This window comes from Massilia sp. CF038 (assembly GCF_900129765.1).
Lineage (GTDB): Bacteria > Pseudomonadota > Gammaproteobacteria > Burkholderiales > Burkholderiaceae_D > Telluria_A.
Window position 1 is genome coordinate 340,765 of the sequence record NZ_FQWU01000002.1, and the last position, 461,373, is coordinate 802,137.

Annotated in this window: 405 protein-coding genes, 6 tRNA genes and 1 pseudogene (2 of these 412 cut by a window edge); 189 read left to right on the forward strand and 223 right to left on the reverse strand. The window is 61.4% G+C overall.

What is annotated here, in order from left to right; translation table 11 throughout:
* A protein-coding gene (gene hemN / locus BUC24_RS11635) for an oxygen-independent coproporphyrinogen III oxidase (protein ID WP_073215948.1) crosses the window boundary here: on the reverse strand, window positions 1-632 show its 5' end (the start). The gene continues 799 nt to the left of window position 1, outside the view; the window shows 632 of its 1,431 coding nt (coding positions 1-632); its start codon is at window positions 630-632; its stop codon lies off the left edge, out of view.
* 89 nt (window positions 633-721) lie between these two features.
* Window positions 722-3,403 (reverse strand): bifunctional acetate--CoA ligase family protein/GNAT family N-acetyltransferase, encoded by a 2,682-nt coding sequence (locus tag BUC24_RS11640; protein ID WP_073215952.1) that lies wholly within the window; start codon window positions 3,401-3,403, stop codon window positions 722-724.
* Window positions 3,404-3,579: 176 nt separating this feature from the next.
* Here BUC24_RS11640 and BUC24_RS11645 point away from each other — a divergent pair, with 176 nt between their 5' ends.
* The 6 genes from BUC24_RS11645 to BUC24_RS11670 all read left to right on the forward strand — a co-directional run bounded on the left by BUC24_RS11645 (window position 3,580) and on the right by BUC24_RS11670 (window position 9,002).
* Window positions 3,580-4,410 (forward strand): universal stress protein, encoded by an 831-nt coding sequence (locus BUC24_RS11645; protein WP_073215956.1) that lies wholly within the window; start codon window positions 3,580-3,582, stop codon window positions 4,408-4,410.
* Between the two features lie 94 nt (window positions 4,411-4,504).
* Complete coding sequence (locus BUC24_RS11650) at window positions 4,505-5,395, forward strand: alpha/beta hydrolase (RefSeq protein ID WP_073215959.1); 891 nt, start codon at window positions 4,505-4,507, stop codon at window positions 5,393-5,395.
* A 73-nt stretch (window positions 5,396-5,468) separates the two neighbouring features.
* On the forward strand, window positions 5,469-5,897 hold the full coding sequence (locus BUC24_RS11655; protein WP_143167494.1) for a hypothetical protein: 429 nt from the start codon (window positions 5,469-5,471) through the stop codon (window positions 5,895-5,897).
* Between the two features lie 123 nt (window positions 5,898-6,020).
* Window positions 6,021-6,428, forward strand: a complete 408-nt coding sequence (locus BUC24_RS11660) for a hypothetical protein (RefSeq protein WP_073215965.1) — start codon at window positions 6,021-6,023, stop codon at window positions 6,426-6,428.
* Window positions 6,429-6,506: 78 nt separating this feature from the next.
* Window positions 6,507-7,685 (forward strand): DUF5009 domain-containing protein, encoded by a 1,179-nt coding sequence (locus BUC24_RS11665; protein WP_073215968.1) that lies wholly within the window; start codon window positions 6,507-6,509, stop codon window positions 7,683-7,685.
* 9 nt (window positions 7,686-7,694) lie between these two features.
* A complete protein-coding gene (locus BUC24_RS11670; protein ID WP_073215971.1) occupies window positions 7,695-9,002 on the forward strand; it encodes a glycoside hydrolase family 18 protein in 1,308 nt (435 codons plus the stop codon).
* Window positions 9,003-9,044: 42 nt separating this feature from the next.
* Here the strand turns inward: BUC24_RS11670 and BUC24_RS11675 are convergent, their stop codons facing one another.
* The 8 genes and pseudogenes from BUC24_RS11675 to BUC24_RS11710 all read right to left on the reverse strand — a co-directional run bounded on the left by BUC24_RS11675 (window position 9,045) and on the right by BUC24_RS11710 (window position 19,592).
* On the reverse strand, window positions 9,045-13,418 hold the full coding sequence (locus tag BUC24_RS11675; RefSeq protein WP_073215975.1) for a CHASE domain-containing protein: 4,374 nt from the start codon (window positions 13,416-13,418) through the stop codon (window positions 9,045-9,047).
* Window positions 13,415-13,804 carry a response regulator transcription factor gene (locus BUC24_RS11680; protein WP_229448176.1) on the reverse strand — a complete coding sequence of 130 codons (390 nt, stop codon included), beginning with the start codon at window positions 13,802-13,804 and terminating at the stop codon, window positions 13,415-13,417. The genes BUC24_RS11675 and BUC24_RS11680 overlap by 4 nt, the downstream gene beginning before the upstream one ends.
* A gap of 362 nt (window positions 13,805-14,166) precedes the next feature.
* Window positions 14,167-14,667, reverse strand: coding sequence for a hypothetical protein (locus BUC24_RS11685; protein ID WP_073215977.1), 501 nt, complete (start codon window positions 14,665-14,667; stop codon window positions 14,167-14,169).
* A 27-nt stretch (window positions 14,668-14,694) separates the two neighbouring features.
* Entirely contained in the window at window positions 14,695-15,237 is a 543-nt protein-coding gene (locus tag BUC24_RS11690) for a hypothetical protein (RefSeq protein WP_073215980.1), read from the reverse strand.
* Window positions 15,237-16,808: a hypothetical protein gene (locus BUC24_RS11695; protein WP_143167495.1), complete on the reverse strand. Its 1,572-nt coding sequence runs from the start codon at window positions 16,806-16,808 to the stop codon at window positions 15,237-15,239. Before BUC24_RS11695 ends, BUC24_RS11690 begins: the two co-directional genes overlap by 1 nt.
* 137 nt (window positions 16,809-16,945) lie before the next feature.
* On the reverse strand, window positions 16,946-17,824 hold the full coding sequence (locus BUC24_RS11700; protein WP_178372529.1) for an AraC family transcriptional regulator: 879 nt from the start codon (window positions 17,822-17,824) through the stop codon (window positions 16,946-16,948).
* Between the two features lie 66 nt (window positions 17,825-17,890).
* The gene (locus BUC24_RS11705; RefSeq protein ID WP_073215989.1) at window positions 17,891-18,382 is read right to left on the reverse strand and encodes a NuoB/complex I 20 kDa subunit family protein; all 492 of its coding nucleotides are present in this window, start codon (window positions 18,380-18,382) and stop codon (window positions 17,891-17,893) included.
* Window positions 18,383-18,657: 275 nt separating this feature from the next.
* A pseudogene (locus BUC24_RS11710) lies at window positions 18,658-19,592 on the reverse strand (LysR family transcriptional regulator).
* 129 nt (window positions 19,593-19,721) lie between these two features.
* Between BUC24_RS11710 and BUC24_RS11715 the strand changes: the two are divergent.
* Entirely contained in the window at window positions 19,722-20,123 is a 402-nt protein-coding gene (locus BUC24_RS11715; protein ID WP_073215992.1) for a RidA family protein, read from the forward strand.
* A gap of 31 nt (window positions 20,124-20,154) precedes the next feature.
* On the opposite strand, the gene BUC24_RS11720 is transcribed toward BUC24_RS11715, so the two are convergent.
* The 7 genes from BUC24_RS11720 to cysS all read right to left on the reverse strand — a co-directional run bounded on the left by BUC24_RS11720 (window position 20,155) and on the right by cysS (window position 27,098).
* On the reverse strand, window positions 20,155-20,619 hold the full coding sequence (locus tag BUC24_RS11720) for a hypothetical protein (protein ID WP_073215995.1): 465 nt from the start codon (window positions 20,617-20,619) through the stop codon (window positions 20,155-20,157).
* A gap of 337 nt (window positions 20,620-20,956) precedes the next feature.
* Window positions 20,957-21,049: transfer RNA gene (locus BUC24_RS11725), tRNA-Ser, on the reverse strand.
* A gap of 98 nt (window positions 21,050-21,147) precedes the next feature.
* Window positions 21,148-22,395, reverse strand: coding sequence for an aspartate kinase (locus BUC24_RS11730; protein ID WP_073215998.1), 1,248 nt, complete (start codon window positions 22,393-22,395; stop codon window positions 21,148-21,150).
* A gap of 133 nt (window positions 22,396-22,528) precedes the next feature.
* The gene (gene tilS, locus BUC24_RS11735) at window positions 22,529-23,935 is read right to left on the reverse strand and encodes a tRNA lysidine(34) synthetase TilS (RefSeq protein ID WP_073216001.1); all 1,407 of its coding nucleotides are present in this window, start codon (window positions 23,933-23,935) and stop codon (window positions 22,529-22,531) included.
* The gene (locus BUC24_RS11740) at window positions 23,932-24,909 is read right to left on the reverse strand and encodes an acetyl-CoA carboxylase carboxyltransferase subunit alpha (protein ID WP_073216004.1); all 978 of its coding nucleotides are present in this window, start codon (window positions 24,907-24,909) and stop codon (window positions 23,932-23,934) included. Before BUC24_RS11740 ends, tilS begins: the two co-directional genes overlap by 4 nt.
* A 114-nt stretch (window positions 24,910-25,023) precedes the next feature.
* Complete coding sequence (locus tag BUC24_RS11745; RefSeq protein ID WP_073219981.1) at window positions 25,024-25,683, reverse strand: DNA-3-methyladenine glycosylase family protein; 660 nt, start codon at window positions 25,681-25,683, stop codon at window positions 25,024-25,026.
* Window positions 25,683-27,098 carry a cysteine--tRNA ligase gene (cysS, locus tag BUC24_RS11750; protein WP_073216008.1) on the reverse strand — a complete coding sequence of 472 codons (1,416 nt, stop codon included), beginning with the start codon at window positions 27,096-27,098 and terminating at the stop codon, window positions 25,683-25,685. The genes BUC24_RS11745 and cysS overlap by 1 nt, the downstream gene beginning before the upstream one ends.
* A gap of 274 nt (window positions 27,099-27,372) precedes the next feature.
* Between cysS and BUC24_RS11755 the strand changes: the two genes are divergently transcribed.
* From BUC24_RS11755 to BUC24_RS11785, 7 genes are all read left to right on the forward strand, one after another.
* A complete protein-coding gene (locus tag BUC24_RS11755) occupies window positions 27,373-27,972 on the forward strand; it encodes a peptidylprolyl isomerase (protein ID WP_073216011.1) in 600 nt (199 codons plus the stop codon).
* 51 nt (window positions 27,973-28,023) lie between these two features.
* Complete coding sequence (locus BUC24_RS11760) at window positions 28,024-28,512, forward strand: peptidylprolyl isomerase (RefSeq protein WP_026172290.1); 489 nt, start codon at window positions 28,024-28,026, stop codon at window positions 28,510-28,512.
* 34 nt (window positions 28,513-28,546) lie between these two features.
* Entirely contained in the window at window positions 28,547-29,308 is a 762-nt protein-coding gene (locus tag BUC24_RS11765) for a UDP-2,3-diacylglucosamine diphosphatase (RefSeq protein ID WP_073216015.1), read from the forward strand.
* 170 nt (window positions 29,309-29,478) lie between these two features.
* Window positions 29,479-29,847, forward strand: a complete 369-nt coding sequence (locus tag BUC24_RS11770) for a GntR family transcriptional regulator (RefSeq protein ID WP_073216019.1) — start codon at window positions 29,479-29,481, stop codon at window positions 29,845-29,847.
* The gene (locus tag BUC24_RS11775; protein ID WP_073216022.1) at window positions 29,844-30,701 is read left to right on the forward strand and encodes an ABC transporter ATP-binding protein; all 858 of its coding nucleotides are present in this window, start codon (window positions 29,844-29,846) and stop codon (window positions 30,699-30,701) included. The genes BUC24_RS11770 and BUC24_RS11775 overlap by 4 nt, the downstream gene beginning before the upstream one ends.
* Window positions 30,698-31,675 (forward strand): hypothetical protein, encoded by a 978-nt coding sequence (locus tag BUC24_RS11780; RefSeq protein WP_073216026.1) that lies wholly within the window; start codon window positions 30,698-30,700, stop codon window positions 31,673-31,675. The genes BUC24_RS11775 and BUC24_RS11780 overlap by 4 nt, the downstream gene beginning before the upstream one ends.
* A complete protein-coding gene (locus BUC24_RS11785) occupies window positions 31,672-32,433 on the forward strand; it encodes a hypothetical protein (protein WP_073216029.1) in 762 nt (253 codons plus the stop codon). The genes BUC24_RS11780 and BUC24_RS11785 overlap by 4 nt, the downstream gene beginning before the upstream one ends.
* Window positions 32,434-32,436: 3 nt before the next feature.
* On the opposite strand, the gene BUC24_RS11790 is transcribed toward BUC24_RS11785, so the two are convergent.
* The 5 genes from BUC24_RS11790 to rnr form a co-directional block, all read right to left on the reverse strand.
* Window positions 32,437-32,907, reverse strand: a complete 471-nt coding sequence (locus BUC24_RS11790; protein WP_073216033.1) for a hypothetical protein — start codon at window positions 32,905-32,907, stop codon at window positions 32,437-32,439.
* A complete protein-coding gene (locus BUC24_RS11795; protein WP_073216036.1) occupies window positions 32,908-33,579 on the reverse strand; it encodes a YceH family protein in 672 nt (223 codons plus the stop codon).
* A gap of 11 nt (window positions 33,580-33,590) precedes the next feature.
* Complete coding sequence (gene cysE, locus BUC24_RS11800) at window positions 33,591-34,328, reverse strand: serine O-acetyltransferase (RefSeq protein ID WP_073216040.1); 738 nt, start codon at window positions 34,326-34,328, stop codon at window positions 33,591-33,593.
* A gap of 282 nt (window positions 34,329-34,610) precedes the next feature.
* Window positions 34,611-35,354, reverse strand: a complete 744-nt coding sequence (gene rlmB, locus BUC24_RS11805) for a 23S rRNA (guanosine(2251)-2'-O)-methyltransferase RlmB (protein ID WP_073216043.1) — start codon at window positions 35,352-35,354, stop codon at window positions 34,611-34,613.
* Between the two features lie 6 nt (window positions 35,355-35,360).
* The gene (rnr, locus tag BUC24_RS11810; protein ID WP_073216045.1) at window positions 35,361-37,826 is read right to left on the reverse strand and encodes a ribonuclease R; all 2,466 of its coding nucleotides are present in this window, start codon (window positions 37,824-37,826) and stop codon (window positions 35,361-35,363) included.
* Between the two features lie 331 nt (window positions 37,827-38,157).
* Here rnr and BUC24_RS11815 point away from each other — a divergent pair.
* The 5 genes from BUC24_RS11815 to phaP all read left to right on the forward strand — a co-directional run bounded on the left by BUC24_RS11815 (window position 38,158) and on the right by phaP (window position 41,193).
* Window positions 38,158-38,242 (forward strand) — tRNA-Leu (locus BUC24_RS11815).
* Between the two features lie 104 nt (window positions 38,243-38,346).
* Window positions 38,347-38,431: transfer RNA gene (locus BUC24_RS11820), tRNA-Leu, on the forward strand.
* Window positions 38,432-38,577: 146 nt separating this feature from the next.
* Window positions 38,578-40,335: an ATP-binding protein gene (locus BUC24_RS11825; RefSeq protein WP_229448178.1), complete on the forward strand. Its 1,758-nt coding sequence runs from the start codon at window positions 38,578-38,580 to the stop codon at window positions 40,333-40,335.
* A gap of 49 nt (window positions 40,336-40,384) precedes the next feature.
* Window positions 40,385-40,594 (forward strand): hypothetical protein, encoded by a 210-nt coding sequence (locus BUC24_RS11830; protein WP_073219987.1) that lies wholly within the window; start codon window positions 40,385-40,387, stop codon window positions 40,592-40,594.
* Between the two features lie 53 nt (window positions 40,595-40,647).
* A complete protein-coding gene (gene phaP / locus BUC24_RS11835) occupies window positions 40,648-41,193 on the forward strand; it encodes a TIGR01841 family phasin (RefSeq protein WP_073216048.1) in 546 nt (181 codons plus the stop codon).
* Between the two features lie 138 nt (window positions 41,194-41,331).
* Here phaP and BUC24_RS11840 read toward each other — a convergent pair whose 3' ends face one another.
* Window positions 41,332-41,832 (reverse strand): tetratricopeptide repeat protein, encoded by a 501-nt coding sequence (locus tag BUC24_RS11840; protein WP_073216051.1) that lies wholly within the window; start codon window positions 41,830-41,832, stop codon window positions 41,332-41,334.
* Window positions 41,833-41,990: 158 nt separating this feature from the next.
* Here BUC24_RS11840 and BUC24_RS11845 point away from each other — a divergent pair, with 158 nt between their 5' ends.
* From BUC24_RS11845 to BUC24_RS11855, 3 genes are all read left to right on the forward strand, one after another.
* Window positions 41,991-42,596, forward strand: a complete 606-nt coding sequence (locus BUC24_RS11845) for a hypothetical protein (RefSeq protein WP_073216055.1) — start codon at window positions 41,991-41,993, stop codon at window positions 42,594-42,596.
* Window positions 42,597-42,689: 93 nt separating this feature from the next.
* Entirely contained in the window at window positions 42,690-44,339 is a 1,650-nt protein-coding gene (locus BUC24_RS11850) for a VRR-NUC domain-containing protein (RefSeq protein ID WP_073216059.1), read from the forward strand.
* On the forward strand, window positions 44,318-46,618 hold the full coding sequence (locus tag BUC24_RS11855; RefSeq protein ID WP_073216062.1) for an ATP-dependent DNA helicase: 2,301 nt from the start codon (window positions 44,318-44,320) through the stop codon (window positions 46,616-46,618). The genes BUC24_RS11850 and BUC24_RS11855 overlap by 22 nt, the downstream gene beginning before the upstream one ends.
* Here the strand turns inward: BUC24_RS11855 and BUC24_RS11860 are convergent.
* The 6 genes from BUC24_RS11860 to BUC24_RS26930 form a co-directional block, all read right to left on the reverse strand.
* Window positions 46,607-47,332: a LytR/AlgR family response regulator transcription factor gene (locus BUC24_RS11860; protein WP_073216066.1), complete on the reverse strand. Its 726-nt coding sequence runs from the start codon at window positions 47,330-47,332 to the stop codon at window positions 46,607-46,609. The two genes, BUC24_RS11855 and BUC24_RS11860, sit on opposite strands and share 12 nt — an antisense overlap.
* A 4-nt stretch (window positions 47,333-47,336) precedes the next feature.
* The gene (locus tag BUC24_RS11865; protein WP_073216069.1) at window positions 47,337-48,386 is read right to left on the reverse strand and encodes a sensor histidine kinase; all 1,050 of its coding nucleotides are present in this window, start codon (window positions 48,384-48,386) and stop codon (window positions 47,337-47,339) included.
* The gene (locus BUC24_RS11870; RefSeq protein WP_073216073.1) at window positions 48,386-49,087 is read right to left on the reverse strand and encodes a LiaI-LiaF-like domain-containing protein; all 702 of its coding nucleotides are present in this window, start codon (window positions 49,085-49,087) and stop codon (window positions 48,386-48,388) included. Before BUC24_RS11870 ends, BUC24_RS11865 begins: the two co-directional genes overlap by 1 nt.
* A complete protein-coding gene (locus BUC24_RS11875; RefSeq protein WP_073216077.1) occupies window positions 49,077-49,451 on the reverse strand; it encodes a LiaF transmembrane domain-containing protein in 375 nt (124 codons plus the stop codon). Before BUC24_RS11875 ends, BUC24_RS11870 begins: the two co-directional genes overlap by 11 nt.
* 170 nt (window positions 49,452-49,621) lie before the next feature.
* Window positions 49,622-49,798: a hypothetical protein gene (locus tag BUC24_RS26925; RefSeq protein ID WP_178372530.1), complete on the reverse strand. Its 177-nt coding sequence runs from the start codon at window positions 49,796-49,798 to the stop codon at window positions 49,622-49,624.
* Window positions 49,799-49,834: 36 nt separating this feature from the next.
* The gene (locus BUC24_RS26930; protein WP_178372531.1) at window positions 49,835-49,993 is read right to left on the reverse strand and encodes a hypothetical protein; all 159 of its coding nucleotides are present in this window, start codon (window positions 49,991-49,993) and stop codon (window positions 49,835-49,837) included.
* Between the two features lie 342 nt (window positions 49,994-50,335).
* Here BUC24_RS26930 and BUC24_RS11880 point away from each other — a divergent pair, with 342 nt between their 5' ends.
* Window positions 50,336-51,694, forward strand: coding sequence for a hypothetical protein (locus BUC24_RS11880; RefSeq protein ID WP_073216081.1), 1,359 nt, complete (start codon window positions 50,336-50,338; stop codon window positions 51,692-51,694).
* A 40-nt stretch (window positions 51,695-51,734) separates the two neighbouring features.
* The gene (locus tag BUC24_RS11885) at window positions 51,735-52,622 is read left to right on the forward strand and encodes an N-acetylmuramoyl-L-alanine amidase-like domain-containing protein (protein WP_073216085.1); all 888 of its coding nucleotides are present in this window, start codon (window positions 51,735-51,737) and stop codon (window positions 52,620-52,622) included.
* Here BUC24_RS11885 and BUC24_RS11890 read toward each other — a convergent pair.
* A complete protein-coding gene (locus tag BUC24_RS11890) occupies window positions 52,612-53,277 on the reverse strand; it encodes a glycoside hydrolase family 19 protein (protein WP_083598887.1) in 666 nt (221 codons plus the stop codon). The two genes, BUC24_RS11885 and BUC24_RS11890, sit on opposite strands and share 11 nt — an antisense overlap.
* A gap of 255 nt (window positions 53,278-53,532) precedes the next feature.
* Between BUC24_RS11890 and BUC24_RS11895 the strand changes: the two genes are divergently transcribed.
* From BUC24_RS11895 to BUC24_RS11965, 15 genes are all read left to right on the forward strand, one after another.
* On the forward strand, window positions 53,533-55,437 hold the full coding sequence (locus tag BUC24_RS11895) for a polysaccharide biosynthesis protein (protein WP_229448181.1): 1,905 nt from the start codon (window positions 53,533-53,535) through the stop codon (window positions 55,435-55,437).
* Window positions 55,438-55,464: 27 nt separating this feature from the next.
* Window positions 55,465-56,793, forward strand: coding sequence for a nucleotide sugar dehydrogenase (locus tag BUC24_RS11900; protein ID WP_073216091.1), 1,329 nt, complete (start codon window positions 55,465-55,467; stop codon window positions 56,791-56,793).
* Window positions 56,794-56,809: 16 nt separating this feature from the next.
* Window positions 56,810-57,871 (forward strand): Gfo/Idh/MocA family protein, encoded by a 1,062-nt coding sequence (locus BUC24_RS11905; protein ID WP_073216094.1) that lies wholly within the window; start codon window positions 56,810-56,812, stop codon window positions 57,869-57,871.
* 1 nt (window position 57,872) lies between these two features.
* Window positions 57,873-58,469: an acyltransferase gene (locus BUC24_RS11910; RefSeq protein WP_073216097.1), complete on the forward strand. Its 597-nt coding sequence runs from the start codon at window positions 57,873-57,875 to the stop codon at window positions 58,467-58,469.
* Window positions 58,470-58,488: 19 nt separating this feature from the next.
* Complete coding sequence (locus tag BUC24_RS11915; protein ID WP_073216100.1) at window positions 58,489-59,619, forward strand: DegT/DnrJ/EryC1/StrS family aminotransferase; 1,131 nt, start codon at window positions 58,489-58,491, stop codon at window positions 59,617-59,619.
* Between the two features lie 16 nt (window positions 59,620-59,635).
* The gene (locus BUC24_RS11920) at window positions 59,636-60,886 is read left to right on the forward strand and encodes a lipopolysaccharide biosynthesis protein (protein ID WP_073216104.1); all 1,251 of its coding nucleotides are present in this window, start codon (window positions 59,636-59,638) and stop codon (window positions 60,884-60,886) included.
* Entirely contained in the window at window positions 60,883-62,151 is a 1,269-nt protein-coding gene (locus BUC24_RS11925; RefSeq protein ID WP_229448184.1) for a hypothetical protein, read from the forward strand. Before BUC24_RS11920 ends, BUC24_RS11925 begins: the two co-directional genes overlap by 4 nt.
* Entirely contained in the window at window positions 62,057-63,175 is a 1,119-nt protein-coding gene (locus BUC24_RS11930; protein ID WP_073219993.1) for a glycosyltransferase family 4 protein, read from the forward strand. Before BUC24_RS11925 ends, BUC24_RS11930 begins: the two co-directional genes overlap by 95 nt.
* A 128-nt stretch (window positions 63,176-63,303) precedes the next feature.
* Window positions 63,304-63,996, forward strand: coding sequence for a hypothetical protein (locus BUC24_RS11935; protein ID WP_073216107.1), 693 nt, complete (start codon window positions 63,304-63,306; stop codon window positions 63,994-63,996).
* Entirely contained in the window at window positions 63,993-64,766 is a 774-nt protein-coding gene (locus BUC24_RS11940; protein WP_073216110.1) for a polysaccharide deacetylase family protein, read from the forward strand. The genes BUC24_RS11935 and BUC24_RS11940 overlap by 4 nt, the downstream gene beginning before the upstream one ends.
* A 24-nt stretch (window positions 64,767-64,790) precedes the next feature.
* Window positions 64,791-66,020, forward strand: a complete 1,230-nt coding sequence (locus BUC24_RS11945) for a glycosyltransferase family 4 protein (RefSeq protein WP_073216115.1) — start codon at window positions 64,791-64,793, stop codon at window positions 66,018-66,020.
* A 25-nt stretch (window positions 66,021-66,045) separates the two neighbouring features.
* Window positions 66,046-67,227 carry a DegT/DnrJ/EryC1/StrS family aminotransferase gene (locus BUC24_RS11950; protein ID WP_073219998.1) on the forward strand — a complete coding sequence of 394 codons (1,182 nt, stop codon included), beginning with the start codon at window positions 66,046-66,048 and terminating at the stop codon, window positions 67,225-67,227.
* A complete protein-coding gene (locus BUC24_RS11955) occupies window positions 67,224-67,811 on the forward strand; it encodes a sugar transferase (protein ID WP_073216119.1) in 588 nt (195 codons plus the stop codon). The genes BUC24_RS11950 and BUC24_RS11955 overlap by 4 nt, the downstream gene beginning before the upstream one ends.
* 2 nt (window positions 67,812-67,813) lie before the next feature.
* Entirely contained in the window at window positions 67,814-68,416 is a 603-nt protein-coding gene (locus BUC24_RS11960) for a hypothetical protein (protein ID WP_143167497.1), read from the forward strand.
* Window positions 68,417-68,432: 16 nt separating this feature from the next.
* Window positions 68,433-69,599 (forward strand): acyltransferase family protein, encoded by a 1,167-nt coding sequence (locus BUC24_RS11965; protein WP_073216126.1) that lies wholly within the window; start codon window positions 68,433-68,435, stop codon window positions 69,597-69,599.
* On the opposite strand, the gene BUC24_RS11970 is transcribed toward BUC24_RS11965, so the two are convergent.
* The 5 genes from BUC24_RS11970 to BUC24_RS11990 all read right to left on the reverse strand — a co-directional run bounded on the left by BUC24_RS11970 (window position 69,575) and on the right by BUC24_RS11990 (window position 76,950).
* Entirely contained in the window at window positions 69,575-70,291 is a 717-nt protein-coding gene (locus BUC24_RS11970) for a class I SAM-dependent methyltransferase (protein ID WP_073216129.1), read from the reverse strand. The two genes, BUC24_RS11965 and BUC24_RS11970, sit on opposite strands and share 25 nt — an antisense overlap.
* Window positions 70,292-70,341: 50 nt before the next feature.
* Window positions 70,342-71,430: a DUF1565 domain-containing protein gene (locus tag BUC24_RS11975; protein WP_083598888.1), complete on the reverse strand. Its 1,089-nt coding sequence runs from the start codon at window positions 71,428-71,430 to the stop codon at window positions 70,342-70,344.
* A 15-nt stretch (window positions 71,431-71,445) separates the two neighbouring features.
* On the reverse strand, window positions 71,446-73,731 hold the full coding sequence (locus BUC24_RS11980) for a polysaccharide biosynthesis tyrosine autokinase (RefSeq protein WP_073216132.1): 2,286 nt from the start codon (window positions 73,729-73,731) through the stop codon (window positions 71,446-71,448).
* A gap of 21 nt (window positions 73,732-73,752) precedes the next feature.
* The gene (locus BUC24_RS11985; RefSeq protein ID WP_073216135.1) at window positions 73,753-74,856 is read right to left on the reverse strand and encodes a polysaccharide biosynthesis/export family protein; all 1,104 of its coding nucleotides are present in this window, start codon (window positions 74,854-74,856) and stop codon (window positions 73,753-73,755) included.
* A 180-nt stretch (window positions 74,857-75,036) separates the two neighbouring features.
* Window positions 75,037-76,950 (reverse strand): TonB family protein, encoded by a 1,914-nt coding sequence (locus tag BUC24_RS11990; protein WP_073216138.1) that lies wholly within the window; start codon window positions 76,948-76,950, stop codon window positions 75,037-75,039.
* A 46-nt stretch (window positions 76,951-76,996) separates the two neighbouring features.
* On the opposite strand from BUC24_RS11990, the gene BUC24_RS11995 reads away from it, so the two are divergent.
* The 3 genes from BUC24_RS11995 to BUC24_RS12005 all read left to right on the forward strand — a co-directional run bounded on the left by BUC24_RS11995 (window position 76,997) and on the right by BUC24_RS12005 (window position 79,996).
* Window positions 76,997-77,800: a substrate-binding periplasmic protein gene (locus BUC24_RS11995; RefSeq protein WP_229448187.1), complete on the forward strand. Its 804-nt coding sequence runs from the start codon at window positions 76,997-76,999 to the stop codon at window positions 77,798-77,800.
* 103 nt (window positions 77,801-77,903) lie between these two features.
* Complete coding sequence (locus BUC24_RS12000; protein WP_073216145.1) at window positions 77,904-79,277, forward strand: MBL fold metallo-hydrolase; 1,374 nt, start codon at window positions 77,904-77,906, stop codon at window positions 79,275-79,277.
* Window positions 79,278-79,309: 32 nt separating this feature from the next.
* A complete protein-coding gene (locus BUC24_RS12005; protein WP_178372532.1) occupies window positions 79,310-79,996 on the forward strand; it encodes an SOS response-associated peptidase in 687 nt (228 codons plus the stop codon).
* 340 nt (window positions 79,997-80,336) lie between these two features.
* Here the strand turns inward: BUC24_RS12005 and BUC24_RS12010 are convergent, their stop codons facing one another.
* Both BUC24_RS12010 and BUC24_RS26305 read right to left on the reverse strand, forming a co-directional pair.
* Window positions 80,337-81,116 (reverse strand): DUF4386 domain-containing protein, encoded by a 780-nt coding sequence (locus BUC24_RS12010; protein WP_073216152.1) that lies wholly within the window; start codon window positions 81,114-81,116, stop codon window positions 80,337-80,339.
* Between the two features lie 159 nt (window positions 81,117-81,275).
* On the reverse strand, window positions 81,276-82,904 hold the full coding sequence (locus BUC24_RS26305) for a chitinase (RefSeq protein WP_178372533.1): 1,629 nt from the start codon (window positions 82,902-82,904) through the stop codon (window positions 81,276-81,278).
* A 367-nt stretch (window positions 82,905-83,271) separates the two neighbouring features.
* Between BUC24_RS26305 and BUC24_RS26935 the strand changes: the two genes are divergently transcribed.
* Window positions 83,272-83,448 carry a hypothetical protein gene (locus BUC24_RS26935; RefSeq protein ID WP_178372534.1) on the forward strand — a complete coding sequence of 59 codons (177 nt, stop codon included), beginning with the start codon at window positions 83,272-83,274 and terminating at the stop codon, window positions 83,446-83,448.
* A gap of 70 nt (window positions 83,449-83,518) precedes the next feature.
* Window positions 83,519-84,538 carry a rhomboid family intramembrane serine protease gene (locus BUC24_RS26310; protein ID WP_083598890.1) on the forward strand — a complete coding sequence of 340 codons (1,020 nt, stop codon included), beginning with the start codon at window positions 83,519-83,521 and terminating at the stop codon, window positions 84,536-84,538.
* A gap of 8 nt (window positions 84,539-84,546) precedes the next feature.
* Here the strand turns inward: BUC24_RS26310 and BUC24_RS12030 are convergent, their stop codons facing one another.
* The 8 genes from BUC24_RS12030 to BUC24_RS12065 form a co-directional block, all read right to left on the reverse strand.
* A complete protein-coding gene (locus BUC24_RS12030; protein WP_307188462.1) occupies window positions 84,547-85,689 on the reverse strand; it encodes an acyltransferase family protein in 1,143 nt (380 codons plus the stop codon).
* A gap of 361 nt (window positions 85,690-86,050) precedes the next feature.
* The gene (gene bluB, locus BUC24_RS12035; RefSeq protein WP_073216161.1) at window positions 86,051-86,707 is read right to left on the reverse strand and encodes a 5,6-dimethylbenzimidazole synthase; all 657 of its coding nucleotides are present in this window, start codon (window positions 86,705-86,707) and stop codon (window positions 86,051-86,053) included.
* A 123-nt stretch (window positions 86,708-86,830) separates the two neighbouring features.
* Window positions 86,831-86,907: transfer RNA gene (locus BUC24_RS12040), tRNA-Arg, on the reverse strand.
* A gap of 72 nt (window positions 86,908-86,979) precedes the next feature.
* Window positions 86,980-87,056, reverse strand: a tRNA-Pro gene (locus BUC24_RS12045).
* A gap of 81 nt (window positions 87,057-87,137) precedes the next feature.
* Window positions 87,138-88,478, reverse strand: a complete 1,341-nt coding sequence (gene glmM, locus BUC24_RS12050) for a phosphoglucosamine mutase (RefSeq protein ID WP_073216165.1) — start codon at window positions 88,476-88,478, stop codon at window positions 87,138-87,140.
* Window positions 88,479-88,496: 18 nt separating this feature from the next.
* Entirely contained in the window at window positions 88,497-89,333 is an 837-nt protein-coding gene (gene folP / locus BUC24_RS12055) for a dihydropteroate synthase (protein WP_073216168.1), read from the reverse strand.
* Window positions 89,334-89,433: 100 nt separating this feature from the next.
* Window positions 89,434-91,320, reverse strand: a complete 1,887-nt coding sequence (gene ftsH / locus BUC24_RS12060; protein ID WP_073216171.1) for an ATP-dependent zinc metalloprotease FtsH — start codon at window positions 91,318-91,320, stop codon at window positions 89,434-89,436.
* A 182-nt stretch (window positions 91,321-91,502) separates the two neighbouring features.
* Window positions 91,503-92,189, reverse strand: a complete 687-nt coding sequence (locus BUC24_RS12065; RefSeq protein ID WP_073216174.1) for an RlmE family RNA methyltransferase — start codon at window positions 92,187-92,189, stop codon at window positions 91,503-91,505.
* A 40-nt stretch (window positions 92,190-92,229) separates the two neighbouring features.
* Between BUC24_RS12065 and yhbY the strand changes: the two genes are divergently transcribed.
* Window positions 92,230-92,697, forward strand: coding sequence for a ribosome assembly RNA-binding protein YhbY (gene yhbY, locus BUC24_RS12070; protein ID WP_073216177.1), 468 nt, complete (start codon window positions 92,230-92,232; stop codon window positions 92,695-92,697).
* A 121-nt stretch (window positions 92,698-92,818) separates the two neighbouring features.
* Here yhbY and BUC24_RS12075 read toward each other — a convergent pair whose 3' ends face one another.
* The 4 genes from BUC24_RS12075 to carA form a co-directional block, all read right to left on the reverse strand.
* Window positions 92,819-93,238: a DUF4149 domain-containing protein gene (locus BUC24_RS12075; RefSeq protein WP_073216181.1), complete on the reverse strand. Its 420-nt coding sequence runs from the start codon at window positions 93,236-93,238 to the stop codon at window positions 92,819-92,821.
* Entirely contained in the window at window positions 93,238-93,717 is a 480-nt protein-coding gene (gene greA, locus BUC24_RS12080) for a transcription elongation factor GreA (protein WP_073216184.1), read from the reverse strand. The genes BUC24_RS12075 and greA overlap by 1 nt, the downstream gene beginning before the upstream one ends.
* A 90-nt stretch (window positions 93,718-93,807) precedes the next feature.
* Window positions 93,808-97,038 (reverse strand): carbamoyl-phosphate synthase large subunit, encoded by a 3,231-nt coding sequence (gene carB / locus BUC24_RS12085; protein WP_073216187.1) that lies wholly within the window; start codon window positions 97,036-97,038, stop codon window positions 93,808-93,810.
* Entirely contained in the window at window positions 97,039-98,202 is a 1,164-nt protein-coding gene (gene carA, locus BUC24_RS12090) for a glutamine-hydrolyzing carbamoyl-phosphate synthase small subunit (protein ID WP_073216190.1), read from the reverse strand.
* Window positions 98,203-98,447: 245 nt separating this feature from the next.
* On the opposite strand from carA, the gene BUC24_RS12095 reads away from it, so the two are divergent.
* Window positions 98,448-98,861 (forward strand): hypothetical protein, encoded by a 414-nt coding sequence (locus tag BUC24_RS12095; RefSeq protein ID WP_073216193.1) that lies wholly within the window; start codon window positions 98,448-98,450, stop codon window positions 98,859-98,861.
* 89 nt (window positions 98,862-98,950) lie between these two features.
* Here BUC24_RS12095 and BUC24_RS12100 read toward each other — a convergent pair whose 3' ends face one another.
* The 10 genes from BUC24_RS12100 to pstS all read right to left on the reverse strand — a co-directional run bounded on the left by BUC24_RS12100 (window position 98,951) and on the right by pstS (window position 108,599).
* On the reverse strand, window positions 98,951-100,003 hold the full coding sequence (locus BUC24_RS12100; protein ID WP_073216196.1) for a pectate lyase family protein: 1,053 nt from the start codon (window positions 100,001-100,003) through the stop codon (window positions 98,951-98,953).
* A gap of 400 nt (window positions 100,004-100,403) precedes the next feature.
* Window positions 100,404-100,808, reverse strand: coding sequence for a GlcG/HbpS family heme-binding protein (locus BUC24_RS12105; RefSeq protein WP_073216199.1), 405 nt, complete (start codon window positions 100,806-100,808; stop codon window positions 100,404-100,406).
* A 79-nt stretch (window positions 100,809-100,887) separates the two neighbouring features.
* Window positions 100,888-101,817: a patatin-like phospholipase family protein gene (locus BUC24_RS12110; RefSeq protein ID WP_073216201.1), complete on the reverse strand. Its 930-nt coding sequence runs from the start codon at window positions 101,815-101,817 to the stop codon at window positions 100,888-100,890.
* An 85-nt stretch (window positions 101,818-101,902) separates the two neighbouring features.
* Window positions 101,903-103,195 (reverse strand): phosphate regulon sensor histidine kinase PhoR, encoded by a 1,293-nt coding sequence (gene phoR, locus BUC24_RS12115; protein ID WP_073220005.1) that lies wholly within the window; start codon window positions 103,193-103,195, stop codon window positions 101,903-101,905.
* Window positions 103,196-103,339: 144 nt separating this feature from the next.
* The gene (locus BUC24_RS12120; RefSeq protein ID WP_073216204.1) at window positions 103,340-104,029 is read right to left on the reverse strand and encodes a response regulator; all 690 of its coding nucleotides are present in this window, start codon (window positions 104,027-104,029) and stop codon (window positions 103,340-103,342) included.
* A gap of 5 nt (window positions 104,030-104,034) precedes the next feature.
* A complete protein-coding gene (phoU, locus tag BUC24_RS12125) occupies window positions 104,035-104,742 on the reverse strand; it encodes a phosphate signaling complex protein PhoU (RefSeq protein WP_073216207.1) in 708 nt (235 codons plus the stop codon).
* A gap of 28 nt (window positions 104,743-104,770) precedes the next feature.
* The gene (gene pstB / locus BUC24_RS12130) at window positions 104,771-105,565 is read right to left on the reverse strand and encodes a phosphate ABC transporter ATP-binding protein PstB (protein ID WP_073216209.1); all 795 of its coding nucleotides are present in this window, start codon (window positions 105,563-105,565) and stop codon (window positions 104,771-104,773) included.
* A gap of 19 nt (window positions 105,566-105,584) precedes the next feature.
* Window positions 105,585-106,445, reverse strand: coding sequence for a phosphate ABC transporter permease PstA (pstA, locus tag BUC24_RS12135; RefSeq protein WP_073216212.1), 861 nt, complete (start codon window positions 106,443-106,445; stop codon window positions 105,585-105,587).
* A complete protein-coding gene (pstC, locus tag BUC24_RS12140; RefSeq protein WP_229448188.1) occupies window positions 106,442-107,434 on the reverse strand; it encodes a phosphate ABC transporter permease subunit PstC in 993 nt (330 codons plus the stop codon). The genes pstA and pstC overlap by 4 nt, the downstream gene beginning before the upstream one ends.
* A gap of 121 nt (window positions 107,435-107,555) precedes the next feature.
* Window positions 107,556-108,599, reverse strand: coding sequence for a phosphate ABC transporter substrate-binding protein PstS (gene pstS / locus BUC24_RS12145; protein WP_073216218.1), 1,044 nt, complete (start codon window positions 108,597-108,599; stop codon window positions 107,556-107,558).
* Window positions 108,600-108,842: 243 nt separating this feature from the next.
* On the opposite strand from pstS, the gene ppk1 reads away from it, so the two are divergent.
* Together ppk1 and sixA are read left to right on the forward strand one after the other, a co-directional pair.
* Entirely contained in the window at window positions 108,843-110,912 is a 2,070-nt protein-coding gene (gene ppk1 / locus BUC24_RS12150; protein WP_073216221.1) for a polyphosphate kinase 1, read from the forward strand.
* Between the two features lie 20 nt (window positions 110,913-110,932).
* Window positions 110,933-111,403, forward strand: a complete 471-nt coding sequence (sixA, locus tag BUC24_RS12155; RefSeq protein WP_073216224.1) for a phosphohistidine phosphatase SixA — start codon at window positions 110,933-110,935, stop codon at window positions 111,401-111,403.
* Window positions 111,404-111,769: 366 nt separating this feature from the next.
* On the opposite strand, the gene BUC24_RS12160 is transcribed toward sixA, so the two are convergent.
* The 4 genes from BUC24_RS12160 to alr all read right to left on the reverse strand — a co-directional run bounded on the left by BUC24_RS12160 (window position 111,770) and on the right by alr (window position 116,043).
* Complete coding sequence (locus BUC24_RS12160) at window positions 111,770-113,140, reverse strand: glutamine synthetase family protein (RefSeq protein WP_073216227.1); 1,371 nt, start codon at window positions 113,138-113,140, stop codon at window positions 111,770-111,772.
* Between the two features lie 79 nt (window positions 113,141-113,219).
* The gene (locus BUC24_RS12165; protein ID WP_073216230.1) at window positions 113,220-113,540 is read right to left on the reverse strand and encodes a PilZ domain-containing protein; all 321 of its coding nucleotides are present in this window, start codon (window positions 113,538-113,540) and stop codon (window positions 113,220-113,222) included.
* Window positions 113,541-113,567: 27 nt separating this feature from the next.
* On the reverse strand, window positions 113,568-114,944 hold the full coding sequence (radA, locus tag BUC24_RS12170; RefSeq protein WP_073216233.1) for a DNA repair protein RadA: 1,377 nt from the start codon (window positions 114,942-114,944) through the stop codon (window positions 113,568-113,570).
* Window positions 114,937-116,043 carry an alanine racemase gene (alr, locus tag BUC24_RS12175; protein WP_073216236.1) on the reverse strand — a complete coding sequence of 369 codons (1,107 nt, stop codon included), beginning with the start codon at window positions 116,041-116,043 and terminating at the stop codon, window positions 114,937-114,939. The genes radA and alr overlap by 8 nt, the downstream gene beginning before the upstream one ends.
* Before the next feature lie 128 nt (window positions 116,044-116,171).
* Here alr and lplT point away from each other — a divergent pair, with 128 nt between their 5' ends.
* Window positions 116,172-117,434: a lysophospholipid transporter LplT gene (gene lplT / locus BUC24_RS12180; protein WP_073216238.1), complete on the forward strand. Its 1,263-nt coding sequence runs from the start codon at window positions 116,172-116,174 to the stop codon at window positions 117,432-117,434.
* Window positions 117,435-117,627: 193 nt separating this feature from the next.
* Here the strand turns inward: lplT and BUC24_RS12185 are convergent, their stop codons facing one another.
* From BUC24_RS12185 to tsaB, 4 genes are read right to left on the reverse strand one after another with little or no spacing between them, the layout of a single operon-like run.
* Window positions 117,628-118,584, reverse strand: a complete 957-nt coding sequence (locus BUC24_RS12185) for a DUF1853 family protein (RefSeq protein ID WP_073216240.1) — start codon at window positions 118,582-118,584, stop codon at window positions 117,628-117,630.
* A complete protein-coding gene (locus BUC24_RS12190; protein WP_073216241.1) occupies window positions 118,568-119,470 on the reverse strand; it encodes a uracil-DNA glycosylase in 903 nt (300 codons plus the stop codon). The genes BUC24_RS12185 and BUC24_RS12190 overlap by 17 nt, the downstream gene beginning before the upstream one ends.
* A complete protein-coding gene (gene rimI / locus BUC24_RS12195; protein ID WP_073216243.1) occupies window positions 119,467-119,937 on the reverse strand; it encodes a ribosomal protein S18-alanine N-acetyltransferase in 471 nt (156 codons plus the stop codon). Before rimI ends, BUC24_RS12190 begins: the two co-directional genes overlap by 4 nt.
* Window positions 119,934-120,635, reverse strand: a complete 702-nt coding sequence (tsaB, locus tag BUC24_RS12200; protein WP_073216245.1) for a tRNA (adenosine(37)-N6)-threonylcarbamoyltransferase complex dimerization subunit type 1 TsaB — start codon at window positions 120,633-120,635, stop codon at window positions 119,934-119,936. The genes rimI and tsaB overlap by 4 nt, the downstream gene beginning before the upstream one ends.
* A 36-nt stretch (window positions 120,636-120,671) precedes the next feature.
* On the opposite strand from tsaB, the gene BUC24_RS12205 reads away from it, so the two are divergent.
* A complete protein-coding gene (locus BUC24_RS12205) occupies window positions 120,672-121,100 on the forward strand; it encodes a thioredoxin family protein (RefSeq protein ID WP_073216247.1) in 429 nt (142 codons plus the stop codon).
* A 321-nt stretch (window positions 121,101-121,421) separates the two neighbouring features.
* On the opposite strand, the gene BUC24_RS12210 is transcribed toward BUC24_RS12205, so the two are convergent.
* Window positions 121,422-124,541 (reverse strand): bifunctional diguanylate cyclase/phosphodiesterase, encoded by a 3,120-nt coding sequence (locus BUC24_RS12210; protein ID WP_073216248.1) that lies wholly within the window; start codon window positions 124,539-124,541, stop codon window positions 121,422-121,424.
* A gap of 155 nt (window positions 124,542-124,696) precedes the next feature.
* Here BUC24_RS12210 and BUC24_RS12215 point away from each other — a divergent pair, with 155 nt between their 5' ends.
* Window positions 124,697-125,203: a DUF1993 domain-containing protein gene (locus tag BUC24_RS12215; protein WP_073216250.1), complete on the forward strand. Its 507-nt coding sequence runs from the start codon at window positions 124,697-124,699 to the stop codon at window positions 125,201-125,203.
* Between the two features lie 106 nt (window positions 125,204-125,309).
* On the opposite strand, the gene BUC24_RS12220 is transcribed toward BUC24_RS12215, so the two are convergent.
* Together BUC24_RS12220 and BUC24_RS12225 are read right to left on the reverse strand one after the other, a co-directional pair.
* Window positions 125,310-125,522: a DUF1289 domain-containing protein gene (locus BUC24_RS12220; RefSeq protein WP_073216252.1), complete on the reverse strand. Its 213-nt coding sequence runs from the start codon at window positions 125,520-125,522 to the stop codon at window positions 125,310-125,312.
* The gene (locus tag BUC24_RS12225; protein WP_073220008.1) at window positions 125,503-126,072 is read right to left on the reverse strand and encodes a DUF1415 domain-containing protein; all 570 of its coding nucleotides are present in this window, start codon (window positions 126,070-126,072) and stop codon (window positions 125,503-125,505) included. The genes BUC24_RS12220 and BUC24_RS12225 overlap by 20 nt, the downstream gene beginning before the upstream one ends.
* Before the next feature lie 321 nt (window positions 126,073-126,393).
* On the opposite strand from BUC24_RS12225, the gene BUC24_RS12230 reads away from it, so the two are divergent.
* Together BUC24_RS12230 and BUC24_RS12235 are read left to right on the forward strand one after the other, a co-directional pair.
* Entirely contained in the window at window positions 126,394-127,707 is a 1,314-nt protein-coding gene (locus tag BUC24_RS12230; RefSeq protein ID WP_073216254.1) for a transglycosylase SLT domain-containing protein, read from the forward strand.
* 383 nt (window positions 127,708-128,090) lie between these two features.
* The gene (locus tag BUC24_RS12235; protein ID WP_073216256.1) at window positions 128,091-129,494 is read left to right on the forward strand and encodes a DEAD/DEAH box helicase; all 1,404 of its coding nucleotides are present in this window, start codon (window positions 128,091-128,093) and stop codon (window positions 129,492-129,494) included.
* Between the two features lie 222 nt (window positions 129,495-129,716).
* Here BUC24_RS12235 and BUC24_RS26630 read toward each other — a convergent pair whose 3' ends face one another.
* The gene (locus BUC24_RS26630; RefSeq protein WP_143167498.1) at window positions 129,717-129,935 is read right to left on the reverse strand and encodes a hypothetical protein; all 219 of its coding nucleotides are present in this window, start codon (window positions 129,933-129,935) and stop codon (window positions 129,717-129,719) included.
* 213 nt (window positions 129,936-130,148) lie between these two features.
* Here BUC24_RS26630 and BUC24_RS12240 point away from each other — a divergent pair, with 213 nt between their 5' ends.
* Window positions 130,149-130,481, forward strand: coding sequence for a hypothetical protein (locus BUC24_RS12240; RefSeq protein ID WP_073216258.1), 333 nt, complete (start codon window positions 130,149-130,151; stop codon window positions 130,479-130,481).
* Between the two features lie 433 nt (window positions 130,482-130,914).
* Here BUC24_RS12240 and BUC24_RS12245 read toward each other — a convergent pair whose 3' ends face one another.
* Window positions 130,915-132,219 carry an SUMF1/EgtB/PvdO family nonheme iron enzyme gene (locus tag BUC24_RS12245; protein ID WP_073216262.1) on the reverse strand — a complete coding sequence of 435 codons (1,305 nt, stop codon included), beginning with the start codon at window positions 132,217-132,219 and terminating at the stop codon, window positions 130,915-130,917.
* 34 nt (window positions 132,220-132,253) lie between these two features.
* Here BUC24_RS12245 and senB point away from each other — a divergent pair, with 34 nt between their 5' ends.
* The 4 genes from senB (at window position 132,254) to leuA (ending at window position 136,828) form a co-directional block, all read left to right on the forward strand.
* Entirely contained in the window at window positions 132,254-133,330 is a 1,077-nt protein-coding gene (gene senB, locus BUC24_RS12250; RefSeq protein WP_229448190.1) for a selenoneine biosynthesis selenosugar synthase SenB, read from the forward strand.
* 52 nt (window positions 133,331-133,382) lie between these two features.
* Window positions 133,383-134,432, forward strand: coding sequence for a selenide, water dikinase SelD (gene selD, locus BUC24_RS12255; protein WP_073216264.1), 1,050 nt, complete (start codon window positions 133,383-133,385; stop codon window positions 134,430-134,432).
* 65 nt (window positions 134,433-134,497) lie between these two features.
* The gene (locus BUC24_RS12260; RefSeq protein ID WP_073216267.1) at window positions 134,498-134,857 is read left to right on the forward strand and encodes a DUF1428 domain-containing protein; all 360 of its coding nucleotides are present in this window, start codon (window positions 134,498-134,500) and stop codon (window positions 134,855-134,857) included.
* A gap of 321 nt (window positions 134,858-135,178) precedes the next feature.
* Complete coding sequence (leuA, locus tag BUC24_RS12265) at window positions 135,179-136,828, forward strand: 2-isopropylmalate synthase (RefSeq protein ID WP_073216270.1); 1,650 nt, start codon at window positions 135,179-135,181, stop codon at window positions 136,826-136,828.
* Here the strand turns inward: leuA and BUC24_RS12270 are convergent, their stop codons facing one another.
* From BUC24_RS12270 to egtD, 4 genes are all read right to left on the reverse strand, one after another.
* Window positions 136,829-137,299, reverse strand: coding sequence for a hypothetical protein (locus tag BUC24_RS12270; protein WP_073220014.1), 471 nt, complete (start codon window positions 137,297-137,299; stop codon window positions 136,829-136,831).
* 506 nt (window positions 137,300-137,805) lie between these two features.
* Window positions 137,806-138,738 (reverse strand): YihY/virulence factor BrkB family protein, encoded by a 933-nt coding sequence (locus BUC24_RS12275; protein ID WP_073216272.1) that lies wholly within the window; start codon window positions 138,736-138,738, stop codon window positions 137,806-137,808.
* A complete protein-coding gene (gene egtB, locus BUC24_RS12280; RefSeq protein WP_073216274.1) occupies window positions 138,735-139,943 on the reverse strand; it encodes an ergothioneine biosynthesis protein EgtB in 1,209 nt (402 codons plus the stop codon). Before egtB ends, BUC24_RS12275 begins: the two co-directional genes overlap by 4 nt.
* Entirely contained in the window at window positions 139,921-140,886 is a 966-nt protein-coding gene (gene egtD, locus BUC24_RS12285; RefSeq protein ID WP_073220018.1) for an L-histidine N(alpha)-methyltransferase, read from the reverse strand. The genes egtB and egtD overlap by 23 nt, the downstream gene beginning before the upstream one ends.
* A gap of 124 nt (window positions 140,887-141,010) precedes the next feature.
* On the opposite strand from egtD, the gene BUC24_RS12290 reads away from it, so the two are divergent.
* The 6 genes from BUC24_RS12290 (at window position 141,011) to BUC24_RS12315 (ending at window position 145,450) form a co-directional block, all read left to right on the forward strand.
* Complete coding sequence (locus BUC24_RS12290; protein WP_073216276.1) at window positions 141,011-141,889, forward strand: putative selenate ABC transporter substrate-binding protein; 879 nt, start codon at window positions 141,011-141,013, stop codon at window positions 141,887-141,889.
* Between the two features lie 4 nt (window positions 141,890-141,893).
* Window positions 141,894-142,709, forward strand: a complete 816-nt coding sequence (locus BUC24_RS12295; RefSeq protein WP_073216285.1) for a phosphonate ABC transporter ATP-binding protein — start codon at window positions 141,894-141,896, stop codon at window positions 142,707-142,709.
* 2 nt (window positions 142,710-142,711) lie between these two features.
* The gene (locus BUC24_RS12300) at window positions 142,712-143,533 is read left to right on the forward strand and encodes a PhnE/PtxC family ABC transporter permease (RefSeq protein ID WP_073216288.1); all 822 of its coding nucleotides are present in this window, start codon (window positions 142,712-142,714) and stop codon (window positions 143,531-143,533) included.
* Window positions 143,530-144,321: a phosphonate ABC transporter, permease protein PhnE gene (gene phnE / locus BUC24_RS12305; protein ID WP_073216292.1), complete on the forward strand. Its 792-nt coding sequence runs from the start codon at window positions 143,530-143,532 to the stop codon at window positions 144,319-144,321. Before BUC24_RS12300 ends, phnE begins: the two co-directional genes overlap by 4 nt.
* Window positions 144,322-144,330: 9 nt before the next feature.
* Window positions 144,331-144,987 (forward strand): ABC transporter ATP-binding protein, encoded by a 657-nt coding sequence (locus tag BUC24_RS12310; protein ID WP_073216295.1) that lies wholly within the window; start codon window positions 144,331-144,333, stop codon window positions 144,985-144,987.
* A gap of 175 nt (window positions 144,988-145,162) precedes the next feature.
* Window positions 145,163-145,450, forward strand: coding sequence for a hypothetical protein (locus tag BUC24_RS12315; RefSeq protein WP_073216298.1), 288 nt, complete (start codon window positions 145,163-145,165; stop codon window positions 145,448-145,450).
* A gap of 126 nt (window positions 145,451-145,576) precedes the next feature.
* On the opposite strand, the gene BUC24_RS12320 is transcribed toward BUC24_RS12315, so the two are convergent.
* From BUC24_RS12320 to BUC24_RS12340, 5 genes are all read right to left on the reverse strand, one after another.
* Window positions 145,577-146,161, reverse strand: coding sequence for a hypothetical protein (locus tag BUC24_RS12320; RefSeq protein WP_178372536.1), 585 nt, complete (start codon window positions 146,159-146,161; stop codon window positions 145,577-145,579).
* Window positions 146,162-146,227: 66 nt separating this feature from the next.
* Window positions 146,228-151,351: an AAA family ATPase gene (locus BUC24_RS12325; RefSeq protein ID WP_073216306.1), complete on the reverse strand. Its 5,124-nt coding sequence runs from the start codon at window positions 151,349-151,351 to the stop codon at window positions 146,228-146,230.
* A gap of 129 nt (window positions 151,352-151,480) precedes the next feature.
* Window positions 151,481-152,938, reverse strand: coding sequence for a Ppx/GppA phosphatase family protein (locus BUC24_RS12330; protein WP_073220024.1), 1,458 nt, complete (start codon window positions 152,936-152,938; stop codon window positions 151,481-151,483).
* Window positions 152,939-153,025: 87 nt separating this feature from the next.
* Window positions 153,026-154,192, reverse strand: coding sequence for a sensor domain-containing diguanylate cyclase (locus BUC24_RS12335; RefSeq protein WP_073216307.1), 1,167 nt, complete (start codon window positions 154,190-154,192; stop codon window positions 153,026-153,028).
* Between the two features lie 12 nt (window positions 154,193-154,204).
* Window positions 154,205-154,483 (reverse strand): hypothetical protein, encoded by a 279-nt coding sequence (locus BUC24_RS12340; RefSeq protein ID WP_073216310.1) that lies wholly within the window; start codon window positions 154,481-154,483, stop codon window positions 154,205-154,207.
* Window positions 154,484-154,579: 96 nt separating this feature from the next.
* On the opposite strand from BUC24_RS12340, the gene BUC24_RS12345 reads away from it, so the two are divergent.
* The 3 genes from BUC24_RS12345 (at window position 154,580) to BUC24_RS12355 (ending at window position 158,640) form a co-directional block, all read left to right on the forward strand.
* Complete coding sequence (locus BUC24_RS12345) at window positions 154,580-155,335, forward strand: spermine/spermidine synthase domain-containing protein (protein ID WP_073216313.1); 756 nt, start codon at window positions 154,580-154,582, stop codon at window positions 155,333-155,335.
* Between the two features lie 140 nt (window positions 155,336-155,475).
* Window positions 155,476-158,361 (forward strand): bifunctional diguanylate cyclase/phosphodiesterase, encoded by a 2,886-nt coding sequence (locus tag BUC24_RS12350; RefSeq protein WP_073216316.1) that lies wholly within the window; start codon window positions 155,476-155,478, stop codon window positions 158,359-158,361.
* 93 nt (window positions 158,362-158,454) lie between these two features.
* A complete protein-coding gene (locus BUC24_RS12355; protein ID WP_073216320.1) occupies window positions 158,455-158,640 on the forward strand; it encodes a hypothetical protein in 186 nt (61 codons plus the stop codon).
* Window positions 158,641-158,729: 89 nt separating this feature from the next.
* Here the strand turns inward: BUC24_RS12355 and BUC24_RS12360 are convergent, their stop codons facing one another.
* Window positions 158,730-159,101 (reverse strand): helix-turn-helix domain-containing protein, encoded by a 372-nt coding sequence (locus tag BUC24_RS12360; RefSeq protein WP_073216323.1) that lies wholly within the window; start codon window positions 159,099-159,101, stop codon window positions 158,730-158,732.
* 86 nt (window positions 159,102-159,187) lie between these two features.
* The gene (locus tag BUC24_RS26940; protein WP_178372537.1) at window positions 159,188-159,325 is read right to left on the reverse strand and encodes a hypothetical protein; all 138 of its coding nucleotides are present in this window, start codon (window positions 159,323-159,325) and stop codon (window positions 159,188-159,190) included.
* 199 nt (window positions 159,326-159,524) lie between these two features.
* On the opposite strand from BUC24_RS26940, the gene BUC24_RS12365 reads away from it, so the two are divergent.
* Window positions 159,525-159,755: a hypothetical protein gene (locus tag BUC24_RS12365; protein WP_073220029.1), complete on the forward strand. Its 231-nt coding sequence runs from the start codon at window positions 159,525-159,527 to the stop codon at window positions 159,753-159,755.
* 54 nt (window positions 159,756-159,809) lie between these two features.
* Here the strand turns inward: BUC24_RS12365 and BUC24_RS26945 are convergent, their stop codons facing one another.
* From BUC24_RS26945 to BUC24_RS12375, 3 genes are read right to left on the reverse strand one after another with little or no spacing between them, the layout of a single operon-like run.
* Window positions 159,810-159,968: a hypothetical protein gene (locus BUC24_RS26945; RefSeq protein ID WP_178372523.1), complete on the reverse strand. Its 159-nt coding sequence runs from the start codon at window positions 159,966-159,968 to the stop codon at window positions 159,810-159,812.
* Window positions 159,969-159,978: 10 nt separating this feature from the next.
* Complete coding sequence (locus BUC24_RS12370) at window positions 159,979-160,161, reverse strand: hypothetical protein (RefSeq protein ID WP_073216326.1); 183 nt, start codon at window positions 160,159-160,161, stop codon at window positions 159,979-159,981.
* The gene (locus tag BUC24_RS12375; RefSeq protein WP_073216329.1) at window positions 160,158-160,448 is read right to left on the reverse strand and encodes a hypothetical protein; all 291 of its coding nucleotides are present in this window, start codon (window positions 160,446-160,448) and stop codon (window positions 160,158-160,160) included. The genes BUC24_RS12370 and BUC24_RS12375 overlap by 4 nt, the downstream gene beginning before the upstream one ends.
* A 156-nt stretch (window positions 160,449-160,604) precedes the next feature.
* Between BUC24_RS12375 and BUC24_RS12380 the strand changes: the two genes are divergently transcribed.
* From BUC24_RS12380 to BUC24_RS27520, 3 genes are all read left to right on the forward strand, one after another.
* Complete coding sequence (locus BUC24_RS12380; RefSeq protein ID WP_073216332.1) at window positions 160,605-161,513, forward strand: alpha/beta hydrolase family protein; 909 nt, start codon at window positions 160,605-160,607, stop codon at window positions 161,511-161,513.
* Window positions 161,514-161,758: 245 nt separating this feature from the next.
* Window positions 161,759-163,468, forward strand: coding sequence for a methyl-accepting chemotaxis protein (locus BUC24_RS27515; protein WP_073216334.1), 1,710 nt, complete (start codon window positions 161,759-161,761; stop codon window positions 163,466-163,468).
* 280 nt (window positions 163,469-163,748) lie between these two features.
* Entirely contained in the window at window positions 163,749-165,452 is a 1,704-nt protein-coding gene (locus BUC24_RS27520) for a methyl-accepting chemotaxis protein (protein WP_073216337.1), read from the forward strand.
* Here the strand turns inward: BUC24_RS27520 and BUC24_RS12395 are convergent.
* A complete protein-coding gene (locus BUC24_RS12395) occupies window positions 165,449-165,739 on the reverse strand; it encodes a 2Fe-2S iron-sulfur cluster-binding protein (protein WP_073216340.1) in 291 nt (96 codons plus the stop codon). The genes BUC24_RS27520 and BUC24_RS12395 overlap by 4 nt on opposite strands.
* 93 nt (window positions 165,740-165,832) lie before the next feature.
* Here BUC24_RS12395 and BUC24_RS12400 point away from each other — a divergent pair, with 93 nt between their 5' ends.
* Genes BUC24_RS12400 through BUC24_RS12410 form a run of 3 tightly spaced genes read left to right on the forward strand, consistent with a single transcriptional unit; the run spans window position 165,833 to window position 167,846 of the window.
* Window positions 165,833-166,819, forward strand: coding sequence for a L,D-transpeptidase family protein (locus tag BUC24_RS12400; protein ID WP_073216343.1), 987 nt, complete (start codon window positions 165,833-165,835; stop codon window positions 166,817-166,819).
* A 43-nt stretch (window positions 166,820-166,862) separates the two neighbouring features.
* The gene (locus tag BUC24_RS12405; protein ID WP_073216346.1) at window positions 166,863-167,582 is read left to right on the forward strand and encodes a M23 family metallopeptidase; all 720 of its coding nucleotides are present in this window, start codon (window positions 166,863-166,865) and stop codon (window positions 167,580-167,582) included.
* Window positions 167,583-167,624: 42 nt separating this feature from the next.
* A complete protein-coding gene (locus BUC24_RS12410; RefSeq protein WP_073216348.1) occupies window positions 167,625-167,846 on the forward strand; it encodes a hypothetical protein in 222 nt (73 codons plus the stop codon).
* A gap of 6 nt (window positions 167,847-167,852) precedes the next feature.
* Here BUC24_RS12410 and BUC24_RS12415 read toward each other — a convergent pair whose 3' ends face one another.
* Window positions 167,853-169,604 carry a M4 family metallopeptidase gene (locus tag BUC24_RS12415; protein WP_083598893.1) on the reverse strand — a complete coding sequence of 584 codons (1,752 nt, stop codon included), beginning with the start codon at window positions 169,602-169,604 and terminating at the stop codon, window positions 167,853-167,855.
* 102 nt (window positions 169,605-169,706) lie between these two features.
* Complete coding sequence (locus BUC24_RS12420) at window positions 169,707-170,657, reverse strand: LysR family transcriptional regulator (RefSeq protein ID WP_073216350.1); 951 nt, start codon at window positions 170,655-170,657, stop codon at window positions 169,707-169,709.
* An 86-nt stretch (window positions 170,658-170,743) separates the two neighbouring features.
* On the opposite strand from BUC24_RS12420, the gene BUC24_RS12425 reads away from it, so the two are divergent.
* Window positions 170,744-172,045 (forward strand): NAD(P)/FAD-dependent oxidoreductase, encoded by a 1,302-nt coding sequence (locus tag BUC24_RS12425; protein ID WP_143167500.1) that lies wholly within the window; start codon window positions 170,744-170,746, stop codon window positions 172,043-172,045.
* A 121-nt stretch (window positions 172,046-172,166) separates the two neighbouring features.
* Here the strand turns inward: BUC24_RS12425 and BUC24_RS12430 are convergent, their stop codons facing one another.
* Together BUC24_RS12430 and BUC24_RS12435 are read right to left on the reverse strand one after the other, a co-directional pair.
* Entirely contained in the window at window positions 172,167-172,526 is a 360-nt protein-coding gene (locus BUC24_RS12430) for a hypothetical protein (RefSeq protein ID WP_083598894.1), read from the reverse strand.
* A complete protein-coding gene (locus tag BUC24_RS12435) occupies window positions 172,523-173,830 on the reverse strand; it encodes a Xaa-Pro dipeptidase (RefSeq protein WP_073216356.1) in 1,308 nt (435 codons plus the stop codon). Before BUC24_RS12435 ends, BUC24_RS12430 begins: the two co-directional genes overlap by 4 nt.
* 149 nt (window positions 173,831-173,979) lie before the next feature.
* Between BUC24_RS12435 and BUC24_RS12440 the strand changes: the two genes are divergently transcribed.
* The 8 genes from BUC24_RS12440 to BUC24_RS12475 all read left to right on the forward strand — a co-directional run bounded on the left by BUC24_RS12440 (window position 173,980) and on the right by BUC24_RS12475 (window position 182,386).
* A complete protein-coding gene (locus tag BUC24_RS12440; protein WP_073216359.1) occupies window positions 173,980-174,165 on the forward strand; it encodes a hypothetical protein in 186 nt (61 codons plus the stop codon).
* Between the two features lie 213 nt (window positions 174,166-174,378).
* Window positions 174,379-175,185 (forward strand): Crp/Fnr family transcriptional regulator, encoded by an 807-nt coding sequence (locus tag BUC24_RS12445; protein WP_073216362.1) that lies wholly within the window; start codon window positions 174,379-174,381, stop codon window positions 175,183-175,185.
* A 208-nt stretch (window positions 175,186-175,393) separates the two neighbouring features.
* The gene (locus tag BUC24_RS12450; protein ID WP_073216364.1) at window positions 175,394-176,065 is read left to right on the forward strand and encodes an RDD family protein; all 672 of its coding nucleotides are present in this window, start codon (window positions 175,394-175,396) and stop codon (window positions 176,063-176,065) included.
* Complete coding sequence (locus BUC24_RS12455; protein ID WP_073216367.1) at window positions 176,062-177,006, forward strand: stage II sporulation protein M; 945 nt, start codon at window positions 176,062-176,064, stop codon at window positions 177,004-177,006. Before BUC24_RS12450 ends, BUC24_RS12455 begins: the two co-directional genes overlap by 4 nt.
* Window positions 177,007-177,015: 9 nt before the next feature.
* Window positions 177,016-178,617, forward strand: coding sequence for a hypothetical protein (locus BUC24_RS12460; RefSeq protein WP_073216370.1), 1,602 nt, complete (start codon window positions 177,016-177,018; stop codon window positions 178,615-178,617).
* On the forward strand, window positions 178,614-180,083 hold the full coding sequence (locus BUC24_RS12465; protein ID WP_073216372.1) for a DUF4350 domain-containing protein: 1,470 nt from the start codon (window positions 178,614-178,616) through the stop codon (window positions 180,081-180,083). The genes BUC24_RS12460 and BUC24_RS12465 overlap by 4 nt, the downstream gene beginning before the upstream one ends.
* Window positions 180,073-181,077, forward strand: coding sequence for an AAA family ATPase (locus tag BUC24_RS12470; RefSeq protein ID WP_073216375.1), 1,005 nt, complete (start codon window positions 180,073-180,075; stop codon window positions 181,075-181,077). Before BUC24_RS12465 ends, BUC24_RS12470 begins: the two co-directional genes overlap by 11 nt.
* Window positions 181,070-182,386 (forward strand): DUF58 domain-containing protein, encoded by a 1,317-nt coding sequence (locus BUC24_RS12475; RefSeq protein ID WP_083598895.1) that lies wholly within the window; start codon window positions 181,070-181,072, stop codon window positions 182,384-182,386. The genes BUC24_RS12470 and BUC24_RS12475 overlap by 8 nt, the downstream gene beginning before the upstream one ends.
* Window positions 182,387-182,408: 22 nt before the next feature.
* Here BUC24_RS12475 and BUC24_RS12480 read toward each other — a convergent pair whose 3' ends face one another.
* The 4 genes from BUC24_RS12480 to BUC24_RS12495 form a co-directional block, all read right to left on the reverse strand.
* A complete protein-coding gene (locus BUC24_RS12480; protein WP_143167501.1) occupies window positions 182,409-182,876 on the reverse strand; it encodes a DUF805 domain-containing protein in 468 nt (155 codons plus the stop codon).
* 9 nt (window positions 182,877-182,885) lie between these two features.
* Window positions 182,886-183,476, reverse strand: coding sequence for a DUF805 domain-containing protein (locus BUC24_RS12485; protein ID WP_073216379.1), 591 nt, complete (start codon window positions 183,474-183,476; stop codon window positions 182,886-182,888).
* A 76-nt stretch (window positions 183,477-183,552) separates the two neighbouring features.
* Window positions 183,553-184,128: a DUF805 domain-containing protein gene (locus tag BUC24_RS12490; protein ID WP_178372538.1), complete on the reverse strand. Its 576-nt coding sequence runs from the start codon at window positions 184,126-184,128 to the stop codon at window positions 183,553-183,555.
* A 220-nt stretch (window positions 184,129-184,348) separates the two neighbouring features.
* Complete coding sequence (locus BUC24_RS12495) at window positions 184,349-186,199, reverse strand: glycoside hydrolase family 16 protein (protein WP_229448193.1); 1,851 nt, start codon at window positions 186,197-186,199, stop codon at window positions 184,349-184,351.
* Window positions 186,200-186,474: 275 nt separating this feature from the next.
* Between BUC24_RS12495 and BUC24_RS12500 the strand changes: the two genes are divergently transcribed.
* Window positions 186,475-186,987, forward strand: a complete 513-nt coding sequence (locus BUC24_RS12500) for a hypothetical protein (protein ID WP_073216382.1) — start codon at window positions 186,475-186,477, stop codon at window positions 186,985-186,987.
* Window positions 186,988-187,001: 14 nt separating this feature from the next.
* On the opposite strand, the gene BUC24_RS12505 is transcribed toward BUC24_RS12500, so the two are convergent.
* Entirely contained in the window at window positions 187,002-187,655 is a 654-nt protein-coding gene (locus tag BUC24_RS12505) for a hydrolase (protein ID WP_073216385.1), read from the reverse strand.
* 556 nt (window positions 187,656-188,211) lie between these two features.
* On the opposite strand from BUC24_RS12505, the gene BUC24_RS12510 reads away from it, so the two are divergent.
* The 3 genes from BUC24_RS12510 (at window position 188,212) to BUC24_RS12520 (ending at window position 191,342) form a co-directional block, all read left to right on the forward strand.
* Window positions 188,212-189,285, forward strand: a complete 1,074-nt coding sequence (locus tag BUC24_RS12510) for a HAMP domain-containing protein (protein ID WP_178372539.1) — start codon at window positions 188,212-188,214, stop codon at window positions 189,283-189,285.
* Window positions 189,286-189,297: 12 nt separating this feature from the next.
* Entirely contained in the window at window positions 189,298-189,906 is a 609-nt protein-coding gene (locus tag BUC24_RS12515; RefSeq protein ID WP_073216390.1) for a DUF8082 domain-containing protein, read from the forward strand.
* A gap of 107 nt (window positions 189,907-190,013) precedes the next feature.
* Window positions 190,014-191,342 carry a M24 family metallopeptidase gene (locus tag BUC24_RS12520; protein ID WP_073216393.1) on the forward strand — a complete coding sequence of 443 codons (1,329 nt, stop codon included), beginning with the start codon at window positions 190,014-190,016 and terminating at the stop codon, window positions 191,340-191,342.
* 264 nt (window positions 191,343-191,606) lie between these two features.
* Here the strand turns inward: BUC24_RS12520 and BUC24_RS12525 are convergent, their stop codons facing one another.
* From BUC24_RS12525 to BUC24_RS12540, 4 genes are all read right to left on the reverse strand, one after another.
* Window positions 191,607-191,882, reverse strand: a complete 276-nt coding sequence (locus tag BUC24_RS12525) for a hypothetical protein (RefSeq protein ID WP_073216396.1) — start codon at window positions 191,880-191,882, stop codon at window positions 191,607-191,609.
* 136 nt (window positions 191,883-192,018) lie between these two features.
* Window positions 192,019-193,239, reverse strand: a complete 1,221-nt coding sequence (locus BUC24_RS12530; RefSeq protein WP_073216399.1) for a DUF2325 domain-containing protein — start codon at window positions 193,237-193,239, stop codon at window positions 192,019-192,021.
* A gap of 9 nt (window positions 193,240-193,248) precedes the next feature.
* A complete protein-coding gene (locus BUC24_RS12535; protein WP_073216403.1) occupies window positions 193,249-193,524 on the reverse strand; it encodes a hypothetical protein in 276 nt (91 codons plus the stop codon).
* Window positions 193,525-193,640: 116 nt separating this feature from the next.
* The gene (locus tag BUC24_RS12540) at window positions 193,641-195,929 is read right to left on the reverse strand and encodes a TonB-dependent receptor domain-containing protein (RefSeq protein ID WP_073216406.1); all 2,289 of its coding nucleotides are present in this window, start codon (window positions 195,927-195,929) and stop codon (window positions 193,641-193,643) included.
* A 270-nt stretch (window positions 195,930-196,199) separates the two neighbouring features.
* Here BUC24_RS12540 and BUC24_RS12545 point away from each other — a divergent pair, with 270 nt between their 5' ends.
* Both BUC24_RS12545 and BUC24_RS12550 read left to right on the forward strand, forming a co-directional pair.
* Window positions 196,200-197,282, forward strand: coding sequence for a HAMP domain-containing protein (locus BUC24_RS12545; RefSeq protein ID WP_178372540.1), 1,083 nt, complete (start codon window positions 196,200-196,202; stop codon window positions 197,280-197,282).
* Between the two features lie 17 nt (window positions 197,283-197,299).
* Complete coding sequence (locus tag BUC24_RS12550; RefSeq protein ID WP_073216413.1) at window positions 197,300-197,860, forward strand: DUF8082 domain-containing protein; 561 nt, start codon at window positions 197,300-197,302, stop codon at window positions 197,858-197,860.
* An 11-nt stretch (window positions 197,861-197,871) separates the two neighbouring features.
* Here BUC24_RS12550 and BUC24_RS12555 read toward each other — a convergent pair whose 3' ends face one another.
* The 16 genes from BUC24_RS12555 to BUC24_RS12640 all read right to left on the reverse strand — a co-directional run bounded on the left by BUC24_RS12555 (window position 197,872) and on the right by BUC24_RS12640 (window position 215,425).
* Complete coding sequence (locus BUC24_RS12555; RefSeq protein WP_073216417.1) at window positions 197,872-198,027, reverse strand: DUF2256 domain-containing protein; 156 nt, start codon at window positions 198,025-198,027, stop codon at window positions 197,872-197,874.
* A gap of 62 nt (window positions 198,028-198,089) precedes the next feature.
* On the reverse strand, window positions 198,090-199,883 hold the full coding sequence (locus BUC24_RS12560; RefSeq protein ID WP_083598898.1) for a carbohydrate-binding protein: 1,794 nt from the start codon (window positions 199,881-199,883) through the stop codon (window positions 198,090-198,092).
* A gap of 269 nt (window positions 199,884-200,152) precedes the next feature.
* Complete coding sequence (locus tag BUC24_RS12565) at window positions 200,153-201,625, reverse strand: CsgG/HfaB family protein (protein ID WP_073216424.1); 1,473 nt, start codon at window positions 201,623-201,625, stop codon at window positions 200,153-200,155.
* Between the two features lie 55 nt (window positions 201,626-201,680).
* Window positions 201,681-202,301 carry a hypothetical protein gene (locus BUC24_RS12570; protein ID WP_073216427.1) on the reverse strand — a complete coding sequence of 207 codons (621 nt, stop codon included), beginning with the start codon at window positions 202,299-202,301 and terminating at the stop codon, window positions 201,681-201,683.
* Between the two features lie 82 nt (window positions 202,302-202,383).
* Window positions 202,384-203,499 carry a hypothetical protein gene (locus BUC24_RS12575; RefSeq protein WP_073216430.1) on the reverse strand — a complete coding sequence of 372 codons (1,116 nt, stop codon included), beginning with the start codon at window positions 203,497-203,499 and terminating at the stop codon, window positions 202,384-202,386.
* Window positions 203,499-204,710: a hypothetical protein gene (locus tag BUC24_RS12580; RefSeq protein ID WP_083598899.1), complete on the reverse strand. Its 1,212-nt coding sequence runs from the start codon at window positions 204,708-204,710 to the stop codon at window positions 203,499-203,501. The genes BUC24_RS12575 and BUC24_RS12580 overlap by 1 nt, the downstream gene beginning before the upstream one ends.
* Before the next feature lie 165 nt (window positions 204,711-204,875).
* Window positions 204,876-205,517: a uridine kinase gene (gene udk / locus BUC24_RS12585; RefSeq protein WP_073216433.1), complete on the reverse strand. Its 642-nt coding sequence runs from the start codon at window positions 205,515-205,517 to the stop codon at window positions 204,876-204,878.
* Between the two features lie 250 nt (window positions 205,518-205,767).
* The gene (locus BUC24_RS26635; protein WP_143167502.1) at window positions 205,768-206,160 is read right to left on the reverse strand and encodes a hypothetical protein; all 393 of its coding nucleotides are present in this window, start codon (window positions 206,158-206,160) and stop codon (window positions 205,768-205,770) included.
* Window positions 206,161-206,806: 646 nt separating this feature from the next.
* Entirely contained in the window at window positions 206,807-207,295 is a 489-nt protein-coding gene (locus BUC24_RS26640) for a hypothetical protein (protein WP_143167503.1), read from the reverse strand.
* 933 nt (window positions 207,296-208,228) lie between these two features.
* Window positions 208,229-208,319: transfer RNA gene (locus BUC24_RS12610), tRNA-Ser, on the reverse strand.
* Between the two features lie 151 nt (window positions 208,320-208,470).
* Window positions 208,471-209,766, reverse strand: coding sequence for a serine--tRNA ligase (serS, locus tag BUC24_RS12615; protein ID WP_073216448.1), 1,296 nt, complete (start codon window positions 209,764-209,766; stop codon window positions 208,471-208,473).
* Between the two features lie 185 nt (window positions 209,767-209,951).
* Complete coding sequence (locus BUC24_RS12620) at window positions 209,952-210,149, reverse strand: hypothetical protein (RefSeq protein WP_073216452.1); 198 nt, start codon at window positions 210,147-210,149, stop codon at window positions 209,952-209,954.
* Window positions 210,150-210,287: 138 nt separating this feature from the next.
* Complete coding sequence (locus tag BUC24_RS12625; protein ID WP_073216455.1) at window positions 210,288-211,592, reverse strand: replication-associated recombination protein A; 1,305 nt, start codon at window positions 211,590-211,592, stop codon at window positions 210,288-210,290.
* Between the two features lie 77 nt (window positions 211,593-211,669).
* Entirely contained in the window at window positions 211,670-212,338 is a 669-nt protein-coding gene (locus BUC24_RS12630) for an energy transducer TonB (protein WP_073216458.1), read from the reverse strand.
* 15 nt (window positions 212,339-212,353) lie between these two features.
* A complete protein-coding gene (lolA, locus tag BUC24_RS12635) occupies window positions 212,354-212,986 on the reverse strand; it encodes an outer membrane lipoprotein chaperone LolA (protein ID WP_073216462.1) in 633 nt (210 codons plus the stop codon).
* Window positions 212,987-213,070: 84 nt separating this feature from the next.
* Window positions 213,071-215,425, reverse strand: coding sequence for a DNA translocase FtsK (locus BUC24_RS12640; RefSeq protein WP_073216470.1), 2,355 nt, complete (start codon window positions 215,423-215,425; stop codon window positions 213,071-213,073).
* A gap of 263 nt (window positions 215,426-215,688) precedes the next feature.
* On the opposite strand from BUC24_RS12640, the gene trxB reads away from it, so the two are divergent.
* The 4 genes from trxB (at window position 215,689) to BUC24_RS12660 (ending at window position 218,635) form a co-directional block, all read left to right on the forward strand.
* Window positions 215,689-216,645 (forward strand): thioredoxin-disulfide reductase, encoded by a 957-nt coding sequence (gene trxB, locus BUC24_RS12645; protein WP_073216473.1) that lies wholly within the window; start codon window positions 215,689-215,691, stop codon window positions 216,643-216,645.
* A gap of 7 nt (window positions 216,646-216,652) precedes the next feature.
* Entirely contained in the window at window positions 216,653-217,327 is a 675-nt protein-coding gene (locus BUC24_RS12650) for a Smr/MutS family protein (RefSeq protein ID WP_073216477.1), read from the forward strand.
* A gap of 65 nt (window positions 217,328-217,392) precedes the next feature.
* Entirely contained in the window at window positions 217,393-217,998 is a 606-nt protein-coding gene (locus BUC24_RS12655; RefSeq protein ID WP_073216482.1) for a trimeric intracellular cation channel family protein, read from the forward strand.
* A 133-nt stretch (window positions 217,999-218,131) separates the two neighbouring features.
* Window positions 218,132-218,635, forward strand: a complete 504-nt coding sequence (locus BUC24_RS12660; protein WP_073216485.1) for a hypothetical protein — start codon at window positions 218,132-218,134, stop codon at window positions 218,633-218,635.
* Window positions 218,636-218,776: 141 nt separating this feature from the next.
* Here BUC24_RS12660 and BUC24_RS12665 read toward each other — a convergent pair whose 3' ends face one another.
* The 5 genes from BUC24_RS12665 to BUC24_RS12685 all read right to left on the reverse strand — a co-directional run bounded on the left by BUC24_RS12665 (window position 218,777) and on the right by BUC24_RS12685 (window position 225,460).
* On the reverse strand, window positions 218,777-219,115 hold the full coding sequence (locus tag BUC24_RS12665) for a P-II family nitrogen regulator (protein WP_073216488.1): 339 nt from the start codon (window positions 219,113-219,115) through the stop codon (window positions 218,777-218,779).
* A 48-nt stretch (window positions 219,116-219,163) separates the two neighbouring features.
* Window positions 219,164-220,408 (reverse strand): MgtC/SapB family protein, encoded by a 1,245-nt coding sequence (locus tag BUC24_RS12670; RefSeq protein ID WP_073216491.1) that lies wholly within the window; start codon window positions 220,406-220,408, stop codon window positions 219,164-219,166.
* 90 nt (window positions 220,409-220,498) lie between these two features.
* Window positions 220,499-222,001, reverse strand: coding sequence for a thymidine phosphorylase family protein (locus BUC24_RS12675; RefSeq protein ID WP_073216494.1), 1,503 nt, complete (start codon window positions 221,999-222,001; stop codon window positions 220,499-220,501).
* Complete coding sequence (locus BUC24_RS12680; protein ID WP_073216498.1) at window positions 221,998-223,359, reverse strand: MBL fold metallo-hydrolase RNA specificity domain-containing protein; 1,362 nt, start codon at window positions 223,357-223,359, stop codon at window positions 221,998-222,000. The genes BUC24_RS12675 and BUC24_RS12680 overlap by 4 nt, the downstream gene beginning before the upstream one ends.
* An 85-nt stretch (window positions 223,360-223,444) precedes the next feature.
* Complete coding sequence (locus BUC24_RS12685; protein WP_073216502.1) at window positions 223,445-225,460, reverse strand: NAD(+) synthase; 2,016 nt, start codon at window positions 225,458-225,460, stop codon at window positions 223,445-223,447.
* A 76-nt stretch (window positions 225,461-225,536) separates the two neighbouring features.
* Here BUC24_RS12685 and BUC24_RS12690 point away from each other — a divergent pair, with 76 nt between their 5' ends.
* Window positions 225,537-226,676, forward strand: coding sequence for a GNAT family N-acetyltransferase (locus BUC24_RS12690; RefSeq protein WP_073216505.1), 1,140 nt, complete (start codon window positions 225,537-225,539; stop codon window positions 226,674-226,676).
* Entirely contained in the window at window positions 226,673-227,065 is a 393-nt protein-coding gene (locus BUC24_RS12695) for a VOC family protein (RefSeq protein ID WP_073216508.1), read from the forward strand. The genes BUC24_RS12690 and BUC24_RS12695 overlap by 4 nt, the downstream gene beginning before the upstream one ends.
* A 3-nt stretch (window positions 227,066-227,068) precedes the next feature.
* Here the strand turns inward: BUC24_RS12695 and BUC24_RS12700 are convergent, their stop codons facing one another.
* Window positions 227,069-228,001, reverse strand: a complete 933-nt coding sequence (locus BUC24_RS12700) for a LysR family transcriptional regulator (protein WP_073216511.1) — start codon at window positions 227,999-228,001, stop codon at window positions 227,069-227,071.
* Window positions 228,002-228,272: 271 nt separating this feature from the next.
* Between BUC24_RS12700 and BUC24_RS12705 the strand changes: the two genes are divergently transcribed.
* From BUC24_RS12705 to BUC24_RS12735, 7 genes are all read left to right on the forward strand, one after another.
* Window positions 228,273-230,588, forward strand: a complete 2,316-nt coding sequence (locus tag BUC24_RS12705; protein ID WP_073216514.1) for a TonB-dependent receptor — start codon at window positions 228,273-228,275, stop codon at window positions 230,586-230,588.
* Between the two features lie 98 nt (window positions 230,589-230,686).
* Complete coding sequence (locus tag BUC24_RS12710) at window positions 230,687-231,559, forward strand: alpha/beta fold hydrolase (protein WP_083598900.1); 873 nt, start codon at window positions 230,687-230,689, stop codon at window positions 231,557-231,559.
* Between the two features lie 22 nt (window positions 231,560-231,581).
* Window positions 231,582-232,775 (forward strand): substrate-binding domain-containing protein, encoded by a 1,194-nt coding sequence (locus BUC24_RS12715; protein ID WP_073216521.1) that lies wholly within the window; start codon window positions 231,582-231,584, stop codon window positions 232,773-232,775.
* Window positions 232,772-233,533 carry an ABC transporter ATP-binding protein gene (locus BUC24_RS12720; protein ID WP_073216524.1) on the forward strand — a complete coding sequence of 254 codons (762 nt, stop codon included), beginning with the start codon at window positions 232,772-232,774 and terminating at the stop codon, window positions 233,531-233,533. The genes BUC24_RS12715 and BUC24_RS12720 overlap by 4 nt, the downstream gene beginning before the upstream one ends.
* Window positions 233,526-234,251 carry an ABC transporter ATP-binding protein gene (locus BUC24_RS12725; protein WP_073216528.1) on the forward strand — a complete coding sequence of 242 codons (726 nt, stop codon included), beginning with the start codon at window positions 233,526-233,528 and terminating at the stop codon, window positions 234,249-234,251. The genes BUC24_RS12720 and BUC24_RS12725 overlap by 8 nt, the downstream gene beginning before the upstream one ends.
* Window positions 234,252-234,261: 10 nt before the next feature.
* Window positions 234,262-235,299, forward strand: coding sequence for a branched-chain amino acid ABC transporter permease (locus BUC24_RS12730; RefSeq protein WP_073216532.1), 1,038 nt, complete (start codon window positions 234,262-234,264; stop codon window positions 235,297-235,299).
* A gap of 10 nt (window positions 235,300-235,309) precedes the next feature.
* Complete coding sequence (locus tag BUC24_RS12735; protein ID WP_083598901.1) at window positions 235,310-236,377, forward strand: branched-chain amino acid ABC transporter permease; 1,068 nt, start codon at window positions 235,310-235,312, stop codon at window positions 236,375-236,377.
* 159 nt (window positions 236,378-236,536) lie between these two features.
* On the opposite strand, the gene ppa is transcribed toward BUC24_RS12735, so the two are convergent.
* The 5 genes from ppa to hemC form a co-directional block, all read right to left on the reverse strand.
* Window positions 236,537-237,076, reverse strand: a complete 540-nt coding sequence (gene ppa, locus BUC24_RS12740; protein ID WP_073216537.1) for an inorganic diphosphatase — start codon at window positions 237,074-237,076, stop codon at window positions 236,537-236,539.
* 90 nt (window positions 237,077-237,166) lie between these two features.
* Window positions 237,167-238,363 (reverse strand): heme biosynthesis protein HemY, encoded by a 1,197-nt coding sequence (locus BUC24_RS12745; RefSeq protein WP_073216540.1) that lies wholly within the window; start codon window positions 238,361-238,363, stop codon window positions 237,167-237,169.
* Between the two features lie 3 nt (window positions 238,364-238,366).
* Window positions 238,367-239,548, reverse strand: coding sequence for a uroporphyrinogen-III C-methyltransferase (locus tag BUC24_RS12750; protein WP_073216544.1), 1,182 nt, complete (start codon window positions 239,546-239,548; stop codon window positions 238,367-238,369).
* Window positions 239,545-240,315 carry a uroporphyrinogen-III synthase gene (locus BUC24_RS12755; protein ID WP_073216548.1) on the reverse strand — a complete coding sequence of 257 codons (771 nt, stop codon included), beginning with the start codon at window positions 240,313-240,315 and terminating at the stop codon, window positions 239,545-239,547. Before BUC24_RS12755 ends, BUC24_RS12750 begins: the two co-directional genes overlap by 4 nt.
* Window positions 240,308-241,285 carry a hydroxymethylbilane synthase gene (gene hemC / locus BUC24_RS12760; protein ID WP_073216551.1) on the reverse strand — a complete coding sequence of 326 codons (978 nt, stop codon included), beginning with the start codon at window positions 241,283-241,285 and terminating at the stop codon, window positions 240,308-240,310. Before hemC ends, BUC24_RS12755 begins: the two co-directional genes overlap by 8 nt.
* 142 nt (window positions 241,286-241,427) lie before the next feature.
* On the opposite strand from hemC, the gene ppc reads away from it, so the two are divergent.
* Window positions 241,428-244,238 carry a phosphoenolpyruvate carboxylase gene (gene ppc / locus BUC24_RS12765; RefSeq protein ID WP_073216554.1) on the forward strand — a complete coding sequence of 937 codons (2,811 nt, stop codon included), beginning with the start codon at window positions 241,428-241,430 and terminating at the stop codon, window positions 244,236-244,238.
* A 493-nt stretch (window positions 244,239-244,731) separates the two neighbouring features.
* Window positions 244,732-246,732 carry a tetratricopeptide repeat-containing diguanylate cyclase gene (locus BUC24_RS12770; RefSeq protein ID WP_073216557.1) on the forward strand — a complete coding sequence of 667 codons (2,001 nt, stop codon included), beginning with the start codon at window positions 244,732-244,734 and terminating at the stop codon, window positions 246,730-246,732.
* Between the two features lie 8 nt (window positions 246,733-246,740).
* Here BUC24_RS12770 and BUC24_RS12775 read toward each other — a convergent pair whose 3' ends face one another.
* From BUC24_RS12775 to BUC24_RS12790, 4 genes are all read right to left on the reverse strand, one after another.
* Window positions 246,741-246,980, reverse strand: coding sequence for a hypothetical protein (locus BUC24_RS12775; protein ID WP_073216560.1), 240 nt, complete (start codon window positions 246,978-246,980; stop codon window positions 246,741-246,743).
* An 88-nt stretch (window positions 246,981-247,068) separates the two neighbouring features.
* Window positions 247,069-247,548: a hypothetical protein gene (locus tag BUC24_RS12780; protein ID WP_143167505.1), complete on the reverse strand. Its 480-nt coding sequence runs from the start codon at window positions 247,546-247,548 to the stop codon at window positions 247,069-247,071.
* 2 nt (window positions 247,549-247,550) lie between these two features.
* Window positions 247,551-248,090, reverse strand: a complete 540-nt coding sequence (locus tag BUC24_RS12785) for an RNA 2'-phosphotransferase (RefSeq protein WP_073216568.1) — start codon at window positions 248,088-248,090, stop codon at window positions 247,551-247,553.
* Window positions 248,087-248,569, reverse strand: a complete 483-nt coding sequence (locus BUC24_RS12790; RefSeq protein WP_073216571.1) for a hypothetical protein — start codon at window positions 248,567-248,569, stop codon at window positions 248,087-248,089. The genes BUC24_RS12785 and BUC24_RS12790 overlap by 4 nt, the downstream gene beginning before the upstream one ends.
* Window positions 248,570-249,665: 1,096 nt before the next feature.
* On the opposite strand from BUC24_RS12790, the gene BUC24_RS12795 reads away from it, so the two are divergent.
* Both BUC24_RS12795 and BUC24_RS12800 read left to right on the forward strand, forming a co-directional pair.
* Window positions 249,666-250,481, forward strand: coding sequence for a hypothetical protein (locus BUC24_RS12795; RefSeq protein ID WP_073216574.1), 816 nt, complete (start codon window positions 249,666-249,668; stop codon window positions 250,479-250,481).
* Between the two features lie 681 nt (window positions 250,482-251,162).
* Window positions 251,163-255,611: a PIN domain-containing protein gene (locus BUC24_RS12800; RefSeq protein WP_143167506.1), complete on the forward strand. Its 4,449-nt coding sequence runs from the start codon at window positions 251,163-251,165 to the stop codon at window positions 255,609-255,611.
* A gap of 124 nt (window positions 255,612-255,735) precedes the next feature.
* On the opposite strand, the gene BUC24_RS12805 is transcribed toward BUC24_RS12800, so the two are convergent.
* The 5 genes from BUC24_RS12805 to rpoD all read right to left on the reverse strand — a co-directional run bounded on the left by BUC24_RS12805 (window position 255,736) and on the right by rpoD (window position 264,184).
* Window positions 255,736-256,968 (reverse strand): hypothetical protein, encoded by a 1,233-nt coding sequence (locus tag BUC24_RS12805; protein WP_073216581.1) that lies wholly within the window; start codon window positions 256,966-256,968, stop codon window positions 255,736-255,738.
* A 420-nt stretch (window positions 256,969-257,388) separates the two neighbouring features.
* Window positions 257,389-259,446: a PQQ-dependent sugar dehydrogenase gene (locus BUC24_RS12810; protein ID WP_218606506.1), complete on the reverse strand. Its 2,058-nt coding sequence runs from the start codon at window positions 259,444-259,446 to the stop codon at window positions 257,389-257,391.
* A 280-nt stretch (window positions 259,447-259,726) separates the two neighbouring features.
* Window positions 259,727-260,740, reverse strand: a complete 1,014-nt coding sequence (locus BUC24_RS12815) for a MerR family transcriptional regulator (protein ID WP_073216588.1) — start codon at window positions 260,738-260,740, stop codon at window positions 259,727-259,729.
* A gap of 150 nt (window positions 260,741-260,890) precedes the next feature.
* Window positions 260,891-261,484 (reverse strand): BLUF domain-containing protein, encoded by a 594-nt coding sequence (locus tag BUC24_RS12820; protein WP_073216591.1) that lies wholly within the window; start codon window positions 261,482-261,484, stop codon window positions 260,891-260,893.
* A gap of 234 nt (window positions 261,485-261,718) precedes the next feature.
* On the reverse strand, window positions 261,719-264,184 hold the full coding sequence (gene rpoD, locus BUC24_RS12825) for an RNA polymerase sigma factor RpoD (protein WP_073216594.1): 2,466 nt from the start codon (window positions 264,182-264,184) through the stop codon (window positions 261,719-261,721).
* Window positions 264,185-264,615: 431 nt separating this feature from the next.
* On the opposite strand from rpoD, the gene BUC24_RS12835 reads away from it, so the two are divergent.
* The 5 genes from BUC24_RS12835 to BUC24_RS12855 are packed head-to-tail and all read left to right on the forward strand — an operon-like array spanning window position 264,616 to window position 268,734.
* Complete coding sequence (locus BUC24_RS12835; protein WP_073216600.1) at window positions 264,616-265,092, forward strand: ProQ/FINO family protein; 477 nt, start codon at window positions 264,616-264,618, stop codon at window positions 265,090-265,092.
* Window positions 265,093-265,101: 9 nt separating this feature from the next.
* Window positions 265,102-265,692 (forward strand): 3'-5' exonuclease, encoded by a 591-nt coding sequence (locus BUC24_RS12840; RefSeq protein ID WP_073216603.1) that lies wholly within the window; start codon window positions 265,102-265,104, stop codon window positions 265,690-265,692.
* Window positions 265,689-266,711: a hypothetical protein gene (locus tag BUC24_RS12845; RefSeq protein WP_073216606.1), complete on the forward strand. Its 1,023-nt coding sequence runs from the start codon at window positions 265,689-265,691 to the stop codon at window positions 266,709-266,711. The genes BUC24_RS12840 and BUC24_RS12845 overlap by 4 nt, the downstream gene beginning before the upstream one ends.
* 29 nt (window positions 266,712-266,740) lie before the next feature.
* Window positions 266,741-267,463: a c-type cytochrome gene (locus BUC24_RS12850; protein ID WP_373887973.1), complete on the forward strand. Its 723-nt coding sequence runs from the start codon at window positions 266,741-266,743 to the stop codon at window positions 267,461-267,463.
* Window positions 267,460-268,734 carry a c-type cytochrome gene (locus tag BUC24_RS12855; protein ID WP_073216609.1) on the forward strand — a complete coding sequence of 425 codons (1,275 nt, stop codon included), beginning with the start codon at window positions 267,460-267,462 and terminating at the stop codon, window positions 268,732-268,734. The genes BUC24_RS12850 and BUC24_RS12855 overlap by 4 nt, the downstream gene beginning before the upstream one ends.
* Window positions 268,735-268,922: 188 nt before the next feature.
* Here the strand turns inward: BUC24_RS12855 and BUC24_RS12860 are convergent, their stop codons facing one another.
* Together BUC24_RS12860 and BUC24_RS12865 are read right to left on the reverse strand one after the other, a co-directional pair.
* On the reverse strand, window positions 268,923-270,077 hold the full coding sequence (locus BUC24_RS12860; protein ID WP_073216612.1) for a type IV pilus twitching motility protein PilT: 1,155 nt from the start codon (window positions 270,075-270,077) through the stop codon (window positions 268,923-268,925).
* Between the two features lie 137 nt (window positions 270,078-270,214).
* On the reverse strand, window positions 270,215-270,856 hold the full coding sequence (locus BUC24_RS12865) for a class I SAM-dependent rRNA methyltransferase (RefSeq protein WP_073216615.1): 642 nt from the start codon (window positions 270,854-270,856) through the stop codon (window positions 270,215-270,217).
* Between the two features lie 123 nt (window positions 270,857-270,979).
* Between BUC24_RS12865 and BUC24_RS12870 the strand changes: the two genes are divergently transcribed.
* From BUC24_RS12870 to BUC24_RS12880, 3 genes are all read left to right on the forward strand, one after another.
* Window positions 270,980-271,567: a TetR/AcrR family transcriptional regulator gene (locus BUC24_RS12870; protein ID WP_073216618.1), complete on the forward strand. Its 588-nt coding sequence runs from the start codon at window positions 270,980-270,982 to the stop codon at window positions 271,565-271,567.
* Entirely contained in the window at window positions 271,564-272,448 is an 885-nt protein-coding gene (locus tag BUC24_RS12875) for an alpha/beta hydrolase family protein (protein WP_073216621.1), read from the forward strand. Before BUC24_RS12870 ends, BUC24_RS12875 begins: the two co-directional genes overlap by 4 nt.
* A 103-nt stretch (window positions 272,449-272,551) precedes the next feature.
* Window positions 272,552-273,337, forward strand: a complete 786-nt coding sequence (locus BUC24_RS12880; RefSeq protein ID WP_073216625.1) for a head GIN domain-containing protein — start codon at window positions 272,552-272,554, stop codon at window positions 273,335-273,337.
* A 7-nt stretch (window positions 273,338-273,344) separates the two neighbouring features.
* On the opposite strand, the gene BUC24_RS12885 is transcribed toward BUC24_RS12880, so the two are convergent.
* The 5 genes from BUC24_RS12885 to purU all read right to left on the reverse strand — a co-directional run bounded on the left by BUC24_RS12885 (window position 273,345) and on the right by purU (window position 277,987).
* Complete coding sequence (locus BUC24_RS12885) at window positions 273,345-275,594, reverse strand: TonB-dependent receptor (RefSeq protein ID WP_073216628.1); 2,250 nt, start codon at window positions 275,592-275,594, stop codon at window positions 273,345-273,347.
* Window positions 275,595-275,690: 96 nt separating this feature from the next.
* On the reverse strand, window positions 275,691-276,080 hold the full coding sequence (locus tag BUC24_RS12890; RefSeq protein WP_307188463.1) for a DUF2946 domain-containing protein: 390 nt from the start codon (window positions 276,078-276,080) through the stop codon (window positions 275,691-275,693).
* Window positions 276,077-276,541, reverse strand: coding sequence for a copper chaperone PCu(A)C (locus tag BUC24_RS12895; protein WP_073216634.1), 465 nt, complete (start codon window positions 276,539-276,541; stop codon window positions 276,077-276,079). The genes BUC24_RS12890 and BUC24_RS12895 overlap by 4 nt, the downstream gene beginning before the upstream one ends.
* Before the next feature lie 15 nt (window positions 276,542-276,556).
* Entirely contained in the window at window positions 276,557-277,099 is a 543-nt protein-coding gene (locus tag BUC24_RS12900) for a YaeQ family protein (protein ID WP_073216637.1), read from the reverse strand.
* Window positions 277,100-277,117: 18 nt separating this feature from the next.
* Window positions 277,118-277,987: a formyltetrahydrofolate deformylase gene (gene purU / locus BUC24_RS12905; protein ID WP_073216640.1), complete on the reverse strand. Its 870-nt coding sequence runs from the start codon at window positions 277,985-277,987 to the stop codon at window positions 277,118-277,120.
* Window positions 277,988-278,127: 140 nt separating this feature from the next.
* Between purU and BUC24_RS12910 the strand changes: the two genes are divergently transcribed.
* From BUC24_RS12910 to BUC24_RS12935, 6 genes are all read left to right on the forward strand, one after another.
* Window positions 278,128-279,165, forward strand: coding sequence for an NADP-dependent oxidoreductase (locus BUC24_RS12910; protein ID WP_073216642.1), 1,038 nt, complete (start codon window positions 278,128-278,130; stop codon window positions 279,163-279,165).
* Window positions 279,166-279,368: 203 nt separating this feature from the next.
* Window positions 279,369-279,773 carry a phasin family protein gene (locus tag BUC24_RS12915; protein ID WP_073216645.1) on the forward strand — a complete coding sequence of 135 codons (405 nt, stop codon included), beginning with the start codon at window positions 279,369-279,371 and terminating at the stop codon, window positions 279,771-279,773.
* 12 nt (window positions 279,774-279,785) lie between these two features.
* Window positions 279,786-280,340: a hemerythrin domain-containing protein gene (locus BUC24_RS12920; RefSeq protein ID WP_073216648.1), complete on the forward strand. Its 555-nt coding sequence runs from the start codon at window positions 279,786-279,788 to the stop codon at window positions 280,338-280,340.
* A gap of 84 nt (window positions 280,341-280,424) precedes the next feature.
* Window positions 280,425-280,772, forward strand: coding sequence for a KGG domain-containing protein (locus BUC24_RS12925; protein WP_073216651.1), 348 nt, complete (start codon window positions 280,425-280,427; stop codon window positions 280,770-280,772).
* Window positions 280,773-281,022: 250 nt separating this feature from the next.
* Window positions 281,023-282,111: a suppressor of fused domain protein gene (locus tag BUC24_RS12930; RefSeq protein WP_073216654.1), complete on the forward strand. Its 1,089-nt coding sequence runs from the start codon at window positions 281,023-281,025 to the stop codon at window positions 282,109-282,111.
* Window positions 282,112-282,127: 16 nt separating this feature from the next.
* The gene (locus BUC24_RS12935) at window positions 282,128-282,796 is read left to right on the forward strand and encodes an ion channel (RefSeq protein WP_073216656.1); all 669 of its coding nucleotides are present in this window, start codon (window positions 282,128-282,130) and stop codon (window positions 282,794-282,796) included.
* A gap of 13 nt (window positions 282,797-282,809) precedes the next feature.
* Here BUC24_RS12935 and BUC24_RS12940 read toward each other — a convergent pair whose 3' ends face one another.
* On the reverse strand, window positions 282,810-283,940 hold the full coding sequence (locus tag BUC24_RS12940) for a hypothetical protein (RefSeq protein WP_073216659.1): 1,131 nt from the start codon (window positions 283,938-283,940) through the stop codon (window positions 282,810-282,812).
* A gap of 330 nt (window positions 283,941-284,270) precedes the next feature.
* Entirely contained in the window at window positions 284,271-285,011 is a 741-nt protein-coding gene (locus BUC24_RS12945; protein WP_073216662.1) for a helix-turn-helix transcriptional regulator, read from the reverse strand.
* A gap of 63 nt (window positions 285,012-285,074) precedes the next feature.
* On the opposite strand from BUC24_RS12945, the gene BUC24_RS12950 reads away from it, so the two are divergent.
* Complete coding sequence (locus BUC24_RS12950) at window positions 285,075-285,581, forward strand: YgjP-like metallopeptidase domain-containing protein (RefSeq protein ID WP_073216665.1); 507 nt, start codon at window positions 285,075-285,077, stop codon at window positions 285,579-285,581.
* 3 nt (window positions 285,582-285,584) lie between these two features.
* On the opposite strand, the gene BUC24_RS12955 is transcribed toward BUC24_RS12950, so the two are convergent.
* Window positions 285,585-286,952 carry a family 43 glycosylhydrolase gene (locus tag BUC24_RS12955; RefSeq protein WP_073216669.1) on the reverse strand — a complete coding sequence of 456 codons (1,368 nt, stop codon included), beginning with the start codon at window positions 286,950-286,952 and terminating at the stop codon, window positions 285,585-285,587.
* Between the two features lie 286 nt (window positions 286,953-287,238).
* Here BUC24_RS12955 and BUC24_RS12960 point away from each other — a divergent pair, with 286 nt between their 5' ends.
* The 7 genes from BUC24_RS12960 (at window position 287,239) to BUC24_RS26645 (ending at window position 319,326) form a co-directional block, all read left to right on the forward strand.
* Window positions 287,239-288,504: a porin gene (locus BUC24_RS12960; protein WP_073216672.1), complete on the forward strand. Its 1,266-nt coding sequence runs from the start codon at window positions 287,239-287,241 to the stop codon at window positions 288,502-288,504.
* A 34-nt stretch (window positions 288,505-288,538) separates the two neighbouring features.
* Entirely contained in the window at window positions 288,539-288,949 is a 411-nt protein-coding gene (locus tag BUC24_RS12965; protein ID WP_229448195.1) for a type 2 periplasmic-binding domain-containing protein, read from the forward strand.
* Window positions 288,950-289,020: 71 nt separating this feature from the next.
* On the forward strand, window positions 289,021-291,681 hold the full coding sequence (locus BUC24_RS12970; protein ID WP_229448198.1) for a bifunctional diguanylate cyclase/phosphodiesterase: 2,661 nt from the start codon (window positions 289,021-289,023) through the stop codon (window positions 291,679-291,681).
* 418 nt (window positions 291,682-292,099) lie between these two features.
* Window positions 292,100-294,319: a type I secretion system permease/ATPase gene (locus BUC24_RS12975; protein ID WP_073216681.1), complete on the forward strand. Its 2,220-nt coding sequence runs from the start codon at window positions 292,100-292,102 to the stop codon at window positions 294,317-294,319.
* On the forward strand, window positions 294,319-295,731 hold the full coding sequence (locus tag BUC24_RS12980; protein WP_073216684.1) for an HlyD family type I secretion periplasmic adaptor subunit: 1,413 nt from the start codon (window positions 294,319-294,321) through the stop codon (window positions 295,729-295,731). The genes BUC24_RS12975 and BUC24_RS12980 overlap by 1 nt, the downstream gene beginning before the upstream one ends.
* Before the next feature lie 10 nt (window positions 295,732-295,741).
* Window positions 295,742-296,380, forward strand: a complete 639-nt coding sequence (locus tag BUC24_RS12985; protein WP_073216687.1) for a response regulator transcription factor — start codon at window positions 295,742-295,744, stop codon at window positions 296,378-296,380.
* A gap of 95 nt (window positions 296,381-296,475) precedes the next feature.
* Window positions 296,476-319,326: a VCBS domain-containing protein gene (locus tag BUC24_RS26645; RefSeq protein ID WP_143167507.1), complete on the forward strand. Its 22,851-nt coding sequence runs from the start codon at window positions 296,476-296,478 to the stop codon at window positions 319,324-319,326.
* An 87-nt stretch (window positions 319,327-319,413) separates the two neighbouring features.
* Here the strand turns inward: BUC24_RS26645 and BUC24_RS13350 are convergent, their stop codons facing one another.
* Together BUC24_RS13350 and BUC24_RS13355 are read right to left on the reverse strand one after the other, a co-directional pair.
* Window positions 319,414-321,342, reverse strand: coding sequence for a bifunctional diguanylate cyclase/phosphodiesterase (locus BUC24_RS13350; RefSeq protein WP_073216691.1), 1,929 nt, complete (start codon window positions 321,340-321,342; stop codon window positions 319,414-319,416).
* Window positions 321,343-321,374: 32 nt separating this feature from the next.
* Complete coding sequence (locus tag BUC24_RS13355; protein WP_229448201.1) at window positions 321,375-322,016, reverse strand: transglutaminase-like cysteine peptidase; 642 nt, start codon at window positions 322,014-322,016, stop codon at window positions 321,375-321,377.
* Window positions 322,017-322,367: 351 nt separating this feature from the next.
* On the opposite strand from BUC24_RS13355, the gene BUC24_RS13360 reads away from it, so the two are divergent.
* On the forward strand, window positions 322,368-323,861 hold the full coding sequence (locus BUC24_RS13360) for a TolC family outer membrane protein (RefSeq protein WP_073216694.1): 1,494 nt from the start codon (window positions 322,368-322,370) through the stop codon (window positions 323,859-323,861).
* Between the two features lie 37 nt (window positions 323,862-323,898).
* Here the strand turns inward: BUC24_RS13360 and BUC24_RS13365 are convergent, their stop codons facing one another.
* The 6 genes from BUC24_RS13365 to BUC24_RS13390 form a co-directional block, all read right to left on the reverse strand.
* Window positions 323,899-324,351 (reverse strand): GNAT family N-acetyltransferase, encoded by a 453-nt coding sequence (locus tag BUC24_RS13365; RefSeq protein WP_073216698.1) that lies wholly within the window; start codon window positions 324,349-324,351, stop codon window positions 323,899-323,901.
* A gap of 113 nt (window positions 324,352-324,464) precedes the next feature.
* Window positions 324,465-324,998, reverse strand: a complete 534-nt coding sequence (locus tag BUC24_RS13370) for an LOG family protein (RefSeq protein WP_073216701.1) — start codon at window positions 324,996-324,998, stop codon at window positions 324,465-324,467.
* Window positions 324,995-325,771, reverse strand: a complete 777-nt coding sequence (locus BUC24_RS13375; RefSeq protein WP_073216704.1) for a tetratricopeptide repeat protein — start codon at window positions 325,769-325,771, stop codon at window positions 324,995-324,997. The genes BUC24_RS13370 and BUC24_RS13375 overlap by 4 nt, the downstream gene beginning before the upstream one ends.
* 11 nt (window positions 325,772-325,782) lie before the next feature.
* Window positions 325,783-326,448: a TetR/AcrR family transcriptional regulator gene (locus BUC24_RS13380; RefSeq protein WP_073216707.1), complete on the reverse strand. Its 666-nt coding sequence runs from the start codon at window positions 326,446-326,448 to the stop codon at window positions 325,783-325,785.
* A gap of 61 nt (window positions 326,449-326,509) precedes the next feature.
* Window positions 326,510-327,703 (reverse strand): patatin-like phospholipase family protein, encoded by a 1,194-nt coding sequence (locus BUC24_RS13385; protein ID WP_073216711.1) that lies wholly within the window; start codon window positions 327,701-327,703, stop codon window positions 326,510-326,512.
* A gap of 172 nt (window positions 327,704-327,875) precedes the next feature.
* Window positions 327,876-328,484, reverse strand: coding sequence for a phasin family protein (locus BUC24_RS13390; RefSeq protein ID WP_073216714.1), 609 nt, complete (start codon window positions 328,482-328,484; stop codon window positions 327,876-327,878).
* Window positions 328,485-328,704: 220 nt separating this feature from the next.
* On the opposite strand from BUC24_RS13390, the gene BUC24_RS13395 reads away from it, so the two are divergent.
* The gene (locus BUC24_RS13395; RefSeq protein ID WP_073216717.1) at window positions 328,705-330,690 is read left to right on the forward strand and encodes an SDR family oxidoreductase; all 1,986 of its coding nucleotides are present in this window, start codon (window positions 328,705-328,707) and stop codon (window positions 330,688-330,690) included.
* Window positions 330,691-330,747: 57 nt separating this feature from the next.
* On the opposite strand, the gene BUC24_RS13400 is transcribed toward BUC24_RS13395, so the two are convergent.
* From BUC24_RS13400 to BUC24_RS13430, 7 genes are all read right to left on the reverse strand, one after another.
* A complete protein-coding gene (locus BUC24_RS13400; RefSeq protein WP_073216720.1) occupies window positions 330,748-331,914 on the reverse strand; it encodes an ankyrin repeat domain-containing protein in 1,167 nt (388 codons plus the stop codon).
* A 68-nt stretch (window positions 331,915-331,982) separates the two neighbouring features.
* Window positions 331,983-332,630 (reverse strand): hypothetical protein, encoded by a 648-nt coding sequence (locus BUC24_RS13405; RefSeq protein WP_143167508.1) that lies wholly within the window; start codon window positions 332,628-332,630, stop codon window positions 331,983-331,985.
* A 41-nt stretch (window positions 332,631-332,671) separates the two neighbouring features.
* Window positions 332,672-333,064 carry a VOC family protein gene (locus BUC24_RS13410; protein ID WP_073216726.1) on the reverse strand — a complete coding sequence of 131 codons (393 nt, stop codon included), beginning with the start codon at window positions 333,062-333,064 and terminating at the stop codon, window positions 332,672-332,674.
* A 161-nt stretch (window positions 333,065-333,225) separates the two neighbouring features.
* The gene (locus BUC24_RS13415; RefSeq protein ID WP_229448203.1) at window positions 333,226-336,930 is read right to left on the reverse strand and encodes an EAL domain-containing protein; all 3,705 of its coding nucleotides are present in this window, start codon (window positions 336,928-336,930) and stop codon (window positions 333,226-333,228) included.
* 118 nt (window positions 336,931-337,048) lie between these two features.
* Window positions 337,049-337,972: an esterase/lipase family protein gene (locus BUC24_RS13420; RefSeq protein ID WP_073216732.1), complete on the reverse strand. Its 924-nt coding sequence runs from the start codon at window positions 337,970-337,972 to the stop codon at window positions 337,049-337,051.
* On the reverse strand, window positions 337,972-339,600 hold the full coding sequence (locus tag BUC24_RS13425) for a GMC family oxidoreductase (RefSeq protein WP_073216734.1): 1,629 nt from the start codon (window positions 339,598-339,600) through the stop codon (window positions 337,972-337,974). Before BUC24_RS13425 ends, BUC24_RS13420 begins: the two co-directional genes overlap by 1 nt.
* The gene (locus BUC24_RS13430; RefSeq protein ID WP_073216738.1) at window positions 339,597-340,121 is read right to left on the reverse strand and encodes a twin-arginine translocation signal domain-containing protein; all 525 of its coding nucleotides are present in this window, start codon (window positions 340,119-340,121) and stop codon (window positions 339,597-339,599) included. The genes BUC24_RS13425 and BUC24_RS13430 overlap by 4 nt, the downstream gene beginning before the upstream one ends.
* A 105-nt stretch (window positions 340,122-340,226) precedes the next feature.
* Here BUC24_RS13430 and BUC24_RS13435 point away from each other — a divergent pair, with 105 nt between their 5' ends.
* Window positions 340,227-340,925, forward strand: coding sequence for a DUF8198 family protein (locus tag BUC24_RS13435; protein ID WP_073216740.1), 699 nt, complete (start codon window positions 340,227-340,229; stop codon window positions 340,923-340,925).
* 145 nt (window positions 340,926-341,070) lie between these two features.
* On the opposite strand, the gene BUC24_RS13440 is transcribed toward BUC24_RS13435, so the two are convergent.
* On the reverse strand, window positions 341,071-341,838 hold the full coding sequence (locus tag BUC24_RS13440) for an RNA methyltransferase (RefSeq protein ID WP_073216743.1): 768 nt from the start codon (window positions 341,836-341,838) through the stop codon (window positions 341,071-341,073).
* A gap of 154 nt (window positions 341,839-341,992) precedes the next feature.
* On the opposite strand from BUC24_RS13440, the gene BUC24_RS13445 reads away from it, so the two are divergent.
* Together BUC24_RS13445 and BUC24_RS13450 are read left to right on the forward strand one after the other, a co-directional pair.
* Window positions 341,993-342,772 carry an inositol monophosphatase family protein gene (locus BUC24_RS13445; RefSeq protein ID WP_073216746.1) on the forward strand — a complete coding sequence of 260 codons (780 nt, stop codon included), beginning with the start codon at window positions 341,993-341,995 and terminating at the stop codon, window positions 342,770-342,772.
* Between the two features lie 218 nt (window positions 342,773-342,990).
* Window positions 342,991-344,376: a DEAD/DEAH box helicase gene (locus BUC24_RS13450; RefSeq protein WP_073216749.1), complete on the forward strand. Its 1,386-nt coding sequence runs from the start codon at window positions 342,991-342,993 to the stop codon at window positions 344,374-344,376.
* A 63-nt stretch (window positions 344,377-344,439) separates the two neighbouring features.
* On the opposite strand, the gene BUC24_RS13455 is transcribed toward BUC24_RS13450, so the two are convergent.
* Window positions 344,440-344,808 (reverse strand): LexA family protein, encoded by a 369-nt coding sequence (locus BUC24_RS13455; RefSeq protein ID WP_073216753.1) that lies wholly within the window; start codon window positions 344,806-344,808, stop codon window positions 344,440-344,442.
* A gap of 287 nt (window positions 344,809-345,095) precedes the next feature.
* Between BUC24_RS13455 and BUC24_RS13460 the strand changes: the two genes are divergently transcribed.
* From BUC24_RS13460 to BUC24_RS13490, 7 genes are all read left to right on the forward strand, one after another.
* Window positions 345,096-346,043, forward strand: a complete 948-nt coding sequence (locus tag BUC24_RS13460; protein ID WP_073216756.1) for a PEP-CTERM sorting domain-containing protein — start codon at window positions 345,096-345,098, stop codon at window positions 346,041-346,043.
* A 117-nt stretch (window positions 346,044-346,160) separates the two neighbouring features.
* The gene (locus tag BUC24_RS13465; protein WP_073216759.1) at window positions 346,161-346,610 is read left to right on the forward strand and encodes a MarR family winged helix-turn-helix transcriptional regulator; all 450 of its coding nucleotides are present in this window, start codon (window positions 346,161-346,163) and stop codon (window positions 346,608-346,610) included.
* 7 nt (window positions 346,611-346,617) lie between these two features.
* Window positions 346,618-347,898, forward strand: a complete 1,281-nt coding sequence (locus BUC24_RS13470) for an MFS transporter (RefSeq protein WP_073216762.1) — start codon at window positions 346,618-346,620, stop codon at window positions 347,896-347,898.
* An 8-nt stretch (window positions 347,899-347,906) separates the two neighbouring features.
* Window positions 347,907-348,686 carry a hydroxypyruvate isomerase gene (gene hyi / locus BUC24_RS13475; protein ID WP_073216764.1) on the forward strand — a complete coding sequence of 260 codons (780 nt, stop codon included), beginning with the start codon at window positions 347,907-347,909 and terminating at the stop codon, window positions 348,684-348,686.
* An 82-nt stretch (window positions 348,687-348,768) separates the two neighbouring features.
* Complete coding sequence (locus BUC24_RS13480; protein WP_073216767.1) at window positions 348,769-349,620, forward strand: hypothetical protein; 852 nt, start codon at window positions 348,769-348,771, stop codon at window positions 349,618-349,620.
* A gap of 22 nt (window positions 349,621-349,642) precedes the next feature.
* Window positions 349,643-350,089 (forward strand): hypothetical protein, encoded by a 447-nt coding sequence (locus BUC24_RS13485; RefSeq protein WP_073216770.1) that lies wholly within the window; start codon window positions 349,643-349,645, stop codon window positions 350,087-350,089.
* Window positions 350,090-350,219: 130 nt separating this feature from the next.
* Entirely contained in the window at window positions 350,220-350,570 is a 351-nt protein-coding gene (locus BUC24_RS13490) for a TraR/DksA family transcriptional regulator (protein ID WP_073220057.1), read from the forward strand.
* Here BUC24_RS13490 and phbB read toward each other — a convergent pair.
* Window positions 350,567-351,313 carry an acetoacetyl-CoA reductase gene (gene phbB / locus BUC24_RS13495; RefSeq protein WP_073216773.1) on the reverse strand — a complete coding sequence of 249 codons (747 nt, stop codon included), beginning with the start codon at window positions 351,311-351,313 and terminating at the stop codon, window positions 350,567-350,569. The two genes, BUC24_RS13490 and phbB, sit on opposite strands and share 4 nt — an antisense overlap.
* A 136-nt stretch (window positions 351,314-351,449) precedes the next feature.
* Between phbB and BUC24_RS13500 the strand changes: the two genes are divergently transcribed.
* Entirely contained in the window at window positions 351,450-352,298 is an 849-nt protein-coding gene (locus tag BUC24_RS13500) for a universal stress protein (RefSeq protein WP_073216776.1), read from the forward strand.
* Between the two features lie 48 nt (window positions 352,299-352,346).
* Here BUC24_RS13500 and BUC24_RS13505 read toward each other — a convergent pair whose 3' ends face one another.
* The 6 genes from BUC24_RS13505 to BUC24_RS13530 all read right to left on the reverse strand — a co-directional run bounded on the left by BUC24_RS13505 (window position 352,347) and on the right by BUC24_RS13530 (window position 356,916).
* Window positions 352,347-352,694 carry a hypothetical protein gene (locus BUC24_RS13505; protein WP_073216779.1) on the reverse strand — a complete coding sequence of 116 codons (348 nt, stop codon included), beginning with the start codon at window positions 352,692-352,694 and terminating at the stop codon, window positions 352,347-352,349.
* 99 nt (window positions 352,695-352,793) lie between these two features.
* Entirely contained in the window at window positions 352,794-353,354 is a 561-nt protein-coding gene (locus BUC24_RS13510; protein ID WP_073216781.1) for a hypothetical protein, read from the reverse strand.
* Between the two features lie 85 nt (window positions 353,355-353,439).
* Window positions 353,440-354,303, reverse strand: a complete 864-nt coding sequence (locus BUC24_RS13515) for a M90 family metallopeptidase (RefSeq protein WP_073216783.1) — start codon at window positions 354,301-354,303, stop codon at window positions 353,440-353,442.
* Window positions 354,303-355,316, reverse strand: coding sequence for an LLM class flavin-dependent oxidoreductase (locus tag BUC24_RS13520; protein WP_073220060.1), 1,014 nt, complete (start codon window positions 355,314-355,316; stop codon window positions 354,303-354,305). Before BUC24_RS13520 ends, BUC24_RS13515 begins: the two co-directional genes overlap by 1 nt.
* A 12-nt stretch (window positions 355,317-355,328) precedes the next feature.
* Window positions 355,329-356,084, reverse strand: a complete 756-nt coding sequence (locus BUC24_RS13525; protein WP_073216785.1) for a glutathione peroxidase — start codon at window positions 356,082-356,084, stop codon at window positions 355,329-355,331.
* A gap of 217 nt (window positions 356,085-356,301) precedes the next feature.
* A complete protein-coding gene (locus BUC24_RS13530; protein WP_073216788.1) occupies window positions 356,302-356,916 on the reverse strand; it encodes a winged helix-turn-helix domain-containing protein in 615 nt (204 codons plus the stop codon).
* 327 nt (window positions 356,917-357,243) lie between these two features.
* Between BUC24_RS13530 and BUC24_RS13535 the strand changes: the two genes are divergently transcribed.
* The 3 genes from BUC24_RS13535 to BUC24_RS13545 all read left to right on the forward strand — a co-directional run bounded on the left by BUC24_RS13535 (window position 357,244) and on the right by BUC24_RS13545 (window position 359,719).
* On the forward strand, window positions 357,244-357,510 hold the full coding sequence (locus BUC24_RS13535) for a hypothetical protein (RefSeq protein ID WP_073216790.1): 267 nt from the start codon (window positions 357,244-357,246) through the stop codon (window positions 357,508-357,510).
* Window positions 357,511-357,700: 190 nt separating this feature from the next.
* Window positions 357,701-358,732, forward strand: a complete 1,032-nt coding sequence (locus BUC24_RS13540; protein WP_073216792.1) for an OmpA family protein — start codon at window positions 357,701-357,703, stop codon at window positions 358,730-358,732.
* 72 nt (window positions 358,733-358,804) lie between these two features.
* Entirely contained in the window at window positions 358,805-359,719 is a 915-nt protein-coding gene (locus BUC24_RS13545) for a YihY/virulence factor BrkB family protein (protein ID WP_073220063.1), read from the forward strand.
* 20 nt (window positions 359,720-359,739) lie between these two features.
* Here the strand turns inward: BUC24_RS13545 and BUC24_RS13550 are convergent, their stop codons facing one another.
* The 3 genes from BUC24_RS13550 to BUC24_RS13560 form a co-directional block, all read right to left on the reverse strand.
* The gene (locus tag BUC24_RS13550) at window positions 359,740-360,975 is read right to left on the reverse strand and encodes an AI-2E family transporter (protein WP_083598909.1); all 1,236 of its coding nucleotides are present in this window, start codon (window positions 360,973-360,975) and stop codon (window positions 359,740-359,742) included.
* Between the two features lie 84 nt (window positions 360,976-361,059).
* Window positions 361,060-361,371, reverse strand: coding sequence for a BON domain-containing protein (locus BUC24_RS13555; protein ID WP_073216794.1), 312 nt, complete (start codon window positions 361,369-361,371; stop codon window positions 361,060-361,062).
* Window positions 361,372-361,416: 45 nt separating this feature from the next.
* Window positions 361,417-361,965 carry a hypothetical protein gene (locus tag BUC24_RS13560; protein ID WP_073216797.1) on the reverse strand — a complete coding sequence of 183 codons (549 nt, stop codon included), beginning with the start codon at window positions 361,963-361,965 and terminating at the stop codon, window positions 361,417-361,419.
* Between the two features lie 189 nt (window positions 361,966-362,154).
* Between BUC24_RS13560 and BUC24_RS13565 the strand changes: the two genes are divergently transcribed.
* From BUC24_RS13565 to BUC24_RS13575, 3 genes are all read left to right on the forward strand, one after another.
* Complete coding sequence (locus BUC24_RS13565) at window positions 362,155-362,622, forward strand: outer membrane lipoprotein (protein WP_073216800.1); 468 nt, start codon at window positions 362,155-362,157, stop codon at window positions 362,620-362,622.
* Window positions 362,623-362,690: 68 nt separating this feature from the next.
* The gene (locus BUC24_RS13570) at window positions 362,691-362,843 is read left to right on the forward strand and encodes a DUF3309 family protein (protein WP_073216803.1); all 153 of its coding nucleotides are present in this window, start codon (window positions 362,691-362,693) and stop codon (window positions 362,841-362,843) included.
* 77 nt (window positions 362,844-362,920) lie between these two features.
* Window positions 362,921-363,283 (forward strand): hypothetical protein, encoded by a 363-nt coding sequence (locus tag BUC24_RS13575; protein ID WP_229448208.1) that lies wholly within the window; start codon window positions 362,921-362,923, stop codon window positions 363,281-363,283.
* A gap of 108 nt (window positions 363,284-363,391) precedes the next feature.
* Here BUC24_RS13575 and BUC24_RS13580 read toward each other — a convergent pair whose 3' ends face one another.
* The 7 genes from BUC24_RS13580 to BUC24_RS13610 all read right to left on the reverse strand — a co-directional run bounded on the left by BUC24_RS13580 (window position 363,392) and on the right by BUC24_RS13610 (window position 367,733).
* Window positions 363,392-364,546: a patatin-like phospholipase family protein gene (locus tag BUC24_RS13580; RefSeq protein ID WP_073216809.1), complete on the reverse strand. Its 1,155-nt coding sequence runs from the start codon at window positions 364,544-364,546 to the stop codon at window positions 363,392-363,394.
* 124 nt (window positions 364,547-364,670) lie between these two features.
* Window positions 364,671-365,060 (reverse strand): hypothetical protein, encoded by a 390-nt coding sequence (locus tag BUC24_RS13585; RefSeq protein ID WP_073216812.1) that lies wholly within the window; start codon window positions 365,058-365,060, stop codon window positions 364,671-364,673.
* Between the two features lie 17 nt (window positions 365,061-365,077).
* Complete coding sequence (locus BUC24_RS13590) at window positions 365,078-365,464, reverse strand: phage holin family protein (RefSeq protein WP_073216815.1); 387 nt, start codon at window positions 365,462-365,464, stop codon at window positions 365,078-365,080.
* An 18-nt stretch (window positions 365,465-365,482) separates the two neighbouring features.
* Entirely contained in the window at window positions 365,483-365,824 is a 342-nt protein-coding gene (locus tag BUC24_RS13595; RefSeq protein WP_073216818.1) for an ElaB/YgaM/YqjD family protein, read from the reverse strand.
* 33 nt (window positions 365,825-365,857) lie between these two features.
* Complete coding sequence (locus BUC24_RS13600; RefSeq protein WP_073216821.1) at window positions 365,858-366,397, reverse strand: ferritin-like domain-containing protein; 540 nt, start codon at window positions 366,395-366,397, stop codon at window positions 365,858-365,860.
* 23 nt (window positions 366,398-366,420) lie between these two features.
* Window positions 366,421-367,311 (reverse strand): OmpA family protein, encoded by an 891-nt coding sequence (locus BUC24_RS13605; RefSeq protein ID WP_073216824.1) that lies wholly within the window; start codon window positions 367,309-367,311, stop codon window positions 366,421-366,423.
* Between the two features lie 41 nt (window positions 367,312-367,352).
* Window positions 367,353-367,733 carry a DUF4398 domain-containing protein gene (locus BUC24_RS13610; RefSeq protein ID WP_073216827.1) on the reverse strand — a complete coding sequence of 127 codons (381 nt, stop codon included), beginning with the start codon at window positions 367,731-367,733 and terminating at the stop codon, window positions 367,353-367,355.
* A 185-nt stretch (window positions 367,734-367,918) separates the two neighbouring features.
* Here BUC24_RS13610 and BUC24_RS13615 point away from each other — a divergent pair, with 185 nt between their 5' ends.
* The 3 genes from BUC24_RS13615 to BUC24_RS13625 all read left to right on the forward strand — a co-directional run bounded on the left by BUC24_RS13615 (window position 367,919) and on the right by BUC24_RS13625 (window position 370,661).
* Window positions 367,919-369,973, forward strand: coding sequence for an AsmA family protein (locus tag BUC24_RS13615; protein ID WP_073216831.1), 2,055 nt, complete (start codon window positions 367,919-367,921; stop codon window positions 369,971-369,973).
* A gap of 128 nt (window positions 369,974-370,101) precedes the next feature.
* Window positions 370,102-370,413, forward strand: coding sequence for a BON domain-containing protein (locus BUC24_RS13620; RefSeq protein ID WP_073216835.1), 312 nt, complete (start codon window positions 370,102-370,104; stop codon window positions 370,411-370,413).
* Window positions 370,414-370,439: 26 nt separating this feature from the next.
* Complete coding sequence (locus tag BUC24_RS13625) at window positions 370,440-370,661, forward strand: glycine zipper 2TM domain-containing protein (RefSeq protein WP_073216838.1); 222 nt, start codon at window positions 370,440-370,442, stop codon at window positions 370,659-370,661.
* A 101-nt stretch (window positions 370,662-370,762) separates the two neighbouring features.
* Here BUC24_RS13625 and BUC24_RS13630 read toward each other — a convergent pair whose 3' ends face one another.
* Complete coding sequence (locus BUC24_RS13630; protein WP_073216840.1) at window positions 370,763-371,500, reverse strand: Crp/Fnr family transcriptional regulator; 738 nt, start codon at window positions 371,498-371,500, stop codon at window positions 370,763-370,765.
* 244 nt (window positions 371,501-371,744) lie between these two features.
* On the opposite strand from BUC24_RS13630, the gene BUC24_RS13635 reads away from it, so the two are divergent.
* The 3 genes from BUC24_RS13635 (at window position 371,745) to BUC24_RS13640 (ending at window position 373,500) form a co-directional block, all read left to right on the forward strand.
* Window positions 371,745-372,443 carry a glycine zipper 2TM domain-containing protein gene (locus BUC24_RS13635; RefSeq protein WP_073216843.1) on the forward strand — a complete coding sequence of 233 codons (699 nt, stop codon included), beginning with the start codon at window positions 371,745-371,747 and terminating at the stop codon, window positions 372,441-372,443.
* Between the two features lie 137 nt (window positions 372,444-372,580).
* The gene (locus tag BUC24_RS26650) at window positions 372,581-372,727 is read left to right on the forward strand and encodes a lmo0937 family membrane protein (RefSeq protein ID WP_018059223.1); all 147 of its coding nucleotides are present in this window, start codon (window positions 372,581-372,583) and stop codon (window positions 372,725-372,727) included.
* Window positions 372,728-372,834: 107 nt separating this feature from the next.
* Entirely contained in the window at window positions 372,835-373,500 is a 666-nt protein-coding gene (locus tag BUC24_RS13640; RefSeq protein WP_073216846.1) for a YiaD family glycine zipper/OmpA-like lipoprotein, read from the forward strand.
* A 74-nt stretch (window positions 373,501-373,574) separates the two neighbouring features.
* On the opposite strand, the gene BUC24_RS13645 is transcribed toward BUC24_RS13640, so the two are convergent.
* Window positions 373,575-376,385, reverse strand: coding sequence for a M16 family metallopeptidase (locus BUC24_RS13645; RefSeq protein ID WP_073216849.1), 2,811 nt, complete (start codon window positions 376,383-376,385; stop codon window positions 373,575-373,577).
* 184 nt (window positions 376,386-376,569) lie between these two features.
* Here BUC24_RS13645 and BUC24_RS13650 point away from each other — a divergent pair, with 184 nt between their 5' ends.
* Window positions 376,570-377,067 (forward strand): DUF3617 domain-containing protein, encoded by a 498-nt coding sequence (locus BUC24_RS13650; RefSeq protein ID WP_229448212.1) that lies wholly within the window; start codon window positions 376,570-376,572, stop codon window positions 377,065-377,067.
* An 87-nt stretch (window positions 377,068-377,154) separates the two neighbouring features.
* On the forward strand, window positions 377,155-378,090 hold the full coding sequence (locus BUC24_RS13655) for a cation diffusion facilitator family transporter (protein ID WP_073216855.1): 936 nt from the start codon (window positions 377,155-377,157) through the stop codon (window positions 378,088-378,090).
* Here BUC24_RS13655 and BUC24_RS13660 read toward each other — a convergent pair.
* A complete protein-coding gene (locus BUC24_RS13660; protein ID WP_073216858.1) occupies window positions 378,072-378,908 on the reverse strand; it encodes a branched-chain amino acid aminotransferase in 837 nt (278 codons plus the stop codon). The two genes, BUC24_RS13655 and BUC24_RS13660, sit on opposite strands and share 19 nt — an antisense overlap.
* Before the next feature lie 161 nt (window positions 378,909-379,069).
* Here BUC24_RS13660 and BUC24_RS13665 point away from each other — a divergent pair, with 161 nt between their 5' ends.
* On the forward strand, window positions 379,070-381,163 hold the full coding sequence (locus BUC24_RS13665; RefSeq protein WP_073216861.1) for a site-specific recombinase: 2,094 nt from the start codon (window positions 379,070-379,072) through the stop codon (window positions 381,161-381,163).
* Window positions 381,160-382,548: a cardiolipin synthase gene (cls, locus tag BUC24_RS13670; RefSeq protein ID WP_073216864.1), complete on the forward strand. Its 1,389-nt coding sequence runs from the start codon at window positions 381,160-381,162 to the stop codon at window positions 382,546-382,548. Before BUC24_RS13665 ends, cls begins: the two co-directional genes overlap by 4 nt.
* Before the next feature lie 12 nt (window positions 382,549-382,560).
* Here cls and BUC24_RS13675 read toward each other — a convergent pair whose 3' ends face one another.
* The 5 genes from BUC24_RS13675 to BUC24_RS13695 all read right to left on the reverse strand — a co-directional run bounded on the left by BUC24_RS13675 (window position 382,561) and on the right by BUC24_RS13695 (window position 385,797).
* On the reverse strand, window positions 382,561-383,397 hold the full coding sequence (locus tag BUC24_RS13675; RefSeq protein ID WP_073216868.1) for a metallophosphoesterase family protein: 837 nt from the start codon (window positions 383,395-383,397) through the stop codon (window positions 382,561-382,563).
* A gap of 9 nt (window positions 383,398-383,406) precedes the next feature.
* Window positions 383,407-384,231: a diacylglycerol/lipid kinase family protein gene (locus tag BUC24_RS13680; protein WP_307188464.1), complete on the reverse strand. Its 825-nt coding sequence runs from the start codon at window positions 384,229-384,231 to the stop codon at window positions 383,407-383,409.
* Window positions 384,232-384,312: 81 nt separating this feature from the next.
* On the reverse strand, window positions 384,313-385,026 hold the full coding sequence (locus BUC24_RS13685; protein WP_073216874.1) for a phosphatase PAP2 family protein: 714 nt from the start codon (window positions 385,024-385,026) through the stop codon (window positions 384,313-384,315).
* 69 nt (window positions 385,027-385,095) lie between these two features.
* Window positions 385,096-385,461 carry a response regulator gene (locus BUC24_RS13690; RefSeq protein ID WP_073216878.1) on the reverse strand — a complete coding sequence of 122 codons (366 nt, stop codon included), beginning with the start codon at window positions 385,459-385,461 and terminating at the stop codon, window positions 385,096-385,098.
* 9 nt (window positions 385,462-385,470) lie between these two features.
* Entirely contained in the window at window positions 385,471-385,797 is a 327-nt protein-coding gene (locus tag BUC24_RS13695) for a hypothetical protein (protein WP_073216882.1), read from the reverse strand.
* Between the two features lie 172 nt (window positions 385,798-385,969).
* Here BUC24_RS13695 and BUC24_RS13700 point away from each other — a divergent pair, with 172 nt between their 5' ends.
* Window positions 385,970-386,182 (forward strand): hypothetical protein, encoded by a 213-nt coding sequence (locus tag BUC24_RS13700; RefSeq protein WP_073216885.1) that lies wholly within the window; start codon window positions 385,970-385,972, stop codon window positions 386,180-386,182.
* A gap of 94 nt (window positions 386,183-386,276) precedes the next feature.
* A complete protein-coding gene (locus BUC24_RS13705) occupies window positions 386,277-387,284 on the forward strand; it encodes a sulfate ABC transporter substrate-binding protein (protein ID WP_073216890.1) in 1,008 nt (335 codons plus the stop codon).
* Window positions 387,285-387,337: 53 nt separating this feature from the next.
* Here BUC24_RS13705 and BUC24_RS13710 read toward each other — a convergent pair whose 3' ends face one another.
* Window positions 387,338-387,712, reverse strand: a complete 375-nt coding sequence (locus tag BUC24_RS13710) for a hypothetical protein (protein WP_073216893.1) — start codon at window positions 387,710-387,712, stop codon at window positions 387,338-387,340.
* 94 nt (window positions 387,713-387,806) lie between these two features.
* Here BUC24_RS13710 and BUC24_RS13715 point away from each other — a divergent pair, with 94 nt between their 5' ends.
* On the forward strand, window positions 387,807-388,403 hold the full coding sequence (locus tag BUC24_RS13715; RefSeq protein ID WP_073216897.1) for a cytochrome c: 597 nt from the start codon (window positions 387,807-387,809) through the stop codon (window positions 388,401-388,403).
* Window positions 388,404-388,415: 12 nt separating this feature from the next.
* On the opposite strand, the gene BUC24_RS13720 is transcribed toward BUC24_RS13715, so the two are convergent.
* The 3 genes from BUC24_RS13720 to BUC24_RS13730 are packed head-to-tail and all read right to left on the reverse strand — an operon-like array spanning window position 388,416 to window position 390,605.
* Window positions 388,416-389,366, reverse strand: coding sequence for a hypothetical protein (locus BUC24_RS13720; RefSeq protein WP_073216901.1), 951 nt, complete (start codon window positions 389,364-389,366; stop codon window positions 388,416-388,418).
* A 7-nt stretch (window positions 389,367-389,373) separates the two neighbouring features.
* Complete coding sequence (locus tag BUC24_RS13725) at window positions 389,374-390,168, reverse strand: hypothetical protein (protein WP_229448214.1); 795 nt, start codon at window positions 390,166-390,168, stop codon at window positions 389,374-389,376.
* A 2-nt stretch (window positions 390,169-390,170) separates the two neighbouring features.
* Window positions 390,171-390,605: a DUF6152 family protein gene (locus tag BUC24_RS13730; protein WP_073216905.1), complete on the reverse strand. Its 435-nt coding sequence runs from the start codon at window positions 390,603-390,605 to the stop codon at window positions 390,171-390,173.
* A gap of 321 nt (window positions 390,606-390,926) precedes the next feature.
* On the opposite strand from BUC24_RS13730, the gene BUC24_RS13735 reads away from it, so the two are divergent.
* The 8 genes from BUC24_RS13735 to BUC24_RS13770 all read left to right on the forward strand — a co-directional run bounded on the left by BUC24_RS13735 (window position 390,927) and on the right by BUC24_RS13770 (window position 399,711).
* Window positions 390,927-391,388: a sulfurtransferase gene (locus BUC24_RS13735; protein WP_073216909.1), complete on the forward strand. Its 462-nt coding sequence runs from the start codon at window positions 390,927-390,929 to the stop codon at window positions 391,386-391,388.
* Between the two features lie 9 nt (window positions 391,389-391,397).
* On the forward strand, window positions 391,398-391,889 hold the full coding sequence (locus BUC24_RS13740; RefSeq protein ID WP_073216913.1) for a DUF6644 family protein: 492 nt from the start codon (window positions 391,398-391,400) through the stop codon (window positions 391,887-391,889).
* Between the two features lie 7 nt (window positions 391,890-391,896).
* Complete coding sequence (locus BUC24_RS13745; protein ID WP_073216916.1) at window positions 391,897-392,370, forward strand: DUF6644 family protein; 474 nt, start codon at window positions 391,897-391,899, stop codon at window positions 392,368-392,370.
* Window positions 392,371-392,396: 26 nt separating this feature from the next.
* Window positions 392,397-392,900 (forward strand): GlcG/HbpS family heme-binding protein, encoded by a 504-nt coding sequence (locus BUC24_RS13750; RefSeq protein ID WP_073216919.1) that lies wholly within the window; start codon window positions 392,397-392,399, stop codon window positions 392,898-392,900.
* Between the two features lie 20 nt (window positions 392,901-392,920).
* Window positions 392,921-394,993 (forward strand): TonB-dependent receptor, encoded by a 2,073-nt coding sequence (locus BUC24_RS13755; RefSeq protein WP_073216921.1) that lies wholly within the window; start codon window positions 392,921-392,923, stop codon window positions 394,991-394,993.
* Window positions 394,994-395,027: 34 nt separating this feature from the next.
* On the forward strand, window positions 395,028-397,532 hold the full coding sequence (locus BUC24_RS13760; protein ID WP_073216924.1) for a TonB-dependent receptor: 2,505 nt from the start codon (window positions 395,028-395,030) through the stop codon (window positions 397,530-397,532).
* A 148-nt stretch (window positions 397,533-397,680) separates the two neighbouring features.
* Complete coding sequence (locus BUC24_RS13765) at window positions 397,681-398,565, forward strand: dienelactone hydrolase family protein (RefSeq protein ID WP_073220071.1); 885 nt, start codon at window positions 397,681-397,683, stop codon at window positions 398,563-398,565.
* A gap of 84 nt (window positions 398,566-398,649) precedes the next feature.
* Window positions 398,650-399,711 (forward strand): sigma-54 interaction domain-containing protein, encoded by a 1,062-nt coding sequence (locus BUC24_RS13770; protein WP_073216927.1) that lies wholly within the window; start codon window positions 398,650-398,652, stop codon window positions 399,709-399,711.
* 18 nt (window positions 399,712-399,729) lie between these two features.
* Here BUC24_RS13770 and BUC24_RS13775 read toward each other — a convergent pair whose 3' ends face one another.
* The 3 genes from BUC24_RS13775 to BUC24_RS27285 are packed head-to-tail and all read right to left on the reverse strand — an operon-like array spanning window position 399,730 to window position 401,618.
* Complete coding sequence (locus tag BUC24_RS13775; protein ID WP_073216930.1) at window positions 399,730-400,140, reverse strand: ExbD/TolR family protein; 411 nt, start codon at window positions 400,138-400,140, stop codon at window positions 399,730-399,732.
* Window positions 400,140-400,841 (reverse strand): MotA/TolQ/ExbB proton channel family protein, encoded by a 702-nt coding sequence (locus BUC24_RS13780; RefSeq protein WP_073216933.1) that lies wholly within the window; start codon window positions 400,839-400,841, stop codon window positions 400,140-400,142. Before BUC24_RS13780 ends, BUC24_RS13775 begins: the two co-directional genes overlap by 1 nt.
* Window positions 400,842-400,856: 15 nt before the next feature.
* Window positions 400,857-401,618: an energy transducer TonB gene (locus tag BUC24_RS27285; protein ID WP_178372541.1), complete on the reverse strand. Its 762-nt coding sequence runs from the start codon at window positions 401,616-401,618 to the stop codon at window positions 400,857-400,859.
* Window positions 401,619-401,829: 211 nt separating this feature from the next.
* Between BUC24_RS27285 and BUC24_RS13790 the strand changes: the two genes are divergently transcribed.
* The gene (locus BUC24_RS13790) at window positions 401,830-402,861 is read left to right on the forward strand and encodes an SDR family oxidoreductase (RefSeq protein WP_073216936.1); all 1,032 of its coding nucleotides are present in this window, start codon (window positions 401,830-401,832) and stop codon (window positions 402,859-402,861) included.
* Here the strand turns inward: BUC24_RS13790 and BUC24_RS13795 are convergent.
* From BUC24_RS13795 to BUC24_RS13825, 7 genes are all read right to left on the reverse strand, one after another.
* The gene (locus tag BUC24_RS13795; protein ID WP_073217044.1) at window positions 402,841-403,290 is read right to left on the reverse strand and encodes a hypothetical protein; all 450 of its coding nucleotides are present in this window, start codon (window positions 403,288-403,290) and stop codon (window positions 402,841-402,843) included. The two genes, BUC24_RS13790 and BUC24_RS13795, sit on opposite strands and share 21 nt — an antisense overlap.
* A gap of 214 nt (window positions 403,291-403,504) precedes the next feature.
* Entirely contained in the window at window positions 403,505-404,314 is an 810-nt protein-coding gene (locus BUC24_RS13800; RefSeq protein ID WP_073217047.1) for a response regulator, read from the reverse strand.
* 19 nt (window positions 404,315-404,333) lie between these two features.
* Window positions 404,334-406,037: a PAS domain-containing hybrid sensor histidine kinase/response regulator gene (locus BUC24_RS13805; RefSeq protein ID WP_073220088.1), complete on the reverse strand. Its 1,704-nt coding sequence runs from the start codon at window positions 406,035-406,037 to the stop codon at window positions 404,334-404,336.
* 197 nt (window positions 406,038-406,234) lie between these two features.
* Window positions 406,235-406,978, reverse strand: a complete 744-nt coding sequence (locus tag BUC24_RS13810) for a Crp/Fnr family transcriptional regulator (protein ID WP_073217050.1) — start codon at window positions 406,976-406,978, stop codon at window positions 406,235-406,237.
* 124 nt (window positions 406,979-407,102) lie between these two features.
* Window positions 407,103-407,867 carry a porin gene (locus BUC24_RS13815; protein ID WP_073217052.1) on the reverse strand — a complete coding sequence of 255 codons (765 nt, stop codon included), beginning with the start codon at window positions 407,865-407,867 and terminating at the stop codon, window positions 407,103-407,105.
* Between the two features lie 137 nt (window positions 407,868-408,004).
* Window positions 408,005-409,015, reverse strand: a complete 1,011-nt coding sequence (locus BUC24_RS13820) for an alpha/beta fold hydrolase (RefSeq protein ID WP_178372542.1) — start codon at window positions 409,013-409,015, stop codon at window positions 408,005-408,007.
* Between the two features lie 66 nt (window positions 409,016-409,081).
* Entirely contained in the window at window positions 409,082-410,893 is a 1,812-nt protein-coding gene (locus BUC24_RS13825; RefSeq protein ID WP_073217058.1) for a M2 family metallopeptidase, read from the reverse strand.
* Between the two features lie 206 nt (window positions 410,894-411,099).
* On the opposite strand from BUC24_RS13825, the gene BUC24_RS13830 reads away from it, so the two are divergent.
* On the forward strand, window positions 411,100-412,749 hold the full coding sequence (locus BUC24_RS13830; RefSeq protein ID WP_073217061.1) for a DUF4394 domain-containing protein: 1,650 nt from the start codon (window positions 411,100-411,102) through the stop codon (window positions 412,747-412,749).
* A gap of 10 nt (window positions 412,750-412,759) precedes the next feature.
* Here BUC24_RS13830 and BUC24_RS13835 read toward each other — a convergent pair whose 3' ends face one another.
* Window positions 412,760-413,452 carry a hypothetical protein gene (locus BUC24_RS13835; protein WP_073217064.1) on the reverse strand — a complete coding sequence of 231 codons (693 nt, stop codon included), beginning with the start codon at window positions 413,450-413,452 and terminating at the stop codon, window positions 412,760-412,762.
* A 5-nt stretch (window positions 413,453-413,457) separates the two neighbouring features.
* Window positions 413,458-414,264 carry an alpha/beta fold hydrolase gene (locus tag BUC24_RS13840; RefSeq protein WP_073217068.1) on the reverse strand — a complete coding sequence of 269 codons (807 nt, stop codon included), beginning with the start codon at window positions 414,262-414,264 and terminating at the stop codon, window positions 413,458-413,460.
* A 254-nt stretch (window positions 414,265-414,518) separates the two neighbouring features.
* On the opposite strand from BUC24_RS13840, the gene BUC24_RS13845 reads away from it, so the two are divergent.
* The 6 genes from BUC24_RS13845 to BUC24_RS13870 all read left to right on the forward strand — a co-directional run bounded on the left by BUC24_RS13845 (window position 414,519) and on the right by BUC24_RS13870 (window position 420,561).
* Window positions 414,519-415,190 (forward strand): PEP-CTERM sorting domain-containing protein, encoded by a 672-nt coding sequence (locus BUC24_RS13845; protein WP_178372543.1) that lies wholly within the window; start codon window positions 414,519-414,521, stop codon window positions 415,188-415,190.
* A 192-nt stretch (window positions 415,191-415,382) separates the two neighbouring features.
* The gene (locus tag BUC24_RS13850; protein ID WP_073217074.1) at window positions 415,383-416,156 is read left to right on the forward strand and encodes a hypothetical protein; all 774 of its coding nucleotides are present in this window, start codon (window positions 415,383-415,385) and stop codon (window positions 416,154-416,156) included.
* 23 nt (window positions 416,157-416,179) lie between these two features.
* Window positions 416,180-418,399 carry a hypothetical protein gene (locus BUC24_RS13855; protein ID WP_143167511.1) on the forward strand — a complete coding sequence of 740 codons (2,220 nt, stop codon included), beginning with the start codon at window positions 416,180-416,182 and terminating at the stop codon, window positions 418,397-418,399.
* Between the two features lie 130 nt (window positions 418,400-418,529).
* Window positions 418,530-418,823, forward strand: a complete 294-nt coding sequence (locus BUC24_RS13860; RefSeq protein ID WP_073217080.1) for a hypothetical protein — start codon at window positions 418,530-418,532, stop codon at window positions 418,821-418,823.
* 53 nt (window positions 418,824-418,876) lie between these two features.
* Window positions 418,877-419,158 (forward strand): hypothetical protein, encoded by a 282-nt coding sequence (locus BUC24_RS13865; protein ID WP_073217084.1) that lies wholly within the window; start codon window positions 418,877-418,879, stop codon window positions 419,156-419,158.
* A gap of 134 nt (window positions 419,159-419,292) precedes the next feature.
* Window positions 419,293-420,561 carry a hypothetical protein gene (locus BUC24_RS13870; RefSeq protein WP_143167512.1) on the forward strand — a complete coding sequence of 423 codons (1,269 nt, stop codon included), beginning with the start codon at window positions 419,293-419,295 and terminating at the stop codon, window positions 420,559-420,561.
* Window positions 420,562-420,570: 9 nt separating this feature from the next.
* On the opposite strand, the gene BUC24_RS13875 is transcribed toward BUC24_RS13870, so the two are convergent.
* Window positions 420,571-423,753 carry an AfsR/SARP family transcriptional regulator gene (locus BUC24_RS13875; protein WP_083598915.1) on the reverse strand — a complete coding sequence of 1,061 codons (3,183 nt, stop codon included), beginning with the start codon at window positions 423,751-423,753 and terminating at the stop codon, window positions 420,571-420,573.
* A gap of 102 nt (window positions 423,754-423,855) precedes the next feature.
* Here BUC24_RS13875 and BUC24_RS26950 point away from each other — a divergent pair, with 102 nt between their 5' ends.
* A complete protein-coding gene (locus BUC24_RS26950) occupies window positions 423,856-424,455 on the forward strand; it encodes a response regulator (RefSeq protein WP_073217094.1) in 600 nt (199 codons plus the stop codon).
* A gap of 126 nt (window positions 424,456-424,581) precedes the next feature.
* Here BUC24_RS26950 and BUC24_RS13885 read toward each other — a convergent pair whose 3' ends face one another.
* Window positions 424,582-426,024 (reverse strand): ATP-binding protein, encoded by a 1,443-nt coding sequence (locus tag BUC24_RS13885; RefSeq protein ID WP_073217097.1) that lies wholly within the window; start codon window positions 426,022-426,024, stop codon window positions 424,582-424,584.
* 467 nt (window positions 426,025-426,491) lie between these two features.
* On the opposite strand from BUC24_RS13885, the gene fusA reads away from it, so the two are divergent.
* The 4 genes from fusA to BUC24_RS13905 all read left to right on the forward strand — a co-directional run bounded on the left by fusA (window position 426,492) and on the right by BUC24_RS13905 (window position 432,414).
* Window positions 426,492-428,516: an elongation factor G gene (gene fusA, locus BUC24_RS13890; protein ID WP_073217100.1), complete on the forward strand. Its 2,025-nt coding sequence runs from the start codon at window positions 426,492-426,494 to the stop codon at window positions 428,514-428,516.
* A gap of 177 nt (window positions 428,517-428,693) precedes the next feature.
* Window positions 428,694-429,704 (forward strand): DUF4349 domain-containing protein, encoded by a 1,011-nt coding sequence (locus BUC24_RS13895; RefSeq protein WP_073217103.1) that lies wholly within the window; start codon window positions 428,694-428,696, stop codon window positions 429,702-429,704.
* A 55-nt stretch (window positions 429,705-429,759) separates the two neighbouring features.
* Entirely contained in the window at window positions 429,760-431,283 is a 1,524-nt protein-coding gene (locus BUC24_RS13900; RefSeq protein WP_073217107.1) for a DUF1800 domain-containing protein, read from the forward strand.
* A 12-nt stretch (window positions 431,284-431,295) separates the two neighbouring features.
* The gene (locus BUC24_RS13905; protein ID WP_073217110.1) at window positions 431,296-432,414 is read left to right on the forward strand and encodes a DUF1501 domain-containing protein; all 1,119 of its coding nucleotides are present in this window, start codon (window positions 431,296-431,298) and stop codon (window positions 432,412-432,414) included.
* A 7-nt stretch (window positions 432,415-432,421) separates the two neighbouring features.
* Here the strand turns inward: BUC24_RS13905 and BUC24_RS13910 are convergent, their stop codons facing one another.
* The 5 genes from BUC24_RS13910 to BUC24_RS13930 form a co-directional block, all read right to left on the reverse strand.
* Window positions 432,422-432,979, reverse strand: a complete 558-nt coding sequence (locus BUC24_RS13910; protein ID WP_073217114.1) for a hypothetical protein — start codon at window positions 432,977-432,979, stop codon at window positions 432,422-432,424.
* Window positions 432,980-433,184: 205 nt separating this feature from the next.
* The gene (locus BUC24_RS13915; protein WP_178372544.1) at window positions 433,185-433,565 is read right to left on the reverse strand and encodes a DUF2628 domain-containing protein; all 381 of its coding nucleotides are present in this window, start codon (window positions 433,563-433,565) and stop codon (window positions 433,185-433,187) included.
* A gap of 80 nt (window positions 433,566-433,645) precedes the next feature.
* A complete protein-coding gene (locus tag BUC24_RS13920; protein WP_073217120.1) occupies window positions 433,646-434,857 on the reverse strand; it encodes a hypothetical protein in 1,212 nt (403 codons plus the stop codon).
* Between the two features lie 142 nt (window positions 434,858-434,999).
* Window positions 435,000-436,004 (reverse strand): M23 family metallopeptidase, encoded by a 1,005-nt coding sequence (locus tag BUC24_RS13925; RefSeq protein ID WP_073217122.1) that lies wholly within the window; start codon window positions 436,002-436,004, stop codon window positions 435,000-435,002.
* A gap of 686 nt (window positions 436,005-436,690) precedes the next feature.
* Entirely contained in the window at window positions 436,691-438,565 is a 1,875-nt protein-coding gene (locus tag BUC24_RS13930) for a PKD domain-containing protein (protein WP_083598918.1), read from the reverse strand.
* Between the two features lie 298 nt (window positions 438,566-438,863).
* On the opposite strand from BUC24_RS13930, the gene BUC24_RS13935 reads away from it, so the two are divergent.
* The 3 genes from BUC24_RS13935 to BUC24_RS13945 all read left to right on the forward strand — a co-directional run bounded on the left by BUC24_RS13935 (window position 438,864) and on the right by BUC24_RS13945 (window position 444,129).
* The gene (locus BUC24_RS13935) at window positions 438,864-442,094 is read left to right on the forward strand and encodes a di-heme oxidoredictase family protein (protein WP_083599014.1); all 3,231 of its coding nucleotides are present in this window, start codon (window positions 438,864-438,866) and stop codon (window positions 442,092-442,094) included.
* Window positions 442,095-442,208: 114 nt separating this feature from the next.
* Window positions 442,209-443,546 carry a DUF4019 domain-containing protein gene (locus BUC24_RS13940; protein WP_073217128.1) on the forward strand — a complete coding sequence of 446 codons (1,338 nt, stop codon included), beginning with the start codon at window positions 442,209-442,211 and terminating at the stop codon, window positions 443,544-443,546.
* A gap of 22 nt (window positions 443,547-443,568) precedes the next feature.
* Window positions 443,569-444,129, forward strand: coding sequence for a hypothetical protein (locus tag BUC24_RS13945; protein ID WP_073217131.1), 561 nt, complete (start codon window positions 443,569-443,571; stop codon window positions 444,127-444,129).
* Window positions 444,130-444,131: 2 nt separating this feature from the next.
* Here the strand turns inward: BUC24_RS13945 and BUC24_RS13950 are convergent, their stop codons facing one another.
* Window positions 444,132-444,662 (reverse strand): DUF6622 family protein, encoded by a 531-nt coding sequence (locus tag BUC24_RS13950; protein ID WP_083598919.1) that lies wholly within the window; start codon window positions 444,660-444,662, stop codon window positions 444,132-444,134.
* Between the two features lie 172 nt (window positions 444,663-444,834).
* Here BUC24_RS13950 and BUC24_RS13955 point away from each other — a divergent pair, with 172 nt between their 5' ends.
* Entirely contained in the window at window positions 444,835-445,611 is a 777-nt protein-coding gene (locus BUC24_RS13955; RefSeq protein WP_073217137.1) for a M48 family metalloprotease, read from the forward strand.
* Here BUC24_RS13955 and BUC24_RS13960 read toward each other — a convergent pair.
* Together BUC24_RS13960 and BUC24_RS13965 are read right to left on the reverse strand one after the other, a co-directional pair.
* On the reverse strand, window positions 445,577-447,436 hold the full coding sequence (locus tag BUC24_RS13960; protein WP_143167513.1) for a hypothetical protein: 1,860 nt from the start codon (window positions 447,434-447,436) through the stop codon (window positions 445,577-445,579). The two genes, BUC24_RS13955 and BUC24_RS13960, sit on opposite strands and share 35 nt — an antisense overlap.
* Before the next feature lie 169 nt (window positions 447,437-447,605).
* Window positions 447,606-448,097, reverse strand: coding sequence for an acyl-CoA thioesterase (locus BUC24_RS13965; RefSeq protein ID WP_073217143.1), 492 nt, complete (start codon window positions 448,095-448,097; stop codon window positions 447,606-447,608).
* Between the two features lie 113 nt (window positions 448,098-448,210).
* Between BUC24_RS13965 and BUC24_RS13970 the strand changes: the two genes are divergently transcribed.
* Both BUC24_RS13970 and map read left to right on the forward strand, forming a co-directional pair.
* A complete protein-coding gene (locus BUC24_RS13970) occupies window positions 448,211-448,819 on the forward strand; it encodes a TetR/AcrR family transcriptional regulator (RefSeq protein ID WP_073217146.1) in 609 nt (202 codons plus the stop codon).
* Between the two features lie 11 nt (window positions 448,820-448,830).
* Window positions 448,831-449,640 (forward strand): type I methionyl aminopeptidase, encoded by an 810-nt coding sequence (gene map / locus BUC24_RS13975; RefSeq protein ID WP_073217149.1) that lies wholly within the window; start codon window positions 448,831-448,833, stop codon window positions 449,638-449,640.
* 18 nt (window positions 449,641-449,658) lie between these two features.
* Here map and BUC24_RS13980 read toward each other — a convergent pair whose 3' ends face one another.
* The 7 genes from BUC24_RS13980 to BUC24_RS14010 all read right to left on the reverse strand — a co-directional run bounded on the left by BUC24_RS13980 (window position 449,659) and on the right by BUC24_RS14010 (window position 456,819).
* The gene (locus BUC24_RS13980) at window positions 449,659-450,141 is read right to left on the reverse strand and encodes a VOC family protein (RefSeq protein WP_073217151.1); all 483 of its coding nucleotides are present in this window, start codon (window positions 450,139-450,141) and stop codon (window positions 449,659-449,661) included.
* A 78-nt stretch (window positions 450,142-450,219) separates the two neighbouring features.
* Window positions 450,220-451,992, reverse strand: coding sequence for an eCIS core domain-containing protein (locus BUC24_RS13985; RefSeq protein ID WP_073217154.1), 1,773 nt, complete (start codon window positions 451,990-451,992; stop codon window positions 450,220-450,222).
* A gap of 133 nt (window positions 451,993-452,125) precedes the next feature.
* Window positions 452,126-452,392 (reverse strand): DUF2164 domain-containing protein, encoded by a 267-nt coding sequence (locus BUC24_RS13990; RefSeq protein ID WP_073217157.1) that lies wholly within the window; start codon window positions 452,390-452,392, stop codon window positions 452,126-452,128.
* Between the two features lie 140 nt (window positions 452,393-452,532).
* Window positions 452,533-453,705 (reverse strand): glycosyl hydrolase family 18 protein, encoded by a 1,173-nt coding sequence (locus BUC24_RS13995; protein WP_229448215.1) that lies wholly within the window; start codon window positions 453,703-453,705, stop codon window positions 452,533-452,535.
* 371 nt (window positions 453,706-454,076) lie between these two features.
* Window positions 454,077-454,550, reverse strand: coding sequence for a cupin domain-containing protein (locus BUC24_RS14000; protein WP_073217161.1), 474 nt, complete (start codon window positions 454,548-454,550; stop codon window positions 454,077-454,079).
* Window positions 454,551-454,556: 6 nt separating this feature from the next.
* A complete protein-coding gene (locus BUC24_RS14005; protein ID WP_073217163.1) occupies window positions 454,557-455,426 on the reverse strand; it encodes an NAD(P)-dependent oxidoreductase in 870 nt (289 codons plus the stop codon).
* 175 nt (window positions 455,427-455,601) lie between these two features.
* A complete protein-coding gene (locus BUC24_RS14010) occupies window positions 455,602-456,819 on the reverse strand; it encodes a S8 family peptidase (protein WP_083598921.1) in 1,218 nt (405 codons plus the stop codon).
* A 512-nt stretch (window positions 456,820-457,331) separates the two neighbouring features.
* On the opposite strand from BUC24_RS14010, the gene BUC24_RS14015 reads away from it, so the two are divergent.
* Window positions 457,332-458,909 carry an FAD-dependent monooxygenase gene (locus BUC24_RS14015; RefSeq protein WP_073217166.1) on the forward strand — a complete coding sequence of 526 codons (1,578 nt, stop codon included), beginning with the start codon at window positions 457,332-457,334 and terminating at the stop codon, window positions 458,907-458,909.
* Between the two features lie 31 nt (window positions 458,910-458,940).
* On the opposite strand, the gene BUC24_RS14020 is transcribed toward BUC24_RS14015, so the two are convergent.
* Together BUC24_RS14020 and BUC24_RS27525 are read right to left on the reverse strand one after the other, a co-directional pair.
* Window positions 458,941-459,507 (reverse strand): GNAT family N-acetyltransferase, encoded by a 567-nt coding sequence (locus BUC24_RS14020; protein WP_073217169.1) that lies wholly within the window; start codon window positions 459,505-459,507, stop codon window positions 458,941-458,943.
* On the reverse strand, window positions 459,508-460,884 hold the full coding sequence (locus BUC24_RS27525; protein ID WP_073217172.1) for an HD domain-containing protein: 1,377 nt from the start codon (window positions 460,882-460,884) through the stop codon (window positions 459,508-459,510). It abuts the gene before it with no gap.
* Window positions 460,885-461,054: 170 nt separating this feature from the next.
* Here BUC24_RS27525 and BUC24_RS14030 point away from each other — a divergent pair, with 170 nt between their 5' ends.
* A protein-coding gene (locus tag BUC24_RS14030; RefSeq protein WP_073217175.1) for an AraC family transcriptional regulator crosses the window boundary here: on the forward strand, window positions 461,055-461,373 show its 5' end (the start). 683 nt of this gene lie beyond the right edge of the window; the window shows 319 of its 1,002 coding nt (coding positions 1-319); it begins with the start codon at window positions 461,055-461,057; its stop codon lies beyond the right edge, outside the window.

Consider the following 461,373-nt stretch of genomic DNA (forward strand, 5'->3'; position numbering starts at 1 on the left):
TGGGTTTCGTGCTCTGGCTGCACCCGGTTGACGGCCTTCTGCACTTCAAGGTCGTAATCCTGCACGCCCAGGCTGATGCGGTTGAAGCCTTGCTGGCGCAGGCTGTGCACGCGCTCGCGCGACACCGTGCGCGGGTCGACCTCAATCGAGTACTCACCCACCTGGTCAGGCGCAAACTGGAACCAGCGGCGCAGATGCGCCATCAATTCGCCCATCTGCTCGTCCGACAGGTAGGTCGGCGTACCACCACCAAAATGCAGCTGTTCGATCTGGTTCATGCCGGCGAACAGGCGGCCCTGCATTTCGATCTCGCGTTTCAGGTAGCTCAGATAGACGCTGGCTTTGTCACGGTTCTTGGTCACGATCTTGTTACAGGCGCAGTAGTAACACACGGTGTCGCAAAATGGAATGTGTACGTACAGCGACATCGGCTTGGCGCTGCCCTTGGTGCGCAGGCCGGCCACCGCCTTCAAGTAATCGCGGTAGCCAAACTCGGATGAGAAGCGGTCGGCTGTCGGATAGGAGGTATAGCGCGGACCGGACTTGGTCAGCTTGCGGATCAGCGCCGAATCGAACTGCAGATTCTGCACTGGGATGAACTGGCGTGTAACGGGCTGGGATGTTGCAAGCATGCTAAGAGACTCCTGATCTGACATGGTGCGAGTCTATTGATCAGGGTCGCCAAAATCCTTGAGGTGCATCAAAAACGGCCAAACGGGCGCTATTCCAGGGGCAGGCGCAGGTGCATCGTGTCGTCAGCCGGATTGGGCGTGACGTCGAAACCCAGTTTGCGCACCAGTTTGATGAGGCGCGCATTTTGCGGCATGGCCTCGCCCACGATGGCGCGCGTGCCCCGCCGGCGGCAGTAGGCAATCAGCTTTTCCATCAAAATCGGACCCAGGCCATGCCCTTTCAGGTCGGAGCGCACCGTGACGGCAAATTCGGCCTCGATGTTATCAGGGTCGGCCACCACCCGCCCCACGCCCAGCGTCTCGGCCAGGCCGTCGGGCCCAGGCCGGGTGGCAATAAATGCCATTTCGCGGTCGTAGTCAATCTGCGTGAAGCGTGCCAGCTGCGAAGGTTGCAGTTCGCGCACCCGCACAAACATGCGGTAGCGGACGTCGTCGGCCGTCAGCGCATTGAAGAAGGCCTGGTGGGCGACGCCATCTTCGGGCCGGATCGGGCGCAGCAACAGCGGCCTGCCTTCCCATTCGATCTGCTGCTCCAGCTCGCGCGGGTAGGGCCGGATGGCCAGGCGGTCGAGCGTGCTGGCCGATTTGTCGGCCAGCGCCACCCGCATGCGCGCGTCGAGCACGATGGCGCCGGCACTGTCGGCCAGCAGCGGGTTGATATCGAGTTCCACCAGCTCGGGCAGGTCGGCCACCATTTGCGAGATTTGCATCAGGATCCAGACAATGGCGTCCAGGTCGGCCGGCTTGCGGTTGCGGTAACCGGCCAGCAGGCGCGCCACCCGGGTGCGGCTGATCATGTCGCGCGCCAGCACCACGTTCAGCGGCGGCAGTGCCACCGCATGGTCGGCCGTAACCTCGACTGCCACCCCGCCCTGGCCAAACAGGATCACCGGCCCGAAAGTAGGGTCGGTGGCCACACCGATGATCAGTTCATGCGCATCGGGCCGGCGCGCCATCTGCTGGACCGAAAAGCCCTCAAGGTGGGCCGTCGGCGCCAGTTCAAGCAGGCGTTTCTGCATGCGCAGTGCGGCCGCGCGCACGGCCGCCGCGCTGTCCAGATCGAGGGCCACGCCACCCACATCGCTTTTGTGGGTAATGTCGGGCGAGAGCACCTTGATGGCAACCGGATAGCCGATGGTATCGGCGGCCGCCACCGCTTCGTCAATGCTCGCGACACTGCGCGTGGCCACCACCGCGATGCCATAGGCAGCCAGCACTTCCTTGGACTCCGGTTCGCTCAGCAAGGCGCGGCCCGCGTTAATAGCGCCGCGCACAATGCCGGCCGCCTTGTCGACATCGGCCACAAAGCCGGTACCGGCCGACGGGGGGACCTGCATCAGCAGGTTCTGGTTACGGCGGAACTGCACAATCTGCAGATAGGCGTTGACCGCTTCTTCGGGCGTACCGAAAGTGGGAACGCCGGCGTCGGCGCATATGCGGCGCGCCTCGGCCACGGCATCGCCGCCCAGCCAGCACGCGAGGATGTTGCGCGACGAGCCCTGTGCCAAGGGGGCGATGGCGCGTGCGATGTCGGCGCTGGGCACAATGGCGGTGGGCGCATGAATGAACAGGATGGCATCGGTCTGCGGGTCGTCGAGCAGAATTTGCAGCGCGCGCACATAGCGCTCAGCCGGCGCGTCGCCAATGATGTCAACTGGATTGGCGCGCGACCAGGTCGCTGGCAGCACGGCGTCAAGCTTGGTCAGTGTGTCCTGGCTCAGCTGCGCCATGACGCCTTTGCCGCACACCAGCGCGTCGGTGGCCATGACGCCCGGCCCGCCCCCATTGGTCAGAATGACCACACGCTCGCCAAACAGGGGCCGCGCGCGCGACAGCGTTTCCACTGCCGCAAACAGGTCTTCGGTGGCGAGCACGCGCAGCATGCCGGCGCGCCGGAAGGCGGCGTCGTACACATCGTCCGATCCGGCCAGTGCACCCGTGTGCGAAGCGGCGGCGCGCGCGCCTTCGGCCATGCGCCCGGCTTTGAGTATCAGGGTGGGCTTGCTGCGCGCGGCAGCGCGCGCCGCCGACATGAACTTGCGCGCGTGCCGCACGTCTTCCATGTAAAGCAGGATGGCGCTGGTGGCAGGGTCGCTGGCCAGGTAGTCCAGCAGATCGCCAAAGTCGACGTCGGCGCTGTCGCCCAGCGATATGAATTTGGAAAAACCAATGCCGCGTGAATTGGCCCAGTCCAGCACGCCCGTGACCAGCGCGCCCGATTGCGACACGAAGGCCAGCTTGCCGGGCAAGGCGTTGGTGTGGGCAAAACTGGCATTGAGGCCGATTCCCGGCACCAGCATGCCCACGCAGTTGGGCCCCAGCAGACGCAGTACATAAGGGCGGGCTGCGTCCAGCGCGGCCTGGCGCAGGGTTCTGCCCTGGGCGTCGACCATGCTGCCCAGCCCCGCCGTCAGAATAATAGCCGCGCGGGTGCCCCGTTCGCCCAGCTGGCGCACGATGGCCGGCACCGTCGCCGGCGGCGTGCAGATGATGGCCAGTGCTGGTGCTTCCGGCAGGGAACGCACGTCGGGATACGCCAGCAGGCCGCCCAGCGTATCGTACTTGGGGTTGACGGGGTAAATATGCCCCTTGAAGCCGCCACCGACAACGTTGCGCAAAACGGTCGCGCCCACGCTGGCGGCACGCTCGGAAGCGCCGATAATGGCCACGGAGGCGGGGGCAAACAGGTGCTGCAGATTCCTGACACTCATGTGGGCAGTATGCTTTCTCTATTAAGGCAAATGCAGAGTAGACGGCAGGACATGGCTTTCAGTTGATGTGCATCAAATTCGCCGCAAGATTCCTTTGCTTGAAACAATTGTGGCTGGACGCTCCTCATGCTAGCGCATACGCTGGCGAAGTCCAATCAACTTGTGGAGTCAGTCGCATGTCCTACAAAACCATCCTGGTGCACGTGGATGCATCGCCCCATTGCGCGTCTCGCGTTCAAGTTGCCGCCACGCTCGCGCGCGCACACGGCGCCCACCTGATCGGCGCTGCCATGACCGGCATTTCGCATTATGTCTATGCGAACGACAATGTCGATTTCAGCCAGATGGTGGTGGCCATGCACGTGGAAGCGATGCAGGCCAAAAATCGCGCCGCGCTGGCGCAGTTTGACGCCGTTGCGCGCGCTGTCGGGGTCGACTCGTTCGAGTCGCGCCTGTTGAACGACGACCCCGAAAGCGCGCTGGTGCTGCAGGCGCGCTATGCCGACCTGGTGGTCGTGAGCCAGACCGACGTCAAGGACGCCAGCGCGCGCGTCACGCCGGGCCTGCCAGCCTATACGATGCTGGCCAGCGGGCGACCGGTATTGGTGGTGCCGTACGCCGGCACGTTTGCGCAGGTGGGCAGCAAGGTACTACTGGCATGGGACGGCGGCATGGAAGCCACCCGCGCCCTCACTGCCGCCCTGCCCTTGCTGGTGCGCGCTGCCGAGGTCTGCGTGGCGGTGTTCAATGCCGACGAAACGCACGGCGCCCAGCCCGGCGCCGACATCGCCCTGTATCTGGCGCGCCATGGCATCACTGTGACGGTCACTGCGCAGCGCACCGGTATTGACGTGGGCGAGGCCTTGCTGTCGCTCGCGGCCGACCAGCAGTCCGATCTGATCGTCATGGGCGGCTATGGCCACACCCGCCTGCGCGAACTGCTGCTCGGCGGGGTGACCGAAACCGTGCTCGGCGCGATGACGGCCCCCGTCCTGATGGCGCACTGAACCGACGTTGTATCAGGGCCACGGCACCGCTGAGTTAGCGCAAAGGTGAAGCAACGCATATAGGACGGCGCCAGACTAGGTTAAACTTGCCTGTATGAATAATTCCCGAAAAGTGGCAAGTATTGCCGGCGCGCTCAGCGTATTGTGGGTCGGTGTGACGGCGGCAGTTGCTGCAAGCCAACGCCGGCTGGTGTTCAACCCGACCAACAAGCGCGAAGTCGACAAGCCGCGCTCAAGCGGCCACCGCACCCGTCCGATTGTGCTGCGCGCCACCGACGGCACCAAGCTGTCGGGCTGGCTGATGACGCCGCAAGTGCCGGGTCCGCATCCCGCCGTGATTTACTTTGGCGGCCGTTCCGAAGAAGTGTCGTGGGTGGTGCGCGATGCCGGCAAGCTGTTCCCCGGCATGGCGGTGCTGGCCGTGAATTACCGCGGTTACGGCGCCTCGCAGGGCGATCCGGCCGAGCAGCACATGGTCGAAGATGGACGCCTGTTGTTCGACTGGCTGTCCGAGCGCCACCATGTCGATCCGAAACGGGTGGCCGTCGTTGGTCGCAGCCTCGGTTCCGGCGTGGCTGTGCAAGTGTCCATGGAGCGCCCCGTACATTCGGTGGTGCTGATTACCCCTTACGATTCGATCCTGGCCATCGCCAAGCGCCGCTTCCGGGCGGTACCGGTGGAATATGTGCTGCGGCACCGCTTTGAATCGGTCAAGTATGCGCCGGCCCTGACGGCACCCACCTATGTGTTGCGCGCCGCGTTTGACGACATCGTGCCCCACTCGCATACCGATTTGCTGGTGGCCAAACTGGGCAAGTTGCATCTGGACGAAACCGTGCCGGAATCGGACCACCTGAACATCCCCTATCTGGAGGCGACCCAGACCCGGATTGCCACTTTCCTCACTGAACAGTTCAGCCGCCCGCATCCTCTCACTGAGCCAGCAGCCGTGCTGGCCACGGCCGAAGTTTTGCCAATCAATTAATTTCCGTTAAGGAGTATGATGGAACATCGCCGAGACCGTTTCGGCACCTCCAGATCGGAGCAACGCCTTGATCATGCAACAACGACTGGCGCAATTTGCCCGCTTGCAGCAGGCCGCGCCTGCGCTCTACACCGCTTTTAACGGACTCACCCGAGCGCACGGCTACTTTCAGGGCGCGGCGGGACTGCGCTCCATTTCCGTGTCCGACATCCTGAGCAACGGCAGCATCGAAGCCACGTTTCAGGGTGTGCGCATCAAGTTCGAGGCCTTGCTCATCCAGGGAACCGACCGCAGCCCGCGCATGCGCGTGATTTGCATGCAGTGCCACTGCACCTACGGCAAACCGGTACAGGAAATGCTGGGTTCGTTTTCCTACGGCGAGGATGGCGTGACCGACCTCGATCCGGACCGCGACGGCATGTCACCCCGCATTGACAGCGAAGCGCCGGACATTTTGCTGCACTTTCTGGACGCAGCCATCCAGGCAAATAAATCCATTTAGGAAATAAAGCCACACGCGCGTGGCATGGGCGATTGAGGCATATCAAAGTCCAGATAATTTCCGTTTGGCAACCACGTGCTTGCCGTACCTTCTGATAAAAACTCGTCAGAAAGGCGGCAACCCATGCAAACCTCCCTTCTCCGCTTTGCCTTTGCCGCTGCACTGCCCGCTTGCGTGCAGGCCCAGCACGTCGATCAACAACGCGCCTGGTGGTCCATCGCCGCAACCGCCCGTCCTTTGGGCAGCATCCTTGCAACAGACCAGATGACCGAACCGGCGCAGCTGCGCCAGCGTATCCAGCCCGAGGTGTCCAGCGTGGCCCTGCTTTCCTTTCACTATGCGTCCCGGCCGCAAGGGTCCCTGTGGCGCCCGGCCATGCGGGCGCCGGCCTTACTGCCGCCTGCCCATCATCTGTCGATCGCGGTCGCCTGGCCCCTGTCCAGCCGGCCCGAACCGCCTACCCTTGGCACCCTGCCACAGCACCCCGCCCTCTTGCCCAGCTTGCGCATCACCTTCAATACCACTTACTGAAGGGTTCGAATTGTCCTTGGCATTGCATGGCGCAAATGCTAACGTGGGCGCGTTTTGACACAAAAGGGAAACGCTTCCATGCAGGCACCGATCAACCGCCTTCCGTCGGGACGCGTCGTTTCGCTTGATGTATTTCGCGGCCTGACCTTTGTCCTGATGTTGTTCGTCAATTTCCTGGCGGGCGCCAGCGGCATTCCTGCCGGGATCCATCATGTGACGGCTGAAGTCGATGGCATGGGACTGGCCGACGTGGTGTTTCCTGCCTTCCTGTTCGCCGTCGGCATGTCGATTCCCTTCGCCTTGAACGGGCGCATTGGCAAAGGTGACACGCCGGCCCAATTGCAGCGCCATGTGGGCTGGCGCGCTGCCAGCCTGATCATGATGGGCCTGTTCATGGTCAATATGGAGTCGGGCTATAACGAACAGGCGATGGGCATGCCAATTGCGTTGTGGGCGCTTGCTTTCTATGCGGCCGTGGCCCTGGTGTGGGGCGCGTATCGCTGCCGCAGCGCAGTCGCCGAGCGGCTCTGGCGCGCCGTCGGCTTGTTCGCCCTGCTTGCACTGGCTGCGCTTTACCGCGGCGGCGATGACGGCAGCGGCTGGATGACCACCCAATGGTGGGGCATCCTCGGCTGCATCGGCTGGGCCTATCTGGCGGGCAGTCTGATCTATCAGCTGGCACGCGGGCGGGCGCTGCTACTCGCGTTTGCCATCGGCCTGTGCGTGGCCTTGTTTGCGGTCAGTTCCACCTTCAATATCCTGCACGTCAGCGCCATGCATGGCACCCATACGTCCATCGTACTGGCCGGGCTGCTGTGCGCACTGCTGTTCTTCGACCTGCACCAGGATGCCAGCGCAGGCACGCGCTTGCGGCGCGCCCTGGTGCTGGCGGTGTCATTGGCTAGCGTGGGCTACCTGCTGCACCTGGTCTATCCCGTTTCCAAGATCGGCGGTACCCCGCCCTGGGCCCTGTATTGCGCCGCCCTGTGCTGCGGCGCCTTCGCCCTGCTCTACTGGCTGACGGAGATGCGCCAGCTGCGGGGCTGGACCGCCCTGGTCGAGCCGGCCGCGAGCAGTCCGCTCGTCACCTACCTGATTCCCTTCGTGCTGGGCTCGCTGATGGCGCTGTTCGACCTGTCCTGGCCGGCACCGCTGGTACGCGGCACGGGGGCGCTGCTGTTTGCCCTGGTCTTTTCGGCCGCCGTTGTGGCCCTGGTCGGACAACTGAACACCATTAACTGCAAACTCAAACTGTAAAGGATCACCATGAAGCGTCGCCTGCTGCCCGTCCTGCCCCTCCTGCTGGCTCTGCATGCCGCGCTGGCGGGCGCCACCGAAGTGGGCTCCTACTACACGGCCTGGAGCGCCGAGGATGGCTTTCGCCTGAAACAATTTGACCAGTCAGGTGCGGCAGCACGCTTTACCTATCTCAACTATTCCTTTGGCAATGTCTACAAGATGGACGACGGCAGCTTCCGCTGCGACAGCGGGCGCGACGTCAAGGAAGCGGGTGACGGCACCGGCATGCGCTCCACGCTCGACTATGCCAGGCGGCACAGTTCAGCCGAGTCAGTCGATGGCAGCGCCGACGCCGCCGGCCAGCCGCTGGCGGGCAACTTCAACCAGCTGCGCCAGCTCAAGCAAAAGCACCCCAAATTGAAGGTCATGATTGCGCTCGGCGGCTATCAGTGGTCGCGCTACTTCTCGGATGCGTCGGCGACGGCGGCGCGCCGGCAGACCCTGGTCGCGTCCTGCATCGACACTTATATCCTCGGTAACCTGACCCCGCTGGATGGCCACGGCGGCAAAGGCGCCGCTGCCGGCATGTTCGATGGGATCGACATTGATTGGGAATATCCGGGCGTGCCCCTGATGGCGTACAACAGCGTCAGCCCCAAGGACAAACGCAATTTCACCTTGCTGCTGGCGGAGTTTCGCAAGCAGCTCGACGCGCTGGGCAAGCGCCAAAACAAGCGCTACTACCTGACGGCTGCTCTCAACAGCGGGCAGCAAACCACCGACGCGACCGAGCCAGAGCGCTACGCGCGTTCGCTGGACTGGGTCAACCTGATGACCTACGATTTCCACGGCGCCTGGAACAAGCAAGGGCCGGCGGATTTCCATTCGAACCTGTTTTCCGATCCTGCCAGCCCCGACCCGACGCACCCCAGCGTTGACCGTGGCGTGACCCGCATGATCAAGGCCGGTATTCCCGCGCACAAAATCGTGATCGGCGTGCCGTTTTACGCGCGTGGCTGGTCGGGTGTGGGCGCTGCCAACAACGGCCTGTACCAAAGCGCCACCGGCCCGGCCACCGGTTTCGAAGAAGGCGCCGAACGCTACAGCGCCATCGTCAAGAGCGCGGCCCCGGTGTTCCGTCATCCGGTCACCCGGCAATTGTGGACGTACCAGGACAACACGTTCTGGAGCTATGACGATCCGGCTGCAATCGCCGAAAAGGTGGCCTATCTGCGCCAGCGGGGGCTGGGCGGCATCATGTCCTGGTCGCTCGATCAGGACGATGCAGCGTTTTCGCTGTCAAAAGCGATGAGTGCCGTTCCTGGGGCAAAATAGCAACACAAATTACTACTGTATAACAGGCCCAGCAAACTAGCGCTACACCACCGTGGCATGGCCAATGCTGGCCAGCCACGCCTCGGCGGTGGCAACGGTTTCCGCCAGCTCGCGATCGAGCTGTTCGAACAAGGGCACGATCGCCGCCCCGCCAGCATCTTCGCGCAGCAATTCCTCCAGCTGCAAGCTGACCCGAATGAAGCGGCGCGCACCGACGATGCCGACCGTGCCGCGCAAGCTGTGCAGTTCCTTGCCCGCCTCAACATGGGAATCGGCCGCATACGCCGCGCGCGCCGCGGCCAGTTGCGGCCCGGCCTTGGCCAGCACCCGGCCGATCAGTCCGACCAGTTCCTGGCGCCGCTCGGGATGCTTTTCGTTCAGTTTCATCAGCGCTTGCACGTCAAACACTTCGGACACCATGCCATTGACAGCCGGCGCATGCCGTTTCAGCGCCGCAAACAGCGACGCGGCATCAATCGGCTTGGCCACAAAATCGTTCATGCCCGCCTCCAGACATTGCTGGCGTTCCGATGACAGCACACCGGCGCTCATGGCGATGATGGGCATGCCGAGCTTGAGCGAATGGCGGATCTGGCGCGTGGCAGCCAGGCCATCGAGCACCGGCATTTGCACATCCATCAAAATCAGGTCGAAACGGGCATCGAGCGCCAGCAGATCGATCGCTTCCTGGCCGTTGCCAGCGACGCGCACGGTCATGCCTTCCGCTTCCAGCATACCGCGCGCGACGATCTGATTGAGTTCATTGTCTTCCACCAGCAGCAGGCGCAAATTGCCCAGCTGGGCTCGGGCAGGTTCGGCCCGGCCATGGTCTGCCTTGCTTGGCGCGGCGGGCAGCGACAGGACACTGGCGATGGCTTCCGTCAGGCCATCGCGGGTAACCGGCTTGAACAGGAATGTGCCGCGTCCGTCCACGCCCTGCATCTCGCCCGACTGCTGGCGTCGCCCTGCGCTGGCCAGCAAGACAAACGGCAAGCCTTGCACGCCACCCAGCGCATGGCAGGCTCGAATCGCCTCCAGGCCACTCATATCAGGCAGACTGGCGTCGACCACGATCACATCGTACGGGCAGGTGATGCCGCCATACGCTTTCAGCTCAGCCAGCGCGTCGGCGCCGCAGGCCGCCACATTGCTGTGCCAACCAAGCGCCTGTGCGGATTCCGTCAGCGCGCGCTGGCTGATGGGACTGGCCTCGATGAACAGCAAGCGCACGTCGCGCAAATTGTCCGGCAGGTCCGGCATGGCGCTGCTGTCGCCAACGATGGCGAACGGCAGCGTGACCGTGAACTCGCTGCCCTGGCCTGGCGTGCTGCACATGGCCAGTGTGCCGCCCATCAGTTCCACCATGCTCTTGGAAATGGTCAGGCCCAGGCCGGTGCCGCCAAAGCGCCGCGTCATGGAGGCGTCGGCCTGCGTAAACGGCGAGAACAGGCGCGCCTGCTGCGCAGCATCGATGCCGATACCGGTGTCGCGCACCACAAAGCGGATCTGCACGGTGCTGCCATCGCGCCCTGCTTCTTCGGCAAACAGGGCGACGGCGCCGGCGTCGGTAAATTTGATGGCGTTCGAGGTGAGGTTGGTCAGCACTTGCTGCAGGCGCAGCGCATCGCCGAACAGGCGTGGCGGCAGCTGCGGCTGGGCCGACACCACCAGCTCGAGCGTCTTGCTACCGGCGTTGACTGCCATCATCGAGGCGCACATGTTCAGCACGCTGTTCAATTCGAAGGTTTCGGGCGCCAGCTCCATGCGCCCCGCTTCCACTTTCGAAAAATCAAGCACGTCGTTGATGATGCCCAGCAGCGACTGGCCGGAATTGCGAATCATGTCCAGGTATTTGCGCTGTTCGGGCGCCAGCGCCGTCTTGCCCAGCAAGTGGGTAATGCCCAGTACCGCATTCATCGGGGTGCGGATCTCGTGGCTCATATTGGCCACGAACTCGCTCTTGGCGCGGCTGGCCGCCTCGGCCAGTTCCTTGGCGCTGACCAGTGAGGCCTGCAGGTGCTGCTGCTGCTCAATATTGTGGGCAATGCCCAGGTAACCGGTAATTTCACCACTGGGGTCGCAAATGGCCGTCACCACCAGGCTGACAGGCACGTGCGTGCCATCGCGCCGCACATAGGTCCATTCGCGCTGCTGTCCCTGGCCGGGGCGCACGGTGGCGACCATCAGAGAGAAACCGCTGCCCTCGATCCCATGTGTGCGCCTGACCTCGGCATCGTGGGCTTCAATTTCCTCCGGCAAGTGCAGCAGCGCCGGCGTGTGCTTGCCGATTACTTCGTCCGCCGCATAGCCGAGCATGCGCTCGGCACCGATGCTGAACACCCGGATCACGCCGTCAAGGTCGGTGGCAATGATGGAAAACTCCAGCGCCGAATCGACCAGGGATTCGAACTTGTGTTCGGACGCCACCAGCGCCGACTGCATCTGCACGGCGCGCGCGGCAGCGTATTCCTCGCGCGCGGCCAGTGCCCGCACCACGCCAAAGAACAGCAGGCTGATCAGGGTACCGGCCACCAGCACGATTTGTGCCTTCTGCCGGTCGACCGCACTTTCAAAGCCCGACAGCGAGGTCACGCGGATGGTCCAGTCGTGCTGCTGCAAATGCAGCGGCACCACGGTGGTAAACGGATTTGGATAGTCGCGCTGCTCCTGCGCCGAACGTACCGTGCTCACGTACATGGGCGAAGCGGGACCGATCCTGTCGCCGTCGAAAATTTCAAGCGCCACGTCATTGACGGCCGCATGCAGCACGCCCTCCATCAGATCGTTCATGCGAAACGGGCTGTACACCACGCCTTTGAGCGCTGCGCGCCGCTGTTCGGCCGTGGCGAGGGGGTAGCCCGTCTGGTACACCGGCACGAACATCAGAAAGCCAGCCTGCTCGGCCACGCCGCTCTCCTGCACCAGCCGGGTGCGGCCTGAAATGGCCGCTTCGCCTGACGCCTCGGCTTGCAGCAGTCCGCGCGCACGCACCGGTTCGGATAGCAGGTCGAAGCCAAAGGCACGCTGATTTTGGGGCGTGAACGGTTCCAGGTAAACAATGACCAGGGCGCGCTCGCCGTCGCGTTTGGGCCAGATGGCAAACTGCGGGTAGCCTTCGGCGCGCACGTCGCGCTCGACAAACGCACGCTGGCTCGGCTGCACCACGCGGGCATAGCCAAACCCCTGCACGCCCGGGAAATTTTTCGAAATGGCCATGCTGTCGACAAACAACTGCCACTCCTTGCGCTCGACCGAATCGGAAGCGCTGAACAGCGCCTTGGCGCTGCGCAAGCCTTGCTCGTAAGTACGCATGCGCTCGGCAATGCGCTGCTGCAGGCTGGCCACGCGCGCATTGAACTGGTCGCGCGCCCGATGCTCGGTGGCGGCCGACACCATCTGCCACACCAGTACGGTCATGCCGACGCACACAAACAGAATCAGCCAGTGCGCCGCCAGCCGGTGCCGCAGCGGCACTTCAGCCTTGCGTTCGCGCGTTTCATACAGGTCGGCGCACAGCACCATCCCCACCAGGCAGCACAGGGCGACGAAGGTCTGGATGCCGAACAAGGCATCGTTGAGCGTGCCGGTGGCAAACGGACCCAGACCCTGGGTGGTTCCGGCCACCGCGCCGCTGGCAATCACCAGGCAAGCGAACGTGGTGCCGCGCCGGCCATGGCGAAACGCGGCCCAGCCCAGGGCCGGCACCAGAATGTAGGCCACCCAGCGGCCGGCCGCGTCGGGTTGCACCTTGTGCCCAAAGATGGCAACCAGCACCAGGCACAGACCAGCCAGGGACAGCAGCGCTTCTGCCCGCAGCAAGGCGCGCAGGCTGCCACCGCCGGCCTGGCGCCACGCAATCACCAGCGGCGCCAGCACCAGCACGCCCACCACATCGCCCAGCCACCAGGTACCGAGCACGGTCCAGATCAGGCCCACCGGGACGATATTGCCAAACAACAGTGCCGAGCTGCCCACCAGCGCACTGACCGCGCAGGCACAAGCGCCAATAATGGCGAATTTATAGACTTGCTGGAGCTGGGTCAGCGGCGTCGTGTCGCCTGCCGTGCGGCGCAGCAGCCAGGCGCCCAGGACCGCCTCGCCAGTGTTACCGGCGGCAATGGCAGCCGAGATCAGGAGGGCATGCGCGCCCTGCGCGACGCCGTTCGCGTAGAACACAACCATATTAGCAACCACCGCGCCAATGAATACGCCGGGCCACAAGCGCAGGCCACCAATGAGCAGGGCGCCGAAGGCCAGGCCCGACGGGGGCCACACGGGGCTGGCGTTGCTGCCCGCGAAAGCGAGCATCAAACCCAGGCGTGCGGCGCCGTAATAGACGACCGCAAGCACGATGATGGGGAGCAAGCGGCTCATGGTCTGGCGCAGTCCGCCCAGCTCAGCCGCCCTGGTGGTCATGTTCGGTTGTCCCGTTCGGCGCGCTTGCGCTGCAGGTTGGCGATGGATTTTTTGACCGCGTCTTCGACGGTGCCGGCCCGGAAGGGCTTGATGATGAAGCCGGAAGCGCCGCTGGTGACCGCGCGCTCGATCGAGTTGCGGTCGTTGTTGGCCGTGACCATCAGTACTTCCGTCATGGGCAGCGCGTCCTTGATGGCGGGCAGCACGTCAAGTCCGTCCATGCCTGGCATGACAATGTCGAGAAAAACGATATCGGGCTTTTCCCGCAGGCACAGCTCCAGGCCGGTGCGGCCGCTGCTGGCCTCGGCAACGACTTCGGTCAACTCCGGCGGCAAGGCCAGGCGCAGCGCGGACCGGGTCAAATCGTTGTCGTCAATTAATGCCACGCGAATTCGACCAGATGCTTGCACGTATGCCTCGATTCAAACGGTAGGGAAAACGGTTTCTCCCCTGTCTGGTACATGCTATCAACAGCGCAAAATCCTGGCAATCGTTTCCGCTATGTGAGTATTGCGACAATGTAATAAATAGGCCATCAACAAAGATCACGGTACTTTCCACGCCGCATAATGTGAAAGCGAAGAATTTTGCTTGGCGAATGGGCTTTTGTTTGATTTTAGAAACAAATCTCTAGATGCCGCTGTTTACATATTTGCGGCTATGCAGCATGATTACTCCGTCTCCTCCAATTTCTCACAAGATTTTGGAATTTGCCCACCCTCGCGGTGGGCTTTTTTTTGCCTGCAGCTCAGGAATCGGCGGTGTCCTTGCTCAGCCGATTCAGCCAGGCCATAGTCGAGATGCGTTTTTTCTTGCGCCCTGCCACTGCAACCTGCGGCTGGGCAGCCGGGGCGGTTTTTTTCAGAGCCTCGCCGCCACTCTTTGCCAGGCTCGGATCACTCAGCGCCACCCAGGCGTTTGCCGTCGCCGTCACAGCCTGCAAAATCGCCACCGCAGTCAGATTTTTCGCGATGTTGTCGGCCAGGGCTGCGGCAAGGTCGATGGCGCGCGCCACCACTTCTTCCGGCGGGCCTTTGATGCCGCTGAACTTGGCCATGAAGGTCTCGTGCGCAATTTCGAGCAACGCAATTTCGCGTTCGATATCGTAGCCCGCTACGCGCGCCAGCAATTGCTCGCGCTCTGGCAGGCTGGTATCTTCCGCCTGCCGGTCAGCCTCGTCCAGCCCTGCCCGCGCAGCGTCCAGCGCGAGGAAGTAATTCAGGATGTATGTTTCACCGGCGCTTGCCATGATGTCCTCCAGGATGGGTTTTCTGCATTATTTGTTGTCGGCTTCGGCGATCTTCTTCTTGTTGGCCTCGACCGCGGCTTTGACTTCTTCATAGAACTGCCGGCTCTCGGCCAGGCGGGTTTTGTGCGACAGTTCGGTCCCCATTGCCGCCATCGGCAGCTGTACTGCTGCAATGCCCTGTGCGCTTTGCGGCAGAGGCTGCATCAGCTTGGCCAGGCGGGCATCGATCTCGGCGCTTTGCAGCTGTGCGCTGGCGCGGTCCCGCGCCAGCGCATCGGCGGAGTCGCGCACCGTTTCAAACAAGGCGGGTCCCACCGGATCGCGCGCAATGCGATGCAGGCGCAGGCGCGAAGCGGTATCAATCGCACCGTTTGCCGTGCGCACCTCAATTTTGCGCAGCGACGCCAACGACTGATCGGTAATCCGCTCCTGCACCTGGCGGAACTGGTTCAGTTCATTGTCCAGCTGCGACAGCAGGCCAACCGTGTTGTTGGCCTGGTCCATGGCCACTTTCGGGGTGCTGCAAGCGCTGAGCACGAGTGCGCACCCGATCCCAAACAAGGCTTTCATCAATTGACTCCCGCAGCAATGATCAGCAAGGCGACGCTATTGAGTGCGCCGATGACATGCTCGCTCTTGACGCCGGTGGCGCCAAATTGCGCCATCTGGTCGACCGAGGAACCGATCAGCGACTGCCATTGCCGCACATTGACCTCCGCCAGGCTGAGCTGCTCCTCCTGATCGGCCGCCATGATCTTGTAATCCGCCTTGCGCCATTCCGCGTCAAGCCGGCCCTTGGCATCAAAATAAATGCCCAGCGCTTCATGGATGCGGCGCCGGTCTTCCAGCTGCGGCAAGGCATCAACTTTGCGGGTCTGGGCCTGCAGTGCTGCCGGCGTCAGGCGCGACAGCGAGCCGCGCGCCTTCAGATACGCCTTTGCCTGGGCCAGTTGCGCATCGAACTTGGCCTGACCGAGTGCCAGCCGGGTTTGTTTTGCCGCGATGCGGCGGTTGGCTGCTTCCAGGTTGAGCTGTTCGAAATTACGCCGCATCACTGCCGGGACCAGCAGCGGTTTTTTGGCGTCGGCAAACCAGGACCGCGTATGGTCAGCCAGATCGGGCAACAGAATCAGGGCCATGGCAGCGCGGCCCGTGTCTGCCGGCGGCTGCGCGCCAGCCTTGGTGTCGGCAACGGCACCAAGGAAGGCGCCCACCGCGTCGCGCTTTTCCTTGGCCACGAATTGGGCGCTGAAGACGTCATCAAGTTTAAGTATGACGTCGAACCTGGCCCGCACCGTCTCGGCCAGTTGTTTGACTTTGGCGCGCGCGTCCGGGCTGGGGTTGGTGCCCAGCTGGGCTGCCAGATCGGCGTAGTCGGCGGCCGCAATACGGTAAGCGTTCCGCGCATTAAGCGAGGCTGCGCGCAATTGTTCCATGGCGGCGGCATCGGCTGCGATCATGGCGCGGGTGATGCCGAGCCGGCTGGCCGCCGCGAACGGTGTTTTCTTGCGGTCGAACTCGGCGACGCGTGCCGTTTCAGCCTGGCAGCGCTGCCCTGCCGTATCGAGCGCATGCTTGATGACAGCGCCGTCCATGCCAGGACGGGCAGCGATCCACGGGGCGAAGGCGGCACTCGCCTCGCCCGACACCAGGTCGGCGCAGGACGGCATTTCAAAACCGAAGCGGCGCAGTTCCTTTTCGCGATCGGCCATCGCGGCCTTGAATTTGGCAAGTTCGGCCTGGTTGTCGCGCCAGTCGGTCAGCGCGGCCTCGCTGCCGGCGGCAGTGATCACGTCTTCGCCGATGGATGTATTCAATGCGGCCACGGTGCACGCGGCGCAGGCCTGGGCGGGATCGGCGCTGCCCGCGTCGTTATCGCCAAACACCAGGGCCAGAATCTGGGCGTCGCGGCTGGCAAGCGCAATACGGTCTTCGGCAGCGAGCTGCTCGGCCAGCAGACGGACATTATTTTCGCGTTGGACCGCGATCACTTTGTCCACCTCAGCTTCAGCCCAGGCCTTTTTGACCGCTTGCCCCTGCTGGTCCCGCGTTTCGCTGTAAAGCCGCAAGGGCTGGTTGGCACAGGCGTTGAGCAGCAACAGTACGCCAACCAGCGGCGCGCAAGTTTTGAATCTAAGCATGTTCGCTCCGAGGCGGCCGAGCACGGCCAGCGCGTCGACAAGCCTGATGTGTTTGATGGTGATCAATGCAGGAAATATTATGAACATTACACTCTTGCGCCGCTGAGTCAATGTTTTATTGCCGTCTGTTCTTCTTTTTACGTCAACATATCGGCCGGGGCGGCAACCAGCGACGTCTCGCCGGCGTCGTAACGCAGCAAGCGCAGCACATCCACTTCCCCGCTGCCGGTGTCACTCAGCAGCGCGCCGGGGGCAATGCCGAGGATCTGGCGGAAGTCGTGAATCATATGGGCCTGGTCGTGGTAGCCGGCCAGATTGGCCACGCCGGTGAGGATGCCGCGCTGGCCAGGCTGGCGAATCAGCATGCCGAGCGCGGTGACGTAACGCGCCATGCGGCGGTTTTCGCCCAGGGTCAGGCCGTACGCAGTGCGGTGCTTGCGTTCGAGCTGGCGCACGCTCAAACCAACCTGGCGGGCAATCTCGCTGGCCGGCGCGAACAGCATCGCTCCGGGCAGCGCAAAGCCGCCCAGCAGCCGCATTTCGCGCTGGCGCGCCAGGTTCAGCAGCCATCCTTCCATGCAAGCGACGGCGGCACGCGGCGAGACTGCACCGTGCAGCATGTGGGCCAGAGTGGCGCTATGGAGATGCGGGGCCACCATGTCGATCGGTACTGAGCGGTCGCGCAGCTCCGCCAGGTCGACCCCGAACAAGGTGCCAAAACTGGCCGGCGCGCAGATCGCCGAAACAAAGCGGGTGCCGGGCAGCCAGTGCGCTGCAATGGCAGTCGACTGGGGGCCGGACAGCAAGGGCCCGGTGTAGAGTGTGGTGACGGCGCCAGGGCCGTGCACCACCGAGCCGCCTGACAGCATGAAGGTCAGCATGGGGTACGGCGACGCAGGAATCATCACCTGGCCAGGGGTACCCGATTCGACGTGGTAATAGCGTACCAGCGCGCGCAGCGATGGCGCGGGCGCGCACAACATGCGCCATCTGTCCTGGATTGCCTGTTCCATCATGCTGGTCCGCCCCGCCATCGCTTGCGCGCGAACGGCCATCTTATCACTGGCCAACGGTCAGCCTTGTCAGCGTGCCAGTTCGTTGGGCGCCCTGCCGCTGCGCGGGCCCTGGATCTTGCGCTGCAGCTGGATCAGGCCATACAGCAGCGCTTCCGCCGTGGGCGGGCAGCCAGGCACGTACACATCGACCGGTACGATCCGGTCGCAGCCGCGCACCACAGAGTAGCTGTAGTGATAGTAGCCGCCGCCGTTGGCGCACGAGCCCATGGAAATGACGTAGCGCGGCTCAGGCATCTGGTCGTACACGCGGCGCATGGCAGTGGCCATTTTGTTGGTCAGGGTACCGGCGACAATCATCAGGTCGGAATGGCGTGGCGAGGGGCGCGGCATCATGCCCAGGCGGTCCATGTCGTAGCGCGAGGATGCCGCGTGCATCATTTCAATGGCGCAGCAAGCCAGGCCAAAACTCATGTACCACAGGCTGCCCGTGCGGGCCGACTGCAGCAGCGAATCCACCGAAGTGACGATGAAGCCATCGTGTTCCAATGTCGTATCCATTGCTTTCCTTTTCGTTTGCGGCAACGATAGCGCAAACGCGGCGGGGAAAATTGTATGAATGCGACATGATGCCGCCTGAGAGCTGACTTCTACATCGTCCTCGCGAAGGCGGCGGTCCGACGACTCGGGACGCATTCCATGTTACCGAAGTTGTTCGAGGTGCTATAGGTCCCCGCCTGCGCGAGGACGATGTAAATTAACTTTGCCTTTACCGTTTCGTGCCTTCGATGCTCACTTCGACGCGCCGGTTCGGCTGCAGGCAGAGATCCGGCGGATCAGGACCTTCGCATTCGCTCAACGTGCGCACTGACAGGTGCATGTTGCGCCATCAGTTCGGTCACCCAATCGATGAAGACACGCAGTTTTTTGCTCAGATGCCGGTTTGCCGGATAGGCGATATACAAGGGCATGGGCTCCAGCGACCAGTCTGGGAACAAGCGTACCAGAGCGCCCGACGCCACCTGGGCCAGCGCCATGTAATCGGGAAGCCACAGGACGCCCATGCCGGCAACGCCGGCAGCCAGGTAAGCGTTGCCGTCGTCGGTGGCGACCACATGGTGGCCTTGAATCGTGATGCGCTCTTGCTCCCGCCGCATTGCAATAGGAAAGTAGCCGCGACTGCTCCACCGGTAGCGCACGATCCGATGCTCTGGTCTTGCAGTTCTTCAGGATGCGCAGGGATGCCGTGGCGCTCCAGGTATGCCGGTGCCGCGTACACCCCCGGCGCCAATTGGCCAATCTGGCGCACGGCCAGGGCCTGGTCAGTCATCTCGCCGCCGCGCACGACGCAATCGACCCGGTCTTCGATCAGGTCGACCTTGCGATCACTGGCCCCCAGTTCCAGTTGAATGTCGGGATATTTGGCGTGGAACTGCGGCAAAGCCGGCATGAGGATCAAGGTCGCCAGCGGACTTGGCACATCCACCCGCAACTGGCCCTGGGGTCTTGCCGACGCGCCAGGCAAGCCGCTTTCCACATCGTCAATCTGGTCCAGCAGCTGGACCAGGCGCTCGTAATACAGGGCGCCATCTTCGGTCACGTTCACTTTGCGCGTGGTGCGATGAAGCAGCTTCAGCTGCAGACGTGCTTCCAGTTGCTGCACCAGTTGGGTCACGGTAGTACGGCTCATGTGGAGGGTGGCAGCGGCTTTGGTAAAGCTGCCCGCTTCAACCACCCGCACAAATGCCCGCATTGTGTCGAACCTGTCCATCGTTTCTCCTTCGCGATTGTTTGGATTATACAAACAGTTCTTATCGCAACCGCGTGTTTATCTGGACAAAGGCAGGCCGTAGAGTGTGGTCAGCGCCGCCATTTGTGCGGCATAACCAAGGAAAAAATCATGACTGCACGCGATGTTGTATTCCCACCGGGTCGGCAGGCCCTGTATGAAAAGAACCGCTATTCCCCGGCGGTGCGCGCCAACGGGCTGTTGTTTGTGTCGGGCCAGGTCGGCAGCCGCGAGGACGGGTCGCCCGAGCCCGATTTACAGGCGCAGGTCCGGCTCGCGATGCAAAATCTGCTGGCGGTGCTGGGAGCGGCCAACTGCACTTTCGATGATGTGCTTGACGTCACGGTGTTCATGACCGATCCGCAGGCGCAATTTGAACAAATCTGGCCTGTGGTGCAGGAGTTCTGGGGACAAGCACCGCATCCAACCGTTACCGCGGTTGGTGTCACGTGGTTGTATGGGTTTAATTTCGAGATCAAGGTGATTGCGAAGGTGCCGGAACAAACGACGTAGCGCCCCTGACGACCTGACCGCGCCACACCGCCTATTCGCCGGGTGCTGACGCATTCGATTTGCGCCTGCAACCGGGCGGATTCGGTGTCATGCCCATTTTTTCTAAAGCGACACTGGCGGTAGCTGCAGCACTTATTCCGGTCATGTTACATGCTTCACTGGAAACGATGTGCTGCAACCTGGGGGCATGGATTGCCGCGCGAAGTCCGAAGTTTCCCAGGGCGGCGGCAGTCCATAAGCGCACCGCCCCACTGGGGGAATCCAACAGGGCCGCCAGTGCGGCTAATTGGGTGTCGCCGATCTGCGCGGCCGCGCTTCCATGGGTGATATTGGCGAGCTTCTCCGCTGCCGAGTGATCGCCTGAGCCGGCTTTCTTAATCAGTGATGCCACTGTCTTCGTCAGCGGTCGGTCTATTTCCGAAGCTAAACTTGTGCTTTGGAGTGACAGCACTGCTGCAATGAAAATGGCGGTGAATAATGGGATGGGGATGTTCATTTGCAGCTTGTTTTTGCAGTTGGTGCAGTCGATGTGGCGTTCTGGGTTGCATCGTGTTTCTTGCTGAGCTTTTTTGTCAGCATACGTTAATTGCGGGGTGATGTTGGAGGGAAATTTCTGCGCAGCAGAAATTTTTCGGCGCCTGCGGCGCGCTGCCGCACAGCGGCAGCAAAGTGGGTCCCTGGCGGAGGGCGCCTCAGGCGCCCCGCCGCGAAGCGGCGGAAGATGGGCGATTCGGAGAGCCCCGCCCCGGTAGGGGCGGGTCTTCGAATCCCACCGGCTCCGTCCGAACAAAAAAAAATGGCCTCCCGCAGGGGAGGCCATTTTCTTTTCGTTCTGGCGGAGACGGTGGGATTCGAACCCACGATAGAGGTATAAGCCCTATGCATCCTTAGCAGGGATGTGCCTTCGGCCACTCGGCCACGTCTCCTTTCTTATCCGGAAAACTTCACCAGATCAGAAGACCGCAATGGTACCGGCTGGGAGCGTGTTTGGTCAATGGAACACGCCCACTTTTTTCGAAAAAAGTTATGCTTTTTCCAAATCAAAGGCCTTGTGCAGGGCCCGAACCGCCAGTTCCATGTATTTTTCATCAATCAGCACCGAAATCTTGATCTCGGAGGTGGAAATCATCAGGATGTTGATGCCCTCTTCCGACAAGGTACGGAACATCTGCGATGCCACGCCCACGTGCGAACGCATGCCCACGCCCACCACCGACACTTTCGATACCTTGGCGTCGCCCACCAGCGTGATGGCGCTGACTTCTTCTTTCACCGCTTCCAGCACGCCCATGGCCTTGACGTATTCGCCGCGGCTGACAGTGAAGGTGAAGTCGGTCTTGCCTTCCACCGACTGGTTCTGGATGATCATGTCGACTTCGATGTTGGCATCGGCAATCGGTCCCAGGATGTGGTACGCCACGCCCGGCTTGTCCGGCACGCCCAGGACGGTGATTTTTGCCTCATCGCGGTTGAACGCGATACCAGAAATGACGGCTTGTTCCATGTGTGTATCTTCCTCAAACGAAATCAGGGTACCCGAGTTGGCTTCTTCTTCCAGCGGCATCAGGGGATCGGTCAGCGACGACAAAACGCGGGTCGGTACGCGATAGTTGCCCGCGAATTCCACCGAACGGCTCTGCAGCACTTTGGAACCGAGCGAGGCCAGTTCCAGCATTTCTTCAAACGTAATCGTCTTCAGACGGCGCGCTTCGGAAACCACGCGCGGGTCGGTGGTGTAGACGCCGTCGACGTCGGTATAGATCAGGCACTCTTCAGCTTTCATCGCGGCGGCGATCGCCACGGCCGACGTGTCCGAACCACCACGGCCCAGCGTGGTCAGATTACCGTCGGCATCAATGCCCTGGAAGCCGGTAATGATCACGATCTTGCCTTCGGCCAGGTCAGCCTTGACGCGCTGGTCGTCGATCGATTCAATACGCGCCTTGGTGTAGGCCGAATCGGTCTTGATCGGCACTTGCCAGCCCGCGTAGGACACGGCTTTTTTGCCAATGGCCAGCAAGGCCATCGACAGCAGCCCGACGGAAACCTGTTCTCCGGTGGAGGCAATCATGTCCAGTTCGCGCGGATCAGGCTGTTCCATGATTTGCTTGGCCAGACCAATCAGGCGATTGGTTTCGCCCGACATGGCCGATGGCACAACAATGATCTGGTGCCCCGCGTCGTGCCACTTGGCAACGCGTGTCGCGACATTCTTGATGCGGTCCGTCGAGCCCATCGACGTACCGCCGTATTTGTGGACGATTAAAGCCATAAGAGTGAAGTTTCCGCTCAAGAAGAAAAAAGGAGGAGCTTTACTCTACATGCTGCGATGCAAAAAAACAATACGCCCAGCAGGGTAATTCTATACGGTTTGGGTATAAGGTAATTACTACATCGCGTAGTCGTCAGGCTAAACTTGATTCCCAACGGAAAGAAACGAAGGGCCCGGAACCGGTCCCGAAGTGGTGGCAATCCATGCCGATGCCGGCGGCAAACAGCAAATCCTTGCCGCTGCTGACGATCGGCAAACGGGCCCGCTCCCATGCCGGCACGTCGCAGGCCTGGTAGTGGTATTTCAGCGCGCGGGTCGGACGGTTGGCTGCCGGCTTGAGGCGCTCGCCGCCCTGGCGGAAGTCGATCTGCAATGGCTGGGCGCGCAGCCAGGCGGAATCGAACCCCTGCTCCGCCGTTTCGATATGCAACACGCCGCCGTAAGCCGGGAACGCCAGGCTGGCCTCGCCGTTCCAGCGGAAGCGCGCGCCCTCCTTGACCAGGATGCCTTCGTCGTCCGGGTCGCGCTGCCCGGCCAGGTCGGCCAGTTTGGGCGTGATGAACAAGCGGTCGCGGTGGCGCCGGATGTGGCAGTCGGGGTGGGTCACCAGCAATTGCGCGTCGACCCGAGCCTCGACCAGCTGGGCCACCATTTCGGTCAGCCAGGCAGTTGAAGGCATGCGCAAGCCGCGCAAGGCAAACCAGTGGCGCAGCATGTTGTAGGCGCGGTCCAGGCTCATCGCGCGCAATTTGGCCACGTCGATATAGTCGTCGACCAGGCTGGCAGCGAGGTCTTGCTCGGCCAGTTCGGTCAGCAGCCGCTGGGCCGACTGGGCGTGCGCGGCGCTGCGGGCAAAGCGCTCCTGGTAGCCGGGAAACGCTTGCGCCAGGGCCGGCATGACCTGGTGGCGCAAGGCATTGCGCGCGTAACGGGGATGGGTATTCGATTCGTCTTCCACGAACGCAATCGCATGCGCGCTGACGTAGGCCTCGAGCTCGCCGCGCGACACCGGCAGCAAGGGACGCGCCATCACCAGGTCTGGATTGTCCAGCAATTCCGGGGCCGCGTTGGCCGCATCCATGCCGGACAATCCTGCCGTGCCTGAACCTCGCAGCAATTGCAGCAGCACGGTTTCGGCCTGGTCGTCGAGATGGTGCGCGGTCAGCATCAGGCGCACGCCGTGCGCGCGGCACATGGCACCCAGCGCCGCATAACGCAATTTGCGCGCCGCCGCTTCGACACCGGATTTGGTTTTTTCCAGCACCACGCGCGCTGCTTCAAACTCGATGCCAAGTGCGGCGCTGGTGCTGCCGCAATGGGCGAGCCAGGCATCGGCATTCGGGCTGATGCCGTGGTGGACGTGGAATGCGAACACGGCAATGCCGCGCGCCTGCGCGTAGGCATGCGCCAGGTGCAGCAAGGCGGAGGAATCGAGGCCGCCGCTGTAGGCAACGGCGATGGGGTCGGCGGAAACGCCGCGCAGGGCGTCGAGCGCCCGCGCGAACTGCACCGGGATGGTCCCGGCTTGCTGCTGGCTCACTCTTCGGCCGGCGTCGTTTCTTTGAACTTACCGTAGCTCATCAGTTTCTGATGACGCGCTTCCAGCAAGTCCTTGGTCTTCATGCCCTGGAACTGGCGCAGCGAATCGGCCAGTGCGCGCTTGAGCATGACACCCATCTGCTTCGGATCGCGATGGGCGCCGCCCAGCGGTTCGTTGATGATCTTGTCGATCAGGCCCATGGCCTTCAGACGGTGCGCGGTCAGGCCCAGTGCATCGGCAGCGTCAGAGGCGCGCTCCGAGGTCTTCCACAGAATCGAGGCGCAGCCTTCCGGCGAAATCACGGAATACGTGGCGTATTGCAGCATCAGCACGGCATCGCCCACGGCAATGGCCAGCGCGCCGCCGGAGCCGCCTTCGCCAATGATGGTGGCAATCAGCGGCACTTTCAGTTCGGCCATCACGTACAGATTGTGACCAATGGCTTCGGACTGGCCGCGCTCTTCGGCGTCAATGCCGGGGAAGGCGCCAGGGGTGTCAACAAAGGTAAAGATGGGCAGGCCAAATTTTTCCGCCAGCTTCATCAGACGCATGGCTTTGCGGTAGCCTTCCGGCTTGGGCATGCCAAAGTTGCGCATGGCGCGCTCTTTGGTGTCGCGCCCTTTCTGGTGGCCGATCACCATGCAGGCTTGGCCATTGAAGCGGGCCAGGCCGCCCACGATGGACAGGTCGTCCGCATACGAGCGGTCGCCGTGCAGTTCGTGGAAGTCGGTGAAAATTTCGTTCACATAGTCCATGGTGTACGGACGCTGCGGGTGGCGCGCGATCTGCGACACTTGCCATGGGGTGAGCTTGGCGTAGATATCTTTGGTCAGCTGCTGGCTTTTTTTGGCCAGGCGGTCGATTTCTTCGGAAATGTCGACGGCCGAATCGTCTTGCACGAAACGCAGCTCTTCAATCTTGGAGTCGAGTTCCGCAATCGGCTGCTCGAAATTGAGGAAAGTCGTTTTAATCATTCTACCTCCGGGTATTATTTTAGCCGCAACAAATCTTGCCGTACGGCTGATACAGGCGCTATTCTACCGGAATCGTGCCGAAAACAGGGAATTGGCGCGGCCTTGACCGCTGCATTAATCTTGTGACACCGGATCCAGACTACGCCACAAATACCAGGTGGCGACCGTGCGATACGGCTCCCAGTTGGCCGACACTTCGCGCGCATCGCTGCGCGAGACCGGCTCGCCCGAGAAGTAATTCTGGCTGATCCCCTGGATCAGACCGGGGTCGTCGAGCGGCAGGACATTCGGCCGGAGCAGATTAAATATCAGAAACATCTCCGCTGTCCAGCGTCCGATGCCGCGAATCTGCACCAGTTCGGCAATGACGGCTTCGTCGTCCATTTCGGCCCACTGGTTCGCATGCACGCGTTTGGCCTTGAAGTGGTCGGCCAGATCGAGAATGTATTCGGTCTTGCGCTTGGAAAGGCCGCAGGCGCCCAATTGCTCGGCACCTGCCTTGATCACTTGCGCCGGCGTGATTTTGGGACAGACCGTCAGCAATTTATTCCAGGCCACGTCGGCGGCCTTGGTGGTTACTTGCTGGCCTACCACCGAACGGGCCAGCGTGGTGAAGGGATCGCCGTGGCCAACCAGGTGCAGGTCGCCAAATTGCGGGATCAGCTTTTTCATGATGCGGTCACGCTTCATGAGTTCGGCCTTGGCTTCTTCCCAGTAGGCAGGTACTTCCAGCACCAGGGAGGTTGCCCCCACGTTATCCTTGAGTAGTGCCATCATGCGCGGCGCCAGTTGGTCGTACCGTCCGGCTTGTCTTCCAGGACGATGCCGGCAGCGAGCAGATCGGCGCGAATTTTGTCGGACTCGGCAAAGTTGCGCGCCTTTTTGGCGGCACTGCGGGCTGCAATTTGCGCTTCAATCGCGTCTGGCGACAGCGCGCCCTCGCCCGTGCCACCTTGCAGGAATTGCTGTGGCGTGCGCTCAAGCAGGCCAATCACGGCGGCCAGCGCTTTGAATTGACGTGCATGTTCGACCGAGCGGCTCTTGTTCAGTTCCGTGGCAAGGTCAAACAGGGCCGCCAGTGCCAGCGGCGTGTTGAAATCGTCGTCCATGGCGTCGCCGAAGCGCACGGCATGGGCTTCGTTCCAGTCCACGACCGCCGTTCCGCTGCCAAGGTCGATGTCGGCCAGCGCGGTGTACAGGCGGGTCAGCGCAACCTTCGCGTCTTCCAGATGCACGTCGGAATAATTGAGCGGACTACGGTAGTGCGCGCGCAAGATGAAGAAGCGCACCACTTCCGGATCGAAGACCTTGAGCACATCGCGGATGGTAAAGAAGTTCCCCAACGACTTGGACATCTTCTCGCCGTCGACGCGCACGAAGCCGTTATGCACCCAGAAATTGGTCATGGGATGGCCAAACGCGCCTTCCGACTGGGCGATCTCGTTTTCGTGGTGCGGGAATTGCAAATCGGCGCCGCCGCCGTGAATGTCGAATTGTTCGCCCAAGGTCGCGCACGACATGGCCGAGCACTCGATATGCCAGCCCGGCCGGCCACTGCCCCATTTGGATTCCCATTTGACTTCGGCTGGTTCCGATTCTTTGGACGACTTCCAGAGCACGAAGTCGAGCGGATCGCGCTTGTCTTGATCCGGCTTGTCCGTATTGACGACATCGCGCGCGCCGGCGCCGGCAACCAGGTCGTCAATCGATTTGCCCGACAGCTTGCCGTAACCGGGAAATTTGCGCACCGCGAAATTGACGTCGCCATCGTCGGACTGGTACGCCAGCCCTTTTTGTTCGAGCATCTCGATAATGCCCAGCATCTGCGGCACATATTGCGTGGCACGCGGCACCACGGTCGGCGGCAAAATGCCCAGCGCGGCCGTGTCTTCATCCATGTACTGGGTAAAGCGCGAGGTCAGTGAATAAATCGATTCGCCATTTTCCACGGCGCGCTTGATGATTTTGTCTTCGATGTCGGTGATATTGCGCACGTACGTCACCTGGTAACCCGATACCGTGAGCCAGCGGTACATGACATCGAACGCCATCATCATGCGGGCATGACCGATATGGCAGTAATCGTAAATGGTCATGCCGCACACGTACATGCCCACCTTGCCGGCTTCGATTGGGACGAATAACTGCTTATCACGGGCAAGCGTGTTGTAAATCTTAAGTTGGCTCATCAGATTTCTACTGTTTACAGCGTGCGCCGGATCCGGGCAATACGACAACCTGACGCAGTCGCCTTATGGGCGCGCACCGGGGAAATCGGGGATTGCAGCGAGATCGTCAGCGCCCTCTGTCTTGTTCTTCTTTGATAGAATGGGGCGTTCTTCGCAAAGTATAGCATTGATAAAATCCCGACTGTCCGCATATGGATCAGGTTTATTTTTGCGTTACGGGCTTGACAGCCAGTTCGCCACTTTACCTCAAACAGTTACCGCCAAGGAAGCCATAATGCAAGAATCACTGATGTTCCGCATCCCCCTGCTCGCCCGTTTCCTGACCGTTTTCTGCGGCCTGACGCTGAGCCACGCCGTCATGGCCGGCGACGCGCCACAGGTCACACTCAAAACCAGCATGGGCGAAATCGTGCTCGAACTGGACCAGGAAAAGGCGCCCAAAACAGTGGCCAACTTCCTCTCGTACGTGAAAAACGGCCACTATAAAGGTACGGTGTTCCACCGGGTGATTGACGGCTTCATGATTCAGGGCGGCGGCATGGATGAAAAGCTGGTGACCAAACCGACCGGCAAACCCGTCAAGAACGAAGCCAAGAATGGCTTGAAGAACGTGCCCTACTCGGTTGCCATGGCGCGCACCGCCAATCCCGATTCGGCCACCTCGCAGTTTTTCATTAATGTGGCCAACAATGAAGGCCTCGATTATCCGGGCCAGGATGGCTTCGGCTATACCGTGTTTGGCAAGGTCATTGCCGGCCAGGATGTGGTCGACAAGATCAAAGGCGTGGTCGTGGACGATGTGCGCGGCCAGCAGAACGTGCCGGTGGTCCCCATCTTTATTAAAAACGCGAGTGTCGTCAAGCCTGTAAAATAACGGGGCTTGAACTTCGCACACGAACAATAACTCTTTGAATTGGACATCATCATGACCGTACTGATCACTACCAACATGGGCACCATGACTGTCGAACTGGACGCTGAAAAAGCGCCAAAGACGGTTGCCAACTTCCTCGACTATGTCGCCAAGGGCCACTACACCAACACGATTTTCCACCGCGTGATTGCCGACTTCATGATCCAGGGCGGCGGTTTCGAGCCAGGCATGAAGCAAAAGCCGGCTGACCAGACCGTCGAAAACGAAGGCAAGAACGGCCTCAAGAACGATACCTACACCCTGGCCATGGCCCGCACCTCGGACCCGCACTCGGCGTCGGCCCAGTTCTTCATCAACGTCAAGAACAACAGCTTCCTCGACTACCCAGGCCAGGATGGCTATGGCTACGCCGTGTTTGGCAAAGTCGTTGATGGCACCGACACCGTCGACAAGATTCGCAAGGTAAAAACTGGCCGCAGCGGCATGTTCGCCGACGTGCCAGCGGAACCAGTCATCATCGAAAAGATCGAAGTACTGTAATGCTGAACGGGCATCGGCGCTGGGTCACACTGCCATGACGATGCCCGCGCGCACGCTTGCGCTATTTGTTTCAGACCTGCATCTGCAGCCATCGCTGCCGCACACAGCGGCGGCCTTCTTCTACTTCCTTGAAGAACGCGCGATGGCTGCGCAGTCGCTCTACCTGCTCGGCGATGTGTTCGAGTACTGGGCCGGCGACGACGACCTTCCCGACCCCTTCCATCAGCAAGTCGTGCGCGCCCTGCGCCAGGTTGCCGATGCGGGCGTCAACATCTTCTGGATCGCGGGCAACCGCGACTTCCTCGTGTCCCAGGCGTTTGCCGATGCAGCGGGCCTGACCCTGCTGTCCGAACCGCATGTGATCGAGCTGGCAGGACAGCGCGTGACGCTGGTGCATGGCGATGCCGAGTGCACGGGCGACACCAATTACATGGCCTTCCGCGCCCAGGTGCGCAACCCGGCCTGGCAGGCGCAATTTTTGGCCATGCCGCTGGAACAGCGCAAGGGCATCATTGCCGGCATGCGCGAAGGCAGCCGCCAGGCCCATGCCACCAAGTCCATGGAGATCATGGACCTGGCGCCGCAGGCCATCGAAGCGCTGTTCGCACGCACCAGCAGCCAAATCATCATCCACGGCCACACCCACCGCCCAGCCCTGCACGAAGCAGACGGCAAGCGGCGTTACGTGCTGCCCGACTGGGAACCGGATGCCGAACCGCCACGCGGTGGCTGGATCGCCATCACCGCTGACGGCGCCATCACACGGTACGACCTCGACGGCAAAACGGCGGCCTGAGCCCCAGCGTCCTCGCGCCCGAGCTGGCGCATGCGCCATCCCCATGCATATCAAAAACCTGTTGACTTCGTTTTTTGTAGTGTTATAGTTCACTACAACACCACTTCGATACCTCACCAACAGGGAGGCTGTATGCAGCAAGCAGTAGCACACCAGCAGGGGGGCAGAACATGACTGCCGGCTGGAACGACAACACACCTATTTACCGCCAGCTCAAGGACCGGGTCATCGGCATGATGCTCGATGGCGCGCTCAAGGCAGGCGACGCCCTGCCCTCCGTGCGCCAGGTGGCGGCGGAATACCAACTCAATCCGATTACTGTCTCGCGCGCTTACCAGGAACTGGTCGACGAGAACCTCGTAGAAAAAAGAAGGGGAATTGGCATGTATGTGACTGAAGGCGCGAGTGAAAAATTACTGGCCAGCGAGCGCGAGCGCTTTGTGCGCGAAGAATGGCCGGCCATGATGGAACGGATCCGCCGCCTGGGCCTGAGCCTCGAGCAGCTTCTGCAAGCCAGCGCGCCGGGAGCCCCAGCATGAGCGCCGTCATTTCCGCCAAGGGCTTGAGCAAAAGCTACGGCAAGCATCTCGCCGTCGACAACATCAGCTTCGACATTCCGGCCGGCAGGATCATTGGCTTGATCGGCCCCAACGGCTCGGGCAAGACCACCACCCTGAAAGCGGCCCTGGGCCTGATTCCTTTCGATGGCCAGTTGACCGTGCTGGGTATGGATCCCCGCACCGACCGCGACGCCTTGATGCAGGACGTCTGCTTTATTGCGGACGTGGCAATTTTGCCGCGCTGGCTGCGCGTGGGTGATGCGATAGATTTTGTCGAAGGCGTGCATCCGCGTTTCAATCGCAAAAAAGCCGAACATTACCTGGCCAACACCAAGCTCAAGCCATCGATGAAGGTCAAGGAAATGTCCAAGGGCATGGTGGCGCAGCTGCACCTGGCGCTGGTGATGGCCATTGACGCCAAGCTGCTGGTGCTCGATGAGCCCACGCTGGGGTTGGACATCATGTACCGCAAGCAGTTCTACCAGAATCTGCTGGAAGACTATTTTGACGAGAATAAGACAATTGTCATCACCACCCACCAGGTCGAGGAAGTCGAACATATCCTGACTGACTTGATGTTCATCCGCGAAGGCAAGATTGTGCTCTCGGCCAGCATGGATGAAGTGGGCGAACGCTACACCGAAGTCATGGTCGCAGGCGACAAGCTCAACGCTGCCAACGCCTTGCAGCCCATTGACCAGCGCACGGTGTTCGGCAAGTCGGTGATGCTCTTCGATGGCGTGTCGCGCGCGCAACTGGCCGCGCTCGGTGAAACCCGCAATATCAGCGTGGCCGATCTGTTCGTCGCCACCATGAAAGGAACGTACGCATGAAAACGATGAAATGGCTGCTCCGGCGTGAATTCTGGGAGCACAAAGGGTCGATGGCCTGGGCCCCCTTGATTGTCAGTGCCGTCATGGTCCTGCTGGTTGGCAGCATGGTCGCCTTTGGCGCAAGCCAGGGCAAGCTGACTGGCAACACCACCATCGTTCGTGATGACAATGGCGTTACCACCACGTCATTCCAGAGCATTCCGCCGGAAAAGCTGCAAGAAGTGGCCGATGCCGTGGCCAATATGTATCTGGGTGGCGCCCTTCCCCTGTTCATCATGATGGGCTTTATCGGCTTCTTCTACTGTTTGTCCGCGCTGCATGACGAGCGGCGCGACCGCAGCATTTTGTTCTGGAAGTCCTTGCCGGTGTCGGACACGCAGACCGTGGCCGCCAAGGTGCTCACTGCGGCCGTGGTCATTCCCTTGATCACCGCAGCGATCGGCATCCTGGTGTCGCTGATCCTCTTGATCCTGGTCGGAATCGTGTTTGCCGTCAATGGGATCAATATGTTTGGCCTGGTGCTCGGCAACCGCGACTTCTACTTTGCACCGTTGCGCCTGCTCGGATTGTTACCCGTGTACCTGATCTGGGCGCTGCCAACCATCGGCTGGTTGATGATGGTGTCGGCGTGGGCGCGCTCCAAAGTCTTTTTGTGGGCGGTGGGCACACCTGTGATCCTGGTGGTGATCGTCAAGTGGGCGGAATATATTCTTAAGACCGGTGTCAATATCGACTGGTTGGTGGAAAACGTGATTGCCCGCGGTCTGGTTGGCCTGTTCCCGGGCAACTGGTTCCCATTGACCGATGCCAGCCCCGAACAGATGGTGAACGAGCACAGCCTGACTGTTGCCGGCGACATGTTCAGCCAGTCCTGGATGACGCTTGCCACCCCGCACGCCTGGTTCGGTGCTGCCATTGGTGCCGCCATGATCTACGCTGCGATCCGTCTGCGCCGCTGGAAAGACGAAGGATGAGCCTGCGCTTGATGCAAGGCGCCGCTCTGGTCCTGGTCTGCGGCAGCTTGTTCAGTGCCGCAGCCCTGGCCCAGGAACCACCGAAGGCGGTCGAGATCAAAGGCATGAAGGACCCGGAGTTGCGCTTGTTCCGCAGTGTCACTACCGGGCTCGACACGTTTGACGAATACCGCGAGCTGGCGCCTGCGGTCGGCACACTGCGCTTTCGTCTGAAGGCGCGCGAAAGCACGCTGGATAAGTCAACCGACACGATTACGCTCAAAATTGTTGGAGACAGTCCGGCGATCCCGGTGGCAATCGAAGCAGACGGTGGCTTTACGATAGCGCGCAACCAGAGCGCTTACGACGAGAACGCCGAACTGGTGTTCAATCGCAAGCGCCGCCAGTTCATGTCAATTGCCGACATCCGCACGCCTGGCGTGCCCGCCAACGCACGCCGGCTGGGCGACTTGCGGCTCGAGTGCCTGGTTAACATTGCCATCATCAAGACCGAAATCCCGTTCCTGGTCCGGGCCACCATCAACACCTTTTTGCTGACAACAGACTGGTGCAGGAAGCTCCCGATCTATATGTCGCTGCCGCCCACCCAGCACATCAGCAAAGCAACGCTGATTTATGGCGAGCGACGGCGGGAATTGACGCACGATGAGTTCAGCAACGGCTTCGAATCGCCATTGCTGGACCCGGCATGGCCGGACGATACGCTACTGGAAATGCAATTGGCGCCCGAAATGCCGGCGCCTGTCGCGGCAAGCTAGGGTTCAGGCAGACAGCGCAGGCGGCATGGGAATCCGCCTGCGCAATTCGATGAGCTGCGCGATACTGACCATGATCAGGACCAGCCAGGCTGCAATAGCAAGCCCGCCGCCGATCATCACGTGGTTCGGAATTGCGATCACCCAATAAAACAGGAAGTAGCCGGCAAAGCCCGATGCAGCCAGCAACAGCAAGGGTTCCCAGAAACGCCTGGCAGCCAGCGTCGCGACTGGCGCCAGAAAAACCGTGAGCACAATCAGAAAAAAACCAAGGTCGCGGGTGCTACCTGTTGCCAGATCTTCGACCGAAGATTGGATCAATTCGCTGCCGTAAAAAACCTTGTCCGGGTCTTGCTTGCCTGTTGCCAGATTTGTTTCGCCATCGCACTTGGAGAGCGGCAAAAATATGCAAACCAGCAGAAGCAGCGAAGCAATCCGTTTGATCGCGCCGAGATGCTTGAAGAAGAGCCCGACCATTCAGTCGAACTGCTTCTTGAATTCGTCAAACTGCGCCTTGAGCGATGCAACCTCGCTGCGCAAGGCCGCCACTTCCTGCTCCAGCTGCCCTACCCGGCTGCCTTGCGCCGATGGCGAGGCGCTACCGAAGGAGGATTCCTGCTGCGCCAGTGCCGCATCGCCGCCGAGTAATTGCCCGTAACGGGGTTCCTTGGTGCCAGGTGCCAGTGCCAGACGCGCCACGATGGGCGGATATTTGTCGATCAAAAACTGCAGGCAGGCTTCCACATCGGCCACGGATTTGAATTCGTGCAGGCGACCGCTGCGGGTGCGAATCTCGCCGGCAGTTTGCAAGCCGCGCAGCATCAGAATGGTCAGCACGGCCAGCTTGTCTTGCTCGAGCGACCATTTGACGCGCATGCGATGCTCGTATTTGGTCACGCGCGCGCCCGCCTGGGTGATGCCGTTCACATATTTGCGTTGCATCAGGCTTTGCAGCACTTCCTGCACGGTCTCGTCCGACAGCTGCATCACCGGGTCGCGGCTGGACAGTTGATTGCAGCCATTGGTGATGGCGTTCAGGGACATCGGATAGTTGTCCGGCGTGAGCGCTTCTTTTTCGGCCAGTACGGCCAGTACGCGAATCTCGAACGGATCCAGTACGGCAGCGCCGTCCGTTGTTTCTTGGGTCATGCGCAGGTTCCTTACTCGACGAGTTTGTTCAGCTCTACCGAGTTCAATTTATCACATTCAGGCATGCTCGAGCAGGCGATGCCGGAGGACTTCATCAGTGCGGTCAGGCGTTCGATTTGTTCATCCTGGCGGGCGGCGTGGTTGATCAGGCCATGCAGTGCTTTCGACAGCGGATCGTCGCCGTTGGGTGTGACGCCGTAGGCCGAAAACAGGTTGGCGCTACGTGCGTCAACGTCTTTTTGAACGATATGCGCCGGATTGCCGACCGCGGTGGCGCCGGCAGGCACGGGCTTGATGACGACGGCGTTCGAGCCGACCTTGGCATATTCGCCCACCGTGAACGAACCCAGCACCTTGGCGCCGGCGCCAATGATGACGCCGCGTTCGAGCGTGGGATGACGCTTGGTGCCGCTGTTGAGCGAGGTGCCGCCCAGGGTCACGCCCTGGTAGATGGTGCAGTCGTCACCCACGTTGGCGGTTTCGCCAATGACCACGCCGAAGCCATGGTCAATGAAGACGCGCCGGCCGATGGTGGCGCCAGGGTGGATTTCTATGCCGGTAATGATGCGGGCAAGATAGGAGATGAAGCGGCCGATCCATTTCAGACCTGAAACCCAGCAAGCGTGCGCCCAGCGATGCATCATGATCGCTTGAAAGCCTGGATAACAAGTGAAAACTTCCCATCCGTTACGGGCCGCAGGGTCGCGTTCAATGATGCTCTTGATATCTTCGCGCAGGTTGGAGAACATAGGATGGAAGGTAAAAGCTGTTGCAATACGAACATGGTAGCGCATTCGCACCAGGCTTGCTTGGCTGGTCGCAAGGGGCTACTTCGGGGTACGGGAACTCACCACGCAGCGACACAAACCACGACATCGCACAGGGGAAGCATGCGTTCCAATACATCGCCCTCGCGAAGGCGGGGGCCTATCCCACGTTACCGAATTCGGCAGCGTGCTATGGGCCCCCGCCTTCGCGAGGGCGATGTAGTGGTGAGCCTGCTCCAGGTGCTACGTAGTAGTGGCGGTCGATCAGCCTTCTTTGGCCAAGCGCTGACGGCGTGCTTCGTACAGGCACACACCCGACGCCACCGAAACGTTCAGACTTTCAACAGATCCGAACATCGGAATACCAACCAGCAAATCGCACGTTTCGCGCGTGAGGCGGCGCATGCCCTCGCCTTCCGAGCCCATCACCAGCGCGGTCGGGCCGGTGAAATCGGCTTCGTACAAGCCTTTATCAGCATCGTCACTGGTGCCGATCAGCCAGATACCGCGATCCTTCAAGTCGCGCATGGTGCGCGCCAGATTGGTCACGGTGATATATGGAACAGTTTCCGCAGCACCGCTGGCCACTTTGGCCGCAGTAGCGTTCAAGCCCACTGCACGGTCCTTCGGCACGATCACCGCATGCGCACCGACACCATCTGCTACGCGCAGGCAGGCACCCAGATTGTGCGGATCGGTGATGCCGTCAAGGATCAACAGCATCGGCGGGCCTTCAATTGCATCGAGCAATTCATCCAGGTTGCGTGCCAGCGACAACTGGCTGGCAAACGCGATCACGCCCTGGTGACGGCGGGTGCCGACGATCTTGTCCAAGCGGGCCGATTCCACCGGCATCACGCGCACACCGGCAGCCTTGGCGCCGGCGATCAGGTCGCTCATGCGGCGGTCATTGCGCGTGGCATCGACAAAGATCTCTTCCACCGAAGCGGCCTCATGACGCAAACGCGAGGTCACTGCGTGGAACCCGAAAATCATTTTATTCTTCATTACTTCTTATCGCTTATTCTTGTTGGACTTACTCGTTTTTGCCGCCGTTTTGGATGTGCGCGATACCGGCTTTTTGGCCGCGCCGCCAGTGGCCTTGCTGCGCCGCGGCTTGGTCTCGGCTTCGCCCGTGTCCAAGTCGTAGCGCCCTGCCGTGTTGACTTTCGGCTCGCGCGACTTGCCCGGCTTGGCGTCCAGCGCCTTGTGGGCGGCGCTTTTCGGCTTGCCCGCACCGGTGTCGGCTGCAACGCTGCTGCCCGCGAGCACCAAGTCGATCTTGCGTGCTTCCAGATCCACCTTGGCCACCTGCACCGTGACGCGGTCGGTGAGCTGGTAGCGTTTGCCGGTGCGCTCGCCGCGCAGTTCGTGGCGCGCATCGTCGTACTGGAAGAAGTCGGTACCCAATTCGGTGATGTGCACCAAGCCTTCCACATACAGCGCATCGAGCTGCACGAAGATGCCGAAGGTGGTCACACCCGACACCACACCGGTAAATTCTTCACCAAGTTTGTCTTTGATGAAGTAGCACTTGAGCCAGGCTTCGACATCGCGCGAGGCTTCGTCGGCACGGCGTTCGTTGGCCGAACAGTGCACACCCAGGGCATCCCAGATGGTCAGGTCTTTTTCGTTTTTCTGCTTGCCTTCGGCCTTGTCCTTGGCCTGCTGCTTGCGCGTGGCGTTGGAGACGGTCGTGTTCAGGCCGGACAGTTCGATGCCTTTCGGCTCGTACTTTTTACCCAGCAAGATGGCCTTGATGGCGCGGTGGGTCAGCAAGTCGGGATAGCGGCGAATCGGGCTGGTGAAGTGGGCATACGCCTCGTACGCCAGACCGAAGTGGCCGATATTGTCCGGGCTGTAGACTGCCTGCTGCATGGAGCGCAGCAGCATGGTCTGCAGCAAGGACGCGTCGGGACGCTCCTTGATCTGCTTCATCAGTTCGGCGTAATCGCCCGCGGTCGGCTTGTCGCCGCCATTCAGGTTCAGACCCACCTGCTTCAGGAAAGTGCGCACCTGGGTGAGCTTTTCCTTGGTTGGCGAAGCGTGAATGCGATAGGTACCAGGATGCTTGTTGCGAATCAGCAGGTCAGCTGCGCAGACGTTGGCGGCCAGCATGCATTCCTCGATCACCTTGTGCGCATCGTTGCGGGTGCGCGGGATGATCTTTTCGATCTTGCCCAGGGCATTGCAGACGATGTAGGTTTCGGTGGTTTCGAAGTCGATCGCACCACGTTCCAGACGCGCTTTTTGCAGCGCGTGATACACGTCGTACAGATTGAGCAGATGCGGCACGATGGCTGGACGGCGCTGCGCTTCAGGACCGGCGGTGTTGCCCAGGATCTCGGCTACTTCGTTGTAGGTCAGGCGCGCGGCAGAATGGATGACGGCCGGATAGAACTGGTAGGCCTTGATCTCGCCCTTGTCGGAAATGACGGCGTCGCACACGAGCGTCAGACGGTCGACCGCGGGGTTCAGCGAGCACAAGCCGTTCGACAATTTTTCCGGCAGCATGGGAATCACGCGGCGCGGGAAGTAGACCGAGGTGCTGCGCTCGAGCGCATCGACATCAAGCGCGTCGTTCGGTTTGACGTAATGGCTGACGTCGGCAATGGCCACGATCAGACGGAAGCAGTTGGCGCGGCCGATCTTGACCGGTTCGCAGTAGACGGCATCGTCAAAGTCGCGCGCGTCTTCACCGTCGATGGTGACCAGCGGCACGTCGCGCAAATCGACCCGGTCGGCCAGGTCCGACTCGCGCACTTCGGCGGGCAGCTTGGCGGCGGACTTGAGGGCGGCGGCCGAGAAGATGTGCGGCACGCCAAACTTGCGTACGGCAATTTCGATTTCCATGCCAGGGTCGTCCAGGTCGCCCAGGACTTCGACCACAGTGCCGGCCGGCTGCTTGAAGCGCGAGGGCTGCTCGATCAGCTCGACGCTGACGATCTGCCCTGCCTTGGCTTTGCCGGGCGAGCCGGAGACCAGGATGTCCTGGCCGATGCGCTTGTCTTCCGGCGCCACGATCCAGACGCCGTTTTCGTTCAGCAAGCGGCCGATCACATGGGTATTTGCGCGAGAGACGACTTCGACAATGGTGCCTTCCTGACGTCCACGGCGGTCAGTGCCGGTGACTTTGGCCAGCACGCGGTCGCCATGCAGCACTTTCTGCATTTCTTTGTCGTTCAGGAACAGGTCTTCGCCCGGCTCATCCGGGATCACGAAGCCGAAGCCGTCGCGGTGGGCGCTGACTTTACCGGCAATGAAGCCGGAATGGTCGGCCAGCGCGTAGTGACCGGTGGAATCAGCGCGGATCTGGCCGTCGCGTTCCATCGCATTCAAACGCCGCGTGAGGACTTCGATCGCTGCTGGCTTGACCTTGAGCGTACGCGCTAGTGCGTGCACGTCGAGCGGTGCAGCGGCGGTACGGAAGATGCCGAGAATGTCCTCGCGGCTGGGAATGGTGTGAGTAATTTGGTTCAATGGTTCTCTATATTTGTTTTTGTTGGTGACGGTGGATTGCCACTGTCGCGACTAAGATTGACACCGCGATACGCGTAGTGTAACGGAGGTACATGCAAATCGCCTAACGCAGCGTGGCGTGAAGTTTCTGTTGACGGGGCTTTGACATTTCAAAATGTTCCGCTATAATTTTGGTCTTTCGCGAAGACCTCAAGTCAAAGCGGAAGAAAATGCAGCAGATTAGTCGGAGAAATGGCAGCGCGGGTAACGAAAGTTAGTCTGGCGCAAAACTTCAAAGGCTAGTATGATAGCAGAAGTCAGCGGCAACGCTGGCGCAGCAAGCAGCAACAGTGCCCACGTGGCGGAATTGGTAGACGCGCATGGTTCAGGTCCATGTGCCGCAAGGTGTGGGGGTTCGAGTCCCTCCGTGGGCACCACTCTACCGGATTGTTTTCCGCGAAAGCAGTACCGTAACGATGCGCCGTAATCGTTCATGATTGCGGCGTTTTAGTTTGAAGCAGTAGCGTTTTGTTGTATCAGTGCCCACGTGGCGGAATTGGTAGACGCGCATGGTTCAGGTCCATGTGCCGCAAGGTGTGGGGGTTCGAGTCCCTCCGTGGGCACCATCTACCGGGTTAGTCCATTCCCGCAGAATTCGTTGAACGCCGCAGTCCTTGCAAAAGGCTGCGGCGTTTTGCGTTGGGCGACACAATTTGCCCCGATGATGTTAAATGGTCTACACTGAAACTCTTCGCTTTTGCCGGGGATGTGCGTGCCAGACAGCCAAGCACTGACGGTGGACTACCGGGTCATGATGGAATCGTCGCCCGATGCCGTCATCCTGCTCGATCTCGATGCCGGGCAGCTTGCCCACGCCAACGGCAAGGCCGCCGCCCTGTTCGGCATGCCGGTCGAAGCGCTCCTGGGCGGTTCCCTGAGCGATCTGTCTCCACCTCAACAGCCCGACGGCACTTGCTCGCACACCCTGTTTGCGCACCAGATTGGGCGCGTGCTTGCCGGCGCCATTGTCGGCTTTGATGCCACCTTGCGGCATGCCAGCGCCCGCCCCATCGCCTGCGAAGTGCGCATGATCCGGCTGGCCATGGCCACGCGGCGCCTGGTGCATATCCGCTTTGTCGATATCACCGAGCGCAATCGCGCCGATCAGTTGCGTGTCGGCCAGGGGCGGATGCTGGAAATGGTCGCCCGCGGCGCGCCACTGGGCGACACGCTCGACCAGCTGATGCGCCTGATCGAAAGCCAGTCCGATGGCGTGCTGTGTTCCGTTCTGCTGCTGGCCGACGACGGCGTCACCATGCGTTCCGCTTCCGCCCCAAGCCTGCCTGCAGCCTATATGGCTGCTCTGGATGGCGTGGCCATCGGTCCCGGCGTGGGCTCTTGTGGCACTGCCATGTTCCGCAAGCAAACCGTCATCGTGGCCGATATTGCCAGCGACCCGCTGTGGGCACCGTACAAAGATCTGGTGGCGCCCTACGGCTTGCGCGCCTGCTGGTCCACGCCCATCTACCTGGACCGCGACCAGGTGCTTGGCACGTTTGCCATGTATTACCGCGAAGTGCGCAGTCCCACCGACGATGACATGCGTTTGATCGCTGTTGCCACCCACCTGGCCGGGATCGCCATTGAACGCACGCGGCGCGAACGGGAACTAACTTTGCACCGCGCCCACCTGGAAGATCTGGTGGCCGTGCGCACAGCCGAGTTGACGGCCGCGCTTGATACCTTGTCGCTGACGCAGGAGGAACTGGTGCGGCGCGACAAGCTGGCGGCGCTCGGCACCCTGGTCGCGGGCGTTGCGCACGAGCTCAACACGCCCCTGGGCAATAGCTTGATGGTGGCAAGCACCATGGCCGAACATGCCCAGGCGCTGGCTGACGACATGGCGCAAGGATTGCGGCGCTCCGGGCTCCAGCGTTATCTGGACCAGGCCGATGAGGCAAACACGATTTTGATGCGTAATCTGCAGCGCGCCGCGGCCCTGGTGGCCAGCTTCAAACAGCTGGCGGTCGATCACAGTCTGTCGCAGCGGCGGTCGTTTTCCTTGAGCGCGCTGATGGACGACCTGGCGACGCAACTGCGCATCAATATCGGCACCCGTCCGCTTACGCTGGAGATCGCCATCGAACGTGCGCTGGTGATGGACAGCTATCCTGGCGCGCTGGCGCAGGCCTGCAATCATCTTTTTGATAACTGCCTTATCCATGCGTTCGCCCCTGATGCCAGCGGCACGATTGCACTGACCGTGCGTGCCGGCGCGCGCGACTTGCTCGCCATCGCCGTTGGCGATACTGGCAGCGGCATGGCGCCGGAGCTTGCAGCGCGGGTGTACGATCCTTTCTTCACCACGCGGCTTGGCTCCGGCGGCTCCGGCCTGGGTCTGCACGTGACCCACAATATCGTGACCGGTATTCTGGGCGGGCGCATCGAACTGCATACCGAAACGGGCCATGGTTCCGTGTTTACCCTGCTGTTGCCGGCGGTGGCGCCGGGCTTCACCCTGCCCGCTTAAGTGTATCGGGCTTGACATGGCCCGTTAACCGGCTATGCTCGGCAATAAGATGAAAAAGATTCCAGCAATTGCACTCATCACCCTCGTGGCATGCACCTGCGCAGCTGCTGTGGCTGGCCCTGCGCCCTGGTTCAAATGGCGCAGCAAGCTCAATGGCAAGCAAGTCTGCTCGCAAACCCCGCTCGGCCCCGGCTGGGAAAAAGCCAGCGACGCCTTCAAAGATCCGCATTGCAGCAAACCTGCCCCCTCACCCCGTTAAAGGAGATTGTTTCAGTCGCTCGCAGCACCCATTCCAATACTCAGGAGACGCCCATGTTTACAAATCCCGAACAATTTGCATCCGCCACCAAGACACTTTTTGAACTTCAAATGATGACCTTCAGCGCGTTGACCAGCAAAGCGGTTGATGGCGTAGAGCAAGTGGTCGCGTTGAATATGGCGACGGCAAAAAATTCGGTCGAAGGATCGATGGCGGCCGGTAAGGAAATCAGCAAGGCGAAAGATCCCAAAGCCGCCATGGCGATTGCCGCGGCGCAGGCGCAACCGGGCATGGCAGCGACCGTGGAATACGGCGAGCAGCTCAAGGTCATCATCGACGACATCCACACCGAATTTACCAACGCGGCAGATGCGCACATCGCCGAAGCCAAAAGTACCTTGTCGGCGCTGATCTACGACGTGACCAAAAACGTCAAGCCGGGTTCGGAAAACGCGGTGGAAATTATTAAGACAGCGATCGACAATGCCTTCCAGGGCTACGAACAAGTCACGCAGGCCACGCGCCAGGCGGTGCAAGTTGTGGAGGCCCAGATCGCCAAGGCAACCGAGCAGGTGGTCGCCAGCAAAAAAGCGCGGTAAGACACGGGTTCAGGCCAGCGCAACGCCGCTGGCCAGCGCGCCCGCACAAATCACGGCCAGCAACATCAGGGCCGTTATCCGCTTGCGCGCATGCAAGCCGGCTACGAAACATTGTTTCGGTACGTTCATGTGATTCTCCTATTTCATGGCTTCGATGGTGGCCGGCTTTGCCTTGGGCGCCGGCAGGATGATGTCGCCGCCAATGCTGGCGCGCAGCAGCTTGGCCAAGTCCTGGGCTTCGGCACGCACGCTGCCGGTGAGATGGTTCTTGATGGTCAGATCGGACAGGGCCTTGCTTGACACCCGCAAGCCGCTCACGGCAACCAGGCTGTGCGCCAGCATGTCATCTGGATCGCGCTCCAGAACTTGCTGGGCGCTGGCGATGGTCTCGCCGTAGTTGTGGCATTCAAACTGGATTTGCGCGATGCGCATGAAGGCGGCTTTGTTGCGCGGATAAGCAAGGCTGGCGCCGTGAAAAATGGCAAGTGCCTGCTGCTGGTGCCCGTTCTTGAGCGCGGCTTCCGCGTCTTGCAGCAGGGCGCCCAGAGTCGGTGGCGCTTTGGCTGGCTCGGGCGCCGTGGCGCAGCCGGCAAGCAGAATCAAGGTAGCCAGACAGCACAGCAAACGGGTGGGGTTCATGGCGGGCCTTTGAAAGAAATTCCAAAAACCCATTATTGAGAGTGGGGAGGCTTCGCTAGTTGTGACGAATCAATGAATTGCTCTAGCGCGACTTAGATCAGTACGGCCTGGCGCGAAATGTTTCAACTTAGGAACAGTTTCCCGAACAGGAGCATGCCGTGTCCCCCACCGACGACCATACGCTCACCGCCCCCAGCAAAAAGCCGGCGCGACGCAGCATCAGCGCCAGTGATTTCAGCCTGCCTAAACCCTACCGCCGGAAAATTAAAAGCGACCAGCCGCGCACCAGCGCGCGCTTTCGCATCTCCTTGCTGGTCTTGAGCATCGTACCCATTGCCGCCCTGCTGGCCGCGCTGGCGCTGATCGTGCACGAGAACGTGACCACCCCGCGTCCCTTGCCGGTCGCAGCAGTCAGCCGCGAAGAACCGCCTGCGGTGCCGCCTAAAAAGAGCAGAATGGCAACCCGTCCGGGGGCCAAACCGGCGGCCAGCGCTGTGCTTGCTGCTGTCTCCGATGCGCCGCCTACGCCCAAAGCGTCGGGGACGCCGGGCAAGCTCAGGGATCCCCTTGGCATGCCCATTCCTTTTCAAGCCGCTGCGCGACACGCCGATGCCATGCCGGACGGCGCCCATCTGCCCGCCCCGGACCCGGATGTGGACCTGATTGCGTCCATCTTGCTGCTGACACCGGCGCGCCAGTTGGCCGCACCCTGCTCGGCGCTGGTTGACGAGGCATGCCGCGAACTGCCGCAGCTGGAACCCTGAAAAACCACGGCACGGGGAATTTTCTGGGCATCGCCGGGGTCAGACGCTATACTGTACATAATCACAGTTAGTCGAGAAGTCCGGCAGTACACGATGCGCAAGGTACTTGAGAACGAATTCTATTACCTGGACAATTTCCACCGGGTATTGGAATGGATCAGCGAGCGCTACGGCGATCTGCTATCCCCGCAGGAGCATGCCTTTATTGGCACCTTCTGCGCTTTGCCGCGCCCGTCCCGCGCCCTGTTCGTGCGCATGGTCATGCGCAAGGGCACACACTTCCGCGCCAGCAAACTCAATTACGCCGAGATTGGCTGTCCGGTCGAAGCGGCGCGGCATCTCTTGCCCACCGGCTGGCTGGCGCAGGACCCTGTCATCACGCTCGACGAACTGTTCGACTTGCTGCTCAAACCCGAAATTGGCAGCATTTTTCGCCTTTCCCTGCACGAAAAAGGCGCGCGCAAGGGGGAGCAACTGGCCGCGCTGCGCGCCGACTTTGGCGACCCACGGCCGTTTTCCAACTGGTACCGCGATTCGGGCGATGCGGTCTACAGCATCCTGGTCAAGCCGCTGTGCGAGCGCCTGCGCCTGATTTTCTTTGGCAATCTGCGCCAGGACTGGACCGAATTCGTCCTGTCCGATCTGGGCGTTTTCAAATACGAGCAGGTCGAATTTTCCAGCGCGGCGCGCGGCTTTCGCGACCGCCAGGACGTGGACGACTATCTCGCACTGCACGCGTGCAAGCAGCGCTTCGAAGCTGGCGAGGACTTGTCCAGCGTGCTGGAGGCATTGCCGCGCGACGTGTTTGACAATGACTGGATCAACAGCCGGCGCGAGCGCTTGCTGTTCCAGATCGCCCAGCACGTTGAAAAATGCAAGGACTGGGACAATGCCTACGCCCTGTACGCGCGCTGCCGCTTCCCTGGCGCCCGTGGTCGGGCCATCCGGGTGCTCGAAAAAGACGGCCAGTACCAGCAAGCGCACGCGCTGCTCAAGCAGGCGGCCCAGGCGCCCGAGAGCGATGCCGAGCGGCAGCAGATTGCCCGCATCGGGCCGCGACTGGCGCGCAAGCTGGGGCTGGAGAACAGCCGCTCGCGCCGCCCGCGTCCACCGCAGCGGCTCGACCTGAGTTTGCCCATGCCGCAGCAGGACTGGTGGGTCGAAGGCGTGGTACGCGACCATCTGATGCGCGCCGAAGCGCCCGTGTTCTACGTCGAGAACGCGCTGATCAACGCGCTGTTTGGTTTGCTGTGCTGGCGTGCGATCTTCAGCGCCATTCCGGGTGCGTTTTTCCATCCCTTCCACCGCGCCCCGGCCGACCTGCACAGCGCCGACTTTGCCGCCCGCCGCGACGCGGCCTTCCGCGCCTGCTTCGCCGAGCTGGACACCGATGCCTACCGCGCCACCATCCTGCGCACGTATGCAGAAAAGGCAGGCATTCAGTCACCCTTCCTGATCTGGGAAGCGCTCAGCGAGGAGCTGATTGTTCTGGCGCTCGACTGCATTCCCGCGGCCCACCTTAAAAAATGGTTCGAGCGGATTCTGCTCGATGTCAAAAACAACCGCAGCGGTTTTCCTGACCTGATTCAGTTCTGGCCGGCCGAGCGGCGTTACAACATGATTGAAGTGAAGGGACCGGGCGACCGACTGCAGGACAACCAGCTGCGCTGGATCGACTACTGCGCCGCCCATGACATGCCGGTTTCGGTCTGCTATCTGCAATGGTCGGAGACGCGCGCTTGAGTTACGTTGTCGCGGTTCGCGCGCTATGCGATTTCACCGCCAGGCAGGGCGATCTCGACCTGCGCTTCACGCCCTCGCCTACTGCCCAGGAAGGCATCGCAGGCCACACCGAAGTGACCAGCCGGCGCGGCCCCGGCTACCAGACCGAGCTCAGTCTGAGTGGCAGCCATGGACCGCTGCTGGTGCGCGGCCGCGCCGATGGCTACGACCCCGAGCAGCAACTGCTCGAAGAAATCAAGACCTTCCGCGGCGACCTTGACCGCATGCCGGCCAACCATCGCCATTTGCACTGGGCGCAGCTGCGCGTGTACGGCCATTTACTGTGCCAGACCCTGGGTCTGGCGCAGGTTAACCTGGCGCTGGTCTACTTTGATATTGGCCGGCAGACGGAAACCGTGCTGCGCGAGGTGCAAAGCGCAACCGACCTTGCGGCCATGTTTGCCGACCAGTGCCAGCGCTTCGTGGCCTGGGCCGAGCAAGAGCTGGCGCACCGCGCCGCGCGCGATGCGGCGCTGGCCGCACTGCGCTTCCCGCACGCCGATTTCCGCCCTGGCCAGCGCGATCTGGCCGAGACCATATTCAAGGCCAGCAGCAGCGCGCGCTGCGTGATGGCGCAGGCGCCGACCGGCATTGGCAAAACCATCGGCACACTGTTCCCGGTCCTGAAAGCGGCGCCGCAGCACCAGCTCGACAAGGTTTTTTTTCTGGCCGCAAAAACGCCCGGCCGGCGCCTGGCACTCGATGCTGCCGGTGCCATCACCCGCAGCGCGCCCGACTTGCGCCTGCGCGTGCTGGAGCTGGTGGCGCGCGACAAGGCATGCGAGCATCCGGACAAGGCCTGCAATGGCGACTCCTGCCCGCTTGCCAAAGGCTTTTACGACCGCCTGCCGGCCGCGCGTGCGTCAGCGGCCAGCAGCGGCGTGCTCGATCGTGCAGGTTTGCGCCAGGTGGCACTGGCGCACGACATCTGCCCCTATTACCTGGGCAGCGAAATGGCAAAATGGTCGGACCTGATTGTCGGCGACTACAACTACTACTTCGACCTGGGCGCGATGCTGTATGGCCTGACCTTGTCCAACCAGTGGAAGGTCAGCGTGCTGGTGGACGAGGCCCACAACATGGTGCAGCGCGCGCGCCAGATGTATTCCGCCGAACTGGAACGGGGCGCCCTGCGCGCCGCGCGTGCCGCGGCGCCAGCGTATCTGCGGCCGGTACTCGACAAGATCAGCCGCAGCTGGCCCGCGCCGGGGGTGTCGCCGTACGAGGTGGCTGACGCGCCGTCCGACAAGCTGCTTGAGGCCTTGCGCGGGGCCGCTGCCTCGATCACCGACTACCTGGCCGAACATCCTGCCCCCATCGATCCGGCATTGCAGCGCTTTTATTTTGACGCCCTGCATTTTGCGCGCATGGCCGAACTGTTTGGCGAGCATTCGCTATATGACATCACGCGCAGTGGCGCCAAGGACTCGACGCTGTGCCTGCGCAATATCGTCCCTGCGCCATTTTTGCGGCCACGTTTTGCGATGAGCCACTCCACCGCGCTGTTCTCGGCCACGCTCAGTCCCTGGAATTATTATGCTGACCTGCTCGGACTGCCCGACAACACGCCCTGGGTGGACATTGCCTCCCCTTTCGTGGCCGAGCAGTTGACAGTGCATGTGGCAGCCGGCATTTCAACCCGCTTTCAGCACCGCGCCGCGTCCGCGGTCCCGATTGCGACCCTGATCGCGCGCCAGTTCCAGGAAACGCCGGGCAATTACCTGGCCTTTTTCAGCAGCTTCGATTATCTCGACCAGGTGGCCGATCTGTTCGAGCAGCTCTACCCCGAAGTCACGGTATGGCGCCAGCCGCGCCGCATGGCCGAAGCCGAACGCGAGCAGTTTCTTGATCGATTCACGCTCGATAGCAGTGGCATCGGCTTTGCCGTTCTGGGTGGCTCGTTCGGGGAAGGCATCGACCTGCCGGGCGCGCGTTTGATCGGCGCCTTCATCGCCACACTGGGCCTGCCGCAAATGAACCCGGTCAATGAAGAAATCCGCAAGCGCATGCAGGTCCTGTTTGGCGCGGGCTACGATTACACCTATCTGTATCCTGGCATGCAAAAGGTGGTGCAAGCGGCGGGCCGCGTGATTCGCACCGAGAGCGACCAGGGCGTGGTGTACCTGATTGACGACCGCTTCGGGCAGCAGCAAGTGCGCGAGCTGTTGCCGCGCTGGTGGCATGTGGACCAGCTGGGCCCACCTCAGCGCACGTCTGCAGGCGACGGCTCAGCCGACTAGATTCTTCACCTTCTGATAGCCGCTGCGGCTGATCGGCACGCGGGCACCGTCATGCAAAATGGCCGTGTGCGTGTCCTTGCCCTGCTCGATCCGGCTCACACTGCCAATATTGACAATGTAGGAGCGGTGCACGCGCACGAATACATCCGGGTCAAGTTGGCTTTCGAGGTCGGCCAGGCGCTGGTTCTTCAAGTACCCCTTGCCTTCGGAATTGATCTGCACGTAGTCGTCCTGCGCCTCGATGAAGTCGATCTTGTCGACACCAATCACGTGCACGCGGGCGCCGTCGCGAATCAGAATGCGGCCCAGCGGCTTGTTGCGCAATGCTGCATCCGCCACCACCGCATCGACGCCCTGGCCTGCCCGCAGACTGGCCCGGGCGTGCGCCAGGGCTTCGTCGAAACGCTGCTGGCTGTAGGGCTTGAGCAGATAGTCGACCGCATGCACCTCGAAAGCCTTGAGTGCGTACTGGTCGTAGGCAGTCACAAAGATATAGTGCGTTTTGCGTCCTGCCAGCTCGACCACCTCGAAGCCATCGAGCTTGGGCATTTGGATATCCAGGAACACCAGGTCGGGCACCAGCTCGGTAATTGCCTTGACGGCATCGAACCCATTGGCGCATTCAGCCACGATGTCAATGTCGGCATGAGCAGCCAAAAACTCGCGTACCAGGCCACGGGCCAGGTCTTCGTCGTCCACGATAATCACACGCATATTGCTACTCCGTTGTCTCTGCGGGCAGCGCCACGGCCACCCGGAATGTATGTTGTTCGCGCGTCCAGTTCACACTGGCCTGGTGGCCGTACAGGGTGGCGAGACGCTGGCGCACATTGGCCAGGCCGATACCGCGGCCCGGTCGCTGATCCAGGTCGGTATCGACATCGTTTTCGACCACAACATGCAGGATCGAGCCGGCCCGTTGCGCCGTGATGCGGATCGTGCCGCCCTGCGCCAGATTGCCAATGCCGTGCTTGACGGCGTTTTCCACCAGTGGCTGCAGAAGCATCGGCGGCAGCAGACAGTCCCTGGCATCGTCAGCCACCATCTGCTGCACCTGCAAACGGGCGCCGAAGCGCACGGTTTCGATGGCCAGAAAATGCGTCACCAGGCGAATCTCCGCTTCCAGCGGCACCTTGCGGTGCGCCTCCAAGCCCAGCGTGTGGCGAAAAAATTCGGCCAGCTGCAGCGTCATTTCACGTGCGCCTTTCGGGTTTTGCGAAGTCAGCGCACTGATCGAATTGAGGCTGTTGAACAAAAAATGCGGGTCGATCTGGGTACGCAGCATGCGCAGTTCGGCTTCTTGTGCCATCAGCTTCGATTCCAGTTCGCGCCGCTCGGCGTTGCGCGCACGCTGGAATTCGATGGTTAGATAGTGCGCGATGGCCGACAGGCCGTACAGCACCACGCCCAGTCCGAACACGGTTGCTTTCAATGCCGCGCTGAGGGGCACGCCCAGTTCCAGCCACAGGCTGTTCCACAAGATGCAGAAGCCAGTCCACAACAGGGCTGAAATCATGGCGCTGAAACCAAACACCACCAGGATGGCGCCGATCCGCTTATCGTCCAGCGGATAGGCACGGCACAGGTAGTATGAGGAAAAGCCCGCAGCGCAGCCGTACACCAGCGTGACCGGCAATGCAAACAGCAGCCCGTTGAGCCAGCCCGCCCCGGTTGCGCTGATCAGCGATCCGGCAAACACCAGACCGAGCAGCAGCCATACCATCAGATACAGGGCTGCGCCGCGGCGACTGGAAAACAAGCCTTGCATCAGTTGCGCACTTCCACGCCGCCCATGATGGCGTACCCTTTGATGATCAGGCGTTTCAGATTGTGCGGCGGCGTGATCGTTTTCTCGTCAAAGCCCCCCATGATGGGCGTACCGTGCAAGATCACCGTCCAGTCGGGCGGCACCTTGAGCGTGATGCCGCCCATCGCCACAAAGACGTTGACCACCGCTTCGCCTTCGATCGACGAGTTGCGCAGATCGAGTTCACAGCCGCCCATGATCGCGGTGACCTCGCCGCCACGGAAACTCTGGCTGGTGACGCGCCGCTCAAAGCCACCAAGTACCGCCGTCACTTCCACCACTGAATCGCTGCCCTCGTCCACTTTCATGGCCGATTCAATGGTACGGCGCCCGGTCAGGGAGCGAAACACCATCACGGCGCCGGCGCCAATGGCCAGCAAGGGCATGATCATGCGCCAGTCAAAATTGATGTAGCCCAGCCGATTGAGCGTCAAGCCGATGCCAAGCGCCGTAAATACGCAGCCGAGCAACACACCATTCGGCGAGCGCGTATCGAGCAGTTTGACGACGCCAATCAGAATGAACACGGCGGGCCAGAACGAGACGGCGCGGTGGAAGTCGAAGATGTTCAGGTTATCGAGCAAGAACAGAATGCCGATGCCGATGATGAACACCCCCAGGATTACCTGGCCAGGTACGCTTTTGCGGAGTTCATTTTTCATTGCGGACCTCTTCGTTTGGTGCAAAACGCTTGCGTATCAATGGTTCCAGGACCATGGTGATGCCGCACACGATAATTGGGAACGGCCAGCTGTTGCGGAACGTCAGGCCAAACTCGTTTTCAAATACCGCAAACAACCACAAACCGATCAGCATGGTCCACAAGCCATCCGTGAAATGCTTGGCGGTCGGGTAACCGATCATTTTGTTGATACCGAGGATGACCATGAGCAGCGGCCAATAGTGCCACAGTTGTTGCACCTCGATGATCTCCATCTGGTCCAGCAAAAAAGTGACGCCCACAGCGATCAGGACCAGACCCCACAAGAGCTGTTTGCGCCATTCGTAGGAATTGTCAGTGTTCACATTGCCCTCCGTTGAAAGAATAGGGTGACAATACATGGACACAAACGCAAGGAAAACCGGATTTCGGTGAATGGCGTGCCGCTATCGGTGAACGACGGTGTTTTCTGCCAATAACGCAAAAAAGCCCGCATCGGGCGTCCGATACGGGCTTTATTTGGAAAACTGTGGCGTCAGGCGGGTGGCAATGCGCCAGCGACGGCAGGTTGATTGCGAACCTGGTTGCGGTATTTGGCCTTGGCCAATGCCTTTTTAATGGCTTCGCGTGCGATGTTGGTGCGCTTGATGTCCTTTTTTTCTGCCTTGCCGCGCAGCTGTGCTTCGTCTTTGTTGCCGATTCGCTTAGTCATGGTGCTCTCCTGTTGTCGAACTTTTTTACAAGGAAATCAGGAACGGTTGTCGGCCAGCTTCATCCCAGCGCCTGCCATGCCCCAGCCCAGCTGACGCCGGATTTCTTCTGGCGTTGGTGGCGGTTTCGGATCGCGTGAACGGCGTTCCAGATAAGCGCGCACCACATGTTTGGGCGGGTGGGTAAAGGTAGCCATGACAACCTCCGTTTTTCCAGTTACTGCCACGGTGGCGTGATTACCACCGCGGCGAAAATTGGTGCCGATCCTTGAGGCGACCGGCTAACCTGTTGAGGAGCGGCACCGCGGTATTGTTGATTCTTTTCCGCCGGTCCCTCACTCACACAGCTTCATCATAAGGGCCGCGCTCCCGCTCAACCGTTCGTTGCCGCACACTGCGCTTCGCCCTCTTGGCACTGTCGGAATTTTTTACAATTTCGCATACGCCCTGCAACGACGGGCGCGCTTTTATTTATTCACACTCTGAAAACAGGCTCGGCACGCTTCATGCGTCGTAGTCCTACAAGGAGGTGAGAATTTATGGAAGCAATTTTTGGCGGGATTTTGTCACTTGCTCTGGCCCAGGCATTACAGCCGTTCACCGCCCTGCCACCCGCGCAAGACGGGCAACATATTCCATCGCTCGATATCGACAACAAGAACGTGACATTCGAAGCGCAGCGCGGCGGCCATGTCAGCGGCGCCGCCGGTCGCATCCAGTATGTTCAGGTGGCGCAGGGAGCACTGGCCATTTACGACAAGCGCAGCGGCGCGCTGCTGCGCCCACCGCTGGCCCTATCCACACTGTTTTACGCCGCTGCGCCATCCCGCGCGCTGCAAACCTGCGCGCACTTGCATCAAGGTCCCGTCTCGATGTTGTACGACCATCTGGCAGAGCGATGGATGTTCGCCTACCACGCCAGCCAGGCGCCCTATCTTTGCTTGCTTGTTTCAGCGGGGGCGAATGCAGCCGGCCGCTATCACGCGCACGCGATCGCACTGCACGGTGCCGATGGTGATCCCGCACTGGCCATGTGGCGCGACGCAATCCTGCTCACGTTTTCCATTCGCACCGGTGGCACGCGGATTTGCAGCATGAACGCCAGCGCGATGGCGGGGGCGCAGCCGAAGCTGCGCTGCAGTGAGCTGGCCGCCAGCGGCGTGACGGCTGCCGCGATGGCGCCGAACGCAGCAATCAAGACCGGCACACCCGCCCTTCTGCTCGCGCTGGACTTTGCCGCAGCCGGCCGCGGTAGTGCGCTCTCGCTATGGCGCTACGATCATGCGAACAATCGCATCGCCGGTCTGGTGAAGATTCCGGTCGCGCCTTTTATCGCCGCTTGCACGGACATCGACGCAGGCATCTGCATGCCACAGCCGCACGCCGGCGCCCTGCTGCCCGCGCACGCCAACCGGCTGGCGCCGCGCATCATTTACGACGGCCGCTCGCTGCTGCTCAATCATTCTGTACTGCTGGCGCACGGCCAGATCGGCCTGCGCTGGTACGAGATCAGGGATGCGCTGGGAGCACCGCAGGTCTATCAGCAAGGCACGCAGGGCACCGATGGCGACAATCGCTGGATGGGCAGCATCGGCATCGACAAGATGGGCAATATCGCACTTGGCTATGCAGTCGCCTCGGCCGCGACGGCAGCCACGATTCGTTACACTGGCCGGTTGCACAGCGATCCGCCAGGCCGCATGCAGGGCGAACAAACCGTCGTCAATGGCAGCGGCGTGCAGTCGACCCGCGTGGGATTGTCGCAACCAGCGGGAATGCTCGCTCTCGATCCCACGGACGGCTGCACTTTCTGGTACACCCAGCAATATATACAAAGTAGTAGCGCCTCCGCCTGGCAAAGCCGGGTAGTGTCGTTTAAATTCAGACAGTGCGAGTGAGCTTGGTTGTGCGCGCCGCCACGAAAAGCTACCATGCTGCATGCGCATCCTACCTGTCCTCGCTTTGTCCGCTCTGTTGTGCGGTTTTGCCAACCCGGCGTCCAAGCCAATTTACCGCATGTCGCCGCCAGAAGCGGGCAACTACATCGCTGCCATGCAGCAGGCGCAGCCCGACTTGCGCAAGCGGATTGCAGCCATCGGCCGCCAGAACATCGGCCAGCCTTATGCGCTCAATCTGCTGGGCGAGTTCCCCTATGAACTGCACGACGCGCTGCCCCTGTACAGCCTTGAAAAAAGCGATTGCGTGGTGTTCGCCGAGCACACCTATGCAATGGCGCTGAGCCAGTCGTGGGAAGCGTTTTTCTGGACGCTGCAGCGCATCCGCTACAAGGATGGCGTCATCGGCGTGGCAAGCCGCAATCACTACACGGAAGTCGACTGGAACGTGAACAACCGCTGGCTGCTGACCGAGATCACAGCCGAACTGGCGGGCAAGGATGGCCCCAGTTACGCGATGACGGTGGACCGCGCAGCGTTCCTGAAAACCCGTCATCAGACCCTGAGCGCCATTCCCGTGCAAACCACCCGCGAACCGTATCTGCCAAAGGACAAGCTGAAAGCCGTGCTGCCCAAGCTGCAGGAAGGCGACATGGTCAATGTGGTATCCATCATGGACGGGAACTATCTGGTGACGCACGTGGGTCTGATTGTATTGGGTCCGGATGGCGAAAGGCGCTTCCTCAATTCTGCCGAACCGGCGGTGCGTGAAGAAAGCTTCGACGCCTTCTTTGCGCGCACGGCCGAGCGTGAAGCCCGCAACGGCAAACGTGGCCGCAAGCTGGCCGGCTTCAAGCTGCTGCGCCTGAATGACAACATTATCATCCCCCCTGCCGCGCCGCAGCCGCGCCCAGGCCCGGTCAAGGGCTGAATCCGGGCTCCAGCGCGGGCCAGACCAGGCGCGTTTTGCCGGTCCAGGCGATCCGCTCGGCCAGCCCGATGCTGCCACCATTGATTAACCGGGTCACCAGCGCCACGTCGTCCAGATCAGCGGCCTCGTTGCAGCCGCGCGCCTGCCATTCGGCTGCCGCCACCTGAAGACACCACGCGGCCGATACCACGGCATCGGGCTCGCGCGTCAGGTCCGGTGCCGCGCGCGAGGCCTGGCGTAAGAGTGTGGTCGCATGCGCATAGCCGTCCTTTCCAGTCAGCTGCAGCAATCCGCGACCACGGAAAACATAACCATCATTCGGACCCACATTGCCCAGGCGCCCACCGTAGACCGCATTGGCCAGCTTTTGTGGCCGATAGGCGTAGCGCGCCGCGTTGAGCGGACCGCGCGGGCGAAAGCGCGCGGGCCAGATCTCGCGCAGACGGCGCGCGCTGTAATTGAGGTTTTCAAACTGCAGCGTCAAGGCGCCCGTTTCGTGCAGAATCTGGGCAAAAAAATGCGCCACCCGCAAGGGCGACTGGGCAATTGCATACTGCGCCAGCACTGGCTGCCCGATCGCGAACGCAGCGCGGTAGGCAGCGCCGCAGTCGGGCGCGAGCCGGTTTATCTGTTCGAGCGAAACGATCACAGCCATCTTCAATTCCTTCGGGACGCAACTCCATCGTAGTAATTCCTGCCCGCACGACCTTTACCGACATCAAATAAGGTCAGGTCAATTCGCCATTTCCGCGCCAAGGCTGCGGTTGATGATTGTCAAATCAACCATTCTGACCGACGTTGATAATCAACTTACAAAACGCCAAGTCATCCACGTCTACCGAGCAGTTCATCCGCCATGCCGACGCCCTCCCTTCCCTCGCTTGCCACTTGCTGCACTCGTATGGTGTCGATGAACCGCACCGCCAAGATCCTGCTGATGGTTGGTGTCGATGTGCTGGCACTGCCGCTGTGTTTTCTGGTTGCCATGACGCTGCGTCTGGGCGATACCGGTTCCGCCACCCGCTTCGGGATGGCGGCCTACCTGGAAGTCACCCTGGTCACGGTGGCCGCGTTTTCCGTGTCCGATGTGTACCGCGCCGTGATTCGCTTTATCGACCAGCGCCTGCTCACCGCAACTGGCCTGGCGCTTGGGGGCGCTGTGCTGTGCGTGTATTTTGGCCTGCTCCTGACCAAAGACGAACAGCTGCCGCGCGGCGCGCTGGCCATTTACTGGTTCATCGCTTTCTCGTACGTGGTGACCTCGCGCATTTCGGTCAGAAATTTCTTACGCAACCATATCAGCGCCCGCCCTGCCAACGAGCACACGGTGGCCATTTACGGTGCGGGCGAAGCCGGGGCCCAGCTGGCATTGGCCATGCGCAGCAGCAATGAATACCGCCCCGTGTGCTTCTTCGACGAAAAGCATGTGCTCAATGAGCGCACCATCGACGGCCTGCGGGTATTCCATACCGACCGCCTGAGCGAGATGGTCAGCTCCTTGTGCATCCGCTCGATCATCATCGCCATTCCTTCCGTGTCGCCCGAGCGCCTGCGCGACATCATGCAGCGGCTTGCCGCGGCCGGCGTGACCACCAAGATTCTCAGCCGCCTGCTCGACCTGGCCGATGAACGCGCCCCGATTGAATCGATTCGCGAACTCAAGTTCGAGGATCTATTGGGGCGTGCGCCCGTGCCGCCCCGGATCGACCTGTTTGCCCGCTGCGTCCACCAAAAGACCGTGCTGGTCACCGGCGCCGGGGGCTCCATCGGCAGCGAACTGTGTCGCCAGATCGTCACGCTTGCGCCGGCCCAGCTGCATTTGCTGGATCACTCCGAGTTTGCGCTGTATACCATCCGCCAGGAATTGCAGACCCGCTTTCCCGATCTGCCCATCATTGCCCACCTGGGCTCCGTGTGCAGCAGCGCCCTGGTGGAACGCATCCTGCAAGACGAGCAGGTCGACACGATCTATCACGCGGCTGCATACAAGCATGTGCCGCTGGTTGAAACCAATATCGTCGAAGGCTTGCGCAACAACGTCCTGGGCTCGCAAGTCATCGCCGCCGCTGCCGGCAAATTCAAGGTCGAGACCTGCGTACTCATTTCCAGCGACAAGGCGGTGCGTCCCTCGAACATCATGGGCGCCAGCAAGCGCATTGCCGAGCTGATTTTCCAGGCCGCCGCGTCGCGCTATTCGGCCGACACCACCTTCTGCATGGTCCGCTTTGGCAATGTGCTTGGATCGTCCGGATCGGTCATTCCCCTGTTCCAGCGCCAGATCGCACATGGCGGACCGCTGACCATTACCCACCCGGACGTGGCGCGCTACTTCATGCTCATCTCCGAAGCGGCGCAACTGGTGATTCAGGCAGGCGCCATGGCCAAGGGTGGCGATGTGTTCGTGCTCGACATGGGCGCGCCGATCAAGATCGTCGATCTGGCACGCAGCATGATTGTGCTGTCCGGGCTGACCGAACGCTCGCCACTGAACCCCGGCGGCGACATCGACATCAAGTTCGTGGGCCTGTTCCCCGGTGAAAAGCTCAACGAAGAGCTGCTCACCGAGGGCCTGGTCTATCCAAGCGAGCATCCGCGCATCATGCGCATGAAGGAAAGCGCGCTGCATTCAGGCGTGCTGGAAACGTACATCACCTTCCTGATGATGGCATGCGACACCAACGACCGCGGCATGATCGATTCGATGGTCAAGGCCATCGTGGCCGAGTACACGCCGCAAACGCACATGGCGTCGGCGCCGAGCGTCCTGGCTGGTGGCAAACAGACACTCACCAAAATCATCCCGTTTCGGATCTAGATTCACATTGACCTAGTGGAGAGAGCAATGCGCGACCACCATGCAAGCAGCTATTTGGCCCGACTGATCGACAAGTTCGAGACCCGCAGCGCCCTGATCGGGATCATCGGCCTCGGCTATGTGGGATTGCCACTGAGTTTGCGGTATGCGCAGGCAGGCTTTCGGGTACTCGGGATCGATATCGATGCATTCAAGGTCAATCGGCTCAATCAGGGCAGAAGCTATATCGAACACATTGCCGAAGCTGACATTGGCAGTGCCGTCGCCGCAGGCTTCGAGGCCAGCACCGACTTTGCCAGGGCGCGCGAAGCCGACGCGCTGATCATCTGCGTGCCCACGCCGCTCAACGACTACCGCGAGCCGGACCTGAGCTTTGTGCTGGCCACGGCCGATGCCTTGCTTCCCCATCTGCGTGCCGGCCAGGTCATTTCCCTGGAAAGCACCACCTACCCCGGCACCACCGATGAAGAGCTGCGCCCGCGCCTGGAATCGAAAGGCTTCACGCTGGGCGAAGACATGTTCCTGGTGTTTTCACCGGAACGCGAAGACCCGGGCAACCGCGATTTTGCCACCCGCACCATTCCCAAGGTGTGTGGCGGCGATACCGAAGCCTGCCTGCAGGCCGGCCTGGCATTGTATGGCGGCGCGATCGACCAGGTGGTGCCGGTCAGTTCCACACGCGCGGCCGAACTGACCAAACTGCTGGAGAACATCCACCGCGCCGTCAATATTGGCCTGGTCAACGAGATGAAGATCATTGCCGACAAAATGGATATCAATATCCATGAGGTGATTCGGGCCGCCGCCACCAAGCCGTTCGGGTTTACCGCCTACTACCCCGGCCCGGGCCTGGGCGGGCATTGCATCCCGATCGATCCATTCTATCTGACCTGGAAGGCCCGCCAGTACGGGCTGCATACACGCTTTATCGAACTGGCCGGCGAAATCAACAGCGACATGCCGCACTGGGTGATCGGCAAGCTGGCCGATGCCCTCAATGAGCGCGGCCGCTCGGTCAAGGGCGCCAACATACTCGTGCTGGGGATCGCCTACAAGAAGGATATCGAGGACATGCGCGAGTCGCCGTCGGTGGAACTGATGGAGATCCTGCGTGACAAGGGCGCGCTGGTCTCGTATTCAGACCCGCATGTGCCCTCCTTCCCCACCATGCGAGCGCACAACTTCGAGCTCGACAGCGTGGCATTGACGCCAGCCTCGATCAGCGCGGCCGATGTGGTGCTGATCGCTACCAGCCACAGTGCCTTTGACTACGCGCTGATCCAGGCGTACGCGCAACTGATCGTCGATACCCGTGGCGTGTACCTGGATGCGCCTTCCAATGTCGTCAAGGCCTGAGGCCGAGGAATCGATCATGCGCTACTTCTCACCTGCCGTCGTGGACCGCAAAATCCGCTTTGCCCTGGTCGGCTGCGGCCGTATCGCCGCCAATCACTTCAACGCGATCGCGCAGCATGCCGACCGCTGCGAACTGGTGGCCGTGTGCGACATTGACCCCACGTGCCTGAGCGCCGCGGCCAAATCGACCGGTGCGCGCCCCTATCGCAGCCTGAGCGACCTGCTGGCGCGGTCGGACGCCGATGCCGTCATCATCGCCACGCCGTCCGGCCTGCACCCGGAACAGGCGATCCAGATTGCCGCGGCCGGGCGCCACGTCATCACCGAAAAGCCGATGGCAACGCGCTGGGAAGACGGCAAGCGCATGGTGGGCGCCTGCGACGCCGCTGGCGTGCGCATGTTCGTGGTCAAGCAGAACCGCCGCAACGCGACGCTGCAACTGCTCAAGCGCGCGGTCGACCAGAAGCGCTTCGGCCGCATTTACATGGTCAACCTGAACGTGTTCTGGACCCGGCCGGCCGATTACTACAACAGCGCCAAATGGCGCGGCACCTGGGAATACGATGGCGGCGCCTTCATGAACCAGGCCAGCCACTATGTTGACCTGATTGACTGGATCATCGGCCCGGTCGAAAGCCTGCAAGCGTACACCGCCACCCTGGCGCGCGACATTGAGGTGGAAGACACGGGTGTGATCAGCCTGCGCTGGCGCAACGGCGCGCTCGGCTCCATGAACGTCACCATGCTGACCTACCCGCGCAACCTGGAGGGGTCGATCACCATCCTCGGTGAAACCGGCACCGTGCGCATTGGCGGGGTGGCCGTCAACGAAGTGCAGCAATGGGAATTTGCCGCACCCCACGAAGACGACATGCTGGTGCGCGACGCCAGCTACCAGACCACGTCGGTGTATGGCTATGGCCACCCGCTCTACTACGACAACGTGATCAAGGTGCTGCGCGGCGAAGCCGAACCCGAAACCGATGGCCGCGAAGGCCTCAAGTCGCTCGAGGTACTGGTGGCTGCCTATAAATCCGCACGCGACGGCAAGCGCGTTGCCCTGCCTTTGGAGTATTGAGATGAGTGACCAGCCAATTCACGCCAGTGCCATCGTTGACGCCGGCGCCACGCTCGGGGACGGCACCCGGGTCTGGCATTTTTCGCACGTGTGCGGCGGCGCGCGCATCGGCGCCGGCTGTTCGCTGGGACAGAATGTCTTTATCGGAAACGACGTGCTGGTCGGCGACCGCGTCAAAATCCAGAACAACGTCTCCGTGTACGACGCTGTCACGATCGAAGATGACGTCTTTTGCGGCCCCAGCATGGTGTTTACCAACGTCTGGAATCCGCGCGCCGCCGTGGTACGCAAGGACCAGTACCGGCGCACCCTGATCCAGCGCGGCGCCACCATTGGCGCCAACGCCACCATCGTATGCGGCGTCACGGTCGGCCGCTACGCCTTCATTGCAGCCGGTGCGGTGGTCACGCGCGATGTACCGGCCTTTGCCCTGATGGCAGGCGTGCCGGCGCGCCAGACCGGCTGGATGAGCCGCCATGGCGAGCGCCTGGCACTGGGCGTGGGCTCGACCGGCAAGGCCGCCTGTCCCCATACCGGCGACATCTACACCGTGCGTGACGGCAGCTGCACGCTTGACAACGGCCCCGCCCACACCTGACCTGACAAGGAGACAGCTCATGGATTTTGTCGACCTCAAATCGCAGTATCAAGCCTTGCGCACGCATATCGACAGCCGCATTCAGGCCGTTCTCGATCACGGCCAGTACATCATGGGCCCGGAAGTGGGGCAGCTCGAGCAGCGCCTGGCCGCCTACACTGGCGCGCGTCATTGCATCACCGTGTCGTCCGGTACCGAGGCGCTCCTGATTTCACTGATGGCGCTGGGGATCGGCCGCGGCGACGAAGTCATCACAACGCCGTTTTCGTTCATTGCCACGGCCGAAGCCATCGTGCTGCTGGGCGCCACGCCAGTCTTTGCCGATATCGACCGAGCCACCTGCAATCTCGATCCGGCCCTGGTCGAGGAGCGGATCACGTCGCGTACGCGGGCCATCATGCCGGTGTCGCTATACGGTCAGCCGGCCGACATGGACGCCATCAATGCCATCGCGTTCCGGCACGGCCTGCATGTCATCGAAGACGCCGCGCAGAGCTTTGGCGCCACTTACCAGGGTAAGCACAGCTGCAACCTGTCGCACATCGGCTGCACCAGCTTTTTCCCCAGCAAACCGCTGGGTTGCTACGGCGACGGCGGCGCCATTTTCACCAGCGACGACGCACTGGCCACGGCCATGCGCGAAATCCGCGTGCACGGCCAGTCGCGCCGCTACGTGCACACCCGGGTCGGTGTGGGCGGGCGCATGGACACGCTGCAGTGTGCAATCGTGCTCGCAAAAATGGAGTGCTTCGACTGGGAGCTGGCCCGGCGCGCACACATCGCCGCCACCTACGACGCCCTGTTCTCCGGCAAAATCGGCCTGGTCACGCGCATGCGCGAACGCACCAGCGCGCTGGCCCAGTACACGGTCGTGCTGGAAGAGCGCGACCGCATCCAGGCTGTCCTGCACGCGGCCGGCATTCCCACCGCCGTGCACTATCCAGTGCCCATGCATATGCAGCCTGCCTACGCCCACTTGTGTCAGCCGGACGACGCGCCCGTGGCCATGGCCATGGCCGGCAAGGTGTTAAGCCTGCCGCTGGGCCCCTATATGGATCCCGGTTCGGTCCAGGAAGTGGGCGAAACGCTGCTGCGCGCCGTTGGCGAAAGCGTGCCCGGGTCCGACGAACAGATCATGGCACTGCTGTAGTCCACACGGGCGCGTCATGAGTCTGCATGTGCCGACCTACTGGAAGCACGTCATCACGGTGCTGGGCGGCGCGCTGGGCGCGCAGGCGCTGCCTTTGCTGGCGGCGCCCCTGATCACCCGCCTTTGCTCGCCAGCCGAGATGGGCGCCTTCATGGTCTGGTTCGGGATCGTCGCCGTTGCCGCCATTGGCGCGACGCTGCGCCTGGAGGCCGCCATGATTCTGGACCATGGCAGCGAACATCAGGCCACCTGCTTCAATGTCGTGGCCTGGTCAGCCACTGTCACCGCCGTGCTGGTGACGCTGGGCGTGATGGTGGCGCGCGCGTTGGGCTGGCGCATGGTTGCCAGCCTGTCGTGGGGCGCCTTGCTGACACTGGGCCTGGGCACCTGGCTGACTGCCTACATGCAGACCACACTGGCCTACGCCACGTCGCGCAACGCCTTTGGCACGGCAGCGCGGGCCAAAATTCTGGGCGCGGGCAGCATCGCCCTGTCCCAGGTGGCATTGCTATGGGCCGGTGCAGGAAGCAACGCGCTGCTGGGCGGGCATCTGGCCGGCCTGACGGTGGGACTGGCTGCAGCGACCGTGCTGCTGCAACCGCCGCGGCCGCGCCTGTCCCTGCGCCCCACTGCCGCCATGCGCCAGTATTTGCACCGGCACCGCGCCTTCTGGCGCTTCTCGCTGCCCTCCAACCTGCTCAATGTGGTGGTCGGCCAGCTGCCGCTGCTGATGATTGGCGCGCGCTACGGTGCGCTGGCCGCTGGCCTGTTCGCACTGACCCAGCGGGTGCTGTCGGCACCGGTGGCGCTGCTGGCGTCGTCGGTGCTGGAAGTGTTCAAGCGCCAGTCGGTGCACGACTTCCAGACCCACGGCAACTGCCGCGAAGCTTACCGCTACACCTTCAAGGCGCTGGCCCTGCTTGGCATCGGCCCCTCGCTGGTCCTGCTGCTGTTCTCACCGCAGCTGTTTGGCTGGGTGTTCGGTGCCAACTGGCGCGCTGCGGGCGAGATGGCGCAGATCCTGGCGCCGCTGTACTTCCTGAACTTCATTGCCAGTCCCCTCAGCTATGTCTTCTTCGTGGCGGGCAAGCAGAAAATGGATCTGATCTGGCAGATCGCGCTGTGCAGCATGACGCTGGGCGTCTTTCTGGCGCCCGGCACCTTGCAGCAAAGCCTGGCCCGCTATGCCATCGGCTACTCGTTGCTGTACCTGGTGTACCTGCACATGTCCTGGCAGTGTTCCCAGAACCGGACGGCGGCGGCATGAAACGCTGGCTGCGCAGCTTTACCTGGTCCGGCCACTCGGTCGGCATGCTGGCGTTTCTTGCCTTGTTCCCGGGCTTCTTCTTCTATCACACCCTGCTCGGGCTTGGACTGATGAGCGCGGTGCTGGGCGGCTACTTCGCCCCGGCTTCATTGCTGTTTGCGCCACCGCTGCTGTTCTTCTACGCCTACACGATACGGCGCCGCGCGGGCCAGCTGGGACGGCCGGACGTGCTGTTCCTGCTTTACATTGCCTACTTTTCCATCGTGATCGGCATTCACGCCGCAGTTGGCGCCAATCCCGTCATTATTGGCAACCATCTGCTGGGCATCCTGTTTACCGTCAATCTGTTCCTGATGTTCCGGCTGACGGACTTCGGCAGTGCGGCTTTCCGGGTGATCTGTCTGGCCACCATTGCCGCCATGTCGGCCATCGTGTTTGCGTATTCGGTCGATGGCTCGTTTTATCTCGCGCCGCTGGGTACGGCCAAAAATCCCGAGAGCCTGGCGACGTACCAGGGCTTCTCGCGCTCTTACCTGCTCACGTTTATCGTCGCTGTCTGCTTCAGCCGCGCCTTGGCCCTGCGCGTTCTGCTGTATTGCGTGGCCGCGCCAACCTTGTTCGTCAATACCGCGCGCAGCGAGTTTGTTGCCATGCTGTTCGTGGTGCCGATCATCGAACTGTATTACTCCCAACGCAAAGTGCTGATGGCCAGCGTGATCGGCGTGCTGTGCTTGCTCGTGTATATCAACCTTGACCAGATTCTGGCACTGCTGCCAAGCAACCGGATCCTGGAGCTGCTTGACTTGTCACAATCGACGTCGGCCAACAAGCGCCATCATCTGACGATGTACGCAATGAACACCATCGCGCAGTTTCCGGTATTCGGGGATTACGCCAGCTACAACCCGGGGTTCTATTCGCACAATGTGCTGTCGGCGTGGGTGGATACGGGCTTGTTCGGCTTTCTGTTCGTGCTGGCCATCCTGGTGCTGCCGATTCTGCAGATGCTCTTGCGCGGCTACTTTCTGCCGTCGCACAGCAGCAGCTTCATCTTGCCGTTCGTGCTTGCATGCAGCACCTTGCTGCTGTTGGCTACCTCCCACTATTTCACCGACATGGTGATAGGCGCGGCGCTTGGATCGTATTCACGCTACCGGTATGGAAGAAAACATGCGACGCATCGCTCATCTGACGTCAGCCCACCCGCGCTACGACACGCGCATTTTCATCAAGCAGTGCCAGACGCTCGCGCAGCAGGACTATGACGTCACGCTGGTGGTGGCCGACGGACTGGGCGATGCGCACGAAGCGGGCGTGCGCATCGTCGACGCCGGAAAGCTGGCAGGCCGCGTGCAGCGCATGGTGCGCAGCACGCGGCGCGTGCTGGCCCAGGCCTGCCAGATTGATGCCAGCATTTACCACCTGCACGACCCGGAGTTGATTCCGGCCGGCCTGCAGCTCAAGCGCATGGGAAAAACCGTCATTTTCGACGCGCACGAGGACGTGCCGATGCAACTGCTGTCCAAGCCCTATCTGAACCGTCCGCTGCGCCACCTCGCGTCGCGCGCCTTTACTACCTACGAGGCGTACGCCTGCCGTCAGTTCGACGGCATTATTGCGGCCACGCCTTTCATTGCCGAGAAATTCAGGCAGATCAACCCGCGCACCGTTGCCGTCAATAATTTTCCGCTGCTCGCTGAATTTGACGCGGCAGCCCCATGGGAAGGCAAGCAGCGCCGTGCCTGCTACGTTGGCAGCATTGCGGCCGTGCGCGGCATCCGCGAACTGGTGCGTGCATTTGCCTTGCTGCGCTGTGGCGCGCGCCTGGCGCTGGCGGGCCAGTTTTCCGAGCCCGCGCTGGAAGCGGAGGTGCGCAACTACCATGGCTGGAACAAGGTGGACAGCCTGGGACAGCAGAACCGCGCCGGGGTGCGGGCCGTCATGGCGGGCGCAATGGCGGGCCTGGTCACGCTGCATCCGGAGCGCAATTATCTCGATGCACTGCCCGTCAAAATGTTCGAATACATGGCCGCCGGCATCCCCGTGATTGCGTCCGATTTTCCTTTATGGCGCGCCATTGTCGATCGCAGTGGCTGCGGCCTGTGCGTCGACCCGCTCGATCCGGTGGCCATTGCCGGCGCGCTCGATCAATTGATCACCCAACCTGAACTGGCGCGCGCAATGGGACAGAACGGACGGCGCGCCATTCTCGACACCTATAACTGGGCGACGGAATCGGTCAAGTTGCTCGCGTTCTATGCCCAACTGCGCGCGCAGGCGCCTGGCTGATCAAGAACAAGACAAGGCCAATCGCCGGGATCGATTTAAGCAAATTCAATAGCGCCGCAAGCCACGCCGCTACAGTCAACAGAACCACCCGCGCAAAGCAAGTCCACATTACCGTGATGCCCCACACCATGAACCCATTGCTGCAGCATGTGACAACCCTCAGAACGCTGCTGCGGATGCCAGCCGCATTCTTGCGTTTCAATGCCGCGATCGAGCCTGTGAATGTCGCCTCCACCTACCGCTACTACACCAAGCCCCATCCGAAATACAAGCTCATCCAGCACAAAAGCTGGGGCGCAGCACTGATCGATGTGCGCCAGTACTGCTCGCGCGATGGCTATCTCGATTGCATCAAAGGAAAAAACTGCGGCGCCTACCATGCGCGGCGCGCCCGCAACCGGGGCTATGTCACGGCCCTTATCGACCGCAATGCGCATGTGGACGCCATCCATGCCATCAATACCTCGGTGGGGCAGCGACAGGGCCGGCCGATGGACCGCAGCTACCAGGAAAAGCAGACGCGCTTTGACGTGCTGAGGAACTTCCATTACTACGGCGTGCTTGATCCGGACGGCAAACTGGTGGCCTACGCCAACATCGGCCGTTACGGCAACTTCAGTGCATTCTCGCATCTGATTGGCTATCGCAACAACGACGGCATCATGCACTTGATGGTGTGCGACATCGTCAGCCGCCTGATCGACGAGGGCGAGGTCGACTACGTGATGTACGACACCTTTTTCGGCGCCCTGCCCGGCATGCGGCAATTCAAAACCATCCTCGGCTTTCAGCCGTATCGCGCGCGTTACAGCATCCAATGAAAAAACTGATCAACCGCATGTACAGCGACTACCTCATGCCGTCCCGGCTCGGTTACTACGACACGCTGGTGCGCACGGCCAAAGAGCGCGGCTACGACCAGCTGTCGCTGCGCGAATTCCTGTGCCCGCCGCCAGCGGAAGGACGTGGCCTGAGCCTGGTTCACCGGCACGATATCGACAGCGATGTGCGCACGGCCGCCAAGATGTTTGCCATCGAAGTCAGACACGGCATTACAGCCAGCTACTACTTCCGGCTGTCGACCCTCGATTTCGGCTTGATGCGCGAGATCGACGCCTACGGCAGCGAAGCGAGCTACCACTTTGAAGAAGTCGCCGATTTTGCCAAGCGCCACCATATTCACGACCCGGATGTCTTGCGCAGCCGCTTTCCGGCCATCCGGGTGCAGTTCCGGCAGAACTTGCAGCGCATCGAGCGCACCCTCAAGCGCAAGCTGGTCACTGTGGCCAGCCATGGCGATTTTGCCAACCGGCGCCTGGCGGTGATCAACAACGAGATCTTGCTTGACCCCGAATTTCGCGCGCGTTGCGGCATTGCCTGCGAGGCCTACGACGACGACTTGCTGCGCCAGTTCGATGTGTCCATCAGCGACCGCCCTCACCCGGTCTATTTCCACCCGCTCGACCCGCTGGCGGCACTGGGCCGCTACCGCAGCATCTGCCTGCTGACCCACCCGGTGCAATGGGAAACCAACTGGCGCGAAAGTACCCGTTGCAATGTCAGGCGTCTGGTTGAAGGTCTGGCCTGGTAGCGGCGCGCCCAACAAGGAGCCATTGTGAACATCCTGCTGATCAACCACTACGCCGGGTCCCTGCGCCATGGCATGGAATACCGGCCCTTCTATCTGGCCAGGGAATGGGTCAGGCTGGGGCACCGGGTCCGCATCATTGCCTCTGCCCAGTCGCACATCCGTGCCCAGGCGCCGCACCTGCACGGCAAGGCGCAGCTCGATGAAGTGATCGACGGTGTGGAGTACCAATGGATCGCCACGCCGGCTTATCGCGGCAACGGTGCTGCGCGCGTGATCAACATGCTGGCGTTTGTGACCCAGTTGTACCGTCAGGCCGGCCAGCTGGCGCAGCAGCTTGGTGCCGATGTGGTGATTGCCTCAAGTACCTACCCGCTCGACATCTGGCCGGCGCACCGGATCGCGCGCATGAGCGGCGCGCGCCTGCTGTTCGAGCTGCACGACCTGTGGCCCTTGTCCCCCATGGAACTGGGCGGCTATTCGCGCTGGCATCCGTTCATCATGTTGCTGCAGGCTGCGGAAAATTTTGCTTGCCGCCACGCGGACGCGATTGTGTCGATCTTGCCCAAAGTGCGCGACCACCTGGAGGCGCACGGCATGGCGCCGCATAAATTGCATATTGTGCCCAACGGCGCCGACCCGGCCGAATGGCTGGCCGACGATGGCCCGTTGCCGGGCCTGGCTGGCGCGCGGCTGGACGCCCTGCGGCGCCAGGGCAAGTTTATTGTTGGCTATGCGGGCACCCATGGCATTGCCAATGCGCTGGACACCCTGCTGGGGGCGGCCAGCCTGGTGGGTGATGAGCGGCTGGCCTTTGTGCTGGTGGGCGGCGGCCCCGTGAAAACCGCCTTGCAGCAAATGGCGCGCCATATGCGCCTGACCAACGTCCACTTCTTTGACCCGGTGCCAAAGCAGCAGGTTCCCGCCCTGCTGCGCAGCTTTGACGTGGCCTACATCGGCTGGCAGCGGCAGCGCCTGTACCGCTTTGGCATTGCGCCCAACAAACTGATTGATTACATGATGGCGGGCTGCGCCATCCTTCATTCGGTCGATGCCGGCAACGATCCAGTGGCCGAGGCCGGCTGCGGCCTGACCGTCGCCCCCCAGGATCCCGCCGCCGTGGCGCGCGGTCTGCTGGCCCTGTTCATGTTGTCGCCGCCCGAGCGCGCCGCACTCGGTGAACGGGGGCGCAACTACGCCATGACCCATCTGACCTATCCCGTGCTTGGCCGGCGCTTTTTGCAAGCCTGTGCCTGAAGACGCGACCACCCAAGGAGCGATCATGCCCGAAGACAGTACCAAATTGAACGAGGCCGTGCCCTTCCTGCCCTTTGCCTTGCCTGATATTGGCGAGGAAGAAATTGCCGCCGTCGTCGAGTGCCTGCGCTCGGGCTGGGTCACCACCGGGCCCAAGACGCGCCAGTTCGAGCAGGAATTTGGCGCCTACCTCGGTGCTGGCGTGGAAGCCATTGCGGTCAACTCCGCCACGGCCGGCCTGCATCTGGCGCTGGAAGCGCTGGGGATCGGGCCGGGCGATGAAGTGATCGTGCCGACGCTGACCTTCACCGCCACGGCCGAGGTGGTGCGGTATCTGGGCGCGCAACCGGTGTTTGTCGATACCGACGCGGCCACCCTCAATCTCGATCTGGCGGCAGTGGAAGCGGCAATCGGCCCGCGCACGCGTGCCATCATGCCCGTTCACTATGCCGGGCTGGCCTGCGAAATGGATGGCATCCTTGAACTGGCCAAAATTTACGGCTTGAAGGTCATCGAAGATGCGGCCCATGCCTTTCCGACCCGCTACAAGGGCAAGCTGGTCGGCACGCTCGACAGTGACGTGACGGTGTTCAGCTTTTACGCGAACAAGACCATGACCACCGGCGAAGGCGGCATGATCGTCACGCGCAACGCTGCGGTCGCCAGGCGCGTGCGCCTGATGCGCATCCACGGCATCAGCCAGGATGCCTTTCAGCGCTACACGGCACGCACGCCAGCCTGGTTCTACGAAGTGGTGGCAGCCGGCTTCAAATACAACCTGACCGACCTGGCCGCCGCTATGGGCATTGCTCAGCTATCGAAAATGGCGCGTTTCCTCACGCGCCGCCAATGCCTGGCGGCCGAGTACAACACCGCCCTGCGCGATCTGCCCCTGCGCTTGCCGGCCCTGCCCGTGGGCGACAGCACGCACGCCTGGCATTTGTACGTGGTGCGCCTGCGCGATGACGCCCCGATCGAGCGCGACGCGCTGATCGCCAGGCTGTCCGAGCGCGGCATCGGCACCAGCGTGCACTTCATTCCCCTGCACCGCCAACCCATCTGGCGCGACAGTTGCCAGCTGCGCCCGGAACAATTTCCAGCTGCCGAGGCGGCCTATCAGACCATGCTTTCCTTGCCGCTGTACACGAAGATGAGCGATGCGGACCAGCAGCGCACCATTGCCAACCTGAGGGAGTTACTGTTATGAACAAGCGCATTTTCGATTTCATTGCCTCCCTGCTTGGGGTCGTCCTGCTCTGCCCGCTGTTTCTGGCAGTGGCGCTGTGGATCAAACTCGATTCGCCGGGCCCGGTCTTTTTCCGGCAACAACGCGTGGGCAGAGATGGCACGCTCTTTAACATCATCAAGTTTCGCACCATGCAGGACGATGCGCACGAGACCCTGCTCACTGTCGGCCACGACCGCCGCATCACGCGCGCCGGGCGCTTTCTGCGGCGCCACAAGCTCGATGAGTTTCCGCAACTGTTCAATGTGATTGCCGGCAGCATGAGCCTGGTAGGGCCGCGCCCGGAAGTGCCGCGCTATGTTGACTGCTATCCAGCCGAGGTGCGCTCGGTCGTGTTGTCGGTGTCGCCGGGCATTACCGACTGGGCATCCATCTACTATAAAGAAGAAAATTCCTTGCTCGGCCGCGCCGCGGATCCAGAGCAGGCCTACCTCGACACGATTCTCCCTGCCAAGCTCAAGTACAACCTGCGCTATGTGCACGAGCGCAGTTTCTGGAACGACGTGCGCATCATCTTCACCACCCTCGCCACGCTGGTGCGCTAGCGATGCTCCCCTGTCGACGCTTGATCGAACTGGGCGACCTGAGCCTGACCCTGCCCACCGCCGCTGCCTTGCTGGCCGCCTTGCTGGCATCGCGATCCTGGCGCATGGCGTTTTGCTGGAGCGTGCTGTTTGCCAGCTGCGTGCTGCTGGTGGGCGCCAGCAAAATCGCGTTCATGGGCTGGGGCGCAGGCTGGCCCGCCGCCTGCTTCAAGGCGCTCAGCGGGCATGCTGCCGGTGTCACGGCCGTATTTCCCATGCTGTTTTTCCTGTTGCTGCATCACCAGGGAAGGCGTGCGGGCTGGTTTGGCCTGGCCCTGGGCCTGGTTCTGGGCGCGGTGGTGGCATGGTGGCTGGTGCAATTGCATGAGCACAGCGCGATGGAGGCAGTGGCTGGCTGGCTGGCGGGCGCACTGGTCAACCTGGGCGCCCTGCGCCTGGCCGGCGTGCCGCCGCCCCTGCAGCCGCTGCCGAGTGCGGCTGCCTTTCTGGCGGTCTTTCTGACCGGATCATGGCTGATGCAATGGGCACCAGTGGGTTACTGGATGATCCTGGCCGCCCGCTTCCTGTCCGGGAACCGGCATTTATTCTCGCTCGGCTATTTATAACGACAAGGAGATCGTGATGGCGTTGCAAGTCCCGCGGCTGCGTGTGATGCCGCATAGCCAATTGAGCGAAGATTCCTACCACTCGCTTCTGATCAGTCTGCTGCGCGGGATGGCCGCGCTGCAAGTGGCCGCTGCCCACCTGCGCGCGGAATTCATGCCCGGCCTGCGCGGCATGGAGCAGCCCGCCTTGTGGTATCAAGCGCTGGCCTTCGCCACCGGGTTTGCGCACCAGGCCGTGCTGGTCTTCTTTCTCATAAGCGGCTGGCTGGTGGGCGGCAGTCTGCTCAACAAGCGGGCTCAGGCAGATGCGGTCAAGCTGTACGCGATTGATCGCCTGACCCGGCTCTGGACGGTCTTGCTACCCACTTTCTTGCTGATCCTTGCATTCGGCATCCTGACCGGCAAGATCGACCCGCGCCAGGTCGACTTCGCACGCGAGAATGCCTACTCGGTGACCGCCCTCGCCGGCAATCTGCTGGCGCTGCAAACCATCAGCGTGCCCCAGTTTGGCGGCAACTATCCGCTCTGGAGCCTGGCCAACGAAGCCTGGTATTACCTGCTGTTTCCCTTGCTGCTGGCCTGCGCGGGCGGCAAGTACCGCGGCTGGGCCGCGCTGGCTCTGGCGCTGGCTGCCGTCTTGCTGCCGCTGCAGATCAGCTTGTACTTTTCGATCTGGTTGCTGGGCGCCGCCTGTTCGCGCCTGCGTCTGGTGTGCGGCGCGGGCACCCGCCTGGTCCTGCTGCTGCTGACCCTCGTTCTATCCGTGCATTTCCGGCTGACGGGTCGCAACGATGGGCTCGAACTCGACTCGTTTGTCCAGGACCTGACCCTGAGCGTGCCATTCATGCTGTTACTGTGCAGTACAGTGGTCAAGCCCAGTGGGGCCGTGCGCCTGGCGCCCGCGCGCCGTGTTGCCGATTTCTTTTCCAATTTTTCATTCACCCTGTATGTGGTGCACATACCCGTGCTGGGCCTGCTGGCCTGGCTGGGTGACACCTTGATCGGCCGCAGCCGGATGGACGCCAGCCATCCTGTCCAGCTGCTGGTATTTGCTGCCCTGCTCGCTGTGGTCGTGCTGTTTTCGTATGGCTTTTACTGCCTGTTCGAAGCGCGCACCCATCAGGTCAGGCGCTGGCTCAAACAGGCGCTGCTGGCGCCTCAGCCGGGCTTGCGTGCCATGTAAATAAAATGCGAACGCAGCACTGGGGCAAAGGTGACCAGAACCTCGCTCAGCAAGCGCGGCGCCCCAGCCAGGCGGCGCGCAATGGGCGGTGCCAGCAGCAGCGTCTGGTGGCGGCTGATTCGGCTGGGCCAGAACGATTGCAGCTGGCGCCAGTCCAGGCGCTGCACGTGTGGATTGCGGGGGTTGTTATAGCGGAAATCGAAGACCATGCACCAGCCACCGGGCATGACGGCACGCCACATTTCCGCCGCCAGGCGCGCGCGCTGCGCCGGCTCAAGAATGGACGAGAACACCGTGTTCGCCACGGCCAGCTCAAAACTATTGTCGGGGGCAAAATCAAGGTCGCCCAGGTGCCAGTGGACACCAGGCGCCGTGCGCAAACGCGCCTGGCTCAAGCGCTCCGGCTGGTATTCGGTCCCGGCCAGGCGATGCGGATCGGCACCCCAGTCGATGAGCTGGCGCAGAAAGCCGCCCGAGCCGCAACCCACATCGACGATCCGTGTTTGACTCAAATCGGGACCGAGGGTGTCGGCCAGCATGGCACCGGCCACCCGGTGCCGTGTATTGTCCTGTTCCATGATATCGGGACGGTGCCAAGCATAGGCGGCAATGCGCTCCTGTGCCAGCCAGTTGCGGTAGACGGCGCGGATGCGCTCCTGTTCCGAGGATGATGGGTCGGGCTGCGGGTCCATGCATCCATGGTAAAAGCGGCGCGCGCGCGTGCTTTGACTGAGCGCATCGCTTAGTGTTGGAATGCGCCAATATCCTTTGCTGCGGCGGCACGGCGCCCTTGACCGGCAAAATCGAGCGCTGGCGCATGCATGGGCGCTGCCTTGCCAATGGCGGGCGAGCCGGCCCGCAGGCGCAAATCCGGGCTGCCGGTCCTGCTGTAGCGAACGAAGCCGGGGTCCGCGCTGACCGAGCCAGTGGGCAGCAGGCCATTCTGCAAGCGGTAGTCGTCCAGCTCGTTACGGTAGACCAGATTGTTGATGTAACGATTTTCCTTGCCGGTGTCACCCAGTTCTGCAATGCCGGTCTGGTTGTCGAACACAATATTGTTGGCAACGACGGTGTGGTCGTTGGGTCCGGAGCGGAAGTAGTAATTGCCAGCACCGACGATGATGCCGGTGTGCGAGCCAGTGACGGTATTGTTGTTGATCGTGACCCGGGTGGCATCGTGCCAGAGATGGATACCCGCAGCGGCCACGCGATACACAATATTGTTGGTCACCGTGCCTGAAGTGCTCACATAGATGCCTTGCACGTAGGGACAGCCAGCAGGACCAATGTCGTGCACCAGATTGGCCACCACCTTGGCGTCGACGCCACGGTAGTAACTGTCGACCCCGATGGCCGAGCCGCCGGCACTGGTACATGGGACGTCGGTTGCAAGATGATGCACCCAATTATGTTGAATCAGGCCGTACGAGCCACCGTTATAGATGCCATGGGTCCATTTGACGCCGTTCTGTGGCAGGCGTCCGTCGATCTGAAAGCCGATAATATCGACATGGCTGCCACGGTTGTCCCATGCCGTGTCAGTGCGCGAAACCGGCGGCGGGACGATCTGGGCACCCCATTGCACGGTCGAGACAAAGGCAATGCGCGCCCCGGGCGCACCGCTCTGACTGGTACGAAATCCGCCAGCATAGCGGCCCGGCGCCACATGGATCGTGCTGCCCGGTCGGGCCAGGCCCCCCGCCCTGGCAATGGACTTGAATGGCGCCTGGCGCGTGCCGGCGTTGTTGTCGTTGCCTTCGGGGGCAACGTACAGCTGCGCCGGTGCCAGGTTCAGGGCGGCTGCGGCCAGGGCGAATAACAGGGTGGCCATGATGCTGGCACCACCCTACTCGCGGCTTTCCAGCTGCGGGACATGCCCGTATGAAAATTGATAGGCATAGCCGCCTATGCGCAGGGGCATGTCGTTGAACACCACCCCTTGCGGGGCGATGCCGGCGTGATTGAGGCGCTTGACGGACTCGGTGATCTCGCCTTCGGTGGTAATGCCGGCGCGCGCCAGGATGAACACCGCCCCCACGTGGGCACCGATGATCAGCACATCGGACACCGCCAGAATCGGCGGTGGGTCGATCACCACCATGTCATAGTCCGCGCTGACCGTGTCAAGCAAGTTCGAGAAGTTGAGATGCTGTAAAAACTCGGCCCGGTTGGGCGGCAAGGCACCGGTGGGAATGAAGTCCAGGTTTTCCAGCACCCGGTGGTGAATGATGTGTTCCAGCGGCATGGCGCCGGCAATGGCCTTGGTCAGGCCCTGCTCCCGGCTGACCCCGAAATAGCGGTGCAAATGGCCGTTGCGCAAGTCAGCGTCGATCAGCAGCACGCGTTTGCCGCTGGCGGCAAGCACGGCCGCGAAATTGGCGGCCACGAACGACTTGCCCAGGCCGCGCCCCGGTCCGGCAAACATAATGATGTTGTTTTTCATGTGCGGCATGGAAAAGAGCAAGGCGGCGCGAAAGCTGCGCAAGCTTTCGATGGCAATGTCTTCGGGGTAGGCTTGCGCCAGCAGGGGCAGATAGCCGGGAATATGGCGCGCCTTGCGCGCCAGCTTGTCCTGATTACTGCTGTGGGGAATGCTGGCATACACCACGCGCGCGCCCAGCAAGCGTTCGATCTTGTGCGGGTCGTCGATGCCGCCGGACATGGCCTTGCGTGCAAAGGCAATCAGGGTGCCCATAAACATGCCCGTGACAACTGCCAGGATGACGATCAGGGGCCGGTTCGGCTTGAGTGCTCGCTCCGGCGCCATGGGCGCGTCGATCAGGCGTACATTGCTGACCCGGCCCACCGAGATCAGGCGCAGTTGCTGCGCCGTATTCGACAGCGCCGTGTACAGGTCGGTGTTGACCTTGATTTCACGCACCAGGCGGGCCTCGTCCTGCTCCAGAGCCGGCAATGCGCGAATCTTGCTGGCCACACTGGCGATCTCGTCTTCCACTTCCTTGCGCTGCCGGTTCAGTCCGATGAGGATGGGGTGGTCCTCGGTGAAGCGGGTCAGCAGTTCGGTGCGTTTCTGGTCCAGATCGATGCGCCGAATTTGCGCCGAGGCCGCCTGTTGCAGGCTCATGCGCGCCTCTTCGCCCATGTCGATGGTGCCGTGACTGTTGCGGAAATTATTGTATTTTTCTTCGGACTGTTCGAGTTGGCGCTTCAGAGCCGGCAACTGCTCGTTCAGGAAGGCCAGCGATTTCTCTGCTTCCTCGGTCTTGCGCGCCAGGTTCTGGCGCATGTATTCGCGGCCGATTTCGGCCAGCATGCTGTTGATGCGCTGCGGATCGTCGCCCTGCAGCCTGACTTCAATGATGCCGGACTGCTTGCCTTGCTCGGAGATGACCATGGCCGTCTGGATGCGTTCGATTGCCGACAGGCGCGAAGAGCGGCGCAGCTTGAACTGGGCACCGTCGCGGCCATCGAGACGGTCGACACGCAGTTCGATGTTGCCGCTTTTGGTTACTGCCTTGAGCGTGTTGCCGACCCTGCCCTCATAGATGGCTGGCAGGCCGGCGCCACTGAGGTGGTAGCGCCCGCCACCGCGCGCGGTGATGGTGAAATCGCGGTTATACCAGCCTTCCGGCACGTCAAACACCGACACATCGGCGCGTTCCGGCCCCCACACATAGCCACCGTAGCCAAACACGCCCGGCTCGGACAATTCGGCTGCCTGGCGGTCGGCAAACCAGAAACCGACCACGGGGAAATATTTCGGGCGCACGTCGATATACAGTTGCAGGTTGTCGACCGCATGCGAGACGACCATGCGTGAACGCAGCAGCTCCATCTCCGCGATTGCCGCTTTTTTGGTTTCGAACAGGGACGACACTTCGCTCAAGATATTTTTGGAGGCGTTCGGGCTCTCTTCCTCGACGTGAATCATGAGGTTGGCCTCGTACACCGGGCTGGCAATGAGCGCGTACACGATGGCCATGACGGTGACCAGCGCCGTGATGGCGCCAATCAGCCAGCGGCTGTCGTACAGGATATTGAAATAGCCCTTCAGATCGATGTCATGCGCATCGCGCTCGTATTCCGGCGCACGCGACGGCAGCGGCATGCTCAGAATCGGCACATTGTGCGTGACATTCTGCAGCGGGTGCGGCTCAGCTGGATGGTTCATCATCTTTCCTTCGCTGCAAAATCAAGGCCTGCTTGCGCTGACGGCCTGGGTGAGCGCCCCGGGGAAAATCATGCTGAGATTACGGTGCCAGTTGGCCAGCGACGAGGCCGCTACATACACCAGATCCTTGGGATGGAGCTCGAACGATTCAGCCATCGCCAGGGCGCCCGCCTGACGCGCATCGAGCTGAAACACGCGCGTGCCTTCGCTGCTTTTACGCACCACATAAATTTGCCTGGCGTCACCCGTGAGCGGGCTGATGCCGCCCGATTCGCCCAGCGCCTCATTGAGCGTCAGGCGCCCGTCGTGCATGGTCAGCGCCTTGGGCGCCACCACTTCCCCTGAGACAAAGACCTTGCTCTCGTCGCGCGAATGAACGCGCACCAGGTCGCCATGCGCGAGCATCACATTGCCCGGATTGATGCCGCTTGCAACCAGCGCGCGCAAGTCGATCAGGTAGCGCGTGCCGCCACGCTCGAGCGCGATGCGGCTCTGGTCGGCGGTGGGCAGCACGCCGCCAGCGCGGTTGAGCGCTTCGGTCAGGGTCATGGGAATGTCGTTAATGGCCTGCAAGCCAGGCTGCCTGACTTCGCCATCGATATACACGCGCTTGCTGCGGTAGGCCTGCACCCGCAAGGTGACATTGGGCGAAGCAATGTAACGTGCCAGGCGCCGCGTCAGCAGCATGCGCGCCTGCTCTTCGGTCAGGCCGGCCACGGTCAGCTCGCCTGCAAACGGAAACTGTACCCGCCCTTCGTGATCGACCACGAAGCCGGCCGGCGCCGGTGCCGGGCTCTCCATCGGGTTGCTTGCAGCGGCAATCCCCTGCCCCGCCAGTTCAGGATGATCCCAGACCACGATGGACAGGAGATCGCCGCTGCCGATCGTATATGGTGGCGGCGTCGGCACGACCAGGTGCGCGATGTCCTTGTTGATGTGCAGTTCGCGCTGGCGGCGCTCGGCTTCGATCAACTGCTCGGTGATGAGCTGGGTTGCCGGTCCGCCCGGCTCGGCCGGCAGGCCGGACTGGCGGCTCATGGGCCGGCTGGCACACGCCGTCAGGCAGCACGCCAGGAGGATGAGGGACAGACCGCGCAGGGCGTGCTCCCGCAATGGAATTTTCATGATGGTTGCCAAATTAAACACTGTCTGATCCAGAGTAAGGGAGCAGGCATGGCTCGACTTTGGCGTGGATCAAACGCTTGGCGCGGCGAACTCGAGTGTGAAATGGTCTGATGTGCGCGATGCAAGATGCCGGGTCAGGCTGGCGACCCGGGACCTTCCGCGGGGAATCGAGCGCTGACGCTAGCGCAATTCTTCCAGCAGTTTGAGCTTGTCATCGAAGCGCCAGACACGGCGGATCTCGATCACGTCGTAGCGCTGCGCAATTTGCGACGGGAACGGGGAATAGCGGGCGTTGACCCGCACGATGCGGCGAACCGCCTCGTCCATGTCGGCGCGGCCGCTGGAGATGATGATGGTGACATCTTCCACGGTGCCATCGCTGCGCACGGCAACACTGACCAGCGGATCGGTCTTGTCTTCATCGGCCCAGGCGCGCGGATAGTTGATGCCACCGTTGCGTTCGATTTTCTGGCGCCAGCTTTCCACATACATGCGCAACGGCAGATCGCGTTCGTTGGCACCAACGGCGACGCGGCGCCCCTCGCGCAGTGGCGGCGGCGTGCGCGGCGGATCCCCGCGCAACACGTCGAGTCCTTTGACCAGGTCGCGCGCGCGGTTGGCCGCATCGCTGCCGAGCATATTGCGTGGAATTTGCGGCCCGCCAGTGCCGCCGGCACCGGGGCCTTTGCCTTCGGTGCCGCTACCGCTGGACGGGGTGCCCGCAGGTGCGGTGCCGCGTGGCTGTCCTGCCTGCTGGGCCGCCTGCTGAGCGGCCTTTTGTGCAGCCTGGTCAGCGCGCTGCTGGTCCGCTTTCTGCTGATCGGCACGCTGCTGCGCGGCCCTTTCCTGGGCGGCCCTTTCCTGAGCAGCCTTTTCCTGGGCGGCCCTTTCCTGGGCGGCCCTTTCCTGCTCGATCTTCTGTTGCTCGGCTTTCTGTTGCTCGGCTTTCTGCTGCTCGGCTTTCTGCTGCTCGATCCGCTGCTGCTCGAGTTTTTGTTGCTCCAGCTTTTGCTGATCGAGTTTTTGCTGATCGAGTTTTTGCTGATCGAGCTTCTGGCGCTCCAGTTTTTGCTGTTCGAGCTTCTGCTGTTCCAGTTTCTGCTGTTCTTGTTTCTGCTGCTCGAGCTTCTGTTGCTGCAACTTCTGCTGCTCAAGTTGTTGCAGCTCGACTTTCTGTTGCTCTATCCTTTTTTCGTCGGCCTTTTGCTGATCTGCCTTCGTCTGTTGGAGTCGCTGCTGTTCAAGCTGTTGCTGTGCCAACTTTTCCTGGTCCAGGCGCTGCTGCGCAAGACGCGCCTGTTCCAGTTTCTGCTGCTCGGCCTTTGCCTGCGCGATCTGTTGTGCAGCGACCAGGTCGGACTGCTTGCGCTCGTCGTCCAATTTGGCTTGTTCGGCCAGCGCCAGCTGTTTTTGCAACCTCTCCTGCTCGGCCGCTTTGCGCGCTGCCTCCTGCTCCGCCAGCTTGGCCTCCTCAGCCAGTTTGCGCGCTTCCGCCTCCTCGGCGGCCTTGATCAAGCCTGCCTTGGCAGCAGCCGCTTCGGCGGCAGCGCTGGTCTCGGCATCGCCGTCGTCTTCGCCATGACGTGATTTCGCCAGATCAAGCGTCTTTTCTTCGGCCTCTTCCGGCCGTTCCAGCGGCACAGTAAAGTCGTTGCGCACATTGTCCTGGGTAATGACGCGCGCAGGTTCGACCACGGTATCGCGTGCAGGCACCGGCGGGCTGATGCGGCGGGCACGGCGCGGTTTGTCTTTCCTGACGGCTGGGCGGGCTTTGGGCGGCGGCGCAGGGGCAGGCGCCGCTTCCACCACGGGATTGACCAGGCGCATGCCAGTCGTTGCCAATGGCTTCGATGGCAATGGTGCTGGCGTATCGGGCACAGCGGCGGGAACGGGCTCCGGCACCGGGGCCGCAGGCGGCGCGGGTGCGATGCGCACGGTCAGCGGCGGCGCGGCGCCCTGCAAGCCCAGATTCGTGACCCCGAACTGCAACAGCAACAGCAAAGCGTGCAGCAGCAGCGACACCAGCAAGCCCCAGGCGAGGCGCCGGTCGGCCTGACTGGCGGATGACGCGCGCTGAACTGCTGGTGATGCCATAAAACCTTCTATTGGGGAGATCGCCCCCGAATTCTAAGCGAAAAGATTGCGCACGGTTGAATTTATAGGAGGAAAACTGAGTGCGCCAAGCAATACATGCCCGCGCTATGATGCTGCAATGAAGACTGGCTTCCTGTTATTTTCACTTTTGGGCATGTCGGGCCCGGTCTGGGCCGACACGCTGACCTTTGCCGTTTCGACTGGCAGCGCCATGCCAATGACGCAATTTCACGGTGAAATGCTGAGCTCGGGATTGCTGAAGGATTTTGGCGATGCTCTGGCGCTGGAGCTAAAGCTTGAGCCACGTTACCTGAATTTGCCGCGTAAACGGGTCGAGGCCGCATTGCTTGATGGACAAGCGGACTTATTATGCGATTTACGGCCTGAATGGCTGGACCGCAAGGGCTGGCTGTGGACCGGTACGGTTTTCTCGAACAATATGATCGTTGTCAGCCGTATCGATACCGCGACCTTGCCCGCGCTGTCCGGCCTGAGCGGGCAACGGGTCGGCACCCTGCTCGGCTACCGTTATCCCGAGATGGAGCAAGCGCTGGGACGCAGTTTTGCGCGCGACGATGCCGCCAGCGACGATCTGAATACCAGCAAGCTGCTCGGGAAACGCTTCAATTACATGGTGTCGAACTCGCTTTATTTCGACTATCAACGCATGGTCCATCCCCAGAGCGCCCAGCTCAACCCAGCCGTGCTGACAGTGCGTTCGTTCGACACCTTCTGTGCGCTGCCGCCCCGCGGCAAGCTGCAGTTGGACCGGGTCAACCGCGCCATTATTGCGCTTCGTCAGCGCGGTACCATGCGTGCCATTTACGAGCGCTACCGGCCCTCACGCTAGTGCCCCGGCTTGTCGGGCATCAAGGTCACTCCCAGGTCCCCAATTAGTATGGATTGATGCTTCGTCAGGCGCCGGGCGTGGGCATTCGGCACGGCCACCTGAAATGCCACCGGACATCGCCGCCATGACCAATCAGCTCAAGTTCGTCAACCATGCCAGTTTTTATATTGCCAACGGCGAAAGCTTGCTGCTGGTCGATCCCTGGGTGGAAGGGACCGTGTTTAACAACGGTTGGCGCCTGCTGGACAGCACAACGTCCAACGCGGGCCTGATTGGCGAGCTGGCAGCGCGCAAATGCAATACCTTCATCTGGTTTTCACACGAACATCCCGATCACTTTTCCATCACCTTCATCCAGAAACTCAAGCAAGCGTTTCCAGGCAAAGTAACCATGCTGTACCAGCAAACCAGGGACCGCCGGGTACTCGCCTTCCTCAAGAAAAATGGCTTCGACGTCATTGAATGCGCCCCCGGCATTACCATCACGCTTGACCGCAAGCTGTCCATTACCGTGTATCCCTTTGCCGAAGGCGATTCGTATTGCCTGATCCAATCGGGCAAACGGTTCATCCTCAATTTGAATGACTGCCCGGTATCGACCCAGGCCTTGTGCCGGAAGGTGCGCACAAGCATCGCGCCCGTCACCGACAAGATTGATATTCTCTTCACGCAGTTCGGCTATGCCAACTGGGTCGGCAACCCTTTCGAGCCAGGCTTGCGCAGGCGCGCCGCAGCCGAAAAGCGTGAGCGCATCAGTTTGCAAATGCGCACCCTGGCGCCGGGCCTGACGATTCCGTTTGCCTCGTTCGTGGCATTTTGCAGCATCGAAAACAGCTACCTGAACGACTATCAAAACTCGGCTTACACCATTCGGCAGTGGTCCAGTCTGTCGCAAGACACCGAGAACCTGCGGTTCATGAAGCCGGGCGACAGTGTCGATCTGGATCACGCCACAGCCGGCAATACAGTCCGCATGAGCCAGGCGGCGGTGGCGCATTGGGAGCAGTTAGGATGCATGACACGCCCTTTGTTGCCGCCTGAACCGAGCGCCAGTCTGGCCGACCTGAAAGCGGCATTTACCCGTTACCGCAAAGTCATCGCCGCCCACCTCCCGCTGCTGCCGCATGCGTTGGAGCGTCTCGGCCTGATCAAGCCGCTCCGGATTCACTTTCCGGATTTGCGTTTGAGCGTCAGGTTTTCTTACGTGTCGGGCTATATCGCTTTACCGCCAGGTAGCGCATTTGATATCTCGATGAGTTCAAGCAGCGCCGTGTTCATGTTTACGAACGAATATGGGTTTAACACCACGCACGTCAACGGGCGCTTTCGTACCGCCAACAACACGGCGCTGTTGCGCTTCTTTCGGTTTTTTATGCCGCAAAATATGGTTCGTCAGGGCTATGGCATCCGCCATCCGCTTGCCACCGCCACCCGCCTTGCCGGCAACGTGCTGGGACGCCTGCGCGCCGGGGCCTGACGCGCACAAAAAAACGCGGTACGATGACGCACATGTGCGCCAATTACACTCCCAGCAAACGCGAAGCCTTCAGTCACCATTACGGCCTGGAACGTGCGGCATTCGACTTCCCGCCTGAATCGTTCCCTGGTTACGTCGCGCCCGTGTTGCGCGAATCGCGCGAGGTGGCGGGCGAGATGGAATGCATACCCGCCGTGTTTGGCATGGTACCGCATTGGGCCGACATGAAGCTGGCCCGCCAAACCTATAACGCGCGTACCGAAACGGTCGCCACCAAGCCGTCGTTTCGCAATGCATGGAAACGCAATCAGTTCTGCATTGTCCCCGCGGAGAATTTTTATGAGCCGAACTATGCCAGCGGCAAGGCCGTGCGCTGGCGCATCGAACATGCCGATGCGCAGCCCTTGAGCATTGCGGGGATCTGGGAATGGAAGGCTGAAGGTCCGGACGGCTTACCCGTACTGTCATTTTCGATGCTGACGATCAATGCAGACAGCCACCCGCTGATGATGCAATTTCACAAGCCTGGTGACGAAAAGCGCATGCTGGTTCTGCTGGAACCGGACCAGTATCAAGGGTGGCTTGAGGGCGCGCTTGTCAACGATGATGCGGTCTATCAGCCCTACCCTGCCGAACGACTGGTCGCCTGCGCCGACCCGTTGCCACCGCGCAGCAAGAGCAAAGATCCACAGGGTTCGCTGGAACTAAAAGCTGCCTGAACAAAGGGCCTGTCCTACACGGGAACAAGGTGTGTGCTGACGGTGCCCACCTGGGTTTGGCGCGACCATGACGCTTGCTTTTACACTGGAGCGAGATCATGCATGGCGCACACGATACAGGACACGAACAATCGATTGGCAGCGATAGTCCGCAGGCGGTCGACGGTATTGCTGGTACCCATGCGGGAACGCAGGAACCTGCTGGGGCGCACGTGGATGCGGGTACGCCTTCGCCAGGCAAGCCGCCAGAAGATCAGGCAGATTCAGCCGAGCCAGGCAAGGCGCGCGCTATTCGAAATACGACCGCTGCCGCAACCGGGTCGATGACGGCGTTCCCCCATCAACGTGGCTTTAACGGTTCCGTCATTCGAGGCGGAAAGGCAGTGAGCGTATTCACGGGCTGCGGCTCGATCGGGCGGCGCTGACTCTGGCGCTGGGCCCCCATGATGAGCAGCCACAAGCCGATGGCGATCTCGCCCACGGCTGCCGGCATGCTTGCATAGTTGCCCATAAAGCTGTGCTTGTAATTCGCGACAAGCACGACGCCGCCCAGATCCACCAGATAAGCGACACAGCCAAACATCAGCAAGATACCTAAAAACTTCGGCAATACCCCCGATTTGAAGACCAGATAGCCGAACGGTGCCAGCCACAATCCCCAGAATAACTTGCTCACTAACAAACCGCTGGCATACTGGTCCAGCGCGAGCACAATCTTGGCGCTGAGCTGTCGCGGTGAATAGATGTGCAAGAGATTCGCATCATTTAATAACGACAGCACTTCAAACTGATGGCGCAGATTGCTAAGTGCAATCGGAACACTGAGCAAAGCAAACGTCACCATCAGCGCGCCAGCATAGCGTCCGTAGCCGGACAATAAACGGTACAGCACGAGTGGCAGGAGGAAAAAAGCCGTGTAGCACAGGACGGACGCCATCATGCCCAGGCGGTACAGGGTTTCGTCCTCGTGCAAACTGCGCACGATCTGCAGAGCGTTGCCGCGCAGGCCAAGGCCGGCCGGCACATATACCAGGCTGAACAAGCTAGTGATCACCACAATCAGATAAAGCAAACCGGCAAGTCTTGCAGTCTTGTTATTCGGCTGATCAGTGTTTAGCATGGCAATGTAGCTGGCACAAACGATAAGATATGTGGTTGAGGTAGCAAGATAAGCCCCCCACTATAGCCGATCTTGGGCAACATCGCTAAAAAAATAACAAAGGCCGGAGCCTGCAAGAAACAGACTCCGGCCTTCCGGCACGGCAAGGTACGCTTTTGCTTACGGCAAGGTCTTCAGGGTCGCCTTGACGGGAGCCGAGAAGTTGTAGCCGTCATGCTTGTCCCAGTTGATCGACCAGGTCATTACGCCGCGGAACTCCGGATAGGCTTTCACCGGTTTGATCGTGCCGCAATTGAGCAATTGTGTCAGACACTTGAGCGCATTATTCACGTTTGTCGTGGTGGTGAAGCCTGAGCCAGCCGAGCTTGGGCCAGACGGCACACCAAAGCCGACCTGATCCGGACGCAAACCTGCAAAGTTGTTGCCGCCGTAGGTAAAGCCCTCGATCAGCATCTTGGCCGTGGCCACCAGCTGATCGGTCGAACCAGCGGTGAGCGCACCGCTCGAGTACGGCGTGTAGATATTGCCGTTGTTGTAGTACTGCGGGTGCAAGATCGTCAGCTCGTTACGCAAGGCATTGATGATCGGAATGTACGCGCCCCAGATCGAGCCATAACTGGTGAACCCGCCTTCCACGTAGACCCATTCTGGCGCCATGGACAGATAGAAGCTGGCGCCAACCTTGGCTTTCAAATTCTTGACTGCAATCGGCAAGTAGGTCTGGATCGCCGCGCCCTGCGAGACGCCGTTTTCGAGATCGAGGTCGATCCCGTCAAAGCCGTACTTGGTGATGATCGCGTACAAGGAATTGGTGAAATTGGTCGCCTCGGCAGTCGACCCGACAGAGACCGAGCCATTCTGCCCGCCCAGCGAGAGAATCACCTTCTTGCCGGCCGCTTTCTTGGCCTTGATATCGGCAATGAACTGGGCTTCACTGCCCGCGTTCGGATCAAGTGTAAAGCTGACGTTACCGTTGCCCGCATTGTCGGCAAACGACACGACGATGACGTCCCAGTCATTGCTGACCTGTCCAATCGGGTAAGTATTACCAGCCGGATTGGTGAAGTTATGCCAGTAGCCAACCAGCGCGTGCTTGGCCAGACCTGGGGTTGGCGTTGGGGTTGGGGTTGGCGTCGGCGTCGGGGTCGGCGTTGGGGTCGGGGTCGGCGTTGGCGTTGGCGTTGGCGTTGGCGTTGGTGTAGGCGTCGTGCAATTGCCGCCGGCACCCCACAAGGTTGGCGAGTCCTTCGGATTCCAATTCGTGCCCACGTACGCGGTATGGGTAACAAGGGCCGTGTACGACACGCCCAGATAGCTGACAACTTTGCCAGCCGTGTAGGTAACGCCTTCCGCCCACACGGCGCAGGATGGCGTTGGTGTTGGTGTTGGCGTTGGTGTTGGTGTTGGCGTCGGTGTTGGTGTTGGTGTTGGTGTTGGTGTCGGGGTCGGCGTTGGCGTTGGCGTTGGCGTCGGGGTTGGGGTCGGTGTTGGCGTCGGGGTCGCGCCGCACGAGGTGCCTACAGTCCAAGGCTTCCCACTACCTGCTGCGCCGCTATTGGTCGCAGGATTGTCGCCCTGGGTCCAGTAGGCGGCAGTGTAGTTCACGCCATTGTAGCTAACGGTATTGCCGCCAGTGTAGACGGCGCTGCTGCTCCACGCGGCATAGCATACCGTTGTCTCGGCAAGCAATTTAGTTTGTTGATTCGATTGCGACGATTCGCCGCCGCAAGCCGCCAGTGTCCCGCCCACCAGGCCACAGATGAGGCTATTGATGATAGTCCTGTTCAATTTTGACTCCATTTTTTAAATGTTATATGACCGCCAGCAGCGGATGGTTCTACGACCGGTTTACGCGCGAAGCACGATGCAATGTTTCATAGAAAATAAGGTCGCAATACCAATATAACACCAATATGCATACATCGCATACCAAATTAGATCAGAGCAATACCAAAATTGCGGACAACAGCCGTTTGAAGAATCGCGCTTGGGCTGCGTCACTCTTGATATGCGGAAGTCCGGGCGAAACGTTCTCGAAAAAAATTGTGCCGACGCATAAGGCTCTTGATGGCCAGCGCTATTGTTACCTCACCTCTCCGAGAAGAGAGGAAATTCGCGGGAGGACGATTTTCTCCCACTCATCAAGGAGGATTGTATGCAAGAGCTAAATTTAGATGAGATTGATCAGGTCAGCGGCGCCCGGCGCGGTGCAGGATCGGCTGTCGCTGCAACACTAGGGTTGATGGCGTTTGCTGCAGCAAGTCCGGTCGTGATCGGGGTCGGATGTGCGGCAATTGTCGGACATTTTGTACTGGAATATTTGAATCAATAACGACGATTGAAGACATTCTCTGGCCCGGCCGGTAGTAATACACCGGGCCCCCTTTCACAAGGAGGCCAAAATGAATTGGCGATCGACATGCCGCTTCCCAATAACCAAGGTCGGCGAATGGCAAGTCAGCAAAACGGGCGCTGCCCAGCCTTCAGCATTGGGTCTTGCGGCAGTCCAAGAAGCAATCGCCAAGTGGCACCCTCTCTCATCGGTGTTAATTTCATCGCCCCACTCCACTCAACTGCTTCCCCCACTTTGCGTCGAAGAAATCAGCGCACAAGCCCACACGAAATTTTTATTCCGCAGTCGACTGAGCATTCAGTTTCTTTTACTCTGCGCATCGATATGTGCTCTGGCAGGGCAAGCGAATGATGCATCAGATGGATGGCAATTCGCGGCCTTACTGATCGGACTGTCCGCATTTTTGATGTCCGACTACGCCACAGTTTTACGCAAGATCGATGCAACGAAAGAGCGAGCACTATTCGCCAATTGGGTAAGAACAACATCCCGACCCGATCTTATATTTTGGGGATGCACCATGCTGGGAGCCGGCGCCACTCAGTTTGGGTGTGAATCGTGGCTCGGCGGCGCAGCACCCTACCTGCATCAATTTGGAACCACGTTCCGGGGTTTGGAACAAGGCGAATATTGGCGCCTGTTGACCGGCCCATTTATTCATCATGACCTTGTTCACTGGGCCAGCAATAGCTGTCTCACCGTCCTCGTCGGAATCATTTCGGCGAAGATTTCGCGTCCCGTTTCCGCCCTCACTTTCCTCACTGGATCAGCCGCAGGCGCCATCACAACCTGGCTAGTTGGAGATCCACTATTCACAAGTTACGTGGGCGTATCAGCCGGCACACTGGCAATGCTCGGTTTCTGCGCCGGCACCGCATGGCGCCATCCCGAGCTGTTTCCCAAAAGTTTTGCTTTCACACTTGTCTCATTTGGCGTCATGAACGTATTCGTCTCGTGGATTTATAGTCAGGACGCTGCAAACGAAGCACATGTAATAGGCATCGTCATTGGCCTACTTGCCGGATACCTCACCAGACCAAACAGAAAATTTTCAATCGAACAGCAATAGTTCACAGACTACATTTGCGTCGGCAAGGCCGCGAAATTGCGATAGCGCTGCGGCTGGCGCACGGCAGGCTGCCAGAGACGGCCCAGCGGGGCTTCAACAAGGTGGAAAAACAATGCTCCAGCGCCCAGACTGGCACCCCAGGCTACGAGCACGCCTGCGCCTTGCCAGTACGGATCGGTGGGAAAAAAACGCACGAAGGCTGCATTTACGACCAGACACACCGGGAAGTGCACCAGGAATATCGAATACGAGATCCGGCCAAGCCCATTGATGGATTTGAACACCCGGCTCGATTGCAGTGGTAAGCGGGCACGACCAAACAAATACAGCACCACCGCGACCGCTACCGCCAGGGCAATTCGTTCACGGAATTCAATCACCAAGGCAAGCAAGGTCGGCAGCAAGATCATGGCCAGCAACAGCAGCACATTGTGCGTCGGACGCGTGCGCTCGCTGGCCCACCATGCCACGATGCCCAGTCCGTAACTGCCAAAGAAGTAAGGCGCCCATACGTCCCAGTCGCCATCGAGGTTGAAGTACAACACGGACGCACTGGCACACAGCGCAATGGCAACCGGCATCAGCCATGGCCGTGTCTCACTGCCGGCAAGCCGTCCCAACAGCCAGAGCATTGCTGCAAACATGGCGTACAACTGGAAATCGATGGCAACATACCAGGCGCCGGCAGAGAGGGATTCATAGCCGAGTACGCCGTGCAGAAGAAATGCGTGGGCAAGCATCTGGTCCAGGCTGGCGGGTGGCGAAATCGAGTCGTGATTCATCCAGGTGCGCGCCAGGGCTGACGCTGCCACGGCCAGCATCATGGCCACCAGAAACGGCGGCACCAGCTTTGCGTAACGCTTCCAAATCGTCTGCAAGGGAGTGGACAAGCCTGCGAAGCCTTTCGGCGACAATGATTTGGCAGCGAGAAAGCCACCCATCACAAGGAACACCTGCACCGCCAGACGTCCCCAATCCTCCAGCCAGTCCAGCAGGGCCGGCATGATCGGGCGAGCGTAGTCCGACATGGGACCGTACAAGGCCAGGTGATGCAGAACAATCAATTGAGCCGCAGCTGCTTTCAACAAATTGATCAAGCCAAATTGCGGTCTGGCGTCTTTCACACCCACCGTCATCGGGAAAAATTCCAAAGGTACTGCCGCGACATCATCGCCATCTTCATCTTCCTTCTTGAAGGCACACGCGGGTATAGCCGCGTCCAGTGCCGAAATAGGTAGTGCAGCAAAAGCTGCAGCAAGGTCTGGACCGCGCGCGAGAACTTCAGGCGCAGCGGTGCGAATTTTTACAGATATGCAACTTGGATAGCAACACCGTTGACGCGTGCAATCGCACCGCACGTGTGCTTGGGGCAGCCACAAGGGCTGTTATCATAATGCCCACAGCGAAAAGACGCCAGTCTGCCAGAGTTCGGCTGCTCCGCCCTCTGCTTTCGCATTTGGTAACAATTTGTTGCAATAGTCTTTTAAGATAAGCAACTTTTGATCGAACACTTCAAACCGCCCCACCCCATTGATCGGTGTAGACCAGATCGACCAGCGTACGCCGCTGCGCCCAGGCTTCCATCTCCAGCATTGGCTTGGGATAAAATTTTTCAACGTGGCCCAGGCAGATGATTGCCACCGGCGTCGCGCCGGGCGGAATGGCCAGCAATTGGGCCAGCGCTTGCGGTTCAAATAAAGACACCCAGCCCATGCCCAGCCCTTCCGCACGCGATGCCAGCCACATGTTTTGAATGGCGCACGCGACTGAGGCAAGGTCCATTTCGGGCATGGTGCGGCGCCCGAAAATGTGGGCTTCACGCTGCCCCATGAGCGCTACAACGATGACTTCGCCGCACTCGCGCAAGCCCTCGACCTTCAAGCGCAGAAACGCGTCAGCGCGCTCGCCCAGGGCGCTGGCGGTACAGTCGCGCTCGGCTTCAACAAGTTGCACCATCTGTGCGCGCAGCGCAGCATCCTGAATCCGGATGAAGCGCCAGGGCTGCATCAGGCCGACACTGGGTGCCAGATGCGCCGCGCCAAGAATACGGGTCAGCACCGTCGGGTCAACGGCATCCGGGACGAAATGGCGCACGTCGCGCCGCTGAGCCATGACACGATAGATCGCATCGATTTCCTGTTGGGTAAAGTCTGGAATAGCTGTTTTCATATGCATTCTTTGCCAGGCCGATCGCGTGAGCGTGGGGCGCGCTGCCGGAAGGCAACCACTTCGAGCCAGCGAGGGCCCGTATTCTACCTAGGAAACACCAGCAGATGAGAGCAAATGAGGTTTTGGCCTGCCCAACAGGAATCGAACCTGTGACCCTCAGCTTAGAAGGCTGATGCTCTATCCAACTGAGCTATGGGCAGTCTTTGCCACGCAGAAAAGCGTAGCTGAAATGAAAACGGGCTGTCAATGAATGACAGCCCGTCCTTAATACTTGGTCGGAGTACAAGGATTCGAACCTTGGACCCCCTGGTCCCAAACCAGGTGCGCTACCGGACTGCGCCACACTCCGAAGGCTGTATTATACGTCGCCGCCGCAAACGCGTCAACTTCGCGAGGTGACGTATGTGCTAACGGCTATTGCGGACCGGAATCAGGCTGCGACTTTGTCCGCAATGCGGCGTGCCGATGATTCGGCCAATGCGGCCGACTTGGCTTCCACCATCACCCGGATCAGGGGTTCGGTGCCGGAAGCACGGATCAGCACGCGGCCAGCGTCGCCAAGTTCTTTCTCGGCAGCTTCTTTTTCAGCGACCATGGCAGGATTCTTGGTCCAGTCGAAGCCGGCTGGCACTTTCACATTGATCAGGGTCTGCGGGTACAAGGTCAGCTCGCTGCAGCATTCATCCAGGCCCTTGCCACTGCGCTTTAGCGCCGACAGCACTTGCAGTGCCGAAACGATACCATCGCCGGTGGTGTGCTTGTCCAATGCCAGCAAGTGGCCCGAGCCTTCCCCGCCAAACAGCCAGCCCTTCTCTTGCATGACTTCCAGCACGTAACGGTCGCCCACCTTGGCGCGGGCAAAGCCGATGCCCAGTTCCTTGAAGGCCACTTCGAGCGCCATATTGGTCATCAGGGTGCCCACGGCGCCGGCGACCGGGCCGGTTGACATGCGGTCGCGGACCATGATGTAGAGCAGCTCGTCGCCGTTGTAGACACGGCCCTTGCTGTCGCACATGACCAGGCGGTCGGCGTCGCCGTCCAGCGCGATGCCCAGGTCGGCGCGGTGCTCGAGCACGGCGTCGGACATGGCTTTTGGTGCGGTAGCGCCAAAGCCGGCGTTGATGTTAAAGCCGTCCGGCTTGGCGCCGATGGCGATGACTTCGGCGCCCAGTTCGTGGAACACGTGCGGGGCGATATCGTAGGCCGCGCCATGGGCGCAGTCGACCACGATGCGCAGACCGCGCAAGTCCAGCTCGTTCGGGAAGGTGCTCTTGCAAAATTCGATGTAGCGGCCCTGCGAGTGTTGCAGGCGCTTGGCGCGGCCCATTTTTTCGGGCGACACGCACTCCATCGGGACATCAATCATTTCTTCGATTTCCAGCTCGACCGCGTCAGCCAGCTTGGTGCCGTGTTCGGAGAAGAACTTGATGCCGTTGTCCTGGTAGGGATTGTGTGAAGCGGAAATGACGACGCCGGCCGACAGACGCAAGGCCCGTGTCAGGTAGGCAACGGCCGGCGTGGGCGTCGGCCCTGCCAGCAGCACATCGACCCCGGCAGCATTGAAGCCGGCTTCCAGGGCCGATTCCAGCATGTAGCCGGAAATACGGGTGTCTTTGCCAATCAGCACAGTCGGACGGCCAGTGGCGGAGCTGCTGGACTTGGCCAGGACCTTGCCGGCCGCGTGGCCGAGACGCATCACAAAATCAGGGGTGATTGGCGCCACGCCGACCAGACCGCGGACACCATCTGTACCAAAATATTTACGTGCCATATGTGCTCTTCTCAAAAATTAATTTTCGGTGGCAAGGTGCCACACGTTCAAGGCATCCACCGTTTCGACTACATCATGCACGCGCACGATGCGGGCGCCGTGCGCTACCGCAGCGAGCGCGCCCGCCAGATTGCCTGCCAGACGCCGCTCAACCGGCTTGCCGGTGGCCGCGCCAATCATCGACTTGCGCGACAAACCAGCCAGCACCGGCAGGCCCAGTTCGCGCTGGATCGTGCCAATGTTGCGCAGCAAGGCAAAATTATGCTCCACCGTTTTGCCGAACCCAAATCCCGGATCCACGCAGATGCGTTCGCGTTCGATGCCAGCGCCGACCATCGCTTCCACGCGTTCCTTCAGGAAACCGATTACTTCATTCACCACGTCTACATAATGCGGGTCGCGCTGCATGTCGTGCGGCTGGCCCTGCATATGCATCACGCATAGGCCACAATCGCTCTCGGCCACCGCCGCCAGCGCACCAGGTGCACGGAAGGCGTTGACGTCGTTGATCATGTCGGCCCCGGCCAAAATGGCTTCACGCATCACTTCCGGCTTGTACGTATCGACCGAGAGTGGCTTGCCCATCTCGCGCAAGGCGTACAGCACGGGCATGATGCGTTCCAGTTCCTGCGCCAGCGGCACACTGGGCGCCCCTGGCCGGGTGGATTCGCCGCCGATGTCGATCATGTCGACGCCTTCGGCAATCATTTCCTCGGCGCGGGACACGGCAAATTCAAGCGACTGGAACTTGCCCCCATCGGAGAACGAATCCGGCGTCACGTTCAAAATCCCCATGACCAATGCCTTGCGCCCCAGGGAAAAGCCAAAACGGCCACATTGCAGATAATGTCGCATTCAGTTTCTTGATTGGATTGTATTGCAAATCATGAAATAAAAATGCCGCTCTGTTGTTGCCAGAGCGGCATTATATACTGCAATTCAGATATGAAACGAATCAGGCGGGCGCGGTCGCGTTTGGCGAGACGCCGTCCGAACCATTGTCACCCGAAGGTGGACGTTTGGTCAGGATGCCCGACTTGGGCGCACGTGGCTCGTTGCCTGCCATGATGTCGTTGATCTGGTCAGCGTCGATGGTTTCCCAGTCGAGCAGTGCACGGGTCATTTTTTCGACTTTGTCGCGGTTTTCTTCAAGCAAGCGGCGCGCCAGGGCGTACTGCTTGTCGAGAATGGCACGAATTTCAGCGTCGACCTTTTGCTGGGTCGCTTCAGAAATGGTCTTCGTGGCACCACCGAAGAAACCTTCGTTCTCGCTGTCTTCGTAGACCATGACGCCCATACTGTCGCTCATGCCGAAACGGGTCACCATCGAGCGCGCCAGTTTGGTGGCACGCGAGAAGTCGTTGGAGGCACCGGTCGACATCTGGCCGACGAAGATTTCTTCGGCAATACGGCCACCGAACAGGATCGAGATCTCTTCCAGCATCTTGTCCTTGTAACCGGACAGCGCATCGTGCTCTGGCAACTGCCAGGTCAGGCCCAGTGCATAGCCACGCGGCATGATCGTGACCTTGTGGACAGGATCGGCCTTGGGCAGCAGCTTGGCGATCACGGCGTGGCCAGACTCGTGGTAAGCAGTGTTGCGGCGCTCTTCTTCGCGCATGACCATCGACTTACGCTCAGGACCCATGTAGATCTTGTCTTTCGCGTCTTCGAAATCGGTCATTTCCACCAGGCGCTTGCTGCGGCGGGCCGCAAACAGCGCTGCTTCGTTAACCAGATTGGCCAGGTCGGCGCCCGAGAAACCAGGCGTGCCACGGGCCAGAATGTCGGCCTTGACGTCGGTTGCGATAGGTACCTTGCGCATATGCACGTTCAGGATCTGTTCACGGCCGCGGATGTCGGGCAAGCCAACCATGACCTGGCGGTCGAAACGGCCTGGACGCAGCAGTGCCTTGTCCAGCACGTCGGCACGGTTGGTGGCCGCGACGACGATCACGCCAGAGCTTGCTTCGAAGCCGTCCATCTCAACCAGCAACTGGTTCAGGGTCTGTTCACGTTCGTCATTGCCGCCGCCCATGCCGGCACCACGATGGCGGCCAACAGCATCAATCTCGTCAATAAAGATGATGCAAGGCGAATGCTTTTTGGCATTCTCGAACATGTCGCGCACGCGGCTGGCGCCCACGCCGACAAACATTTCAACAAAGTCGGAACCGGAAATCGAGAAGAACGGCACCTTGGCTTCACCGGCAATGGCGCGCGCCAGCAGAGTCTTACCCGTGCCCGGTGGGCCCACCATCAGTACACCGCGGGGAATACGGCCGCCCAGCTTCTGGAACTTGGTTGGGTCTTTCAGGAAATCGACGATTTCGTTGACTTCTTCTTTCGCTTCGTCGCAACCGGCGACGTCGGCGAAGGTGACGGTATTGTTGGTTTCATCCATCATGCGCGCTTTGGACTTGCCGAAGGAGAAAGCACCGCCCTTGCCGCCGCCCTGCATCTGGCGCATGAAGAAGATCCATACGCCAATCAACAGCAGCATGGGGAACCACGAAATCAAGATGGTCGACAGGAAGCCTTGCTCTTCAGGCGGCTTGGTGTCGAAATGGACGTTGTTATTGACCAGGTCACCGATCAGACCACGGTCGAGCTGGGTGGTGGTGGTGGTGACCTTGGAATCATCAGTACGGGTCGCGGTGATCTGGTTGCCCTGAATCAGGACATCCTTGATGCGGTTCGCTTTGATTTCCCCGAGCAGTTCCGAGTAAGCAATGGTTTTGCTGTTGCCGCTCGTGCCTGCCCCCTCGAAATTGCGGAACAGCATGAATAACAGCAGGGCTACGACTACCCAGATGGCCGACTTGGAAAACATATTATTCACGAAAACTCCTTCGATGCAGGCGCATCTTCTACCGATTTCAGAACGCCGATTTTACTCGTAATAAGCAGCCGGTGCCACGCGCGCCCCGCTGCGGGGTCGAAAAAACTGGCGAAAACCCGCGATTCTTACTCAATTCGCATGCTTTTCGCACTGTTTTCCCGTCTGATGTGCGGCCCAAGTCGTCAAATATCAAGGGCTGAATCGTCTTCCAGTGCGGTGTTGGTGGCAGATGGATTCTTTAATCCTTTGCCAACAAGGAAAATCTCGGAGGATTTGTCCCGGCTCGCCTTCGGTTTGATCTGTTTCACGACCTTGAATTCAGCACGGAACTTTTCAACGATCTGGCTAAAACCCATGTCTTTAAAACACTTTACCACCAGCGCGCCCGACGGCTTCATGTGAAACTGCGAAAACTCGATTGCCAGGTCGATCAAATGCTCCATGCGCGCGGCATCGGCGGTGGGAATACCCGACAAGTTAGGCGCCATGTCCGACAGCACCAGATCGCATTTGCGGCCAGCCAGAATGGTATCAAGCTGACGCAGGATGCGCGCCTCGCGGAAGTCGCCCAGAATAAAGTGCATATCGGCGATGGGCTCCATCGGCAGCATGTCGAGCCCGATAATGGTGCCATTGATGCCCCCGCCGTCTTTACCGGCCAGCTTGCGGCGCGTGTACTGGCCCCAGCTGCCCGGCGTGCAGCCAAGGTCGACGATGACCTGGCCGGGTTTGATCAGCTTTTCACTCTCGTCAATTTCCTTGAGCTTGTAGGCGGCGCGTGCACGGTAACCCTCTTTCTGCGCCAACTTGACGTAGGGGTCGTTGATATGGTCGTGCAACCAGTTTTTGTTTAATTTGTTCTTGGCCATTCGCGTAGAATACTGCTTTTAAAGGATTATCTAAAATATTATGCAAAAACTTACACCCGTCGAGCGCAGCGCCCTGCGCGCTGAAGCCCACGGCCTGAAGCCGGTCGTGATCATTGGCGAAGCGGGCTTGACGCCCTCCGTCATGAAAGAAATCTCGGCCAGCCTCGATTCGCACGGCCTGATCAAGGTCCGCGTGTTCGGCGACGACCGCGAGATGCGCACGGAAATTTACGAAAACATCTGCACCGAACTGCAAGCCCATCCGGTTCAGCACATCGGCAAGCTGCTGGTGATCTACCGCCCGAAAAAGGAAGTGGTCAAAGAGCGCAGCACCAAGTCCGGCAAGGGCATGCGCGAAGTGACCATCGTCAAGGCCAGTGCCAGCGGCACCAAGCGTCCAAGCGTGACCAAGGTCATGATCAAGGGAAATGAGCGCGTGACAGAAGGTGGTTCAATCAAGCGCGCGAAACCGCGTCAGAAGAGCACCAAGAAGAGCGTGCTGGCTTAAGGTCAGTCACCACATCGCCCTCGCGGAGGCGGGGGCCTATAGCATGCTGAACAACTTCGGTAATGTGGCATAGGTCCCCGCCTTCGCGAGGACGATGTTGTAGCTAATCTTAATGGGGTGGCTACGGGTTCTTGACTACCAGTATTACCGCCAGCACCGCCTGCACCAGGTACAGCACCATCGAGACCCCGTGCAGCATGCCGAAGCTGGCTCTGTCCCCTGCTTCGCGCATCGATGCCATCACCGGCTGCAGGCCGAAGTGGCTAACCAGAGTGCATACCAACATCCCCACCACGATCAGCACCAGCGTCTTGCGTCGCTGAACCGTCACGTCCTTTGCGGCGTACAGCAAGCCGATCACGGCGGCCCCACACACCAGCGACAACCACGCCTCCACCCGAAACATGCTGCCAGCAATCGTGCCGGCCAGCGCGCGGTCTGCCAGCGTGCCGAACAGCGTCGGCGCGACCAGATAGCCGACCGTCCACAGGCTACCCGCCCACAGCGTGATCAGCAGCAGCCGCGCCTTGGCGAGAAGCATCAGATGTATTTGACTTCGAGGATTTCGTATTCGCGTGGGCCGGACGGCGCCTGCACTTCCACCACGTCGCCGGCGTACTTGCCGATCAGCGCGCGCGAAATTGGCGAGGTCACGGAAATCTTGTTCAGCTTGAGATCCGCTTCGTCAAGGCCGACGATCTGGTAGGTCACTTTCTGGCCGTTTTCCAGGTCTTCCAGGTCGACCGTCGAGGCAAACACCACGCGCCCCTCGGCGTCCAGGGTGGCCGGGTCGATGATCTGGGCGGAACCAAGCTTGCCTTCGAGTTCGGCGATACGGCCTTCAACGAAGGCCTGGCGCTCCTTGGCAGCGTCGTATTCCGCGTTTTCGGACAGGTCGCCATGCGAGCGCGCTTCTGCGATCGCGTCGATCACGATGCGGCGTTCCTTGGTCTTGAGCTGGTGCAGCTCTTCCTTGAGCAGTTCGGCGCCGTATTTGGTAAGTGGAACAGTAGTGTTCATATCGTATTAACGTTTCTACGCAAAAGTGAAAACCACAGAGGCGCGCAGCAATACTGCGCGAGCTCTGTGGTTAAGGGTACTGCCAACGGCTTAGTTTAAGGTTTTATGCAGACCTTGTAAATCATACACGCGCAACTCGTCGAGATGACGCATGCCTTCGACCGCAGCCTCGGCACCCGCTATTGTAGTGTAAGTCGTCACGCGCGACGCCAAAGCCGAAATCCGGATGGCGCGCGAGTCGACGATCGCACTGCGTTTCTCTTCCACGGTGTTGATCACCAGGGCGATCTCGTGGTTCTTGATCATGTCGACCACGTGCGGACGGCCTTCGATCACCTTGTTAACTGCCTGGCAAGGAATGCCGGCGGCGTTGATGACGGCGGCGGTGCCCTTGGTGGCGGCAACCTGGAAGCCCATCTCGTGCAGGTCACGTGCCACCTTGATGGCGCGCGGCTTGTCCGAGCCTTTCACCGACAGGAACACCTTGCCAGTTTCCGGCAGCTTGACGCCGGCGCCCATCTGCGACTTGACGAAGGCTTCACCGAAGGTCATGCCAACGCCCATGACTTCACCGGTCGACTTCATCTCTGGTCCGAGAATGGTGTCGACGCCCGGGAATTTCACGAACGGGAACACGGCTTCTTTCACGCTGTAGAACGGCGGGATCACTTCCTTGGTGATGCCCTGCGCCGCCAGGCTCTGGCCGACCATGCAGCGCGCGGCGATTTTCGCCAGCTGCAGACCGGTGGCCTTGGACACGAATGGCACCGTGCGCGATGCACGCGGGTTCACTTCCAGCACATACACGGTGTCGCGCATTTCGCCATCGCGTTCCTGCTTCTGGATCGCGAACTGCACGTTCATCAGGCCAACCACGTTCAGGCCCTTGGCCATCAGCGAGGTCTGGCGCTTGAGTTCTTCAATCGTCTCGGGCGTAAGCGAATACGGTGGCAGCGAGCAGGCCGAATCGCCCGAGTGCACGCCAGCCTGTTCGATGTGCTCCATCACGCCGCCAATGAAGGTGGTGTGACCGTCGGAGATACAGTCCACGTCCACTTCAATCGCGTCGTTCAGGAAGCGGTCCAGCAGCACGGGCGAATCGTGCGATACCTTGACCGCTTCACGCATGTAGCGCTCCAGGTCGCGCTGCTCGTGTACCACTTCCATCGCGCGGCCACCCAGCACGTAGGAAGGACGCACCACCAGCGGGTAGCCGATTTCCTGGGCCAGTTCGATGGCTTCGGGTTCGGTGCGCGCAGTGCGGTTCGGCGGCTGGCGCAGGCCCAGCGTCTGCAGCATCTGCTGGAAGCGCTCGCGGTCTTCGGCAGCGTCGATCATGTCCGGCGACGTACCGACGATCGGCACGCCGTTCGCTTCCAGATCCAGTGCCAGTTTCAATGGGGTCTGGCCGCCGTACTGGACGATCACGCCCACCGGTTTTTCAAGGGCGACGATTTCCAGCACGTCTTCCAGGGTCAGCGATTCGAAGTACAGACGGTCGGAAGTATCGTAGTCGGTCGACACGGTCTCCGGGTTGCAGTTGACCATGATGGTCTCGTAGCCGTCTTCACGCATGGCCAGCGCGGCGTGCACGCAGCAGTAATCGAATTCGATACCCTGGCCGATACGGTTCGGGCCACCGCCCAGCACCATGATTTTTTTCTTGTCGCTAGGGTTGGACTCGCACTCTTCATCGTAAGTGGAGTACATGTAAGCGGTGTCAGTCGAGAATTCGGCCGCGCAGGTGTCCACCCGCTTGTACACCGGACGAATGCCCATCGCGTGGCGCGCTTCGCGCACCGCCTTGTCGGTGGTATGCAGCAGGAAGGCCAGGCGGCGGTCCGAGAAGCCTTTTTGCTTGAGCTTGTACAGCAGCGGCTTGTCGAGCGCGCCCAGCGACTGGGTGTCAAGCCACAGTTCGATGTCGACGATTTCCTTGATCTGGATAAGGAACCATGGATCGATGTGGGTCAGCTGGTGCACTTCTTCCAGCGTGAAGCCTTGAGCAAAGGCGTCGCCCACGTACCAGATGCGGTCCGGGCCAGGTTCGCCCAGTTCTTCTTCGATCTTTTCGCGGTCCTTGGTCTTTTCGTTCAGGCCGTCCACGCCCACTTCCAGGCCGCGCAGCGCTTTCTGGAACGATTCCTGGAAGGTGCGGCCAATGGCCATCACTTCACCCACGGACTTCATTTGCGTGGTCAGGTGCTGGTCGGCAGCGGGGAATTTTTCGAACGTGAAGCGCGGGATCTTGGTGACGACGTAATCGATCGATGGCTCGAACGAGGCCGGGGTGGCGCCGCCGGTGATCTCGTTGCGCAGTTCGTCGAGCGTGAAGCCGACCGCCAGCTTGGCCGCCACTTTGGCGATCGGGAAGCCGGTGGCTTTGGATGCCAGCGCCGACGAACGCGACACGCGCGGATTCATTTCAATGACGATCATGCGGCCATCGTCCGGGTTGATCGCAAACTGCACGTTCGAGCCGCCGGTGTCCACGCCGATTTCGCGCAGCACTGCCAGCGAGGCGTTGCGCATGATCTGGTATTCCTTGTCCGTCAGCGTTTGCGCCGGCGCGACCGTGATCGAGTCGCCCGTGTGCACGCCCATTGGATCCAGGTTTTCGATCGAGCAGATGATGATGCAGTTGTCCGCCTTGTCGCGCACCACTTCCATCTCGTACTCTTTCCAGCCGATGAGGGACTCTTCAATCAGCAGTTCCTTGGTCGGCGAGGCTTCCAGGCCGCGCTTGCAGATGGTTTCGAATTCTTCTTCGTTGTAGGCGATGCCGCCGCCCGTGCCACCCATGGTGAACGATGGACGGATGATGGTCGGGAAGCCCAGCTCGCGCTGCACTGCCCACGATTCTTCCATCGAGTGGGCCACGCCCGAGCGCGCTGAACCGAGACCGATCTTGGTCATCGCTTCCTTGAACTTGGAACGGTCTTCGGCCTTGTCGATCGCTTCCGGCGAGGCGCCGATCAGCTCCACGTTGTACTGTTTCAGTACGCCGTTGTTGTGCAGGTCGAGCGCGCAGTTCAGCGCCGTCTGGCCGCCCATGGTCGGCAGGATCGCGTCTGGACGCTCCTTGGCGATGATGCGCTCGACCACCTTCCAGGTGATCGGCTCAATGTACGTCACATCGGCCATTTCGGGGTCGGTCATGATGGTCGCCGGATTGCTGTTGACCAGGATGACTTTGTAACCCTCTTCGCGCAGAGCCTTGCAGGCCTGGGCGCCGGAATAGTCGAACTCGCAAGCCTGACCGATGATGATCGGGCCCGCGCCAATAATCAGAATACTTTTAATATCACTACGCTTTGGCATTTAATTTTTCTCCGCGGCTTGCATCAGGCTGATGAAGCGGTCAAACAGGTAACTGACGTCGTTTGGTCCTGGCGACGCTTCCGGGTGACCCTGGAAGCAGAACGCAGGCTTGTCGGTGCGGGCAAAGCCCTGCAGCGAACCGTCGAACAAGGACACATGGGTCACGCGGCAATTGGCCGGCAGGGTTTGCGCGTCGACCGCGAAACCGTGATTCTGCGAGGTGATCATCACCTTTTTGGAATCGAGATCCTGCACCGGGTGGTTGGCGCCGTGGTGGCCGAATTTCATTTTCAGGGTCTTGGCACCGGAGGCCAGCGCCATGATCTGGTGGCCCAGACAAATGCCGAAGGTCGGAATGCCGCGCTCGATCAGTTCTTTGCTGGCCGCAATGGCGTAGTCGCACGGCTCCGGGTCGCCCGGGCCGTTGGCCAGGAAGATACCGTCCGGGTTCAGCGCCAGTGCGTCGGCCGCGGTGGCTTGCGCCGGCAGGACCGTCACTTTGCAGCCGCGCTCGGTCAGCATGCGCAGGATGTTGCGCTTGACGCCGTAGTCGAAGGCCACCACGTGGTACTTGGCATCCTTCAATTTGCCGTAGCCCTCGCCCAGCGTCCATTCGGTTTCGGTGAACTCGTAGGCAGTGGTGGTCGAAACCACCTTGGCCAGGTCCATGCCCGTCAGGCCGGGGAAGGAACGGGCCAGGTCCAGCGCTTGCGCTGGCGATGGCTCGTTGCCCTGAGTTCCCGTCAGGATGGCGCCGCTCTGCGCACCTTTTTCGCGCAGCAGGCGCGTCAGCTTGCGGGTATCGATGCCGGCGATGGCGACGATGCCTTCAGCTTTCAGGTAATCAGAGAGGGATTGGGTGGAACGGAAATTCGATGCCATGAGAGGCAGGTCACGGATAATCAGGCCGGCGGCGCTGACTTTACCACTTTCGACGTCTTCGGGATTGACGCCGGTATTACCAATATGGGGGTAAGTCAGTGTGACGATCTGACGCGTGTAACTGGGGTCGGTCAGGATTTCCTGGTAACCGGTCATGGAAGTATTGAAAACCACTTCCCCGGTTGTATGGCCGGCGGCGCCAATGGAAATACCTTTAAATATCGTTCCGTCTGCAAGCGCTAGAATGGCTGGAACGGCTGGGCCAGAAAAAAATGGCGGCAAGGGCAACTCCTGATAAAGTTACCGTAGCTGCGCCACGTCAGTTCCGACTGCCATGCGTCCCGAGCAGCTTCACTCAAGGGGGATGGCGTCATGTTGAATGAGTGTTGAGTGGGTAGTCGCTACGGTATGTGGTGAATGGCTAAACCTCCGAATTATAGCGCAAAGCCGCCCTCTCGGCAATCACCGGCGAAGGCATTGCAGCACATTTTTGATTTGATACGGAAATCGCAATCTGGAGAGTGAACATGAGCTTGTTTGGTCTCGAAACCCCGATGGAACGGCCCAGTCCGGGCAAACGCGCTGCTGTCTTTGTGCCCAAGTCCGGGGGCGATCAGGCCGGGGGCGGCTTGTTTCAAAATGGCTCAGGCATGGTCGGCTACCGCAATCCGGATGGCACGATGACGATCTACTTCGAGAATAATCGCTTCAACGATTCTGCCTTGCATAGCTGGCAGAACAAGGTCTTCAAGGCGTACGACAGGCTGGTGAATGGCTCACCGACTGTTAACAAGACCAGCTGCGATGCCACGTCCGTGGTGCAGATCGGCTTTGTACAGGGGCCGGAGATTCTGGTGATCGAGATGCCGCAACTGACGGACTGGCTCACGCGCAGCAATGCGCTTGATTCCGCGCCCGAAGGGCCCAACATTCACGCCTAACCCACATCGTCCTCGCGAAGGCGGGGACCTATAGCAAATGTGAAGTGCCATGGGTCCCCGCCTCCGCGAGGACGATGTGGGGTAAAGGTTTATTCAGCCAGGTTGGTCCGCGCACCGGCCGTGGCGAATGCCTTGGCTTTCACATTCGATGCCACTGCCGGCGTGTAGCTGTAACCAACCGAACCATACGCCTTGGTCGTCGCCCAATTGGTCGCGTTCACATAAGGATCATCCGCGGTGGTCCAGGTGATGCCGTTACCAACATAGTTGTTGTGCAGTTCCCAGTAGCCAATGCTGTCGCTGTCACGCGAGGTGACCGGGTTCTTCACATTCTCAAAATAATTCGACTCGATCAAGGCCATCGCACCCATCCGGATATTGATGCCCGAGGTTTCCACATTGCCGAAGTAGTTATTGAAGATGTGCGCTTTGCCCCGGCGCAGCAGCGGCAGGCGCGACTTGACGTTTTCGAACCGGTTGTTATGGTAGGTGGTGAGCGAACCGGCATTGAGGGTATCGCTGTCGCTGTAGCCATTCAAAGCGACCTTCTGATAGTTGTACACGTGGTTGTACGAAATCGTGATGTGGTTTGCGCCCTTCTTCATATCAATGCCGCCATCAAACGAGGCATCGCCCGCACCGGAGCACGACGTCAGCGATGCGAAGATGGTGTTGTGGTCGATCCAGACGCGGCTAGGCTTGCCGGTCGAGTTGCCTTCGATGGAAATGGAGTCCGCCGCTTCGCCACCCTGCAGCAAGCCGATCATCATGTTTTGCACGATCACGTTATTGGCATTGCCGACGATGTGAATCCCGAAGTTGGCACTTGAATCGGGCGCGCCCTTGATCGTGATGTCGCTCTTGTTCTTGATTTCCAGCGTTTGCGCAGGCTTTTTCCATTGTGCGCACACGTCGGTGATAGTCGCGAAATTGAATTTGCCCGTGTAGTACAGCACCAGGCCGCCGCTGCCAGAGTAGGCGTTGATCTTGGCCTGCATGTCGGCCAGGGTGGCCACCGAGACCGGGGTTTTGCTGCCGCCGCCCGTGGTGGCCGCGCCGTAGCCGACAGGACCTGCCACGGCTTGGCCCGCTGCCACAACCCCAACCGCCATCATTGCCAACTTCAAAGAAGTGAATTTCATTGCTGTCTCCGTTAATGTTTTTGTTCCGCCAGAGTTGGCGGTGGTTGACCGGACATCCGCTGATCTGAAATTAAACTGACAACGTTGCAGGTCTGAAGTGAGAATGCGTGCTAATTGAAGTTTGCGTCAACGGAGACTTCGCGGCCCAAGCGCTTCAAAAACGTTCAAATATGAACATTTCGAAGCAAGTTCGCCCTTCAGGCGGGCTATGACGCGCATTGAGGAGGAACAGTCAGTGAAAATTTGGACCGACCAATTTGAGAAAAAATTTACATATAGCTCATAAAAACAACATTTGGTCTGACCACATTCGAATTTTGGTAAGACCGTAAACAACAACGTCACCCTGGCGCCCATGTCGCGAGGGTGACGTTGGATGGAAGCCGGCGTACCGGCTGAATCAGACGAGGGCGGCGATCCCTGCCTTGGCAATCTGGGCATCCTGGTCCGACTTGACGCCGGAGACACCGACCGCGCCAATCACCTGACCATCCACAATGATGGGCACGCCGCCCTCCAGCATGCCGTCCAGGAACGGCGCACTGAGGAAGGAAGTACGGCCGTTATTGATGATGTCTTCGTAGATCTTGCTCTCGCGGCGACCCAAGGCCGCCGTCTTGGCCTTGGCAGGCGCAATATGGGAGGAAATTGGTGCCACGCCGTCCAGACGCTGCAACCACAGCAGATGACCGCCATCGTCAACGATGGCAATGGCCACCGCCCAGTTATTGGCCAGCGCTTCGGCTTCAGCGGCCGCGGCGATTTTCTTTACATCAGCCAGTTGCAGTACAGATTTGGTCAGCATGGTGTTTCCTTGTCTTTATCAATTGCTCGGCATTGTAGAGCAGCCAATTGCGACGCCGATATGGCGCGCCGTATAAGCACTATTGCTGTTGCGCAGCCTTGAGCTTGGCTTTGATCTGCGGCATTACCGCTGCCGCCGCTTGCTCGCCAGCCAGAATCGCCAAATTGCGTGCTGCAAAGTCGTTGCCAGCCATTTTGCCGAGGGCCGGCTGGATGACGATGTCCGCATCCTTGAGCTCGTAGACGTTCAGACGCTGCCCCATGATGGCAAAGGTTTGCAACAGCACTTCGACCGAGCTGACCGCCGCCTGCGCATCGGCCTGCGTCGAAATATTGACCGCGATGATGAAGTCGGCGCCCATTTCGCGTGCGAAGCGCACTGGCACCGGGGCCACCAGGCCGCCGTCGACATAGGAATGTTTGCCGATTTTTACAGGCTGGAACACACTGGGCACGGAGGACGAGGCGCGCACGGCCTGACCGGTATTACCGCGCTGGAACAGGATCGGCTTGCCGCTATTCAGGTCCGTCGCAACGGCGCCGAATTTGCGCTTGAGTTTTTCCATTGGCGCATTGCGCACCGCCTTGTTGACGTAGTCTTCCAGCGCCTCGCCCTTCAGCACGCCCGACGACTTGCTAAACAGCAGTGGCAAAGCCCAATCGGAAATGCTGGCTTCATCCATCTCCATGGCCGAACGCTGCAGCGCAAAACCGTCGTTGCCGGCTGCGTACAGGGCGCCGACCACACTGCCGGCGCTGGTGCCGACCACGATTTCCGGGTAGATGCCCTGCGCTTCCAAGGCCTTGATCACACCAATGTGGGCAAAGCCGCGCGCGGCGCCACCGCCCAGTGCCAGGCCAATGCGTACTTTTTTGGGCGCCACGGGCGCCACCACCACCGGCGCGACCACGGCAGGCTCGACTGGCGCCACAGGTGCCGGCGGCGGCGTGGTACCGCAGGCAGTCAGGAAAGAAAGCAGGGAAATCAGGGCAAAACGTTTCAAATACATATAATCAGTACCGGTAGCTGGGGGAAGGCAAGCGAACGCGATTGTACCTGCATTCATGCAGAGCGCCTACCGCGCCCCTCCCCGCTCAGGCCGCAATCAGGGCGGGCGGCAGGGTCACGATGAAGTTGCTGCCTTTGCCTGCTTCGGACTTGATGCACAGGTTGCCGCCGTGGCGCAGCAGCACGTGCTTGACGATGGCCAGGCCCAGCCCCGTGCCCTGGGTTTCGCGCGAACGGCTCTTGTCAACCCGGTAAAAGCGCTCGGTCAGACGCGCTATGTGGATCTGGTCGATTCCAATGCCGGTGTCGGATGCGACAAACTGCGGGCCTTCGGGCGTGTTTTGCCAGATCAGATGGATGGTGCCGCCAGACGGCGTGTAACGCACGGCATTCGAGGCAAGATTGCCAAAGGCGCTGCGCAGTTCTTCCGCGCTGCCCGTTACATCCGGGCCTTCGACGGTGGTGGTCACCAGATGCTGGCCGTTGGACAGCGCCCTCGCCTCCTGGGCAATGTCTTCCACCATGGTCTTGATGTCGACCCGCTCAGGCCGTAGCGGGTAATCAACCGATTCCAGGCGTGACAGGGTCAGCATGTCCTCGATCAGCACCTGCATGCGCCTGCCCTGCTCCGTCATCAGCTTTAAATGGGAAGCGCGGGTGCCGGCGTCCAGATCGGGCTCGCTGGAAGCAATTTCGAGGAAGCCGACAATGACCGTGAGTGGCGTACGCAGTTCGTGGGAAGCGTTGGCGATGAAGTCGCGCCGCATTTCCTCGATCCGCTGGGTTTCGGTCGCATCGTGCGTGACCAGGATCTGGCGCCGGTTTTCGAACGGGATGATCTGGCAGATCAGCTTGCGGTCGCGCAGCGACAGCGTCAGCGGCTGCTCGTAGCGGCCCAGGATGATGTAATCGATAAAGTCGGGGTGGCGGATCAGGTTGGTCACCCGCATGCCCTTGTCCTTTTCCAGCGTCAGGCCCAGGTGGCGCTCGGCAGCCGGGTTGCACCATTCCAGGAACAGGACGTCGTCCATGATCGCCACGCCATCGGGCAGCAGGTGCATGGCCTGACGGAAGCGGGCCAGCCATTCGGTCAGCTCGGACTGGTTGCGTTCATCGTCGCGGCGCAGGCGGTACAGGCGCGAGAAGATGTTGGTCCAGGAGCCCCAGCCGTCTGGCAAACGGGTGCTTTGCGGGTCGTCCAGCCAGCTGCCCAGCTTGTGCAGGTAGTCGAGCTGGACGATCAGCAGCGACAGCACCGCCAGCAAGGCCACGCCCAGACCATAGACCGGGCCGAACAGCCAGCCGACCACGGCGCTGCCCAGCAGAATGAAAAAGACGCGCAACAGCGCGGGGATCCAGAACAGCAGTTTGGGGTTCATCGGTTGATCATTGAGGCAGCTGACTGCATTGTTAACCTTCATACATCGCCCTCGCGAAGGCGGGGGGCCATTCCACGCATCCGAATGCGGCGCTGTGGTATGGGTCCCCGCCTTCGCGAGGACGATGTTGTAGTGGTGGCGGTGTTACTTCACCGACAGCATATACCCAACGCTGCGTACCGTGCGGATCAATCCTTCGGCTTCTTTCAGCGCCTTACGGAGACGCAGCACGTGCACGTCCACCGTGCGTTCCTCGATCACGGCATGGTCGCCCCACACCTTGTCGAGCAGCTGGCTGCGCGAAAACACGCGTTCCGGGTGGGCGAGGAAGAACTTCAGCAGCTTGAACTCGGCATGGCCAATCTCGATCTTGCTACCGCTGAGCGACACGGTGCAGCTGACCGGGTCAAGCGTGACCTCGCCTGCGCTCATCGCGGTTTCGGCATGCTCGGGGCTCTTGCGGCGCAGCAGAGCGCGGCTGCGCGCCAGCAATTCCCGGGGCGAGAACGGCTTGGTCACATAATCGTCAGCACCAGTGTTCAGCCCCGCAATCTTGTCTTCTTCCATGCTCTTGGCCGTCAACATGATGACGGGAATATCCTGGAAATTACGGTCGGCACGAATCCGCGACAGCAGACGCAGACCAGTCTGATCAGGCAGCATCCAGTCCAGCAAGATCAAATGCGGACTGCGCTGCAAAATGAAGTCCCAGGCATCGGCCACATTTTGCACCGACTTCACATTCCAGCCCGTTTCCCGCAGCGAGAACGTGACCAGCTCAATGATGGCTGGCTCATCTTCCACAATCAGGACGGTGGTTTTATCGACTGCCATCCTGCTTACGCTCCCGGCAAGGTCACCGCCGGCAATGCAGGCTTGGTGTGACGGATGTCCTTGCCTTCGACCACGTAGATCACGTATTCGGCGATGTTTTTCGCATGGTCGCCAATGCGCTCGATGGCCTTGGCCACCCACAGCGTGTCCAGCGCGGAAGAAATGGTACGCGGGTCTTCCATCATGAAGGTGATCAGGTTGCGCATGATGGACTTGAATTCGTGGTCGACCACGGCATCCTGGGCAATCAGTTGCAAGGCTTGCTTGCCGTCCAGACGGGCAAACGCGTCCAGCGCATCGTGCAGCATGTCCGAGGTGGAAGTGGCAATGGTGCGCACCATTTCATAGTGGTTCAAGCCAGGCACGCCGCGGCTGTGCAGGCTTTTGGACGTGCGGGCGATCTTGCTGGCCTCGTCGCCAATGCGTTCCAGGTCGGTAATGACCTTGATGGTGGCCATGACCGTGCGCAAATCGTTGGCGGTGGGCTGGCGGCGCACGATCAGGTGGCTGCAGGCGTCGTCGAGCGCCACTTCCAGCTGGTTGACTTCGTCGTCCTCGGCAATCACGCGGTCGGCGCGTTCCGGGTTACCGATGCGGAAGCAAGTCATCGCGTCAAGGAACTGGGTTTCGACCAGGCCACCCATCAGCAATACCTTGGAGCGGATGGTTTCAAGTTCGTGGTCGTACTGCTTGGATGAGTGTTCACCTATCATTACTGCTCTCCGTATCTAATTTTTCTGATCAGCCGAAACGGCCGGTGATGTAGTCTTGCGTTTCCTTGCGGGCTGGATTCATGAAGATTTGGTCAGTTTCGCCAAATTCCACCAATTCGCCGAGGTACATGTACGCAGTGTAATCCGAGCAGCGCGCGGCCTGTTGCATATTGTGGGTCACGATGGTGATCGTGTAATCCTGCTTGAGTTCGCTAATCAGCTCTTCCACCTTGGCGGTCGAGATCGGATCCAGTGCCGAGGTTGGTTCGTCCAGCAGCAGCACGTCCGGTTTGACGGCAACGCCACGCGCGATGCACAGGCGCTGTTGCTGGCCGCCGGACAGCGACAGGCCGCTCTTGGTCAGTTTGTCCTTCACTTCGCCCCACAAGGCCGCCTTTTTCAGGGCCCATTCCACGCGCTCGTCCATTTCACCCTTGGACAAGTCTTCGTACAGGCGCACGCCAAAGGCGATGTTGTCGTAGACCGACATCGGGAACGGGGTCGGCTTCTGGAACACCATGCCCACCTTGGCGCGCAGCATGTTCACGTCCTGGCCAGGTTCGAGGATATTGCGGCCGCGGTACATGATCGAACCTTCAGCGCGCTGGCCAGGGTACAGATCGTACATGCGGTTGAGGGTGCGCAGCAGCGTCGACTTACCGCAGCCCGACGGGCCGATAAAGGCCGTTACCTGCTTTTCGTGGATGTCGAGGCTGACGTTCTTCAGGCTTTGCGTTTTACCGTAAAAGAAATCCAGGTTCGAAATCTCGATCGTCTTGTTCTTCGGCGTCACAACTTGGTTTGGTGCAGGCAATGGGCTCATGGCGATTTCTTCAAATGATTTATTTTGGTGTTTTCTGGGTGAACACGGTACGGGACAGCAGGTTGAGCAGCAGCACACTGAAGGTAACCAGCAGTGCAGCGCCCCAAGCCAGGGATTTCCATTCGTCGCTCGGGTTCATCGCCATCGAGTTGATCATCACCGGCAGATTGGCCATGGCGCCATTCATGTCGAGGCTGAAGAACTGGTTGTTGAAAGCGGTGTACAGCAGCGGCGCGGTTTCGCCAGCAATACGGGCCACAGCCAGCAGCACGCCGGTGACCACACCGGCCTTTACCGCACGCAGGCGCACCATGGTGGCCACCTTCCAGCGTGGCGCGCCCAGCGCGAAAGCCGCTTCCAGCAAACTGCTTGGGACCAGGCGCAGCATGTTGTCGGTGGTGCGTACCACCACTGGAATGGCGATCAGCGACAAGGCCACCGCACCAGCGTAGCCAGAGAAATGCTTGCTCACATTTACATACATCGACCACACGAACATGCCCAGCACGATGGACGGCGCCGACAGCATGATGTCCGTGACGAAACGGGTGACCTGGGCGAACTTATTTTCTTCGCCGTATTCAGCCAGATAGATACCGGCCAGCACGCCGATCGGGGTGCTAATGAAGGTGGCCAGGCCGACGATCATCAGACTGCCAATAATGCCGTTGCGCACGCCGCCGTTGGGGGAGCCAGGCGCCGGCATGTCGTTGACGAAGAAGTCCAGCGAAATGCCGCCCAGGCCCTTGAGCACCAGGGTGGCCAGGATCCAGAACAGGAAAATCAGACCTAGGGCCATGGCCAGTACCGACAGCGAAATGCCGATACGGTGGGCGAACAGACGTTTGCGGTAGACGGGATTGACGACACTGGTACTCATTTGACGCCTTCCTTGCGGGACATGCCAGCCAACATCAGTTTGGCGGCCGAGAGAACGATAAAGGTGATGATGAACAGAATCAGCGCCAACGTGAACAAGGAGGACACGTGCAGCGGCGACTGGGCCTCGGCAAATTCATTGGCCAGGGTGGACGAGATACTGCTGCCGGCCGAAAACAGTGACCAGGACAGCTTGTTGGCGTTACCAATCACGAAGGTCACGGCCATGGTTTCGCCCAGGGCGCGGCCCAGGCCCAACATGACGCCGCCGACCACGCCAATCTTGGTGTAAGGCAGTACGACCTTGCGCACCACTTCCCAACGCGTGCAGCCCAGACCGTAGGCCGACTCTTTCAAGACGGCCGGCACGGTTTCAAACACGTCGCGCATGACCGAGGCAATAAAGGGGATGATCATCACGGCCAGGATCAGGCCGGCGGTCAGCACGCCGATCCCCATCATCGGACCCTTGAACAGTTGCCCGATGACGGGCAACTGGCCCAGGGTGCTCTTCAGGAAAGGCTGGGCATATTCCGCAAACAAGGGCGCAAACACAAACATGCCCCACATACCGTAAATGATCGACGGGATGCCGGCCAGCAGCTCAACTGCGGTGCCCATCGGCCGACGCAGCCATACTGGGCAAATTTCGGTCAGGAACAAGGCGATACCAAAGCTGATGGGAAACGCGATCAGCAAGGCAATGAAGGACGTGACCAGGGTGCCGACAATGGCGATCGCGGCGCCAAATTCATCGTTGGCGGGGTCCCACTCGACCCGCCAGATGTAGGACACGCCGAATTGCTTGAAGGTCGGCACGGACTCGATCGCCAGCATCACGATAATGCCCAGCAGAACCAGCAGCACTGACCCCGCAAACATCATCGTCAGCTTGTGAAAAATAAAATCCTGAATACGCTGTTTGCGCATCGTTGAATGCATCGCAGCCAGCTCGGCTTGACGCTCGGCTGGCTTGGGAAGATCCAACATTACAGTGGGGTTTGCACTCATATTGTTCGGGTAGTCAGGGTGGAAAAGCGGAGCGCCCACCAGCTAGGCCGGCGCTTTGCTTTTCCACCCTGCGCCGCGGGGCGCAGGGTGGAAGCAGGTATTACCAGACAGCCTTGCCGGCTGCGTCTTTCAGGTTTGCTTTCCAGGCATCGGCCACCAGCTTGGTGACGGTGTCAGGCAAAGGAACGTAGTCCAGTTCGACAGCGGCTGCGTCACCGTTCTTGAACGAGTAGTCGAAGAACTTGAGTACTTCCTTGGCCTTGGCAGCGTCTGCCTGCGACTTGTGCATCAGGATGTACGACACGCCGGTGATTGGCCAGCTGGCTTTGCCTGGCTGGTCGGTCAGCACGATGCCGAAACCTGGGGTCTTGGCCCAGTCAGCCGATGCTGCAGCTGCCTTGAACGCGTCGTCGTCCGGCTGCAGGAACACGCCTTCCTTGTTCTTGAGCTGGGTGTGCGCGATCTTGTTCTTCTTGGCAAACGCCCATTCAACGTAGCCGATCGAACCCTTGATCCGCTGAACGTTGGCAGCAACGCCTTCGTTGCCCTTGCCGCCCACGCCCACAGCCCATTTCACGGCTGCGTCAGCGCCGACCTTGGTCTTGAATTCCGGGCTGGTTTTCGACAGGTAGTCGGTGAACAGGAAGGTGGTGCCCGAGCCGTCAGCGCGGTGCACAACGGTGATTTCGTCGGCTGGCAGCTTCATGCCTGGGTTCAGCGCAGCGATTGCTGGTGCGTTCCACTGGGTGATCTTGCCCATGTAGATATCGGCGATGACCGGACCGGTCAGCTTCATGGCGCCTGGGGCGATGCCATCCAGGTTGATGACGGTAACCACGCCGCCCATGATGGCCGGGAATTGCATCAGACCGGCTTCGTCCAGTTCTTCCACTTTCAGTGGCTTGTCGGACGCGCCGAAGTCGACCGTCTTGGCCTTGATCTGCTTGATGCCGGCGCCGGAGCCGACCGATTGATAGTTCAGACCGTTGCCGGTTGCTTTCTTGTAGTTCTCGGCCCATTTCGCGTAGATTGGGTACGGGAACGTTGCGCCCGCGCCGGTCATGTCGGCGGCGATTGCGGTGGACATGGCGCCAAAGACCGATGCACCAACGACGAGGGAAGCTAACAGCTGTTTCATTCGCATATCAAATCCTAAGTTGGGTTAATGAAAGAAGCGTGTACTTCAGTCAATGCTGCGCAGTCTAGCGGCGCAATATGACACGTTTATGACATGAACGAAATTTGATGAAATATGCAGTTTCCCGAGGCATGATACCCTTGAAAAGATGCTCGACACGCTAGTTTCCTTAGCGCACTGTCACTAACTTGTCATATTTCCAAACTACACTAAAGGTCATTTATTACACGCCCTTCAAGACGGAAACCGATGAAAACTGGCACTGCTGCAACCTTGTCCAACGTCTTCCTCGACCGCGAACTGTCCCAGCTGACCTTTAACCGGCGCGTTCTGGCGCAGGCGGAAGACAGCGCCCTGCCCCTGCTCGAACGCTTGCGTTATTTATGCATTGTGAGTAACAACCTCGATGAATTTTTCGAGGTGCGCGTGGCCAGTCTGCTGGCACAAGGCAATCTGGCAGAAGATCCTGGCCTGGCCGCTTCCCTGGCCCGCATCAGCGCTGAATGCCACAACCTGGTCAAGCGCCAGTACGAGATCCTCAACACCGAAGTCTTGCCGCAGCTTCAAAAAGCCGGCGTGCATTTGGTGCGCCATTCAGACCGCAACGAAGCGCAGCGGGCCTGGGTGAAGGAATATTTTGAACGCGAAGTGCGGCCCCTGCTCACTCCCATCGGGCTGGACCCGGCCCACCCGTTTCCGCAAGTGGTTAACAAGTCGCTCAACTTTATTATTTCGCTGTCGGGCAAGGATGCATTCGGCCGCGGGACTGCCATTGCCATCGTCAAGGCGCCACGGGTACTGCCGCGCGTGATCCGCCTGCCGGACAATCTGTCCAAGAACGGGCCCTCGTTCTGCCTGCTGTCATCCATTATTCACTCACATATCGAAGACTTGTTTACCGGGCGCGATGTGCTGGCCTATTCCCAGTTCCGGGTCACGCGCGACAGCGACCTGTGGGTGGACGAGGAAGAAGTCAAAAACCTGCGCCAGGCCCTCAAGGGCGAATTGCAAGGCCGCCAGTTCGGCACCTCGGTGCGGCTGGAAGTGGCAAAAAATTGCCCACCAGAACTTTCGGAGTTTTTGCTGGACCAGTTCAGCCTTGATCCAAGCCGCCTGTACGCAGTGGACGGCCCGGTCAACCTGGTGCGCCTGACCGAGCTGATTGATCTGGCCAAGCAGCCCGCCCTGCGCTTCCCACCGTTTGTGCCGGGCTTGCCGCCAAAAACGGCCAATACCGGTATTTTTGAGCAGCTGCAAAAACACGATCTGCTCTTGCACCACCCTTTCCAGTCCTTCCAGACCGTGGTGGACTTTGTCACCGTGGCCGCGCAAGACCCGCAAGTGGTGGCCATCAAGCAAACCATCTACCGCACCGGCATGCACTCGGAGTTGATGGAAGCGCTGATGAATGCGGCCCGCGCAGGCAAGGAAGTGACGGTGATTCTGGAACTGATGGCGCGCTTTGACGAAGAAGCCAACATCAACTGGGCCGACAAGCTGGAACAAGCCGGCGCGCAGGTGGTCTATGGTGTGGTGGGCTTGAAGACCCATGCCAAAGTGGCTCTGGTGATCCGGCGCGAGGAAACCGGCTTGCAGTTCTACGCCCACCTGGGTACCGGCAATTACCACCTGACCACCACGCGCCTGTACACCGATTTTGGCCTGCTGACGGCCAATCAGGACATGGGACACGACGTGAATGAAGTCTTCATTCATCTGACCAGCCTGACCAAGCCCAACAAGCTGCACCACCTTTGGCTGGCGCCCTTTGCCCTCCACAACGAAATTCTCAAGGCTGTGCGCAACGAAGCGAAGATTGCGAAGTCCGGGCGGCCGGGGCGTATTATCGTCAAGGTCAATGCCCTGGTCGATGAAACCCTGATCCGCGCGCTGTACGCGGCCTCGCACGACGGCGTGAAGATCGATCTGATCGTGCGCGGCGCCTGCACCCTGAAACCGGGTGTGCCGGGACTGTCTGAAAACATCAAGGTGCGTTCGATCATCGGGCGCTTCCTGGAACACAGCCGCATCTATTACTTCCGCAACGACTTGCAGCACGATGTGTATCTCGCCAGCGCCGACTGGATGAGCCGCAATTTGTACCGGCGCATTGAAGTCGCCTTCCCCGTGCTGGACAAGAACTTGAAGAAGCGCGTGATTGCCGAGGGACTGAACCCCTACCTGAAAGATAACTCGAACGCGTGGGAACTGGACGCGGACGGCCACTACCACCGGCGCAAAGCGCGCGGCAAACAGGCCAGGTTCTCGGCCCAGCAGTATCTGATGACGCTGCTCGGCTCCCCGTCCACCGACACCTGAAGCTGAACTGAGGAGGAAGCATGGATCTGATCTTATGGCGGCATGCAGAAGCCTTCGATGCCGAAGCCGGCGAAAGCGACATGGAACGCGCCCTCACTCCCAAGGGCCAAAAGCAGGCCAGACGCATGGCCGAGTGGCTGACCGCGCAATTGCCGGAAGGCTGCAAGGTGCTGGTCAGCCCGGCCAAGCGCGCGCTGCAGACGGTCGAACCGTTGAAGCGCAAGTTTAAAATTGTGGCGGCATTGGAGCCGGGCGCCGACGCCGAAGATGTGCTGCAGGCAGCGAACTGGCCAAACGCGAAGGAACCCGTGCTGGTGGTCGGGCACCAGCCTACATTGGGCCAGGTAGCGGCCCTGCTCATGTCAGGGGAGCCACAGGATTGGGAGATCAAAAAGGGCAATGCCTGGTGGCTGGTGCAGCGCGATCCGCTTGACCCGTACAGTCTGTATCTGAAAGCGGTGATGGCGCCGGATCTGGTGGTCAAGGCCTGAGGCTGGGGCCTGTGCAGCTCAGTAAGCCGCCATATCGACCACCACATCGCACTCGCGGAGGCGGGTGCCTATGCCACCGCACCGAATTCGGTAGCACGGTATAGGCCCCCGCCTACGCGAGGGCGATGTGCTGGTAGACATCGTGCGGGTCGCCACCACATCGCACTCGCGGAGGCGGGTGCCCATGCCATCTTACCGAATTCGTTAGCACGGCATGGGCCCCCGCCTACGCGAGGGCGATGTGGTGGTAGTCACACTTTTGTTCCACGAATATCCAGCGATGTGGTGGTAAGTCGCACTTTTGTTCTACGAATATCCAGCGATGTGGTGGTAAGCCAGGCTGTCACTACCCGTGGAGTGGCCCCGCTACACGTGCAGCAGCAAATGCTCACGCTCCCACGGACTGATGACCGTCATGAATTCAAGATGCTCCAGATCCTTGATGGCGGCGTACACGTCAACAAAGCGCTCACCCAGCACCGCACGCAGCGGATCGGCTGCCCGCAGCAGCTTGAGCGCTTCGGGCAAGCCTTGCGGCAGTTCGAAATCGAGCGCCTGGGCGCTGCCGGTCATGGGCGGCGCCGGTTCGCGCTGTTCGGTCATGCCCAGGTAGCCGCAGGCCAGCGTCAGCGCAAACGCCAGGTAAGGATTGGCGTCAGCACCAATCACCCGGTTTTCAACGTGGCGCTCCTGTGGCGTTGCTTCCGGCACCCGGAAGCCCGTGGTGCGGTTGTCCCAGCCCCACTGCACGTTGATGGGCGCGGTGGCATTGCGCACAATGCGGCGGTAGGAATTGACGTAAGGCGCAGCCAGCGCCATGGCCGAGGGCATGTAATGCTGCAAGCCACCAATGAAGTGGTAGAAGGCGCGCGAGGGCGACCCGTCGGGATTGCTGAACAGATTGGCGCCGCTGTCGGCGTCCAGCACGCTTTGATGCAGGTGCATGGCCGAACCCGGCTCGTGCGCGAGCGGCTTGGCCATGAAGGTGGCGTACATATCGTGCTTGAGCGCCGCTTCACGCAGCATGCGCTTGAAATAGAACAGGTGGTCAGCCATGGCCAGCGGCGTGCCGGTAAGAAAATCCATGCCGATCTGGCCAGCGCCAATTTCGTGAATCAGGGTATCGACGTCAAGCGCCATCAGCTCGCAATAATCGTAGATGTCTTCGAACAGGGGATCGAATTCGTTGACGGCGTCGATGCTGTAGACCTGGCGGCTGGTTTCCGCGCGGCCGCTGCGCCCCACTGGCGAGCGCAAGGGCAAGTCGGGGTCGGTATTGCGGGCGGTGAGGTAAAACTCCACTTCGGGCCGGATGGTGGGCGCCCAGCCCCGCTCCGCGTACAGGCGCAGCACGCGCCGCAGCACGCTGCGCGGGGCAAAATCAACCAGGGTGCCATCGGCAAAGTAGCAGTCGTGCACCACCTGGGCAGTCGGGTCCAGCGCCCAGGGCACCATGGTGATGGTAGCCGGGTCGGCCTTGAGGATCATGTCGCGGTCAGTGGCGGCAATGGCGCGCAGATAAGCGGCGTCGTCCTGCGGGTAGTTGCCGGTGACGGTCATGCCGAGCACGGCTTCGGGAATGCGCATGCCCCGCTCTTCGGCAAACTTGGCACGCGGCAGAATTTTGCCGCGTGCCACGCCGGTCAGGTCAGGCACCAGACATTCGATTTCGGTGACACGGCGCTCGTCGAGCCAGCGCTCCATGTCGGTATAACTGAAATTGAGGCGATTCGCCATCGGCAGCTCCTGCCTATGCACACGTCTTTACGTTAGCAGATTTTGCGTCCGGCCGTGGTTCGCGACGTTCAAAGCGGCGTCAGTGCAAGAGCTTGGACAGGACTGCCATGGCCGACAAGTCCAGGTTGACGAACTGGAAGCCGACCTTGAAGCCTTCATTGCTCAAGATGCAGTACTGCACCTTGGAGCGTGCCGTGATCGGCTGCAATTTGCCATCGTGAAAAACTTCAAAGTGCACGGTTGCGAGCGCGCCCGGCTTGAGCGGATTGTCCGTCACCAAGCACACGCCATCGCTGCCCACGTCGAGCGTGCGCGCCTTTTGCGTTTCCAGTCCCTCCACGTTGAGCAGTGCTTTTACCTTCAATATCTTACGGCTTGCATTTCTTTGATCGCTACGCACTCGTTCATCCAAAAAAGTTAGTTGTTATTAGTCCAGCTCGCGCAACTTGTTGAAGGCTTCGTCGATCCGTTCCACGGCAACGATGGTCATGCCTTCGATTTTTTGCTTCGGCACATTCGATTTCGGAATCAAGGCAATCGAAAAGCCCAGCTTGGCCGCTTCGCGCAGCCGTTCCTGACCGCGTGGCGCCGGGCGAATTTCACCGGCCAGGCCCACTTCGCCAAACACCACCAGGCCGCGTGGCAAGGGTTTGTTGCGCATTGACGAATTGATCGCCAGCAGCACCGCCAAGTCCGCGGCTGGCTCGGTAATCTTGACCCCGCCAACAGCATTGATAAACACATCTTGATCGAAAGCCGCAATGCCGGCGTGACGGTGCAGCACCGCCAGCAGCATGGCCAGGCGGTTCTGCTCCAGGCCCACCGACAGGCGGCGCGCATTGGGCAGGTGGCTGGTGTCGACCAGGGCCTGGATTTCCACCAGCAGCGGGCGGGTGCCTTCCTGGGTCACCATCACGCACGAGCCGGGCACCTGGTTGTCGTGCTGGGACAGGAACAGGGCCGAGGGATTGGACACGCCCTTCAAGCCTTTTTCGGTCATGGCAAACACGCCCAGCTCGTTGACGGCGCCAAAGCGGTTTTTAATGGCGCGCACCAGGCGGAAGCTGCTCTGGGTATCGCCTTCGAAATACAGCACGGTATCGACAATGTGTTCCAGCACGCGGGGACCAGCCAGCGCGCCTTCCTTGGTCACATGGCCCACCAGAATGATGGTGATGCCAGTCTGCTTGGCCACGCGGGTGAGCTGCGCGGCGCATTCGCGCACCTGGGCCACGGAACCGGGCGCGGACGTGAGCGCGTCCGAATACACGGTCTGGATCGAATCGATGACTGCCACTTCCGGCTGCAGATCGGCCAGGGTGGCAAGAATTTTTTCCAGCTGGATTTCAGCCTGCAACTTGAGTTCGCGCGCATCCACGGCCAGGCGTTTGGCCCGCAGGGCGATCTGGGCGCCGGATTCCTCGCCGCTGACATACAGGGTCTTTTTCAAATGCGAAATGTTGGCCAGCGCCTGCAGCAGCAGGGTCGACTTGCCGATGCCCGGGTCGCCGCCAATGAGCACTACCCCGCCTGGCACCAGGCCGCCACCCAGCACGCGGTCGAATTCTTCGATGCCAGTGCCGAAACGGGGAATGTCGATCGCTTCAATGTCGGCCAGCGACAGCACTGGCGCCGTTTGCGCCAGGCTTTTATGCTGCGGCTGGGACAAGCGGTTCACGCCAGGCGCCTCGATCACGGTTTCGACCAGGGTGTTCCAGGCGCGGCAGGACGGGCACTGGCCCGTCCATTTACTGCTGATGCCGCCGCAATCGCTGCAGACGTAACTGGTTTTTGGCTTAGCCATGATGCTCCAATGGACCTTCGAGCACGCGCACGCGGGGCGCGAGCGCGCACATTAATTCGTAACCGATGGTGCCGGCGGCGCTGGCCACTTCATCGATTGGCAAGCCGGCGCCCCACAATACTACAGGGGTCCCGACGCACGCGTCGGGGATGGCCGACAGGTCAACGGTGAGCATGTCCATCGAGACGCGCCCGACCAGCGTGCTGCGCTGGCCCGCCACCAGGACCGGCGTGTCGGGGCCGGCGTGGCGCGGATAACCGTCGGCGTAACCGCAGGCAACGATGCCGATGCGCATGGCACGATCAGCCACAAAGCGGCTGCCGTAACCGACACTGTCGCCCGCTTCAATCTGCTGGATGCCAATGATTTCGCTGGCCAGCGTCATGGTCGGCAATAAACCGAACTCGGCCGCCGTCTTGCCGCCCGGGGTACCGCCGTACAGCATGATGCCTGGGCGAATCCAATCGGTCGTCAGACGGCCAGCCAGCGCATCGTGGTGCAGCACACCGCCCGAATTGGACAGGCTGCGCAGGCCGGCAAGGCCCGCCGCGCCGCTGGCAAAGCGCGCCAGTTGCTCGCCGATGGTCAGGCGCGGGTGCTCAAGCTCGTCCGCATTGGCGAAGTGGGTCATCAGGGTAATATCGCGCACGGCGGCAATGGCGCGCAGGCGCGCGTAGGCGGTGGCAAAGGCTTCAGGCGTAAAACCAAGCCGGTTCATGCCGGTGTTCATTTTCAAATGGATATCGATCGGGCCCGCCAGGGCTGCCTGCTCCAGCAGCACAATTTGCTCCATTGTATGGACAGTGCTGTCAATCCGGTGCGCTGCCAGCATGGCCGCATCGGCCGCGTCGAACAAGCCTTCCAGCAGCAAAATGGGCTTGGTCCAACCCAGCTCGCGCAGGCGCAATGCATTGTCGGGCTCGATCAGGGCCAGGCCGTCGGCATCGGCAAAGGCGCGCATGCCCCGTTCCAGGCCATGGCCATAGGCATTGGCCTTGACCACAGCCCAAGCGCGCGCACCGGGCACGCAGGCACGGGCCCGCGCCAGGTTGTGCGCCATCGAATCGAGATGAATGGTTGCGGTCAGCGGCCTTGGCATAGAGAAATTGTCAGCAAATCAAAGAGGCGTATTTTACCGGACCGCGCCCGTTTCGCAGAGTGCATTTCTTGGGGTTCAAGGCCATTCATGGTATAAAGCAACCCACACCAGCTTTTAGAACGTTACGAATGAATCGTGGTTTTTACACCATTATGGCGGCGCAGTTTTTATCGTCGCTGGCGGATAACGCCCTGCTCTTTGTCGCGATTGACCTGCTGATCACGATGAAGGCACCTCAGGAACTGACGCCGCTGCTCAAGCTCTCTTTCGTTCTGTTCTACGTGCTGCTGGCCGCTTTTGTCGGCGCCTTCGCTGATGCGCTGCCCAAGGGGCGCGTGATGTTCATTGCCAACCTGATCAAAATCTGCGGTTGCGCCCTGCTGTTCTTCCAGATCCATCCGCTGCTGGCCTACGCCGTGGTCGGCTTTGGCGCGGCCGTGTATTCGCCGGCCAAATACGGGATCCTGACCGAGCTGCTGCCGCCTGAAAAACTGGTGGAAGCGAATGGCTGGATCGAAGGCTTGACCGTCATGTCCATCATTTTGGGGACGGTCTTGGGCGGCGCCCTGGTCAGCGCGGCCGGCTCCACGCTGCTGCTGGGCTTTGACGTGCCTTTCATCGATACCCCGATCAACAGCACCACGGAAGCGGCGCTGACGGTGGTGATCGGCATGTACATACTGGCGGCCATCTTCAACCGCTACATTCCCGACACTGGCGCCAAATATGCGCATCAGGAACGCAATCCGATCAAGCTGATTGCCGATTTTGCCAATTGTTCGGCCACGCTGTGGAAAGACAAACTGGGCCAGATTTCGCTGGCCGTGACCACCTTGTTCTGGGGTGCGGGCGCGACCTTGCAATTCATCGTGCTGAAGTGGGCTGAAAAATCGCTGCACATGACGCTGGACAAGGCGACGGGCCTGATTGGCGTGGTGGCGCTGGGTGTGGCCGTGGGCGCGGCGGCGTCGGCCAAGATCATTCCCTTGAAAAAATCGCTGACCGTGATTCCACTCGGGATTGCCATGGGCCTGGTTGTGATGATCATGACTATGGTGCATTCGGTGGTGCTGGCTTATCCGCTCTTGATCCTGATTGGGATGCTGTCGGGCTTCTTTGTGGTGCCGATGAATGCGCTGCTGCAGCACCGTGGCCACGTCCTGATGAGCGCGGGGCACTCGATCGCGGTGCAGAATTTTAATGAAAATCTGTCGATTCTGACCATGCTGGCGCTGTACGCGATCATGATCCGCATGAATCTGGATTTGAACGTGATTATCATTTTGTTTGGCGGGTCGGTGGCCGGCATTATGTACATGATCATGCGCAAGCACGCGGCGAATCAGAAAGAACACGATTCGCTGGCTTTGATTGGCGAGCACAAGCACTGATTTATTTGCTTGCTAAGTGCTGCTGATCTTCATACACAAGCCTGAGTTACCCCCACATCGCCCTCGCGAAGGCGGGGGCCTATACCACGCTACCGAATTCGGCGACGTGGTATAGGCCCCCGCCTTCGCGAGGGCGATGTGGCTATAACTCTTTGCGATGCACTCACTGCTCTAGGCGATGCGCTGGCTGCTCTTACGGTGCCGCCACCATGCGCTGGCGGAACGCGGCGCGGGCGCGCCAGTCGTCGGGGACGATGAAGCCACGGGCCGTTTCCACCAGCATCTCCCCTTCCCGCTTGACCGCCGCCACCAGCACTGGCATGGGCAGCGTGACGAACTGCTGCGCCAGCTGCGCTTGCAACTCGGCCGCGTCGACGCTGGCACCGTGCCCCACGTAAGGCGCCAGCCATTGCAAGCGTGGCAACACGACAAATTGCCCGCCCTGGAAGACTGGCTCGCCCAGCTCGGCCAGGGCGCACCAGAAGCCGCGGCAATGGCTGGCTGAAATGGCGCCCGACGCTGCGCCGGCACCCGCCGGATAAAACAACCAGCCTTTCACCAGCGCGCGCGCCCGCACCACAGGGCGCGGCAGCACGGCGGCGGCAGCCGGATGCTGGCCCAGGGCCAGCTGGCGCTCGAAGATCTTGCGCATCTTGGCGCCCAGGCTGTCCGCCAGGTTGGGGCCAACAAAGCCGTCCAGGCGTTCGCCAGCGGCCCCTTCCAGCAGATAAAACTTGGTGGCAAATTCGATGTGTTCGACACCATCCTGGCCGGCGTCGAGCAGGAAGTCGAATTCACCCACGGTATCGTTGCGCGCAGCGCGCACCTGCAAGCCGTGGGCCACCAGCATGCCGTGCTGGCGGTAGTAAAAGGCCATCAGTTTTTCGGCGTACAGGCCAAGACGGGTGTAGACGCGCGTGCCCAGTTCGGCCTCCAGCGGGGCCGGATCGGCGTCAAGCGCGCGCAGCCAGGCGATGGTGGCTGCGGGCAGTGGACCGAGGCTGGCAATGCGGCCCTGCCAGTGCGGGTCGGCCGGATCGAGCAGATCGGGGGCGTCCAGCAGCCAGGCCAGCGCGCGCACGTGCGGCTGGCGCAGGTGGCCGAAGCGCTGCTCGAAACCAGCTTGAAAGGTGTCAGCCAGGACGGCCATCGTGGGCTCGCGCCAGGCACAGGTCGGCCCAGGCGAGCGCCTTGTCGGCGCCGCGCCGCAGCAGTTCGCCCGGGTGCAACGTGGCCACCAGCGGCACGCCGTTGAAGGCATGTACGCTGCCGCGGGCGCCCGCGAGTGGCTCCTGCAAGGGCTTGTCCTGCAACGCGTTGGCGGCAATCTGGCCCAGGGTCAGGACCATGCCGGCGCCGCTGAGCGCCAGTTCGCGCGCCAGGAAAGGGCGGCATGCCATGGCTTCATCCATCGTGGGGGCACGGTCGCCGCCCGTGGCGGTCGAGGGCCTGCACTTGATCAGATTGGTGACGTAGACATTCTCGCTGCGGGTTAGCTCGACCGCGGCCAGCATGTTATCGAGCAGTTTGCCGGCGTCGCTGGTCAGCGGGCGGCGCTCTTTTTCGTCGGCGGCCGTGCTGGCGCCAGCGGCCACCAGCCACAGGGCTTGCTGGGCACCGCTGCCCTGCACTGCCTTTTTGCCGCTCTTGCACAGGTCGCAGCGGGTGCAGTTGCTGATGGCAGTTTTCAGCTCGGCCCAATCCATGCGCGCGATGTCTTCGTCAGTGACAGGCGGCGCTGGCGGAATGTCGCCCCAGGCCGATTCCGCCGCTTCGCGGGGGCCGAACTGGGATGAAACCGGCGGCGTTTCCAGCGCGCGGCGGCGGGCCAGCGTGGTTTCGTCGGGCTCGGCGGCGGCGCGCGGAATGACAGGTTCAGCGCGCGCAAGGGGCGCCGGTTCAATTTGCGCGACGGCTTCCGCTACAGCTTGGTCCAACGCGGGCGGCGCCTCGGCGACAGCGCCACGCACACGCCACAGCGGCGTGATGCCCATTTCTTGCAGGAAGGCGGCGCTGCGCGGGTCGATGGCGCTCATAGGGGCAGTCTCATGACGATGGCGTCTTCACGCTGGCCGTTGTGGGCCGGATAATAGGCTTTGCGGCGGCCGATTTCCTGGTAGCCGTAGCGCGCGTACACCTTCAGGGCGCGCAAGTTGGAGGGCCGCACTTCGAGCAAAATCGAGTCAAGCGCGAAGCCGCGCGCGCACTCGCTTACCTTGTCCAGCAGGTAGTGGCCCACGCCCTGCCGCTGGTAATCGGCAGCGACGGCGACGTTGAGCAAATGGCCTTCGTCGACCACTTTCATGAGCAAAAAATACCCGGCCAGGGCGCCGTCGGGCGCACGCAGCACCCAGCCGCTGTAGCCGCTGGCAAGCGAATCGACGAAATTGCCGCGGGTCCAGGGATGGGGATAGACCGCCGTTTCAAGCGCGAACACGGCGTCGATATCGTCCGTGACCATGGGCGCATAGCTGAACTGGTCAACATCCTGAGCCAGCATCATGCGGCAGCCTTGGCAGCGTTGATGACCTGGCGCTCGGCGCTGGTGTAGGCAATCTTGTTGCGCAAGTACAGGGGCTGGGCAGCCGCGGGTGCCACCGCAGCGCCGGCAGCCAGAGCGGCGACGGCCAGCTGCGCGATCTGGGCTGCGTGCGGCATGATCTCGGTCAGCGCGCCGGCGCGCCAGGCACGATCGGCAAAGGCCTCTGGGTAGGCGGACAAGCCGTTGCCGCAGGCCGTCAAGGGGCCGTCCGTTGGCAGCGCAGCCAGGTCGGCCGGGGCGCACAGGGCCGGGCCAGCGGTCAGCACGCCGTCGTGGTATTGGGCCCAGTAGACTTCGCCCATGCGCGCGTCCAGCACGGCCAGGATGTCGCGCGCACCGCTTTGTTCGCGGCATGCGAGGGCCATGGCGTCAAGCGTCATGAGCGGCAGCACCGGCAAGCCGGCGCCGTAGGCCAGACCCTGGGCGATGCCGCAGGCAGTGCGCACGCCGGTGAAGGAACCGGGGCCGGCGCCAAAGGCGATCGCGTCGCAGTCTGCCAGGGTGATGCCTGCTTCGGCCAGCAATTCCTGCACCAGTGGCAAAATGGCCTGGGAATGGGTGCGCACGCCGGACGAGGCGCGCGCGAACAGTGTGTCTTCCTTGAGCAAGGCGCAGGAGGCCAGTTCGGACGAGGTTTCAAGGGCAAGAATGATGGGCATGTGCGTATTTTAACCCGAGCAAGGTAAAATGCGGCCATGCATAGCCATACTCTTGACCTTGACAACCGCGGCTCGCTGGCGCAAACCCTGGCCGGCGACGACTGGATCGTGGCCTGCCTGTGTGCGGCCTGGTGCGGTACGTGCGCCGGTTACCGCGCTGCTTTCGAGACCATGGCGGCGCGCCATCCGGATATGCATTTTGTGTGGATTGATATTGAGGATCAGGCCGAGGTGGTGGGCGAGCTGGATGTGGATAATTTTCCCACCCTGTTGATTCAGCGGCGCGATGTGGTGGCGTTTTTCGGGACCATGCTGCCGGATCCGGCGCTGGCCGAGCGGCTGATTGCGGCGCAGGTGGCCACGGACGAGGCGGAGCTGGTCCGGCTGGCTGGCAGCAGCGCGGAACGGCGGCAGTGGCAGGTGGAGTGTAATTTGCGTACGCTGCTGGCGAACGCGCAACGCTGACGTCGTCCTCGCGAAGGCGGGGACCCATATCACGCTGAACAGCTTCGGTAACGTGGTATGGGCCCCCGCCTTCGCGAGGGCGATGTGGGGTGTCACGGGCTGAACAGCTTCGGTAACGTGGTATGGGCCCCGAGTCGTCGGACCGCCGCCTTCGCGAGGGCGATGTGGGGTGTCACGGGCTGAACTACTTCGGGGCCGTGCTATGGGCCCCCGCCTACGCGAGGGCGATGTGGGGTGTCACGGGCTGAACTACTTCGGGGCCGTGCTATGGGCCCCGAGTCGTCGGACCGCCGCCTTCGCGAGGGCGATGTGGGGGTTTGCTTAGTTTTTGGGCCAGTTGTCTTGCACGGCCTGGGCGGAGACGGGGCGGCTGTACAGGTAACCCTGGGCGTGGTTGCAGCCGTGGCGCAGCAGGAAGGCGGCCTGGTCTTGCGTCTCCACCCCTTCGGCAATCACCGACAAATTCAAACTTTTCCCCAGCTGGATGATCGCAATGGCGATCGCTTCGTCGTTGACGTCAGTCGAGATGTCCTTGATGAAGCTGCGGTCAATCTTCAGCGTTTGCACCGGCAGCTGCTTCAAATAGGCCAGCGAGGAATAACCGGTGCCGAAATCGTCAATCGCCAGCCCGACCCCGATGGCGTGCAGGTCGTTGATGAAGCCAAGCGCGTCGTCCGTGTTCATGATGACCGATTCGGTCACTTCCAGCTGCAGCCGGGCTGGCGCCAGCCCGGTTTCATGCAGCACGTCGGCCACCATGCCAGCAATGCTGCCGCGCTCGAACTGCTTGAGCGAGAGGTTGACCGCCATTTTTGGCACCCGCAGGCCGGCCTGTTCCCAGCGCACCATCTGGCGGCATGCTTCGTACAGCACCCATTTGCCCAGCTGGTGGATAAAGCCGGAGTCTTCGGCCAGGGGAATGAAGCGCACCGGCGGCACCAGGCCCAGTTCCGGATTGTCCCAGCGCACCAGGGCCTCGACCCCGGTCAGACGGCCTGAATCGATTTCCACCTGCGGCTGGTAGTTGAGGAAGATTTCGTTTTTTTCGATCGAGCGGCGCAGCATCGCTTCCAGGCGCAGGCGCTCGACGCCCTCCCCCGTCATCGATGGCGCGTACAGCTGGTAGCCGTTGCGCCCACGCGCCTTGGCCTGGTACATGGCGACGTCGGCGTTGCGGATCAGCATATTCAGGTCGCTGGCGTCGTCCGGGTACAGGCTGATGCCCACGCTGCCGGTGACGAACAGCTCGTAGTCGGCCACCAGGAACGGTTGCTCGAACATGGACACCAGTTTTTCGGCCACGTGGGCCGCGCCTGATTCGCCGTCGACATCTTCCAGCAGGACGATGAATTCGTCGCCGCCCAGGCGGGCCAGGGTATCGCCGTCGCGCAGCTTGGCGGCCAGGGCGCCGGCCACCTGCTTGAGCAATTCGTCGCCGATGTGGTGGCCCAGGGTGTCGTTGACGTTCTTGAAGCGGTCCAGGTCAATGAACAGCACGGCCAGCTTCTGGTGCTCGCGCGCGGCGCGCTGCAAGGCGTGGTGCAGGCGGTCGTGGAACAGCAGGCGGTTGGGCAGCGCCGTGAGCGGGTCGTGGTGGGCCATGTGGTCGAGCTGGGCTTGCGATTCACGCGCCTTGGTGATGTCGCTGAACACGCCCACATAATGGGTAGTGGCGCCCTGGTCGTCGCGTACGGCCGAGACAGTGAGCCACTCCAGATACAGCTCGCCATTTTTGCGCCGGTTCCAGATTTCGCCGCGCCAGAAGCCGCTCTCGGCCAGGGTATGCCACAGGGCCGCATCAAACGCGCTGTCAGGACGGGCCGCGCGCGCCAGGGTGGCGTCCTGGCCCAGGGCGTCAGCTTCAGTGAAGCCGGTGATCTGGGTGAAGGCCGGGTTGATGGCGACGATCTGGCGCGCCGGGCCAATCACCATCACGCCATCGGCGATGTGTTCAAGCACGGTGGCCGACAGGCGCAGGGTTTCTTCGGCGCGGCGCCGTTCGGTGACGTCGGCGTAGACCCAGATGCTGCCCTGGTTCGGGTGCAAGGGGTCGAGCGCGCGCCCGCTCACCAGGCACCAGAACAGGCTGCCGTCGGCGCGCTGGTACTGGCGCTCTTCGCTGAAATCCTTGTCCAGGGCCAGGGCCGGGTACTGGATCTGGCCGGCCGCTTCGAACTCGGCCTGGCTGGGAAACAGCACGGCCGTGGATGCGCCAGCCAGGCCGCCCGCGGGATAGCCAAACAATTCTTCGCAGCGGCGGTTGACCGAGACCACACGCCGGGCACGCACAAACATGACGCCAAACATGACGTTGTCAAGAATGGCGCTTTGCTCGGCCAGCAAGCCCTGGATCCGCATTTCATTGTGTTTGCGCTCGCTGATGTCGGAAATGATGCCGTCGATCCAGGCGGCGCCCGTGGCTTCGTCGCGCTGGGGCTGGCCGTTTTCGGCCACCCAGCGTTCGGTGCCGAGGGCGTCGATGATGCGGTATTCAATGTCGTAGGGTTTGCCGCCCTGCATCGCCGCCTGGACGGTGCGCGCCTGCATGCGCCGGTCCTGCGGGTAGATGATGTCGGACCAGCGCGCCGCCGGGCTGCCCGTGAGCAGCGCGGCCGGGTAGCCGGAAATGTCTTCGATGGCGTCGCTGACAAAGTCAATCGGGCCGTTGGGGCGGACCCGGAACACGGCGCCCGGGACCTGGGTGACGATGGTGCGAAAACGCTCTTCGCGCCGGCCTATGTCTTCAAACAAGTGTTTGATGGCCACGCGCATCTGTTCCATCTGGCTGGCCAGACGGCCCAGCTCGTCGTTGCCGGCCAGATCGAGCCGGGTTTCGAAGTCGCCGCGCGAGAGGCGGTCGGAAAACTTCATCAGCTTGCGCAGGGGCACCAGCAGGCGGCGATTCAGGAACAGCACGATCAGCAAGAGCGAGACCGTGAGCTGGAAGGCCAGCACGAAAGCATAGTTCGATTGCTTGTTGCGCAATTCGGCCTGGCTGCGGGCATCGTCCATTTCCACCAGGATGCGGCCAATGCGCTCGCCGCGCACCAGAATGTCGCGCTCGGCCCGGTAGACATTGCCAATCGGGCGGTTGGGCGAATGCACGTTCATGAACTGGGTGTCGGCCTGGCCGATCACCTGAATTTGCAGCACCGAGGGGTCACGCATGACCGATTCGACCAGCGAGTGGGCTGATTCGGCGTTCATGTTCCAGAGGGATTCCTGCATGCCCAGGGCCAGGATGTCGGCGTTGCGCTGCAGGGACTCGTGCAGGGCGCTGCGGGCGGCGCCCTGTTCCTGCACCCCGATCAGGACGTAGCCGCCAATCAGGGCCGGGATTAACAGACCGCCCACCACCACGGCCAGCAGGGCGCCATAGATCGACACGCCATACAGCGAGGCGAGCCAGGCGCGGCAGCGTTGGTAGGCGGTGTTAAGCATGCAGCAAGATGGGCATGGGGGCGCGCGTGAGCGTGGTTAGCCGTTACTGAGTGGAATTATGCACGGAAAGCCGGGCCGAGGCCACGCGCCGATGCGCGCCCTGCACAAAGCGCAGCAACTTGTTATCATCGCTGCACTTTTACAAGGGGAATTTCATGACGTTTTCGATGTATGCGGCCTCGGTGCCGGTGTTCAAGCAGATTCTGACCAGCCTGTCGGCCATTCTGGACAAGGCCGAGGCGCACGCGCTGGAGAAGAAGATCGAGCCGGCGGCCTTGCTGCAGGCGCGTTTGTATCCGGACATGTTCCCCTTGCTGCGCCAGGTGCAGGTGGCGTGTGATTTTGCCAAGGGGGCGTCGGCCCGGTTGGCAGGGGCGGAGGTGCCGCGCTATGAGGATACCGAGCAGAGCTTTGCGGAACTCAAGCAGCGCATTGCCACCACGCTGGCTTTCATTGACAGCTTGCCGCAGGATGGGATTGAGGCGTCGGCCGGGCGCGATATCAGCACCAGCAGCGGCGCCAATGCCAAGCAGTTCAAGGGCCAGGTGTATCTGGTGCATTATGCGCTGCCGCATTTTTACTTCCATGCCACGACCGCGTATGCGATTTTGCGGCATAACGGGGTGGAAGTGGGCAAGAAGGATTTTATTGGCAGTTTTTGAGGTAAGTGAATGAACCTACATCGCCCTCGCGCAGGCGGGGGCCTATTCCACTCCACCGAATTCGGTAGCGTGGAATAGGCCCCCGCCTTCGCGAGGGCGATGTTGTTCAGGTGTTGCGGCGGGGGTAGCCTTGGGCCAGGATGCGCTGCCAGACCAGTTCTTTGGCTTCAGCGCTCATCGAGACCCAGTGCGCCACTTCCACCACGGTGCGCCCGCAGCCGCGGCAGACGTCGTCAAAGGTGGTCGAACACACGGCCACGCAGGGCGTGTCGGGTCGGATCGGCAAGCTCACGGCTGCCTCATTGGGCGGGGCCGACATCGAGTTTGTCCCAGCCTTCGTGGCCCAGTTGTTCCATGGTCGCGATATTCTTGTCGAAAATCTCGGCCGCTTCCGGGAAGGCCGCCACGGCCCGTTCAATGCTGTCTTCGCGCAGCAGGTGCAAAATCGGGTACGGGGCGCGGTTGGTGTAGTTGCTGATGTCGTTCTGGTCGGTCTCGGCAAACTGGTAATCAGGATGGAAACTGGCCACTTGCAACTCGCCATCCAATTGCATGTCTTCCACGGCGGCGTCCGCCACATCCAGGAATTCGTTGTAATCCAAGAAATCATTGAGCACAAAGGGGTGGATCAGGAGCGTGGTGTCGATCGCTTCCGGATCGCTGTCGGAGAGCAATTGCAGCTCGTCCATCAAGGTTTCCAGTAATTGTTCCGGGCTGGTGGCGGGCGAGACCACGTAACGTATTTGCTTTTTGACATGGACCGCCTTGGCAAAGGGGCACAGGTTCAGGCCGATGACGGCGCGTTCGAGCCAGCGTTCGGTGGCGGCGATGATCTGGTCATCATCGGCGTTCAGATTGGGGGTGGACATTGCAGCTTTCAGAAAGTCGGTCTTCGAATTGTACGCATTCTTTGCCACAGCTCATAGTTTGACGCGCGCCCGGGTGCTAGCTTGGCGGGACAGGTTGGTGTGCGATTGGTATTGCCGGCGAGCATTGCCAGAGCCACCACAGGCTGGGGCGGGCGCCGCATGTTGCGCGCTTTGTCGGCAAATTGGTCTGCATTTGGCTGCCAATCTTGTCTAAAAGAGTTGCCAAACAATTTCCCGCACACGGCTCGCAATTGCTTGACGCGAGCGTAAAAGGCTACGTACACTCCGCTCTACTGTCTCGCGACACACTATGGAAACGCCATGACCGAACCGACCCGCACCAAGGTAGCCCTCGCCGCATTCGCCCTGTTTCTTGCCCCGGCCCTGTGCCTGGCAGAGGCTGGCAGTGCCGATGCTGCCCCGGCCCAGATCGCCAAGCCAGCCGCGCCCCTGATGGCCGAGAGCAAAGTTATTGAAACAAAGGCATTTGAATACAAGGAAACCGATGTCTGGGGCCGCATCCGCACTGGCTACGCCATTCCCGACATCAACAATGCCCTGGTGGCCAAGCACGTCACCTGGTACAGCAGCCGTCCCGATTACATTGCGCGCGTGGCGACCCGGGCCAACCGCTATATGTTCCACGTCGTCACGGAACTGGAAAAGCGCGGCATGCCGACCGAACTGGCCTTGCTGCCCGTGATCGAGTCCGCCTTCAATCCGCAAGCCTATTCCAGCGCCAACGCGTCCGGCATGTGGCAATTCGTGCCAGGCACGGGGCGCGACTACAACCTGAAACAGAATATGTTCAAGGATGAGCGGCGCGGCGTGCTGGCCTCGACTGACGCCGCCCTCAGCTACCTGCAGCGCCTGTACACCATGTTTGGCGACTGGCCGCTGGCCCTGGCTGCCTACAACTGGGGTGAAGGCAATGTGCAAAAAGCCATCAAGAAGAACCAGGCTCTGGGTCTGCCGACCGACTATGAAAGCCTGGCTGACCTGATGCCGGCCGAAACGCGCAATTACGTGCCCAAGCTGCAGGCCGTGAAGAACATCATTGCCAATCCGGCCCAGTACAACGTGGCCCTGCCCGTGATCGACAATACCCCCTACTTCACGGCCGTGGACAAGACCAGCGATATCGACCTGGTGATTGCCGCCCAGCTGGCCGAACTGTCGGTGGAAGAATTCAAGGCGCTCAATCCGCAGTTCAACCGCCCCGTCATCACGGGTGGCGAGCAGACCAAGATCTTGCTGCCGTCGGAAAACGCGGAAAAATTCCATTTGAATCTGGCGCAATGGGGCCGTGCCCTGTCGACCTGGACCACGCACAAGATCACCGGCGCGCGCGAAAGCATTGCTTCGCTGGCGTCGCGCTTCGGGACCACGCCGGAAGTGATTCGCCAGGCCAACAATATTCCCGTCAAGACCCGCTTGAAGGCTGGCTCCACCATTCTGGTGCCAAAAACCTCCGCGTCGGTGCATAGCGACATTGCCGAGCAAGTGGTCGACAATGCGGTGATGGCCTTTGAAGCCGAACGCAGCGGGCGCAAGCCGGCGCGCAAGCAGAAGGCGACGAATGCCGAGCGTATCAAGGCCAAAGTGGCTGGCATCAAGGCGCGCGTGGCACGCTGAGAACGCCTGAGCGCGGGGTCGGGACCGGCGCAGGCCGGGGTCTGACCCCGGTTTCTCTACGGATTTATCTATACAAGCACAGTGAAACTACTGTATAGTACTGTTTGTGCGCTGCAATACGTTTCTCGCAATTAGACTGTGCGATGGCTGTTGCCTGTACCTGAAGTAAAACTAGCAGCTTCGCAAGCCTGGGCGACTTCCCTGAGAAGTCCCCTCAATAAAGCCCTCCCGCCTTGTGTGTCGCACCTGACACCGTCCCGGCGCAAAGCTTTTGTGCCGAAATTTCTTTCTACCTGAGTCATTTCGTTGTGTTGGTTGGCGTTGCTATTTTGCGCTCGGAGCATGTGCCCGAGTGCTGATCTATACCGAAAGAAAAGAACATAATGAGTTTTGAAGCATTAGGCCTCCACGCGTCTATCGTAAAAGCTGTGACCGATGCCGGTTACACCAAGCCGACCCCAGTGCAGGAGCAAGCTGTTCCTGCTGCGATCGAAGGACGCGATTTGCTCGTCTCGTCGCAAACCGGTTCCGGCAAAACAGCGGCATTCATGCTGCCTGCCCTGCACAAATTCGCTGTCGCTGAACAATCGCCTGCCGCCAAGACCGCGGCCCAGGAAGCGCAATCGGCGCGTGCGCGCGGCGAGCGTCCCCGTTTCAAGCCTGCCCAGCCAAAAATGCTGGTGTTGACCCCGACCCGCGAACTGGCCCTGCAAGTGACCAGCGCGACCGAAAAATACGGCACCCAGATTCGCCGCATCAAGGCGGTGTCGATTTTGGGCGGCATGCCGTATCCAAAACAGATGCAACTGCTGTCGCGCAATCCGGAAATTCTGGTGGCCACGCCTGGCCGTCTGATTGACCACATGGAATCGGGCAAGATCGATTTCTCGCAGCTGGAAATGCTGGTGCTGGACGAAGCGGACCGCATGCTGGACATGGGCTTCATTGACGACATCGAGAAAATCATTGCAGCGACCCCGGCCAACCGCCAGACGATGCTGTTCTCGGCCACGCTGGACGGCATGGTCGGCAACATGGCGCGCCGCATCACGACCAACCCGATGACCATTCAGATCACCGGTTCGGCCAGCAAGCACGAAAACATTTCGCAGCGCGTGCACTTTGTCGACGATCTGTCGCACAAGAATCGCCTGCTGGACCATCTGCTGCGCGATGAGACGCTCGATCAGGCCGTGGTGTTTACCGCCACCAAGCGCGATGCCGATACCATTGCCGACCGTTTGAACATTGCTGGTTTCTCGGCTGCGGCACTGCATGGCGACATGCATCAAGGTGCGCGTAACCGTACTCTGGACGGCTTGCGCCGCGGCCAGGTCAAGGTTCTGGTGGCGACTGATGTGGCTGCGCGCGGGATCGATGTGCCGAACATTACCCACGTGTTCAACTACGATCTGCCGAAGTTCCCGGAAGACTATGTGCACCGTATCGGCCGTACCGGCCGTGCTGGCCGCAATGGTCTGGCGATTTCGCTGGTCAATCACGCCGAAGGCATGAACGTCAAGCGCATCGAGCGTTTCACCAAGCAGCTGATTCCGGTCAATGTCATTGAGGGCTTTGAGCCGAAGAAGACGGCGTCGGCACCACGTTCGGCCGCCCGTCCAGGCAGCTGGAAGCCGGGTGACAACCGTTCGGCTGCCAAGCCGGGCCAGCGTACTTTCAGCAAGCCAGGTGCGCCGCGCAAAGATGGCGCCGGTGCTGGTGGCGGCTACAAGGGTTCGAACCCGCGTCCGGCCGATGGTGCACGTCGCTCGTATGGCGATCGCTGATCTGGGTTGATCATTGCGGTGGGGGCTTTCGGGTTTCTTCCGTGATGGGGATGGTTTGAGAAACGGCTACTTCGGTGGCCGTTTTTTTTTTGCGCTGTGCGGGTGCGGACGCGGGGACGATTTCGTTTTGCTGCGGAGGTGTGCGGATGGCGCGGCTCTGGCGGCGTGGGATGGGCCCCCGCCTTCGCGAGGGCGATGTGGGGTGCTGGTGAGGGCGCGTCGTTAGTCGTAGCTGCAGGTGTCTGCAAGGTCGTCGGAACGGCGACCTTGCCCTTCCCTGCGTCGGTCGGGGTCGTGCGGACCAGGCACGTACTGCGGCGCCGGGCCGTCGTCGTGGGCGAGACGCGCCAGTGCTTGGGCAAGCTGGTGCGCCACTGTGGGCTGGCGGAGCGCGGCTGGTGGCACGGTTGGTGGCACGGTCTGGTGCGCAGTTGGGTGCACAGTTGGGTGCACAGTTGGGGGCGCGGTTGGGGGCGCGGCTGCAGGCAATGCTGAACGCCATTGTGAATGCATTGGTGGATGCGCGGGTCCTGTTGCTTGCGATGGTGGCATGCAAGGCGATACTGGTGGCGGCGGGTAGCAAGCGGGAGGTGCCGGGTACGGTACCGCGGGACGTGGTCCGGCAGAGCGGACAGGCGCGACTAGGCCCAACGCTTGCAGCTTCTTGTAGCCACGCTGGTGCGGGAAGAATCGCGGTCGGCCATTGGCTTCTTCGCAGGCGATGTCGATACGCGCGCAGCTGGCCCGTTTCCAGTGCCGGGCGCCTGGGAAAAGGATGACGAGGTCGCGCCAGGCATTGCGCCCGTTGCCCGTCACCGCCAAAGTCATGCCGCGCGGCGAAACACGTTTGTTCTGGTAGCGGATTTCGTGTCCGATGACCTGGGCAGTGTGGGTGTGGCCGCCGTGTTCCATGCGCAGCTGGGTGCCATGGGGCAGAAAAACCGTTTTCCAAAGATAGCCGGGCGTGGTTTCGAGCGCGGCAGGTAAATCTGCAAGGCGTGCTGTGACAGGATGTTTTAGCGCGCCCCACGCGGCAGCGGCGCGATCGGTAGCGGCGCGATCGGTAGCGGCGCAATCGGTGGCGGCGCGGTCAGCTGCAGCTCTGTCAGCGGCAATCCACGCCCGTACGGCCAGCGCAGCAGCTTGTGGCATCGACAATGGGCTGCCGGACGCACGCAGATAGTCTGCAAGTTCCGCCCGCAGTGAGGTGGTGCCTTCCATTGTTCTCAGTGGGGCATCGTGTCTCATTTTGTCTCCTTTTGTCGATTCCTGTCTGGTTTTGACTCGTCTGGACCCTCAACGTTCAAAAATAGGCAGAACAAAGCAAAACGAGACAAAATAAGACAGAAAGAGACCCGATACCCCACTGGAGCGGCGGGACATCCCGACCCTCCCCCTCTCGCCGCAACCTGCGCTACAGCTACAACGCGCAGGTCCGGAAACCGACGAACATATCGTCGCGTTCGGGGCGATAGAAGTTGCGGTAGCGTGCCGAACCAAAACGCGCTGGGGTCGCAAAGGAAGCGCCGCGCAGGACCTGATGGGTCATGAACCAGGGTTCCGAATACTCCCGGTAGCGGTCAGGCGCAAAACCCGGATAAGGCTCGAACGGGCTGGCAGTCCACTCCCACAGCTGGCCCCATGCAAAGCCGGCTTGCCCAGAAAGTGCAGCAAACTCCCACTCGGCCTCGGTCGGCAAGCGCCGTCCCAGCCAGGCGCAATACGCTTGCGCCTCGTACAGGCAGATATGCCGCACCGGTTCCGCCGGCGCCAGCGTCATCAATCGCCCAAACCGCGTCGTGATCCATTGCCTGTCACCCTGCCTGTCGCCCTGCCCGGCGCCCTGCCTGCCGCCTTCCCTGTCACTCTGCCCACCGCCTTGCCCGCCTTGCTGCGCCCCGCCCAACGCGCCCGCCTCACGCTGCCAATACCTTGGCGACGAGCGCTCCTGCTGCATCAGCCAGGCACTGCCTGCCACGCTCCAGAACTGCCGGTTCTGATAGCCGCCATCGGCCATGAACTCGGCAAACTGCGCATTGGTGACCAGCCCCGCATCAATGTCGAACGGCGCCACATAACACTGGTGCGCCTGCTTCTCATTGTCAAACACGAAACCGCCCTCCTGCGCGCCAAGCGCAATCGTCCCGCCCGGATACGCAATCCTGGCCGAGGGCGAGCGCACCGGCTCATCGCGCGACAGCGACGGCGGCACTGGCACACCCAGCGTCTGCAGCGTGTACAACAAGGCCTCGCCATGCATGTCTTCATGCGCCAGCGCCAGGCGGTACGGATACAAGGCTTCATCCGTGCCGGGTTCGCGCGACAGCTTGTCCAGGGTCCGGTCCAGCACTTCATGACAGTAAGTCTTGAGCGCGCCAGCCGACGGCAAATCCAACGTCCAGCGGCTGCGGTGCGGCACCGTGTTGGAATCGAACCAGTCGTCGCCGCGCGTCAGCAGCGACGCGCGCTGCGCATCGGCCGGATGGCTCGACAGGGCTTCACGCAACACAAACCACTCGGTGAACCAGGCCAGATGCCCCAGCTCCCACAAGGGCGGATTAATGGTCGGCAAATGGGGCACGCGCGTGAGCACGTCATAGCCCATGCCAGCAAAGCAGTCGAACAGGCTGAGCGTATAATTTCTGGCGCTCTGCATGGCGTCGGCAAGCTGTTGCGGACGGGCGTGGCGAAACGATGATGCAAGCGACGATGTGGTGGAATTCATGGTGCAGATTGTAGCGAATTTTCAAGGGGACACCGTGCAAGAGAAGCAAGAAGAGAAGCAAGTACTGATCGCCAGCCCCGCTGGCGCGAAGGAAAACAACGGCAACTGGCAAACTGCCAGCCGCTGGGCATCCTTTTTGCGCGAACGCTACCAAGTCAGCATCGTTGCCAGCGCCGACTACGGTGCGGGCACGCTCCATGGCGCCGCGGCCGACGCCGATTTGTTCATTGCCCTGCATGCGCGCCGTTCCGCCGCCGCGCTGGCCGCCTTTGCTCAGACCTGGCCTGCCCGCCCACGCGTCCTGGTTCTGACCGGCACCGATCTGTACCGCGACATCCATCACGATCCGACTGCGCGCGCCGCACTGGAACACGCCACCGACCTGGTGTTGCTGCAAAGCGCCGGCGTGGCCGTGCTGCCTGCCGGGCTGCGCGCGCGCCTCCACGTCATCCACCAGTCGGCGCCCTGCACCCAGGCCGGACCCGCCCTCACGGGCGTCGATGCCGGTGCCGGTGCCGGTGCCGGTGAAGGCCCGCAAGACAAGGCATTTTCCATTTGCATGGTCGGCCACCTGCGCCCCGAGAAGGATCCCCTTACCTTCATGCGCGCCAGTACGCTGGTGCATGACAGCAGGATTCATCTGCAGCACATCGGGCGCGCCCTGGACCCGGACCTGGGTGCAGCCGCCGCCGCTGCCAGCGCCAGCCACGCGCGCTATGAATGGCTGGGCGATCAGCCGCACGCCACCACCCGCGCCCTGCTCGCGCGCAGTCACGCCATGGTTCTCTGCTCCCTGATGGAAGGCGGTGCCAATGTGATCATCGAAGCGCTCACCTCCGACGTGCCCGTGCTCGCCAGCGACATCAATGGCAACCGCGGCATGCTGGGTGAGGACTACGCCGGTTATTTCCCCCCAGGCGATGTCCAGGCGCTGGCCGCGCTGATCGAACGCAGCGTGGCCGACCCGGCCTTCCACGCCCAGCTGCTGCACCAGTGCCGCGCGCGTGCCCCGCTGTTTGCCCCGGCTGCCGAGCGGGCCGCCGTGCTAAGCCTGGCTGAACGCCTGCTCGCCGCCCCGCCTGCCGCCGCGCATGCCCCGCCCGAGCCCTGAGCGGCAACTTGGCGCATAATCCTGCCTGAGCCCACTTCACCACGGAACCACCATGTCCACTTCCCCCATCAAACTGACTTCCTTTTCCCACGGCGGCGGCTGCGGCTGCAAAATCGCCCCTGGCGTGTTGTCGGAAATTCTGAAAAATTCCAGCGGCTTCCCCGTGCCCAAGGAATTGATGGTGGGCATAGAAACGGCCGACGATGCGGCCGTCTACAAGCTCAACGACGAGCAAGCCCTGATCGCCACCACCGATTTCTTCATGCCCATCGTCGACGATCCCTTCGATTTCGGCCGCATTGCCGCCACCAACGCCATCTCCGACGTCTACGCCATGGGCGGCACGCCCATCATGGCCCTGGCCCTGGTTGGCATGCCAATCAACAAGCTGCCGCTGGAAACCATCGGCCAGATCATCCGCGGCGGCGAATCCATCTGCGCCGAAGCTGGCATCCCGATTGCCGGCGGCCACACCATCGATTCGGTCGAACCCATTTACGGCCTGGTGGTCCTGGGCCTGGTCCACCCTTCACGCGTGAAACGCAATGCCGACGCCAGGGCAGGCGACGTCCTGATTCTGGGCAAACCGCTGGGCGTGGGTGTGCTGTCTGCCGCTCTGAAGAAAGAGCAGCTCGACGCCGCCGGTTATGCCGCCATGATTGCCAACACCACCAAATTGAACAAGCCAGGCAAGGCCTTGTCCGAGATGGCAGGCGTGCATGCACTCACCGACGTCACCGGCTTTGGCCTGCTGGGCCACCTGCTGGAACTGGCGCGCGGCGCCCAGCTGCAGGCAACGCTGAAGATGGCCAGCATTCCGCTGCTTCCTGGCGTGGAACAACTGGCTGCCGACGGCTTCTTCACGGGCGCCTCGGGCCGCAACTGGGATGCCTATGGCAAGGACGTGCAGCTCGACCCGGCCATCAGCGCCGCCCAGCACGCCTTGCTGACCGATCCGCAAACCTCGGGCGGCCTGCTGGTCTCGTGCGCGCCCGACAGCGCAGCGGCCGTGCTGGCCCTGTTTGCGGCCGAGGGCTTTGGCCACGCCGCGGTGATTGGCCAGATGCAGGCCGGCCCCGCCACGGTCCAGGTTTTGCCCTGAGGAAGCGCGCGCCAGCGGGCGCGGCGCCGGCGTAGGATGCCTGTTCACCAACTCAGGAGAACGCCATGCCCTACGTCGACGGCTTCATCATCCCCCTGCCCAAGGACAAGATCGAGCATTACCGCAGCATTGCCACCCGCTGCGGTGAACTGTGGCGCGAACATGGCGCCCTGGAATTTCGCGAGTGCGTGGCCGACGATGTCCAAATGGGCGAGCTGACTTCTTTCCCGCGCGCCATCCAGCAGCAAGACCACGAAACCGTGATCTTTTCCTGGATCGTGTACGCCTCGCGCGAAGCACGCGATGAAATCAATGCCAAGGTCATGGAGGACCCGCGCATGAAAGCCATGATGAACCCGGAAAACATGCCGTTTGACGGCAAGCGCATGATTTTTGGTGGTTTCAACGTGCTGGTCGACATGTAAAGCGGCGCGCTTGACAAGCCAGGCGGACCTGCTTTACAGTAGGTCCATGTTCACCTCCCTGCCCCTGCCAACTTTCCTATCGCTAGCGCTACGTTAATCGTCGCGCAGTTTCTTTCGTGCCGCTTGCCGGCTTCGTAAAGTCCCAGGAAAGTTCCAGATGCATCGCACCAGCACCACCAGCACCACCACCCTGTTTCTACTGCTAAAGCTACCGATCGGTTGCCTGGCCTAGCGTTCCGTGGCCGCCATGCAGCCTGTCGCCACCGCCCCGGCCCGATGCCATCCCCGGCAAAGCCCCCCCAGCAGACAACAGGAGTTCCCATGCAGCCCAGCCACCCCAAATACCGCCCTTTTCCTGCCATTGACTTGCCCCAGCGCAGCTGGCCCACGCGCACCATTGACGCTGCTCCCATCTGGATGAGCACGGACCTGCGCGACGGCAACCAGGCCTTGATTGAGCCCATGAGCCCGGAAAAGAAATTGCGCTTCTTCGAGCAGCTGGTGCAAATTGGCTTCAAGGAAATCGAGGTGGGCTTTCCATCGGCCTCGCAGACCGACATTGATTTTGTGCGCCAGCTGATCGAGCAAGACCGCATCCCCGCCGACGTCACCATCATCGTCCTCACCCAGGCCAGGGAAGAATTGATCCGGCGCACCGTAGAAGCGGCCGCCGGCGCCAAAAACGCCATCATCCACCTGTACAACTCGGTGGCCCCCGTGTTCCGCCGCGTCGTGTTCAACATGGATGAAGCCCAGATCATTGACATTGCCGTCACTGGCACGCGCCTGGTCAAGCACCTGGTGGCCGACCACCCGCAGACCAATTGGGGCTTTGAATACAGCCCGGAATCGTTTTCCACCACCGAGCTGCCGTTCGCCCTGGCCATTTCGGACGCCGTCAGCGCCGCCTGGGGCCCCACCCCGGCGCGCAAGATGATCCTCAATTTGCCCTCGACGGTCGAATCAAGCACGCCCAATGTCTACGCCGACCAGATCGAGTGGATGAGCCGCCATCTGGCCCGGCGCGACGCCATCGTGCTCTCGGTCCATCCGCACAATGACCGTGGCTGCGCCGTGGCCGCCGCCGAACTGGCGGTGCTGGCTGGCGCCGAGCGGATTGAAGGCTGCCTGTTCGGCAATGGCGAGCGCACCGGCAATGTCGACCTGGTCACCCTGGCCCTGAATCTGTACACCCAGGGCATCGATCCGCAGCTCGATTTTTCCGACATCGATGCCGTGCGCCAGCTGGCCGAAGAATGCAATCAGTTGCCGGTGCATCCGCGCCACCCGTATGCGGGCGACCTGGTATTCACCGCCTTCTCCGGCTCGCACCAGGACGCCATCAAAAAAGGCTTTGCCAAACAGCAGCCTGGCGCGCTGTGGGAAGTGCCCTACCTGCCCATTGACCCGGCCGACCTGGGCCGCAGCTACGATGCCGTCATCCGCGTCAACAGCCAGTCCGGCAAGGGCGGCATGGCCTATCTGCTGGAACAGGAATATGGCCTGGCCTTGCCGCGCCGCCTGCAAATCGAATTTGCCCGCGCGGTGCAGGCCGAAACCGATGCCAGCGGGCGCGAAATCGACGCTGCCGGCATCTATGCCATCTTCGCCCGCACTTATCTGGAGCGTACGACGCCCTGGGCTTACATCAGTCACCAGCTGAGCGAAGACAGCAGCCGCGCCGTGCCAGTCCAGATCAGCGTCTCGCTCGACCAGCACGGCGCTGCCCAGCAACGTACCGGCAGCGGCAATGGTCCGATTGACGCCTTCGTGGACGCCCTCGGCCTGGAGATCAAATTAATGGATTACCACGAACACGCGATCGGTGCGGGCGCCGATGCGCGCGCTGCCTGCTATGTGGAAGTGCGGGTGGCGGGCGGGCCCACCGTGTTTGGCTGCGGCATCGACCCGAACATCGTGACCGCCTCGTTCAAGGCCGTGCTGTCGGCCCTGAACCGCGCGCTGGGGTGATCAGTGCAGGCCCGGCCGCGCCGGGCCCTGCATGGCTTGCTCCACGTCGTTCACCAGATCGGCCAAATTGCGCGGACAAGGCAAGTCGACATACGCCGAGGCCAGCTCCAGCGGATCAATCATGTTGGCACCATGCAGGCGGAACTTGCCCACCACGCAGCGCCCGAACAGCGCCGAACCGGGCGTCTCATTGACAAACCAGTGGCCGCTGTAGCGCTGGGCAAAATACTCGCCGATAAAATACATCATGCGCGCCAGCAACCAGCTGCGGTCCTCGGCATCGGCAATGGCCATATCGCGCAAGGCCCGCTCGACGTAAGGCAGATATTGCACGGCCTGGGTCAGCACCTCGCGCGGCGGCTCGATCCCCAGCACATCAATGAAGTCGACCAGCACCGGGGCCAGTTCGGCATGGAACAGATCGAAGCGGGTCTGACGTTCGACCGGAGTCGCGGCTTGCTGAAGTGGCATGATGGGAACGGGATCGAAAAAGAGCTGAGCCAAGCTTAACTGAAGCGGCCGCGCAGAGCGATCTTTCTCGCGCCCGGTGACGCTAACACCCAACACAGAAGCCAAAACGACAACGGCGCAGACGAAAAAAAAGCTCGCCTAGGCGAGCTCTATTCCAATGTAAAACCAATGCTTTAATCGCTGCCAGGACCCATGCTATCTGCGTGGTATCCGGCGTCTCAGGCGCCCATGCTATCTGCGTGGTGCCCTGACGTGTAACTCGACCAACGTATCCGGAAAAACAAACCCCGTTCGTCTGCGTCATCTGCAACAACAACCTTACACGGGTTGCCGCGCGGCGCAGCGGGCGGGATGTGGCGTTCACCACAAGACGAACTATACCACGAATTTTGTGCGACGCAACAATTATTTACATCGTCCTCGCGAAGGCGGGGACCCATAGCGCGTTACCGAAGTCGTTCAGCATGCTATAGGTCCCCGCCTTCGCGAGGACGAGGTTGCTTTACTCAAGGTTTCGCTGGCATCGTCCTCAACCCCTGCGCCCCACCCTGTTCCCGCCGCCCCACCCGCTCATACTCCGCAATCACCTGCGCCCCAAACAGCAGCAAAATCGCCCCAATCTCCAGGCTGAACATCACCACAATGGCCGTGGTCATCGAGCCATACACCACATTCACCTGCGACAGCGTAGAAAAATACCAGACCAGCACATGACGCGCCACCTCCCACAGCAGCGCCGCCGTCACCCCGCCAATCAAGGCATGCGAGAACGACAAGCGCCCCACCGGCATCACCAGATAAATCGAGCTGAGCACCAGAATTTCCCCGGTCAGCCCCAGCAGGTACAGCAACACCCCCGACACCCCGCCCAGCGACCACTCATAGCCAAGAAACAGCACACTCTCCTCGCCCATCACCTGCAGCGTGCCGGCCACCAGCGTCACAATCAAAATCCCCAGCCCCAGCCCCACGATATAACAGTAAGGCAGAATGGCCGAAATAAAGAACTTGCGCCGCCGAATCGCCACCCGGTGATAAAAAATCACCGACATCGCATTTTCCAGCGCCGTGAAGGCCAGCGAACTAAAAAACAGCATCACCACAAACAGCACCCAGGTCACCAGGCTGCGGTCATTGAGAAAATGCGCCAGCTCGGCCACCACCGCGCGCGACTGCGACGGCACCAGCCACTCCAGATAGCGCGCCAGCGTGGCCAGCAGCACGGCCTGGTCAATGAAATGCGACAGCGCCACCACCACCAGCATCAGGAAGGGCACGATCGACAGCAGCGCGTAATACGCCACCGCGCCGGCCAGCAGCAAACCCTGGTTGGCGCGAAAGCCCTTGAGCGTCTGCCACACAAAGCCCAGCGGATTATGCAGAATGTGGGCATTGGCGCGCCGGTTCAGAATGCGCACCCGTCCCAGGCGAAAGCTCATCGGGCCAGCCTCAGTCCCGTGAACTGCCAGCGCGCGCCGGCCGGGAAGAAATTACGGTAACTGGCGCGCGCGTGGCCAGGCGGCGTCACGCATGACGCGCCGCGCAGCACATATTGGTTGAGCATGAATTTTCCATTGTATTCACCGAGCGCACCGGGTGCGCTGGCATAACCCGGATACGGGCTGTAACTGCTGCTGGTCCACTGCCAGCAAGCGCCAAACAATTGATCGAGCCCGGGCCCGGCCACCGCGGGATGCAGCGCCCCGTGCGCGATCGACGCACCCTGCGCCGCCAGTTCCCACTCCGCTTCGGTGGGCAGGCGCGCGCCCATCCAGTGCGCGCAGGCGGCCGCTTCGTACAGCGACAAGTGGGTGACCGGCCGCGCCAGATCGAGCTGCTGCTCGCCGTGCAGTGTGAATTCGTACCACTGTCCATCGGCGTCGCGCCGCCAGTACAGGGGATGGGCCAGGCGCTGCGTGCCCACCACATCCCAGCCTTCGGCCAGCCACAAGGCCGGGTCGCGGTAGCCGCCTGCCTCGATGAAGGCCAGGTATTCGCCATTGGTGACCAGGCGCGCGGCCAGTTCGAACGGCGCCACATACACCGGGTGACGGGGCAGTTCATTGTCGAAGCAAAAACCGTCGCCCGCGTGACCCATCTGGCGCAAGCCGCCGTCAAAGGCGTGCCAGGTGAGCGCTGGCGCGGCGCTGGCCGGCGCCAAGGGCGTAGGCCAGTAGGCGGGCAGCAGCGCGCTTTGCGCCAGCAGATGCTTGACGTCGGTGAGCAGCAATTCCTGGTGCTGCTGCTCGTGCTGCAAACCCAGGCCAATCAGCGCGTCCAGATCGCCCCGCACTTCCAGCAGGCGCAGCACGCGCGTGTCGACATTGGCGCGGTACGCACGCACCTCGGCCATGCTGGGGCGCGTGAGCAAGCCGCGCTGGGCGCGCGGATGGCGCTCCCCAATACCGTTGTAATACGAATTGAACAGCACCCGAAAGGCCGGATTGAACGGGGCGAAATCCGCTTCGTGCGGCTCGAGCACAAAGGTTTCGAAGAACCAGGTGGTGTGCGCCAGATGCCATTTCACGGGACTGGCGTCCGGCATCGACTGGGCCCCGCAATCTTCGTCCGACAGCGGCTCGGCCAGCTGCAGGGAGCGGCGCCGCACGGCGCCGTACTGCTCAGCGAGCGAGGGGGCGCGCATAAATCAGGGCAAACCATTGATCGGGATCGGTCCAGGCGTGCACCGTGCCAAAGCCCGCCTGCTCGAGCAGACCCAGTGCCTGCGGCAGCCGGTACTTGTAGCTGTTTTCGGTGTGGATCGCTTCGCGCTTGGCAAACTGGCGCGCGCCACCGGGCCAGCGCACGGTCAGCGCTTCGCGCGCTTCCAGGTGCATTTCCACGCGCTGCTCCTGCGCATTGTAGTAACCCAGATGGCGCCACTGGGGCACGGCAAAGTCGCTGCCCAGCAGGCGGTTCACATGGCGCAGCAAATTCAGGTTGAAGGCGGCGGTCACGCCCAGCGCGTCATCGTAGGCCGCGTCCAGCAAGGCAGTGTCCTTGACCAGGTCAATCCCGATCAGCAGCCCGCCTGCCTCGTCGCTGGCGGCGCGCACGCGCTGCAGGAAGGCCAGCGCTTCGTCCGGCGTGAAGTTGCCGATCGACGAACCGGGATAAAAGAACACGCGCCGCTCGGGCCGCACCACAGCGGGCAGCACCAGCTGCTGCGAAAAATCCAGACCCAGGCCGGTCATTTCAATGTGTGGAAAGCGCTGCTGCAGGCGCCCTATTGCTTCATGCAAAAAGTCGTACGAAATGTCCACCGCCACGTACTGGGCCGGATGCAGCAGCGGGAACAGGGCCGCCGCCTTGGCGCAGTTGCCCGCGCCCAGATCAATCAGGGTCGCGCCCGGGCCAATGGCGCGCGCTATCTCGGCCCCGTAGCGCGCCACGATGGCCGCTTCGGTGCGGGTCGGATAGTACTCGGGCAGCTCGCAAATGGCTTCAAACAGCTTCGAGCCGAGCGCGTCATACAGGAACTTGGGCGATACATGGGCGTGGGTGGCCAGCAAACCTTGCTGGAGTTCGGCGCCAACGGCAGGCGAAGCGAGGGGATGGGGCACATCGGCAGGGCGCGTGATCGGCATGGTCTCGTATAGAATCTCGGCAAGGCGCTTCAAAGGTTTTTGTTATCATAGCTGATTCTGTTTTTTTCAACGGGCACGCTTGCAATGTCGTGCCCGCCCCTCCGCCACTTTCACAAGGGATTCCATGAAATCTTTCTCCATCGCGCGCACCGTGCAATCGCTCCTGCTGGCAGCTGGCCTGGTGGCCGCCTCCGGCGCCGCCCTGGCCCAGGCTGTGCCTGGCGTGCTGCGCGTCTCGGCCATCCCGGACGAAAACCCGACCGAACTGCAGCGCAAATTCAAGCCGCTCGGTGAATACCTGGCCAAGGCCACCGGCCTGAAAGTCGAATTCACGCCCGTCACCGATTACGCCGCCTCGGTCGAAGGCCTGGTCACCAACAAGCTTGACATGGTCTGGTTCGGCGGCTTCACCTTCGTGCAAGCGAACGCCCGCAGCAAAGGCCAGGTCGTGCCGCTGGTGCAGCGCGACATCGATGAAAAATTCCGCTCCGTGTTCATCACCACCGACAAGGGCATCAACAAGCTCGAAGACCTCAAGGGCAAAACCCTGTCCTTCGGTTCCGAGTCGTCCACCTCGGGCCACCTGATGCCGCGCTCCTACCTGCTCGCTGCCAAGATCAATCCGGACACCGACCTCAAACGCATTGCCTTCTCGGGCGCGCATGACGCCACGGTCGCTGCGGTTGCAGGCGGCAAGGTCGACGCCGGCGCCCTCAATATCTCGGTGTGGGAAAAACTGGTGGACGCCAAGAAGGTCGATCCAGCCGTCGTGCGCGTCTTCTACACCACGCCTGGCTACTACGATTACAACTGGACCGTGCGCAGCGACATGGCGCCGGCCCTGAAAAAGAAAATCACCGACGCCTTCCTCGCGCTTGACGCCAGCAACCCCGAGCACAAGGAGATCCTGGCCCTGCAAAAGGCCGGCAAATTCCTGCCGACCAAGCCAGAGAACTACAAGTCGATTGAAGCGGCCGCGCACAACGCCGGTCTGCTCAAGTAAGACCATGGCCGCCTTGCAGCTCGAGCAGCTCAGCGTGCGCCACCTGGCCGGCAGCCGCGCCGAGGCCCTGCACGCGCTCGATCTGCAAGTGCAGGCTGGCGAACAGCTGGCCATCATTGGTCCTTCCGGGGCCGGCAAGACCACCTTGCTCAATACCCTCGCTTGCGCCCACCAGCCTGCCGGCGGACGTTACACCGTGCTCGGTCAGGACCCCTGGGCCTTGCCCGAAGCGGCGCGCCACCGCCTGCGTGCGCGCCTGTTCCTGGCGCCGCAAACGCCGCCGCTGCCACCGCGCCAGCGCGTGGTCAATGCGGTGCTGGCAGCGCGCCTGCCCCACTGGAGCTTGTGGCAGGCCCTGCGCTCGCTCGTCACCCCGCTCGACCCGGCGGCCGCCCACGCGGCGCTGACCCGCGTTGGCCTGGGCGACAAACTGTATGCCCGTGTCGACCGTCTGTCCGGCGGCGAACGCCAGCGCTGCGCCCTGGCCCGTCTGCTGCTGTCCTCGGCTGAACTGATTCTGGTGGACGAGCCGCTCTCCGCACTCGACCCGGCCCTGGCCCATGTCACCCTCACCACCTTGCAGCAGGAAGCAGCCGCGCGCGGCGCCACCCTGGTGTGCAGCTTGCACCAGGTCGACATGGCGCGCGCCCACTTTGCCCGCATTGTCGGCCTGCGCGACGGGCGCGTGGTGTTTGACGCGCCGCGCGAACAGGTCACCGACGCCATGATCGCCGCCCTGTACGAGAACGAAGCGTTCGACGCGCCGCCCGCCATGCCGCACGAAACGCCCGAACGCCTGGCCGTGGGCGCCTGTTTCTGAGCATGGCAAAGGCTTACCCGGATCCCGCCTGGCGCACCCGTGTCGGCAGCGCCGCGCTGCTGCTGGCCCTGCTTTGGCCAGCCATGGTGTTTTCCGAATTCAAACCCTGGCTGCTGCTGGACGCGCAAAGCTTGCGCGCCGCCGGCGCCTTCCTGGCCGGCTTTTTGCAGCCCGCCCACGATGCCGACTTTCTCGCCATGGTGCTGCGCGAAAGCTGGCAGACCGTGGCCATTGCCACCGCCGGCCTGACGCTGGCCCTGGTGGGCGCCATTCCCGCCACCCTGCTCATCACCGAAGGCTTGTCGATCTCGCGCCTGGGCACCGGCCGCATGCGCCTGCCGGCCGCGCTGCTGCGCCAGCTGGTGCGCTGGGTGCTGGTCCTGCTGCGCAGCGTGCCCGAACTGGTGTGGGCCCTGCTGCTGGTGCGCGTGGTGGGTCTGGGACCGACCGCCGGCGTGCTGGCCATTGCCCTCACCTATGCGGGCATGCTGGGCAAGGTGTATGCCGAAATCCTCGAGTCGTCCGAAGCCCATGCCACCGACGCGCTGCTGGCCAATGGCGCGGCGCGCTTGCCCGCTTTTTTGTATGGCGCCCTGCCCGCGTCCGCATCGGAACTGGTGTCCTACACCGTGTACCGCTGGGAATGCGCGATCCGCGGCTCGGCCGTGATGGGCTTTGTCGGCGCTGGCGGCCTCGGTCAGCGCATGGATGAATCGATGCGCATGATGGAAGGCGGCCAGGTCTCGACCATGCTGCTGGTGTTCGTGCTGCTGGTGGCGCTGGCCGACCTGGTCTCGCGCCTGTTACGGCGCCGCCTGGGATGAATAACCCGCTGCCACAGGCGCCCCGGCGCGCCCTCTCCACCTGGCTGCTCATCGCCGCCCTGCTGGCCCTCGTGGTGGCCAGCTTCGCCTCGCTGCCGCTCAAATGGGCCGCGTTTTTCACCAGCGAAGCGGCCAGCACCACGGCAGAATTTTTGTCCGGGTTCGCCCCGCCCGAGACCAGCAGCGGCTTTCTGCGCAAGACCGCGCTGGCCACGCTCGAAACCTTGTCCATGTCGGCCCTGGGCACCTTGCTGGCTGTCGTTGGCGGCATGCTGCTGGCACTGCCCGCAGCGGGCCGCTTTGGCGCTGCCGTGCGCGCGGCCAGCCGCGCCTTGCTCAACGTGCTGCGTTCGGTGCCGGAACTGGTGTGGGCTTCGATCCTGCTGGTTGCCGCCGGCCTCGGTCCCTTTGCCGGCACCCTGGCCCTGGCCGCGCACACCAGCGGCGTATTGGGCCGCCTGTTTGCCGACGCCCTGGAAAACGCCGACCCCTCGCAGGCGGCAGCGCTGCGCGTGAATGGCGCCTCCGCCTTGCAGGCGTTTTTGTACGCCACGCTGCCGCAAACGCTGCCGCAGATGCTGTCCTACACCCTGTACCGCTGGGAGAACAATATCCGCGCCGCGGCCGTGCTGGGCGTGGTTGGCGCCGGTGGTCTGGGCCAGATGCTCAAGTATCACCTGTCACTGTTCCAGATGCCCAGCGCCGCCACCGTGGTGCTGGCCATGCTGCTGCTGGTTGCCCTGGTTGATGCTGTCAGTTTCGCGCTGCGGCGCGCCCTCACCCGTTAGAAAGTCGGCATGCTCGAGTTACGCGATTTAAAAAAAACCTATGGCGGCCGCGCGGTGCTGCACGGCTTGTCACACCAGTTCCTGCCGGGCGAGTTTGTCGCCATCATGGGCGAGTCGGGCGTGGGCAAATCCACCCTGCTCAACCTGATTGCCGGTCTGGATGCGCCTGACAGCGGCGCCATCATCGTCGATGGCCAGCCCATGGGCGCACTCGACGACGATGCCGCCACGCTGCTGCGCCGCACTCGCATGGGCTTCATCTTTCAAGCCTTCCACGTGTTGCCGCATCTGACCCTGGTGCAGAACGTGGCACTGCCGCTGCTGCTCAATGGCCAGCCGCAGGCGCGCGCCTCGGCCATGCTGGCCGCCGTGGGTCTGGCCGGGCGCGATGGCGACTTCCCGCGCCAGTTGTCGGGCGGTGAAATGCAGCGCGTGGCCATTGCCCGCGCCCTGGTGCACCAGCCGGCCCTGGTGCTGGCCGATGAACCAACTGGCAACCTCGATCCCGAGACCGCCGACAGCGTGCTGGACCTGCTGCGGGCGGAGGTAAAGGCCAGTGGCGCCAGCGCAATCATGGTCACGCACTCGCACGCGGCAGCCGCGCGGGCCGACAAAACCCTGGTTTTAACCCGTTCCGGACTGGAATTAGTATCTTTCCCGCACTAATCAATTATTTTTGTTCAATTTTTCGTCAACTTTGCTGCGAATATATTCTTATCGTAGTATCATCAATCCAACCCGGGTGGCATAAAATTATCTCCAAATGTCACTAATGGGCCGAGAGTTGACCATAAGTCGATCAGTCCCCCCACTATGAAAGCAACCTTTGGAGGAGAGTACGATGAACGTACGACAGAAAAAATTGGAAATGATCGAAGCGATGAACCGTGCCCGTGCACTGGAACCATCGAGTTTCGTTCCGAACAAGCTGCTCGACACCTTGATCGAAAAAATGAATCTGAAAAACGACGCTGAACTGTGCCGCGTGCTGGAAGTGCAGCCGCCAATCATCAGCAAGATTCGCCACCGCAAGCTGGCTGTCGGCGCAACGATTTTGCTGCGCATGCATGAAAAATCGGACATGAGCATTCGTGATCTGAAGGAACTGTCCAACTCGTCGATGCACTGACGAGACGCAATGCTGCCCGGCGCCGGCAGCCGATCATGTGGTCCAGATCGGCGGCGCCCCGTTCCTTTCATGCAGCATGCCACGAAGCGGCGCACCCAGAACCCGTGCCACCGCCTCCCTCTTCCCTTACTCGTTCTTTGGTCGACCGGTCTTGAGCTGCGGCAAGCTCGCCAGGATCTGTTGTAGCGTCGCCATGTCCAGCTGACTGATCAAGGCCACGCCAATGCGCAGCAATTCGCTCTTGCGAATTTCAAAGCCTGCCTTCAGGCATGCCTTCTTTACCTGACCCAGCACCGCATATTCCTGTTCCGGCATGGTGAAACTGTCGCGTACCAGTTTCGGCTTGCGCACCTTTTCGCGCACGGCTTCCGGCGCTGCGCTCTCGGCCACGGGCGCGGCTGGCGCCGCCACCACTGGCTCGGCCTTGGGGCTGGCCTTGCTTGCTGGCTTGACTGCCGGCTTGACCGCGGGTTTGACCGCTGGCTTGGCCGCTGCTTTGACCGCTGGCTTGAGCACGGGCTTGGCTGCCGGCTTGGCTGCCGGGGCGGCTGCCGCCTTGCTTGCCGTTTTCACCGCAGGCTTGGCGGCAACTTTGCGCGCTGGCGCTGCGGCCTTTTTTGCCGCTGGCTTGGACGCGGCCGGTTTGCTGGCGGCTGTTTTCAGTGCAGGCACTTTGTGGCCATTGGTTTTAGCCGTCGGATTTTTTGCCATGTCGAACTCCGGAATAAATGAAGAAAACAATATATATCATTTATCCCGTATAGGAAAGTTCTCCCGTCAGGGGGCATTCACGGTCCCATGGGAAATATGACGCGCGGACGCCGGATCCGCCACGCAAGCCAGCGCCAGGGTGAACTGCAAGGCATTGGCCTGCACCGTAATGTGCCCGCCCATGCCCTTGACCAGCGCTTGCGCGATGGCCAGACCCAGGCCGCTGCCGCCCTGTGCCCGCGCCTGTGCTTGCGCGGCCTGGCTGTACGGCGCAAACAGGGCTTCGGTATGGGCGGCCGAGAAGGGGCCGCTGCTCACGCAAAAGCGCAGCCGTGCCACGCCGCCTTCCTGGGCCTCCATGGCCAGCGCCAGTCCCACATGGCCGGTGCCGGTCTGCAGCAGCGCATTGTCGAGCAAATTGAACCACACCTGGCCAATGCGCAGCGGGTCGCCCGTCACGCTGCGCGGCAGGGCCGGATCGAGCTCGAGCCGGCACTGCAGCTGGTGGCCAGCCGCCCTGGCCGCAGCCGCCGCATGCACCTGGGCCGCCAGCTCGGCCGGCGAAAACACCAGCGACTCGAACTGCAGCGTGCCGGCCTCGATCTGGCTGTGATCCAGCACATCGTTCATCATCTGCAGCAGCGACTGCGCGCCCTGGCCGATCTTGGCCAGCGCGTCATGCTGGTCCTGCCCGCTGCGCTCGGCCAGGGCTGCCAGGGCGGCAATGGCGCCGACCGGGGTGCGCATGTCTTCGTTCATGGCGCACAGATACGCGGCCTTGCGCGCGCTGGCCGCCTCCATTGCCCGGTAGGTAGCGTTTTCGCGCCCCAGCAGTTCCAGTACATTGGCATTACCCAGCGAGATGGCGCCTTGCGCCGCCAACAGTTCAAGCATCAGCACCCGCGCCGCGGTAAAGACCCCTGGGGCCAGATTATTATCCAGGTACAGCGCGCCAACCAGCACCCCGCGCCGCAGCAGTGGCACGCACAGCACCGAGCGCAGACGCGCGGCGCGAATCATCGGATCGTCACGAAACTGCGCGCTCTCCTGGGCATCGTCGACCAGCACCGTCTCACGCGTGCGCAGCACAAAATGCAGCAGCTGCAGGGGCAAGGGCGCCGCTTCCAGGCTTAGCTGGGCCGCCGCCACCCGCACCGTGCCTGCTTCCAGCTCGGCCTGGGCCACGCAGCCATAGCCGTCCGCGCGCGGCAAAATCAGGAGCGCGCGCGCGGCCCCGGTCAGCTCGATCGCACTGCGCAGCAGCTGCGCGCCCAGCGCCCCGCTTTCCAGGGTGCCTGACAGGGCTTGCGAGGCACGCAGCGCGGCCATCAGATCGAGCACGGGCCCGCCCGCCACCGCCTGCGCGCCCGGCGACGGCACCCGCACCAGGCCCGGATACTGGCCTTCCAGCTCGCGCATCTTGGCGTAGGCACCCCAGCGCCCGTACGCGGTCAGTGCATCGCGCGCGTACGTGACGGCGATCTTGTCGAAGCCGCGCTGGCGATAGAAGGCGGCGGCCAGTTCCGCTGCCAGTGCCTCGTGCTGGACAAAGCCGCTGGCGCGCGCCGACGCCAGCGCGCCGTCGTAGGCCCGCATCGCTTCCATGTCGCGCCCCTGGATGCGCGCCATTTCGGCGGCCACCAGCAAGTAGCGGTTATCGAAATTGGCCGGACAGTGGGCTGCCCATGCGCGCAGCCGGTCCTGTTTGTCCTGCAGCGCCGCCATGAAGCGCACCTGGCGCTCGCGCGGCGCATCCGGATACAGCGCCGCCATGGTCAGCGCATGATAAAAATGGTGGGTTGCTTCATTCACCGAGGCGAGGAAGAAGTACTGGTCTGCGCTGGCCGCGTCGGCCGCCTGCAAGGCTTCGTCAAAGCGCCCGAAGGTAAACGCGGCAATCTGGCGCATCAGGTGAAAGCGCGGGCGCGCCGCGCCGTAGTTGGCACGGTCCATCAGCGCCAGCGCCTCGGCGGCGCAAAAGTGCTCGTCGTCGAATTCGCCCGGCACCCCGGTCGCGCCCTGCAGGCACAAGGTCAGCTGCTCGTAGCAGCGCAGCAGCTGCATCAGTACTTCATTGTTTTGCTGGCGTGCGAAATCCTGGTACTTGCGCGCGCGCTGCTGCACTTCGCCCAGGGCGGCGCCAGCTTCAAAGCTGTTCCACACTGCCACGTGGGCGGCGTAGCCAGCATGCGGCAAGTCACCCGCCTCCTGGCAGCTGATGTGGGCTTGTTCAAGCAGCGCCACGGTCGCTTCGATCGGCTGGCGCCAGCAATGCACGTAGGCCGCGTGCACGAAAGCGAGCCGCCCGCGCCGGCGTGCCCCGGCGCCATCGCGCTCGGCCAGGCGCAGCGCCAGTTCGGAAAACGCAAACGCATCGGGAATGGCACCAAGCGACACCAGCAGGATCGCATAGCGCGAATACGTCATGCAGCTGGTGGCGGTACTGCCAAAGCGCAGTGTGAAGTTCAGCGCCTTGACCGCCAGCAGCGAGTACAGCTCGGGTCTGGCCGAAAACACCGACGAGCCCATGTCCGACAGCAGTTCGCTGACAATCGCTAGTTCCGGATCGGCGCTTGGCGCCTCGTGCTCCAGGTCGGCGATGGCGCGTCCCGCCATGTGCTTTTGGACGGCGCTTTGCTCGGCCGCCAGTGACTCGGCAATGGCGCTGCTGCCGTCCGGGAAATGGATGCCAAACAGCGCCAGCGCTTCGACTGCCACGGCCGCGGCCAGGTCAAACCGGCCCCACACCTGGTACAGGGCCACGCGCATCAAGGCCACCCGCGCCAGGGCCAGGCGCGAACTGGCATGCACGCTCAATTCGCCAAACAGCCGATCAGCGCGCTCCAGGTTGCCGCACAAGTATTCGCATTCGGCCAGTTCGCTGAACAAGGCGAAGGTGGCGGCGCCATCGTCCTGCCAGCTTGTGGCCGGCGTCAGGTTCACTGCCTGCTCGTAGTAATGGCGCGCCGCGTCAAAGGCAATCGCGCGCCGCGAACGGGCGCCGGCCAGGGCATTGAGCGCCACCAGCCGTGCCAGTTCGGCGCCGTCGGTAATGACCTCGCGCGCGCGGTTCAAGTGGCCCACCACGGCATACACGTCTTCGCCCAGATCGGCGCTGTCGCGCGTGCCCAGCAACAGACGCCCGATGTGCAGATGGCGCTCTGGCAGGCTGGCGCGCGCCATCAGCGAATACGCCGCCTCCTGTACCCGGTCGTGCACAAAGCAGTAGGCACCGGCGCCACGCGCCACCAGGCCCAGACGCGCGGCTGGCCACAAGCCTTCATCGGTCTCGAGCGCCGTCATGCCGGCAGCCTGGGCGATCATCTCGAGCGGCGCATCCTGGCCCAGGCAAGCCAGCAGCTTGACCAGCTCCAGCGTCCCGTAAGGCAGCTGCTGCAGGCGCGCGATCATCAGGTCGACCACGTTGTCGGAAAACTCGCGCGCGCGAATGGCCTGCGCATCCCACTCCCACTGGCCGCTGGCATGCTCGAAATGCAGCAAGCCGCTTTCCACCAGGCGCGCCAGAAATTGCAGCGTGAAGAAGGGATTGCCGCCTGTTTTGGCAAACACCAGCGAGGCCAGCGGCGTGCAATCACTGCCAAGGGCCGCAGCCACCAGTTCGCCGGAATCGGTCTTGGACAGCGGCGGCAGCTCGATCCGGCGCACGCTCGCGCCCTGGCGCCGCAGGCGCTCGTGCAGCAGCGCCAGCGGATGGGCGGCGCCCACATCGCTTTCACGGAAGGCGCCCACCACCAGCATGTGGCGCACATCCGGATGGCTCACCAGATGGGTCAGCAGCTTCAGGCTGGCCGGGTCGATCCATTGCAAGTCGTCCAGGCACAGCAGCAGCATCGAATCGGCACCGGTAAACGCGCCCAGAAACTGGCGGAACACCGCCTGCAGGCGCCCTTCCGCTTCCACCGCGGCCACCGGCGGGGGCGCCGGCTGCGGCCCCAGCACGAATTTGAGTTCCGGGATCATTTCCAGCATCAGGCCGGCATTGCCGCCCAGCGCCTGCTGCAGCACACGGCGCCAGTTCACCAGCGCCGCTTCGCTCTGCCCCAGCAGCTGGCGCACCAGCTTCTGGAACGCCTGCGCCAGCGTGGCGTACGGCACCCCGCGCTGGTGCTGCTCGAAGCGGGCCGCCACCACGATCGCGCCGGCGACTGCTTCGCTTTGCTGCAAAGCGGCCAGCAAGGCCGATTTGCCAGTGCCGGCGTTGCCCGACACCATGACCAGTTCCGGCGTGCCACCGGCGCCCACGTGCAGCGCCGCCTCTTCCAGCACGCCCAGCTGGGCTGCGCGCCCGATCAGGCGCGCCGGTGTTTGCAAGCGCGCCGCGCCATCGTTGCAGCCCAGCGGGAAGGCATCGGCGCGCCCGTGGGCCTGGACCATGTCGGCGCAATGGAGCAGGTCGGCGTGCAGGCCCAGCGCGCTTTGATAGCGCTCGCTCGGACACTTGGCCAGCAGCTTCTGTACGATCGCGGCGCAGGCCGGATCGACCCCGGGCAGCACTTGGTCGGGCGGCGTGGGCAGACGCGCCACATGGCAGGCCAGACTGTGGCCCGGCCCCGCTTCAAAGGGCAGCACGCCACACAGCAAGCGATACAAAATCACCCCCAGCGCATACAGGTCGCTGCGGTAATCGACCGGCCGGTCCATGCGGCCGCCCTGCTCGGGCGACATGTAATCGGGATGGGGCGCGGCCAGCGCCGCCAGGGCCGCCGCTGGCATGGCCAGCGGCCCGGCCAGGCCAAAGCCGCACAGGCGCACGCTGCCAGCCGCGTCAATCAGCACATGCTCGGGCCGCAAGTCGTGGTGCACCAGCTGGCGCCGGTGCATCTGGACCAGCGCTGCGGCCATTGCGCTGGCCAGCCGCACAAACGGCGCCGTGGGCAGCGCCTGCGCCGGCAGCGGGGTCAGCGGCGTGACGCCATCGTCGGCCAGCACCAGCGCCAGCGTGGCGCTCGAGCGCACCAGCTCCAGGGGCAAGGCCGCCCAGGCGGCATCGAGCTCGCCACGCAGGGCATATTCATTTTCGATGCGCAGGCAGGCTTCGGCGCTACCGTCGCGCGCGACCAGCACCAGCACAGGGGCGCCGTCGGCGTCGCGCAGCGCGCGCAGCAGAACGAATTGTGGGTCGTCGCGCAATAGCTGCGCGACCGTGTAACCGGGCAGGGCCTGAATCAAGGTCTCCCCTTGTGATTTTTTGAACGCGATGCACTGGTATCAGGCATCTCAAGTATGCCACTGGCAACCGCGCGAGTGTGAAAATCAGGCCTGCAAATTGGTAACTAGTTGTTAGCGGAAATATTACCCTTAGGCAAAAGTGCGCACGCTGAAATCGACGTCGACCTCATCCCAGCACTCCTGCTCTTTCTCGAGCCAGAACGCCAGCGTGGGATGCACGGCCAGCGTTTCACGCCGGATTTCGAGCTCGATCCGGTTCTTCATGCGCAGCTTCAGTTCGCCAGGCACCGCTTGCATGCGCGCATGCATCAGCAGCACCGCCATGCGCAGCGCCAGCACCGCCTTGCCAAAATCGGCGTCCGGCAAGGCCTCGGCCACTTTGCGCAAATTGCCTTTCTGGGCCAGCAGCAGGCGCGCCATCAGCTTTTGCTCGCGCGCCGTGAAGCCTGGCAGGTCGGCATGTTCGACCATGTAAGCAGCATGCTTGTGGTAACCCGTCTGCGACACCACCATGCCGATTTCGTGCAGTTGCGCGCACCATGGCAACAAACGGGTGAAGGTGTCGCCAGCTGGCTTGAGCTGCACGTACAGCGCGGCCGCCTGCTGCGCCACCGCGGCCGCGCGCGCGCCATCGACATGGAATTTGCGCGCCATCTCGGCCACCGCCAGTTCGCGCCGGTCGCGCTGCATCGAGCGCAGGTACAGGTCCCACATCACGCCCATGCGCAAACCTGCTTCGACCGCGACAATATGCTCGATGCCCAGTTCGCGCACCAGCGCAATCAGGATCGCCAGGCCGCCAATGATGGTGCCGGCCCGGTCCGGCCGCAAACCGGGCATGTCGATCTTGCTGACCTGGCCGAAAGCAATGAACCGCTGGCGCAGCGCGTCGAGCCCGGCACCGCTCAGGCGCCCGTCCCCCAGGCCATTTTTGGCAATGATTTCGCCAATCGCCCTGACCGTGCCCGACGAGCCATAGGCCACGCTCCAGTTACCGGCCTGGTAAGGCGGCGCCGCATCCTCGAAATGGCTGCGCGCCGACAGAATGGCTGCCTCGTACGAGGCGGCATCAATGCGCCCGCCAATAAAGAAGGACAGGCTTTGCTTGACGGTGCCGATGGAAAACGATTCCACCCGCTCGATATCGGGCCCGCGTCCCAGAATCAGCTCGGTCGAGCCGCCGCCAATGTCGATCACCAGGCGCCGCTCCAGCGGCGCTGCCAGGCCATTCGACACACCCATGTAGATCAAGCGCCCTTCTTCTTCGCCTGAAATAATTTCGATCGGGTAGCCGATGGCCGCTTCCGCCGCCGGCAGGAAAGCGGCGCTATTGCCCGCCACGCGCAGGGTCGAGGTGGCCACTACCCGCGCCGCATCGAGCTTGTAGCCGCGCAGCACCTGGGCAAAGCGGGCCAGGCAAGCCAGTGCCCCGGCCATGGCGGCCTCGGTCAGATTGCCTTGCGCATCAAGGCCGGCTGCAAGCCGGATCGGCTCGCGCATACTTTTGAGCACGCGGATGGTATCGCCGTCGTGCTTGCCTACATGCAGGCGAAAACTGTTGGAACCCAGGTCAACTGCGGCAAACATCGAAGCCTCTTTGGTTGGCGTGTGCATCAAAACGGCTCCCTGGCAGTGAAAAAAATTCTGCCAGAATAACTGCGCCAGATGACACTGTCATGACAGGGGCACCGCGGCCGCGCTGGCCTGCACCACCTGGTTGCGTCCGCCCTGCTTGGCCGCCTGCAAGGCGGCGTCGGCGCGCTGGAACAGGCTGACCGAACTGTCTTCGGCGCGAATCGTCGTGACCCCGAAACTGGCAGTCAGGCTGACCATGGCGCGCTCGGTCTTGATGGCGGCAGCGGCAATGGCGGCGCGCATGCGCTCGGCCACCAGCATGGCCTCGGCCTCGCCCGTGCGTGGCAACAGCAGGGCGAACTCCACCCCCACCATGCGCCCCAGCTGGTCCGAGTCGCGCAACTGCTTCTGGCACACCTCAACCACCTGGCGCAGCACGGCGTCGCCGGCCGGATGGCCATAACTGTCGTTGACGCGCTTGAACTGATCGAGGTCGATCAGGACCAGCGCGGTGGGCTGGCCGGGCCGGCGCGCCAGCGCCAGCCAGGGTGCCAGCTTGTCGAAAAAACCGCGCCGGTTGGGCACGTCGGTCAGGGGATCGACCAGGGCCAGGCGCGCCAGTTCCGCCTGCACCTGCTCGCGTGAGAGCAGCAAATAGCCAAAGCCGCCCAGCAGCATCAACAAGTAGAATGCGCCCGACGAGAACGCCTGCAGCATGCCGTTCGAGAGCCAGCCCCACCCTTCCGGCATGAGCAGCACCAGCGCGCCGCGTGCCGCCACCAGCAGCGCCAGCAAAGCGCTGGCCAGCACCAGGAAGCGGCGCAGCATGCTGCCGCCGCGCCAGCCGGTGGCCAGCGCCGCCGTGCAGGCCAGGTAGCAGGCGCCCAGGATCAAGGCCCCGGCCACCACCCGCAAGCCCATTTCATCAATTGCATAGCAAGCCAGATAGGTGCCGATGGCCAGTGTCAGCAGCGCGTACGTGGGACGGCGCCAGCGTACATAGCCGGCCGCTTCCCACAAGGCGCCCGCTTCCAGCGCCACCCCGGCAAACAAGGCTGCGTAGCCAGCCGGAATCGACACCGGGTCCGGCAGCACGCCATTGCCGCGAAAATACAGCAGCAGCCAGCCGGCTGCCTGGCACTGGCGCGCAATGGTAAAGGTCGACAGCGCAGCTGACTTGCGCTGCTCGTAGTCAAAAAAGAACAGGGCTGCGCACAGGGCCAGATTGCCCAGCGCCAGGGCCAGCACCATGGTGGTGATATCCATGCGCGCGCCGGATCAGATTTCGTGTTCGACGTTGGCGCTGCCGTCGCCGACCTTGCTGGCCCAGGCCTGGCGGAAGAAGTCGCGCTCGACATCATTGGGCGCGTCGTTCCAGAATACGATCAGGGTGCCCTTGTGGTCGTGCAACTGGGTGAATTTTTCGATGAAGCCCGTTCCCATGCCAGCCGCATCGGCCAGCGCAACCACATAACCATACACGCGCGTGAGCCGCTCAATGCGGTCCGGTTCGGTCAGGCTGTTGGTGGCAGTAAGGGTGGGGTGATCTAGAAACATGGCTCCTCCGTGGCGGTCGGGATCAGCTTATCAGAAACGGTCGCTCTGCAACAAGCGCATGCGGACAGGCATGCTGCCGGTTTATACTGGGCACCGATGACCGCGCCATCCCTTCCGCCCCCGCCACCGCCGCTGGTGACCACCCGCGGCCAGCTGCGCACGCTCGAATTCATCGCTGGCGACGTGCAAAGCGCGATGCTGCTGTCCGCCCCCACCCGCCTGGTGCTGGCCTATTGCCGCGCCATCATGTGCTTTGCCCTGTTCGTGCCGCATCCGCGCCACATCATCATGGTCGGCCTGGGCGGCGGCTCGCTGCTCAAATTCTGCTACCGCCATTTTCCGGCCACCCGCATCACGGTGCTCGAATCGCGCGCCGACGTGATTGCCCTGCGCAGCCAGTTCGCCATTCCGCCCGACGACGCGCGCCTGCAGATCGTGCATGCCGACGCCGCTGTCTGGCTGGCCGGCCAGCACGCCGTGGCCGACGTGCTGATGGTCGACGGCTTCGACCGCAGCGGCTTGCCGCCCACCCTGGGTAGCGCCCGCTTCTACGGCCATTGCCGGCGCGCCCTGTGCGATGGCGGCGTGCTGGTGGCCAATATCTTCAGCTACGATCCGGCCTATCCGCGCATGCTGGCCCGCCTCGATCTGATGTTTGACCGGCACTTGTGCTGGTTCGACGGGGTGGCCGGCAACAACCGCATTCTGTTCGCCCTCAAGGCCGGTCCCCGGGCCGCCCCGTCACGCGCACTGCGCCTGCAACAGCGGCTGGCCAAACGGCAGGGCCTGGGCAGCAAATGGCTCAATCGTCTGTTCGTGCGCAGCCTGATTATCTGGCTGTCAACAAAGTGAAATCGTTCCGAAAGACAACACAAAAGCACAGAATAATGTTGCTTGTTCGCAATGTATTTGCTGATTCGCTTGGAACTATGACACACTGACGACGCCCCCAATGATGGCGCCCAGCGCCCGCCCCATCTCAGGAATTTGCCATGCCCGCTCGTCCCTTGCCGCTGCCCTTGACCATCGCGGCGGGCCTCACCCTCGCGGGCGGGCTAGCCATCTCGCTCTTGTTGTTCGTGGCGGTGAGCCGGCTTGAGATTGCTAATCTGACACTCGCTTTCCAGCAGCGCGCCAGTCTGCGCGCCACGGCCATCGGCCACGGCCTCGATGACGCGGTCGAAGTGCTGGCGGTGACCAATCAACTGTTTGCCACGGTGCAGCCAGTCACGCGTCAGCAGTTCCATGACTTTACCGCCCCGCTGCTGGCGCGCCATCGTTTCATCCAGGCCTTCAATTACCACCGTATTTTGGGCGCCGATGAACGCGCCGCCGCCGAAGCCGAACTGTCCCGCGTGGTGCCGGGCACCAGAATCACCGAAATGGCACCTGGCGGACGGCGCGTGGCGCCGCCACGCGAGCGCTACAGCATCGTTGACTATCTGGAACCCATGCAGGGCAACGCCGCCGCCTTCGGCTTGAATGTGGGCGGCAACCAGACCATCTCGCAGGCCATTGATCGGGCCGTGCAAAGCGGCCAGCCCGCCTCCACCGGCCTGCTGACCCTGGCCCAGGACCCCAAGCACAACGGCGGCTTCGAACTGATCATGCCGGTGTACCGCTTTGGCGCCCCGCTGGGCAGCGCCAGCGAACGCGCCAGCGCGCTGGTGGGCGACACTGCCACCATCATGCGCGCCGGGGTACTGGTCGAGCAGATACTTCAGAACGGCAATCTGAAAAACGATCACGTGGTGCGCCTGTGGGTATTCGAAGGCGCCCAGGCCGAGCCGTCCAAGCTGGTCTATTCCAGCGCCAACGCCGACCCGGGCGCCGCCCTGACCGACGACAGTACGGGCGTCGAGCGCTGGCTGGGCCCGGCCGGTGGCGAACGCTACGCCGCCACGCTGGACGTGGCTGGCCGGCCCTGGCTGGTGGTGGCGCGCGCAGCGCCCCAGCCTTTCCTGCCCGCCCACCTCAGCTCCCTGTCGGCGCTGCTGGGCGGCATCTTGTTTACCGTCCTGATCACCGCCTTTGTACAAACCCTGGTGCAGCGCTCGCGGCGCGTGCAAAAACTGGTCAACGAGCGCACGGCCGACCTCAAGCTGTCCAATGAAATGCTGCAGGAAGACGTGCTGGCGCGCCGGCGCACCGAACGCGCCCTGCAGGAAAGCGAACAGCGCTTCCGCCAGCTGGTGTCGATGTCGTCCGACTGGTACTGGGAGCAGGATGCCGATCTGCGCTTTGTCAACATCACCGGCGGCATTGCCGAAAAAGGCGGCATTGCATCGGAGCGCCTGATCGGGCGCACGCGCTGGGAAACCGTGGAAGGCATGGCCGACAGCGACTGGGGCCAGGCCCACATGGCCGTGCTGCAGGCACGCGAACCGTTTGCCAACTTTGAATACGCCACCCGCGTGGAAAACGGCGAAATGCGCTGGTTCTGCATCAATGGCGAACCGCTGTTCGACCAGGACGGCGTGTTCTGCGGCTACCGCGGCACCGGCACCGACATTACCTCGCGCAAGGTCACCGAGCAGCGCATCCATCACATTGCCCAGCACGATGTGCTGACCGGCCTGCCCAACCGCAGCCTGCTGCAGGACCGCCTGGGCCAGGCCGTGGCCTATGCCGCGCGCAGTGGCCATTCCGTGTGGGTCATGCTGCTCGACCTGGACCGCTTTAAATACGTCAATGACAGCATGGGCCACAAAGCAGGCGACGTGCTGCTCATGACCATTGCTGCGCGTCTGCGCGCCAGCCTGCGCGATACCGACACCGTGGCCCGCCTGTCGGGCGACGAATTCGTGATCCTGCTCACCGAGCACGACGACGAACAACTCTCACCCGAGATCGTGCAGCGCCTGATGGGCGCCGTGGCCCGCCCCGTCATGCTGGGCACCAAGGAATTCTTCGTCACCTGCAGCATTGGCGTGGCAGTCTGCCCGACCGACGGCGCGGTGGCCGATGGCTTGATCGAGCATGCCGACATTGCCATGTACCGGGCCAAGAAACTGGGCCGCAACAACTTCCAGTTCTACACCCCGGCCATGAACGAGGAAGCGCTCGAGCGCGTGCGCATCGAAACGGCCCTGCGCAGCGCGCTGGAACGCAATGAATTCGTGCTCCACTATCAGCCCCAGGTCGACCTGGCCACCGGCCTGGTGGTGGGCATGGAAGCGCTGCTGCGCTGGCAGCACCCGGAACTGGGCATGGTCCCGCCCGACCGCTTTGTCTCGGTGGCCGAGGAAACCGGCTTGATCGTGGCCATTGGCGCCTGGGTCATGCGCACGGCCTGCGCCGACAACAAGCGCTGGCAAGACCTTGGCCTGGGCATGCTGCGGGTGGCAGTCAACTTGTCTGCGCGCCAGTTTGCCTCGCCCAATCTGGCGGCCGACATCGGTGCCGTGCTCGACGCGACCGGCCTGGCCGCCGACTATCTGGAAATCGAACTGACCGAAAGCCTGTTCATGAGCGACGTGACCGAATCGGTGGAAACGCTGCATGGCATGAAGGCGCTGGGCGTGAGCTTGTCGATTGACGACTTCGGTACCGGCTACTCCAGCCTGTCCTACCTGTCGCGCTTCCCGATCGATGTGCTCAAGATCGACCGCTCCTTTGTATCAGGCATCAACGAGGCTGACGGCCAGGCCCCGATCGTCGCCTCCATCATCGCGCTGGCGCATAACCTGCAACTGACCGTGATTGCCGAAGGCGTGGAAACGCTGGACCAGATTGCCTACCTGCGCCGCCACGGCTGCGACCAGATGCAGGGCTATTATTTCAGCCGTCCGCTGGCAGCCGATGCCTTTGAACAGCTGCTGCGCCAAAAAAGAACCCTGGCCTTGAGCCAGAACGCGAACGAAACCGTGTCCGTCTGAAAATATTTCAATTTTTTCGTGGCTTTTTGATCATCTTTGTCGGGAAATGGTCTATCATTTGCCCAGACACACGGTCCCACGAAGGAACTTATTATGATTCAGAGCAACCATCGCGCTCCGCGCACCGATTTCCGCACCCGCGACGTGGTGAATCAGGCGATTGCCGCGATTCCCCAGCTCGGCCTGCAGCAAGTGGCCGAATACCTGAACGCCATGAACGTGCCGCCAGAAATCGCGATCCGCACCCTCGTGTATCCTGAGCGCCGCCGCAACTACTGATTCGGCTTGCCCAAAGCAAAACCGGGGTCAGACCACTTTTTCCAGTTCGAAAAAGTGGTCTGACCCCGGTTTTGCTTTGGGGCACAGATTTATTTTTGCGCGGCCTGGGCTTCGATGTCGGCCAGCGATTCGCGGCCCTTGTCGGTGAGGGCGTGGCCGCCGCCTTCCAACGCGATCACGTGATTCTTTTTGCCGAGGAAGGCGGCCAGATCGGCATCCAGCGGCGCCTGAGGATCGGCCAGCAGGGCACGCATGGCAATGATGCAGCGACGCAGGAACAGCACCTGGCGCCCTTTTTCCGTCAGCGCCACCTTGCCGTCGCGCGAATACTCAATCATTTTCAGGCCGGACAGGCGCTTGGCGTTGCGCCCGACGCAGGCATTGACCCGGTCATGCTTGGCGCCGCGCTCGATGTGGCCAAGCGCGTCGTATTCGTCTGTCGTCAGGGTTTCATTCTTCATTGGGCTTTCCATGTGCGGCCAAAAATCGGCCCCCATGGTAACCGCCCGCGTCGCTGCGGGCAACCGGCAATCGGGCCGGACGCGCCTTACAGCCAGAGTTGCAGTGCCATCCACACCAGTCCGATGCTCACTGCGGCTGCTGCCAGCAGCGCCGCCTGCAAGGGCCGCGAATCACGCACCGCATGGCGGCCCAGCGGGATTTTGTTGTGCAAGGAATTGCCCATGTCGTTCTCCTGAGGGACAAAAAAACCGTGATGAATGATTATAGGAACGAACGGGCAGCGCCGCGCACCATGCATACCAACTTTATTTTTCTTGTGGCCATAAAGCAACGATCGTTGTCATAAATGCCCATTGGTAATGAACGACATTGCCACGGCAGCCTTGCTAGCATTTGCCCTTCTTGCAACCAAGGAGCGTACGATGTCCCCTACCCCACACACGCATGACCCCGCTGCCACCAGTCCGCCGTTGAGCGACGAAGCCGATATCGGCAGCGGCGAAAAAACGCCGGCCCAGATCGAGACCGAAAAAATGATTCGCGACATCCCGCCGCTATCGCCTGCGGGCAATCGGCAGCAGCAGACGCCAGCGCAGTCTGACTCTGGCCAGGCGCCGCAAAACCGCCAGGGTCAGGACGACGACGCCGCCTGAACCCAGGCGCGCACCCGAAGCCGCCTTCCTGAGCCGCCTTCTTAAGCCGCCTTCTTAAGCCGCCTTGATGGGTGGCTCGGGAAAGCGCGGTTCTTCGATCGGCGCGTTCACGGGCGCCGGTACGTCGTCCGGCACCGGTGTCGGCGTGGTCGGCGCTTCGTCCGGGTCAGGTGTCGAGTGCGCACGCATCGGCAGAACGCCGCCATCAGTCATGGTGGCCATCCTAGCGATGATTCTGCTTTTGCTTGGCACCGCCACCGGCGCCTTCATCCTTGCCCGCCTTGATGCGCGACTTGGCGTCGCCGCTGCTCTTGTCGGTCTTGCCAGCGCGCTTTTGTGCGGCGTCCGCTTCCGACTCGTTGCTCGACTGCTTGTTCTGGGTACCGCTTGATTTCGATTGGGTCATGCTGTTCTCCCTGCGTTGGTGGATGAAGCTGGCTTGGCAGAACGTGCCATGGCCAGAATGTTGTCAACCTCAATGCGCGCCACTTCCATGCCCGCCGTGGCGGCCGCACGTTCGGTGCTGTGCCCGCCAGCGCTTTGGGCGCGCGTAATCGCCGCTGCAGGGTCGCCGTCCTGGCCGCCCTGCCCGGTCTTGGTAATGCGGTAGCTAAAGTCCCACAAATCGCCGTTGTCGCGCACTGGTGTCACGACGATGGTGAAGCCTTTGTATTCTTCGCTAAAAGTTTCCATACGTTTCCCTCATGGTTTTTGGCAGACTAGCATCGGTGCGCGCCGCCTTCTGTACGCTGTCTCACGCCTGAGGCGAAAGCGCGCCAGGCTGCAGCTTCCAGCCCTGGTCCAAACTCGGTATAGTTCGCCTACTCTCACTCTCGGAACGACGCCACGATGCCTACCCGCCTGCGCACCCTGTTTTCCGCTCTCTTCCTGTCCGGCGCCGTCCCGCTTGCCACTGCCGCGCCCATGGTGCTGGCCGACTATCTGGCCCTGAGCGGCCCGGCCCCCAGCGGCACCTTCGCCTACGGCAGCGCGCCCTCGCAGTTCGCGGAACTGTTCCGCCCGGCCGGACCGGGCCCCTTCCCGGTCGTGGTACTGATCCATGGCGGTTGCTGGACGGTGGAATTTGGCGGCATCAAGCAGATGCACAATGTGGCCGGCGCGCTGGCAGCGCGCGGCATCGCGGTGTGGAACGTGGAATACCGCCGCGTGGATGAAGAAGGCGGTGGTTATCCAGGCACCTACCAGGACATCAATGCAGCCCTCGACAAGCTGGCTGCCGAAGCGCCGCGCCAGCAACTCGACACGGCCCGTATTGTGGCTGTGGGCCACTCCGCTGGCGGCCAGCTGGCACAGTGGATTGTCGGGCGCAGCCGCATTCCGGCGACCAGCCCTCTCTTCCAGGCCCAGCCGTTGCCGATTCGCCAGGTCATCAGTCTGGGCGGGTTGGCCGACCTGCGCAACGAAAAGGAATTAATTAAGACCAGCTGCGGCCGCGAAATGGTGCAACTGGCCGGAACCGCCAGCGCCATCCGGCCTGACATTTACGCCGACACCAATGCCGCCGAGCTGGTGCCGAACGGCAGCACGACGGTGCTCATCACGGGCGAACATGACACAATTTCACCACCCCGTGCAGCCCACGATTTTGCCCGCCGCGCACGCGCTGCCGGTGACCGCGCGGAGGTGGTGATTTTGCCGGGTGCGAGCCATTATGATGAGATCGCGGCCAGCTCGCCGGCATGGAAATTGATCCTGCCAGAAATTGAACGGGCCCTAGGCATTGTTAGCTTGCCATGAACAAAAGCGGCGTTCGTTGTAGTGGTGCAACGAGCGCTGCGGTTTTCGCTCAGGACTTAACGTTTCAATCGAAAACCGATTAACAATCACAATTTCTTCCAGTACCTTGTCCATAGCCACCCCATTCCCCGCTGGCGTTAAACACCAATACGAAGCCCCATTCGCTTCTAGTAAATTTAACGATTGTCAACACAGTGCGACGACGCGCGCGCTGTTGTTAAACCAAGCATTAACGGGAGAAATACATGTTCAAGAACAGCACGGTACGCACACGCTTGCTCGCCGGTTTCCTGATTGTTGCCATCCTGGGCGCCATTGTCGCGGCGGTCGGGGTGATCAACATGAGCAAGATGAACGCGCAGGCCGAACGCGCGTACGCAAGTGACCTGCTGGGGCTATCCGCATCCAAGGAAGCCAATATCAACCTGATTTACATCGGCCGCGCCATGCGCAATGTTCTGCTTTCGACAACGCCAGCCGAACGGAGCAAATTTCAGGGCGTGGCTGAGTCTGCCCGCAAGACCATGGCACAGCAACTGGACATTGCACGCCCGCTGTTTTATACCGACACCGGCAAACGCCTGTTCGCCGAAATTGACAAGGGCCTGACCGAGTACGACACCTCTCGGGCCGAATTAACCCGCCTGGTGGGCGATACCAGTCCTGAGGGCCACACTGCCGCCGTTGAATATGCGTTTGGCCCCCTGGCCGTGAAAGCGAACTACGTCGACGATAAATTGACCGAACTGGGCAATGCGAAGCAGAAGACCGCAGCTGCTGCCGCAACGGAAGCGTCCGAGCTGTACCACGGCAGTCGCACCCTGATGATCGTGCTTGTCCTGTGCAGCCTTGGCGCCGGTATTGGCCTGGGCCTGTGGATCACCCACAGCCTGACCAGCCAGCTGGGCGGCGAACCTTCTTATGCAGCGGAAATGGCGGATGCCATCGCCAAGGGCGAACTGTCGACCGTGATCCAGACCCGTTCCAACGACAAATCCAGCCTGCTGTTTGCCATGGAAACCATGCGCACTTCCCTGGTGAAGATTGTAGGCAACGTGCGCATGGGCACGGATACGATTGCCACCGCCTCCAACCAGATCGCCGTGGGTAATCTGGACCTGTCCTCGCGCACGGAGGAACAAGCCAGCTCGCTGGAGGAAACCGCTTCCTCCATGGAAGAATTGACCAGCACCGTCAAGCAGAATGCCGACAATGCGCGTCAGGCCAACGGTCTGGCCAAGTCGGCCTCGGAAGTGGCGATACGGGGTGGCTCGGTGGTGTCCGAAGTGGTTGACACCATGGCCGCCATCAATGAATCGTCGCGCAAGATTGTCGACATCATTGGCGTGATCGACGGCATCGCGTTCCAGACCAATATTCTGGCCTTGAACGCCGCCGTAGAAGCGGCCCGCGCCGGCGAACAGGGCCGCGGCTTTGCCGTGGTCGCATCCGAAGTGCGCAACCTGGCGCAGCGCTCGGCTGCCGCAGCCAAAGAGATCAAAACCCTGATCAACGACTCGGTGGAAAAAGTCGATGCTGGCGGCAAGCTGGTCGACCAGGCCGGCGTGACGATGGAAGAGATTGTCCAGTCGATTACGCGCGTGACCGACATCATGACCGAAATTGCCGCCGCCAGCGCCGAGCAGACCATGGGCATTGAGCAGATCAACACGGCCATCACGCAAATGGATGAAGTGACGCAGCAGAATGCCGCCCTGGTGGAAGAAGCTGCCGCCGCAGCGGGCTCGATGCAGGAACAGGCGGCCACCCTGGCCGAAGTGGTCAGCATCTTCAAGCTGGGCAATGAAAGTGCCATCGCACGCCCCGCCGCGCCCCTGAAGCGGCCCGCGCCGCGCGCTGCGGCACGCCCGGTGCCGCGTCTGGCCGCTAACGCATCATCCAGCAATGTCAAACGCACGGCCAACGGCGCCGACGAAGACTGGGAACAGTTCTGACAAACTCGACGCCCGTTGCTACGCGGCAACGGACGTCGTTAAACTTGCACAAAGTTCTACTATAGCTTCAATAGTTGTTCCAAATCTGCGCCACCCGGCGTATCTTTAGTAGCACCAGCCCAATCCCCTGCTGGTGTTGCTGTCCTCGGTGTCCACACCGACCGTCATGCCCCAAAACGCATACTCCACGTCGTCCGCTCCTATGGCGGTGTTGTGGCCGGACCATGCAGCGCGCTACCGATCACCGTCAATCACATGTACGCATCGAGGGAGCACATCCATGTTTCAACACACCACAGTCCGGACCCGTTTGCTCACAGGCTTTCTGATCGTTGCCCTGCTGGGCGCGCTGGTCGCCGCCATCGGCATTTACAACATGAGCAAGATGAACGAACAGGCCGAGCGCGCTTACGCGAGCGACCTGATTGGCATCTCTGCCGTCAAAGAAGCCAACATCAATCTGATTTACATCGGCCGCGCCAGCCGCAACGTCATGCTGGCCCCGACCCCGGAACAGAAGGCCAAGTTCAAGGATGTTTCCGCCACCGCCTACAAGGATTTGACGGGCCACCTGGCGCGCGCGCGCCCACTGTTTCGCACCGAGGCCGCAGCGCGCCTGTTTGCCGAAGTCGACAAAGGCCTGGCCGACTACGAAGCCGGCCGTGCCGAATTGATGCGCCTGACCGACGACAGCACGCCTGAAGGCCAAAGCGCCGCTGTGGCATATCTGTTCGGCCCGCTTGCCGCAAAGGCCACCTTCATTGACGAAAAGCTGGACCAGCTTGGCACGAATAAAGAAAAGGCCGCCGCTGCTGCTGCGGCCGATGCGGCGGCCCTGTACCGCGACACCCGCCTCCTGATGATCGTATTGGTGGTGTGCAGCCTGGGCGCTGGCGTGGCCATCGGCCTGTGGATCACCCATGCCCTGACCCGTCAACTGGGCGGCGAGCCGGCGTATGCGGCCGATGTGGCCGGTGCGATTGCCAAAGGCGAACTGTCGACCGTGATCCAGACCCGCGCAGGCGACAAGCAAAGCCTGCTGTTTGCAATGGAAAGCATGCGCCTGGCCCTGGTGCGCATTGTGGGCGAAGTACGCAGCGGCACCGATACCATCGCCACCGCCTCGGGCCAGATCGCCGCTGGCAATCTGGACCTGTCCTCGCGTACCGAGCAGCAAGCCAGCTCGCTTGAAGAAACCGCGTCCTCCATGGAAGAATTGACCAGCACGGTCAAGCAGAATGCCGACAATGCGCGCCAGGCCAATGGCCTGGCCAAGTCCGCCTCCGAAGTGGCGGTGCGTGGTGGCGCCGTGGTGGCCGAGGTGGTCGACACCATGGCAGCCATCAATGAATCGTCGCGCAAAATTGTGGACATCATCGGCGTCATTGATGGCATCGCCTTCCAGACCAATATTCTGGCCTTGAACGCCGCCGTGGAAGCGGCCCGCGCTGGCGAGCAGGGCCGCGGCTTCGCCGTCGTCGCCGCCGAAGTGCGCAACCTTGCCCAGCGCTCGGCCGGTGCCGCCAAGGAAATCAAATCCCTGATCAACGATTCGGTGGAAAAAGTCGATGCGGGCGGGCGCCTGGTCGATCAGGCCGGCAGCACGATGGAAGAAATCGTGCAGTCGATCACGCGCGTGACCGACATCATGTCCGAAATCGCCGCCGCCAGCGCCGAGCAAACAATGGGTATCGAGCAAATCAATTCGGCCGTGTCGCAAATGGATGAAGTGACCCAGCAGAATGCGGCCCTGGTCGAGGAAGCCGCGGCCGCAGCCGGTTCGATGCAGGAGCAGGCCGCCACACTGGCCGAAGTCGTCAGTATCTTCAAACTGGGCAACGAGCGCACTGCCGCCACCACGGCCCCCAGCGCCCGGGCAAAAGTCACGCCCATGCGCCGCCCTGCGCCGCCAGCGCCACGCCTGGCCAATCAAGGCGCGCCCAAACGCGCCAACGGTGCCGAAGAAGAATGGGAAGCGTTCTAGTCTGAGCGCGATGGCCGCCGTGCCGCCGGCACCTGCAATTGCAGGTCGCCAAGTGGCACGGCCACGCAAGGCAGAATCCAGCCCGCGGCCTTTTCGTCGGCTGACACCCCGGGCCATTCAACCAGATAGCGCACCGCCCCCGCTGTCATCTGACAAATGCAAGTGCGGCACGTGCCATTGCGGCACGAGCTGGGCAGCGTGATGCCGGCCGCTTCCGCAGCGGCCAATACGCTCAGGCCGTCGGCATTGTCCACCACCCATCCCATCGGTTGCAGCTGCACTTGCATGGCGGTACGCTCTCTTGCGTCTTAGTACGCTGCCGCACAGACGCTTATATCCTCTAGGAATTAATCTGGCCCCATCATATCCAAGGGGCTCCAATGAAACACACCGCATTTTGCATCATCGCCGCCACTGTCGCCAGCGCGGCCCTGTCGTCCCAGCCAGCCATGGCCGCCACGCCCACCGCGGCCTTGACAGCCGACGCCGTCAACAATGCCGCCAAGGGCGACAGCGCCATTACCGGCCCGGCCGCCGTGCTGCGCGCCCAGATTCTGCTGGACCGCGCCCGCTTTTCGCCCGGTGAGATTGATGGCGCCAGCGGCTCCAATCTGCGCCGCGCCCTGGCCGGCTTCCAGCGCCAGAAAGGCATTCCCGACAGCGGCGTGCTGGACGCGGCTACCTGGGCCGCCCTGAATGCCGATGCGGCACCGGCGCTGGCCACCTACACCCTGGCCGAGGCCGATGTGGCGGGCCCGTTCCAGGCGATTCCAGAAAAAATGGCCGACAAGTCCAAACTGACCGCGCTTGGCTACGCCAATGCGCTGGAAGGTCTGGGCGAGAAATTCCATGTCAGCCCTGCCCTGCTGCAGCGCCTCAATCCGGGCCAGGACCTGAGCCGCGCCGGCACCCAGATTGTGGTGCCGAACGTGCTTGACACCGAACCCTTGCCCAAGGCCGGCAAAATTCTGGTCGACAAAACCGACCGCACCCTGACCCTGTTCGATACGGCTGGCAAAGCGATTGCCCAATACCCAGCCTCGTCCGGCACCGACAAGGATCCACTGCCCATCGGTACCTGGAAAGTGAACGGTGTGTCCAAGAACCCGGTCTTCCACTACAACCCCAAGCTGTTCTGGGATGCCAGCCCGGGCGAACAGAAGGCCACCATTCCGGCTGGCCCGAATAATCCGGTCGGCGTGGCCTGGGTGGACCTGTCCAAGCCGCACTACGGCATCCACGGCACACCGGTACCGGCATCGATCGGCAAGACCCAGTCGCACGGCTGCATTCGCCTGACCAACTGGGATGTGATGGCCCTGACCGATGCCGTGGGCCCGGGTACCGAAGTGGTGATGCAGGAATAAAACCCAGTACTTCAAGCAAGCAAACAATAACAAGGAGAACAGCATGAAATTCGTACTCACCTTTTTGGCAGGCACCCTGTTTGGCGCCCTGGCCCTCTTCATCGGCTTGCGCCAGATGGGCCAGGATCCATCGCAGCCGGCCGTGATGGTGGCCGCGCCTGCCCCAGCCGCCCCGGCCGCCGCACCCGTCACGGCGGGCGCCGCGCTGGCGTCCACGCCCATCATCACCACCGACCTGAGCGAGGCCGATCTGCCGCTGCGCCCGGTGCCAAGCGCCGTGAGCGCCGTGGCCGAAGTGCCCAATGTCGCCCAGCCCACAGCGGGCGACAGCAGCACCGCCAAACTGCTGGTGCCGGTCGAAGGCATCAAGGCCGCCCAGCTGAGCGACAATTTCGACCAGCCGCGCGGCAGCGAACGCCACCATGAAGCGCTCGACATCATGGCGCCCAAGGGAACCAAGGTGCTCGCCGTGGCAGATGGCAAGGTGGTCAAGCTGTTCACCAGCAAACCGGGCGGCCTGACGGTCTACCAGTTCGACCCGACCGAAAAGTATGCGTATTATTACGCCCACCTGGACCGTTACGCCGACACCCTCAAGGAAGGCGCGCCCATCAAGCGCGGCGACTTGATTGGCTATGTGGGCGCAACCGGCAACGCCAATCCGGCCGCGCCCCACCTGCACTTTGCCGTGGTTGAACTGACCCCGGAAAAGCAGTGGTGGAAAGGCACGCCCGTCAATCCCTTCCCATTGATGGGCGACTGAACAATCACAACACACAAATAACAACGACAAAAAGGTCTCACCATGAATCCAGCAAAAATCATTGGCATCGTACTCATCGCCGGCGGCGTTCTCGGCCTGGCCATAGGCGGCTTCAGCTACACCAAGGAAACCCACAAGGCCAGCCTGGGCCCGATTGCCTTCTCGGTCCAGGAAAAGGAAACCGTCAACATTCCACTATGGGCCAGCATCGCGGCCGTGGTGGCCGGCGCTGGCGTGCTGGTGCTTGGCGGACGCAAGGCTTGATTCCTGTCACGGCTCATCAACGTCGGCCCCGACGTTGATGGCCGCGTAGGCACGCTGCACCGCCACCGCCTCGCGGCTGTCCGCGCCATAGAGTTCCTGGGCTGCCGCAATCGTCTTGGCGCGCGCATCCTTGTAATTGCTGATGGCGTTGAACTTGGTCGTGGCGGCCTTGAACCAGATCCGGTAGGCCTTGTCCAGTCCGATGCCTGTCATGGCGGCTGGCTTGCGTACCAGGTACTTGCTGTAAAAGTCGCTATCCTTGTCCGCCTTGGACCCCTGCGCCAGGAAGTAGAACATGCGGTTGTTGGGGCCACTGCTGTAGTGCACATCGAGCCGCTTGAGCGAACTTGACCACGCATCCGGGCTGCTGCCATCCTTGCTTGGCTTGTACATGTAGCGCAGCGGCGTGCCGTTCTTGCTGATCTCCTTGCCCAGCACCCAGTCATTGCCCTCGGCCGGCACCTTGTCACCCGTACCACCCGCACGTGCGTACGCCTCCACCACTTCGCCGGCAATGTCCGAACTCGATTCATTCAAGCCGCCCGACTCGCCAAAGTACAGCAGGTTCGAGGTTGACGAGGTGATCCCGTGCCCCATCTCGTGGCCCACCACATCGATCGCGCCCAGGCTGTTGAAGGAAGACCCGTCGCCAATGAACATGCACTTGCAGGTGTCGCTGTAGTAGGCATTGTCGTAATTGGTGTTCACATGCGCGGCGATGTAGGTGGCGGTATTCTGGCCATCGAGTGCCTGCCAGCCCAGGACATTTTTGTGCATGTCATAGGTATTACTCAGTCCCCACATGGCATTCACCGCCGCAGTCTGGCCGTTGGCGTCGGTGGTACTGCCGCCGCTCTTGTACTGCAAACCGTCGCCCCACTCGTTGGCATTGTGAGAGTACACCTCGCCTGCCTCGCTGCCATGGTCGGCGTTGGTGATCGCCATGCCGCCATACTTGCCGCCGCTGCCGCGCAGCGGGTCGACCATGCGAAAACGGTCGCCGTCGGCGCTGGTGCTGAGCGGGACCACCCCGTTGTACTGGCTCTTGCCGCTGCCCGCCACCGTCTGCAATGCATTCCACTGGTCGATGATATGACCGTCGCTGGCGCTGACCACCGTGTCGTGAAACACCGGCTGCTGGCCGACCACCATGCGCGTGCGCACAAGGTATGCCAGCTCGTACGAGTCCACCACCTCGTTCACGTCCAGCGCGTTTAACTCCTCTTCGCTTTTATTGACGGCAGCCGGTACCCGCTCGGTGCGCATGATGGGATACACCAGCAATTCGGCCCGGGGCGGCGCCAGCGGCACGCCGGCCGGGGCCACCGACTTGACGGCGATGGCAATCGCCTCTTTGGCCGTGAGCGAGGGCTTGACGTTGAACTGCGACTGCGCCGGTTCTGCCACGCCCTGACGCGCTGCGCCCAGCTTGCTGCGACGGTCCGCCACCGACTCGGACAGAATCTGGCCCGCTGTGCTGCTGACGACGACGGTCTCGGAACCGAACACGCGAATGCCCTTGTAGGTATGGTCGGCGCGCACCACCTGGGTCCCGGCCACACCTGGATGCTGGCTGGCGATGGCAAAGCCGTGATCGCCATCGAAGCCGGTGAGCGCGCGCCGCGCCGCCAGTTCGCCCAGCAGCGACGTCAGCGCGGGTGCGCTCTGCAGCGAAGGACCGTTCATCAGGGGAGCGCCCGCAGCGAGCATGGGCAAGCCGGCCACCAGCAGCGCGACAGACGTTGTGCGGATCTTCATCTTGTTCTCCAATAAGAAACGTCGCCCCCGGAACGAGGACGCAGCCGTATCGATCATGGCGAACTTTTGCCCGCAGGATATTGCCGCAGCGCAAATGCAGACTCAGGGCTTGCGCAGGCGCCGCAACGGCCGGTAAAACGCTTCCAGCTCGCGCTGCACCAGGGTCTGACCCTGGTCGATCACAAAGTCCTGGAACGCGGCGGCCACCTTGGCGATTGGATGGTCGGTCAGGTGCATGATGTGCCAGTCCGCTTCCAGCGGGTTGCCCTGCATCGGCAGCAGTTTGATCAGGCCCGCCTCAAATTCCAGCGCGCAGGCGTGCACCGACAAAAATCCCAGCCCCAGGCCGGCCGACACCATGCGCTTGATGGCCTCGTTGGACGACACTTCGGACCCGAAGTTGAGCGGGTAACCGCCATCCTTGCACAGCTTTTCCACCGCTGTGCGGGTACCCGAACCGCGTTCGCGCACCAGCAGATTGGCCTGCAGCACGTCGCCCAGCGTGACCTTGCGCTTTTTCATGAGCGGATGATCGGGACTGGCGACAAAGCCCATTGGATGGCGCGCAAAGCGGGCGGCATTGGTGCGCATCTCGCGTGGCGGCGTGCCCATGATGGCCAGGTCGATTTCCTGGCGCGCCAGCATGCCCAGAATTTCGACCCGGTTCCCCACCTGCAGCTTCAGGCGCACATCGGGCCGCTCCATCGTGAACGGCACCAGCAGTGGCGGCAGCAAGTGTTCGGCCGTGGTCACCGCGCCAATCCGCAAGGTACCGCTGGTCACCCCGCCCAGCGCTGCCAGCTCGTCGCCGGCCTGCTCCCACAAATGCAAAATACGTTCGGAAAACTGCAGCATCACTTCGCCGGCGGCAGTCAGCTGGATCGAACGCCCCACCTTGCGCGTGAGCGGCGTGCCGGTGATTTCTTCCAGCGTGCGCAATTGCAGCGACACCGCCGGTTGCGTCACATGCAGCGCTTCCGCCGCGCGCGACACGCTTTCGTGACGGGCCACCAGAACAAGCGACTGAAGCTGACGGAAGCTGGCGTGATACATAAGGTTTTCCTTATCGATTATTGAAAAAGTCTGATTTTTCTTTTACTTCGTGCCCACGTATATTACCAGTCATGGGAGGGACAATCATGCAAACAATCGTCATCGTTGGCGGCGGCGCCGGTGGACTGGAACTGGCCACACGGCTGGGAGACAGCGCCGGCAAGGCCGGACGCGCACGCGTGCTGCTGGTCGATCGCTGGCCGGCGCACTTCTGGAAGCCGCTCCTGCACACCGTCGCCTCGGGCAAGCGCGACCCGCACGTCACCCAGGTCGACTATGCAGCCCAGGCATGTGAACACGGCTTTGAATTTGTACGGGGCGAGGTCACTGGCGTGGACCGCAGCGCGCGCTGCATCACACTGGCCCCGCTGCTGGCCGACGATGGCGCCGAACTGGTACCGGCCCGCTCGCTGGCCTACGACAAGCTGGTGCTGGCACTGGGCTCGGTCACCAATTTTTTTGGCGTGCCCGGCGCCAGCGAACACGTACTCACGCTCGACGACGTACCCCAGGCCGAAGCCTTCCGCCAGCGCTTCATGGATGGCTGCCTGCAGGCCAGCAGCCGCAACGCCGCCAGTGGTGGCGCCGAGCAGACAGTCGACATCGTGATTGTGGGCGGTGGCGCCACCGGCGTGGAACTGGCGGCCGAACTCAGTCACAGCGCGCGCACCCTGGCGCGCTACAAGGTGCATGCCCTTGACCCGCAGCGCGACGTGCGCATCCGCATTCTGGAACGGGGTTCCCTGCTGCTGCCGCATTTGCATCCGCGTTTGTCCAAGCGCGCGGCGCGCCATTTGCGCTCACTGGGCATCAAGGTGTTTACTGATACCGCCGTGGCCAGCGTCAGCGCGCACGAGGTGCGCGACACCGAGGGTAGCTGCTACCCATCGACCATTACCCTGTGGGCGGCAGGCGTGGAAGCGCCCGCCATCTGCGCCAGCTTCGGCCTGCAAGTGAACCGCCTGCGTCAGATCGTGGTGGAACCCAGCCTCAAGGCGCTGGGCGACGCGCACATTTATGCCATCGGCGACTGCGCCAGCTTTGTCTGTCCGATCCGCGGCACGGTGCCGCCACGGGCCCAGGCGGCGCACCAGCAAGCCATGTTTTTAGCCGAGGTGCTGGCCTGCGACGGCCAGACCAAGGCCCCCGTGTTTGCCTACCGTGATTATGGTTCGCTGGTCTCGCTAGGCCCCCTGGCTGCGGTGGGCATGCTGCGCGGGGCCGTGGGCGAGCGCAAGATGCAGGTGGGCGGTGCGCTGGCGCGCGTGCTGTACGCGCTCATGTACCGCAAGCACCTGATGGCGCTGCACGGTTTTGTGCGGATGGCCGCGCAGACGGTGGTGGACTGGATTCAGGACAAGCTGTCGCCCTCGGTCAAGCTGCACTGACCAGGAATTCCACCAACATCGCCCTCGCGAAGGCGGGGGCCCATACCACGTCCCAGAATCCGGAGACGTGGAATAGCCCCCCGCCTTCGCGAGGGCGATGTTGCGTCATTCGTTGTGCCGCCTACCGCCGCCGTGCGCGCGCCATGCGAGCAGCGCGCACGCCATCGAGCCAGTCAGCGCCCTGACCTGCCAGCGCCGCATCAATCACCTCCCGCGGCAAACAGTACACCGAAGCCCAGGCCGCACGCCCGTCGGCAGTATTAGTGGGGAAATCACGCCGTTCAATCGGCCATTCATACTTGCGCACCAGCGCCCGCACCACCGTGTGCAGGCTCACCTTGCGGTGCTCGAAAATGCTGTCCACGCCGGTCATGTCGTCGGGCGCCAGCATCACGGCCAGTACTTGCGCACGCAAACTGGCCGCGCCCACCGGGTAGGTGCCCGGCGCGGCCTTGCTGCGTTTGGCGGAAGCTGCGCTCAAGGCTTGGCCGCCGCCGGCGCCACCTTGTTCAGCACCACATCGCCATTCTTGATCACCACCGCCACGTTCTCGAGCAGCGTCACATCACGCGTGGGGTCGCCCGCCACCGCCACCATGTCGCCAAAGCGGCCCACCTCAATCACGCCCACATCCTTGCTGGCCAGCGCTTCGGACGCGTTCAGGGTTGCGGCCTGAATGGCCTGCAAAGGCGTCATGCCATACTTGACCATCCAGGCGAACTGGCGCGCATTGTCGCCGTGCGGGTAGACGCCGGCATCGGTCCCGTACACCATCTTCACGCCGGCCGCATGGGCGCGGCGGAAGCCTTCACGCTGTGCATCGGCCACTTCGCGGTCCTTGCGCAGATTGTCTTCCAGGGTGCCGTTCTTCTTGCCTTCGGCCTGGGTGTACTCGGTGTTATAGATATCCATCGACAGCCAGGCGCCATACTTCTTGGCCAGGGCAATGCCTTCATCGTCAATCAGACTGGCATGCTCGATCGTGTTCACGCCGGCGCGGATCGCATCCTTGATGCCCGAAGCGCCATGCGCGTGCGCGGCCACCTGCAAGCCCCACTGGTGCGCTTCTTCGGCAATTGCCTTCATTTCGGCCAGGCTCAGTTGCTGCTGGCCCGGCTCGGTATTGCGCGAAAATACGCCGCCGGTGGCGCAGATCTTGATGACCTGGGCCCCGTATTTGCGCAGCTCGCGCACCATCTTGCGCCCTTGTTCGGGACTGTCGGCGTTGTAAGGGCTGCTCTGCTTCATCGATGGTGGGAAGAAGGTCGAATCGCAATGCCCGCCAGTGGCGCCAAACGCATAACTGGCCGTCACCACGCGCGGACCGCGCACCTTGCCTTCGCTGATGGCCTGGCGCAGGCCCACATCATTCCAGGCGTCCGCGCCCACATTGCGCACGGTGGTAAATCCGGCGTCCAGGGTTTTGCCGGCATGCGGCACCGTCAGCACCGACCAGAAGCGGTCGCCATATTCCAGGCCGGTGTAGCCGCCGTAACTGGGGTCGCTGTCGAGGTGGACGTGCATGTCGATCAGCCCTGGCAGCAAGGTCAGTCCTGGCAAGTCCACGCGCGTGGTCGACGGACCGGGCGTGAAGGCAGCGGCACCCTGGCCGATGGCGACAATGCGCCCGTCGCGTATCAGCACTTGCGGATCGTTGATCATTTTGCCGCTGCGTACATCGAGCAGTTTGGCGGCGGAAACCAGCACTTCGCCGGCCAGCGCCGGCGCACACACGGCAGTGGCGACCAGCGCCGCGAACAAGGTAGAACGGTAGGTGTATTTCAAGGAGAACTCCAGAGCGATGGCCGCCTGCACACCAGGCCCGCAATCTTACACCGGGATAGTACGACTCAGAAATATTTACAGGCAACTGCGCCAAGCTTTGTATCGTGCAGCCATGGCATGCGTGCTATATTTTTCCAAAGGAGGCACCCATGCACGACGACCATTATCTTCCCCGGCCCGACATTCGCACCGCCAAGCAGGTCGAACAGGCAATCGAAGTCCAGCAAGTGCTCGATACCCATGCAGCAGCCCTCTACCTGCACAAGCGCGGGGTCGATTTCGCCGTGGCACTGCGCGTACTCACCCACCCCGAGCGGCGCCGCCGCAGCCACTGAGCCGAGCCCCCGCCCCTGCCACGTAGGACTTAGACGACAGCCAACTATTCTTGTTGCTTACACAAGCGCGTCGATTGCCCTTACATCCCGGCGTCTGTTGCTCCGATGACAGGGCCAGCTCGGCTGTATAAAGTATCACTAACGAAGCGTCACGCAGAAAGCGGACGCGACAGACGAGCAATCACCAAGAACATATTGAACAAGAGGCCTGCCATGTACGCGCAAACCCAACGCTCCACCCCATCCTCGTCCGCAGCAATCCGTGAAATCGTGCTGGGCGACGCCACTGCCCCGGCCCCTGTATCCGCCTCCCCTATCAGCCTGACCGGCGCCCAGCAGAACGAACTGCTGCGCGCGCTGGGCCGCGCCGATCTTGAACACCTGTTCCCTTACCTGGAACTGGTGCCGCTGAAAAAAGGCGACTACCTGTACGACTTTGGCAGCAAATTCGAATACGCCTACTTCCCTACCAACGCCATCGTCTCGCTGCACTATGTGATGGAAGACGGCGCCACCACCGAGATCGCTGTGGTCGGCCGTGAAGGCGTGGTCGGTGTTGCCATGTACGCCAACGAGCGCGCCACCTGCTCGGCCGTGGTGCAAGTGGCCGGCTACGGCTATCGCCTGCGCACCGACGCTCTGCGCGAATTGTTTGCCCAGGGCGGCGCCTTTGCCCAGCTGTTGATGCGCTACACCTTCGCCATGTTCGGCCAGCTGGCCCAGAATGTGGTCGGTGGCCGCCACTGCACGCTGGAGCAAAAACTGAGCCGCTGGCTGCTCGAGCGTCTGGACCGTTCCCTGTCGAGCGAACTGAAAGTCACGCAAGAGACCATGGCCACCATGCTGGGTGTGCGCCGCGAAAGCATCACCCTCACCGCCGGCAAGCTGCAGGCGGAAGGCTTCATCCAGTACCGCCGCGGCACCATCGTGGTGCTGGACCGCGCTGGCCTGGAACTGTGTGCCGGCGCCTGCTACAAGGCAGGCCGGGTTGGCTTTGACCAGCTGCGCCAGCACCAGTAATAGCATCCCACTGCGCATTGCAAGAGGCCCGTTCGCGGGCCTTTTGCATGTCAACTGGATCAAAATGCAACATTTTTGCCCTGATCCCTATTTATTTGCTATCAGCACATGCTTTCTTCGCTACAATATTCCTACTTAGCGAATATCAGGTGAATTGAATGGCGGTTAGCATCAAGGGCAAGCGCAGCATGGCAGTACGGAGCACCCTTTGCTAGACGGCCGCCTTTCCCTGACCACGCCCGAGGGCGTCCGCCTGTTGCTCACGCCAGCCGGCCCCTTCCTGCGCGCCACCGCGATGTTGATCGATTACCTGATCTACGTGATGGTGTATTCCGCCCTTGTTACCATGGTTCCTGCCGGCAAGATGACGCAGGGTATTTTGCTGGTGGTGCTGTTTGTCATGTACTGGGGTTACCCCATCCTGTGCGAGGTGTACTGGGGCGGACGGACCCTGGGCAAGCGCGCCACCGGGCTGCAAGTGGTGCGCGCCAACGGCCTGCCCGTGGGCTGGCGTGAATCAACGTTACGCAATTTGCTGCTGTTCGCCGATCTGCTGCCGATGTGCTATCTCACGGGGCTGATCTCGATGATGTTCGACAGCCGCTTTCGCCGCATTGGCGACATCGTCGCCGGCACCCTGGTGATCCATGTCGAAAAGCCTGCCACCCGGCCGCTGCCGCAAGCAGCTGCCCCGCTACCCCTGCCTTTCCCTCTCAATGCTGACCAGCAACGCACACTGACTGACCTGTTCGAGCGCGAAGCGCGCTTGCCGGCTGAACGCATGCACGAGCTGGGCACCATCGCCGAACCGCTGACAGGCACCACCGGCGAGGCGTCAGTCGAACGCATGCGCGGCTACGTGGCAGGATTTACCCAATGAAGCAGCAACAATTTGTAGCCCAGAACGAGGCCCTGTGGGCATCCATTGCTACCGTCCTCCAAGACAAGCAGGCCGACCGGCGCGACTTGCCGGCCATGTATCGGCGCCTGTGCCAGTGCCTGGCGCTGGCGCGTCAGCGCGGATACTCCCCTGCCATCGCCGCCTATTTACAGGACATGGTGAGTCAATGCCACCGTCAGCTGTACGGCGCTGGCGTGGCCCGTCCCACCACGTTGCTGCGCTGGATGCTGGTCGATTTCCCGTCCACCGTGCGGGCCGAGTGGCGCCTGCTGCTGCTTGCATGCCTGGCGTTTTACGGCGTGGCCCTGGTGGTCGGCTTGCTGATCTGGTTCGAACCCCACTGGGCTTACAGTTTCAGCAGCCCGGAACAGCTTGAAAGCTATCGCAAGATGTACCAGCCCGGCCAGCTCAAAACGGGGCGTGGGGGCGAAGGCGACGTCATGATGTTCGGGTTCTACATCTGGAACAATGTGTCGATTGATTTCCGCACCTTTGCTGGCGGCATCCTGGGCGGGGTTCCGGCGCTGATCAGCACCGCGTTCAACGGCATGCATATGGGCGTGATTGGGGCCTGGCTGAGCAAGGACCCGACCACCCGCCATACCTTCTGGTCGTTCGTTATCACCCATTCCAGTCTGGAGATCCCCGGCCTGCTGTTTTCGGCCATGGCCGGCATGCGCCTGGGTCTGACCCTGATCCATCCGGGCCGGCGTACCCGCGGTCACGCACTGCAGGTAGCGAGCCGCGCGATTTTCCCAGTCATGGTGGGCGGCGCGGTCATGACCTTCGGCGCGGCGTTTATCGAAGCGTTCTGGTCGGCCGCGCCATCCATCCCCACCAGCGTCAAGTATGGTGTGGGCGCCCTGTGCTGGGCCCTCGTGATTGCCTTTTTCGTGTTTGCAGGCCGGCGCCAGCAATAAGAACCGACCATGCAAATAGACCATTTACAGATCGAACTGCGTCCGCGCACCAATTCACAAGCGCTCGACCTGGGCTTCGCCCTGCTGCGTTCCCATGCGGGCGCCGCCTACAAGGCTTACCTGGCGCTGTGGCTGCCCCTGGTCGCTGGCGCCGCTGTCCTGACCTGGGGCTTCCCGCACCTGGCCTGGTGCTGGGCTCTGCTCATCTGGTGGTGCAAGCCCTTGCTGGAACGCGCGCCCTTGTACGTCTTGTCGCGCCAGGTGTTCGGCACCACCGTCACCTGGCAGGAAGCGGTGCGCGCCTGGCCACGCCAGCTTGGCGGTGGCTGGTTCCGTCTGCTCACCTGGGGCCGCCCCTTCGCCCATGCACGCAGCCTGGCCCAGCCCGTCTGGCAGCTGGAAAACGCGCGCGGCGCGGTGGCCAGCGCACGCCGCCGCGTGCTGGGCCGCCAGGGCACCTTGATGACCGCCTTCTTTTTCGGCTTCATCTGTTTCGTGATCGAGCTGATGCTGGTCGTTGGGATCATCAGCTTCATCGGCCTGTTTGTCAGCGACAGTGACGGTATCAATCCCTTTGTCCTGCTGGTCAATCTGTTCAGCGGCGACGGCGACAAATTCTGGCTCAAGTTGCTCATGCTGGCCGTGTATGCAACTGCCACCGCCATCATGGCGCCCATTTACACCGCCTGCGGCTTCACGCTCTACCTGAACCGCCGCGCCAGTCTTGAAGCGTGGGACCTGGAACTGCAGCTGCGCCAGATTGCGCCACCGGCAGCAACGCGCGCACACACGCGCGGCGCGGCCGCCATGCTGCTAGCCTGCCTGATGGTCGCCATGCTCGGTTCACCACCGCCAGCCAATGCCGCCGACGCGGCCCTGCCTGCCGCCACGGGTCGCGGCGCCGACAGCTGCCGCATTCCCGCCCCGGCCGACCCCTTGACGCGTACTGCCGCCAGCAACGAGCAGCAGGCACGCGCGCGGCGCGAGGTCGACGCCCTGTACGCAACGCGCGAAGTGCACGGCTGGATTTGCACGCAAAGCTGGACTCTGAAGGAATTCAATCTCGACAAAAAGAAAACCAAGACACCCGAGATCACGCCGCCGCTCAAGTTCGACACGCTGGCATCGATCCTGAAAGTGACCTTCATTGCCGCCGCCATTGGCCTGGTCGCATGGCTCATGTATCGCTACCGCGACAAGTTCGGTGGCTGGCGCCCGCGTTCCACCCTGGCCCGCGCGACTGAGGTTGGCGGCCTCGACATACGTGCCGAATCCCTGCCGGACGACATCACCGCCACCGTGCGTGCGCTGTGGGCCCAGGGCCAGCGCCGTGGCGCCCTGGCCTTGCTGTACCGTGCCACCCTGTCGCGCCTGGTCTCCGATGATGGCTTGCTGCTCACCCAGGGCAATACCGAAGGCGATTGCCTGCGTCTGGCCCATCGCGCCGCCCAGGAAGCCCGGCTTGGCGCCGGCCGCCTGCAGGTGGCCACCGCCACCACGGCCATGTGGCTCGACGCCGCCTATGCCGGCCGCTGGCTCGACAGCGCATTGCTGGAACAGCGCTGCACCGAATGGGATGCGCAGTTTGGTCCCGCCAGGAGCGCCGCATGAAGTTCTGGCAGAAAGCGCTGGCGGCGCTGCTCGGGCTTGGCGCCATCGCGGCCCTGTGTATCTGGGCCTGGTCCAACTGGATGGAATTGCGCTGGGGGCCAGTCAACAAACCGTCCGAAGCAATGCAAAAAAACCGCATGCACGTGGCGACCCTGCTGCTGAAACAGCGCGGACATCCGGTCAAGGTGGTCGGCACGCTGGGCGAGGCGCCGATCAGTACCCTGCCGGCCGGTACGCTGATCATGGCCGGCGGGTTTGGCAATCTGGCGCCGGATCAGGCCAGGCAATTGCTGGCCTGGGTCGGACGAGGCAATACCTTGATCTCGCAACCGCGCTGGATCAGCCCAGCCGAAGCGGACACCATCAACGCGGTCAACGCCGACAGCGAAGACGAGGACGAGCACGAGCACGAGCACGAGCACGAACACGCCCCCGAAGCAGCCGACGAACAGCAGGCCGAGAGCCCGGCGTCCGCCTCGGCCAGCGCCAGCGCCGCCAGTGATGACGAGGCCGACGAGGCAGAAGAAGAGGAAGAGGAAGAGGACGACGATGACAGCGCTACCCGTGTGCGCGGTCACAGCGGTCCGCTCGCAGCATTGGTGGAATCGGACCCGATCGCAGTCCAGTTTGGCGTGCGGATGAGCACCCTGCCTGTCTCGCGTGCCTGCCTGGCCAAGCAGCGCATTCGCAACGCGCGCAACAAGGGCAAACCCGCCACCAGCTGCCCGGCCCCGATTCCGGAATGCCAAGCCGACGACATGCGTTACCTGATCGTGCCGGGTACACAGCACACGCTGGAACTGGAAACCGGGCGCATGGCCCTGACCAGCATGCCCCAGGCGCGTCCGCCCCTGTGGAGCGACAACACAAAAAACGCCGTGCATGTGTACGGCCACGGCAGAGGCAAAGTGGTGATGGTGGCCACCAATTACTTCTATAACGGCCGCCTGCAGGACAAGGACCATGCTGAATTGCTGCTGGCGCTCGGTGCGCTGGCGGGCGAGACCAGCCAGGTCACCATTGTCCAGTTCTTCGACGTGCTGCCCTGGTATCAGCTGCTGTGGGCGCGTTTCCACATGCTCATGCTCGCTGCCGCCGTCCTGCTGGCGCTGGCCATGTGGGCCGCGCTGCGCCGGTTTGGCCCGCTGCTGCCGGACCCGGCACTGGAACGGCGCTCGCTGATGGAGCATATCGATGCCAGCGGGGCCTGGCTATGGAAGGCGCCGGGCGGCGCCGAGCTGCTGCTGCAAGCGGCGCGCGACGATACCCTGACCCTGCTGCGGCGCCGTGTTCCCGGCCTGATGCGCTTGCCCGAAAACGACCTGGCGGCTGCCCTCGCTGCAGCCTGCCAGCTGTCGCAGCAGCATGTCCAGGAAGCGCTGTTCCATGCGCCCGCAGTGCAGCCCTTGCTTTTCGCACGACAGATACGAACCCTTCAAACCCTGAGAACCCATCATGAACGATAGCATCGACAGCAACGCCGCTCCGGCCATCCCAGCTGACCGCCTGGCGCAGGCCATCGGCATCATTGCGCGCATGCGCGACGAGATCCGCAGCGCCGTGGTGGGCCAGCATACCGTGGTCGACCAGGTACTGGCCTGCTGCCTGGCCGGCGGCCATGTGCTGCTCGAGGGCGTGCCTGGCCTGGGCAAGACGCTGCTGGTCAAGGCCCTGGCCAAGACCTTCGCCGGCGACTTTTCGCGCATCCAGTTCACGCCCGACCTGATGCCGGCCGACGTCATGGGCCACGCCATGTTCGACATCAAGAGCCAGTCCTTCAGTGTGCGCAAGGGCCCCGTGTTCGCGCACCTGCTGCTGGCCGATGAAATCAACCGTGCGCCCGCCAAGACCCAGTCATCGCTGCTGGAAGTGATGCAGGAACGCCAGGTCACCATCGAGGGCCAGTCGTATCAGCTGGCACCGCCGTTCATGGTGCTGGCCACGCAGAACCCGCTTGAGAACGAGGGCACCTATCCCCTGCCTGAAGCCCAGCTCGACCGCTTCCTGATCAAGGTGCGCATCGAATACCCGAGCCAGGCCGAAGAAGAAACCATGCTGCAGATGGTCACGCGCGACCGCGTCGGCGACGCCCTCGAAGTGAGCCATGTGAATACCCTGATCAAGCCGGAAACCATCGTCGCCCTGCAGCAGCTGGTGGCCAAGATCCGGGTCGACGACGCCGTCGCCGCCTACGCCGTGCGCCTGGTGCGCGCCACCCGCGACTGGCCAGGCATTGGCATTGGCGCCGGCCCGCGCGGCAGTATCGCCCTGGTGCGCATGGCGCGTGCCATGGCCCTGACGGCCGGGCGCGATTACGTCACGCCCGACGACATCAAGCAAGCCAGCCTGCCGGTCCTGCGTCACCGCATTGCCATTTCGCCGGAAAGCGAACTCGATGGCCTGTCCAGCGACGATCTGCTGCACGGTCTGATCGAAGAAGTGGCCGCGCCGCGTGGCTGACGCACTGACGCCAACGCGCACGCTGCTGGTCGCCGCCGGGGCCTGGACTGCGCTCGGCCTGGCGGCCAGTTTCGTCGCGCCACTCGCACTCGTTTGGCAAGGTGCCGGACTGGCTCTGGCGGTGGCGGGCGCGCTCGACGCCTGGCTCTCGCGCAAGGCGCCAGCGCTGCGGATCGAACGCGAACTGGCCCACGTGTGGTCGGTCGGCACCTGGAACAAGGTCACGCTCAAGGTCCACAACGACAGCGGGCGCACCTTGCCGCTGGACCTGTTCGATGACTACCCGGGCGAATGGGAAATGGAAGGCCTGGGCCACACCAGCAGCATCGACAGCGGCGCCTGGATCGCTGTCAGCTACCGCCTGCGTCCCGACAAGCGTGGCAAGGCACGCTTTGGCGCGCCCCATCTGCGCGTGGTCTCGCCGCTGCGCCTGTGGAGCCGCATCCATCGCATCGGGCCCGAAACGAGCATCAAGATCTTCCCCGATTTTTCTCAGCTGCTGGGGCACACCCTGTCGGCCACCGACCGCCGCGCCCCTACCGCCGGTGCGGTGCGCAAGCGCCGCCGCGGCGAAGGCACCGACTTCCGCCAGCTGCGCGAATACCGCCAGGGCGACGCCATGCGTTCGATCGACTGGAAGGCCACGGCCCGCACGGGCAAACCGATCACCCGCGAATATCAGGAAGAACGCGACCAGCAAGTGGTGTTTTTGCTCGATACCGGGCGCCGCATGCAGGCGCGCGACGATCTGACCACCCATTTCGACCACGCGCTCAATGCCGTACTGACACTGGGCTTTCTGGCGCAGAAACAGGGCGACGCGGTGGGCTTGATGTCCTTTGGCGGCGACACCCGCTGGCTGGCGCCGGCCAAAGGCCGCAATGGCCTGGACCGGCTGCTGGCCGGCGTGTATGACTTGCACCCGACCGAAATGGCGCCCGACTACACCCAGGCTGCCAGCGATCTACTCAACCGCCTGTCCAAGCGGGCCTTCGTGGTCATCATCACCAATTTGCGCGACGAAGACGACACCGCCCTGCGCTCGGCCTGTGAACTGATCTCGACCAAGCACCTGGTCATGTGTGCCAGCCTGCGTGAAAAAGTCATGGACCGGGCGCGCGACACGCAAGTGGACAGTCTGGCCGATGCACTGCGCTACAGCGCCACCGTGCATTATCTGCAGCAGCGCAAGGAAGCGATCCGGCGCCTGGGCATTCGGGCTGACCGCCTGATCGACATCACCCCGGAACGATTGAGCATGACGCTGGTGAACCGCTACCTCGACATCAAGGAAAGCGGCCAGTTGTAGGCCAGCGTTGCGCGCTGTTTTACTACGCGCGAACCAGGTACACGAACAGTACGATCATCAGCCCCAGGAACATGCTGTAGCCGATCAGCCAGGAGCCGCCTTCGGGCGGCGCCGGGCCAAAATCATTGCTGTCGCTCTCAGCTTCCGCAATGACCAGTACCACAAGCGCCAGCAGACCTGCAGCCGGCACCAACAGCAGCGCGCTCCACCACCCTGAGCGGCCCAGATCGTTCCAGCGCCGGCGGCACAAGTAAAGCAGGCAGATCAGCATGGCAAGCACCGTCAGAATAATGACGATGACGGCGGCCTTATCGATCCATGACCGCTTGAAGATGATCGCAACCTGGGCGGCGATCAACACAAGCGCAATGGCGCCTGCCATGCAAGACAAGGAAAACGCCACAAAGCGCAGCCTGCCAATGCGGGCGTGCCGCGCTGGCGCGCGCGCGTACCCGGTCGACACAGCCGGTGGTGCATACGGATCATGCACGGCGCGCAATCAGTGGGGCAGCCAGTAGGGCCAGGTGCGCCACGATATTGGCCAGGGCGTCGGCGGCAAATTCAACTGCCGTTCCATGGCACTTTGCGTTGTGAGCCGAACATAGAAAAATGCCCCTGTCTGGAGCAGCGAGGTGGCAAGCAGAAGCGCAGCCACGCTGGCAGTGGCAATGGCAAGACGGGCGTTTGCAGCCGGCGCGGGGCCGAAGCGATTCGGCGTGCGCACGCCAGGTGCGGCAAGCAGCCATAGAACGAAGGGGATGCCCAACACGGGAATAAACTGGATCGGCGCCCACCAGCCCGAGAAACCAAGGTCGTGCAGGCGGCGGCGCGCAAGCACCGTCCCTGCAAACAGCAGAAATAGGGCCTGGACCACGCTCGGCGCCATGTACAGGTTCGGGCCAACGTCGATGGGGACAGCAGCCATCGCATACCAGAGCACCATTGCGGCGAACACGGCGCCGAGGCCATACGCCAGATAGCGCACGCGGCCAATACGGCCTTCGATGGCGAACAGGGATGGTGCGTAAGAGGCGTCACCGTGGCGCAGCGCGGACAGGTCAGCTGCGGGTGCGTGATAAGGATTGCTCAAGATGGACTCCGGCGTCAGCACGCCGGCCAGCGCATCAAGGGACCGCCGCCCGGGCGGGCGTGCGGTCGGTCAAAAATTACTCTTGCGAGCCTGGCAGAGCCGATGCGGGTTCCTGCGATTGCATCTGCGCAGCGCGCGCGCGCATGGTGTAGTCCTGGTAAGCCGGCATGGCGATGGCAGCAAGAATACCGATCAGCACACCGAACACCGGGATGGACAGCGCGCCAATGACCACACCCGTCGAGTTTTTGCACGGCGGCAGACCGAAGTCGTTTTCGCCCTGGTCGCCTGGACCAAACAGCAGCCACAGGGAGACGAAGAAGTTGACGAACGGAATGATCAACAGCAGCGAGAACCAGCCGGAGCGGTCCATGTCATTGAAGCGGCGGCGGGCAAGAATGAAAGTGACGGCGAACACCGGAATGTACAGCACGCCAACCACGCCAAGCATGAGCTTGGGGCTGATCGCCATCGTGACTGCGGCAATGATACCGAGCGCGAACATGGCCAGGATACCGAAGACGAAGGAATACGCCAGATAGCGCAGGCGGCCAATACGGCCATTGAGTGCGAGGATTTTTGGTTCGTAGGTAGTGACACCTTCCGAACCATGCGACATGTCCGCTGCAGGCGCGTTGTAAGGATTGCTCAAGTTCGACTCCGGTTCAGGATTATTATGGGATTGCAACGTAAAGATGATACAAGCAATGTTAAATTTTGTGCAGGAAAAAGCACTCGGAAGTTGCTTGTAGACCACACGTAATGCGAATTTCATAAAGGTGGTCGGGGCCGCGCACTTAACGGATTGTCAAGGCGAAAAAAAACGGCCGCGAGCGATGCCGCGGCCGTTCCCCTCAATAACCGCGAGGCGGTTACTTCATGGTGTAGCTCTGCTGCGCGGTATCAATCGCGTAGTTCTTCGCCACATCCCAATACGTGAAGTTGTAGCGGACCACATCGCCCACTTTCAGACCAGTTGTCGTGAAGGTGTTCACGCCACCATCCTGGCGCATGCGGAAGTTCTGCTGCCCGGCCCCGTTGACGGTGTAATGGACGTCTGCCCAGCTGGTCGTGTTGACGCGGAACTGCAGCGCCGTGGCACTGGTTTGCGCGGTGCTGTAGATCGGCGTCGGCGTTGGCGTTGGCGTTGGCGTCGGCGTTGGCGTTGGCGTCGGCGTTGGCGTCGGCGTCGGCGTCGGCGTTGGCGTTGGCGTTGGCGTTGGCGTCGGCGTTGGCGTTGGCGTTGGCGTTGGCACGACCGTCCCGCTGTCCCACACAATATCGTCGATCGCAAACTGGAAAGGTGCCGTCGGCAGGCGATTGGCGTCGCTGGAAATCTGGAACAGGTCCAGCATCGACTGCAAGGCGACCTTGGTGCCGGCCAGAGCCGAGACCGGAATTGTCGCGGTGCCCCACTCACCATTACGCACCAGGCCGTAAGCGGTCGTGTTGGCCGGGAAGTTCACCGCGTTCTGGTTGGTGTAGGTATCCTGCACGCCGATGTTGAACGCGACATTGGCTGGAATCTTTATCTTCAGCTTGACGTTACCGTTGCGGAAGTTGCTCATGTCATGGATCTGACGCGACTGGATGCTGCCGCCGAACCATTGGTTGCTCGAATTGTAGTTCCAGGCGATGACGTTGCTGCCTTCGGCGGGTGCGGTATTACCCGCGCCCACCGTGGCCTGATTCCAGACAAAGATGTCGCTGCTCACGCCCGCGCTTTGCTTGTTGTTGACTGCCGTCAGGTCGGTGAACACGCCAAACTTGCCCACTTCGGGCTTGGTCTGGTTGCCGATGGTGACACTGCCTTTGCCGTCCAGCTCATACACACGAACATAGTCGACGTACATGGTGCCTGGCAACGGCGCCGTCACTTGCCCCGGGCTGGCTGCGTCCGTGAAGTTGCCACCCACGGCAAGGTTCAGCAGCAGATAGAAGGGTTCCTGCAAACTGGTCGAGTTGACGGGCAGGACATTGTCATAGAGATTGTGCTCAACGCCATTATCAACGGCAGTGAAACGCATCTGCGATTCGGTCCAATACAAGCGATAGGTAATGAAGCGGTTCGCCATCGAGGTGGGCGCCACGTAATAGCTCTTGGTATTCCAGGCGGTCGAGCCGGCGCAGCTTTCATTGCCTGGCACGCAAGCAGCCTGCTGGTAGGTGATGACGTTGGCGCCAACAAAATTATTGATCCCTGCCCCACCACGGCCGGCGGCGCGATGCCCCATTTCCATGATGTCGATCTCGCCGTTGCGCGGCCAGCTTTGCGGGCTCACGCCCAGCATCCACGCGGCCGGCCACAGACCAGTATCAAGCGATGGCGTGGCCAGGCGTACTTCCACCATGCCGTATTTCACTGCCACCTTGCCTGCGCTGGAGATTTTGCCCGACGTGAAGGAATTGCTGCCCACGGTTTCACGCCGCGCCTGAATGGCCAGTGCCCGTGTGGCCGATTCAAACGGCACATTCACCACCGACAGGTTATTCGGGCTGTAGTACTCCAGTTCCTGATTGCCATAGCCGCACAGATTGATCTGGCAGCCATTGCCGTCGTAGGCACTCCAGCGGCTGGTATCCAGACTGCTGCCATTGAATTCCTCCGACCACAGCAATTTCCCGATCACCGGGCTGGTGACACTGGCCGACGCGCCGCCGTAGGCCATCAGCATGGCACTGGCGATGGCCGACAACACGAATTTTTTATTGTTTTGTTTCACTATGACTCCTCCTGACTCACTTCGAAATTGGACCTGCCCCCCGGCGCCATGAAAGCGCTTTCAAACCGGAGCGGGACCGCTGCACGCCAACACGGAGATTGGCCTGTTCGCTATTGCGCGCAGCCGCGTTGTGAAAGGAAGTGCGGTGCGAGCGTATCTTGCAATTGGAAGCGATTCCAATTAATGAAAAGAATATATTCCGATTAATATTGTGTGTCAATCAAAACGACGGACGCGCGTAGCCATCGCGCGACTTCCGGCGTAAGATCGAGCGTATGCAAACGTTCTCCCACAAGCCTCTCGCCCTGCTGCTCGCCGCTGTCCTGTTACAAGGTTGCGCGGCCAGCGCAGACCGCTTTTATCGCGACTCTGCCTCTATCAGCAATGCCCAGCTGTGCCGTACCCTGCGCACTGCCGGGGAAGGCAGCGACCCTGTTTTCGCCAGCGATGTGCGGCGCGCGGCCGAAGCGCGCGGCTTGAACGACGCGGCCTGCCAGTCCCTGGTCAGCCGGCAGAATTCCACCATCGCCGCCGCGGGCGTGATCGGTGTGGCGCTGGTGGGTCTGGCGTCGCGCAGCAACAATGTGGGGGTTGGAGTGGGTGTGGGCGTCGGTCTCGGCGGCGGCGGCGAATACCGCGTGGCCGACAGCGATTGGGACTGGGACGAATTTTCTACCCCCACACACGAACGCATGTGGGGTTGCCGCGGCATCCAGAGCGGCCAGCTGGTCGATCCCGCACAATGCGCGGGCAAGGTGCAAACCGACTGGCGCTGGCCGCAAAAGTAAGTCAGAACAACAACTCAGTGCCCTTCGCTGGCGCCGAACATGGTCTTCGCGTAAATCAGACCCAGACCATAGCCGCCGCCATGGGCAATTGCCGTGGCCACAGTGTCGTTGTAGGTCTCGCCGCGGGCCCAGTCGCGCTGTAATTCCAGCAGATACTGGAGCGCCGTCATCGGCCGCGCGCCCGCCTGAATCATGCGTTCCATGGCGCGCTGGTGCGCTTCGTCCGAAATGTCGCCCGATGCGTCGGCAATCACGTACACCTCAAAACCCTGATCCAGCGCAGACAAGGCAGGACCGACGATGCACACGGAGGTCCACAGCCCGGCCAGAACAATTTTCTGCTTGCCGGTTGCGTTGACCCGTTCGGCAATGCGTGCGTCCTCCCAGGTATTCATGGTGGTGCGGTCAATCACTGCTTCGTTTGGAAAGACCGATTTGATTTCGTCGAACATGGGGCCGGAGAACGATTTTTCAGCAACCGTGGTGAGGATGGTGGGGACCTTGAATTCTTTGGCAGCCTTGGCAACCAGCGCGACATTGTTGCGGAGCAGCACAGGATCGATGGATTTGGTGGCAAACGCCATTTGCGATTGATGATCGATCATGATCAGGGTGTGGTTACTGCCGTCGAGCAGGTTTTTTCCTGGTTTTGCGCTTGCAATTGCCATGTTGTTTCTCCTTATTGCCGAAGTGGGCTGAGTGATTCAAAATCGATAATCATCAAAATCATCGAATGGCTGTTCTGGGATCAATTCGGCCTTTGCTAGCTCCGATGAAGACAGTCTATGTCACCAAGCGCATAAGTTAAAACGGAAAGAATCGCGGCTTATGATCGATTTTTTCGAACATACTTGATCATTGTCTTTTTGCGACAGCGCAGCATTTTGCTTTGTGAAATGCGCTACCCGCCTGATGAAATGTGGCACATGCGCAGGAGTTTCCAATAATTAATGATTTTGAGCGGCAGCTCTACTTCATTTAACATGCCCACGAGTAATTTTTGTATAATGGCGTCCTTACACCTTTGCAGTACCGGCGGCTGGCGCGACAGGCATTTTGACTCTCGCGCCGATGTCATGTGTTTTCCCAACGTAGCGTTCCAGACGCTACCCACGACGCCTGGGGCAAGCCGCTGCGCTTTGGCCCAATTCCTGAAAGTGCGTGCCGAACCATACCGCAGCAATCGCGGTGGCCATGCCAAACGACTATTACACTGATCGCAAAATGAAACTGAAACTGAATATCTTCCACAAAGTCCTGATCACCCTGTTACTGGTGACCCTCATTCCCCTGTGCGCCCTCTGGTACCTGGGCAATGCGGCGGCCGAGAAGGAACTGACCTCGAACATTTCCGACAATCTGGTGTCGACCATGAACACGGTTGCCACCGGCATCAACGCCTGGGACGAAACCAATCTGCGCGCATTGCGCCAGGTTGCCCGTACCGACGACATGGTTTCCATGGACGGCGCGCGCCAGACCCCGCTGCTGAGCGCAGTCGGCACCACTTACGAGTGGTCCTACCTGGTCTTCACCACCGCACCGGACGGCCGCAATATCGCCCGTAACGACGGCGGCGCCCTGACCAACTACGGCGACCGCGCCTACTTCAAGGCCGTCATGGGCGGCGCCGACGTTGCCCGCCAGGTTGCATTGGGCAAGTCGACCGGCAAGCCTTCGCTGATGGTCGCTGCACCAATTCGCAATGAATCGCGCGCCGTTGTCGGTGTTCTGGCCATGGCCATGAACCTGGGCGACATTTCGCGTACCGTCACCGACATCAAGATCGGCACCACCGGCCACGCCATCCTGCTCGACGCCGAAAACAAGGTCATCGCGCACGGTGATGCCTCGAAAGTGCGCACCGCGCTGCAGGACTTCAGCACCTACCCTGCGCTGAAAGTAGCCGGCATCACCGAACAGCCAACCGTGTACATGGTTGACGACGTCAAAATGATCGGTTTCAAGCGCGTGCTGCCACAAGGCTGGTCGGTACTGGTTGAACAGGAATACAGCGAAGCCTTTGCAACCCTGTCGAAGATGCAGCACGAAGCGCGCATCCTGATCGGCGTGGCCATCGCTCTGGTGCTGCTGGTCGCTTACCTGCTCGGCAAACAGCTGACCCGCCCGATCAATGAACTGACCGCGATTGCTGAAAAGCTGAGCAAGGGCCAGCTCAACGTCGACATTCCACAAACGAACCGCGGCGACGAAATTGGTTCGCTGGCACGCGCCATCGAACGCCTGGGCATCAGCATCGGCATGGCAATGGACCGCCTGCGCAAGAAGTCCACGTAAAAGGGCGACGACATGGCACAGCCAGAATTCACCCCATTCGTTGAACTGCTGGACCGCATTGCCGGCTTTTGCGCCCAAGGGCACACTGCCACCGTGATGCTGGTCAGCGATGACAATCGCATGGCCCAGATCCACCTGCTGGGCGGACGCATCATCTTCATCCTGTGCCGCGGCCGGCGCGGCAAGGATGGCCTGAGCATCATGCGCACCATGCAGCGTGCGCGCATGACGCTGGACCGCCCCAGCGTGGCCAGCAATGAGCCGCTGGAATGGTCGACCGAGGTCATTCTCGACTACCTGTACGGCAGCATCAACGATCTGCCCGAAGGCGGCGCCGCCTCCACCATGCTGCCCGGGATCGCCCGCCGTGCAGCGCCAGCAGCATCGGCATCGGTCCGCGAAAGCATGCCGGGCGTGTCGGCCGATCAGCGCGCCGTGTTCGAAGCCACCCTGGCCAAGTACATCGGTCCAATGGCGGAAATCGTCTGCGCCGACTACTTCGACAATGCCAGCGACCTGCGCGCGCTGGCCCTGAACCTGGCAGGTGAAATTCCAGGCGCCGACCAGGCGGCCAAGTTCAAGGCCGAAATCGGCAGCGCCCTGTCCATCAGCGGCCTGTAAGCACCCCGCCTCCCCCGCAGGCTTGTTCAAGCCACTGCGGGGGAGCAAACCGGGCCCTCCACCCGGCGCAATGCTAGACTTGCCGTCATCGACATGACGGGACTCCCATGAATAAAATCTTGATCGCGCTGCTGCTGATGGCCGCTGGCGCCGCCCCTGCGCAGGTTCTGACAGTGCGCGAGCAAGCGCGTATGGTCGACACCATTCTGGCTGAGCGGCTTGACGCGCTATTGCCGTCGCTGATGCAGGAAAGCGGCATCGATATGTGGGTGCTGATCTCGCGCGAATACAACGAAGATCCGGTGTTGAAAACCATGCTGCCGGCCGAATGGCTCAATGCACGCCGCCGCACCATGCTGGTATTCCACCGCGACCCGCGTACGGGCAGCGTGGAAAAGCTGGCCATTGCCCGCTATGACGTGGGTCAGGCCATCAAGGGGGCGTGGGATACCAAACGCTTTCCCGAACAATGGGACGCGCTGGCTGATTTGATCAGGACGCGCAAGCCGGCCCGCATCGGCATCAACACCTCGGCCGACTTTGCCCATGCGGACGGCCTCGATCACACCGACTATCTGGCATTCATGCAGCATCTGCCGGCCGGCTTCAAAAACAGGGTGGTGTCGGCGCAGAAGCTGGCCGTAAGGTGGCTGGAAACACGCACGGAGCGCGAAATGGCCTTGTATCCGCAGCTGGTGGAAGCGACCCACAAGATCATTGCCCAAGGCTTTTCGCCACTGGCCGTGGTGCCGGGGCAGACCACGACCGAAGATCTGGAATGGTGGTTCCGCCAGAAGATCCGCGACAGCGGTTACGATACCTGGTTTCACCCATCGGTATCGATTCAGCGCATGGACGCGGCGGGCGCCGGCCGCTCAAATGATTTTTCGACGCGCGAATCGGCCAACGTGATCTTGGCGGGCGACCTGCTGCATGTGGACATTGGCATCAGCTATCTGCGTCTGAATACCGACATTCAGCAGCACGCATATGTGCTGCGCCCTGGCGAAACAGAAGCGCCCGCAGCGTTGAAGGTGGCGTTCGAGAAAGGCAACCGGCTGCAGGATATCCTGACCGGGCAATTCAAGCAGGGCCGCAGCGGTAACCAGATACTGGCGGCGGCGCTGGCCCAGGCCAAAGCCGAAGGTATCGCGCCCACCATTTATACCCATCCACTGGGCTACCACGGTCATGCGGCCGGGCCGACCATTGGCATGTGGGACATGCAAGAGGGCGTACCGGGCAGCGGCGACTATCCGCTCCATTACCGCACCGCGTATTCGATCGAACTCAATGCCCAGTCCATGCTGCCGGAATGGGGCAAGAACGTGCGCATCATGCTTGAAGAAGACGGCTACTTCGACCAGGCTGGCTTTCGCTATCTGAGCGGACGGCAAACCGATATGCACCTGATCCCGGGCGTGCCGCGTCAATAACAAGTATCAACCACATCGCCCTCGGGGTTCGAATACCCACCACATCGCACGCGGCGTTCGAATACCCACCACATCGCACGCGGCGTTCGAATACCCACCACATCGCACGCGGCGTTCGAATACCCACCACATCGCCCTCGCGAAGGCGGGGGCCTATCCCACCTGTCCAACTTCGGACCAGGGTTATGGGCCCCCGCCTGCGCGAGGGCGATGTGCTTGTATCAGCGCGGCGAACTGTTTCGCCGCTTGTATCGCGAACAGTGCTTACTTGAGCAGATCGTACTGGCTGGCGAAGGTCGCACGCGCATGCTTGACCGCTTCAACGGCTTCAGCGTGCACCTGCGCGCGGCTTGGACCATTCGAGGTCGACAGCAGCACCGGCACGTTCAGATTGCGCACTGCGTAGCTCGACTGGGCCGCGGAGACCACCACAACCGACGCGGCCGTGGCCGACACGTTGGCGCCGGCCACATCGGCGGCAAAAGCGGAACCTGCAACAGCGAAGGCGGCAACAGCGGCAAACAGTTTCGATGCATTCATGATTTTCTCCAGTGAACTTGCGGTGACAAGCACGTTTGCCTGTCCATGAAAGACAGTCTATACCTGCTAACCACGGCAATAAAGGCGAAAAAATGCAATGTACTATTGCTTAATCCGGGACAATTATCAGTCTCCCTTAATTCAGGACGGCAATCTGACGCAAACCGCGCGAATAACTGGTGCTGCTCGGATTTTCCACAAACACGCAACGTTTGCCTGTCCGTTTGCAATGCTCCTTCACGCGCCAATAGGCGCCATGGCTGATGCAGCCGGTCTGGCAAATCACCAGGTCGGCCGCCGCCAGGTTCGCGTCCAGCGATTCGCTGCCCTGCTCCTGGCCGCCATCGTGGTGCGCAAAGCGGGCACCGGCTTCTTCGGTCATGCCGCGATAGCTGGGCACACTGGCGCTGCGGCCGCCGACGCAGAGGATGACTTTATCGGCAAGCACGACTGGATCGACCGCATCGGCCGCAGCATCGTCGGCAAGGGCAGCTTGGGACTCCGCACGTTCGTCCTGCGCCGCGGCCAATTGGCGCGTGGCAGCGGCCAGCTGCTGGCGCAGCTGGGCGATCTGCTCATCGCGTTGGACCAGCCTCGCGCTGGACTGGTTCAGTTTTTCGCGCAGGCGCGCCCGGCTTTCCAGGTCTGGCACGCTGTCGTTTAATGCGTCCAGGCGCAACTGCATGACAGCCAACTGCTGATCGCGGCTGGCCAGATCAGCCCGCGCAGCCAGCCATTGGCCCTGCATCTGGGCCATTTCGCCCGCTTTTTCGGCCAGGGCGCGGGCGTGACGCTGCTGGTGCTGCGCCAGCTCCGCTGACAGCGCCGCGTGTTCTTCGTGCATCAATTGATAGCGCGCCAGGTCGATGCGGGTGACGGCACCGGCCTGATGCTGAATCATGTGCATCTCGCGCAGCACCGTATCCTGCACCCGGAAGTCGCTGCGCGGATGGGTGAGCGCGGCCCAAAAGGCGCCCGCGACATCGCCCTGCGCCGTGGCCTCGCGCCACAGCGCCATCACGGCGTCATCGCTGGCGGCCCGTCGGAAGCGGTGCAGTACTTGGGCGAAGCGCACGTCGAGTGCTTCCTGCAGCAAGTTCGACAAGCGATTGCGGCTGGCACACTCGGCCACCGCACCCACGTGAATTTCGTAATCGTCGGCCAGGGTTTCGCCGCGCACGCCCTTGTTGACCAGTTTGCGCAGCAGCCCCAGGGGCAGACACACGCCAATCACGGGGCAATGCGTATTCGCGGGCAACTCCCACAAACGATAGCGGCGCGAGCCGGTCTTGGCCGGTGCCAGGCCGGTCTGCGCGAAAAACTGCGCCAGCGGCTGTTTACTGTCGTTGTCGCACATGGCGCGCCCTTAGTGCAGCTTGGGACCCTGGCGGGCCGTGTCGATGGCCAGCGCTGCCGCTGCCGCCGCGCTCGTTTGCGCCACGTGATCCAGACGCGACTGCGCGGCGGTCACAATGTCAGCCAGGGAACGGAACGCGTCGGGCGTAAAACGCAGCGATACATGGCTGAGCGCCAGGTGCAGCACGCTGCATTCGGGACAAATACTCACCTGGCCAATGTTGCTGTCGGCGATGGTCAGTTGCTGGCAAGAGGCTTCAGGCGGTTCGGTATGTTTGCGCGACACAATGCGTCCTTGTAACAGGTGGGCATCGGCTGGCGGCGGCGGGCTATGCAGGAGTGAATGAATTCAGTATAAACGAGAATCATTCGCATTTGCAAGTGCCACCTGATCGCTTGCGCTTAACCTTCTTGCGGGCCCTCGCCACCAGGGCTAGTACCTGGACCGCCACTGCGCGGGCCGCCCTGCCCTGGCTCACGGCGTCCGCCTTCGCGGCGGTTGCCGCCATTGTTGTTAATGCCGCCAAAGCGGTACGACAAGCCGATATACACAATGCGGCCATCGTAACGGCGCTCGCTTTGCTCATTGAGGTAGCTGGTATTGATGCGCGTGGCCATCTTGTTCGAGTCGAACAGGTCGGTCACATTCATCACCATGCTCAACTGCGGCGTCAAATTGTGCCGGTAGCTCATGTTGGCCGTGGTCTGCGGCTCGCGGTAACCCTGCGCGGTCAGCGTCTTGCCCTGCGTGTTCACGCTCAGCTGCATCGTATCCTTGGGGCTGAGGGTCAGGCTCACCCGGCCGCGCAAGGTCAAGGCGGTCGCGTTGCGCACGGTAAGCAGGCCGGCACTGTCCACGCCGCGCTGTTCGCTCTGCGCCAGGTTGCCGCTGGTATTAAAGTTGAGCCAGGGCGTGAGCTTGCCGCTGAGCGAGAATTCGAGTCCGCCAGAGCGGCTGCTGCCCGCGTTTTCACGCGTGGTCAGCAACACCGTATCGCTGATGAAATAGCTGCGCTCGGAGATCAGATCCTTGTCCTTGCGGAAGTAGGCGCGCAAGTTCGTGTCGACCACACCGAACTTTGTCTCGTAACCCAGTTCAAACGAATCAGTCTCGGAAGGCCGCAGCTGCGGGTTGCCCGCCGAAACATTGAATTCATCGCGGTACACAATGAAAGGGTTCAAATCATTGCCATTCGGGCGGCGGATGCGGTGCGCGTAGCTAAAGCGCAGGTTGGCATTATCCGACGCTTTGTAGCTGACGAACATGCTGGGAATGTAGTTGATATAGCTGTTGCTCGCCGTGGTCCCATCGGTGATCTGCATCACATCGAGGTCAGTGTGCTCGACCCGCATGCCGCCCAGAATCCCCCAGCGTTCGTTCAGCCGATGCTGGTAGGAGCCGTACACGGCAAGGTTGCGTTCGTCGACTTCAAAGCGGTTGGTGCGGCCAGGGTTCACAACGCCGGCGCCGCTCAAGGGATCGATATCAAGATAACTGGTGTCAAAGCCGTTTTCGGTATCGGCAATCTTGAAGCCCGCTTTGACCAGGCCGCTCGCTGTGGGCCGTTCGTAGTCGCCGGTAAAGTCCGTGATGGCATTGCGCGCGTCATTGTGCTGGCGGCTGCGTCGGTCCGGCAAGGCGGCACTGCTGCCGCTGTTGCCGTACACATTGTTGTAAGCGCTGTCGCTGACGTTGTCCTGAGAGGAAACGCGCAGGTCCAGTTTCAGGGTTTCGCCAGGCAGACTGCCTTTGCGATCCATGCGCAAACCCCAGCTGCGGTTGCTGCTCGCGCCGCTGCGTTCGCTGGTGCGCACATAATCGCGCAAGGCCGGATTGCCCTGATCGTCATACTGGTACAAGTCAGTGCCGTGCTGGTCGTTACCGCGCCGCATATAGCTCAGCTGCGCGCCAAACGCCGTCTTGTCATCGTAGTTGTACGTCACGCCGCCATTCAAACCGTGCGAATCGTTCAGGCCAGTCGATTGCGATTCCTGGCGGCTTGCACTGACGGCGCCAGTGGCAGGGTCGATGCGCTCGCGCTCGGTCAGCCCCACCGAATTGCGGCCATCGCGGCGGAAATTGATCCCGCCCTGGTAGCCCCATTTGCCTTCATGGTAGCTGCCCGACAGCGAGCCATTGCCGCGCCCGTTCGGCCCCGCATTCAAGTTGGCCACACCGGTGCCGCCAGGTGTGCGGTTGCGCCGCATCACCAGATTGAGAATCGGCCCGCCCCCACCTTCATTGCCAAACTGGGCACCGGGGTTGTTGATCACTTCAATCGATTCGATGTCCTGTGCCGGCATGGCATTGAGCGCGGCGCCACGGCCATCGCCCTGCAGCATGGCCGAAGGCTTGCCATCCACCAGAATCTGCACATTGGTGCTGCCGCGCAGACTGACCGTGCCGTCCGGGTCCACCGTGACTGAGGGCACGTTGTTGAGCGCGTCCGCAGCCGAATTGTTGGTCGCGCCCACTTCGGCCTTCTGGTCATAGACCTGGCGGTCAATCCGGTTGGTGGGCCGCTCGGCCGTGACCGTGACCACGCCACTGACGGCGGGGGCCGCCTCAACGGGCTTGGCACCGGGTTCGGCCTGCGTTGGAGATTGGGCGGCGGCCACGCCGCTCCATGCCAGACAAGCGCCTGCGACAGCGCAGGCAAGGACGTTCTGACAGCTGGGGAAATTGATCATGGGACAGAATGAAGGCACTAAAGCCTGAAACGAGAATCATTCTTATTATCCCATGGTTGCCGCCAGAAAATAACTGCACCGCGGCGTTTGCACCCGACTTTACAAAACTTTACCTCCCTCCCCCGCATTGCCCATCGGCGATGAGGAGATCGGCCGGAAGTGTTGCCATTACATCGGGCGCGTCCGCGACCTTGTTCTAGATCAGCAGTTAACCCTAAGGAATATGTTCTCCTGAAAATAGTTTCCCGACTTCTCCAAAGGATGAACATCATGGCCAAGCCCAAGTTACGGTTCAATATTTTCCACAAGCTCTTGCTCACTTTGCTTGCCGTGTCGCTCATCCCGCTGCTGGCGTTCTGGCTGGTTGGCAGCATGCAAGTGCGCAAGGACATCAGCGCCAACATCGCGCACAACCTGGTCGCCACTGTGTCCGGCATTGCCGCCGGCATCAATAACTGGGACGACGCCAACGTGCGGGTCCTGCGCTCGGCCAGCAAGATTGACGACATCACCAGCATGGAACGGGCACGCCAGACGCCGGTGCTGCGCGCCTTTGGCGATACTTACGAATGGGCCTTCGTGGTCTACACCATGGACCACAATGGCGACAATATTGCCCGCAGCGACGACAAGCCGCTCATTAACTTTGCTGACCGCAGCTACTTCAAAGGGGCCATGAAAGGCGAGCCGATCAGCCGCCAGGTTTTAATCAGCAAATCCACCGGCAAACCCGCGCTGACCGTCGCCGTACCGATTCGCAATGCCCTGGGCCAGCCAGCTGGCGTCATTGCCATGGCCATGAAACTGGATGACATTTCCAAGGTCATCAAGGACACCAAGATTGGCGACACCGGTTACGTACTGTTGATTGATGCCGACAACAAGGTCATTGCCACCGGGATGAAAGGCCAGCCCAGCGATGCCGTGCAGGACATGGGTAGCCATCCCGCCTTCAAGGTCGAAGGCATTAGCGATGCGCCCGCCATCTACCGCAAGGACGACGGCAAACGCGTGATCGCCTACGTGCATAAACTCCCGCAGGGCTGGACCCTGATCGTGGAACAGGACTATGCTGAGGCCTATGCACCGCTGGAACGGCTGGAACTCGGTGCCCGCGTGCTGATCCTGGTAACCGGCGCGCTGGTGCTGATGATTGCCTCGCTGCTGGGCAAAGCGCTGACGCGCCCGATCAATCAGCTCATCAATGTGGCAGAGCAATTGAGCAAGGGACAGTTCCAGGATTCGATTCCCGAAACCGGCCGCGGCGATGAAATCGGCGCCCTGGCGCGCGCGATTGACCGCCTTGGCGTCAGTATCCGCATGGCGATGGAACGTCTGCGCAAAAAAGCCTGACCTGAAGGAGATATCTCATGGCACAGCAAGACTTGATTCCGTTTCGGCGCATTGTGGAGATGGTGCGCGACTTTTGCAGCCAGCGCCGCAGCGGTACCGTCTTCATTGTCAGCGAAGATAACCGGATGGCGCAGGTTCATCTGGACGGTGGCAACATTGTTGCCCTGCTGTGCCGCGGGCGGCACGGTCAGGAAGCCGTGGCCGGCATGCGCACCATGCAGGCCGCACGCTTGCGCTTCGACGAAAGTGTCCGCGCGGTCAGTCACCCCGAGCCGGTCAACACGAATGAGGTGCTCGCTTCGCTGTGGGCCGGGGCAGCGGCACCGGCCGCCCCTGCCCTGGTCCCGGCGCCTGCCCAGCCGGCCAGTTCAGCCACCGTGACGGCGGTGCAAGCGGCCACACTGGAAAAGATTTTGATTCAGTACATCGGCCCGATGGGCGAAATTGTGTGCGCCGATCATCTGGCGCAGGCCGGCAATTTGAAAGCCTTGATCGCGGTGCTAGCTGACGAAGTGCCGGACAAGGCGCAAGCTGCGCTGTTCACGCGCGAGGCGAACCGGATGCTGGGGGTGGATTAGGAGGCGGCGTCTCACGCGCCGGGCGCTGCCGGCCCGGCGCGCCGGCAACGGTCGGAGCAAAACTTCACGTTTTCCCAGTCGCGCTCCCACTTCTTGCGCCACGCGAATGGCAAGCCGCAGTGCGCGCAGATCTTGCTGGGTAAATCGGATTTTTTGCGCATTTTCATTGGCAACTTCCAAGGGGCGGATTCAGGCTTGAATGCCGCTCCGCCCCCCCACTACCAACAGATCAATTGGCCGGACTGATGCGGAACCAGTTCAAGTTCCAGCCGCCATTATTGACCTTGATGCCGAACTTGTGGGCGCCTGCCGTCAGTCGGACCGTGTGCCGGGCCGTGGCCCAGGTTTGCCAGCCGCCCGTTGCAGGGATGTTGATGGCACCGTAAGACGGCGTTCCACCCGCTTCCTCGAAGCTCAGATTGCCGCCGCCGTTCAGGCTGGCATAACGGTATTCCACAACGTAATCGCCAGTGGCGGCAATGTTCACGCTGGGATAGGACATCCAGTCGCCGGCGTCGAGATAGCCGACATTCTGGCCGCCGCCTGCATCCGTGGTCGCTTCCAGCTGCACGCCGTTCATCACCAGAAAATCTTCTGCTTGCATGGTGATGGCATTACCCGGCGGCGTGACGCCATTCGCTTCAATTTTGAACCAGTTCAGGTTGAAGCCGCCCACCTTGGCGCGAATCGCGATGTTCTGCTTGCCTGCGGCCAGCGTCACAACGTGGCTGACATTGGTCCAGGTTTGCCAGCCGCCGGTATTGGCCACATTCACGCTGCCAAACACGGGCGCGCCGCCACCCTGCTCAAGCTGGATCACTCCGGTACCCACTGTGCTGGCGACGCGGTACGTGACCTTGTAGCTGCCGGCCGTTGGCACGTTGACGCTGTACGTCATCCAGTCGCCGGTGTCGACGTAGCCCACGTTCTGCCCACCGCCGCTGTCGGTGGTCGTTTCAAGCTGCACGCCGGACATGGCGCAGAAGGCTTCGGCCTGCACCGTGCCTGGGACGCTGGCGGTGTTGCAGCCAGGCGGCGGGGTCACGCCCGGCCAGTGCGAAATGATGTCTTTGGCTAAAGCGCCGGATGCCGTTAATTGGTTTGCCGCCCAGCCACCCGTGGCGCTGGCGCCCGGCACCAATGCCGATGCGCCCTCGGCCTTGTCGTTCAAGGCCCAGTTGGCGTTGCTGATATTGTTCTTCTTCATGAAGTCGACCCAGGCAGCGGTCTCGCCTGCGTTCACGGCGCCGTCGCCTGAGGCATCGACCGATCCCCATTCGGTCACGAACAAGGCGATGCCGTTCTGCATTGCCGTGTTGGCCCAGTCGCGCAGGTATTGCCCGTGCGACCCTGCGTAAAAGTGCAAGGTGTAGGCGATGTTCTTGTAACCGGTGATCGGATCGCGCGAGGCTTCATCCACTTTTTGCGACCACTGTGGCGTGCCAACAATGATCAGATTGTCCGGGTCGATCGCGCGGATGGCCCCGATCACCGCATTGGCGTAGGGCTTGATGGTACCGCTCCACGAGATCTGCAATGGCTCGTTGTAGATCTCGTAAATCACGTGCGGATTGTTGCCGTACGTGCGGGCCATTTCCTGGAAGAAGGCGACGGCCTGCCCCTGATATTGCTCGGCATGGTGGGTATGCCAGTCGATGATCACGTACATGTCGTTGGCAATGGCCGCATCCACCACGGCTTTGACCTTGGCCTTGTTACCGGCCGGGTCTTGCAGGTAACCACCGCTTTCTTCCACACCCATGGCGGCTCTCACGATGCCCGACTTCCAGTCTTTCTTGAGCCAGGCGACGGTGCCCGCGTTGTAATACTTTTCCCCACCCCAGCCGTTGTTACCCCAGAACAGGCTATTGCCTGCGAAGCTGGCTTGCTGGCCGCCCGCGAGCACTTTGTTGCCGCTGACCGACAGGGGTTGCACGGCGCTGGCAGTGTGCAGCGAAGCGAGCACGGCGAAACCGACGAACGCGGCGGCTTGCCGCAATGAATGCGTTGAAATAATTTTCATGTCTCGACCTTTCTAAGAATTGGAATACGACAGAGAGTGCGCATCGACGGCGCTTATCCCTCATGATTACGTTGATGTTGATATGAAAACGATTTCAGATATTACACGTATTTATGCTCGCCAAAAGCATTTTTTGTAACATTGTTTTTTTATTAGACATGCATTCCAGACAATGGAATGAGATCGATGCGCATGGCCTGACCATGGCGAGGGGGCGATGTACAGGCAGCGCGCGAGAATGCGCGCCGCCTTCAATTCAACAACTTTGCTTACCAGTCCTTGTCATCGGCCCCTGCTTTGGCCTCAGCTTTCTTGCTCGTTTTGGCTTGCGCCTTCGGCTCTGCCGGTCCATTCGGCTTTTTGGCCGACGAAGGCGCTGCGGCTTGTGCTGCGGCAGCGGACTGTTCCGAACGCGGCGGCAGCATTTCGCGCACTTGCAAAGCGCCAGGTGCCACGCCGTCGAGCTTGGCGGTCACATTTTCGAGTACGCCATACGACATCTTGGGCGCCACGCGCGTGATGACCACGTCGCAGCAATCCGTTTCGGTATTGCCCAGCGATTGCCCGGTCTGCGGATCGCGCAGTTCTTTACCTTGCAGATAGAGGCGATAGCGCGCGCCCTGCACGACGGACGCGCCACCCTGGCTGAGGATCACCTCCATGCCATTGCGTTCCACCACACTGATGGGGAAGGTTTGCAGCAAGATTGCTTCGGCACTACGCTTGGCAATGATCTGACGCATGTCTTGCAGAACCGCGTCGGCATTGATGCCGCTGCCCAGGGTAGTTGGTGCCATCGACGGCGCGCGGCCCTCGATGGTCCCGCTTTGCAGAATCTGGCGGGTGGCCAGGTTGATCATCCGGTGCGAGATCGACCAGCCGCCGCTGAAACTCACCAGTTCGCGGTCCGAGGTCTGCAACTGGCGCGCGTGGCGCGTGTAGTTAAGCTCATTGACCACGCCGACCCAGACCAGATCGGCCGTGAGCGCCTGTCCCAGCTTGGCAAAATCCTGATTGACTGCCTTGCCGCTGGTGATCAGATCGAGTTCGCCTTCCAGCTCGCTTTCAAACTGGCGGTCCAGCACGGTGAAACGGCCAGACTGGGTCAGCGCATCGATCATTTGCTGGCGCAATTGTCCCAGCACCACGTCGGCCGGCACAGCGCGGCCGCCGATATCAAAACTGGCGCGGTCCGAGCGCAACGGCGCGACCACGATCTTGATCTTGCCGCTGTCTGCCGGCGCCTTGAATTTGGCGATGGTGGCGCTGATGTCGGCGGTAAACATGCCACCCTTTTCGGCCGGTGGCGTCATCTTGACGACCTGGAAAGTGGTCACCACGCCCTGCGATTGGGCGACGATCATTTCAGCAAAATGGCTGCTCTGCACGGTCGCGCTGGCCTTGATGCTGTCGCTGCCGCCCGACGTTTCCACGTCGAGCTGGCCGGTAATTTGGGAAAACGTATTCAGGGTTGCCGTGGTCGCTTCGATCTTGGTGCCATTCACTTGCATGATGGCAGTCTTGAGCGCCTGATTCACGGCGGCGCCAGGCGTGGTCGCGCTGCCGCTGGCAGTCACGGGAACCTGTTCGATCTTGCCCACATCGGGCTGCGCAGTCAGGTTAGGGCCGGTCGCGGCCGGCTTGGCAGCAGGTGCCACAGCAGGGCTGGCAGGTTCAGTGGTCTTGTTGCATCCAGCCAGCAGCGCGCACAGCAGCGCCAGCGACAGCAGTTTTGTCTTCATGAGAGAGTCCGAGGTGGAAGAAGGCGCGGCCGAGCGGCCGCGCCGAGATGCATGATTAAATCAGCGAGGTCGCGTCGGTGGCCGACTTGTCCACGGCGATATTATTGGCCTTGCAGTATTCGATGGCCATTTTCAGGGTGTGGGCCAGCGTCTTGGTCGACTCAGGCAGCGATTTGGCCACGTACACGGCCGAAGTGGTCGAGCCGCCCAGCGAGCTGATGCCTGGTTTGAAGCCCGAAGCGTCCTTGCCCAGCGTAACGTACGACACCACGCCCTTGGCCAGTTCGGTCACGCCTGCCGAAAATTTCTTCTTGCCGGCCGCGTCGAGCTTGAGGCTCGAATCGGCCAGCTTCGCTTCCAGCGCTTTGCTGTTGGCGGTTTGCACTTTGACGGATTCTTCCAGCGCATCCTTGGTTGCGCCTTCGGTCAGGTTGGCGGCCTGTGCGGCACTCGCGCTTGCTTCATCTTTCAAGCCGACCGCTTCCAGCATCGACGTGTTGGCGTTCACGACATTCTTGGCACCGCCGACATAGCGTTTGACGATTTGATCGGAGGTGATGCTGCCGCCTTTGGCGCTGTCGCCGCCCTTGAGCAGGCCACCCAGCTGGGCCGAAGCACCGGTGGAAGCGGTTGCCAGAGTGGCGCCAAGTACGACGGTCATGAATGCAAGTTTCATTGGATATTCCTTGTGGTTGTGGTTAATGCTGTCAGAAAAAACGTGCTGGCAACCCCGGGCCGCCAGCATTGAAATCAATGGTTTAACGCACGCCGCCGGCGTTGAGTCGGCTGACGATTTCGCGCGAAGCGGCAATCGAGGCGTCTTTCATGGCCTTGGTGCTGGCCACGGTGCTGTCTGGGGCGACTGCAACATATTGCACGGCTGGGACAGAGGCTACTTCACGCGGACGCGGACCTTGTACATCGAGTACGCGGGCCGTCACGGTCACGGTTACACGGCGCAGGCCGGTCGCAGGGTCGTCGCTCGGCACGCCAGCATCAAACGTGGCCAGCACCACCAGTGGGATACTTTCCTTGCGCAGGGACGCAACGATGCCACGCACGGTGGCCGGGGTCAGGTCGTCGCCCTTGGCATAGTCGGCGTTGACCGATTTCATGTCCGCGTCGGACAGGACGAAATCAGGATCCGATACCTTGAAGCCCGCTTGCGAAAACACCGAGGTGACGGAGGTGCGGTAGTTAGCCATCGACATGACGCGATAGGTCGACTCGTCGGTCTTCTGGGTGGAACTGCCGCCCGTGGTTACGGTCACACTGGTGCTGCCATCGACTTTAACGGCGCGGTTGCGCGAGGCATTGGTCGATACGCTGCTGTTGCCGATCGACTCGCCTTCGCGGCCCTTGTCGCTGACGGACGAGGTGACCTGGCCCTTGGCTTCCACGTCGCGGCGCTGCACGACCTTGGCGTCAAAGCTCTTGACCGAGGCCGCTTCGCGCGCCACGAACACGTACACCATTTCCGAGTTGGAGGCAGGCGCAGCCTTGCCCGCTTCGCTGTTGGCGCGCAAGGTGGTGCGCAGCTTGGCCAAGTTAATTTCGGTGCGAACCGCGATCGAGTACTTGGACAAGGTGGGCTGATCCTGCTCGGTCAGCACGGTCGTGCTCATGACAAATTTGTCGAGGTTGGCTTCGACCTTTGGCTTGATTGCGTCGAAGTTTTCCGCTTCGGCTTCACCGTTCTCGGCAAAGTAGCGCTCGATGGCGGCGACCTGGGCGGCTACGTACGCCGCTTCTTTTTGCTGTGGGGTGATCTTTTTGGTGTAGCTGACCGTCGCCACGCCCTTGGCGTTGACCACTTGGGCCATGCTGGACGCGCTCGCCAGGAGGCACAACAGGGTGAGCAGAATTTTTTTCATTATTTACTTGCCTTTAAGATGTCGCGGGTGGAATCGATCTGTTTCAGAACATTTTTGTCGGCGGCTGCCGTGGTAATCCATTTGGTATCGGCCTGCGGCTGCAAGGCAGCGGCAAATTTCAGATACAAGCCGCGCAGCGCTGCCTCGTAGGCGGCGGCATCGTCGACGCTCACCTGCCCTGCCGGTACCAGCTTGACTTCGCCGTTTTTGATGTCGCTGCGGAAATAATCGGTATTGGTCAGCGGTTCGTAAAAGCGCACATTGCCGTACACCCCGTATGCAAACGAGGTGCCTGCACCGCTCTCGCCTGCTTTGACCTTGACGAATTTGTTCACGCCCACGTCGAACAGGTAGTCGCCCTCGCCTACCTTGAAATCGTAGGCGTCGCCGTTGTCGAGCCGGAAACTCATCGCGCCCATGGCGCCGCCCATGCCGGTTGGCAGCAGCGAAACGCCCAGCTTGGCCGACAACACGGCGCCAAACGCTTCCGACAGCACCTGGCTGGCCAGCGCTGGCGAATCGCGCAAGGCCGCCGGCAGCAGCGCCAGTGCTTCCGGCGTCACCGTGGCTGGCTTGATTTGCATGGTGCGGGTGGCGGGACGCGGCAGCGTTGCCGCAGTGATCCGCTTGACGTACTGGGTCATCAGGCCGCCGCTGTCGGCGCGCACCAGCAGGTCGCGTACCAGTGCTTCCAGTTCAGCAGGCGTGGGCTGGCGGGTGCCGGCATCAAACAGAATCACGCTGATCGGATAATTACGAACGATCGTCTTGGTCTTGAAGTCAAAGATCACAGCATCGCCGCGCAGGTTGACGAAGGTTTTGACGTAGGAGCCGAACTGCTCGGTCGATACTGTTTCGCCGGTGAACAGCAGTACGGACAGCAAGGTCTGGTCGCTCCCTTTCAGACTGGCCAGCTTGTCCAAGGCTGCGCGTTTGAGCTGCGCGTCCGGCTCGGCGTACACGCGCTCAATCACCTGGCGCGTCAGCGGAGTGCCGGCGGCCTTGAGCGATTGGTCAACTTTGTAGGCGTAGGGGAAGCGTTGTGCAGCCTGGGCGTGGTCGCCCGCAAAGGCAAAGCCAGCAAAGCTGACTTCCTGGGCGCGGGCGCCAGCGGCGAGGATCAGCCCGCAGAGGGCGACGATGAAAATACGTGGAATTGCTGGGTGGGAGGGATAGAATTGCTTGTTAAACCAACTTTTTATAATTGCCATTGATGTTTCCTGTTGCCATGTTTAGCAGCATATTAACAGGAAGAAATTGACAAAAGCTCACGAAATGTCACACTGGCAAAACTATTGTGATATTTACAGCAAAAACGGGACATGAAACCGGGCATTGATGCCGCAATGCCGGGTTCAGATAGAGGTGGGACGGACTCAGGAGCGCTTCAACTGACCCAGGACGCTCGCCACCTTGGTAGTGATGACGTCCACGGCCGGACCATTCGCGCCGTGCGGCAAAATGACGTCGGCGTAACGTTTGGTCGGCTCGATGAATTGCTTGTGCATGGGGCGCACGGTCTCGAGGTATTGCGCAGTCACGCTTTCCACGGAGCGGCCGCGCTCGGTGATATCCCTTTGCATGCGGCGGATGAAACGCACGTCGGGAGCAGTGTCGACGAAAATTTTCAGCGACATCATTTTGCGCAGGTCCGCATCGTACAAGGCAAACAGACCTTCAATCACGATCACCGGCGCCGGCTTGACGGGAATCGTCTTGTCCGAGCGATTGTCGATCGTAAAGTCGTATTCGGGCATTTCGATGGCTTCGCCGTTGCGCAGCGCTTGCACATGCTGCACCAGCAGCGGCCAGTCGAAAGCCTGTGGGTGGTCGTAGTTCTGCTTGCGCCGTACTTCGGGGGTCAGGTCGGACTGGTCGCAGTAGTAGTCGTCTTGCATTACGACTGAAACCATGTCGGCGCCGAATGAAGCCAGCACTTGTTGCGTGACTGTCGATTTGCCACTGCCGCTTCCGCCAGCGACACCAATGACAAATGGAGGGGGAGGAATCTTGTTCATGCCAGCATGATACCGGAGCGGAGCTGGATCGGACAGGGCGGCGCCGGGTTTTAGAGGGACTTGCTTAGTGTTGGGCTGCCCATGAGGTCCAAAGGGCGGGCAGACAAATCCGCCCGTAAACAGACTTTCGAGACTTTGTAAAAGAGTTCACAGAAATCCCAAGTCCAGACTTGCACCTAAGCGAGCAAGTTCTTGCAGTGAGAATCTCCTTCGATACCCTTATTGCGCCTACGAGAATCCGCTTTAGACGTTAGTCGCCGAGCAGTACTCCCGATGGCACACCTTTTGTAAAAGGGACCGTAATCATGGCATCGGGCCATTCTGTCAATGAAAACTCAACTGCAAACTGGCCAGACTTATATACCGTAAAGCCGTCGCAAACCAGATCACCGTAGCCTGCAATGAACTCCATCGCCAGTTCGTTTTTGCGCACGAACGCTTTCGCCGAAACGATCCAATCATCAGGCTGGTTCATTAAGCCACGGGCGGTATCAAGCGCGGCTGGCGCAGGACAGTCCTCGTCACCTTCAATCGCGACCCCAATATCCTCCACTTTTCCTGCTGGATACCACATTGTTTGCACACAATTAAAGCGACCAAGCTGCGGATCTTCGAAACTACGTTTGCTCCAAAATTTGAACATGGAAAAACCCTAACATGATAGCGGAATACAGAGTGGCCGATAACTGGCGGTTGTTCGCGACGGTCGCGTGCGTCAGCTGTTTTCGCGCTGACTCGGAATGACAGGCGAGATCGACATACATCACGGTAAATCCGTTGGGGGCATGTCGATTGTACTCTGCCGTTCTGCTGTCGCTCCCAATGCCGGTAGCTGCCGGCCTTTTGCCTCCCGATAGTTAAATGGGGCGCGGCGCTTATTCAGCCATCGCATGCTGCAACCAGTTTCTTACTGCGCCGTTGTCGTGCACATCTAGTTGCTGGCGATAGGATCTCAGCTCTTGGCTGCACTCATTAGCGCGCCCAAGATGTGTGATCGGCTTTAAAGACCACCATCGATCGAAAAGGGATTCGGAAATCGCCGCCTGACCAAAAATCCGAACACGCTTGTCTTTCTCCTGAAAGATGTCAAGGGTTTGTACAAGGTAGGCCAGCTTTACGATCAAAATTACGTCGGTTTCTGTGCAAGCCGCCTTATCCCCAACCTGGTGACTGATTGACTTTCGTTGAGCGGTTCGATTAGGAAGAATCTGTCGTGTAGCGTTTACTCTCACAAGCTCGTTTCAAGACATCCCCAACGGCCGCTTGTGGCCGTTGCCAGACAGATTGGGTTAGAAGTCAAAGCCTTTGCAGCCGTCGCGCACAGCACGTTCTTTGTCCGGCGGTACTTCGCGCTCAACAGGCTCCTCAACACCAAGAAACACCGCGCTTCGGCGACGCCATTGCTTCCCTTTTTCGACAACGACACGCCCACCCTCGGCGCATTTGGCCACTAGAACTTTTTCGTTGTCGGCAATCACCGTAAAGTCCCCCGTGCGCTCGCCTTGCAGTTGGGTGACTGTTGCTATGCTGGGTGCGGCGGAACATAAACGTTCATGGTCCCCGCGGCGAACGTAACAATAGTAATGTGAGCCACGCGAGGTCCGCTCACGTGACACTTTATCGACTAACACGGGGACTTCAATGCCCGAACTAATGCATTCTCCCGACACGAAGGCAGCACCGACAGCTCTTTTCAACGACTCGTCACTATCTGCATCCGCGATTTTTTCTACAGACTCTTGATTTTTTGCAGGACAATAGATCCCCTGCGATTTCACGACATACTGTTCGGGCGCCCCGTACGCAGGAAACGTGGGCAGAAGAAGAAAACCAACTATAAGGTTTCGCATTTCTCTTAATTTTTGTCGATCGCAATTTTCGGAAAAATTTTAATTCGATTTGACACTTTCAAATTAAACCAATCACTTACTTTCGCCTCATGCAAACCCTGGATGACGAAGTACAAGTCGACTCCGCTAATTTCGACCGGCAGGAAGATGGGCGATTCGGAGAGCCGTCCCCCAGCAGGGGACCTCTTTGAATCCCTGCACAGGGCACCTGCCGCTCCGTCGGACGCAAAAAAATAGCCCACGTAAATCAGTGGGCTTTCTTTTGGCGTGCTCCTTCAAACCGACGTGCCATGGGCTACCGAGAGTTAGCTTTTGCGTTGGCTTTGCCTCTAGCGGCCCTAAAGAATAGCCAACCCGAGCCAGCGCCGGCTAATGCACCGAGTAATGCTCCTCTAGCGAAAGGTTCACCCATTAGATACGCGATCAGCGCCCCGCAAAGTACGCCGACTACCACGAACGCCGCACTAACCTGCTTTTGCTTTTGCAGATGCACCACGGCCAATCGCTGACGTTGTGCCTCAGCCCGCCGGTCGACACCGGGCTGCAGCAGTTCATCCGCGGCAGTTTCAATCTGTTTCTTTTCCATATTTTAACTTTCAAAGCATCCACAACGTTTTCGCCAGTATGACTGTCCCTCCATCGAGGGTCAATCGTCACACGTCCAAGGCGCACTGGACAGTTCAGAACCAACCTGAACAACATTTTGGCGAAGAGCGGCGCCTCAGGCGCCCCGCCGCGCAGCGGCGGAAGATGGGCGATTCGGAGAGCCGCCCCCCTGCAGGGGGACGTCTTCGAATCCCACCCGCTCCGTCCGAAGCAAAAAAAATGGCCACCCGCAGGGGTGGCCATTTTTCTTGCTTCTGGCGGAGAGGGTGGGATTCGAACCCACGGTAGGGGGAAACCCTACGCCTGATTTCGAGTCAGGTACATTCGACCACTCTGCCACCTCTCCGGTGTTTCATTTGAACTCTTGGCCAGTTGAGTAGCACAAGGGTGGTCTTCAAATTCTTTTCGCTAACTGCTGCGAGGACAAGATTATAGCAAAGCCTCAGAAAAACGGAAGAGGCAAATCGCAAATAATTTCAAACCCCTCCCCGCCCCTCTCAAACAGCCGGGCTCAAGCGCTCCAACCCGCCCATGTAAGGGCGCAATACTTCGGGAATCACCACGCTGCCGTCCGCCTGCTGATAATTCTCCAGCACCGCCACCAGCGTACGCCCAACGGCCAGCCCCGAACCGTTCAAAGTATGCAGCAGCTCCGGCTTGCCCTGGGCATTGCGGAAGCGTGCCTGCATGCGGCGCGCCTGGAAACCTTCACAATTCGACAAGGACGAAATCTCGCGGTAGGTGTTCTGCGCCGGCAGCCAAACTTCCAGGTCATACGTCTTGGTCGCGCCAAAACCCATGTCGCCCGTGCACAGCGCCATCACGCGGTACGGCAGGCCCAGGCCTTTCAAAATCGCCTCGGCATGCCCCACCATCTCTTCCAGCACCTCGTACGAGGTATCCGGATGCACCACTTGCACCAACTCCACCTTGTCGAACTGGTGCTGACGAATCATGCCGCGCGTGTCGCGGCCATAGCTGCCCGCTTCCGAACGGAAGCACGGCGTATGCGCCGTCATTTTCACAGGCAATTGATCGGCGGTCAGAATCTCGTCACGCACGATATTCGTCAACGACACTTCCGACGTCGGAATCAGGTAGAAGGTCTCGCCCTCGCCTTCCGCGCCGCCCTTTTTCACCGAGAACAGATCAGCTTCAAACTTGGGCAACTGACCGGTACCGCGCAGGGAATCGGCATTGACCATATAGGGGGTGTAGCACTCGGTATAGCCATGCTCGCCGGTATGGGTGTTCAGCATGTACTGGGCCAGCGCGCGGTGCAGACGTGCAATGCCGCCCTTCATGACCGAGAAACGCGAACCCGTCAGTTTGGTGGCAACGTCAAAGTCCAGTCCCAGCGCAGCGCCGACGTCCACATGGTCTTTGACTTCAAAGGCGAAACTTGGCGGCGTGCCGACCTTGCGCACTTCCACATTGCCAGCCTCGTCGGTGCCGACCGGGACCGATGCGTGCGGCACATTCGGGATCGACTCCATGAACGCGGCCAGCTTGGCCTGCACCACGGTCAGCGCGGTTTCGTTGGCCTTGAGCTCGTCGCCCAGACCGGCAGCTTCCGCCATCACGGCCGAGGTATCTTCGCCCTTCCCCTTGAGCATGCCGATCTGCTTGGCCAGCGAATTGCGCTTGCTTTGCAGTTCTTCGGTGCGGGTCTGGATGGCTTTGCGCTCCGCTTCCAGGGCATTGAACCCTGCTACGTCGAGCTGGAACTTGCGCGTCGCCAGGCGGGCCGCGACGTTGTCGATTTCTTTGCGGAGAAGTTGGATGTCTATCATTGTCGAATTGCCGGTATGTCGAAACCGCAATTGTACCAAGACGACAGGGCTTTCCAGCGATTTGCGTCAGTCGCAAATGCCGCGAGGTTCATACCAGCGTATGAACCTGGAAATGGTGCTCGCTAAACTTGTTCGAGCGTACTGCAAATGCGGCAGTGGTCAATCATCTACACAACAACAGCAAATCAGATGGCGGCAGCCTTTTGTGCAGCAGTCAGACGCTTGCCTTTAACGACCACAACGCTCATCTTGCCATCGGCAACTGCAGCCGGGCTTGCTTGTGCGATCTGGACGTTGGGCACCTTGGCGGTCGCGTAAGCGGCAAACGAGGTGACAACAACGGCGGCGATGAAGACGGCTTCGAATTCTTTACGGATGTTCATGATGCGCTCCTGTGGGTGGTGAAGTGGTTTGGTATGGTTGTACTTTACCCACCCACCGCCCGCGCCGCCATGCACTTGCGATGAAATGTTGAAATCGCGGGACAGGATGCTTGTTTTGGCGAACGAAGCGCGCTGCGCCTAGTCCGTGCCGGCGCTGTCATCCAGACTACGCAGCCAGGCCAGCTTTTCGGCAATCTTGGCCTCGATCCCGCGCGGCACCGGCTCGTACCAGCGCGGCTCGGCCATACCTTCGGGCAGGTATGTCTCGCCTGCCGCATAGGCATTCGGCTCGTCATGCGCATAGCGGTACTCGTGACCGTAACCAAGTTCTTTCATGAGCTTGGTTGGGGCGTTGCGCAGGTGCACCGGCACTTCGCGCGACTTGTCCTTTTTAACGAAGGCCACGGCCCGGTTGTAGGCGTTGTAGCCGGCATTGCTCTTGGCGGCGATGGCCAGGTAGATCACGGCCTGCCCAAGCGCCAGTTCGCCTTCTGGCGAGCCCAGGCGTTCATAGGTGGCGGCCGCGTCGTTGGCGATCTGGATGGCGCGCGGATCGGCAATGCCGATGTCTTCCCATGCCATGCGCACAATGCGTCGCAGCAGGTATTGGGGATCGGCACCGCCGTCGAGCATGCGGCACAGCCAGTACAGGGCGGCATCGGGATGCGAGCCGCGCACCGATTTGTGCAAGGCCGAAATTTGGTCGTAGAAGTTGTCGCCGCCCTTGTCAAAACGGCGCGAATTGAGCGTCAGCGCGTTGTCGACAAATTCGCCGCTGATGCGGGTAATGCCCGAGGTTTCTGCGGAAGTCTTGGTTTGCTCCAGCAGGTTAAGAAAACGCCGCGCATCGCCGTCTGCATAGCCAATCAAGGTGGCCACGGCAACTTCGTCAAAGCTCAGGTGGCCAAGTGCACGCTCCTGTGCCCGCGTGAGCAATTGCAGCATCTCGGCGTCCGTCAGCGCCTTGAGCACGTATACCTGGGCCCGCGACAGCAGCGCGGAATTGACTTCAAACGAAGGGTTTTCGGTCGTGGCACCAATCAAGGTCACCAGGCCCGACTCCACGAACGGCAATAAGGCATCTTGCTGCGACTTGTTGAAACGGTGGATCTCGTCGATGAACAGAATGGTGTGCTTGCCGGTGGCCAGATGGTGCTCGGCCTGTTCAATGGCGGCGCGAATATCTTTGACGCCAGACAGCACTGCCGACAGGGCAATGAATTCGCAGCCAAAGGCGTTGGCCGTCAGGCGCGCCAGCGTGGTCTTGCCAACGCCGGGCGGGCCCCACAAAATCATGGAATGCGGCTTGCCGGACTTGAACACAAGGCGCAGCGGCTTGCCTTCGCCCAGCAAATGGCTCTGGCCGATCACGTCCTCGATGGTTGCCGGCCGCAATGCTTCCGCCAGGGGCGGTGCGGGTTCGGTCTTGAATAAGTCGTCCATGCAGGCTATTTCAACAATGATGAGCGCGTAGTCTAGCGCATGGCGGGCGCGCCTGCGCGGCAGTTTCGCAAGGTGCGCTAGGGGCGTTTGCGCAATACCCGGCCGAAGGCGGTATCGGTCTTTTCGCCAGGCACGGTGGGGTCGGTTGCAAATGTGCAGCTGGCAATGTAATCGGCAGCCGCGCTTGCCAAAACATCGTCCACACCTTCGGCCTTGACGCCCGTGGCGGTGCCGTCGGCGGTCACCAGAAAGCGCACCAGCACGCCATCCTTGCTGCTCGGAGTGCGGTTGAATTCTTCAAAGCCGGAAAACCGCGGCGACGCTGCGCAACTGTCAGGCACCAGGCGCGGCCGGTTGCTGGGCGGACCGGCCAGGGTCCAGACAAACTGGATCGGGAAGGTGGCATCGCGCTCGGTCTCGTCCAGATTGGCCTTGAACTTGCATTTGATCAGGGAGGCCAGCGCGGCGTCGTCAAGCAGTTTCCAGCTGCTGCTGGCGGCCACGCGCGCATCTTCAATCGCGCCGTCGGCATTGATGTGGAAGTGAAGCAAGGTGATGCCTTCGACCTCGTAGCGCCGCGCTTCCTTGGGCCACTCCGGCGTGGTGCACGACGACGGCGCCGCCAGCAGCTTGGCCGGAAAGGCGTTGGCCAGCACGCGGTTGGTCCGCGGCGCCTTGCTCGGCGCGATCGTCCACAGGACGAGCCCGGCAAGCGCGGTCGCGACGGCGATCTTCTTCTTGTTCATGCCGGCAATGACGGCTTAGTTCTTGAAGACGTCTGCGCCCTTGGGGACTTCAAACTTGAACTGGGTCGGGCCTAGCGAAGGGTTTTTCTCGAACTTGGGGAAGGCAAGCTGCGAAGTCTGGCCAAACGAATCCTTCAGCTCCATGGCTGCCGGGGTGCCATTTTTCAGGCCAATGCTGATCTGCTGGAACTGGCTATCCTTGGCCTTGGGCGTGGCATTCAGCCATTCCATGCCGTCGCGGCTGCCTGCTTCGGCCAGGGTAAAGTTCTTTTCCAGGTCGTTGCTGCCGAACAGAATGGCCGCTGGCGAGGAACCCAGAGCGTCGCCCAGCTTGCGCACCGTGACCTGGTTCAGGTCTTTGTCGTAGATGAACAGTTGCTCGCCATCGGCTTGCAGCAGCTGGTCGTAGGGTTTGGTATAGGTCCAGATGAATTTGCCAGGGCGGGCAAACACGAAGGTGCCGCTGGAGGTATCGCCCGGCTTGGTCGCGCCGGTTTTTTTGACTTGGCGCTGGGTAAATTCACCACGGGCGGACTGGGTACTGCTGACGAAACTCTTGAATTGCTCCAGCGCGCTGGCCTGGGCACTGCCGATGAACGCCAGGCTCGCGGCCAGGGCTGCGGCGCTTGATTTGAAAATGGTCTGCATTGTTGCCTTTCTTATTGTGCTGCACGGGCACGTTCGCCTTCCCCGGTTAACGGCCAGGGCGGCGATGCGTGCACAAGCAGGTGATTATTCTGCGCTGGCGGCGGGCACCAGGATGTCGCGGTTGCCATTCGATTGCATGGCAGAAACTACCCCGCTATTCTCCATCTGTTCCAGCAGACGGGCCGCGCGATTGTAACCAATGCGCAGATGGCGTTGCACCAAGGAAATTGAAGCGCGGCGGTTCTTGAGCACAACCTGCACCGCCTGGTCATACATGGGATCCGCCTCGCCGCCGCCTTCGCCTGCCGGCGCACCGTCAGCCCCGCCCTCGCCTTCGAGGGTGCCGCCTTCGAGGATGCCTTCGATATAGTTCGGCTCGCCAGTCGACTTCAAGTGCTTGACGACACGGTGCACCTCATCGTCGGACACAAACGCGCCGTGCACGCGGATCGGCAGGCCGGTACCCGGCGGCATGTACAGCATGTCACCCATACCCAGCAGCGCCTCCGCACCCATCTGGTCCAGAATCGTGCGCGAGTCGATTTTTGAAGATACCTGGAACGCAATACGGGTCGGAATGTTCGCCTTGATCAGGCCGGTAATCACGTCCACCGAAGGCCGCTGCGTGGCGAGAATCAGGTGCAGGCCGGCCGCACGGGCTTTCTGGGCAATACGGGCGATCAATTCTTCCACCTTCTTGCCGACCACCATCATCAGGTCGGCCAGCTCGTCGATGATGATGACGATGGTGGGCAGCTTTTCCAGCGGTTCTGGCGAGTCCGGCGTCAGGCTGAACGGATTCGGAATATGTTCTTCGCGCTTGGCCGCTTCCATGATCTTGGCGTTGTAGCCCGCCAGGTTACGCACGCCCAGCTTGCTCATCAGCTTGTAGCGCCGTTCCATTTCGTTCACGGCCCAGTTCAGCGCGTGCCCTGCCTGGCGCATATCGGTGACCACCGGCGCCAGCAAATGCGGAATACCTTCGTAGACCGACATTTCCAGCATTTTCGGGTCAATCAGGATCATCCGCACATCGGCCGGATCCGACTTGTACAACAGCGACAGGATGGTGGCGTTAATCCCCACCGATTTACCCGAACCGGTGGTACCGGCCACCAGCAAGTGCGGCATCTTGGCCAGGTCGGCGATGACGGCTTTGCCGGCAATATCCTTGCCCAGGGCCACGGTCAGCTGGGACGCGCTGTCGTTGTACACCTTGGAGCCGACAATTTCCGTCAGGCGCACGATCTGGCGCTTGGGGTTCGGCAGCTCGAGCGCCATGTAGTTTTTGCCGGGAATAGTTTCCACCACGCGGATCGAGGTCAGCGACAGCGAACGGGCCAGGTCGCGCGCCAGGCCCACGATCTGGCTGCCCTTGACGCCCGTTGCCGGTTCGATTTCGTAGCGCGTGACCACCGGTCCCGGATAGGCAGCGACCACCTTGGCTTCCACGCCAAAGTCGGACAATTTCTTTTCAATCAGGCGACTAGTGAATTCCAGCGTCTCGACGGACACGGTTTCCTGCACTGCCGGCGGTTCATCGAGCAAAGACAGCGGTGGCAAACTGGAGTCGCCCGGCAAGTCCTGGAACAGGGCAGCCTGCTTTTCCTTCTGCACTCGTTCCGATTTGACAACTTCCACAACCTGCGGCTCGATCTTCACGGGCGGCGCGGCAACGTGTTTCTCCACGTGCTTGGCCCGCTCGATGACGACCACTTCGTCACGTTTCACGGCAGCCACTTCGCCCTGCTTGCGGTCTTCCCGATCCTGGTAGCGCAGGCGGAACCATTCCACGCCCGATTCGATGGTGGCGCCAATGCGCTCGGCCACCGACATCCACGACACATGGAAGAACAGGCTGAAACCAAGGCCAAACAGCAACAGCAGCAGCAAGGTGGCGCCCGTAAAACCAAACGCATTGTTGGAGGCATTGCCAATGATTTTGCCCAGCACGCCCCCTGGCGCGCGCGGCAATTGCACGTGGAGCGACCACATGCGCAGGTATTCCAGACCGACGCTGCCGATGAACATCAGCGTGAAGCCGACCCAGCGAATGGTTGCCTCGTGCTGGTGTTCAGGGTCGTTTTCCTTTTCCATCACGTACTTGTTGGTCAGGGTGCGATAGCCCTTCCACACCAGCCGCAGGAAGCAGAAACACCACCACCAGGCCGAGAAGCCGAAAATAAACAGCATTAAATCAGCAAGATAGGCGCCAGCACGGCCACCCAGATTGTGCACGGTCGTGACTTCCACCTCGTGCGACCAGCCCGGATCGCCCTTGTTGTAGCTGAGCAATATCATCACAAAGTAGACGAAGATGGCTGCCAGCGCGATCCAGCGCGCTTCGGACAGCAGGCGCACCAGACGGTTCGGCAATGGTTGCCGGACAGTATCTTTGCGGGTGTAAGTCGAGGCTTGGGGTTGGCTATTCTTTGGCATTCTTGCTGCTGATGAAACTGCGATCCGCCCATTCTAAGCCATATATTGGCCGACAGCCCCATGATTCATGCTCACACGCATCATGGAATATAATGTGAGCATAATTCGCTGGCCCTGAAACATCGTCCTCGCGAAGGCGGGGACCCATAGCACGCTGAACAACTTCGGCGCCGTGGCATGGGTCCCCGCCTGCGCGAGGACGACGGGCTTGAATCCAGCCCGAGCGCCCCCAGTTTCTTTCCATACACACCTGAGCAGACCCCATGACCTCTACCAAACACGCCAAAGTCCTGATTCTCGGTTCCGGCCCAGCAGGCTACAGCGCCGCCGTCTACGCCGCGCGCGCCAATTTGAACCCGATGCTGGTCACCGGTGTCGAACAAGGTGGCCAGTTGATGACCACGACCGACGTCGAAAACTGGCCTGGCGACCCCATGGGTGTGCAGGGGCCGGAACTCATGCAGCGCATGCTCCAGCACGCCGAGCGTTTCAAGACCGATATCGTGTTTGACCATATTCACACCGCCAAGCTGAACGAGCGCCCTTTCCGCCTCATCGGCGACAGCCAGGAATTCACCTGCGACGCCCTGATCATTTCTACCGGCGCCTCGGCCCAATACCTGGGTTTGCCTTCGGAACAGGCGTTCATGGGCAAGGGCGTGTCCGCCTGCGCCACCTGCGACGGGTTCTTCTACCGTAACCAGGAAGTCGCTGTCGTTGGCGGCGGTAACACCGCCGTGGAAGAAGCACTGTACCTGTCCAACATTGCCACCAAGGTCACCATCATCCACCGCCGCGACAAGTTCCGCGCCGAAGCCATCCTGATCGACCGCCTCAACGCCAAGGCAGCCGAAGGCAAAATCGTCATCAAGTACAACCACACGCTGGAAGAAGTCACCGGCGACGACAGTGGCGTTACCGGCATCAACATCAAGTCGACAGTCGATGGCGCGATCACCCCGCTGAAGGTCCATGGCCTGTTCGTTGCCATCGGCCACAAGCCGAATACCAGCATTTTCGAAGGCCAGCTGGAAATGAAAAACGGTTATATCGTGACCAAAACCGGTCTCGAAGGCATGGCCACCGCCACCAGCATTGCCGGTGTCTTTGCAGCGGGCGACGTGCAGGACCACATTTACCGCCAGGCCATCACCAGCGCAGGCACCGGTTGCATGGCGGCCCTGGACGCACAGCGTTACCTGGAAGCCCTGGAAGACTGAGGAAGCAATGCCGTCGATGAAGGATTTTGCCGATCTTAAAGCCTTGAAAGAAGCACTCAAGGACCAGGAACAGGCGCGCGCCATCGAAAAAGCCGAGCGTGAAAAGCGTGAACAAGTGGCCCGGCAAGAAGCCGGCCTGTTCCGCACCGCGCTGGGCGGCGTGAAAAAGCTGCCTGAATCGAACCGGTATGTGCCCAACGCCCCGCCCGGCATCAACGTCACCATCAAGCCGGCGCGTCCGCGCACCCAGGCCGAAGACGATGCGGCCGTGCTGCGCGAGTCCCTTTCCGACGCCTTCGAGGTTGACCACCTGCTCGACGACGACCCCAGCCTCAGCTTTACCCGCGCCGGCGTCGGTTCCGACGTCGTGCGTAAATTGCGCAAGGGCCACTGGCCCGTGCAAGATGAGCTCGACCTGCACGGCATGCGCCGCGATACCGCGCGCGATGCCTTGGGCGACTTTCTGGCACGCGCAGCCAGGCGCAAGCTGCGCTGTGTCTGCGTGATTCACGGCAAAGGCCTGGGTTCGGCCGGCGGCGAGCCCGTCTTGCGCTCCATGGTGCACAGCTGGCTCGAACAAAAAGACGACGTCATCGCCTTTTGCGCTGCCAATGTCGACGGCCGCAGCCATGGCGCCCTGATCGTGCTGCTGCGCGCTGCCCTCACTGCCAAGATCGGCTAAGCGCCCTACCAAGTATCTGTATGGCATGTTAGGCTAGCGGCGTCGCCACTGCCCATCCATACTGCATGACCCTCATAAAGTTTATTGAAATCCTGGCGATTCTGGTTGGCGCGTTCTCCGGTTTTATCGAAGCGCGCCGCAAGCGCATGGATTTGGTGGGCGTATTTACCGTCGCTTTCATCACCGCGTTTGGCGGCGGCACCCTGCGCGACATTCTGCTCGACCGCCGTCCCCTGTTCTGGGTCACGCACCAGGAATACGCAATTCTCATCTTCATTCTGGCTTTGATCGCCGCCCCCGCCATTCGTACATTGCGGCAGGTGGTCTCCGAACGCATGATCGTCATTGCCGATGCAATTGGCCTTGGCTTGTTTTCGATTGCTGGCGTGGCGTCTGCGCTGGAAGCGAACATGCCGATCTTTATCGCCTCGATGATGGGGGTGATCACCGGGATTTTCGGCGGCGTACTGCGCGACATTGTCTGTAACGAAGTGCCGATGGTATTCCGCGACGGGAAACCATATGCCATCTGCGCTTTTATCGGCAGCTGGATGTATTTGATTATGAAAAAATTCGGCGCAGAGCCGGATTTGGCGCTGTGGTCCAGCGCCACCGTGATTACCGGCTTGCGGCTGATTACCTGGAAATTCGATATGCGCATGGGTCGCTGAATCCAGTGAAAGCGCGCGCCCCATTTCGCCAATTTTTTCCATTTAGCCTGATCGCTTTCTTCGCCACGCACAGCACCGCTGCATACATGCGCTGCATACATGCGCTGCAACTTTAAGCGAGAAAAGGAACAAAATGAATTACACCAAGGCTGTATCGCTGTTGATTCTGTCGCTTGCCTGCATGGGCGTGGCCGGCGCCGCACCAGCCGGCAAGAAAAAAACAACGCCACCGAAAACCGCAACGAAAATAAACGCGTGCAAGCCGGACGAGGTGCGGCGCATTGCCACGGAAGTGGCTACGCTTGCCGGCGCCAATGCCCCAACTGGTGCCACCCGCCTTGCTTACGAAGTGCTGTGCGGCTCTGGCCCCCAGTCGGAGGCCGCAATTCAGGCCGGTGTGACGCCCACCATCGCGCACTATGATATCTATGGTTCGGAAGACAAAATGGTGACCACGGAATTACCCGGTAGCTCGGTCCATCCGCAAGATATGCAAGCCTGGAACGTCATCGTGGATATGCAGGACGACATCATCTACGTCAGGTACAACGGTGGCGCTGCCAACGATTACGACTTCACTCTGGTCTTCATTGAGGATGTATGGCGGATCATGACAACGTCCACCTTCCGACCATAGAAAAGGAACACTGTGCTCAAGCTTTATCGAAACATGAAAGAACCCGCCAGGTAGCGCACCTTACACCTCAAAGACGACGCTACCACGCACGCTGCCCACGCCCGGCCGGTCGTATCGGTCGAGCCTTGGACAGTCGCAAATTTAAACCGCCTCCGGTCCCGTTTCGCCAGTCCGGATACGAATGACCTGCTCCACATCCTGCACAAAGATCTTGCCGTCGCCGATCTTGCCGGTGCGCGCAGCCTTGATGATGGCATCGACCACTTGCTCGGACATGCTGTCGTCCACCACCACCTCGATCTTCACTTTCGGCAGGAAGTCGACCACATATTCGGCACCGCGATACAGCTCGGTATGGCCCTTCTGACGGCCGAATCCCTTCACCTCGGTCACGGTCAGGCCGGTCACGTTGACTTCGGCCAGCGCTTCACGCACTTCATCGAGTTTGAATGGCTTGATCACGCAGGTAATCTGTTTCATCGTTATTCTCCAAATTAAAAGTCGAACCTTCCCCCTATTCTAAACGTTTCAGTGGCCCACACCCAGCAATAGCGGCAGCCATGCGGCCAGCAGGATCGCCAGCAATCCCAGCCCGGTCCTGATGCCATAGGCAAAACTACCGGCGGCAAACGCGGCGACCAGCTTGCTCAGCGTGTTGGCCGACAATGCCAGGAGCAGCGCCAGTTCGGCATCGCGTGCGCCAACAGTACCGGCGGCGGCCAGTGACAATACCGATGCCGCCGCCGCGTGAAAATCGAGTAGTCCGGCCAGCACGGCGCCAGCCCACGCGGCTTGGGAACCAAGCCAGGCGTTGGCGTAGGCCATGCCCACACTGGCTGCACTTAAAATCACGGCAAAGCCACACGCCTGGCGCAGACTGAACGCATGTCCGCTGGCGTCAACGCTGCTGCCAGCCTTGCCCTGCAGCGTCATGCTGATTGCTGCGACCAGCATGGTGCCCACGCCGCCCGCGCCGATCAGCGGCGCCAGCACGCCGATTTGTCCCGGCGCCACCGTCAACGTGACGAGCAGTAGCAAAAAGAAGGTCGCGACGTTCGACATCAGCGCCCCGCTGACGCATGCCCCAAACAGGCGCGGGTCACCCTTGGCCCTGGCGCCCATGGCAGCCGTGGTCGCCACGCTGGACACAACGCCTGATGCCAGCCCCGATAAAGCCATGCCGAGCCTGGCACCGGCAATGCGCAGCGCCACATGCGCCGCCGCCTGGATCGTCATGATCAGAATTGCCAGCCCCAGCAAACGGTGAGGGTTAATTCCCAGAAGCCAGGCAGTGCGTCCGTCTGGCAGCAAAGGCAACAGCACCAGGGCCGCTGCGCCCAGCACCAATCCGTCACGCAATTCATGGTCCTTGAGGCAATCACGTACAAAATGGTGCATGTGGCTGCGCAGATGCAGCATCGCTGCCACAACGACGGCGCTCCCCGCCGCAACCTCTGGATGGCTTACCGCTGTTACGCCAAGCAGGTAAGTCACGAACAGCGCCAGTTCGGTGGTGATGCCGGGATCATCGGAACGGTCGCGCCAGCAGGCAACGACGCTCAGCGCCACGACCAGCAAGGCGCCAGCTGCCACCAGCGCGCCTGCGCTCAACTGCGCTAGAGCGCCACCAAGCGCGGTAAGAGCAAAGCTGCGCAGACCGGCGTAGCCTCGGCCGGGACCAGTGCCCTTGCGGCGCTCGCGATCGATCCCAATCAGCAGTCCGCAACCAAGTGCGACTGCGAGCGCACGTGTGCTTTCCAATTCAAATGCCATTGTTCGTTCTTCCGTCTTTTGAAGTGGTGGGGGAGATCGTTCTTGTGCCGGCTAAACGCGCGTGACACGGTTCGCTGGCACGGCCCACCGTCAGGACTGAATCGTGACAAGATGTTCCTGGCGTTCGGCAAACGCGCGCGCATAAGCGAGCGCACCAGGCGATTCCGCATGCAGCGTCAGCAGGGGCTGGCCCACTTCCAGCGTTGTTCCCAGCGGCGCATGAAACACAAGCCCGGCGGCCTTCGCCGTTGGCGCGCCGGCCAGCTTGGCCACCTGCGCGAGCAACCGGTTGTCAATTGCTACCACCTGCCCGCGATGCTGCGCTTCCAATACGTGGGTATGGGCGCTGCGCGGCGGTGACCGCATGCCGCCCTGAGCCTCGCAGATGGACTGGAACTTGCGCCAGGCCAGGCCGGACGCCAGCGTTTCCCGCGCCAGCGCCATACCCTGGCCCGGCCCGGCTCTGCCCCCCATTTCCAGGACCGAGGCGGCCAGCAACAATGCGCGCTGGCGCAAGTCGTCGGGCGCATCGGCCTGGTTTTGCAGCACCGCCAGCACGTCAAAGGCCTCAAGGGCAGGACCAATACCGCGCCCGACCGGCTGGGTGCCATCGCTGGCTACCACTTGCACCGTGATGCCGAGCGCCGCGCCAACCTGGATCAGGCGTTCCCCCAGCGCCCGCGCGCTGTCGGCCGAACGGACCTTGACGGTGCGCCCGACGGGAATATCGATGACCACATGGGTCGAACCGGCCGCGATTTTCTTCGACAGGACTGACGCCACCAGCATGCCATCGCTGTCCAGTCCAAGGGGGCGCTCAACCCGGATCAACAAGTCGTCGGCGGGGCTGAGCGCCACCGCGCCGCCCCAGACGATGCAGCCGCCTTCCTGCTCCACGACCCGGCGCATGTCCGGCAACCCGAGTGCGACCGGAGCCAGCGTTTCCATCGCGTCTGCCGTCCCTGCGGGCGACGTAATGGCACGCGATGAGGTTTTCGGCATGATCAAGCCGCACGCAGCCACAATTGGCACCACCAGCAAGGTCGTGCGGTTGCCGGGCAAACCGCCCACACAGTGCTTGTCGACCACGATATCGCTATCCCAGTGCAGGCGCTGGCCGGCGCCTGCCATGGCACGCGTGAGCGCAATGGTCTCGGCCGTATCCAGCCGGCCGCCCGAGCATGCCGTGATGAAGGCAGCCAGTTCGATGTCCGAATAGCGTCCGGCACTGACATCGCTGATAATGGCGCCGGCCGCGTCGCCAGTGAGCGGACGGCCGTAAATCTTCGCGCGCACCGAGGAAAACGACAGCAGCGGCGCCGGGTGGTTCACCAGCACCGCGTCGCCGTCATCGCCGCCCAGCGCGCGCCAGGCAGCTTCAGACAGACCAATCTCGTCCCCGGCGAGCAAATCAAAATGCACCACGTTCAAGGTCGCCACCACGCACGTGCCGGCACGCCACAACTCGATGCGCGAGCGCGCTTCGAACCCTTCCGACTTGCACACATTGCAGTCGCTGCGCATATACGCCACCGGTTCCTGATAAGTATCGATACCCAGGCGCCGCATGCGCAGGCTGGCGCCCCCGCTCATGTCAAATCCACTTCATCGAGGTAGCCGGGAACCTCGCAAGGCCAGCGCAGTTCGTTCTGCATGCGCAGGCGCAGCGCGTCGGCAGCGGCCGGCTCGCCGTGGGTGATGAAGGTGCGCTGCGGCCGCGTTTTAAACTGGCCCAGCCAGCCCAGGATTTCGTCCGCATCCGCATGGGCCGATAAATTGGTGATCTGCTTGACCTGGGCCCGCACCGGCACATATTCGCCGTGGATCTTGATGGCCGGGACGCCTTCGAGCATGGCTGCGCCGCGCGTGCCACCGGCCTGAAAGCCGGCAAACAGAATCGTGTTGCGCGGGTCTGAAGCAAACGCTTTCAGGTGGTGCAGCACGCGCCCGCCCGTGGCCATGCCGCTGGCTGCCACAATCACCATCGGCACGGTGCGTTCATTGAGCGCGATTGATTCTTCCACGCTGTTGACGATGGTGGCTGCGTGACGCATGGCATTGCACTGCTCATGGCTGAGCCGATGCTGGTGCAAATGCTTCTGGTACAGCGCCGTGGCGTCAGCCGCCATCGGGCTGTTCAAGTAAATCGGCAAATAGGCGGCAATCTCGCCGCGCTCCTTGAGCCGGAACATATCGTACAGCAGCGACTGCGCCCGTCCTACGGCGAACGACGGAATGATCGTCACACCGCCGCGCGCAGCCGTCTCGCGAATGGTCTGGCCCAGCAGGATCAGCGGGTCGGCCGGATCGTGGCGTTTGTCGCCGTAGGTCGACTCGACCACCAGATAGTCTGCGTTGGCAATCGGGGTCGGCGCCACCATCACCGGATCGTTCTGGCGCCCCAGGTCGCCGGAGAACACCACGGTCTTGCCCTCGCAGTACAAGGTGACGATAGCAGCCCCCAGAATGTGCCCGCCGAGCGATAGTTCCGCCTCGATGCCCTCGCTGACAGAAAAACGGGTCCCGAATTCGACCGGCGCAAAGAACTTGAGTGCGCGAACGGCGTCCGCCTCGGAATACAGCGGCAACGCGGGACTGTGCTTTGCATAGCCGTGCCGGTTGGCGAAATTGGCTTCCTCTTCCTGCAGGTGGCCGCTATCAGGCAGTAAAATTTTGCACAGGTCAAAGGTGGCAGCGCTGCAGTAGATCTTGCCCCGGAAGCCATCCTTGATCAGCAGCGGCAGATAGCCGCTGTGATCAAGGTGCGCATGCGTCAGTACCACCGCGCTGATCTCCGAAGGCGGCACTGGAAAGATGCTGCGGTTGCGCAGCCGCAGTTGCTTGTAGCCCTGGAACAAGCCGCAATCGACGAGGACTTGCTTGCTGCCGCTCGTGACCAGATATTTAGACCCGGTCACGGTCCCTGTTGCACCGAGGAATTTGAGTTTCATCGCAACACCTTTCCGTTGTTGATAACGGAATATCGTGTATATGATCAACAAAAACCTTGCGGTGGATCAAATTGGAGACATATGGCTATGGCAGCTCGTCGGGGATGGTTTTCAGATTCGCGAGCCAGACTGCGGCTTCGGCGTCGCTAGGCGCACGCCAGTCGCCGCGCGGCGACAGCGAGCCCCCATTGCCGACCTTGGGCCCGTTCGGCACGCAGGAGCGCTTGAACTGGCTGGTCTGGAAGAAGCGCCACACAAACGTGCGCAAGTGCTTTTTAATCGCCGATAGCTGGTACTTTTCCTGCCAGGCGCAGTAAGACAGGAAGGCCACCTTCGATGGTGCAAACCCGTAGCGCAGAATGTAGTACAGGTTGAAGTCCTGCAGCTCGTACGGTCCGATCGTGTTTTCGGTGCTTTGCGCGGGCTTGTCTTCGCCTGCCTTGCCGGGCACCAGCTCGGGACTGATCTCGGTATCGAGTACTGCCAGCAGCGTGCCCGAGCCTTCGGTCCCAATCTGCCCCGTTTCGGCCACCCAGCGCACCAGGTGGCTGATCAAGGTCTTGGGCACGCTGGCGTTCACGTTGTAGTGCGACATATGGTCGCCCACGCCGTAGGTGCACCAGCCCAGCGCCAGCTCGGACAAGTCGCCCGTTCCCACCACAATGGCCTGATTGAAGTTCGCCAGCCGGAACAGATGGCTGGTACGCTCGCCCGCCTGCACGTTCTCGAACGTGATGTCGTAGTCCTCGGTGCCCTCGGCGTAAGGATGGCCCAGGTCCTTGAGCATCTGGATACAGCTTGGACGAATGTCGATTTCGTGGGCCGTGGTGCCGACCGCCTCCATCAGCTCGCGCGCCTGACGCAGCGTGCGCTCGCTGGTCGCAAAGCCAGGCATGGTGTACGCGAGAATGTTCGAGCGTGGCAGCGACAGCCGGTCCATCGCCTTGGCGCACACCAGCAGCGCATGGGTCGAATCGAGCCCGCCCGAAATGCCGATCACCACCTTCTTCATGCCGCTTTGCGACAGCCGCTGCACCAGCGCCTGCACCTGGATGTTATAGACCTCGGTGCAGCGCTCGTCGCGCAGCGCCGGATCGGCAGGCACGTAAGGGAAGCGCGCCACGGTGCGCGCCAGCGGCAGCGCCTTGTCACGCGCGATCGCGAGATCCACGCTGACGACGCGGAACGCCGCCACCTCGTGCGCATGGCGCCGTACCGAATGCGCGAACGTGGTCGTGTGCATGCGCTCGCGCGACAGGCGCTCCAGGTCCACGTCGCCAAACACGATGTGCGAATCGTCCTGGAAGCGGACCGCTTCGGCCAGCAGTTCGCCTTTTTCGTAAATCAGGTTCTGGCCATCCCAGGCCATGTCGGTCGACGATTCACCTAGACCGGCCGAGGTGTACAAATACGCGGCCAGGCAACGCGCCGACTGCTGCGCCACCAGCTGATGCCGATAGCCGCTCTTGCCCGCCAAAACATTGGAAGCAGACAGGTTGACCAGCACTGTGGCCCCGGCCAGCGCCGCAAACGACGACGGCGGAATCGGCACCCACACGTCTTCGCAAATCTCGATATGGAAGCGCATATTGGGCACATTCGCCACGTCGAACAGCAGATTCGCCCCAAACGGCACGTCCTGCCCCAGCAGTGTAATCTGGCTCGAGACAGCGCTGTCGGCGGCGCTGAACTGGCGCGCTTCGTAAAATTCGCCGTAGTTCGGCAGGTAGCATTTGGGAACCACGCCCAAAATCGCGCCATTGGCCACAACTGCCGCGCAATTGAACAGCTGGTGATCGACCCGCAGCGGCAGGCCGACAATCATGGCCAGGTTCAGTCCGGCCGATGCTTTAACCACTTCGCCCAGCGCCGCTTCGCAGGCGTCGAGCAGCGCTGCCTGGTGAAACAGATCGTCGCAGGTGTAGGCCGACAGGCCCAGCTCAGGGAATGCAACCAGCAGCGCACCCTGCTCGCGCGCCTGCAGGGCCAGCGCGATGGTCTGGGCCGCGTTGAAGGCCGGGTCGGCGATCCGGCAGCGCGGGGTGGCCACCGCTACCCGCGCAAAGCCGTGCGAGTAGAGGTTCAAGAATTCGTTTGTCATCCGGTCAATCCTGTAAATGGCAGAGCGGCGCCGCGCACGGAAAAACGGCGCGCGCCTTTTTGCGTAGAATGGGCCTATGAATTATCGCACGCATATTGCCTCTTCCCTGTCCGAGATCGGCCAGGCCGACTGGGACGCATTGGTCAACGCCCAGGCCGACGCCAATCCCTTCCTGTCCTACGCTTTCCTGCACGCGCTGCACGAATCGGGCAGTGCATGTGCGGAAACTGGCTGGCAGCCGCAATTCCTCACCCTGCACGACGGCGCGGAGCTGGTCGCCGCCCTGCCCCTGTACGTCAAAATGCACAGCTACGGCGAGTACGTATTCGACTGGGCATGGGCCGACGCCTACCAGCGCAACGGGGTCGATTATTACCCCAAACTGCTGTCGGCCATTCCATTCACGCCTGTCACAGGCGCGCGCCTGATGGCACGCGACGAGAATGCCCGGGCTGCCCTGCTGCAGGTGCTGCGCGCCACACAACAGGCGTCCGAAGTGTCGTCCACCCACATCCTGTATCCACCCGAAGCACAGGCGAAGCAGTTGGAAGACGCGGGCTTCATGCTGCGCAGCGGCGTGCAGTTCCACTGGCTAAACGCTGGGTACCGCGACTTCGACCAATTTCTGGACACGCTGGAAAAGAAAAAGCGCAAGAACATCCGCGCCGAGCGGCGCAAGGTCATGGACGCGGGCGTCACGCTGCGCCGTGTGCGTGGCGCCGACACCACCGAGGATGACTGGGTCTTTTTCAACCGCTGCTACCAGCGTACATACAAGGCACACCATTCCTCGCCCTACTTGAACATCGACTTTTTCCTGCGCATCTGGCAGACCATGCCGGAGAACGTTTTGCTCGTGATCGCAGAGCGCAATGGCAAACGGATCGCCGCCTCGCTGGTCATCCACAATGCGGATACGCTGTATGGCCGTTACTGGGGCGAGCTCGAACACGTCCCTTGCCTGCACTTCGAAGCGGCCTACTACCAGCCGCTGGAGTTCTGCATTGAACAGAAGATCGCCGTCTTCGAAGGCGGTGCGCAGGGCGAACACAAAATGGCACGGGGCTTTCTGCCCACCCGCACCTGGTCCGCGCACTGGCTGGCGCACCCTGCCTTCTCCGATGCGATCGAACGCTTCCTGGAGCGCGAAAAAGGCGGTATCGACGATTACATCGACGAACTGAACGACCGCAATCCCTTCAAGGAACCGTCTTGATCTCGCACGTCTTCATCGGCATCACCGACTATGAGCGCGCGTTGGCGTTATATGGCGCCGTGATGGATGCGCTGGGCATGCAAGCCAAGTTCGCCGACGCCCAGAAGCCGTGGGCCGGCTGGACGGCGCCTGGTCAGCCGCAACCCCTGTTTGTGATTGCACGTCCGTTCGACCAGCAAGCGCAGGCCAGCGGCAATGGCCAGATGGTCGCGTTGCTGGCCCCATCGCGCGCGGCCGTCGACACAGCCTACGCAGCCGCGCTTGTACACGGTGCAGTTAGCGAAGGCGCGCCGGGTCTGCGCCCGCACTACCACGCCAACTATTACGGCGCCTACTTCCGCGACCTTGATGGCAACAAGCTCTGTGTCTGCTGCCACGATCCTCTGTAGGATCTAAGCGCGCCGCCGTGCGCGCCCGGGTTCGTCGCGGTCGTGCACAAATAGCGACGGCTGGCTGTCGGCAAAATCGCGCAGCATGTTCCACACGGCGCGCACCCGCTGCAGACGATATAGATCGGTCGGCGCGGCCAGCCAGAACGATCGCTCCGCAAAAAACTGGTCCAGCACGCGCACCAGACGGCCATCATTGGGCACCGCATACGGTGGCGCCATGATCAGTCCCATGCCCAGCGACGCCGCCTCGATCTGGGCCGGCATGCCGGTGCAGCACAAGCGCCGGCGCGGCGTGAATCCTAATTCGTCGAGATAAGTCAGCTCGCGGCTGGCCAGTCGGTCCTGCACGTAATCGACAAAGTCGTGCTGGGCCAGATCCGCATGTTCGCGTATCGGCTTGTGGCGCGCCAGGTAATCGGGCGAGGCATACACGTACAGCCGGAAGGTGGCCAGTTTGGTGATCATGTAGCGCCCTGTGGTGGGCGGATCTAGCATCACGCCCAAGTCGGCCTCGCGGTTGGCCAGGTTGGCAAAGCGCGGCAGCACCAGCAAGTCCACATTCAATTCCGGGTTGGCCTGCAACAGATTCACCAGCAGCGGCGGCACCACGCGCACCGCAAACAGCTCCGGCACGCCCAGTCGCACAACGCCATGTACTGCCACTTCGGCCCCGCTCAACTGCTCGGTGGCCGCCAGGGCTGCGCTCTCCATCGCTTCGGCGTGCGGCAGCAGCGCCTGACCCATGTCGGTCAGCTCGTAACCTTCGCGGCTGCGGTCGAACAAGGTGGTGCCAAGCTGCGCTTCCAGACGGTCGATGCGGCGCGCCACCGTGGTGTGTTCGACCTCAAGACGGCGCGAGGCGCCGGACAAGGTACCGGCACGTGCCAGTTCAAGAAAGAACCGCAGATCGGTCCATTCGGGCAGGGTATGCATGTTGTCTCTCGTTATTTTGTATTTGTGCGACATATTGTGCACTAGTGCACAAGTGAACACCAAACCACGGAAACAACACGTTGCGGCGCATCAAAAGTGTGGGGGAAATTGTACGTACGCCCAATAATGCCAGTACCTTAGCTCGCATTGTGCATTTTTGCACAATGCTTGGGCGTGTCATTATCTTTCGGACAAAATCGAATGAGGGCACACTGCAGGCCATGCGATCACGACCGCATATCACAAATAAAAAAACTAGGAGACTTGCCTCATGGATCATACCAACACCAAGCTGAAGTTACTGACCCGCTCCGTGGCCGCCGCCATCGCCCTGATGGGCACTTCGGTTGGCGCCGCACACGCACAAACGGCCGGTGGCGCAGCACCCGCGTCGGCCACCGCCGCCGATAGCAACCCGGCCGTGGTCGTGGTCACCGCCCGCCGCCGCGAAGAAACGCTGCAGGACGTGCCGGTCTCGGTTACCGCATTCAACGCCGACCAGATTTCCAAGCAGGGCATCCCGGACATCACCGCCCTCACCCTGTCGCTGCCAAACACCACCCTCAAGGCTTCGCGCGCCACCAACTCCACCCTGACCGCCTTCATCCGCGGCGTGGGCCAGCAGGATCCCCTGGCTGGCTTTGAAGCGGGCGTCGGCATCTATCTCGACGATGTGTACCTGGCCCGCCCGCAAGGCGCCGTGGCCGACATCTACGACGTCGAGCGCATCGAAGTTCTGCGCGGCCCGCAAGGCACGCTTTATGGCCGCAACACCATTGGCGGCGCCGTCAAATACGTGACCCGCAAACTGGCGCCCAAGACCGACATCCGCGTGCGCGGCACACTCGGCAACTACGGCCAGAAAGAAGCCCTCATCACTGCCAGCACGCCAGTTACCGACACGCTGCGCATTGGCGGCTCGATCGGCACCTTCCAGCGCAACGGCTTTGGTAAAAACCTCACGACCGGCCAGGACAATTACGACAAAGACGTCACCGCCGGCCGCATTTCGGCAGAATTTACGCCCACCTCGGACTGGTTCATCCGCATCGCCGCTGACGCCACCCAGGACGACTCCAATCCACGCAACGGCCACCGCCTGATCCCTGGCCGCACCAGCGGCGCACCGATACTGGGCAATGTGTACGACACCACCGCCAACCTGACCACAGCGCTGGGCAAGGAGCAGGAAATCACCGCTCATGGCGTGGCCGCCACCATTGAGTACCGCGTCAGCGACACGCTGCTGCTCAAATCGATCACCGCATCCCGCCGCGACAAATCGTACGCGCCGATCGACTTCGATTCGATGCAGCTGACCGACTTCCACGTACCCGCGCTGTACAAGAACAAGCAGTTCAGCCAGGAGCTGCAAGCCACATACACCGGCGAAAAAGTACAGGGCATCGCAGGCGTCTATTACATCGACGCCAACGCCTTCAATATCTTCGACACCGTGTTGAACGGCGCGTTCCCAAGCTCCACCTACACCCGTGGCGACATCGACACCAAGGCCTGGGCGATTTTTGCCGACGGCAGCTACAACTTCAGCGATGCGCTCAGCGTCACGCTGGGTGGACGCTACACGGTCGACAAGCGCGATGCGAGCATCCTGCGTCAGATCTACCTGGGCCTTGCCGGCACGCCCGATCTGGGCAACCCTGCCGCTGTCTTGTTCCGCACCGATACCGACTTCACCCACGGCGAACTGCACCGCGAAGACAAGAAGTTCACCCCGAAAGTCAGCCTGGCCTACAAATACTCGCCAGAACAGAACATCTACGGTTCGTGGGCACGCGGCTTTAAAGGCGGCGGCTTCGATCCGCGCATGAATGTGGTGGGCACCAAGATCAGCCAGGCCACTGCCCGTGCTGGCTACAAGCCAGAAATCATCGACACGCTGGAGCTGGGCCTCAAGTCGGCCTACAACAATAACCGCATCCTGACCAACATCGCCATCTTCGACAGCAAGTACAAAGATGTGCAGATTCCTGGTTCCGTGGCGGTGGACACCAACAACGACGGCGTGGACGACAGCTTTGCTGGCGTCACCACCAACGCCGGCAAGGCCAAGATCAAAGGTCTGGAAATCGAAGCCACTGCGCGCCTGACCGACCAGTTCAGCATGTCGGCCATGTACAGCCGCCTGGATGCCAAGTACACCCAGTTCCTGACCTCGCAGATCGTGGGCGGCGTGCCGACCATCGTCAACGTGGCTGGCCAGCGCTTCTTCCAGAACACGCCGAAGAATTCGGCCAACCTGCGCCTGAACTACGACATTCCACTGCCAATGATGGGCACGGCTGGCACCCTGACCCTGACCGGCGCAGCATCGTACCGCGACGACACCTACCAGTTCGAGTACGCCTCCGCCCTGGACCAGGAAGCCTACACGCTGTATGACGCCAGCGTCATCTGGACCAGCGCCGACAGCAAGATCCGCGCTGGCCTGCATGGCAAAAACCTGGGCAACGAGCATTACAAGACCGGCGGCTATGTGTTCCCGACGCTGGGCTTCGAAGGTACGCTCACCGCCTTCTACGGCAATCCACGCACCGTGTCGGCCACCCTGGAATACCGCTTCTAAGAAGCTCCCGGCTGTACCGACTGTACTGCGCCTCGCGGCAGGCCCCACGGCCTGCCGCCGGGTCGCTGCGTTCCAAAATCCACAGGATGAAACCTGCCGTGTCCACATACGCCGACCTCAGTTTTACCAGCACCGATGGCCTGGCGCTGTACGCACGCGATTACCCGGCCAGCAGCGGGCCCGCACGCCTGCCGGTCATCTGCCTGCACGGCCTGACCCGCAATTCGGCCGACTTTGACGAGCTGGCGCCCTGGATTGCGGCCCAGGGCCGGCGCGTGATCGCGCTGGATGTGCGCGGGCGCGGCCGATCTGCCCACGACCCATCGCCCGCCAACTACAACCCCATGATCTACGCCGGCGACGTCATCAAGCTGGCCCACGATCTGGGCATCGAGCGCGCCGTATTTGTCGGCACCTCGATGGGCGGCATCATCACCATGACACTGGCGCTGCGCAAACTGAAGTTGATTGCCGCCGCCGTATTGAATGACGTTGGGCCAATCATGTCCACCAAGGGCCTGAGCCGCATTGCCGGATACGCGGGTAAAGGCTGCGCGCTCGACTCGTGGGACGACGCTGCCAACTACCTGCGCGACATAAACCTGTCCGCCTTCCCCGCCAACGACAGCGCCGAGTGGCGCAAGTGGGCCGAGCGCGCGTTTGCGCAAAATGAGCAGGGCCAGCTAGTACTGAGGTACGATCCCAACATCGCTTTGCCGATCCAGACCGGGCGCCTGAAGCCCACCTCCTGGATGGGCCGTGTGGCGTTCCGGCGCCTGGGCCGCAAACGCCCGTTGCTGCTGGTGCGCGGCGCGCTGTCCGACCTGGTCGAAGAAGAACAGGCCAGCTACATGCGGCGCGCGGCACCAGCCATGCACTACGCCGAAGTGCCCGGCGTGGGCCACGCGCCCATGTTGTCCGAGCCGCCGGCGCGCGAAGCGATACAACGGTTTCTGTCGCAAGTCGATTGAACGCATGATTTTAGGAGACAGCATGAACAAAAAAACAAGCATCGCACTGGCACTTGCAGCCATTGTTGGCGGCAGCGCAGCCCACCCTGCCCTGGCCGCGGACGACCTCAAGGTCGCCCTCATCGCCGGCAAAACCGGCGTACTCGAAGCCTATGCCAAGGAAACCGAAACCGGATTCATGATGGGCCTGGAGTACCTCACTGGCGGCAAAATGACCATCAATGGCCGCAAGCTCAAGGTCATCGTCAAGGACGACCAGAGCAAGCCCGATCTGGGCCGGACCCTGCTGGCCGAAGCGTATGGTGACGACAAGGTCGACATCGCGGTCGGCACCAGTTCGTCCGGCTCGGCCATTGCCATGCTGCCGGTCGCTAAGGAATACAAAAAAGTGCTGATCGTCGAGCCGGCCGTGGCCGACGCCATTACCGGCGACAAATGGAACCGCTACATCTTCCGCACTGCCCGCAATTCGATGCAGGACGGCCTGGCCGCCGCATCAACGCTCAAGACCGGCAGCGTCGCCTTTTTGGCGCAGGACTACGCCTTCGGTAAAGACGCTGTCAAGGCCGGCAAGGAAGCCCTGGCCGCCACCGGCAGCAAAGCCACGGTGGTGCACGAAGAGTACGCACCGCAAAACGCCAGCGACTTCACCGCCTCGGCCCAGCGCATCTTCGACGCGCTGAAAGACAAGCCGCAACCGCGCGTGCTTGGCATCGTCTGGGCTGGCCCCAACCCGATGAACAAGCTGGCCGACATGAAGCCCGAGCGTTACGGCATTGCCCTGGCCCCCGGCGGGAACATTCTGCCCGTGATGAAAACCTGGAAGAACTACGCCGGTACCGAAGGCACCATCTATTACTACTACGCCTTCCCGAAAAACAAAATGAACGACTGGCTGGTGGCCGAGCACACCAAGCGCTTCAAATCCCCACCCGATATGTTTACCGCCGGCGGCTTTGCTGCCGCCAGCGCCGTCGTCACCGCGCTGACCAAGTCGCCATCGACCGACAGCGAAAAACTGATCGCCACCATGGAAGGCATGGAGTTCGACACCCCCAAAGGCAAAATGAGCTTCCGCAAGGAAGACCACCAGGCCTTGCAGGCGATGTACCACTTCCGCATCAAGAAGCAGCAGAAGGACGAGTGGGACCTGCTGGAACTAGTGCGCGAGATCCCGGCCTCGGAGCTGCCGGTACCGGTCAAGAACAAGCGATGAGCAAGCCGTCCCTGTCGACCCGTGACCTGACGATCCGCTTTGGCGGTCACGTTGCGGTCAACCAGGTCACGGCCGATTTTTATCCGGGCACGCTGACCGTGATCGTCGGCCCCAACGGGGCCGGCAAGACCACCTACTTCAACCTGATGTCGGGTCAGTTGCCCGCCACCTCGGGCCAGGTGTTCCTGGACGGCGCCGACATCACGCGATTTGGCGCCGCGCGCCGTACCCGGCTTGGCATCGGCCGCGCTTTCCAGCTGACCAATCTGTTCCCGCACCTGACGGTCATCGAAAACGTGCGTCTGGCGGTGCAGAGCGTGGCCGGCATCGGCTTGAACATCTTTTCAATCTGGTCCAGTCACAAGCTGCTGATTGAACGCGCCCTGCACTACCTGGAGCGAGTGGCCCTGGCCGAACGGCGCGATTCCTACGTGGCCGCGCTCTCGCATGGCGACAAACGCAAGCTCGAAGTGGCCATTCTGCTGGCCCTGGAACCGGCGGTCATGATGTTCGACGAGCCCACCGCCGGCATGAGCGTGGACGAAGTGCCGGTCGTGCTGGACCTGATCCACCAGGTCAAGGCCGAAAGCAAAAAGACCATTCTGCTGGTCGAGCACAAAATGGATGTGGTGCGTTCGCTGGCCGACCGCATCATCGTCCTGCACAACGGCACCCTGGTCGCCGATGGCAATCCGGCCGAAGTCATGGCCTCGGCCATCGTCCAGGAAGCCTACCTTGGAACACCTGCCCATGTCTGAACCGATTCTTCAACTGTCCGGCGTGCACACGCACATCGGCGAATACCATATTTTGCAAGGCGTGGACCTGACCGTGCCGCGCGGCGGCCTGTCGGTACTGTTGGGCCGCAACGGCGCCGGTAAAACCACCACCCTGCGCACCATTATGGGCCTGTGGAAGGCCAGCGCAGGCAGCATCAAATTCGACGGGCGCGAGATCGCCGCCATGGCCACGCCCGCCATCGCCCAGGCTGGCATTGCCTACGTGCCCGAATCAATGGCCGTATTTTCCGACCTGACCGTGCGCGAAAACCTGTACCTGGCCGCGCGCAGCGGCGCGCTGGACGAAGCCCGGGTCGAATGGATATTCGGCTTTTTCCCTGCCCTCAAAAAATTCTGGCACTACCCGGCTGGCAATCTCTCGGGCGGACAAAAGCAGATGGTTGCCATTGCCCGCGCCATTGTGGAGCCGCGCAAACTGATCTTGATCGACGAGCCGACCAAAGGCCTGGCGCCCGCCATCATCCAAAGCCTGATTGCCGCCCTGCGCGAACTGAAGGCAAGCGACACCACCATCCTGCTGGTGGAGCAGAACTTCAGCGTGGTCAAAACACTGGGCGACACCGTTTCGGTCATGGATGACGGCCGCGTCGTGCACGCTGGCGCCATGCGCGCACTGGCTGACGACCAGGAACTGCAACAGCGGCTGCTCGGGCTTGCGCTCGACTCGCACCAATAGAAAGGCCGACATGGACCTTCAAATCCCTCCCACGGTACTGCCTGCGGCGCCGGTCGATACCGCCCTGCCCGCCGCCAAACGCGACATCGCACCGCTGCTGCTGGTGCCGGCCCTGATGCTGGCCATGCTGCCCCTGGTGGGCAGCGTGCCAACCTGGCTCACGCTCACCGTTGCCGGGCTGGCGATGGGCATGATGATCTTCATCATGGCCAGCGGACTGACGCTCGTCTTCGGCCTGATGGACGTGCTTAATTTCGGCCATGGCGCTTTTGTTTCGGTCGGCGCCTACGCTGCCACGCTGGTGCTCATTCCCATGCGCGGCTGGCTGGAAGTCGACTCCGTGATCATGAACCTGTCCGTGCTGGCCCTGGCCATCACGGTGGCAATGGTGGCCACCGCGCTGCTGGGCTGGGCGTTTGAACGCATCATCATCGCGCCCGTGTATGGCCAGCACCTCAAGCAGATCCTCATCACCATGGGCGGCATGATCGTCGCCGAACAGCTGATCAACGTGATCTGGGGTGCCGAGCAGATCGCCCTGCCCCTGCCAACCAGCTTGCGCGGCGCAATCGTGCTGGGCGACGCGGCGATTGAAAAATACCGGCTGGTTGCGGTGGTGATCGGGCTGGTGGTATTTGCCACCATGTTCCTGGTTCTGAACCGCACCAAAATCGGTTTGCTGATCCGCGCTGGCGTGGAAAACCGCGAAATGGTTGAAGCCATGGGCTACCGCATCCGGCGTCTTTTCGTGGCCGTGTTTGCGGCCGGCTCCGCGCTGGCTGGCCTGGGTGGCGTGATGTGGGGCCTGTACAAAGAAACCCTGACGGCGGCAATGGGCAGCGAAATCATGGTCATGGTCTTCATCGTGATCATCATCGGTGGCCTGGGTTCGGTGGGCGGCTGCTTCATCGGCGCCCTGCTGATGGCACTGGTGGCCAACTACGCCGGCTTCCTGACGCCCAAATTCGCGCTGATATCGAACATTGTGCTGATGATCGTGATTTTGCTTTGGCGCCCAGCCGGCATGTATTCGAACCTGCGTCGCTGAAAGGACATCCATGCTGACCCAACTTCTTTCCGGCGATTTGCCGCGCAGCCGCGCCCTGTCGGTGGCTCTGCTGATGATCTTCCTGGGGCTGGCGCTTGCGCCTTTCGTCACCAGCGGTGCGCGCCCTCTCAACACCGCGGCCACCATCTGCGTCTACATCGTGCTGGTGGCCTCCTACGACCTGCTGCTTGGTTACACCGGCATCGTCTCGTTCGCGCACACCATGTTCTTCGGGATTGGCGCCTACGGGGTCGGCCTGGGTCTGGCCAGCGTGGACGAGCCAACTTGGACCGCTGCGTTCACAGGTCTGCTGATTTCGCTGGCAGTGGCGCTAGTACTGGCGCTGATCGTGGGACTGTTCGCCCTGCGCGTGCGGGCGATCTTCTACGCCATGATCACGCTGGCGGTGGCATCGTCGTTTGCGGTGCTGGCGTCGCAGCTGTCGGACTGTACGGGCGGCGAAGATGGCAAGACCTTCAGCGTGCCAGAACTGCTCTCGCCTGGCTTCAAGCTGCTGGAGAATGACTTGTTTGGCCGTACGGTGGACGGCAAGATCATTACCTACTACATCGTGTTCATTGGCTGCCTGCTGCTGTTTTTGTTCCTTCTTCGGCTGGTCAATTCGCCGTTCGGACGGGTATTGCAGGCCATTCGCGAGAACGAATTCCGTGCCGAGGCGCTGGGCTATCGCACTGTTTTGTACCGCATCTGGGCGAATTGTCTGGCTGCGCTGGTGGCGGCGCTGGCGGGTGCGCTGATGGCGCTGTGGCTGCGTTACGTGGGGCCCAAGACCATGCTGGGGTTTGAGGTCATGACGGATATTTTGCTGATCGTTGTTATTGGCGGGATGGGGACGATGTACGGGTCAGTCGTGGGAGCAACGCTGTTTATCATCGCGCAGAACTATCTGAAATCGCTGATGGCGCAGGGATCGAGCGCGCTGGAAGGTGTGCCGATGCTGGCGCACTCGCTGCATCCGGATCGATGGATGCTTTGGTTGGGGGTGCTGTTTGTGCTGTCGATCTACTTCTTCCCTGCCGGTATAGTCGGCAAGCTGCGCATGCGCAAAATTAAGTAACGCCCCAACACATCGTCCTCGCGAAGGCGGGGACCCATAGCACGCATGCGTGAAGGCGGATCAAACGTGGAATGGGTCCCCGCCTTCGCGAGGACGATGTAGGTAAAAAAAAGGCTGGTCGCGTGAGCGGCCAGCCTTTTTTACTTCGTCCGAAAATACTTACGCTTTTTCGAGCTTGTTGAATGCAGCAACGCCATTCAGAATTTCTTGTTTCGCGTCTTCTGGACCGAACCAGCCTTCAATCTTCACCCACTTGCCTGGCTCCAGATCTTTGTAGTGCTCGAAGAAGTGCTGAATCTGCTGCAGGCGCAGCTCATTCATGTCTTCCGGCTTTTGCCAGTGCTTGTAGATCGGCAGGATCTTGTCGACAGGGACCGCCAGAATCTTGGCATCGCCGCCCGCTTCATCCGTCATCTTCAGCACGCCGATAGCGCGGCAGCGAACCACAACGCCAGGAATCAGCGGGAACGGGGTGATGACCAGCACGTCGCACGGGTCACCGTCGTCGGAGATGGTGTTCGGCACGTAGCCGTAGTTGCACGGGTAGTGCATTGCGGTGCCCATGAAGCGGTCGACGAAAATCGCGCCGGACTCTTTGTCCACTTCGTACTTGATCGGATCGGCGTTCATCGGAATTTCGATGATGACGTTGAAATCGTTCGGCACGTCGCGGCCGGAAGAGACTTTATTCAAACTCATGGGGAATCCTTCAATGCGGGGTGTAGTGATGGCGTGATTATAACGAAAAATCGGGGACAATTGGTGCGCCGCAGCAACGGCGCCCCAATTTTAGAGGATGCTCGCCAGTGCGCACTGGCGGAAATGGGCGTTCGCTTCTTCGTGCTGGCCCAGCGCTTCGTGCATCTGCGCCAGCTTCAAATGGGCTTCGCGCACCATGCGCGGCTCGCTCGCGTCGGAAAGGGCCTGCTCCAGATAGCGCTGGGCTTTGCCCCACAACTTCTGCTTCAGGCACAGCGATCCAAGCGTGAGCGCCAGTTCGGCGTCGGTTGGGCGCTGCTTGATCCAGGCTTCGCAATGCTCGATCTGTGCCAGCAGCGATGGCGACCCGGCGCCGCCGGCAGCGTCGCGGTAGGCGCGCACCACGCGGTCGTCCCATTCCACGCGCAGCGCTTCTTCTGCCGTGGCGCGGGCTTCGTCGTGCAGGCCGCGCGCATTCAGCGCAGTTGCGGCGCGCGCAGCGATGTAAGGTTTAACGCGATCAGCCGTTGGCACGGTCGACCACACCCGCATGATCGACTCGGCATCGTGCGAGCTGTCCGACAGCAGCGCTTCGTAGGCCAGTTCGCGCAAGCGCGACGACAGCGCCGGATGCAGTGCCTTGTGCTTGTCCAGCGAACGGACCAGGCGCAACACCTCGGGCCAGTTCTTGGCCTGCTGGTGCGCTTTCATGGACCATTGCAGCGCGTGGATATGGCGCTGGCCGCTAGCGTTAAGTTCAGCCACCGCATCCAGAGCTGCTTCCGGCTGATGGTCGTCGACCAGCAGCTCAGTCATGGTCATCAAACGTGCGGTCTTGAGGCTGTTGTCGTTGACGACGCCGGCCAGCCAGTTGTCACGCCGGCTGGACTGACGCATGCGGTGCGCGGCGCGCGCGCCGATCAGCGCGGCCAGGCCTGCGTTTTCTGGCAGTTCGGCAGCGCGCATGGCAGCTTTTTCGGCATGGCCGAAACGGCCTTCGAACAGGGCCTTGAGCGCGTCGCGCAAGCCCTTGTTGCCATCGCGTTCACGCTTGCGCTGACGATAAGCGGCCACCTTGGCCGGCATGGCCACGGTTGCGCGCAAGGCGCGCAGCATGCCGTACATGATGATGAACAGCGCCGCCGTCAGCACCACGAACAAGTTGAGCGACATGTCGATCCGGTGCGGCGGATAAAAGAACACGACATTGCCGGGATTGAAGCGGGCCGTTACGGCGACACCGATCGCAGCGGCCATCAGGGCGACTAACCAGAGAAGTAATCGCATGGCTTAAGGCTTCGACTTGTAGTTGCGCACAGCATTCAGGCTGTCCGACAGCGACGGCATTTCAATCGCCACGTTATGAGCTTGCACCTGACGCAGCAGATTCTGCGCGCTCTGGGTGCTGGCAGCACGGTTGTCGAAGTGCTTGGCCAACGCATCCTGCACGGCCAGCAGGTCGGTGCGGAAGGCGGTTTCGTTACGCGACATCAGCGCCAGGCGCGCATTGAGCAGGCGCAGCTTGAGGTTTTCGCGCATGAAGTAAGCCTGCTCGGGCGACAGCATCAGTGCATCGGGCGAATCAACCGTGCGCACGCGAATCAGCTGGCGAATATCGGTCCACATTTCGTCCGACCATGCGCGCCAGGTGGCTTGCGCGCGGCTGGCGTAGGTGTCCGGTTCGGGTGCCACGACAGGAGCAGGCGCCGTCTTCACACCCGCTTTGGGCTTCACATCCATCTTGCGCGGGCGGACCACGGGAGCCGGCAGGGCCGGCTTTTCGTCGGCCAGCATTGGCAGCGCGTCAATCAGGGCGATGGCGTTATCGATCCGCAGGGCTACGCCCACGGTGTCGATCGATGGCAGCGCCTTGAGCTTGTCGATATCCTTGGCAATGGCGCGGCGGATGGTGATGAATTGCGGTTTGTCCGAGCGTGACAGCGAACGATCGGCATTTTGCAGCGCAATCAGCGCGCCCTGCACGTTGCCCGACAATTGCAGCTGCTGGCTGGCAGTGGACAGCACCTGCTCAATTTCAGCCAGCGCCCACTCGTCGCGGTTTTTCGACAGATCCTGGTAAAGCTGTTCCAGGGCCAGCTGCTGGCTTTGGGCTTCGAGCTGGCGGTTTTCCAGCGCGGTGACCTTTTCTTGCAAGCCCTTGGCCAGGTCCTGCACCGAGTTGGCCGTAGCCGCCGTCTGTGCATTGACCACTTCGCCCTTTTGCACGCTGCGCGCCATTTCCATGCGCAAGCGCTGCAAGCTATTGCGGGTCGACCAGGCGTTGGCGGCCAGCAGCAGCGCGATCACAATCACCGAAACAGTGAGGGGACGCTGCAAAATGTCGGAAATGGACGGGCCGGCCTGCGGTGCGGCAGGCGGCGGCGGTGGACTGGCGTAGTTCGCCTGAGGCGCGCTCGCCGGGGCAGCGGCAGCCGCTGGTTTGGGTTCTGGAATGGTAGGCAATTCGTTCATGGTCGTGATTGTAACGCGGCAAGCAGTCGTTCGTCGCCTGATCCACAGAGTGTCAGCTGGGTAATTCCGAGCCCGCTCGCCGTTTCGGCAATCCTGGCGTGCGGAACGATCATCCGCTGTTGTTGCAATTTTGCTACATATTCAGGATTTCCCAGTGCATTCACCAGGGCAAACAAGCCGCGCAGAGCTTCCGAACTGGTGATGATCCAGTCATTTTGCGTGTCCAGCAAGCGCTGCAGCTGTTCGCGCAGCGGCGCGCTCATCGGCGGCACGCTGCGCCGGTAGGCAGCCACCGTGGTGACGCGGGCACCGGCGGCGCGCAGGCCGTCGGCCATGAGTTCGCGCCCGCTTTCGCCACGCACGATCAACACTTCTTTACCCGCCAAGCTGGCCAGGTCCAGGGTCTGCAGCAGGTTTTCCGAATCGCTGCGCGACGGATCCTTGGGGCTGATGATGGTCGTATTGCTCGGGTCGATACCATGCGCTGCCAGGGCGGCGCGGCTGCCCTCGCCCAGCACCGCCACCGTTACCTCGGGCGGCCAGGCGGGAATGTGAGCAAAGGCCGCGTCAATGGCGTTGGGCGACACAAAGGCCACCAGCGCGTAACGGCGCAGGTCGGCCAGGGTGGCGATCAGGGCGCACTGGTCGTCCAGCGGAAAAATCTCCAGCAGCGGCAACAGCACCACCTCGCGCCCCAGCTGGGCCACCTGGTGCGCCAGTGCTTGCGCCTGCGCCTTGGGGCGGGTGATGACGACGGCGTCAGTCATCGGCGGCGGCGGCCTCGGCTTTGCAGACGGCCAGAATCGCATTCGCATCCTGGTCGGCCAGCAGTTTGGATACCTGTTCGCCCAGCGCTTCCGGCGCGTCGGCCGGGCCGGACAGTTCGGCGCTGGCCATGCGCGTGCCGTCGGGCGTGGCAACCATGGCGCGCAGGCGCATGGTGCCCTGGTCCACGGTGGCAAACGCCGCCAGCGGAATCTGGCAGCTGCCGCCAAACACCTTGGACACCTTGCGCTCGGCCGCCACAGCCTGCGACGTGGCCAGGTGGTTCAGCGGCGCCAAAATGGCGCGCAGATCCAGCCCATCGTCGCGCTCGGCAATTTCGATGGCCATGGCGCCCTGACCGGCAGCCGGCAGGCTGGTTTCCGGTTCCAGCAGCGCGCGAATGCGCTCTGGCAAGCCAAGCCGCTTCAGACCGGCTGCTGCCAGAATGATGGCCGCGTAATCGCCGCGGTCCAGCTTGCCCAGGCGGGTATCCAAATTGCCGCGCAGCGGCTGAATGACCAGATGTGGGTAGCGGGCTGCAATCAGCGACTGGCGGCGCAGGCTGCTGGTGCCAACAACGGCGCCAGCCGGCAAGTCTGCCAGGCTGTTGTAATGGTTGGAAACGAAGGCATCGCGCGGATCTTCGCGCTCCAGCACGGCTGCCAGGGCAAAGCCTTCCGGCAAGTCCATTGGCACATCCTTGAGGGAATGGACGGCCAGATCGGCACGGCCTTCGGCCATGGCCACCTCGAGTTCCTTCACAAACAAACCCTTGCCGCCGACCTTGGAGAGGGCGCGGTCCAGGATCTGGTCACCGCGCGTTGTCATGCCAAGGATCTCAATGCTGCAGTGCGGATATAATAGTGCTAATCGCGCGCGTACATGCTCTGCCTGCCACATGGCCAGGCGGCTCTCCCGCGAGGCGATCACAAGCTTGGAGGGCGGCTGCGGTAGTTGTTCAGTTGCTTTCAAAACGGATTCTTTCACTGTCGTTAAACCCTAACCGGCATGGCGTCAGTTATCGGCTCTTGCATAAGATCACAAATTTTATCATGCGCCCCCTTTGCAGAACCTGGCCATAAGCCTTTGCACCAACATTTCACTCTGGTCCAACATGGTAAATCAAGCTGCTGCTCAAGAAACCCAACCTGTCCTCGATAAGGACGCACCACTGAAAGAAGACATCCGCCTGCTCGGCCGCCTGCTCGGCGACGTGCTGCGCGACCAGGAAGGCGAGGACGTGTTCAACGTCGTCGAGACGATTCGCCAGACCGCGGTGCGTTTCCGCCGCGAGGACGACGCCCAAGCCGGCAAAGACCTCACCGCCCTGCTCCACAAGCTGACCCGCAACCAGACCATTTCGGTGGTGCGTGCGTTTTCTTACTTCTCGCACCTTGCCAATATCGCCGAAGACCAGCACCACATTCGCCGCCGCCGCGCCCACCTGCTGGCCGGTTCCGCCCCGCAGCAAGGCAGCGTCAGTTTCGCGCTCAGCAAACTGAAACAGGCAGGCGTAAAAGGCGATACCGTGCGCACCTTCTTCCAGGATGCGCTGATCGCCCCCGTGCTGACCGCCCACCCGACCGAAGTGCAGCGCAAATCCATTTTGGATGCCGAGCATGACATCGCGCGCCTGCTGGCCGAACGCGACCTGCCGCTCACGCCGAAAGAGCGCGTGGCCAACACCGCCCTGCTGCACGCCCGCATTGCCACGTTGTGGCAGACGCGCATGCTGCGCTACTCCAAGCTGACGGTGGCCGACGAAATCGACAACGCCTTGTCCTACTACCGCATTACCTTCCTGCGCGAGCTGCCAGGCCTGTACGACGACATTGAAGAAGAAATCGGCAGCCACTATCCCGACCACGAATCGTCGCTGGGCGACGCGGCCTACGTGCAAATGGGCAGCTGGATCGGCGGCGACCGTGACGGCAACCCCAACGTTAACGCCGGCACCATGCAGCACGCACTGGTACGCCAGGCCACCACGATTCTCGATTTTTACCTGGATGAAGTGCACGCCCTGGGCGCCGAGCTGTCCATTTCCACCCTGATGGTGGGCGCCAGCCCGGCCCTGCAAACACTGGCAGATGCCTCGCCCGACCATTCGCCGCATCGTAGCGACGAGCCATACCGCCGCGCCCTGATCGGCGTGTACGCGCGCCTGGCCGCCACCGCCCGTGCCCTGGGCGCCACCAACATCCTGCGCAAGGAAGTTGGCCACGCCGAGCCGTACGCCCAAGCGAGCGAGTTTGGCGCCGACCTGGCCGTGCTGGCCGAATCGCTGCGCACCAACCACGGCGCGCTGCTGATCAAGCCGCGCCTGGCCACGCTGCAGCGCGCGGCCGGCATCTTTGGCTTCCACCTTGCGTCGCTGGACATGCGCCAGACATCGGACGTGCACGAGCGCGTGCTGGCCGAGCTGTTTGCCACCTCCGGCGTAGAAGCGGACTACGCCAAGCTCGATGAAGCGCAGAAGAGCAAGCTGCTGCTGGCCGAACTGGCGCAACCACGCCTGCTGTACTCGCCCTATTCGGACTACAGCGACGAAACAGAGTCCGAACTGACCATCCTGCGCGCAGCGAAGGACATTCGCGAGCGTTACGGCGCGCGCGCCATCCGCAACTACATCATCTCGCACACGGAAGAAGTGTCCGACCTGCTGGAAGTACTGCTGCTGCAAAAAGAAACCGGCCTGCTGCGCACCAAGTCGAAAGAACTGGACGCGATGGTCATTCCTCTGTTCGAAACCATTCCCGACCTGCAGCGCGCGGCCGGCATCATGGACGAATGGATGGCCATTCCGCTGGTGAAGGAACTGATCGCCAAACAGGGGCAGCTGCAGGAAGTCATGCTGGGCTACTCCGACTCCAACAAGGACGGCGGCTTCCTTACCTCCAACTGGGAACTGTACAAGGCCGAAATCAACCTGGTGCAAGTGTTCCAGCGCGCCGGCGTGAAGATTCGCCTGTTCCATGGCCGCGGCGGCACCGTGGGCCGCGGCGGGGGACCAAGCTACGAGGCGATCCTGGCGCAGCCAAAAGGCACCGTGAATGGCCAGATTCGCCTGACCGAACAGGGCGAAATCATCGCCTCCAAGTTCTCCAACGCCGACATTGGCCGCCGCAACCTGGAGCTGCTGGTCGCCGCCACGCTGGAAGCGAGCCTGATGCCGCATGCGACCGAAGGCGACATGGCCCAGCGCCTGGCCGGCTTTGAAGCCATCATGGCCGACCTGTCCGAGCGCGCCTACAAAGCCTACCGCAACCTGGTCTACGAGACCCCGGGCTTTACCGACTACTTCTTCGCCGCCACCCCGATTGCGGAGATCGCGGAGCTGAACCTGGGTTCGCGCCCGGCCTCGCGCAAGTCCACCCGCCGCATTGAAGACCTGCGCGCCATTCCTTGGGGTTTCTCGTGGGGCCAGTGCCGCCTGCTGCTGCCGGGCTGGTACGGCTTTGGCTCCGCCATCACGCAATGGCTGGAAGAAGGCCAGCGCGAGCAAAAGATCGCAACGCTGCAAGCCATGTACAAAGAGTGGCCGTTCTTCGCCACCCTGCTGTCGAACATGGACATGGTACTGGCCAAGACCGACCTGGCAATCGCCTCGCGCTACGCTGGCCTGGTGGCCGATGTGGAGCTGCGCGAGCGGATCTTCAAGCGCATCGCCGCCGAACATGGCACCGCCCTGCGCTGCCTGGAAAGCATCACCGGCGCGCACGAGCGGCTGGCGGGCAACCCGCTGCTGGCCCGTTCGATCCAGAACCGCTTTGCCTATCTGGACCCGCTGAACCATTTGCAGGTGGAGCTGATTCACCGCCACCGCGCCGTCGCTGGCGACCCTGCGCAAATCGATGAACGGGTCCACCGCGGCATCCATTTATCGATCAACGGCGTGGCTGCAGGCCTGCGAAATACGGGTTAATGCAAGGTGCATGTAGAAAGTTCGAAATTGAAACAATTGGAGAGAGTTGATGTCAGATCGCTATGTAAAATAGGTCCTGGATAGTAACCAGGGTGCGACGAACTCGCATCTCTCTCCTGACTAGCCCATTCGCGCACATGAAGAAATTCACGTGCGCTTTTTTTTGCCGTTTGAAGAACTAAGCTAGACGACCCATGAAGAAATAACTGCAGTGCCACATCGCCCTCGCGGAGGCGGGGGCTCGTCCTCGCGAAGGCGGGGACCCATCCCACATCCCCGAAGCCGGGCAGGCTGAACAACCTCGTACCTTATCTAATCACCACATCCGTCGCATCCACGCCGCAAAATAATTCCACTTACACATCGCAAGTTGTAACAAGGCAAGTAATTTATGTACTCTGCGGAAGTATTTCGGTACGCTATTGCGATGCATGCCCCTACCATTTTCCGCCCCCCTTCCCGACTGCTCCACTCCTTCCTGCTGAGTGCCTTAATGGCCACCACCAGCACCGTCTCCGCCGCGCCCCCAGTTGCCAACCCGCCAACAATCGCAACCCTCAAAGCCGAACTCGCGAACGAAGACAACAACCACCCCGAAGGAGCCGTCCCGAAGCTCCGCGCCGCCCTCAGCAACAAGGATTCGCTCCCCCTCGCCGACAAGCTCTGGCTCTTATCCAAGCTCTGCAGCAATCTCTATGAACTGAAAAAATTCGACGAAGCCATGATTCCCGCACGCGAAGGCCTGGCAGCCAGCGCGTCCCTCCCCATGGAACACGTCCGTTTCAGCACCATCGTCAGCGAAATACTGCACGAGACGGGCAAGGACGGCGAAGCCATCCAGGAATACCAGAAAATTGCCACGCTGCTGCCCGCCCTGGCCGCCCCAGAAACCAGCCGCAAAAGCCAGCTAGTTGCCGCCGATGCCTGGCACATGGCCGGCACCGCCCTGTTGGCCGCCGGCCAGGTCCCCGAAGCACAAGACCTGCTGATGCGCGGCCTGCGCATCTTCGAGATGAAGAACGACGAGCCAGGGCAGCAGGTCAGCGCAATGAACGGCCTGGCCATGGTTTACTACCGCACCGGCCGGCTGGACGACGCCATGCGCGAGCAACAACGCTCGATCGATATTGCCGAGCGCGCCAAGCTGCCCGACGCAATTTCCCGCGCCTATCTGCGCATGGCGCACTACCTGTCCAGCGCCGGCCGGGTCGACGAACAATTCCAGGCCTTGCTGACCGCCCGCGCGCGTGCCCAGGAATCCAGGAACGACTACAACCTGGCCGTCATCGCCACCAACCTGGCCGACGTGGCATTGCAGCGCAAAGACTACGCCGGTGCCCTGCAATTTGCAGAGCAAGCCATCCCCTTGGTGGAAAAGTCCAAAGACATTGAGTCCCTGCGCGTCTGCTGGATCAACAAAGGCGTGGCCCTGAACCGGCTTGGCCGGCCCGGCGGCATTGCCTGGATCCAGCGCGGCCTGGACGCCTTTGCCGCCGACCCCGCGCAACAAGACGTGGCCGCCGACGTGCAAGGCGTGCTGGCCGAGGAATACGGATTCAACCGCGATTTCGAAAAAGCCTACCTCGCCGCGGTCGAACACAAAAAGCGCAGCGACGCCGTACGCAAGGCCACTGACCTGAAGCGCATCGCCGAAGCCGATGCCCGTTATCAGGCCAGCAAAAAGCAGCGCCAGATCGAACTGCTGGAGCAAGAACAGCGCGGGCAAAAGCGTTTTCAACTGCTGGGCATTCTGGCTGGCGCGCTGGGCCTGCTGACTATCATCGTGCTGCTGATCAGCCGCATTTACCTCAAGCGCGCCTACCGCTCCGTGAGCGAGATGTCGCTGTCCGATCCGCTGACCGGCCTGCGCAATCGCCGTTACCTGGCCAGCCGTATCGAAGAAGACCTGGCACAAGTGGGCCGCCAGCGCGAAAGCGGCAACGCGCTTAACGCCGACGTGGTGTTCATGATGATCGACATGGACCACTTCAAGTCCGTGAACGACGTGCACGGCCATGCCGCTGGCGACGCCCTGCTCAAGCAGTTCTCCGCCATTTTGCTGGAAGAAGTGCGCGATGCCGACACGGTTGTGCGCTGGGGTGGCGAAGAATTCCTGATCGTGGCCAAGCAGTCATCGAATGCAGACATCCATCTGCTGGCGGAGCGTGTGCGCGCCCGTGTGGCGAGCGCCAACTTCGACCTGGGCCACGGCGTGGTCCTGCACAAAACCTGCTCCATCGGCTACGTCAGCTACCCATTCCCTGCTGCGGATGAGGCCCGGCCGCGCTGGGAAGACGTAGTGGAACTTGCCGACCAATGCCTGTACGCCGCCAAGAGCAGCGGACGCGACATGTGGGTCGGCGCCGTACAACGCGGGCCAGTGGGCGCGATGCCCGCCCGCCTGGACGTGCGGATGGGTATCGCAGAAGCGCTGTTTGACTTACAGCACAGCGAAGGCCGCACGCTTGCGTGGCACGACGGTGCGGAGAGCTGATTTGCGCTTCAGGTGTAGCGTTTCAAAGCCTTTGCAAGCTTCCACACGCCACCGTTGAAAACCGCCAGGATTGTCAGCGAAATGCCAAGCACCACGGGATCGGTCGGGTCGCTTACAACGTCCGCGAAGAACAGCGCCGAAAAGGCGCATAGCGTAGTGGGTATCGCCATCATCAGGAATATTGCGAACGGGCCTGCCTTGCGGATGAAGGCTGGCATGGCTTTGAGAAAAGCTGGTGTGCTTGGCATGATCTTCTCCTTGGTCGCAGGGACGACCTCAAGCGTAGATCGATTGCTGCAAAGCGCCTGATTCTGGAACAAGGAAACCGAGGAGGCCTTATTTCACGGCACGGCATCCATCCTCAAAATTGCGCATATCGTACCCGCCGGCCTTGCTGGAATACGCCGACTTGGGCACCACCACCAGCGTGAATGGTGCTGACATCTGATTGCGGTACTTGCAGCCTTCCGCCAGCACGCCCACATTCACATTCACGTTCAGTGGCCGGGATTCAACGCCAGTGTAGACATACATACTGGCAATTTTGACGGTACCGCTAGCCGCCGCCTGTTCTCCAACGGCGACCGCCACAAACATTTGGCTTTCGAAATCGATGGTGGCAAGCAGCGCCTGCCACTGCGTTTCGTTCAGCGTTGGTTTGACCCAGGACCGCTCCAACGCGGCCCGATCGAGAAAATAACTAACTTGCGGGGTGGGTGGTCCCGCCGTTCCCAAATACACCTGACGAAATGAAACGGATTCCTGATCACACGCGGTGAGGATCAGCATCGCTATCAGGATAAAAATGTGCGCCATCGTTATTCGGGAAAATCAATGTAGGCAACCGGCACGGCATTGGTAAGCCAGACGCCATTGTCCGACATAAAAAACACAAACCCGTCACGATGCATGGCCGCCGCATTGACAACCAATATGCGCGGCTGTCCGTGGCGCGTGCCGACCTTGGTCGCCGTTTCTGTATCTGGAGACAAGTGAACATGTTGCCGAGCGCCGGCGTGCAAGCCCTGCTCGCGGATCGAAGCCACGAAACGACTCGCAGTACCGTGGAATAGCTGCGCAGGCGGCACTTGTGGCGCGAGTTTAAGATCGACTGCAACCGAATGCCCCTGGTTGGCGCGGATGCGAGTACCGTTCGCGTCGATGGCAAAGCGCTGTTTGTCGCTGTTTGCGACGATGTCGATCAGAAGCTCCCTCGTTAAGGGCGTTCCTTTTTTATTGGCGAGTGATATGAGCTGCGCGATATCAGCCCAGCCTTCGGCATCGAGCATCAAGCCGATTTCTTCCGGCTTGTGACGCAAAACCAGACTTAGAAATTTGCTAGCTCTCTCTTGATTCATTTTATTCCTGACGTTTCTGTGGCCACAAATTGCCTCAACGATTCAAGGATTTGCCGTGACCGTTCGGCTATTGGCTGCGCGTGCCCAATCACTAGTCTGGCAGCTTCAGGACCCAGTTTTCTAACGAGTTTCGCATAACACTGCACCTCGCGTGGCGAGTATTCCAGACTCAGCAGCTTGGCCGTTTTAAACAAAAATCGCTCGACTTCCCCAGAGTCCAACAGCTCCGGATGTTGCTTAAGCGCGCGCGCCAAATCACTTTTGATCAGGCGCCCAAACGGCAAATGAGGATCTTTCAAGATCACAGCAATGCCGACCGCCGCTGCGGCGCGGTCACCCTCACGAATCGCACGTGCCACCCGAGTAAAGACCTGGGAAATGCGCACGCCCGGATGGTCGCAGGCAGGACGATCCTCATACGCCTCTAGGTCAAAGCCAAGAAACGGAGTGAGCTGCTCAACGGTTTCAATATGGATCATAAAACACAAAGAAAAGAAGTCCCTGCATTCTAAGCCCTGCGAGCTTCATATCCCCCAAAGCCGCCCCCATCGCCCTCGCGAAGGCGGGGGCCCATACCACCGTTCCGCAGTCGTACGATCTGCCCAAAAAAAACGCTTCCGAAGAGGCGCTTTAAAAGTCATGCTGTCCACCTAAGGCTTCAACGTCACCTTAAATACCTTCGTATTCGTATTATTCGGAATACTATCCTTATCCCCCGCCGCATCGCTGTTGGCCATCCAAAGATTCCCATCAATCGAAGGCTCGACAGTGCGCAACCGGTCATAAGTCCCCACAAAGAACTGCCGCACATTAGTCAGCGCATCACCACTGATATCGCTGCGATACAAGCGATTCCCCGGCAAGGCAAGCAACGTACAACGAATTGCGCACGATGGCGATACCGCTGCACGAGCCTTCAGAATTGCATTCTGTCTGATTGGGCACGATATAACTCGACGTAACGAGGTCGCTGCCCGAACGCGGTTAGGCCTGCACTACAAGCAGGTACGAAACGAATGTTTTCCATGAGGGCGGCACCTTGTGTAACGGCTGTGCAAGCCGCTGGGCGCCTTAAAATTCAGTGGTATGTGTGATGACCTAACATTCCTCAACGGCCTACCAGTGCGGGTGCATCGCGAATCCCTTCCCACCCGCGCGATAGAAGGCGATCCCACAACACCTTTTTACAGGCTGATGAGCGCTACGGCATGTCAGTCAAGACGATCCGCTGAGGCTTAAAAACCGGGTGTTGACTCTTCGGGCATTGAGCCTCGATCGTAAGAACCACTTTATCCAGCGCACCTTCCCATGTATATCTCAACTCCGCGGTTCGTCTACCCGTCTCTATCATCTTCGCGGCATCCCCAGCAAACGTCTGTCTAGGTAACCCTTCCGTGACAATGCGCGCATTTTCCACATGGAATATTTGCTATTTTGACGTTACCTGCTAAAAAAGGATTGCTTCCCCCACGCGGAATAATATAAGAACTGCCGGTGGCCTTGGCGTACAAATTCCGTGGATTAGGTTCGATCAGGATGCTATAGCCATAGACCAATAGTCTAGTTAAAAACGAAATGGCGATTTTTTGCCCAAGGCAGGTTAACCTTAACGAAAGTATCCAAGATATGCTTAAACTAGGTGAAATAACAAAGGATGGTCACGTTATTGCGTCGATAGCTGCGCAAGACGAAGACTTGCTGGTTTATATAACCAACGCAGACCAGATTCGATATTTTACGGCAAGCAATGCTTTCGCGGAACGAATCGATCTTGGAGTTATCAATAGTACGATGAGCAAATTGAACCGGCTGCTAGATGCGTGTGATGACGATAAATTGAAAGCAAAGCTTAATAACCGGATCGCCTCCTCACTTTATGACGCGCTACTTTCAGCATCCACCGAGGCTGCCGAGCGCCGTTTTACTGAAATCCAAGGCACACTTGAAGGATTAGTCGACCGGCACACAGCCAAGCTTAGAATAATGACAATGCACATTTTCTTGACCATCATCGTTGCGGGAGTGATTAGTATTGTCGCGTTCTACTTAGTGGACGGTCGTGAATTCTTACTTTCGGCTGCGGCAGGCGGGGTAGGTGCGCTTTTTTCCATTTTGTCACGCAACTCTGAAATTACCGTGCAACCGTTCTATTCTTTTTGGAACAATTTTCTCGAATGTTTCGCGAAAATGCTTGCAGGGATGATTGCTGCGGTGTTTGTTGTACTGGCGGTCAAGGCGAATGTTGTTTTGGGATTCGCGTCATCAACATTCTATACTTTGTTTTTGTCTGTCCTCGCCGGATTTTCGGAACGGTTCGTCCCCGATTTCTTATCTAACACCGTGAAGAAAATTTCAAGTCAAACGAACAGTAGTGATGGTGACGTCGAGTGACCGATGAGTTTTCATCCTTTCGAATCTCAAAAGGGGCGAGGATTCGGCCGACTAATACGCTGGATATTATTCCGACACGGAACTATGTACGATTGGCAAAATTTGATGGCTGGAAGTGGAACGCAGATATTTGAGGGCCAGCCGGCCAGCGTGCGGAAACGATTACAATGGGGCCGCAACCAGAACACAGCAGCTTTGCGCCCCCCCTGAACAGGAACTGATATCTCCTATCCGCTAGCGTAAATCGCGCAAATGTTAATTTTCTCCCAATAACGTTCCACTAAATTTCACAAGCCTCAGTACAAACAGTTGGCACCACTAGCGACCGAGCAGAATGTTGCATTTGCATCTCCGAGAATGCCATATGTCGAGACTGGCCCACCTGACGGTGTAATTTTTGACTTGACTGCTGGTTTTTTACACAGTAGGTTCACATGATTAGTCAATTCAGTACCACGTAGATGTTTTGTAAAAGCCCGACTCGTCAGCCCCCTTAGGACCGCCTTTATCTCTCGGGTTAAATTTCTCCAAAGACGCCATACAAATAGGGGGCCAGGCACCCTGGGCGGTGCCGAAGCGAAAAATGTAGCCGTTACAAAAATTGTCCGCCCTGCACGCTTGCTGCTCAAGCTGTCATGTTGGATAACGATTCCCTTTGCTGGACTATCAACGGTTATGGGCATGAAGAAAAAAGAAAAGACCAACAAACCGAAGGGAATATCGAACCCAGCCGCCACAGGCGGTGCGGGTAACACTTTTGAGAGTCGCGTTCAAGCCTCGAGGCTCTTGGCAATGTGCCTGGGACACCCCATTCCCGGAAAAACGGACGGACGTGTGGTCGAGCTCAGGTTCCAGGGTCGCGTACATGATCACCATACCGACGACTTGATATGCACATTTGAAGACCGTGCAGGGGTACAAAGCCGAGTTCTGCTACAAATGAAGCTTTCGATGACCGCCAGGGAAAAAGATAAAGTTTTCTCGGATGCAGTTGGCGGCGCGTGGACCGACTTTGTTAATCCAGCCACATTCACGCGAGGAAATGACACTTTCTTTCTCGTCTATGATACCGCCTCGGCTCATGCAATGAGCGCTGCGAGTACGGTCACCGACTGGGCCCGCCGTTCAGCCACCACTGCCGAATTTCTTTTTAAAGTCGAGAAGGAACGCTTTAGCAACGCGGGCAACCGGAATGCGCTCGCGGCCATTCGCGGGGTAGCAGGACAATTCGCAGACCGGACCCTCACAGACGATGAAGTTTTCGATTTCATTAAGCATTTGCATTTCTATCCGCAGGACCTGAACCGGGAAAAGACACCCGAGCATCTGGGATACCTGAAGGATATTCAAATGGCCACGATTCTTTCCAAGCAGAAATTTGACCCACAAGAAGTCTGGGCAGAGTTGATAAATTGCTGCATGGGTTTAAACAAGGACGCAGCAACGGTAACGTTCGACAATCTGAGCGAAATCCTCGGGAGTCGACTAAACCTGCTGTTTGCGACCGCGCGAGGTGTCAATATCTCCACCTTGGATATATTTGCATCGTCGGCGCCCACGCAAAGTTCAGATTCAACTGCAAGTGAACTAACCAGACTCAGCGGACTCATCGAAAGGCTTTCTCGAGACCAGGCTTCACGGACGGTTGATGACGCCATGCCGGCCGCGCGAATCAATTCAATAAACAAGCTGGTTTCGGGCCAACTTGATGCAATCAACAAGCGCATCAAAGCCTTACAGTACATGGATGCGTTCCAAGAAATTCAGATTTTCGGCAGGGACCAGAGCGCGTTCGATAGGCACCAGCAAGCCCGTCTAATGCTCATGCGGGCGGCGTGTCGTTGGCATATCGAGGGCGCGAAGGCTGCTGCTGACGATTTCTTGGCAGCTGCAGACCTATGCGACGACGACGACAAGTTGGCAGCTGCGCGGGTTCGAGGTCTACTGTTGAAAGATAATATTCCCGGCGCAGTTGCCGCAGGACTTGTTGCCAGGGCAAAGTTTCCAGAGTCGTTGGCAGTTTGGCAAATCACAGCAAACGCCAGCTTCCTTCATGGCGAAGACCTTGACCTTGCTGACATCCCTCCGGGACACGGAGACGAGGCGGACGCGCTTCAAATAGTTGCCTGGGCTAAGCACAAGCACGGAGCTATCGCAGAAGCTGTCAGCATAGTTCTCGCTGCGATTGCTAAACCGACTGCCACCTTTTTTACGAGAGATGCTGCGTTGAGCATTTGCTTGGAGAAAGCTCTGGGTAATGCGTTCATATCTACATTCAAAATTGTCGACGCTGAAGACGCAGCCGCCCTAACCACGGCAGCGAACGCTTTTTCACCTAGAGGGCAGCGGCTGTGGACTTTACAGAGTAAGGAAACACTAGCCGCAACGGCCCATAACCTTTCGGCTGCTTTTGCCATTCTAGGGAACCCCGAAGAAGCACTCAACGTTATTTCGGAGGCTCGTTCGCACAGCGTAGATTCCGCAGACCTTGTGCGTGTTGAAATGGATGCACTCGCGTCCACGGATCGCGTTGCCCTCGCTCTTGACCGCGGCCGAGCTGAATTGCACCGCCTACCCAAAGATGGATTAGCCGCGTTCGGCCAGTTTGCTGCCGAACGTGGCGACGTAGCCGGGGTGGATGCGGCGTTCTCGGCCGCACTGCTGCTCGCGAAACGCGAACCCAAGCTCGAACAAATGTTAATTGCGCTTCGTTGGGAGGCAATGTTCCAATCCGACAAGGCGGCGGCAGTCGCCGAAATACAAGCTACCATTATCGACGATACGTCTTCGATTGCTGAACTGGCAGTTGCAGGCCGCATTCTCTTGGTCGAGGCCCCCGCCCTAGCCGCAAAGTTGATTGACTCCGCCGCACAGCGGTTGGTCACTACGAGCGACTCAGGCGAGCGATTCTTAATCGCGCAACTAATGTTACTCGCCAATCGTCTCGACAAAGCTGCGGAGGCCTACGAACTAATTCTTCCTCATGGCTTACATAGCCAAGTTCACAACGACCTGTTGTACTGCTATGTACGTCTGGATCAAAGGGTCAAAGCCAAGGAGCTTATTGATTCGTTTTCCTCGAATTGGATGTGTGACCGCAAAGCTCGCTCGCTTGCAATTGAATTGGGACTAAAGGCCGGCGATTGGGAACTACTCGGCCGGCTAGCTCCGGCGCAAATCTCCAATTTCCCGGCTGCGGCTGGCAGCTGGCTCTTTCAGTTAATGGTTGCCGGGCGCCAAAACGAACATGAAGTTGAGGATATTATATCGACGATTCCGGAGGTGCTTAACGGGAAGGTACGCGAATTAACGCAGATTGCGTCGCTTGAGATTCAGCACGGCCAAAAGAACCGCGCGATGCGCCGGCTGTACGCCATGCGTCGGACGAATTTGGAAAGCGTGGAAGCGGCATCGGCACACCTTATTGCACACGTTACCATTACGGATGACCTCCCTTTTATGGAGGACACTCTTGACGTTATAGGGCCAGGTACATCTGTCTCACTAGCTACTGATGAAGATACGACGGTCGTGTACACCATCGACCCGCTTGGATTCAAGGACCTTCCTGCAACCACTGAATTCGTCGCTCCCGAATCCGATGTCGCTAAGCTGCTACTCGGCGCACACGTGGGAAAGCACATTACCGTGTCCGACGGTTTCGGTGGTAGTCGGTTATATCTGGTCACGCATGTCCAATCTGCCTTTCGCCGACTCCTTGAGCTGTCACAATTGGCGCACAAAACCGCATTGGTTCCCTCTAGGTACGCCATATCAGTGTCAATTGGACATGATGAAGCCGGGAAGATGGACTTCAGCGCCTTGGAAAAGCAACTTCAACGGACTCATGAACGTGCGGCCCGCATCTTAAATGTGTACCACACGTCCCCAATTACCTTGGGCGGCCTCTCCACGCTACTTGGTAAAAGTGTCTTGGACATCGTTTTAGGTTGGCGAAGCGATGGCCCTGCCTTATGCGTTGGAGGCGGAGACCGTGCAGAGCGCCAAACCGCGGTGCAACGACTCCTTCAGTCAGAGGGACGATATGTCCTGGACGGCGCTACGCTGGCGGAGCTCGCCCGGATTGACGGTTTGGACTTGCTGTCGTTGCTTCCAAAAATATGGGTTTCCTCTGCAACGCGGGACTTAATTGAGGGACACCTGGCAGAGGCCCTCATCGGCCGCACCGAAGGGACCGCTTTCATTCACGACGGTGAACTCGCGTTTCGGGCGCGAACTGCCGAGGACCAAGCCTTTGAAGAGGCAATCTTAAGAAGAATGACAGCCGCTATCAAGGCACACTGTGCAGTTGCTCCCGCCTACGGAACGAAGGACTCCGCGACATTGGCAAAGCAAGTTCAAGGTGCGGTGTCCCCAGAAGAGCACGCAGTTCTGCTGCTCGCGGTTGAGAAGGAGGCGACCTTGATATCCGTCGACGCACGGTTGCGCTCCTTCGCCTCGGCAGTTTTTGGACTACAAGGCGTTTGGCCGCAGGCCCTACTAGAGATGGCACGACAGCGAGGAGCTATCACTGAGGACGATTACTCGCACGCCATTATCAAGCAGTTCTTGGCCAACCGTTCGTTCATTTCCGTGAACAGCAGAGACTTATTGTTTATGACATACCAAGGGACTGGCTACCTGCGGTACGGGATGACGGTGCTTGACGATTACCTCGCATCACCTGATACAGATTTTTACTCTGCAGCCGACGTAATGTTCGGTTTTTTGCAACTCCTGGCTGAGAGCAACTGTCACTTCGGTCCAATTGCAACTCTATTGGAGCGCACCGGAGAAGCGCTGCTTAGGCATAAGGATTGTCCGAAGTCGTATGCAGTAGCGCTCACGGTAGCTGCCCAAAGAGAATTTTCTAACGGAAATCCAGCGCGGGAGCACCTGCTCGCTCTGGCCGTCCGACGAGCAGAGATGGCATCTGCTCTTCCGCGAAAAGTCCAGTCCTTGAACGACGTCCAAGTGTTGATGTGCAGTAATCCCCCGATGATTGCCCACATAAAAAAGGACAGGGATGATCAGGAGTTTTCGCAACTTGCGGAACCACCGACCGTTAAAGGTTCCATTTCTAAGGGTTCGACTGAAGCCTCACCCGAAGTCCGAGTTAGGGAGCTTTAGTCCAACAAAAGAGTATCGTAAATTCGCTGAATGTAGTCGAGATTTAAAGGTGCACAACTCACGTGTGCCGCACAGAACGCGGCATTCAGGTCGCCGAAAACCGCTGTTCGTCACGCCCGGAAAATTAGCGTTCGCCCATGGGCGTGCGAAATTTGATCGCTCGCTCGATTATTCCGCGCTTCTCCAGCAATTGTGCATGATCAGTAGGCATGTCGAGCAACGCATTGGCCTGAATAAAAGTAACTCCTTCAGGTGAACAACGCAAATGATACAGAAATAAGGACCGGAAAAACTCTTGCAATTGGTAACATTGAAGCATCGCACTCTCACTCTGGTCCCCGGCATGCACGCTCTTGTTACGATACTCGCGAAGATGCTCGAGCACCTGGGAGTAATAGTGGGGTGTCTCATAAAGAAATGAACAGCGACGTACAATCGCATCTGCATTCTGTTCATGAGGCGACGCTAAACCTTCTAGTGCACCCCATAATTTTATCAACGCGACGTTCTGGTCAGATTCGTCGAGCGCGCGAACGTACCTCAGAAGCGCACTCTCAAGAATATCTCTGTATTGTGATGTATTAATCTGGCGGCGTATCCATGCTGCATTTTTCAAAAATATCCCGGGATGTTCGGGAATATACAAATCCGCACTCACAAAGTTCGGCTCGTGCCAAATAACCGAGGTAGCAAGCAAGCCATCTTTTTTATGAAGTGTATGGATCTGCCCGAGTCGAATGCGATTGATCGGTCGCCACTCGTTGGATGAAAATTGCATTTCAAAATTCGCCAGGTAGCACCAAATCCCGCGCTGCAGATCGATTACCCGAAGGGCTTTAGTAGCTGCCCTGGTCGCGGATTTTGATCGAACATGTATCAAAATGTTTTCGTACGTTCCCGTGGACTGAATAGGGTGAAACGCTGACTCAGCAATCGCGGCGGAGCGCGATATAAATTTCCGTGCCGGTCGACCGATAAAATCGATCCCACCTAAATCACTAAGAATTTTTTTTGCACGAAAATTTCGCTTCAACGAGATGCTGGTTAACAAAAGATAATCGTCTTCTCGCACGCTGTTTTCGTTTTTTACGATGGAACTAAGACACTCCATCAAACGTTCTGCGTTCAACTGTCCCGCAGCGGCCTCTGCGATGGCCTGCCAGAGAATGCGGCGCTTGTCAATATCGCTGAGATCGCTGGGAAACACTAACATAGATTGCAAGGTCAACAAGTCTTCTTGCACAGATGATCCTTTGAATGACACTCGACCTTCAGAAATCTCCACCATACCCTTGATGCGTTCTAAAATTACGGATGGTTTAAGGTTTTTGTTCTTTGTCTTCCAACCCATATTCATATGAATCTCCAGTGCGTAAAACGAATTTACCTTGACGCTCAGAACACATTTAATACGCAATCTACGATTTTAGGAACGAATTGAGTTTCATTCAGTCTAATTGTTTCGCCGGTAAGTCAGTCAGAGGTTTCGCGGTTCTAAAGGCATTGGTTTTAAATTATACTAAGCGCAACAGCTACTAGATAGGTTAAGTTCAACGGCTCTGCCAGCCGTTTGATGGGGAGATGGCACACAGAATCAATCACGTACTGAAACGGCTAGGCCTAAAAAAAACGGCCTACTGACGATCAATGATACGCTTGCTGCTCGTCGCCTCCGTTTGCAAATAACATCGGCGCAAGCGTTCCTGCCTTGCAGGCTTGAAAAACTCTGCTCAAAAAAAGAGCGCCTTAAATTCGGCGCTCTTTAGTCCAAAATAAATTATGGTTTCAATGTCACCTTAAAAATCTTCGTATTCGTATTATTCGGAATACTATCCTTATCCCCCGCCGCGTCGCTGTTAGCCATCCACAGATTCCCATCAATCGAAGGCTCGACAGTGCGCAACCGGTCATACGTCCCAACAAAGAACTGCCGCACATTAGTCAGCGCATCACCACTGATATCACTGCGGTACAAGCGCTTGCCGGCAAGGCAGGCGACGTACAGCGAATTTCGAACAATGGCAATGCCGCTGCACGAGCCCTCCGAATTGCGATAGGTTTGCTTCGGTACGATGTAACCAGTCGTCGCGCAACCGCTCCCTGACCGGGAGGTCACGCCTTCGCAATTCGGCCAGCCATAATTGCCGCCTTTAACGATCAGGTTCGTTTCATCCTGCGTATCGCCAAACTCCTGTTCCCACAAGCGTCCGCTCGAATCGAAAGCCAAGCCTTGCGGGTTGCGGTGACCGTAACTCCAGACATAGTTACCGTAAGGATTATCAGCCGGTGGCGTCCCGTTCGTATTCAAGCGCAGCACTTTGCCTGCCAGGTTATTGACGTCCTGCGCGTACGCGCCATTTTGCGCATCGCCCGTGGTGGCATACAGCTTGCCGTCAGGCCCAAAGCGCAGGCGCCCACCATTGTGGAACTTGTTCCGACCGATCCCCTTCAGCAACACCTCAAGCGTGGCCGTATTCAAACCGCCGTTTTGATACTGCATCCGGACGATACGATTGTCCGTCGCGGTGGTGTGATAGATGTACAGCCACGGATCCGTCGTTGGGAAGCCAGGCGGGATGGCGAGGCCAAGCAGGCCGCCCTCACCATCGGTTCCCTGCACGTTCGGAACGACACCGACTGTCTTCTTCACGCCGGTCGTTGGATTCAACAAAATAATGTCTTTCGCATCGCGCCGGCTATACATGATCGTACCGTCCGGCAGTGCCACCAAACCCCACGGAATATCGGTTTCGGTCGCCACCTGGGTGGTCGAGCAAATCACGTCGGTACACGCGTTACCCGAAGTCAGCGAAACGGTCGTACTGCGTGGCGATACATTGCCCTGCGCATCGCGCGCGGCCACGTTGTATTGGTAAGTCGTGTTGGCCGCCAGCCCGGTATCGGTATAGCCAAGCGTGCCGGTGGCGCCAATCTTCGCGCTGTTGCGATAAATATCGTATGCGGTGACCGCAACATTGTCTGTTGACGCAGCCCAGTTCAAGGTCGCGGTGGTGCCCGACACCGTGCCACGGAACTCAGTTGGCACCGATGGCGGCTGCGTGTCCGACTCGCATTGCGGCACTTTTACCTGAAGCGAAGTACTGGCTTGCGAAACGTTGCCAGCCGCGTCACGGGCGTTCACATAGACACCCCACGTCGCGCCAGGCGTAAGAACCAGCTGCGCGGTGAGCGTACTCGCGTTCACCGTGCCTAGGGCCTGGCCGTCACGATAAATATCGTAGTAAGCGACACCGACATTGTCGGTAGAGGCCTTCCAGGTCAGCGTGGCAGAGCGGCACGCGAGGTTGCTGATTGCCAGGCCGCTTGGCGGTGTTGGTGGCTGGGTGTCGGTCGGTGGTGTGGTGGTACCGCCGACAGTCCATTGCTGATGCGGCGTGCCTTCGCAGCGCCAGGTATCAATGCCGGTTGAATTGGCCGTTGCGGCCCCTTTCACAGTAAGGCACAAGCCAGACGCGGGATTGATGATGGTTTTGTCGGACCGGAGCGTCCACTTCTGATTTGCTCCGCCGTGGCAGGTGTAAGACTGCACTACAGCCTGTGGCTGGGTGCTGCCACCTTTGATGTCCAGGCAACGGGTGCCGTCAAAGGTTCTTAATTCGCCAGCGGAGGTGAATTCCCATTTTTGATTGGCGCCGCCGTGACAGTCGAAGATGATGGCCGGTGTTCCAGGTGCCTGGCTGCCTTTGGCTACGTCCAGACAGCGCTGTGATGCCGCGCTAATCAAGGTCGCGGGATTTGCCGCGTAGCTAGGAACGGCAAGGAGGCTGCCCATGCTGGCAAAAATGGAAGCGAGTGCGTAATTCGAACCGCTCATAGCGTGTCGCATAAGATTCAACCTCAAGGTAATTTAGTGTGGGACGCTCGATAGTCGAGGTAGCAATCTAGCTGACTAGCAAAGCAGAAATTGCACTTTGAACAATTGTGCGAAAAAGTAATGAGCTTAAGAATACGCCCAACCATCGCGACCGGCAAGCCGCACGCGAGCTTCCCAATAAAAACGTGCTCAGCAATAAAAAGGCGCCTCGATCGAGGCGCCTTTTAACGTTCACAACGCCCCATTGCGGTGCATAATTTGGAAAAATGGGTCGATCCGATCATCCGACGGCGGCAGCTATTGCCCCGCCAATAAACGGCTTCATATCATCGGAAATCCACGTTCCAACCATCAGGTCAGGCTCCCGCTCATAGGCGAGACGGATGCGCGCATGCGTCGCGGGATCCTCTCCACCCAAATCCCGCGATAAGTCGAGCCATTTCAGGGCCAACGCACGCACCGCCGGGTCCTTGGGCGCCTGCCCATCCGTCATCGCCTTATGCATCGCCGCTATCAACGCAGGCCATTCCTGCGCGCGCGTCCGGCAATTCGCATCCATGTAGGCATATTCATGCGGCAGCAGATATTTCTTGAATATCGCCAGTCGCTTCTGCGTGTAGGCTTCGCGAATGAATGCAAGCACCTCCGCATCAATCCCGTTCTGGTCGATCACTGCTTGCTCCCGCATCTGAATGTCGGTCAGGCGCACGGCAATGTCAGCGTTACCGCGTGTATCCCATTCCAGCTTGGCCATCCACTCCATCGCCAGCGCTTGCGCTGCTGGCGTTGCCGGCCCCTTTCCCATCGCAGTCTTCACTCGCTGAACCAGTTCGCTCCACTCCTTTGCAGCCTTAGTGTCCGGCGCCAGAAATGGCAATTCGGCGAGTTCTTCTTTCGTAAAATATTGGTCGTACATCGTCATTAACTCCAAAGTAGTAAGCCACTCGGCCAGGTCCGGTTGCGTGCCTGCGGTTACTTGACTGTGCAAGCGCTGCAGCTGCTCGCGCAACTGTGCGGTTTGCTGCAGTTGCGTATCCAGCGCAGTAATCTGCCGGTCAAGCACGGCCGCCAGACTCCCATCCGGCCTGTCGAGAAAAGCACCAATGTCGGTCAGCGACAAACCAAAGCGACGCAAGGCCTGAATCTGGTGGAGGCGTGCGATGTCGTCGCGGTGGTAAAGCCGGTAGCCGGCATCGGAACGCGCTGAAGGGCAAAGAAGACCAATGTCGTCATAGTGATGCAGCGTGCGCACCGTTAATCCGGAACGTTTCGCCAGCTCTCCAATTTTCAACATTCTTTTTTCTCCGTTGTTTCAGCGTGCTGCCAGGTTGCGGCCTTACGCTACGTTAGGGTCAAGCTGTTTTACGCTAAAAGTGGGGCCCAATGTGAAAAAAACCCAAAAGCATTGCTGCTTTTGGGGTTTATGCGGCTTACGTAATCGCTATCAGCCGGATGACCGCATCATGATCGCGAGTAGGCCACCAATGACTGCTAGTGAGACCAGCCCAATCAACACTAGCGGCAGGCGCGAACGCGCCGTAACGGTCTCGCCGCGGATGCCAGCGGGCGCCTTGCGGTTCTTCGAAGGCACAACCGGCTCTGGCATGGGTTCCGGTGTCTTATGCAGCAACTCGATCAGGTCGGCTGTCATGGCCGGTGTGAACTGATATGGATCGAACGACGCCAGCCTGTGACGGCGCAACAGTGCTGCCATGTCCTGCTCGATCGGCACGTATTTCATCGACCAGTCTTTGAACGTAGGCGCTGCGATGGTGGTGCGCGAAATGATTTTCAGGTCGCGGTGGCGCTCGTCCTGCTCCAGCTTGGCGTATAAAGTATTGACCGCTGCTTCGTCACCTTCCAGACACTGGAAAAAACAGCCATCGCCGAAATACAGCACGCCCACCAGGCCATTTTTGCGATTGTTTGCACGCGACTTGGCCAGAATTCTTGCCACGACCGGATCGACAGCGTTACCGGACTTGGTGGGCGCTGCGGAGGCCCTGCTGATGTAAATAATTTGTACCAGTTTGCTCATCCTGCGCCGCCTCGAAAATGTAGAATTATTGCCAAAAGTAAATAAATAAAGCTTAGCAGACAATTCGTACGTATGCGGACGATTCCCGAAGATAAACGGGTCAACGCTGACCCGCAAATGCGGCCTTGGAGGCCAAGAACAGTGAAGAAAACCGTTTGCCAGTCGCGCTAAAACAAAAAAAGCACCTCCACAGAGGTGCTTTTTTCATCCAAAGCGCGCCAAGGCACGCCCAGATCAGTGGTTATGCAAGAAGCTCTTCAGCTTGTCCGAACGCGACGGCTGACGCAGCTTGCTCATGGCCTTCGCTTCAATCTGGCGAATCCGCTCACGCGTTACGTCAAACTGCTTGCCCACTTCTTCCAGCGTGTGGTCGTTCGACATTTCAACGCCGTAACGCATGCGCAGTACTTTCGCTTCGCGCGGGGTCAGCGAGTCCAGCACTTCCTTGATCACGTTGCGCATGGACGCATGCAGGGCCGCATCTAGCGGTGCCAGCGTGGTGTTGTCTTCGATGAAGTCGCCCAGTTGCGAATCGCCATCTTCGCCCATCGGCGTTTCCATGGAAATTGGCTCTTTGGCGATCTTCATGATCTCGCGCACTTTGTTTTCCGGCATTTCCATCTTCAGCGCCAGCGTGGCCAGATCCGGCTCGCTGCCGGTTTCCTGCATGATCTGACGCGAAATGCGGTTCATCTTGTTGATCGTCTCGATCATGTGCACCGGCACGCGAATGGTCCGCGCCATGTCCGCGATGGAACGCGTAATCGCCTGGCGAATCCACCAGGTCGCATAGGTCGAGAACTTGTAGCCGCGGCGGTACTCAAACTTGTCCACGGCTTTCAACAGACCGATATTGCCTTCCTGGATCAAGTCCAGGAACTGCAAGCCACGGTTGATGTATTTCTTGGCGATGGAAATCACCAGGCGCAAGTTGGCGACCGTCATTTCGCGTTTGGCGTGACGGGCACGCTTTTCGCCAGCAGCCATTTGCTTGTTGATCTTGCGCAGGTCAGCCAGCGGCAGTGCTACGCGCGCTTGCAGGTCGATCATGCGCTGCTGCAGTTCTTTGATCGCAGGTACGTTACGGCTCAGCACGGTCGAGTACGGGTAGGCGCAATCGACTTCGCGGTCTACCCATTCCAGGTCCGTCTCGTTACCTGGGAATACCTTGATGAAGTGGGCGCGCGGCATGCCGCAGCGGTCCACGCAAATGGCCAGCACGGCTTTTTCGATCTGGCGCACTTCGTCCATTTGGCCGCGCAGGGTGTCGCACAGCTTTTCCACTACTTTGGCAGTAAAGCGAATGCCCAGCAGTTCGTTGGAAATGACTTCCTGCGCCTTCACGTACTTCGGCGAACCGTAACCGTCTTTGGTGAAGGCGGCAGCCATCTTGTCGAACTCGGCTTCGATCAGGGCAAACTTTTCCAGCGCCCCAGTGCGCAGCTGGTTCAGCTGTTCAGTCGAGAAGCCGGCCGCGCCGCCATTGGCGTCGCCGTCTTCTTCTTCGTGTTCTTCTTCGTCGTCTTCGTCGTCATCCGACGCGGTGTGCACCACCGGCGCGGCAGGCGCGTTCGATTCGTTCAGGTCCACAAAGCCGTCCACCACTTCGTCGACCTTGATGTCGTCGTTGGCAATCTTGTGCGACAGCGCGATGATTTCTGCAATCGTGGTCGGGCAGGCGGAAATGGCTTGCACCATGTCCTTCAGGCCGCCTTCGATGCGCTTGGCGATTTCGATTTCGCCTTCGCGCGTCAGCAGTGCCACGGCGCCCATTTCACGCATATACATGCGCACCGGGTCGGTGGTACGGCCAAAGTCGGAATCCACGGTCGACAGCGCGGTCGCGGCAGCCGCTTCTACTTCGTCGTCGCTGGTGGCGGTGGCAACGGTGTCGGTCAGCAGCATCATTTCTGCGTCCGGTGCACGCTCGTAGACGGCGATGCCCATGTCGTTGAAGGTGGCGATGATGCCTTCCACTGCTTCCGGATCGATGATGTTTTCCGGCAGTTGATCGTTGATCTCTGCGTAGGTCAGGTAGCCGCGTTCCTTACCCATGTTGATCAGGTTCTTGATCTGGGTACGGCGGCGTTCCATGTCCGCTTCGGTCGCTTTTGGATCGGCGGCCAGCACCACGCCGCCCTTGGCCTTGCGTTCCTTGGCTTTGGATACGGCTTTCAGTTCGGCGCGCTCAACCGCGTTCAGCGCCGCGACTTCGTCGTTTTCCGGCGTGAATTCGCTTGGCTTGCGGCCACGGCGGCCAGGCACCTTGACCGACGGCAGCAGGTAGCCGGAGGTGTCGATGGCGGCCAGGGCGGCAGCGTCGGTGGTCTGGCTTACGGACTGGCCGGCGGTCTGAATCACGTTCGGCTCGGTTTCAATGGCTTTCTTGGCAACGCGGGCCTTGGCTGGCGCCTTGACCACCGGCTCCGACGCTTCGGCAACCATTTCGTCGCGCGCGGCCAGTTTGGAGCGCTTGCGCACCACCACGGTGGCCACTTCGTTGGCCGCTTCTACAGCGTCCACTTCGAGGGCGGCATCGACAGCGGCCAGGCGCGTTCCCTTTTTGACGACCGTCACTTTGGCCGCCGCTTCCGTTTCCAGGAAGTAGGAGGTCGCCGTTTTCGGTACGGCCAGCTGGGCAGCGCTCTTGCGCGGTGCTTTGGCGGCAGTCAGGGTCAGGGTCTTGGCTTTGGTCGTCATTGAAACTCCAGTCAATAATCCACCCGGCCTGAAAAAAGGCCCGATGGAACGTAAAGGGTGGCCCCGCTAGGGGCGGCGTCGGTCGCCTGGACCGCGTGTGTGGCAGAACGAAAAAAAGCCCGCTAGCGGAACGGGCTTTATCTACTATCCAACCAAGAATAGAGGGAACAAAGCCTATTATGCACTAACGCAAGTTATCGCGATAATTGATATGTTGAATACCAGATATAACGAAAGCGTATGTTGCGGAACGCCAGGCTGCCTCTTTCATCTTCTGACACACTCTGCGACGCATCAAAACGCACGCAGGGCAAGAGGTCGATGATACACGATTTCGCCCCCTTCCGCTCATCTGAAATGGGGCTTCAGGTGAATAAAATCCACGCACTTGGCAATGTGCCCATGCTATCCTTCCGGTTCCAGCTCTTACAATGAAGTCAATGAATACAACTAGTCTTGTCGCCGAGTCCGCCGACGCACCGGCGCCTGCCACTCCCGCAGCAGCTCCCACCCAGACCGCACGATCCCTGCTCAAACAGTTCCAGCAACAGTTTCCAGCTTTCCGCGATTGCCTGCCTTTGGCCATTGGCATCGACAAACAGATTCTGGCCCGCATGCCAGAACTGGACCGAAAGACCATGCGCACTGCGCTTGGCATCCATACCGGCTCGCTGCGCTATCTGCGCGCCATGGAAAAAGCCACCGTCCGCTTCGACCTGGACGGCACTGCCGGCGCCGAAGTGACCGACACCCATCGCACCCACGCGAAGGAAACCTTGCAGCAGCGCTTCAAGAAAGAAGCTGAACGCAAGAAGGCCGAGCGCGATGCCGCCCAGGCCGAAGAAGCGAACAAGATGCGCCAGGAAAAGCTCCTGCAACTTGCTTCCAAGTTTTCACGCAATACTTAATCACCGTTAATGACTAGCGAATCAGACGAATTGTTGCCGCCTTACGACGGCATCCAGATGGCTGACGTGCGCATGGTAAAAACCGACAAGGACGCGGCCGAGGCCCTGAGTGCCTTGTCGGCCATGGAAGCGATCGGCTTCGATACCGAATCGAAGCCCACTTTCATGAAGGGTGAAGTGTCCACCGGCCCGCATCTGGTGCAATTGGCGACGGACGACGTTGCCTTCCTGTTCCAGATCGGCGCCACGCCTGCCGTTGCCGTTCTCAAAGAAATCCTGGAATCGCCTGCGATCCTGAAAGTCGGCTTTGGCTTGCAGGACGACGTGAAGCGCCTGCGCGCGAAGCTTGGCATCGAGGCGGCCAATGTGCTGGACCTGTCGACTGCGCTGCGCAAAAAAGGCGAACGCAACACGCTGGGCGCCAAGACTGCGGTGGCACGCTACTTCGGCAAGACTTTGCAGAAGTCGAAAAAAATCACCACCACCAACTGGGCCATGCCGCGCCTGTCCGAAAAGCAGATTCTGTATGCGGCCGACGATGCCCATGTCGCACTGAAAATCTATCGTCATTGGCGCAGCGGACAAGCAGGTACCGTTTGAAGCGGTTTCTCCTGCTTGCGCTTGCCGCCCTGCCCTTGCTGGCCAGCGCGCAACTGGCGCCTTTACCCGAGCTGAACATTCACCCGGCAGATCCCGCCAAGCCGATCCAGATCATTGGTACCAAAACCTTTTACGTGTCCGATCTGGTGCCTGAAGGTTCGCGCCCGGCGACGGTGGTTACGGCGTTGCCAGTGAAGCAGAAGACTGGCCGGATCCGCTACATCCTCGATTACGCTGCCTACACCGATCTGGCCGAACCCGATAACGCTGGCGAAGTCGTTGGCAACTTCAAGCTGCAGGCCTGCGTGCCGGGGACCGAGGTGTGCAGCTATCCGCACACCGAAGAACTGCGCAACAGCCGGCGGGCGGAAACGGCGAAACGCAGTAGCGTCAAAGTGGGCGGCGTGACCACCACTTTGCTCAGCCATCGCTGGGAAAGCGGCGCCGAGATCGAGGCCGGTCCCGCCAGGCAGCTATTGGCCGCTATTTCGGTTCCCCCAGCCTTGCGCGGGGTACAAGTACGCGTGACCGTCGTCGATGGCGAATATAGTCTGCAGGCCCCGTCCGCGTTGGTGGTGCAAAAGAATTGGGCCAAGAAACAGGTTGCCGGGCCGTTTACGATCCCGCTGGCCTTGTGCGCAATTTTGCTGCTTGGCTTCGCGGCAGCTGCGCGCTACACCAATTCTGGCTTGCCTGAAGAAGCGCCGAAACTGCTTGGCGGACTGATTGCCGTCTTTGGCCTGGTGTACGCGTTCGCGCCATTTGCCATGGCCGGCACGACGCCGCCGGCCCTCTACGGCGTGATCGCCGGCATCGGCTGGCTGGCCAGCGGCATGTATCTGACGCTGGGCCGTCTGGCCGGACGCCACTGGTACATTGTTACGCTGATTTTCGTCTGGATCTGGTCTATCCTGGAAGCAGGCGGCAAACCTGGCGGCGCGCTATTCGCGCAGGTTGTCCTGCCAACCTTGCTAGCCATCTATATTTGTTCGCGCGGCGTTTCCGAACGGCTCGAATAGCAGACGCGCACGCACCGTGCGACAATGGCATGATCATCAACACCAACATGATCATGCCAACCACTCTCCGGATTGCCGCCCTGTTTGCTGCGTGCTGGCTGACACTGCCCGCCAGCGCAGCTGACCGCCCCCCGGTGTTGCCCGACACCATGGCCCAGCGCTTGATGGCTTGCACTGCCTGCCACGCCAAAAAAGACGTCAACGATCAATATTTCCCTCGCATTTCGGGCAAGCCGGCAGGCTACCTGTACAACCAGCTGGTCAACTTCCGCGAAGGCCGGCGCCAGTTTCCGCTCATGACCTACATGGTCGACCACATGTCCGACGCCTACCTGCGCGAGATCGCCGACTACTTCGCCTCGCAACACCTGCCCTCCCCGCCGTCCCAGCCGTCCGACGCCAGCGCTGCCGTCCTTGAACGTGGCCGCGTGCTGGCAACCAAGGGCGATGCCGCGCTCAAAGTGCCGGCCTGCGTGGCCTGCCATGGCGACAAGCTGACCGGTGTCGCCCCGGCAGTTCCGGGCCTGCTTGGGCTGCCGCGCGACTACATCAACGCGCAGTTTGGCGCATGGCGCAATCAGACCCGTCACGCACTGGCGCCTGACTGCATGGCCGACATCACCCGTAGCCTCAGCCTGGCCGATGTGAATGCCGTGTCCAGCTGGCTGGGCCTGCAGCCGCTGCCGCCAGATCCGCGCCCGGCAGACAGCATGGCCAAGCCCCTTCCCCTTGCGTGCGGGAGCGTGCCATGAAAAAGACCATACTTCTGGCGATTGGATTTATCGCAGCCTTGTTGCTGCTGACGGTGATCATCGCCTGGCCGCGCGAACAGAAAATCGCATCCAGTTCAGCCGCTGCCACGGCGCCCACACCGGAGAACATTGCGCGCGGGGCCTATCTGGCGCAAGTGGGGGACTGCATGGCTTGCCATACCACGCGCGGCGGCGCGCCTTATGCTGGCGGGCGCGCCATCGAGACGCCGTTCGGGCGCCTGGTCGCGCCCAACATTACATCCGACCGCGAAACCGGCATTGGCGCCTGGAGCGCGGACGATTTCTGGCGCGCCCTTCACAACGGCAAGTCGCGTGATGGGCGTTTGCTGTATCCGGCCTTCCCTTACACCAGCTACACCCGCGTCACGCGTGACGATGCCGATGCGCTGTTTGCTTTTATGCGCACGATTCCAGCGCAGAAGGCAGCGAACCAGCCGCACGCGCTGCGCTTCCCTTACGACCAGCAGTTCATGCTGGCGGGCTGGCGTCTGCTGTACTTCAAGCCGGCCGTGTACGAGCCAATCAAAACCGAGAACGCGCAATGGAACCGCGGCGCCTATCTGGTGGAAGGGCTGGGCCATTGCGTGGCGTGCCACAGCAGCCGCAATCCGCTGGGCGCGAGTGCAGACGGGCTTTCCGGGGGGATGATTCAGACTTTGGGGTGGTATGCGCCATCCCTTACTTCCGATCAGGAGGCGGGGCTGGGCAGCTGGGAGGTGCCACACATTGCGCAGCTGCTCAAGACCGGTGTTTCGCCAAGGTCGACCGTGTTCGGACCAATGGCTGAAGTGGTGCAGAAAAGCTTGCAGCACTTGAGCGATGATGATGCCACTGCCATGGCGGTATATTTGAAGGCATTGCCGGCGCAGCCTGCCGCGCCGCTGGACATGCCTAGCGGTCCGCATGTTGACCGGGTTATTGCGCAGGGCAAGAAGCTGTATGAAACGCACTGCATTGACTGTCACGGGGCTGACGGTAAAGGGTTGCCGCCGCATTATCCGCCGCTGGGAGGCAATCGCTCACTGACCACGCGCGAGTCGGTCAATCCGGTGCGGATCGTGTTGAATGGGGGCTTTGCGCCATCGACGGCGGGCAATCCGAGGCCGTACGGAATGCCGCCTTATGGGCATGTGATGAATGATGCGGAAGTGGCGGCAGTAGTTAGCTACCTGCGCGCAAGTTGGGGTAACAAAGCGCCACCGGTCACGCCATCAGAAGTGAACCGCTACCGAAGCGTCCCCCTCGACTAACCCCTACATCGCCCTCGATTAACCACCACATCGCGCTCGACTAACCACCACATCGCGCTCGATTAATCGCCACATCGCCCTCGATTAATCGCCACATCGCCCTCGCGAAGGCGGGGGCCCATGCCATCTGTCCGAATTCGGTGCAATGGCATAGGCCCCCGCCTTCGCGAGGGCGATGTGTTTGGTTCTTAGGCCGCGTCCAGCATGGCGGTATAACACGCATCCGCAAACCCAATCCGGTCCGTGGTCGCATTACGCGCATCATCCATACTGATTTTCTTCTCGCGCAGCAGATTCACCAGCGCCGAATTCATCGAATGGCAACCCGCGTTGTACTTGCCGGTCCCGCCATCCATCAGCGTGCGCACTTCGCCTACGCGCCCCGCTTCAATAATCCGTACCACCTCAGGATTCGACGTCAAGCATTCCGTCGCCAGATAATACCGCTCGCCCTGAATCGACGGCAGCAAAGCCTGGCACAGCACACCGCGCAAAGCACTAGCCAGTGCCTGCGCCTGCGCCTCCGAGTTACCCAGCAAACGCAGCATCTTCTGCAGCCCCAGCTCGGTGGAACGTGCATGCAACGAAGCCAGTACCAGCGGACCCGATTCAGCCAGCGCCAGCGCTTCCTGCGCGGTTTCCGCATCGCGAATCTCGCCAATCACGATCACGTCCGGCCGCTCGCGCAGCGCGTCCAGCGCACCCTTGAAGTAGCTTTCCACGTCACCGTCATGCCCCACTTCGCGCTGCGTAATAATGCAGTGCCGCTGCGGAATCAAAGTCTCGACCGGATCTTCAATCGTAATAATGTGGCCCGAACGGGTCTTGTTAATCTCGTCCAGCATCGACGCAATCGTGGTCGACTTGCCCTGGCAAGTGTCGCCAATAATCAGTACCAGGCCGCTCGTGAGCTTGGCAAAATCCTGTTCCGCAGCGCGCAAGCCCAGCGTGTTGATCGCCAGCGGCTCTTTCGGGAAGCGGCGTACCACGCAGCCCAGGCGTTTTTTGCCCTGGAACGTGAAGCAGTTGGCGCGAATGCGGGCCGTATGCAGATCGATCGAACGATCGAACGCGCGGTCGGCAATGCGCTCTTTCCAGTCTGGCTCAATCACTTCAAAGAACTCTTCCAGTTCTTCCTTGGTGATCGGCGAATCCGTTACCGCAACCAGCCCTTTTGGCTGGCGCAGCATCAGCGGACTGTTTTGATGAATGATGATGTCGCTGAAAATCAGCTTCGAGTTCAGCAAGTGCAGGATCTGCTCGACCAGCGTGCCGAAGACGGGGTGGTCTTCGTTCTCGATGTAGGTCAGCGTGCGAATTTGCGAGGACTGGTGGTTTTCCATCTGGCGGTCGTCTCTTCTAGTCAGCGACAAAATTGTGCGACTAATTATAAGACGAGTAGCCAGATGCGGTGCGGAAAGATTGCGTCAAAGATACACAAAATGATGCGGAAAAACCGCATTCCCGCCTGCTGAAGCGCTTATTTGCGGAACGGCCGCTCAAAACCGGTTTTCAAGTCGGTCGACATCCGCACGCCGGACCGTGTGACCCACACTTCGTCGGGCGGTTCATCACCGGCCAAGGCGCCGGACACGACCGCCAGGCCCTCCCCTTTGCGCACAAGTTCGTCAGCGCGCTCGTACACATTCTTGCAGCCCGTTTCGGCCAGCAAGGCTTGCACAATAGGCACTTTCCACGCATCGACCCCGGCCGCCTGGAACTGGCAGATCAGGTAACCGGCCTTGCCGCCAAACTGGTCCACCAGCAAACCAGGCAAGCCATCGGCCTCGGCGTTGATGAGGCGCACCAATTCTTCCGGGCGGGCTTTTTTGGCCGCCGGCGCGCTCTTTTCCAGCGCAGCTTTCACACGGCGTTTGATCATCGCATGATCGATCGGTTCATCTTCGCGGAAGGTCCAGACGCGCGCGCGGATCTGCGACTTCGAATTGTAGGCAGCGCGTGCCAGAAATTGCTGCGACGAAGACTGGACAATCGCGGTGGCGCCCGGCTTCATCTTTTCATTCGGCTTGCCGTCCACTTTTTCGACTGCGGAGGCATAAATCCAGGTTTCGCCGGCGAGCAAGCTTTTTTCCTTGCCCTGTTTGATGGTGATGATCAGCATGGGGTTCCAGTGTTAGATGTTTCAAGCGCACATGATACTGCCTGTGAGGGGATTTAGAGCCTCCCCTCTAGCCAGATAAGAAATTGTTTGCCATTAGACCGATCGGTCTATAGCATAAACTTCATGAAAACCCCGGACGCCCGCACCCGCCTGATTGCCGCCATGGTCGACGCCCTGCAGCGCCGCGGCCTGCATGGCAGCGGCCTGACCGAGCTGCTCGCTGCTGCACAGGCGCCCAAGGGCGTGCTCTACCACCACTTCCCCGGCGGCAAAACCGAACTGGCCGTGGCCGCCGTCGAAGCCACCGTCGACCGCCTTTGTCTGCTGCTGGACGAGCGCATGAGCGCCGGCGACCCCGCCGTCGCCGTCATGGCCTGGATCGACGGCGCCCAGAAGCGGCTCGCTGGCAGCGGCTACGAAAAAGGCTGCCCGCTTGCCACCATCGCGCTGGAAACCACGGCCGACGATGTTGAAATCCGCGCCGCTCTTGGCGCCGGCTTTTCGCGTATCCGTCTGCGCATGGAACAGGGTCTGTCCGCTGCCGGCTACCCGCCTGCCAGCGCCAGCGCCCTGGCCGCGCTGATTCTCGCCGCGTACGAAGGCGGCCTGCTGCAGGCCCGCGCGGCCGGCACACCCGAACCGATGAATTTAGTGGGCGAGGCCCTCCTCTCCCTCCTGACGCTGCACCGCCCCAAGGAGCAAGACCGATGAACTTCCCCACTGAAGTACTCACCCTCACCACCGCCGACGGCTACCCCATTGCCGCCACCCGCTACCCGGCCCACGGCGAAGCGCGGGGTCACCTGGTGGTGGCCGGCGCCACCGGCGTGCCGCAAGGCTTCTACCGCCGCTTTGCTGAATTTGCCCGCAGCCAGGGCTACACCGTGATGACGCTGGACTACCGCGGCATCGGCCGCTCACGCCCGGCGAGCCTGAAAGGCTTCCGCATGAATTACCTGGACTGGGGCCGCCAGGACCTCGCCGCGGCGGTGGACGCCATGAGCGTGCCCGGCCTGCCGCTGTACATCGTGGGCCACTCGTATGGTGGCCACGCCTTCGGCCTGCTGCCCAACCACCACAAGGTCGACGCGCTGTACACCTTTGCCACCGGCGCCGGCTGGCATGGCTGGATGCCGCTGGCGGAACGCTTGCGCGTCAAACTGATGTGGAGTGTGATTGGCCCGCTGATCGTGCGCCTGAAAGGCTACCTGGCCTGGAGCTGGCTGGGCATGGGCGAGGATCTGCCAATCGATGTGTACCGCCAGTGGAAGCACTGGTGCACCTACCCGCGCTATTTTTTCCAGGACCCGGCAATGGCGCACCTGGCCGCCAATTTCGACAGCGTGCGTAGCCCGATCATGGCTTGCAATGCGCTGGACGACTTGTGGGCGCGGCCCAAATCGCGCGATGCGTTCATGAGCGGCTACCGCAATGTGCAGTGGCTCAAGACCGACATCGACCCGCGCCTGGCCGGCATGGGACCGATTGGCCACATGGGTTACTTCAAACAGCAGTGCCAGCCCCTGTGGCAAGGCGCGCTGGAATGGCTGGAACATAACGGCCGCACCAGCCCTGCCCGACTGTCGCGCTAAACTGCATTCTGTCCGGCGCTCGCTGCGTTTTGTCGCAAACGGCGGGCGCGCGCCGGCCGGTTTTCCTATGATGGCCAACATCAGATAAACAAGGAGACCGACCATGCATCCAACATCCACCGCCGCCAACACCCTGCGTCAGATCGCTCTGGCCGTATCCATGATCGCCTGCGCGATCCCTGCCACTCAGGCCGTCGCCTCCCCGCTGGAGTGGATGGGTGGCGAACGCATTCAAGGCAGTGGCGTCATCAAAACGCAAAAGCGCGAGCTTGCCCATTTCACTGGCGTGAACCTGAGCCTCCCGGCCAACATGGAACTGCGCATCGGCACCACCGAAAGCGTCACCATCGAAACCGATGACAACCTGCTGGCGCAAGTGGAAACCGTGATCGAAAACGGCACGCTCAAAATCCGCCCCGTCAAGCGCACGTCCAATTTCACTACGCGCGCCATGAAGATCATCGTCACCGCCAAGGAAATCAACCGCATTGCGCTGGGCGGCTCCGGTTCCATTGCATCCGATGCGCTCAAGGCGGGCAAGCTGGCCATTGATCTGGGCGGCTCCGGCACCATCAACCTGAAAGCGCTGGAAGCCGATACGGTATCGGTCAGCGTGGGCGGCAGCGGCAACCTGAAAACCGGCGGCGGCAATGCCGGCACGGTCTCGATTTCAATTGGCGGCTCGGGCGATGTGGACCTGGGTCAGGTCAAGTCGCGCGAGGCCAGCGTCAGCGTTGCCGGCTCCGGCGAGGCGACCGTCTGGGCCAGCGATGTGCTGAGCGTGACGATCGCCGGCTCCGGTGACGTGAACTACTTCGGCGACCCGAAGATCAGCCGTTCGGTGGTGGGCTCGGGCGGCACCAAACGCCTGGGCGGCGCACCGCGCTGAGGCACCATTACAAATCCCAGCGCAACTCCGCCAGAACGGTGCGCTGGGTGTAAGGGTGGAACGCCCAGTAGGTCGCGTTATTCAGGTTGTCCACCCCGACCGCCGCACTCCATTGGCGGTTGAAGCGATAGCGCACCCGCACATCGGCCACCGTGTAACGCGACACACCCATGTAGGTTTCGCCATTCGGATCGCTGTTGTCCAAGGTGCCGAACTGGCGCCCGCTGTAGCGCACACCCAGCGTGGTGCTCCACTTGTCATCGATCTGCCAGGCCGCCATGAAATTGGCGCGCCAGTCCGGCACGCGCGGCTGACGTTTGCCGACGCTCGCCGCAAATCCTGCATTCTCGGCGATGATCGAATCGGCATACGTCACACTGCTGGTCAGGCTCAAACCAGGCACCAGCACATGGTCCATCTGGTGCGCCACTTCCAGCCCGTTGGTGCGGATGCGCCCGACGTTTTGCACAGTATTGACCAGCGCCGTCAGCGCCTGGGAATACAAGGCATCGCGCGTCGTTTCATGGAACAGCGTCACGCGCAGCAACGAATCGCCATGGCCGTGTTCAGCGGTCAGTTCGCCAGTCCATGATCTTTCAGCATGCAGATTCGGATCGCGGTTGATGATCACCTGGTCCACGATGGAACCCTGGAACAGTTCTGCCGCGGTGGGATTCCGCACCGCGCGCCCGAGCGACGCTTTCAGGCCCCAGTCGCCCTCGCCCTTCCAGGCCACGGCCGCCTTGGGCGACCAGTTGTTTTCGCTGCGCTCATTGAAAGGCAAAGGCGCTGCCGAACTGGCATTCGAGATCTCGCCGCCAAAGGCGCGCCAGTGCTCATAGCGCATGCCGAGTGTGGTCTTCCACTGCGCATTCATTCTCCACGCGTCCTGCAGATACAGACTCTGAAGCCGGGTATTGCCATTAAAGGTAGACAGGCGCGCACCATTGGCATCGCCGCGCCAGTCGGTGCTGGCCCACACCGCATTGCGCAGCATGGCCGTTTCGCCTTGCAGGCCCATTTCCACAACGTGGCTTGCCACTGGCCGCCAGATGCCCTTGATGGCGTAGGTATTCCATCCGCTGCCGCCAAGGTTGGTCAGCTGCCCTCTTCCCGCACTATCAAGTCCGGCCACCGGCACCGTTGGCGTGCGCACTTCATCACGCACATAATCGTATTTGCTTGCAGCGACTTCCCAATCCCATACGCCCTTGCTGTGCTGTTTGAGCGAGAGACCGTGCATCACGTGCGCCAGGCGGCCCGTGGACGGCGCCAGATCCGAGGCGCGCAGCTCGTAGCGGCGGCCGGCGATGTTGATCATGTTGTTGGCGTCGCCGCGATAGACAGGTGCGCCGCTGGCGTCACGCAAGTACGATTCGGTGCCACGCCGCGCATCGTTGTCCCACCAGCCAAGCGTGTAGCTGGCACGCAGAATGGGCGACAGATCCCAGGCCAGCTTGACCTTTGCATGGTCCTGCACCGTATGCGACTGCCCACTCGCGCCGAGAATCCACCATGGATTGCCGGACGGGTTACGGTCCGCCACGGCACCCGTCACGGGCAAGCCGGCGCTGCTGACGACACCGGAAGCGAGCGCCTTGTTGGCAAAGGCGATGGGCTGACCGCGGCTGTCCAGGCGCGATACATCGACCCACCACGACCAGGCGCCGCTGCGGTCGCCCAGCGAGGCGCTGCCCTGGCGGCCACCGAAGCGGTCATTGGTCCCGTACACAGCGAACGGCTGCGAGAACGCGGCCATGCGCACGTGCGCTTCTAGCTTGTCTGGCATGCGGGTCTGGAAATCGACCACCGCGCCCACGGAGTTGCCTGGATACGCCGCCGAAAATGGTCCGTACAGCACATCCACGCGCTCAATTTCCTCGGGCGAAACCAAACCCCAGCGCGGCGTGTAAGTGGCGCCATTGCCCAGCAAATTGGACAGCAAAATGCCGTCCGCATACACCAGCGAACGCGCGCTGTTGCCGGTGCCCGATGCGCGGCTGGCCAGCACTGCATGGTCGTAGTCGCCAATGTAGCGCTTGCGCACATTCAGGCTGGGGAAATACTTGAGGGCATCTTCACTGTCGGTGGCGTTGATCCGTTGCTGGATCTGTGCCCCGTTGATGCTTTCAATAGTGGTGGGAATGGCGGTCGGCAGCGAGCTGGGGCGGCCGCCTTCGATGATGACAACGGCGTCGTCGGCGAACGCCAGCGGGGCTGCACAGGCAGCCGCAAAGATGATGCAGGTAGGTTTCACTTATTATTCTCTTTGGAAAGCGATGACGAACCGACAGGCAAGCAGCATGCTTACCTTATCGGAATGGCGAACGGCGGCACATGTGCCGCCACAAGGTCATGCCAAAGAGGGTGGGCCGCGCGGAGGCGCAGCAGTGAGTGCCAGTAATGGCTTGGGAGAACGGTAGAACAGGTAAGGCCGCAGGCCGTGGTTGGCCGACAAGCCAAGCCCCGTAACCATGCGCGGCACCAGCATATCGCTGCCGCCGTGCGGCAAGCAGTAGCCGCAATGCTCCATGCCAAAGGCCATGCTACCGGCAATTTTTTTCACGAAACCCGGCTTGCGCGCAGGATCGCTGACGCAGACAGACGAGGAGAACAAGTCACCTTCAGCGCGCGCACTGGCCACCAGGTGAGACACCGACGGGGCGATCGCGTTCATCAAAACCGCGAAAAACGCGATTCTGACCCACAATTGCCACCGGGCCGGATGTCGGAAGTAATTCAATGTGCGGCAGGCATGGCACCCTCAGGCGCGCTGAAGTTGATCGGCTTGACCGGCACCTTGACGGTGACGACTTCCCGCTTTTTGCTGGGGTACTCGACCTGCAGGTTCAGCTCGACGGTATCGCCGGCCTTGAGCTGTTGCTTGAGGCCCGTCAGCATGATGTGATAGCCGCCCGACGCCAGGTTGACGCCCTGCCCGGCTGGCAGATCGATGCCATCGACCGGCCCCATCTTCATCATGTTGTCCTTCATTTCCATCTGGTGCAACTCGACCTGGGCGGCAGCCGGCGAGCTGACGCCCACCAGGCGTGCCTTGGTCGACGATTGCACGCGCATGAAGGCGCCCGAGCTTTTCTGCGCAGGCACCGTGGCACGCACCCAGGGGGCAGTCACGCTGACTTCAGCCATTGCTGGCAGGCTCAGCGTGGACAACAAGATCAAAGCAGTCGCGATTTTTTTCATGGCCAGAATTATAGCTTAACGTTCGTCTTTAAAATTCTCGCGCTCGACCAGCACAGTCGATTCGCTGTCGGTCAGATAGATCTGGCCGTCCTGGATCGTGCACTGCAATTGCATGTTGCGATTGGCCATTTTCTGCAGCTGCTCGCTGGCGTCGGCCGGGATGTTAATCACGCTCAATTGCTTGGCTCGCTCGAGCTTGTTGGCAATCTGCTTGAACCAGATATGGCTGGTGGCGCTGTAACTGTATACAACCACCTTTTCGCTGCGGCCGCAGGCCTTCATCAGGCGCTTGTCGTCAGGCTGGCCGACTTCAATCCATATCTCAATGGCGCCAGTCAGGTCCTTTTGCCACAGATCCGGCTCTTCGGTATCGAACAAGCCCTTTGTAAACGTCAGCGAATCGCTTGCGTGAATCGCGAACGCCAGCAAGCGAATCATCATCCGCTCGTCGGTTTCGGACGGGTGACGCGCAAGCGTCAGCAGATGCGTCTGATAATAGTTGCGGTCCATATCCGCAATCTGCAGTTCCGCCTTGTAGATTGTTGCCTTGAGTGCCATTGATGCGATGCCCTTGAATTATTTGAAGACGACAGTCTTGTCGCCGTTTTGCAAAATACGATGTTCCACAAACCATTTCACTGCGCGCGCCAGCACCACGCATTCCACATCGCGCCCGATCGCCGACAGTGTCTCGGCATCCATTGCATGGTCCACGCGCTCCACATCCTGTTCGATGATGGGGCCTTCGTCCAGGTCGCCGGTAACGAAGTGGGCAGTGGCGCCAATCAGTTTCACGCCGCGATGGTGCGCCTGCGCATACGGCTTGGCACCCTTAAAACTCGGCAAGAATGAATGGTGGATATTGATTGCCTTGCCGCGCATTGCCTCGCACAAGCCGGGCGATAAAATTTGCATGTAGCGCGCCAGCACCACCAGATCAATCTTGTGCGTGGCCATCAAGTCGAGCACCCGCGCTTCCTGGGCCAGCTTGGTCGCTTCATCCGCACCTGTGGCCAAAGGCAAATGATGGAAAGGAATGTTGTAACTGGCAGCCAGCTGATAGAAATCCATGTGATTCGACACGATGGCCGGAATCTCGACCGGCAGCAGCCCGCTCTTGTAGCGGAACAGCAGATCGTTGAGGCAATGCCCGATCTTCGACACCATCAGCATCACGCGCGGCTTGGCGTGCGCGTCATGCAACTGGCCCTGCATGCCCATGTTGCTGCACAGCGCGGCAAAGCCGGCGCGCAAGGCTGCGTCGCCTACCTGTGCATCTTCCAGGGCAAAATGCACGCGCATGAAGAACAGCTTCGATTCGGCATCGCCAAACTGGGCCGAGTCGATGATGTTGCAGCCATGCTCGGCCAAAAAACCGGAAACGCGGTGCACAATGCCGCGCTGATCGAGGCAGGACAGGGTCAGAATGTATTCGGGATGCGTCATGTTCGCGGGTAGACGATGGTTAAAAATGCCAGCCTTATATTGTCGCACGCGCAGCGTAAAACAGCCTCATCATAAAAAAGCACGGGCGTGCGAATTTGGAGTATAGTAAGCAGATTACAACCTCAACGGAGACCCCTTCCATGTCCACGACCGCCCTGATGAATCAACAATTCCGCCTTGCCGCCCGCCCTGTCGGGATGCCGAAACGCAGCGACTGGCAAGAAGTGAGCGAGCCTGTGCGCGAGATCGCCGACGGGGAAATCGTGGTCAAGGCACTGTATCTGTCGCTCGACCCGGCCATGCGCGGCTGGATGAACGAAGGCAAATCCTACATTCGCCCGGTAGCCATTGGCGAAACCATGCGCGCCGGCGGCGTGGGCGTGGTGGTGGCCAGCAAGTCCGACAAGTTTGCCGTGGGCGACCATGTGTCCGGCGGCATTGGCGTGCAAGCCTACTGGGTGGGCGCGGCCAACGACAAAACCGCCGCCTTCTTCAAGATCGATGCGCGCCTGGCGCCCTTGACCACCTGGCTCAACACCCTGGGCATGCCAGGCATGACCGGTTACTTTGGCCTGATCGAATCGGGCCAGCCAAAGGCCGGCGAAACGGTGGTCGTGTCGGGTGCGGCCGGTGCGGTGGGCATGACGGTTGGCCAGGTCGCCAAGCATATGGGCTGCCGCGTGGTCGGCATTGCCGGCGGCAAGGAAAAATGCGACTTCATGGTCAAGGAGATGGGCTTTGACGCCTGCATCGACTACAAAGCCGGCCCCAATGCCGTCAAGGATGGCCTCAAAGAACACTGCCCAGGCGGCGTGGACGTCTACTTCGACAACGTCGGTGGCGACATTCTCGATACCGTTCTTACCCGCATCAACCTGCGCGCGCGCATCGTCATCTGCGGCGCCATCTCGCAGTACAACAACACCACCGCCGTGAAAGGGCCGGCCAACTACCTGTCGCTGCTGGTCAACCGCGCGCGCATGGAAGGCATCGTCGTCTTCGACTACGCCGACCGCTATCACAAAGGCGTGGCTGCCATGGCCAAATGGATGCAGGAAGGCACCTTCAAGAGCAAAGAAGACGTCGTCGAAGGCCTCTCGACCTTCCCCGAAGCCCTGCTGATGCTCTTCGAAGGCAAAAACTTCGGCAAACTGTGCCTCAAAGTCGCTGACGAATAAGTCCCCCACTTTGTTGCAGAATCGGGGTCAGACCTCAATTCTGCAACGATGTCGCTTTGCCGCCCGTGTCTGTTGACCGGGCGCGCGCCCCTCGCAAGTTCTTGGAACTTGGCTTTCGCTGCACCGTCTACCTCCTGCTCATTTGAAGCACGCGCACCATCGCTGCCATGGTGTCCCCTTGCCATTCTTGATCGAGGTAGCCAATGCCTAGCCAGTCCAGCCGCACCCCATTTCAGCCCGGGCTCGAAGCCCAGGTCGATTTCATGACCGAACTGACGCGCCAAACGTCCGACTCCGTGCGCAAATTCAGCGAACTCAATCTGCATTTTGCACAGCAACTGCTGGAAGACTCGTTCGACGCCACCAGCCGCCTGATGGCCTGTTCCAATCCATTTCAGCTCCCCAGTGCCGCTGCGCTGGCCGCGCAGCCGGCGTGGGAACACCTGCGCCATTACCAGCAGCAGCTGGTGCGCATGCTCACGGGCGCCCAGGTCGACCTGGCCCGCAACACACCTTTGCTTCCCGAAGCCAGCGCCTACACCAAAGGCCTGTTCGCGAGCACGCGCGGCGACGGCGCCAGCGATGCCGCTTCCGGCACCCGTCATTAACAAGGAGCGCTCATGCCTACCCAAGGAAACAAAAAGAGTACATCGAGTGTCGACGCGCTCGATCTGCTCAAGGCCGATCACGACAAGGTCAAAGACCTGTTTCGCGAGTTCGAACAATTAAAAGGCGATGACGACGAAGACGAGCGCAAGTCCGAACTGGTTGACGAAATCTGTTACGAACTGACGGTGCACACCATGATCGAAGAAGAGATCTTCTACCCGGCGCTACGCGCCAGCATCGACGACACCGACATGATGGACGAAGCCGACGTTGAGCACGCGGGCGCGCGTGAGCTCATCAGCCAGCTCGAAGTCATGTACCCCGGCGACGACCATTTCGATGCCACGGTCACTGTCCTGGGCGAAGAAGTCATCCACCACATCGAAAAGGAGGAGCGCGACATGTTCGCTGCCGCGCGCCGCAGCGGCATGGATCTCGACGAACTGGGCGAGCAGCTTAGCGCGCGCAAGGAAGAACTGGACGAAGACTTGTCCGCACCGCCACCCACCATCGAGGCGCTGGCCCCGCGCAATGGCGCACGCCGGCCGCCACGCGCACCCAACTAGCCGGAACTTATCAATTCAACCTTCCTCTAAATGACGGGCACATCACGAAGGGCCCGACATCGAGGACCACACCAGGAGATCGACATGGCGACAAGCAAAGACAGTGGCAACAAGAGCGGCGGGTCTGCGGGCAACGCACAAAAAAGTGCGCCGGCCAAGCGCGGCTTCGCAGCAATGGATGAAAACCAGCAGCGCGAAATCGCCAGCAAGGGCGGCCAGGCTGCGCATCAAAAAGGTACCGCACACGAATTCGATTCCGAAGAGGCAAGGCGCGCCGGTCAAAAAGGCGGCGAAGCAGTCAGCCGCGACCGCGAGCACATGGCAGACATTGGCCGCAAGGGCGGCGAGAGTCGCCAGTCTGCGGCACGCAGCAGCAAAGAAGCCGCCGGTACCAGCAAAGGTTCGCGCCAAGGCAGCAAAAGCGACACATGAGCCAGCGTTGGCACGCCCCTGCCTGGTTCGCGGCGGGGGCCGCCATATCATTCCGTCCGGCGGCTGTTGCATATGCATCCATACCTAAAGATTAATAAAAAGCCTCCGTCAGCGCCTTTATTTTCTATCCGTACGACAATATTTGATGTCATAAGGAGATGACTACCCCATTTTCGGCCTATCCTCATGGTAAGATTTCTCTCCGGCCACGCGGTACATGCGAATGGCATGCACCAGTAATGGAACGACAATGGAATCGCAGGATCAGACCGCAGCACAAGAGCAAGCGCCACAGGCAGGCGACGTGGGCCGCAATGCGATCACGACCACTCTTGCCCAGCTGTACAAAGGCCGCCAGCCGAAGCACTTTGAAAATCCACACCCCATGCATTTGGGTGGTCCGGATCCGCTGGCCGGCATCAGCGTCTGGCAGCGCGCCGAACCGATCCCCCACTGGCATTACGTGACTTACGGCTTTTCCGAGCAACAGTCAAAACAAGGCAAACACGGGAAAAGCGGCTTTGGGTTTGAGCTGACCTTCCGCCTGGCCACTGCGCCCGGGGTGACCGAGCCCCCCATGTGGCCTATCCACATGCTGCAAAATCTCGGCCGCTATGTGTATCGCAGCGGTAACGGATTCCAGCACGGCCACCGCATGAGCGCGAACGGCCCCATCTCGCTGGGGATGGAAACCTTGCTCTGTGCGATGGGATTCTCCTACGACATGGAGCTGCCAGCCATCGACACGCCGAACGGCAGCGTGGAGTTCCTGCAAGTCATCGGCATGACGGCAGAAGAAGAAGTCGCCGCCACCAAGTGGGACACGCGCAATCTGCTGACCCTGATGCTGCCTTACATGCCCTTGTGGATTACCCATCTCGAGCGCGCCTCCTTCCTGTCCTTCCCTGCCATCCAAGCGAAGGTGCTCGGCGGCATGCAGCGTGATGGTTCGTCAAGCGGCATCGTATTCACCGATCTGCTGCTGATCGAAGAACAAAAGCGCTTCCTGCGCCAATCGATTGCCACCGTCACGCTCGGTGCCTATCTGGTAGGGCAACTGGCGCAGTTGCTGCCGCTGCGGCTGGGCTTTGGCAAGCCGTTCACCCTGAGCGGACCGGAATGGCGCATCCATTTCGAGCTCAGCAAAACCAATTCCTGGCGCATCGGTCGCGGTGTTGTGCGCCTGTATGTCACGCCAGCTGCGGTCAAAGAGTTCGCAACCTTGCTACAACAGCGCCAGGGAGTGTATAAACTGCCATCGTTCCAGAATATACTCTGGGACATCAAGCAGACGACGATCCGTAACGCAGAAGGAGAGATCGTCGATATTATTGGCTAGCCCTTTTCCCCCGACGATGATTTCTCACCCGCTGTTTCGGCGCACCGCGCGCCATCCTTCCGCCATTTTGCTGCTCGTCCAATTGAGCGGCATGCTGCTGTATCCCTTCATCGAAGGTACCCATGCCGGGCTGGTGGCATTCAATGCCTTCGGTCTGGTCGTACTCGGATTCACGGTGCGCATGGTGCGCAAGACGCCAGGCGAAACCTGGTACAGCGCCACCCTGGCCGGGACCATCATGGTGCTGCTGCTGTTGCAGTCTTTGCTGGGTATGCGCCATTTGCTGCCATGGTCATCGGCGCTGGAGGCACTGTTCTACTTCCACGCCGCCTACAGCCTGATCTCGTACATGATGGACGACTACCAGGCCACCACCGACGAACTGTTCGCCGCGGGCGCCACCTTCACCCTGCTCGCCTGGGGCTTCACGCACGTGTTCATTCTGATTCAATCGCTGCAGCCGGGGACCTTTGCGGCGGCCGTCAACGCCGACAGCGCGCGCACCTGGACCGAGCTCAATTACCTCAGCTTCGCCCTGCTGTCGTCGACCGGTATTGGCGACGTGATCCCGCTCACGCCGCAAGCACGCGCCGTGGCCAGCGTAGAAATGTTCACTGGTTTGATTTATCTCGCTGGCGTGGTGGCGCGCTTGATTGGCCTGACCATGCAGGGTAAACCCAAGTAAATCGTCTATCTGGTCAGGCGCTTTGCTGCACTGCCCACACTCGCCCTGTCAGGCGTGTGAAGGTCGCAGCCAGGCTGGCCATCAGCGCTTCGAACCGCCCTGCCGCCAGGCGCCCCTCGACCACCACGCTCACCGGACAGCCACCTTCGGTCACACGCAGCACGATGCCGTCGACCACAACACGAAACACGTTGTAGTCATCTTCCTCGGTCCAGGCCAGCGTCCTTCCCGCACCATCGAAACAGTAGCGCGCTTCAAACAGCGCCAGGTCGGGGGCCATGCCCAGTTGTCCGGTCAGCGCTGCCAGCGCCGCATCGGCTGAATCGGACCAGCGTTCCTGCTCCCAGATCACGGTACGAAACGCGAACAGATGATTGGGTTTGCGGTCGACCGGCGCCAGGATGCAGCGCTGCCAGTCTGACACCTGCGTGCAGTGCCACTCCCAGGTGCCCAGGTCAAGCTGCCACTGGTCGAGGTTTTTTTCCCAGTGCATGCGCGCCGCCGGCATGCGCTCGCCGCCCGTCACCAGCAGCCGCGAACCGCAGGTCGACAGCTGCGCCGCATGGCGGCATAGCCAGCCTGGCGCCGCGCCGCCGCACACCACCCGCGTGATCGCAAACGTGGTTAGCGAAAGCAGGTAGACCGGCGTGCTGCCAAAGCGGCGCGCGTCTTCATGCCCCATCGCCCCGACGATGATGACCTGGTCCCCGACCCGGGTGGCTGAATGAAAATCGGTCGGTTCAAATACCTCGCGCGGATAGACGTACACCTCCACGCTGCCGTCGGGCCGCACGAGCACGACGTCGTTGTAGATGTAAAAATCGGGATCGTAGTAATCCTCGTGCTCACCGCCGATGAACAGCAGCGAACCGTCGTCCAGCGCCAGCTGCGCCTGGCCGAAGCGCTGAAATGACCAGCACGGGCCCACTTCAAAGCTCGATGGCCCGTCGAAAGTTTCGTTGGCGCGAAAGCCGCACAGACGGGTACGCACCAGCCAGGTCCAGACGGGATTGTCCATGCGGGTTGGATTGGCGCTGCCATACCGGGGCGCGCGCCAGGCCAGGAAGGTGTCCAGGTCGAAATCGGGATCGACATCGATCCCCTGCGCCTCGTCCTCCGCTTCGTCCAGATACCAATTATCCATGCCGCATTGCCTGCTAAAAATGTTTGCAGTCTATCAATGTTGCATCTTTTGCGCTATTTCTTTCGATGCAAGCAGGATTTTGTGTCGCATTCTGGCAATGCATGAGGGGAGAAACTGTGCCGCAAGTTGGGGCGTGGTACCGTTTCTGGCCACTGGCCTGTCGCTGTTCAAGATGGACAGGCAGATCGATCCGCGCCAGCACCTTTAAGCAAAGCAACATCGTCCTCGCGGATGCGGGGACCCATAGCACGCTGAACGACTTCGGGAACGCGGAATGGGTCCCCGCCTCCGCGAGGACGATGTATTGGATATGGCTTAGTCAGCCTTGGTCTACGGCAACACAATCGGCGGCGGCTGGCGCTTCGTAGGTGGCGCGGCGATATAGCGCTCCAAGTCGTCCGCCGTCATCTTGCGCCCGCTGATGCCCAGTCTGGCGCGGATATTCTGTATCACCTCGCGCACGGTACTGGTCGACAAATCGAGTCGGTCGGCAATCGTCTTGGGCAGCAGCCCCTGCGCGCTCATGATCGCGATCTGCATTTCGCGGGTGGTCAACGGCAGCAAGCGTGAAGGCAGTTCCACGCCCTGGCGCTGGCAGCTGGCGCGCTGCCAGCGGTACAAAATCCCCGGCACCAGATGCTTGGCCCACTCCGCGTCGGCCGGCGTAAAGGCATCGTCGGCGTCATGCCGGTACAGCGTGATCCAGGCCAGCCCAAACGAATTATCGACGCCCGCCAGCATGAGCTGCTCGAAACCGTGCTTGCGCAAATAATTGGCGATCATCCGGCCGGCACGGCCACCGGCAACGCTGCCGGTTTCACGCTCGCTGAGGGCATGGTAATCATCCACCGAAATGGTCTGCACGATGCGCGGATAGGCCGCGAACAGCTGGCCGACCACATCCTCGCCGGCGACAGCCGGATACTCGGCGATAAACGCCGGTGCAATCTGGTGGCAGCCCAGCACCTGCGTGATAACGACCGCACCATCTGCGTCACGCGTGCCGGCACCGGCCAGCATCGCATCAAAACGCACAAACTGCGACAACTCTTCCACCGCAACGTCGAGCATAGCCACTCCGTCAATACAATCGAGCGATTATGCCCCATCCCGGGGTGTGGTAGAGTGCGCGGCATGCAAGAGCTTAAATTTTTAGGAGCGTACTCCGATCAGACCCGGGCCCAGGTCGCGCAGTTGATCGCGCAGGATCGCCTGGCCGATGTGCTGCGTCAGCGCTATCCCAGTGCGCATGCCATCCGCACCGACCGGGCACTTTACGACTACATTCAGGACCTGAAAAACGAGTTTCTGCGCAATGCGGAGCCGATCAACAAGGTCAGTTTCGATTCGAAGATCCATGTGATCCAGCACGCGCTTGGCTTGCACACGTCGATCTCCCGGGTGCAGGGTAACAAGCTCAAAGCCAAACACGAGATCCGCGTTGCCACGATGTTCAAGGATGTGCCACTTGAATTTCTGCGCATGATCGCGGTCCACGAACTGGCCCACGTGAAGGAAAAGCAGCACGACAAGGCGTTCTACAAGCTGTGCTGCTACATGGAGCCGAACTACCATCAATACGAGTTCGATCTGCGCCTGTATCTCACGCAGCTCGAACTGTCCTCTGAACGGCTCTGGTAAATCTCAGCGCCGCTGCAGCCGCCACTGCTGGTTGCTGGCGTTTTTGGCCGGGTACTGAATGATCTGCGTACCGTCGGCCGTGCTGGCGCCCTTCACATCCAGCACCATCCCGCTCAGGCCATTGACAACAGCAGTGTCGCCGGCGGCCGGACTGGCAAAGCGCCACGTCTGGCCCGCCCCACCCCAGTAATCCCACTGCGCGATGCTGGTACCCGCCACCGTCGAGTTACCGTAATTGTCCAGGCTACGCAGACTGCCTGCGTTGATGATGCTGTAGTTCCCGTCGCCGTGACCGAGCACGTACCACGACTGGTGCATGGCCCCGCTGTCGGGTGCCTGCTGGACCAGGGCCCCATTGGTGCGCGCCGCGCCCGCCACCGTCAGCACTTTACCGCTCAGGCGAGACTGGAACACGTACAGGCCGTCGCTCACGCCGCCGCAACTGGCAAAGCTGGCAAAGGCGCTCGAGAGCACAGGCCAGTCACCGCTGTACTGCATTTTGTGGAACTGCAGCTTGGCCTTTCCACCTTCACTGGTGTCGTAGTAGTGGGTCGAGACGAACTGGCAGCCGTCCTGCTTGAGCACGCCCACATGCCCTGGCCCTTTGTGATTGCCTTCGACGTTGGGCAGTACGGTGCGCGTGCCCGAATACGGTCCGCGGATGTTGGTCGCACGCTGTACTTCCACATAGTAGCTGCTGGCCGAACCCTTGCAGCAGGCGCCGCGGTTGACGAACAGGTAGTAATAGCCACCATTGCGCGTGATGTAGGGCGCTTCGATGTCGGCAAAGCCGCCGCCGAGGATTTTGCTTACGCTGCCGGCCAGCTTGCCGCTCGACTGATTGATCTCGGCGAGCCCGATCCCGCCAAAGAAGGATCCGTAGGAGAGATAGACCTTGCCGTCATGGTCGCGCATGAGTGCCGGGTCGATCGCGTTGATCTCGCCAGTGCCGCCAAACGATTCGACCACCTTGCCCAGGTCCTGCCAGCGTGGATTGCGCAACGATGGCGAACGCGCCACGCCAATTGCGGACGACGATGTGCCAAAGGTCGACACCGAGTAGTACAAATAATAGTAGCCGTTCATGTGAATTACATCCGGCGCCCAGTAGTCCCCGCCGAAGTTGGGAATCTTGTTGGCGACCCACGCCGGCGGCGTGTTGAACACCGGCGCCGGGCCGGGACGCCACGTGACCAGGTCTTTCGAGGTCGAATACCAGATGCCCTTCCCGGTCGTGAAGTTAAACCAGGTATCGCCGTCCTTGGTGACGGTGCCGGGATCGTGCGCGTTCTGCAGGCCCGCCAGGGTGATTGCCGATGCGGCGGCGCAGCTGAGCACCATGCAGCACGCGGCCAGTAAATTCTTGATCATATGTCTCCATTCGTATTGATGTTATATGCAGCCGCGATAGCTTAAAACTTTGTCAAGCTAATCACTAATGAAATTATTTCTGACATCGATAGCAAAATCGGCATCGCTCCGGGACTACGATTGTTGCATCCACGCACGAAAAGTTTCCACAATTGCAGCGTTCAATTGGATAACTGTCGACAGGAAATCGCCTGCTCGCTAGAGTTAAGGCTGTTCTTTCCCTATGTAAATCAAGCCGCGCGTCCTTTGCCGGTTTGCCAACACAGCGTTTCCCCGGATCCAAGTAATGCGATTTCTTTCCCCCCGACCTGTTCCTCGCGCCCCACTCGCGCTGCGTGCCTGCGCGCTGGCCGCTACACTGCTTGCGGGGGCAGCCCAGGCTGCCGACGAGGCCATGCCTGCCTGGACCTTCAGCGGTTTCGGCAGCGCGGGCGTGGTGCACTCCGATTATCGTCAGGCCGATTTCACTTCCAGCGTGTTGAAGGGCGAAGGCGCGGGCGGGTCGAGAGCCTGGACGGCTGGACTGGACAGCCGCATCGGCGGCCAGCTTGGCGTCAAGTTCGACAACCGCTGGTCCGGCGTGGTGCAGATGGTCGTGGAGCAGCGCTTTGACCTGTCGTACACCCCCGTGGTGGAATGGGCCAATGTCAAATACCAGGCCACACCCGATCTGGCACTGCGTGCCGGGCGCATCGCGCTGCCGATTTTTCTGGCGGCCGACTACCGCAAGATCGGCTACGCCTACCCATGGGTACGCACGCCGGTGGAAGTCTACGGCGGCGTCCCGATCACCAATAGCGATGGTGCCGACCTGTCCTACCGCTGGCAGTGGGCCGGCATCAAGCATGCGACGCAACTCTTCGCTGGCCGCACCAAGGTTGAGCTGACCGATATCACCAGCGTCAAGGCGCATGGAATTTTCGGTCTGACCCACACCGCCGAAATGGGCCCGACCACGGTGCGGGTCTCCGCCTTTACCTCGCACGTGGACACTGACATCGCGCGCCCGCTGTTCGATGGCTTCCGCCAGTTCGGCCCTGCCGGTGTGGCCATTGCCGACCGCTTTGACGTAATCGACAAGCGCTACACGATCGTCGCCGGTGGCGTCAATTACGACCCCGGCCAGTGGTTTTTGATGGCCGAAGGCGGCACCACCAACGGTCACTCCTTCCTGTCCAAGTCGTCCGGGGTGTACGTCAGCAGCGGTTACCGCGCTGGCGACTTCACGCCCTATCTGGCCTACTCGCGCGTCGATTCACATGCGCCGGCAAACACCCCTGCCCTGCCCCTGACCGGTCTGCCGCCGCCATATGCCGCAGCAGCCGCGCAGTTGAACGGCGGCCTGGCCACGCTGCTTAAAACCATCGCCAACCAGACCAGTGTCAGCGCCGGTGTGCGCTGGGACCTGCGCGCCGACATGGCGCTCAAGGTCCAGTACGACCGCGTCATGCCGCGTGATGGCTCGCGCGGTACGTTGATCAATCTGCAGCCGGGCTTTGAGTCGGGCCGCGCCGTCCACGTTACGAGCGCCGTGCTCGATTTCGTGTTCTAAGGAGCCTGCCATGCGCTTCTCCTTGCTCCGCTTAATGACAGGTCTCTTGTGCGCCACGGCCATCGGCCAGGCCAGCGCCGCCGGCGAACTGGTGGTCATCGTTTCCGCGAAAAACCCGGTTACCGCCCTGCGCCAGGAACAGGTGGCCGACATCTTCCTGGGACAGGTCGCCAGCTTCCCTGGCGGCGGCGAGGCCGTTGCCCTTGACCAGGGTATCGGCTCACCGGAACGCGACGAGTTCTATTCCAAGGTCGCCTCCAAAACACGCCCTCTGGTCAAGGCCTACTGGACCAAGATGATCTTCACGGGACGTGGCCAGCCGCCGCGCGAAGTCGGCAACGCCGCCAGCGTGCGCAAAATGGTGGCCGATAACCCCGCCCTGATCGGTTACATCGACAAGAACGCCCTCGACGCCAGCGTCAAGGCCGTCCTTGTGATCCATTAATCCTTGCCATGACGACGCCAGCGAAGTCCGTACCCAAAGCCAAGCGCCTACAGCGCTGGCTGGGACACGGGATGGAAACGCATATTTCGCTGCCGCTGTTTGCGGCCGTGCTGCTGATCGTGATCTGGACCAGCACCGCGCATTTCATTGAGGTAGAACGCGTTGCAGCCCAACACGCGGCCCAAAACTCCAGCCGCGAACTGCTCGATACCTACGAAGCGCAAGTCCAGCGCAACCTGGGTGGCATTGACCAGACGCTGCGCGTGCTCAAATACGCTGTCGAACTAAAAGGCGCGGCCGGTGCCCTGCCTGCGCTTAACCAGCAAGGCTTGCTGCCATCGGGTCTGGTATTTGTGGTCAGCATCGCCGACCGGCACGGCATGATCGTGGCCAGCAATCCAGCCGCGCCCTTCATCGATGTGTCGATGCAGTCCTACTTCACGTATCACCGTACTAACGACACTGACAACCCCTTCGTCAGCGAGACCCTGCGCGATGCGGCAAACCCGGAATGGCATCTGCACTTCACGCGCCGCCTGAACGACAGCGCCGGCCAGTTCGCCGGTGTGGTCATCGTGGAAGTCGATCCGGCCTACTTCACCAGCGGCTACGAGCACACGCGCCAGGGCGACTCCGGCGCGCTTGGCCTGTATGGCGCCGGCCTGACCTTCCATGCACTGCGCACCGGCGACAAGGTCAGCTGGGGAGAGAGCGCGGCCTCATTGACCCAAGCTGCAGGCAATGGGGCGCTGACGGTCAATGCCTGGGACGGCGTGCGACGCTACACCAGCACGCGCCGTCTGCACGGCTTTTCGCTCAGCGCCATGGTCGGCCTGGCCGAGAATGAGCAAATGGCGCCGTTCGAGCAGCAAAAGCGCAATTACGTACTCATTGCCGGTGGCAGCAGCGCGCTGCTGGTCATCATTGTGTCCCTGGTCGGCCTGTGGTCATGGCAGATGACGCGCACCAGGCGCCGCATCCGCCGTGCGCAGGAAACCTACGCGGCTGCTTCGGAAGCGAGCCTGGATGCCTTCTTCGTGCTGCGCAGCGTGACCGGTCCCCAAGGCCAGATCACCGATTTCGTGATCGAGGCCACCAATTCGCGCGCCGAAAAGCTGGCCCGCCTGAGCAAGCGCGAACTGCGCGGCAAAAACGTATCCGACATCCTGCCAGCGTATCTGACCAATGGGATCTTCGAAGACCTGGTCAAGGTCACGCTGGTCGGCGGCGTGCATGAAGCGGAATGGCAAGCGAGCGAAAATCCCAAGTACGAACAGTGGCTGCACCGCCAGGTGGTAGCGGTGGAAGGCGGTATCGTGGCGATCGTGCGCGACATCACCGAGCGCAAGGTCACCGAGCAGCAGATCCGCCACATCGCCCACCACGACGACCTGACCGGTTTGCCCAACCGCAGCCTGATCCGCGACCGGCTCGACCAGGCCATTCTGCACGCCCAGCGCCGCGAGCGCAGTGTGGCGGTGGCGTTCATCGACCTTGATGGCTTCAAGCTGGTCAACGATGGTCTGGGCCACAACGCCGGCGACGAGCTGCTCAAGGTGGTCGGCCGCCGCATGCAGGAATGCCTGCGCCGCGAAGACACCCTGGGCCGCTTTGGCGGCGACGAATTCGTGGTCATCCTGGCCGACCAGTCGGACAATCCCATGACGCTGGCGCCCATTCTTGAAAAAATCCGCCAGGCCGTGCACGAGCCGGTCCTGCTGGACGGCCAGGAAGTACAGGTCAGCTGCAGCATGGGCGTGGTGATGTACCCGCGCGACGGCGGCGACCCGAATACGCTGATGATGAATGCCGACGCGGCCATGTACCGCGCCAAGGAAATGGGCAAGAATGTCTTCCAGTTCTACACGCGCGAAATGAATGCGTCGGTCGAGACCAAACTGGTCATGCTGGAAGGCTTGCGCAGCGCGCTCGACGAAGGCCAGTTCCACCTGCTGTACCAGCCCAAGGTCGACTTGCGCACGGGCCTGATCATCGGCGTCGAGTCCCTGATTCGCTGGCAGCATCCCGAACAAGGCATCATCTCGCCCCTGCGCTTCATCAGCCTGGCCGAGGAAAGCGGCCTGATTGTGGCCATTGGGGAGTGGGTCCTGCTCACTGCCTGCCGCCAGAACAAGGCCTGGCAGGACGCGGGCCTGGCCCCGATCACGATCTCGGTCAACGTGTCGCCGCGCCAGTTCGAGGAAAAGCGCCTGGTCGAGCGCGTTGCGCTGGCTCTGGAACAAAGCGGCCTCGATCCGGCCTGCCTGGAAGTTGAGGTGACCGAAAGCCTGATCATGCGCGACCTGGCGCAGTCGGTCGAACGCATGCGCGAACTGGAAGCCATGGGCGTGGCCCTGTCGATTGACGATTTCGGCACCGGCTATTCGAGCCTGTCCGCCCTCAAGTCCTTCCCCATCAAGCGCCTCAAGATCGACAAATCCTTCGTCAGCGAGCTGGCCGACAATCCGGACGACCAGGCCATTGCCATGGCCGTGATCTCGCTGGGCCACAAACTTAATCTGCGCGTGATTGCCGAGGGCGTGGAAACCGAGCAGCAGTGCAGTTTTTTACGCGATAACGACTGCGACGAGATGCAGGGCTACCTGTTCAGCGCCCCTGTCCCCGCCAGCCGCATCCACTCGCTGCTGGAAGAACAGGCGCGCATGCTGTCGGACGCGAAACGCGAAGGCATGGAAGATGGTGCCGTCAGCGGGGTGCGTTTGCTCGCCTGATGATGTCAAATTGATAATCTCACGGCCTGCCGGTAGATGTCGTCAATACAAGTTGCGGCAAAACAACGTATTGCCGTACGCCATTCTAATGCTCTCAGGAATCGGACTGATCCATTCTTTTGAGTTCGTGTAGAATGGGCAAATAAATTGCCAGCATGAAATTATCTCCCTTACCGGAGCGGTGCAGACCCCGACCACGTCTGAACACCCCGATTTCAATTCTGAAAGCATATGCCCCAAGCAACTGGGACGCAGCGCACTTACTCCTGCACAAAAAGTTATTTAACAATTTCGGTTTTTGATTTAACTTGAGTGCAGGATCGCATTGTCCCGATGAACTCTGTCCTGCCAATCCGGGCGGCCGATGTGTGTACCCCGTCGCCCCTGGGCAAAGCATGGACGCTTTGGTGCTCACGATATGACAGAAACGACGCAGCCGACTCGCCTCGATCCACCGCCAGCGCAAAGCGCGCAATCCAGCGCGCGTAAAAGCGACCCTGATACCGGTATCCGCGAAGACTTGCTGCACCCCGATCCCCTGCTCGACTGCCTGGTTGAACTGACCCGTATTCACGGCCGCCCCAGTACCCGCGCTGCTCTTGGCGCTGGTTTGCCATTGCCGAAGGAAGGCCTCACGCCGTCGCTGTTCTCGCGCGCGGCCGCGCATGCCGGCTTTTCGAGCAAGGTGGTGCGGCGTGCCTTGCACAAGATCGATGCGGCCCTGCTGCCGGTGATCCTGCTGTTGAAAAATAACGAGGCCTGCGTTCTGCTGGGCTGGAACGAGGAAGGCAAGGCCCAGATCCTGCTGCCGGACGGCGGTCAGGGCGGCGTGGTCCTCACGCGAGAAGAACTGGCCGAGCGCTACACGGGCATTGCGATCTTTTCGCGCCCCCACTTCCGTTTCGACCAGCGCACCCCGCCCCTGGTCGAAGTACCGCAGCGCCACTGGTTCTGGGGCACGATCCTGGAACAGCGTCCCATCTTCCGCGACATCCTCGCCTCGGCCTTGCTGATCAATCTGTTCGGCCTGGCCATGCCGGTGTTTACCATGAACGTGTACGATCGGGTGGTACCGAACTTTGCCGAAGCCACGCTGTGGGTATTCGCCGGCGGGATCGTGATTACCCTGGTGATGGACTATATGGTGCGTCTGCTGCGCGGCCACTTTGTGGATATGGCCAGCTCGCGCGTGGACATCAAGCTGTCGGGCATGATCATGGAGCGCGTGCTGGGCATGCGCATGGCCCACCGCCCCGCTTCGGTGGGCGCCTTTGCCGCCAATTTGCGCTCGTTCGAAACGGTGCGCGACTTTATCGCCTCGGCCACCGTCACCACCCTGATTGACCTGCCCTTTGCCCTGCTGTTCCTGCTGGTGCTGGCCTGGATTTCGTGGCCGCTGGTGTTCATCCCGATGCTGGGCATGCTCATCGTGATCATCTACAGCTATCTGGTGCAGTACAAGATGCGCGAACTGTCGGAGACGACCTTCCGCGCCGCCGCCCTGCGCAACGCCACCATGATCGAAAGCCTGACGGCACTGGAAACGATCAAGGCGCACGGCGCCGAAAGCCAGATGCAGGCACGCTGGGAAAAGTCGACCGCCTTCCTGGCCCGCGTTTCCGGCGAACTGAAGCTGCTGTCGTCTTCCAGCATGAATGGCGCCGCCTTCCTGACGCAACTGGTCAACGTGTGCGTGGTACTGGCTGGCGTCTACCTGATCCACGAGAAAATGATGTCGATGGGCGGCCTGATTGCGGCCACCATGCTGTCGGGCCGCGCCATGCAGCCGCTGGGCCAGATGGTCGGCCTCCTGCTGCAGTTCGAAGGCGCGAAAAATTCGCTCAAGGCGCTGGAAAACGTGATGGCCACGCCGAGCGAACGCAGCGACGAAAGCGCGTTTGTGCACCGCCCCGAAATTCGCGGCGAAATTGAATTCAACAACGTCCACTTCAGCTATCCGGACCGTCCCGAGGAAGCACTGCGCGGCATCAGCTTCCGGATTCGCCCGGGCGAACGCGTGGTCATCATCGGCCGCATTGGGTCGGGCAAATCGACCCTGCAAAAGCTGATCCTCGGCCTGTATGCCCCAACCAAGGGCGCTGTCACGCTCGACGGCGTTGACCTGCGCCAGCTCGACCCGGCCGACCTGCGCCGCTCGCTCGGCTATGTGGAACAGGATTCGCTGCTGTTTTATGGTTCGCTGCGTGACAATATCGCCATTCGCGCCCCCTATGCCGACGACCGCGCTGTCGTCGCTGCGGCAGAACTGGCCGGCCTGACCGAGTTCGTCAACCGCCATCCGGAAGGCTTCGACATGCTGATCCGCGAGCGTGGTGAATCGCTCTCCGGCGGCCAGCGCCAGAGCGTGGCCATTGCGCGCGCAGTCCTGCTCGACCCGCCCGTGCTGCTGCTGGACGAGCCGACCAGCGCCATGGACTACCCGTCCGAAAACCAGTTCAAACAGCGCATCAAGAGCTACGCTGAACACAAGACGGTCATCATCGTCACCCACCGTTCCAGCCTGATGGATCTGGCTGACCGCATCATCGTCATGGATGACGGCCAGGTTGTCGCCGACGGTCCCAAGGAACAGATCATGAAGGCGCTGCAGGCCGGCCAGATCGGGAGGGCCAAGTAATGCAGAAGCTGAAAAAGTTCTGGTTCGCCTCCCTGCGCCTGCTGGAAGCGATCCGGGTCCGGGTCGACAAGGGCACCGCGCACTGGCTCACGCGCTGGAAAGACAGCACCACGCTGACCGAGACCGACTTCATGCAGGACGCGGACAGCATCATCATCCGCCAGGAGCCGCTGCGCGCACGCGTGCTCGGTTATGCCCTGACCGGTTCGGTGGTGCTGTTTCTGATCTGGGCGGCGATCGTCGACGTCGACGAAATCACCCGTGGCGATGCCAAGGTCATTCCTTCGCGCCAGCTGCAAGTGCTGCAAAGCCTGGACGGCGGCATCGTCTCCAAGATCGAGGTACAGGAAGGCGATACCGTGGCCGAGGGCCAGGTCTTGCTGCAGGTCGATTCGACCCGTTTCGAGTCGTCCGTGCGTGAAAACCGCTCCCAATACCTGTCGCTGCTGGCCAAGGCTGCGCGCCTGCGCGCCATCGGCGAAGAAAAACCGTTCGTGCCTCCGCCCGAAGCCCTGGCGGAGGATCCGCGCACGGTGGAAGAAGAACGCCGCCTGTACGAGACCGCCACCTCGGAACTGAACGCCCAGCTCCAGATCGCGCGCCAGCAGCTCAACCAGCGCTCGCAGGAGCTCAACGAAGCCAGCGCCAAACAGCGTCAGGCCGCACAGGCATTCGAATCCACCTCGCGCGAACTGGCTGTCACCAAGCCTCTGCTCAGCTCCGGCGCCGTGTCGGAAGTCGAGCTGCTGCGCCTTGAACGCGATGTGGCTCGTTTTCGCGGCGAGCGCGATATCGCCGCTTCGCAGATCGCGCGTGTGCAGTCCGCCATTTCCGAGTCCTCGCGCAAGATCCAGGAAGTCGAACTCAGTTTCCGCAACACGGCCAGCAAGGAGTATTCGGAAACCATGGCCAAGCTCAACTCGCTCGTCCAGAGCGGCACCGGCCTGGCTGACCGCGTCAAGCAATCGTCCCTGCGCTCGCCAGTGAAGGGCACCATCAAGCGCTTGCTGGTCAATACCGTCGGCGGCGTGGTCCAGCCGGGGCGCGACGTGGTCGAAATCGTCCCGCTGGAAGGCCGTCTTCTGCTCGAAGCGAAGGTCGCCCCGCGCGACATCGCCTTCCTTAAACCTGGCCAGCGCGCCATCGTCAAATTCACCGCTTACGATTTTTCCATCTACGGCGGCCTGACCGCCAGCGTGGAGCACATTGGCGCCGACTCGGTCACCGACGAGCGCGGGAACACCTTCTATACAGTGCGCGTCGCAACCGACAAGACTTCCCTTTCCGGCAATCTGCCCATCATTCCCGGCATGGTCGCGGAAGTGGACATCATCACGGGGAAGAAAACGATTTTGTCGTATCTGCTTAAACCAGTACTCAGGGCCAAGGCATCGGCACTGACCGAGCGCTAAGGAGACGGCCATGACTGCATTTGACCATCTCTTCGTATCGCCAACCGGGACCATGCTGCCTGCGTGGAGCGAAGCCTTCCCCGCCGCGCGCAGCACCGGCACACGCCAGCTGGCTTCCAGCGCCCTGCCCACGGCCGTGCTGTGGCTGCGCCTGGACCAGGACCTGCCCCTCGACATGCAGGTCAATGCCGTGCGCGCGCGCTGCGGCACCCTGCCCATCGTGGTGATGAGCGACCTGCCGCAGGATGATGAAGCCCTGGCGGCGCTGTCGGCCCAGGCGCGTGGCTACTGCAACAGCCACGCAGGTGCCGACGTATTGTCGAAGATCGCCTCGGTCGTCAGCCAGGGCGGCCTGTGGATCGGTGAAACGCTGATGCACCGGATCCTCTCGGTTCAGCACCTGATCCGGGTGCCGGAAGCGGCTGCCCGTCCGGACTGGCGCCTCAAGCTGACCCCGCGCGAAGTCGAAGTGGCCGAACTGGCTGCCGCCGGTACCCGCTACAAGGAGATCGCGCGCCAGCTGATGATCACCGAGCGTACCGTCAAGATGCACATGGCGGGCATTCTTGAAAAACTGGGCCTGCGCGACCGCCTCCAGCTGGCCTTGCTGGCCAGCGAACGTCACCCTGCTGTTGAAGTTGCTAATTAGCTATTTTTGTTGCACCACTGTACCTCGGTACACTGCCTTTCCGTAAGTCAATTGTGTAAAGTCGGAAGATCTCATCATTCCGTACGGAGTCACACATGGCGAACGCAGGCAATATTATCGGCAAAGTAACGCTTCTCGCAGGCGAAGCCACGGTGCGCTCCCCGGACGGTTCGATCCGCACGCTGCAATTGGGCGATGCGGTGTACGAAGGCGACGTGATCACCACCAGCGAGGGTGGCAAAGTCGAAATCGCCTTCGAACAAGGCCGCAGCTATGTGATCGGCGGGAATGAAACGCTGACCCTCGACGCCCAGGTGTATGCCCCCGGCGCCACCGAAACCCACGATGCCGCCCTGCTGCCCGCCACGGGCGAACTGGCCGACGTCACTCAGGCCATCATCTCCGGCAATGGCAGCCTGGATGCCCTGCTTGAAGAAACCGCGGCTGGTTTGAGCGGCGGTGGCGACGACAACGGCAGCTCCTTTGTCGAACTGCTGCGCATCGCCGAATCGACCACCCCGGTCGAAAACACCACCACCGGCATCGAGACCAATACCCGTCCGCAGTTCGAGACCGTCAATGGCGCCGCCGCCGAAGCGCCAAGCTCCATCAGCGTCAATCTGCCCGACACCGTCACCCCGGGCGCCGCTTCGAGCGCCATCACCATTACCGGCAGCACCAGCGCAATCGCCAGCGGCAGCACGGTGACCCTGGTGATCCAGGACAGCGATCCCGCCACGCCGGACGTCACGCTCACCGTCGTCACCGCCAATGACGGCAGCTTTACCGGCACTGCCAATTTGTCTGGCCTGGCCCACGGCACCCTGACCGTGACCGCCACCGTGGTCGACCAGAACGGCACCAGCAGCAGCGCCACCGATACTGCCGTCATGCTCAACGCCAGCCCAGTGGCCGCCGCGGATACGATCAGCACGGCCGAAGACACGGCAGTGACCATCAGCGCCGCCACCCTGCTGGCCAACGATACCGATGCCGATGGCGACGCGCTTGTCATCAGCAGCGTGCAAGGTGCCGTCAACGGCAGCGTTGCCCTTGTCAACGGCAATATCGTCTTCACGCCGGCCGCCAACTACAACGGCCCTGCTTCGTTCAGCTACACCATCAGCGATGGCCAGGGCGGCAGCTCCACCGCCACCGTCAGCCTGAACGTGGGCGCTGTCAATGACGCCGCCGTCATCACGCCCGGCAGTGTGAACCTGACCGAAACCAACCTGCCGCTCACCGCATCCGGCACGCTGGCCATCAGCGACGTGGACAGCCCGGCCGCCTTCGTGCCCGGCACCCAGACGGGCGCCTACGGCAGCTTGAGCATCAATGCGGCTGGCAACTGGAACTACACCGCCAGCAGCGCCCACAATGAATTCGCCGCCGGCAGCACCTACAGCGATGTGTTCACCGTCACCAGTGCCGACGGCACCACCAGCACCATCACAGTCAATATCGCCGGCACCAACGACGCTGCCGTTATCAGCACCGCAACGGTCGGCCTGACCGAGACCAACGCCGCCCTGAGCGCCACCGGCGCCCTGACCATCAGCGACGCCGACAGCCCGGCCACGTTCGTGGCCGGCACCATCGCCGGCACCTACGGCAGCATCGCCCTGCAAGCCAACGGCCAGTGGACTTACACCGCCAGCTCGGCGCACGATGAATTCGTCGGCGGCGCCACCTACAGCGACAGCTTTGTCGTCACCAGCGCCGACGGCACCACCAGCACCATCACCGTCAACATCCTGGGCACCAATGACGCCGCCGTCATCAGCACCGCCAGCGCCAACCTGGTCCAGTCGAACACGGTCCTGAGCACTGCAGGTACGCTGAGCATTACCGACGTCGATTCCGCCGCAAGCTTCGTCCCAGGCACCATCAACGGCACCTACGGCAGCATTGCACTCCAGGCAGACGGCCAGTGGGTGTACACCGCCAGCTCGGCCCACACCGAATTTGTGGGCGGTACCAATTACAGTGACGTTTTCACCGTCACCAGCGCCGACGGCACCACCAGCACGATCACTGTCAACATCCTCGGCACCAATGATGCGGCCGTCATCAGCAGCGCTAGCATTGGCCTGACCGAGACCGACAGCGTTCTCAGTGCGTCCGGCACGCTGACCATCAGCGACGTCGACAGCCCGGCCACCTTCGTGGCAGGCACCATCGGCGGCGCCTATGGCAGCATCGATCTGCAGGCCAACGGCCAGTGGACCTACACTGCCAGTTCGGCGCACAACGAGTTCGCTGCTGGTACCAACTACAACGAAGTGTTCACCGTCACCAGCAGCGACGGGACCACCAGCACCATCACGGTCAATATCCTTGGCACCAATGACGCCGCTGTCATCAGCACCGGCAGCGCTAACCTGACCGAAACCAATGCCGTTCTGGTGACCACCGGCACCCTGACCATCGTTGACCCTGACAATGCAGCGGCCTTTGTGCCGGCAACCATCAGCGGCACCTACGGCAGCGTCAATCTGCAGGCCAATGGCCAGTGGACCTACACTGCTTCGTCGGCGCACGACGAATTTGTCGGTGGCGCCACTTACAGCGACACCTTCACCGTCACCAGCGTGGACGGCGCCACCAGCACCATCACCGTCAACATCCTGGGTACCAACGATGCGGCCGTGATCAGCACGGCCACGGTCAACCTGACCGAATCCGACGTCGCCGGCAGCCCGACGGGTGTGCTCAGCGTGTCCGGCAGCCTGACCATCAGCGACGTTGACAGCCCTGCCACCTTTGTCGCCGGGACCATCACCGGTGCCTACGGCAGCGTGACCGTGCAGACCAACGGCCAGTGGACCTACAACGCCAGTTCGGCCCATCCGGAGTTCGTGGCCGGCACCACCTACAGTGACGTGTTCACCGTCACCAGCGCCGACGGCACCACCAGCACCATCACGGTCAACATCCTGGGCACCAATAGCGCCGCCGTCATCAGCACCGCCACGGCCAACCTGGTCGAGACGGATTCTGTTCTGACCGCATCGGGCACGCTGACCATTTCCGACGCTGACAACAGTGCCACCTTCGTGGCTGGCACCATCGGCGGCACCTATGGCAGCATTGCCATTGACGCGAACGGCGCCTGGAATTACACCGCCAGCTCGGCCCATCCTGAGTTTGTGGCCGGCACCAATTACAGCGATGTATTCACCGTCACCAGCGCAGACGGCACCACCAGCACCATTACCGTCAACATCCTGGGCACCAATGACGCTGCCGTCATCAGCACCGCTACCGCCAACCTGACCGAAACCGACGCCTTGCTGGTCACCTCGGGTACCCTGAGCATCAGCGACGCGGACAGCGCCGCCACCTTCGTGCCGGCGACCATCACGGGCAACTACGGCAGCGTGACCCTGCAAGCAAACGGCCAGTGGACCTACACGGCCAGCTCGGCCCATCCGGAATTTGTCGGCGGGACCAATTACAGCGACGCCTTCACCGTCACCAGCGCCGACGGCACCACCAGCACCATCACGGTCAACATCCTCGGCACCAATGATGCGGCAGTCATCAGCAGCGCCACTGCCAACCTGGTCGAGACGAACGCAGTCCTGTCCACGTCTGGCACCTTGAACATCAGCGATGCCGACAGCGCCGCCACCTTCGTGGCAGGCACCATCGCCGGCACCTACGGCAGCGTGGCCCTGCAAGCCAATGGCCAATGGGTCTACACGGCCAGCAGCGCCCACAACGAGTTTGTCGGTGGCGCCAATTACAGTGACGTGTTCACCGTCACCAGCGCCGACGGCACCACCAGCACCATCACCGTTAATATCCTCGGTATCAACGACGCCGCCGTCATCAGCAGCGCAACCGTGCCGCTGACCGAGACCGGCGCCGTTCTGACGGCCACAGGCGCCCTTACCATCAGCGACGCCGACAGTGCTGCCGCCTTTGTACCTGGTACCCTGACCGGCACGCATGGCAGCGTGGTTCTGCAGGCGAATGGCCAGTGGACCTACACCGCCAGCAGCGCGCACGACGAATTCGCAGGCGGCACCACCTATAGCGACGTGTTCACCGTCACCAGTGCCGATGGCACGACCAGCACCATCACGGTCAATATCCTCGGCACCAACGATGCTGCGGTTCTGAGCACGGCCACGGCCAATCTGACCGAAACCAACGCCGTCTTGAGCACGTCCGGCACCTTGACCGTGTCCGACGTCGACAGCGCGGCCAGTTTCAATGCCGGCACCATCACCGGCACCTATGGCAGCATTGTTCTGCAGGCCGATGGCCAGTGGACCTACAACGCCAGCTCCGCGCATCCTGAATTTGTGGCCGGCACCACCTACAGCGATACTTTCGCTGTCACCAGCGCTGACGGCACCGCCACCACGATCACGGTCAATATTCTGGGCACCAATGACACGGCAGTCATCAGCACCGCAACCGCCAACCTGATCGAAAACGGTACCGTACTGACCGCCAACGGCAGCTTGAGCATTACCGATCCAGACAGCCCGGCCGTCTTCAACCCCGCCACCATCAACGGCAGCTACGGCAGCCTGACCATTGACGCGGCCGGCAACTGGAACTACACCGCCACCTCGACCCACGAAGAATTCGCCGGCGGCACCACCTATGCCGACGTATTCACCGTCACCAGCGCTGACGGCAGCACCAGCACCGTGACCGTCAATATCGTCGGCTCGAACGGCAATGCGGTCATCAGTACCGCGACCGTCAATCTGAACGAGACCAATGCCGTCCTGACCTCGTCGGGCACGCTGACCATCACCGATGCCGACAGCCCTGCAAGCTTCACCGCCGAAACCATCACCGGCAGCTACGGCAGCGTCACCATCGCGGCCAATGGCCAGTGGACCTACACGGCCAGTTCGGCCCACAATGAATTTGCAGGCGGCGCTACCTACTCCGACGTGTTCGTCGTCACCAGCGACGATGGCACGCCAAGCACGATCACGGTCAATATCCTGGGCACGAACGACGCGGCAGTCCTCAGCAGCGCAACTGCCAGCCTGACCGAGACCAATGCAGTCCTGACGACGAGCGGCCAGCTCACCATCAGCGATGTCGACAACCCGGCCACGTTCGCCGCCGGCACCATCAGCGGTACCTACGGCAGCGTTACGCTGCAGGCGAACGGCCAGTGGGTGTACAACGCCAGCAGCGCGCACAACGAATTTGCTGCCGGCAGCACGCACACCGACACGTTTACCGTCGCCGCGACCGATGGCACCACCAGCACCATCACCATCAGCATCCTGGGCACCAACGACGCCGCCGTCATCAGCACTGGCAGCGCCAGCCTGGTTGAAACCAATGCGGTCCTGTCCACTTCGGGCACCCTGAGCATCAGCGACGCCGACAGCGCCGCCACCTTTGCGGCAGGTACGATCGCCGGCACCTATGGCAGCGTGGCCCTGCAGAGCAATGGTCAATGGGTTTACACCGCCAGCAGCGCTCACAATGAATTCGTGGGCGGCACAAACTACCAGGACGTGTTCACCGTTGCCAGTGCCGACGGCACCACCAGCACCATCACCATCAACATCCTGGGCACCAACGATGCGGCCGTGATTAGCACCGCCACCGCAAACCTGACCGAGACCAATGCCGTGTTGACCTCGTCCGGCACGCTGAGCATCGCGGACGCTGACAGCGCGGCCACGTTCGTCCCGGCCACCATTACTGGCACCTATGGCAGCGTCAACCTGCAGAGCAACGGCCAGTGGACTTACACCGCCAGCTCGGCGCACAACGAATTTGCAGCCGGCACCACCTACAGCGACGTGTTCACTGTCGCCAGCGCGGACGGCACCACCAGCACCATCACCGTTAACATTTTGGGCACCAATGACGCGGCCGTGATCAGCACCGCCACCGTCAACCTGGTTGAGACGAACGCCGTACTGACCGCCAGCGGCAACCTGACCGTGTCCGACGTGGACAGCGCGGCGAGCTTCGCGGCAGGCACCATCGGCGGCGCTTACGGCAGTATCAATCTGCAGGCCAACGGCCAGTGGACTTACACCGCCATTTCGGCGCACAACGAATTTGTCGCCGGCACCAACTATCAGGACGTGTTCACCGTCGCCAGTGCCGACGGGACTACCAGCACCATCACGGTCAACATCCTGGGCACCAACGACGCCGCTGTTGTTAGTACCGCAACCGCCAACCTGACCGAGACCAACGCTGTATTGACTACTTCGGGCACGTTGAGCGTGTCGGACGTGGACAGCGCTGGCAGCTTCACCCCTGCCACCGTTGCTGGCAACTACGGCAGCGTGACGCTCCAGGCAAACGGCCAGTGGACCTACACGGCCAGCTCGGCCCACAACGAATTTGTCGCCGGTACCACCTACAGCGACACTTTTGCTGTTACCACCGTCGACGGCACCGCCAGCACCATTACGGTCAATATCGTCGGCACCAACGATGCCGCGGTCATCAGCAGCGCCACCGTCAATCTGCTTGAAACCAATGCCGTGCTGACCGCCGCAGGCACCCTGACCATTTCGGACGTGGATGGCGGCGCAAGCTTCGTACCGGCCACCATCAATGGCACCTACGGCAGCGTCACGATCGACGCCAGCGGCAACTGGAACTACACGGCCAGCTCGGCGCACAATGAATTCCAGGGCAGCCCAAGTTCGATCAACTTCTATAACGATACCTTTACCGTCACCGGTATTGACGGCACCACCAGCACCATCACCGTCAACATCCGCGGCACCAACGATGCCGCCGTCATCAGCACCGCCACGGTCAATCTGACCGAAACCAATGCCGTGCTGACCAGCGCCGGCACGCTCACCATTTCCGACCTCGACAGCCCTGCCACCTTCATCGCCGGCACCCTGACCGGCACCTACGGCAGCGTCAATCTGCAGGCCAACGGCCAGTGGGTCTACACCGCCAGCACCGCGCACAATGAATTTGTGGGCGGTACTACCTATAGCGACGTATTCACCGTCACCAGCGCCGACGGCACCACCAGCACCATCACGGTCAATATCCTGGGCACCAATGACGCTGCTGTCATCAGCACCGCAACGGCCAACCTGACCGAGACCAATGCCGTATTGAGCACCTCGGGCACCTTGACCATCACTGATGCCGACAGTGCCGCCAGTTTCAATGCTGGCACGTTCACGGGTACCTACGGCAGTGTGGCTCTGCAAACGAACGGCCAATGGACCTACACCGCCAGCAGCGCGCATAACGAGTTCGTTGGCGGCACCACCTACAGCGACGTGTTCACCGTCACCAGTGCGGACGGCACCACCAGCACGATCACGGTCAATATCCTGGGCACCAACGACGCTGCCGTCATCAGCAGCGCAATCGTGCCGCTGACCGAGACCGACGCCGTGCTGAGCGCATCCGGTACGTTGACGATCAGCGACGCCGACAGCGCCGCCAGTTTCAATGCCGGCACCATTGCGGGCAACTACGGCAGCATCGCCCTGCAGGCCAACGGCCAGTGGGTCTATACCGCCAGCAGCGCGCACAACGAATTTGTAGGTGGCACCACCTACAGCGATGTGTTCACCGTCACCAGCGCCGACGGCACCGTTAGCACCATCACGGTCAACATCCTCGGCACCAATGACGCCGCGGTCCTGAGCACCGCGACCGCCAATCTGACCGAGACCAACGCAGTGCTGACGGCTTCGGGAACCTTGAGCGTGTCCGACGTCGACAGCGCCGCAAGCTTCAACGCTGGCACGATTAGCGGCACCTACGGCAGCATCGCCCTGCAGGTCAATGGCCAGTGGGTCTACACCGCCAGCAGCGCCCACAATGAATTCGTGGGCGGCACGACGTACAGCGACGTCTTCACTGTTACCAGCGCCGACGGCACCGCCAGCACCATCACGGTCAATATCCTGGGTACCAACGACGCGGCCGTTCTCAGCACGGCAACGGCCAATCTGACGGAAACCAATGCGGTCCTGAGCGCCACCGGTACGCTGACCATTTCCGACGCCGATAGCGCCGCCAGTTTCAACGCCGGCACCATCGCCGGCGCCTACGGCAGCATCGCACTGCAAGCCAACGGCCAATGGACCTACACCGCCAGCAGCGCGCACAACGAATTTGTCGGCGGTACGACCTACAGCGACGTTTTCACCGTCACTAGTGCCGACGGCACCGCCAGCACCATCACCGTCAATATCCTGGGCACCAACGATGCCGCGGTTCTCAGCACGGCCACGGCCAACCTGACTCAGACCAATGCGGTTCTCACCACGTCGGGCAGCCTGACGGTTTCCGATGTCGACAGCCCAGCCACCTTCGTTGCGGGTACCATTGCGGGCACCTATGGCAGCGTCGCCCTCCAGGCCGATGGCCAGTGGACCTACACCGCCAGCTCGGCGCACGGCGAGTTTGTCGGTGGCACCAGCTACAGCGATGTGTTCACGGTCACCAGCGCCGACGGCACCACCAGCACGATCACGGTGAACATCCTGGGCACCAATGACGCAGCCGTCATCAGCACCGCGACGGCCAACCTGATCGAGACCGATTCGGTCTTGGCGACCTCGGGCACCCTCACCATTTCCGACGTCGACAGCGCGGCCACCTTCGTCGCCGGCACCATCGCCGGCGCTTATGGCAGCGTGACGATCAATGCCGCAGGCGCCTGGACCTACACCGCCAGCTCGGCGCATCCTGAATTCGTCGGCGGCACCACCTACAGCGATGTCTTCACCGTCAAGAGCGCGGACGGCACCAGCAGCACGATTACCGTCAACATTCTCGGTTCGAACGGCAATGCGGTGATCAGCACTGCGACAGCCAACCTGACCGAGACCAATGCCGTACTCACCGCTTCGGGCACCCTGACCATCACCGATGTCGACAGCGCGGCGACGTTCGTGCCAGACACCCTGGCAGGCACCTACGGCAGCGTGGTCCTGCAAGCGAACGGCAACTGGGCTTACACGGCCAGTTCGGCGCACAATGAATTCGTTGGTGGCACGACCTACACCGATGTGTTCACGGTCACCAGTGACGATGGCACCACCAGCACCATCACGGTCAACATCCTGGGTACAAACGACGCGGCCATCCTCAGCACCGCAACCGCCAGCCTGGTTGAGACCAATGCAGTGTTGACTGCCTCTGGCACGCTGACCGTTTCCGACGTCGACAGCGCGGCCACGTTTGTGGCCGGAACCATTCCCGGCACCTACGGCAGCATTGCACTGCAGGCCAATGGCCAGTGGGTCTACACCGCCGCCAGCGCGCACAACGAATTCGTCGGCGGAACCAACTACAGCGAAGTATTTACCGTCAAGAGCGCCGACGGCACCACCAGCACCATTACGGTCAACATTTTGGGCACCAATGATGTCGCAGTGCTGAGCACCGCAACCGCCAACCTGACCGAAACCAATGCCGTATTGACCGCATCGGGCAGCCTGACCATTTCCGACGTCGACAGCGCAGCCACGTTTGTGGCGGGCACCATCGCGGGCACCTATGGCAGCATTGCATTGCAGAGCAACGGCCAGTGGGTCTATACCGCCAGCAGCGCCCACAACGAGTTCGTCGGCGGCACCACCTACACAGACAATTTCACGGTCACCAGTGCCGACGGCACTACCAGCACCATCACTGTCAATATTCTGGGCACGAATGACGCCGCGGTCATCAGCAGCGCCACCGTACCGCTGACCGAGACCAACGCTGTCTTGACCGCATCGGGCAGCTTGACGATCACTGATGCCGACAGCGCCGCCACCTTTGTGGCAGGTACGCTGACCGGCACTTACGGCAGCGTCGCGCTGCAGGCCAATGGCCAGTGGACCTACACCGCCAGCAGCGCGCATAACGAATTCGTGGGCGGCGCCACTTACAGCGACGTCTTCACGGTCACCAGCGCGGACGGCACTACCAGCACCATCACCGTCAATATCCTGGGCACCAACGACGCGGCAGTTCTGAGCAGCGCCACCGTCAACCTGACCGAGACAGACGCGGTGCTGACCACCTCGGGCACGTTGAGCGTTTCCGATGTCGACAGTGCAGCAGCCTTTGTCGCAGCTACCATTCCGGGCACCTACGGCAGCATCGCCATGCAAGCAAACGGCCAGTGGACGTACACTGCCAGCAGCGCGCATAACGAGTTTGTGGGCGGCACCAGCTACAGCGACGTGTTCACGGTCACCAGCGCAGATGGCACCACCAGCACCATCACCGTCAATATCCTGGGGGCGAACGACGCCGCCGTGATCAGCAGCGCCACCGTGCCACTGACCGAGACCAACGCCGTCTTGAGCGCGTCGGGCACCTTGACCCTTACCGATGCAGACAGCGCCGCCACCTTCGTTCCAGGTACGCTGACCGGCACTTACGGCAGCGTTGCCCTGCAGGCCAATGGGCAGTGGACCTACACCGCCAGCAGCGCCCACAACGAATTCGTGGGCGGGACCACCTACAGCGACACGTTCACCGTCACCAGTGCCGATGGCAGCACCAGCACCATTACCGTCAACATCCTGGGCACCAACGACGCGGCGGTCCTGAGCACCGCCACGGCCAACCTGACCGAAACCAATTCTGTGCTGACCGCATCCGGCACACTGACCGTATCCGACGTCGATAGTGCAGCAAGTTTCAACGCCGGCACGATCGCAGGCACCTATGGCAGCATCGTCTTGCAGGCCAATGGCCAGTGGACCTACACCGCCAGCACCGCTCACAATGAATTCGTGGGCGGAACCACTTATAGTGATACGTTCAACGTCACCAGCGCCGACGGCACCGCAACCACCATCACCGTCAACATCCTGGGCACCAACGACGCCGCGGTCCTAAGCACCGCCACGGCGAATCTGACGGAGACCAACGCAGTTCTGACTGCCTCGGGCACGCTGACCGTCACCGACGTCGATAGCGCCGCCAGCTTCAACGCCGGTACCATTGCCGGCACCTATGGCAGCATCAACCTGCAAGCCAACGGCCAATGGACCTACACCGCAAGTTCGGCACACGATGAATTTGTGGGCGGCACGACCTACAGCGACAACTTCACCGTTACCAGCGCCGATGGGACCACCAGCACCATTACGGTCAATATCCTCGGCACCAACGATGCTGCAGTGCTCAGCACCGCCAGCGTCAATCTGACCGAAACCGATGCAGTCCTGAGCACATCGGGCACCTTGACCGTGTCCGATGTCGACAGCGCAGCAGCCTTCGTACCGGGCACCATCAACGGCACCTACGGCAGCGTTACTCTGCAAGCCAATGGCCAATGGATCTACACGGCCAGCAGCGCCCACAACGAATTCGTCGGCGGCACCACTTACACTGACAACTTCACGGTCGCCAGCGCCGACGGCACCGCCAGCACCATCACGGTCAATATCGTGGGCGCGAACGATGCTGCTGTGATCAGCAGCGCAACCGTGCCGCTGACCGAAACCAATGCCGTCCTGACGGCATCGGGTACCTTGACCATCACCGATGCTGACAGCGCCACTACATTCGTGGCCGGCACCATCAATGGCACCTATGGCAGCGTGGCCTTGCAGGCCAATGGCCAATGGGTCTATACCGCCTCCAGCGCCCATAACGAATTCGTCGGTGGTACGACTTACACCGACAACTTCACCGTCAAGAGCGCTGACGGCACCACCAGCACCATCACCGTCAACATCCTGGGCACCAACGATGCTGCGGTCCTGAGCACCGCAACAGCGAACCTGACCGAAACGAATGCCGTCCTGACGGCGTCGGGCACCCTGACCGTATCCGACGTCGACAGCGCAGCCAGTTTCAACGCAGGCACCATTGCCGGCACCTATGGCAGCATCGCCCTGCAGGCCAATGGCCAGTGGGTCTATACCGCCAGCACTGCGCACAACGAATTCGTGGGCGGTACCACTTACAGCGACACCTTCAACGTCACCAGCGCCGACGGCACTGCCACCACGATCACGGTCAACATCCTGGGCACCAACGACGCGGCAGTATTGAGCACCGCTACTGCCAACCTAACCGAGACCAATGCTGTGCTGACCGCTGCCGGCACACTGACCGTGTCTGACGTCGACAGCGCAGCCAGCTTCAACGCGGGCACCATCGCCGGCACCTACGGCAGCGTTGTCCTGCATGCCAATGGCCAGTGGGTTTACACGGCCAGCAGCGCCCATAATGAGTTCGTGGGCGGCACGACTTACACCGATACATTCACCGTCACCAGCGCCGATGGCACCGCCAGCAACATCACGGTCAACATCCTGGGCACCAACGATGCCGCCGTTCTGAGCACCGCGACGGTCAATCTGACCGAAACGAATGCGGTACTGACGGCTTCCGGGACCCTGACCGTGTCCGACGTCGACAGCGCCCCCAGCTTCAACGCCGGCACCATCGCCGGCACCTACGGCAGCGTTGCCCTGCAAGCCAACGGCCAGTGGGTCTACACGGCCAGCAGCGCCCACGACGAATTCGTGGACGGCACCACCTACACCGACAGCTTCACCGTCACCAGCGCCGATGGCACCACCAGTACCATCACGGTGAACATCCTTGGCGCCAATGACGCGGCGGTCATCAGCAGCGCAACCGTGCCACTGACCGAAACCAACGCCGTGCTGACCGCATCCGGCACGCTGACCATCACCGACGCCGACAGCGCTGCCACCTTCGTGGCTGGCACCGTTACCGGTACGTATGGCAGCGTCGCCCTGCAGGCCAACGGCCAGTGGACCTACACCGCCAGCAGCGCCCATAATGAATTCGTGGGCGGCAGCACCTACAGCGATGTATTCACGGTCACCAGTGCAGACGGCACCACCAGCACCATCACCGTCAACATCCTGGGCACCAACGATGCGGCTGTTCTGAGCACCGCAACGGCTAACCTGACCGAAACGAATGCGGTCCTGACGGCTTCGGGCACCCTGACCGTGACCGATGTGGATAGCGCTGCGAGCTTCAACGCGGGCACCATCGCCGGCACCTATGGCAGCATTGCCCTGCAAGCCAACGGCCAATGGGTCTACACTGCCAGCAGCGCCCACAATGAGTTCGTGGGCGGTACAAGCTACAGCGATACCTTCACGGTCACCAGTGCAGACGGCACGGCCACCACCGTCACCGTCAATATCCTCGGCACCAACGATGCTGCAGTCCTGAGCACCGCCACCGCCAATCTGACCGAAACCAACGCCGTTCTGACGGCATCGGGCACGCTGACAGTGTCCGATGTGGATAGCGCGGCCAGCTTCAATGCCGGCACGATCGCCGGCACCTACGGCAGCATCACCCTGCAGGCCAATGGCCAGTGGGTCTACACCGCCAGCAGCGCCCACAACGATTTCGTGGGCGGCACGACTTACAGCGACACGTTCAACGTCACCAGTGTCGATGGCACAGCCAGCACCATCACGGTCAACATCCTGGGCACCAACGATGCGGCAGTATTGAGCACCGCCACGGCCAACCTGACCGAAACCAATGCCGTCCTGACAGCTTCTGGCACCCTGACCGTGTCCGACGTAGATAGCGCCGCCAGTTTCAACGCCGGCACCATCGCCGGGACCTATGGCAGCATTGTCCTGCAGGCCAACGGCCAGTGGGTTTACACCGCCAGCACTGCTCACAATGAATTCGTGGGCGGTACTACGTACAGCGACACGTTCAACGTGACGAGCGCCGACGGCACGGCTACCACCATCACCGTCAACATCCTCGGCACCAACGATGCTGCGGTGTTGAGCACCGCAACGGTCAATCTGACTGAATCGAACGCTGTCCTCACAGCTTCGGGCACCCTGACAATTTCCGATGTGGACAGCGCGGCCAGTTTCAATGCAGGCACCATCGCCGGCACCTACGGCAGCATCGCCCTGCAGGCCAATGGCCAGTGGGTCTACACCGCCAGCACCGCCCACAATGAATTCGTTGGCGGCACGACTTACAGCGATACATTCAACGTCACCAGCGCCGACGGCTCCGCCACCACTATCACGGTCAACATCCTCGGCACCAACGATGCCGCCGTCCTGAGCACCGCCACTTCCAACCTGACCGAGACGAATGCCGTACTCACAGCGTCCGGCACCTTGAGCATCTCCGATGTCGACAGCGCAGCAAGCTTCAACGCGGGCACCATCACTGGTACCTACGGCAGCGTCAATCTGCAGTCGAACGGCCAGTGGATCTACACCGCCAGCAGCGCTCACAATGAATTCGTGGGCGGTACCACTTACAGCGACAACTTCACGGTTACCAGCGCCGACGGCACCAGCAGCACCATCACCGTCAACATCCTGGGTACCAATGACGCCGCAGTGCTTAGCACCGCAACAGCCAACCTGACTGAAACGAACGCGGTCCTGACGGCTTCCGGCACCCTGACCGTGTCCGACGTCGATAGCGCAGCAAGCTTCACCGCAGGCACCATCGCCGGCACCTATGGCAGCATCGCCCTGCAGGCCAATGGCCAGTGGGTTTATACGGCCAGCACTGCGCACAACGAGTTCGTGGGCGGCACGACTTACAGCGATACCTTCAACGTCACCAGCGCCGACGGCACCGCCACCACCATCACGGTCAACATCCTGGGCACCAACGACGCGGCAGTGCTGAGCACTGCAACCGTCAACCTGACCGAGACCAATGCCGTCCTGACGGCTTCCGGCACCCTGACCGTGTCCGACGTTGACAGCGCTGCAAGCTTCAACGCGGGCACCATCGCCGGCACTTACGGCAGCATCGCCCTGCAGGCCAATGGCCAGTGGGTCTACACCGCCAGCACTGCGCACAATGAGTTCGTGGGAGGCACCACCTACAGCGACACCTTCAATGTCACCAGCGCCGACGGTACCGCCACCACCATCACGGTCAACATCCTCGGCACCAATGATGCCGCCGTCCTGAGCACGGCGACGGACAACCTGACCGAGACCAACGCCGTCCTGACGGCATCGGGCACGCTGACAGTGTCCGATGTGGATAGCGCGGCCAGCTTCAACGCCGGCACCATCGTGGGCACCTACGGCAGCGTTGCGCTGCAAGCCAACGGCCAGTGGGTCTACACCGCCAGCAGTGCCCACAACGAATTCGTGGGCGGTACCACCTATACCGATACATTCACCGTCACCAGCGCCGACGGCACGGCCAGCACCATCACGGTCAACATCCTGGGCACCAACGATGCTGCCGTCCTGAGCACCGCAACGGTCAATCTGACCGAAACGAACGCTGTCTTGACGGCTTCCGGTACCCTGACCGTGTCCGACGTCGACAGCGCCGCCAGCTTCAACGCCGGCACCATCGCCGGCACTTACGGCAGCATCGCCCTGCAGGCCAATGGCCAGTGGGTCTACACCGCCAGCAGCGCCCACAACGAATTCGTGTATGGTACGACTTACACCGATACGTTCACCGTGACCAGTGCCGACGGCACCGCCAGCACCATCACGGTGAACGTTCTGGGCACCAATGACGCGGCCGTCATCAGCAGCGCAACCGTGCCGCTGACCGAAACCAACGCCGTGCTGACCGCATCTGGCACCCTGACCATCACCGACGCCGACAGCGCTGCCACCTTCGTGGCAGGCACCATCGCCGGCACGTACGGCAGCGTCGCCCTGCAGGCCAACGGCCAGTGGACCTACACCGCCAGCAGCGCCCACAACGAGTTCGTGGGTGGCACAACCTACAGCGACGTGTTCACGGTCACCAGCGCAGACGGCACCACCAGCACCATCACCGTCAACATCCTGGGGACCAATGACGCCGCAGTACTGAGCACCGCAACGGCCAATCTGACGGAAACGAACGCCGTACTGACAGCAACGGGCACGCTGACTGTGTCCGATGTGGACAGCGCCGCCAGCTTCAATGCGGGCACTATCGCCGGCGCCTATGGCAGCATCGCCCTGCAGGCCAACGGCCAGTGGACTTACACCGCCAGCAGCGCCCACAATGAGTTCGTGGGCGGTACAAGCTACAGCGATACCTTCACGGTCACCAGTGCAGACGGCACGGCCACGACGATCACTGTCAATATCCTCGGCACCAATGATGCTGCGGTTCTGAGCACGGCGACCGCCAATCTGACCGAGACCAACGCCGTTCTGACGGCATCGGGCACGCTGACAGTGTCCGATGTGGATAGCGCGGCCAGCTTCAATGCCGGCACAATCACAGGCACCTATGGCAGCATCGCCCTGCAGGCCAACGGCCAGTGGGTCTATACCGCCAGCACGGCCCACAACGAATTCGTGGGCGGCACGACGTACAGCGACACGTTTAACGTCACCAGTGCGGACGGTACTGCCACCACCATCACCGTCAACATCCTGGGTACCAATGACGCCGCTGTACTGAGTACCGCAACAGCCAACCTGACAGAGACGAATGCGGCCCTGACGGCGTCCGGCACCCTGACCGTGACCGATGTGGACAGCGCCGCCAGCTTTGTGGCGGGCACCATCGCTGGCACCTATGGCAGCGTGGCCCTGCAGGCCAATGGTCAATGGGTCTACACCGCCTCCAGCGCCCACAACGAGTTTGTCGGCGGTACCACTTACACGGACAACTTCACTGTCAAGAGCGCCGACGGCACCACTAGCACCATCACCGTCAACATCCTCGGCACCAACGACGCCGCAGTGCTGAGCACCGCAACGGCCAACCTGACCGAGACGAATGCGGTCCTGACGGCTTCCGGTACCCTGACCGTGTCCGACGTCGACAGCGCAGCCAGTTTCAACGCCGGCACCATCGCTGGCACCTATGGCAGCATCGCGCTGCAGGCCAATGGCCAGTGGGTCTACACTGCCAGCACTGCGCACAACGAATTCGTGGCCGGCACGACGTACAGCGACACCTTCAACGTCACCAGCGCCGACGGTACCGCCACCACCATCACGGTCAACATCCTGGGCACCAATGACGCGGCAGTATTGAGCACCGCTACTGCCAACCTGACCGAAACGAATGCCGTTCTGACGGCTTCGGGCACCTTGACCGTGTCCGACGTCGACAGCGCAGCCAGTTTCAATGCCGGCACCATCGCCGGCACCTATGGCAGCGTCGCACTGCAGGCCAACGGCCAGTGGGTCTACACCGCCAGCAGCGCGCATAACGAATTCGTGGGCGGCACAACCTACAGCGACACCTTTACGGTCAGCAGCGCCGATGGCACCACCAGCACCATCACGGTGAATATCCTGGGCACCAATGATGCTGCCGTCATCAGCACAGCAACTGCCAACCTGACGGAAACCAACGCCGTCCTGACCGCGTCGGGCACGCTTACCATTACCGACGCCGACAGCGCCGCAACCTTCGTGGCAGGCACCCTGGCCGGCACCTACGGCAGCGTGGCATTGCAAGCGAATGGCCAGTGGACCTACACCGCCAGCACGGCCCACAATGAATTCGTCGGTGGCACCACCTACAGCGACACATTCACCGTGACCAGTGCTGACGGGACCACCAGCACCATCACAGTGAACATCCTGGGCACCAACGACGCTGCGGTTCTCAGCTCGGCAACGGTGCCCCTGACGGAGACCAATGCGATCCTCACCGCCAGCGGCGCCTTGAGTATTTCGGACGTCGACAGTGCGGCCACTTTTGTTGCAGGTACCATCGCCGGCACCTATGGCAGCGTGGCTTTGCAGGCGAATGGCCAGTGGGTCTATACGGCCAGCACCGCTCACAACGAGTTCGTTGGCGGCACCACTTACAGCGACACCTTTACCGTCACCAGCGCCGACGGCACCGCCAGCACCATCACGGTTAATATCCTGGGCACCAACGACGCTGCCGTGATCAGCACCGCGACGGTCAATCTGACCGAGACCAACGCCGTGCTGACTGCAGCCGGTACCTTGGGCATTACAGACGTCGACAGTGCTCTTACCTTCAATGCGGGTACATTCGCCGGTACCTACGGCAGCCTGACCATCAACACGGCAGGCAACTGGACCTACGCCGCCAGCACAGCCCATAATGAGTTCGCGCTTGGCACGACCTACACCGATACCTTCACCGTGACCAGTGCCGACGGCACCACCAGCACCGTTACCGTGCGTATCGCCGGCAGCAACGATGCGGCCGTCATCAGCACCGCATCGGCCAGCCTGACCGAGACCAACGCGGTCCTGACCACCAGCGGCACACTGACCATTTCCGACGTGGACAGCCCTGCCACCTTCGTTGCAGGCACCATCGCCGGCACCTACGGCAGCGTGGCTCTGCAGGCCAATGGCCAGTGGGTCTACACGGCCAGCACCGCTCACAACGAATTCGTGGGCGGCACGACTTACAGCGACACCTTTATCGTCACCAGTGCCGATGGCACCACCAGCACCATCACCGTCAATATCCTGGGCACGAATGATGCTGCCGTCATCAGCACTGCAACTGCCAACCTGACCGAAACCAACGCCGTCCTGACCACGTCGGGCACCCTGACCATTACCGACGCCGACAGCGCCGCCACCTTCGTGGCGGGCACCCTGGCCGGCACCTACGGCAGCGTGGCGTTGCAAGCGAATGGTCAGTGGACCTACACCGCCAGCACGGCGCACAATGAATTCGTCGGTGGCACTACCTACAGCGACAGCTTCACAGTCACCAGTGCTGACGGCAGTACCAGCACCATCACCGTGAACATCCTGGGCACCAATGACGCTGCGGTTCTGAGCTCGGCCACGGTACCGCTGACCGAGACCAATGCGGTCCTCACGGCCAGCGGCAGCTTGAGTATTTCGGACGTCGACAGCGCAGCCTCCTTCGTTGCAGGCACCATCGCCGGCACCTACGGCAGTGTGGCTCTGCAGGCCAACGGCCAGTGGGTCTATACCGCCAGCACGGCGCACAACGAGTTCGTGGGTGGCACGACTTACAGCGACAGCTTCACCGTCACCAGCGCCGACGGCACCACCAGCACCATTACCGTCAATATCCTGGGCACGAATGATGCGGCTGTGATCAGCACCGCCACGATCAATCTGACCGAAACCAACGCCGTTCTGACGGCAGCCGGCAGCCTGACCATTTCGGACGTCGACAGCGCCGCCACCTTCAACGCTGGCACCATTGCCGGCACCTACGGCAGCCTGACCATCACCGCAGCTGGCAACTGGAATTACACCGCCAGCAGCGCCCACAACGAGTTCGCCGGCGGCACCACCTACACCGACACCTTCACCGTGACCAGTGCCGATGGCAGCACCAGCACCGTGACGGTCCGTATTGCGGGCGTCAACGACGCAGCCGTCATCAGTACCGCCACCGTGCCGCTGACGGAAACGAACGCAATTCTGAGCGCCAGCGGCACGCTGACGATCTCGGATGCAGACAGCCCTGCCACCTTCGTTGCAGGCACCATCGCCGGCACCTACGGCAGTGTGGCCCTGCAGGCCAATGGCCAGTGGGTCTACACTGCCAGCACCGCGCACAACGAATTTGTGGGCGGCACGACCTACAGCGATACCTTCACCGTCAGCAGCGCCGATGGCACCACCAGTACCATCACGGTCAACATCCTGGGCACCAATGACGCGGCCGTCATCAGCACTGGCAGCGCCAACCTGACCGAAAGCGGCGCCGTACTGACCGCCAATGGCAACCTGACGATTTCGGATGTCGACAGCGCCGCGACCTTCGCTGCCGGCACCATCGCTGGCACCTACGGCAGCCTGGCCATTACCACGGCCGGCGCGTGGACTTACACCGCCAGCAGCGCGCACAACGAGTTCGCGCTTGGTACCAACTACACCGACACCTTTATCGTGACCAGCGCCGACGGCACCACCAGCACGGTGACCGTCACCATCGCCGGCACCAACGACGCCGCCGTGATCAGCACGGCCACCGCCAACCTGACCGAGACCAATGCGGTCCTGACGGCAAGCGGCACCCTGACGATCTCGGACGTGGACAGCGCTGCCACCTTTGTGGCAGGCACCATTGGCGGCACTTACGGCAGTGTGGCACTGCAGGCCAACGGCCAGTGGGTCTACACCGCCAGCACGGCGCACAACGAATTTGTCGCTGGCACCACCTACAGCGATGTGTTCACCGTCACCAGCGCCGATGGCACCAACAGCACCATCACCGTCAATATCCTGGGCACCAACGATGCAGCGGTGCTGAGCACGGCGACGGTCGCACTGACGGAAACCAATGCCATCCTCAGCACTTCGGGCACCCTGACGGTCACGGACGTTGACAGCAGCGCCACCTACGTTGCCGGTACCACGGCCGGTGCCTACGGCAGTCTGACCATCAACGCGGCCGGTGCCTGGACCTATACGACCAGCACTGCCCATAACGAGTTTGCGGCCGGCGTCGTGTACTCGGACGCGATTGTCGTCAAGAGCGCCGATGGCACGTCCACCACTGTCACGGTCAATATCACCGGCACCAACGATGCGGCGGTCATCACGCCAACCACGGTCAACCTGACCGAGACCAACGCGGTGCTGACCAGCAGCGGCACGGTGGCCATCACCGACGTTGACAACCCGCTGACCTTCGTTGCAGGCACCACCACTGGCACCTACGGCAGCCTGACCATGGCCAGCAACGGTAGCTGGACCTATGCGGCCAGCACGGCACATGACGAATTTGCTGCCGGCACCGTCTACAAAGACACCTTCACAGTCACTTCGGCTGATGGCACCACCAGCACCATTGTGGTCAACATCACCGGCACCAACGATGCACCAGTGGGCCGCAACGACGTCAACTCGATTACCGAAGATTCCGGTGTCACGACGCTGACGGTCAACGCCGCCAATGGTGTGATCCTGAGCGGCGCCAACGCTGCTGGCCGCGACAGCGATGCCGAGGGCAACACGATGAGCGTGTCTGGCGTACGCACCGGCGACGGCAGCGGCAGCGGCACCGCCGGCACCGTTGGCAGCGCGCTGGTTGGCGCCTACGGTTCGCTGACCCTGGCCGCGGACGGCAGCTACAGCTACGTGCTGCGCAACAGCAGCGTGGAAGTGCAGAATCTGTTGGCTGGTGAAACCGCATACGACAACTTCACTTACACAGTCAGCGATGGCAAGGGCGGCTTCGACACCGCCACCCTGAGCATCGCCGTCAATGGCGCGATGGACCTGACTGCCGCCCCAGCGACACTGACGGCGTTGCCGAATGCCGCCAACGGCCTGTCCGGCTCCTACTACGGCTACAACGAGACCAACGCCGTTGGCACAGGCATCCGTTCGCACAGCGACGACGGCAAGGCCACCTTCGGCATCCACAATGGAACAGGCAACCTCAATTCGGTCGAGGACATGTACACCATCATCGATGGGCGCAATGCCCTGGCCGGTGGTGGCAGCGTGGTTGGCACTGCCAACTCGGGTACTGCCGGGGCGGCCGACGTGGTGTTCCAGGCGCGCACGCTCAGCTACGGCGTGACGCAAAGCGTCACCTCCGCTCTGGGCTCGAACAGCAGCGTTGCCGCCGGCGGCAGCCTGCCCACCACCAGCACCACGTCCACCACCCGCGGTCTGGCGAACTTCCTGTACCAGGATCGCGGAACCGGCGTAGTACAAACTGGCGCTGGGAACACCAACAACACCTCGGGCCTGGGTAACACGACCGACGCCGCAGTGCGCATGAGCGGCCAGTTCTACATGCAGCCTGGTTCGTACGACTTCCGCGTCACCGCCGACGATGGCTTCCGCCTGAACGTGGCCGGCCAGACCCTGCTGGAATTCGACGGCAACCAGTCACCAACCACGCGCGTCTTCCGCAACGTCTACCTCAGCAACGATGAAGGCGGCTTGCAAGACATCGAATTGCTGTACTGGGAACAAGGCGGCAATGCGATCCTCAAGATCGAGTTCAAGGCCAGTAACGATCCGGCATCGGCTTATCAAGTTCTGTCGCTGAGTAACACAGCGATGTTCTCTGCCGAAGCAGCACCCACCTTGTCCGATCCACAGATTCAGGATCTGGTGTACGACACCAACACGGCAAAGTGGCAGATGCGTACCGGTAGCCGTCTCGATGGCGACGGCAATGGCAATACCCTGACGGGCGGCGCTGGCCGTGACCTGTTGAACGGGAATGGCGGCAACGATACCCTCAACGGCAATGGCGGTGCCGACCGCCTTGACGGCGGTGCCGGCAACGACACCTTGAACGGTGGCGATGGCAACGATGTGCTGATTGGCGGCGCCGGTACCGACCTGCTGGTCGGCGGCCTGGGCGACGATATCTACGTGTTGTCCGACCAGCTCGACACACTGACCGAACTGGCCAGCCAGGGTACCGATACCGTGCAGCTCGACGCGGCCTACACCGGCACCTCGTATACCTTGCAGACCAACTTCGAGAATCTGACGGCCCAGGGCAGCGCCAACTTCACGCTGACCGGCAATTCAGTCGACAACCGTATCGAAGGCAACAGCGGCGCCAACATCATCGACGGTGGCGCCGGCAACGACTACCTGATCGGCGGCGCTGGCAATGACACCCTGACCGGCGGCACCGGCTCGGACGTCTTTGCCTGGCGCCTGGCCGACCGCGGCACCGCGGGCGCGCCAGCCAAGGACACCATCACCGACTTCACCTACGGTGGCGGTAACAGCAACGTCGAGTCGGGAACCGCCGGCGTGGCCGTGGGCGGTGGCGATGTGCTCGATCTGCGTGATCTGCTGCAGGGCGAGCACACCACCCTGAGTGTGACCGATCCAGCCTTGTCGCAGGTGGAGATCAGCAATCTGCAAAACTTCATCCACGTGGAGATCAGCGGCAGCAATACCATCCTGCATATCAACAGCACTGGTGGATTCAGCGGCACCAGCAATACCGGCGAAGATCAGACCATCACGCTGACCGGCGTGAACCTGTACACCCAGCTGGGCGTCACTGCAGGCGAAGATGCCAACCTGCTCAAGATGCTGCTGAAGATGGGCACCTTGCGCATCGACTAAGGCATGCCGCTTCGGCGGCTGACGTCAAAAAGCCGGAACAGCTTGCGCTGTTCCGGCTTTTTTCATTCCAATCCGATGCTGGTACCGTTACGTATCGATGGCCGCTGGCGCCGCCTTCTCCTGCACGCCTGGACCGGTGGCGCCGTCGAATCCCAAGCCGCTCAAGGCGTTCAGTTCGTCCACATCGCCGACACCCTCGGCAAACACCTGCATGCCCATCTTGTGTGCGATGCTGTTCAAGCCCTTGAGGAAAATCTGGTTACCTGAATTGCTGTTCAAGTCGCGCACAAAACTGCCGTCGACCTTGACGTAGTTGAGCGCCATATCGTGGACCAGGCCAATTTGCTTGAAATGGCGCCCGAAGTGCTCGATGCCCAGTTTGCAGCCGCTCCAGCGCACGGCATCGCAAAACACGCGGAAGGCGTCGAGCTGGGCGAACACGCCACTCTCGGGCACCTCCAGCCACAGGCGCGACGCCGCCGCCGGCCGCGCCGCGATCAGGTCCAGCAGCTGGTGGCGGAACTCCTTGTCCTGGATCGAGCGGGCCGACAGGTTCACTGCCAGGCCGGGCAGAGCTGCATCCTTGGCCAGCTCCTCCAGTCCCAGCGTGACGGCCACCAGGTCAAGCCGTGTGGTCAGGCCAATCCGTTCGGCGATTGGCAGAAAGCGCGCAGCCGGGAACCATTCGCCGCCAAACATCAGGCGCAATGCAGACTCGCGATGCACGACCCGGCCTTCCAGGTCCAGCACGGGGAAGCTGGCCAGCTTGACCCAGCGCTGTTCCAGGCTGCGCATGATCAGCTTGGCCCATTCGTCGCCGGAGCGCGGTGCTTCGGCGATATTGAGCGGCAGTTCTTCACGCACGGCGCTGACGCCCTGCGCCTCGGCGGTGGCCAGCGCCGTGTCGACCTGCGACAGCAAGGCGCCGAGATTGAGGCCAAACTGGATTTTTCCCATACCGACAAACACGCGCGCCTCCTGGCCACTGCGTTCGCTCGCCTGCGCGCTCACGCCGTCGAGCAGCAGCTGGGCTACGGCATGCGGCTCTGCCCCCCGCAGCACCAGGGCGAAGTCGCTACCGTTCAAACGCGCCGCAAAACCGCCGTGCTGCTGCGCCTGGGCCTCGAACAAGCTGCCGATGGCCGCCAGCATGGTGTCGGTGGCCTTGTGGCCCAACTGGCGATTCAGATCGGCCAGCTGCGACAGGCGCAGCAAAATCAGGCTGCCTTGGGCACCATCTTCGACATTGAGCGTTTCGCGCATTTGCTCCATGAAGTGGTGACGGTTGGCCAGGCCGGTCAAGGCGTCGGTATTGGCTTCGCGCCGGATCGCCTCGAGCCGGTCCGCTTCTTCGGCAAACATCGACTTGAGCAGCACGGAGGCCGAATTCATGGCCGACGTCAGTTGGCGCAGTTCGGGCACGTTCGACTCGGGCGTGGTCACGAAGCGGCGGTCGGCAATGGCCCTGGCCTGCTCGACGACGGCGTCCAGCGGCCGTTTCAGGCGGCGCAGAATCAGCGTGGCAAGATAGCCCGCGACAAGGCCCGACAGCGCCAGCGCGGCGATCATCTGCAAGGTTGAATTCCACAGCGCCTGATAGGCGAAATGGCTGCGACTGACAATGGTAACCGTGCCAACCTGCTTCCAGCCGCTGGCGATATGGGCACTGCCCGGTGCCGCGTGCAGCGGCAGCAATGATGTGAACCAGGCAGGCACGCCGCTGTCGACCGCTGGCGCGCGCCGCTCGACCAGGACCTTGCCGCTCGGGTCGGTCAGTGTGATGACATCATAGTGGCCGCTGTCGAACAAGGCGGCAATGGCCAGTTCCAGCTCGACCGGCTCGGCACCGCGCTGCCCCAGCGACTGCGCCAGCACGTTGGCATTGTCGACGTTCTTCATCTCGAGCTGGGTCTGGAGATAGGAACGCGCGCTCAGCGTGGTGGCCAGCAGGCCGCCAGTCAGGGCCAGTAAGGTTCCAATGATCAGGGCGATCCAGAGTTGGCGGTACATCGACATGAGGCGTCCTCACAAATGGTAATTAGAATGCATTAATCAAAGCCTTCGCGGCGCGCGCGCAGCAGCAGATCCTGCCAGGCCGACAGGCGCTCGGTGCCACCAGCGGCCTGACTTGACGCCGCCACGCCGGCAAACACACCTTGCCGGTTAAAGCTGAATACTGGTGCCAGATCGCTGCGCCGTGCAGCGGGACGTATCTCGCCCAGCAGGTTATCGAGAATCAGTGGATCGGCATCCGGACTGGGGTAGTACGCCAGCACCATGTGCGCTTGCTGCACCGCGCTCGACGGGCCGCCCAGGCGCGCGCGCACGTAAATGAGGCGCAGCTGCGTGTCCGGCACATCCAGGTCGAGCAGGGAAAAGTATTTCGCGATAACAAAATCTTCGCAGTCGCCTTTTCCTTTTAACATCGTTTCGAACGGTGTGGCCCAGAAATCCGACTTGCCCCACACGCCCTGGTCATCGGCAAATTCAATGCGCCGGTTGAAAAAATCATTCACCTTGCGCAGCTTGATGTCGATTGCCTGCTGACGATTATCGTCGAGTAATTTCGCCCAGTCGCGCACAACAGGCGCGGCAGCACCGGCAGCCTGAACCCGCGCTGCCAGCTTTGCGGCATCGAACGCCAGCACCGATCCTGCGCAAAACAGCGCGGCCACCACCACCAAACGCACACGCGCCGACCGCGCCCGCTTGGGCTTGCAGCGCGCAACATGACCTGGGGCGGTGGGGAGTGGCAAGGGCGGAGGTCAGGCTCACGCCCGATTTAATTAACAAAAAGAAATATCTTTTGTGTTTAAGCAAAGATCGTGGAACAAGATTACAATACGTCAAATCGCAAAAAAAGGGAAACGCCGCGCTTTACATAGTTGCGTGGGAACATCCAATTTTCAGCATTCACCGTATAAGCTATACAGCTGACTGTCCTAAAACTCGACGGGCTGCAAAACCATTGCCACTATGCATTATTTTAACGCAAAAAGAAACTGTTCAGTCCCGCCGACTGCCAAGGAAAATCATTGAAAATGAAGTTAAAAAAAACCTGCGCGCTGATCACCCTCGCCTTTGCCTGTGTGGCCACGCAAGCGCAAAGTCAGACCCAGACCCTCAAGGACGTCACCCAGCAAGCCATTCTGTCGAACCCTGAAGTACTGGCTCGCTGGCACGCTTTCGAAGCAGCCAAACACGAGCGCGCAGCCAGCGCTGGCGGCTTTTTGCCCCGCCTGGACCTGACCGCCGGCGCCGGCCGCGACAACCTCGACGACCCGCTCAAATCGAATGACCTGAGCCGCCACAACAGCTCCCTGACCCTGACCCAGACCCTGTTTGACGGCGCCCTGGTGTACAACGACGTGGCGCGCCTGGACCACCAGCGCCTGGCCCGACTGTATGAATTGCGCGACACTTCCGAAACCGTGGTATTGGATGTGGTGCGTACCTACGCTGACGTGCTGCGCTATCGCCGCCTGGTCGAACTGGCCGAAGAAAACTACATCCGCCATCGCGCCGTGTTCATGCAGATCCAGAAGAAGACCCAGGCTGGCGTCAGCCGCCGGGTCGACCTCGAGCAGATCGCAGGACGCCTGGCACTGGCGGAATCGAACCTGCTGCAGGAAACGGCCAACCTGCATGACGTGGCCGCGCGCTTCCAGCGTCTGGTCGGCGTCGTGCCGGCCCCCACGCTCGAACCGATGACGGCGCTGACGGCTGCCATGCCGCAAAGCCCGAATGCGGCGCTGGATGGCGCGCTCAAGTCGCATCCGGCGGTGATGGCCGCAGTTGAAAGTGTGCGCGCCAACGACAAGGCATCGAGCATTCGCAAAGCCAGCTACGCGCCGCGCGTTGACTTGCGCCTGCGCTCTGACCGTGGCGGAAATCTGAGCGGCCTGGCTGGCCGCACCAGCAACGAGGCGGTTGAAATTCAGATGTCGTGGAATCTGTTCAATGGCTTTAGCGATGTGTCGCGCGTGCGCCAGCAGGCAGACCTGATCAACGTCGCCCGTGACCAGCGCGACAAGGCCTGCCGCGACGTGCGTCAGACCCTGCTGATCGCCTACAACGACACCGTCAAACTGACCGAACAGCTGGGCTATCTGGACCAGCACCAGCTGTCGATCGAAAAGGCGCGCGACGCCTACCGCAAGCAGTTCGACATTGGCCAGCGTTCGCTGCTTGACTTGCTTGATTCGGAAAACGAATTGTTCCAGTCCAAGCGCGCCTATGCGAATGCCGAATACGACCGCTACTTCGCCTTTGCCCGCACCCACGCCGGCATGGGCGTGCTGCACCAGGCTTTGGGTTTGTCGCGCCAGGAACCGGGCGAACTGCCCGACCTGGGCAAGCAGGACGACAAGGAAGAACAGGCGCAGAACTGCCCGGTTGAAGCGGCGCCGGTGTACGTGATCGACAAGGTCAAGCTCAACGAGCGCGCCAAGGAGTACATCTTTGAGGCACCGGCGGCAGCGCCGGAAGCGGCGCCCGTGGTGCAGCCACCCGTGCTGACCCCAAAAGCAAAATAAGGTGAAGAGGCACGCGCCGCACTTGCGCGGCGTGTGTCTAGCTGGCGTTCTTTTGCATGAACACCGAGAGCGGGTCCTCGGGATAATCGCCAAATGCCGCGCGCTTTTGATAGCCGAGCCGCTCGTACAGCTTCAGCGCTTCGGCCATCGTCGGCCCCGTTTCAAGCATGAATGTGCGGCATCCCTGCCCTGCCGCCTTCGACTCCAGCGTTTCGATCAGCGCGCGCGCCAGTCCCTTGCCGCGCGCCTGGGGACGGATGTACATGCGTTTGATTTCACCGTACTCGGGCTTGATCACGATCGCGCCGCAACCAAGCGCTGCCCCTTCGGTATCGCGCACCACGGCAAACATCACGCTCGGATGCAGCAGCGAGGCGATATCGAGCGCGTACACGTTCTCGGGCGGGTACAGCGAATACAGGTAATCATCGAGCTCCGCAATCAGCGCGCGGACATCGTCTTGATCAGGCGTTTCAAAAGATATGTGCATAAGCTAGCGGTACCAACATCGCCCTCGCGAAGGCGCTGGCGCATGCGCCAGCCCTATCCCACACTACCGAATTCGGTAACGTGGGATGGCCCCCCGCCTGCGCGAGGGCGATGTTATTGGAGTAGTTGAATCAAGGTGTGCGGATCGGCAGCCACTTTCATCAGCCCGGCATGCTGCGGCTTGATGAACCCCTCATGCGCGGCATGGCCCAAAAAACCCACCAGCTGATCGTAAAACCCGCCCACATTGAGCAGCCCTACCGGCTTGCTATGAATCCCCAGCTGCGACCAGGTCAGCATCTCGAACAACTCCTCGAGCGTACCCATCCCACCCGGCATCGCAATGAAGCCATCGGCCCGTTGCGCCATCAGCGCCTTGCGCTCGTGCATATCGCGCACCACGAACAGCTCCGTCAACCCCGGATGCGCCAGCTCCCGGTCAACCAGCTGCTGGGGAATGACACCGGTAACCTGCCCGCCGGCTGCCAGCACGGCATCGGCAATGGTGCCCATCAGACCCACATTGCCGCCGCCGTAAACCAGCCTGATACCATGATCGGCCAGCGCGCGCCCCATGGCCCGTGCCGCCTCTGCATACACTTCATCGGCGCCCGCATTAGCGCCGCAATACACAGCAATCGACTTCATTCGTCCTCGAGTTCTTCCTTGGCTGCTTCCACATCCAGCCGTTCCATCGCATCCTGCGGCTCGACCGCGGCTGCCTCTTCGTACAGCTTGACCGCTTCCTTCATTTTCTTTTCGCCTTCGAGCGAGACCAGCGCGTTGGCATACTCGATGCGGCCGATCGCGGTATCGGGGTTCAGGTCCAGCGCCTTTTTGAACGCCTTGATACCCTCTTCCTTCTTGACCTTGTAGGTGAGCCCACCAATCATTGCACCGACGCTGCCAATAATCTCGGTGTGAAAAGCGCCCAGCGCGATGTGGGCATCGGCATGCTTGGGGGCGAGTGCGATGGTCTTATCGATGCTGTTGCGTACCTTGGGCGCAATTCCCTGGGCCAGTGCCTTGACGATGGAAATGCCCTGGGCGTAGCGGCCCAGCGCATACGCATGCCAGTACCAGGCAGCCGCGTTATCGGGCTGCTCCTGCTGGTGCCGTTCGCAGCGCTCGGCCACTTCTTCGAACATGGCGATTTTCTTCTTGTCGCTCTTTTCCAGATACGTGGCATACATGCAGCTGGCCTTGTGGGCCACCGCGTAACCCTCCACGCCAGCGTCCAGACCCAGCTTGGCCGCTTTTTCGAACTCGCCTGCGTGGAAGGCAATCCACGCATCGACCAGGGCCGCCTTTTTAGGGAACGGCTCGCAATCGCCCACATGCAGGCGCGGCCAGGCTTTCTTCAGCGTGGCCGCGGTGTACACATAGGCGTCGTCCGGATGCGGGAATTTGGTCCATGCCATAACGCGTCTCCTTACTTGAGTTGTTTGAGATATTCTTCGGACAGTTTTTCGAACAGCAGATGGGTGTCGCCGCGCAGGTACGGCCCCACCAGCGACAGCACCTGGTAGCAGCCGCGCGCCAGCGCGTCGCTCATGGCCTGCTGTTCCGTATATTTGCGCGGATTGCGCACGTACTCGTAAGACAGCCAGTAAGTCGCCACCACCACCATGTTGGTGGCCATGGCATTGATTTCGGCGTCCGACGCTTCCAGCGATTTTTCGCTGCGCAGGTCTTCGCACAGCTGCTTGGCCACCTTTATCTTGTGGGCCAGGATCTGTTTGAAGTGCAGTTCGAGCTTGCGGTTGCGCGACAGCAGATCGTTCAGGTCGCGGTAGAAGAAGCGGTAGCGCCACACCAGTTCAAACATCAGGTGCAGGTACAGCCACACGTCTTCGATGTTGGACCGGCGCCCTTCCGGCACGGTCAGGATGCGCTCGATCTCGGCTTCGAACTGCACGAAGATCGAGTTGACGATGTCGTCCTTGTTGCGGAAGTGGTAGTACAGATTACCGGGCGAGATATTCATCTCTTCGGCGATCACCGTGGTGGTGATGTTCGGCTCACCGAACTCGTTAAACAGCCGCAGGGACAGCTCAAGGATGCGTTCGCGGGTTCGGCGTGGAGCTTTTTGTAGCATGGCGGGCGGTCTGGTGTTTTTCTCACGCAAGCATAACACCGAAACCGCCATGTCAACAGTGCTAGGAGTGCGCCACTTTCAGGTAGCGTTCCAGGTCGTCCAGGCTTTGACGCAGGCGCGCCAGCGCCTGCCGCGAAGGTGCCTGCTGCACCAGCGACAGACTGGTATCGCGCAGCACGTTCATTTTCAGGCGCAAACCGTGGCGCGCCAGCTTGGGGGCGATTTCCGCACGGCGCTCCAGCAGCATCATGCGCGTGTTCTGGTAGGCCTGCTCGCACATGCGGCGCCGGTTCGAGTAACTGAAGATATTGGTGAAGAACAGTTCGGCGTCGTCCTGATTAGGCTGGAACAGCAAAATATCGACCTGGGGATGGCTTTTCTCGTAGCTGGCCATGCCCGAGGCAATGCGCGAGTGCAGGATGGAACGCAGGGTTTGCGACAGCACGTCAACCAGCCCGCCCGACGACAATTTGGCGCCTGCCGCCAGCTGATCGCGGCTGGCCGCGTTGTACGGGACGATCGCATTCACGCAAAACAGCATATCAACCCCGTGTTCCAGGGCGATTGAGGCGTGCATGCTTTTGCGCAGCGCACCATCGACAAAATGGTGGCCGTCGATGTCGACCGGCGGGAACAGGCCGGGCACCGCAGCCGACGCCTGGACCGCCTTCGAGACCGGGGTGTGGTCCCAGCCGGCGTCGCCGAAGCGCACCGCTTCGCCGGTATCGAGATCGGTCGCGACGATCACCAGCTTATGGCGCAGTTTGCGAAAATCGTTACTGCGTCCCGCACGGGCAAATGTCTGTTTCAGATAATGGTGAATGCCATCGCCCGACAGGATCCCGGCCGGCAGCGCCTCCTTGAAGCGCTCGAACGAGGCGAACACGCTCTTGCGATGGCGCGCATAGTGGAACAGGGAGCCAGCCAGCAGGGCCGGCACCATGGCCAGACGCTTGCTCAGCTCCGCGCTGGCGGGCCGCAGCAGGATTTCGGGTTTGAACAGGGGGGCGCCATCACCGGCTTCCACGTCGCTTTCGATGAACAGGCGGCACATCTGGTGTGGTGTGATGCCGTTGGCCAGGGCTGCGGCTATGATGCCGCCGGCCGAGATACCGACGTAAATATCGGCCTCGTTCACGTCCAGGCCCTCAATCGACTCTTCCAGCGCGGCCAGCACGCCGATTTCATAGACAGCCGCCAGCGGACCGCCGCCAGCGAGGGCAAAGCCGATTTTGGGTTTTGAAGGTGTATTCATAAGCGGCGTCATCCCAAGACCCACATCGTCCTCGCGCAGGCGGGGACCTATACCACGTTACCGAAGTTGTTCGAGGTGGAATGGGTCCCCGCCTCCGCGAGGACGATGTCGGTTAAAACAAAAAAGGCCTGCGCAAGCACAGGCCCTTCCTTAAAGCGTGCTCAGCGGCAAATTACGCGCTGGCAACCGGGGTCGAATTGACCTTTTTCGGTGCAGCTTTCTTGGCTGCCGGCTTGACCGCGATTTTCTTGGCGACTGGCTTGGCTGCGGCCTTTTTCGCGGCTGGCTTGGCCCCGGCTTTTTTGGCGGCTGGCTTGGCAGCGGCCTTCTTGGCAGCTGGCTTGGCCGCTGGCTTGGCAGCTGCAGGGGCTTTCTTGCCGCTCAGGGTAGCGACGGCGCGGCTCAGCTGCTCGACGCGCTTGGTCAGTTCCTGGATGTCTTTCTGGGTTGGTACGCCAATGGTCGACAGAGCGCGGGCAACGCGGTCTTCGAAGACCTGTTCCAGCTTGTCCCACGAACCCGAAGCCTGCTTGGAGACGCCGTCGGCGACCTTGGTCACGGTGTCGGTGACTTCGGAGACGCGGTCTTCGGCCATCGAACGGGTACGGCGCTGCAGGTTGTTACCTTCTTCAACGAGCTTGCTGAATACTTTGCCGCCTTCTTCCTGGGCCTTGGCGAAGGCGCCCAGGCCTGCCTGCCAGATCTGGTGAGCGGAGGTACGAACAGCGCTAGCCAATTGTTTGTCTTCGGTTTTTGCCAGTGTCTTCAGTTTCTTTACCATGTCGAGCTCCAGTCTGATTTGTAGTGATTCGAGGTAGATACCTTTTTTGATGAAACCATTCTAGACAGCTAATCTAGAGATCGGATACTAAAACCACCGAGCGCCCCTTCTAAATCGGACGGCCGGGTACAACAGACTCCTTGCCAATCCGTCATTCCCCTGTAATGATTGGACTATCCATGACGGACCATCATAGAACAACCAGCAAAGGGAGACCACGATGCAGTATTTCGTAACGGGAGCGACTGGGTTTATCGGCAAGCGATTGGTAAAAAAGCTGTTGGCACGCAAAGGGAGCGTGGTGTACTTCCTGATGCGCGAAGCGAGCCGCGACAAGCTGCCTGACCTGCTCGAGTACTGGGGCACCACCAAGGCCCGCGCCATCCCCGTATTTGGCGACCTGCGTTCGCCCAAGCTGGGCGTATCCAAAGAGGATACCAAGAAGCTGGCCAAAACGATTGACCACTTCTTCCACCTGGCCGCTATCTATGACATGACTGCCGACGCCGAAGAACAGATGGAAGTGAACGTCGAGGGCACGCGCCACACCGTCGATTTTGCCAACGCCATTGCGGCCGGCTGCCTGCACCACGTCAGTTCCATTGCTGCCGCCGGCATGTTCGAAGGGATCTTCCGCGAAGACATGTTCGACGAAGCCGAAGGGCTGGACCATCCCTACTTCGCCACCAAGCACGAGTCCGAAAAAATCGTCCGTAAAGACACCAAGGGCGCGTTCCGCGTCTACCGTCCCGGCATGGTGGTCGGTGACTCCAAAACCGGCGAGATGGACAAGATCGATGGACCCTATTACTTCTTCAAGCTGATTCAGCGCATTCGCCAGCTGCTGCCGCCATGGATGCCGACCATTGGCATCGAGGGTGGGCGCATCAATATCGTGCCGGTCGACTTTGTGGTCAATGCGATGGACCACATTGCCCACCTGCCCAAGCTGGACGGCCAGTGCTTCCACCTGACCGACCCGGAACCGATGCGCGTTGGCGAAGTGCTCAATGTGTTCTGCCGCGCCGCCCACGCGCCCACCATGAGCATTCGCATCAACGCCGCGCTGCTGGGCTTTATCCCCAAGTCGGTCAAGAAGGGCATCATGTCGCTCACGCCGGTACGCCGCGTGCGCGACGCGCTGATGAAGGACCTGGGCCTGCCGTCGGACCTGATGGGCTTCATCAACTACCCTACCCGCTTCGACAGCCGCGAGACCCAAAAGGCGCTCAAGGGCACGGGCATCGCCTGCCCGCAACTGGAAACCTATGCAGCACCGATCTGGGACTACTGGGAACGCCATCTGGACCCGGACCTGTTCATTGACCACACCCTGCGCGGCACTGTAGCCGGCAAAGTGGTGCTGATCACGGGCGGCTCCTCGGGCATTGGCCTGGCGGCAGCGCACAAGATCGCCGAAGCAGGCGCCATCACCATCATTTGCGGCCGTGATGAAGACAAGCTGGCCGAAGCCAAAAAGGAGATCAACGACCGTGGCTTCGAGTGCATCACCTACCAGGCGGACGTGGCCGACATGGCCGACTGCGACCGCTTCGTCCAGGTTTTGCTGGACAATCACGGCAAGGTCGATGTGCTGGTCAATAACGCAGGCCGCTCGATCCGCCGCGCCATCGAGTCGAGCTACGACCGCTTCCACGACTTCGAACGCACCATGCAGCTCAATTACTTCGGCTGCCTGCGCCTGACCATGGGCTTGCTGCCGACGATGATCGCGCAAAAACGCGGCCACATCATCAATATCTCGTCGATTGGTGTATTGACGAATGCGCCGCGCTTCTCGGCTTACGTGGCCTCCAAGGCGGCGCTGGAAGCCTGGACCCGCTGCGCCTCGTCCGAACTGTCCGACGTGGGCATCAAGTTCACGACGATTAACATGCCACTGGTGCGCACGCCGATGATCGCTCCGACCAAGATCTACCAGAACGTGCCGACCCTGGCGCCGGAAGAAGCGGCCGACATGATCGCCGAGGCCATCGTCTACAAACCTGTGCGCATCGCCACCCGGGTCGGCGTATTCGGGCAGGTGCTGCACGCGCTGATGCCGCGCGTGGCGCAGATCGTGCTTAACACGACGTTCCGTATGTTCCCCGATTCGGATGCGGCCAAGGGTGGCGACAAGAAGGCGCCGCAAATGAGTTCCGAACAGATCGCCATGCAGCAGCTGCTGCGTGGGGTGCACTTCTAATCAGGCTGCATCTGTCACAATCGAAGCGGGCTGCGGCCCGCTTTTTTTCGGCCATGCTCAGCCGGCCAATAATGCGATCATTTCCGGCAACTCGCGTTGTTGCGCCAGGGAACGCGGTGTATGGCCCTGCGCTTCAGCAACTGGCGATGCGCCTCGCTCCAACAAAACCCTGGCAATGTCGAGCTTGCCCATTTCGGCAGCGCGATGCAAGGCCGTAAACCCGCGAAAATCGCGCGCGTTTGGCTCTGCGCCATGCTCCAACAGGAACAAAACCGCTGCCAGATTATCGCCCTGGACTGCATTCATCAATGGCGTCGCCCCCTGATGCGACTGCACATCGACCGAAGCGCCCTTGGCCAGCAGCAGCGACATGATCGCGCTGTCAGGCTGTACCAGCGCCCAATGCAACGGTGCCAAACCGTCGCCTGCCAGCAGGTCAACGGGGATACCGGCGCCCAGGGCTTGGTTGATTTTGTCCATGTCCGCCTTCGCCACGGCGATGTGGAGCAATGAATGGGAACGAAGCGGCATCGTCGGTGGCACGCGCGCAAAGTCGTGCGGGGTTGCGCATTGCGCCTGATTGCCGAACGTGGAAAAACACCATTGGGCAGCCAGCTGCGGATTCTGCGCTAACTCGGCCGGAATCGGCACTGGATAGTCCTGGCCAAGAACATGGCTGCGCAACAGATAATCAAGGGTTTTGGCCGTGAGATTCTCATCGTCGCTCATCTGCCCAAAGCTGCCGTCAATCTTCCTTACAGTAAGAAACTTCCCATCCTGTTCAGTATGCGCCACCACATACACTTCGCGCTGCCAACTGCGCACACAGATGATCTTGTTGTCGCGGTAGAAAATGGCCCATTTATGTTCCATCTGCATGGGCGTGAACAACACGCCGTCAGCCAGCAGGCCATCGATGGGGAACGTCAGATCGGCAGGGACGCTCTCCCTGTCATTTGGCAGCTGCCCGGCAAATGCTTCGCCATCGTCATTGCCATACGATACTGCGTTTGTTGCACAGCGCGGATCAGCCGAAGTCGACATCATCGACTGCGTGAAGGAACGCATATCAAGTATCGGCACGCCCCAGGGGTTCGCATCCGCTTCGACCCAGACGATGCCCGGTTCGGGTGCGCTGTCCGGCACAGTCTTGCCCGCCGGCGGCAGCGTTGGTGGGACAGCGGCGGCCGCGTCAGGCGGAGTGGATTCGTGGGTGTTGTTCATCCCGAGCAATGCTTTAAGCTTTCCCCAAACCATTTCCTAAGTCCTTATCATTCCTGCGCAATTCGCGTTCAAGTGCAGGTGACCGTCCAGGCGTTGTAGTCCAGACCGCTGCGCCGCACCCACACCGTGGCGCTACTGCTTCGATCGCTTTTAAACACTAAACCGGCGAGTACTTCCGAGCTGGAACCTGCGGTGCCAATGTCAATACTGTCGAGTGAAAAATTGAGCGCACGGCGCGAGGCGCATTGCGAATTGCCGCCAAACAGAAGGCGCGCGCTTTTCAGCACCTCGCGTTCATGTTCGAGCAAGCCGACGACGTCGGCATCGGGCATGGGATAGACCAGGCGCACCGGGCGCGCGCTCTTGCTGCAGCCCTTGGCGTCGAGCCAGACCAGCTGGCGCGCCGACTCACTGACTGCCCAGGTCCCGTTATAGGCAAAGCTGCGCCGCTGCATGCGGCATAAGGAACGCAGCCCGCGTCTGGGCGGAGAGTCGGCGACGGCGAGCACGGTTTCCTTGCCGCCGTCGGCGCGACCCACAGTGAACACCGGCTGATCACTGTGATCGTCGGGGAAGGCCTTCTGGTAGAAGTCGTAAAAGGTTTTGCGCTCGGTCTCGCTCAATGCACGCTGGGCCGGCGGCTCGTTGGCTGCCCGCACGTCATGGCCAATAAAGACAGCGGCAAGGATCCAGCTACAGGGGAGAAGCCGACCCATTCAGTGTTCAGCCCCGCGGACGCGGGCCAGTACGCGCGTTGTCATTTGACGCGATACAGCGCGCACAGCTTGTGCCCGTCCGGGTCGCGCACATACGACAGATGCAATGCACCCATGTCGCTCTGGCGCAGACCAGGCGGGTCTTCAATCGACACGCCGCCGTGGGCGACTGCGGTATCGTGGAACAGCTTTACCTGTTCGGCAGAGCTGCATTTGAAGCCGATCGTGCCGCCGTTGGCGTAGCATGCTTCCTCGCCGTTGATTGGCTCGCTGACGCAGAAGGTGCTGCCGTCGTGGCGGTAGAACAGGCGGATGTGGCCCGATGGTGCCGCGTTGCGGAACGGCTGGCCTGCGCCAAGCACGCCCAAAACGGCGTCATAGAACTGCTTTGAGCGCTCGATATCGTTCGAGCCGATCATGATGTGATTGAACATGGTCTTTCCTTGGTCAGGTGTAGGTTTGCAGCTTCAGGATCGAATGATAATCGATTTGATACAGGACCCCAAAACATCGTCCTCGCGAAGGCGGGGACCCATTCCACGTTCCCGAAGTTGTTTGACATGGAATGGGTCCCCGCCTTCGCGAGGACGATGTATCACTGCAGCGCGTCTTGCTCCTGCCCTTGCGCTGGCACCTTGCCACGCCCCTGGCTGCTGCCATTGCCATGCAACTGGCTGTGCAAACGGAAGCCTTCGCGGATATTTTCGCGCAGGACCGCCCCTTTCCATGGTTTGGTATAGAACCGGTCAATCGCGCCATGATTAATGGCGGCCATGATCGGCGTCAGATCGGCATACGCCGACAGCATGATGCGGAAAGTATCCGGACACAGGTTCTTCACCCGTTCCATGAACTCGGTTCCGCTCATGAGCGGCATGCATTGGTCGCACAGGATCACGTGCACCTTGTTACGCGCCAAAATATCGAAGCCCTCGGCCGCCGTCTGCGCGGTCAGGATGCGGTAGCCATCCTGCGCCAAAAAGTCCGACAGCACGTCGAGCATGAACGCATCGTCGTCGACGATGAGCAGCGTTTGCTGGTCGACCAGACCATCTTCCACCGGCGCTGCCAGGGCTTTGCCCTCGTGGAGCATGGCTTCGAACTCCAGTTCCGGCACCGGCTTACTGAAGTAGTAGCCCTGCATCTCGTCGCAGCCATGGCGGCGCAGGTAGGCCAGCTGCGCGTCGCGCTCCACACCCTCGGCGATCACTTGCAGCTTCAGGCTGTGCGCCATGTTGATGATCGCCAGGACGATGGCCGCGTCGTCCGGGTTGCTGGTCACTTCGCGCACGAAGGCAATATCGATCTTGAGCTTATCAATCGGGAAGCGCTTAAGATAGGCCAGGCTCGAATAACCGGTGCCAAAATCGTCAATGGAGATCTTGATGCCCAGTGCTTTGAGGTTGCGCAGCACCGTGATGGTGTCTTCGGCATTGGACATCAGCGAGCTTTCAGTCAGCTCCAGTTCCAGCAGTTCAGGCGCAATTTCGTGCACCTTGATCGCATTGAGCACCTCTTCTTCCAGTCCACCGAGGAAGAACTGCACGCCCGAGACGTTGACCGACAGATGCACCGGCCCTGTCTTGGACTTGCCCCATTTGCTGATCATGCGGCACGCTTCATTCAGTACCCAGGTACCCACCGGCACAATCAGCCCGGTCTCTTCCAGCACCGGGATGAACAGCGCCGGCGACACCATGCCGTGGCCCGGCCGCTTCCAGCGGATCAGCGCTTCTGCGCCGCTGATGCGGCCCGAACCGATATGCACTTTGGGCTGCAGGTACAGCACAAACTCGCGGTTGTCGATGGCGCGGCGGAGCGCATTTTCCAGGTCCAGCCGCGCCAGCGATTGCGCGTTCATTTCCGCCGTAAAGAAGCGGAACGCATCGCGCCCGGCCTCTTTGGCGCGGTACATGGCCGTATCGGCGTACTTGATCAGGGTATCGGCATCGAGTCCGTCGTCGGGGTAAATGGTGATGCCGATGCTGGCGGTGGTGGTCACTTCGTGGCCGTCCAGGTCGAACGGCCGGCGCAGCGCTTCGCGGATCTTGTCCACCACGGCCAGCGCCGACTGCGGCCCTTCGGGCAGCATCAGGATGGCGGCAAATTCGTCGCCGCCAAAGCGGCCAATGGTGTCGCGCACACGCAAGCTGTCGACCAGGCGGCCGGCAAACTGGCGCAGCAGTTCGTCGCCGCAGGGGTGGCCCAGCGTGTCGTTGATGTTCTTGAAGCGGTCAACGTCAAGGAACAGCACCCCAACCGACCAGTGGTGTTCGGCAGCCTGCTCGAGCGAGCGTGTCAGGGCCGAATAGAACTGACTGCGGTTCGGCAGTCCGGTCAGGGTATCAAAGTGGGCCAGGCGCAGCAGGCGGCTTTCGGCTTCCTTACGTTCGGTGATGTCGCGTGCCACGGCCACCAGCACCCAGCTGGCACCCGAGCGCAAAGTGCGGCGCTGTACTTCCACCGCTACGCGTGAGCCGTCGCGGCGCTGCACTTCCAGTTCGGCCATGGCGCCGGACTGGTCGCCTGCCAGCAGGCGCTCATACAGATCCTTGAGCCGTTCCAGGTCAGTGCCTTCGACATTCTGGGTGCCCAGCGCCATGAAGTCGTCGCGCTCGAAGCCCAGCATGCGGCAGGCCGTGGCGTTGACGTCGACAAAGCACATGGCCGAGCGGTCGATCAGGAAAATGGCGTCGGCCGTTGCGTCCATGGCAGCGCGGAAGCGGCGCAAGTCTTCATCCAGGCGGATGCGGGCCGTCATGTCGGCGGTCAGCTGCGCATGATGGCGCTTGATTTCTTCGTACAGCAGCAGGTTTTCGTAGGCCACCGCGATCTGCGCGCTGACTGTGACCGCGACCCGCTCATCGACCTCGGAGAAGCTGCTGCCGCCAAGCTTGTCAACCAGGTACAGCCAGCCGTGCACGCGCTCACGCGAGGCAATCGGCACGCCGAGGAAGGAATGCACTGGTGGGTGGCCATGCGGCAGGCCGATCGCGCGCGCGTCGCCATTGAGGCCGTCGATGCGCTGCGGCTGGCGTTTTTCCATCAGCGTGTTCAGCACACCCACGCGCGGGGTTGCGGCCACCACCCGCGCCTGGCGGTTGTCGCCGCACGAGGAGAAGTAGCTGAGTTCATCGGCGCCCTCTTCCAGCACGCCGATGCAGGCGTACTTGGACACGCAGATGTTTTGCGCCACGCGGCAGCCAATTTCGATCAGCGCCGCGGGGTCGCGTTCGGCGCCCAGGTCGATGCCCAGCTCGATGAGCGAGGTCAGACGCAGACTCACCGCCTGCAGGCTCGATAAAGAACTGGCCAGCCGGTCCGTCATCTGCGCCAGGTCGTACGACGGCCGTGGCGTGTCGCCATCGTTGGCCATGCGCGAGAGCAGATGGGTGGACGACTCGACTTCGTCGAGATACTCGGCCACCGTGTGGTCGATCACAAACATGCGGTTCGCGTCCGAGGCCGCATTGGCAAACTCGGGCAGGCGCGCCGGCTCGTTCATGCCCAGCGCCTCGTGCACGGCGCGCAAAATCACGTCGGGATCGGACGGTTTCGGCAGCACCCAGCGCACACCGCAGGCCTCGGCCATGCGGTTGGCCTCGCGTTCGCGATAGGTGGCGGTATAAAAAATGACAGGTACGTGGGTCGTCTCGGGGTCCGCGTGCAGCGCGGTGACAAACTCGTAGCCGTCCATATTGGGCATCAGGATGTCGGAGATGACCAGGTCGGGCTGTTCGCGCTTGACCACCTTCAAGCCTTCAACGCCGTCCGCCGCTTCGATCAGGCGGTGACCGCCGTAGCCCAGCAGGGTAATGAGGAACTCGCGATTGAGCACATGGTCGTCCACGATCAGGATCGTGGCGCGGCGCGTCTCCGGCATGGCCTCTGACACCGGGTCAGTTGCCTCGGAGGGGAGCTCCCCGGTCTGCGCCCCCGGCAAAAAACTTTCAAGTTCGGCCACAAAGGTGTCCGGCTCAATGGGTTTGCCAACATAGCCGTCGAATCCGGCTGCAAGCAGGCGTTCACGGTCGCCCACCATGGCCAGTGCCGTGACGGCCAGAACGGGAATGTGGCGCAGCGCAGGGTCCTGCTTCAGCGCCGATACGACTCCATAGCCGTCGAGCTTGGGCAGATGAATATCAGAAATGATCAGATCGGGGATCGTCTGTCGGGCGGTTTCGACGCCGCTGACGCCGTCAATTGCCATCAATGGGGTATAGCCGAACGCCGTCAGCAGGTACACCATCAATTCCATGTTTGTGGGGTTGTCTTCAATAATGAGAATTCGTGCAGACACGATTCCACTCCCGTCCTGATTTGCCGCAATGATCATGATGAGTTTGAATGACGCTTGTCTATGACAGCGCACTCTCTTCGACTGTATCACGCCTGAGGAAGATGATGCTAAACAATATTTAGTGAGTGAACAGCTTTGCAATTTCTTGCATTAAACGTTCAAGAACACGGGGGTTGCGCCCCATTGCCACATGGCCAACACCGCCGAAGGCGATGTTATGCGCATCGGGTAAAACGCTCGATGTCTGCGGCGCGACGATATTGTCGTGGTGGGTGTAAAAAGACGTGATCAAGCCCCGCAATTCGGGGGTTTCGGACCTGGACAAGCCTTGCAGCCAGTCGCTCATGGCCTCGCCCCGGCGCTGCATCTGGGCGGCGTTTTTACCCACTCCCATCTGTGCCAGACTGGTGCCATGGTGCGGCGTGCCCAGGGTAAACACGTGGCGCAGCCGTCCCGCACCATGCTCGCGCAGATAGGCGCGCGCCACCAGCCCGCCCATGCTGTGCGCCACAATCACCACGGCCGGCGCCCCACTTTTGGCGCACAGGCTGTCGACCGCCGCGGCCACCATGGGGACGTAATCGTCAATCGCGCCCATCAAGGGTTCCAGGTCCAGCGTGGCGTGGCTGATACGGCGCGCATCGAGAAGCGGCGTCAGATGCGCCCAATAGCCACTGTTGCAACCGTATCCGTGCAACAACAGCACCGGCACACCAAGCGCGTCCGGATACAGCGTTTCGCGCGCGGACGCACGCGTCATGAACCAGGACGATTGCAGCATGGTGGCCATGAATTCTTCAGCAAACAGACGCAGGCGCGCGGGCGGCGCGAGCAGGAAGTCGTCAGGCGTGGGGCTGGAATGGCCGCGCGTGAGCAAAAAGTTATTGGCCGTGATGAGCATGCGCACCAGCAACAGCACGCCCAGCGCCGCCAGCAGCGCCAGGGGCCAGGTAAGACCGGCGCCGTGCGCCAGGCTGGCCACGCCGGCCACCGCTCCCGCCTGCAGCAGCAGCACCCAGCGCAGCAATACCCGCGCCGTCATCAGGCCACCAGGCGCGCGGCCGGTTTGCCTGTCAGGTCCTGGGCCAGCAGGCTGGCAAGGCGCGCCGTGATGCCATAAATCGACAACTGCGGGTTGGCGCCGATCGAGGTCGGGAACAGCGACCCGTCGTGCACCGACAGATTGGTGATGCCGTGATAGCGTCCTTTCGAACTGACCACGCCAAGGCGCACATCGTCCGACATGGTGCAGCCGCCCATCACGTGCGCCGACACCACGCGCGTAATATGCGGCTCGTAACTGAGCGTTTCGATGGCCTTGCGCGCATCAAGCCAGCTGGCATATGGCGCGGCCTGTTCATGTACCGGCTGCACGGTTTTGGCACCGGCCGCAAACTGGATCTCGGCCATGGTCAGGTGGGCGCGCTTGACGCCATCCCACACGAAGCGGCTGATCGGATAGTCCAGCACCGGCGCGCCGTTGGCGGCCAGCCCCACGCTGCCGCCGGGCGACTGCTCGTGAAAACCGTCGCGCAGCAACGCCAGCAAGGCGTGCACGTGGGGGAACTGGCGCATGGTTTCGGCATGCGCTGCGCCGTAGCCGGCCATGGTGGTCGACAACAGCAGCGGATGCAGCGGCGGCGCTTCGAGCTTGTAGCCAATCGGGCCATCGATGGCCTGGGTTTCCATGAAATGGTCGGAATAGATGGTCTGCGGCGCACCGGCAAAACCATCAACGCGCTGCGTGAACATGGCCGCCGAGATCACGGTGGGATGCAGAAAGGTGCGCTTGCCCAGCAAGCCGTGTGGATCGGGGGCCTTGGAGCGCAGCAGCAGCGCTGGCGAGTTGATGGCGCCACCAGCGATGACAAAGTGGCGCGCGCGCAGCGTCAGGCGGCGGCCACTGGCGACAATGCCGCCAGCGTCGAGGGCACTGCAAACCAGGCTGTCGACCTTGTCGCCCTTGAATACGAGGTGCTCGGCGCGTGCGTGCGTGACCAGCGTGGCACCCTGGTCGAGCGCAGCGGGGATGGTCGTCACCAGCATCGACTGCTTGGCATTGGTCGGGCAGCCCATGCCGCAGTAGCCGAGGTTCCAGCAGCCCTTTACATTTCGCATGATGGCGGCAGCGGGAATACCCAGCTTGGCCGCGCCGCGTTTGAGCAGGTCATTGTTTTCGTTGGGCGGCGTGAGCCAGGTGGACACATTCAGGCGCTGCTCCATCATCAGGAACCAGGGCGCCAGCGCCTCGGGCGTGTAGTCCTTCAAGCCGTAGTGCTTATGCCAGTAGTCCAGGGTGGGCGTGGGCGTGCGAAAGCTGGAAGTCCAGTTGACCGTGGTGGAGCCGCCGACCGTGCGCCCTTGCAGGATGTTGATGGCCTTGTCTGCGGTTTTGCGCGCGGCAGATTCCTGGTACAGCGAGGGGTAGGCCTCGGCCTCGCGCATCTTGAAGTCTTTCGAGGACTTGAGTGCGCCCTCTTCCACGATCAGCACCTTCAGACCGGAGCGGGACAGGATCTCAGCACTTACGCCGCCGCCGGCACCGCTGCCCACAATGACCACGTCCGCCTCAAGCGTACGGTCCTCGGCCAGGGTAGCGCCATCGATGACCTTCCAGCCGCCGGCCAGGCCGGCCAGAATCGGGTCGGGGATCATATTCGGGTTGCTCATGCGAGCTCCTTCATCGGGCCGGGGTAGCCAATCGACTCCCAGCTGGACGGATCGGCATACCAGCTGCCGATGATCAGGTCATGCAGCGCATGGTAAGCGCCCTGCAGCATGGCCAGGCTGTGAAAGCGCCACTCCTGCAAGAAGGCGCTGACCTGCTCCGGACGGGCATTGGCCCAGCCGCCGGATACGCCCGTCAGTACGCGCCTCGCTGGGGACAGGGCCAGCAGGCCAAACAGATCCTGGACTTCCTTTTGCGCGTTCAGCGGCAGCCCCAGAATGGCCTGGTGTACGCGCCCGGTAGTGGCGGCAATGGCCGCGCTGCGCGCGGCCGCATCGGGCGGCAGCGCCCCCGCCAGCATGGCCGGGATGATGGCGTCGATGGCGGCCTTGGCTTCGCCGTCGAGCACAAAGCGCTGCTGCGGGCCGGGTGGATGGGTGTAGCGGTAAATGCCGCCACCGGCGGCCAGTGCCAGCGCGCCCAGCGCGCCGACTTTCAAAAACGTCCTGCGGTTTGTCCCCATGTCTCTGATTCCATGTATTTTTTTTGTAGTGTACGCCAAAGGGGTAGCCGGATTTACGTGGAAACTAGAGTGATCCGTCTAGAGGTTTCTGGTACAAAGTGGGGCATGAAGAAAGAACTTCTTGTCCAGAAGCTGGAACAGCAACTCAAGCTGGTAGCGGCCGAGCGGGCCAGTGCCAAGGGCGAGCCTGCGCTGCAGGCTGCGCGCACCGCGCTCAAACGCTATCAGTCGGGCCGCCTGGCGGAAACCCATGCTGACCTGCTGGCCAATCCGAACACGCACGATGCCGCCCTGTTCTTCCTGGAGGAGCTGTACGGCGCGCACGACCTGTCGCAGCGCGACGTCGACCTGGAACGCATCATTCCCACCCTGCAGAAAATGCTGTCGTACGAGTCGCTGCACACCATTACCGAGGCCATTGTGCTGGACGCGCTGTCCGAGCGGCTGGACACCGCCATGGCGCGCGTGCTGGGCACCGAGTTCGATGAGGCCAAGTATGTTGCGGCCTACCGCACCGCCACCACGCACGAGGACCGGGCGCGCCAGCTCGACCTGGTGCAGGAGCTGGGCGACTCGCTGTGCGAGCTGGTGAACATTCCCCTGCTGTCCGTGACGCTGACGATTATGCGCGGGCCGGCCATGCTGGCGCGGCTGGGCGACCTGCACGAGTTTCTGGATACGGGGTTCAGGACGTTTAAAAAGATGAAGAAGCCGGCTGCGTTTGTGGAGACTATCGTGGGCAGGGAACGGCGCGTGATGGAAAAGATCTACGCGGGACGCAAGGATCCGTTCGACGTTTATTAAGTCCCACCACATCGCCCTCGCGAAGGCGGGGGCCCATGCCACGTTCCCGGATTCGGTCCAGATGGTATGGGCCCCCGCCTCCGCGAGGGCGATGTAGGGGGGCTCTTATTCTGTATTGGGTGCTCTTATTCTGTAGTGCGTGCTCTTATTTTGTAGTCGGCTCTTGGCGGCTTTTTAATATATGCCGCGCTATCCCGCGCAGAATATTGACTTCCTCGGTCTCGAGCTGGGTCCGCGAAAAAAGCCGCTTCAGACGCGGCATGAGCTTTTTCGGATTATCCGCGTCAAGAAAATCAATCGCCACCAGCGCTTGCTCCAGGTGCGCATACATCCCCTCGATCTGCTCCAGACTGGCCGCGTCCCCATGAAAGCCCACCGCACTGGCCGGCGCCACCACGCCATCGGCCACCCGGCACTCATACGCGAGCACCTGCAGCGCCTGCGCCAGATTGAGCGACGAATAATCAGGATTGGCCGGAATGTTAATCAGCACATTGCACTGTTCGACGATCTGATTGGGCAGCCCGAAACGCTCGTTGCCAAAAATGAGCGCGGCAGACAATTCGCCCTGCCCCGCCACATGCCCGGCAAATTCGCGCGGCATCCAGACAGGCGGCGAAAATTCGCGCAAACGCGCCGACACGGCGGCCGCAAAATTGATGCCTTCCAGCGCCTCGGCCATGCTGCCGACAATGCGCGCGCCTTCCAGCACGTCCTGCGCGCCGCTGGCAAAGGCCACTGCCTCGGGGTCGGCCAGCGCGTCCGGAAAGCGCGGATTGACCAGTACCAGATCCGAAAAACCCATTGTTTTCATGGCCCGTGCAGCGGCCCCGATATTGCCGGCGCGGCTGGTCTCGACCAGGACAAAACGCAGGCGTTTGAAAACAGAAGTCGGTGTTTCGGGCAGATTCATTTAAAATAGCGCTATCGCGCGGCGTGAAAGGATGCAATTTTAACCTTTCGACGCCGCTTCGCTCTTTAATTCATTCTTGTTCACTACCGTTCGCTGCGACCATGGGGCCGCCGTGGGCGTTAGCGTTCTTTTAACGGAAAATACAATGCACCCAATGCTCAATACGGCGATCAAAGCTGCTCGCCGCGCCGCCACCGTCATCCAGCGCGCTTCGTTCGATGTCGATCGTGTTGTTGTTACTGAAAAACAACATAACGATTTCGTGACCGATGTGGACCAGGCAGCGGAACAGGCCATCATCGAGACCCTGCTCAAAGCCTACCCCGACCATGCCATTCTGGCCGAGGAATCGGGTGCATCCAAAAACCTGAACGACGAGAGTGAATTCGCGTGGATCATCGACCCGATCGATGGCACCACCAACTTCATGCACGGCTACCCTAACTATTGCGTATCGATTGCCCTGTCCCAGCGCGGCATCATCACCCAGGCTGTCATCTATGACCCTGTGCGTAACGATTTGTTCACCGCCACCAAGGGCGCCGGCGCCTATCTGAACGACAAGCGTATCCGCGTCACCAAGCACGACCGCATCTCCAACTGCCTGCTTTCCAGCGGCCACGCAGCCGGCCCGAAAGCGCTGGCCGACTACATCAAGATGTACGGCGTCATGGCCGAACGTTGCCAGGCCATCCGCACCGCCGGTTCGGCCGCGCTGGACCTGGCCAATGTGGCTGCCGGGCGCAGCGACGGTTTCTACGAAAAAGGCCTCAAGCCATGGGATATCGCTGCCGGCGCCTTGCTGGTAACGGAAGCCGGCGGCATTTGCGGCGAGTTCAACGGCGAATCCGAGTACCTGTACAAGGGTGACATCATTGCCGCCAGCCCGAAGGTGTTTGGCCAGATGGTCACGCTGCTGTCGCCTTTCGCGTAAAATACCCGCAAGCGATTGACCGGGAACACGATTGTGTTCCCGCCCACCCTCTAAATTTCCACAGCACAACTAAATTCGTTTAGACTCGCTGTTGTTATGCTGCAATTCCCGGTGGCACCGATTCCAGTGCCTTTGCCACCGCGGTTTTCTAAAATTGATTGCCTGCGACTGGCGCTCCTGAAAGCGAGCGACGGGCCGATCTCCACCATAAAGTTAACATGTCCTTTTCTAAACTCGGCCTGTCCGATGCCATCGTTCGCGCTGTGACCGAACACGGTTACACCGTCCCGACCCCGATCCAGACCCAGGCAATTCCTGCCGTGCTGGCCGGCGGCGATTTGCTGGCAGGCGCACAGACCGGTACCGGCAAGACCGCCGGTTTCACGCTGCCGATCCTGAACCGCCTGTCGACCGATCCGGTCGGCGCCGCGCTCACCAGCAAGACCTCGACCCGCGCGGTGCGCTGCCTGATCCTGACCCCGACTCGCGAACTGGCGGCCCAAGTCGAGGAAAGCGTGCGCGTGTACGGCAAGTACACCCAGCTCAATTCGGCTGTGATCTTCGGCGGCGTGGGCATCAACCCGCAAATCAAGCAGCTCAAGCATGGCGTCGACATTCTGGTCGCCACCCCGGGCCGCCTGCTGGACCATATGGAACAGCGCACCGTCGATCTGTCCAAGATTGAAATCCTGATCCTGGACGAAGCTGACCGCATGCTCGACATGGGCTTCATCCGCGACATCAAGAAAGTGCTCGCTGCCCTGCCTGCCAAGCGTCAGAACCTGCTGTTCTCGGCGACCTTCTCGGAAGAGATCAAGGCCCTGGCCGACGGCCTGCTGAACAAGCCAGCCATGATCGAAGTGGCACGCCGCAATTCGACCGTGGAAGTGATCGCGCAGAAGATCCACCCGGTTGACCGCGACAAGAAGCACCCGATGCTGGCCCACCTGATCAAGTCCAACAAATGGACCCAGGTGCTGGTGTTCACGCGCACCAAGCACGGCGCCAACAAGCTGGTGGAACAGCTGGGCGCCGACGGCATTGGCGCCCTGGCCATCCATGGCAACAAGAGCCAGACTGCCCGTACCCGTGCGCTGTCCGAATTCAAGGATGGCACGCTGCAAGTGCTGGTCGCCACCGACATCGCCGCGCGCGGTATCGACATCGACCAGCTGCCGCACGTGGTGAATTACGATCTGCCAAACATTCCTGAAGACTATGTGCACCGCATTGGCCGGACCGGCCGCGCCGGCGCCACCGGCGAAGCTGTATCGCTGGTGTGCGTGGACGAACATGACATGCTCAAGGATATTGAAAAGCTGATCAAGCAAACCCTGCCGCGTCAGGTCATTCCGGGCTTCGAGCCAGATCCGAACGCACGCCCACAAGCAATCCAGCTGCGCAGCGGTGCCCCAGGGCATGGCGGCCGTGGCGGACGCTCGGGTGGCGGCCAAGTGGTCAAGGTGGGCAGCGGTAACCGCAATGCCGCCAAGCCACGCAGCGCCGGCGGTGGCGGTGGCGGTGGCAATGCAGGCGGCGGCGGCGGCAACAGCCGTGGCCCGCGCCAAGCGCCGCCGCACCGTTCGGGTGGCCGCGGCCGCTAAGCCGTTTCCATTCGCTTCAAAGGCGCCGCCGGTTCAGTCCGCCGGCGCTTTTTTATTGCTGCTTCAGTTGGCGTAGTTGCGAATCACGCCCACCACCACGCCCCAGAGCTGTACCTGCGCGTCCACCGGCATGCGCCACGGCGCCTGGGCGGCGTTTTCGGCGCGCAGTTCAAGGGCGCCGTTGAAGTAGAACAGACGTTTGAGTGTGTATTCGCCCTGCACCAGCGCGATGACCAGGCGCCCGTGTTCCGGAGCGACCGAGCGGTCCACAACCACCTTGTCACCTTGCACGATGCCCGCGTCTTCCATGCTGTGATCGGTGACCGCAAACAAAAAGGCGCCTGTGTTGTCCTGGCTGATGGCGGCCTGCTGGTCCGGTACGGCCGTGCCAAAGCCGGTGGCAATTTTGTGCGCCATGAGCCAGAAGCGCATGGACTTGGGCGCCAGGTTTAAGGGACTCGGTTGTTGGCCTACGCCACGCTCGGATAGGGAAATTGCCAGTTCTGACATGATCGAAAGAAGTACTGTATGAATATACAGTATAGCCAGTTCGCGGCGAAATGGGGAGGATTTTCGCTGGCTCTTTTCTGTTGTCGGGCAGCCTTACATTTCCCTCGGTGCGGAAGCGCTAAGTCCTTGATTTATTGGACTTGGCACGATCCCTGCGTTCCTGTTTGCGCTCTGTCAATTTCGGCAGAATGACTACGTGAAGGACCTCCATGCAATCGAGCCGCCTTGCTTTTCTCCTCCTCGCCCTGAACCTGGCCGCCAGCCCTGCCTTTGCGACGCCCATTGCCAACGGCGCCCACGTCAGTACCTATGTGCGCGATTGCCGCACCGAAGCCGAACGCCTCGCGGGCACGCCCACGCCCAGCCTGTGCGACGACAACACCAGCACCTTCCAGAACACCATCGTCGACCAGCGCTACGACAGCAATTTCGGCGGCCTGACGGCCGCTGCCGGCACCTTGCACCCGCTCGCCACCAATACACGCGGCTCGGTCGATGCGTCGGGCACGCCAGGCACCCTGATTTTGCGTCAGGCCACCTTCAGCACCGCCAGTTACGCGCGCGCATCAAGCCAGGTTGAAGCGATGCAAAGCTTCACCTGGGATGGCACCGGCTCGGCAACGCGCACCGTTGCCGGGCACCTCGATTTTAGCGGCACCAGCGTGGGTACCCAGGCCGATTTTTTTGCCGCGCTGACCTCGGCGGCCTCCATGATTTCGGCCTCGATCCATGTATTTTCGCTCGATACAGTCAGCTTTGATGTCGATACGGGCGTGACCACACGGCCGTTCTTTGACAGCATCGCCAGTACCCTTCCTGACTACCTGAGCAGCGGCAGCACGAGTTTTGAAACCGGCACCGGCAGCGCGCTCGACTGGACCATGGACTTCACCATGGTCGCCGGGCGCACCTACTACATCGATGCCTGGTTTGGCATCTGGGCCAAGTACGGGGCCGAGATCGACGCCTCGCACACCTTTACCGCCACACTGGGCCAGATGGAGAACGGGGTGTTTGTAGCAGGTACGCAGGGCCTGGACCTGGCCGATCCGCTCGCCGATCCTATTCGCGTCAGCAACAACGTGCCCGAGCCCGGCAGTCTCGCCCTGCTGCTCCTTTCTTTAGGGGCACTGGGCTGGCTGCGCCGCCCACGCTAGACAAACGAGTGTCGCCCTCGCATTCTCGAGGGCGACATAAAGTGCTTGACTGCGCATCTTTTCACGACATATACTTGAGTAATCAAGCATTACTAACGAATTACTTAAGGATCAATCATGGATGAAGCACTGACTACCTCGACTGAATTTTGTCTGCGCCTGGCGCGCGCCTATGCCGTCCTGGTGCGCCGTTTCGACAGCGGCCTGGGCAGCCACCACGGCATCAGCTTCAGCGATTTCCAATTGTTGAATCATATTGCGCGCGCGCCGGGCGGGCGGATTCGCCGCGTCGATCTGGCCGAACGGGTGGGCCTGACTGCGTCCGGCGTCACCCGCACCCTGCTGCCACTGGAGAAAATCGGCCTGGTCACGCGCCAGTCCGATCCGCGCGACGCCCGTGTCGGATTTGCCGTCATCACGCCCGCCGGCCACGAACTGGTGGTCAACGCCACGGACGTGGTCGACCTGATCAGCCGCGAAGCCATCCGCGGACTGGCGCCGGAATTAGTGTCCAGCATGTCGGCCACCCTGGGCGACATCGCCGGCATGCATTCCACCAACAGCTGAGGCCATCATGCAAACGCCTGAACGCGCAGTCTTGCTGCGCGAACCGAACTTCCGCTGGCTGATGGCTGGCGGGCTGATCTCCGCCCTGGGTGACCAGTTCACCCTGATTGCCCTGCCCTGGCTGGTCCTGACCACCACCGGCAATGCCTTGCAGCTGGGCCTGGTGATCGCACTGATGAGCATTCCGCGCGCCCTCTTCATCCTGGTGGGCGGCGCCCTGGTGGACCGCTACTCGCCCAAGTCAGTCCTGATGCTGAGCAAGTTCGCCAACGCAATCCTGCTGGCCATTCTGACTGCCCTGGTCTTTGCCGGCCAGGTCAGCATGCCCGCCATTTATGTGCTGGCCTTCGGCCTGGGCCTGGCCTCGGCCTTTGCGATTCCATCGGGTACCTCGATGCTGCCACACGTCGTCGCGCCGGCGCAACTGCCCATGGCCAACGGCGTGATGATGGGCATGCGTCAGCTGACCATGCTGTCCGGCCCCCTGCTGGCGGCCCTGGTGTTTGCCCTGTGGGGCGATGGCAGCAGCGGCCAGCCGGGCGCGGCGCACGGCATCGGCATTGCCTTCGCGTTCGACTGCATCAGCTTCGTGGTGTCGGCATGGACATTGAACAAGGTCCGCACCCACGCTGCGCCACCACAGGCGGCAGCCGAAGGTGTCTGGCAAGCCATTGGCGCCGGCCTGACCATGGTCTGGCGCGACATGTCGCTGCGCGTGTGCATCATGTACTGGGCACTGTGCGCCTTCATTGTGGGCGGCACCATGCAGGTGGCACTGCCAGTCCTGGCCGAATCACGCCTGGGCGGCGCTGCTGCCCTGGGCCTGATCATGGGACTGCACGGCGCTGGCTCGCTGCTGGGCATGGGCATCAGCGGCGCCAGCGCCAAGTTGAAATGGGTGCGCATGGCCAGCTTCGGCAGCACCATTCTGGTGGTCGACGCCATTGCCGGCGCCCTGCTGATGGGCATGGCGGTGATTCGCAGCACCTGGCAGGCGGGCGCTTTCATGCTGCTGCTCGGGCTGCTCACAGGCTTTATCCAGGTCGCCGTGTTCAGCTGGATTCAACAGCGCGTGCCACGCGCCATGCTGGGCCGTGCCATGAGCATTTTCATGTTCATTTTCATGGGACTGGCGCCGCTGGCGGCTGCTATCACGGGCGCCCTGCTGGCCTGGCTGTCGCTGACCGGTTTGTTCATTGGCGCCGGCGCCTTCCTGCTGGCGGCGGCGAGCGTCGCCTTCCTGTTCACGCCGATGCCGCGCATCACCCATGGCACGGCAATCGATTAACATGTGCCATGCCCAAGTTCGCCGCCAACCTCACTCTGATGTTCAATGAACTGCCTTTCCTCGAACGCTTTGCCGCAGCCCGCGGCAATGGCTTCGAGGCAGTCGAGTTCCTTTTTCCCTATGCCTGGACGGTGGAGGAAATTGCCGAGCGGCTTGGCGCCAACCGTCTTAGCCTGGTATTGCACAACTTGCCGGCTGGCGACTGGGCTGCGGGAGAACGCGGGCTTGCGTGCGCCCCCCAGCGCACTGGTGAATTCCAGGACAGCGTGGCGCAGGCGCTCGCCTACGCTGTGCCGCTGGGCGTGCGCCAGCTGCATTGCCTGGCGGGGATTCCCGGCCCGGGCGCCGACCTTAACCTGGCGCACCAGACTTACGTTGCCAATTTGCGCTATGCAGCCGAGTGCCTGGACGCACATGGCATGACCCTGCTGATCGAGCCGATCAATACCTTTGACATGCCAGGCTATTTCTTGACCAGCAGCGCGCAGGCCGCCGGCGTCATTGCCGAAGTAGGCGCGTCGAATCTGTATCTGCAATACGACATCTACCATATGCAGCGCATGGGCGAAGATCTGGCCGGCGGCATCAAGCGCCACCTGCCGCAAATTCGTCACATGCAGCTGGCTGACAGTCCGGGCCGGCACGAGCCAGGCAGCGGCGTGATCGACTACGCCGCCCTGTTCCGCCTGATCGACCAGCTTGGCTACGAAGGCTGGATTGGCTGTGAATACCTGCCGCAGGGCGACACCGCGGCCGGCTTGGCCTGGCGCCGCGCACTGCTGACTTGAGCTTGAGCAAAATGTCACCACCTTAGTGGGGCAAAAATGGGAACTTATGGCGAACCTTTCAGCGTTTGCCTTAAGGGGTCCCATGAAATCCTGCCGATCACTTGCCGCACTCTTCCTTCTGGCCGCCACCGTGCTCACGGGTTGCGCGTCCAGCAATGTCAGCCTGTACGAAGTGCGCGAATTTGCCGACGCCTCGGCCAAGCTGGGCGCGTACGGCGAGCTGTCCAAGCGCTACCGCGACACCTACCTGCGCGAACAACCCTACCTCTCTCCTGCTGCCGACCGTCTGGCGCGCGAAAACGATGCCAAGCGGCGCGCCGTGTACGACGATTTCGTCAGCGCCCAGAAAGTGCTGGTGCTCTACATGCAAACGCTGAGCGTGCTTGCCGGCGACGCCCGCTACGACCTCACGCCCCAGCTCGATGACATGGGCAATGGCATCAAGGCACTGGCTGGCAGCGGGCTGGAGCAAAAACATGTGCTCGCCTACACCGGCATGACGCGCCTGCTCACCCGCGTGATTGCCTCCGGCTTCCAGAATCGCAGCGTGGAAACCATGGTGCGCGATGGCGACGCTCACGTGCGGGTACTGCTCGATGCCATGATGACGCTCACCCGCCTCTACAGTAAAACCCACGACAACGAAAAAAAGACGGTGCTTGGCATTTTCGATGTCGAAATCCCTTTTTCCGGCAAGGCCCAGGACCGCATGCTGGTCACCATGGCCAAGGTGCACTACATGGACAAGCAGCATGAATACAAGGCCCTCGACCGGCGCTACGACATTGCCTTGCAGGGCTTGACCAAGGTCGCGCTGGGCCACCAGAAGATGCGCGAAAACCTGAACAATTTGCCGAGCGAAGAATTGCGCCACAAGCTGGCCGACTACACCCGCGACCTGTATCTGATCCACAAGAACCTGCTCAGCGATTAACGTTGCATACAAGGAGAGCGCCATGAGTTCCCCGTCCCCCGGCCTTGGCAGCGCGGCCCAGATCGAAGCACTGGCCGACCAGATGTCGCTGGCAGCCGACGCCATCCACAAGCGCGTGATGAACGACATTGGCTCGCACAACGGCGGGCCCGTCAGCGAGCAGGACCAGGCGATCGCGCGCGCCCTGCTGGAAGATGAAATTCTGCTGCGCCAGCGTGCCAATGGTCTGTATGCGGAAGCGGCAAGCTACGTGGTGCAGGCTCTGGCCGTGTCACAGCAAGCCTTGATCCAGCTGACCATGGATGCCACCGAAAAGATCCGCAAGATCGACCGCATAGCAGCCGTGGCAGGCCTGGCCGGTGCCTTGCTGCGTCTGGCGGGCGCGGTTGCCACCGCCAACCCGGTGCCGATCGTGGCGGCGATTGAACGCCTGAGCACGCAGGTAAAAGTGGTGAAGGCGACCGAATAAGTTCCCCACTCTGAGACGACGCAAGCTGGGCGCGCAGGCAAGCGTGCGCCCATGTTCAGTGCCGGTCGAACGCGCTACACTGGCAACGTCAGTGCATCTGGCGTCCGACCACTTCTCCCTGGAGCAAGGCATGAACCAAGCGCAGCTTGCGCTCCTTCGATCGCAACTGGAACAGCGCCGCGACGAGTTGCTCGGCCAAAGCGACATGGCGCTCGCCTGCGGGCGCGATCTGCCCGTTTCCGAAGTGGAAACGTCCCCGGCCGACAAGGCCACGGTGCGCCTGCTGAACGACCTCGCGCTGGAAGCGGCTGGCCACAACGTCAGCCAGCTGCGCACCATCCGTCACGCGCTGGCCAAGTTTGACGACGGCAGTTATGGCGAGTGTGAAGAATGCGGCAATCCCATCGGCTTTTCGCGCCTGCAGGCACGCCCCGAAGCGCGTCTGTGCATCACCTGCCAGACGCGCGCGGAAAAGCGTTAGCACATGTGCTGGCCGCCATTAATAGCAATGTTGGCGCCCGTTACAAACGCGGCTTCTTCCGAGGACAGATAGGCAATCAAGCCTGCCACCTCGGCCGGTTCGCCCAGGCGCCCGATGGGAATTTGCGGCAGGATTTTGCTACGCATAATATCTTCCGGCACTTGCTCCACCATCTTCGTGCGCAGATACCCGGGCGAGACCGTGTTGACGGTAATGCCGTGCCGCGCCAGCTCCAGCGCGGCGGCCTTGGTGAAGCCGTGCATGGCCGCCTTGGCAGCGGCGTAATTGGCTTGCCCAAAGGCGCCCTTTTGCCCGTTGACCGATGAAATATTGATGATGCGACCCCAGCGCTGCGCCATCATCGGGTCGATGGCTTGCTTGCACAGATTGAACACGCTATCGATATTGGTGCCCATCACTTCCGACCAGTCGGCCTGCGACATTTTCGTCAGGCTGCGGTCGCGCGTGATGCCAGCGTTGTTGACCAGCACGTCGATGCGGCCCATGTCGGCCAACAAGCGCTGCATCATCCATTCGGTGTCGGCATAATCGGCCACGTCGACCTTGTAGCCACGAAAACGATAACCGTCGTCGCGCTGCGCGCTGAGCCAGCCTTCCGGGGCCGCGTTACCGGGCGAATAGGTGGCGGCCACCTTGAAACCGGCGTCGTGCAGACGGCGGCAAATCGCGGTGCCGAGGCCACCCATGCCACCGGTTACGAGCGCTACTTTTTGATTGTCCATTGCAGCATCCCTGTCATGTTGTTGAGTCCGAGCCCAAGTCTAGGAGCGGCTAACACACGTAACATTGAGCAATATCAAATTTTTGCCCGACTGGTTTAACATGAGGGCTATCACGATCAGGATGACAGGAGGCGTTATGGCTTACCGGACACTCTTGGTGCATGTCGATGGCAGCGCCCACGCTGCCGCCCGCATCGCCTTCGCCATGCGCCTGGCGCGCGACTGCGGTGCGCATCTGAGCGGCGCCGCACCCACTGGCATCTCGCGCCATCTGTACCAGCGCTTGCCGCCGGAACAGGACGATCCGACCCTGGCCCTGCATCTGGACATGATGCGCGACCAGGCGCGCACGGCCCTGGCCGCCTTTGTGAGCCAGTGCGAAGCGGCTCAGCTGGGCGAGTTTGACGCCCGCCTGATTGACGACGATCAGGCCGAAGGCATGTGCCTGCATGCACGCGCGGCCGACCTGGCCATTGTCGGCCAAAGTGATCCGGAGTGGCCCGCGCTGGCTGACCTGGCGCCGCATGTGATTGTGCATTCCGGCCGCCCGGTCCTGGTGGTGCCGCCGGCCCCGGCTGCCGCCTGCGATCATATTCTGGTCGCATGGGATGGCGGCCGGGAGGCGGCCCGTGCCTTGCAGCTGGCACTGCCACTGCTGCGCCAGGCGCGCCAGGTCAAGATTGTGCTGGTCGAGTCGGCAAGCAACCCGCAAGCCGTGGCTGACGCCATGATTGCCGATCCGCGGCCCTGGCTGCAGCGCCATGGCATCGATGCGCAGCTCACGGTGCAGCCGCTGGCGCACCATCGACTGCTTAGCCGTAAGAACGACGTGGGAGAAAGTTTGTTGGCCAAGGCCGCGGCGGAAAAAGCCGACTTGCTGGTGATGGGTGCGTACGGCCATTCGCGTTTCCGAGAAGCGATGCTGGGCGGCGTCACGCGCACCGTGCTGGAGGCGGCCACCTTGCCGGTACTGATGGTGCACTAATATAAGGTCTGGATTGCCGTCGGGGTACGCCAAACGGCGGCGCGTTGCTTACTGCCACGGCAGCTCGCGGATACGCGACACCTGGCGGCGCGCCATCATGGCCCAGACTTCGCGCGCCTGTGCCAGACTGGCCCGCATCTGGCGCGGGGCCGCCAGCGCCAGCTCGCAGTCGCGGTCCGACCACTCTTCAAAGCGCAATTTGCCATCGCTGGAAATTTCGGCCACATACATCAGGCCGTCGTCGTAGCCAAAGCGCAGAGCCGCGCTGGCAGGTTCGGTATCGGGTCGGGGACGGCGCGCATACAACTGGGCCAGGACCGCGGCCAGCTGCGCTTCGCTGGGCGCCGCAAGATCGCGCCCATCCACACCGGTGAGAGTGACCCAGGCCTGTGTCATGGAGGCATCCTCCTGTCAATACGTGCAAGTATCTGCCCATACTACCGAAAAAAAACGCTTCCGGGGAAGCGTTTTTGGATGCGTACCGGCCCTGGTGGCTCAGTGGATCAGGACAGGCAAGCTGAGCGGATTAAAATCGGTCCAGTCGCCGTTTTCGATCGTGCCGTGCGCGCGCTCGATATGGTCGGAGCCCAGGCGGTGCAGCACTTCCAGCGCACGTTCCTCTTCTTCCGGCAAATCGAAGGCCACCGCCACGACCATGCCGGCCTTGCGTGGTTCGTACTGGTTCTCGCCGTGCCCGCCGTCTTCGCCCTCGCCTGCATCCTTCATTTTGGACAGCGAGTACAGCGAACCCACATGCGCACCCACCAGGCCACCAACGATGGGGCCGGCCGGCCCGGTGACCACGGCCGTGGCCGCGCCAATGGCGGCGCCGACAGCGCCCCCGGCTGCGGCGCCCTGCGCCACGCCTTCAGGTGATTCTTTGGCACCAGGCGAGAGCACATGGTCGCCGCCAATAGCGGTCAGGTCGTGCTGACCGGGCTGATTCAGGTAAAAGGCGCTTATGCGCTCTTCCGGAAAGCCTGCACGCATGAGCTCATTGCGCGCGTGCTCGACCTGGTCCTGAAGTTGAAAGTGTCCTGCTACGATAGTCGACATGCTCAATCCTCCTGCGTCTGTGAGGTTTCAGCATGCGCCGAACTGGACGCCGATTCTGTACGCTAACGCACTGATAGCCCCTGCTTTAGTGCCATTGGCCAACGCCGGGCGCGACCCAGGGTTCCAATATCGGCTGCGGCAGCCAGGCGCGCGGGTCGACGCGGTAATACTTGAACAGCTCGCCGAACAGATCAGGATGGCGCTCCGACATTTGCCAGGGCTTTTCGAAAAAGGTTTCCGTGGCCACGGCAAAGAACTCGGCGGGATTGGTGGCGCCGTAATGGTCCATGACGCTGGGCTGACCGTAAATGGCATCGCTGCGCAAGTCGGCGAAATTGCGCGACAGCACGGCCGACCATTCGCGATAATTGTCGGAACTGCCCAGGTAAGGCGCGCCGTTGTTGCTGCCCGACTCGCTGTCGAGCTGGTGGGCAAATTCATGCAGCACCACGTTCTGGCCATCGGTCCAGTCGCCGGCACCGCGCTGGACATGGTCCCAGGATAAAATCACACGGCCATCGCCCCACGATTCGCCCAACAGATCCTGACGCTCCTCCGTCACCACGCCAGCAGCATCGACTTGCTTGCGCGGCACAAGAAAGGCGGTCGGATAGACCAGCACCGCGTGCAGCGATGGGTAGACCTTGCTGGGACGATTGAGCAGCAGCAGGCACGCTTGCCCTGCAATGGTGACGCGCATCTCGTCGGTGATTTCCAGTCCGGCACAGCCGACAAACTTTTTCTGATACAGAAATTGCTGTACCCGCTTGTGCAACTGGTCCTGCAAGGCCAGCGACAGATTTCTGTAAATCGGAATGTTACGGGCCAGGATGGCCTGCCACGCAGGATCGATCTCCTGCTTGAGCACACGCTGCAAACGCCAGCCGGGCAAACGCCAGCCCAGGATCAGGGCGCCACTCAAGGCTGCCAGCAAAATAATGGTTTCCATCAGGTGTCCGGTTGCAGTGCAAAGGCTTGCGCGAGCAAGGCGTAGGAATGGCGGCGCACCGCCGGGTCGAAGGCCCAGGTGTTGACGACGATTTCCTCCAGGCCCAGGCGCTCGGCCAGGGTGCGGATTTTCTCCGCCACCTGGGCACCGGTGCCCACCAGCGCCTTGCTGCGCAGCTGGGCAATCCGATCGCGCTCGGCTGGGCTGTAAGGATGGGCGGCCGCTTCTTCGGGCGATACCAGCGGTCCCAGCAAACCTTGCTCGAAGCGCACCCGCCAGTATTCACGCGTCATCAACTGGCGCTCGGCCTCGGCCTCGGTATCGGCCGCCAAGGCCCACACGCAAATGGTGGCATGGGGCTTGGGAAAACGCGCGCTGGGCACGTAGTTCTGGTGGTACAGCGCCAGCGCCTGTTCCACGCCCTGGCCATCACTGAAAAAATAGGCGAAGGCGTACGGCAGACCCAGGTGCGCGGCCAGCTGCGCGCCATAGCCCGAGCTGCCCAATATCCACATTTCCGGACTGGTCGGCCCCTGCGGCTGGGCCGTGATGGCACGGTACGGATGGCTTTCCGACATGCGTTTGCCTTCCAGCCAGTGCTGCAAGTCCACGATCTGCTGCGGGAAATCATCGGCGCCGGGACTGGCATGGGGATTGAGTGCGCGCGCGGTCAGGCGGTCGGAGCCAGGCGCGCGGCCCAGACCCAGGTCGATCCGGCCCGGCGCCAGCGCTTCCAGCACGCGAAACTGCTCGGCCACTTTCAGGGCCGAATAATGCGGCAGCATCACCCCCGCACTGCCAATCCGGATCCGGCTGGTGGTCGCGGCAATGGCGGCCATCAGTACTTCCGGCGCGCTGCCGACGATGCTGCTGCTGTTGTGGTGCTCGGACAGCCAGTAGCGGGCATAGCCGAGCGTATCGCAGTACTGCGCCAGCGCCAGCGAATCGCGAATCGCGTCCGCCGGGGTCGCACCGCGCACCGCCGGCGACTGATCAAGAATGGACAGTTTCACGGCGTGGCTCACTCAGGCGGCAGCCTTGGCAGCGCCAAAGTGGGCGTCCACGGCATCGGCATTGCCAATCAACTTGCCACCGATGAAGACTTGCGGCCAGGTCATCTGGCCCGTGACAGCGCGCAGCACGCTGCTGTTGATCTTCTGGTCCTGGGTGATCTCGGTAAACTTGATGCCGTGTGCCTTGAGGGTGGCTTTGGCACGGGCGCAATGGGGGCAACCGGGCTTGGCAAACACCACCACCGGTTCCGGCACCTCGGCCTGCGGATTCAGGTAGCGCAGCATGGTTTCGGCATCGGACACCTCGAACGGGTCGCCTTCCTTGTCGGGCTCGATGAAGACCTTCTGAATGACGCCATCCTTGACCAGCATCGAATAGCGCCACGAGCGCATGCCAAAGCCCAGCTGACGCTTGTCGACCAGCATACCCATGCCTTCGGAAAAGTCGCCATTGCCATCGGGGATGACGGTGATGTTTTCCGCATCCTGGCCGGCCTTCCATTCATTCATCACAAACGCATCATTGACCGAGATACAAACAATGTCGTCGACCCCGTTCTGCTTGAACACAGGCGCCAGCTCGTTATAGCGTGGCAAATGGGTGGAGGAGCAAGTCGGGGTATACGCACCCGGCAGGGAAAAGACCACCACGGTCTTGCCCTTGAACAGCTCATCACTGCTGAGATCCTTCCATTGATCGTTGGGCCGCGCTTTGAACGTGACCTGCGGGACGGGTTTGCCTTCCAGGGATTGCGGCGACGGTAGCATGGCGTTTCCTTTCGGTGAATACGTTGGACGGGTAGGCGTCAGCACGCCGAACACCCAACATGGGGCGGCTTGACGGATTTTCAATCGGGGTGCATGACAGAAGATACAGCAAAGCGCTGGCGCGACGCGGACGGTCGCGGCGCCAGGCCGAAAGCGAGGGGCGAAACAACGCCAGCCCGGTCAGTGCCGGGCTGGCGTTCCAACAATTAAGGTTGGATCAGGACGGTTCTTTGTTTGCCGATGGGGCGGCGCCAAACAGGGCGGCGACCAGAGGATCGCGTGCCACCGGGCTGCGGTTGACCCTGATGGCGTAATGGGTATCGTCGGCCAGGATGTGGAAGTGACGGCCGGTACCTGCCATGCTCTGCTCGCGCAGGCCTGGGCGTTCCTTGCGTGGGGCCACACCTTCACGTTTTGGCTGAACAATTGCCGCCAAGAATGCCTTGACGCGTTCAGGGTCAGGCGAAATCTGGTACACGGCCTTGCCCAGGTAGGTGGCAGTGCCCTCGATGTAGCGGGCCAGTTCGATCACGCCTGCTTCGCGCAGATCGCGAATGTATTTACGGGCGCCCGATGGCGAGAATTTGAGGAACCACGCGATTTCGTCAGCCAGCATTTCGTGGGTCGACAGCTCGCCGATCAGTTTTTGCATGTTTTCGATGCGGCGCTGGGTGGCCGAGGTGGAGCGCACGCGCTCGATCGGGGCCATGGAAATGGGGGGACGCTCAGCGGGCTGGGGCGCAACGCGTTCAATCAGGGACGAATTCGCAGAATTGTGGACGGCGGTCATTTCGCCTTGTGCACCGTTGCGCTGGTTGGTGGTTGCTTGCATGTTGAGTACTCCGTCTTGGAAGATAGTCATCGGCCGGACCGGCTTGCAGGTTTGACCTGCGATCTACTGCTCGGTTCCGTCCATCTGAGGTCTATCTTGCCTGCGCTAGATCAACAGTTCTGTGCGCCATCGAACACTCGTGAACAATTTACTTCCTGACGTCATCTTTATTGCCAATCTCTACAGTGTGCGTTGGCGTACAGATTGCCCCTTCGACAGCCGGTATTCTGGTCTCGTTCGCGCGATTGTCGCGTGTGCCTAGACTGAAAACCGAAGTCCCGCTCTGCCTGCCCTCGTGGCGTGCAACACTATTAAAAGGAAATCACCATGAAAATGACCACCCTGTTTGCAGCTCTGCTGGCCGTCGCTTCCCTTACCGCTTGCGAAAAAACCACGGTCAACCCGCCACCAACCGTTGTGACCCCAACCGTTGAAGTGCCAGCCGCAGCACCAGCCCCAGTGGCCGTGCCGGTACCGGTACCAGGTCCTGCAGGCGCCCCTGGCGAACCTGGCAAGCCAGGTGAAAAAGGCGAAGCCGGCGAACCTGGCAAGCCAGGCGACACCGTGATCGTGGTGCCAGAAGCCAAGAACTAAGCACGTCAATACGGCATTCATGCCGTAGAGCATTAAAAGCGGGCTGCCGCGTCTTCCGACGCCGCAGCCCGATTTCATTCCAGTTCATGATCTGTTCAATCATGTTGAACTCATGCGCGAGGTCCCAGTCGAATAACAGCCATCGCTCTTGCGACGTCTTCTACGCTGTTTAACAATCTGGGAGTTCCTTGTGGAAAAAACGAAAAAACTTGCCCTGGCAATCGCCATCACCTGTTGCGCCGGTCCTGCACTCGCGCAAGAGGTCATCAATCCGTCCTGGTACATCCAGCCCTTCGCCGCCGGTATCAAGCCCGACCGGGACTTCGGCGTCGACGAGCGCGACTGGGGCGGCGGCGTGCGCATGGGAAAACCGCTGTCACCCAACTGGGATATTCAAATCGGTGCCAGCCATGCCCGTGCCGAGGCAGATCCTTACCGCTATCGGCAGACCCTGGTGGGGGTCGACGCCCTGCTCATGATTTCACGCGCCCGCTTCCGCCCTTTCATCCTGTTCGGGGTTGGCGCCGAGCGCGACAAGGTCGACAATCCCTTGCGTCAGGTACAGAAAACCTCGCCCTATGCCACCGCGGGCCTGGGCTTCCAGTATGCCTTCACCGACCAGCTGTCCATGCAGCTGGACTTGCGCACCGTCGCCGGCCGCCTGCGCGACGAAGAACTGTTTGGCGTCAAGCGGGTCAACAACCGCTACGTCACCCTTGGGCTGAACTGGGCCTTCAACCCGCCACCTGCCCCACCGCCACCGCCAGCGCCGCCGCCCGCACCGGTGGCCGCAACCCCGGCGCCGACCGAGCCGGCCCCGCCGCCTGTGCCGGTCGTGCGCTTTGAAAAAGTCACGCTTTCCTCCACCGAGCTATTCGACTTCAACAGTGCCAAGCTGCGCATGCCGCAGCCCCGCCTGGACGAGATCGTCACCGCCCTCACCGCCGACCCCAGCGTGACCGACGTCGACATTACCGGCTATGCCGATCGCCTGGGCTCAACCCAGTACAACCAGGCTCTGTCCGAAAAGCGCGCCAACGCCGTGCGCAACTACCTGGTCGCGGCCGGCATCGACGGCGCCCGCCTCAAAGCCTACGGCAAGGGCGAAGCCAACCCCGTCGTCACCTGCAACAACAAGCGCCGCGCCGACTTGATCCAATGTTTGGAACCGAACCGACGAGTCGAGGTCGAGCCGGTTACCATCAACAAACGGGTGCCGTAAGCACCAGCGCGCCGCTGCACAAAAAGGGGCTGCGCGCCCCTTTTTTATTTACCGGAGAAAACCGTAATGATCATGGACGTCAAGGACTGGGTCCCATTTTCGCGCCAGCTGGCCCACGTGATGCGCTGCGCCGTGGACCAGTGGTTCCTGCACCGCGCATCCAGCAAGGGCGCGGCGCTGGCGTTCTACACCGCATTTTCCATCGCTCCCATTCTGGTGCTGGTCATTGCCGTGGCCGGCTTCTTTTACGGGGCCGAGGCGGCCCAAGGCCAGTTACTCAGCGAACTGCGCGGCCTGGTCGGCGCGCAAGGAGCCGAAGCGATCCAGCTGGTGCTCGCTGGTGCGCGCAACAAAGATAGCGGCATGCTTGCCACGCTCATCGCCACTGCCCTGCTGGTGGTCGGTGCCACCACCGTGTTTGCCGAACTCAAAGACAGCCTCGACGAAATCTGGGGCGTGCCCCCACCCAAAGGTGCCACCTGGTGGGTGGTGTTGCGCACTCGTCTGCTGTCGTTCAGCCTGATCCTGGTGCTGGCGTTTCTGCTGATGGTGTCGCTGGTGGTCAGCGCCGCGCTGGCCGTGCTCGACAATTATCTGGGTGGATTGTGGAAAGAAGCAGCCGTGGTGCTGTCCTGGGTGGCGGCAGCCATCAGCTTCAGCGTGATTGCCATTCTGTTTGGCGTGATCTACAAACTGCTGCCGCGCATTAAACTGTCCTGGCGCGATGTGACCATTGGCGCCTTTGGTACCGCTGCCATGTTCACCCTGGGGAAATTGCTGATCGGCCTGTACATCGGCAACAGCGGCGTCGCCAGTAGCTTTGGCGCCGCCGGCTCCATGATTGCGCTGTTACTGTGGGTGTATTACTCGGCCCAGATTTTCTTCCTGGGCGCGGAATTCACACGGCAATATGCGCTGCAACTGGGCAGCCTGCGTCACCGGAACGATGCCGACCCCGTCAGGACAAGCCTGAGCAAGGTCGGCTAAGGAGCCAGGCCGGGCCGGGCTTACTCGCCCAGCAGTTCGGCCAGCACTTCCATGCCTTCAACCCGCTCGGCCACCACCTTGACCATCACCACCACCGGCACGCCGAGCAGCAAACCCCACATGCCCCACAGCCAGCCCCAGAACAGCAGGCTCACAAACACGGCAGCAGGATTCATCTTGGCAATGCGTCCCGTCATCCAGGTGGCAATCACGGTCCCCACCAGCGTGGCGATCGCCATCGAAGCGCCTGTCACCAGCAACACCATCTTGATGGATTCAAATTGCATGAAGGCAGCCAGACCTGTGGCGGTGGTAATCAGCAGCGGGCCAAAGTACGGCATGATGTGCAGCAGACCGGCCACGATGGCCCACGCGCCTGCATTCTCCAGGCCGATCGCGCGCAGGGCCACCCACATCAGCAAGGCCAGCAGGATATTCGTCACCAGCAGCATGAACATATACGCCTGAATCGAGGTATTGATATCGTCCAGAATGTGCACCGTGACTTTTTTGCGGCTCAGCGAGGGCCCCGTCAGCTTGACCAGTTTGCGCTTGAAAGTGTCGCCTGCCAGCAGCAAAAAGAACACCAGAAACACCACCATCGTGGCCTGGGTCAAAAAGCCCATCAGGCTCATCGACCCGGCCAGCACCCAGTCCATCACCTTGAAGGTGCTACCCGTGGCCGCCGGCATGGCCGGTTTGCGCGGGGTGGCACGCTTGTCCTCCACCCCACCCGTGGCTGTCGCCTGCTCGATCTGCGCGGCTGCCGCCTGCATTTGCGCAATCGTGCTCGGCCGGTCGTTCCCGTTGCGCAGCACCTTGGTCACTTTTTGTGTGATGCGCGGTAAGTCATCAATGATATTGAAAACCTCGTCCTGCACCCGGTACATCACCCCCGCCAGCGCACACAGCATGGCCACCGTGACCAGCGTGGCGCCGATCGCGCGCGGAATGCGGCGCCGTTCCAGCCACTGCACCACGGGACTGAGCGTGTAGGCGAGGAAAATGCCGAGTAACAGCGGCACCAGGAAGTCCTGCGCCCATTGCAGCGCATATACAAAGGCGATGGTGGCAATGATGCCCAGGGCCAGGCCACGCGCATTGACGTGGATGGGCAAGCGCAATACGCCATTGTCGCTCAGTGGATCGGTGGGCGCCGGCGCCGCAGCTGGCGCAGGCGGCACATTCAGAATGCCCGCTGGAAGTTCGGGCGCAATGCCGGGCGTGGCCGGCTGGGGGGTATCTGCAAGCTGCATGGAAGGACCGCTATCGAAGTGAGACCACGTGGACGAAAAAGCCGGCCACGAGGGCCGGCCGGTCGGTGTCGCGGCCAGGTAGAATTATTTGACGCGTACGTCGTTCTTGACCGATGTTACACCTTTGACGCCGCGGGCAATTTCCACTGCCTTGGTGGCATCCATCGGGTCGGCCACAAAGCCCGACAGCTGCACGTCGCCCTTGTAGGTCTCAACATTGATTTCCGATGCCTTCAGGGTCGGCTCATTGAAAATGGAGGCCTTCACCTTGGCGGTGATGACGGTGTCGTCCAAATACTCGCCGGTACTGGAACGATTGTCGGTCGAGGCACAACCGGTGGCTGCCAGCATCGACGCGGCGAACAGGGCGGTAGCAAAACGTTGGGCGATTTTCATGGTTACTCCTTGTGGTTAATGGGGCATTGCACTACAGACGAACGGCTATTTGCCGTACTGCTTTTTTGCGGTCGCGACACAGCTGTCCTTGACCGCACCGGCGAAGGCATCGCACTTTTCCAGTGCCACCTTGTACTCCGCCGTCATCTTGTCATCGCGCGCATCGGTGCGCGCCTCGATGGCTTTTTTGTCTGCCTTGGCATCGGCCTCGGCGGCAACCCGGGTGGCCTTGGCTTGCGTGATGCAGACATCTTTGTCATTGCCTGTCAACGCTTCGCAGCGCGTCTTGTCCAGGTCGAAGTTGGCGGACGCGATGCGCAGGCGCGAATCGGTGTACGCCTTGAGGGTGTTGTGATACAGCGCGCTGGCCTCCTGTTCCGTGCGGACACGGCCGGCCTTGGCTTCGGCCACGCAGACGTCGCGCGGGTTGCCGGTGATGACATCGCATTTGGCACGCGCCAGCTTGTACGCAGCTGCCGCGCTGTCTTTGGCCTGCCTGTACGCTGCCTTGGCTTCTGCGCTGGGGCCGGCTGCCATGGCAGTGCTGGCCAGAGCCATGCCGACGCAAACAAACAGGGTTCGATGGAACTTCATGAGGTGCTCTCCGGTGCGCGATTGAATAGGCATAGTTGTACCGTACATTGCCTCACGTCTTCTGTACGCTGCCGAACACTGGCACGTGTTTACGCTGCAACTCGACAGCGATGAACTCCGTGTGGCACCGCACAGACCGGGAACTTTTCGATGATTATCCTGACTCTACACTTTTGTCAGGAGAACAACATGAAATCGACGCAAACCATTGCTGCAATCACCCTTGCCACCACTGCCCTGCTCACCGGCTGCGCCAGCACCTCGAGCGACCCGTATGCCAACGGCAGCTACAACAACAGCCCTGGCTACCAGAACACCGCATCGGCTGGTTACGGCACCATCGACTCCATTCAAGTGACCCGCGCTGCCGGCGAGACCAACGGAACCGGCGCTGTTGTTGGCGGTCTGGTTGGCGCACTGGTCGGTAACCAGGTCGGTTCCGGCAGTGGCCGCACCGCCGCCACCGTAGCCGGTGCCGTCGGCGGCGCCGTGGTGGGCAATAAAGTCGAAGCCAACCGCGCCGAAGGCCGTGATGTGTACCAGATCGGCATCCGTCTCGACAACGGCGACTACCGCACCATCACCCAGGACAGCGTGGTTGACCTGCGCGTGGGCAACCGCGTGCGCGTGGTTGATGGCCGCGCCTACCGCTATTAATTCATCGCAGCACCCATTACAACAACAAGTCGTTCCCCACCAGGACGACCACATAAAGGAGTCCCATCATGGGTACCATCTTGCTCGTTATTCTCGTCCTTGCCTTGATCGGCGTGCTGCCAACCTGGAACCACAGCCGCAGCTGGGGCTACGGTCCCACCGGCATTACCGGACTGCTTGTCGTGGTCTTGATCATCTTGCTCATTACCGGGCGTCTGTAATCAGGATGCTGCAGCCGGCGCCATGTGCGCCGGCTTTTTTTTGCCTCAATCATTCCCAATAAGAACAAGGAGCTGACATGAAACATCAAACTATGCTGATCCGCACTGCTTTACTGGGTGCGGCCATGGTCTGCAGCGCGATCGCGCAAGCCCAGGTGCAAGTGCCTGCGTCGGGTGACGAGAATGTGGCGCCCGAGCTGGCCCGCCACCAGGCCATGGAATTGTCCAAGGGCGATCCGGCGCGCTGGTTCCAGGAAGATGTAACGCCGGAACAGAAACTGCGTACCAGTAGCAAGGAGTCGGCCGCTGCTCTGCGCGAGAATTTGGCTGATTGCAAAAAGCTGGGCAGCCGCGACCGGCGCGATTGTGAACAGCAGGCGCATCAGACCTATCGGGAAGAGATGGCGCGTGCACGCCAGCGGGCGATGGCCAGCCGCTAGGCCGTTTTTAGACGTCCAGGACCTGGGCCTGGTGAGAGCGCGGCCCTGTCCTGGCACGGAATTCTGGGCCGGGGTATGGGCCCCCGCCTCCGCGAGGGCGATGTGGTGTCAGGCTGGCTGGGGGCCACCCGGCGCTTCCAGAGGTGGCAACTCATGCACCACCACCGCCGTATCTTCAGCCACATGCTGCAGCCAGCCGGCGTGGCGCAAGGCCCGCATGGCATCGCGGTAGCCTTGATCCCAGCGCCACTCAATCGATCCCTTGGAAAAATTGACATCCTTGGCTGCCATGTGCCAGTCGCGCCCGGCATAGGGCAAACGCACGATGTGCAAGGTGGCGTCGCAACCGAGCGCCAGCAATTCCGCTTCATCTGCCGCGGTGCGGCTTTTGGCGGGCAGGCGCGCATACAGGTCGCGCAGCTTGCGCTGCATGGCGTGGGTGGCTGCGTAGTCATCGATATGGCGGCGCGAACGCGAGGCGAAGGTCACGTCTTTCTGGCGCGTGGCCACTTCATCCATGGTGATTGGCTCCGGTCCCTCCGCGCTCCACAAATCGACCATGAAACAAATCGTGTCACCGCTGGGCAATTCGTTCAGCACCGATTCCAGCGGCGTGTTGGAATACAGGCCGCCATCCCAATACAGGTCGGCGCCAATCCGTACCGGTGGAAAAGCTGGCGGCAAACTGCCGCTGGCGCGGACGTGATCGGCGCACAGGTCGCCGCTCAGGCTGTCGAAGTGGGACAGTTCCCCCGTGCGCACATTGACCGCATTGACCGTCAGACGCATGCCGCCGTCGGCGTTGAGGTAATCGAAATCGACCAGGTCCTTGAGCGTGTGCGTGAGCGGGTCGGTGGAATAGAACGAGGCTTCTTCGGGCGGCACTTCCATGCCCAGCGAAAAGCCGCTGAAGTAACGCGGCGTGAAGAAGCCGGGCACACCGCGCATGACCGTGTCCAGGCTGTTGAACCAGATGTTGGAACGGCGCAAACTGTCACCCACTTCGCTCATGTTCAGGCTGTCCGGGTGCGCGACCCGGTCCCAGAAAGCCTTGACCTTGTTCAGGCGTTCCTCCTGCGGATTGCCGGCAATCAGGGCGGCATTGATGGCCCCAATCGAGGTGCCCACAATCCAGTCCGGCACCAGCTGGTGCTCGTGCAGGGCCTGGTACACGCCGGCCTGGTACGCGCCCATGGCGCCGCCGCCTTGTAGCACCAGCACAATGCGCAGATTGTCCGGATTGAGTTTGTTAATCTTGTCCATGCAGGCTTTCAGGGTCACAAATGAAAAAGACGGCGCCGAATCCGAAGATCACGACGCCGCTCAAGCCCCACCATATCCTGCGATTATTGTTGCAAGGCCAGGTTCGTCTGCCTGGCATACTACATCAATACACCGTTTTCGCCCGCCGCTGCTGCAGGTAGTAAGCCACCCCGCCCAGCGCCGCGGCCAGACCCAGCGCCGGCTTGAGCATGCGCCGGCGGCGCAGGAAGCCAAGAATGCTCAGTGCGTAAGGCGCCACCGTGGCCACGTTGATGCCGGTCGGGCGCAGCAAACCGTCCACCCGCTGGCGCAAGGCCCAGGTGGCATGGTCCATTGCCGAATGAAACAGGGCCTCGGGCCGCGCGCCCTGGCGGATGCCCGCCTTGGCATGCACGATACCGACCCGATAAAACTCGGCTTGACGCAGCAGCCTGGCCTTGCGTTCGGCCACGCTATCTTGCTTGTCCTGCTTGCCTTCGGATGGTTCGAGTCCGATGATCTGCTTTTCTTCCATGGTGTTTCTCTCCCGGCTTAAAGCAACATGTCACGGTCATGTTTGAGTTCGTTCATGGTTTCAGGGAAGGCCAGCTTGCCTTCCTTGAGCATGGCCCTGGCTTTGAAGCCCAGCGCGGCCGTGGCCACGATGAACACCAGGAACATGACCAGCAGGATTTTCCAGCCCATGGTTTCCCATGCGAGCGCGACAATCACTGCGGTGCCGTAGGCGATGGCAAACCAGCTGCAGATGATGGCAAGTGCAAACACTGCCAGCAGCGCCATCACGTGATTGCGTACCTCCGACAGCTCGAGTGCCGCCAGTTCCACGCGCGACACCACGAGCCCGAAGATATTTTTTGCCAGGCCGGTGACGCCGGCCATCAGGCCGGGGCCATGCACTGTTGCTGAAGTATTGTCCATGGCTTCTCCCGGCGTGGTTTATTTACGGCCCAGGATCACGCCGACCAGCAGGCCAACGCCAGCTGCCGCGGCGATCGTGCGCCATGGGTTCTCCTTCACATAGACATCGGCGGTGTGCGCCAGTTCCTTGCTCTTGACGATAGCCTGACCCTGGTATTGCGAAGCCTTGCCCAGAGCGGTGTCCAGCAAAGCCATGCCGCGGCCGCGCATTTCTTCGGCCTTTTCGCCGGTCAGTGCGGCGGCTGCCGTCAGCAGGGTCTGGGCGTCCTTGACCAGGGTCTTGACGTCGGTTTGCACTGCGTTGACATTGCCGTTCAGTGAGCCGGCGCCGTTGCTGCTGCGTGGGGTGGTTTCTAGCATGATGTTCTCCGTTGGTGGGTGAAAAAAATAGTATTACTTGGCCAGAAGATCACGCATGTCGTCCGCGTGTTCCTCTTCCACAGCCATGATCCCGATCAGCAGATGCTTGGTGGTCGGGTCTTTGTCGCCGATGGCGGCAATCATTTGACGGTAGGATTCAATCGCCACCCGCTCTGCAATCAGGTTGGCGCGAATCATCGCCTGGACATCGTCCGATTCGTCGTACTCCGCATGGCTGCGCGCCACCAGCGTGGCTGGATTGAAGTTCGGCGAGCCATTGAGCTGGACAATGCGTTCAGCCAGCGCGTCGGCATGCTCTTGTTCCTGCTGCGCATGCTCAAGGAATTCGGCCTTGATCGGACCGTTGCTCAGGCCGCTGACGGTGTAGTAGTGGCGCTTGTAGCGCAGCACGCACACCAGTTCGGTGGCCAGGGCGTCATTGAGCATTTGCACAACCGCATCGCGGTCAGCCTGGTAGCCGTCGGTGACAGCGCCTTCGTCCAGATTGGCGGCAGCCTTGCGAATGGCGCCAATGTCGAAGCCGTGCGCCAGTGGCGTCTTGGTTTGTTCCATGATGGTTTCCTTAATCTATTACATTAGCGCGGTGGAATCGGTGCCGACGAATTCGACACCACGATTTCCACGCGGCGATTCAATTGTTTGTTGCTGGCGTTGTCGTTCGGGGCAACCGGATACGCTTCGCCGTAGCCCTTCATGGCCACGCGGCTGGCATCGACGCCCATGCCCAGCAGGGCGGCGCGCACTGCAGCGGCGCGCCGTTCCGACAGACTCTGGTTGTAAGCGGTGCCGCCCACGCTGTCGGTGAAGCCTTCGACCAGCACAGTGCGTTCGGTGTTCTGACCCAGCGCATCGGCCAGCTTGCGCAGATTCGACATGCCGGCCGGCGTCAGCGTGGCCTGGCCCGTGGCAAACAGCACGTCGCCAATGGTGACGATCATGCCGCGTTCGGTTTTTTTGGCTTGCAGTTCGCTCATCATCGCTTCCAGCGAGGCGGCGCGGGCCTGGGCTTCGCGCGCACGCGCTTCGGCATCGGCGGCCTGACCCTGGGCAGCGGCGGCCTGGGCATTGGCGGCAGCGGCATCGGCCTTGGCGCGTTCGGCCTCGTTGGTGCGTGCCTGCAGGCGGACCTGGTCACGTTCGCGGCCGGCATTGGCGATATTTGCCTCGGCAGTTTTCTGCTTGGCCAGTTCCTGGGCGGTGGCAATTTTTTGCTTGGCGATGTAGGCCAGCTTGTCGATCGTGTCCAGACTTTCGCGGCGGGCCGCGGCGGCATTGGCCGCTTCCAGGGCATCGCTGGCCTGCTTGAATTCCAGCGGCGCGTAGCTCGATACGGCGGGATTGTTATTGGCGGCGATGAAGTCGCCGCGGGCCTGGTCCAGCATGGGCGTGGTAGTCGGCATCGAGGAGCAGGCACCCAGCAGGATGGCGCTGGCGAGGACTGCGGATTTGAGCATTGGATATTTCATGGTGCTTCCTTTTTCTTGTTGATATAGGGATGGCGGCGGATTTATTTGCTGGCGCGGTCAACTTCGTCACGCAGTACGCGCAAGTCGGCGTCCAGCGCGTTGGAAGCAGCGGTGGCCTTGGCCGAATTGGCCTTGCTTTGCGCCAGCTTGGCGTCGGCCTGGGCCTGATTGGCCAGATCACGTGCCAGTGCATAGTCCTTGTTGGCCAGGGCGGCGTTGGCACGCATCATTTTGTCGCGCGCTGCATTGATTTCCGCCGGGGCCAGGTCGGCAGCACCGGCGCTCACTGCGTTCTCGACTGCATTCTTCGAGACCGCGACGTCAGCCGTTGCAGGTACCTTTTCTGACGCGCAAGCGGCCAGACTGAGAATCAGGGCGGCGCCGGCAAGGGTGGACAGCGAGTGTTTGGTGTTGGTAGGCATTGTGGTTTCTCCATTTGTTTTGTGATCACGCAGTAACGTTATATGCTGATTCTTTAGCAAGATCGGTTCGCTGACGCACATAGCATCGGGATTGCGGACAGCGCCCCGGCTCTGCGTGCGTCAGCGCACGCAAACTCACCCCGCTTTACGCTAAGCTTCGCCCTAACTTCACAATAAGGATCGCCATGACCGAAGCCGACGCGCACCGCGCCACCCGCTCCCTCTCCCGCCGCAGCAAGATTGTTCTGGCCGTGGCCGGTGTGCTGATCGCCATTCCCGCCGTGGCGCTGGTGGTGCTGCTCAATTACGACTGGAACAAGGCGCGGCCCTGGCTCAACGCCAAGACCAGCGAAGCGATCGGCCGTCCGTTTGTCATTGGCGGCGACTTGCGCCTGACCTGGGACAAGCCGTCGGACACCTTGCGCGAGCGCGACCGCAGCTGGCGCGACCTGGTGCCCTGGCCGCATCTGGTGGCCAACGATGTCACGGTCGGCAACCCGGACGCGATTGGCGGCCAGATGGCCGGCGTCAAGCAGTTTTCCTTCTCGCTCAATCCGCTGGCCCTGCTGGAACACCGGATTAATATTCCGGTCCTGCGCTTTGAGGCGCCACAGATCGAACTGCTGCGCGACGCCGATGGCCGCAACAACTGGACCTTCAAGCAGGCCGACAAGCCCTCCCCCTGGCGCCTGGACCTGGAACGGATCGTGTTTACCAAGGGCACAGTGCACTTCAAGGACGCCGTCGAAAAAGCCGACATCCGGGCCGATGTCGACGTCATCGACGATGCCGTCTATGGCATCAGCTGGAAAGCCAAGGGCAGTTTCAATGGCGCCCCCGTCAGCGGCGGCGGCAAGGCAGGCGCGGTGCTCTCGCTTAAACAGCAAACCACGCCCTTTCCGCTCCAGGCCGACATGCGCATCGGTGCCGTGCGGGTGGCGCTCGAAGGCACGCTGACCAAACCGACCCAGCTCGCCGCGCTCGACCTGCGTCTCAAATTATCCGGCCCCAGCATGGCGCGCCTGTACGCCATCAGCGGTCTGGTGCTGCCGGAAACGCCCGCCTTCAGTACCGAGGGCCACTTGACGGCAGCGCTGGGCGAGACCAGCAATCACTTCACGTATGACAAGTTCAGCGGCAAGGTTGGTTCAAGCGACATCGGCGGACGGCTGGAATACCAGAGTGGGCCGCCACGTGGCAAGCTGAGCGGCAAAGTGGTCTCGAAGTTGCTGCAGTTCAGCGATCTGGGCCCCTTGATCGGTGCCGATTCGAATGCCAGCAAAACCGCGCGTGGCGTGGCGCCGGTGCAGCCGAACGGCAAGGTCCTGCCGGTTGAACAGTTCCGTACCGAACGCTGGACCGCGATCGATGCCGATGTCGAGTACGCGGCCGAGCACATCGTGCGCGAAAAAACCCTGCCCATCAAAAAGCTGTCGACCCACCTGATTCTGAACAATGGCGTGCTGACGCTGGCGCCGCTCAATTTCGAGATTGCCGGCGGCGCGCTCAACTCCACCATCAAGCTCGATGGCAGCGGCCGCGAAGGCAAGGACGCCATCCGCGCCACCGCCAAGGTGGGCCTGCGCCATATCAAGATCAAGGAACTGTTCCCCAGCGTGGAAGGCTTGCAGGCCACGGTCGGCGAGATCAATGGGGATGCCCAACTGTCGGCGCTGGGCAACTCGGTGGCATCGCTGCTGGGCGCCTCCAACGGCGAGGTCAAGACCCTGGTGGACGAAGGCACCATCAGCAAACTGCTGCTCGAAGAAATGGGGCTCAATATCGGCAACGTCGTGGTGACCAAGTTGTTTGGCGACAAGCAGGTCAAACTCAATTGCATGGTCACCGACTTTGGCGTCACCAACGGCATCATGCAAACCCGCGTCTTCATTGCCGACACTGAAGAAGCCATCATCACGGCCGACGGCACCATCAACCTGGCCAACGAGCAGCTTGATCTGACCTTGAAGCCAGAAACCAAGCAACTGCGCATTTTCTCGCTGCGCGCCCCCATCCACGTGCGCGGCGGCTTCAGCAAGCCCGACATCAGCATCGACAAGGGGGTGCTGGCGCTCAAGGCAGGCGGCGCCATTGCACTTGGTCTGGCAGCGCCAGCCGCTGCCCTGCTGCCGCTGGTGAATACCGGCCCTGGCGAGAACAGCGCCTGCGCCAAGCTGCTGGCGGAAGCCCGGGTCAAGCCCGTGGCGCCGCCACCGGGCAAGACCGCGAAACGAAAATAGTGAAAATAAGCATTGTGTGCGTTGGCGAACAGACCACATGAGCAGGCAGGCTCTACTCTACGTCCATCGGTAAGGCATTCTTACCGGACGCTAGTAACAACCGATTACCACCATTAAAGGAAAACAAAATGAAAAACCTGCGCATCGTATCGACCCTGCTGGCTGCCATCATGCTGACCTCCGTTGTGGCTTGCGCCCCAACCGCCAAGACCGAAAGCGTTGGCGAATACATTGACGACAGCGCCATCACCGCACAAGTGAAATCGGCCTTCGCTGTGGACAGCAACCTGAAAGCAACCGAAATCAACGTAGAAACCTACAAAGGCGTCGTGCAGCTGAGCGGCTTCGTTGCCCAGCAAGGCGACATCGCTGCAGCCGCTACCGTGGCCCGCAACGTCAAAGGCGTGAAGTCGGTCAAGAACGACATCCGCATGAAGTAATTTTTAACTGCTAACGAGGTGACCCGATGAAACCCATCCAACAACGCGTAGTGGGCATGATGCTGGCAACAGCCATGCTCGGTCTGACCGGTTGCGCAGGTATGTCGCAACAGGACAAGAACACGGCAATCGGCGCAGGTGCCGGTGCCGTCATCGGCGGTGTCCTGACCGGTGGCAGCACCGCAGGCACGGTCGGTGGCGCGGCAGTTGGCGGCGTCATCGGCAACCAGGTCAAGCCACCACGGTGAGTTGACCACCGTTAGCAAGCAAAAGGCCCCGCAGTGCGAACTGCGGGGCCTTTTACTTTGGGCCTGCGGCGGCGGGAGCGGACGATGGCCCCCCTTTACGCTCAGACGAAGGCAGTGGCCAGCGCACCCGCACTGGCGCCCGCATCTTTGACGATTTCGTAGCATTTGCAGGACGCGGCGGCCAAGCCTGGCACGTCGAGGATCTCGATATTGCCACGGCTGTAGATGATCAGGCCCTGCTGCTGCAAGGCGCTGGCAGCCTTGGTCACGCCAACGCGGCGCACACCCAGCGCGTGCGCCAGGAACTCGTGGGTTAAGTGGAATTTGTCGGACTGCAGGCGGTCGCGCGTGATCAGCAGCGAACGGGCCAGGCGCGCCTCCAGCACATGGAAGCGGCTGCACACGGCGATCTGGATGGCTTGCGCCAGCAGGGTATCGGTGTAGCGGTACAGTACACGCTGCAGCGAGGGATTGCGTGCGAATTCGGTGCGGAACTGGGCACTGTCCATGCGGCTGGCGCGGCCGGCGCGCTGCACGATGGCCCGCACCTGGGAAACGTCGTGCCCCAGCGCCACCGTGGCGCCCAACATGCCTTCGCGGCCCACCAGGCCCACTTCGAGTGTCATGCGCCCTTCCGCCACACCCAGCAGCGAGATCAGACTGTCGTGGGGAAAATAGATATACCGCAGCGGGGCCGATGGTTCGGACAGCACCTCGCCCACATCGACCTGCACTTGCTCAAGCAGCGAGGAGAGGTGATGCAAATCAGCGGGCGGCAGCGCCGCCAGCAATTGATTGCATGCGGGAAGATCCAATTCCAGCGGGGAAACAATGCTCATTTGCATCTCCGGCGCTGAGGGGTGAGGGGCGGACTTCGTTTGAAACGGTGTACGGTCATGGGTGACTTCGGTCAATCTAGGATGGGCAGATACATTTGCAAACAATTTCAATGAGGGTAGCGGTAATAATAGGCAAAGTATGTACGGTGACGCACGGAAGCAGCGTTGCCCGGCAGGGAGAATGGCGCCATCGATGCCCTGTCACGCGATTGGCAGAGCTCGCCACATAAAAAGGAAAACGCCAATGCACACACCAAACCCACAGACTGCCGTGCGCAGCAACTACCATCCACTCTGGATTGCCGCCGCCATTGCCATCATCGTCTTTTGCCTGGCCGGCACAGCCGCCATCCTGGGCTGGCTGCCCAGCTCCATCACCGGGGACAATCGTGGCGAACTGACCGCCAGTGACCGCGCGGCCCTGGCGGCCAACCTGGCGCCTGCCCCTGCCGCCAGCAACGCCGTTGCCGATGCCGAGCGTGCGCGCCAAGACCGGCTCGAACAGGACCGTCTGGCTGCCGAGCGCGAGCGCGACCGCGAGCAGGCCCGCGCCGCCGAACGGCGCCGTGAAGTGAAGCTGGCTGCGGCCGCACCGGCACGCAAATGGTGCGGCAATTGCGGCAACGTCGAATCCGTGCGTGAAATCCGCGAACGCGGCCAGGGCAGCGGCCTGGGTGCGGCTGGTGGCGCCGTGATCGGTGGTTTGCTGGGCAACCAGGTGGGCGGCGGCAATGGCCGCAAACTGGCCACGGTCGCCGGTGCCGTCGGCGGCGCGGTGGTCGGCAACCAGGTCGAAGGCAATATGAAGGCCACGCAATCGTGGGAAATCCGGGTCCGCCTGGACGATGGCAGTGCCCGCACCTTCCAGCGCAGCAGCCTCGATGGGTACAGCACTGGCGACCGTGTCAAGGTCGTGGACGGCAAACTGCACCACATGCAGTAAGGCGCCTTCATAAATTATTGCGACCAGGACAAAATTTGTCGAACAATGTACGCTAACGAACGGAATGAGAACGTGGTCATGTTCATACTGGTTTCAACGACCTCACCGTCGTCATAACAACCCACTGAGGACATATCATGCTCTATACAATCGCCGTCGTACTCCTGATCCTGTGGCTGCTTGGCCTGGTCACTTCCTACACCGTTGGTGGCTTCATCCACATTCTGCTGGTTGTCGCTGTCATCATGATTCTGGTACGCCTGATCAGCGGTCGAGGAATCTAGCTGTTGTCGTAAAAGGCCATCATCCGATGACCGATCCGTTTCGCGGTCGCGCCCGGCATCTGCCTGGTGTGACGGCGAAACGGATTCATTTTTTTAAGGAGCTCTCAATGAAGAAGAATATTGCTAAAAGCGTGATCGCAGTCACCACCCTGGCCCTGCTGGCCGGCTGCGCCGACATGTCGGCAACGCAAAAAGGCACAGCCACGGGCGCTGGCGTGGGCGCTGGCCTGGGCGCCATTATCGGCGGCACCACCGGTGGCGGTGGCGGCAGCCGTGCGACCAAGGGCGCCGTCATTGGTGGCGCTGCAGGCGCACTGATCGGTAATATCTGGTCCAAGCGCATGGAAAAACAAAAGCAGGACATGGAAGCGGCAACGGCCGGCACCGGCATCCAGGTCAGCCAGACCCAGGACAACCGCCTCAAGCTGGACGTGCCAGCCGACGTTTCCTTCGATACGGGCCGTTCGGACATCAAGTCGAACTTCCGTCCCGTCCTTGAGCGCTTCGCTCAGACCCTGAACGACAATCCTGCCACTACCGTGTCCATCATCGGCCACACTGATAACACCGGCAGCGACGCTGTCAACAATCCGTTGTCGATCGACCGTGCCGCGCGCACGCGCGACTATCTGGCCCAGCGTGGCGTGTCGCCCAACCGCGTCATGATCGACGGCCGTGGCGAACATGAGCCAGTCGCATCGAACGAGACCGAATCGGGCCGCGCGCGTAACCGCCGCGTCGAAATCTTCGTCGCCGAACGCCAGGGCGGCTGATCGTCTACCGCGCCCAGCGTAAAAAAGGCCGGCAGTGCGCATCGCACTGCCGGCCTTTTTTTACACTCGCGCGCTTACTTCGGCTTGGCCGCGGCGCCCGCCTTGGACAGGTCGCCCGCGCTCACCACCGACACCTTGGCAGGGTCCAGATACTTGCGCAGCGCCGCATTCACCTGCCCCACCTTGAGCGCCGCCACCTGGGCTTCAAACGCTTTGTCATAGTCGAGCGTGCGCCCGTAGGACAGATAATTGGCCAGGTAGCCGGCCAGCGAACCGTCGTCGGTGCGCGCCACTTCCTCGGCCTGGCGCCAGCCTTTTTTTGCCTCTGCCAGTTCCGCCTCGGTGAAGCCATCCTTCAGTGCCAGCGCGACTTCTTCGCGCAGCGCCGCCTCCACCCGCGCCGTGTTCTGCGGCGCACTGATGGCGTACGCGGCCCACAGTCCGACCGGGTCGCGCGCACTCACATTCAGGAACGAGCCCACGCCGTACGACAAGCCTTCATTCTGGCGAATCCGGTTGGCCAGGCGGCTGTGCAAGGCACCGCCACCGAGCATGTGGTTGGCCAGCATCAGGGCCGGGTAATCGGGATGATCATCCTTGAGTGCCAGTGGCAGCACGGCAAACAGCGTGCTGTTGGCTTTTTCCGGCGTATCGATGACCACCTTCTGCCCTGCCACCTCCTTGACCGTGGCGGCAATGCGCACGTACGGCAGCGTTGCCTGCCAGGCGCCAAACAGGTCGGTCACCTGGGCCTTGAGCGCGGCTGCGTCAAAGTCGCCCACCACGGCCAGGGTGATGTTGTTGGCCCCGTAGAAATCGCGGTGGAAGGCACGCACGTCTGCCAGGCTCACTGCCTTCAGGTCGGCCAGCTGCTGCGGCAGCGTCCGCACGTGGTTGACATGCCCTTCGGGCGTGGCATCGACCAGGCGCGACCTGGCGTTGTCGGCCAGTGCCTGCGGCTCCGGAAGCTGCTGTTCGATGGCGTTGATCTGCTGGCGCAGGATTTCGGCAAATTCGGTCTCGGGGAAGGTTGGGGTCTTGAGAATTTCGGCCACCAGCGCCAGCGAGGCCGCCAGGTTGGCGCGCTTGGTCATGAGCGACACGCTTACGCCGGTAGCGCCGCCACCCATATTGACCACGGTCCCCAGCTTGTCGAAGGCATCGCGGATATCCTGGCGCGTCAAGCGTTCGGTGCCGCGTGCCAGCAAGGCTGCCGTCAGCGCTGCCGCGTCGCCCCGTCCCTTCAGTGCATCGGCGCTGCCGGTGCGCATCTGCAGCGTCAGGTTGACAACGCCACCCTTGGTGGTCTTCGACAGCAATGCGCCACGCAGGCCGTTCGGCAGCGTGAAACGCTCCAGGCGCGCTTCGATATTGGCCGGACTCGGGTCGAACGACTCGCCCTGCGCCGCCAGCGCGCGGCCACGGTAACCATCGACCTGGCCACTCACATCGGCCGCAGCTGGGACTTCGGTGCGCTCGGCCGCATCGGTGGGGATAAAGCGCCCCAGGGTGCGGTTGGACGGCTTCAGATATTTTTCCGCTGCCGCCTGCACCGTTGCCGCGTCCATTTTCTCCAGCTGATCGCGCTGCACGAAGAACAGGCGCCAGTCGCCCGCTGCCATGGCCTCGGTCAGCGCCACCGTCAGCGATGCCGTGTCGTTCGCGGCCAGCTCGATCTGCTTCATCATGTTCAGTCTGGCGCGCGCCACTTCCGCGTCCGTGACGGGCTGCGCCTTCAGGTTTTCCAGCACCTTGAGCATGGCCGCCTCGGTATCGCCCAGCGCCAGCTCTTTCGGCACCACCGCGCCGAAGATCCGATAGCCGGGTTCCAGGTTGCTGACCGAATCGCTGCTCACGCTGGTGGCCAGCTTGGATTCGACCAGCGCCTTGTGCAGGCGCCCTGCCGGCGCCTCGGTCAGGATATGTCCCAGCACTTCCAGCGCCACTGCATCGGGGTGGCCCGACGGCGCCGTGTGGTAGCCGGCACCGACATACTGGGTGCCGCCCACCCGGCGCACCGTGACGGCGCGTTCGCCATCCTGCACTGGTTCGCGCGTGTAAGTCGGGGTCAGCTTGCGTGACGGCTTGGGAATACGGCCGAACAAGTCATTGATCTGGGCCAGCACCTTGGCTTCGTCAAAGCGGCCAGCCACCATCAGCAGGGCGTTATCGGGCTGATAGTAGCGCTGGTAGAACGCGCGCAGGCGCGCCACGTCGACCTGTTCGATGTCGGACCGCGCACCAATGGTCGATTTGCCGTAGTTATGCCAATCAAAGGCAACCGCCTGCAAGCGTTCGGTGGTGACGTTCACGGGATCGTTTTCGCCCATCTCGAATTCGTTACGCACCACCGTCATTTCGCCCTTGCCGGTCTTGGCATTCCACAGATCGTTCTGGTCGATCGGTGAATTGACCATGCGGTCGGCCTCGAGCGCCAGCATCTGGCGCAAATTGGCGTCATTGGCCGGGAAGGTCGAATGGTAATTGGTGCGGTCGTACCAGGTGGTGCCATTGAATTCGGCGCCGCTGGCATTGAGTACCTGCACCACGCTGGGCGTGCCTTTTTTCAGGCCGAAGTTCTTGGTCGGCTTGAACAGCAAATGTTCCAGCAAATGGGCCATGCCTGTTTCGCCGTAGTTTTCGTGGCGCGAGCCCACCATGTAGACAATATTGGTGGTCAGGGTGGGCTTGCTCGCGTCAGGAAACAGCAATACCCGCATGCCGTTGGCCAGCCGGTATTCGGTAATGCCTTCCACGCTGGTGACCTTGACAGGTGCGCCATGGCGTCCCGCCTGCGCCGCCGGTGCGCCAGGCACTGCGGCTGCGTGCAACAAGGTGGGCGACAAGATGCCGGCGCTAAGCATGAGGGCGGAAAGCAGTTTCATAAGTTCCAATCAGGGCTGCACAAAGAAAAAAAGCATGGCCGCATTCTATCCATTCCCCGCTTGCAAGCGCAAACAATCGCGCTAGACTAAGGCATCTTGAAAGGAGCCCACCATGACCCGCCCCCTGCCCGCGCTGGCGTTAGTTTTCCTCTCCGCAATTGTAGTTCCCGCTCAGTCACAAAGCATGCGGCCTGGCTTATGGGAGATCGACAACAAGGTGGGCGCCAAAGATAGCCAGATGGGGCGTCAGATGGCGCAGCTCCAAAAGCAATTGGCAGCCATGCCGCCGGAACAGCGCAAGATGATGGAAGACATGATGGCCCGGCACGCGGGCGCGGCCATGTCCGGCGTGAGCGCGGACGGCGTCAAGGTCACCATGTGCATGAGCCGCGACATGGTCGAGCGCAACGAACTGCCCATGCAACAGACAGGCAACTGTACCCACCAGCGTTTGCCGCAGGTAGGCGACACCATCCAGATGCGCTTCACCTGTACCGAACCGCCCGCCAGTGGCGAAGGCACTGTGCACCTGGACGGCGACCGTGCCTACACCATGGATTTGCGCATGACATCGAGCGTGAAGGGCAAGCCCGAAACAACCACCATGCACAGCGCCGGCCGGTGGCTGGGGGCCGATTGCGGCAATCTGAAACCACCGCCCCTGCCGCCGCGCAAGAACTGAGCGTCAGCCACACGGTGAGATCGCGTACAGACCGCTGCCGTCGCGCGGCCGAGAATGGCGGTTCAGCGCGCTCACCCAGGTTAACAAATGCCAGACGGCAACAAGAAAGTCATCTACGCCGCACTGGCCGGCAACCTGCTCATTGCCATCACCAAGTTTGCTGCCGCCATGTACACAGGCAGTTCGGCCATGCTGTCCGAAGGCGTGCATTCCCTGGTCGATACGGGCAACGAAGCACTGCTGCTGTATGGCTTGCGGCGTGCCACCCTGCCTGCCGATCCCTGCTTTCCCTTCGGGCATGGCAAGGAAATTTATTTCTGGAGCTTCGTGGTCGCCCTGCTGATTTTCTCGCTGGGCGCCGGCGTCTCGCTGTTTCAGGGCATCCACCATCTCCAGTCGCCAGGCAGCATCGAGAGTCCGATGGTCAATTTCATCGTCCTCGGTCTGAGCCTGGTGTTTGAAGGCTTTTCCTGGCGGGTGGCTTTCAAGGAATTTCGCAAGCAAAAAGGCAAGCGCGGTTACCTCGCTGCCATGCGAGCCGGCAAGGATCCGACCACCTTTGCGGTCTTTCTGGAAGACAGTGCCGCCCTGCTGGGTCTGCTGGTGGCACTGGCCGGCCTGGTGCTGGCCCACCTCACGGGCCAGCTGGTGTACGACGCGCTGGCGTCGATCCTGATCGGCCTGATCCTGGCTGCCACCGCCCTGCTGCTGGCACGCGAAACCAAAGGTTTGCTGATTGGCGAAAGCGCGGGCACCGAAGTGGTCGAAGGCATCAGGCGCTTGTTGCAGGGCATGCCCGAAATTGAACGCGTCAACGAGATACTCACCATGCACATCGGGCCCGAGTATGTGCTGGCCAACATCAGCTTGACGATCCGGCCGGCCACTGATCGGGCCCGCGTCCACCAGCTGTTCGAGGCCATCGATGGCCAGATCAAGACCGGCTACCCGCTGGTGCAGCGGGTCTTCATCGAATCAGCCCCAGCCGTCGCCCCCGCCCGCAATCAAGCCAGTTCGGTGTAGGCCAGGTAACGGTCGCGCGCCAGCGTGGCGATGGGCCCCACCGCCAGTTGCCGGTTTTCGTAGCGCACGCAAGGGGTGACCTTGCCATAATTACCGGTGTTAAAAATCTCCACTGCCGTATCCAGTTCTTGCGGCAAGACCGTCCTCTCCTCCACGGCCACGCCCGCCTCGGCCAGCAAGGCAATCACGCGGGCCCGGGTAATGCCGGCCAGGAAGGTGCCGTTGGGCACCGGAGTCACCACCTTGCCTGCCGCCGTGACAAGGAACAGATTCGAGGTGGCAAATTCGGCCACCGCGCCAGCGCTGTCGAGCACCACGCCATTGTCGAAGCCGCGTTCCTTTGCTTCACGCATCACGCGGGTGGAATTGGCGTACAGCGCCGACGCCTTGGCATCGGTGGGGGCCATGCTCGCGTCCGGACGGCGCAAGCGCGACAGGCACGCCGAAAAGCCGGTAAACGGCGGCATCGGCGCATCGAACAAGGTCAGGGCAAAGCCGCTTTGCTGGGGCTCGGGAATCAGGAAACCCTCGCGGCCGAACACCAGGGGCCGGATATACAGTGCCGCGTCAGCAGGGAATTTTGCCACCCCTTCATGCACCAGGGCGGTCATCTCGGCCACCGACAGCGGGCATTGCAGGCCCAGCCGTTCGGCAGAATGGATTACGCGCTGCAAGTGCAGCGCCAGATCGGGCAGTCTCCCGGCAATGGCGCGCGCACCGTCGAAAACCGAGGAACCCAGCCAGACGCTGTGATCCATCGCGCCAAACAAGGGCACATTGCCTTCGGCCCATTGGCCATTGAAATAAGTCAGGTACATACGCATCCTCTCTGGTGGGATATCGAGTGTAACCGAAGCGACCGCCGATGGCAGCAGCAGCGATGATGCGTATAAGAAACGCGCCTTGCGTACGCTACCGTACAAAGTTGCAAGCCTTACCGGAAGTACACTGTATTTTTCTCCCAGCCTTATTTTTCCCCATGCTCGCAACACTGGAACGCATCGATCCGCATAGCGACCGCATTGATTTACTGGTCACGCTGGTGGAACACTTGCGCCCTTCGCGCCGCCAGCCGCCGGCCGCTGCGGCCGACGCCGTCCGCACCTTGACGCAACTGCTCAAGGGCAACCCTGCGCACGCCTCGGCCCTGCACAGCTATCTGGCGCGCCTGCTCGACAGCCGCCGTCATGCCAGCTTGTATACCGACATTGGCATTTTGTCGAACGACGGCTTTGTTACTGAACTCAAGCGCCGGCTGGCCTACCGTTTCCTGCCGCCGGCCCTGGGCGATATTTACCTGAGCGACGCCATCGACCAGGTGCTGTACGCCGACACCGACTACCTCTGGATCAGCGCCGTGCCCACGCCCGACTGGCTGGCCTTGTTCGATACCGTCGCCGCTGCCAAGCCTGCCGCGCACACGGCGCCGGCCGACCCGGGCCGCACGCTGCTGCTGGGCATGCTTGAGGCCATCCGCACTCTGTCCTGCCGCGTCTGCGCTCTGGGTCTGGAGCCGCGTCTGCTGCGCAGCCATGCCGAGATTGAAGACTTCGATTCGCCCTTCCTGATGCAAAATATCGAGGTCAACGATTACCTCGATGGCTATGAACGCTTGCTGGCCGATGGTGCCCCGCCGGAAGATGCGCGCCACTTGCTGGTGATGCTGGACCAGTGCAGCGCCGTCATCGACAAGGTGCGCAAGAATGCGGCCACCCAGGGCACCAGCGTGGCCCTGACCTACCTTTTGCTCGCGCTCACGCAAAGCATCGACCGTCTGCGCAAGCTGTTGTTCCTGGTGGATCTGTCGGGCGCGCTGCCAGCGGCGCCCACGCTGGATCTGGCCCAGAAGGCCGACGAGGCCACGCCTGCCAGCGAACCGCCCACCTCGCTACGCCGCGCTGCCGCCATTGCGCTGGCAGAAGAACTGATCGAAGCGCACAACAAGAAATACGCCGTGCGCGAGATGGTGGCTGCCAATATCGACCTGTTGGCCCGCAATGTCACCGAAAACGCCAGCCGCACAGGCGAGCATTACATTGCAGACAGCCGGCGCGAACTGGGCGGCATGTTCCTGTCCTCGGCCGGCGCCGGTGTGATTGTCGGCTTCATGGCACTGATCAAGATTCTGATGAGCAGCCTGCGCGCAGCGCCCCTGGTGGAAGCCTTCCTGTTCAGCATGAACTATTCGCTCGGCTTTGTCCTGATCCACACCTTGCACTTCACCATTGCGACCAAGCAGCCGGCCATGACCGCCTCGCGCATTGCCAGTGGCTTGTCCAGCAAGGATGGGCGCACCATCGACCTGGACAGCATGGCCGACCTGATCAGCAAAGTGTTTCGCACCCAGTGCATCGCCGTGCTGGGCAATCTGGCCACTGTGCTGCCCGTGGCCTATCTGATTGCATTCGGCTGGGTCAGCCTGACGGGCAAGCACCTGGTGTCGCCCGAAAAAGCCCATCACATGCTGCAAGATATCAATCCCATCGGCAGTCCCGCCTTGTTCTACGCGGCCATTGCCGGTGTGTGTCTGTTCGTCGCCGGGCTCATTTCCGGCTACTACGACAACAAAGCCCTGTATACCCAGATGGCGCAGCGCGTCACCCAGTTGCGCGCCTTGCGCGGCCTGCTGGGGCCGGAACGCCTGCAACGTCTGGGCCTGTACCTGGAAAACAATCTGGGCGGCTTGATGGGCAATTTCTTCTTCGGTATTTTGCTGGGCACCATCGGTACCCTGGGCTATCTGCTTGGCCTGCCGCTGGACATCCGCCACGTCACCTTCTCGGCCGCCAATTTCGCCACTGCCTGGGTCGCGCTGGACCAGCGCATGAGCCTGGAGCTTGCCCTCACCTCGATTGGCGGCTTCTTGTCGATTGGCATCGTCAACCTGGTGGTCAGCTTCGCACTGGCCCTGTGGGTGGCATTGCGGGCACGAAAAGTACGCTTCAAGCAAGGCATCGCCCTGATCCGCACCATGGGCCGGCGCTTCCTCTACGCACCGATCGACTTTTTGATCGGACCAAAACACACGCCTGCGGGCGCCATCGACAGCCTGTCTTCAAGGGGATCAACATGAGTATCTTGCGCGCCGCGGCCCACACCGCCCTTCTCGCCTGCGTCCTGGCGCTGTCGGCCTGCGCTTCCTTGCCGGAGGTGAACGCCGACAGCGTTGCCGTGGCCAAGGAAAATCCGACCATCGCGCTGCCTAGGGGAACATTGGCGCGCAAGCAGGCGGCCGATCTGCTGGCGCGGCGCTGGGCCAAGGCAACGCCCGACATGAAAGCCCTGGCTGTACTGGAAGAAGCGGCCACGGGTGTACCACTTATCGCCGGCAACAAAGTCACCCTGCTGTTCGATGGCCCTGCCACGATGAAGGAAATGATGGCGGCAGTCAGCGCAGCCAAAACCTCGATCAATCTGGAAACCTACATTTTTGACCAGGACGAGATCGGCCTCCAGTTTGCCGACCTGCTAATTGAAAAGCGCAAGCAAGGCGTGGTAGTCAACGTCATGTATGACGCGGTCGGCGCCTTTGGCACGCCGCAGGCATTCTTCGACCGCCTGAAAGCGGGCGGGATCAACGTGGTCGCCTTCAACCCCTTGAACCCGACCCAGCGCGGCGGCAAGTGGGAATTAAATAATCGCGACCACCGCAAATTGATGGTGGTCGATGGAAAAATCGCCTTCACGGGCGGCATCAACATCAGTAGTACCTACGCCAACAGTTCCTTCTTCCGCTCCAAGCGCAAACCCGAGGCCAGCGACAAGGACAAGGTAGGCTGGCGCGACACCCACATCAAGATCGAAGGCCCCGCTGTGGCAGCCCTGCAATGGCACTTCATTGATGCCTGGGTGGACCAGGAAGGTGGCGAACTGACCGAAAGCACCTATTTCCCGCCGCTCGCGCCCGTGGGCGACAAGATTGTGCGCGTGCTGGCCACCGATCCCCAGCGCGATTCAGAGATCTACAAAGCCTTCATGCTGGCCATTCAGGAAGCCAAAAGCTCGATCCACATTACCTCGGCTTATTTTGTGCCGGACCGCCAGTTTGTTGAGGCTATGGTTCTGGCAGCAAAGCGCGGCGTGGACGTGAAGCTGGTATTGCCAGGCGTAAGCGATCACGGCCTGGTCATGCATGCAGGCCATTCCTTTTACGACCAACTATTGAGCGGCGGCGTCAAGATCTACCAGCTGCAAGTGGCCGTATTGCATGCCAAGACCGCCGTGATTGACGGCACCTGGTCGACTGTGGGCTCGGCCAATATCGACCGGCGCAGCTTCTTGCACAACTACGAACTGAACGTCGTGGTGGTCGACTCCGCCTTTGGCCGCGACATGGAAAGCGCGTTTGCCGAAGACTTGCGCGATTCCAAGGAAATCACTCTGGACGCTTGGCGTGACCGCCCCTGGATTGACCGCATCAAGGAAATGGCCTCGCGCCTGACCGAATACTGGATTTGAACGGGGCGCAGCTTAAATGCCAGCCGCGAACAGTCCATCGGTATGGGCGGACCATACATTGCCACGCCGCAGGAAGGGCTCGGTTTTCATCTTGGAAAACGCCTTGCCCACTTCGTCCCAACCATAGCGGTCCACTTCCACGCGCTCTGGTTCGACCCGCACCACGTTGAAAGAGTTCACTTCACCACGTCCCCGGGTTGAGGTGGCGGTGCCAGCCTGGACCACCAGCGCCGCGTACTCGCTCATCTGGTAGCGCTCGCTCGTATTGCCCGCGTGGCTGGTGTGCATATGACCGGACAGCAGCACGTCGACACCGCACTCGGCAAACGCGCGCATGGCCATGGGCGCCCGGTCGACCAGGTCATCCTCATCGTTGGTGACCGGCAGATCGAAGGGATGGTGAGTGACGATGATGCGCACGATCTCGGGTGGCAAACCGCTCAATTGCTGACGGATCACGGACACTTGTTCTTCGTTCACCCGGCCATCCTTGAAGGTCAGCGAACGCGCCGTGTTCACACCCAGCACCGCGATTTCCTCGTCCACGAAGATCGGATCGAGGTCGTCGGTAATGTAGCGCTTGTAGCGTGTGAGCGGCTGCAGGAAACGCCGGAACACGTTGTACAGCGAAATATCGTGGTTGCCCGGCACAATGATTTGCGGGCCAGGCAAGGTGTCGAGCCAGGCCCGCGCCTGTTCAAATTCTTCACTCTTGGCGCGCTGCGTCAGGTCGCCCGACACCACCACCACATCGGGATTGATCTTGTGCACCAGATCGCGCAAGGGGGCCAGCAGCTTGTCGTCGACCTTACCGAAATGCAAATCAGACAGATGAACCAGGGTACGCATGCAATCTCCTTATTTTGGCGCGATGACGCGCAGCGCGCCCGGCCGAATGCGATAACGCAGCGGCGTGGCCATGACCGTCACCTCGCCGTCGGTGGCCACGCGCAAGCGCGGGTGATGGGTGTCAATTTCCATGCTGGCCGTACTGAGGACGTCGAAATCACGTTCTTGTGCCAGTCGCCCCCGCAAGGCGCTCCAGGCCAGACGCAGCAAGCCCAGGCGGCCGGGGCGCTGCGCCACGTACAGGCTCAGGCTGCCGCCATCAAGGCGGCTGCGCTCGCCAATGGAAAATCCTTCCATTGTGTATTCGTTGTTTCCGATAAAAACAAAGGGTGTGCGGCGCGTATGCGCGCGCCCCCCGTCCAGCGTAAAGCTGATATGCAAGAACGGGTAGCGGCGCAGCGCGCCGATGGCCGCCCACAGGGCCGCCAGCCACTTGCCCCGCCCCAGCCGGCGCTGCTGCTTTTCGCGGTCGCGCACAATATCCGGGTACAGGCCCAGGCTCGAATTATTTAAAAAAATGCGTTCGTTCACTTCGCCCACGTCGACCCTTCGCGGCGTTCCTTGTGCCACATTGGCCACGGCATCGTCCAGATCGAGGGGAATCCCCATGTCTTTGGCAAAGTGATTCAGCGTGCCAAGCGGCAGCACGCCAAACGCGGTATCGGTGCCCGCCAGCACAGAAGCGACGGCATTGATGGTGCCGTCGCCGCCGCCAGCGACCACAATCAACAAGCCTTCCGCCAGCGCCGCCTTGGCGGCAGCAATCATTTCCTCGCCGCTGCCGGCGAGCGTCACACGCGCCTGCATGCCATGGGCACTGAATTTTTCGCGCAAGGAACTGGCCTGGGCATCGTCGTGCCCGCTGCCGGCACTGCCGTTGATGATGACTGCGATGGTGCTCAGGCTTGTCTCCGATTAAGTGATACTGCGTCCCTCGGTGCGTCTTCGCAATGTCGACACCCCCGTGATGCAGATTGCCAGCCAGGCGCTGCCGAGCGCCATGGCAGCCAGTACATCGCTCATAAAATGGGCTCCCAGGTACAGGCGGCTAAAACCGACAAGCACCACCATGGTCAAGGCGGCGAGCATGACAGCCACTTGCAGCACCCGGCTACGCACGGAACACACCAGCCAGGCCGCCAGAAAGCCGTACAGTACCGTGGCGCCGGAAGTGTGGCCGCTAGGGAAACTGAAGGTGGCAAGACTGACCAGCGGCTCTTCAAAACTGGGCCGCACGCGCTGGAATGTGTACTTTAACAAAACATTTAGAATCAGGCCGCCCGGCACTGCAAGCACCAGTGCCAGCAGCCAGTAAGGCTCACGGCGCCAGTGCAGCACGCAGGCCAGCACCAGGGCCATGAGTAGAATCCCGATGGGATGATTCCAGTTGGTAAAGGCAAGCACCAGCGGTGTCCAGGGACTGCGCGCAAACTGGTGGAACCACTGCGCCAGTGCCTGATCAATGTGCGTGATCTCGGCATTGGCGACAACGTTGTTGGCGATGAGGGCAAACAGGACGGCGGCAATCACCAGCAAGATGACGCCCACGGTCAGGTGCAGGCCGAATTGCTCGTCCGGATTGAGGCGCGCGGCAAGGTGCCGGTGCAAGCGGGGATAACGTTGCTTCATAGAGGGCGGATGGGAAACAAGCCATCACGATACCAGTTGCAGGATTGACCTTGCAACGCGCTCGGCGGTTCAAGCCAGGGTATTGACCAGTTCGAGCAGTGCGCTGTGGTTGAGTGGCTTGTTCATGAAGGCGGTGGCGCCCTGGCGCAAGGCCCACACCCGGTCCGAATCCATATCCTTGCTGGTGAGCAGAATGACGGGAATGTGCCAGGTGGCTTCGTCGCTGGTGATGGCCCGCGTGGCCTGGAAACCATTTAAACCAGGCATGACAATATCCATGATGATCAGGTCCGGCAGCTCGCTTTTGGACAGGCGCACGGCCTCTTCGCCATCGCACGCCATGATGACCTGATGACCCTCCTGCGTCAGCAGTGCGGCCACCAGCATGCGCTGCGAGGCCGAATCGTCCACCACCAAAATCTTTTGACTGGCCATGATTGCACCTCAGCCGGCAGGCGGCGAAGGCGCCGGGCGCACTTCTTCCGCAGGTTTTTCCTCGGGCATGTAGCGCCAGTAGAAGGCATGCACCTGGACTCGGAATTCGTGCATCAGCTCCTGGGTCACCATCCGCTCGGCCAGATACAGCGCTTTCAGGTTGGTGGTGCGGCCCAGCGTCACATACACCCGCAGCGTGCGCGTTTGCGACGAATTGTGCAAGTCCATGTCGGTGACTTCAATCTCCATGCCCTTGAGCTTCTTCTTGATGTAGCTAGCCACATCTTTCCTGATGACGTTGAAGACTTCAGGACTGAGCACCCGTGCTTGCGCCATGATACTGCCTTAGAAAATTGAGAATAAGTTGCGGATAGGCATCATAACATCGTCAAAAACACCACAAAATAAAAATTTACTGGTTATTCGTACAGTAACTGTGGATTTATACAGTAGTTGTGCTATTCTGGAATCTCTTGATCAACGCAAAACCAACAACAAGGGATTCGCCATGACCACATTAAACAGTAATTTCGGCATGCAATACGCTCCTACCCCATTCATGATGCGCCTTGGCCGCCGTGAAGTGTTGGTCACGCGCGATTTCCGCAAGCGCTACTACCCGGTCAACCCGCTGATCGAGTGCGATACCGGGGTCGAGCCTGGCCACGTCGAAGTCCTGCTCATGAAGCGCTGGCTGCTCATTTTGTCAAAGGCGCACTAAAAAGCGCATATGCAAAGCTGATTTAATTCGTGTTCTTTCTCTTGCTCGGGATTTATTCTAGTTGTACCCGAACACTTTCCAAGAGAGAGCCACCATGTTGTTGAAGAAGATAAGTCAGTCCTTGATCGCGCTTGCCCTGTTCTCGCAGGCGGCAGTTGCTGCCGATGTTACGCTGCTCAACGTGTCGTACGATCCGACGCGGGAGCTGTACCAGGACTTCAACGCGGCCTTCGCCAAGCAATACAAAGCCAAAACCGGTGACAACGTCACCGTCAAGCAATCGCACGGTGGCTCAGGCAAGCAGGCGCGCACGGTGATCGACGGTCTCGAAGCAGACGTCGTCACGCTCGCGCTTGCTTACGATATCGACGCCATCGGCGAACGTGGCCTGCTCAATCCGCAGTGGCAAAAACGTTTGCAGCACAATAGCTCGCCTTACACCTCGACCATTGTGTTCCTGGTGCGCAAAGGCAATCCAAAAGGCATCAAGGATTGGGCTGACCTGGTCAAGCCTGGCATCTCCATCATCACTCCCAACCCGAAAACCTCGGGCGGCGCGCGCTGGAATTATCTGGCAGCCTGGGGCTATGCTTTGAAGCAGCCGGGCGGCACCGAAGCGTCTGCCAAGGAATACCTGTCCAAGCTGTATAAAAACGTGCCGGTGCTGGATTCGGGTGCCCGCGGCGCCACCACCACCTTTGTGGAACGTGGCATTGGCGACGTACTGCTGGCCTGGGAAAATGAAGCCCTGCTCGCAATCAAGGAACTGGGCCCGGACAAGGTCGAAATCGTCGCCCCTTCCGTCAGTATTCTGGCCGAACCGCCGGTCTCGGTGGTTGACAAGGTGGTCGACAAGCGTGGTACCCGCAAAGTCGCGGAAGCCTACCTGCAATACTTGTACAGCGACGAAGGCCAGGAAATCGCGGCGAAGAACTACTACCGCCCTACCTCGGAAAAAATCGCCAAGAAATACGCAGCGCAATACCCGAAGGTCAAGCTGTTCACCATCGAAGAAGCGTCCGGTGGCTGGACCAAGACCCAGAAGACCCACTTTGCCGACGGCGGTCTGTTCGACCAGATCTACCTGCCAAGCAAGAAGTGATCAGCTAGTCTGAACGTGCAAGCGGCCATGATTCCCCCATGGCCGTTTTCACGTCAGCGGTACGCTTGAAAAAGTGCCGCCTGGATGCTGGTGGTAACGATGACGAGGGAAATTCCGAACCGGATCATCCATTGCTTCATGCGGATTTCAAGCGCAAGCAGGTCTTCTTTGGTGGCGTACCTGTTGAGACCTGACTCAAGGTGAGCCACCATGATCATGAGCTGTGCGACATCTTTCTTAAGCTGATCAACGTCCGCTTCCAGCGACGCAAGTCTGGTTTCCATTGCCGCCAATTTAATCTCGATTCGTGCGACCCGTTTGTCGAGTTCGACAAGATCCTGGCGCACGCAGCACGTCGATTTGATCACGGCGATTTCCGTCTTGATCGCACTGACTTCACGTTCCAATATGTCGATTCGATCTTCCATCACACCAGCTTCCCCCAATGCCAGGGCACAGTCAAGCGCAGCACAAGGGTGCCAAGGACAAGCGCGCACCCTCTTGAAACCACACAGGAAAATCATGAATAGATTGAACCCTGCAGTATGCGTCGCCGGCGCGATATTGACCCTTGCCGCCTGCACCCGCGCGCCCGAGAAACCCATCCCACCAAAGGCGCCGTTCCAGGCGGTCGCTTCAATCCAGGATTTGATGGTGTCGATTGTCGACCCGTCCGCCGACGTGTTATGGGAGGCGGTTAGCAGCGAAACCACCGCCAAGGGTATTGAAGAAAAATACCCGCGCACGGCGCAGGAATGGCAAGCCGTGCGCAATCACGCCATCGCGCTGCAAGAGGCAGCCAATCTGCTGATGATGGAAAATCGCGCCGTCACCCATGGCGGCAAGGCAACCGAAGACGCTCACGTCGAAGGCATCTTCTCGCCCCACGAAACGCGCAAGGCCATCGACGCCGACCCGGCGCGCTTTCATGGGGCTGCGCGCGGCCTGCAGGACGCAGCGGGAGAAGCACTGCACGCCATCGACGCCAAAGATCCCGCCAGACTGCTGGTCGCCGGCGGCAAGCTGGATCAGGCTTGTGAGCATTGCCACAGCATTTACTGGTATCCCAACGCGAAGCAGCCACCGCTCAAGTGGCCTGCCCCGCTCAAGAAGAATTGAACCCGGCGCCGGCTATTTCGCCGGCGTTTTGGCGACGCTGCCGAAACCGATATTGTTTTCGGCGCAAATGCGTTCATAGCGTTCAACGACCGGCTTGCCATTGGCCTGATTGATCGCCACTTCGTAATGCCAGCCATCGGTCACATCGCTGCCATCACGCCGGCGCGCCGGAATCGTCGCCGTCCATGAACGCGTGTACACGGTGGGGTCGGTAAAGGTGCCCACGTAGTTGTAGCGCTGGCCATTCGGCGCAAAGATATACCGCTCCACCACCTTCAGATTCTCGCTGGCGAATTCGCCGGTCCGGCCAAACAGCGCCTTGCCGTTGTTATTGGCTGCGTCCACCACCAGCGTGTTGCCTTCCCAGTGGCCGCGCGAATCCCCGTTCCACAGCTTGATCTGTTCCGGCAGATGGGGCTTGCTATCCAGATGGATGATGCGGCTGCCCGAATCGAACAGGAACAGCACGTAGCCAGGATACTGGCGAATCTCGTAGCCATGCCACATCAGCGACTTGGGAATGCCGGCCGGTGCGCAGCGCGCCAAAGGCTCGATGTATTCAGGCTTGGTCGGATTATGGAAGTTCGCCAGAAACTCCTGCTGCTTCGCGCGTGCCCACGGCTGGAACGGGATCTGGCCATCGGCCGGATCGCTGACCCGGCTAGGCGCCCGCGATTCGCGTGGTCCCAGCGGTTTGCGCGGCGGCGTCGGGTCGCCCGGGATGCCACCTTGCGGATCGGTGAAGTTACTGTGGTTCGAGATCGTGTTTGACCAGTGCCCTTGCACGTCGGGCTGACCATCCGGCAGACGTTTGCCGGTCCATTTGCCTTCCGCGATCTGGGTGAAGCTGGGCTCGAAGGCGATGCGGCGCGTGCCGTCAGGCGTCGCACCGGCTTGCTGCGCCAGCGCCGGCAGGGGCGCGAGAAAGAGCAGCGCAATGGCGGCCGCTGTGTGATTGTTCATGCTGTCCTCAATTTGGCTTGGGCGGATAAAACTGCTCGTAGTCGAGCGTGGTACGGTAGTCTTCGATCAGCTGGAAGTTCTTTTCGCGGTGACGGTGCAGAAGAACGCTGATGCTCCACGGTTTAGAGAAAACCTTCGGATCTTCCAGTACTGCCTTGTACTCGATCGTGTTCGGGTCCAGGTAGGTCCAGCGCTCGACCACGTGCAACGCATCGCTGTGGAAGTTGCCGGCCCGGTCCAGCCAGGTCTCGTCGTTGAAGTCCTTCACGTCCACGACCAGGGTGTCGCCTTCCCAGCTGCCGCGCGAGTCGCCCAGCCAGAACTCGTGGGTTTCCCCACCCGGATGTGGCGTGCCGTTGGTGTGGATGGTGCGCACCGAGTGGCCAAACTGGTGGAACAGCGTGATGTCGCGCGGACGCTGAAAAATCTGGAACGGCTCACGCGAATACACAGCGCGTGGCGTTCCCAGGGTCCAGCCCTTGACGCGTGGGTCTGCCGTCTCGCGCGCGGCGAAGTTCTTCTTGCGCTGCTCCAGCGCTGCCGGCAGATACGGAATCGTGCCGCCTTCGACCACGCCTGCGCCGGGTGGCGCATCCTTGCGCGCCGCATGCGGCTCCAGGTCGTAATCTGCCGCGCTGGTGGTCTCCCATATGCCCGAAAAATCCGGCTTGCCGCTGACCGTGCGCGGAATTTTTTGTGCTGGCGCTGCTGCCGGTGCCATACCTGCCGCCACGCTCAGGGCGACAAACAGGGCCAGAGCGTGGCGGCGCCGCTTGCGCGGCTGCTCAATCAATGCACTCAAGATCAGCCTCCCGCACGTGCTGGGGCAGACGGTGCATCCTGCGCGCCGCCAGTCTGGAAGGTGCGCCCGTCGGCCAGCGTGATATACACGCTGTAGCCGAAGGCTTCACCATTCTTGGAACGGTATCCTTTGATTGATACCTCATCGCCCAGTTTGAGATCGGCTTTGGACAAGCCCTTGTTGGCCAGCGCGTTCGGTGCGCCGAATTCCACACCCCAGTTGGTGACCTTCCCGTCACTGCCTTTCACATCGAAGAACAGCCAGCTGTGTGGATTGACCCACTTGGCCTTGGTGATGGTGCCTTTCAGTTCGATCGGCTGCGCGGCATCGAATTCGGCGGCGAAGGCATGGTGCGCATCGGCCGGCGCCGCAGCGCCCAGCAGCACAAACGCCAGTCCGGTCACGCCGGCTCGCAAGTGCTTGGTGTTGATTGACATACTTTGCTCCAGTGTTGAAGTTGAAGAACGCGACATGTATCGCAGGCCTTCCTTGGTGAGCAACCTTCGTGCCACGCAAGCGATTGCGCTAACACCTTGATCTGGCAGGCGCTATGCGCAAGCTGCTGTGGCCATGCTGCTGGCATGGCAGCACACACAGCCCACCCCTGTTGCGAACTCAGCAGCAACAGCGCCATGCCGCGCATGCAAGCGCACCAGGAGCCCCGTCAAATCAAGGACTTGGGCACATCCATCGACGCTGGCACGCTCCCTGCTATCGACAACAGGGCAAGCACACCCACTCAACCACAGGAGCACACCATGAAGGCAGCAACCGTCTTGACCGCAGCAGCACTGATCCTCAGCACCGGCCTGGCATGGGCCCAGCAGACCCCGGCCGCACCGGCCGCGGCCGCGGAACCGTACAAGGCCATCACCCAGAAGCTCAATCGCCAGCAGCTTGATGGCCTGCTTACCTACCCGGACCAGGTGCTGCTGGTCGACGTGCGCCGCCCGGACGAGATCACCGCCATCGGCGGCTTCCCGACTTACCTCAGCGTGCAAGCGAAGGACATTGAAAGCGGCGCCGTCTTCATCCCGCGTGACCGCAGCCTGATCACGATTTCGAACCATGCCGGACGTGCGCTGAAAGCGGCAGACGCGCTGCTGGCCAAGGGCTTCAAGGTGGCCGGCGCGGTTGGCGTGCAGGATTACGAAGCAGAAGGCGGCAAGCTGACCAGGATCGCCGCACCCGCGCCCAAAGTAGCCGCCGTCACCAAATAAGGCAGGACCATGGACCCGATCGAAATTGCACGCCAGATCAGTGAATCAGCCATCGGCACCGCCTTGCGCGAGTCGCTGATCCTGTTTCCGCTGATCGAGGGCATCCACCTGCTCGGCCTTGCACTGTCGTTCGGGCTGATCTTCTTTACCGATTTGCGCCTGATCGGCGTGTTCCTGCCGCACGTGCCGATCTCGCGCATTCTGCTGCAGCTGCGCCGCTGGATCTTTACCGGTTTTGCGCTCACCTTCGGCAGCGGCCTGCTGCTGCTCTGGGCCGAAGCCGACACCATGATCACCAACCCGGCTTTCCTTGCCAAGTGCGTCGCCATCGTCATTGCGCTTGCCAACGCCCTCGCCTTCGAATTCGCCTGGGGCAAACGGGGCGCGGCCTGGGTAGACCAGGCGGTTGCACCGGCCGCTGCCCGCATCGCCGGCTGGGTGTCGCTCTCGTTCTGGACCCTTGCCACCGTTGGCGGCCGCCTGATTCCTTACTACGCCTGAGAACACCATGACACCGATTGCAATTGCAGAAGCGCTGCAACAGACCGCGCTTGGCCTGGCAATGCGCAAGGCCCCAGAAAGTGCTGTTCTGGGCATCCAGATTGCCCACGTACTGGGCTTGATCCTGCTGCTCAGCACACTCGTTCTGATCAACCTGCGCCTGCTTGGCTGGGGCCTGCGCGACTTGCCCCTGCCACAGCTGATGCGCTCGACCCGCAAGGGACTGTGGCTTGGCCTGGTGCTGGCCATCGGTTCCGGTTCGCTGCTGTTCCTGTCGGCGCCAGTGCACTACGCGGGCAATGCCGCCTTCGTACCCAAGATGGCACTGCTGGCGGTGGCCCTGCTGGTGCAGGCCAGCCTGTTTTCCGCTGTGACGCGGCGCGAAGCGCCTGCTGCAATGCTGGCCCGCTCCACTGCCGGGCTCTCGCTGGCGCTGTGGTTCAGCGTTGGCCTGGCGGGCCGCGCCATCGGCTTTGTCTGATTTCTATTTCAACCTGAGGAGAACCCATGAAACACCTGCTTGCATCCATGACCCTGCTGGCCGCCACCGGCGCCATCGCACAAACGCCGCCGGCACCACCGCCACCACCCGCACGCGGCCCGGCGCTTGACCTGGCACTGGAGGCCGCCCGCACGGCAGTTGACAACTGCAGCACGCGCCAGCAAAAGGTCAGCGTCAGCGTGGTCGATTCGGCCGGCGTGCTCAAGGCCCTGCTGGCCAGCGACGGCGCCCATGCGCGCGGTGTTGCGTCCAGCACCAACAAGGCGCAGACCGCGCTTGCCTTCAACAGCGCCACCGGCGCCCTGGGCGAAAAGGCCAAGACCGATCCGGAACTGGCCGCAAAAATCGCCGCCAATCCAAACTTTAACGCCCGTGGCGGCGGCGTCGTGCTGACAGAAAAAGGCGGCGCCGTGATCGGCGCGATCGGCGTGGGCGGCGCGCGCGGCAGCGATATCGATGAAGCCTGCGCCCTGGCCAGTATTGCGCAAGTTCAGAGCCGTCTTCAATAAACAGAAAGGAAGCAAGTCTCATGCACCACCGCTCCACCATCAAACTGACCGTGCTCGCCGCGCTGCTGGCGGCCTTTGGCCCGGCGCAGGCGAGCGGTGTGCCCACTCTCAAGGAGGTGTTGGTCAAGGCTGGCGAGGGCGCACAGCTGGGCGTGGCCGATTCCGCCACCGAAGGCACCGTCGGCGCCCAGCAGATTGCCACTCGCCCCCTCTTGCGTGCGGCCGAACTGATCGAAACCATCCCGGGCATGATCGTTACCCAGCATTCGGGCGACGGCAAGGCAAACCAGTTCTTCCTGCGCGGCTTCAATCTGGACCACGGCAGCGACTTTGCCACCACCGTGGGCGGGGTCCCGGTGAATGTGGTCAGCCACGGGCACGGCCAGGGCTACATGGATCTTAATTTTGTGATCCCGGAACTGGTGTCCACGGTGCGCTACCGCAAAGGCGTGTACGCGGCTGAAGATGGCGATTTTTCCGCAACCGGGTCGGCCCGTATCGACTATCAGCGCGTTCTGGACCAACCCTTCATTGACCTGACGGTCGGCCCACACAACTTCCGCCGCACACTGGCGGCGGGCAGCACCAGCGTTGGCGACCATGCGCTGCTCGCCGCCATCGAGGCCGGCACCAATGATGGCCCATGGGATCAGCCGGAACGGCTGCACAAGGTCAACGCCTTGCTGCGCTGGTCGCTGGGCACGGCATCGAACGGCTATGCCCTTACTGCGCAAGCCTACCGCTCGCACTGGATCGCCACTGAACACGTGCCGGAACGCGCCATTGTCAGCGGCGAAATTGGCCGCTTCGGCGCCCTGTCCGGTGACGACGGCGGCCAGACCCACCGCTACAGCCTGGGCGCTGAATGGGCGCGCAGCGACGCCGCAGGCAGCACCCGTGCCAACGCCTACCTTGTCGACTATGGCCTGAACCTGTTTTCCGCGCCGTCCGGCTTCATCAATGGGCCGGAGGGCGACCAGCACGAGCAGGCCGACGCTCGCCTGTTCTGGGGTGGCGCCGTGCAGCAAAGCTCTCCCCTGAAAAACGGCGAACTGGCCGCTGGGCTGCAACTGCGCCACGACCGGGCACGGACCCTGGGCTTGTACCGCACTGTCGCGCGTGTCCGCGGCGCCACCATTCGCCAGGACCGCGTCAGCGAGACCGAGGCCGGTATGTATGGTGTCTGGCACAACGACTGGGCGCCCTGGTTGCGCACCTCGCTCGCCGTGCGCCACGACCGCATCGACGCCAGCGCCACATCGACCGGCGGCGCCTTCAATGGCGACAACGGTGGCGATGTCAGCGCCGGCCAGACCAGCCCCAAACTAAGCGTCGTGCTCACGCCTTCAGCACAGATCGAAGTCTTCATCAACTGGGGGCGCGGCTTTCACAGCAACGATGTGCGCGGCGCCACCAGCACCGTCAACCCGGCCGATGGCAGTCCGTCAGACAAGCTGGGGCTGTTCGCCCAGGCCAAGGGCGGCGAACTGGGGCTGCGCGTGCAGCCCGTCAAGGGCTGGACCAGCAGCGTCTCGTTGTGGCGCATGTCGCTCGCTTCGGAGCTGGTGTTTGTCGGCGACGACGGCGTCACTGAAGCGCGCGGTGCCTCCCGCCGCCACGGCATTGAATGGTCCAACTACCTGACCCCGGCCCCGGGCATCATCGTCGACGCCGATCTGGCCGTCTCGCGGGCACGCTTTCGCGAGCCGGTCGAGGGCGGCGGCCGCGAGGTGCCCAACGCGGTGCCGCTGACCGCCTCGCTTGGCGTCAGCGTTGACCAGGGCCTGGCCTGGTTTGGGGGCCTGCGCACGCGCTTCATTGGCAAGTACGCGCTGGAAGAAACCGGCGTCCAGAAGTCGCGCCCAGTCTTCACCACCAACCTCAAGCTCGGTTACCGCGTCAACAAGGACTGGCAGCTCGCTTTGGATGTGCTCAACCTGTTCGACCGCAATGCCAACGACATCGAATACTGGGGAGCCGCCTGCACCCGCGCCGAACAGGCCAGTGGCGCCTGCGGCGATGGCATTGAAGGCCGCCTGATCCACCCACTCGAACCCCGAACCTTGCGCGCCAGCGTGCGCGCCACGTTCTGACCAAACACACCACTCCACCATCAGAAAGAAAGCCATGAACAAGCAAGTACCACAGCCATCGATCTTCAAGCTGCGAAAGAGCAGCGCCGCCGTCGTCGTTGCCCTGACCATTCTCGCTGCCCCGGCCGCGCAGTCGCAGGAGGCGCCGAAGGCGGCCGACGAAGACGTCGTCACGCTCGACAACGTCACCGTCACCTCGCGCAACCGCGAAGAGCTGGCGCAGGATATCCCGGTGCCGGTATCGGTCGTCAGCGGCGCCACGCTGGAGCGTGACAACGTGGTCGGCATTGCCGGCCTCACGCAAAAAGTGCCCAATCTTGGACTGTTTGGCAGCAACCCGCGCCAGACTAGCATCTCGATCCGCGGCATTGGCAAGAACGCCGCCAACGACACCATGGAACCCAGCGTCGGCGTGATCGTCGACGGTGTCACCAGCGCTTACGTGGGCCAGAACTGGACCGACTGGGTCGACCTGGACCGGATTGAAGTCATCCGCGGACCACAAGGCACCCTGCTCGGGAAAAACACCACGCTGGGCGTGATCAACATCACCACCAAGGCGCCCAGCTTCACGCCCGCTTACGTGTACGAAGCGCGCCTGGGCAGTTACAACAACCTGGAAGGCAAATTCTCGGCCACCGGTCCGATCGTCGATAATGTCCTTGCCTACCGAGGCTCCTTCTTCATCAACAAGAAGGACGGAGTACTGAACAACACCTGGCAATCGGGCCCTGAAACCTGGAACGAAACCTACCGCGTGGGCGGACGCCTGCAGTTCCTGCTCACCCCAAGCAAGGACCTGTCGGCGCGCATCATCCTCGACCAGATCCAGTCCAGCGAGAACGGCAATAAGTCCCTGCTGGTGAACAATGGCCCTGCCACCTTCGCCGACGGCCCGGCCCGCACCACCACCTTCCAGAGCCGCCTGTCGCGCAGCTACTTTAACAACAGCGACGGCAGCACGTACCAGCCCGTGTATGGGAACAACCAGATCGAGGATTCTCAGGCACGCCCTCAGCGCACGCGCCAGAGCGGTGCCTCGGCTGAAATCAACAAGAATCTGGCGAATGGCTTTGCGCTCACGTCGATTACAGCATGGCGCGAGCAGTACTTCGACATCAAAAATGGTGGCGTAACGCGCTTTGACATCGGCAACGGCGGCCAGCAGCTGTGGAACAAGCAGCTCTCGCAAGAGCTGCGTCTGACCTCGCCGCTGGACGCTAAGATCGATTACCAGGTCGGCCTGTACGCGCTCAAGGCCAAGGTCTACAGCGACGACCCGACCTCCTTCGGTGCCGATGGCGGCGCCTTCAACGCCTCCAACGCGCAGTATGCTGCGCTCAGCGCGCCCCAGTACCGCGGCCTGCTGCGCGCCTCGCAAGATGGCGTCTACCGCTCGTATGTGCTGGAGCCGAAGACCACCAGTCTGGCCGCCTTCGGCCAGGCCAACTGGCATGTGACTGACAAGGCCACGATCACTGCCGGCCTGCGCGACACCCAGGAGAAAAAACAGGGCCGCAACCGCCGCGAACTGGACCGCGCCGGCAGCGCACTCACCAACGACACCGGTACCGACAACAGCAAGGCCGGACAGTATGGTCTGAATCTGGCCAATGCAGCCGACCTGGCAGCGTGGAACGCGGCCAAGGCGCTCTACACCAATGCCATTGGCGGCGCTGGTGGCGTCTACGACTGGAAACAGGGCGAGCAAATCGACAGCAACTCGGTATCGTGGCTGCTTAGTCCAAGCTACAAGGTGACCGACAATGTGCTGCTGTATGGCTCGGCATCGCAAGGCGAAAAATCGGGTGCGGTCGAATTTGTGACAGCGTCTGGCGCCACCCTCGGCACGCCGCAGAATGTGCGTCCTGAAAAAGCGCGCAACTACGAGCTTGGCGTCAAGAGCGTGTTCCTCAATCATGCCCTGCTGTTCAACGCCAATCTGTACCAGATTACGGTGACGGACTACCAGTCCAACCTGACGGTGGAAGACACGACCTCCACGACTGGTCTGCGTACCTACCTGGGTAACATCCCGGGTGTGCGCGCACGCGGCCTGGAACTGGAAGCGAACTACGCGGCCACGCGCAATCTGAAGGTCAATTTGAATGCGTCCTTCAACCGTGCCGTCTACCTCGATTACAGCACGCTTGCACCGGATACCTCGACCGCGCAGCTGGTCAACTTCGCTGGCCGCCAGCTGCATGGCGCGCCAAAAGTCATTGTGAATGCGGGCTTCGACTATGCGCATCCGATCGGCAGTTACCTGGGACGGGTGTTTGTCAACAACGCCTACCGTTCCGGCACTTACCTGGCGGCCAACCAGTCGGAGAACACCTATCAGGCAGCGTACTCGCTGCTCGATGCTGGCCTGACATTCGGCACCCGCGACGGCCGGTACGAGTTGTCCGTGGTCGGTAAAAACCTGACTGACAAGGATTACGCCACCGGCGCCGGCACCTACAGCGGATCGGGTGCGATCACGGTGCAACCGGGGTATGATCGGACCTTTGCCGTAGTGTTCCGCGCCAAACTGTAAGTAAATACAACCAACATCGTCCTCGCGCAGGCGCTGGCGCATGCGCCAGCCCCATAGCACCTTACCGAATACGTTCAGCGTGCTATGGGGCTGGCGCATGCGCCAGCGCCTTCGCGAGGACGACAAACAGTCCAAGGAGATGCACACGATGACACGATTGACCCAACACGATTTCGACCCCGAAGTGCTCAAGCTGTTCGACCAGTACGTGCACGGCCAGCTTGACCGCCGCGGCTTCCTGTCTCAGGCCGGACGCTATGCGGTGGGCGGCGCCACTGCGGCCAGCCTGCTGACTGCCCTGTCCCCGAGCTTTGCCGCCACCGTGGTGGCGCCCACCGACCCGCGCATCAAGGCCAGTTACGTCGAGTATCCATCGCCCAACGGCTACGGTACCCTGCGCGGCTACCTGGTGCAGCCAGCCAACGCCAAGGGCAAGCTGCCCACGGTGCTGGTGGTGCACGAGAACCGCGGCCTGAACCCGCACATTGAAGACGTGGCGCGCCGCCTGGCGCTCGACAATTTCATCGCATTCGCGCCGGACGCGCTGTTCCCGCTGGGCGGCTACCCGGGTGACGAAGACAAGGCGCGCGAGCTGTTTGGCAAACTCGATCAGACCAAAACCCGCGCCGACTTTGTAGCTGCCGCCGAAGTCCTCAAGAAGTTTCCGAATGGGAATGGAAAAGTGGGCGTGGTCGGCTTCTGCTACGGCGGCGGCATTGCCAACTACCTGCCCACGGTGCTCAAACTGGACGCCTCCGTGCCGTTCTACGGTGCCCAGGCGCCAGCGGCGGAAGTGCCGAAGATCAAAACGCCGTTGTTAATTCACGACGCCGAGAAGGATGAACGCGTCCTCGCCGGCTGGCCCGCCTACGAAGAAGCACTCAAGGCCAACAAGGTCGATTATCAGCACTTTGTGTACGCGGGCGCGCAGCACGGCTTCAACAACGACACCACGCCGCGCTTCGACGAAGCCGCTGCCAAACTGGCCTGGCAGCGCACGGTGGACTTCTTCAAGAAGCACCTGCATGGCTAGGATCTGCATAAGCTAGCGCAGAATCATTCGTTCTCAAAGGCGCCCCGCTTGCGTAGCCTGACAAGCTACAGAAAGGGGCGCATCATGAATAAACTACTTACCTTCCCCGACAGCGCCGGCATGGCGCTGTCGATCCGTGCCAAGGCATTGCTGTTCCACGATCCGCTGTCTTCGCGCCTGCTGGAACAGGTCGAACGCATCGCGCGCAGCGATGCGACCGCCTTGATCATTGGCGAAACCGGCACCGGCAAAGAGCTCATCGCACGCCATCTGCACGCGCAAAGTGGCCGCAGCGGCGCTTTTGTGGCCATCAATTGCGGCGCCTTCAGCGAAACGCTGATCGACTCCGAACTGTTCGGGCATGAAGTGGGGGCATTCACCGGCGCCACCCAGGCGCGCCCGGGCTGGTTTGAAGCGGCCAATGGCGGCACCCTGTTCCTCGACGAAATCGGTGACCTGTCGCTCAATCTGCAAGTCAAGCTGCTGCGGGTGCTGCAGGAACGCCAGGTGGTGCGATTGGGGTCACGCAAGCCGATTCCGCTCGACGTGCGCCTGGTGGCAGCCACCAACGTCGATCTGCACAAGGCAGTTGCGGCGGGCCGCTTCCGCGCCGACCTGTTCTATCGCTTGAGCGTGGCGCCTGTCACGCTGCCGCCGCTGTACCAGCGCCCAGGCGACATTTTGCCGCTGGCGCGTCACTTCATCCAGACCTACGGATCGAAGATGCAGCTTGGCCAGGTAACGCTGGCGGCTGACGCCTGCGCTGCGCTGCTTTCGTATGAATGGCCGGGTAACATCCGCGAGCTGGAAAACGTGATTCACTATGCCCTGATCGTTTGCGGTGGCAGCCAGATTGTCGCCGCCGACCTCAAACTGGTCGGGGCCATGCACCGCCAGCACGCCGTTGCCGCGCCTGCCCAGGCGATCCCCAACCGGCTCGAGAATCTGTTTGAGCAGATGATCGAATCTGGCGAGCCTGCCCTGTACGAAAAGGTTGAGGAAGCGCTGTTGCGCACGGCCTTTTCGTGGTGCCACCAGAACCAGGTGCAAACAGCCAGGGCGCTGGGCATCAGCCGCAATGTCTTGCGCACCCAGCTCAAGCGCTTCGGCATGATCGGCGCGGAGGCCGAAGCGGCCACCGAGTGACGGCCGCTTCATCATCATTTATCCGCCTGGCGCGGTGAGCACGGACAGCTTGCTCACCCCGCTGCGAGAAATGGCCGCCATGGCCTTGGCCACGGGTTTGTATGGCACCGTTTCATCCGCCTGCAGACTCAGGGCCAGCTCCGGATTGGTCTTCAGCAGGCCTTTCAGTTCCAGCTCCAGCGCATCCAGTGCGACTTCGCGCTTGTCGATGAAGACCTTGCCGTCATGGTCAACACTGACCGTGACTGCCTTGACGGCATCTGGCGGCGCGGTGGACGCCGTTTGCGGAAGGTTGATACGCACCGCATTGTTAAGCAGCGGCGCCGTCAGGATGAACACCACCATCAGCACCAGCATCACGTCCACCAGCGGTGTGATGTTAATTTCGCTCAGCACGTCAGCATTGCCCGATCCGGTAGAAAACGCCATTATGCGGTCCCTCCCTTCGCGCTCAGTGGCTTGGCCACCGGCGTCAATCGCGCCAGCCGGTAGTGGCTCTTTTGTGCCAGGTTGAGCAAGTCGTTGGCATAGTTGTCCAGATCAAGCGCTGCCACTTTCAGGCGCCGCACGTAGAAGTTGTACGCCAGGACCGCCGGCACGGCGACCGCAATGCCCACGCCGGTGGCAATCAGCGCTTCGCCAATGGGCCCCGCCACCACGTCAATGCTGGCCGACGCATTCTTGCTGATGGCCGTCAGTGCGTGGATGATGCCGAACACGGTGCCGAACAGGCCCACGAACGGCGCCGTGCTGCCCACCGAGGCCAATACCGCCAGGCCGCTTTCACGCGAAGCGTATTCCTTCTGAATTTGCTGGCGCAGATGACGTTCAAGCAGTTCTTTGCGGTCCCAGCTATGTTCGAGGTCGGTATCAGCGGCGGCGTCCGACACATACAGCGCATCGAAGCCGACGCCCGCCACGCGCGCCTTGGGACCGAACTCACGGTCCAGCTGGGCCGCCGCATCAAGGCTGCTGGCGCTCCAGAATTTGCGGGCAAAGACCTTGTCCTGGCGCCCCAGCGACCAGTTCTGCCAGGCTTTGGCGACAATCAGGACCCAGGTCACGATCGAGAAAAGAATCAGCGCATACAGTGCGCCCTGGACAATCAGCTGCAGATAAAAGTCGTTCATGTGCTTCCTTGAAGTTTAGATTTTAAAATTGAGTGGAACCTGGACCCAGCCCTCGATCGGCGTCTGCCCTCGCCGTGCCGGGGCAAAAGCCCACTGCTGCACGGCCTTGATCGCGGCCTCGTCCAGAATCTGGTGCCCGCTCGATGTGGCCACATTCACGCTGTCAGGCTGGCCGGACGCCAGTACGTGCACCTTGAGCACAACCTTGCCTTCCAGGCCACGCTTTTGCGCCGCCAGTGGATAATCGGGCGCCGGGTTACGCAGGTAGCCCGCATAGCCTTTTGGCTCGGTGACCGGTTCAGCCACCGGTGCGGGGGCAGGTTTTGGCGCGGGCGCCGCTTCGACCGGCATTTGCGCCACCTGCACCGTATCGGCGCTGGCCTCCACCATGGGCACGTCCTTGGCGACCACCGGCGTCGCAGGCGCGCGCGCTGGCAGCGGGGTTTTCAGGCGTGGCGCCGGTGGTTCGAGCTTGGGTGGTGGCGGCGGTGGCGGCGGCTCGACCTTGGGCGGCGCCAGCGAGATGGTGATCGGCTTGGGGGCCGGTGCCGGCACGACCACCGCCTTTGACTGCGACAAGGTATAGATCGCAAATCCATGCAAACCAATGATGGCGGCCACCAGCGCGATGCTGGCAACTGGGGTGCGGCGCTTGCCGGTATCGGCGGGCGGCGCCGCCAGTTCCACTACCGCGATCGGCGGCGCTTGGCGCGCCGGCTTGCGCACGGCAGAACGGCGGGGGACGGCGGAAATTTGATCGAATGTCAGTGTGGCCATGGATAAATCCTCCTTTGCCATCACTTCAGCAGGATCCGTGCCAGTCCATCTGCGGGGCATAGCCCCCTTTTCAGCAAGAAAATCTGTTGCCCAACACGCAGAAGTGCTGTCTGCCTGCTGCCCGCTGCGCAGTAATCAACAGCGCGCCAAGGGAACGAAATTACCCTGTCGACTGTCTTCCACCTATACCCATCACCATCGGGAGGCAGGCATGAAGTTTCGACTCAAACCTTTGCAGCAACAGGTGATTGTCATTACGGGCGCCACAAGCGGCATCGGACTGGCCACGGCACGCACGGCCGCAAGGCGCGGCGCCAGCCTGGCGCTGGCGGCCCGCAATGGCGATGCGCTGGCCCAACTGGAGCAGGAATTCGGTGGCGACGCCGTGGCCACCGTGGTGGCCGATGTCGGGCAGATCGATGACGTGGCGCGCATTGCTGCCAAGGCGCTGGCGCGCTTTGGCCACATCGATACCTGGATCAACAATGCCGGGGTGTCCGTATTCGGTCAGCTTGAGCAAGTTCATCCGGAAGATCACCGGCGCTTGTTTGATACCAATTTCTGGGGCGTGGTCAATGGCTCACTGGAAGCGGTCAAGCATCTCAAGGCGCGCGGCGGCGCCCTGATCAACCTTGGCAGTGAAGTATCGGACCGGGCCGTGCCGCTGCAGGGCATGTATTCGGCCTCCAAGCATGCGGTCAAAGGCTTTACCGACGCCTTGCGCATGGAGCTTGAACACGAAAAAGCGCCGGTCTCGGTCACCCTGGTCAAGCCAGCCGCGATCGATACGCTGTTTACCGTGCACGCACGCAACTACATGGAGCGGGAACCGGCCTTGCCGCCGCCCATCTACGCACCGGAGCTGGCGGCCAAGGCCATTTTGTTCGCGGCCGAGCATCCCAAGCGCGACGTGTTCGTGGGTGGCGCCGCCAAGGCGGTGTCGCTGGGCGGTTTTCACATGCCGGCACTCATGGACAAATACATGTCCGCCACCATGTTCAAGCAGCAGCAAGGCGAGCAGCCCAGCGTCCGCGCCCGCAGCGACGCCCTCCACCAGAGCGACCCCGCACAAACCTTGCGCGAACGCCTGGGCAGTACGCCCAAGGTGGCCGAGTCGGCTCCCTACACGGCGCTCTCGCTGCGCAGCAAGCCATTACTGCTGGCACTGCTGAGCGGGGGCGCCGCCTATGCGGCGTGGCGGATGCACGCGCGCGGCAAGCAATCAGCGCTTGCCGTGCTCTGAGCCTGCTGGGCGGGCCCGTGGGGCACCGGGCGGTGCAGTGTTGAGAAACTCGACATCGTCGTCGTCCAGCGGCACGTCGGGCAGCGCTTCGATGTGGTCGACATCAATGTCGGCACCGTCGCGCACCACGGTGTCGCGGCCGGCCGCCGCGCGTTCGCCGGTGCCGCCGGAATCGCTGTCGCTGTCGAGATTGGCGTCGCCCACGTCGGGACCGGCTGTGCCGCCTGCCGTGCTGGCTTCAAGGTCGGACGTGGTGCCGGTATCGAGATCGAGCGCTTCTTCACCGGCCAGGCCGGCCGCCCCGACCAGGTCGCTACCGCTGTCGGAAGAATCGCTGGGGCCAAGGGCGCCGGTGCCGTGACCAATGCCCAGACTGCGGTCTGGTGGATCAGGGAAATTGTCGGGATCGAGAGTACTGTTGCCTGCCATAATTAACCTCCATATCGGTAAGTGAGAACGTTCTCACAGGCTACCGAAATTTTGGCAATCATGGCGCGGGGGAGGATCAAGCCGCATTGCCTTCGGTAAGGCGGGCGCCCATATCATGTTGAATAACTTCGGGTACATGGAATGGGCCCCCGCCTTCGCGAGGGCGATGTGGCGGCATTTATCCAGGCGCCCGCACCGTCCGGCAACAACGGCCTTAGCGGCGCGTCATGCGCTCGGTCACGTCCATGCCCACGCCGCGATAACCGGCAAAGCGGCTCTCGCTATCGAACATGGGCTCCCCGCTCACCTGCAGGTACTGCACCTTGCCGCTGCTGCTGGTGCGGGTGTACACAAAATCGAGAAACGGCTGGCGGCTGGCGATGTTGGCGTCAAGCTGTGCGCGTTCTTCGGCATTCCATCCCGCGCTCGCGCCCTGCTCCGCGCCAATGCCCAGCATATCGGCCACCGGTCCAGAAAATCGCGTCAGCGTGCCGCTGGCATCCTGTTCCCAGTACCAGTCGGACGACAATTCGGTAAAGCGTTGGAAGCGTGCTTCGCTGGCGCGCAGTTCGGCCGTGCGCTCCTGGACCGCCTGTTCCAGATGGCGGTTGTAGTCGCTCAGGCGCTGGTACAGCAGGCGCACTTCAAGCATGTTTTGTATCCGCGTCTGCACTTCCACCAGATCGAAGGGCTTGCTGACAAAATCGCGTGCGCCCGCCTTCAGCGCCTGCAGTTTGTGCCCGGGCTGCGCGGTGATGACCAGCACCGGCAGGTAGCCACCGGGATCGACGTCCTTGAGTGCTTCAATCACCTGAAAGCCATCCATCACCGGCATTTGCAAGTCCAGCAAAATCAGGTCGTAGCGGTGTTCCTGATGCAGCGCGCGCACCGTGGTCGGGTTCTGCGTGGTGGTGATCTCGGTATAGCCGGCGTGCCGCAACATCTGGTCGAGCAGCATGACGTTGGCTTCCTGGTCATCGACAATCAGAATACGGGCACGGCGAATTTCGGATACTTCTAACATGGTGAACTCTCGAAGAACTTCATTTCTGGCTGGTGGTGGCTGCGTGCTCCAGAGCGACGTCCAGCGCCTCCATGAATTCACGTACGCGTATTGGTTTGGTCAGGTAGCGGAAGAAGCCCGCAGCCATGCCCTTTTCTATGTCACGCGGCATGGCATTGGCGGACAGGGCCAGCACCGGAATGTGATGGGTGGCCGGATCGGCGCGCAAAATTTCAAGCGCATCGTAGCCACTCATGCCCGGCAGGTTAATGTCCATCAGGATCACGTCGGGCAGATAGGCGCGCGCCAGTTCGATGCCCAGATTGGCATTGATGGCAGTGAGGATGCGCAGATCGCCGCGACGCGCAATCAGCTGTTCAACCAGCGCCAGATTGGCTGGATTGTCTTCCACATACAGCAGTGTCGGTTGGCCATCGGCCTCGCTCTTGTGCGGCATGTTCTGGCGGCGCTCCAGCGCCAGCTCGTCGGCGTTGTCGATCAGCAGACGCGGTGCTTCCGACGCTGCAAACTCGACCCAGAACACGGTGCCCACGCCAATGCTGCTTTCGACGCCAATGACCCCACCCATGAGTTCGACCAGCTGCTTGGTGACGACCAGGCCAATGCCGGTGCCCTCCTCGCCGCTATTTTCCTGCCCCAGACGGTTAAACGGCTGGAACAGATGTGCAACCTGATCGGGCCCCAGGCCAATGCCCGTATCCTGTACGCTGATGCGCACGCGGTCCACGCCGCTCAAGCTGCACTTGACGGTGACGGCGCCGCCGACCGTGTTGTACTTGATTGCGTTCGACAGCAGGTTGATCATCACCTGCTTGACTCGGGTGCGGTCGGCATGGACATAGAATTTTTTATCGAGCTTGGTAAATTCGAGCCGGATCCCGCGCTTGGCGGCCTGCGGTTCAATCATGCCCTGGCAGTCGTTGAGCACTTCGCCCACCGACATTGATTCCTGCGACATGGTGACCTTGCCCGATTCGATCATGGCCAGGTCCAGAATTTCGTTGATCAGGCTAAGCAGATACCAGCCGCCTTTGAGAATCTGGTCGATCGAGCGCTGCTGGGACGGCCGCGGCGGTGGCGTGTCCGACGCCATCAGCTGGGCAAAGCCCAGTACCGCATTGAGCGGCGTGCGCAGCTCGTGGCTCATGGAAGACAAGAACTCCGACTTGGCAAGGTTGGCCTTTTCGGCCACGGCGCGTGCTTTTTCCAGCTCCGCGTTGGACACCAGCAGGCGCTGATCCAGCAGAGCCTGGGCTGCTTCGGCGCGCTTGCGCAAGGTGTTGTCGGTGCCGATCAAGAGGTAGCCAATCACGCTGCCATTGGCGTCGCGCAGGGCCGTCACCGATACCAGCGCAGGAAAACGGCTGCCATCCTTGCGGATGTAGGTGAGGTCATAAATGTCTTCGATGCCGCGGCGCGCCTTGAACACCATCGCTTCAAAGCCCGGACGAATCTCGACACCGAGTTCCTCGCTCAGCGCCAGCGCACGTGCAATCAGCTCGTCGCGGTCGGAGATGGCCGCGGGCGTCAGTTTGTCCACCACTTCGGTCGCCACATAACCGAGCATGCGTTCGGCCCCGACGTTGAAAATCTGGATCACGCCCTGAGCATCGGTGGCAATGCTGGAAAAATTCTCGCTATTGAAAATGGCGTCCTGCAGCGCACCGGCCTTGAACATGGGCGCGTCGTGCAAGGTGCGCTCCACGTTCGAGCGAATGCGCATCGCCTTTTCCACCCGTACTGCCAGCAGCGCCAGAAACAGCAGCAACAGAATCACGCTGGTCTTGATCAGGTTGACCGCACCCTCGGACCCGACCGCGTGATTGAGCGCGATCGAGGCGACCAACAGCAGTACCGTCAGGGTGGCGGCAAAGCCAGCCAGTATCAAGCGTTCGACCGATACGTCGTGCAGCATTTTCTTCATGATGTGATGCCTTCCTGGCGTTGGCGCACATCCGACAGTAAACGCGCGAATTCTTTTTTGACGACGCCATAGCATTCGCACACGTCGCGTTCCAGACCGGCCCGGTCCAGCACCGAGATATGCCCGCGCCGGTAACTGATGTAGCCATAGCCCTGCAATCGTCCGGCAGCTTCGGTCACACCCTCGCGCCGTACGCCAAGCATGTTGGCGATCAGTTCCTGGGTCATGGTCAGGCTGGTGCCGGGCAAACGGTCGAGCGTGAGCAGCAACCAGCGGCACAATTGCTGCTCCACCGTGTGGTGGCGGTTGCAAACAGCGGTTTGCGCCATCTGGGTCAGCAATGCTTGCACATAGCGCAGCAGCAGACGCATGACGGGGCCGGCGCGGTTGAATTCTTCCATCAGAATCTTGACCGGCAAACGGTAACCATACCCGCTCGTTTGCACGATGGCGCGGCTGGGGGTGGTATTGCCACCCATGAAAAGCGACACGCCCAGAACGCCTTCATTGCCCACGCCCGCCATTTCGGACGATCCGCCGTTTTCCAAAAGATAGTGGAGCGAGATGATCGCGGTGGTGGGGAAGTAGACATGATGGAGCTTGCCGCCCGACTCATACAAAACGTCACCCAGCAGCATGGGGACCAGCTCCAGATGTGGCGACAGGCGGTCAAACTCGGCGTCGAGCAAGGCGGCGAGAAGATGATTCTGATTCGGATTGGAGACAGGCTTGCTGGACATGAGATGAAACCGATGCTTCCAGCGGCGTAAGTGAGGTAGACAGACAGGGTAGCACTTCTCGTGCTTTCACACCGGAATGTATTTCATTCCGGACACACTGTATGTTCGGTACCGAACTTAGCGTTCAGAAAGAGCGGCGCATCCCCACATTGATGGCCGAAAAGCCGCTGCTGGAGGCCCCGCCACGGCCGAGCAAGGTATCCATGCTGTTGTGCATGCGGATATGCGAGTAGGCAGCGTAGAAATCGGTTTTGCGCGACAAGGTGTAGGTGCCTCCCAGCGCGAACTGGTCAGCATCGCGATTGGCGAGGTCACGGTCGTTCTTGCGCACGAACGAGGCCAGCAGCGTGGTGTGGCGCCCTGCCGGCACGGCCATGCCGACCAGCACATCGCGGCTGTCGGTGCTGGGCGTGGTGGCCATGGCTGCGCCGTAAGGATTGTCCGGATTCCACAGCGGCGAACTACCCCAGCCGCGGCTGGCACTATAGGCCGTGTATGCCTTGACGGGCCCGATGTCGACATTGGCTGCCACAATGGTATTTTTGGCGTCGATGCTGGTGCCAAGCGGCATCGCCGGGGCGATTTTGCCAACGGCCTTGTTTTGATGGGCAGCACGGAAGGTAACCGGCCCGGTTTTGACACCGACCGACACGCCCCAGGCGCGGCTGTTGCGTGCCTCACGCTCAATATCGTACATGTTGACCGCGCGGGCGGTGCTGACGTTGTCAAGCCCCATGCGCTTACCGGGGTAACCGAACACCTTGGTGGCCGAATCGGCCATGCCAGGCTCGATCAGGCTGCTGGCGTCTACCAGCTTAAACCGCTGATGCGGCTTTGGCGCGGAAAGATCTGCGCTGTACACCTGATTTGTTTGTGCGACAGCGCTCATAGTGCAAGCACCAAGGACAACAGCAAACAGGCAGACAGGTTTCATGAGAGGACTCCAGCAGATAAATTGTTTCGCTTGTTACCTTTATCCTCTCTTTGCCTGCACTGCTCTGTCAGTTACCCCACACAAGAAACCAATCAGCGCTGCAGTTCATCCAATATATCACTGATCGCCGCCACCACCGCATCCGGACGATCGATTTGGATGAGGTGTCCCGCGCCCGCGACAACACGCTGTTTTCCGCGTGTGGACAGCGCGGCCATTTCCTTGTGCAGTGCAAGATTTTCCATTTCCACAGCTTTGTTGAGGGCGCTTTGCGGCTTGCCGGGAATGGCATAGGGACTCACGCCACGCGACAAGACCAGCAGGGGCAAATCGCCCCAGGGGCCACGTGCGGCGCGCAACTCGGCGTCACCAACGGCAAAATTGGAGTTTTCCGATTGTGCGGCGCGCCAGAACGCAGCGGAATGCCGCTCAGCCAGTTGGGCGGCGCCCAGCGCGCGGCTGGTGTCCGCCGGCATCGGGCCGATGCAGTTGTTCCACATCGCCGAACCCGGCACAAAGCCCGCTTCCGCAGCGCTGGCACATGCTTTGCTGGCAGCCGCCTGCATGTCATACATGGCTTGCAGCTTTCCACCGGACGCACGGTCCAGACGCGCGGTTTCGTCTTCATGCTGTGCCTCGACCAGTACCAGTCCCTTCACGTCGGCGCGGTGACGGTAGGTGTACAGTTGCACGATGCCGCCGCCGTAGGAATTGCCGACCATGACGTACGGTGGCGCGATGGCAGCGGCAGTCAACAAGCGGTGCAAATCGTCCACCGCGTTGCCTGCCGTGCCAGGCCGTGGCGACGGATCGCTGAACCCCAGGCCGGCCCGGTCGTACACGCAGGCACGCGTGCGCTTGGCCACCTGCGGCTGGACCTTGAACCAGCTCCATCCGGCATCGCCCGACGGTGAATCAAACACCACCGTCACCGGGCCACTGCCGCTGCAATATAAATTCAAGCGGCGTCCGCCGATGTCCACCATCTGCTGCGGCTGGGCAAACGGCCGCTGTGCATCAGCGTTTGGCACTTGCGCAAGCGCAGGCAAGGCCACTGCCGCTACCAGCGTTAAACAGGCATTACGAATAACAAAATCAAGCATCGGTATCCCCATAAAAAAATGGCGGACAGTTACATTACTGTCCGCCACTTTATTCTAGCTTTGAACCTATTTTGTTTGTGCAGCTAGTTGCTTGTTCTGCTCGTCGAGCCAGACTTTGAGCGGTGCGAAATATTCCAGCAGTGCCTGCCCATCGATCTTGTCTTCGCCGCTGACCGCTTTGAGTGCTTCCTGCCAGGGCTTGCTGGCGCCCATGGCCAGCATGGCCTGCAGCTTGTCGCCGGCCTTCTTGTTGCCATAAATGGAGCAACGGTTCAGCGGTCCCACATACCCTGCCTCGCGGCACAGTGCGCGATGGAACTGGAACTGCAGCATGGTTGCCAGGAAATAGCGCGCATACGGCGTATCGGCCGCGACGTGGTACTTGGCGCCAGCATCAAAGCCGCCTTCGGTCATTGGCGCCGGACGCTTCACACCCTGCACCTGCTCGCGCAGCGCCCACCAGGTCTTGTCGAAATCCGCGGGCTTGGTCTTGCCCGAATACACGTCCCAGCGCCATTTGTCGACCAGATAGGCAAACGGCAGGAAAGCCACCTTGCCCAGTGCACGGTCGAGCAGCGGGCCGATATCGTCGCCGGCATCCACCGCGCCCTCCTTCAAGCCCACCTGCTTGAGGTAATCGGGCGTGATTGACAGCGCCACCGTGTCGCCGATGGCTTCATGGAAGCCGTCATTGGCGCCGTTCTGGAACAGGAAAGGCTGCTTGCGGTATGCCAGGAAATAATAGATATGCCCCAGCTCGTGGTGAATCGTGCGGAAATCTTCGGCCGTCGGTGTAATGCACATCTTGATGCGCACATCGAGCTGACCGTCGAGCGGCCAGGCCGAAGCGTGACAGGCCACTTCGCGGTCCTGCGGTTTGGTCAGCAGTGAACGGTCCCAGAACGTGGGCGGCAGCGTCTCCATGCCCAGCGAGGTGTAGAAGCGCTCGGCATACTTGGTCATGTCGACCGCACTGGTTTTGCGTGCGGCCAGGGTCTGGCTCAGGTCGTAGGTATCCTTGCTTGCGGCCGGCTTGAGCATCGGATACAGATTGTTCCAGCTCTGGCTCCACATATTGCCAAACAAATGGGCTGGAATCGGACCCGTGGCCGGCACCACGTCCGCGCCGTAGTTCTGGCGCAGCTTGTAACGTGTGTAAGTGTGCAGGGAATCGTAGAGCGGCTTGACTTGCTGCCACAAACGCTCCATTTCGGCTTCGAAGGCTGCTGGCGGCATGTCGTACAGCGAACGCCACAGTGCGCCCGTATCGGCAAAGCCCATCTCGCGCGCGCCCTTGTTGGACAGCGCCGTGTATTCGACATAGCGGTCTTTGTAGGCCGGTGCCTGCTGGTGCCAGCCCAGCCAGACTTCCTTCAGGCGTGCCGGATCACGGCTTTCCGCCAGAATTTTTTCCAGCTGGCCCAGCGGCATGCAAGGACCGGTGCTGCCATCGGCCAGCTTGGGGCAATATTTGGCCTTGCCGTACGCGCCGTTCAGGCCGGCCGACAGACGCGTGAACGCTTCCCGGTCGCCTGCGTCCGACAGCATCAGCGTCAATTGCATCAGCTTGAGCTTGCGCGCGGTCGCTTCCGGCAACTTGAGTCCCTTGAAGCGGCGGGCCTTGAGCGCCAGCTCGCCGGCGGCGGTCAGCTTTTGTTCGCCGGCCTGCGCCGTGATCGCTTCGGTGTCATCGGTAATGAAGGTCTGGTAGACCCAGTCGGCGCGCGCGGCATTGATTTCCAGCTGCTTCAGGCGCGCCTCGGCCTCGGCCACAAAGCGCTCCGCTTCGGCCACCGTCGGCGCAGCGGTCTTGGGCGCAGCCAGGGCGGCACCGCTGGCCAGCGCGGCAATCAGGAAGGTTAAAAGTTTTTGTTGCATGCAATATCCCCTGTTGTTGTCCTCGCGCTCGGCGGCGCGGCAGACCGGTATTAAAACATGGGCCAGCACCGATGGCGCGGCTGTGTGCCGTTCTCGTCAAAAAAATTGCATCCGATTTACAACTACTTGCGTATGTGCATGGGTGCCCCGGAAAAACGGGCATACGCCACCACCACGACTTCCCCAACCCAAGCGAGGCCACGACCATGCAAACCACCCGACTTTCCCTCAGTGCCACCCTGGCGCTTGCCTTTGCCCTGACTGCCTGCGGCAGCGACAACGGCGCCATGAATATGCCCGCACCAGCGGCGCCCCCGGCGCCCGCGCCCGTGGCTGAAGCAGGCGACACCGTTGTATTGACGTCCAGCAATAAGCTGGTGACGTTCAACCTGGCCAGCGCCGCGACCATCAAGACCGCCGTGGCCGTCAGTGGCTTGCAAAGCGGCGAGAGCCTGATCGGCATCGACTACCGTCCGGCGGACGGCATGCTATACGGGGTCGGCAGCACCGGCCGCATTTATACCGTCAATCCAGCCACCGGCGCGCTCACGTTCAAGGCGGCCATGCTGGCCGATGCCGCCGACGCCAGCGCGCCCTATGCCATGCTGGCCGGCGCCAGCTTTGGTGTCGACTTCAACCCCGTGGCCGACCGGCTGCGCGTGGTCAGCAATACAGGCCAAAGCCTGCGCATCAACGTCGATACCGGCGCCACCACCACCGATGGCGACATCAATGGCGGCCCAGCCGGCACCATGCTCGGCGCCGCAGCCTACACCAATGCGTTTGCCGGCACTGGCGCCACCACCCTGTACGTGATCGATGCAGCCAGCGGCGCCCTGTTCATCCAGTCACCACCGAATAACGGCACCCTGGGCGCACCGGTCTCACTGGGCGTGACTGCCAGCGCCAGCGGCGGCTTCGACATCGACGCGCGCAACAACAAGGGCTACGCGGTCCTGACAGTGGGCGGCGCCCGTAACTTGTATGCCATCGATCTGGCGGCCAGCACCAACGCGGCCACCCTGGTTACGGCGCTGGCAGTGACCGAAGACGTGACCGGCATCGCCGTGCGCACGCCGGCCGCTCCCATGGTGTATGGCTTGACCGATGGCGCGCGCATTGTCGGCTTCAAGCCTGCCACGCCCGGCACCCTGGCTACCGATGTGGCGTTGAGCGGTCTGAATGCCGGCGAAAAGCTGCTCGGCTTCGACGTGCGTCCCAAAGACGGCACGCTGTACGGCATTACTTCGGCCGCACGCATTGTGACCATTGACCCTGTTACTGGTGTGGCCACGGCCAAAAGCACGCTCGCTGCCGACGCTGCCGACCTGACAGCGCCGTATGCCGCCATTGCCGGCACCCAGTTTGCGGTTGACTTCAACCCCGTTGCCGATCGCCTGCGCGTGATCAGCGACAGCGGCCAGAGCTTGCGTATCAACGTTGACAGCGGCGCTACCACCACCGATGGCGCCATCAACCGCAGCGGCGCCACCCCGGTGGTGAGCGCAGCAGCCTACGCCAACAGCTTTGCCGGCACCACCAGCACCATGCTGTTCGATGTCGATACCAGCAGCGACAGCCTGGCACTGCAAAATCCGCCCAATGACGGCACGCTGACCAATGTCGGCGCGCTGGGTGTGGACGTCTCGGGTGATGTGGGTATCGATATCGCGGGCGGCGCCAATGGCCTGGTGCTGGCTGCATTGCGCACCAGCGCTGCTGGCCCGAGCCTGATTTACCGGGTCGACCTGGCCACCGGTGCCGCCACGCCCATCAATGGCGCCGCCACGCCGGCCACCTCCGCCGTTGGCAATGGCAGCATCGGCCTGAGCGACCTGGCCATCGTGCTAAAGTAAGTCTGGCAGGCTAGTTGCGCAGCAAGGACAGGGACAGCTCCCAGTCGCGCGCCCAGTCGTACAGCACATCGTGCGACTGGAAGGCCTTGCTCAAGCGCGGCAGTGGTACCCGGTACATATCGTTCAGGCCCAGCGCCAGCGTGACCGGGTGCCACATGGTCTTGCTTTTGCCTTTTCTGGCGCTGCCCTTGATGCGCGCGCCTTCGTCGCCAAAAATGCCCTCGCCAGCTGCCAGTGCCGCTGCCAGGTCAATCCTGACCATCGCGCCAAAGGCGGCCAGCACCTGGTCGGCGTTGATCCCCACTTTCGATTCGGCGGCCGGTACCGGCTTGGCCGCCACCACCGGGCGGGCCAGCTTTTCCACATCCTTGCGCAGAAACCGCAGTTCGTGCAGCGCGCGCCGCAATCCGGGCGCCTCGAGCTTGACGACCAGCTGGTGCACGTCCTTGGTCATGGTGATCAGCACATCGGCGCTGCCCTGCGCCAGGCGCGTGGTGTCGCCTTCGAAAAAGATCGGCGCCGCGTATCCGCCGTTGGCGTCGCCAAACATCTCCGGCCGGCTCGCATCGTAGTCCAGCCACACGTACGGCGTGATGCCCGCTTCAATCATGCGTGCCAGCGACCAGGGGCTGCCGGTGCGTTCGGCCAGCCAGGCGCACGCCTCTTCGGTGGTGGCGCGGTAGGCCAGTTGTTCATCACTCATATCGTTCAAATCAATCCGTGTACTTTAAAAAAAGCCGTCACTGCGTCGACGCTGGCACTGGGCGCGCTCATATGCGGGCAGTGACCAACGTTGCCGATGATGGCAAGCGTGCTGCCAGCCAGATGCGCATGCAGATATTGGCCGACCTCCTGCGGCGCGATCATGTCGTCGCTGCATTGCAGGATCAGCGACGGCACCCGCGAGGCAGCCAGATCGCGGCGATGATCGGACAAAAATGTCACGCGCGCGAAATGGCGCATGATCGCGGGATCGTTGCGCCTGAAGCGGCTGGCCAGCTCCGCTTGCAGCGCGGGCTGCGCCGTCGCACCCATGATGACAGGCGCCATCGCAGTCGTCCAGTCGTCCAGCTGGCGCTGCATCAGCGCCAGCATGCCGTCGATGTCTTCGGCATTGAAGCCACCCACGTAATCGTCGTCGTTGATGTAGCAAGGCGATGGCCCCAGCATGACCTGGGCCAGAAACCGCTGGGGGCGGCGAATCGCTGCCAGCATGCCAATCATCGCGCTCACGGAATGACCGATGAAGATCACGGGTCCATCGCAAGCCGCGTCGATCACCTCGAGCAAATCGTCCGCATGCCCATGCAGGCTGGCGTGGCGAGTGTAGTCGTAAGCGCCAAGGTCGGACTGGCCGCAGCCGGTCAGGTCGTACAAAACGATCCGGCAGCAGTGTTCGAAGTGGGGAACCAGGAAGCGCCACATGGTCTGGTCGCAGCCAAAACCGTGTGCAAACACCAGGGTGACAGCACCACTGCCACTGCAATGGACGTGATGACGTATGAGGGCGGACATCGAACTCCAATGGTTGCCGGCGCACTCGCAGCCGTATTTACAAATTATACAAGTCCCTGATGTGTCCGCACGATGCCATTTTTTTAATTTTTTCTTGCATTGGTAAATACGAAGCCTATAATCGAAAAGTTGTCGAGTAAATAATAAAAAGCTTCCAAGAAACAACGTCGCTTGTCCTTATGTATGCAAGATGCATAAACAGGCGGCTTTACCGGCCGCATCATCTGGTGGGCCGTCATTTTTCGGAGATTGCCATGAAGAGACTAACAAAAACATTGATCGCAGCAAGTCTGATGCTGGCCGCCGCCAGCGCGAGTGCCGTTGTCCTGCCGATTTTCACGCCCGTTTCGCTGCCGGGCACGACGGCTATCCTGGATCCGCAGCTGGCCGGGGTGGTGCTGGAAGACACAGTGCAGGCGTTTTCCTTTGTCGCCAACGGCGGCGTCATCAGCGGCACGGTGCAATCGCGCGTGGTGCGCTCCAACCTGGACGGCACGCTCGACTTTTACTGGCGCGTGGTCAGCGATGCCAGTTCGGGCAGCCCGATCCAGTCGTTCCGCATCGGCGAATTCTTCACCCCCACCTACGATGCCAACTGGCGCATCGACGGCACGGGTGACACCTCGCCCCTGACAGCCTTACTGTTCCCCGGGCCGGGCGGCCAGGTCAACTTCGACTTCGCCAACATCGCCGGTGGTGGCCTGTTCGCCGACACCAGCAGCTACTTCATGTTCCTCGATACGTCGGCCACCAAATACGCCATGACCGGCCTGTACGATCTGACCAACATCGGCCAGACAGAAATCTCGCAGCTGTATTCGACCTTTGCACCCAGCTACGTGCCGGAGCCGGCCAGCATGGCCCTGTTCGGGCTGGGGATGGCTGGCCTGGCCCTGACCCGCCGCCGCAAAACCGCAGCGCAGTAACCGCCGCCAACGGGAAGGCACTGCCTTCCCGTTTTTCCGCTGGCCTGGCATATAATTCCTGCACCTGCTTCCAGCGCGCACGCGAATGCACCGCACCAGCTTATCTGCCAACTCGTCACCGCAGCACCATGCCCCGGCCCAGGCGGGACCTGCACCATCCATGCGCCACGCATCTGCGCAAACGACGCCCTGATGACCATCAAGGCTGCGCTTCATCCGGCACGGCTGCGCCGCTATGCCACGGCGGCCCTGGCTGCATTGCTGCTCTTGATGGCAGCCGACACCCCGCGCGCCAGCACCACCTCGGCACTCGCCGCCTTGCCCTCGACCATGCTATGGGCCTGGGAACGCCCTGAAGACTTGCGCTGGCTGCCACCGGGCGTGGGCGTTGCGTACGTCGCCGTGACGGTGGAACTGGTGGGCGCCGAAGGCCGTCTGCGCCGGCGCGCCTATCCCCTGCGCGTGCCTCCAGGTTCGGTAGTGGTGCCGATGGTGCACGTAGACGCCGCCTGGCGCACGCCACCCACGCTCAACACCATCCAGCGCGACCTGATTGTCGAACAAGTGCTGCAACAGGCGCAGCGCAGCTCTGCACGCGTGGTGCAGCTCGATTTTGAAGTGCGCGCGTCGCAGCGTGCGTTCCTGCGCGAGGTGCTGGCCGAAAGCCGGCGCCGCCTGCCTGCCGATGTCGCGCTGTCAGCCACCGCGCTGGCGTCGTGGTGCGCGGGCGACTACTGGATCGCCGGCCTTGCGGCCGACGAGATCGTGCCCATGGCCTTCCGCATGGCCAGCGACGACAGCCGCATCCGTACCCTGCTGGCTGACAAGGGCGCATTCACGCGCCCGCGCTGCGGCGCCGCGCTGGGCATGGCGACTGACGAAGCACCCATCACGGCGCGCAGCGTCCGCCGCTACTTTTTTTCGCCTCGTGCCTGGGACCAGGCCACGTGGCGCCGTATTCAATAATTTTGCAACCCTGGGATCACGACATGTTTCGACCTTCTCTCTTGCGCACTGCCTCGGCCTTGATGGCCATTGGCCTGTTTTCCTTCTGCGGCACCGTGCACGCCAGCGGCGGCGATGGCTATATCGCGAATCGCTTCATGCCCGAACACTATGTGGCGGTAGCGGAACTGCAGGACTACGCCACTGGCCGGTTGGGCGTGGTGGTGCCATCCTACTGGCGCGTGTACCACTTCCTGGCCTACCGTGCACTGACCGGACATGCACTGTCGAAGGCGGAACTGGCTACGCTGAAGGTGGATGGATTCAACGTGGGCGACCGGCCCGGTGGCTGGGAATTCTCGAGCGAGGACGAAAACGGCATCGCCGCATGGAAGAAAGCGCGCCTTGCCATCAAGGGTGCCGCGCCGGTTGAAATTGGCATCGCCGCAGAAGTAGGCGACTTCAACACCATCTTCAATTGTCCGTCCGACGCCTTTGACCGCGCCAGCAAAACGCTGGCCCAGCGCCTGACGCAGGGCGGCCCTCAACTGGCGGCCGTTTGGCTGGCCAACCAGGACGCCGTGTTTGCCAACTGCAGCCCGACCATGCCGCAGGCAGCGCAAAACACAGTGCCATTGGTACGCCCACTGATCCTGCCGCCCGCCTTGCCGCCCAAATCACCAGTGTGGCTGCAGAAGGATTACGCATATCAGCGCGCGGCTGCCCACTTCTACGCCGGCCGCTATGCCGATGCGCGGACCCAGTTCCTGGCCATTGCAGGTGATACCGCCTCCCCATGGCAGCCACTGGGCAAATACCTCGCCGCACGCGCGCTGATTCGCAGCGCCACCGCGGTCCCAGGTGCGCCCGAGACCGACGCCGACAAGCGCCTGTTCAAGGAACGCCTGGGCCAGGCTCGTACCGAAATGGCCGCCATTGGCGCCACCTATGCGCCGGCCAAGGCCCTGGTCAGCTGGATCGACGTACGTCTGCGCCCTGAAGAGCGGCGCCGCGAGCTGTCCGCCGCGCTGGCAGTCGACCCGATCACCGCCGCCACGCCGCAAATGCTCACCGACTACCTGGTGCTCATGGATGGCCTGGAAGCGAAGCTGGCCTCCGCGTCCGATCCGGTCACCGCGTGGATCGGTGTGATGCAGGCAGGCGCGGTCGACCCCTACAGCAGCGATGCAAGCGGCGAGGCAGCCAAGCGCCGCAGCGACGCTCTGGCGCTGGCCCGCGCCCAGTGGGACAAGGGACATGAAACCGTCTGGCTGGTGGCCGTGCTGACCAACGCCCGCAGCACCGATCTGAAACCGGCCGAGCGCAAGGCCGCGAGCGCCATCAAGGCCGATTCGCCCGCCTACGTCACGCTGCAATACCACCTGGCGCGCATGGCCCTGGCCGAGGGCAAAGCCAGGGAAGCCGACGCCATCGTCAGCGCGCTGCTCAAGACAGCGGGATCGGTATCGACCCGCAACCGTCTGCTGCGCCTGAAGATGGTCAGCGCGCCCAGCGCTGACGCAGCGCTGGCAGCAGCAGCGCGCACCCCAGCCGAACAGGAAGAAGGCGTGAACGCCGCGCCGCAATTCGACGCCGATCTGCGCGCCCACCTCGAACTGCACCTGCCGCTGACGGCTCTGGTGCGCCTGAAGCCTTCGCTGCCCGCGTCGGAACAGGCCAGCAGCGCAGACATGATCTGGACCCGTGCAGTGCTGCTCGGCCAATACGCGGTGGCCGATGGCCTCACCGATGAAGTGGCCAAGACGCGCGCCAGCACGCGCCACCTGTATGAGCGCTTCAAGAAAGCGACGACCCCGGAGGCCAAGCGCGATGCAGCGCTGCTGATCCTTGCCAATGCGCCGGAACTGGTGCCGCATGTCGGCACGGACGACAAGTCCTACGGCCGCAGCGACTACTGGGCCTGCTATGGCAGCCAGGCCGGCGACGACGGCATGGATCTCATTTCACCCGCGTTCCTGACGGCCGAGGAACGCACCCAGGTAGAGAAAGAAAAAGCGCAACTGCGCAAACTGCCACGCCGCAGTTCTTATCTGATCCCGCAAGTGATTGAATGGGCGCGCCAGAACAAGGCCGATCCCGAAGCGCCAAAAGCGCTGCACTTCCTGATCGCATCCACCCGCAACGAATGCAGTGCGGGCGCACCGGAAGCGGCAGCGCCCAAGTATTCGAAGCAGGCCTTCGAGTTCCTGCACAAGCAGTTCCCCAAGAGCGAATGGACGGCCAAGACCCGCTACTATTATTAAGCTTTGATGTGCGGGACGCGGCGATTTGTAAGAGTTGTAACGGCTGTCTACCGATTGAAACCGGGCGGCGTTAATTGAGCACCAGGCAGCAATAACGCTCCCGGATACAACGACCTGAAGGAAGTACAACATGAACAAAATCGCCCTCGTCCTGATCTCCAGCCTGTTCGTCGCCGGTACCGCAATGGCACAAACGCCAGCACCAGCCGCCGCACCAGCACCAGCTGCCGTTGCAGCACCTGCAGCAAAAGCGGAAGTCAAGGCCGACGCCAAAGTCGCTATGCCAGAAGTGAAAGCAGCAGCGGCCACCGACACCAAAGCCGCTCCGGTAAAAACCAAGCACAAGGCAAAAAAGAAAGCCGCCGCTGAAGTGAAGACCGACGCCAAAGTCGAAGCAGCGCCAGCACCGGCCGCAGCCAAGTAATCCAGATTCATCGCATACGCACTGACTACTTTTCGACTTAAAGGAAACGCTCCATGAACAAGATTGCCCTCGCACTGATCTCGACCCTGTTCGCCGCTGGCACCGCACTGGCACAAACCCCGGCAGCCGCGCCTGCGCCAGTCGCCGCGCCTGCCGCCAAGGCAGAAGTCAAGGCCGACGCCAAAGTCGCAGCACCGGAAGTAAAAGCTGCCGCTGCTGCCGACACCAAGGCTGCGCCAGTCCACACCAAGAAAAAGCACAAAGCCGAAAAGAAGGCAGCTGCTGAAGTGAAGACCGAAGTGAAAGCCGAAGCCGCACCAGCAGCATCGAAATAATCAGCATCCTTTAAGTCCGACGACCCGCTCGCGCATGCGACCGGGTCGTTTTTACATGTATTGACATTTCATACACATTGCATATATCCTTGCCCACTTTTAGGTCGAGTGACCTACGACGGAACGGGTGTGGAATGAGTGTGATGCGATGCGTGCCGCTGCTTGCGGCGATATCCCTGGTGAGCGCCTGCGGCGATGGCGGTTCGCCCGCCCCGCTTCCAGCGGCGGCCCCGACACCGACCATGGCGGCCACGCCCAGTCCGAGCGTTCCACCAGAACCTGTCAACCAGACCAGTGTCGACGGTGTGCGTCCTGTTGAATCTGGCGATACCCCGCCGCCGCAGGCCACCGTGCCAGTGGCGCCTGCGGTGCCAGCCGTCGCCGGCGACGACTATATCCTCGACAGCGTCGACTGGCTCGAACCGGTCGTTCAACAGACCGGCGACCCGGACTTTGCATTGACCACCGCGCGCGCCGTACAAATTCGCGCCCTCGTCCGCACAGCCGGCGCGGACAAGCCGGCGCCAAAGGTGCGCATCAATATCACCAATGCCGCTGGTGCGCTGGTCGGCACCGGCCTGATGACAGGGCCCGTTACCGTCAAAGCCAGCGTGTCGCGCGCCAGCATCACCGACAACTATGTGTTCCCGCTCAAGGCCATCTGGGTCAAACCGGGCCTGAAGGTGAGTATTGTGGTCAACCCGGATGGCCTGGCAAGTGATCCTACCCCGGCCAACAACAGCGCCGACCTGGCACCGGCAGTCAATCCGGAAACCGTCATGTACGTGACCGCCGTGCCGGTCACGACTGCGACCGAAGGTACGGCACTGCTGCCCCGCAGCGGCAATGGCCAGGCAGCCACGCGGGCCGCGATTCGCGCCACCTTGATGGCGATGTATCCGCTGTCGGATGTGAAGGTGCGCCTGCATGCACCGTACACGCTGACCGGCGCCACCACCATGCGCGGCAACTGGGGGCTGATGCTCGGTGAAGTGAACAAGCTGCGTATCGCAGAAGGCAATCACGGTCATTACATCGGTTTCATCCCGCACTCGCCGCTGGGTAGTACCACCACAGGCAACTCGTTCATGCCGGGCACCGTGGCCACCGCGATGGGTGCGGCCAATCCGACCGCCTGGCGCTCGGGTAACGTGCAGCATGAGCTGGGCCACAACTTTGGACTGGGCCATGTCGCATGCGCGCCCATCGGCGCGGCTGGAGAATACGGTTACGACGCTGAGCAGAATGTGATTGTGCCACTGGCCGAGCGCAACAACGTGATGAGTTACTGCGGCCCTTCCTGGATCAGCAAAACCTACTACACGGCGACACAGCGCAAATTCGCCCTTTCCGGGCTGGACAAGCCGGATGGCCTGACCATTCCACTGAGCGAGTGGAAGTAAGCGTCCTGCTTACTTGAGGCCGAGGGAGACGGCCAGTTTCTCTGTCTCGGGCGAGGGCACGATCCCAAGCAGGATCGAGAGCGTTTCGCGGCAGCGGCGGTAGACGGCAAAGGCGGCGGCGATGCCATCGAGCGCATGGGCGCAGCGCATGGCACCGCGGTAGTTCGCTTCCGACAAAGGTTCCGTCTCCAGCGCACGTTGATACAGCGCCAGGCCGTCAGCCCAGGCGCCGCCAGCTTCAAGCCGCTCGCCCAGCTGGCCGGCCGCACCAAGGAACAGATGGCGGGCGCGTTCGCGCTCGGGCAGAATCCAGCTTTCGTCACCACCGTCGAAGAAGGGCCCGCGATACAGGTCCAGCAGCGCCGCCCCAGCCTGGCGCAGGCGCGCGTCGCCAACATTGACGGGCATGGTGGCGATGTCACCCACGATCTCGGCCAGCGCGTCCAGATCGGACCATACTTTCACGCCGCACAAGCGAATCCGGCCACCAGAGACAAAAATCACGTCGTCGAACTGCAGCAGCTTGCGCAGCCGATGCACGGTGACGCTGAGCGCCGACTTGGCGACATCGGCATCGCCCCACAACTGGGCCAGCAAGGTTTGCTGGGTGCGGCCGCCCTCCCCGGCTGCGACCAGGCTTTTCAGCAGGGCCAATGGACGCTGCTGCGACTTGCCGCTCCAGACCACCGGTTCGCCGAAGATCGCCATTTCGAAACTGCCCAGCGTGCGCACGGCCACTGGCCATGGCCAGCCAGGCACGCAGCGGCGAGGCGCTGGCAGATTCTGACGCAGGATCAAAGCGCGTACATGGCGCACTTCGATCTGGTGCTGCAGGGCCAGTGCGGCAATGCGGGCAGCCAACTGAGGCACCATCGAAAACAGGCTGGCGCATTCGCGCGCGCGATGCGCTTCCAGGGCATCACGCAACAGGGCCATGCCGGCCTCGGGATGGGCACCCTGCCAGCAGGCATACGCTTCAATGAAGCGGCATTCTTCGCGCAGCTGGCGTCCCTGGACGCCATAGGCCGCTGCTGCAGCGCCCTGGTAATAACGCAAGGCGCTGGCCAGTTCGCCGCTCCAGGCAAGGCAGGCGCCCAGGAATGCCTCGAACCGCGCCCGCTCGTAGGGCGCCATACCGGCTTCCTGGGTCAATCGCAGCGCATCGTGTGCGCACCGGGTCGCGCCATCGAGGTCACCCGACAAGGCGCGCCAGTGGCCTTCCAGCGCACTGCCTTCGGCCTGCTCGCGCTTCGATGCCGTGGCCATGGCCGCAAGCAGCTGGTCGAGCAGAGCGCGGGCCTGCGCCAGTTCGCCGGTTCGCAGCAGGTGTTCGATTTCCAGCGTCTGGCACAGCAGCAGCGGCAAGGCCGACTGGCTGACAATGCGCCTGGCACTGGTGGTACTGCGCTGTGCCTGGCCGTCGTCGCCTTCCTTGCTGTACCAGCGCGCCACCTGGGTGTGCCAACGCACCAGCTGTGCCGGGTCGAGCGCGGGATCATCGTCGATCCTGGCGATTTGGGCGATCAGTGCATTGGCGCGGGCAGGACTGTCGAGCCAGTCGCAAAAAGGCAGCAGCAGTTGGGCCGCCGCCAGCAGTGCCGCGGCGTTGTCCACCAGCGCCATCGCCTGAAGGGCGCGTTCGGCCGCAGGCGCCAGCAGGGGTGACTCGGGTGCACAGGCAAGCAAGGCGCCCGCCAGGCGCGCATGCAGGCGCAGGTCCTGGTCCGGCTCAAGCAGATGCAGATCGATGTCAGCCAGGCCAGCAGACAACTGCCCTGCCCAATACGGCAGCGATGCCGGATCGCTCCACTCGCCGTCGTGCGTGTCGATGATGGCGGCCAGCGCCAGCAGGCGCGCGACAGCGGCGCCGGTGCGCGCAAATTCGCGCTCGGTGCGCATCAGCAGTTTGCGCGCGTGCAGCGGACGCGCCGCTTGCAGGGACAGGGCATGCCAGTACCATAGCCACGGGCGGGCCTCGACCACATCGGCGTCCAGCCAGCTCATCGCCTGCCGCCATGCCTCGCCCCGGCCAGCGGCAATCATCGTTGGGGCATGGCGCAGCAGCAAAGCGGCCAGCGCTTCGCCGGCGCCAGCCTGCTGCAGCAACGCTGCGGCCTGTCCCACGTCCCCCTGGCTGTCAAGAATCGCGGCGGCGCGCACCATCAAGTGCTGACGCTGCGCGGGATCGAGGCGCGCACTCGCCTCGCGCCGAAGGAAGGCGCCAAACAGGGGCTGGAACTGGAACCGGGCCTGTTCCCCGCCGCCGCTGCGCGCAATGAACAGACGCTGGGTGTACAGGCTCTCAAGCAGATGTGCTGCTTCGCGTTCGCCGGTCAGGGCCACCGCTTCGGCGGCCGACACCTGCGGCAGACAAGCCAGTTGCAGCAACAGCTGCTGGCGCGCTGCCGGCAGGCGTTGCAGAATTTCGCCGGCGAAGTAGCGAAACACGGCGTCGTTGCCGATGCCGGCATCGGATGGTCCCGGGCCCTCATCGCGCGCCAGAGTGCGCAGCATCACAATACCGGCCGCCCAGCCATCGGCGTGATCGAGCCAGGCCGGCACAGCCTCGCTGTCAAGGCGTGCCAGCACGCGCGCCTCCACCGGATTGAAACGCAAATCATCCCATCCGACGACGGCCAGGCGGTTGTTCAGTTCCATGCGCGCCAGAGTGGCGGGCGGTGCATCGCGGCTGACGGCAAGCACTGTCACGCCTTGCGGCACCTCGCTGAACGCATGCTCGAGCAGTTTGCCCGTATGCTGCCAGTCCACGTCCTGGACGTTATCGAACACGACGATGGACCCGGCTGGCAAACGCGAATAAAAGGTACGGAAGAACAGGCGGCTCTGGTCTGCGCCGCCCGGTGCCTCCCAGGGCATGGCGCCTGGCATGGTGCGCACTGCTTCAGCCAGATAAAAGAACAAGGTGGCAGGATCGGCGTCGGCCTGATCCAGCTGGCACCACAGTGCCGGCGCCGCGGCGTGATGCAGCCAGGTTCCGGCCAGCGCCGTCTTGCCCGATCCGGGCGGCGCGGCCAGCCAGATGACGGGATGGTTGGCGCGCAAACGGTCGAGCAGTGCAAACAGGCGTGCACGCGCCATGGGCTGATGCAGGCGCGGCCGGCTCAACTTGACGTAGGCCGGTATTCGGGTATCGATGGCATTGGCCATCACCATGTTCGCGCTAGTGCCCATCCTTGTTTCACCGTTCCGTGGAATGATTCGCCGATTCACCGATACAATAAGCGATCACCTGGTATCGCTGCCTGCGCCCGTTTTTCACTTCCATTCCAGCCTATGTCCAACTTCAAGACCAGCAATCTCGCCGCTCTCGGTGCCCAGCCAGCGCTGAGCGCCAACCGCCCCAGCGTCATGATCGTCGACGACATGGACGCCAATGTCTCCGTCATGGCCACCATCCTGCGCCCGCACTTTCACGTGATCGAAGCGGGCAACGGTCCAGAAGCACTGGCACTGGCCGAGGCGATACGCGCGCCGCAAGCGCTGGCCTGCATCATCAGCGACCACCGCATGCCGCGCATGAGCGGCGTGCAGCTGTTCGAGCGCATGCAGCGCCTGCTGCCCGATGCACGCCGCATCCTGGTCACTGGCTACCTCGATATCGATGCCATCATCGATGCCATCAACAAGGGCAAAATTTATCATTTCGTGGCCAAGCCTTTCGATGCGCCCGAATTTTTGCTCACGGTGCGCTGTGCAGCCGCCTCGTTCAAGGCGGACGTGCAGCGTCAGGCATGGCACACCGCCCTGGCGGACCTTCACAGCGCACCCCCGCCTGCGCTGGCCGCTTTGCAGCGCCAGGCCGACGATGCGGACAGTGAGCTGGCCGCGCTGGAAGCCCAGCTGCTGGCATTGCGCAGCAGCGAGGCCGCCTGACACAAGCGTAACCGGCTCGTATGTTGCCATAGATGCATACGGGTGTGGTGTCAGTTGTTGTTTTGTTAAACGCAAAAACACCATCCGTACATCATCCGTAGTGCATCAAACCGTTGCCATGAGGAATTAAACGGCGCCTTCGCCCTGTGCCGGCGGCACCAGCGGCAGCGCCACCGTGAAGCAGCTGCCCTGCCCCGGCACCGAACGCGCACGCAGGTCGCCGCCATGCTTGCGCACGATACCGTACGAAATGGCCAGACCCAGCCCGGTACCGCGCCCCACTTCCTTGGTCGTGAAGAACGGCTCGAAGATGCGGCCGATGGCATCGGGACTGATGCCGCAGCCGTTGTCTTCGAATTCGATCAGCAAGCGGTCGTATTCGATCCGGGTCTGAATCTGCAGCCGCCCGGGCAGCGTGGTATTGCCACTGCGCTGGCGCTGACCGATCGCATCGCAGGCGTTGATGATCAGGTTCATGAACACCTGGTTCAACTGGGCCGGCCAGCACTCCAGCGCCACATCGCGCTCGAACAGGCATTCGATTTCGGTGGTCTCGGCGTAGTGCATGCGCACCAGGCGCACGGTGGACAGGATCGTGTCGCTCAGCGACACCGTCTTGCGGGCCGCTTCGTCCAGACGCGAAAAGGCACGCAGGTTCTTGACGATGTCGCGAATGCGGGTGGTGCCTTCAACGATTACGCTGACCTGGCGCAGCAGTTCATCGGTTTCGCGCCGCAGCAAGGGACGCAGTTCGGTCTCGGCTTCGGCGCCGTCGCCGGCCAGCGCCAGCAAGGTGGCGCGGAACTGCTCGATCGACAGCACCAAGGTCTGGGCACCGGCGTGGGCAAAATTGACGGGATTGTTGATCTCGTGCGCCACACCAGCGGTCAGGGTGCCGATCGATGCCATTTTCTCGTTCAGCACCAGCTGCTGCTGGGCGTCCTTGAGGGCGGCCAGCGCCCCTTCCAGATCGCGGTTGGTCGCGTGCAGCAGCTGCTCGCGCGCACGCAGCGTGGCCCGTGTGTGGCCCAGCTTCAGATTGCGCGCATGCGAAGAAATACCAAATACGAACAAGAACAGCGACATGCCGGCCACGCACATGGCGGTGCCAATGGGGCTCATGTGCGGGTCAAAATGCCAGCCCAGCAGCGCCACCGACACCGCGGCACCGCCGCTGAAAGCCAGCACCGAAAAGATGATCGCCGCTGCGCCGCGGCTGATGGCAATGTTCAGCGAGGTGCCCAGCCATAGCGTGACTGTCAGCCAGCTGGGGAAATGCAGCGACGCCATGCACAGGCCGATCATGAACGAATCGAGCACCAGATTATTGAGCTCGGCCTGCTGCGAATCGGCGGCCAGGCGCGCCCGCAGACAGACCAGATGCGGGTACGCCAGCAGCGGCACAATCAGCATGGCCAGCGTGGCCCCGGCACCAGGCTGACCCCACAGCTCGATCGCCATGATCACGAATGCCATCGTGAAAAAAGCAGTGCGCAGCCGGTAATTGGAATACACGATCCAGTGCGGACCAGTGCCGGCGGCGTTGGAAGCGGAGGTTGCACTGCGCATGCGAGGGCCGTAACAAGGACAAGGAACCGGCTAAGGTAACAGCGTGCGTGCGCACGCGTCAAGAACGGGCGCGCGCGCAACAACGCGTGCCCGATAGCCGCCGCCAATCACAGCGATATAAATTCTTTGGTTGACGCACCGGGGCCGCCGGCATTATCCTTCGCACCATGAAATCACTGGACATCCTCTTTTTTACCTTCGCCTTCCCGGCACGCTGCCATCAGCGTACCGGGCCGCGAGAGTGCGCCCCAGATTAAGTCCCCGGACATCCAATCAAAAAGGCCCTCTCAGGGCCTTTTTTGTTTTTACCGATTCACGATTCACGATTCACATTCAGGAGCATTTATATCATGAAGCTAGCAGACGAAGAACGCGCGCGGGATCACTGAACATGGGTGGTCGCATGGCTCCCGCGGCGCTTGTTTACCCAGACAATCCACGACCGCCCGCTATGAGAAAGCACCATCATGACTGCCACAGTCCTTCGCGCCAATTCGCGCAACTTCGGTATTATTGCCCACATCGACGCAGGTAAAACCACCCTGTCCGAACGCATCCTGTTAAAGACCGGCGAGATCCATCGCACCGGCGAGGTCCACGAGGGCACCGCCACCATGGACAGCATGGACCTGGAAAAAGAACGCGGCATCACCATCGGCGCAGCGGCAACGCGCGCTGCCTGGAACGGCCATGCCTTCACGCTGATCGACACGCCCGGCCACATCGATTTTGCGATCGAAGTCGAGCGTTCGCTGCGCGTGCTCGACGGCGCCGTGATGGTGCTGTCCGGCGTTGCCGGCATCCAGCCGCAGACAGAAACCGTCTGGCGTCAGGCCAACAAGCATGGCGTGCCGGCGATCGTCTTCGTCAACAAGATGGACCGCATCGGCGCCGAATTCGAGCGCGTGGTCGAGCAGATCGGCACCCGTCTGCATACCTTGCCAGTGCCGCTGACGATTCCTGTTGGCGCGGGCGATGCCCTTGAAGGCACGCTTGATGTGCTGCATGGACGTTTGCTGTCCTGGGACGCGGAAGGTGCGATGACGACGCAGAGCGTGCCTGCCCATCTGGCTGCCACGGTGGCAGCAGCCTACGCCCATGCGGCCGCGGTGGCCGCTGACGCGAACGACGAGCTGACGCTGCGCTATCTGACGGACGATACGCTGTCGGTGGACGATATTCGTATCGGCTTGCGTGCCATGACGCTGGCGCGGCGCGCTGTGCCGGTGCTGGCCGGATCGGCCTACCGCAATGCCGGCATCGAACCGCTGCTTGATGCGATTGTCGACTGGCTGCCATCGCCCGACGAACGCGCCGCGCCGGCAGCGACGCTGAACGAGGCGGCGGTCACGGTTGCCACCGGCGACAACGACCCGCTGGCAGCGCTGGTGTTCAAGGTGGTGCATGACGACCATGGTTCGCTGTCGTATGTGCGCATTTATGGCGGCACACTGCGTGAAGGTGACAGCTTGTTCAACACCTCATTGCAAGCGCCGGTGCGTGTGGGACGCCTGTATGTGGTCCATGCTGACCGTAAAAGCGCCATCAAGGAAGCGCATGCCGGCAGTATCGTCGCCATTGCAGGTCTGAAGGATGCATTGACTGGCCATACCTTGTCGACCCGGGCGGTACCTTATGCGCTCGAGACCATCAGTGCCGGGGAACCGGTGGTGGCGCTGGCGATTGAAGCAGGCAATGGCGGCGACCGCAGCAAGATGCTTGCTGCCCTCGACCGCTTCCGCCGCGAAGATCCGTCGCTGCGTCTGGAAAGCGATGCGGCCAGTGGCGAGACTGTCTTGTGGGGCATGGGCGAATTGCACCTGGACGTGGTGCTAGAGCGTGTGCGCCGCGAGACGGGCGTGGAAGTGACGATGGGTGCACCGCAGGTGGCATACCGGGAGACGATTGCCGGTCCTGCGGTCACGGTGGAAGGCAATGTATCGAAGCAAAACGGCGGCAACGGGCAGTATGCGCGCGTCGTGTTGCGGGTGGAGCCATTCGAAGGCACGTTCGCTTTCGAAAACGCGATCAAGGGCGGTGTGGTGCCTGTGGCGTTTATTCCATCGGTCGAAAAAGGCGTGCGCCAGGCGATGGCGCAAGGCCCGCTCGGCTACCCTGTCACCGGTGTGAAAGTCACGCTCACCGACGGCGACTTCCATGCCGTTGACAGCAGCGACATGGCCTTCATGGTCGCTGCCAAGGACGGCGCGCTGGCCGGCTTGCGGCTGGCCAGGCCGCAGCTGCTGGAACCGGTGATGCAGGTCAGTGTCGATGCGCCGTCCGTGAACGCGGGCGATGTGATCGGCGACTTGCAGCGCCGCGGCGGACGAGTGCTGGGCATTGAGGAACGCAACGGCGGCGTTGAAGTCGTCGCCGACGTACCTCTTGCCAATCTGTTCGGGCACACCACCAGCCTGCGCTCGCTGTCGCAAGGCCGGGCGTTTGCCAGTGCAGTATATGCACGTCATGCACCGAAGGCGGCAGCTGCGTAGTCACGCACTGCCTTGACAAGAAAGGCCGGGAAGCAATTCCCGGCCTTTTTTTACATCCAGATACATTACTTCTTGGAAATTGCACAAAGATTAATGTATTGTTTAACCCCGTTCTGCGTGCTGCCCCGTTTCAGGATCGGACCGGCATCAACAATCATCTCTCACCCAAGGAATCCCATGAAGCACGTGAACACATTGACCCGCACCGCAGCCTGCGTTGCAGTGTTTGTCCTGCTCGCCTCCTGCGCAAAAAAAGAAGAGGCCCCAGCGAGCCACATGGCCGAAGACCGCGCAGCAGCGGCGCCCGTCATGAGCATGGCGCCGCCACCACCGCCAGAGGCCGAAGCCAAAACAGCCGGTGTCGACAACGCCGTTACCAGCGCCAGCGCGCAGCAGCAAATGGGCTCCAGCGCGGCCACCTATACCGATAGCGAACGCAAGTTCATCCGCACTGCCGGCGCCCGCTTCCTGGTTAAGGATGTCTACGTCGCCGCCCTCAACATCGAAGACACGGTGGCCGCTCACGGCGGCTTCGTCGTCAAAAACGACATTGAATCGCAGACCGTCAACGCGCAGCAGCATCCTGTCGGTAACGGCAAGCTCAATGTCCTGCGCGCTTACACTGTGGAAGGCAAGCTGGTCGTCCGCGTGCCCAGCGCCAAGACCCAGGAATTTTTGCGCGCCATTGCCAGCCACATCGCCTTCCTCGACAAACGCAATTTTTCCGCGCACGACGCCCAGTTCGACCTTCTGCGCCAGCAGCTGGAAATGATTCGCAACCAGGAATCCCAGGGCGAACTGGGTGAGGCGGTCAAGGACGGCGGCAAGCTGGCCCACAAGACCGAAGCGATCGTCGCACGCAATGCGGTCAAGGCCGAGCGCGATGGTGCCTTGCTCGCGAAAAAAGAATTTGAAGACAAAGTCGCCTTCAGCACAATTGACCTGAACTTGTATCAGAACACGAAAGTGTTGCAGACCGAGGAAACCGATGTACGGCGCGTCTTCCACGATGCCGGCCCGGGTTTCTTCAGCCGCCTCGGCGACAATCTGCGCAGCGGCTGGGAAGGCTTGCAAGAATTTGCCCTGTGGCTGGCCGGGATCTGGCCGGTGGTACTCATTGGCGGCGCGATCGCCGCGGCCATCTGGCGTCTGCGCGGCAAGCGCAGGAAACTGCACAAGCCGGACTGATACGTATAAGGGTGAGTTCTGGCATCATGGGCACACCGACGTTCTCGGAGTCTGCATGCACCCAGCACTTACCCGCCTGCTTCCTGTCCTGCTGATGTTGGCAGGCTGCGCCAGCGCGCCGCCACCCGTGACAGCGTTCCGCGAGGCCGATACGCTCGCCATTCTGAACCGCGTTACCTGGGGCGTGAATGACAGCACCCTGCGCCAGGCCAGCAGCGTCGGCATCAACCGCTACCTGCAGACCCAGTTGCGCCCGCCCCCGGCCCAGTTGCCGCCGGCCGTGACGGCACAGCTGGCAGCCATGACGATCAGCCAGCAATCGTTGCAGGAGATCGTGCAGGCGATGGACCAGCGCCGCAAGGACTTCAAGGCGCAAGCCGACGACGACACCAAAAAAATGGCGCAGCAAGCCTACCAGCGTGAACTGAGCCGCCTGGCACAGGAAGCGGCCAGCCGCTCGCTGCTGCGTGCGCTGTATTCACCCAACCAGCTGGAGGAACAGATGACCTGGTTCTGGCTGAACCATTTCAGCGTCCATCAAGGTAAAAACAACCTGCGCGCCATGGTGGGCGACTATGAAGAGCGCGCCATTCGTCCTCACGCTTTGGGCAAATTCCGCGACCTGCTGGCCGCCACCATGCGCCATCCGGCCATGCTGCAATACCTCGACAATGACCAGAACGCCCAGGGCCGCATCAACGAAAACTACGCGCGCGAACTAATGGAGCTGCACACGCTGGGCGTGGACGGCGGCTACAGCCAGCGCGACGTGCAGGAACTGGCGCGCGTGCTGACGGGGCTGGGCGTGGCGAAATCGGCCACCCCACCCAAACTGCGGCGCGAGCTGCAATCGCAGTATCTGCGTCAGGGCCTGTTCGAGTTCAATCCTGCGCGCCACGATTACGGCGACAAGACATTGCTGGGTGCAGCGATTCGCGCCACAGGTCTGGCCGAAGCGGACGAAGCGATCGATCGCCTGAGCCGCCACCCTGCCACGGCGCGTTTCATCAGCCGCAAACTGGCGACCTTCTTTGTGGCCGACGAACCGCCGCCGGCACTGGTGGAAGACATGGCGCAGGCATTTGCGCGCAGCGACGGCGACATCGCCACCACGCTTGAAACCATGTTTGCCGCGCCCGCGTTTGCCGCCTCGCTGGGCAGCAAATTCAAAGACCCGCAGCACTACGCACTGTCGGCCGTGCGCCTGGCCTGGGATACGACCCCAGTGCGCAACACAGCGCCGCTGCTGTCCTGGCTGAACCGCATGGGCCAGCCGCTGTACGGGCGCCAGACACCGGACGGCTACCAGATGACGCAGGCAGCGTGGGCCAGCTCGGGCCAGATGACCACCCGCTTCGACATTGCCCGGACCATCGGTGGCGGCAACGCGGGGCTGTTCAAGGCAGACGGCGCGCCCGCCCAGCCCAAGCCCGGCTATCCCGCACTGGCCGAGCGCCAGACGGTCAAGGCCCTGCAAGCCGCGCTGGCGGCAGGCACCCGGCAGGCACTGCAGCAAGCAGCCACGCCGCAAGAGTGGAACAGCTACCTGCTATCCGCCCCCGAAATGATGTACCGATAAGCGAGGCACAGCATGCAGCGTCGAACCTTCCTTCACGCGCTGGCAGCGGCGCCGCTAGCCACCACCGGCGGACAATTGTGGGCCGCGCCAGCGTCGGGCAGCCGTCTGCTGGTGGTGTTCCTGCGCGGCGCCTACGACGCGGCCAGCTTGCTGGTGCCCGTTTCGCTGGCCGCCCTTTCGCTGGACAGCAACTGGGGGCTGCATCCCGCCCTGCGCGACAATATCCATCCGCTCTACCAGAACGGGCAAGTCGCTTTCATCCCCTACGCTGGCACCGACGACACATCGCGCAGCCACTTCGAAACGCAGGACACGATTGAACTCGGTCAGCCGCTGGGCGGCAGCCGTAACTACCGTTCCGGTTTCATGAACCGGCTGGCCGCCACGCTGGGCGGCAGCGCCCTCTCCTTCACCGAACAGCTGCCACTGATCATGCAGGGCCAGCTGGCCATTCCCAATACCAGCTTGCGCGCCCCGGCCAAGTCGGCACTGGATCAGCGCCACAGCGAGGCGATTGCCGCCATGTACAGGGGAACGCCGCTGGCCACACCCGTCAACGAAGGCTTCAATGTGCGCGCCGAAGTCATGCGCGACATGGCGGGCGAAATGGAAGCGGCAAGCCGCGGCGCCATTCCCGCCAAGGGCTTCGAGCGCGAAGCACGCCGCATCGCGCGGCTGATGCGCGACAAATACCATCTGGGCTTTGTGGACGTGGGCGGCTGGGACACCCACGTCGGCCAGGGTGGCAGCAGCGGCTACCTGGCTGACAGGCTGGGCGAACTGGGGCGTGGCCTGGCCGCCTTTGCGCAGGAAATGGAAAGCGACTGGGACAAGACCGTGGTGCTGGTGGTCAGTGAATTTGGCCGCACATTCCGCGAAAACGGCAACCGTGGCACCGACCACGGGCACGGCTCGGTCTACTGGGCCATGGGTGGCGCGGTCAATGGCGGCATCGCCGGCGAACAGCAGATCATGAGCGCCAAAAACCTGTTCCAGAATCGCGACATGCCGGTGCTGAACGAGTATCGGGCCGTATTTGGCGGTCTGTTCGAACGCATGTACGGTTTGAACGCCAGCCAGCTCGATACCGTGTTCGCCGGTGCAAAGGCGCGCGATATCGGCCTGGTCTGACTCGCGCTCAACGGGCCGGTTTGCTGTCCTTCGGGTGGCTAGTCGCGTTCTGTTTCGGCGCCGGCTCGATCCGGATCCGGCCCAGCATGGGCGGCGGCTGGGGCACCTGCACATCTCCCATCAGCAGCACCGGCTGCGCCGGCAAGAGCTTGACCTCCACCGGTGCTGTCTGGGCAGGGGGCGGTGGCGCGCCCATCATCATCGAGGGCGCTGGCGGCGCTTCGGTCGCATTGCAAGCGGCAGCGGACAGGGCCAGCGCAGCGGCGCCCGCCATGGCCGGCAGCGTGGTCCAGCTTGAGCGCGTATTCGTTAAAGGCGCACCGCAGTCACTGGTCATGACGGTGCCGTCGGCGCGCCGGTAAAAGCGGACGCACAGCGCGCCGTCGAGATTATCGGCCAACAAAGCGGCAGCATCGGCTTCCGGCATGGCCGACAGGTTGAATACATTCTTGTTGCACGCGCCGCAGTGGCGCACGCGCTCGTTACCTTGCATTGCCTCCCACGAGGCCGTGCAAGGCGAGGCGATGTGAATGCGGTGCAGGGCGATGACCTTGGCGTTTTTCATGAGAGTGTCCGTTTTCCATGTAGAGGCAGCGGGCGGAAAATCCGGCGCCGATGGATAGTGAAACGGACGGGGGCGAAAAACGGGGTTAGGCTGGCAGAATAGTGAATCGAATATTTTTAAACATCGTCCTCGCGAAGGCGGGGACCCATTCCACGTGAGATATGGCATGGGTCCCCGCCTTCGCGAGGACGATGTGTCTCGGCGCTTACTTGAGCAATTCCCTGAGCCAGTCCCCATCCGGCTCGCGCAGCACCATCTTGCGGTAATAATCCGTATTCGCCTGCCTGGCAAAATAAATCCCCGGCACGATATACAGCGCATTGCTCAGAATGCCCAGCCCGAAACCCTTCAACAAGACGGCCGCGATCAGCATCAGCAGCAGTGAAAGGCCCACCATCAAGGCCCCCTTCTGCACCATCTTCAAATACAGGTAATACCCAGGCCAGAACACCAGCGCCCACCCATTCCACCGCACCATGCGCTGCTGCCAGGTATCCAGATCATGCAGGCTGGGCAAACTGGCTCCGCCCGCCCTGTCAATCAGCATGAACCTGGCTTTCCATGCCGTCGAAACAGGCAAGGCCATGATGTGACTTTCACGCGAAGGCCCGTCGGAGTCGAACAAACCCGGCGGCGGCGCCGCACGCAGATCAAATTTAGGCATCGTTAATTGAGCTGGAAAGAATTGATGTAGGCATCGATCTGGGCTGCCGACTGTTCCCCGTTGGGCGCCGTCACCGCAATCATGCACAGTTTGCTACCGATGAAGACGAAGCGGGCAGCGCGTTCGCCGCCACCTGCAAGCCGCACGCGCACATCGCGCCCGGTCGCGCCGCGCAAGCCAATTGGCGTGGCACGGATCATGGTGCCGTCGGTACCAATAATCAGGTTCTGGACGGCGTCCATTTCTGCCGTGCGATCTTGCGCCGGGGTGTTCATGAAATCGGTCGACTCCATCGTGTACAGCAGGCCGCCAGCCTCGAGTTTGTACTGATTGGTGCGGGTATCACCGAGCCGGCTGACCTGGTCCGGCGAAAGCTCGACTTCTTCAGCCATGCCCGGAATATTGACGGTAAAACTGTTATCGAGGGGCGTGAAAGGCACCGAAGCCTGGGCCGTCGGGGTACCGGATGCGTACACCGCTGCCGTTTGCGAGCTGGGTACGGGCTTGGCCGCGGCCAATGCGGGCATGGCTTCCTTCAGCGGCGCGGGTACATCGCTGCTTTGCCCCATGCTGATCCACACGGCCACACAGGCCACCATGGCCAGCGTGCCCAAGCCGATTGCGGCTGGCTTGAAATACGGCGACTGCGTCAGTGTGCCGCCCTCCGGCGCAACGTACGCCGCCGGTGCAGGCGACGCGGCCGATGCTGGTGCGGCTGCCGGCGCTGGCGCCGGTCCACTTACACTTTCCACACGCTGCGTCGGCTCGGCACCAATGCGCAGCACCGGCATCGGCGCTGCCGGCGCGGCAGCAGCCAGACGCTGGCGGATCTCGATGCGCTCCTTGGTCATCTTGATGCCGCTGCGCAGCCACTCGACCCGCTTTTTCGAAATGAGGAACGGACTATCGTTCAGCAATACTTCGATCGCGCCATTGTCTTCGATCCGGCACACAATGTCGGTGCCCGACAAGGTGATGATGCCATCGCCCAGATCCGGGTCCAGCCGCTCGCGCAATTCGGAAATGCGCAGTGTGGCCGCACCTTTGGCGCCGCGGTCCATGTGCAGCCAGAAGTTTTTGGGGTCGTCGTCCGGCGAACGCAGGAAGGCCACAAAAAACTTGGTTTTGATAAACATCTTCCAGGCAGGTCCCATCGTGCCCTCGGCCTTGGCAGCCGTGGCAACGTCGCCCCACTCTGTTACTACTTCATCCATATCGTTATGTCTTTTCCAATTGCCTGCTGATACTTGCTCGCGGGACATTATCAGCTTACACAAAAGTGCGCATTCCCGCGATGGAAAGGACGAAAAAAAGCCCCACAGTGTGGGGCTTTCGGGTCAAACCATGCTGAACAACTTATTTGCGCCAGATTGCCGAACGGTAGGAACCGCAGTACCACCATTTGTAGACCGAGTAACCTTGTGCGCCGTAAGTCGCCGTTTTGAGTGCCATGTCGGCGGCCGTCATGCCGTGGTTGGCTACCCATGCGCCCTTGCTTGGCACCCAGGTCGTGTTGTAGTTCTGGCCGTTGTCGGTGCAGGGAATGTTTTCTGGCATTTCACCGGAATCGACGAAGTGGTTGAACCAGCCTTGATAGCGCTCGTCCGGAATGTTGTTCACGGTCCAGTAAGCAGTCGAGTGCGGAGCCCACACCAGGATCGGTCCAGTCGGCAAAGGCTTGCCAGCGACCATTTTCCATGGACCGACAGGCGATGCCGATGCGTTAGCAAACGAGGTGGTCGAACCATGGCTGAACGGCATATCGTACGCCGCGCCATCCTTGGCCATGTGCACGTGCAAGTGCGGCCCGGTGGAATTGCCGCTGTTGCCAGCCAGGCCCAGGTACTGGCCGGCCGTAATGCGCACCCCGTTGCTCACTGCCGCTTCCGGCGCGATCCAGCCGCTCGAACTTGGGGTCGTGAACTTGGTCGCATTGTGCGGGCAAATGCTGGAAGAAATACTGCCCGGGATCATGTGAGCATGCATCGCATACACGCCATCATCGGAACGGATCCACACGTGGTTGCCGCCCACGCCGATGTAGAAGTTGAGCACGTCTGCATCCTTGGTGCCGGCCTTGGCATTGTCCGGTGCGTTGCGCCAGCAGCCGACCACGGTGCCGCTGACCATGGCGTAGACCTTGCGGCCGTAAATCAAGTGGTTCGAATTAACAGTCGGGTCGGCGCCGTCGGAGACCAGGCCATCCCAGCTGTTGCCGCCGGTAGGACGCACCGCGCCGATATCGCGGCCCAGCGCTTGCAGGTAGCCGCCGCCGTGGTTGCCCGTCTGGTAGCGGTAGTTCAGATTCAAGTCGTCACTGCGCAAAGGGAATTCGGCAGCGCCAGCCGATACGGACAGCATTGCTATGCCGGCGAGGACAACCGAGCGAAGCGAGTTGGATACAAAAGCCATGATAAGAGTCTCTTTCAGAGTAATTGGTTAGAGGCATTGTTTTATTGCCTGAATGTTTTTTCGTAACGTCTCAGTTGAGAACTGGAAGCAAACCGATGAAGTGACGACAAGGAGAAGTTTTACACAATTATAAAAATGCTATCACCCTCAATTTTAGGGGAGTGGATTTACACGGCTACCATGCCGCAATAAATAGTGACGGCGGTTATCTTTTTTTGGCTGAAAAAGAGCCTGTTTTCATAGTCAGTGTCGGGAACACGCCGGGCAGGACCTGTCAAATGTAATTACACATGGAAATTAAAAATAGTTGTTAATGTGACATTCAGTGGTCGTGTCAAATCCACATCGTTTTGATGGCGACGAAATCTAACATTGTTAAATTCTGGATAGGTGCGTGGACGCACCGAGCAGGCGCGGCGCAGGCGCTATCGTGGCAAATCACACCACCGACAGGAGAAATACGATGAGAAAGATGATCATGATGGCGCTGGCTGGATTCGTCTGGCGTCAAATCCAGACTCGCATGAACAAGCGCGCTGCCACCCGCACGCCGCTTCGTCAGCACTAATCGGTGCAAACGACGCCTGCTGCGCCAACAGCCACCCGGCCTGGCCGGGTGGCTTACTGCCTTCGCCTTACAGCGCGCTGATTTTCCCTTCCACCAACGTGCTGCCATTGCCCAGATTGTCGTAATCGATCACCTGCGCCTTCGATGCGGGATCGTGATGCCAGATCTTCAAACCGAAACGCCCGTTTACTGTCTGCATCAGGAATTGATAGCCAGCTTTGCCATTGAGCTGGCCGTTACCAGCGTACTGGCCTGCAGCGCCCGCGGGCCGCAGCACGCGACTGCGAAAATTCAAGGTACCAGCCTGAAAATCGAGCTGACCAGGTAGCGCTGACTGCGCGCGCGGCGCCAGGAACTGGAAGTTTGCCTTGCCGGGGACAAGCTGCCCACCCTTGTGCGGCACTTGCCCGGCAATGAAGCCACCGGCGCCCACCGTGGTGCCAGCCCCGTCGTGAACCACCACCTTGCGGCTGACAGCAACGGTGCGGCCCGCAACGTCGCTCACCTGCGCGGTCACTGTGTAGATCCCTGGCCGGGTATAGACATGCTGACCCGTGCCGTTGCCACCGCCCGGATCAGCGCGCACGGCGCCCGCCTGCGATCCGCTGCCATCACCCCACGACCAGGTAAGGTGATGGCTGGCAGTGTTGTCGGCGCTGAAGGCCAGTGTGGCATCGAAGATGGTGCCGGCCTGAACCATGTCGGGGCCATTGACCGGACCCAGCGCGGGCGTGCCAGGGCAGCCGCAAACCGGCACCAGCAGTACCAGCCCGGCGTTGGAGGTGGCCACGATGGACCCGTTGTCGGAAATGGCGATGCCCGCTGACAGCACCAGGCCGGCCGGCGGCTTGCGCAGGCGCTTGTTGAGGTCGATCTTGCCAGTGCGCGCGGTCCACACATAGGCATGGAAATCGTCGCGCGTGGCTGCACCGCCGACCACCTGCCCTTTGGTATTGGCCGCCACCGCGCTGGAAACATCCCCACCAAACGTGCCCAGATTGATCAGCCCGCTCTCTCGGGTCCAGGTCATCCCCTTGTTGTAGGCCGTGTCGCTGGCCAGGACGCCGGTGATTTGACCGTTGGCACTCATGCTGTTCATCCAGGCGCCATCGAAGCCAAGGCTGCCAATGTCGCGCATGCCCTCGGCCCGGGTCCAGATAAAGACCCGCCCATTCGCACTGGCAGGAAAGTAATTGCCCGCCACCTGACCACTTGCACCCACGGCCACCGGTGCCGAATAGCGGGTGCCCAGTGTGTCAATGTCGACCAGGCCGGTCGCCCGCGTCCATGCGAAGGCGTGATAGTCAAAGGCGGGCGTCATGGAGGTGCCTGCGATGACACCGGCATCGTTGATGGCCGTGGCTTGGGAAACGCTGTCGGGCCCGCTGGTGAAAGCGCCCAGATCTTCGATCCCGGTGCTGTACGACCAGCGGTAGGCATGCGCATACTGGAACGCCGGTCCGGTCGAGTACCCAGCCACCACGCCCTTGTTGTTCATTGCCGGTTCCCAGGTTTCGTTATTGCCGGGTATCGCGCCCAGGTCCAGCATGCCTCGCGCCCGGCTCCAGACGAAGCTGCGCACCAGATGCGCCCCGTTGTACGACTGGCCCGCCACCACGCCCGAATTGCTGAGCGCGGTCGGTCGGGCAAAGTCGCCGCCCAGGGTGCCAATGTCCTGAAACCCGGTGCCGTCATAAAAGATGGTACGCGGCGGCGAATCGCGGTCCGCCGTGATCGAAAAGGCCACCTGCCCGCTGGCATTGATGTACGCGCCCACCGGATCGCCCGGGCCAAGATTGATGACCCGGTAGGTGGTGCCACTGGCTGCCGCTGGATCGGGGGCGGCCCAGGCACTGTTGCCCAGCGCCAGCGCCGCCAGCATGCCCAGGCAAGCCCGCGTGCCCGCACGACTTGCCAACGTCCATTGAGATCGATTCGCCATTTTTTGCTCCTGTAAAAGTGAGAGGTCAGCCCGGCAAAAACGCTCAGGTCATTGGCAGGCAGACCACCATGATCAGGTGGCGTGGGCCGCGCCGGCATGGCCGGGATCAAGCCATTCCACGGTTGGCGAGCACAGTTTTTCATGCATTACGTATGGAAATTGTCGCATTGTTGGTTTTAATCAACATGGATAATCGTGCAATATTGCAATATTTCTGCTAGAGTGGAACCGCTCCCATGCAGGAAGGGACCGTGCGGCTGCAGTTTTGACAACACCACCCCAGCGAAGGCAAATGACCATGGCACAGGCCAGATATTCCCCAACGTTCAAGGCAGGCAGAGCGCACAAACGCAGCTACCTGATCGCCCCGATTGTCCTGACATTGCTGCTTGGCGCATGCGGTGGCAGCAGCAACGAGCAAGGACAAAGCAAGCCAGTACTGCTGGCCACCAGCGCCGCTGCGGTGGAAACCTTGCTGACACCGGTAGGCGCCAGCGCCACCTCCAGCGAGCGCGGCGACCTGTCCGCCTCGGCGGCGGTCGACAACAATGACGCCACGCGCTGGGGCAGCGGCTTTTCGGATGATCAGGCCCTGACCATTGACCTGGGCAAATCGCAGAGCATCAACCGGGTCCGCATCAAATGGGAGAACGCGCACGCGCTCCAGTATTTGCTGCAAACGTCGGAAGACGGTGTCAACTGGACCACCATCAAGACCGTCAACGACAGCAAGGGTGGCACCGAAGACTGGAGCGGCCTCACTGGTCAGGGACGCTATCTGCGCATGCAGGGTGTGAAGCGCTCCTCGCAATACGGTTACTCCATATTCGAGATCCAGGCCTGGTCCGGCACCAGCGCCACACCGACGCCAACCCCGACCCCGACGCCCACACCAACGCCAACCCCGACGCCCACGCCGACACCCGATCCCACCCAGCCCGGGGTGGGCCTGAAACCGGTCAGCGCAAGCTCGTCCAAGCTGGAAAACGACGGCATGTCGGCCGCCATGACCATTGACGGCAAACTCAGTACACGCTGGGCCAGCGCCTTTGAAGACAGCGCCTGGATCCAGTACGACTTCGGCACCAAAACCGCCATCGGCTACATCAAGCTGCAATGGGAGAACGCGTACGGCAAGCAGTACGTGCTGCAAGTGTCGGACGATGGCGTGAACTGGTCGCAGCTGCGGTACGTGACCAATGGCCACGGCGGCACCGAAGAATTCTTCAACCTCGGCATCAACCACCGCTTTGTGCGCCTGCAGGGCATGAGCCGCGCCACCCAGTATGGTTACTCGCTGGTGGAAGTGGAATTCAAGTCGCCCGGCAGCGACAACTCCATTCCAAACCTGGCGACCTCGGTCCACCCCTTCCCCGCCGATGGCAGCGGTCTGACCCCGTTGCCGGCCGCGGCCCAGCCGCTCGAAACGCTGCAATTCACCTTGTCCGATGGGACCCTGGTGACCCGCTTCGGCGCGCGTGCACTGGCTCGCCATGGCCGCGAACGCGGTGAAGACTGGAATGAAATCGGCTACGGTCCAAATGAAACGATCGATGCCACCACCGGCCTGCCGGTCGACAAAGGACCGGGCAATTACCTGACCTTTGTGCCGCAGTACTTCAAGAACCGCACCTGGGGTTTCGAGATCATCGATAACAGCCGCGTGGCTGGCGTAACCAAGCCAACGCTGACGGTGAACCAGTACCCGCTGGTCGACTTCCTGCCAGGTGGCGTGGCCTTCTTCCGGGCCTTCGACCGTCCCGGCGTGACTGGCTACGGCTGGATGAACCCGGGCGAACTGGTGGACCGCAACGTCACCATCTGCAAACCCGTGCCCTACCCGGTCAACGGCAAGCTCAATAATGCCAGTGGCATCAATGGCGCCTGCACGCTGCTGGTCAAGAATTACCCTGGTCACGGCGACCTCGATGCAAACGGCTTCCCGAACGGTAAAAACGTCCCGGCACGGCCGCTGGTGGCAGGCGATATCATCGAAGTGTCGCCCTCCTTCTTCTCGACCAAGGAAGCCATGCTGGCCCGGGGCGACAGTGGCGGCATCCGCTACTACTCGGCTGAATGGATTTATGTTGTCGGCTCGGGCCTGAAGCCCTGGTACGGCGTGCAGCCGCGTTTGAATTCAGTGCCGCTGCCGGCCGAAACCCTGTCCGGCGGTCTGGGCTCGGTCTCGTACAACTACACCGACAACGGTCTGTTCATGTTCCAGCAGCCGCACAACAACGTCGGCATGCAGAACGTGCAGCGCTTTGTCGAAGGCCGCCGCCTGGTGCACACCAATTTTACGACGGGCGACCATAACGAAAACGGCAATGACCGCTACACTGCGGCTGTCGGTCTGCAAGGTCCGCGCTTCAACCAGAACGCTTGCATCGGCTGCCACGTGAACAACGGCCGCAGTTTCGCGCCAATCGCCCAGAACCAGCTGCTCGACACCATGTCGGTGCGGGTCGCGGCCAACGGCACGGGCGGCGTGCAATTGCCGCATCCGCGCTATGGCAGCGCTGTGCAAATGAACGCGGCGTCCGCCAGCGGCACGCCGGAAAACTGGGGCAACAACGTGCGTGTCGGCGGTTTCGAAACCCGTACCGCCAAACTGGCTGATGGCACGGTGGTCGAACTGCGCAAACCGTCGCTGGCGTTTGACGGACCGGTACCAGACGCCTACTCGCTGCGCGCAGCCCAGCCAATGATTGGCGCCGGCCTGCTCGAAGCCATTCCGGAAGCGGACATCCTGGCACGCGTGCGCGCCACGCCCGACGCGGACGGCGTCAAAGGGACTGCCAACTACGTGTTCGACCCTGAAAGCGGCGCCGTGCGCCTGGGCCGCTTCGGCTGGAAAGCGTCCAAGGCCAGCTTGCGCCACCAGAGCGCCGCTGCGCTGCTGCTGGACATGGGCGTGACCTCGCGCCTGTACCCGAACCGCGCCTGCGATCTGACGCCAGCCAAGTGCAGCACCCTGCCCGCGCAAAAAGGGATTTCGGACGCCGATCTGCAATCGATCACCAACTACCTGGCGCTGGTGGCAGTGCCGGCCCAGCGCAGCATCAGCAGTGGTTTCCCGAAAGGGGTGGCACCGCTGGACGAACACCGCGTCGATCCACCACAGATCGCCGCTGGCGCACGTATCTTCGCGGCCGCCCGCTGCACCGCCTGCCATACGGCCGAGATGAAAACCGGCTCGGGCCACTTGTTCGCCGAGCTGCGCGACCAGTCCATCAAACCGTACACGGACCTGCTGCTGCACGACATGGGCGCTGATCTGTCGGACAAGCTGGTCGAGGGCCAGGCCAGCGGCAATATGTGGCGCACCGCGCCGCTGTGGGGCATCGGCTATTCCGACAAAGTGATGGGCAACGCTGGCAAAGTCGGCTACCTGCACGATGGCCGCGCCCGCACGCTGACCGAAGCGGTCATGTGGCACGGCGGCGAAGCGGCCCGTTCGCGCCAGCGCTTTGAAGCCTTGTCCAAGGCGGACCGCGAGGCACTGCTGGCCTTCCTGAAGTCGCTGTAAACAATCTGCTGTACCGGCCGCGCCCCCACCAGGGCGCGGCCATGTCAATATCCAGTTCCCTTGCAGTCGATTCCGGTGTTAGCATAACGCTAATTTTTCACCAAGCCTGGTTCGATGCAAACACTGCCTGCCCTGCTCCTCCTGCTGTCGTTTGCCACCGCGGCCAATGCGGCCGACCCGCCTGCACCGCAAGGCAGCGACGCTGCGCCACGGGCGACGTTCGCGTTCCACAGCGCCTTTCTGATGAACTTGCATCACTTCCTGTATGACATGGCGGTCCACAAGGACAAGCTGACAGGTCTTGCGTGGCATGCCAAACCCAATCAGAAAGAGATGGCAGCACTGCAGAACGCCATCGCGTTTTACCGCGCCCGTTACGCAGACAAGTCCTTGCTGCACGACCCCGCAATGACCGCAATCAAACGCGCGCTGACGCTGGACGACGCCATCCGCAGCGCCAGCGGCCGCGGTCTGCCGGCAGAGTTGACGGCCCCCCTCAACCGCGCCGCGCCGGTGTATGCGCGCTGCCTGTGGCCCGCGCACGACCGCAGCAACCGCGACTGGATCGCCGCCGTGCGCAAGCTCGACGGCGCATATGGCGCGGCCATCCAGGCAGGCATCGAACGGCACCTGGGCGCCCCTTTTCCAGTGTCCGCCATTCGTGATGACGTGGTGTTCGACACCGGCACCCGTCAAGGCGCTTACACCGATGACCAAATCGTGATGCCGAGCAGCCGCAGCGAGTACCAGGACCTGGCAGCGCTGGAAATGCTGTATCACGAGGCCTCGCATACGACCGTGACGGCGGCACTGGAAGCGGCGCTCGATGCGCGCCTGAAGGCAGCCGGACGCGATCGCGATGCCGACTTGTGGCACGTTGCGCAGTTTTACACCGTGGGCGCGGTCACGCGCGAGGTGCTGGCACAAAGCGCCAGGCTGCCTTATGTGCCCTACGCTGACAAACGCGGCTTGTATGCTGGTCACTGGGCGCCTTTCATGCCAGCCATTGAAGCGGGCTGGGTGCCGCACATGCAAGGCAAGCTCGATCTGGCGGCAGCGGCCGACGTGATGGTCAGCAGCCTGCCACCGGCCCGCGCGGAGGAAACCCTGTCTGCCGTCAAAGACGTGGCAAGCAGCTGGCTGGTGTCAATGGATGGCGGTGACTACGGCAAAAGCTGGGATGAGGCGTCAACGTTCCTGAAGCACGATTTCAGCAGGGAGTACGCGCAATCGACCTTTCAGTCCCTGCGCGGCCCACTTGGGCAGCTGGTAACGCGCACCTTCCTGTCCGGCGAACTGATCAAGGTGCCGGATGGGGACTGCTTTCATTTGCAGTTCAATTCCCGCTTTACGAATGAAGAGGCGGTGATCGAAACGGTGGAACTGCTGCGTGAAAAAACCGGCGAATGGAAAGTGTCTTTGTGGGCGCAACGCCCCGCCAAACGGAATTAATACACAGAGAAACGGAAGACCAATGAACTGGATGAACAAACTGGCCCTGGCCAGCGCTATTGCGCTGGGCATCTGCGCCAACAGTAGCGCCGCCGCATGGGAAGGCGAATTTCACTCGCCTTACGAAAAGAAGAATGGCAAAACCGTGTTCTGGGTATTTAAAACCAGCTGCAACGGCGAGGCAGACTGCACCATCTCTTCCCGCAGAATGGTCGACGGAAAATACCTGGCGCCAACGGAGTATGAACCGGACACGCCCCCGACGGCGCTGGTACCCGATCCGCAAGTGACCAGATCACTGCGCTTCAGCGCAGCGGACGCGAAAGAGTGGGACAAGACGGACAATGGGGGGCGCGACTATTACAACCCAGCGGTCTACCCGCAAATTGGCGACCCTGCCCACGTGCTTGAATGCCGCGCCGCCGTGGCCGAAATGGTGGCCCTGTGCCGTCTGGACGCGGCGCGCATCGATGTCGGCAAGGGCCAGATGTCGGAATGGGTGCTGCTGGTGGCCGATATGTCTTCCGGCAGCGGCTGCCCTGGCCATGGCTCGGTCTGCCCTCAATTCCTCGTCAAGAAATAAGATCAGGCTGCCGCAGAGGCGGGCGTGCCGTCCTTGGCCTGCTGCGGCATGTTGCGAACATACCGCAGATCGCTGGCCAGACGTCCCAGGAGGCACCCATTGAAGATGCCCAGCAAGGCGCAGACCAGCGCCACGAACAGGGGGTTCTGGCTCGCCTGGGGCTGCACAGCGAAGACAATGGCTGTCACATACTTGGTCAGAAAAATCGCCATCATCAATGCAAATGGCAAAAAGCTGCCGCGTACCAGGACAAGCCCTGCCGTGCTGCCGCTGGTCAGCCGCGTGCCGCCGAATTTGAACACCAGAACCGTCAGACACGCGGCGCCGGCTGTCCATGCTGCCAGAGGAAGCAGTTCAACGCCGAATCGCGCGACAATGCTCTGCAATGCCAGCGCCAGCATGATGACCGGAATGATGAACAGCTTGCCGATGCTAATTTCCCGGTCGCGCATGGCTATCACGCCGCGCAATACCAGGAAAGCAAGAATGGCCCACACGTAGACGGGGGTGTTGGTCAGGATCTGTTGCAGCATGATGGGCTTTCGCAAAAGTGGTGAAGTGCAGCCACTGTGCCAGCAGCGCCCATGTGCCGGAAACGTTTGCGACGAATTGACGCGCGACGGCGCCAGTTGCAGCGTGCCGGCGCCAACTGCAGCGCTGTTCGGCATGCACAGGCATCGTCCCGCGAGGAGTATGATGGGCAGAATGAGCCGGCACCGGATTGCCTTGTTGATTGCTGCATGCCTGATGTTGGCAAGCAGGAGCGCCTGCGCACTCAGCCAGGACGAGGTGGTGGCGGGCGCCGAAAAGCTCTACCGCACCAGGGTGAGCGAACTGGCGCAGGCGCGCATGCTGGACCAGGACCGGCACTTCCTTGCGCGTGTGCAAGCCATCGTGCAAACGCTGGCGCGCCAGGCGCAGCGCGATGATCCAGGCGCCCAGGCCATTGCCTGGGAAGTGCATATCAGCAGCGATACCGACGAGAACGCTTCATGCATGGCGGGCGGGAAGATGTTGCTTGGCCAGCCTTATAGCGAGCGGCTAGGCTTGAACGACGCGGAGCTGGCCATGATCCTGAGCCACGAGATGCAACACGCGATCCTGTTGCACAATCTGGCGGAATACCAGGAAGCGATCCGCCTGGCGCCCGCCTGGCGCGAACGCCCCTTCTCTGCACTGGAAGACGCGGTCGACAATGACACGCGGCTCATGACCCAATTGGCCAGCATCAATCTGGAGCAGGAAGTTCAGGCCGACCAGGCCGGCCTGCTGATGGCCTGGCGCGCGGGTTGGCGCGCCAGCCACCTGGCCGGCTACTACCGCAAGCTGGAGCAAGCCAGTCCCATGAGCCGCACCGGCAGCCCGACCCATCCCGCGCCCCTGCAACGCTGGCGCGCGGCACGGCAGCTGGCTGCACGCCTGGATGCCGCGCACGACGGCGCACAGGCTAGCGGCGGGCTGCGGGAGGCAAGGCGGGACTGAACCTCAGCTGCTTCAGCGTGATCGCGCCTTTGCCGCTGGACCATCCGCCGAGGCCGAAGGAAATACTGGTGGCCCCGCCCTTCCAATAGAAATACTTCACGATCGTTTTGTTATGCGCTTGCGAGGTCGGAATGGCTAGCACCATCACCTTGCCGTGCAGCGAAATGTGCGCAGCGTGCTGAACCGGCTCTGCCGCAGCGACTTCCCAGTCCAGGGTCGCACGCATTTGATAGTAGCCGGCAGGCAGGTCGACTGTTTGCGAGACCAGCGCCGCGTCTGTGTAGGTTGCCGAGCCCACGCGTCTCCCGGCCACGTCAAAGTCGGCATTCCCGAACGTGGTGAAGGTCAAGCGTGTTTCGTCCAGCACGGGCGGCAGCACCGTCACCGCGATGTTCGCGGGCAGCACGTACTGTGCCTGCAGCGCCGGATTCTGACTCAACACGTCCTGCATCGAAATGGCGGCCGCGTCCTTGATGCGGGACCCGCGCACTGCACGCTGCATCTCGCCATACGGCGTGGCCAGTCCGGCGAGCAAGAGCAAGACCAGCGGTATGGTGCGCCAACTGTGCGCGGCGCAGACCAGCGCTTGCGCGCACAGCAAAGCCAGCACCGCCAGCGACGGGATCGAGGCGCGCATCAGCAAATCATTGTAGGCGCCGCCACTGAACACACTTAGCAGCAACATAAAGCTGCAGAGAATGGCCACAATGCCCTTGCTGGCCGGGCGCAGCAACACCAGCGCGCATGCCAGCAGCAGGAATTCGAGCAGCACAAAGAGCACCCATACCACAGGTGAAAAGGCGTGCTTGTACCAGATCACATCAGGCGCATTCCACACGAAGCCGAACGGAATACCGCCCGCGCCCTGCGTCAGGAACAGGGCGCCAAGGACCAGCAGCACGGGCGCGGCAATCATGTTCGAGCGCGAAAAGAGCGCACGTACCCCAGTCGTGGCGCTTGCCCACAATAGCAGGGGCAGCAAGCCGATCGCGACAAAAGGCGACCAGATTGCTGCTGCCGCACCGATCACGCCGGCATTGCGCACCCCCTGATGGGGAAAGCGGAACAGCAAGAGCGCGCCGAGCCAGCCGGCAATGGCGTGCTGGGGTGTCCAGAACAGGCTGGTGACCGCTGAGGGCAATTCGCCAAAATAGCTCCACCACTCGATGTGCATGGACGGCATCGGGCTGGATGGAAAGGCACCTGTAAAGTAAGTCCCGACAATGTCAGCGCCGCTAAACAGCACAAAAATGAGCCCAAGCATGAGCGCGGCGCGGCTAGAGCGCGCTCTGGCATCAAATGCCAACAGCAAGCTCAGGTAGCAGCCAAGCGTGGTCCATGCAAAGATTGCCAGCGGCAAGACGGTGGCGCCGAAACACTTGGCAGCCAGGGCCGGCACCACATAGTACGCCAGCGAATAGCGCAAGGTCGCCATGCCATCGGCCACCAGGAACTGTGGCGGCCAGGCCTGCTCGCCCAGGGCATTGAAAATCGCGTAGTGCTTGTACCAGTCGATGTTTTCAGCAAAAGGCGGCATGGCGCCCGACATCCATGCCAGGATTATCGCCAGCAAAAGATAGGGCCAGGTACGGACCAGCGCACTGAGATTGAACGATGGGATCTGGCCCAACCGCCAGCCAGTCCAGAGGATTGCTGCAGTGGCAGCACCGGCCACCAGGATGGGGTAGCGGGTGAAGCAGGCCAGCACGATTGCAGACGGCAGCAACAAATACAGGAATGCCACCATAAAAGGCCAGGTAACCGCCGTCTGCGCGGCGTGCCATGCTTTACCGTCTTGCGCCTGCTGTGCGGCGTCTGTCCCCACATCTGCTGTCGTTTCGGTCGTACTGGGGTGCCACATTGATAACATTATGTCGAAGAGTATAAGACGGCGCCCATGCGCAAGGGGAGAAGCGTACCACGCCAGGACGCACATTTGCCATCAGGGAAATGCCGCAGCGGCCGGCGCTGCGGACACGCCGTCTGCGCGAACCCTACTTGCGGTGCAGCGCCTGGCGCGACAACTTGCGCTGCTCGGCCTTGGCCCAGCGCGCACGTTGTTCATCATTGGCCGGTTCCAGCGTCGGAACGCGGACAGGTCTGCGTTCGGAATCGACCGCGACCATGGTGAAGTAGCAGCTATTGGCGTGACGAACGGTACGCTGCTGAATGTTTTCAGTCACCACGCGGATGCCCACTTCCATCGAACTGTTGCCTGTGTAATTGATCGAAGCGAGGAAGGTCACCAGTTCGCCCACATGGATCGGCTGCAAGAACATGACCTGATCCACCGACAGCGTCACCACATAGCTGCCGGAGTAGCGGCTGGCGCACGCGTAGGCAACGCTGTCGAGGTATTTCAGAATCGTCCCGCCGTGCACATTGCCGGAAAAATTGGCCATGTCCGGCGTCATCAAGACCGTCATCGTCAATTCATTGGCCAGCCAGCCACGCGGTGTCGGCTGTTCGGTTTGCGTGTCGCTCATGTGGCCCCTTCGTCAGCGGTGTTCGATTCGGTAGTGCAATTCTAGCCGAAGACAGGCACAACACTTGCCGATCATCATTTGACAGCGGCAAATAGAATCTGTATTCTATTTGGATGGTCAGACTCGCTAAATTTTCCGAAGACAGCATCATCCAGGCGTCGATCGAGGTGGTCGCGCATTGTGGCGTGAGCGCGGTATCGATTGCCGCCATTGCCAGCAAGGCTGGCGCCCCCACCGGCTCGGTTTATCACCGCTTCGAGTCACGCGGCGCCATCCTGGCCCGCTCCTGGCTGCGCGTGAAGGCCGACTTCCGTACCGAGGTCGCGTGTCACTGGTCGGACGGACAGACCTGGTCAGCCGTCTCGGCATTATTGGGATGGTGCCGCCGGAAACCGCTGTACGCCAAGTTTCTGCTGCAATGCGAGGACTTCCCCGTATTTAACGAGCCCTTGTCTGGCGAACTCCATGCCGCACTCGAAGCCGAGCAGGACGCACTGGACCTGTGTTTCCGGCAGTGCCTGCGCGAGCTGCAAAAACAGGGCCTGGACAGCGACGGTGACGCGGAAGCGGTGTTGCGCTTTACCTTGTTCGCATCGCCCATTGCCATGATCAAACCCTACCTGCTGCAAGACTTGCCTGTTCCAGCGCGCATCGACGACGTCCTGCGTGCATCGCACGATGCCGTACTGGCTTCCCTGGCCGCCGAAACGGCCTCACTTTAAGATCAACACGGATGCGACTTTCTACTCAAAAAGATTACGGCAAACCGATCCGGCTGCACGATGCCGAGCATTTCGAACACATGCGTATCGCCGGCCGCATTGCCGCGGACACGCTGGACCACATTGCACCGTACGTGCGCCCCGGCATCACCACGGCCGAGCTGGACCGCATTTGCGAAGCCTTCATGCGCGCTGCCGGCAGCATACCGGCGACCATTGATTACCACGGCTACAAGCACGCCAGCTGCATTTCGGTCAATCACGTGGTCACCCACGGCGTGCCATCGGAAACCAAGGTGTTGAAGGCGGGCGACATCGTCAACATTGACGTCACGCCCAAGATTGAAGGCAACTGGCACGGCGACACCAGCCGCACCTTCATGGTGGGCGAGGTCTCAATTCTGGCCGCACGCCTGGTCGACGTGGCGTACAAAGCCATGATGGCCGGCGTGGCGCTGGTCAAGCCAGGCACCACCCTGGGCGACATTGGTGCGGAAATCGACAGCGTGATCCGCGCGGCCCGTTTCTCGTCGGTACGCGATTTTTGCGGGCATGGCGTGGGCCAGATTTTTCATGACACGCCGCAAGTGGTCCACCAGGGCAAGCGCGGCACCGGCATCGTGCTGGAGCCAGGCATGTTCTTCACCATCGAGCCGATGGTCAATGCCGGCGGCTACCAGGTGAAAGTCCTGGGTGACAAATGGACCACGGTGACCAAAGACCATTCCCTGTCGGCACAGTTCGAACACACGGTGGGCGTCACCGAAGATGGCGTGGAGATCTTTACCTTGTCTGCCAAAGAAAGAGCTGAACGCCAATAACACGCGTCGAAGCCAGCCTTACTTGCCTGCGCGCGCTTTTTCGATCGCGGCAATGTCGATCTTTTTCATGGTCATCATGGCCTGGAAGGCGCGGCTGGCCACGGCAGGATCTTTGTCGGTGATGGCCTCGACCAGGACGCGCGGCGTGATCTGCCAGGACAAACCCCAGCGGTCCTTGCACCAGCCGCACTCGCTTTCCTGGCCGCCATTGCTGACAATGGCGTTCCACAAGCGGTCCGTCTCGGCCTGGTCATCAGTGGCGATCTGGAAGGAAAACGCTTCGCTGTGCTTGAAATGGGGTCCGCCGTTCAAGCCGATGCACGGGATGCCAGCGACCGTGAATTCCACCGTCAGCACATCGCCCTGCTTGCCATCAGGATAGTCACCTGGCGCGCGGTGGATCGCATGCACTGCACTGTCAGGAAAAGTTTCGGCATAAAATCGGGCGGCGTCCACCGCATCGCGTTCGTACCACAGGCAAATCGTGTTCTTGCTGGTCATTTTCGGTCTCCTCAAGTTTGCAATGCAGGACCTCGGCCCAGCAGTGTCGCATATCCCACCACACCGTCGCGCACCGGATCAGGGTGTCGGCGGTGGCGGCGCCACCGGCCCGGGCGGAACCGGAACGGCAGGCACACTCGGCGCCGGGGTACCTACCGTGATGGTAGTCTCGGCAAAGTTACTCGCATTTCCCGCGCGCACAGTTACCGTGCCTGCCTGCGTGCCGGGGGTGAACACGCCCCGCTGCGTAATGCTGCAGCCCAGGTTCGGCGAACGAACGCTGAAGACCGTACTGGACCTGCCGCCCTCTTTCTCGACCGTCACAGTCGACGTGGTGGGCGTGGGCCGGGGCCCGCCGCGCACGCGCGCTGGCGTGACTGGCACGGCATTGGGCGTGGCGACAATATTGCGGAACACGGCCGGCCCGACGTAATCTTCGACCACCTCGGGGCCGGTCGCGCCTGGATTGGCGCTGGTGACGGCCTTGATGTGACCGCCCCGCTCTTCCAATGCGCGCCGGTGGGTCGTGCGCGCCACCGGCGTGGCGCCGTAGGTCCGGCTGGGATAGCTCAGATTGTGGAAAGTCTGCACGATCAAACTGGCTTGCGGCAGTGTGAGGGCGGGCGTCGGATTGGACGCGTTCATCACGAATGGCCCGGCGTCGACATTGTGGCCGAAGCTGACATGATCGAGTGCGACCATGGTGGCCGACGCATTGAGGTCCCAGCCTTTGGTCGCATCGTCCGGATCGTGGATGCCCACCACCAGCGGGCCAAACGGGGTCTGCACCGTGAGCTGCTGGCCTACCCCGCCGTCAAAGCGCTCGTTGACATGGGCACGGTTGAGCGTGCTGGCAGTCCCAGCGGCGGTAAACGTCTGAAAGAAATGGCCGCCGTAGAGGCCGCGCGCGTTGGCGGCAGTACCAGTCGTGCCGCCAATTCCGGTGGGAATGGCCGTGAATGTGAACGGCGCAGTTCGCATGGAGGTTGCCGTATCGCCGTTCGGCAGAGTCAGCAACTGATTTACCACGACGTGGGCTGTGCCCCCTGGCTGCGCCGCGGCCACCGTGATGATCCCTGCGGCGTCGATCGTCGTGCCGGTATCGATTGCCGCCGTGTCACCCACCAGGGAAAAGGTCAGGCCGCTTGCGCTGGCTGGCGTGGTCACGGTATTGAACGCCAGCCCCGCTTCCGGCGGCACGGTCACGCGCCGCTCATTGACCGTGGCATCCGTGAGCTGGCCCGCTGCCCCGGGGGTGCGAAACAGCGCAGGCGCGGCCGCCGGCGCTGGACTGGATGGCGCCAGCTGGCCGTCGGATACCGCCACCGCGTGCCGCTCGGCGGGCTCGCCAGGCGTACTGATCCGCAAATCGCCTGTAGGTGCCGCGGCGCCTTGCGGCGCGGCTGCGGCATGGGTCAGCTCATGCGTGAGCAAACGACGCCCTTGCGCCGATGCGGGATCGAAACGCCCCGCAGAAAACACGATCTGCCGCCCGACCGTATAGGCATCGGCGGCAACGGCCTGCGCCGACGCGCTGGCGCTGGCATCGGTGTGGATACGCACATCGGCAAATTGATGGCCAAGCATCGTCTCGGCCTCGCGCCGCACCTCCAGCGGCAGTGGCCGGCCCTGTCCGCGCAAGACCTCGTGCACCAGGGCGGGCGCGATCGCGGGCCCGGCACCGGCCGCGTGACGATGCAAGGTATGGGAGCGTGGGGTGACAGGTATACGGCTGAAATCAAACGGCGCTGGTGGTTCTGCCATTGTGTGGGCGCTGGTGTACTGGCTGGCGACTGGCGGCGCCGCTACAGGCTGCGCTGCGGATACCGGTTTCGGCGCGTGGATGCGCATCGCTGAACTCCCTGGGTGGATCGTTCAATCTTCCGCAGGCAAAATCCGGATCATGTCCCGAAGGTTGCGATCAGCGCCGGCGCCTAAACCTTTACATTAAAGCAAAACTTTGCCGATGGCTAGCAGTTCGTGGTCAGCGCTGCTGCTTGCGGCCCTTGGACCAATAGGAAAACGCTTCTTCATAGACTTCGACGTCGATCTCGGCAACGCGCTCCTGCAGCTTGCCTTGTACATCCGCCACGGCCTTGTTGTACACCACGGGCCCAATCTCCGTCAAAAAAAACGACAGCAGGGAGCCTGCCTCCAGGCTGCCGACCGGCTCGTCCATGTTTTCGGTGAAGTAGCGTTGAATGGACGCGATCGCCTGCTTGGTCGCGTCGGAAGAAATGTCGATGGGCATGTGCGGCTCGGTTGTTCGTCAGGAAAAACCGATTGTGCCCCGTTCGCCTGCAAAGAACCAGTCTAGGCAAGTGGAAAAATTTCTGAGCAAATCACCTCCGCGATACGGCCCTGCAAGCAGCAGGACCGCACCCCGGCAAGTTACGGATTGATCAGCGGTCCAACGCCATTGGCGAAAGGCCAGCCTTGCGCTTCATCGGTATTGATCTGCCAGTCGAAACCACCGCGAATGTCGGGATGGTTGGCCTTGACCTGCTTCCAGGTGGTGATTGCCTGCTCACGCGTCATGTAATTGGTGACGTTGTTGATGCCGAAACCGACCACAACACGGTTCGCGCCCAGCAGATTGACCCACTGGCGGACATTGTCGACCACATAGGCAGGCTGGTTCAGGCCGGGGCCGTCGTAATACTGCGGCGCGGCATAGTCAAGCGCACCGGCGGCGACCATCGCACGGCAGAATTCCTTGTCCACATTATTCCAAGGCGCGGGTGGCGCGGAAATGATAAAGCCGGGGAACAGGCGTTTGAGTTCCAGGCTGATCCAGATCATTTCGCTGGTGTCCGGTGCCTGGCTGCCTTCAAAGGTGTTCCAGTCCATGCCGTCAATCCCGCCCAGCTGGCGATAGATTGCCGCGATGCTGTTGACGAAGGTCTGCGATTTGGCACGGTTGGGGAAGCTCATGCCGTTACCGGCGCCGCCGACGGACAGAATGATCTTGCGGCCCTGCGTGCTGCGCGCGTACTGGATATCGGCATTCAGATTGCTGGCAGCGCCGCGGCCATTGCCTGGCGCGCTCCACGTGACAGCGCCGGTGGTGCCTGGCGCACCGCCGACCGGGGTGGCTGCAAACAGGTAAATCAGGTTGTAGCGCGGGTTAATGTCGCGAATGCGCAGCGGCGACGGCGTCCAGTTTGGATAGTAGCCGGCAACGATCTTCTTGGCGCTCGGCACAACACAGCTGAATGGCTGCCAGTACCAGGTGGAGATGGTCGGCGTGGTGCCGTCGCTGCCATTGCCGGCCACCTGCACGACTTTGTAATACTGGCCGTTCGGCTGGTACAGCACAACGGTGCCGAGCGGATAGTTAATGCCGGGCGCCCAAATCACCGCATTGCAGCCGGCCGCTGCCGCCGTGCTTGCGCCTGCGGCCAGATCAACGCTTGTGCCGGCAGCGGCGGCAACCGCGCTCGACTCCACCCTCGCCTTCTGAATCGGGGCGTTGGCGCTCTTTGGATCGTCTTGCGATCCACCACAAGCGATCAGGAGTGCGCCCATCACTGCCATGCCCAGGTAAGTGCGTATTTTTCTCATTTTGACTCCGTGAAAACAACGATTGATCAGAATATGGAACCGATTCCATTTCTGCAGTATCACTGTCTATTTCAGCTCGGTCAACGGGCGCGCAGGCAAGATAAATTGGGGGATAGGAAGAAAAGATGGAGGCAGAGTACTGGACTTGATTTTCTGGTATCGCAGGAAAAGGCCAGCAGGAATTGAACAAAAAGAAAGCGACAGGACCACTTGCAAGATTGGCCTGGCACTTGAGTCATTTCACGAGGCGCTCCCTGCCCCACCAGGCGACGGTGGCCATACCACTTGCGCGGGGAACAGAAGGACATCGAAGATGTCTTCGAGAAACTCGTCGGGCAGAACGCGAAAATTATTTGTCAAACGCCCGCAGCTTATTCGATGGCGCTGCCGTCTTTGTGCAGAAATAACCACACGCCGTCGACTTGCACGGCCTTCATATCGTCGTCCGGGTAGACCGCTTCGTCGCCTGCACTGCGGTCACCGATCTCCAGATACGTGACGTCTGCATCGCTGTCGTTGAGCAAGCGGTGCGCATTGCCAGTGCCGGCTTGAAAGCCCGCGCACATGCCAGGCGCCATCTGGTGCTTGCCGTCATCGGTATGCAGGATGGGGTTGCCTGAGACGATGTAGATGAATTCATCTTGCAGGGTATGCGCATGCCGCAGTGCTGAACTCGCACCTGGTGCCAGCGTCGTCAGGTTGACGCCAAAGTTGGTCATTCCAAATACCTGGCTCAGGCGGCGTTTGCTGCGGCCCGCCATGCGCGCAGCATACTGCGCGGGATACAAGGACGGCTTGGTATCGGCTGCCACTTCGGCAGCGACAAGAGCAACAGGCTTTTCCATGCCCAGTCAGCGCCCCGACAACGCGAGAATCACGGCCGCCATATCCAGCTTGCCGTGTCCCTGGTCCTGCGCCCGTGCAAATAGATCCAGACACTGGTCGAGCAAGGGCGACGCGATGCCGCCTGCACGGGCGGCGTCATGAATGAGGCGGGTGTTCATCAGCACATCCGTCACCGCCGCCTGCACCGAATAATCCTTTTCCACCAGCTTGGCCAGCTTGATCGACGACACCTTGCTTGCCATTGGCCCAGCGTCAACAATTGCGCGAAATACCGCTAGATCCACCCCGTTTTGTTCGGCGAAATGCGTCGCTTCGGCCAGACCGGCCACCATGGTAATGAGGAACAGATTGACGGACAGTTTCATGCGCAGCGCCTGGGGCACCGCACCGCAAACAAAGGTTTGCGCACACACCGGCTGCAGCAAGGGCTGGACCAGCGCCACGGCCTCGGCATTTCCCGCCAGCATGCCGACCAGCGTGCCCTGCTCCGCCGGGACGCGCGAGCCGGAAACCGGTGCCTCCACGTAGGACCCGCCAGCAGCCACAATGTCCTGCTCCAGCGCGAGGGAATAGTCCGGCGCCGTCGTGCCCATGTGGACAATCGTGTGGCCCTGCACCAATTGGGAGAATGCTGGTGTCCCACGCGCCAGGACATGGTCAATGGCCGCGGCGTTGGCCAGCATCAGAATGACCACCTTGGCCAGTTGGAACACTTGGTCTGGTGCAGCTGCTACGGCAAGCTGGGCACCGGCGGCGGCAAGCGCGTGCGCCTTGTCAACGTTGCGGTTCCAGATGATCAGGTCGACGCCAGCGCGCGCCAGGTTAAGCGCCATGGGCGCGCCCATGTTCCCCAGTCCAATGAAACCGACTTTCATGCAATACCCTCAGAGAAGCGGTGACGCAAGCTGTCACCAGGCTTCATCCTAGCCGGAAATGCACGACCTGTGCCGATACAGGCATCCTGGCAAATCCATGTACAGTCATGGCCAATTGACCAATACAGCTGGCCCGGAACGGCCCGGTCGCGTGACCGGACCGCCCCTGCGTCAATCAGGCGCCGCAGCCATACGTGCGGATCCTGTCATACGCGGCTTTCGCCTGTACCAGGCCATAGCCATACTTGGTATCGCGTCCGGCCGTGCCCAGGTCCAGCGCGCTCTTGCCCAGCGTGGTACGGATTTGCGCTCCTGTGCAGCTTGGGAAGTAGCTCCACACCAGCGCAGCGACGGCGGCCACGTGCGGCGTCGCCATCGAGGTCCCGTTGAAGTAGGCGTACTTGGTCCCTTTCACCGCCAAGGGCACCGTGGAATACACACTCACGCCCGGACCGGCAATTTCCACTTTGCTGTTGTACTGGGAGAAGGACGCCCACTGCTTGTATTCGTTGACGGCGCCCACCATCATCACGCTGCTGTAGCCAGCGGGATAAGAAATCGACGAATTGCCGGCATTGCCCGCCGCTGCGACACTCAAAATGCCGCGCGAGGCCAGGTTGGCAAATGCGTTCGATTCGGTGGTGTTCGAGCCGCTGCCGCCCAGTGACATCGAAATCACGTTGGCCCCTGCAGTGGCGCACTGATTGGCCGCCGACGCCAGCGTCGACGAATAGGCCCAGCCCCCTGCTCCGAACACTTTGACGAAATGCAGCTTCAGGCGCTTGTTGCTGTTCACCCCCACCACGCCCAGTCCACTGTTGTTGACGGCCGCGATGGTGCCGGCCACGTGGGTGCCGTGCGAGTTCTGGTCCTGATACCAGTTGCCGGTGCCGGAATCATACTGGCCGCTCATATTGGCGCTGTTGCCAACCAAGTCTTCGTGAGCGCGGTCCACGCCGGAATCGATGATGCACACTTTGCGGTTGCCGGCGTTGGTGTCAGGCAGCAGATCCGCCTGCACCAGCTTGATGCCGTATGGCACCGACTGGCCGGTCAGGTAAGGATTGCCGGTCGACGGCGTGGTCAAGGCAACCGGGTAGCGCTTGTGGTCTTCTTCGACGTACTCGACGTTCGGATTGTTCTTCAAACCTTCGAGTGCGCTGAGCGGCACTTCAATCGCCATGGCGGTGGTGCCAAAAATTTCATGTTTGACCGTGCCCTTGGCAAACGTGACGGCAGACTTCATGCTGTTGGCGGTCACGCGGCCTTCCTTGAATTTGACAATCACCCGCGTGGTGCCCTCCGCTGCCAGGGCGTTGCCGATGAAGCCGCCCACTGCCACCACTACCACCAAAAGCTTGACCGCCTGAGCGATCGAGGTACTTTGCATCATGTCTTCCTCCGTCGATAGATAGTTTTCAAGTCGCCGCGGGGCTCTGTCGGCCCGCATGCATCGCCTTGCAAATCGGGTAAATCGGCAAGCGCAAACGAGTGTATTTGAAAATTTTTCGGAATCGAATAAGTCACAAAATTAGACAAAATCTGTGGCGTATAACCAAATTCAAAAAAAAAAGATCTGTATAGACGATGTCGTGCTTTTGGGCGATGGTGATAGCAACGCGCGCCCGGCTGTCCAGCCGCCCACGGCTGCGCAACTTGCAAGCAGAGATGCTTTGTCGTAAGCTTGCGTCGTCGAGAATGGTGGACCGGTTTTGGTGAGCCCCGGTCAGCTCCCGCGCCAGCGGAAGCCACAATCCAGCCCAAGAGGGCCGCGGACCACGACGGAAGGCGGACGCGCGTCGTCTCCCCGTCGAAGGTCAGGCTGCGTCACTCTGCTCGTCTTTTCAATCTGGGAAACTTCGTTCGTCCTTTGCCTGGCCTCGGCGCTATTTAAAAGGACGCATCATGCAAGACACAACCACACCCCTGTACACGCCCGTCGTGATCCTCGGCGGCAGCCTGGTCGGCCTGTCGGCCGCACTGTTTCTGAGCTGGCGCGGCATCAAACCCATCGTCATCGAGAAGCACCGCGGCAGCGCGCAGCACCCGCGTGCCGTTGGCTTTACCGAACGCACGCTCGAGCACTACCGTGCCACCGGCATTGCCGATCAAATACCCCAGGTTGCGGCGGGAATGCGCTTACGCCGCGTTCGGGCCGACAGTCTGAGCGGCACCTGGCACGAAGAATCGAGCTGGACGCCGGGCCAGGCCGAGGCCGAGCCCGGCATGCCCTCCCCGGTTACCGGCGCCGCCATCGCGCAGGACAAACTGGAACCCATTCTGCGTCAGGCTGCCCTGGCACAAGGCGCTGACCTTCGCCAGGGCGTGGAAATGCTCAGCGTCGAGCACGACCAGCACGGCGTGCTGCTCACCGTGCGCGAACGCGATCGTGAGCACAGCTATTGCATCCGCGCCGATTATCTGATCGCTGCCGATGGCGCGGACAGCCCCGTGCGTGAAACGCTGGGAATCGCGCGCACAGGGGTCGGCCATCTGCGTACGCTAAGGAGCGTGCTGTTTCGCTGTCCCGAGGCTGACCCGTTCCTCGAAAAAGGCATCCAACAGTTCAGCATCGAGCAGCCGAACTTTCGCGGATTCCTGACCTCATACGGTGACGGCCGGTGGGTGCTGATGTTTGACGACCAGGCGTACACCGAGGCCGACCTTGCCGGCAGGGTGCGGCAGGCCCTGGGCGCCGATTTCGCATTCGATATCCTGACCACGGGCCGTTGGGAGCTGGCTGGGCGAATTGCCCAACACTACAGCGAGGGTCGCGTCTTCCTCGCTGGCGATGCAGCACATCAATTGCCGCCGACGCGTGGTGGCTTTGGCGCAAACACGGGCATCGACGATGTATGGAATCTCGCGTTCAAGCTGGCGTGGGTCATCAAAGGATATGCGTCGCCACGCTTGCTCGACACGTACAACGCAGAACGCCAGCCAATTGGCTGGCTCCGCCATCAGCAAACGTTTGCACGACCTGACTACGCACAATGGGCTGGCGATGCTTTAAAGGGGGAAGCACTGTACAGCAATGCGGCAATGGAACTGGGGCAGTTGTATCGCTCATCGGCCATCATCGGTGCTGATGCCACACTGCCGCCGGCCGCGCATCCCGATGACTGGGCCGGGCAGCCGGGTACCCGTGCGCCGCACTTCTGGGTTCAACAAAACGCACAGAACATATCGACGGTTGACCTGTTCAAGCACGAACTGGTGCTGCTGACTGAAGACAGCAGATGGCTAGCACCGGCTTGCGCGGCTGCGGCCGCAGCAGGCCTGCCATTCACGCCGCAGCACGTCGGTGTTGATGTCGTGTTCGATTCAGCAAAGGCGTTCGCGCATGCATTCGGGGTCCCTGCGGGCGGTGCCACCTTGGTGCGGCCCGATGGCATCGTGGCCTGGCGATGCGGCCACTTTGCGCCAGACGCCATTGCGTCGCTGACGGCGGCAATGCAGGCAATCATGGGGAACCCAGGGTAAATCGGCCCACGGCCGGGCAAGCGCGCGCGGACTACTGACGCGGCGCTTGCTCGGCCAGGATTTTGCCCATCTCTTTACGGCCGTGCATTTTGAGGCCAAACAGGCGCGGCGGATAAGCACGCAAGACGCTGAAGCCCTGCCGCTCCCAAAAGCGAAACGCGCGCTTGTTCTCGTCCAGCACGCACACGAGGATTTGACCTGCGCCAGCCCGTCTGGCAAGGTCCTCGAAATAAGCGAGCAAGGCGGCGCCTGTGCCGCCAGAACGCAGCGCCGGCGTTACCAGCATCAGGCCCAGATACCACGTACCGCGAACGGGATAATCCACCAGATAGTCAATGAGCGCCACCAGCGCGCCGTCGTCCGCGCGTACGCCTGCCAGTTGCTTCTGCGCGGGCGTGCAATCTTGCGGCCGATCCGCAAACTCATCGATGGCAGCGCTCGGCAATGGCAGGCGCCCTTCGCATAGTTGCCAGTAGTCTGAGCAACGGTCGTAGAGTTGCTGAATCGAGGGGGCGTCGTCCAGGGACAAAGATGTTACCGCCAAATGCTGTGGCAAGTTGGTTTCCGTGTTCATCTGCGGTCGCACCGTCGCTTTCATTTACTTGAACCTGTCCGCAATCTCAAGCAAATAGTTCTGCGCCGCCGACTGGGCGCGCGGATCACCGAACCCTGCGCCAGCATGACGCTCGCGCAACTCCAGATACAGCTTGAGCGCTTCATTGAATGCCCGCAAGCAGTCGCGCACCTCATAGCTGCATACCGTTGCGGCCAGCCTTGCCGCCAGTGCCGGGGGCAGAGCCGTTTCTATCCTGCGCACGCCGTACGGTGGCGCCTGGTACAAGGCCAGCGCGAGCGGTCCCAGAACGGACATCCGAAGGAAGGCCAGGAAATCAACCGCTTCCAGCAATTCCCCGCGCGCGATTTTGCCAGCGCCATAGTGCATCCAGGTCCAGAAGCGTGCCTCGATCCAGTCCAGATCCGGGGCGTCGCCGGCAGCAGGCACAGGGGGAATGGCAGGCGCAGTCTGGCCCGCCCACAGCAAGGCATAACCGGGCGCGATGGTGCTGGCGAATTTGAGATCGACGTGCAGCAAAGGCTGGTCGAACAGGCAGATCAGCAAATCAGGCTGGCCCACGTGTTCGCCAGTGAAGGCCGCCAGCAAGTCGCCACAGCCCGCTGCAATCTGCCGCATCTCTTGCCTGAGCTGCGGCAGGTCCTGGTCTGCCACAACAATCAGAAGATCGAGGTCGCTGTACGCATCCATCGTGTCTCGCGCGAATGAACCGCCCGCATAGATGGCACGAACCCGGGCGTCAGCCTGGAACACCGGCAGGCAGCGGGCAAGAAACTGGCGATGCGCATCGGGCAGCGATGCGGGCGTGGCGCACGGCACCGTCCCACCTGGCGCGGCTGGCGCGATCCGTGTCTGCGTGTCGACGTCGACCATCGCGCGCAAGCCGGCCAGCAATGGATGGCGCGCCGTTTGCTTCACGCCGTAAGCAAGATTGAACGCGTAATCAAAGTCCGGACGATTGTGCCCCTGATTGTGCTGAATGATGGTTTCAAGCTTGTCGAGGCCTTTGACGAACACCGCCTCTGGCGATGCGCCGGCCTCATACTCTTCCCATACAGACAGGATGCGCGTACGGATCGCGGGTGGCAGCGATGCGGTCAGGGTGGCAAGGTCACGCCGCTCGCGGGCCGATTTTTCTTCCGGGTCGTGATTTTCGGTGGCGGGCACATCGCCGCCCAGTGTTTCCCCAAGATCGTGCACCAGGCATAGCGCAAGGACCTTCAGCTGGTCCAGCTCCCCCATCTCGTCTTGCAACACGCTGGCAAACAGCGCCAGCCGCCAGCTGTGCTCCGCTGTGCTCTCCTGCCGTCCATTGGACGTGCGGCCCGAGCGCAGCGTGTGCTTCAAGCCTTCAGCGGCCTTGATGAATGAAAGTATGTTCGCCAGATCCTTCGAATCCATCGCTGATGCCAGTAATTAGAGATCGGCAATCTTAGCATTTGTCGTATTTTTGCCGCTCCCTATCCCCTCGAAAACCTTATGCAATGTGAATATTTATGGCGTAAACACAGCAAGCGCGTAAAATTGTCTAATAAATAACGGCTCGACGCGGCCCACAAGAGGAGATCATCATGCCCAGCGCCATTGCCTTGCCGGGAATATCCGGCGCCCTGATCAACTCGCCCGAGCGGCAACTGTTCGCTTCACGAGACCTGTCGCAAACCCGCAGTCTGGTCGGCGACATCATGAAGCCGCACGACTTGCATGTGCATGGCAGCGCCCAGCAGGTCAATGCGCGCATGCACCACATGGCCTTTGGCGGCGTGTCGCTCAACCGCCTCAAGTATGGCGCCGAAGTCAACATCGAGCCCGGTCCGCTTGACGATTTTTACCTGATCCAGATGCCGCTCAGCGGCCACGCAATGATCACCAGCGGCGACCAGAGCATTG

Coding starts and splice junctions, on each gene's coding strand:
- BUC24_RS11640 (WP_073215952.1), bottom strand. CDS start 3,403: ATGAGTGTCAGGAATCTGCAGCACCTGTTTGCCCCCGCCTCCGTGGCC.
- BUC24_RS11645 (WP_073215956.1), top strand. CDS start 3,580: ATGTCCTACAAAACCATCCTGGTGCACGTGGATGCATCGCCCCATTGC.
- BUC24_RS11650 (WP_073215959.1), top strand. CDS start 4,505: ATGAATAATTCCCGAAAAGTGGCAAGTATTGCCGGCGCGCTCAGCGTA.
- BUC24_RS11655 (WP_143167494.1), top strand. CDS start 5,469: ATGCAACAACGACTGGCGCAATTTGCCCGCTTGCAGCAGGCCGCGCCT.
- BUC24_RS11660 (WP_073215965.1), top strand. CDS start 6,021: ATGCAAACCTCCCTTCTCCGCTTTGCCTTTGCCGCTGCACTGCCCGCT.
- BUC24_RS11665 (WP_073215968.1), top strand. CDS start 6,507: ATGCAGGCACCGATCAACCGCCTTCCGTCGGGACGCGTCGTTTCGCTT.
- BUC24_RS11670 (WP_073215971.1), top strand. CDS start 7,695: ATGAAGCGTCGCCTGCTGCCCGTCCTGCCCCTCCTGCTGGCTCTGCAT.
- BUC24_RS11675 (WP_073215975.1), bottom strand. CDS start 13,418: ATGACCACCAGGGCGGCTGAGCTGGGCGGACTGCGCCAGACCATGAGC.
- BUC24_RS11685 (WP_073215977.1), bottom strand. CDS start 14,667: ATGGCAAGCGCCGGTGAAACATACATCCTGAATTACTTCCTCGCGCTG.
- BUC24_RS11690 (WP_073215980.1), bottom strand. CDS start 15,237: ATGAAAGCCTTGTTTGGGATCGGGTGCGCACTCGTGCTCAGCGCTTGC.
- BUC24_RS11695 (WP_143167495.1), bottom strand. CDS start 16,808: ATGCTTAGATTCAAAACTTGCGCGCCGCTGGTTGGCGTACTGTTGCTG.
- BUC24_RS11700 (WP_178372529.1), bottom strand. CDS start 17,824: ATGATGGAACAGGCAATCCAGGACAGATGGCGCATGTTGTGCGCGCCC.
- BUC24_RS11705 (WP_073215989.1), bottom strand. CDS start 18,382: ATGGATACGACATTGGAACACGATGGCTTCATCGTCACTTCGGTGGAT.
- BUC24_RS11715 (WP_073215992.1), top strand. CDS start 19,722: ATGACTGCACGCGATGTTGTATTCCCACCGGGTCGGCAGGCCCTGTAT.
- BUC24_RS11720 (WP_073215995.1), bottom strand. CDS start 20,619: ATGAACATCCCCATCCCATTATTCACCGCCATTTTCATTGCAGCAGTG.
- BUC24_RS11730 (WP_073215998.1), bottom strand. CDS start 22,395: ATGGCTTTAATCGTCCACAAATACGGCGGTACGTCGATGGGCTCGACG.
- BUC24_RS11740 (WP_073216004.1), bottom strand. CDS start 24,909: ATGATTAAAACGACTTTCCTCAATTTCGAGCAGCCGATTGCGGAACTC.
- BUC24_RS11745 (WP_073219981.1), bottom strand. CDS start 25,683: ATGGCACTACTCAAGGATAACGTGGGGGCAACCTCCCTGGTGCTGGAA.
- cysS (WP_073216008.1), bottom strand. CDS start 27,098: ATGAGCCAACTTAAGATTTACAACACGCTTGCCCGTGATAAGCAGTTA.
- BUC24_RS11755 (WP_073216011.1), top strand. CDS start 27,373: ATGCAAGAATCACTGATGTTCCGCATCCCCCTGCTCGCCCGTTTCCTG.
- BUC24_RS11760 (WP_026172290.1), top strand. CDS start 28,024: ATGACCGTACTGATCACTACCAACATGGGCACCATGACTGTCGAACTG.
- BUC24_RS11765 (WP_073216015.1), top strand. CDS start 28,547: ATGACGATGCCCGCGCGCACGCTTGCGCTATTTGTTTCAGACCTGCAT.
- BUC24_RS11770 (WP_073216019.1), top strand. CDS start 29,479: ATGACTGCCGGCTGGAACGACAACACACCTATTTACCGCCAGCTCAAG.
- BUC24_RS11775 (WP_073216022.1), top strand. CDS start 29,844: ATGAGCGCCGTCATTTCCGCCAAGGGCTTGAGCAAAAGCTACGGCAAG.
- BUC24_RS11780 (WP_073216026.1), top strand. CDS start 30,698: ATGAAAACGATGAAATGGCTGCTCCGGCGTGAATTCTGGGAGCACAAA.
- BUC24_RS11785 (WP_073216029.1), top strand. CDS start 31,672: ATGAGCCTGCGCTTGATGCAAGGCGCCGCTCTGGTCCTGGTCTGCGGC.
- BUC24_RS11790 (WP_073216033.1), bottom strand. CDS start 32,907: ATGGTCGGGCTCTTCTTCAAGCATCTCGGCGCGATCAAACGGATTGCT.
- BUC24_RS11795 (WP_073216036.1), bottom strand. CDS start 33,579: ATGACCCAAGAAACAACGGACGGCGCTGCCGTACTGGATCCGTTCGAG.
- cysE (WP_073216040.1), bottom strand. CDS start 34,328: ATGTTCTCCAACCTGCGCGAAGATATCAAGAGCATCATTGAACGCGAC.
- rlmB (WP_073216043.1), bottom strand. CDS start 35,354: ATGAAGAATAAAATGATTTTCGGGTTCCACGCAGTGACCTCGCGTTTG.
- BUC24_RS11830 (WP_073219987.1), top strand. CDS start 40,385: ATGAAAAAGATTCCAGCAATTGCACTCATCACCCTCGTGGCATGCACC.
- phaP (WP_073216048.1), top strand. CDS start 40,648: ATGTTTACAAATCCCGAACAATTTGCATCCGCCACCAAGACACTTTTT.
- BUC24_RS11840 (WP_073216051.1), bottom strand. CDS start 41,832: ATGAACCCCACCCGTTTGCTGTGCTGTCTGGCTACCTTGATTCTGCTT.
- BUC24_RS11850 (WP_073216059.1), top strand. CDS start 42,690: ATGCGCAAGGTACTTGAGAACGAATTCTATTACCTGGACAATTTCCAC.
- BUC24_RS11855 (WP_073216062.1), top strand. CDS start 44,318: ATGGTCGGAGACGCGCGCTTGAGTTACGTTGTCGCGGTTCGCGCGCTA.
- BUC24_RS11860 (WP_073216066.1), bottom strand. CDS start 47,332: ATGCGTGTGATTATCGTGGACGACGAAGACCTGGCCCGTGGCCTGGTA.
- BUC24_RS11865 (WP_073216069.1), bottom strand. CDS start 48,386: ATGCAAGGCTTGTTTTCCAGTCGCCGCGGCGCAGCCCTGTATCTGATG.
- BUC24_RS11870 (WP_073216073.1), bottom strand. CDS start 49,087: ATGAAAAATGAACTCCGCAAAAGCGTACCTGGCCAGGTAATCCTGGGG.
- BUC24_RS26925 (WP_178372530.1), bottom strand. CDS start 49,798: ATGACTAAGCGAATCGGCAACAAAGACGAAGCACAGCTGCGCGGCAAG.
- BUC24_RS26930 (WP_178372531.1), bottom strand. CDS start 49,993: ATGGCTACCTTTACCCACCCGCCCAAACATGTGGTGCGCGCTTATCTG.
- BUC24_RS11880 (WP_073216081.1), top strand. CDS start 50,336: ATGGAAGCAATTTTTGGCGGGATTTTGTCACTTGCTCTGGCCCAGGCA.
- BUC24_RS11885 (WP_073216085.1), top strand. CDS start 51,735: ATGCGCATCCTACCTGTCCTCGCTTTGTCCGCTCTGTTGTGCGGTTTT.
- BUC24_RS11890 (WP_083598887.1), bottom strand. CDS start 53,277: ATGGCTGTGATCGTTTCGCTCGAACAGATAAACCGGCTCGCGCCCGAC.
- BUC24_RS11895 (WP_229448181.1), top strand. CDS start 53,533: ATGAACCGCACCGCCAAGATCCTGCTGATGGTTGGTGTCGATGTGCTG.
- BUC24_RS11900 (WP_073216091.1), top strand. CDS start 55,465: ATGCGCGACCACCATGCAAGCAGCTATTTGGCCCGACTGATCGACAAG.
- BUC24_RS11905 (WP_073216094.1), top strand. CDS start 56,810: ATGCGCTACTTCTCACCTGCCGTCGTGGACCGCAAAATCCGCTTTGCC.
- BUC24_RS11910 (WP_073216097.1), top strand. CDS start 57,873: ATGAGTGACCAGCCAATTCACGCCAGTGCCATCGTTGACGCCGGCGCC.
- BUC24_RS11915 (WP_073216100.1), top strand. CDS start 58,489: ATGGATTTTGTCGACCTCAAATCGCAGTATCAAGCCTTGCGCACGCAT.
- BUC24_RS11920 (WP_073216104.1), top strand. CDS start 59,636: ATGAGTCTGCATGTGCCGACCTACTGGAAGCACGTCATCACGGTGCTG.
- BUC24_RS11925 (WP_229448184.1), top strand. CDS start 60,883: ATGAAACGCTGGCTGCGCAGCTTTACCTGGTCCGGCCACTCGGTCGGC.
- BUC24_RS11930 (WP_073219993.1), top strand. CDS start 62,057: ATGCGACGCATCGCTCATCTGACGTCAGCCCACCCGCGCTACGACACG.
- BUC24_RS11935 (WP_073216107.1), top strand. CDS start 63,304: ATGAACCCATTGCTGCAGCATGTGACAACCCTCAGAACGCTGCTGCGG.
- BUC24_RS11940 (WP_073216110.1), top strand. CDS start 63,993: ATGAAAAAACTGATCAACCGCATGTACAGCGACTACCTCATGCCGTCC.
- BUC24_RS11950 (WP_073219998.1), top strand. CDS start 66,046: ATGCCCGAAGACAGTACCAAATTGAACGAGGCCGTGCCCTTCCTGCCC.
- BUC24_RS11955 (WP_073216119.1), top strand. CDS start 67,224: ATGAACAAGCGCATTTTCGATTTCATTGCCTCCCTGCTTGGGGTCGTC.
- BUC24_RS11960 (WP_143167497.1), top strand. CDS start 67,814: ATGCTCCCCTGTCGACGCTTGATCGAACTGGGCGACCTGAGCCTGACC.
- BUC24_RS11965 (WP_073216126.1), top strand. CDS start 68,433: ATGGCGTTGCAAGTCCCGCGGCTGCGTGTGATGCCGCATAGCCAATTG.
- BUC24_RS11970 (WP_073216129.1), bottom strand. CDS start 70,291: ATGGACCCGCAGCCCGACCCATCATCCTCGGAACAGGAGCGCATCCGC.
- BUC24_RS11975 (WP_083598888.1), bottom strand. CDS start 71,430: ATGGCCACCCTGTTATTCGCCCTGGCCGCAGCCGCCCTGAACCTGGCA.
- BUC24_RS11980 (WP_073216132.1), bottom strand. CDS start 73,731: ATGAACCATCCAGCTGAGCCGCACCCGCTGCAGAATGTCACGCACAAT.
- BUC24_RS11985 (WP_073216135.1), bottom strand. CDS start 74,856: ATGAAAATTCCATTGCGGGAGCACGCCCTGCGCGGTCTGTCCCTCATC.
- BUC24_RS11990 (WP_073216138.1), bottom strand. CDS start 76,950: ATGGCATCACCAGCAGTTCAGCGCGCGTCATCCGCCAGTCAGGCCGAC.
- BUC24_RS12000 (WP_073216145.1), top strand. CDS start 77,904: ATGCCACCGGACATCGCCGCCATGACCAATCAGCTCAAGTTCGTCAAC.
- BUC24_RS12005 (WP_178372532.1), top strand. CDS start 79,310: ATGTGCGCCAATTACACTCCCAGCAAACGCGAAGCCTTCAGTCACCAT.
- BUC24_RS12010 (WP_073216152.1), bottom strand. CDS start 81,116: ATGCTAAACACTGATCAGCCGAATAACAAGACTGCAAGACTTGCCGGT.
- BUC24_RS26935 (WP_178372534.1), top strand. CDS start 83,272: ATGCAAGAGCTAAATTTAGATGAGATTGATCAGGTCAGCGGCGCCCGG.
- BUC24_RS26310 (WP_083598890.1), top strand. CDS start 83,519: ATGAATTGGCGATCGACATGCCGCTTCCCAATAACCAAGGTCGGCGAA.
- bluB (WP_073216161.1), bottom strand. CDS start 86,707: ATGAAAACAGCTATTCCAGACTTTACCCAACAGGAAATCGATGCGATC.
- glmM (WP_073216165.1), bottom strand. CDS start 88,478: ATGGCACGTAAATATTTTGGTACAGATGGTGTCCGCGGTCTGGTCGGC.
- folP (WP_073216168.1), bottom strand. CDS start 89,333: ATGCGACATTATCTGCAATGTGGCCGTTTTGGCTTTTCCCTGGGGCGC.
- BUC24_RS12065 (WP_073216174.1), bottom strand. CDS start 92,189: ATGGCCAAGAACAAATTAAACAAAAACTGGTTGCACGACCATATCAAC.
- yhbY (WP_073216177.1), top strand. CDS start 92,230: ATGCAAAAACTTACACCCGTCGAGCGCAGCGCCCTGCGCGCTGAAGCC.
- BUC24_RS12075 (WP_073216181.1), bottom strand. CDS start 93,238: ATGCTTCTCGCCAAGGCGCGGCTGCTGCTGATCACGCTGTGGGCGGGT.
- greA (WP_073216184.1), bottom strand. CDS start 93,717: ATGAACACTACTGTTCCACTTACCAAATACGGCGCCGAACTGCTCAAG.
- carB (WP_073216187.1), bottom strand. CDS start 97,038: ATGCCAAAGCGTAGTGATATTAAAAGTATTCTGATTATTGGCGCGGGC.
- BUC24_RS12095 (WP_073216193.1), top strand. CDS start 98,448: ATGAGCTTGTTTGGTCTCGAAACCCCGATGGAACGGCCCAGTCCGGGC.
- BUC24_RS12100 (WP_073216196.1), bottom strand. CDS start 100,003: ATGAAATTCACTTCTTTGAAGTTGGCAATGATGGCGGTTGGGGTTGTG.
- BUC24_RS12105 (WP_073216199.1), bottom strand. CDS start 100,808: ATGCTGACCAAATCTGTACTGCAACTGGCTGATGTAAAGAAAATCGCC.
- BUC24_RS12110 (WP_073216201.1), bottom strand. CDS start 101,817: ATGTATTTGAAACGTTTTGCCCTGATTTCCCTGCTTTCTTTCCTGACT.
- phoR (WP_073220005.1), bottom strand. CDS start 103,195: ATGAACCCCAAACTGCTGTTCTGGATCCCCGCGCTGTTGCGCGTCTTT.
- BUC24_RS12120 (WP_073216204.1), bottom strand. CDS start 104,029: ATGGCAGTCGATAAAACCACCGTCCTGATTGTGGAAGATGAGCCAGCC.
- phoU (WP_073216207.1), bottom strand. CDS start 104,742: ATGATAGGTGAACACTCATCCAAGCAGTACGACCACGAACTTGAAACC.
- pstB (WP_073216209.1), bottom strand. CDS start 105,565: ATGAGCCCATTGCCTGCACCAAACCAAGTTGTGACGCCGAAGAACAAG.
- pstA (WP_073216212.1), bottom strand. CDS start 106,445: ATGAGTACCAGTGTCGTCAATCCCGTCTACCGCAAACGTCTGTTCGCC.
- pstC (WP_229448188.1), bottom strand. CDS start 107,434: ATGTTGGATCTTCCCAAGCCAGCCGAGCGTCAAGCCGAGCTGGCTGCG.
- pstS (WP_073216218.1), bottom strand. CDS start 108,599: ATGCGAATGAAACAGCTGTTAGCTTCCCTCGTCGTTGGTGCATCGGTC.
- ppk1 (WP_073216221.1), top strand. CDS start 108,843: ATGAAAACTGGCACTGCTGCAACCTTGTCCAACGTCTTCCTCGACCGC.
- sixA (WP_073216224.1), top strand. CDS start 110,933: ATGGATCTGATCTTATGGCGGCATGCAGAAGCCTTCGATGCCGAAGCC.
- BUC24_RS12160 (WP_073216227.1), bottom strand. CDS start 113,140: ATGGCGAATCGCCTCAATTTCAGTTATACCGACATGGAGCGCTGGCTC.
- radA (WP_073216233.1), bottom strand. CDS start 114,944: ATGGCTAAGCCAAAAACCAGTTACGTCTGCAGCGATTGCGGCGGCATC.
- alr (WP_073216236.1), bottom strand. CDS start 116,043: ATGCCAAGGCCGCTGACCGCAACCATTCATCTCGATTCGATGGCGCAC.
- lplT (WP_073216238.1), top strand. CDS start 116,172: ATGAATCGTGGTTTTTACACCATTATGGCGGCGCAGTTTTTATCGTCG.
- BUC24_RS12185 (WP_073216240.1), bottom strand. CDS start 118,584: ATGGCCGTCCTGGCTGACACCTTTCAAGCTGGTTTCGAGCAGCGCTTC.
- BUC24_RS12190 (WP_073216241.1), bottom strand. CDS start 119,470: ATGAGCGCCATCGACCCGCGCAGCGCCGCCTTCCTGCAAGAAATGGGC.
- rimI (WP_073216243.1), bottom strand. CDS start 119,937: ATGATGCTGGCTCAGGATGTTGACCAGTTCAGCTATGCGCCCATGGTC.
- tsaB (WP_073216245.1), bottom strand. CDS start 120,635: ATGCCCATCATTCTTGCCCTTGAAACCTCGTCCGAACTGGCCTCCTGC.
- BUC24_RS12205 (WP_073216247.1), top strand. CDS start 120,672: ATGCATAGCCATACTCTTGACCTTGACAACCGCGGCTCGCTGGCGCAA.
- BUC24_RS12210 (WP_073216248.1), bottom strand. CDS start 124,541: ATGCTTAACACCGCCTACCAACGCTGCCGCGCCTGGCTCGCCTCGCTG.
- BUC24_RS12215 (WP_073216250.1), top strand. CDS start 124,697: ATGACGTTTTCGATGTATGCGGCCTCGGTGCCGGTGTTCAAGCAGATT.
- BUC24_RS12220 (WP_073216252.1), bottom strand. CDS start 125,522: ATGTCGGCCCCGCCCAATGAGGCAGCCGTGAGCTTGCCGATCCGACCC.
- BUC24_RS12225 (WP_073220008.1), bottom strand. CDS start 126,072: ATGTCCACCCCCAATCTGAACGCCGATGATGACCAGATCATCGCCGCC.
- BUC24_RS12230 (WP_073216254.1), top strand. CDS start 126,394: ATGACCGAACCGACCCGCACCAAGGTAGCCCTCGCCGCATTCGCCCTG.
- BUC24_RS12235 (WP_073216256.1), top strand. CDS start 128,091: ATGAGTTTTGAAGCATTAGGCCTCCACGCGTCTATCGTAAAAGCTGTG.
- BUC24_RS12245 (WP_073216262.1), bottom strand. CDS start 132,219: ATGAATTCCACCACATCGTCGCTTGCATCATCGTTTCGCCACGCCCGT.
- selD (WP_073216264.1), top strand. CDS start 133,383: ATGTCCACTTCCCCCATCAAACTGACTTCCTTTTCCCACGGCGGCGGC.
- BUC24_RS12260 (WP_073216267.1), top strand. CDS start 134,498: ATGCCCTACGTCGACGGCTTCATCATCCCCCTGCCCAAGGACAAGATC.
- leuA (WP_073216270.1), top strand. CDS start 135,179: ATGCAGCCCAGCCACCCCAAATACCGCCCTTTTCCTGCCATTGACTTG.
- BUC24_RS12270 (WP_073220014.1), bottom strand. CDS start 137,299: ATGCCACTTCAGCAAGCCGCGACTCCGGTCGAACGTCAGACCCGCTTC.
- BUC24_RS12275 (WP_073216272.1), bottom strand. CDS start 138,738: ATGAGCTTTCGCCTGGGACGGGTGCGCATTCTGAACCGGCGCGCCAAT.
- egtB (WP_073216274.1), bottom strand. CDS start 139,943: ATGCGCGCCCCCTCGCTCGCTGAGCAGTACGGCGCCGTGCGGCGCCGC.
- egtD (WP_073220018.1), bottom strand. CDS start 140,886: ATGCCGATCACGCGCCCTGCCGATGTGCCCCATCCCCTCGCTTCGCCT.
- BUC24_RS12290 (WP_073216276.1), top strand. CDS start 141,011: ATGAAATCTTTCTCCATCGCGCGCACCGTGCAATCGCTCCTGCTGGCA.
- BUC24_RS12295 (WP_073216285.1), top strand. CDS start 141,894: ATGGCCGCCTTGCAGCTCGAGCAGCTCAGCGTGCGCCACCTGGCCGGC.
- BUC24_RS12300 (WP_073216288.1), top strand. CDS start 142,712: ATGGCAAAGGCTTACCCGGATCCCGCCTGGCGCACCCGTGTCGGCAGC.
- phnE (WP_073216292.1), top strand. CDS start 143,530: ATGAATAACCCGCTGCCACAGGCGCCCCGGCGCGCCCTCTCCACCTGG.
- BUC24_RS12310 (WP_073216295.1), top strand. CDS start 144,331: ATGCTCGAGTTACGCGATTTAAAAAAAACCTATGGCGGCCGCGCGGTG.
- BUC24_RS12315 (WP_073216298.1), top strand. CDS start 145,163: ATGAACGTACGACAGAAAAAATTGGAAATGATCGAAGCGATGAACCGT.
- BUC24_RS12320 (WP_178372536.1), bottom strand. CDS start 146,161: ATGGCAAAAAATCCGACGGCTAAAACCAATGGCCACAAAGTGCCTGCA.
- BUC24_RS12330 (WP_073220024.1), bottom strand. CDS start 152,938: ATGTTTGCCGCAGTTGACCTGGGTTCCAACAGTTTTCGCCTGCATGTA.
- BUC24_RS12335 (WP_073216307.1), bottom strand. CDS start 154,192: ATGGATATCACCACCATGGTGCTGGCCCTGGCGCTGGGCAATCTGGCC.
- BUC24_RS12340 (WP_073216310.1), bottom strand. CDS start 154,483: ATGTTTCTAGATCACCCCACCCTTACTGCCACCAACAGCCTGACCGAA.
- BUC24_RS12345 (WP_073216313.1), top strand. CDS start 154,580: ATGACCGCGCCATCCCTTCCGCCCCCGCCACCGCCGCTGGTGACCACC.
- BUC24_RS12350 (WP_073216316.1), top strand. CDS start 155,476: ATGCCCGCTCGTCCCTTGCCGCTGCCCTTGACCATCGCGGCGGGCCTC.
- BUC24_RS12355 (WP_073216320.1), top strand. CDS start 158,455: ATGATTCAGAGCAACCATCGCGCTCCGCGCACCGATTTCCGCACCCGC.
- BUC24_RS12360 (WP_073216323.1), bottom strand. CDS start 159,101: ATGAAGAATGAAACCCTGACGACAGACGAATACGACGCGCTTGGCCAC.
- BUC24_RS26940 (WP_178372537.1), bottom strand. CDS start 159,325: ATGGGCAATTCCTTGCACAACAAAATCCCGCTGGGCCGCCATGCGGTG.
- BUC24_RS12365 (WP_073220029.1), top strand. CDS start 159,525: ATGTCCCCTACCCCACACACGCATGACCCCGCTGCCACCAGTCCGCCG.
- BUC24_RS26945 (WP_178372523.1), bottom strand. CDS start 159,968: ATGACTGATGGCGGCGTTCTGCCGATGCGTGCGCACTCGACACCTGAC.
- BUC24_RS12370 (WP_073216326.1), bottom strand. CDS start 160,161: ATGACCCAATCGAAATCAAGCGGTACCCAGAACAAGCAGTCGAGCAAC.
- BUC24_RS12375 (WP_073216329.1), bottom strand. CDS start 160,448: ATGGAAACTTTTAGCGAAGAATACAAAGGCTTCACCATCGTCGTGACA.
- BUC24_RS12380 (WP_073216332.1), top strand. CDS start 160,605: ATGCCTACCCGCCTGCGCACCCTGTTTTCCGCTCTCTTCCTGTCCGGC.
- BUC24_RS27515 (WP_073216334.1), top strand. CDS start 161,759: ATGTTCAAGAACAGCACGGTACGCACACGCTTGCTCGCCGGTTTCCTG.
- BUC24_RS27520 (WP_073216337.1), top strand. CDS start 163,749: ATGTTTCAACACACCACAGTCCGGACCCGTTTGCTCACAGGCTTTCTG.
- BUC24_RS12395 (WP_073216340.1), bottom strand. CDS start 165,739: ATGCAAGTGCAGCTGCAACCGATGGGATGGGTGGTGGACAATGCCGAC.
- BUC24_RS12400 (WP_073216343.1), top strand. CDS start 165,833: ATGAAACACACCGCATTTTGCATCATCGCCGCCACTGTCGCCAGCGCG.
- BUC24_RS12405 (WP_073216346.1), top strand. CDS start 166,863: ATGAAATTCGTACTCACCTTTTTGGCAGGCACCCTGTTTGGCGCCCTG.
- BUC24_RS12410 (WP_073216348.1), top strand. CDS start 167,625: ATGAATCCAGCAAAAATCATTGGCATCGTACTCATCGCCGGCGGCGTT.
- BUC24_RS12415 (WP_083598893.1), bottom strand. CDS start 169,604: ATGAAGATCCGCACAACGTCTGTCGCGCTGCTGGTGGCCGGCTTGCCC.
- BUC24_RS12420 (WP_073216350.1), bottom strand. CDS start 170,657: ATGTATCACGCCAGCTTCCGTCAGCTTCAGTCGCTTGTTCTGGTGGCC.
- BUC24_RS12425 (WP_143167500.1), top strand. CDS start 170,744: ATGCAAACAATCGTCATCGTTGGCGGCGGCGCCGGTGGACTGGAACTG.
- BUC24_RS12440 (WP_073216359.1), top strand. CDS start 173,980: ATGCACGACGACCATTATCTTCCCCGGCCCGACATTCGCACCGCCAAG.
- BUC24_RS12445 (WP_073216362.1), top strand. CDS start 174,379: ATGTACGCGCAAACCCAACGCTCCACCCCATCCTCGTCCGCAGCAATC.
- BUC24_RS12455 (WP_073216367.1), top strand. CDS start 176,062: ATGAAGCAGCAACAATTTGTAGCCCAGAACGAGGCCCTGTGGGCATCC.
- BUC24_RS12460 (WP_073216370.1), top strand. CDS start 177,016: ATGCAAATAGACCATTTACAGATCGAACTGCGTCCGCGCACCAATTCA.
- BUC24_RS12465 (WP_073216372.1), top strand. CDS start 178,614: ATGAAGTTCTGGCAGAAAGCGCTGGCGGCGCTGCTCGGGCTTGGCGCC.
- BUC24_RS12470 (WP_073216375.1), top strand. CDS start 180,073: ATGAACGATAGCATCGACAGCAACGCCGCTCCGGCCATCCCAGCTGAC.
- BUC24_RS12500 (WP_073216382.1), top strand. CDS start 186,475: ATGCAAACGTTCTCCCACAAGCCTCTCGCCCTGCTGCTCGCCGCTGTC.
- BUC24_RS12505 (WP_073216385.1), bottom strand. CDS start 187,655: ATGGCAATTGCAAGCGCAAAACCAGGAAAAAACCTGCTCGACGGCAGT.
- BUC24_RS12510 (WP_178372539.1), top strand. CDS start 188,212: ATGAAACTGAAACTGAATATCTTCCACAAAGTCCTGATCACCCTGTTA.
- BUC24_RS12515 (WP_073216390.1), top strand. CDS start 189,298: ATGGCACAGCCAGAATTCACCCCATTCGTTGAACTGCTGGACCGCATT.
- BUC24_RS12520 (WP_073216393.1), top strand. CDS start 190,014: ATGAATAAAATCTTGATCGCGCTGCTGCTGATGGCCGCTGGCGCCGCC.
- BUC24_RS12525 (WP_073216396.1), bottom strand. CDS start 191,882: ATGAATGCATCGAAACTGTTTGCCGCTGTTGCCGCCTTCGCTGTTGCA.
- BUC24_RS12530 (WP_073216399.1), bottom strand. CDS start 193,239: ATGTGCGACAACGACAGTAAACAGCCGCTGGCGCAGTTTTTCGCGCAG.
- BUC24_RS12540 (WP_073216406.1), bottom strand. CDS start 195,929: ATGATCAATTTCCCCAGCTGTCAGAACGTCCTTGCCTGCGCTGTCGCA.
- BUC24_RS12545 (WP_178372540.1), top strand. CDS start 196,200: ATGGCCAAGCCCAAGTTACGGTTCAATATTTTCCACAAGCTCTTGCTC.
- BUC24_RS12550 (WP_073216413.1), top strand. CDS start 197,300: ATGGCACAGCAAGACTTGATTCCGTTTCGGCGCATTGTGGAGATGGTG.
- BUC24_RS12555 (WP_073216417.1), bottom strand. CDS start 198,027: ATGAAAATGCGCAAAAAATCCGATTTACCCAGCAAGATCTGCGCGCAC.
- BUC24_RS12560 (WP_083598898.1), bottom strand. CDS start 199,883: ATGAAAATTATTTCAACGCATTCATTGCGGCAAGCCGCCGCGTTCGTC.
- BUC24_RS12565 (WP_073216424.1), bottom strand. CDS start 201,625: ATGAAGACAAAACTGCTGTCGCTGGCGCTGCTGTGCGCGCTGCTGGCT.
- BUC24_RS12570 (WP_073216427.1), bottom strand. CDS start 202,301: ATGAAACTTGCATTCATGACCGTCGTACTTGGCGCCACTCTGGCAACC.
- BUC24_RS12575 (WP_073216430.1), bottom strand. CDS start 203,499: ATGAAAAAAATTCTGCTCACCCTGTTGTGCCTCCTGGCGAGCGCGTCC.
- BUC24_RS12580 (WP_083598899.1), bottom strand. CDS start 204,710: ATGGCAATTATAAAAAGTTGGTTTAACAAGCAATTCTATCCCTCCCAC.
- udk (WP_073216433.1), bottom strand. CDS start 205,517: ATGAACAAGATTCCTCCCCCTCCATTTGTCATTGGTGTCGCTGGCGGA.
- BUC24_RS26635 (WP_143167502.1), bottom strand. CDS start 206,160: ATGTTCAAATTTTGGAGCAAACGTAGTTTCGAAGATCCGCAGCTTGGT.
- serS (WP_073216448.1), bottom strand. CDS start 209,766: ATGATAGACATCCAACTTCTCCGCAAAGAAATCGACAACGTCGCGGCC.
- BUC24_RS12620 (WP_073216452.1), bottom strand. CDS start 210,149: ATGAACATCCGTAAAGAATTCGAAGCCGTCTTCATCGCCGCCGTTGTT.
- BUC24_RS12625 (WP_073216455.1), bottom strand. CDS start 211,592: ATGGACGACTTATTCAAGACCGAACCCGCACCGCCCCTGGCGGAAGCA.
- BUC24_RS12630 (WP_073216458.1), bottom strand. CDS start 212,338: ATGAACAAGAAGAAGATCGCCGTCGCGACCGCGCTTGCCGGGCTCGTC.
- lolA (WP_073216462.1), bottom strand. CDS start 212,986: ATGCAGACCATTTTCAAATCAAGCGCCGCAGCCCTGGCCGCGAGCCTG.
- BUC24_RS12640 (WP_073216470.1), bottom strand. CDS start 215,425: ATGCCAAAGAATAGCCAACCCCAAGCCTCGACTTACACCCGCAAAGAT.
- trxB (WP_073216473.1), top strand. CDS start 215,689: ATGACCTCTACCAAACACGCCAAAGTCCTGATTCTCGGTTCCGGCCCA.
- BUC24_RS12650 (WP_073216477.1), top strand. CDS start 216,653: ATGCCGTCGATGAAGGATTTTGCCGATCTTAAAGCCTTGAAAGAAGCA.
- BUC24_RS12655 (WP_073216482.1), top strand. CDS start 217,393: ATGACCCTCATAAAGTTTATTGAAATCCTGGCGATTCTGGTTGGCGCG.
- BUC24_RS12660 (WP_073216485.1), top strand. CDS start 218,132: ATGAATTACACCAAGGCTGTATCGCTGTTGATTCTGTCGCTTGCCTGC.
- BUC24_RS12665 (WP_073216488.1), bottom strand. CDS start 219,115: ATGAAACAGATTACCTGCGTGATCAAGCCATTCAAACTCGATGAAGTG.
- BUC24_RS12670 (WP_073216491.1), bottom strand. CDS start 220,408: ATGGCATTTGAATTGGAAAGCACACGTGCGCTCGCAGTCGCACTTGGT.
- BUC24_RS12675 (WP_073216494.1), bottom strand. CDS start 222,001: ATGAGCGGGGGCGCCAGCCTGCGCATGCGGCGCCTGGGTATCGATACT.
- BUC24_RS12680 (WP_073216498.1), bottom strand. CDS start 223,359: ATGAAACTCAAATTCCTCGGTGCAACAGGGACCGTGACCGGGTCTAAA.
- BUC24_RS12685 (WP_073216502.1), bottom strand. CDS start 225,460: ATGACAAACGAATTCTTGAACCTCTACTCGCACGGCTTTGCGCGGGTA.
- BUC24_RS12690 (WP_073216505.1), top strand. CDS start 225,537: ATGAATTATCGCACGCATATTGCCTCTTCCCTGTCCGAGATCGGCCAG.
- BUC24_RS12700 (WP_073216511.1), bottom strand. CDS start 228,001: ATGCATACCCTGCCCGAATGGACCGATCTGCGGTTCTTTCTTGAACTG.
- BUC24_RS12705 (WP_073216514.1), top strand. CDS start 228,273: ATGGATCATACCAACACCAAGCTGAAGTTACTGACCCGCTCCGTGGCC.
- BUC24_RS12715 (WP_073216521.1), top strand. CDS start 231,582: ATGAACAAAAAAACAAGCATCGCACTGGCACTTGCAGCCATTGTTGGC.
- BUC24_RS12720 (WP_073216524.1), top strand. CDS start 232,772: ATGAGCAAGCCGTCCCTGTCGACCCGTGACCTGACGATCCGCTTTGGC.
- BUC24_RS12725 (WP_073216528.1), top strand. CDS start 233,526: ATGTCTGAACCGATTCTTCAACTGTCCGGCGTGCACACGCACATCGGC.
- BUC24_RS12730 (WP_073216532.1), top strand. CDS start 234,262: ATGGACCTTCAAATCCCTCCCACGGTACTGCCTGCGGCGCCGGTCGAT.
- BUC24_RS12735 (WP_083598901.1), top strand. CDS start 235,310: ATGCTGACCCAACTTCTTTCCGGCGATTTGCCGCGCAGCCGCGCCCTG.
- ppa (WP_073216537.1), bottom strand. CDS start 237,076: ATGAGTTTGAATAAAGTCTCTTCCGGCCGCGACGTGCCGAACGATTTC.
- BUC24_RS12745 (WP_073216540.1), bottom strand. CDS start 238,363: ATGCGATTACTTCTCTGGTTAGTCGCCCTGATGGCCGCTGCGATCGGT.
- BUC24_RS12750 (WP_073216544.1), bottom strand. CDS start 239,548: ATGAACGAATTGCCTACCATTCCAGAACCCAAACCAGCGGCTGCCGCT.
- BUC24_RS12755 (WP_073216548.1), bottom strand. CDS start 240,315: ATGACTGACGCCGTCGTCATCACCCGCCCCAAGGCGCAGGCGCAAGCA.
- ppc (WP_073216554.1), top strand. CDS start 241,428: ATGGTAAATCAAGCTGCTGCTCAAGAAACCCAACCTGTCCTCGATAAG.
- BUC24_RS12770 (WP_073216557.1), top strand. CDS start 244,732: ATGGCCACCACCAGCACCGTCTCCGCCGCGCCCCCAGTTGCCAACCCG.
- BUC24_RS12775 (WP_073216560.1), bottom strand. CDS start 246,980: ATGCCAAGCACACCAGCTTTTCTCAAAGCCATGCCAGCCTTCATCCGC.
- BUC24_RS12780 (WP_143167505.1), bottom strand. CDS start 247,548: ATGGCGCACATTTTTATCCTGATAGCGATGCTGATCCTCACCGCGTGT.
- BUC24_RS12785 (WP_073216568.1), bottom strand. CDS start 248,090: ATGAATCAAGAGAGAGCTAGCAAATTTCTAAGTCTGGTTTTGCGTCAC.
- BUC24_RS12790 (WP_073216571.1), bottom strand. CDS start 248,569: ATGATCCATATTGAAACCGTTGAGCAGCTCACTCCGTTTCTTGGCTTT.
- BUC24_RS12795 (WP_073216574.1), top strand. CDS start 249,666: ATGGCGATTTTTTGCCCAAGGCAGGTTAACCTTAACGAAAGTATCCAA.
- BUC24_RS12800 (WP_143167506.1), top strand. CDS start 251,163: ATGAAGAAAAAAGAAAAGACCAACAAACCGAAGGGAATATCGAACCCA.
- BUC24_RS12805 (WP_073216581.1), bottom strand. CDS start 256,968: ATGAATATGGGTTGGAAGACAAAGAACAAAAACCTTAAACCATCCGTA.
- BUC24_RS12810 (WP_218606506.1), bottom strand. CDS start 259,446: ATGAGCGGTTCGAATTACGCACTCGCTTCCATTTTTGCCAGCATGGGC.
- BUC24_RS12815 (WP_073216588.1), bottom strand. CDS start 260,740: ATGTTGAAAATTGGAGAGCTGGCGAAACGTTCCGGATTAACGGTGCGC.
- BUC24_RS12820 (WP_073216591.1), bottom strand. CDS start 261,484: ATGAGCAAACTGGTACAAATTATTTACATCAGCAGGGCCTCCGCAGCG.
- rpoD (WP_073216594.1), bottom strand. CDS start 264,184: ATGACGACCAAAGCCAAGACCCTGACCCTGACTGCCGCCAAAGCACCG.
- BUC24_RS12835 (WP_073216600.1), top strand. CDS start 264,616: ATGAAGTCAATGAATACAACTAGTCTTGTCGCCGAGTCCGCCGACGCA.
- BUC24_RS12840 (WP_073216603.1), top strand. CDS start 265,102: ATGACTAGCGAATCAGACGAATTGTTGCCGCCTTACGACGGCATCCAG.
- BUC24_RS12850 (WP_373887973.1), top strand. CDS start 266,741: ATGATCATCAACACCAACATGATCATGCCAACCACTCTCCGGATTGCC.
- BUC24_RS12855 (WP_073216609.1), top strand. CDS start 267,460: ATGAAAAAGACCATACTTCTGGCGATTGGATTTATCGCAGCCTTGTTG.
- BUC24_RS12860 (WP_073216612.1), bottom strand. CDS start 270,077: ATGGAAAACCACCAGTCCTCGCAAATTCGCACGCTGACCTACATCGAG.
- BUC24_RS12865 (WP_073216615.1), bottom strand. CDS start 270,856: ATGCTGATCATCACCATCAAACAGGGCAAGGAAAAAAGCTTGCTCGCC.
- BUC24_RS12870 (WP_073216618.1), top strand. CDS start 270,980: ATGAAAACCCCGGACGCCCGCACCCGCCTGATTGCCGCCATGGTCGAC.
- BUC24_RS12875 (WP_073216621.1), top strand. CDS start 271,564: ATGAACTTCCCCACTGAAGTACTCACCCTCACCACCGCCGACGGCTAC.
- BUC24_RS12880 (WP_073216625.1), top strand. CDS start 272,552: ATGCATCCAACATCCACCGCCGCCAACACCCTGCGTCAGATCGCTCTG.
- BUC24_RS12895 (WP_073216634.1), bottom strand. CDS start 276,541: ATGAAAAAAATCGCGACTGCTTTGATCTTGTTGTCCACGCTGAGCCTG.
- BUC24_RS12900 (WP_073216637.1), bottom strand. CDS start 277,099: ATGGCACTCAAGGCAACAATCTACAAGGCGGAACTGCAGATTGCGGAT.
- purU (WP_073216640.1), bottom strand. CDS start 277,987: ATGACGCATCCCGAATACATTCTGACCCTGTCCTGCCTCGATCAGCGC.
- BUC24_RS12910 (WP_073216642.1), top strand. CDS start 278,128: ATGTCCACGACCGCCCTGATGAATCAACAATTCCGCCTTGCCGCCCGC.
- BUC24_RS12915 (WP_073216645.1), top strand. CDS start 279,369: ATGCCTAGCCAGTCCAGCCGCACCCCATTTCAGCCCGGGCTCGAAGCC.
- BUC24_RS12920 (WP_073216648.1), top strand. CDS start 279,786: ATGCCTACCCAAGGAAACAAAAAGAGTACATCGAGTGTCGACGCGCTC.
- BUC24_RS12925 (WP_073216651.1), top strand. CDS start 280,425: ATGGCGACAAGCAAAGACAGTGGCAACAAGAGCGGCGGGTCTGCGGGC.
- BUC24_RS12930 (WP_073216654.1), top strand. CDS start 281,023: ATGGAATCGCAGGATCAGACCGCAGCACAAGAGCAAGCGCCACAGGCA.
- BUC24_RS12935 (WP_073216656.1), top strand. CDS start 282,128: ATGATTTCTCACCCGCTGTTTCGGCGCACCGCGCGCCATCCTTCCGCC.
- BUC24_RS12940 (WP_073216659.1), bottom strand. CDS start 283,940: ATGGATAATTGGTATCTGGACGAAGCGGAGGACGAGGCGCAGGGGATC.
- BUC24_RS12945 (WP_073216662.1), bottom strand. CDS start 285,011: ATGCTCGACGTTGCGGTGGAAGAGTTGTCGCAGTTTGTGCGTTTTGAT.
- BUC24_RS12950 (WP_073216665.1), top strand. CDS start 285,075: ATGCAAGAGCTTAAATTTTTAGGAGCGTACTCCGATCAGACCCGGGCC.
- BUC24_RS12955 (WP_073216669.1), bottom strand. CDS start 286,952: ATGATCAAGAATTTACTGGCCGCGTGCTGCATGGTGCTCAGCTGCGCC.
- BUC24_RS12960 (WP_073216672.1), top strand. CDS start 287,239: ATGCGATTTCTTTCCCCCCGACCTGTTCCTCGCGCCCCACTCGCGCTG.
- BUC24_RS12965 (WP_229448195.1), top strand. CDS start 288,539: ATGACAGGTCTCTTGTGCGCCACGGCCATCGGCCAGGCCAGCGCCGCC.
- BUC24_RS12970 (WP_229448198.1), top strand. CDS start 289,021: ATGGAAACGCATATTTCGCTGCCGCTGTTTGCGGCCGTGCTGCTGATC.
- BUC24_RS12975 (WP_073216681.1), top strand. CDS start 292,100: ATGACAGAAACGACGCAGCCGACTCGCCTCGATCCACCGCCAGCGCAA.
- BUC24_RS12980 (WP_073216684.1), top strand. CDS start 294,319: ATGCAGAAGCTGAAAAAGTTCTGGTTCGCCTCCCTGCGCCTGCTGGAA.
- BUC24_RS12985 (WP_073216687.1), top strand. CDS start 295,742: ATGACTGCATTTGACCATCTCTTCGTATCGCCAACCGGGACCATGCTG.
- BUC24_RS26645 (WP_143167507.1), top strand. CDS start 296,476: ATGGCGAACGCAGGCAATATTATCGGCAAAGTAACGCTTCTCGCAGGC.
- BUC24_RS13350 (WP_073216691.1), bottom strand. CDS start 321,342: ATGTCGATGTACCGCCAACTCTGGATCGCCCTGATCATTGGAACCTTA.
- BUC24_RS13360 (WP_073216694.1), top strand. CDS start 322,368: ATGAAGTTAAAAAAAACCTGCGCGCTGATCACCCTCGCCTTTGCCTGT.
- BUC24_RS13365 (WP_073216698.1), bottom strand. CDS start 324,351: ATGCACATATCTTTTGAAACGCCTGATCAAGACGATGTCCGCGCGCTG.
- BUC24_RS13370 (WP_073216701.1), bottom strand. CDS start 324,998: ATGAAGTCGATTGCTGTGTATTGCGGCGCTAATGCGGGCGCCGATGAA.
- BUC24_RS13375 (WP_073216704.1), bottom strand. CDS start 325,771: ATGGCATGGACCAAATTCCCGCATCCGGACGACGCCTATGTGTACACC.
- BUC24_RS13380 (WP_073216707.1), bottom strand. CDS start 326,448: ATGCTACAAAAAGCTCCACGCCGAACCCGCGAACGCATCCTTGAGCTG.
- BUC24_RS13385 (WP_073216711.1), bottom strand. CDS start 327,703: ATGAATACACCTTCAAAACCCAAAATCGGCTTTGCCCTCGCTGGCGGC.
- BUC24_RS13390 (WP_073216714.1), bottom strand. CDS start 328,484: ATGGTAAAGAAACTGAAGACACTGGCAAAAACCGAAGACAAACAATTG.
- BUC24_RS13395 (WP_073216717.1), top strand. CDS start 328,705: ATGCAGTATTTCGTAACGGGAGCGACTGGGTTTATCGGCAAGCGATTG.
- BUC24_RS13400 (WP_073216720.1), bottom strand. CDS start 331,914: ATGAACAACACCCACGAATCCACTCCGCCTGACGCGGCCGCCGCTGTC.
- BUC24_RS13405 (WP_143167508.1), bottom strand. CDS start 332,630: ATGGGTCGGCTTCTCCCCTGTAGCTGGATCCTTGCCGCTGTCTTTATT.
- BUC24_RS13410 (WP_073216726.1), bottom strand. CDS start 333,064: ATGTTCAATCACATCATGATCGGCTCGAACGATATCGAGCGCTCAAAG.
- BUC24_RS13420 (WP_073216732.1), bottom strand. CDS start 337,972: ATGACGGCGCGGGTATTGCTGCGCTGGGTGCTGCTGCTGCAGGCGGGA.
- BUC24_RS13425 (WP_073216734.1), bottom strand. CDS start 339,600: ATGAGCAACCCGAATATGATCCCCGACCCGATTCTGGCCGGCCTGGCC.
- BUC24_RS13430 (WP_073216738.1), bottom strand. CDS start 340,121: ATGGGGACAAACCGCAGGACGTTTTTGAAAGTCGGCGCGCTGGGCGCG.
- BUC24_RS13435 (WP_073216740.1), top strand. CDS start 340,227: ATGAAGAAAGAACTTCTTGTCCAGAAGCTGGAACAGCAACTCAAGCTG.
- BUC24_RS13440 (WP_073216743.1), bottom strand. CDS start 341,838: ATGAATCTGCCCGAAACACCGACTTCTGTTTTCAAACGCCTGCGTTTT.
- BUC24_RS13445 (WP_073216746.1), top strand. CDS start 341,993: ATGCTCAATACGGCGATCAAAGCTGCTCGCCGCGCCGCCACCGTCATC.
- BUC24_RS13450 (WP_073216749.1), top strand. CDS start 342,991: ATGTCCTTTTCTAAACTCGGCCTGTCCGATGCCATCGTTCGCGCTGTG.
- BUC24_RS13455 (WP_073216753.1), bottom strand. CDS start 344,808: ATGCGCTTCTGGCTCATGGCGCACAAAATTGCCACCGGCTTTGGCACG.
- BUC24_RS13460 (WP_073216756.1), top strand. CDS start 345,096: ATGCAATCGAGCCGCCTTGCTTTTCTCCTCCTCGCCCTGAACCTGGCC.
- BUC24_RS13465 (WP_073216759.1), top strand. CDS start 346,161: ATGGATGAAGCACTGACTACCTCGACTGAATTTTGTCTGCGCCTGGCG.
- BUC24_RS13470 (WP_073216762.1), top strand. CDS start 346,618: ATGCAAACGCCTGAACGCGCAGTCTTGCTGCGCGAACCGAACTTCCGC.
- hyi (WP_073216764.1), top strand. CDS start 347,907: ATGCCCAAGTTCGCCGCCAACCTCACTCTGATGTTCAATGAACTGCCT.
- BUC24_RS13480 (WP_073216767.1), top strand. CDS start 348,769: ATGAAATCCTGCCGATCACTTGCCGCACTCTTCCTTCTGGCCGCCACC.
- BUC24_RS13485 (WP_073216770.1), top strand. CDS start 349,643: ATGAGTTCCCCGTCCCCCGGCCTTGGCAGCGCGGCCCAGATCGAAGCA.
- BUC24_RS13490 (WP_073220057.1), top strand. CDS start 350,220: ATGAACCAAGCGCAGCTTGCGCTCCTTCGATCGCAACTGGAACAGCGC.
- phbB (WP_073216773.1), bottom strand. CDS start 351,313: ATGGACAATCAAAAAGTAGCGCTCGTAACCGGTGGCATGGGTGGCCTC.
- BUC24_RS13500 (WP_073216776.1), top strand. CDS start 351,450: ATGGCTTACCGGACACTCTTGGTGCATGTCGATGGCAGCGCCCACGCT.
- BUC24_RS13505 (WP_073216779.1), bottom strand. CDS start 352,694: ATGACACAGGCCTGGGTCACTCTCACCGGTGTGGATGGGCGCGATCTT.
- BUC24_RS13510 (WP_073216781.1), bottom strand. CDS start 353,354: ATGTCGACTATCGTAGCAGGACACTTTCAACTTCAGGACCAGGTCGAG.
- BUC24_RS13515 (WP_073216783.1), bottom strand. CDS start 354,303: ATGGAAACCATTATTTTGCTGGCAGCCTTGAGTGGCGCCCTGATCCTG.
- BUC24_RS13525 (WP_073216785.1), bottom strand. CDS start 356,084: ATGCTACCGTCGCCGCAATCCCTGGAAGGCAAACCCGTCCCGCAGGTC.
- BUC24_RS13530 (WP_073216788.1), bottom strand. CDS start 356,916: ATGCAAGCAACCACCAACCAGCGCAACGGTGCACAAGGCGAAATGACC.
- BUC24_RS13535 (WP_073216790.1), top strand. CDS start 357,244: ATGAAAATGACCACCCTGTTTGCAGCTCTGCTGGCCGTCGCTTCCCTT.
- BUC24_RS13545 (WP_073220063.1), top strand. CDS start 358,805: ATGGACGTCAAGGACTGGGTCCCATTTTCGCGCCAGCTGGCCCACGTG.
- BUC24_RS13550 (WP_083598909.1), bottom strand. CDS start 360,975: ATGCAGCTTGCAGATACCCCCCAGCCGGCCACGCCCGGCATTGCGCCC.
- BUC24_RS13555 (WP_073216794.1), bottom strand. CDS start 361,371: ATGAAAATCGCCCAACGTTTTGCTACCGCCCTGTTCGCCGCGTCGATG.
- BUC24_RS13560 (WP_073216797.1), bottom strand. CDS start 361,965: ATGAAGTTCCATCGAACCCTGTTTGTTTGCGTCGGCATGGCTCTGGCC.
- BUC24_RS13565 (WP_073216800.1), top strand. CDS start 362,155: ATGAAATCGACGCAAACCATTGCTGCAATCACCCTTGCCACCACTGCC.
- BUC24_RS13570 (WP_073216803.1), top strand. CDS start 362,691: ATGGGTACCATCTTGCTCGTTATTCTCGTCCTTGCCTTGATCGGCGTG.
- BUC24_RS13575 (WP_229448208.1), top strand. CDS start 362,921: ATGAAACATCAAACTATGCTGATCCGCACTGCTTTACTGGGTGCGGCC.
- BUC24_RS13580 (WP_073216809.1), bottom strand. CDS start 364,546: ATGGACAAGATTAACAAACTCAATCCGGACAATCTGCGCATTGTGCTG.
- BUC24_RS13585 (WP_073216812.1), bottom strand. CDS start 365,060: ATGGAAGAAAAGCAGATCATCGGACTCGAACCATCCGAAGGCAAGCAG.
- BUC24_RS13590 (WP_073216815.1), bottom strand. CDS start 365,464: ATGGACAATACTTCAGCAACAGTGCATGGCCCCGGCCTGATGGCCGGC.
- BUC24_RS13595 (WP_073216818.1), bottom strand. CDS start 365,824: ATGCTAGAAACCACCCCACGCAGCAGCAACGGCGCCGGCTCACTGAAC.
- BUC24_RS13600 (WP_073216821.1), bottom strand. CDS start 366,397: ATGGAACAAACCAAGACGCCACTGGCGCACGGCTTCGACATTGGCGCC.
- BUC24_RS13605 (WP_073216824.1), bottom strand. CDS start 367,311: ATGAAATATCCAATGCTCAAATCCGCAGTCCTCGCCAGCGCCATCCTG.
- BUC24_RS13610 (WP_073216827.1), bottom strand. CDS start 367,733: ATGCCTACCAACACCAAACACTCGCTGTCCACCCTTGCCGGCGCCGCC.
- BUC24_RS13615 (WP_073216831.1), top strand. CDS start 367,919: ATGACCGAAGCCGACGCGCACCGCGCCACCCGCTCCCTCTCCCGCCGC.
- BUC24_RS13620 (WP_073216835.1), top strand. CDS start 370,102: ATGAAAAACCTGCGCATCGTATCGACCCTGCTGGCTGCCATCATGCTG.
- BUC24_RS13625 (WP_073216838.1), top strand. CDS start 370,440: ATGAAACCCATCCAACAACGCGTAGTGGGCATGATGCTGGCAACAGCC.
- BUC24_RS13630 (WP_073216840.1), bottom strand. CDS start 371,500: ATGAGCATTGTTTCCCCGCTGGAATTGGATCTTCCCGCATGCAATCAA.
- BUC24_RS13635 (WP_073216843.1), top strand. CDS start 371,745: ATGCACACACCAAACCCACAGACTGCCGTGCGCAGCAACTACCATCCA.
- BUC24_RS26650 (WP_018059223.1), top strand. CDS start 372,581: ATGCTCTATACAATCGCCGTCGTACTCCTGATCCTGTGGCTGCTTGGC.
- BUC24_RS13640 (WP_073216846.1), top strand. CDS start 372,835: ATGAAGAAGAATATTGCTAAAAGCGTGATCGCAGTCACCACCCTGGCC.
- BUC24_RS13645 (WP_073216849.1), bottom strand. CDS start 376,385: ATGAAACTGCTTTCCGCCCTCATGCTTAGCGCCGGCATCTTGTCGCCC.
- BUC24_RS13650 (WP_229448212.1), top strand. CDS start 376,570: ATGCGGCCTGGCTTATGGGAGATCGACAACAAGGTGGGCGCCAAAGAT.
- BUC24_RS13655 (WP_073216855.1), top strand. CDS start 377,155: ATGCCAGACGGCAACAAGAAAGTCATCTACGCCGCACTGGCCGGCAAC.
- BUC24_RS13660 (WP_073216858.1), bottom strand. CDS start 378,908: ATGTACCTGACTTATTTCAATGGCCAATGGGCCGAAGGCAATGTGCCC.
- BUC24_RS13665 (WP_073216861.1), top strand. CDS start 379,070: ATGCTCGCAACACTGGAACGCATCGATCCGCATAGCGACCGCATTGAT.
- cls (WP_073216864.1), top strand. CDS start 381,160: ATGAGTATCTTGCGCGCCGCGGCCCACACCGCCCTTCTCGCCTGCGTC.
- BUC24_RS13675 (WP_073216868.1), bottom strand. CDS start 383,397: ATGCGTACCCTGGTTCATCTGTCTGATTTGCATTTCGGTAAGGTCGAC.
- BUC24_RS13685 (WP_073216874.1), bottom strand. CDS start 385,026: ATGAAGCAACGTTATCCCCGCTTGCACCGGCACCTTGCCGCGCGCCTC.
- BUC24_RS13690 (WP_073216878.1), bottom strand. CDS start 385,461: ATGGCCAGTCAAAAGATTTTGGTGGTGGACGATTCGGCCTCGCAGCGC.
- BUC24_RS13695 (WP_073216882.1), bottom strand. CDS start 385,797: ATGGCGCAAGCACGGGTGCTCAGTCCTGAAGTCTTCAACGTCATCAGG.
- BUC24_RS13700 (WP_073216885.1), top strand. CDS start 385,970: ATGACCACATTAAACAGTAATTTCGGCATGCAATACGCTCCTACCCCA.
- BUC24_RS13705 (WP_073216890.1), top strand. CDS start 386,277: ATGTTGTTGAAGAAGATAAGTCAGTCCTTGATCGCGCTTGCCCTGTTC.
- BUC24_RS13710 (WP_073216893.1), bottom strand. CDS start 387,712: ATGGAAGATCGAATCGACATATTGGAACGTGAAGTCAGTGCGATCAAG.
- BUC24_RS13715 (WP_073216897.1), top strand. CDS start 387,807: ATGAATAGATTGAACCCTGCAGTATGCGTCGCCGGCGCGATATTGACC.
- BUC24_RS13720 (WP_073216901.1), bottom strand. CDS start 389,366: ATGAACAATCACACAGCGGCCGCCATTGCGCTGCTCTTTCTCGCGCCC.
- BUC24_RS13730 (WP_073216905.1), bottom strand. CDS start 390,605: ATGTCAATCAACACCAAGCACTTGCGAGCCGGCGTGACCGGACTGGCG.
- BUC24_RS13735 (WP_073216909.1), top strand. CDS start 390,927: ATGAAGGCAGCAACCGTCTTGACCGCAGCAGCACTGATCCTCAGCACC.
- BUC24_RS13740 (WP_073216913.1), top strand. CDS start 391,398: ATGGACCCGATCGAAATTGCACGCCAGATCAGTGAATCAGCCATCGGC.
- BUC24_RS13745 (WP_073216916.1), top strand. CDS start 391,897: ATGACACCGATTGCAATTGCAGAAGCGCTGCAACAGACCGCGCTTGGC.
- BUC24_RS13750 (WP_073216919.1), top strand. CDS start 392,397: ATGAAACACCTGCTTGCATCCATGACCCTGCTGGCCGCCACCGGCGCC.
- BUC24_RS13755 (WP_073216921.1), top strand. CDS start 392,921: ATGCACCACCGCTCCACCATCAAACTGACCGTGCTCGCCGCGCTGCTG.
- BUC24_RS13760 (WP_073216924.1), top strand. CDS start 395,028: ATGAACAAGCAAGTACCACAGCCATCGATCTTCAAGCTGCGAAAGAGC.
- BUC24_RS13765 (WP_073220071.1), top strand. CDS start 397,681: ATGACACGATTGACCCAACACGATTTCGACCCCGAAGTGCTCAAGCTG.
- BUC24_RS13770 (WP_073216927.1), top strand. CDS start 398,650: ATGAATAAACTACTTACCTTCCCCGACAGCGCCGGCATGGCGCTGTCG.
- BUC24_RS13775 (WP_073216930.1), bottom strand. CDS start 400,140: ATGGCGTTTTCTACCGGATCGGGCAATGCTGACGTGCTGAGCGAAATT.
- BUC24_RS13780 (WP_073216933.1), bottom strand. CDS start 400,841: ATGAACGACTTTTATCTGCAGCTGATTGTCCAGGGCGCACTGTATGCG.
- BUC24_RS27285 (WP_178372541.1), bottom strand. CDS start 401,618: ATGGCCACACTGACATTCGATCAAATTTCCGCCGTCCCCCGCCGTTCT.
- BUC24_RS13790 (WP_073216936.1), top strand. CDS start 401,830: ATGAAGTTTCGACTCAAACCTTTGCAGCAACAGGTGATTGTCATTACG.
- BUC24_RS13795 (WP_073217044.1), bottom strand. CDS start 403,290: ATGGCAGGCAACAGTACTCTCGATCCCGACAATTTCCCTGATCCACCA.
- BUC24_RS13800 (WP_073217047.1), bottom strand. CDS start 404,314: ATGTTAGAAGTATCCGAAATTCGCCGTGCCCGTATTCTGATTGTCGAT.
- BUC24_RS13805 (WP_073220088.1), bottom strand. CDS start 406,037: ATGCGCATTCGCTCGAACGTGGAGCGCACCTTGCACGACGCGCCCATG.
- BUC24_RS13810 (WP_073217050.1), bottom strand. CDS start 406,978: ATGTCCAGCAAGCCTGTCTCCAATCCGAATCAGAATCATCTTCTCGCC.
- BUC24_RS13815 (WP_073217052.1), bottom strand. CDS start 407,867: ATGAGCGCTGTCGCACAAACAAATCAGGTGTACAGCGCAGATCTTTCC.
- BUC24_RS13820 (WP_178372542.1), bottom strand. CDS start 409,015: ATGCTTGATTTTGTTATTCGTAATGCCTGTTTAACGCTGGTAGCGGCA.
- BUC24_RS13825 (WP_073217058.1), bottom strand. CDS start 410,893: ATGCAACAAAAACTTTTAACCTTCCTGATTGCCGCGCTGGCCAGCGGT.
- BUC24_RS13830 (WP_073217061.1), top strand. CDS start 411,100: ATGCAAACCACCCGACTTTCCCTCAGTGCCACCCTGGCGCTTGCCTTT.
- BUC24_RS13835 (WP_073217064.1), bottom strand. CDS start 413,452: ATGAGTGATGAACAACTGGCCTACCGCGCCACCACCGAAGAGGCGTGC.
- BUC24_RS13840 (WP_073217068.1), bottom strand. CDS start 414,264: ATGTCCGCCCTCATACGTCATCACGTCCATTGCAGTGGCAGTGGTGCT.
- BUC24_RS13845 (WP_178372543.1), top strand. CDS start 414,519: ATGAAGAGACTAACAAAAACATTGATCGCAGCAAGTCTGATGCTGGCC.
- BUC24_RS13850 (WP_073217074.1), top strand. CDS start 415,383: ATGACCATCAAGGCTGCGCTTCATCCGGCACGGCTGCGCCGCTATGCC.
- BUC24_RS13855 (WP_143167511.1), top strand. CDS start 416,180: ATGTTTCGACCTTCTCTCTTGCGCACTGCCTCGGCCTTGATGGCCATT.
- BUC24_RS13860 (WP_073217080.1), top strand. CDS start 418,530: ATGAACAAAATCGCCCTCGTCCTGATCTCCAGCCTGTTCGTCGCCGGT.
- BUC24_RS13865 (WP_073217084.1), top strand. CDS start 418,877: ATGAACAAGATTGCCCTCGCACTGATCTCGACCCTGTTCGCCGCTGGC.
- BUC24_RS13870 (WP_143167512.1), top strand. CDS start 419,293: ATGAGTGTGATGCGATGCGTGCCGCTGCTTGCGGCGATATCCCTGGTG.
- BUC24_RS13875 (WP_083598915.1), bottom strand. CDS start 423,753: ATGGGCACTAGCGCGAACATGGTGATGGCCAATGCCATCGATACCCGA.
- BUC24_RS26950 (WP_073217094.1), top strand. CDS start 423,856: ATGTCCAACTTCAAGACCAGCAATCTCGCCGCTCTCGGTGCCCAGCCA.
- BUC24_RS13885 (WP_073217097.1), bottom strand. CDS start 426,024: ATGCGCAGTGCAACCTCCGCTTCCAACGCCGCCGGCACTGGTCCGCAC.
- fusA (WP_073217100.1), top strand. CDS start 426,492: ATGACTGCCACAGTCCTTCGCGCCAATTCGCGCAACTTCGGTATTATT.
- BUC24_RS13895 (WP_073217103.1), top strand. CDS start 428,694: ATGAAGCACGTGAACACATTGACCCGCACCGCAGCCTGCGTTGCAGTG.
- BUC24_RS13900 (WP_073217107.1), top strand. CDS start 429,760: ATGCACCCAGCACTTACCCGCCTGCTTCCTGTCCTGCTGATGTTGGCA.
- BUC24_RS13905 (WP_073217110.1), top strand. CDS start 431,296: ATGCAGCGTCGAACCTTCCTTCACGCGCTGGCAGCGGCGCCGCTAGCC.
- BUC24_RS13910 (WP_073217114.1), bottom strand. CDS start 432,979: ATGAAAAACGCCAAGGTCATCGCCCTGCACCGCATTCACATCGCCTCG.
- BUC24_RS13915 (WP_178372544.1), bottom strand. CDS start 433,565: ATGGCCTTGCCTGTTTCGACGGCATGGAAAGCCAGGTTCATGCTGATT.
- BUC24_RS13920 (WP_073217120.1), bottom strand. CDS start 434,857: ATGGATGAAGTAGTAACAGAGTGGGGCGACGTTGCCACGGCTGCCAAG.
- BUC24_RS13925 (WP_073217122.1), bottom strand. CDS start 436,004: ATGCTGTCCGTATCGGCTGGCGCTGCCGAATTCCCTTTGCGCAGTGAC.
- BUC24_RS13930 (WP_083598918.1), bottom strand. CDS start 438,565: ATGGCGAATCGATCTCAATGGACGTTGGCAAGTCGTGCGGGCACGCGG.
- BUC24_RS13935 (WP_083599014.1), top strand. CDS start 438,864: ATGGCACAGGCCAGATATTCCCCAACGTTCAAGGCAGGCAGAGCGCAC.
- BUC24_RS13940 (WP_073217128.1), top strand. CDS start 442,209: ATGCAAACACTGCCTGCCCTGCTCCTCCTGCTGTCGTTTGCCACCGCG.
- BUC24_RS13945 (WP_073217131.1), top strand. CDS start 443,569: ATGAACTGGATGAACAAACTGGCCCTGGCCAGCGCTATTGCGCTGGGC.
- BUC24_RS13950 (WP_083598919.1), bottom strand. CDS start 444,662: ATGCTGCAACAGATCCTGACCAACACCCCCGTCTACGTGTGGGCCATT.
- BUC24_RS13955 (WP_073217137.1), top strand. CDS start 444,835: ATGAGCCGGCACCGGATTGCCTTGTTGATTGCTGCATGCCTGATGTTG.
- BUC24_RS13965 (WP_073217143.1), bottom strand. CDS start 448,097: ATGAGCGACACGCAAACCGAACAGCCGACACCGCGTGGCTGGCTGGCC.
- BUC24_RS13970 (WP_073217146.1), top strand. CDS start 448,211: ATGGTCAGACTCGCTAAATTTTCCGAAGACAGCATCATCCAGGCGTCG.
- map (WP_073217149.1), top strand. CDS start 448,831: ATGCGACTTTCTACTCAAAAAGATTACGGCAAACCGATCCGGCTGCAC.
- BUC24_RS13980 (WP_073217151.1), bottom strand. CDS start 450,141: ATGACCAGCAAGAACACGATTTGCCTGTGGTACGAACGCGATGCGGTG.
- BUC24_RS13985 (WP_073217154.1), bottom strand. CDS start 451,992: ATGCGCATCCACGCGCCGAAACCGGTATCCGCAGCGCAGCCTGTAGCG.
- BUC24_RS13990 (WP_073217157.1), bottom strand. CDS start 452,392: ATGCCCATCGACATTTCTTCCGACGCGACCAAGCAGGCGATCGCGTCC.
- BUC24_RS13995 (WP_229448215.1), bottom strand. CDS start 453,705: ATGAGAAAAATACGCACTTACCTGGGCATGGCAGTGATGGGCGCACTC.
- BUC24_RS14000 (WP_073217161.1), bottom strand. CDS start 454,550: ATGGAAAAGCCTGTTGCTCTTGTCGCTGCCGAAGTGGCAGCCGATACC.
- BUC24_RS14005 (WP_073217163.1), bottom strand. CDS start 455,426: ATGAAAGTCGGTTTCATTGGACTGGGGAACATGGGCGCGCCCATGGCG.
- BUC24_RS14010 (WP_083598921.1), bottom strand. CDS start 456,819: ATGATGCAAAGTACCTCGATCGCTCAGGCGGTCAAGCTTTTGGTGGTA.
- BUC24_RS14015 (WP_073217166.1), top strand. CDS start 457,332: ATGCAAGACACAACCACACCCCTGTACACGCCCGTCGTGATCCTCGGC.
- BUC24_RS14020 (WP_073217169.1), bottom strand. CDS start 459,507: ATGAAAGCGACGGTGCGACCGCAGATGAACACGGAAACCAACTTGCCA.
- BUC24_RS27525 (WP_073217172.1), bottom strand. CDS start 460,884: ATGGATTCGAAGGATCTGGCGAACATACTTTCATTCATCAAGGCCGCT.